Annotated in this window: 300 protein-coding genes, 6 tRNA genes, 3 rRNA genes, 4 pseudogenes and 2 riboswitches (1 of these 315 only partly in view); of the genes and pseudogenes, 179 read left to right on the top strand and 134 right to left on the bottom strand. The window is 46.5% G+C overall.

Annotation, left to right across the window (positions count from 1 at the left end):
* Positions 1–108 precede the first annotated feature (108 nt).
* From gmhB to ACXACM_RS20240, 12 genes are all read left to right on the top strand, one after another.
* Positions 109–666, top strand: a complete 558-nt coding sequence (gene gmhB, locus ACXACM_RS20295; RefSeq protein ID WP_474824168.1) for a D-glycero-beta-D-manno-heptose 1,7-bisphosphate 7-phosphatase — start codon at positions 109–111, stop codon at positions 664–666.
* Positions 667–775: 109 nt separating this feature from the next.
* Positions 776–1,765, top strand: a complete 990-nt coding sequence (gene murB, locus ACXACM_RS20290) for a UDP-N-acetylmuramate dehydrogenase (protein ID WP_474824166.1) — start codon at positions 776–778, stop codon at positions 1,763–1,765.
* Positions 1,762–2,748 carry a bifunctional biotin--[acetyl-CoA-carboxylase] ligase/biotin operon repressor BirA gene (birA, locus tag ACXACM_RS20285; protein ID WP_474824164.1) on the top strand — a complete coding sequence of 329 codons (987 nt, stop codon included), beginning with the start codon at positions 1,762–1,764 and terminating at the stop codon, positions 2,746–2,748. Before murB ends, birA begins: the two co-directional genes overlap by 4 nt.
* Positions 2,738–3,478, top strand: a complete 741-nt coding sequence (locus ACXACM_RS20280; RefSeq protein WP_474824162.1) for a type III pantothenate kinase — start codon at positions 2,738–2,740, stop codon at positions 3,476–3,478. The genes birA and ACXACM_RS20280 overlap by 11 nt, the downstream gene beginning before the upstream one ends.
* 116 nt (positions 3,479–3,594) lie before the next feature.
* Positions 3,595–3,670, top strand: a tRNA-Thr gene (locus ACXACM_RS20275).
* A 9-nt stretch (positions 3,671–3,679) separates the two neighbouring features.
* A tRNA-Tyr gene (locus ACXACM_RS20270) sits at positions 3,680–3,764 on the top strand.
* Positions 3,765–3,798: 34 nt separating this feature from the next.
* Positions 3,799–3,873: transfer RNA gene (locus ACXACM_RS20265), tRNA-Gly, on the top strand.
* Positions 3,874–3,881: 8 nt separating this feature from the next.
* Positions 3,882–3,957: transfer RNA gene (locus ACXACM_RS20260), tRNA-Thr, on the top strand.
* 75 nt (positions 3,958–4,032) lie between these two features.
* On the top strand, positions 4,033–5,217 hold the full coding sequence (gene tuf, locus ACXACM_RS20255) for an elongation factor Tu (RefSeq protein ID WP_474819134.1): 1,185 nt from the start codon (positions 4,033–4,035) through the stop codon (positions 5,215–5,217).
* Between the two features lie 172 nt (positions 5,218–5,389).
* Positions 5,390–6,076 carry a type 1 glutamine amidotransferase domain-containing protein gene (locus ACXACM_RS20250; protein WP_474824160.1) on the top strand — a complete coding sequence of 229 codons (687 nt, stop codon included), beginning with the start codon at positions 5,390–5,392 and terminating at the stop codon, positions 6,074–6,076.
* Positions 6,077–6,359: 283 nt separating this feature from the next.
* The gene (locus ACXACM_RS20245) at positions 6,360–7,604 is read left to right on the top strand and encodes an HlyD family secretion protein (protein WP_474824158.1); all 1,245 of its coding nucleotides are present in this window, start codon (positions 6,360–6,362) and stop codon (positions 7,602–7,604) included.
* Positions 7,605–9,743 (top strand): peptidase domain-containing ABC transporter, encoded by a 2,139-nt coding sequence (locus tag ACXACM_RS20240; RefSeq protein WP_474824156.1) that lies wholly within the window; start codon positions 7,605–7,607, stop codon positions 9,741–9,743.
* Positions 9,744–9,778: 35 nt separating this feature from the next.
* On the opposite strand, the gene argR is transcribed toward ACXACM_RS20240, so the two are convergent.
* Positions 9,779–10,243: a transcriptional regulator ArgR gene (gene argR / locus ACXACM_RS20235; protein WP_474824154.1), complete on the bottom strand. Its 465-nt coding sequence runs from the start codon at positions 10,241–10,243 to the stop codon at positions 9,779–9,781.
* Between the two features lie 223 nt (positions 10,244–10,466).
* On the opposite strand from argR, the gene mdh reads away from it, so the two are divergent.
* Entirely contained in the window at positions 10,467–11,405 is a 939-nt protein-coding gene (gene mdh / locus ACXACM_RS20230) for a malate dehydrogenase (RefSeq protein WP_474824152.1), read from the top strand.
* A 110-nt stretch (positions 11,406–11,515) separates the two neighbouring features.
* On the opposite strand, the gene ACXACM_RS20225 is transcribed toward mdh, so the two are convergent.
* From ACXACM_RS20225 to ppc, 3 genes are all read right to left on the bottom strand, one after another.
* Positions 11,516–12,985, bottom strand: a complete 1,470-nt coding sequence (locus ACXACM_RS20225; protein ID WP_474824150.1) for a flavodoxin domain-containing protein — start codon at positions 12,983–12,985, stop codon at positions 11,516–11,518.
* 18 nt (positions 12,986–13,003) lie between these two features.
* A complete protein-coding gene (locus ACXACM_RS20220; protein ID WP_474824148.1) occupies positions 13,004–13,600 on the bottom strand; it encodes a PepSY-associated TM helix domain-containing protein in 597 nt (198 codons plus the stop codon).
* A gap of 137 nt (positions 13,601–13,737) precedes the next feature.
* A complete protein-coding gene (gene ppc, locus ACXACM_RS20215; RefSeq protein ID WP_474824146.1) occupies positions 13,738–16,362 on the bottom strand; it encodes a phosphoenolpyruvate carboxylase in 2,625 nt (874 codons plus the stop codon).
* Positions 16,363–16,596: 234 nt separating this feature from the next.
* Between ppc and ACXACM_RS20210 the strand changes: the two genes are divergently transcribed.
* The 13 genes from ACXACM_RS20210 (at position 16,597) to ACXACM_RS20150 (ending at position 27,670) form a co-directional block, all read left to right on the top strand.
* Positions 16,597–17,217 (top strand): FKBP-type peptidyl-prolyl cis-trans isomerase, encoded by a 621-nt coding sequence (locus ACXACM_RS20210; RefSeq protein ID WP_474824144.1) that lies wholly within the window; start codon positions 16,597–16,599, stop codon positions 17,215–17,217.
* A gap of 123 nt (positions 17,218–17,340) precedes the next feature.
* Positions 17,341–18,519 carry an enoyl-ACP reductase FabV gene (gene fabV, locus ACXACM_RS20205; RefSeq protein ID WP_474824143.1) on the top strand — a complete coding sequence of 393 codons (1,179 nt, stop codon included), beginning with the start codon at positions 17,341–17,343 and terminating at the stop codon, positions 18,517–18,519.
* A 43-nt stretch (positions 18,520–18,562) separates the two neighbouring features.
* Positions 18,563–18,823: a hypothetical protein gene (locus ACXACM_RS20200; protein ID WP_474824141.1), complete on the top strand. Its 261-nt coding sequence runs from the start codon at positions 18,563–18,565 to the stop codon at positions 18,821–18,823.
* Between the two features lie 289 nt (positions 18,824–19,112).
* The gene (locus ACXACM_RS20195) at positions 19,113–20,450 is read left to right on the top strand and encodes a Na(+)-translocating NADH-quinone reductase subunit A (RefSeq protein ID WP_474824139.1); all 1,338 of its coding nucleotides are present in this window, start codon (positions 19,113–19,115) and stop codon (positions 20,448–20,450) included.
* A gap of 3 nt (positions 20,451–20,453) precedes the next feature.
* Positions 20,454–21,656, top strand: coding sequence for an NADH:ubiquinone reductase (Na(+)-transporting) subunit B (locus ACXACM_RS20190; protein ID WP_474824137.1), 1,203 nt, complete (start codon positions 20,454–20,456; stop codon positions 21,654–21,656).
* On the top strand, positions 21,646–22,410 hold the full coding sequence (locus ACXACM_RS20185) for a Na(+)-translocating NADH-quinone reductase subunit C (protein WP_474824135.1): 765 nt from the start codon (positions 21,646–21,648) through the stop codon (positions 22,408–22,410). The genes ACXACM_RS20190 and ACXACM_RS20185 overlap by 11 nt, the downstream gene beginning before the upstream one ends.
* A gap of 12 nt (positions 22,411–22,422) precedes the next feature.
* Complete coding sequence (locus ACXACM_RS20180; RefSeq protein WP_474824133.1) at positions 22,423–23,055, top strand: NADH:ubiquinone reductase (Na(+)-transporting) subunit D; 633 nt, start codon at positions 22,423–22,425, stop codon at positions 23,053–23,055.
* A gap of 3 nt (positions 23,056–23,058) precedes the next feature.
* A complete protein-coding gene (nqrE, locus tag ACXACM_RS20175; RefSeq protein ID WP_474824131.1) occupies positions 23,059–23,667 on the top strand; it encodes an NADH:ubiquinone reductase (Na(+)-transporting) subunit E in 609 nt (202 codons plus the stop codon).
* A gap of 19 nt (positions 23,668–23,686) precedes the next feature.
* On the top strand, positions 23,687–24,916 hold the full coding sequence (gene nqrF, locus ACXACM_RS20170; protein ID WP_474824129.1) for an NADH:ubiquinone reductase (Na(+)-transporting) subunit F: 1,230 nt from the start codon (positions 23,687–23,689) through the stop codon (positions 24,914–24,916).
* Between the two features lie 63 nt (positions 24,917–24,979).
* Positions 24,980–26,002 (top strand): FAD:protein FMN transferase, encoded by a 1,023-nt coding sequence (locus tag ACXACM_RS20165; RefSeq protein ID WP_474824127.1) that lies wholly within the window; start codon positions 24,980–24,982, stop codon positions 26,000–26,002.
* A gap of 8 nt (positions 26,003–26,010) precedes the next feature.
* Positions 26,011–26,244 carry a (Na+)-NQR maturation NqrM gene (nqrM, locus tag ACXACM_RS20160; RefSeq protein ID WP_474824125.1) on the top strand — a complete coding sequence of 78 codons (234 nt, stop codon included), beginning with the start codon at positions 26,011–26,013 and terminating at the stop codon, positions 26,242–26,244.
* A gap of 131 nt (positions 26,245–26,375) precedes the next feature.
* Entirely contained in the window at positions 26,376–27,455 is a 1,080-nt protein-coding gene (gene dinB / locus ACXACM_RS20155) for a DNA polymerase IV (protein ID WP_474824123.1), read from the top strand.
* Positions 27,452–27,670: a DUF1653 domain-containing protein gene (locus ACXACM_RS20150; protein WP_474824121.1), complete on the top strand. Its 219-nt coding sequence runs from the start codon at positions 27,452–27,454 to the stop codon at positions 27,668–27,670. The genes dinB and ACXACM_RS20150 overlap by 4 nt, the downstream gene beginning before the upstream one ends.
* A gap of 52 nt (positions 27,671–27,722) precedes the next feature.
* On the opposite strand, the gene ACXACM_RS20145 is transcribed toward ACXACM_RS20150, so the two are convergent.
* Together ACXACM_RS20145 and ACXACM_RS20140 are read right to left on the bottom strand one after the other, a co-directional pair.
* Positions 27,723–29,375, bottom strand: coding sequence for an amidohydrolase (locus tag ACXACM_RS20145; RefSeq protein ID WP_474824119.1), 1,653 nt, complete (start codon positions 29,373–29,375; stop codon positions 27,723–27,725).
* Positions 29,376–29,377: 2 nt separating this feature from the next.
* Entirely contained in the window at positions 29,378–30,373 is a 996-nt protein-coding gene (locus ACXACM_RS20140; protein WP_474824432.1) for a serine/threonine dehydratase, read from the bottom strand.
* 206 nt (positions 30,374–30,579) lie between these two features.
* On the opposite strand from ACXACM_RS20140, the gene ACXACM_RS20135 reads away from it, so the two are divergent.
* Together ACXACM_RS20135 and ACXACM_RS20130 are read left to right on the top strand one after the other, a co-directional pair.
* The gene (locus tag ACXACM_RS20135; RefSeq protein WP_474824117.1) at positions 30,580–33,414 is read left to right on the top strand and encodes a bifunctional diguanylate cyclase/phosphodiesterase; all 2,835 of its coding nucleotides are present in this window, start codon (positions 30,580–30,582) and stop codon (positions 33,412–33,414) included.
* 18 nt (positions 33,415–33,432) lie between these two features.
* The gene (locus ACXACM_RS20130; RefSeq protein WP_474824115.1) at positions 33,433–33,807 is read left to right on the top strand and encodes a PH domain-containing protein; all 375 of its coding nucleotides are present in this window, start codon (positions 33,433–33,435) and stop codon (positions 33,805–33,807) included.
* 61 nt (positions 33,808–33,868) lie between these two features.
* Here ACXACM_RS20130 and ACXACM_RS20125 read toward each other — a convergent pair whose 3' ends face one another.
* A complete protein-coding gene (locus tag ACXACM_RS20125) occupies positions 33,869–36,076 on the bottom strand; it encodes a S9 family peptidase (RefSeq protein WP_474824114.1) in 2,208 nt (735 codons plus the stop codon).
* Between the two features lie 56 nt (positions 36,077–36,132).
* Here ACXACM_RS20125 and ACXACM_RS20120 point away from each other — a divergent pair, with 56 nt between their 5' ends.
* From ACXACM_RS20120 to ACXACM_RS20090, 7 genes are all read left to right on the top strand, one after another.
* On the top strand, positions 36,133–36,762 hold the full coding sequence (locus ACXACM_RS20120) for an NAD(P)H-binding protein (RefSeq protein ID WP_474824112.1): 630 nt from the start codon (positions 36,133–36,135) through the stop codon (positions 36,760–36,762).
* Positions 36,762–37,484 carry a tRNA1(Val) (adenine(37)-N6)-methyltransferase gene (locus tag ACXACM_RS20115; protein WP_474824110.1) on the top strand — a complete coding sequence of 241 codons (723 nt, stop codon included), beginning with the start codon at positions 36,762–36,764 and terminating at the stop codon, positions 37,482–37,484. Before ACXACM_RS20120 ends, ACXACM_RS20115 begins: the two co-directional genes overlap by 1 nt.
* 108 nt (positions 37,485–37,592) lie before the next feature.
* Positions 37,593–38,069, top strand: a complete 477-nt coding sequence (locus ACXACM_RS20110) for a hypothetical protein (RefSeq protein WP_474824108.1) — start codon at positions 37,593–37,595, stop codon at positions 38,067–38,069.
* A 1-nt stretch (position 38,070) separates the two neighbouring features.
* Positions 38,071–40,281 carry a UDP-forming cellulose synthase catalytic subunit gene (gene bcsA, locus ACXACM_RS20105; RefSeq protein ID WP_474824106.1) on the top strand — a complete coding sequence of 737 codons (2,211 nt, stop codon included), beginning with the start codon at positions 38,071–38,073 and terminating at the stop codon, positions 40,279–40,281.
* Positions 40,278–42,551, top strand: coding sequence for a cellulose biosynthesis cyclic di-GMP-binding regulatory protein BcsB (locus ACXACM_RS20100; protein WP_474824104.1), 2,274 nt, complete (start codon positions 40,278–40,280; stop codon positions 42,549–42,551). Before bcsA ends, ACXACM_RS20100 begins: the two co-directional genes overlap by 4 nt.
* Complete coding sequence (locus tag ACXACM_RS20095) at positions 42,545–43,585, top strand: family 8 glycosyl hydrolase (RefSeq protein WP_474824102.1); 1,041 nt, start codon at positions 42,545–42,547, stop codon at positions 43,583–43,585. The genes ACXACM_RS20100 and ACXACM_RS20095 overlap by 7 nt, the downstream gene beginning before the upstream one ends.
* Positions 43,585–45,873, top strand: coding sequence for a cellulose synthase subunit BcsC-related outer membrane protein (locus ACXACM_RS20090; protein WP_474824100.1), 2,289 nt, complete (start codon positions 43,585–43,587; stop codon positions 45,871–45,873). Before ACXACM_RS20095 ends, ACXACM_RS20090 begins: the two co-directional genes overlap by 1 nt.
* Here the strand turns inward: ACXACM_RS20090 and ACXACM_RS20085 are convergent.
* The 5 genes from ACXACM_RS20085 to ACXACM_RS20065 all read right to left on the bottom strand — a co-directional run bounded on the left by ACXACM_RS20085 (position 45,853) and on the right by ACXACM_RS20065 (position 50,781).
* Entirely contained in the window at positions 45,853–46,866 is a 1,014-nt protein-coding gene (locus tag ACXACM_RS20085; RefSeq protein ID WP_474824098.1) for a choice-of-anchor A family protein, read from the bottom strand. The genes ACXACM_RS20090 and ACXACM_RS20085 overlap by 21 nt on opposite strands.
* A 165-nt stretch (positions 46,867–47,031) precedes the next feature.
* The gene (locus tag ACXACM_RS20080; protein ID WP_474824096.1) at positions 47,032–47,439 is read right to left on the bottom strand and encodes an ExbD/TolR family protein; all 408 of its coding nucleotides are present in this window, start codon (positions 47,437–47,439) and stop codon (positions 47,032–47,034) included.
* A 138-nt stretch (positions 47,440–47,577) separates the two neighbouring features.
* Positions 47,578–48,381: a CLCA_X family protein gene (locus tag ACXACM_RS20075; protein ID WP_474824094.1), complete on the bottom strand. Its 804-nt coding sequence runs from the start codon at positions 48,379–48,381 to the stop codon at positions 47,578–47,580.
* Positions 48,368–48,904, bottom strand: coding sequence for a flavodoxin FldB (gene fldB, locus ACXACM_RS20070; RefSeq protein ID WP_474824092.1), 537 nt, complete (start codon positions 48,902–48,904; stop codon positions 48,368–48,370). Before fldB ends, ACXACM_RS20075 begins: the two co-directional genes overlap by 14 nt.
* On the bottom strand, positions 48,901–50,781 hold the full coding sequence (locus tag ACXACM_RS20065; protein WP_474824430.1) for a metallophosphoesterase family protein: 1,881 nt from the start codon (positions 50,779–50,781) through the stop codon (positions 48,901–48,903). Before ACXACM_RS20065 ends, fldB begins: the two co-directional genes overlap by 4 nt.
* Before the next feature lie 124 nt (positions 50,782–50,905).
* On the opposite strand from ACXACM_RS20065, the gene ACXACM_RS20060 reads away from it, so the two are divergent.
* A complete protein-coding gene (locus ACXACM_RS20060) occupies positions 50,906–52,030 on the top strand; it encodes a hypothetical protein (RefSeq protein WP_474824090.1) in 1,125 nt (374 codons plus the stop codon).
* Positions 52,031–52,080: 50 nt separating this feature from the next.
* Here ACXACM_RS20060 and msrA read toward each other — a convergent pair whose 3' ends face one another.
* The gene (gene msrA / locus ACXACM_RS20055) at positions 52,081–52,617 is read right to left on the bottom strand and encodes a peptide-methionine (S)-S-oxide reductase MsrA (protein ID WP_474824089.1); all 537 of its coding nucleotides are present in this window, start codon (positions 52,615–52,617) and stop codon (positions 52,081–52,083) included.
* A 158-nt stretch (positions 52,618–52,775) separates the two neighbouring features.
* Here msrA and ACXACM_RS20050 point away from each other — a divergent pair, with 158 nt between their 5' ends.
* From ACXACM_RS20050 to ACXACM_RS20040, 3 genes are all read left to right on the top strand, one after another.
* Positions 52,776–53,192, top strand: coding sequence for a thiol-disulfide oxidoreductase DCC family protein (locus ACXACM_RS20050; protein WP_474824087.1), 417 nt, complete (start codon positions 52,776–52,778; stop codon positions 53,190–53,192).
* The gene (locus ACXACM_RS20045) at positions 53,185–53,931 is read left to right on the top strand and encodes an SDR family NAD(P)-dependent oxidoreductase (protein WP_474824085.1); all 747 of its coding nucleotides are present in this window, start codon (positions 53,185–53,187) and stop codon (positions 53,929–53,931) included. The genes ACXACM_RS20050 and ACXACM_RS20045 overlap by 8 nt, the downstream gene beginning before the upstream one ends.
* Positions 53,932–54,182: 251 nt before the next feature.
* Positions 54,183–55,604, top strand: coding sequence for a sodium-dependent transporter (locus ACXACM_RS20040; RefSeq protein ID WP_474824083.1), 1,422 nt, complete (start codon positions 54,183–54,185; stop codon positions 55,602–55,604).
* Here ACXACM_RS20040 and ACXACM_RS20035 read toward each other — a convergent pair.
* Both ACXACM_RS20035 and ACXACM_RS20030 read right to left on the bottom strand, forming a co-directional pair.
* Positions 55,593–56,444, bottom strand: a complete 852-nt coding sequence (locus ACXACM_RS20035; RefSeq protein ID WP_474824082.1) for a Rossmann-fold NAD(P)-binding domain-containing protein — start codon at positions 56,442–56,444, stop codon at positions 55,593–55,595. The two genes, ACXACM_RS20040 and ACXACM_RS20035, sit on opposite strands and share 12 nt — an antisense overlap.
* Before the next feature lie 56 nt (positions 56,445–56,500).
* Positions 56,501–57,307 (bottom strand): DUF2884 family protein, encoded by an 807-nt coding sequence (locus ACXACM_RS20030; RefSeq protein WP_474824080.1) that lies wholly within the window; start codon positions 57,305–57,307, stop codon positions 56,501–56,503.
* 352 nt (positions 57,308–57,659) lie between these two features.
* Here ACXACM_RS20030 and ACXACM_RS20025 point away from each other — a divergent pair, with 352 nt between their 5' ends.
* Complete coding sequence (locus tag ACXACM_RS20025; protein ID WP_474824078.1) at positions 57,660–57,851, top strand: hypothetical protein; 192 nt, start codon at positions 57,660–57,662, stop codon at positions 57,849–57,851.
* 28 nt (positions 57,852–57,879) lie between these two features.
* Here the strand turns inward: ACXACM_RS20025 and ACXACM_RS20020 are convergent, their stop codons facing one another.
* Genes ACXACM_RS20020 through ACXACM_RS20010 form a run of 3 tightly spaced genes read right to left on the bottom strand, consistent with a single transcriptional unit; the run spans position 57,880 to position 61,009 of the window.
* The gene (locus tag ACXACM_RS20020) at positions 57,880–59,205 is read right to left on the bottom strand and encodes a mechanosensitive ion channel family protein (protein WP_474824076.1); all 1,326 of its coding nucleotides are present in this window, start codon (positions 59,203–59,205) and stop codon (positions 57,880–57,882) included.
* Between the two features lie 2 nt (positions 59,206–59,207).
* Positions 59,208–60,098, bottom strand: a complete 891-nt coding sequence (locus ACXACM_RS20015) for an acyltransferase (RefSeq protein WP_474824074.1) — start codon at positions 60,096–60,098, stop codon at positions 59,208–59,210.
* Positions 60,095–61,009, bottom strand: coding sequence for an acyltransferase (locus ACXACM_RS20010; protein WP_474824073.1), 915 nt, complete (start codon positions 61,007–61,009; stop codon positions 60,095–60,097). Before ACXACM_RS20010 ends, ACXACM_RS20015 begins: the two co-directional genes overlap by 4 nt.
* A 171-nt stretch (positions 61,010–61,180) precedes the next feature.
* On the opposite strand from ACXACM_RS20010, the gene fghA reads away from it, so the two are divergent.
* Positions 61,181–62,032 carry an S-formylglutathione hydrolase gene (gene fghA, locus ACXACM_RS20005; protein ID WP_474824071.1) on the top strand — a complete coding sequence of 284 codons (852 nt, stop codon included), beginning with the start codon at positions 61,181–61,183 and terminating at the stop codon, positions 62,030–62,032.
* Between the two features lie 29 nt (positions 62,033–62,061).
* Here fghA and ACXACM_RS20000 read toward each other — a convergent pair whose 3' ends face one another.
* Genes ACXACM_RS20000 through ACXACM_RS19985 form a run of 4 tightly spaced genes read right to left on the bottom strand, consistent with a single transcriptional unit; the run spans position 62,062 to position 66,960 of the window.
* Positions 62,062–64,167, bottom strand: a complete 2,106-nt coding sequence (locus tag ACXACM_RS20000; RefSeq protein ID WP_474824069.1) for a putative bifunctional diguanylate cyclase/phosphodiesterase — start codon at positions 64,165–64,167, stop codon at positions 62,062–62,064.
* Entirely contained in the window at positions 64,167–64,661 is a 495-nt protein-coding gene (locus ACXACM_RS19995; RefSeq protein WP_474824067.1) for a Rab family GTPase, read from the bottom strand. Before ACXACM_RS19995 ends, ACXACM_RS20000 begins: the two co-directional genes overlap by 1 nt.
* Positions 64,658–66,421, bottom strand: a complete 1,764-nt coding sequence (locus ACXACM_RS19990; protein WP_474824065.1) for an OmpA family protein — start codon at positions 66,419–66,421, stop codon at positions 64,658–64,660. The genes ACXACM_RS19995 and ACXACM_RS19990 overlap by 4 nt, the downstream gene beginning before the upstream one ends.
* Before the next feature lie 5 nt (positions 66,422–66,426).
* Positions 66,427–66,960 (bottom strand): hypothetical protein, encoded by a 534-nt coding sequence (locus ACXACM_RS19985; RefSeq protein ID WP_474824063.1) that lies wholly within the window; start codon positions 66,958–66,960, stop codon positions 66,427–66,429.
* 436 nt (positions 66,961–67,396) lie between these two features.
* Here ACXACM_RS19985 and ACXACM_RS19980 point away from each other — a divergent pair, with 436 nt between their 5' ends.
* The 8 genes from ACXACM_RS19980 to ACXACM_RS19945 all read left to right on the top strand — a co-directional run bounded on the left by ACXACM_RS19980 (position 67,397) and on the right by ACXACM_RS19945 (position 76,621).
* A complete protein-coding gene (locus ACXACM_RS19980; RefSeq protein ID WP_474824061.1) occupies positions 67,397–69,544 on the top strand; it encodes a TonB-dependent receptor in 2,148 nt (715 codons plus the stop codon).
* A gap of 376 nt (positions 69,545–69,920) precedes the next feature.
* On the top strand, positions 69,921–70,592 hold the full coding sequence (locus ACXACM_RS19975) for an isochorismatase family protein (RefSeq protein WP_349582390.1): 672 nt from the start codon (positions 69,921–69,923) through the stop codon (positions 70,590–70,592).
* 4 nt (positions 70,593–70,596) lie between these two features.
* Positions 70,597–71,541, top strand: coding sequence for a polysaccharide deacetylase family protein (locus ACXACM_RS19970; protein WP_474824058.1), 945 nt, complete (start codon positions 70,597–70,599; stop codon positions 71,539–71,541).
* The gene (locus ACXACM_RS19965; RefSeq protein ID WP_474824056.1) at positions 71,538–72,464 is read left to right on the top strand and encodes a polysaccharide deacetylase family protein; all 927 of its coding nucleotides are present in this window, start codon (positions 71,538–71,540) and stop codon (positions 72,462–72,464) included. Before ACXACM_RS19970 ends, ACXACM_RS19965 begins: the two co-directional genes overlap by 4 nt.
* Positions 72,465–72,500: 36 nt before the next feature.
* Positions 72,501–73,913, top strand: coding sequence for a 3-isopropylmalate dehydratase large subunit (leuC, locus tag ACXACM_RS19960; RefSeq protein WP_474824054.1), 1,413 nt, complete (start codon positions 72,501–72,503; stop codon positions 73,911–73,913).
* Positions 73,913–74,539 carry a 3-isopropylmalate dehydratase small subunit gene (gene leuD, locus ACXACM_RS19955; RefSeq protein ID WP_474824053.1) on the top strand — a complete coding sequence of 209 codons (627 nt, stop codon included), beginning with the start codon at positions 73,913–73,915 and terminating at the stop codon, positions 74,537–74,539. Before leuC (ACXACM_RS19960) ends, leuD (ACXACM_RS19955) begins: the two co-directional genes overlap by 1 nt.
* A 12-nt stretch (positions 74,540–74,551) precedes the next feature.
* Positions 74,552–75,529, top strand: coding sequence for an FAD-binding oxidoreductase (locus ACXACM_RS19950; protein ID WP_474824051.1), 978 nt, complete (start codon positions 74,552–74,554; stop codon positions 75,527–75,529).
* A gap of 111 nt (positions 75,530–75,640) precedes the next feature.
* On the top strand, positions 75,641–76,621 hold the full coding sequence (locus ACXACM_RS19945) for a LysR family transcriptional regulator (protein WP_474824049.1): 981 nt from the start codon (positions 75,641–75,643) through the stop codon (positions 76,619–76,621).
* 5 nt (positions 76,622–76,626) lie between these two features.
* Here the strand turns inward: ACXACM_RS19945 and ACXACM_RS19940 are convergent, their stop codons facing one another.
* Positions 76,627–77,487 carry an NmrA family NAD(P)-binding protein gene (locus tag ACXACM_RS19940; protein WP_474824047.1) on the bottom strand — a complete coding sequence of 287 codons (861 nt, stop codon included), beginning with the start codon at positions 77,485–77,487 and terminating at the stop codon, positions 76,627–76,629.
* 193 nt (positions 77,488–77,680) lie between these two features.
* Between ACXACM_RS19940 and ACXACM_RS19935 the strand changes: the two genes are divergently transcribed.
* Both ACXACM_RS19935 and ACXACM_RS19930 read left to right on the top strand, forming a co-directional pair.
* A complete protein-coding gene (locus ACXACM_RS19935; protein WP_474824045.1) occupies positions 77,681–78,880 on the top strand; it encodes a serine hydrolase domain-containing protein in 1,200 nt (399 codons plus the stop codon).
* A 214-nt stretch (positions 78,881–79,094) separates the two neighbouring features.
* Positions 79,095–79,985, top strand: a complete 891-nt coding sequence (locus ACXACM_RS19930; protein WP_474824043.1) for a DUF4437 domain-containing protein — start codon at positions 79,095–79,097, stop codon at positions 79,983–79,985.
* 68 nt (positions 79,986–80,053) lie between these two features.
* On the opposite strand, the gene ACXACM_RS19925 is transcribed toward ACXACM_RS19930, so the two are convergent.
* From ACXACM_RS19925 to ACXACM_RS19915, 3 genes are read right to left on the bottom strand one after another with little or no spacing between them, the layout of a single operon-like run.
* Positions 80,054–80,803, bottom strand: a complete 750-nt coding sequence (locus tag ACXACM_RS19925; RefSeq protein ID WP_474824041.1) for a maleate cis-trans isomerase family protein — start codon at positions 80,801–80,803, stop codon at positions 80,054–80,056.
* An 8-nt stretch (positions 80,804–80,811) separates the two neighbouring features.
* The gene (locus ACXACM_RS19920; RefSeq protein WP_474824039.1) at positions 80,812–81,840 is read right to left on the bottom strand and encodes an NADP-dependent oxidoreductase; all 1,029 of its coding nucleotides are present in this window, start codon (positions 81,838–81,840) and stop codon (positions 80,812–80,814) included.
* A 34-nt stretch (positions 81,841–81,874) separates the two neighbouring features.
* Entirely contained in the window at positions 81,875–82,513 is a 639-nt protein-coding gene (locus tag ACXACM_RS19915; protein ID WP_474824037.1) for a glutathione S-transferase family protein, read from the bottom strand.
* Positions 82,514–82,720: 207 nt separating this feature from the next.
* Between ACXACM_RS19915 and ACXACM_RS19910 the strand changes: the two genes are divergently transcribed.
* The 4 genes from ACXACM_RS19910 (at position 82,721) to ACXACM_RS19895 (ending at position 85,893) form a co-directional block, all read left to right on the top strand.
* On the top strand, positions 82,721–83,395 hold the full coding sequence (locus ACXACM_RS19910) for a hypothetical protein (protein WP_474824035.1): 675 nt from the start codon (positions 82,721–82,723) through the stop codon (positions 83,393–83,395).
* A gap of 70 nt (positions 83,396–83,465) precedes the next feature.
* Positions 83,466–83,795, top strand: a complete 330-nt coding sequence (locus ACXACM_RS19905; RefSeq protein WP_474824033.1) for a hypothetical protein — start codon at positions 83,466–83,468, stop codon at positions 83,793–83,795.
* On the top strand, positions 83,690–85,057 hold the full coding sequence (locus tag ACXACM_RS19900; protein ID WP_474824032.1) for an FAD-binding oxidoreductase: 1,368 nt from the start codon (positions 83,690–83,692) through the stop codon (positions 85,055–85,057). The genes ACXACM_RS19905 and ACXACM_RS19900 overlap by 106 nt, the downstream gene beginning before the upstream one ends.
* A 17-nt stretch (positions 85,058–85,074) precedes the next feature.
* Entirely contained in the window at positions 85,075–85,893 is an 819-nt protein-coding gene (locus ACXACM_RS19895; protein WP_474824030.1) for an aldo/keto reductase, read from the top strand.
* A 284-nt stretch (positions 85,894–86,177) separates the two neighbouring features.
* Here the strand turns inward: ACXACM_RS19895 and ACXACM_RS19890 are convergent, their stop codons facing one another.
* Positions 86,178–87,119, bottom strand: coding sequence for a LysR family transcriptional regulator (locus tag ACXACM_RS19890; protein WP_474824028.1), 942 nt, complete (start codon positions 87,117–87,119; stop codon positions 86,178–86,180).
* Positions 87,120–87,205: 86 nt separating this feature from the next.
* On the opposite strand from ACXACM_RS19890, the gene ACXACM_RS19885 reads away from it, so the two are divergent.
* The 4 genes from ACXACM_RS19885 to ACXACM_RS19870 are packed head-to-tail and all read left to right on the top strand — an operon-like array spanning position 87,206 to position 90,394.
* Complete coding sequence (locus ACXACM_RS19885; protein WP_474824026.1) at positions 87,206–87,742, top strand: cupin domain-containing protein; 537 nt, start codon at positions 87,206–87,208, stop codon at positions 87,740–87,742.
* 1 nt (position 87,743) lies between these two features.
* On the top strand, positions 87,744–89,153 hold the full coding sequence (locus ACXACM_RS19880; protein WP_474824024.1) for an MFS transporter: 1,410 nt from the start codon (positions 87,744–87,746) through the stop codon (positions 89,151–89,153).
* 9 nt (positions 89,154–89,162) lie between these two features.
* Complete coding sequence (locus ACXACM_RS19875; RefSeq protein ID WP_474824022.1) at positions 89,163–89,996, top strand: phytanoyl-CoA dioxygenase family protein; 834 nt, start codon at positions 89,163–89,165, stop codon at positions 89,994–89,996.
* On the top strand, positions 89,996–90,394 hold the full coding sequence (locus ACXACM_RS19870; RefSeq protein WP_474824021.1) for a cupin domain-containing protein: 399 nt from the start codon (positions 89,996–89,998) through the stop codon (positions 90,392–90,394). The genes ACXACM_RS19875 and ACXACM_RS19870 overlap by 1 nt, the downstream gene beginning before the upstream one ends.
* A 52-nt stretch (positions 90,395–90,446) precedes the next feature.
* Here the strand turns inward: ACXACM_RS19870 and ACXACM_RS19865 are convergent, their stop codons facing one another.
* From ACXACM_RS19865 to ACXACM_RS19855, 3 genes are all read right to left on the bottom strand, one after another.
* Positions 90,447–91,247, bottom strand: a complete 801-nt coding sequence (locus ACXACM_RS19865) for an alpha/beta fold hydrolase (RefSeq protein WP_474824019.1) — start codon at positions 91,245–91,247, stop codon at positions 90,447–90,449.
* A gap of 59 nt (positions 91,248–91,306) precedes the next feature.
* Entirely contained in the window at positions 91,307–92,305 is a 999-nt protein-coding gene (locus ACXACM_RS19860; protein WP_474824018.1) for an NADP-dependent oxidoreductase, read from the bottom strand.
* Between the two features lie 116 nt (positions 92,306–92,421).
* On the bottom strand, positions 92,422–93,636 hold the full coding sequence (locus ACXACM_RS19855; protein ID WP_474824016.1) for an MFS transporter: 1,215 nt from the start codon (positions 93,634–93,636) through the stop codon (positions 92,422–92,424).
* 418 nt (positions 93,637–94,054) lie between these two features.
* Here ACXACM_RS19855 and ACXACM_RS19850 point away from each other — a divergent pair, with 418 nt between their 5' ends.
* A complete protein-coding gene (locus ACXACM_RS19850; protein WP_474824014.1) occupies positions 94,055–94,711 on the top strand; it encodes a hypothetical protein in 657 nt (218 codons plus the stop codon).
* Here ACXACM_RS19850 and ACXACM_RS19845 read toward each other — a convergent pair.
* A complete protein-coding gene (locus tag ACXACM_RS19845; protein WP_474824012.1) occupies positions 94,685–96,052 on the bottom strand; it encodes an MATE family efflux transporter in 1,368 nt (455 codons plus the stop codon). The genes ACXACM_RS19850 and ACXACM_RS19845 overlap by 27 nt on opposite strands.
* A gap of 93 nt (positions 96,053–96,145) precedes the next feature.
* Between ACXACM_RS19845 and ACXACM_RS19840 the strand changes: the two genes are divergently transcribed.
* Positions 96,146–97,099, top strand: a complete 954-nt coding sequence (locus tag ACXACM_RS19840) for a hydroxymethylglutaryl-CoA lyase (protein WP_474824010.1) — start codon at positions 96,146–96,148, stop codon at positions 97,097–97,099.
* 59 nt (positions 97,100–97,158) lie between these two features.
* Here the strand turns inward: ACXACM_RS19840 and ACXACM_RS19835 are convergent, their stop codons facing one another.
* Genes ACXACM_RS19835 through ACXACM_RS19815 form a run of 5 tightly spaced genes read right to left on the bottom strand, consistent with a single transcriptional unit; the run spans position 97,159 to position 102,506 of the window.
* Positions 97,159–97,788, bottom strand: coding sequence for an isochorismatase family protein (locus ACXACM_RS19835; RefSeq protein ID WP_474824008.1), 630 nt, complete (start codon positions 97,786–97,788; stop codon positions 97,159–97,161).
* Positions 97,789–97,810: 22 nt separating this feature from the next.
* Positions 97,811–98,671: an isocitrate lyase/PEP mutase family protein gene (locus ACXACM_RS19830; protein ID WP_474824007.1), complete on the bottom strand. Its 861-nt coding sequence runs from the start codon at positions 98,669–98,671 to the stop codon at positions 97,811–97,813.
* A 36-nt stretch (positions 98,672–98,707) separates the two neighbouring features.
* Positions 98,708–99,874, bottom strand: coding sequence for an iron-containing alcohol dehydrogenase (locus tag ACXACM_RS19825; protein ID WP_474824005.1), 1,167 nt, complete (start codon positions 99,872–99,874; stop codon positions 98,708–98,710).
* A 30-nt stretch (positions 99,875–99,904) separates the two neighbouring features.
* Positions 99,905–101,302, bottom strand: a complete 1,398-nt coding sequence (locus tag ACXACM_RS19820) for an MFS transporter (protein WP_474824003.1) — start codon at positions 101,300–101,302, stop codon at positions 99,905–99,907.
* Between the two features lie 40 nt (positions 101,303–101,342).
* Positions 101,343–102,506 carry an FAD-dependent monooxygenase gene (locus tag ACXACM_RS19815; protein WP_474824001.1) on the bottom strand — a complete coding sequence of 388 codons (1,164 nt, stop codon included), beginning with the start codon at positions 102,504–102,506 and terminating at the stop codon, positions 101,343–101,345.
* A 198-nt stretch (positions 102,507–102,704) separates the two neighbouring features.
* On the opposite strand from ACXACM_RS19815, the gene ACXACM_RS19810 reads away from it, so the two are divergent.
* Together ACXACM_RS19810 and ACXACM_RS19805 are read left to right on the top strand one after the other, a co-directional pair.
* Positions 102,705–104,318 (top strand): FAD-binding oxidoreductase, encoded by a 1,614-nt coding sequence (locus ACXACM_RS19810; protein WP_474823999.1) that lies wholly within the window; start codon positions 102,705–102,707, stop codon positions 104,316–104,318.
* The gene (locus ACXACM_RS19805) at positions 104,315–105,826 is read left to right on the top strand and encodes an alpha/beta fold hydrolase (RefSeq protein ID WP_474823997.1); all 1,512 of its coding nucleotides are present in this window, start codon (positions 104,315–104,317) and stop codon (positions 105,824–105,826) included. Before ACXACM_RS19810 ends, ACXACM_RS19805 begins: the two co-directional genes overlap by 4 nt.
* Positions 105,827–105,844: 18 nt before the next feature.
* On the opposite strand, the gene ACXACM_RS19800 is transcribed toward ACXACM_RS19805, so the two are convergent.
* Complete coding sequence (locus tag ACXACM_RS19800; RefSeq protein WP_474823995.1) at positions 105,845–106,363, bottom strand: VOC family protein; 519 nt, start codon at positions 106,361–106,363, stop codon at positions 105,845–105,847.
* 324 nt (positions 106,364–106,687) lie between these two features.
* On the opposite strand from ACXACM_RS19800, the gene ACXACM_RS19795 reads away from it, so the two are divergent.
* From ACXACM_RS19795 to ACXACM_RS19775, 5 genes are all read left to right on the top strand, one after another.
* Positions 106,688–108,223 carry an aldehyde dehydrogenase family protein gene (locus ACXACM_RS19795; RefSeq protein WP_474823994.1) on the top strand — a complete coding sequence of 512 codons (1,536 nt, stop codon included), beginning with the start codon at positions 106,688–106,690 and terminating at the stop codon, positions 108,221–108,223.
* Between the two features lie 61 nt (positions 108,224–108,284).
* A complete protein-coding gene (locus tag ACXACM_RS19790; protein WP_474823992.1) occupies positions 108,285–109,478 on the top strand; it encodes an FAD-dependent oxidoreductase in 1,194 nt (397 codons plus the stop codon).
* A gap of 9 nt (positions 109,479–109,487) precedes the next feature.
* A complete protein-coding gene (locus ACXACM_RS19785; protein ID WP_474823990.1) occupies positions 109,488–110,234 on the top strand; it encodes a maleate cis-trans isomerase family protein in 747 nt (248 codons plus the stop codon).
* A complete protein-coding gene (locus ACXACM_RS19780) occupies positions 110,234–111,145 on the top strand; it encodes a polysaccharide deacetylase family protein (protein WP_474823988.1) in 912 nt (303 codons plus the stop codon). Before ACXACM_RS19785 ends, ACXACM_RS19780 begins: the two co-directional genes overlap by 1 nt.
* Before the next feature lie 26 nt (positions 111,146–111,171).
* Entirely contained in the window at positions 111,172–112,698 is a 1,527-nt protein-coding gene (locus ACXACM_RS19775; RefSeq protein ID WP_474823986.1) for an aldehyde dehydrogenase family protein, read from the top strand.
* Between the two features lie 93 nt (positions 112,699–112,791).
* On the opposite strand, the gene ACXACM_RS19770 is transcribed toward ACXACM_RS19775, so the two are convergent.
* Positions 112,792–113,838, bottom strand: a complete 1,047-nt coding sequence (locus ACXACM_RS19770) for a DUF1838 family protein (RefSeq protein ID WP_474823984.1) — start codon at positions 113,836–113,838, stop codon at positions 112,792–112,794.
* An 87-nt stretch (positions 113,839–113,925) separates the two neighbouring features.
* Entirely contained in the window at positions 113,926–114,780 is an 855-nt protein-coding gene (locus ACXACM_RS19765; RefSeq protein WP_474823983.1) for an alpha/beta hydrolase, read from the bottom strand.
* Between the two features lie 240 nt (positions 114,781–115,020).
* Between ACXACM_RS19765 and ACXACM_RS19760 the strand changes: the two genes are divergently transcribed.
* The gene (locus tag ACXACM_RS19760; protein ID WP_474823981.1) at positions 115,021–117,348 is read left to right on the top strand and encodes a TonB-dependent receptor; all 2,328 of its coding nucleotides are present in this window, start codon (positions 115,021–115,023) and stop codon (positions 117,346–117,348) included.
* Positions 117,349–117,425: 77 nt separating this feature from the next.
* On the top strand, positions 117,426–118,331 hold the full coding sequence (locus ACXACM_RS19755) for a DUF1838 family protein (protein ID WP_474823979.1): 906 nt from the start codon (positions 117,426–117,428) through the stop codon (positions 118,329–118,331).
* A 121-nt stretch (positions 118,332–118,452) separates the two neighbouring features.
* On the opposite strand, the gene ACXACM_RS19750 is transcribed toward ACXACM_RS19755, so the two are convergent.
* The 3 genes from ACXACM_RS19750 to ACXACM_RS19740 are packed head-to-tail and all read right to left on the bottom strand — an operon-like array spanning position 118,453 to position 120,497.
* On the bottom strand, positions 118,453–118,830 hold the full coding sequence (locus ACXACM_RS19750; RefSeq protein WP_474823978.1) for a c-type cytochrome: 378 nt from the start codon (positions 118,828–118,830) through the stop codon (positions 118,453–118,455).
* Positions 118,831–118,850: 20 nt separating this feature from the next.
* Positions 118,851–120,302: a flavin monoamine oxidase family protein gene (locus ACXACM_RS19745; RefSeq protein WP_474823976.1), complete on the bottom strand. Its 1,452-nt coding sequence runs from the start codon at positions 120,300–120,302 to the stop codon at positions 118,851–118,853.
* Between the two features lie 54 nt (positions 120,303–120,356).
* Positions 120,357–120,497 carry a hypothetical protein gene (locus ACXACM_RS19740; protein ID WP_474823974.1) on the bottom strand — a complete coding sequence of 47 codons (141 nt, stop codon included), beginning with the start codon at positions 120,495–120,497 and terminating at the stop codon, positions 120,357–120,359.
* Between the two features lie 223 nt (positions 120,498–120,720).
* On the opposite strand from ACXACM_RS19740, the gene ACXACM_RS19735 reads away from it, so the two are divergent.
* On the top strand, positions 120,721–121,803 hold the full coding sequence (locus tag ACXACM_RS19735; protein ID WP_474823973.1) for a DUF3089 domain-containing protein: 1,083 nt from the start codon (positions 120,721–120,723) through the stop codon (positions 121,801–121,803).
* 48 nt (positions 121,804–121,851) lie between these two features.
* On the opposite strand, the gene leuD (ACXACM_RS19730) is transcribed toward ACXACM_RS19735, so the two are convergent.
* The 4 genes from leuD (ACXACM_RS19730) to ACXACM_RS19715 all read right to left on the bottom strand — a co-directional run bounded on the left by leuD (ACXACM_RS19730) (position 121,852) and on the right by ACXACM_RS19715 (position 127,964).
* Positions 121,852–122,496: a 3-isopropylmalate dehydratase small subunit gene (leuD, locus tag ACXACM_RS19730; protein WP_474823971.1), complete on the bottom strand. Its 645-nt coding sequence runs from the start codon at positions 122,494–122,496 to the stop codon at positions 121,852–121,854.
* 1 nt (position 122,497) lies between these two features.
* Positions 122,498–123,916 carry a 3-isopropylmalate dehydratase large subunit gene (gene leuC / locus ACXACM_RS19725; RefSeq protein WP_474824428.1) on the bottom strand — a complete coding sequence of 473 codons (1,419 nt, stop codon included), beginning with the start codon at positions 123,914–123,916 and terminating at the stop codon, positions 122,498–122,500.
* A 106-nt stretch (positions 123,917–124,022) separates the two neighbouring features.
* Positions 124,023–125,888: a hydantoinase B/oxoprolinase family protein gene (locus ACXACM_RS19720; protein WP_474823969.1), complete on the bottom strand. Its 1,866-nt coding sequence runs from the start codon at positions 125,886–125,888 to the stop codon at positions 124,023–124,025.
* 15 nt (positions 125,889–125,903) lie between these two features.
* The gene (locus ACXACM_RS19715) at positions 125,904–127,964 is read right to left on the bottom strand and encodes a hydantoinase/oxoprolinase family protein (protein ID WP_474823967.1); all 2,061 of its coding nucleotides are present in this window, start codon (positions 127,962–127,964) and stop codon (positions 125,904–125,906) included.
* Positions 127,965–128,166: 202 nt separating this feature from the next.
* Here ACXACM_RS19715 and ACXACM_RS19710 point away from each other — a divergent pair, with 202 nt between their 5' ends.
* Together ACXACM_RS19710 and ACXACM_RS19705 are read left to right on the top strand one after the other, a co-directional pair.
* Positions 128,167–129,396 carry a class I SAM-dependent methyltransferase gene (locus tag ACXACM_RS19710; RefSeq protein WP_474823965.1) on the top strand — a complete coding sequence of 410 codons (1,230 nt, stop codon included), beginning with the start codon at positions 128,167–128,169 and terminating at the stop codon, positions 129,394–129,396.
* Complete coding sequence (locus ACXACM_RS19705) at positions 129,396–129,758, top strand: hypothetical protein (protein WP_474823964.1); 363 nt, start codon at positions 129,396–129,398, stop codon at positions 129,756–129,758. Before ACXACM_RS19710 ends, ACXACM_RS19705 begins: the two co-directional genes overlap by 1 nt.
* A gap of 137 nt (positions 129,759–129,895) precedes the next feature.
* Here the strand turns inward: ACXACM_RS19705 and ACXACM_RS19700 are convergent, their stop codons facing one another.
* Positions 129,896–131,344 (bottom strand): NAD-dependent succinate-semialdehyde dehydrogenase, encoded by a 1,449-nt coding sequence (locus ACXACM_RS19700; protein ID WP_474823962.1) that lies wholly within the window; start codon positions 131,342–131,344, stop codon positions 129,896–129,898.
* 277 nt (positions 131,345–131,621) lie between these two features.
* Here ACXACM_RS19700 and ACXACM_RS19695 point away from each other — a divergent pair, with 277 nt between their 5' ends.
* Positions 131,622–132,965, top strand: coding sequence for a purine-cytosine permease family protein (locus ACXACM_RS19695; protein ID WP_474823960.1), 1,344 nt, complete (start codon positions 131,622–131,624; stop codon positions 132,963–132,965).
* Between the two features lie 380 nt (positions 132,966–133,345).
* The gene (locus ACXACM_RS19690; RefSeq protein WP_474823958.1) at positions 133,346–134,131 is read left to right on the top strand and encodes a GntR family transcriptional regulator; all 786 of its coding nucleotides are present in this window, start codon (positions 133,346–133,348) and stop codon (positions 134,129–134,131) included.
* Between the two features lie 90 nt (positions 134,132–134,221).
* Here ACXACM_RS19690 and ACXACM_RS19685 read toward each other — a convergent pair whose 3' ends face one another.
* Complete coding sequence (locus ACXACM_RS19685) at positions 134,222–135,409, bottom strand: CaiB/BaiF CoA transferase family protein (protein ID WP_474823956.1); 1,188 nt, start codon at positions 135,407–135,409, stop codon at positions 134,222–134,224.
* Between the two features lie 168 nt (positions 135,410–135,577).
* Here ACXACM_RS19685 and ACXACM_RS19680 point away from each other — a divergent pair, with 168 nt between their 5' ends.
* Positions 135,578–136,423 carry a DUF4437 domain-containing protein gene (locus tag ACXACM_RS19680; RefSeq protein ID WP_474823954.1) on the top strand — a complete coding sequence of 282 codons (846 nt, stop codon included), beginning with the start codon at positions 135,578–135,580 and terminating at the stop codon, positions 136,421–136,423.
* A 118-nt stretch (positions 136,424–136,541) separates the two neighbouring features.
* Positions 136,542–137,951 (top strand): sodium/proline symporter, encoded by a 1,410-nt coding sequence (locus tag ACXACM_RS19675; RefSeq protein ID WP_474823953.1) that lies wholly within the window; start codon positions 136,542–136,544, stop codon positions 137,949–137,951.
* Between the two features lie 70 nt (positions 137,952–138,021).
* Here ACXACM_RS19675 and ACXACM_RS19670 read toward each other — a convergent pair whose 3' ends face one another.
* Both ACXACM_RS19670 and ACXACM_RS19665 read right to left on the bottom strand, forming a co-directional pair.
* Positions 138,022–138,330, bottom strand: a complete 309-nt coding sequence (locus tag ACXACM_RS19670; RefSeq protein ID WP_474823951.1) for a c-type cytochrome — start codon at positions 138,328–138,330, stop codon at positions 138,022–138,024.
* 214 nt (positions 138,331–138,544) lie between these two features.
* Complete coding sequence (locus tag ACXACM_RS19665) at positions 138,545–139,252, bottom strand: Crp/Fnr family transcriptional regulator (RefSeq protein WP_474823949.1); 708 nt, start codon at positions 139,250–139,252, stop codon at positions 138,545–138,547.
* A gap of 286 nt (positions 139,253–139,538) precedes the next feature.
* On the opposite strand from ACXACM_RS19665, the gene ACXACM_RS19660 reads away from it, so the two are divergent.
* Positions 139,539–139,958 carry an acyl-CoA thioesterase gene (locus ACXACM_RS19660; RefSeq protein ID WP_474823947.1) on the top strand — a complete coding sequence of 140 codons (420 nt, stop codon included), beginning with the start codon at positions 139,539–139,541 and terminating at the stop codon, positions 139,956–139,958.
* A 781-nt stretch (positions 139,959–140,739) separates the two neighbouring features.
* Here the strand turns inward: ACXACM_RS19660 and ACXACM_RS19655 are convergent.
* The 5 genes from ACXACM_RS19655 to ACXACM_RS19635 all read right to left on the bottom strand — a co-directional run bounded on the left by ACXACM_RS19655 (position 140,740) and on the right by ACXACM_RS19635 (position 142,437).
* On the bottom strand, positions 140,740–141,249 hold the full coding sequence (locus ACXACM_RS19655; RefSeq protein ID WP_474823946.1) for a hypothetical protein: 510 nt from the start codon (positions 141,247–141,249) through the stop codon (positions 140,740–140,742).
* A gap of 314 nt (positions 141,250–141,563) precedes the next feature.
* Positions 141,564–141,746, bottom strand: coding sequence for a hypothetical protein (locus ACXACM_RS19650; RefSeq protein WP_474823944.1), 183 nt, complete (start codon positions 141,744–141,746; stop codon positions 141,564–141,566).
* A 6-nt stretch (positions 141,747–141,752) separates the two neighbouring features.
* Positions 141,753–142,052, bottom strand: coding sequence for a HipA domain-containing protein (locus tag ACXACM_RS19645; RefSeq protein ID WP_474823942.1), 300 nt, complete (start codon positions 142,050–142,052; stop codon positions 141,753–141,755).
* Positions 142,042–142,233, bottom strand: a complete 192-nt coding sequence (locus ACXACM_RS19640; RefSeq protein ID WP_474823940.1) for a hypothetical protein — start codon at positions 142,231–142,233, stop codon at positions 142,042–142,044. Before ACXACM_RS19640 ends, ACXACM_RS19645 begins: the two co-directional genes overlap by 11 nt.
* 75 nt (positions 142,234–142,308) lie before the next feature.
* Complete coding sequence (locus tag ACXACM_RS19635) at positions 142,309–142,437, bottom strand: hypothetical protein (RefSeq protein ID WP_474823938.1); 129 nt, start codon at positions 142,435–142,437, stop codon at positions 142,309–142,311.
* Between the two features lie 273 nt (positions 142,438–142,710).
* Here ACXACM_RS19635 and dusA point away from each other — a divergent pair, with 273 nt between their 5' ends.
* On the top strand, positions 142,711–143,685 hold the full coding sequence (gene dusA, locus ACXACM_RS19630) for a tRNA dihydrouridine(20/20a) synthase DusA (protein WP_474824426.1): 975 nt from the start codon (positions 142,711–142,713) through the stop codon (positions 143,683–143,685).
* A 200-nt stretch (positions 143,686–143,885) separates the two neighbouring features.
* Positions 143,886–144,173 carry a hypothetical protein gene (locus ACXACM_RS19625; protein ID WP_474823937.1) on the top strand — a complete coding sequence of 96 codons (288 nt, stop codon included), beginning with the start codon at positions 143,886–143,888 and terminating at the stop codon, positions 144,171–144,173.
* Positions 144,174–144,485: 312 nt separating this feature from the next.
* Here ACXACM_RS19625 and ACXACM_RS19620 read toward each other — a convergent pair whose 3' ends face one another.
* Positions 144,486–145,649 (bottom strand): alpha/beta hydrolase-fold protein, encoded by a 1,164-nt coding sequence (locus ACXACM_RS19620; protein ID WP_474823935.1) that lies wholly within the window; start codon positions 145,647–145,649, stop codon positions 144,486–144,488.
* A 326-nt stretch (positions 145,650–145,975) separates the two neighbouring features.
* On the opposite strand from ACXACM_RS19620, the gene pspA reads away from it, so the two are divergent.
* The 8 genes from pspA (at position 145,976) to ACXACM_RS19580 (ending at position 153,595) form a co-directional block, all read left to right on the top strand.
* The gene (pspA, locus tag ACXACM_RS19615; RefSeq protein WP_474823933.1) at positions 145,976–146,647 is read left to right on the top strand and encodes a phage shock protein PspA; all 672 of its coding nucleotides are present in this window, start codon (positions 145,976–145,978) and stop codon (positions 146,645–146,647) included.
* Between the two features lie 64 nt (positions 146,648–146,711).
* Positions 146,712–146,915 (top strand): PspC domain-containing protein, encoded by a 204-nt coding sequence (locus tag ACXACM_RS19610; protein WP_474823931.1) that lies wholly within the window; start codon positions 146,712–146,714, stop codon positions 146,913–146,915.
* Entirely contained in the window at positions 146,915–147,247 is a 333-nt protein-coding gene (locus ACXACM_RS19605; RefSeq protein WP_474823929.1) for a hypothetical protein, read from the top strand. The genes ACXACM_RS19610 and ACXACM_RS19605 overlap by 1 nt, the downstream gene beginning before the upstream one ends.
* 112 nt (positions 147,248–147,359) lie before the next feature.
* A complete protein-coding gene (locus ACXACM_RS19600) occupies positions 147,360–148,352 on the top strand; it encodes a DUF2333 family protein (RefSeq protein WP_474824424.1) in 993 nt (330 codons plus the stop codon).
* 3 nt (positions 148,353–148,355) lie between these two features.
* Complete coding sequence (locus ACXACM_RS19595; protein WP_474823927.1) at positions 148,356–149,129, top strand: TIGR04219 family outer membrane beta-barrel protein; 774 nt, start codon at positions 148,356–148,358, stop codon at positions 149,127–149,129.
* 188 nt (positions 149,130–149,317) lie between these two features.
* Entirely contained in the window at positions 149,318–151,138 is a 1,821-nt protein-coding gene (locus ACXACM_RS19590; protein WP_474823925.1) for an assimilatory sulfite reductase (NADPH) flavoprotein subunit, read from the top strand.
* Positions 151,138–152,856, top strand: a complete 1,719-nt coding sequence (gene cysI / locus ACXACM_RS19585) for an assimilatory sulfite reductase (NADPH) hemoprotein subunit (RefSeq protein WP_474823923.1) — start codon at positions 151,138–151,140, stop codon at positions 152,854–152,856. Before ACXACM_RS19590 ends, cysI begins: the two co-directional genes overlap by 1 nt.
* Positions 152,849–153,595, top strand: coding sequence for a phosphoadenylyl-sulfate reductase (locus tag ACXACM_RS19580; protein ID WP_474823921.1), 747 nt, complete (start codon positions 152,849–152,851; stop codon positions 153,593–153,595). Before cysI ends, ACXACM_RS19580 begins: the two co-directional genes overlap by 8 nt.
* Before the next feature lie 3 nt (positions 153,596–153,598).
* Here the strand turns inward: ACXACM_RS19580 and ACXACM_RS19575 are convergent, their stop codons facing one another.
* On the bottom strand, positions 153,599–154,519 hold the full coding sequence (locus tag ACXACM_RS19575) for a TIGR03899 family protein (RefSeq protein WP_474823920.1): 921 nt from the start codon (positions 154,517–154,519) through the stop codon (positions 153,599–153,601).
* 133 nt (positions 154,520–154,652) lie between these two features.
* Between ACXACM_RS19575 and ACXACM_RS19570 the strand changes: the two genes are divergently transcribed.
* Positions 154,653–156,884 (top strand): EAL domain-containing protein, encoded by a 2,232-nt coding sequence (locus ACXACM_RS19570; RefSeq protein ID WP_474823918.1) that lies wholly within the window; start codon positions 154,653–154,655, stop codon positions 156,882–156,884.
* Positions 156,885–156,890: 6 nt separating this feature from the next.
* On the opposite strand, the gene ACXACM_RS19565 is transcribed toward ACXACM_RS19570, so the two are convergent.
* Positions 156,891–157,490, bottom strand: coding sequence for a uracil-DNA glycosylase family protein (locus ACXACM_RS19565; protein ID WP_474824422.1), 600 nt, complete (start codon positions 157,488–157,490; stop codon positions 156,891–156,893).
* Positions 157,491–157,614: 124 nt separating this feature from the next.
* Here ACXACM_RS19565 and ACXACM_RS19560 point away from each other — a divergent pair, with 124 nt between their 5' ends.
* A complete protein-coding gene (locus ACXACM_RS19560) occupies positions 157,615–157,929 on the top strand; it encodes a pyridine nucleotide transhydrogenase (protein ID WP_474823916.1) in 315 nt (104 codons plus the stop codon).
* A 37-nt stretch (positions 157,930–157,966) separates the two neighbouring features.
* Here the strand turns inward: ACXACM_RS19560 and sthA are convergent, their stop codons facing one another.
* Complete coding sequence (gene sthA, locus ACXACM_RS19555; protein ID WP_474823914.1) at positions 157,967–159,388, bottom strand: Si-specific NAD(P)(+) transhydrogenase; 1,422 nt, start codon at positions 159,386–159,388, stop codon at positions 157,967–157,969.
* Positions 159,389–159,685: 297 nt separating this feature from the next.
* Complete coding sequence (locus tag ACXACM_RS19550) at positions 159,686–160,813, bottom strand: acyl-CoA desaturase (RefSeq protein WP_474823912.1); 1,128 nt, start codon at positions 160,811–160,813, stop codon at positions 159,686–159,688.
* 236 nt (positions 160,814–161,049) lie between these two features.
* Between ACXACM_RS19550 and fabR the strand changes: the two genes are divergently transcribed.
* Positions 161,050–161,658 carry an HTH-type transcriptional repressor FabR gene (fabR, locus tag ACXACM_RS19545; RefSeq protein ID WP_474823910.1) on the top strand — a complete coding sequence of 203 codons (609 nt, stop codon included), beginning with the start codon at positions 161,050–161,052 and terminating at the stop codon, positions 161,656–161,658.
* On the opposite strand, the gene trmA is transcribed toward fabR, so the two are convergent.
* Positions 161,659–162,759, bottom strand: coding sequence for a tRNA (uridine(54)-C5)-methyltransferase TrmA (trmA, locus tag ACXACM_RS19540; RefSeq protein ID WP_474823908.1), 1,101 nt, complete (start codon positions 162,757–162,759; stop codon positions 161,659–161,661).
* A 148-nt stretch (positions 162,760–162,907) separates the two neighbouring features.
* Between trmA and ACXACM_RS19535 the strand changes: the two genes are divergently transcribed.
* Entirely contained in the window at positions 162,908–164,230 is a 1,323-nt protein-coding gene (locus tag ACXACM_RS19535; protein ID WP_474823906.1) for a DUF5610 domain-containing protein, read from the top strand.
* 64 nt (positions 164,231–164,294) lie between these two features.
* On the opposite strand, the gene ACXACM_RS19530 is transcribed toward ACXACM_RS19535, so the two are convergent.
* A complete protein-coding gene (locus tag ACXACM_RS19530) occupies positions 164,295–164,780 on the bottom strand; it encodes an RNA recognition motif domain-containing protein (RefSeq protein WP_474823904.1) in 486 nt (161 codons plus the stop codon).
* Between the two features lie 500 nt (positions 164,781–165,280).
* Here ACXACM_RS19530 and ACXACM_RS19525 point away from each other — a divergent pair.
* The 6 genes from ACXACM_RS19525 to ACXACM_RS19500 all read left to right on the top strand — a co-directional run bounded on the left by ACXACM_RS19525 (position 165,281) and on the right by ACXACM_RS19500 (position 172,935).
* Positions 165,281–166,813, top strand: a 16S ribosomal RNA gene (locus tag ACXACM_RS19525).
* Between the two features lie 75 nt (positions 166,814–166,888).
* A tRNA-Ala gene (locus tag ACXACM_RS19520) sits at positions 166,889–166,964 on the top strand.
* A gap of 172 nt (positions 166,965–167,136) precedes the next feature.
* Positions 167,137–167,213, top strand: a tRNA-Ile gene (locus ACXACM_RS19515).
* 609 nt (positions 167,214–167,822) lie between these two features.
* A 23S ribosomal RNA gene (locus tag ACXACM_RS19510) occupies positions 167,823–170,693 on the top strand.
* A gap of 191 nt (positions 170,694–170,884) precedes the next feature.
* Positions 170,885–171,000 (top strand): 5S ribosomal RNA (gene rrf / locus ACXACM_RS19505).
* The 16S, 23S and 5S rRNA genes sit together here with 2 tRNA genes alongside, the layout of an rRNA operon.
* Positions 171,001–172,002: 1,002 nt before the next feature.
* A complete protein-coding gene (locus ACXACM_RS19500; RefSeq protein ID WP_474823902.1) occupies positions 172,003–172,935 on the top strand; it encodes a GGDEF domain-containing protein in 933 nt (310 codons plus the stop codon).
* A gap of 104 nt (positions 172,936–173,039) precedes the next feature.
* Here ACXACM_RS19500 and ACXACM_RS19495 read toward each other — a convergent pair whose 3' ends face one another.
* The 16 genes from ACXACM_RS19495 to ACXACM_RS19420 form a co-directional block, all read right to left on the bottom strand.
* On the bottom strand, positions 173,040–173,396 hold the full coding sequence (locus ACXACM_RS19495; RefSeq protein WP_474823901.1) for a DP-EP family protein: 357 nt from the start codon (positions 173,394–173,396) through the stop codon (positions 173,040–173,042).
* The gene (locus ACXACM_RS19490; protein WP_474823899.1) at positions 173,396–176,683 is read right to left on the bottom strand and encodes an nSTAND1 domain-containing NTPase; all 3,288 of its coding nucleotides are present in this window, start codon (positions 176,681–176,683) and stop codon (positions 173,396–173,398) included. Before ACXACM_RS19490 ends, ACXACM_RS19495 begins: the two co-directional genes overlap by 1 nt.
* Before the next feature lie 175 nt (positions 176,684–176,858).
* Positions 176,859–179,225 (bottom strand): DNA polymerase II, encoded by a 2,367-nt coding sequence (locus ACXACM_RS19485; protein ID WP_474823897.1) that lies wholly within the window; start codon positions 179,223–179,225, stop codon positions 176,859–176,861.
* Positions 179,226–179,233: 8 nt separating this feature from the next.
* Positions 179,234–181,105 carry a tetratricopeptide repeat-containing diguanylate cyclase gene (locus ACXACM_RS19480; RefSeq protein WP_474823895.1) on the bottom strand — a complete coding sequence of 624 codons (1,872 nt, stop codon included), beginning with the start codon at positions 181,103–181,105 and terminating at the stop codon, positions 179,234–179,236.
* 49 nt (positions 181,106–181,154) lie between these two features.
* On the bottom strand, positions 181,155–182,444 hold the full coding sequence (locus tag ACXACM_RS19475; RefSeq protein WP_474823894.1) for a sensor histidine kinase: 1,290 nt from the start codon (positions 182,442–182,444) through the stop codon (positions 181,155–181,157).
* Positions 182,444–183,028, bottom strand: a complete 585-nt coding sequence (locus tag ACXACM_RS19470; RefSeq protein ID WP_474823892.1) for a chemotaxis protein CheC — start codon at positions 183,026–183,028, stop codon at positions 182,444–182,446. Before ACXACM_RS19470 ends, ACXACM_RS19475 begins: the two co-directional genes overlap by 1 nt.
* Positions 183,025–183,390, bottom strand: coding sequence for a response regulator (locus ACXACM_RS19465; protein WP_474823890.1), 366 nt, complete (start codon positions 183,388–183,390; stop codon positions 183,025–183,027). Before ACXACM_RS19465 ends, ACXACM_RS19470 begins: the two co-directional genes overlap by 4 nt.
* A 210-nt stretch (positions 183,391–183,600) precedes the next feature.
* Positions 183,601–184,647 carry a protein-glutamate methylesterase/protein-glutamine glutaminase gene (locus tag ACXACM_RS19460; RefSeq protein ID WP_474823888.1) on the bottom strand — a complete coding sequence of 349 codons (1,047 nt, stop codon included), beginning with the start codon at positions 184,645–184,647 and terminating at the stop codon, positions 183,601–183,603.
* Between the two features lie 10 nt (positions 184,648–184,657).
* Positions 184,658–185,269: a chemoreceptor glutamine deamidase CheD gene (gene cheD / locus ACXACM_RS19455; RefSeq protein WP_474823886.1), complete on the bottom strand. Its 612-nt coding sequence runs from the start codon at positions 185,267–185,269 to the stop codon at positions 184,658–184,660.
* A complete protein-coding gene (locus ACXACM_RS19450; protein ID WP_474823884.1) occupies positions 185,262–186,098 on the bottom strand; it encodes a CheR family methyltransferase in 837 nt (278 codons plus the stop codon). Before ACXACM_RS19450 ends, cheD begins: the two co-directional genes overlap by 8 nt.
* Positions 186,099–186,188: 90 nt before the next feature.
* Positions 186,189–188,120 carry a chemotaxis protein CheA gene (locus ACXACM_RS19445; protein WP_474823882.1) on the bottom strand — a complete coding sequence of 644 codons (1,932 nt, stop codon included), beginning with the start codon at positions 188,118–188,120 and terminating at the stop codon, positions 186,189–186,191.
* A gap of 20 nt (positions 188,121–188,140) precedes the next feature.
* Positions 188,141–188,506: a response regulator gene (locus tag ACXACM_RS19440; RefSeq protein ID WP_474823880.1), complete on the bottom strand. Its 366-nt coding sequence runs from the start codon at positions 188,504–188,506 to the stop codon at positions 188,141–188,143.
* A gap of 74 nt (positions 188,507–188,580) precedes the next feature.
* The gene (locus ACXACM_RS19435; protein ID WP_474823879.1) at positions 188,581–189,765 is read right to left on the bottom strand and encodes a methyl-accepting chemotaxis protein; all 1,185 of its coding nucleotides are present in this window, start codon (positions 189,763–189,765) and stop codon (positions 188,581–188,583) included.
* Between the two features lie 287 nt (positions 189,766–190,052).
* The gene (locus ACXACM_RS19430) at positions 190,053–191,219 is read right to left on the bottom strand and encodes a pyridoxal phosphate-dependent aminotransferase (RefSeq protein WP_474823877.1); all 1,167 of its coding nucleotides are present in this window, start codon (positions 191,217–191,219) and stop codon (positions 190,053–190,055) included.
* Positions 191,220–191,246: 27 nt separating this feature from the next.
* Positions 191,247–192,068, bottom strand: a complete 822-nt coding sequence (locus ACXACM_RS19425) for a sulfite exporter TauE/SafE family protein (RefSeq protein ID WP_474823875.1) — start codon at positions 192,066–192,068, stop codon at positions 191,247–191,249.
* Positions 192,069–192,182: 114 nt separating this feature from the next.
* On the bottom strand, positions 192,183–194,747 hold the full coding sequence (locus ACXACM_RS19420; RefSeq protein ID WP_474824420.1) for a TonB-dependent receptor plug domain-containing protein: 2,565 nt from the start codon (positions 194,745–194,747) through the stop codon (positions 192,183–192,185).
* Positions 194,748–195,132: 385 nt separating this feature from the next.
* Between ACXACM_RS19420 and ACXACM_RS19415 the strand changes: the two genes are divergently transcribed.
* A complete protein-coding gene (locus ACXACM_RS19415; RefSeq protein WP_474823873.1) occupies positions 195,133–196,179 on the top strand; it encodes a LysR family transcriptional regulator in 1,047 nt (348 codons plus the stop codon).
* A 1-nt stretch (position 196,180) separates the two neighbouring features.
* Here the strand turns inward: ACXACM_RS19415 and ACXACM_RS19410 are convergent, their stop codons facing one another.
* The 9 genes from ACXACM_RS19410 to ACXACM_RS19370 form a co-directional block, all read right to left on the bottom strand.
* On the bottom strand, positions 196,181–196,894 hold the full coding sequence (locus ACXACM_RS19410; protein WP_474823871.1) for an endonuclease/exonuclease/phosphatase family protein: 714 nt from the start codon (positions 196,892–196,894) through the stop codon (positions 196,181–196,183).
* Entirely contained in the window at positions 196,882–199,074 is a 2,193-nt protein-coding gene (locus ACXACM_RS19405) for a VTT domain-containing protein (RefSeq protein WP_474823869.1), read from the bottom strand. Before ACXACM_RS19405 ends, ACXACM_RS19410 begins: the two co-directional genes overlap by 13 nt.
* 217 nt (positions 199,075–199,291) lie before the next feature.
* Entirely contained in the window at positions 199,292–199,927 is a 636-nt protein-coding gene (locus ACXACM_RS19400; RefSeq protein ID WP_474823867.1) for a 4'-phosphopantetheinyl transferase family protein, read from the bottom strand.
* A gap of 110 nt (positions 199,928–200,037) precedes the next feature.
* A complete protein-coding gene (cyoE, locus tag ACXACM_RS19395) occupies positions 200,038–200,925 on the bottom strand; it encodes a heme o synthase (RefSeq protein ID WP_474824418.1) in 888 nt (295 codons plus the stop codon).
* A 58-nt stretch (positions 200,926–200,983) separates the two neighbouring features.
* Complete coding sequence (gene cyoD / locus ACXACM_RS19390) at positions 200,984–201,322, bottom strand: cytochrome o ubiquinol oxidase subunit IV (protein ID WP_474823865.1); 339 nt, start codon at positions 201,320–201,322, stop codon at positions 200,984–200,986.
* On the bottom strand, positions 201,322–201,924 hold the full coding sequence (gene cyoC / locus ACXACM_RS19385) for a cytochrome o ubiquinol oxidase subunit III (RefSeq protein ID WP_474823863.1): 603 nt from the start codon (positions 201,922–201,924) through the stop codon (positions 201,322–201,324). Before cyoC ends, cyoD begins: the two co-directional genes overlap by 1 nt.
* Positions 201,921–203,906, bottom strand: a complete 1,986-nt coding sequence (gene cyoB, locus ACXACM_RS19380; protein ID WP_474823861.1) for a cytochrome o ubiquinol oxidase subunit I — start codon at positions 203,904–203,906, stop codon at positions 201,921–201,923. Before cyoB ends, cyoC begins: the two co-directional genes overlap by 4 nt.
* 2 nt (positions 203,907–203,908) lie before the next feature.
* The gene (gene cyoA / locus ACXACM_RS19375; RefSeq protein WP_474823859.1) at positions 203,909–204,847 is read right to left on the bottom strand and encodes a ubiquinol oxidase subunit II; all 939 of its coding nucleotides are present in this window, start codon (positions 204,845–204,847) and stop codon (positions 203,909–203,911) included.
* A 181-nt stretch (positions 204,848–205,028) separates the two neighbouring features.
* A complete protein-coding gene (locus ACXACM_RS19370; RefSeq protein WP_474823857.1) occupies positions 205,029–205,433 on the bottom strand; it encodes a hypothetical protein in 405 nt (134 codons plus the stop codon).
* A 649-nt stretch (positions 205,434–206,082) separates the two neighbouring features.
* Here ACXACM_RS19370 and asd point away from each other — a divergent pair.
* Complete coding sequence (gene asd / locus ACXACM_RS19365) at positions 206,083–207,204, top strand: aspartate-semialdehyde dehydrogenase (protein WP_474823855.1); 1,122 nt, start codon at positions 206,083–206,085, stop codon at positions 207,202–207,204.
* Positions 207,205–207,275: 71 nt separating this feature from the next.
* Here asd and ACXACM_RS19360 read toward each other — a convergent pair whose 3' ends face one another.
* Both ACXACM_RS19360 and ACXACM_RS19355 read right to left on the bottom strand, forming a co-directional pair.
* On the bottom strand, positions 207,276–208,463 hold the full coding sequence (locus ACXACM_RS19360; protein WP_474823853.1) for a DUF547 domain-containing protein: 1,188 nt from the start codon (positions 208,461–208,463) through the stop codon (positions 207,276–207,278).
* 192 nt (positions 208,464–208,655) lie between these two features.
* Positions 208,656–208,907 carry a TIGR03643 family protein gene (locus tag ACXACM_RS19355; RefSeq protein ID WP_474823851.1) on the bottom strand — a complete coding sequence of 84 codons (252 nt, stop codon included), beginning with the start codon at positions 208,905–208,907 and terminating at the stop codon, positions 208,656–208,658.
* Positions 208,908–209,210: 303 nt separating this feature from the next.
* Here ACXACM_RS19355 and ACXACM_RS19350 point away from each other — a divergent pair, with 303 nt between their 5' ends.
* A complete protein-coding gene (locus tag ACXACM_RS19350; RefSeq protein ID WP_474823849.1) occupies positions 209,211–209,474 on the top strand; it encodes a Rho termination factor N-terminal domain-containing protein in 264 nt (87 codons plus the stop codon).
* Positions 209,475–209,731: 257 nt separating this feature from the next.
* Positions 209,732–210,778, top strand: a complete 1,047-nt coding sequence (locus tag ACXACM_RS19345) for a PLP-dependent cysteine synthase family protein (RefSeq protein ID WP_474823848.1) — start codon at positions 209,732–209,734, stop codon at positions 210,776–210,778.
* Here the strand turns inward: ACXACM_RS19345 and ACXACM_RS19340 are convergent.
* The gene (locus tag ACXACM_RS19340) at positions 210,775–211,401 is read right to left on the bottom strand and encodes a dimethylsulfonioproprionate lyase family protein (protein ID WP_474823846.1); all 627 of its coding nucleotides are present in this window, start codon (positions 211,399–211,401) and stop codon (positions 210,775–210,777) included. The two genes, ACXACM_RS19345 and ACXACM_RS19340, sit on opposite strands and share 4 nt — an antisense overlap.
* 3 nt (positions 211,402–211,404) lie before the next feature.
* Entirely contained in the window at positions 211,405–212,844 is a 1,440-nt protein-coding gene (locus ACXACM_RS19335) for a hypothetical protein (RefSeq protein WP_474823844.1), read from the bottom strand.
* 62 nt (positions 212,845–212,906) lie between these two features.
* Here ACXACM_RS19335 and ACXACM_RS19330 point away from each other — a divergent pair, with 62 nt between their 5' ends.
* The 3 genes from ACXACM_RS19330 (at position 212,907) to ACXACM_RS19320 (ending at position 215,873) form a co-directional block, all read left to right on the top strand.
* Positions 212,907–214,094 (top strand): dimethylsulfonioproprionate lyase family protein, encoded by a 1,188-nt coding sequence (locus ACXACM_RS19330; protein WP_474823842.1) that lies wholly within the window; start codon positions 212,907–212,909, stop codon positions 214,092–214,094.
* 166 nt (positions 214,095–214,260) lie between these two features.
* Entirely contained in the window at positions 214,261–215,457 is a 1,197-nt protein-coding gene (locus ACXACM_RS19325) for a hypothetical protein (protein ID WP_474823840.1), read from the top strand.
* Positions 215,457–215,873 (top strand): hypothetical protein, encoded by a 417-nt coding sequence (locus tag ACXACM_RS19320; RefSeq protein ID WP_474823838.1) that lies wholly within the window; start codon positions 215,457–215,459, stop codon positions 215,871–215,873. The genes ACXACM_RS19325 and ACXACM_RS19320 overlap by 1 nt, the downstream gene beginning before the upstream one ends.
* 22 nt (positions 215,874–215,895) lie before the next feature.
* On the opposite strand, the gene ACXACM_RS19315 is transcribed toward ACXACM_RS19320, so the two are convergent.
* Complete coding sequence (locus tag ACXACM_RS19315; RefSeq protein ID WP_474823836.1) at positions 215,896–217,959, bottom strand: putative bifunctional diguanylate cyclase/phosphodiesterase; 2,064 nt, start codon at positions 217,957–217,959, stop codon at positions 215,896–215,898.
* A 388-nt stretch (positions 217,960–218,347) separates the two neighbouring features.
* On the opposite strand from ACXACM_RS19315, the gene ACXACM_RS19310 reads away from it, so the two are divergent.
* Both ACXACM_RS19310 and dld read left to right on the top strand, forming a co-directional pair.
* Positions 218,348–219,604, top strand: coding sequence for a DEAD/DEAH box helicase (locus tag ACXACM_RS19310; RefSeq protein WP_474823834.1), 1,257 nt, complete (start codon positions 218,348–218,350; stop codon positions 219,602–219,604).
* Positions 219,605–219,703: 99 nt separating this feature from the next.
* On the top strand, positions 219,704–221,431 hold the full coding sequence (dld, locus tag ACXACM_RS19305; RefSeq protein ID WP_474823832.1) for a D-lactate dehydrogenase: 1,728 nt from the start codon (positions 219,704–219,706) through the stop codon (positions 221,429–221,431).
* 90 nt (positions 221,432–221,521) lie between these two features.
* On the opposite strand, the gene ACXACM_RS19300 is transcribed toward dld, so the two are convergent.
* A complete protein-coding gene (locus ACXACM_RS19300) occupies positions 221,522–222,103 on the bottom strand; it encodes a DUF2780 domain-containing protein (protein WP_474823830.1) in 582 nt (193 codons plus the stop codon).
* Between the two features lie 346 nt (positions 222,104–222,449).
* Between ACXACM_RS19300 and ACXACM_RS19295 the strand changes: the two genes are divergently transcribed.
* Positions 222,450–223,109, top strand: a complete 660-nt coding sequence (locus ACXACM_RS19295; protein ID WP_474823829.1) for a hypothetical protein — start codon at positions 222,450–222,452, stop codon at positions 223,107–223,109.
* A 159-nt stretch (positions 223,110–223,268) separates the two neighbouring features.
* Complete coding sequence (locus tag ACXACM_RS19290; protein ID WP_474823827.1) at positions 223,269–224,132, top strand: MipA/OmpV family protein; 864 nt, start codon at positions 223,269–223,271, stop codon at positions 224,130–224,132.
* Positions 224,133–224,186: 54 nt separating this feature from the next.
* On the opposite strand, the gene mmsB is transcribed toward ACXACM_RS19290, so the two are convergent.
* Genes mmsB through ACXACM_RS19275 form a run of 3 tightly spaced genes read right to left on the bottom strand, consistent with a single transcriptional unit; the run spans position 224,187 to position 227,729 of the window.
* Positions 224,187–225,062: a 3-hydroxyisobutyrate dehydrogenase gene (gene mmsB / locus ACXACM_RS19285; protein ID WP_474823825.1), complete on the bottom strand. Its 876-nt coding sequence runs from the start codon at positions 225,060–225,062 to the stop codon at positions 224,187–224,189.
* Positions 225,063–225,085: 23 nt separating this feature from the next.
* A complete protein-coding gene (locus ACXACM_RS19280) occupies positions 225,086–226,222 on the bottom strand; it encodes an acyl-CoA dehydrogenase family protein (RefSeq protein ID WP_474823823.1) in 1,137 nt (378 codons plus the stop codon).
* Positions 226,223–226,229: 7 nt separating this feature from the next.
* Entirely contained in the window at positions 226,230–227,729 is a 1,500-nt protein-coding gene (locus ACXACM_RS19275) for a CoA-acylating methylmalonate-semialdehyde dehydrogenase (RefSeq protein WP_474823821.1), read from the bottom strand.
* Positions 227,730–227,830: 101 nt separating this feature from the next.
* On the opposite strand from ACXACM_RS19275, the gene ACXACM_RS19270 reads away from it, so the two are divergent.
* Both ACXACM_RS19270 and ACXACM_RS19265 read left to right on the top strand, forming a co-directional pair.
* A complete protein-coding gene (locus ACXACM_RS19270; protein ID WP_474823819.1) occupies positions 227,831–228,718 on the top strand; it encodes a LysR family transcriptional regulator in 888 nt (295 codons plus the stop codon).
* A gap of 199 nt (positions 228,719–228,917) precedes the next feature.
* Positions 228,918–230,972, top strand: coding sequence for a S9 family peptidase (locus tag ACXACM_RS19265; protein ID WP_474823817.1), 2,055 nt, complete (start codon positions 228,918–228,920; stop codon positions 230,970–230,972).
* A 105-nt stretch (positions 230,973–231,077) separates the two neighbouring features.
* Here ACXACM_RS19265 and ACXACM_RS19260 read toward each other — a convergent pair whose 3' ends face one another.
* Both ACXACM_RS19260 and ACXACM_RS19255 read right to left on the bottom strand, forming a co-directional pair.
* Positions 231,078–233,192 (bottom strand): TonB-dependent siderophore receptor, encoded by a 2,115-nt coding sequence (locus tag ACXACM_RS19260; RefSeq protein ID WP_474823815.1) that lies wholly within the window; start codon positions 233,190–233,192, stop codon positions 231,078–231,080.
* A 146-nt stretch (positions 233,193–233,338) separates the two neighbouring features.
* Entirely contained in the window at positions 233,339–235,660 is a 2,322-nt protein-coding gene (locus ACXACM_RS19255) for a TonB-dependent receptor (RefSeq protein ID WP_474823813.1), read from the bottom strand.
* Positions 235,661–235,970: 310 nt separating this feature from the next.
* Between ACXACM_RS19255 and ACXACM_RS19250 the strand changes: the two genes are divergently transcribed.
* The 6 genes from ACXACM_RS19250 (at position 235,971) to ACXACM_RS19225 (ending at position 241,511) form a co-directional block, all read left to right on the top strand.
* Positions 235,971–236,846: a cyclase family protein gene (locus ACXACM_RS19250; protein ID WP_474823811.1), complete on the top strand. Its 876-nt coding sequence runs from the start codon at positions 235,971–235,973 to the stop codon at positions 236,844–236,846.
* 61 nt (positions 236,847–236,907) lie between these two features.
* Positions 236,908–237,822 (top strand): 3-hydroxyacyl-CoA dehydrogenase family protein, encoded by a 915-nt coding sequence (locus tag ACXACM_RS19245; RefSeq protein WP_474823809.1) that lies wholly within the window; start codon positions 236,908–236,910, stop codon positions 237,820–237,822.
* A 1-nt stretch (position 237,823) separates the two neighbouring features.
* Positions 237,824–238,756, top strand: coding sequence for a 3,5-dioxohexanoate:acetyl-CoA acetone transferase (kce, locus tag ACXACM_RS19240; RefSeq protein WP_474823807.1), 933 nt, complete (start codon positions 237,824–237,826; stop codon positions 238,754–238,756).
* A gap of 9 nt (positions 238,757–238,765) precedes the next feature.
* Complete coding sequence (locus ACXACM_RS19235) at positions 238,766–239,125, top strand: cupin domain-containing protein (protein ID WP_474823805.1); 360 nt, start codon at positions 238,766–238,768, stop codon at positions 239,123–239,125.
* Between the two features lie 35 nt (positions 239,126–239,160).
* Positions 239,161–239,976 (top strand): SDR family NAD(P)-dependent oxidoreductase, encoded by an 816-nt coding sequence (locus ACXACM_RS19230; protein WP_474823803.1) that lies wholly within the window; start codon positions 239,161–239,163, stop codon positions 239,974–239,976.
* A gap of 65 nt (positions 239,977–240,041) precedes the next feature.
* Complete coding sequence (locus ACXACM_RS19225) at positions 240,042–241,511, top strand: sodium:solute symporter family protein (RefSeq protein WP_474823801.1); 1,470 nt, start codon at positions 240,042–240,044, stop codon at positions 241,509–241,511.
* A 233-nt stretch (positions 241,512–241,744) separates the two neighbouring features.
* Here the strand turns inward: ACXACM_RS19225 and ACXACM_RS19220 are convergent, their stop codons facing one another.
* Positions 241,745–242,518, bottom strand: a complete 774-nt coding sequence (locus ACXACM_RS19220) for an IclR family transcriptional regulator (RefSeq protein ID WP_474823799.1) — start codon at positions 242,516–242,518, stop codon at positions 241,745–241,747.
* Between the two features lie 192 nt (positions 242,519–242,710).
* Between ACXACM_RS19220 and ACXACM_RS19215 the strand changes: the two genes are divergently transcribed.
* The 13 genes and pseudogenes from ACXACM_RS19215 to ACXACM_RS19155 all read left to right on the top strand — a co-directional run bounded on the left by ACXACM_RS19215 (position 242,711) and on the right by ACXACM_RS19155 (position 256,210).
* Positions 242,711–243,877: an APC family permease gene (locus tag ACXACM_RS19215; protein ID WP_474823797.1), complete on the top strand. Its 1,167-nt coding sequence runs from the start codon at positions 242,711–242,713 to the stop codon at positions 243,875–243,877.
* Between the two features lie 56 nt (positions 243,878–243,933).
* Positions 243,934–244,077, top strand: a riboswitch (cobalamin riboswitch).
* A 169-nt stretch (positions 244,078–244,246) separates the two neighbouring features.
* Positions 244,247–244,987 (top strand): annotated as a pseudogene (locus ACXACM_RS19210) (ABC transporter ATP-binding protein); the annotation flags it as partial.
* The gene (locus ACXACM_RS19205) at positions 244,984–246,012 is read left to right on the top strand and encodes a FecCD family ABC transporter permease (protein ID WP_474823795.1); all 1,029 of its coding nucleotides are present in this window, start codon (positions 244,984–244,986) and stop codon (positions 246,010–246,012) included. The pseudogene ACXACM_RS19210 and the gene ACXACM_RS19205, both read left to right, overlap by 4 nt.
* A gap of 4 nt (positions 246,013–246,016) precedes the next feature.
* On the top strand, positions 246,017–247,087 hold the full coding sequence (cobT, locus tag ACXACM_RS19200; RefSeq protein ID WP_474823793.1) for a nicotinate-nucleotide--dimethylbenzimidazole phosphoribosyltransferase: 1,071 nt from the start codon (positions 246,017–246,019) through the stop codon (positions 247,085–247,087).
* The gene (gene cobS, locus ACXACM_RS19195; protein ID WP_474823791.1) at positions 247,080–247,886 is read left to right on the top strand and encodes an adenosylcobinamide-GDP ribazoletransferase; all 807 of its coding nucleotides are present in this window, start codon (positions 247,080–247,082) and stop codon (positions 247,884–247,886) included. Before cobT ends, cobS begins: the two co-directional genes overlap by 8 nt.
* Entirely contained in the window at positions 247,883–248,428 is a 546-nt protein-coding gene (gene cobU / locus ACXACM_RS19190; protein ID WP_474823789.1) for a bifunctional adenosylcobinamide kinase/adenosylcobinamide-phosphate guanylyltransferase, read from the top strand. The genes cobS and cobU overlap by 4 nt, the downstream gene beginning before the upstream one ends.
* A gap of 2 nt (positions 248,429–248,430) precedes the next feature.
* On the top strand, positions 248,431–249,075 hold the full coding sequence (locus ACXACM_RS19185; protein WP_474823787.1) for a histidine phosphatase family protein: 645 nt from the start codon (positions 248,431–248,433) through the stop codon (positions 249,073–249,075).
* Positions 249,076–249,104: 29 nt separating this feature from the next.
* Complete coding sequence (locus ACXACM_RS19180) at positions 249,105–250,571, top strand: cobyric acid synthase (protein WP_474824416.1); 1,467 nt, start codon at positions 249,105–249,107, stop codon at positions 250,569–250,571.
* Positions 250,572–250,578: 7 nt separating this feature from the next.
* On the top strand, positions 250,579–251,181 hold the full coding sequence (gene cobO, locus ACXACM_RS19175; protein WP_474823785.1) for a cob(I)yrinic acid a,c-diamide adenosyltransferase: 603 nt from the start codon (positions 250,579–250,581) through the stop codon (positions 251,179–251,181).
* Positions 251,178–252,035 (top strand): cobalamin-binding protein, encoded by an 858-nt coding sequence (locus ACXACM_RS19170; protein WP_474823784.1) that lies wholly within the window; start codon positions 251,178–251,180, stop codon positions 252,033–252,035. The genes cobO and ACXACM_RS19170 overlap by 4 nt, the downstream gene beginning before the upstream one ends.
* 31 nt (positions 252,036–252,066) lie before the next feature.
* A riboswitch (cobalamin riboswitch) is annotated at positions 252,067–252,240 on the top strand.
* 142 nt (positions 252,241–252,382) lie between these two features.
* The gene (locus tag ACXACM_RS19165; RefSeq protein WP_474823782.1) at positions 252,383–254,176 is read left to right on the top strand and encodes a TonB-dependent receptor domain-containing protein; all 1,794 of its coding nucleotides are present in this window, start codon (positions 252,383–252,385) and stop codon (positions 254,174–254,176) included.
* Positions 254,177–254,223: 47 nt separating this feature from the next.
* Complete coding sequence (cbiB, locus tag ACXACM_RS19160; RefSeq protein WP_474823780.1) at positions 254,224–255,210, top strand: adenosylcobinamide-phosphate synthase CbiB; 987 nt, start codon at positions 254,224–254,226, stop codon at positions 255,208–255,210.
* Positions 255,191–256,210, top strand: coding sequence for a threonine-phosphate decarboxylase (locus tag ACXACM_RS19155; protein ID WP_474823778.1), 1,020 nt, complete (start codon positions 255,191–255,193; stop codon positions 256,208–256,210). The genes cbiB and ACXACM_RS19155 overlap by 20 nt, the downstream gene beginning before the upstream one ends.
* Positions 256,211–256,213: 3 nt before the next feature.
* Here ACXACM_RS19155 and ACXACM_RS19150 read toward each other — a convergent pair whose 3' ends face one another.
* The 9 genes from ACXACM_RS19150 to ACXACM_RS19110 form a co-directional block, all read right to left on the bottom strand.
* Positions 256,214–256,825, bottom strand: a complete 612-nt coding sequence (locus tag ACXACM_RS19150) for a response regulator transcription factor (protein WP_474823776.1) — start codon at positions 256,823–256,825, stop codon at positions 256,214–256,216.
* Positions 256,822–257,925, bottom strand: coding sequence for a sensor histidine kinase (locus ACXACM_RS19145; protein WP_474823774.1), 1,104 nt, complete (start codon positions 257,923–257,925; stop codon positions 256,822–256,824). Before ACXACM_RS19145 ends, ACXACM_RS19150 begins: the two co-directional genes overlap by 4 nt.
* On the bottom strand, positions 257,925–259,766 hold the full coding sequence (locus tag ACXACM_RS19140) for an amidohydrolase family protein (RefSeq protein WP_474823772.1): 1,842 nt from the start codon (positions 259,764–259,766) through the stop codon (positions 257,925–257,927). The genes ACXACM_RS19145 and ACXACM_RS19140 overlap by 1 nt, the downstream gene beginning before the upstream one ends.
* 14 nt (positions 259,767–259,780) lie before the next feature.
* Positions 259,781–260,569, bottom strand: coding sequence for an ABC transporter permease (locus ACXACM_RS19135; RefSeq protein WP_474823771.1), 789 nt, complete (start codon positions 260,567–260,569; stop codon positions 259,781–259,783).
* The gene (locus tag ACXACM_RS19130; RefSeq protein WP_474823769.1) at positions 260,566–261,495 is read right to left on the bottom strand and encodes an ABC transporter ATP-binding protein; all 930 of its coding nucleotides are present in this window, start codon (positions 261,493–261,495) and stop codon (positions 260,566–260,568) included. The genes ACXACM_RS19135 and ACXACM_RS19130 overlap by 4 nt, the downstream gene beginning before the upstream one ends.
* 116 nt (positions 261,496–261,611) lie before the next feature.
* Positions 261,612–262,340 (bottom strand): CPBP family intramembrane glutamic endopeptidase, encoded by a 729-nt coding sequence (locus tag ACXACM_RS19125; RefSeq protein WP_474823767.1) that lies wholly within the window; start codon positions 262,338–262,340, stop codon positions 261,612–261,614.
* 16 nt (positions 262,341–262,356) lie between these two features.
* Positions 262,357–262,932 (bottom strand): DUF4442 domain-containing protein, encoded by a 576-nt coding sequence (locus ACXACM_RS19120; protein ID WP_474823765.1) that lies wholly within the window; start codon positions 262,930–262,932, stop codon positions 262,357–262,359.
* A 57-nt stretch (positions 262,933–262,989) separates the two neighbouring features.
* A complete protein-coding gene (locus ACXACM_RS19115; RefSeq protein WP_474823763.1) occupies positions 262,990–264,330 on the bottom strand; it encodes a beta-ketoacyl-[acyl-carrier-protein] synthase family protein in 1,341 nt (446 codons plus the stop codon).
* A gap of 27 nt (positions 264,331–264,357) precedes the next feature.
* Positions 264,358–264,603, bottom strand: coding sequence for an acyl carrier protein (locus ACXACM_RS19110; RefSeq protein ID WP_474823762.1), 246 nt, complete (start codon positions 264,601–264,603; stop codon positions 264,358–264,360).
* Positions 264,604–264,730: 127 nt separating this feature from the next.
* Here ACXACM_RS19110 and ACXACM_RS19105 point away from each other — a divergent pair, with 127 nt between their 5' ends.
* The 5 genes from ACXACM_RS19105 (at position 264,731) to ACXACM_RS19085 (ending at position 268,808) form a co-directional block, all read left to right on the top strand.
* Positions 264,731–265,717, top strand: coding sequence for a fatty acid desaturase family protein (locus tag ACXACM_RS19105; protein WP_474823760.1), 987 nt, complete (start codon positions 264,731–264,733; stop codon positions 265,715–265,717).
* Between the two features lie 419 nt (positions 265,718–266,136).
* On the top strand, positions 266,137–267,159 hold the full coding sequence (locus ACXACM_RS19100; protein ID WP_474823758.1) for an isoaspartyl peptidase/L-asparaginase family protein: 1,023 nt from the start codon (positions 266,137–266,139) through the stop codon (positions 267,157–267,159).
* A gap of 275 nt (positions 267,160–267,434) precedes the next feature.
* Positions 267,435–267,725, top strand: coding sequence for a transposase (locus ACXACM_RS19095; RefSeq protein ID WP_474823756.1), 291 nt, complete (start codon positions 267,435–267,437; stop codon positions 267,723–267,725).
* Positions 267,726–267,733: 8 nt separating this feature from the next.
* Positions 267,734–268,036 (top strand): hypothetical protein, encoded by a 303-nt coding sequence (locus tag ACXACM_RS19090; RefSeq protein ID WP_474823755.1) that lies wholly within the window; start codon positions 267,734–267,736, stop codon positions 268,034–268,036.
* A gap of 223 nt (positions 268,037–268,259) precedes the next feature.
* Positions 268,260–268,808 carry an outer membrane beta-barrel protein gene (locus ACXACM_RS19085; protein WP_474823753.1) on the top strand — a complete coding sequence of 183 codons (549 nt, stop codon included), beginning with the start codon at positions 268,260–268,262 and terminating at the stop codon, positions 268,806–268,808.
* A 137-nt stretch (positions 268,809–268,945) separates the two neighbouring features.
* On the opposite strand, the gene ACXACM_RS19080 is transcribed toward ACXACM_RS19085, so the two are convergent.
* Positions 268,946–269,098 carry a hypothetical protein gene (locus ACXACM_RS19080; protein WP_474824434.1) on the bottom strand — a complete coding sequence of 51 codons (153 nt, stop codon included), beginning with the start codon at positions 269,096–269,098 and terminating at the stop codon, positions 268,946–268,948.
* Positions 269,099–269,130: 32 nt separating this feature from the next.
* On the bottom strand, positions 269,131–270,225 hold the full coding sequence (locus ACXACM_RS19075) for a CobW family GTP-binding protein (protein WP_474823751.1): 1,095 nt from the start codon (positions 270,223–270,225) through the stop codon (positions 269,131–269,133).
* Positions 270,226–270,460: 235 nt separating this feature from the next.
* On the opposite strand from ACXACM_RS19075, the gene ACXACM_RS19070 reads away from it, so the two are divergent.
* Entirely contained in the window at positions 270,461–272,557 is a 2,097-nt protein-coding gene (locus tag ACXACM_RS19070) for a putative bifunctional diguanylate cyclase/phosphodiesterase (protein ID WP_474823749.1), read from the top strand.
* A 7-nt stretch (positions 272,558–272,564) separates the two neighbouring features.
* Here ACXACM_RS19070 and ACXACM_RS19065 read toward each other — a convergent pair whose 3' ends face one another.
* Together ACXACM_RS19065 and ACXACM_RS19060 are read right to left on the bottom strand one after the other, a co-directional pair.
* Positions 272,565–273,095, bottom strand: coding sequence for a PepSY domain-containing protein (locus ACXACM_RS19065; protein ID WP_474823747.1), 531 nt, complete (start codon positions 273,093–273,095; stop codon positions 272,565–272,567).
* 74 nt (positions 273,096–273,169) lie between these two features.
* The gene (locus tag ACXACM_RS19060) at positions 273,170–275,095 is read right to left on the bottom strand and encodes a TonB-dependent receptor plug domain-containing protein (protein WP_474823745.1); all 1,926 of its coding nucleotides are present in this window, start codon (positions 275,093–275,095) and stop codon (positions 273,170–273,172) included.
* Positions 275,096–275,240: 145 nt separating this feature from the next.
* On the opposite strand from ACXACM_RS19060, the gene ACXACM_RS19055 reads away from it, so the two are divergent.
* From ACXACM_RS19055 to fdhD, 3 genes are all read left to right on the top strand, one after another.
* On the top strand, positions 275,241–278,504 hold the full coding sequence (locus tag ACXACM_RS19055; RefSeq protein WP_474823743.1) for a VPS10 domain-containing protein: 3,264 nt from the start codon (positions 275,241–275,243) through the stop codon (positions 278,502–278,504).
* Between the two features lie 192 nt (positions 278,505–278,696).
* Entirely contained in the window at positions 278,697–279,227 is a 531-nt protein-coding gene (gene mobA, locus ACXACM_RS19050; protein ID WP_474823741.1) for a molybdenum cofactor guanylyltransferase, read from the top strand.
* Positions 279,217–280,023: a formate dehydrogenase accessory sulfurtransferase FdhD gene (gene fdhD, locus ACXACM_RS19045; RefSeq protein ID WP_474823740.1), complete on the top strand. Its 807-nt coding sequence runs from the start codon at positions 279,217–279,219 to the stop codon at positions 280,021–280,023. Before mobA ends, fdhD begins: the two co-directional genes overlap by 11 nt.
* A 20-nt stretch (positions 280,024–280,043) precedes the next feature.
* Here fdhD and ACXACM_RS19040 read toward each other — a convergent pair whose 3' ends face one another.
* The 3 genes from ACXACM_RS19040 to ACXACM_RS19030 all read right to left on the bottom strand — a co-directional run bounded on the left by ACXACM_RS19040 (position 280,044) and on the right by ACXACM_RS19030 (position 285,232).
* Positions 280,044–282,368 carry an FdhF/YdeP family oxidoreductase gene (locus ACXACM_RS19040; RefSeq protein ID WP_474823738.1) on the bottom strand — a complete coding sequence of 775 codons (2,325 nt, stop codon included), beginning with the start codon at positions 282,366–282,368 and terminating at the stop codon, positions 280,044–280,046.
* Positions 282,369–282,633: 265 nt separating this feature from the next.
* Positions 282,634–284,169 carry an alkaline phosphatase D family protein gene (locus ACXACM_RS19035; RefSeq protein WP_474823736.1) on the bottom strand — a complete coding sequence of 512 codons (1,536 nt, stop codon included), beginning with the start codon at positions 284,167–284,169 and terminating at the stop codon, positions 282,634–282,636.
* Between the two features lie 232 nt (positions 284,170–284,401).
* Positions 284,402–285,232: a DUF4437 domain-containing protein gene (locus ACXACM_RS19030; protein ID WP_474823734.1), complete on the bottom strand. Its 831-nt coding sequence runs from the start codon at positions 285,230–285,232 to the stop codon at positions 284,402–284,404.
* 295 nt (positions 285,233–285,527) lie between these two features.
* Between ACXACM_RS19030 and ACXACM_RS19025 the strand changes: the two genes are divergently transcribed.
* The 5 genes from ACXACM_RS19025 to ACXACM_RS19005 all read left to right on the top strand — a co-directional run bounded on the left by ACXACM_RS19025 (position 285,528) and on the right by ACXACM_RS19005 (position 288,411).
* Positions 285,528–285,857, top strand: coding sequence for a DMT family transporter (locus ACXACM_RS19025; protein WP_474823732.1), 330 nt, complete (start codon positions 285,528–285,530; stop codon positions 285,855–285,857).
* A 145-nt stretch (positions 285,858–286,002) separates the two neighbouring features.
* Entirely contained in the window at positions 286,003–286,392 is a 390-nt protein-coding gene (locus ACXACM_RS19020; RefSeq protein WP_474823730.1) for a RidA family protein, read from the top strand.
* Positions 286,393–286,514: 122 nt separating this feature from the next.
* The gene (locus tag ACXACM_RS19015) at positions 286,515–286,763 is read left to right on the top strand and encodes a hypothetical protein (protein ID WP_474823728.1); all 249 of its coding nucleotides are present in this window, start codon (positions 286,515–286,517) and stop codon (positions 286,761–286,763) included.
* Positions 286,764–286,832: 69 nt separating this feature from the next.
* Positions 286,833–287,837 carry a hypothetical protein gene (locus ACXACM_RS19010; RefSeq protein ID WP_474823727.1) on the top strand — a complete coding sequence of 335 codons (1,005 nt, stop codon included), beginning with the start codon at positions 286,833–286,835 and terminating at the stop codon, positions 287,835–287,837.
* A 28-nt stretch (positions 287,838–287,865) separates the two neighbouring features.
* Positions 287,866–288,411, top strand: a complete 546-nt coding sequence (locus ACXACM_RS19005; RefSeq protein ID WP_474823725.1) for a PIN domain-containing protein — start codon at positions 287,866–287,868, stop codon at positions 288,409–288,411.
* Positions 288,412–288,563: 152 nt separating this feature from the next.
* Here ACXACM_RS19005 and ACXACM_RS19000 read toward each other — a convergent pair whose 3' ends face one another.
* Together ACXACM_RS19000 and ACXACM_RS18995 are read right to left on the bottom strand one after the other, a co-directional pair.
* Positions 288,564–289,361, bottom strand: a complete 798-nt coding sequence (locus ACXACM_RS19000; protein ID WP_474823723.1) for an alpha/beta hydrolase — start codon at positions 289,359–289,361, stop codon at positions 288,564–288,566.
* Positions 289,361–290,488, bottom strand: a complete 1,128-nt coding sequence (locus ACXACM_RS18995; RefSeq protein WP_474823721.1) for an alcohol dehydrogenase catalytic domain-containing protein — start codon at positions 290,486–290,488, stop codon at positions 289,361–289,363. The genes ACXACM_RS19000 and ACXACM_RS18995 overlap by 1 nt, the downstream gene beginning before the upstream one ends.
* Positions 290,489–290,708: 220 nt before the next feature.
* Here ACXACM_RS18995 and ACXACM_RS18990 point away from each other — a divergent pair, with 220 nt between their 5' ends.
* From ACXACM_RS18990 to ACXACM_RS18980, 3 genes are all read left to right on the top strand, one after another.
* Entirely contained in the window at positions 290,709–291,557 is an 849-nt protein-coding gene (locus tag ACXACM_RS18990) for a helix-turn-helix transcriptional regulator (protein WP_474823719.1), read from the top strand.
* A gap of 245 nt (positions 291,558–291,802) precedes the next feature.
* Complete coding sequence (locus ACXACM_RS18985; RefSeq protein ID WP_474823717.1) at positions 291,803–293,143, top strand: M24 family metallopeptidase; 1,341 nt, start codon at positions 291,803–291,805, stop codon at positions 293,141–293,143.
* 285 nt (positions 293,144–293,428) lie between these two features.
* On the top strand, positions 293,429–294,166 hold the full coding sequence (locus ACXACM_RS18980) for an SDR family oxidoreductase (RefSeq protein ID WP_474823715.1): 738 nt from the start codon (positions 293,429–293,431) through the stop codon (positions 294,164–294,166).
* A 114-nt stretch (positions 294,167–294,280) separates the two neighbouring features.
* Here ACXACM_RS18980 and ACXACM_RS18975 read toward each other — a convergent pair whose 3' ends face one another.
* Positions 294,281–294,523, bottom strand: coding sequence for a DUF2164 domain-containing protein (locus ACXACM_RS18975; protein WP_474823713.1), 243 nt, complete (start codon positions 294,521–294,523; stop codon positions 294,281–294,283).
* Between the two features lie 311 nt (positions 294,524–294,834).
* Between ACXACM_RS18975 and ACXACM_RS18970 the strand changes: the two genes are divergently transcribed.
* The 5 genes and pseudogenes from ACXACM_RS18970 to ACXACM_RS18950 all read left to right on the top strand — a co-directional run bounded on the left by ACXACM_RS18970 (position 294,835) and on the right by ACXACM_RS18950 (position 299,267).
* On the top strand, positions 294,835–296,094 hold the full coding sequence (locus tag ACXACM_RS18970; RefSeq protein ID WP_474823711.1) for a cytochrome P450: 1,260 nt from the start codon (positions 294,835–294,837) through the stop codon (positions 296,092–296,094).
* Positions 296,095–296,199: 105 nt separating this feature from the next.
* Positions 296,200–296,511 carry a 2Fe-2S iron-sulfur cluster-binding protein gene (locus tag ACXACM_RS18965; RefSeq protein WP_474823709.1) on the top strand — a complete coding sequence of 104 codons (312 nt, stop codon included), beginning with the start codon at positions 296,200–296,202 and terminating at the stop codon, positions 296,509–296,511.
* Complete coding sequence (locus ACXACM_RS18960; RefSeq protein WP_474823707.1) at positions 296,480–297,847, top strand: NAD(P)/FAD-dependent oxidoreductase; 1,368 nt, start codon at positions 296,480–296,482, stop codon at positions 297,845–297,847. The genes ACXACM_RS18965 and ACXACM_RS18960 overlap by 32 nt, the downstream gene beginning before the upstream one ends.
* A 47-nt stretch (positions 297,848–297,894) precedes the next feature.
* A pseudogene (locus ACXACM_RS18955) lies at positions 297,895–298,644 on the top strand (IS5 family transposase); the annotation flags it as partial.
* Between the two features lie 122 nt (positions 298,645–298,766).
* On the top strand, positions 298,767–299,267 hold the full coding sequence (locus ACXACM_RS18950) for a glycoside hydrolase family 9 protein (RefSeq protein ID WP_474823705.1): 501 nt from the start codon (positions 298,767–298,769) through the stop codon (positions 299,265–299,267).
* Positions 299,268–299,274: 7 nt separating this feature from the next.
* On the opposite strand, the gene ACXACM_RS18945 is transcribed toward ACXACM_RS18950, so the two are convergent.
* Together ACXACM_RS18945 and ACXACM_RS18940 are read right to left on the bottom strand one after the other, a co-directional pair.
* On the bottom strand, positions 299,275–300,978 hold the full coding sequence (locus tag ACXACM_RS18945; protein ID WP_474823704.1) for a protein adenylyltransferase SelO family protein: 1,704 nt from the start codon (positions 300,976–300,978) through the stop codon (positions 299,275–299,277).
* A gap of 127 nt (positions 300,979–301,105) precedes the next feature.
* On the bottom strand, positions 301,106–303,133 hold the full coding sequence (locus ACXACM_RS18940) for an oxidoreductase (protein ID WP_474823702.1): 2,028 nt from the start codon (positions 303,131–303,133) through the stop codon (positions 301,106–301,108).
* Positions 303,134–303,477: 344 nt separating this feature from the next.
* Between ACXACM_RS18940 and ACXACM_RS18935 the strand changes: the two genes are divergently transcribed.
* Positions 303,478–303,936 carry a hypothetical protein gene (locus ACXACM_RS18935; RefSeq protein ID WP_474823700.1) on the top strand — a complete coding sequence of 153 codons (459 nt, stop codon included), beginning with the start codon at positions 303,478–303,480 and terminating at the stop codon, positions 303,934–303,936.
* Positions 303,937–304,018: 82 nt separating this feature from the next.
* Here the strand turns inward: ACXACM_RS18935 and ACXACM_RS18930 are convergent, their stop codons facing one another.
* From ACXACM_RS18930 to ACXACM_RS18915, 4 genes are all read right to left on the bottom strand, one after another.
* Positions 304,019–304,978, bottom strand: coding sequence for a YihY/virulence factor BrkB family protein (locus ACXACM_RS18930; RefSeq protein ID WP_474823699.1), 960 nt, complete (start codon positions 304,976–304,978; stop codon positions 304,019–304,021).
* 90 nt (positions 304,979–305,068) lie between these two features.
* Positions 305,069–305,500 carry a 3TM-type holin gene (locus ACXACM_RS18925; RefSeq protein WP_474823697.1) on the bottom strand — a complete coding sequence of 144 codons (432 nt, stop codon included), beginning with the start codon at positions 305,498–305,500 and terminating at the stop codon, positions 305,069–305,071.
* A gap of 1 nt (position 305,501) precedes the next feature.
* On the bottom strand, positions 305,502–306,890 hold the full coding sequence (locus tag ACXACM_RS18920) for an N-acetylmuramidase domain-containing protein (protein ID WP_474823695.1): 1,389 nt from the start codon (positions 306,888–306,890) through the stop codon (positions 305,502–305,504).
* A gap of 186 nt (positions 306,891–307,076) precedes the next feature.
* Complete coding sequence (locus tag ACXACM_RS18915) at positions 307,077–308,126, bottom strand: Gfo/Idh/MocA family protein (protein ID WP_474823694.1); 1,050 nt, start codon at positions 308,124–308,126, stop codon at positions 307,077–307,079.
* Between the two features lie 290 nt (positions 308,127–308,416).
* On the opposite strand from ACXACM_RS18915, the gene ACXACM_RS18910 reads away from it, so the two are divergent.
* The 3 genes from ACXACM_RS18910 to manD all read left to right on the top strand — a co-directional run bounded on the left by ACXACM_RS18910 (position 308,417) and on the right by manD (position 313,622).
* Positions 308,417–310,132 (top strand): glycoside hydrolase family 43 protein, encoded by a 1,716-nt coding sequence (locus tag ACXACM_RS18910; RefSeq protein ID WP_474823693.1) that lies wholly within the window; start codon positions 308,417–308,419, stop codon positions 310,130–310,132.
* A 68-nt stretch (positions 310,133–310,200) separates the two neighbouring features.
* A complete protein-coding gene (locus ACXACM_RS18905; protein ID WP_474823691.1) occupies positions 310,201–312,363 on the top strand; it encodes an alpha-glucuronidase family glycosyl hydrolase in 2,163 nt (720 codons plus the stop codon).
* 50 nt (positions 312,364–312,413) lie between these two features.
* The gene (gene manD, locus ACXACM_RS18900; RefSeq protein WP_474823689.1) at positions 312,414–313,622 is read left to right on the top strand and encodes a D-mannonate dehydratase ManD; all 1,209 of its coding nucleotides are present in this window, start codon (positions 312,414–312,416) and stop codon (positions 313,620–313,622) included.
* Between the two features lie 22 nt (positions 313,623–313,644).
* Here the strand turns inward: manD and ACXACM_RS18895 are convergent, their stop codons facing one another.
* The 6 genes from ACXACM_RS18895 to galB form a co-directional block, all read right to left on the bottom strand.
* Entirely contained in the window at positions 313,645–315,135 is a 1,491-nt protein-coding gene (locus ACXACM_RS18895; protein ID WP_474823688.1) for a tryptophan halogenase family protein, read from the bottom strand.
* 9 nt (positions 315,136–315,144) lie between these two features.
* Complete coding sequence (locus ACXACM_RS18890; RefSeq protein ID WP_474823687.1) at positions 315,145–316,179, bottom strand: cupin-like domain-containing protein; 1,035 nt, start codon at positions 316,177–316,179, stop codon at positions 315,145–315,147.
* Positions 316,176–316,925, bottom strand: a complete 750-nt coding sequence (locus ACXACM_RS18885) for a SapC family protein (protein WP_474823685.1) — start codon at positions 316,923–316,925, stop codon at positions 316,176–316,178. Before ACXACM_RS18885 ends, ACXACM_RS18890 begins: the two co-directional genes overlap by 4 nt.
* 73 nt (positions 316,926–316,998) lie before the next feature.
* Entirely contained in the window at positions 316,999–320,052 is a 3,054-nt protein-coding gene (locus tag ACXACM_RS18880; protein WP_474823684.1) for a TonB-dependent receptor, read from the bottom strand.
* A 232-nt stretch (positions 320,053–320,284) separates the two neighbouring features.
* A complete protein-coding gene (locus ACXACM_RS18875) occupies positions 320,285–322,192 on the bottom strand; it encodes a sialate O-acetylesterase (RefSeq protein ID WP_474823682.1) in 1,908 nt (635 codons plus the stop codon).
* Between the two features lie 63 nt (positions 322,193–322,255).
* Entirely contained in the window at positions 322,256–324,973 is a 2,718-nt protein-coding gene (gene galB / locus ACXACM_RS18870; RefSeq protein WP_474823681.1) for a beta-galactosidase GalB, read from the bottom strand.
* A gap of 251 nt (positions 324,974–325,224) precedes the next feature.
* Here galB and ACXACM_RS18865 point away from each other — a divergent pair, with 251 nt between their 5' ends.
* The 6 genes from ACXACM_RS18865 (at position 325,225) to ACXACM_RS18840 (ending at position 337,823) form a co-directional block, all read left to right on the top strand.
* Entirely contained in the window at positions 325,225–327,825 is a 2,601-nt protein-coding gene (locus ACXACM_RS18865) for a glycosyl hydrolase 115 family protein (protein ID WP_474823680.1), read from the top strand.
* A gap of 169 nt (positions 327,826–327,994) precedes the next feature.
* Positions 327,995–328,711: a GntR family transcriptional regulator gene (locus ACXACM_RS18860; RefSeq protein ID WP_474823678.1), complete on the top strand. Its 717-nt coding sequence runs from the start codon at positions 327,995–327,997 to the stop codon at positions 328,709–328,711.
* A 335-nt stretch (positions 328,712–329,046) separates the two neighbouring features.
* Positions 329,047–332,223: a TonB-dependent receptor gene (locus ACXACM_RS18855; RefSeq protein WP_474823677.1), complete on the top strand. Its 3,177-nt coding sequence runs from the start codon at positions 329,047–329,049 to the stop codon at positions 332,221–332,223.
* Between the two features lie 51 nt (positions 332,224–332,274).
* Positions 332,275–333,831: a tryptophan halogenase family protein gene (locus ACXACM_RS18850; protein WP_474823676.1), complete on the top strand. Its 1,557-nt coding sequence runs from the start codon at positions 332,275–332,277 to the stop codon at positions 333,829–333,831.
* Entirely contained in the window at positions 333,828–335,354 is a 1,527-nt protein-coding gene (locus ACXACM_RS18845) for a tryptophan halogenase family protein (RefSeq protein WP_474823674.1), read from the top strand. The genes ACXACM_RS18850 and ACXACM_RS18845 overlap by 4 nt, the downstream gene beginning before the upstream one ends.
* Before the next feature lie 12 nt (positions 335,355–335,366).
* Positions 335,367–337,823 (top strand): glycoside hydrolase family 95 protein, encoded by a 2,457-nt coding sequence (locus ACXACM_RS18840; RefSeq protein WP_474823673.1) that lies wholly within the window; start codon positions 335,367–335,369, stop codon positions 337,821–337,823.
* Positions 337,824–337,941: 118 nt separating this feature from the next.
* Here ACXACM_RS18840 and ACXACM_RS18835 read toward each other — a convergent pair whose 3' ends face one another.
* The gene (locus tag ACXACM_RS18835) at positions 337,942–340,260 is read right to left on the bottom strand and encodes a PAS domain S-box protein (protein WP_474823672.1); all 2,319 of its coding nucleotides are present in this window, start codon (positions 340,258–340,260) and stop codon (positions 337,942–337,944) included.
* A 228-nt stretch (positions 340,261–340,488) separates the two neighbouring features.
* On the opposite strand from ACXACM_RS18835, the gene ACXACM_RS18830 reads away from it, so the two are divergent.
* The 10 genes from ACXACM_RS18830 (at position 340,489) to ACXACM_RS18785 (ending at position 354,334) form a co-directional block, all read left to right on the top strand.
* Positions 340,489–341,892 carry a TolC family protein gene (locus ACXACM_RS18830; RefSeq protein WP_474823671.1) on the top strand — a complete coding sequence of 468 codons (1,404 nt, stop codon included), beginning with the start codon at positions 340,489–340,491 and terminating at the stop codon, positions 341,890–341,892.
* A complete protein-coding gene (locus tag ACXACM_RS18825; RefSeq protein ID WP_474823669.1) occupies positions 341,889–343,244 on the top strand; it encodes an efflux RND transporter periplasmic adaptor subunit in 1,356 nt (451 codons plus the stop codon). The genes ACXACM_RS18830 and ACXACM_RS18825 overlap by 4 nt, the downstream gene beginning before the upstream one ends.
* Complete coding sequence (locus ACXACM_RS18820) at positions 343,237–346,368, top strand: efflux RND transporter permease subunit (protein WP_474823668.1); 3,132 nt, start codon at positions 343,237–343,239, stop codon at positions 346,366–346,368. The genes ACXACM_RS18825 and ACXACM_RS18820 overlap by 8 nt, the downstream gene beginning before the upstream one ends.
* A gap of 8 nt (positions 346,369–346,376) precedes the next feature.
* Positions 346,377–347,057, top strand: coding sequence for a response regulator transcription factor (locus ACXACM_RS18815; RefSeq protein WP_474823666.1), 681 nt, complete (start codon positions 346,377–346,379; stop codon positions 347,055–347,057).
* Complete coding sequence (locus tag ACXACM_RS18810; RefSeq protein ID WP_474823665.1) at positions 347,050–348,348, top strand: sensor histidine kinase; 1,299 nt, start codon at positions 347,050–347,052, stop codon at positions 348,346–348,348. Before ACXACM_RS18815 ends, ACXACM_RS18810 begins: the two co-directional genes overlap by 8 nt.
* Positions 348,349–348,450: 102 nt before the next feature.
* Positions 348,451–349,521 carry a mechanosensitive ion channel family protein gene (locus ACXACM_RS18805; protein ID WP_474823664.1) on the top strand — a complete coding sequence of 357 codons (1,071 nt, stop codon included), beginning with the start codon at positions 348,451–348,453 and terminating at the stop codon, positions 349,519–349,521.
* A 390-nt stretch (positions 349,522–349,911) separates the two neighbouring features.
* Positions 349,912–351,087: a DUF547 domain-containing protein gene (locus ACXACM_RS18800; RefSeq protein ID WP_474823663.1), complete on the top strand. Its 1,176-nt coding sequence runs from the start codon at positions 349,912–349,914 to the stop codon at positions 351,085–351,087.
* 62 nt (positions 351,088–351,149) lie between these two features.
* Positions 351,150–352,700, top strand: coding sequence for an amidohydrolase family protein (locus tag ACXACM_RS18795; RefSeq protein ID WP_474823662.1), 1,551 nt, complete (start codon positions 351,150–351,152; stop codon positions 352,698–352,700).
* Positions 352,701–352,857: 157 nt separating this feature from the next.
* Entirely contained in the window at positions 352,858–353,148 is a 291-nt protein-coding gene (locus ACXACM_RS18790) for a helix-turn-helix domain-containing protein (RefSeq protein ID WP_474823661.1), read from the top strand.
* Positions 353,138–354,334 carry a type II toxin-antitoxin system HipA family toxin gene (locus ACXACM_RS18785; protein WP_474823660.1) on the top strand — a complete coding sequence of 399 codons (1,197 nt, stop codon included), beginning with the start codon at positions 353,138–353,140 and terminating at the stop codon, positions 354,332–354,334. The genes ACXACM_RS18790 and ACXACM_RS18785 overlap by 11 nt, the downstream gene beginning before the upstream one ends.
* Before the next feature lie 713 nt (positions 354,335–355,047).
* Here ACXACM_RS18785 and ACXACM_RS18780 read toward each other — a convergent pair.
* Positions 355,048–356,261: pseudogene (locus ACXACM_RS18780) on the bottom strand (IS3 family transposase).
* Positions 356,262–356,645: 384 nt separating this feature from the next.
* Between ACXACM_RS18780 and ACXACM_RS18775 the strand changes: the two are divergent.
* The 7 genes and pseudogenes from ACXACM_RS18775 (at position 356,646) to ACXACM_RS18745 (ending at position 365,735) form a co-directional block, all read left to right on the top strand.
* Positions 356,646–359,297 (top strand): TonB-dependent receptor domain-containing protein, encoded by a 2,652-nt coding sequence (locus ACXACM_RS18775; protein ID WP_474823659.1) that lies wholly within the window; start codon positions 356,646–356,648, stop codon positions 359,295–359,297.
* A gap of 104 nt (positions 359,298–359,401) precedes the next feature.
* Positions 359,402–360,655 (top strand): ABC transporter substrate-binding protein, encoded by a 1,254-nt coding sequence (locus tag ACXACM_RS18770; RefSeq protein WP_474823657.1) that lies wholly within the window; start codon positions 359,402–359,404, stop codon positions 360,653–360,655.
* Positions 360,652–361,749 carry a carbohydrate ABC transporter permease gene (locus ACXACM_RS18765; RefSeq protein ID WP_474823656.1) on the top strand — a complete coding sequence of 366 codons (1,098 nt, stop codon included), beginning with the start codon at positions 360,652–360,654 and terminating at the stop codon, positions 361,747–361,749. The genes ACXACM_RS18770 and ACXACM_RS18765 overlap by 4 nt, the downstream gene beginning before the upstream one ends.
* Positions 361,742–363,124 carry a carbohydrate ABC transporter permease gene (locus tag ACXACM_RS18760; protein ID WP_474823655.1) on the top strand — a complete coding sequence of 461 codons (1,383 nt, stop codon included), beginning with the start codon at positions 361,742–361,744 and terminating at the stop codon, positions 363,122–363,124. Before ACXACM_RS18765 ends, ACXACM_RS18760 begins: the two co-directional genes overlap by 8 nt.
* 22 nt (positions 363,125–363,146) lie before the next feature.
* Positions 363,147–364,292 carry an ABC transporter ATP-binding protein gene (locus tag ACXACM_RS18755; protein ID WP_474823653.1) on the top strand — a complete coding sequence of 382 codons (1,146 nt, stop codon included), beginning with the start codon at positions 363,147–363,149 and terminating at the stop codon, positions 364,290–364,292.
* 201 nt (positions 364,293–364,493) lie between these two features.
* A pseudogene (locus ACXACM_RS18750) lies at positions 364,494–365,559 on the top strand (IS3 family transposase).
* Between the two features lie 23 nt (positions 365,560–365,582).
* A complete protein-coding gene (locus ACXACM_RS18745) occupies positions 365,583–365,735 on the top strand; it encodes an AraC family transcriptional regulator (RefSeq protein WP_474823652.1) in 153 nt (50 codons plus the stop codon).
* Here the strand turns inward: ACXACM_RS18745 and ACXACM_RS18740 are convergent.
* Positions 365,732–367,210, bottom strand: a complete 1,479-nt coding sequence (locus tag ACXACM_RS18740) for a glycoside hydrolase family 32 protein (RefSeq protein ID WP_474823651.1) — start codon at positions 367,208–367,210, stop codon at positions 365,732–365,734. The genes ACXACM_RS18745 and ACXACM_RS18740 overlap by 4 nt on opposite strands.
* 4 nt (positions 367,211–367,214) lie before the next feature.
* Positions 367,215–367,484, bottom strand: partial view of an amylo-alpha-1,6-glucosidase gene (locus ACXACM_RS18735; protein WP_474823649.1) — the end only. The gene runs 1,539 nt beyond the window's last position; only the last 270 of its 1,809 coding nucleotides appear in the window; its start codon lies beyond the right edge, outside the window — the gene reads right to left on this strand; it ends in the stop codon at positions 367,215–367,217.

The following is a 367,484-nucleotide window of genomic DNA, read 5'->3' as shown; positions in this document are numbered from 1 at the left end:
AGAGCTAAGCCTTGTGAAGAAGTCACAGTATCCTTTGTTATAGTCTTATCTTAATAACTCTCGTCAATTTGGTTTATACTGCCCTCGGTATAATTTTTCGGGTGTAGTATGTCTAAAAAAGTATTCTTTCTTGATCGAGATGGTGTGATAAACATCGATCACGGTTATATATACAAACCTGAACAGTTCGAATTTATCCCCGGTGTATTTGAAGCGTGTAAAATGATAAATGAGCAGGGGTATGAGATAGTCGTTGTTACAAATCAATCAGGTATTGGCCGTGGCTACTATACCGAGCAAGATTTTAGTGCACTAACCACCTGGATGACGGATAAGTTCTCAGAGCAGGGCGTAGATATACTGGATGTGTATTATTGTCCTCATCATGCCACCCACGGTAATAACAACTACTTGCAGGATTGTGATTGCAGGAAGCCCAAGCCTGGAATGTTGCTCAATGCGTCGCTAGAACACGATATTGACGTAAATGCCAGCGTGATAGTCGGTGACAAAACCTCAGATATGGAAGCCGGTAAGCGCGCAGGCGTCGGTGCATTTTATAAAGTGTCCGAGCTAAATGAGGGAATAAGCTACACAGGCGAGTGGTTTAACTGTTCTCGTTTACTCGACGCTACTACTCATTTTTTCAAACAAGGGAGCGTTTGAGTAAACTAAGTATTGAGATAAAACAGGCGCTTTTTAACTTGCGAGCTTTTAATGTTTTGCCGCTTGTCCTACCATGTCGGGTTAATAAATCCAGAAAACAGAATATACCTTGCCTTCACTAGCTCAACTCCACACTTTTCATCTGTCTTCTCAAGGGCGGACTGTCACTTCCTTTGATTCCGTGGCTTCTTTTTTAGCTTCTTATCAAGTTGACCAAAACACCTATATTCTTGGCGGTGGCAGTAACACAATATTTCTTGAAGACTTCAATGGACATATCCTCATAAATGAAATGAAAGGTATACGTCATGTCGATACAAAGGAATACCATCGTCTTAGTGTGTCGGGTGGTGAGAACTGGCATAATTTAGTGGCAAAGTGCACCGACATGGGCTGGCATGGACTTGAAAACCTGGCACTGATCCCTGGTTCAGTTGGCGCTTCACCCATTCAAAATATTGGTGCCTATGGCGTAGAGGTATGCCAATTTATTACGGAAGTCGATTATCTGGATTTGGCTTCTGGTGCTCAGCACACTTTGCAAAAGCATGAGTGTCAATTTGGGTACAGAGACAGTATCTTTAAACATGCGTTGGCTGATAAGGTGCTAATTACTACTGTGCATTTTGCGCTGCCAAAACAATGGAAGCCAATCTGTTCCTACGGTGAATTAACTGCATTGACAGACCCAACTGCGAGGCAAATCTACGACAAAGTGATTGAGATACGGCAGGCTAAACTACCAGACCCCGCTATCTTGGGTAATGCTGGCAGCTTTTATAAAAACCCGGTCGTTTCAAACGAGCATTTTAAAGGTCTGAAGGAGCACTGGCCGACTATTCCAGGCTTTGAGGTGGACAAAGGCGTGAAAATCCCAGCTGCCTGGCTTATCGATCAGTGTGGCTTTAAAGGAAAAAGCACCGGTGGCGTCAGGTGCCACCCAATCCAACCATTGGTGCTCACAAATACCGGCGAAGCCACGGGCGCTGATGTACTTTCCATGGCAAAAGCCATTATTGGAGAGGTGTACGCCAGGTTTACCATTAGCCTGGAACCTGAAGTTCGTCTCGTGGGTAAACAAGGATTGATTTCAATATGAAACAGGCATCCAAGCTTATTCGACAACACATTCTTTCACTGTTAGCCGACGGGCAGTTTCATTCCGGCGAAGTCATTGCCCAGCAAGTTAACTTATCCCGAACCGCGGTTGCTGGCCACATATCTCAATTATCAGAATGGGGGCTGGACGTGTTCAAAGTGAAGGGTAAAGGCTATCGATTGAATCAGGGCTTTTCCATGCTAAGTGCAGATATTATAAAGCGGCATTTGCGGCACCCAGGACTTTCTACCATTCACGTTGAGCCTGTGCTCGCGTCTACCAACGTTGAAATGAAAAAGCGTATCGCCACGTCAAGGCACGACCTTGCCGACGGCGACGTTATCCTTGCGGAAGTACAAACCGATGGTAAAGGGCGGCACGGGCGTAAATGGACTGCGCCTGTAGGCGGTAGCTTAACTATGTCAATGTATTGGTCGTTTCCCGACGGATACCAAAGTATGGCTGGTTTGTCGTTGCTGGTTGGGGTGGCAATCTGTGAAGGATTGCGCAAATTCAATATTGAAGATGCACAACTTAAATGGCCTAACGATATCTATCTGAATGGTAGAAAATTAGCCGGTGTTCTGATAGAAGTTGAAGGTCAGATTGGCGCAACGGCGCACAGTGTGATTGGTATAGGACTAAACGTTAACGTGCCAGACACACAATACGATGTAGGACAGCCTCACAGCGATCTAACCGGTTATCTTGGAGAGACGCCAGACCGCAACCTACTGGCCGCAGCAATTATTGAGTCGTTGCGGGAAATGTTGCCTGAATTTACTCAACAAGGTTTTGGCAAGTTCGTTCCATATTGGGAAGCCCTCGATTTATATGCAGATAAAAAGATTGTTTTGCAGATGGGAGATAAACGGTTCTCCGGCATCGATCGCGGTGTCGACCAAAGTGGCGCACTGTTGGTTGAAACCGTTGATGGAATTACAAGGTTCCACGGCGGAGAGGTAAGCTTACGTGGTATGTGAAGCCGGTGTTTTACTCGTAGATGCGGGTAATTCACGTATTAAAACTGTCACCCTCGCAGAGGTTAAGCTGGAAAATATTTGCGTACACTCGGATATCACCGCGCTGGGTGACTATATAAAAAGAGAAAGTTTCACTCACCTGGTATTTTCGAACGTAGGCCGACAAGGGATTTCAGATCAGATTTTGGCTATCTGCGAGCAAAAAAGTATTCAGTGCAAACAAATTTTTACTGAAAAGCAAAACTTCGGCTTAAGGAATAGCTATGAGAATGTGTCCAAAATGGGCGTGGACAGATGGCTAGCCATGGTTGCCGCTCAGGAAATGACCAGTCAGGCGTTTTGTGTCATTGATATAGGTACGGCAATGACCTGCGATTTTGTGGTTGATGGTCAACATTTAGGCGGTTGGATAACCCCCGGTTTTCGATTAATGCAGGACGCACTGATTAAAAATACCGCAAATGTGACTACCGATGACTTTTTACCAACCGAAATTGCCTTGGGGCAGGACACCGAAAGATGTGTTACCCAAGGATGCCATGCTGCGGTAAATGGCGTTTATTTGGCCGCAATTGGTTATTTGGCGAGCAAACGATCCGAATTCGCTGTAATTATAGGCGGTGGAGACAAAAATATGCTTGCAATTGGTGACGCCACTGTTACTATCCGTTCCGCGAATTTGGTGGTGCAGGGTCTTGCCCGCTACGCAAAGAGTCAGCTTTTTGCGTAACAATTTTTCGTTATAGTTGAATGAGTAAGCACTCAAACAAAAAAACGAAAAAAATCAAAAAAGACACTTGCACGGAGTAATAACTTACTCTAGAATGCGCACCCACTTGATGCAGTGCCGACTTAGCTCAGTTGGTAGAGCAACTGACTTGTAATCAGTAGGTCGCCAGTTCGACTCCGGCAGTCGGCACCATCAATCTCTGGAGGGGTACCCAAGCGGTCAACGGGAGCAGACTGTAAATCTGCCGGCTCAGCCTTCGCAGGTTCGAATCCTGCCCCCTCCACCACTTTTTCTTATGAGGTGGCCAGAGAATTAGGATTGCGGGCATCGTATAATGGCTATTACCTCAGCCTTCCAAGCTGATGATGCGGGTTCGATTCCCGCTGCCCGCTCCAATTAAAGTGCTGATATAGCTCAGTTGGTAGAGCGCACCCTTGGTAAGGGTGAGGTCGGCAGTTCAAATCTGCCTATCAGCACCATTTCTCCCCAGCTCATGTTTAAGTTTGATAACATTGTTTTTATTTTTAACGTAACTTTGCTGGGATACTAGAAAAATGGCAAAAGAAAAGTTTGAACGTACGAAACCCCATGTAAACGTGGGTACTATCGGCCACGTTGACCACGGTAAAACCACTCTGACTGCAGCAATCACTACCGTCCTTTCAAAGACTTACGGTGGTTCTGCTCAGGCTTTCGATCAAATCGATAACGCACCTGAAGAAAAAGCGCGTGGTATCACCATTTCTACTTCACACGTAGAATATGACACGCCTACTCGCCACTACGCACACGTAGACTGCCCAGGACACGCTGATTACGTTAAAAACATGATCACCGGTGCTGCTCAGATGGACGGTGGTATCCTGGTAGTGGCAGCAACTGATGGCCCTATGCCACAGACTCGTGAGCACATCCTACTTGGTCGTCAGGTTGGTATTCCTTACATCATCGTATTCATGAACAAATGTGACATGGTTGATGATGAAGAGCTGCTTGAGCTGGTAGAAATGGAAGTTCGTGAACTTCTGACTGAATATGAATTCCCAGGTGACGACCTGCCAGTAATTCAGGGTTCTGCTCTGAAAGCACTGGAAGGTGACGCAGAGTGGGAAAAGAAAATCATCGAGTTGGGTGAAGCATTAGACAGCTACATCCCAGAGCCAGAGCGTGCAATCGATAAGCCTTTCATCCTGCCAATCGAAGACGTATTCTCAATCTCAGGCCGTGGTACTGTTGTAACTGGTCGTGTTGAGCAAGGTATCATCAAGGTCGGTGAAGAAGTAGAAATCGTAGGTATCAAAGATACTACCAAGACTACTTGTACTGGTGTTGAAATGTTCCGTAAGCTTCTTGACGAAGGCCGTGCAGGTGAGAACGTTGGTGTTCTTCTGCGTGGTACTAAGCGTGACGAAGTTGAGCGTGGTCAAGTACTGGCTAAGCCTGGTTCAATCACTCCTCACACTAAGTTTGAAGCAGAAGTATACGTACTGAGCAAAGACGAAGGTGGCCGTCACACGCCATTCTTTAAAGGCTATCGTCCTCAGTTCTACTTCCGTACAACTGACGTAACAGGTGCTGTACAGCTCCCTGAAGGCGTAGAAATGGTAATGCCTGGTGACAACCTGAAATTCGAAGTTGACCTGATCGCTCCAATCGCGATGGAAGAAGGTCTGCGCTTCGCAATCCGTGAAGGTGGTCGTACAGTAGGTGCTGGTGTTGTTGCTAAAATCATCGAGTAATCGTTGATAGCATCACGCTAGTCCAAAAAAAGGTCGCGCAAGCGGCCTTTTTTGTTTTCTGGTTTCTATTTCGTCGTCTCATACCGTAAGTCCCCGCATATTTGAATCCAGAAGTAATCCTATTCAGGACGGAAACAGTACAAACCGCACATTCATTAGATGGAGAAAACAAATGAGTAAACGTATTCTCATGGTCATGACTTCTCACGATATACTTGGTGATACCGGAAAACCTACGGGTTTGTGGTTAGAAGAATTTGCTTCACCTTATTATGCATTTCTTGACGCAGGCTACACGATTACACTTGCTTCAACATTAGGTGGGCAAGTACCTGTAGATCCAATTAGTCTTGATGGCGACGCACTTACAGAAGATACCAAGCGTTTCGCTGAAGACGAAGCTGCCCGTTCAGCACTGAGTTCCACCATTCCATTGGAAGATGTGAAGCACGACGAATTTGATGGCGTGTTTTACCCTGGCGGGCATGGGCCACTGTGGGATTTATCAGACAACGCGCATTCCCGGATGCTCATCGAAACCACGTTACAAGCCGGTAAACCAGTAGCAGCAGTTTGTCATGCTCCTATCGTACTAAAAGACGTAAAGGACAGTGAAGGTCAGCCTTATATCAAAGGCCGTGCCGTGACTGGGTTTTCGAACTCTGAAGAAGATGCAGTAGAGCTCACCGACGTTGTACCTTATTTGGTAGAAGACGAATTGGTTAAACAAGGTGGCGAGTTTGCCAAAAAAGGCGACTTTGAGCCGTTTGTTCAGGAATCCGGACATTTGATCACCGGGCAAAATCCCGCTAGTTCACGTCCGGCGGCCGAAGCCCTCATGAAGCGTCTTGAAGGCTAAATTCAAACTATCCGCTAGCGCCCTCCCTTTCCCGCTAGGGGAGTGCGCTATTTTGTCCTCACTGTTATATATAACTGTACTTGGATACGGTTATCTCTGCCCTTTATTTTCCGTAATGTAGTTGCAACACATATTCGTTGCAAAAGGCATTACCATGACATTCTACAATGTACTGCTAGCGCAGTTATCGCCAAGGCAGTTCGCTTTTTTCTATCGCGCATGTTGTGTCAGGGGGGACAAGCTCTCCTCCACAGTTTTTTGCGTAACACATTGATAGTCTCTTATGTCGAATTTATTCAGAGAAGAGGCCATTGAACATCAAAACAAGAAGCTCGATGGCGAAGTGACCATCGCAACGCACTTTTCCTTCAACATTATCCTAATGCTAATTCTGTTTATTGTTGTCGTTACGGTTCTCTTCATTGCGTGGGGAGAATATCACCGTAAAGAAGTGGTATCGGGTTACTTAAGACCAACAGCTGGCTTAACCAAAATATATCCAGTGGCATCGGGTGTTGTTGAGCACGTATATGTTCAAGAGAATGAGAGTATTAAAGCGGGCCAGGCTGTGGCGCGTATTCGGCTCGATCGTCAACTCTCTAGTGGTGTCGCGCTTAATGAAACAATCACGCAGGAGTTGTTGGTACAGAAACACCTTTTAATAGGGAAGATAAACAATCAGCAAGCTCTTTATGAAGTGAGCCAAAAACAGCATTCAGAAAGCATTAGCAGTCTTGAATTGCAAGTAACCCAGCAAACTCAGCAGCTTACTACTTTGAAAGAGCGCATAGCGATTCGCCAGAAAAAACTAGCTAAGTTAACTCAGTTGTCCGAAAAAGGTTACGTTAGCCAACTCGAATTGTCGGACCAAAAAGATAATTTGCTGGCCATTCGTCATCAACATGATGATTTGCTTATGGCAGTTAATAGTACTAAAGCGAAATTGCGCGAGCTACAGCTTCAGCTTAGCCAATTACCCATTGAACAGGATAGTCGAATGGCCCAATTGGATGCCGAGCTCTCTGGAATAAAGCAAAGCTTAGCCCAAAGTGAGGCACAAAGAAGTTTCAACGTGGTTAGCCATCGTAAGGGCGTTATCACTAACGTGTTAACTACCAATGGCGCAATGGCAAGTACTGGTAGACCTTTGCTCACCGTGCTCCCCTTAGATGCCTCTTTAGAGGCTGTGTTATTTGTACCTACGCGAGCATTTGGTTTCGTTAAGCTAGGACAGCAAACGCGTATTCGTTACCAGGCATTTCCGTATCAGCGTTTTGGTATCTATCACGGGGTTATCAGCCGTGTGTCTAAATCAGTGATCCTTCCTAGCGAAACCTCTGCGCCAGTATCGGTTCAGGAACCTGTTTACCAGGTGGTCGTTAAATTGGGAAAGCAAAATGCTGAAGCCTATGGTACTGCAGTGCCCCTGCAAGCCGGTATGTTGCTAGAAGCCGATATCATGGTAGATAAACGCAGTCTATTTGAGTGGTTTTTTGACCCGTTAATTAGTTTAAAAGGCGGCGCATAAATGGAAAACGCCAGACAATTACTTCGTTTTAGTGGCATAAAACGGTTACCGGTTATTTTGCAAACGGAAGCGGCAGAATGCGGGTTAGCTTGCCTTGCCATGGTGGCTAACTACCATGGCTACAAAACCGACCTGGGGCACTTCAGACAAACCTTTGCCATGTCGCTAAAAGGGGCGAGTCTTGATGCATTGATGAACATGTCAGATAAAATGCATCTGCAGGGTCGGGCGCTGAGGCTTGAGCCTAGTCAATTGGGGAAACTTAAAACCCCCTGTATCTTACATTGGGATCTCACCCATTTTGTAGTGCTAAAAAAGGTGAGAAAAGGAAGTGTAGAGGTTCACGACCCAGCCATGGGTGCCCGACGTTACTCATTGGATGTATTTTCCCAACACTTTACAGGCGTGGCACTGGAGTTAATGCCTACAAGCAGGTTTAGAACTAAGAATACCCGGGTAAAGATGGGCTTATCAGATTTCTATTCCTCAATTAGCGGGCTTAAGTCTGCGTTGGGCAAGGTATTTCTTTTGTCGTTACTGCTACAAGCGTTCGCTATCGCCAGCCCATACTACATGCAACTCGTGATAGACGAGGTCATACTAACGCACGATGGCAACCTGCTTCATGTGCTGGCTTTGGGGTTTGGTTTGCTGGCAATGATAGAAATGTTCACTGGTGCATTGCGAAGTACACTGCTCCTGCACTTTGGCAATATGATGAGCATTCAGTTGGGCGCCAACTTATTTCACCACTTAGTACGACTACCCCTTCAATATTTTGAGAAGCGTCATATGGGTGATGTGGTTTCACGGTTTGGCTCTTTGCAACAGGTCAGGCAGTTGCTAACCCAAGGTATCATTGAAGCCATGATTGACGGAGTCATGGCTGTTACTACACTTATCATGATTTTTTTGTACAGCCCGTTGTTAAGCGTAGTCGTACTTGTGGCCATATGCTTATACGCCGTTTTTAGAATTGTTATGTTTCGGCCGTTACGTCAATTGACCGAGGAAATGATTGTCTGCCAGGCGAAAGAGCAGTCGAACTTTATGGAAACTGTTCGAGGCATCCAAACAATAAAGTTATTCGGTCGGGAAGTACAACGGCAAGGGATCTGGCAAAACCGATTTGCAGATAGTCTGAATGCTGCAATTAAAGTCGGACACCTGAACATTGGTTACGACACCTTTAATAAACTAGTGTTCGGCATGGAAAATGTACTTGTTGTGTATTTGGCCGCTCTACTGGTTATTGACGGCGACATTACAGTGGGGATGTTATTTGCGTTTATGTCTTTCAAACGCCAGTTTACTGAGAAAACAGCCGCATTAATTGAAAAAGTTATCGAGTTTAAGATGGTAGGCTTGCACCTGAACCGGTTGGCCGATATTTCACTGGCCAAAAAAGAGGTGAATGTCAGTGGTAGTGCGCCTACTCATTCGATGTCCGGGGCGTTGTCGTTAAACAATTTATGTTACCGCTACAGCGATAATGAACCGTCTGTTTTCGAACAACTCTGCCTTGAGGTTGATGCCGGTGAATCACTGGCTATTGTGGGCCCTTCCGGAGGGGGGAAAACTACGCTGTTAAAGTTAATGCTGGGCTTGTTTACCCCGCAGGAAGGGTCTGTCGAAGTGGACGGTGTGGATATCAGGCATCTTGGTCTGGTTGAATATCGGCAGCAAATAGCAGCGGTAATGCAAAACGATCAACTGTTGTCGGGCTCCGTTGCAGATAACATTTGCTTCTTTGCGCCAGCGCCGAATATGGAAAAAGTTGCATGGGCTGCGTCTGTCGCTGCAATTCACGCAGATATCATGGCCATGCCCATGGGATACAATACACTGGTAGGAGATATGGGTGCAGCTCTTTCAGGGGGGCAGATACAGCGATTACTTTTGGCCAGAGCACTGTATCGCGAGCCAAAAATTCTATTTATGGATGAAGCGACCAGTCATCTTGATACGCAATTAGAAGCATCAGTGAATAGCGCTATTAAAGCGCTAAATATAACAAGGGTTATTATTGCTCACCGACCTGAAACTATTGCCAGTGCTGATAGGGTTGTTGCACTGGTGAATGGAAGTTTAGTGCCACTGTCCAAGCAGAATAAGGCAATGGCAATAAACGGTGTTTGAATGGCGGGTGAGAGTATGTGCTGGCCCCGCAAGTGTTAAACGTTTTCGAATAAATCCTCTACACGTTGTCGTAAGTCTTCAATTTCACTCACGTCTGCCGGTGCAATAAATATGGTATCGTCGCCGGCAATAGTACCGAGAACGCCGTCTTTTTGACTCAGAGAGTCCAGCAAACGCGCGATAAGCTGCGCTGCGCCTGGGCTGGTTCTTATGATCACCATGACATTATTATGTACAATGTCCAGAACGAGTTGCTTAAGCGGGCTTTTGGCGGTGGGCATACCGAGTTCTGGCGGTAAACAGTACACCATATCGCCTCTGGCATTGCGGGTACGAACAGCACCAAATTTGCTTAGCATGCGGGATACTTTGGACTGGCTGATATTGTCAAAATCTTGAGATTTTAACGCGTCTACAATCTCGCCCTGAGATCCATAACTTTCTGCTTTTAGGATCTCTTTAAAGGCTTTGATTAATTTTTCTTGTTTTAAATTGGCCATATTTTCCTGTCGTTATTGGTGTTAACGGGTACTTAACGTTATTATTGTGCCGTAGCCTTCAGCTAATCGCAATCAAAATGCATATTCATGCATTAAAATGCATAATTTTGCGGTGAATGCCCGATATTCATGCATAAGACCATTGTGTGATTGAGTTTTTTTGCGCGTTGCTTTACTGTGACGCTCCGTTTTATGACGAGTATATATCCATAGGAGAAATGGTATGAAAGTAGCCGTGTTAGGTGCTGCCGGTGGTATTGGTCAAGCGCTGTCATTGTTGTTGAAAACACAATTGCCAGCAGGTTCTGAGCTAGCGTTGTACGACGTAGCGCCAGTTGTACCTGGTGTAGCCGTAGATCTGAGCCACATCCCCACAGCGGTGAAAGTTACCGGTCATGGGAAAGATGACTTGGGTGGTGCACTTACTGGTTGTGACGTGGTATTAATTCCAGCGGGTGTTCCTCGCAAGCCGGGAATGGATCGTTCTGACCTGTTCAACATTAACGCCGGTATTGTTAAAGCGCTTATCGAAGGCGTAGCTGAGCATTGTCCTTCAGCTTGTGTGGGCATTATCACTAACCCGGTAAATACCACCGTTGCTATTGCCGCTGAAACGTTGAAAGAAAAAGGCGTTTACGACAAAAACAAACTCTTCGGTGTTACGACTCTTGACGTGATCCGTGCTGAAACTTTTGTTGCCGAGCTTAAAGATCTGGACGTGTCCAGCGTACACGTGCCGGTAATTGGTGGCCACTCAGGTACGACTATCTTGCCTCTGTTAAGCCAGGTTGAAGGTGTTAGCTTCACTGATGAAGAAGTAGCAAGCCTCACTACTCGTATCCAGAATGCAGGAACTGAAGTTGTTGAAGCTAAAGCCGGTGGCGGCTCTGCAACCCTTTCTATGGGTCAGGCTGCTGCGCGCTTCTGCCTGTCTTTAGTTGCAGCAATGCAGGGCGAGAATGTTGTTGAATACACCTACGTGCAAACTGACGACAGCGACGATGCTGCATTTTTTGCTCACCCAGTGCGTTTAGGGCCAAACGGTGTTGAAGAAATCCTGCCTTACGGCGATTTAAGCGATTTCGAGCAAAAAGCGAAAGAAGACATGCTGGAAGGTTTACGGGGTGACATCAAAATTGGTGTTGAATTCGTAAATAGCTAAGTCAGCTAGCAAGAGTACGAGTGATATCGACTCTGTTCTTTTAAATGCCAGTCAGTGAATAACAGACTGGCATTTTTATTTTTAGCTTATCTAAACAGCTGCACTGCGCTTTAGTAGATATCTCTGTGATAACGATGATGATCTGTTAAGCGTTGTAAATTGTCTTCTCCCAATATACTCGTCAGCGCCTCGTGTACGCTTTCTCCCATTCCTTCGTAACTGCCACAGACGTATATTTGCAACCCTTCTTTGATGAGTTTGCGTATTTCCTCACCGCTCTCAAGAAGTTTGTCCTGCACGTATTGTGGGCGGCCAGGACATCGGGAAAACACACTATCGATTCGAATTTCATTGGCGTGGGAGTGTGGCAGAGGAAGTGCCTTGTTAACGATGTCGTCCTGGTGTGGTTCCCGTTCTCCATAAATCACCCAGAGCAGGGAAGGCGTAACTGCCAGGCTGGGATCAGTAAACTTGGCAAACTGTGCCCGCAGGCCGGCCAAACCACTGCCAGCACCTATGAGAAGAAGAGGGGCTTTACCTACCGGAAGATGGCAGATGGGATTAACGCGAATTCTGCCTTTAATTACAGTATTTTCCTGAGCAAACTTTGTAAGCCAACCTGACGCAATACCCAATCTTTCGTTGTCGAACACCTGCCGACGGACGATGAGACGTAAGGTGCCTTCTTCAGGAATAGAGGCAATGGTGTAACTTCGGGTAGTTAAAGCCGGTAGCGCTGTAAGTAAATCCGCTGGGTCTGTATCTGGACCGGGAGCAACAAGCTGCCTTGTTGCTAACCACTGGCGGGCACGCCAACTGTGGTTGTTTGCTTCAAATGAGAAACTACCATCGATTTCATGGGTTTGTAGCCATTTTTCTACTGCATCTGCGCTATTTTGCGGCAGTACATCCAAAATATCCCCAGCCTGCCAATCGCTACCTTCTGCAGAAAGTCGAATATCAAACAATGGATGACCTGGGCCATGGTTTAACTGTTGACGAGAGGTGAGCTTGAATGAACTGAAAGCGCTGTCGTTGTTCTTGATATTAGCAGGGGATCCGGTTTCGCCTTTTGCGTGATCAAGACGCGTAATTGATGATGCCGGCTTTGCGCCGCAAGCCTGTAATTGTTGATGTAATTGCTCACCAAACGCACAGAACTGGGGGTATTGACTGTCGCCTAGGGCTACTACGTCGTAGATGACGGATGACAGACAGTCTGGAGAAATATTTGCTTTTGTCAGTATGCGAAAAAAAGAGCGACCGTTATCTGGCGGCTCACCGTGACCGTATGTACTGACAACAAATAAAGCACGTTTCACCTGTTGTAACCGCGACAACGTCAATGAAGATAATGGAAGCAAAGCAACATCATGATACAGGGCTTTATCTTTAGCATACATTTCTGCCAGCGCCTGCGCATTGCCCGTTTGACTGGCGTAAGCCACAAGAAAATCCGTTTTATCAGTGTCATTTGGTCGTAAGCGATGCTTATTGTGCTTCCACAGTAACTTACCCACCCAAACGACATAAAGGCTAACAAGAGCCAGTGCCAGTAGTTGGCGATCAAATTCAGTCAAAATGTACTGCCCTCAGACTCAATGAATAAAAACCAGCATAATGAACACAGGTATGAGCAGTCCAAGTGCAGTAACCGGCCAGGTTGACGCTTTATGTGGGGCTTGTTTTATTAGCAGCTGTAATCCGGTGATTGTGAATATAATAACGACGACAGAGAAAATATCCAGAAACCATTGCCAGAACACACCTGTGTTACGTCCTTTATGAAGGTCGTTGAAGTATGAAATCCAGCCTCTGTCCACGCCCTCATAAATTAACTCTCCGCTGTCTGCATCAATAGCAAACCAATGATCTTGTCCTGGCCCTGGCCAGGACATGTATAATTCCATGCCGTCCCACTGGGCGTCTTTATTGGATGGAGGACTTATATTTTGGCTTTCTAACCACTGAGACAATGAGGTTGGCAAATCAGTATCGCCTTGGGGCGTTGAATGTAGACTTTCCAGTATGTCAGCAGGAACCATGGCTTCAACATTCCGCGTTTTGGGCTCTACTTCTATGTCGGCAGCGTGGTTCAGTGTAATGCCGGTTACTGCAAACATTAGCATGCCTGCAAGGCAAAGTGCTGCAGATATCCAATGCCATTGGCGGGCGCTGCCTAGTGAAATTCGCATGTTTGTTCTGGTACCACTGATGATGTAAGCGTATTTTCTCTATGATAATAGGAATTATTCTTTTTTAGAAGGGCGAAAGATTGTAAGCGGGCAATAAAAAAGGCCGAATTCGGCCTTTTTTTCATAATGGGGTGGTGTTAACCAGTGTTACGCATACCGATGGCAATACCTGCGATGGTAACCATCATAGCGCGCTCTAAAACTGGGTTCTGTGCATCGTCGCCTGCTTTCCTTATGCGGTCGAGCAACTCTATCTGCAGATAATGCAAAGGTTGCAGGTAGCCGGCGCGGATATTCATCGACTCTTTGCCTTGCGGATCTTTGTCCATGATGCTCTGCTGGCCCGTTAGCGCCAGTAAGGAGTTGATGCTCTCGGTAAGTTCTTCCCGCAGCGCTTCACCAAAGTGCTTTAATTCTTCAGGTACGAGGCGGTCATCATACGCTTCGCTTATGCGTGGGTCTGATTTTTGGAAAACCATGTCCAGCATGGATAATCTCGAGCGATAGAAAGGCCACTCTGTGAACATTTCTTCCACGACTTTCTCATCACTTTTCGCTTTAACTGAATCGATGGCCCGCATCACACCCAGCCATGACGGTAGAACCAGACGGGTTTGTGCCCAGGCGAAAATCCAGGGGATAGCGCGCAGGCTTTCTATTCCTCCAGATGGCTTACGCTTCGCTGGACGACTGCCAAGAGGCAGTTTACCCAGTTCCTGCTCAGGTGTCGCCACTCTGAAGTAAGGAACAAAATCTTTGTCGTGACGAACGGTATTACGATAGTTGTCACGACCCTGTGCCGCCATTTCGGTAATAAGTTCACGCCACTCTGGTTTTGGCTCCGGCGGTGGAAATAGCATGGCTTCGATAATCGCAGAGGCATAAATGCCTAAACTGCGTTTTGCCAGTTTCGGCATACCGAACTTATAACGAATAGTTTCGCCTTGTTCGGTTACGCGGAAACCACCTTCTAATGACCCTGGAGGCTGAGAATGAATCGCGGCATGGGCGGGTAAACCACCACGGCCAATAGTACCACCACGGCCGTGGAACAAGGTCAGCATGGTTTCAAATTCGTCCGCAACTTGCACCAAGGCTTCTTGTGACTCATATTGAGCCCAACCCGCAGCGAGTGCTCCAGCGTCTTTTGCAGAATCAGAGTAACCAATCATGACAAACTGACGGCCTTTGATATAACCGCGGTACCAGTCGATAGACAGCAGTTTGCGCATTACCGACGGCGAGTTATTCAAGTCGTCCAGGGTTTCAAATAATGGTGCCACTGGCATGGGCCAGTCTACACCAGATTCCTGCAGCAAAAGCTGTACGGCAAGTACGTCAGAAGGCTCACTGGCCATGGATATAATGTAGATGCCGAACCCTTCCTTGCGATGCTGAGCAATGACTTTACAGGTAGCCAAAACTTCTTTGACGTCATCAGATGCTTCCCATTGTGCAGGGAAAAGAGGGCGTTTAGAGCTTAGCTCGCGAAGTAAGAATGCCTGTTTATCAGCTTCACTCCATTGTGCGTAATCACCAAGGCCAAGGTAACGCGTAATTTCACTGAATACATCAGCGTGGCGTTCGGAATCCTGACGCACATCGAGACGTAATAAATGCACACCGAAACACTTCACACGTCGAATAGTATCGAGCAGCAGACCATTGGCGGTCACTTCCATTCCACATTGGATCAGTGATTCATAACACAAGAGCAAAGGCTCGAGTAATTCATCGTTACTTTGAATCCATTCTGACTGGTCGACTTTCTTGCCAGACAAATAATCTGCGATTCCGTCCCTGGTTGCGCCACAGCGTCGAACCAAAGGGCGCAACAATGCGCGATAGGGCTCGTTTGCCTCTTCGCCAACCGCGCCGCGAAGCGCGTCACTGCAGTCAAACATAGAGAGTTCTACCTGCAAACGGTCGAGGTCTGAGGCAAAGAGTTTCGCGGCGCGCTTACGAGCGAGTAAAAGTACCTGTTCTGTGACCTTTGCCGTTACAAATGGATTGCCGTCACGGTCTCCGCCCATCCATGAACTGAACTGAACGGGCGCCGCATCCAGAGGTAAACCGACTTCATAATCGGTTTTCAGGCGGGTATCCAGCTCGCGAAGAAAATCCGGAACCGCTTCCCAGAGGGAATTTTCAATGACAGAAAACCCCCAGCGGGCTTCATCAACTGGTGTGGGGCGCACAGAGCGAATTTCTTCGGTGTGCCACGCTTGGCTGATCAGGTCAGCGATACGAGTTTCAATGCGTTCGCGCTCACTGGCATCGAGGTTTTCCTGGTGGATGTTTTGTAAGCACTGCGCCAATTCTTTTTGCTTGTGTATAAGCGTACGACGGGTTACTTCAGTGGGGTGGGCGGTTAGTACGAGATCAATGTTAAGCTTCGACACCGCCTTTTGTACGTTATCCGCCGTTAATTCGGCTTTATCGAGATGCTGGAAAAGCGCATCCATCGATGCGTCCACACTCATTGCACTGTTGTATTCTTGCTCTGCAATATTACCCAATGTCAGAAACTGCGCGAATGCCCGACCAACTGTCAATAGATCAGAATCTTCCAGTTTGCTGAAAATTTCTTTCAGATTTTCACTTTTTGTATTGTCGCCTTTGTACGAGGCTCGCCCGTCTTTTCTGATGGTCTCAATACGCTCAAGCCACTCTTCTCCCAATTGGGCCTCAATGGTTTTGCCCAGGACTTTTCCCAGGTACCGTACTGTGTCTTTCAGTTCGGCGTCATAGTGTGATTGCATAGCATCCTCCTATAATGTATGGCCTTAACCTTACTCCATTATGATTTAAATTGTCTAACCACTTTCAGTTATAAATTAAACCTTAATGAAAAGTTCACTTACCGGAAAGTTAAGTCCCAAGCATGTTTGCAAGGGATATGATACACTGCATCGCAGCTAAATTAGCATATCGTTAATTCGCTTTTTGTAGTTCATTTTTTGAACGTATATTGTAATTTAATTTCAGGAGTCAATGTGTCTGACAAATTTACCAGCGTAGAAACGCAAGCAAGTTATGGTGTTGGTTTCCAAATGGGAGAGCAATTAAAATCTAACCCTTTCGAAGGGCTATCTCTTGATGCTGTGGTTGAAGGGCTGCGCGATGCGTTTAACGGCGAAGCTTCACAAGTTGATACTGACACGCTGCGTAATGCGTTTGGTGAAATTCATCAGCGTATGCAGGCCGCTAAAGAAGAACAAAGTAAAGCGGTAATTGAAGAAGGTAAAGCTTATCTGGCACAAAACGCAGAGCGCGAAGAAGTGTCTGTAACTGAAAGCGGTTTGCAGTATGAGGTAATTGAAGCGGGTGAAGGTAACAAGCCAGCTGCCGATAGCACTGTTCGTGTTCACTACCATGGCACACTTATCGACGGTTCAGTTTTCGACAGTTCATACAAGCGTGGTCAACCCGCTGAGTTCCCTGTTAATGGTGTAATTCGCGGTTGGACAGAAGCGTTGCAGATGATGCCAGTAGGTGCGAAGTGGAAACTGTATATCCCACATGAGTTGGCATACGGTGAACAAGGTGCAGGTGGTGCAATTGCCCCTTACAGCACTTTGGTATTTGATGTTGAGCTACTCGACATATTGGGTTAATTTCTCTTCAGATGGCAGTTCTCGCTGCCATCTGAAGTTTTTTGTCTTACTCTATCTGCTCAGAGTTGTTATCCCGGATGACACAATTACAATACCCGCATTGTTTATGAAGGAAAAAAGATTATGGTTATCAAGCCTAAAGTAAGAGGCTTTATCTGCACGAATGCACACCCAGTTGGCTGTGCTGCATCTGTTGCTGAACAAATCCGTTATATCAAAGAACAAGGCGACCTGGGCGAGGGCCCGAAAAACGTATTGGTGATTGGCGCATCAACAGGATACGGCCTGGCATCCCGCATCACCGCAGCATTCGGCTACGGCGCGAAAACCCTTGGTGTATGTTTTGAAAAAGCCCCTACTGAGCGTAAAACTGGTACGGCTGGCTGGTATAACACGGCTGCTTTTCATCAGGAAGCTGCTGCAAGTGACTTATACGCACAAACGTTAAACGGTGATGCGTTTTCTGATGAAATGAAAGAAGAAACTATTGCGAAGATTAAGGCAGACCTGGGTAAGGTTGATTTGGTTATCTATAGCCTTGCTTCGCCTCGCCGCACAGACCCGGTATCCGGTGAAACGTTCAAGTCTACCCTGAAACCCGTTGGTCAGGCATACACTACGAAAACTTACGATACAGACAAAGACAAAGTGCACGATGTCACTTTAGAGCCTGCTTCGGATGACGAGATTTACAACACCATTAAAGTAATGGGTGGTGAAGATTGGGAGCGTTGGTTAGATGCACTGGCTGATGCTGGAGTGCTTGCAGAGGGATGTAAAACAACGGCTTATACCTATATTGGTAAGGCGTTGACATGGCCAATTTACGGGCAGGCAACTATTGGTAAAGCGAAAGAAGATCTCGATAGGGCTGCTGCTGCAATCATTGGAAAACATACCGACTTGTTAGTTGACGCTCATGTTTCTTCATTAAAAGCGTTAGTAACTCAAGCGAGTTCGGCCATTCCTGTTATGCCACTTTATATCTCTCTCATATACAAAGTAATGAAAGAAGAGGGCACTCATGAAGGTTGTATCGAACAAATATATGGCTTGTTCGATCAATGTTTGTATGGAGATACGCCAACCCTTGATGAAGCAAACCGCTTCCGCATGGATGGCAAAGAGACCAACGACGCCACACAAGCGAAAATTCAGGCGCTATGGGATGAAGTAACCCAGGAAAACTTCCACGCACTAAGTGATTATGCCGGTTATCACCACGAATTTTTAAAGCTATTTGGCTTTGATATCGAAGGCGTTGATTATGAGGCTGACGTAGACCCATTGGTTAATTGGTAAGTACTTACATTTCTACAAGCCGTCGACGAACGACGGCTTTTTTATGCCTACAACATTAAATTGCCCGCTGGATGTGTCCAGAATGGTTGAAAAATGTGATAAAATTTTTGATGTGGATGGTCATTCACTGGTTTCCAGTGTCTGGGCACAGATAAAAGCAAGAGTGGCTTTAAGCATTGCCAGGGTGATTACAACAATGGTAAAGCCACGAAGATGCCGCCAGTGTAAGGTTTTGTTTGCAAAATATGGCTTTCGATCATCTCATTTATTAACAAAAATTGTGAATAATCCATTATTTGCATAGCCTATTTTACGAATTTGGTGCTAAAATCCCGTAGTTAAGTGGGGGAGTCGTTTTCTTCACTTTTGTTTCTCTGCGGGCGAACAGTCTTGAAAGGTCTGTCGGGCAAACAGCAATTCAAAAATAATTATAATCTTGGCACGTTCAGTACAGGCAGGGTTGGAAGCCAAACAGAACGCTGCAACGGAAAATCTAAACAGGCGTGATGTCCTGAACAAGAGCGCTTCTGCATGCAGGCAGCGATGCTGCACTTATGCATAAGGGTTCTTCTATTAGAGTAGTGCGATTACGTATGATAAAAATCAAGAAAGGTCTCGACCTCCCTATCAAGGGAGCGCCGGAACAGCAAATCTCCGATGGAGCTGCTGTCACGCGCGTTGCCATTCTGGGAGAAGAATATGTTGGCATGCGTCCTACCATGCATGTCCAGGTTGGTGACAAAGTGAAGAAAGGCCAGGTTCTTTTTGAAGACAAAAAGAACCCAGGCGTTAAATTCACGGCATCGGCCTCGGGCGAAGTGGTAGAAATTAACCGCGGCGCCAAGCGTGTTCTTCAATCTGTTGTAATTAAGTCTGATGGCAGCGACGCTGTTGCATTCGACAAAATTGCTGCAGACCAGATTGCCAGCGCTTCAATTGAACAATTGCAGACCACACTGGTGGACTCAGGTTTGTGGACAGCGCTCCGCACCCGTCCATTCAGTAAAGTGCCTGCCGTTGGTTCGTCACCTCGTGCCATTTTCGTTAACGCGATGGACACTAATCCGTTGGCTGCAGACCCAACAACCATTATTGCTGAGCGCAGTGATGACTTCGTTGCCGGTCTGAAAGTACTGAAACAGCTGACTGAAGGTAAAGTTTACCTTTGTAAAGCGGCTGGTGCTTCTGTTGCCACCGGTGATGCGCAGGTAGATGTGGCAGAATTTGCGGGTCCACACCCAGCGGGTTTGCCTGGCACACACATCCATCATCTCGACGCCGCTGGTGCTGGTAAAATCGTTTGGACGATTAACTATCAGGATGTGATGGCGTTTGGTGCCACTATTACTTCAGGTGAATTAGATTCCCGTCGCGTAGTGTCCCTTGCCGGACCAGCAGCCAAACAACCCCGTTTGGTTCGTACCTTAGTAGGTGCTGATATCGCTGAGTTAACAGCTGGTGAGGTTGTCGATGGTGAAGTGCGTGTTGTTTCTGGCTCTGTTTTGAATGGCACCACTGCACAAGGCGTTCACGGATTCCTTGGTCGCTATCATTTACAGGTTTCTGCGCTGAAAGAAGGTCGTGAGAAGAAGCTGTTTGGTTGGATCACGCCAGGCTCAGATAAGCACTCGGTAACCCGTGCTTACCTTGGCCATCTGGGCAGTAAAGATTTCGACATGACCACCACAACTAACGGGTCAGAACGTTCCATGGTGCCAATCGGCAACTATGAGCGCGTTATGCCGTTAGACATTCTACCTACGCTGTTACTGCGTGACCTTATTTCGGGTGACACGGATAGTGCTCAGGCAATGGGGTGTTTGGAATTGGACGAGGAAGATTTGGCTTTGTGTACTTACGTATGCCCTGGCAAATACAACTATGGCCCAATTTTACGCAGTTGTTTAACTACCATTGAGAAAGAGGGTTAAGTCATGGGTTTGAAGGCATATTTGGAAAAAATTGAACCAAATTTCGAACCGGGCGGCAAACACGAAAAGTGGTATGCTCTTTACGAAGCTGCAGCAACCATTTTCTATACACCTGGTAAGGTGAATAAAGCCGGTACTCACGTTCGTGACAGTATTGACCTGAAACGTATCATGATCATGGTTTGGATAGCGACATTCCCGGCCATGTTCTTCGGTATGTACAATATTGGTTTGCAAGCACAAGACGCAGTTGCAGCTGGCGCAGGCACTGTTCCTGACGCATGGCAAGCTGCGATTTTCGCAGCTTTGGGCGGCGATTTAGCTAACGCTGGTACCCTGGGGTTATTCTTCTATGGAGCGTGTTTCTGGTTACCCATATACGCAGTGACATTTGCAGTAGGCGGTTTCTGGGAAGTGCTGTTTGCATCAGTGCGTAAGCACGAAGTAAACGAAGGCTTCTTTGTTACTTCTGTTTTGTTTGCACTGACGTTGCCAGCAACCATTCCATTATGGCAGGTAGCGTTAGGCATCACCTTCGGTGTTGTTATCGCAAAAGAAGTATTCGGCGGAACTGGTCGTAACTTCCTTAACCCTGCACTGTCCGGACGTGCATTCCTCTATTTTGCATATCCTGCACAAATCTCTGGCGATCAGGTCTGGGTAGCTGCTGACGGTTTCTCTGGTGCGACATCGTTAAGCCAAGCGGCATCTGGTAACCTTGATTACAGCAACATGGATCAGTGGATGAACAGCTTTATCGGTACTATTTCCGGTTCTGCTGGTGAAGTTTCAGCCCTGGCTATCATGATTGGTGGTCTGTTCATCATGTATATGCGCATTGCCAGCTGGCGTATTGTTGCTGGTGTTGCTATTGGGGTTGCGTTCTTCGCCACCTTATTAAACATGATTGGCAGTGATACAAACCCAATGTTCGCGATGCCTGCACACTGGCACTTTGTTATCGGTGGTCTGGCGTTTGGTATGTTCTTTATGGCAACTGACCCGGTATCAGCATCGTTTACCAATAAGGGTAAATGGTTCTACGGTATCTTTATCGGTTTCATGACAGTACTTATTCGCGTCCTCAACCCAGCCTTCCCTGAAGGTGTAATGCTGGCGATTCTGTTCGCTAACTTGTGGGCGCCACTGTTCGACTATTTTGTCGCGCAAAGCAATATCAAGCGGAGGGTAGCACGTGTCGGCTAAGAAAGAATCATTAGGAAAAACAGTCGGCATCGTTGTCGCCGTCTGTCTGGTTTGTTCTATTGTTGTTTCTGGCGCAGCTGTTGGCTTGCGTGAATTGCAGCAAACCAATGCCAAACTCGACAAACAAACTAATATCCTGACCGCTGCGGGCTTGTATGAAGCAGGCATGAGCAACGACCAGGTTAACGAGAAGTTTAAAGAGTTTGTCGATCAGCGTTACGTCGATTTAGATTCTGGTGAATTCACTGAAATGCCAGAACCTGATTACGACATGTACAAGGCAGCCAAAGTTACTGAAACCAGCACACCTGTAACCAACAGTAATGTTGGCTTTCAGCGTCGTCCTAACGTAGCTAGCGTGTATCTTGTGCGTGATGAATCAGGTACGGTTACCCGTGTCATTTTACCGGTTCACGGCAGTGGACTGTGGGATTTGATGTACGGTTTCCTTGCTGTAGACGCTGACGGTAAAACTGTGAAAGAGCTTATCTATTATCAGCAAAAAGAAACGCCAGGATTGGGCGGAGAAGTGCAAAATCCTGCATGGCAGGAAAAGTGGGACGGCAAAAAGCTGTATGAAGACGGCGAAGTTGCTATCAAGGTTAAGAAAAATGCTAACCCTGATAACCCTCACTCAGTAGATGCACTTTCAGGCGCAACCCTAACCAGTAACGGTGTACAAAATACCATTCAGTACTGGGTAGGAGAGCAGGGCTTCGGTCCTTTCCTTAAGAAACAAGCATGGCGTTCATAAAGGGGTTTTCTCGTGGCTGACACTAAAGAAATGAAAAAGGTCCTCTTTGGACCGATTGTTGACAACAACCCGATCGCTTTGCAAGTACTGGGTATTTGCTCTGCCTTGGCGATCACCACCAAGCTGGAAACAGCATTGGTAATGTCACTGGCGCTTACCAGCGTTGTGGCATTCTCCAACCTGTTCATTTCAGCTATTCGCAACCAGATCCCATCAAGCGTGCGTATCATCATTCAGATGACTATTATCGCATCGTTGGTAATCGTAGTTGACCAAATTCTGAAAGCGTACTCTTACGAGATTTCAAAGCAGCTTTCGGTATTCGTTGGTCTCATCATTACTAACTGTATCGTAATGGGTCGCGCTGAAGCGTATGCGATGAAAAGTCCTCCGCTGATGAGCTTCCTCGACGGTATCGGTAACGGATTGGGTTACTCTTTTATTCTGATTTGTATCGGTACAGTTAAAGAACTGTTCGGTTTTGGTACCATTCTTGGTTTCGAAATTTTACCGCTGGTACAGAACGGTGGCTGGTATCAGGGTAATGGCCTGCTCATCCTGCCATTTAGCTCATTCTTCCTGATTGGCGGTATGGTTTGGATTATCCGTACTTTCCGTCCGGAACAAGTAGAGCCTAAGGAGTAATTCATGGAACATTATCTGTCTTTATTTGTTCGTTCGATTTTTATCGAAAATATGGCGCTCTCTTTGTTCCTGGGTATGTGTACATTCCTGGCTGTATCGAAGAAAGTTAAAACGGCCATGGGTCTGGGTGTTGCTGTTATCGTGGTGCTGGGTATCTCTGTACCGGTAAACCAGGTTATCTATGTAAACATCCTCGCTCCTGGTGCACTGGCGTGGGCCGGTTTTCCTGATACAGACCTAAGTTTCCTGAACTTCCTGACGTTCATTGGTGTAATTGCCGCGTTGGTTCAAATTCTGGAAATGACATTGGATAAGTTCTTCCCAGCTTTGTACAACGCGTTGGGTATATTCCTGCCGTTGATTACTGTTAACTGCGCCATCTTCGGTGGTGTTGCCTTCGCAGTTCAGCGGGAATATAACTTTTCTGAGAGTATTGTATACGGCGTAGGTAGTGGTATTGGCTGGGCGTTGGCAATCGTGTTGCTGGCAGCTGTGCGTGAAAAACTGAAATATGCTGATATGCCTGATGGTGTGCGTGGTCTGGGCTCTGTGTTCATGATTGCTGGACTCATGGCTTTAGGCTTCCAGTCTTTCACCGGTATAGCACTGTAATAACGCAAAGGAGCATAAAATGAATGTAGAAATGTTACTTGGCGTTGGCATGTTCATTGTCATCGTACTGGCGCTGGTGTTTATCATCATGTTCGCCAAATCCAAGCTGGTTCCCAGTGGTGATGTGACCATTATGATCAATGGTGACCCGGATAAAGCTATTACCACTCAGCCTGGCGGTAAGTTACTCGGTGCCTTAGCGGAAGCGGGTATCTTCGTATCGTCTGCTTGTGGTGGCGGTGGTTCTTGTGGTCAGTGTCGCGTAGACATTAAATCAGGCGGTGGTGAAATTCTGCCTACTGAACTAGACCACATTACTAAACGTGAAGCCCGTGAAGGTTGCCGTTTGTCATGTCAGGTTGCGATTAAGCAAGACATGGAAATCGAACTGGAAGAAGAAATTTTCGGTGTTAAGAAGTGGGATTGTGAAGTTATTTCCAACGATAACAAAGCCACCTTCATTAAAGAACTGAAGTTAAAAATTCCAAATGGCGAGAGCGTACCTTTCCGTGCTGGTGGTTATATTCAAATTGAGGCGCCACCTCACCATGTGAAATATAAAGATTACGATATTCCAGAAGAGTATCGTCCGGATTGGGAGCGTTTTGGTTTCTTCGATATCGAATCTAAAGTCGATGACGAAACTATCCGCGCCTACTCCATGGCGAACTATCCGGAAGAAGAAGGGATTATTATGCTGAATGTGCGTATCGCTACGCCGCCGCCTAATAATCTGACTCTGCCTGCCGGTAAGATGTCTTCGTACATCTGGAGCTTGAAAGAAGGCGATAAGGCTACTATTTCTGGCCCATTTGGTGAGTTTTTTGCGAAAGATACGCAAGCGGAAATGGTGTTCGTTGGCGGTGGTGCAGGTATGGCCCCAATGCGCTCACATATTTTCGACCAGCTTCGCAGATTGAAGTCTGATCGCAAAATCTCGTTTTGGTACGGTGCCCGTTCGTTACGTGAAATGTTTTACGTGGAAGATTTTGACGAACTGGCAAAAGAAAACGATAACTTCAATTGGTATGTTGCATTGTCAGATCCACAACCTGAAGACAACTGGGACGGTTATACTGGTTTCATCCACAACGTATTGTTGGAAAACTACCTTAAAGACCACCCAGCGCCAGAAGATTGTGAGTTCTATATGTGTGGACCTCCCATGATGAATGCCGCGGTAATCAACATGTTGAAAGATCTCGGGGTAGAAGACGAGAATATTATGTTGGATGACTTTGGCGGTTAATCGTTAAAAGGTATAATGAAAAAAGGGGGCGCTGCCCCCTTTTTTGATAGTCGAGGAATACTAGTGATTACACATGTTATACGAAGCAGCATTTTTCTGTTGTTGCTTTATGTCATTGTTGGTTGTGCCCAGGAATCTAAGCAAGTAGCGCATTTACATGGCGAAACTATGGGGACTACCTACAATGTAAAATATGTGGTGGACGAGCGCGGACAGATTGAGGGCTTGCAGCAAGCCATCGACGAAAGACTTGTTCACATTAATAAGTTGATGTCTACCTATGACCCAACCTCTGAATTATCCCGGTTTAATCAAAGTCGTTTCACAACGGCGTACGAGCTTTCAAATGAAACTGCCAAGGTAGTAAAAGAAGCTGTTCGGCTGGGAAAGATGAGTAACGGGGTTTTAGATGTGACCGTAGGGCCGTTAGTGAATATGTGGGGCTTTGGCCCTAATAAACGCCCGGAGAAAGTCCCGTCTGCTCAACAAATTACTGAAGTGCGGGAATATGTTGGCCTTGATAAATTAGCGTTAAATGGCAACAACCTAACCAAAGCGCATCCTATGCTGTATGTCGACCTATCCACAATAGCGAAAGGCTATGGGGTCGATGAGGTGGCAGCTATCATGGATGCCAACAATATTACTAATTATCTGGTTGAAATTGGCGGTGAAATGCGGGTCACTGGAGAGCGCGGAAATGGTGAGCCATGGTTAATTGCTATTGAAAAGCCGGTGACTACGGAACGGGCAGTACAAAAAATTGTCTCAATAGGTACCAACGCTATCGCTACGTCAGGCGATTATCGCAACTACTATGAGGTGGATGGTAAGCGATATTCTCATCTGATTAACCCTCGCACCGGTCAACCTATTACGCATAATCTGGTTTCCGTTACCGTAGTCCACCCGTCATCAATGACCGCAGATGGTCTGGCAACAGCTTTTAACGTGATGGGGTGGGATGAAGCAATTACACTGGCAGAACAGGAAGGGTTGGCCGTGTTTCTTATTAAGCGCACTGAAAATGGCTTTGAAGAATATGCGTCGCCGCATTTTGAAGATATTGTAAGTGTTAAAAATTAGGAGATAGCATGTCTACTTTTATTCTCGCGTTTGGTTTTTTCCTGACAATGGTGTTGGCCATGGCCATCGGGTACCTGGTTCAGAAAAAGTCTATATCGGGAAGTTGTGGTGGCTTAGGCGCGCTTGGTATTGATAAAGCTTGCGATTGTCCTGAACCCTGCGATAGAAAAAAAGCGCGTACTGAGCGAGAAGAAGCCCGGCAGAAGCGTATAGCCGAATGGAAAGATAACCAAATTATGTAACAAGAGTAAGCGCGTTTTGGCGCGCTTATTTACTTTGCTCTCGCACCTTCATTTGCGCCCGCAAATTTGTCATGTGACTTTATCCCTTTTTGTCGTAAAATGCTGTTTGAATATACAGTGTTGGATGTGTAGTGAAAAAAATCATTCACGTCGATATGGATTGTTTCTACGCAGCTGTGGAAATGCGTGACAACCCTTCATTAACTCATAAACCCATCGCAATCGGCGGCAGTGCTGACAGGCGAGGGGTGATCTCGACCTGTAATTACCCGGCAAGAAAATACGGTGTTCGTTCTGCCATGGCCACAGCATATGCTAAACGGCTGTGTCCGGACTTAATTCTGGTAAAAGGGCGTATGGACGTGTATGTCAAAGAGAGCCAGAAGATCCGCGATATTTTTTCCGACTACACACATCTTGTTGAGCCTTTATCTTTGGATGAAGCTTACCTTGACGTGACAAATACAAAATTATTCAACGGCAGCGCTACGCTTATAGCCGAGGATATCAGGCGGCGCATAAAGGCTGAATTGAACCTCACCGCTTCTGCCGGTGTTGCGCCTTGTAAATTTGTTGCGAAAGTTGCCAGTGATGAGAATAAGCCGGATGGCATTTGTGTAATTACGCCAGACAAACTGGATAGCTTTGTAAAAACCATGCCTCTGGCGAAAATACCCGGTGTTGGCAAAGTCACGCAGCAAAAACTAGAGCGTCTTGGCTTGAATACCTGTGCCGATGTACGCAAGTACCCGTTTGAGCGACTACAAAAGGAGTTGGGAAAGTTTGGCACTGTGCTGTGGAATCGGGCACATGGTGTGGACGAACGTGAGGTAAATGTTAGCCGGGAGCGGAAATCCATAGGTGTTGAACGCACATTTAGTGAAGATTTACACACATTAGATGCCTGTAAGGAAGTCATGCCTATGTTGTGGGAAAAGCTTCAGGAGAGAATAGAAAGCTACCAGGCAAAGTCTGGTGCCAGCCGTTGTGCTATCCGTTCACAAGGCGTTAAACTCAAGTTCAGCGACTTTCAGCAGACCACCGTAGAGCATCGTCATCATGATATCGATGAGGCTTTCTTTTACACCTTACTTGAAGAAGCCTGGCAAAGGTCACGGGGCCGTGGCGTGAGATTAGTGGGTATTCATCTCGGACTGGCCGATGATGTACCCATACAACAACTTAGACTTCCGTTAGAGGATGAGCAATGACAGATGATGTGAAACCAGGGCTGTACCGACACTACAAGGGTAATTATTACACCGTTGTGGGTGTTGCTACACATTCTGAAGACGAATCAAAATTAGTGGTTTATCGGCCTGAATATGGTGACAAAGCGCTGTGGGTAAGGCCATATGACATGTTTTGCGAAAGCGTCACTGTGGACGGGGTCGTCACGCCCCGTTTCGCTTTTATACAGGAATAGTTCTTAATAAGCTGCTATGTAGGGGCGCCAGACACAAGACGCCCTTATTCACTCAGCGAACGTTTGCATCATATACCTTTTCACCTGCTAACCAGGTTTGTAATACCGTCGTTTTCCAAAGTGCGCTCGCAGGTACGGTAAATATATCCTGATCAACCAATATGAAATCTGCCCACTTGCCTGGGGTCAATGTGCCTAAGGTATCTTCCATGTGCGCCGCATAAGCCGCATCCAGTGTAAAACCCCGAAAGGCTTGTTCAATTGTCATCGCTTCATGGGCATACCAGCCTTGCACCGGTTGATTGTTTCTGTCCTGCCGAGTCACAGCTGCGTGAATACCGAAGAATGGGTTAGCAAGTTCCACGGGGAAATCAGAACCAAGGGGGAGGGCAATGCCGGATTTCAACAGTGTTTGCCAAGCGTAAGCACCTTTCATTCTTTCTTTTCCGAGGCGGTCCTCGGCCATGTTCTTATCACTGGTAGCATGAGTTGGCTGCATTGATGGCAGCACATTGAGCTGTGCAAATCGCTGCAAATCGTTAACGTCAATGATCTGTGCGTGTTCGATACGGTTGCGCAGTGCCTTACCGCCTTCCGTTTTATAAGTTTTTTCGAATTGATTCAGAGCCATATGATTGGCTTTATCGCCAATAGCGTGAAAGTTTAATTGAAACCCTGAGCCAATGACCTTTGTGAACAGGGCATCCATATCTTCAGGCTGTGTGAGTAAAAGACCAGATTGGTGCGGATCGTCGGAATATGGTTGTAGCAGTGCAGCTCCCCGGCTTCCAAGCGCACCATCTCCGTAGGCTTTGACACTGCGGATATAAAGAAAGTCATCAGGACTGCGAACCGGGCCAATATCCAGCATTTGGCCAAGGGTTGGGTCTGTAGCACTTATCATGGCATAAATACGTACAGGCAGATCTTGCTGGGTGGCCTTGGCCAAATAGAAGTCGTAAACGCTGTGGGGCACGCCTGCATCGTGCATGGCTGTAATTCCCTGGGCGAGAAGGTGTTGTCCGGCGGCATCCAGTTGCGCATTGTAAAGCGCGGCCGATTGTGAGGGCATCACACTTTCAATAAGGCCCATAGCGTTGTCAATCAGTACGCCTGTGGGAATGCCTTCTGCGTCTTTAACGATGACGCCACCCACAGGGTCAGGAGTGTCGGCGTTGATATTAGCCAACGCCAACGCTTTGCTATTGGCCCAACCTGCGTGACCATCAACCCGGTAAAGCAAGACGGGCTTGTCTGCAATTTTTTCATCGAGAATTGCAGCGCTGGGGAAAGCCCTGTCAGGCCAAAATTCCTGATTCCATCCGCCACCGATTATCCAGGCTTGATTGGGGTTTGCAAAGGCGTACTCTGCAGTCAGTCGGGCTGCGTCCTTAGCTGACTGACTTTCCCTTACATCTACTTCCAGCAAACTTGCACCGAGACCAAGTAAATGTCCGTGAGCATCAATTAACCCTGGCAGCATGACTTTTCCATGCCCATTGATAACTTCACCTGCAGTCGTCGTCGTTGGGTCGAGCTGTTTTACTTTGCCATCTTCAATGAGTACGGCATTGAAACGCACAAGAGAGCCTGATTCGATTAACGTGTACCCATTGACATTTTTCACTAGTTTGGTGGTTGCCAACACACTAAAAGACAACAAAAGTCCTAGTAACAACACTCCTTTATGCACGAGCTTTTTCATTGTTATTCCTCTTCGTTTTGTTCGGTAATGTTTGGTGGCTGCAACAAGTAATCTGTCTGCCAAACTTTTTGCATTGTCGCCTGGCTAATATTTCCGCCGGTCAGTATTACAATTGCAGTTTGTTCAGGGGGCGAGTTCACTGCCCAGGCGGCAACAGCAGCCATGCTCATGGCGCTGGTTGGCTCCACGTGAAGTTTTAACAGGTGTTGTAACCACTGAGTCCAGTAGGCAATTTGTTCTTCGTTTACTTCGTAGAAATCATCGAGTTGTTGTAGCAATGGGAATGTATGCAACCCCACTGAGGGCGTTGCCGCACCGTCAGCCAAAGTATTGGGTGCGCTGGCAAGTGTTTCAATCACGCCGCTTTGCAAAGAGCGCGCGGCATCGTTTGCTTCCAGTGGTTCTGCGCCTATGACTTTAGCTTCAGGCTGAAGATGGCGAGCAGCGAGTAACGTGCCACTTAATACTCCACCACCACCGCAGGGGGCGAAAATGGCATCCACTTTGCCGGCGTCTTCGAGTGCCTCAAGACAGGCAGTGCCTTGGCCGGCAATGATATCCGGGTGATTGTAGGGAGGGATCCACACCGTCCCAGGGTCCTTCGCCGCTTCTTCTACGGCAGCATCCGCCTCAGGGCGAGAGGAGAATAGTTTCAGTTTTGCGCCATACGCTTGTGTGGCCGCAGCCTTAACCGGTGAAATAGTTTCGGTAGCGAAGATGCACGAGGGAATACCAAACTGGTTGGCAGCGTAGGCAACTGCCTGGGCATGATTGCCTGAGCTATTTGCCACTATGCGTTGGGGTAATTCGCCCTTTTCCTGTAAACATTTCAGAAAATTAGTGGCCCCGCGAAGTTTGAAAGCACCGGTACGTTGTAAGCATTCTGCCTTGAATAAGATGCGCTGTCCGAGCCACCGGTTTAGCAAACTACTTTCCAATAAAGGCGTTCTGGCAACACAGCCTGATAGTCGATTAGCTGCAGCGTAAATGTCGTCCATAGTAGGCTGTGAAGTGGTACTCAAAACGATATCCTTATTGGTTTGTTGATGCGAATCGTTACCCTATCATTGTTTATAACAGCCGGCGAATTAATAAAAATGTCACACCGAGCCTGTATCGTCATTTATATTTATTAAGATCAAACTTTTCCATGCCCCGAGAGAGAAAGAACAGAATTTACCTGTTGCCGTTTTTTCTGTTCATCATGTTAAGCAGTATATTCGTAAGTTCGGGTGTATACCTTATTCAGGACGACCTTGAATCGCGGAAATCTAAAGCCGAGTCATTGGCTCGCCAGGTAGAGAACAGTATGTCGCTCTTCGCTAAAGAGCGAAGACAGGCAATGATTAACCTTATGCAAAGTTGGCCTGCATTTTCTGCCAACGATATAGACTGGTTTAATGCGCAAGCTGTTTCCCTAATGAATATGCAGTATGGTTATACTTCTCTAGCCGTGACTGATGTACAAGGTAACGTTCGGTGGATTACCCTGCCAAACAGCCAGGGGCTATCAAGCACCGGTTTCTCTATGATGAGCACACCGCTGAGGGATTTAGGTCTTACATCATTTACAGTATCTGACGACTTCCACAGTTCGCTCATTCAATCCGGGGAAGGTGGCCATTTCTTCTTAGTTTATTCAAGAGCCATTAGCCCACAGGAAGCTCATCTGGGTTTTCTTATTGCAAGCTTTGATATCAGTGAAATTCTGGATGAGATCATTGGAGATCTAGTCGGTCCGCAATTTAATTTTATGATCCTCGATGGACAGCAGCATTTGCTCGAAGAAGGTGAGTTTGAAGACGACGGTTCAACGGTCATTGCTGAGGGGATCGACTTTCTCGGTCGTCAGTGGACTCTACATATTCAAAGTCAGCCGGGCAGATTCAACGCAGGTTGGCTAATTGCTATTGTCGGCATTGCAATGTCTTTGCTGGTGAGTTGGGTATTGCACAAACAATTGAAAAGTGCATTAAATTTAGCAATGAGTCAGCGTCGCTATCAAACTGCCAGCGATGCGGCGCTCGATGGACTAATGATTTATCAATCAATTGATGATGATTTTCTCTTACTTGAAGCAAATAAAGTAAGTTATCAGCTATTTCCGCAATTAAGCCGTCAAGGGGCAGAGAAATCGCTGAAACGTCACCTTAATAGTCTTGAACATGGCACGCTGATAGAAAAAGCGTTTGATGTTTTTAGATCTGGTGAACATCACGAAGCCTATCTACATACGGAAAGTAAGGCCACGGAGGCCGAGTGGCTCAAAGTCCAAATGGTAAAAGCGGAGTCAACGCTTGCTATAACTGTCCGGGATGTGTCAGAGCGATTTCGGGCCCGTATGGCCCTGCAGAAAAGTGAAGAGCGTTACCGGCGGCTTGTGGATAATATGCACCGACACTTTGTATACACAAAAACCCCGGACAACCAGTTTGTTTATGTGAGTGCAGGTTTACAAACCATTCTTGGCTTTGAAGAGAGAGAGTTCTGCCGTCGGTCTCAACAGCTAATTCAACAGGTTCCTGATAATTACGGATCCATCAGCGATCAAATTAAAAAGGGAGAAAAGCCTGAGCCTTACTTAGTCCATTTTAAGAGCAGTGATGAGAAGGTATGTATTATTGAATTTACCGACACACCAATTTGTTCAAAAAATGGTGATTTGACAGCTGTGGAGGGCATAGCCCGGGATGTCACCAAAGAGCAGGTATTGCAAGACGAAGTCGCGTATCAGGCCAGCCATGATCAACTCACCGGGTTGATGAATCGTTATGCTTTTGATAATGAGCTTCGACAATTTTTAGAAAGTGTGGAGCAGGATGATCAATTCGGCGTAATGTGCTTTATCGATATGGACCGATTTAAACTGGTTAATGATAGTTGTGGGCACCCCGCGGGAGATAAATTGCTTAAAGAAGTGGCTAATTTGTTTCGTCAGCAGGTCACTGAACAAGAACTTTTAGCGCGCATCGGTGGCGATGAGTTCTGTATTATATTTCGAAACCAGAATCTGACTACGGTTACCACAAAGCTCGATAGCATACTGAAAGCAATCTCCTGCTACCGTTTTATTCATGACAACAGGTTATTTTACGTAGGGGCCAGTATTGGTGTGATCCCAATAGAAAAGGGCAGTGGTACCGTCGCTCAACTCATTAAAGCTGCGGACAACGCTTGTTATCAGGCAAAATATGAGGGACGGAATCGTTACTTTATCCACAGAAACCACGAAGATACTGACGGTTTGTCCAGTGAGAGTAACGTTCTAAACGTACTGAACACTGCAGTCCAGAGCGGCAGGTTTGAATTGTACAGCCAAACTATTATGCCCATGAATAAGGGTAATGGTGAGCTGGCGCACTATGAAATTTTACTGCGTCTTCCTGATGGGAATGGAGGGTTGATTAGTCCCGCGCTGTTTATCCCACTGGCGGAGAGACATGGCTTAATGAACAAGATCGACTGGTGGGTTGTAGACAATACGCTTAAAATTCTGGAAGCTCACCCAGCCCATGTTGACCAGTTAGGGAAAGTTGCTATCAACCTGTCAGGGCTCACGTTAGGTGATAACGAACAATTACAGAGAATAGTTGAGCGTGTCGACCGTTCCACTGTGCCCCCGGAAAAAATCTGTTTCGAGATAACCGAAACCACAGCCGTTACTAATATTGGTGCTGCCAAGCATTTTATGCAAACACTGAAAACCAAAGGATGTCGTTTCGCACTGGATGATTTCGGAGCGGGTATGTCTTCGTTCACCTATCTTAAAAATCTCGATGTGGATTATGTGAAAATAGATGGGTCTTTTGTCAGAAACATGGCTCGTGACAGTATTGATCACGAAACAGTCAAAGCCATCAGTGCGATTGCCCATAGTATGGGAAAGCAAACAATTGCGGAATTCGTTGCCGACCAGGAAACCTGTGACGCATTACGGGAGTTGAAGGTTGACTACGGGCAGGGATATGCCTTGGGCAAACCTATACCATTGAAGCATCGCCTGACACCGCCTAATAATGTTACTCTTTTACGGGCATGATGATTACAAGGAACTATTATGGGTTTATTTGATGCATTATTAGGTAACGCGAGTGAAACTGATATCACTGTGGTGGCTGAAGAATTGGCTCCGGTACTCTCGCCGAGTGAAAGTGTTGTAAGTGCTTACAAACTTGTCAGGGACTTAGTGGTATTCACCAGCGGTCGTTTGATATTAATCGACAAGCAAGGCATTACCGGGCGAAAAGTTAATTACCATTCTATACCGTACAAATCGATAACACAGTTTGTGGTGGAAACCGCAGGTCACTTTGATACAGACTCAGAGCTCAAAATATGGGTGTCCGGGCAATCACAAGCTATTGAAATTGAACTAAGTAAAAATGCTGCACAGGGTGTTCAGCAAGCTCTGGCGACACAGTTGTTCGGATAGAAACGTTTTCACGTGAATAATTGAAAAGGGCTGCGAATGCAGCCCTTTTTTCGTAAGTCCGCTATTCTTTTTCCGGGTGCAAATTGCGATTGAAAAAGCGGGTAATGGTGTTGTACAGGTGAATACCTGTTTGTTTTCCACGAATACTGTGTTTCTTGCCTGGGTAGTCCATAGTCTCAAACGGTATCGCTAAGTCCTGAAGGTGCTTATACAACTTGGTGCTATGAGTGAACAGAACGTTGTCGTCTGCCATGCCATGGTAAATAAGCAGTTCACCCTTCAAATCCTTTGCATAGGGAAAGACACTGGATGCCGTATAGGCGTCATCGTCAGTGTTGGGGTTACCCATATAACGTTCGGTGTAGTGAGTATCGTAAAGGCGCCAGTCAGTAACAGGAGCTCCTGATACGCCAGCAGCAAAATAATCACCAGCTTTAAACATGCTCATTAGCGTCATGTAACCGCCATAACTGTGGCCATATACACCAATGCGGGTTTCATCCACATAGGGCAGAGTACGTAAAAATTTAACGCCAGCTACCTGGTCGTCGACTTCCACAGTACCCATTTTTTTGAAAATAGGATCTTCAAACGCTTTACCCCGGTAGTTTGAGCCCCGGTTGTCGATGCTAAATACTACATAACCCTGGTCCACCCAATGCTGCATGAGTAACCCTCGGTTGCCTCCCCAGCTATTAGTTACTACCTGTGCGTGAGGGCCACCATATAAATACACGATCACGGGGTTTTTCTTTTTCATATTTTCGGGCTTGTACAAGCGATAATACAAGGTGGCGTTGTCATCGGTGGTGATGGTGCCAAAATCGGGCTTAACCCAGCTATCCTGATAAGCGTAAAGCGGATGCGTTTCGTCTATGGCATTTTCTTCCAGCCAGGTAATGTGTTCGCCGCTCGCCCGGTGTAAACTCACCTGTGGCGGCTGATTGACGGTGGATACCGTGTCAACGTAAATTGAAGCGTCTTTCGCGAATGCAATACCGTGGAAACCGGCTTGGGTAGATACTTTTTCAATAGCATTCGTAGTGAGATCCACACTGTACAAGTGCCTTTCCAGTGGTGTGTCTTTGCGGCCGGTGAAATAGAGCTTATTAGCACTAAGATCCACTGCTTCCAGTTCATCAACCACCCATTCACCTTTGGTTAATTGCTTAACTAAAGAACCGTCGTTGTTATACAAATAAAGATGTTTGAATCCGTCGCGTTCAGATGCCCAGATAAATTGCTTCCGACTCGTTAGAAAAGTTAAGTCATCGTGCAGGTTAACCCATGTGTCACTGCGTTCAGACAACAACACTGAAGATTGCTTGCCAGCTATATCGAAGCTGCGCAGCTCGAGTAATTGCTGGTCGCGACTTTGCCACTGATAGGTAAATACGGTTGGTGACATCCACTGGCCACGCGCCAGGTAGATATCTTTTTCTTTACCCAGGTCAACCCATTCACGGGCACCGGTCTCAATGGCTTGTATTGCCAGCGTAATGGCTACGTTGGGCGTGCCTGCTGCGGGGTACTTCTGTTCAATTGTTTTAATACTTTCTGCATAAATCTCTGAACGAGTAATGATGTCCACAGGCGCTTCGTCAACTCGCGTAAAAGCGATGTGGCTTTCATCAGGTGACCACCAGTAACCCGTCATCCTACTCATTTCTTCCTGGGCAACAAACTCGGCCATCCCGTACTTGATGTCGCCACCACCGTCTTCTGTTATGGCGACTTCTTTGCCGCTGGCTATGTGTTTGATATACAAGTTTTGGTCGCGGATGAAAGAAATGTAATTCCCTTTTGGAGATAATTTGATATCAGTTTCAAAAGCATCCGTATTTAATAATTGTTTCGCGCCATTTTTTCCCAATTCGTGGTAAAACACATCACCACCCATTGGGAAAAGTAATGCTTTGCCATCTTTCGACCACTGATAGCTCACAATGCCAGAACCGGAAAGGCGCATGCGCTCACGACGGGCTTTTTCTTCGTCAGACAATTCGGCGGCACCCTGTTGTAGTGCGGTGGAGTCGAATAACATACGGGTTTCGCCTGACGGGATGTGGTACTCCCACAAATCGAGTTGATTGTAGTCAGCTTTCTTACCCTTTAAGAAAGTTACCCGTTGTCCGTCTGGTGAGACTTGCAAATTGCGTGGTGCATCACCGTCTAATGATGGAGACGCAAAGATGCGATCAATAGTGAGCTCTTTGGCGTGAAGTACAGAACTGAGCATAAGGGCTCCGATGAGTAGCGTTTTTTTCATTATATTTTAAACGTTTTTTAAGTTGTCAATTAGGTGAATAAACAGGATGACACAAGGTGAGTCGTAATAAAACAGCTTTAGTTTTAGGTGCAACCGGCCTCGTGGGACAAGCGCTTGTCAGGCAATTACTTGTCGACCCAAGATATGATGCCATTACTTTATTGATACGCAAGCCACTGCCGTCCCGTATGTTTGTTGATCCGCTGAAAAAACTATCGCCAATGGTTATCGATTTTACGCAATTTCAGGATTATCAGGGTTATTTCAGTGTGAAGCATGTTTACTGTTGTCTGGGCACAACGCTTAAACAAGCAGGGTCGAAATCAGCCTTTCGAAAAGTGGATTTTGAATATGTTCATGTTGCGGCTCAATTAGCAAGAGCCCAGCGAGCAGACAGTTTCGTTTGGATTTCTTCGGTGGGTGCTGATGCCAAAAGTAATAACTTCTATCTTCGCGTAAAGGGTGAGTTGGAAGATGCCATTATGCGCATGCCTCAGCTTCCTAATGCTTCTGCAGTGCGACCGTCTTTGCTGCTAGATGAACGGCTCGATGCCCGGTTAATGGAGGATATTGCGAAAAAATTGGCACCTCTGTGGGGAACGGTAATGCGCGGCCCTTTGGCGAAATATAAACCCGTTCGAGCCGCTGAAGTGGCCAGAAAAATGATATCACTGCAGGTGTTTTAATGGCGAAAGGTTTCCAGTGTAAGCAGTTTTTTGTCGCCCAGGAGCATTGTGCGATGAAAGTGGGCACCGACAGTCTCATATTGGGCAGCTGGGCGCAGCCAGAGCAAGCATCAAGAATATTGGATGCGGGAACGGGCACTGGAATTCTTGCCCTGATGATGGCACAAAAATATCCGGCTGCTCATATCACGGCAATTGATATTGACCATGCCGCCGTATTGCAGGCTAAAGACAATGTCGCAGCTTCACCCTGGGCGGAGCGCATAGCAGTAGAAGCGAGTGACATAAAAGATCTTCGTGTCTCAAGTGGCTTCGATATTGTGGTTTGTAACCCACCTTACTTCCAACAGGCAACCTCACATACTCAAGCGTATGGAGCTGCAAAAAGAAACCGTTTGTTAGCAAGGCATGATGATGCACTCACCCCCCAACAGCTATTTTTACACTGTTCGCGACTGCTTTGCGCCACAGGCAAGATATATTGCGTTTATCCTGCTGCACGTGATGAAGAGATTGTTGCTGCGGCCTTGTCATTTGGATTGCATTTAAGACAACGCTTGAGTGTTCAGGCTACCCCGCAACACGCAACGTATCTGCACGGCTTTTGTTTTTCATTTCAATTGGGTGAATGTATCGAGCAGGGGCTGACAATACGAAACACGGATCATCGTTACACAGCAGAATACAAAGCCCTGTGTGTTGATTTTTACCTGAATTTTTAACTTTTTTTTAATGTAAGTTATAAGAAAAAATAAGTTTTCGACAAAAGTTGAATTTACCCTTGTCCCTATATTGACGATAATTTAGTCAGAATTAATTGGGGAAGCTCGATGTACGTTGAATCATTACCTTTTACTGAGGCTACAGAAAATGCTCTTGCAGGCTATCATGTAAGAGATGATAGCACCCCGTCGTTTGATGACGCAGTCTCGCATTACAATAATTTGTGGCAGACTCGCTTGGCTATATTTCGCGATGCAGAGCGTGCTGTTCAAAAAGCGAAGCGGTTGATGGCTATTTCAATGATCGTTATAGTAGTAAGCCTAAGTATTCTGTATTTTTCACTCAACGTTGCGCCAGTGCCCTCTGACTGGCTGTTTGTTATTGAATGCGTTGCTCTCGTTACAGGCTTATTAGCAGTACCCGCCAGTTTTTTGTTGTTGAAAGAGCAGCGCCGTCATCGTGATGCTTTGTCGAGGCGCTTTTACGAAAGCAACCACGAAGTTGATGTCACAGACAGTCACCTACGTTTAATTAACAGAGGGAATTACGCAGTCGTTACAAGAGTGCCACTTTTGGGACGCTAATTTGAAGGCTTCACGGCAACACGGCGGGCAATTTTGGTCGCCGACGCTTTTTTTTGTTTTTGGTCTCTTTATACTCAGTCTTCTTCTCGTTGCACCAATGGATGCATTTTCGCAATTATTAGTGTCCTTGGTGTTGTTGTTTTGCATCAGACTGTGCAATTTGGAATCTACGGCCTATCACCGTTGGCGATATGTATTCAGGTTGCTGGCGATATTTTTGGGCCTTGCACTTACTGTCCGGTACATTCTCTGGCGGGGCATGTATACCCTCACTGCCACAGACTGGGTGTCACTGATTGCAGTCTGGTTACTGTTTTTGGCGGAAGTCTATGCTGCCCTCACTCATATCCTTGGTTGTATTGTTAACGCGTTTCCCCTTCAGCGGCCACTTAAGTCTATTAAATCTATACCCGCAGAGGCGCTTCCTACGGTAGACATCCTCATTCCCTCCTATAACGAAGCTGAAGCCATTTTAGAAGTGACAATTCGTGCAGCGAAAATGCTGAATTATCCGCAGGACAAAGTAAATGTACATTTGCTGGACGACGGCAGTACCACGGAGAAGCTGACCCAAAGCGATGAGATTGCAGCTACAGCCGCCAAAGTACGGCGCAAAGCCATGCAGGCCATGTGTAAACGGCTGGGAGCAAAATACCATACCCGTGATAAAAATGAGTTTGCTAAAGCAGGAAACGTTAATGCGGCCCTGGCTAATACCGAAGGTGAGCTAGTTGTTATTTTGGATGCAGACCACGTACCTACCATTGACTTTCTCGATCATACCGTGCCCTGGTTAGTGGAGAATGAAAAAGTGTTTTTGGTTCAAACGCCTCATTTTATGGCAAATCCTGACCCGGTGGAGCGCAACTATTTTTCCGCATTTAGCCGTATGCCCTCAGAAAATGACATGTTCTACGGCACGATTCAAAAAGGTCTTGATTATTGGTCTGCTTCTTTTTTCTGTGGCTCGGCTGCAGTGATCAGACGCGCCCACCTGGAATTGGTTGATGGATTGTCGGGGGAATCCATAACAGAAGATGCTGAAACGGCTTTTGATTTGCATGCAATGGGTTATGAATCTGTTTACGTGGACAGACCTATGGTAAGTGGACTAGCGCCAGAAACCTTCGATGCTTTCATTCAGCAACGCATGCGTTGGGCCCAGGGTATGACGCAAATTTTGCTCCTAAAAAAGCCGTTTTTGGACAGAAAATTGAGCTGGCATCAACGGGTTGGTTACATGAGCTCGATCTTGTTCTGGCTATTTCCCTTCGCCCGAATTATTTTCTTGCTAATGCCACTGGCATATCTCGTATTCGGCATGCAGGTGTATCACGCTTCATTGACCGAGATTGCTGCTTTCACATTGCCCCACGTAATTGCTACTTATATGTTGTCGACCATGCTATTTGGTAAAACGCGATGGCCAATGGTTTCAGAACTATACGAAATTTTGCAATGTGTTTTCACATTACGGGCCTTGCTAAGAGTTTTCCGCAATCCCAAGGCGCCGTCTTTTGTTGTGACACCGAAGGGACAGAGTTTGGCCAGCACATTTATCTCTCCGCTGTCTGGCGTGTTTTATGCTTTGTTAGCGCTACTCACCGTTGCCACTGTGGCAGGGGTAATGAAAATGATATCAGAACCGTTAACTCGTGAGCTAACGGCTGTAGTCCTTGCCTGGAATTCGTTTAATTTACTCTTGTTATTCAGTGTGATGGGTGTGTTGGTAGAGAAAAGGCAAATACGGGAGCAAGCAAGACTTCCTGCCAGTGATCACATCCGGTTGATTGCTGACGACGGGGAGAGTGCCTGGACCGGCCATTTAATAGATTTATCTTTGGGAGGGGCAAAGTCGCGCCTCGACGCGATTAATTGTCCGTTACCTGAAACAGTTACCTTGCTGGTAGACAGAAAAGGTGACGTAGGCAAAATTAGGTTACCCTGTAAAATCGTTACAGTAAGCCCTGAGGAGCACGAGGTGAGGTTTAGCTTCCTGCAAACGTCAGACAATATCGATGATATCATTCGTTTCGTAATGGGTGACAGTCGGCGCTGGCAAAGCTTTCAACGTCGTCGCACCCGTTCTATATCCTACTGGTTTGGGGTTCGACATGTATTAAAAATGAGTGTTCGACCTGCATTTCTCCACTTCTGGTTTCACAGTCGTCAATTTTGGCAAAAACATTCAGGGAAAGGTAATTTATCGTGATAACACGTCTTCTTTTTGTTGTTTTCAGTGCGCTGTTTGTTGCTTATTGTGCGCAAGCAGAGAACTATCGTATGCGGATCTCTGACTTCTATGCCGGCGATAGCGTTGTCCGCCTGCAGGGCAGTGTCGCTGAGTTGAACGTATCAGTGCCGCTTGCTGGTGGTCACACTGTTACCGATGCCTGGCTTGACTTACGTGCGGTCCATTCCATCGCCCTAGTCCAGCAGCGCTCAGTACTTAGTGTGCGCTTCAATAATGCCACTATTGGACAGATTGCCCTTGATCCAGCGAACCCGAATAAAAACCCTATGATTGCATTACCGGCGGAGCTTTGGCGTGAGGGGTACAATACGCTGACATTTGCGGTTAGCCAGCATTATGCTAACCAGTGTGTGGATGGTGCAGCACCAGAATTGTGGACCGAATTGGATTTATACCGTTCTTCACTCGTTGTTGAAACTACCCGTGAAGACAACATCATGACACTGGCAGAACTCAGCGATATGTTTAGCCCGGGTATTGGCCGCCAAACGACTGTCAGCTTGCTTTCAGCAGATAATGCAGCGACCTCTGTTATGCTGAAGGCTTTACCCACCGTCGCTCAAGCACTGGCGCTGCGGGCTGAATATCAACCACTGCAATTTCATTTTCAGCATCTACCTATTCGCCCTCAGGAGCCTGGACTACCTCAGGGCCAAGTACTGAAAAGTGATGACCGCGAAGCGCTTTTACAAAGCAGCTATTATCTCAATCGCGAAGAAGAAGGTGTTCACGTATTGGTGGGCACCAGTGCCGAGTTAAGGGAGTACCTAAGCGAAGAAACATTTAATCGTATTAAAGGGGCTTATCTGGGCGTAGAGAAAACGCCGGAAATTCGGTTTACTGACGGTACATTGTATGTATCGTCCCGGCATCGCCTGATAGTGTCGGGTACCCAGGAACGTGAAGTACTCATGGCCGCAGAGGCCCTTGCGCTAATGGACGATGTGCTGAACCCCAATAGCCATACCATTATTGATGGTTTTGAGTATGCCAGTGATACTTTGCCGCTCTCTGTTGATACCCTGATTCCCGGGGGCAGTTACTCACTGGGAGACATGGGAGATGGGGGCGCAGATTTTCGAGGAGAACGCGCTTTTGAAAAACAGGTTGAGTTTACACTGCCTGCCGATTTCTATGTGCCTGAAAGTGCAACACTTGAAATCTATTTAGATTTTGCTTATGGCGCTGGTTTTGGGCCCGGTTCGGCAATGAATATTGAGGTGAATGGCGAATTGGTTCACGGGTTGCCTTTGGCAAACGTCAATGGGCAATCTTTTCGAAACTATCAGCTCAATATACCAGCTCGGCATCTCAAAGGCGGTCGGAATAACATTGCGGTGGACGTAACTATGCGTCCGCCTGTGGCCGACGTGGCCTGCGATGATATACCCGGCAAGTATTTGCACTTTCAGCTTCTGCCCACAAGCCGTGTAGAGATCCCCAAGGCAGGAAGTGTTGCCAGACAACCTGATTTGCGGTTGCTTGCTGAAACAGCCTATCCTATGGCTCAGGTTAATGGGGCAGGGCATGCTGATGTTTATCTCAGCTCTGACGAACTGATTGATTCGGGCCTGACACTTGTCGGCAAACTAGCGCAATCAGCCGGCACGCTTATACCTTCTCTACAATTACATCGCAAGATACCTGCGGTAACCACCAATTCTGCCTTTGTTCTGGCAACACCCGATGCAATGCCAACAGGTTACGGTAAGGCTTTTCACGCTACAATACAGGACACGAAAAGATGGCCTTACCGGTTGCAAAATTTGCTTCACAATCGCCTGCGTTCAGCTGCGGAGAACAAAGAGCATGACGGTGCGCTGATGCATGGCGTCACTGCTCAGCAAAGTGAGTTGGGGGCGTTGGGGCTGTTACTCGCACAAGAAAATCCCCATAGTGAAAATACCGGTACTGTTTTTATTCTTGCCGCGGACACCGCAGAAACTATGTTAGCGCGTACGACAGATTTGATTTCCCCCGCAATTTGGGGGCAATTAGGCGGAGATTTCATTGTTTGGGAAAATAAAGAAAAACCCTCACTGGTCATGCAAGTTGCAGATGTGTATGTGATTGGCGCGTACGACGATGTCTGGTTAGAAACTCGAATGTGGCTAACAAATCATCCCTGGTACTGGCTGATAGCCTTCATTGCCATTGCTATATTTTGCGCATTATTAGCGTTCTGGCTACTGCGTCGTAGAAACAAAAAGATCCAGACGCAATGGTAAAGTACTGGCAATTTTTTAGCGCCTTATTCGCGTGCTTAACGTTAGTCGCATGTGACTCCCCGCCCACATCGCCATTTGAGGAAGCCTGGGAACGCTACCATTCCCGCTTTTATGACAATGGTCGTATTGTAGACACAGGCAATGACAATGTATCGCACTCTGAAGGGCAGGGATACGGAATGCTCTTTGCCGTTGCTGCAGATGACAAGCCCCGGTTTGAAAGACTGTGGGAATGGACTCAGTCGCGGTTACAGCGAGCCGATAACCTCTTTAGCTGGCGATACAGACCGTGCCCAGCCGCTGACAGAAGTTGTGTTGACGATCTAAACAACGCTTCAGATGGTGAGATTTTAATAGCGTGGGCGCTATTAAAAGCTGCAAAAAAATGGGACGCGCCGCACTACCGCAAACACGCCATGGCAATTATTAATGCATTGCGAAAAACTGTGATCCTTGCCAGACATGGCGAAGTGCTTCTATTGCCTGGAGAAAAGGGATTTGTTTATCCCAATGGCGATGTGCAGGTGAATTTGTCGTACTGGGTATTCCCTGCTTTTCACGCATTTGCAGAAGTTACCGGCGATGCTGTTTGGGACGATGTCGCTATTTCCGGCATCGCGCTTATCGCTAAAAGCGAAGCTCAGTGGCAAATCTCCCCGGATTGGCTGCGGGTTACCGAGAGCGGTATTTCTCTTGATGAAGTCGTGTCACCTGACTTTGGCTTCAATGCCTGTCGTATCCCGCTACATTTGGCCTGGCAGGGAGTTGATATTAGTCTCGCAAAGCCCTTTTTGAGTTACTGGGATGGAGGGCGTGCACCCGCAACATGGAATTTGCAAACCGGTGATAAGGCCTCATATCCCATGACACCTGGTATGGTTGCCGTAAATGCGGCGGTAACTGCGCTTTACCTGGTGCGTAAGCCCGAGCAATTAGAAATGTCCAATTCTCTAAACCTTCACGATGATATGGATTACTTTTCTGCCAGTCTGGTAATGCTTAGTTTGCTGGCGCTCGAAGAAAGGGGGCGATGATGAGATGGTTTCGAGTTGGGCAATTTGCTGCAACCATAGCGTTATACGTGACTATGCCCAGTGTCTCTCACGGAGCCACCGAGCCTGATACTACAGGGGTCTGGTATCATATCAGGCATCAACAGTTATCGCTTGCTAACGCAGAATATGAGCGTTTACAACAACGTCATCCCGAGTGGGCACCGTCGAAGGCATTAAAAGATGCAATGCACCTGATGAATAATCCGTTACCTGCAAAGCCAAAGCTCAAGCCTGCTCAGTCGGACCCTACAGAAAGTCTGTTAGGTGAGCTTGCTAAAATGTCCGATACACAGTGGTTATCGGTACCTGAAACAACTATCGAGCAGGCGAGGAATAATGCTGAGCAGCAAGGGGATGATGAAAGTTTGCTGCTGATGGGCTGGATATATATGGCGCGCAACCAGTTGGATACAGCGAAGCGGCTTTTCTCTAAAGTGAGTAGCGGCAGCGCTAAACCCCGGGCTGATGCACTGGCAGCTGTTACCGACGCCCAGGCCTACGAAGCGTTTAAAAGCAACAACTGGCAAGCGATAGATACCTTGTTAAAACAAGCGCCCAAGCAGATGAGAGGGCAGGTTGTAGCACGAGGTTGGCAGGCGCTGGAGCAAGGTAATTACGACACCGCGTTGAAACTGTTTGATAAAGTCTCTCATGTTTACGGCAAAACGCTGGCACTGAGTGCTGCGGGGGAACAACAAAAGGCGATGGCACTGGCATGTAGTCACGACGAGGCTGAGCTAAATGAATGGTGTATTAACGCGTTGGCCTCTGAGCAAGTGAAGCATTATACAACCGGCGCTTTTGAGAAGAGTGCTGATGCAGCCCGAGCACTGGCTGAGCGTGGTGGCTTAACCGATGAGCGTAAGGCGCTGTTCGGTTGGACACTTCAGGCCATGAACGATAGCGAAGAAGCTCAACAGGTATTTTTACAATTGCTAGCTGCCGCACCCGATAATGAGAGTTATCAGAATGGTATGCTTAGTGCCTTTGGCTACAACGCAGAACGTTTAGCGCCTTTTGCATCAACAATGCCATTTGTCGAGCGCTTCATCGCTCGACAGCACGGTGAAATAGGTTGGTTGCGCAAACAATTCGATTTAGCGATACGTTACAAAGGGTCATTGGTTGAAGAGGCTACAGAACGCTCCATGCAGTTTTATAGTGGCGCAGCGGCAAGAAATCGAAGCGGTGAACGTGGGTTAGGGAATCTTGATGAACACAAGGGCTATATCGGCGCGGCGCTCATGTGGCAGCGTGCTCGTCTGGATGTGAACCTGCAGTATGAAAGTGTTTTCAGTGGTACTCCCAACCAGGGAAGTTGGTTTGGAAGTGAGTTGCGGGATAACAGTCCTTTTTTGGGTGATGCCAAACAGGCAGGAGAGGGCGTTATGGTGCGCTACTCCCGCCAGGAAACTGACTGGACCTGGTATGGGGCTTTAGGATACAGACTTCTTGATCAACCCGTTTCAACACGTCTAACAGGTGCACTAAGCGGCACATGGTATCAACCCGATTCGCTGATATCCGTGATGGCATATAGAGAGCGAAAGGACGATAGCTTATTAAGTCAAACAGGCACCTGGGAAAACGGCCCTGATAGGGGAGATGAGCAAGCCTGGGGCGGAGTTCTGCAAACCGGAATACGCGCGCTGGGTGTTTGGACTATCAAGCCTGATTGGGCTGTGGCTATTTCAACTGACGCCGCCGTGCTTGACGGAGAGCGTGTGGATGACAATGCCATGTATGCAGTTCGGGCAGACCTCAATTACGATATTGCCAGTCATGTGTGGCAGAAAATGGATTATTTTCGCGTTGGCCCTTATATCAGCTGGCAATCATACAAGCATGATTTGAGTGCCTTTACAGTAGGGCATGGTGGCTATTTCAGTCCGCAGCAATTTTTGAGTTTGGGTGGTGCTGCTGAGCTTCTTACTCTTGAAGCTGAAAAATGGCAGGTTCGGGCGCGAAGCGGTGTGGGCTGGAGCCACATTAAACAAGAAGGTAACGTGCGTTTTCCATTGTTATCTACAGGCAGCAATATTCCTGCTTTTACACAACGTGGTTTTAATGCTGAGATGATGATAGAAGGTCAGTATCAACTTTCAAAACACTGGTCAGTTGCTGCTTATTTCAGCCGTGCTCATGCGGTAGCTTATCAAGCCAGCTATGCTGGCATTGAGGTGCGCTGGTATGCAAATAACAGAAGTGGCGTTACCAGTGATATGCTTATTGGTAGTAACCCGGCGCTAAAGGGCTATGCGTTTTGATGAGCGAGAACGCAAGCCCAATAGACCTAATACCGAAGCAAACAGAATTGCTGTAGCAGGCTCATTTACATTAAAAGTAATATCACCAAAGCGATAGTCATTAATTTGCCCGGTTTCAGTGCCCGAGGGAGAAGTAAGGCTTTTTACGATAAAGTTACCGTCAATGTGCCCGTTGTAAAATACTGTATCAGCAAGGGGAGCGAGGATGCTTCCTTTAACCGCAATGCTACTGAGGCTCAGTGATGTAGCGTCGACAAAGTTGAACAGGACGTTGTTTGTGTAAGTGCCATCATGGCGGATAACGCCAGGCTGATTGTCAATGATTTTAGAGCCGTCCGCACCATAGAAACCCGTATTAAATAACGACACATTGTCGCCTGTGACATTAATAATATTGAGGCTGTCTGTGCTGAAATTAAAATGAATACTCTTGTCTGCTGCCGAGAGGGTGGCGGCGTCAATGGAAAATATGTTGAAATCGCTGGTACCGGTAAAATCGATACTCCATACGTCCACACCATTGCCATTGATGGTCGTAGATGCTGTATCTGGCATGGCCCCCCAAAGTGATGAGGTACTCAATAAGTCGGCATTGATTGCGCCGAAGTCAAAAGACGTATCCTGATAAAACTGATGCGTATTGTTAGTGTCGTTAATGTCGTAAAGGCCAACTGAAGCGTCAATATCAATGTTACCCGCGGCAACCGCATCACCGTTGTAAATACGCGCATCACGAACAGTTGCATCTCCACCCACAGTAATAATGTTTTTTCCGCTGTTATCCGGTACTTCCAGTCCAAACCCATAATGTTGGGCAGTTAGATCGCCGCCGACGGCCAACGTGCCTTCCACATCTGAATGGCTGGCAGTCATGTTCTGGAGAATATACGCGTTAAAATCAAATGCCTGATTCAATACTACCGGAGCAGCATTAACGCTTGCGGTGCAAGATACAAGCGTAAGGAACAATACTTTGAGGCTGAATTTACCCATAAAGAAACCCGAATAGGAAAAGCAACACAAACGTGCTACCAGACAGTTTGTAGAATTGTATGATACTTAGGCAAAAATGACCACTCTAACCAGCGTACGATTGACGTTAATACAAAAAAACGCGGCAAAAGCCGCGTTTTTAAGTTTATTTAGTATTAGTCGAACTTAGGAATCTTTTACCAGTACTGAGACTTTCTCAATACCAGCAATTTTCACCTGGTTCATTACTTCAACAACAATACCGTGTTCGGTATCTTGATCAGCCTGAATCGCAGCAGAATCAGTGTTGTTTTCAGCAAGAAAAGTTTGCGCGTTTGCAACAACACGGCGGATGTCTACTTCACGGCCACCCATGCTAATCACACCGTTCGCATCAATACGGATAGAAAGGGATCTTGAAGGCTGATTATTATTCGACTTGTTATCGTCCGGACGATTTACGTCCAGTCCTTTCTCTTTCACAAAAGAGGTGGTAACAATGAAGAAGATCAACATGATGAACACGATGTCCAACATGGGGGTCATGTCAATCTGTGCCTCGTCATCGGCACTGGTATGCTTTTTTCTTTTCATCTCGTAGTCTTTCTTCTCTTTAAGTTCGAGCACCTTAGTATACTGTTTGTTAGCAAAACTAATAGTATTTTGTAAGAAACAGACACCGTTATTAACACTTGTTGCTGGCTTTTTGGCCAATATCACCGATGAGTATAATTATTGCGGTGATTTTTTCGTCAGGGCTACCCCGAGTTGGTAAAAATACAACATTAACGAATCATTAAGCTGTATACGCAAATTACCATGAGGATAAATACCAAGTCTAGCCTCTGTAGACTTTTTTGTTCCCTGTACAAGAAAGGCATTCTTTAGCGGATTATCCTGAATGCAAGCTTCAAAAGCCCGTGCAGCCATTTCCTGTGGCATAGCATAGTAATACATTTTTAACGCGCGATCAGCCTCAATTGATCGCAAAAGATAGGCACCGGGTGCATTTTGATCGTTTAGAAACATCAGCCTGAAACAGTCGCAGAGCTTGTCATTTAAGGGGTGGGAGCGAATTTGAGCGTTGTCTAACCACGCTTTGGAGGCGAAGGATCCCGGCGGTAGACCGTCGAAAACATAGGACGCAATGTAATGATCAAAGGCGTGAAACCACTCGTGAGCCAATGCACCGCCTCCGGCGTTCTTAGCTAAAGCGAGTTGCCGTTTGGCACTGTTATAATGTGCACTACTGTGTTTTTGACCACCACTGCCAAAAGCCAGAGACAGGCTTCCATTGAGAGAAATAACCTGCTCGTTGACCTGAAGAATTTCAACGAGGTCGTACAGCGCATCAAAAAATAAATTTGCTGCCAACTGCTGTTCCTCTGGTGTTACCCATTTTCCAACAGTAATACTGGCAAAATTAAACAGCTTACGAATGTCCTGAAAACTGACATCGGCACCGTCGCGGTGCGATGGACCATTGCGAAAATATTCCCGGTGAAGCCTGCCAGGCTTGTTGTTATCCAAGTTCATCTAACAGTTGGTGACACCAGGTTTGAATGCGATCATCGGTGAGATCATACTGATTCTCGTCATCCAGGCTAAGCCCGACAAAATGAGTTTTATCTTCAGTCAGCCCTTTAGACGCCGCAAAATCGTAGCCTTGATTAGGCCACAGACCAATGAACTCGCAACCTGACCCTGATAATGCGTCGTGCAACATGCCAAGGGCATCCTGGAACCAGTCTGCGTAGCCTAACTGATCGCCGAGTCCAAAGAGCGCGACCGTTTTATCTTTCAGGTCGAGCTGGTAAACATCTTCCCAGCTCGATTCCCAGTCTTCCTGCAGTTCGCCGAAATCCCAGGTGGAAATGCCAAAGATGAGAATATCGAAAGCTTCACACTGTTTTAATTCAGTATCTTTAATATTGAACACGCTGACAACAGGCGCATCAAACAGAGCGTTCATTTGGGCCTGAATTTTTTCTGCCGCCATTTCGGTGTAGCAGGTTGTAGAACCATAAAACAAACCGATAGACAGTCCTGCGTCACTCATTCTTCACCTTTCTTCTCATCTTCCCGGGGCGGAAATTCTACCGTATCCCCATTACTGCACAAAGCTTTGCACGTTACAGTGGTGTCATTTTCCGTTAAAACAAGCTGACCGATGGCTGAAGCATTTAGCAGGGTGGTGTCTTCTTGCCCAGCGGGAGGCCGGGAACGGACTGACATGTTTCGTCTCCGGGTAAATACGTTTAGCGGCGATTTATGACCATAGAACCAACGATTAAGCCTATCAAGCCATTTAAGTAACCCTGGAGGAAAGGTGTTTTTCATGCCGCTGCAGGTAAATTGTGTAATATGCGGGCTATTTCGTCTAAATCGCAAACGAACATCATAAACGAACGAATAGTGCACATCGCCTGACAAAATTATAAATTCAGGCGGTGTTTTGTAATGCCTGAAAATGTTCAGTATGACATTGGCAGTGCCTTTGTGGGCCATCCAGTTTTCCGCGTCAACAGTGAGTGCTTTGCCGAAAAAGGTAAAGACCTTTTGAATGGCTTCGATCATTTTGACCCCGTATATTGGCGCTGCAGATACGACAATCACAGCATTTTTACCAATTAATGCCTGTTGAAATTCGCAAAGGGCTTCCCAGTCCATCAGGCCTGACGGTTTGTTTAAGCTCGACTCAGAGCGCCAGCGGCGGGTTCGCGTGTCCATTACATAAACGGGCGGGGTGGTGTGCAGGCTATAGTGCCAGTCTTCAAAGTCGAACAGGGTATTGATAAATTCGTCTTGCTGTTGCAGACCCTGACTTGTAAACACATTGCTGGCTTGCTCGAGAATCTCTTTGAATTTAGCCGGTTGATTTCCCCATCCCTGACAAAGCCAGTAACCTATCAGGGCGTTGCCCACCATTCTTCGGGAAAGAGGGTGGCCGTATACTTCCTGTTCCCAGCCCCGGGTTAAGTTCCAGTCGTCGGTGACATCATGATCGTCAAAAATCATGTAAACGGGAATGTGGGCAAGGGCTCTGCGGACAGCGGGCAAAGAGGTAACAAAGTCTTCTATTACAGTCTGTTCTTGTTCAAATTGTGCTTTGTGTTCTTCTGGTACCTGGTCTGCTGAAAGTTGAAAGTGTTTCCACAACGACGGAGACCACACCAGCAAGTACATCGCCAGAATTTCAGCCAGGCTAATTAAATGGTTCTTGGCGTTTACCGATGTGAACACAGGCTTCTGTTTAGCGCTGAAAAATAACTTAGACAATGCCGTATTCATGGCAATGCTCGGCAAGATATGGTCGCGCTGGTAGTAATTTAAAGGGTGATTGTATAACGCACCACTGTGCTCAACGATGGCCCCTTCCAGTGGCTCTTCGTACAGCCCAAGTATAGCAATAACGTTGTGAATAGCCTGTAGCGTTGGTCCGGCAACATCATCGGTATAAACCTGATCGCCAGTGAGAAGGAGCATGTCGGGCCGGATATCACCGCCATTTAATTCATCTTCAATGAGGCTATCAACACGGGTAAGGGCGTCTTTTTCCGGGTGGTGAGGTTTGCGACACGAACCGTGAAGCACATTGGTAAGCGTGGGTTGCCAATAGAAGGAAAAGGCCCGTTCACCAGGATAGCAGGCTTCCTTTTTTTCATCATCCCACCGCGATTGCTGGTCGTCATTGCTGAAAGCGAGGTCATAACTATTCCGTAATCCGGCTTTCAAACCACTTGCAGGTGTTGCTGTAAGCAAATGAAAAAAAGCCCTTTCACCAACTCTAACGGTATCTATTGTCGTTGGGACTTGCTCGCCGTTTAAGGCGAGTGAAGGCGTTATTTCATCTGTGCTGACACACCATACCGTGAAACCGTCGCTACAAGTATGTCGCAGCAGGGGGCCAGCTACGATCAGAGGAAGCAATGACATTTTCTTGTAACGCTCCTTTGCGATAACTCGTGAAGCGTTTTGCTTGCCGGGTACTTGCCCAACCATTTGCAATACGCGATGATAGAAATTATTTCTCAATTCCTCAATCAGTTAAAGGAAAACAATGAAACAAAATATTGTTTTAGCCAGCTTGGCCTTGTGTGCACTGGGTGCCTGTAGCGAGGCACCGGAACACATTGATGTTCAGTCTAACGAATCGTCTTTAGCTGTCGAGGGAAAATGGATTAAAAATAGTCAGGGCGAGATCATGGTTGATCCACAAACATCAGGTCTGACTGTATGGGACGGCCATTTAGTTACTTTGTCTGATGGCAGTGCCACAGAAGATATGCAGCGCAAACTTCACTACATCGACCAGGAACAAGCAGTTTTCTCCAGCGACAGTGAAAAAATGCGAATGTCGAATATTGTTCGGCGAAGTTGTTTCAGTGCCTATCTTGCAGATAAACCAGATCTGGAAGCGTTGGTTGCGGATCCGAATCAGCCCGGAGTGTTCTACACGGTCACCGAAGATGCTACTCGCACGGGAGCGTTGTCCGTTCGCTGTCAGCAAAAATATGAGGAAACGGGTTCTACGGATTATCCCACGCTCTTAGTGAGGTTAGAAAAAACAGAGTTTGGTACCACCATGACCGGAGTGCGGCCAATTCAGTATGATAAACAGATGCAGGTGGGGGATTTCCCCAACGACGGTATTGAAGGTATGGCGATGAACGACATCAGAACCTTGTACCTCGGTCTTGAAAAAGATGCCAACGGACAGCCGCGTATTTTTTCTGTGCAACTGGAAGATGGGTTTTGGGACAGCACAGATTTTGTTGCCGTGAGCGAACCAGCCTTAGCTATGCCAACGTTTAGCAGTGGTAATCACCCGATAAATGGTTTGGCTTATTACAAACATAACAATGAAAAAGGGTATTTGTTGGCTGCGGCACGTAACGATAATGAATTGTGGATCATCCCCGAAGATGGTTCGCAGTTGAAGCGCGTTTTAATGCATTTTACCGCGCCGGCAGACAGTGAAGATTCAGCCTGTCAGTCGCCAGAAATCATGGACAACGCGTCTATTGAAGGGCTTGTAGTTGTTGATGATGAACTGTGGATGGTAAACGACCCATGGAAGCAAAATTACCTGAAAAACATTCGGTGTGAGGTTAACAAAGCGCATTATGAGGCTATGGCACCTCTGTTGTTTTCTACGCCGTTACAGTCAGAATGGTTTGAATAATAACGTTCTACTCCGGTGTGCCATTGTACACCGGAGTAGAGCCAACATATTTATCGCAAGCGTTCTGCAAAGGTCTTCTTGAACTTCGCCAGTTTCGGTGCCACCACCATGGCGCAATATTGGTTTTCCGGGTTATTTTTGAAGTAACTTTGGTGATAGTCTTCCGCCGGAAAATAGTTATTTACTTCAGTAATTTCTGTAACGATAGGGTCAGGCCAGACTTCCTCATCTGACATTTCCTGAATGATTTTCTGTGCTTCCCGCTTTTGTTCCTCATTGTGGTAAAACACCGCGCTGCGATATTGCGGGCCCACGTCATTACCCTGCCTGTTAACCTGAGTAGGGTTGTGCAAAGCAAAGAAAATTTCCAATATTTCCCGGTAGCTAATTTTGTCACTGTCGTAGTTTACCCGTACGACTTCAGCGTGGCCTGTGTCGCCTTTGCAAACGGCTTCATAGCTCGGATTATCGACATGACCGCCTGCATAACCAGAAATGGCGCTTTCGACGCCGTCGACGCTGTTAAATGCAGATTCTATGCACCAAAAACAACCGCCAGCAAGGGTTGCAGTATGTGTTGTTGACATAGTTTATCCTTAAAATTAACTATGGCTATAACGTGGTTATGCAGACCGTAAACTTCAAGGGTAGCTTACACATTTTTAATTATACAATGGCACAGAAATCGTAAACTGTACGTATCAATAGCAGATGTAATTAACGTCAATGGTGCGCGGTGAGTGATATGAGAATTTTTTATGATAGCACATGCCCATTATGCTGTGCCGAAATGCGACACTTGAAAAAGCGGGACAGTGACAGTGTTATTCAGTTGGTGGATATCAATGGTGCTGATTTTTCTGAACAGTATCCACAACTTGACTGGCATGCTTTAAATGCTCGCATTCATGTGATGCTGGAAAACGGACGTATGGTTTCAGGGTTAGATGCCACCCATGCTGCATGGAAAGCCGTGGGTAAAGGGTGGTTGTACGCACCTCTGCGCTGGCCAGTGATACGGGTTTTTGCTGATGTTGCCTATAACCTGTTCGCAAAACATCGCTATACCATTTCTTTTTTGCTCACAGGTAAGCGAAGAGATTGTCGCTCAGGACAGTGCACAGCAACCATGAATAAAAATCGTCGGGGCACGAATGAGTAACATAAAACCGGCACATTTAGTCATAGGTGCCAGTGGAGCCATTGGTAGCGCGCTGGTGGGCAAACTCATCGAAGAAAATGCTGATACAGACATCTATGCGGTTTCCAGAAGCCCGGGAGACAGCTACGTCCACAAAGGCGCTATTAGCGTATCTCTGGATACTACAGACGATCATGCTGTAGGCAACTGGGTAAGCGGAATGAAAAAGCAGGGTGTTAGGTTTCATAAGGTGATCTGCACCACAGGTGTGCTACATGGAGAAGTTGCTGGAAACTCACTCTTTCCGGAAAAAAAAATTGAAGATATCAACACCCAAAGTTTGTTGAGTTATTTCTCGGTAAATACAGTGCTGCCTGCTCTTTGGTTAAAAGCGCTGGTGACTGCTATGTCGCCTGGAAATGGTGTCATTTGCTGTCTAAGCGCCAGGGTTGGCAGTATTAGTGATAACCAACTCGGCGGGTGGTATGGATATCGTGCCTCTAAAGCCGCACTGAATATGATAATGAAAACTGCAGCGGTTGAGTATGCACGTCGAAGTAAGAACACCGTATTGGTTAGCTACCATCCTGGCACCGTCGACAGCGCGCTGTCTGAACCCTTCCAAAAAAATGTACCTGAGGGCAAGTTATTTAGCCCGGAATATACCGCGTCACAACTGTTGGCATTTATCAAGGATGCTCACCGTCAACAGGGTAACCTCCATTATGTCGACTGGGCGCATAAACCAATTCCCTGGTAGAGACGGTTTACGCACCAGTGGTCAAACTTCGACTTTCACACGTTCAAGTTCGAGACTTTCCGAGCTGACGCTGATAATATTTGCCATTACCCTTGGTGAAAGCTGCGCAGTGCGTTAGCCGACAGGGTGTTTGGGGAAGGTGTAATGTCGGTATAATTCATAATAAAACCGGCGAAAGCAATTAATCACATTGTGAATGTCACAAACGTCATCGCCACCCAATTATAACAATAAGTTAAGAGGAAGATGATATGAGCGGGACCAGAGAACAGTTCGGATCGCGCATTGGTTTTATTTTGGCTGCCGCTGGTTCTGCGGTGGGTATTGGTAATTTAGTTGGGTTTCCGGTTGGTGCAGCAAAAAACGGTGGTGGGGCATTTCTGCTCATGTATGCCATTTTTGTGGTTGCCATATGTTTGCCGGTAATGCTTGCGGAAATGTCGGTGGGACGCCATGCGAGGAAAGATCCTCTCGGTGCCTATCGCGAAATAAGTAACAACAACGGTGCCTGGAAGGTGGCCGGCTGGTTGTCAATCATTACCCCATTTATGATTGCTGTGTTTTATTTGGTAATTACAGTGTGGATTTTCGGCTACCTGTACGAAGTTCTCACCGGCGATCTTCAGGTGTTGGCTAACCCCGATACCTTTGGCACGTTTATCAACAGTGAAAAAATCTTTATATACATGGCTGCAGTGCTGGTTGTGGTGTATCTGATTTTGCAAGGCGGGGTAAAAGAAGGAATAGAAAAAGCAGCTAAACTTCTCATGCCTACGTTGTTTATCATGTTGTTGTTGCTGGTTGGGTTTGTGCTGATGCAGGACAACGCTATGAAGGGGGTTGAGTTTTATCTGGTCCCGGATTTTAGCAAGATAAATGCTTCTGTGATCAATGGCGCCTTATCACAGGCTTTCTTTTCCCTGTCTTTGGGTATGGGGATCATGATTACCTATGGCAGTTATATCGATAAACGAGCCGATGTACCAGGGTCAGCCAAATTAGTGGCCCTCACCGATACTGCTGTCGCGTTCACTGCTGGCCTGATGATTTTGCCAGCTATCTTTTCTTTCGATCCAAACACAAACCCGGATGAACTCAGCGAGTCTTCCATTGGTATGATCTTCACATTTTTGCCGAAAATCTTCCTCGCCCTGCAGGATTCTATCGGTTATGTGGGAGCGAGTATTGTGGCAGCTGTTTTCTTCCTTCAGGTGTTTTTCGCAGCGATAACGTCGCTGGTATCTATCTTTGAGGTACCGGTAGCAGCCCTGATGGATGAAAAGGATATGGAGAGAAAGCCTGCTCTGTTCATTCTCGGCATTATCATGGTAATCCTTGCCGTATTGTGTGCCTTGTCTTTTGGCTACAATGACTTTTTCACAAGTTTTGTGAGTTACGCAGGCGAAAGTAAGTCATTTTTTGATGTCGTGTACGATGTGTTCTACGACACCATCTTGCCGTTGAATGGTTTCCTGATTTGTATTTTCGTAATTTATCGCTGGAAAAAAGTTAATTTCAACAAAGCATTAGATGAAGGAGCTGAAAGCTATAAGGGCAGCTTCTTCGAAAAGTATGTTGATATCTCAGTGGGTACTTTTATTCCAGTCATACTGCTGGCGGTGTTTATTAACACCGTAGCAGTGAAATATTTCGGTACCAGTTTATTCGGATAAGCGCGTTGGTAACATATCGACGGGGTTAGCGTACTTCAGCGTTAGCCCCAGTTCCTCTAAACTATGTTGACAGGCAACGACTTTGTTATTGATGCCGTCATCGTCACCGAATATGGGGGGAGTCAGGGCAAACTGATTTGCTGCCTGGGTATAATATTCTTTCCGGCTGGGGTGTTCAGTACTGCATAAATGAAATACCTTTCTTCCCCCTTTTTCCACAGTTTTAGTTAACAGTATTTTCAACGCGGAGATAACATCATCAACGTGTACCAAATTAACCGGTTGGCCGCCATTCTCAAGGTGTCTTCCGGCTAAAAATTTTACCGGGTGACGGTCGTCACCAATCAGACCGGATAACCTTAATACAAAAACCCGTGGATCTTGTTTGGCGAGTAAGTGATCTTCTATCTCACAATGGGCTTTGCCTGAATCTGTGTTCGGCATACGTTCGCTGTGTTCCGTTACTATTCCATCCTGCTGGCCAAAAACCGATGTGGTGCTGACGAAAATAAGACGTTGAGTGTCAGATGAAAGGAAAGTGCCTGCAAGCTTGGTCATATTCGACACAAAGTCGGTATTTATAGGCCCTTTTCGCCCCGGTGGAATGTTGAGGACTACATTGTTGTGCGCCAGTGACGTAATTAAGCTGTGAGGATCCTCGCCAAGGGCGTAAATAAGTGGTGAAACCCCAAGTTCATTCAGTCGGTGTGCTTTATCTTCACTTCTGGTGGTGCCCTCAATGGTCCAGTCAGCTGCTTGCGCAGTGAAATGTTGTCCTAACCAGCCACACCCACAAAAGGTGACGGATTTGTCTTTACTGTTTACTGTAGGAGATGACATGAAAAAAGCCGGAAAAAAGTTTCCGGCAGTATAACAAAAACGGTTGAACAAGCGGTTTACATTTTCATTTTGCTTTTGTCATCAATAGTGAACATATCTAAATGATCCAAACCAGCGATATGTTTTTGCATTTTTGACTCTGCGTAGTCGGCCTTTTGCAAGACTTCACATAAAGCGTCAGCGCGGGCTTCAATCGAGGAGGCCTTTGCTTCTACACGTTGTTCGAAATCGTGTTCCCAGTTTTCCATCCGGTCAGCAAAGTTATCCATATCACCATCGCTGGAGAGCATTTGTGTGCCCAGAGCAATGAGCAAGCGACCGGTTGATTGTGCAACAATATCTTCTACCTGTGATTCAAAGCGCTCTTCCCAGCTATCTGCTAGCCAGCCATCTTCTTTGAAATCTCCGGAGCTCACCCTTATCTGTCCGTGCTCATCGTAGAAATGCGTATCCATTTCCTGGCGCAAATCCGTAAATAGCGTATCAATGTCAGCGACTATACCACTGTCTGTGCCAATCAGTTCGCCAAATGCTTCGTTTAAGGCTGAACCCGCTAACTCCAGCGCGTCATATGTGATGTCCAGCGTCATTGGAATGGCTGTATTGATGTTGTCGTAATAGGTGGCAACCCACTGTTGCTCATCTTTGTTCAGATCGATAGTGCGGCCATTTATTGTCAAAACGTGTCCGGGAGTGATGACCATCTCTTTGTCGTCATGCATTTGTACTGCGAGCACACCGGCATTCCACGACATGTCGCCTTCCACGTTAATACCACAATTTTCATTATCTATTTCAATGGCCATTGTTGACGTAGCGAAAACAGCGGCGGCTAGTGCAGTTGAGAAAGCAGACATTTTCATGAAATATTCCTTTGATGGCGGATAGTGTTCGTTATGCCACGGAGTCTGCAATGCGTGGGCCACAATTAAAATTCATTTTAATCAATGGTTTAGGATTTAATTGGTTTGGTGGCGTAAAGCTTAACCCCAATAATTAGTGGCTTTTTCAACTATTTGGTGATTTTGACTAAGATCAAAAAAAATTTAACCCATGGGGATTTTTCATACGCAAAAGTGGATTTTTGTTGCATACTACAACATATTCATTGTGGTTCGGGACAACAGCGAAAAGAGAATTGTACCGACACTTTGGCAAAACGTTTTGAAGATGGTTGCGAGTGCAACTACTGACACAGTGTGAAGGGTTGAATGTATGAATGAGTGGATCAGTGCTATTGGTTTTGGAGCAGGCCTCTTAGCGTTTGTTCTGGGTTTAACCAGTATCATAATGGGCTTTATGACGGCGAAGGCTGGAGCAGAAGGTATGCAAGAGAAAATCGAGTACGGTTTTTTTGGCGTGTCTGGTTTGGTTGTTTGCGTTCTCATGGTGTATGCACTGTCTTAACAGTCAATATTTAACAGAAAAAGGCGCTTTACGAAGCGCCTTTTTCTGTTTGGTTCTCCTCCTCATCGGCAGTCATTTTCTCCACCTTAGATGAAAGCGCTGTCGCCAAACCTGGCATATAGCCGTCTCGTTGGTAGGCCCGAAGATCGAAAACTTGCAACATGGCCATAATGTGGTCAAAAATATCAGCCTGGATTTTTTCGTAAACCACCCAATCTTTCTTTGCGCTGAAACAATATATTTCCAGCGGTAGTCCTAATTCGTTTGGCGGAAGTTGTCTTACCATCAGAGTAAGGGACTGGTTAATGTCAGGATGTTTCTGTAAATAAGCTTCAAGATAAGCCCGAAAAGTGCCCACATTGGTAAGTCGGCGACTATTAAGTAAATCAGACTCATCAATTGAGTAATCTTTGTGGTAGGTCTGTAACTCTTTAACTTTTCTTTCGATGTATTCGGAAATATAGCGGATGCGACTAAAGCGCGTCATCATCTCACTATCGCAAAGTCTGATACTGTGAATATCTATGTATACAGAGCGTTTAATACGTCGGCCACCTGATTCTTGCATTCCGCGCCAGTTTTTAACCGCTTCAGTGGTGAGCGCATAACTTGGTAGGGTGGAAATAGTTTTGTCCCAATTCTGAACTTTTACATTGGTTAAGCCTATTTCCTGAATTTCACCGTCTACTTCAAACTTCGTAATTTGAATCCAGTCACCGGTATTGAACATGCGGTTGGCGGCGATTTGAATACCTGCCACAAAGCCAAGAATGGTGTCGCGAAAAATGAGCAAAAGCACCGCGGCCAGTGCTGTCAGGCCTGACATGATAATAATCGGGCTTTTGTCGACGATGAGTGAAATCGATAAGAGAAGAACGATAACCGCAAAGACTAACTTGGCAACCTGAATGAAACCGGTGATTGACGCTCGTCTCGCCAGGTAGGACTCGTTGTACACGTCCTGAACCGTATTGAGCAGCGCATAAATGGCAAGTAAAGCTGCTGCCATCATGTAGAGCTGAGAAGACTTTGTCAGAAAACCGAGCAAGACATTGTCATCACTAATCAGCACTGGGGTCATTAGAAATATAACAATTGCGGGGACCAGATGGGTGAGGTGACGAAAGAAACCGTGATTAAGCAAGGCGTCATCCCAGCGGTTCTTGCTTCGCTTGACCAGGTGGGCGATTTGGATTTTTAACACCACCCGGCTAATAAAATAGGCAATCAGTGCCACGATGAAGATAGCGCATAATGCCAGGACGTTGTATAGCAGCATGTCCGTGGTTACGTCCGGAAATACGTCTTTAATTAAATGAACAAACGTGTCTCTGATCGATGAAGCAATTTGCATATTTAACGACCTAATAGCTGACTAATACGACTGTCTTTGGTTAACCATAACTCGTTCAGCCATTGCTGAAAACGGGTGCGAAAGTCATTGTCTTCGAAGTAGTCGCCTTTCACATCCTGAGCAACATCCAGCACATTTACATCAACAACAATATGGGTCATTTGGCCGCTTAGCATAGCTACCATTGGCCGTTTTGGGGTGTCAGGGTAGAGTAGGGACACGTCGAGTATGTTGGTGAACAGGTCTCCCATGGTGGCTAATGTGAAAGCAATTCCACCCGCTTTAGGAGGTAGTAAGTGGGTAAACTGGCCACCTTTCGCCTGATGTTTAGTTGGCGTAAACCGGGTACCTTCAACAAAGTTGATAACCGTTGTCGGTTGAGATTTAAACTTCTGACAGAAGCGTTTAGTTGTCTCTATGTCCTGACCTTTCTTCTGGGGATGTTTGGCAAGGTAAGCCCGCGAATAACGTTTCATAAATGGCATATCAAGTGCCCAAGCACCTAAACCAACGAATGGCAACCAGATAAGTTCCTGTTTAAGAAAAAACTTAGGGGGAGGGATACGCCCATGAGTAAATTCTATTAACAATACTATGTCGAGGTAACTCAAGTGATTTGAAATAAGTAAGTACCAACTTTCTGTTGAAAGTTCGCCATCAATCTTATAGTCAATTTTGACGCGGTTAAACCCCTTTATCATCAATACGCTGATACGCCCAAAACAATGCATAAAAACATGCATCATGCTCAACAGTTGCTTTTGTAAGCTGGGTAACGGAAGCAGTAATTTGATCAATCCAAAAGATACGACCAAGGTAGCCCAAAACGCCAGGTTTAGAATCTGAAGCGAGGTATGAATTACAAATATGAACGGGGCAAGATACTTTCTCATAGCGGTGCCTGCGATGAATTCATGGCCTCGAGCTGGGCGTCTTTAGCATGCCAGCGTGCGTTCAACCATTGCTGGAATTTAGCTTTTTGCATTGGATCTGAAAAGTATGTATCGGTGAAGTGACCACCTTCGATGATATCTCTAATAGATGCTACCGATACGTTCACCCTAATTTCTTTTACCTTGCCACAGGTAAAATCCCAAAAACTTGGGACACCGTTGGGGTAGTCGATAGTGACATCAATAAGTTTGTGAAGCTGGTCGCCCATGGCACTTAAAACGAATGCCATTCCGCCGGCCTTAGGTTTGAGCAGGTGTGTGAAAGGCGATGCCTGCCGGGCGTGCTTATTGGAAGTAAACCTCGTACCTTCTACAAAGTTCATAATGCTTACAGGCTTGGACTTAAATTTTTCGCAGGCTTTGCGAGTCGTTTCCATATCTTTACCCTTTAAGTGCGGGTGCTTTGCAAGAAATGACTTGCTGTACCTGCGCATAAATGGGAAATCCAGAGCCCACCAGGCCAAACCTAAAAAGGGCACCCATATAAGCTCTTGCTTGAGAAAAAACTTAAGAAACGGGATACGACGATTAAAAATGCGCTGCAGCACCAAAATATCAACCCAAGACTGATGGTTAGCAATTACGAGGTACCAATCGTCTGGTTTGAGTGATTCCAACCCATTAACAGACACTTCAGTGCGACTAAAAATTTCCTGATTCAAACGGTTAATACTTATCCAGGTTGTTGCACAGGCATCAAGGGGATAAGACACCACACGGCGCCACCACGAAATTGGGATCAGCTTTACGAGGGAAAGAAGAAATATGGGAAAAAACCAAAATACGGTGTTGATAAAATAGCCTGTCACTGACAAAGTGCCACGCAAGTGATAGCCAATTGTTTTGAACATCGTTATTTACCTCTTAAATTTGAGCATTAGTGTAAACGATGTTGATCTAAAAGCCGATACGCCGTTTACTTAGAGACCGCATAAAAGGTAAAAAACTCAACAAGATCTTCGATCTTATGCTTGAAGATAAGCGTTTTCGAAGATGCCAATTTCAAAGGAGCCATAGGACGTATGGACTTAATAAGTGAAAATAAAGCCTTTGGCGGACGCCATTGTCGCTTTAAACATCAGTCTGCAACAACAAACTGCGAAATGACATTTGCGGTTTTTTTGCCACCCTTTGCATCTGCAGAGCATCCGGTCCCGGTTTTATATTGGTTGTCTGGCTTAACCTGCACAGATGAAAACTTCATGCAGAAGGCCGGAGCGATGAAGCGAGCGTCTGAGCTAGGTATGGCTATAGTGGCTCCTGATACCAGCCCCAGGGGAGAAGATGTGCCTGACGACGAGCAACAAGCTTACGACTTTGGCAAAGGGGCTGGGTTTTATGTCAATGCAACTCAGGCTCCTTGGGAAACACATTATCAGATGTACGATTATGTGGTAAATGAACTCCCGGCCCTGGTGGAAGCAAACCTTCCTGTGACCAGGGAAAAAGCCATTAGCGGGCATTCTATGGGTGGCCACGGTGCATTAATAATTGGCCTTAGAAACCCAGAAGCATATGTATCGGTATCTGCATTTAGTCCTATTGCAAACCCTTCTGATTGCCCATGGGGTAAAAAAGCACTGGGGCAATATTTGGGCGATGATAAAGCAACCTGGGCTCAATATGATGCCTCTTTACTTCTGGCCTCAAAGCAGCACTACGTACCATTACTTGTCGAGCAGGGAAAAGCAGATCAATTCCTCGACGAGCAATTAAAGCCCCAGGCATTGCTCAACGCGGCCCAAAAAACCGGCACAGCGCTAACATTAAACATGCATGAGGGGTACGATCACAGCTATTTCTTCATTGCTTCTTTTATTGACGAGCATCTTACTTTTCACGCCAGTCATTTGGGGATAGGGAACACATTATAAATAGAAACACTGCGCTAAGGCGCAGTGTCTTATTTAAACTGGGAAAGGAATGCCTCTACCGGCATGGGTTTGTCGAAAAGATAACCTTGTCCAAACACGCATTGTTCTCTGCGTAAAAAATGTTGTTGCTCGTCACTTTCTACGCCTTCAGCAACCACGGCTAAGTCGAGGTTTTTTGCCAGTGCTAATATGGCCTGAATGATGGCTTTGTCGTCGCTACTAACAATAAGATCCCGCACAAAAGCTCTGTCTATCTTCAGTTCGTCTATAGGTAATCGTTTGAGGTATTCCAGCGAACTGAATCCAGTGCCAAAGTCATCAATAGAGATAGTAACTCCCATCGCGCGCAATTCGGACAGAGTAACCGCGACGGTATTGTTATCCTGGATGAAAATGGTTTCGGTGATCTCAATAGACAGTTGATAAGGTGACACGCCGTGTCTGCTCACTGCAGAGGAGACAAGTTTCAGGAAGTTTGGATCGGTTAGCTGTCTGCCGGAAATATTCATTGCGATGCGAAGCGTCGGTAAAACGTCTTTGAATTGCTTAGCTATACTGCAGACCTCATCTAGCAGCCAGTCGCCAAATTGGAATATAAGATCGCTATTTTCAGCTACCGGTATAAAGGTATCTGGCGGTATCATTTGACCGTCTTTGGTTTTCCAACGGGCCAGTGCCTCGCACTTGATGAGCTCACTTGTATCCAGCTCAACAATTGGTTGCAAATGCAAACTCAGTTCACCCTCTGTAATTGCTGTAGCCAGAGCGGTTTCCAGCTCTGCTATTTCCCGTTGTTTTTGCTTTAACTGCTCGCGATAAAAAACAACTTGGTTCCGGCCATTGTTTTTTGCAAACTGCAAGGCTAACCCTGCGTTGTGGAATAAAGTCTCGGCGCTTTCACTGTGTTTAGGATACAGAGTGACACCCATGTTCACTGCCAGAATAGTTTTGGTATTGCCCAGGCTCACAAAAGCGTGATCGAAATCACCTTTTATTAAATAGGCTGCATCGCGAACGGTAGTGTCGTCATCTCTACTTAATGGCATAAGCAGTGCAAATTCATTACCTGAAATACGAGCCAGAAAGCTGCCTTTACTGGTGTGTTTACTGAGCCTTTTGGCCACATTTTTGAGAATATCATCACCAGTGCGATAGCCTAAGTTCTCATTAATCCTTCTAAATTCGCACACGTCGATGATAAATAAACCAAAGCATCGTTTCTCACTTATCCAGCGCGTCATTTCATTTTTAAATGCTTGTCGAGACGCTATTTGAGTTAGCGAGTCGCGACCAAAAGTTGGTTCGTTCTGCTCACTGGAATGCTGAAGCTTACTGATATCAGAAATTAAGAAAACCCAATGAGTCAATTTATCTTGTGCAAAAACAGAAGCTATCGTCAATTGTAACCACCGGCCGCCACCTGGCGCATTATGCCAATAAACTTCGCCTCGCCAGGAGTCTTTTCTATCTTCAAGGGTACTTAAAAACGAGGCACTGATATGTACATCCTGCAACAACTGAAACAACTGTCGGGTACTGTTCACGCTATCTGCACGTAACATCTGCCTTGCTACGCTATTATCCAGAAACAGGTTTTTCGACGCATCTGTAATAAGTACACCGGTGTGTAAATGCTGAATGGTTTGCTTAATAGCATTTTGCTGCAACTGACAATCTTCTGCTTCCCGTAACACTGTTCGCAATTTATCATTCAGGTAGTCTTGCTGACTAATGACAGCGTGGTGAGTGATGAGCAATTCGCGGGCGGCTTGTAGTGAGCGCTGACGGTACTCGAACTCTTTGCTTACGTTTTTGATTGCGAGATAACGGTCGTGGGGGCCTTTATGTATGGCTATTGCTTCTAAACGCAATTGAGTTGTGGTGGTGGTTTCTGTCCAAAAACCTGAGGATACCTGACGAGTTTCTATGCTTTCCCAGCAGGCTTGTGCATCTATCATGAAATCATCTAAGAACAAGCTGTCTACTGTGTCTACAAAAAGTGAGTTGTCTTTAATTTTTATGATGTCGGTTAGCCAGTGCACCGTTGGCGTTAAACAGCGTAATTCACCTCCGCTGGTGAACTCAAAGAGTGCACAATCGGTAATACCCAGGGAATTAAGCTGAAAAATGTCCATTATAAGAGCGTCGCTTTAGCAATGGCATGGAAGAGGTATTCAACATTATCCCCTGTTTTAGCACTGGTTCGAATAGTTTCTGTAAAGGCATTTTCGTATTCGTTCACCTCTTCTTCACTCCAGTACCATTCACAATTCAAGTCGGTTTTATTGATCACAAAAAACGCCGGCGTATCCGGAAACTCTTTTCGCGCAGATTGCAGAATATCAATGCCTTCGAGCAATGACTGCGAACGCGTGTGATCCACAACAATAACGAAAGCAGATGCGCCGCGAATATAACGAGGGTTGAACCCGCAGTAGCGGTCTACACCCTCTATATCCCAAATAAGCAGTTGTACCGTATTATCTTCCACGGCAACCTGTTTCTTATCAATTTTAACGCCGATGGTGGTGAGATATTTATCCGAAAATATTCCATCAACGTACTGCCTCACCAGGCTTGTTTTCCCAACGCCAGTGGGCCCCAGTAGGCATACTTTTTTCTGTATCACGGCGTTGTTCCTTTATTTTCTTCGTTCTGTATTAACAGGACATGCAGAAAAACCATTCGGCTGGCGTGTTCCTGTGATAATTGCATCTGTCCCAGCCCTCTTGTATGAAGGCCTTGTTCATTCACGCCTGCCTCTACAAGTGCCCGTTTTACGGCTTGGGCTCTTGCTTCACTCAATTGCGCATTTTTTACCGCAGACCCGCTGTTATCACTCACCCCTATGATAAATAAGTCTAAATTTGCATTGAGCTTCAGGCTGATATTTTGCAGTGTAATGTAGCTTTCGGCAATATGTTCAATAGTCGTAAGTGCAGAAGCCGGTAACGAGGCTTGGCCAACGTCAAAATGCACTGATAATGCAGACAGTTCTGCAATAAGTGCGTGGGCAGAATACGTTAATGTTGCCTCTTGATCTGTGCTTGGTGAGACATCAATGATTACACCTGTGGTATCGATGTTGGAATCAGCAGCACCGGGTATCAGAGCCAATGATTGTTTAAAACGCTGCCACTCATCTGCTGCTATAGAACCAGATAACATTAGCTCGGGTGTTCGTTGCAGATTGAGACCAGGATATTCGCCTACTAACTTGTATATTCTTGCCGCTATGATGTCTTTATCTAATGACAAATAGGGTTGCGATAAAACCCGCACTTTTGCGGTATCAATTTTAAGCTCAGTTAGCCAGTCAGATACCTCAACCGCGTCTTTATCTCTTAACACAGTTAAGACTACTTCCCCTTTGTTAACCCGGGAGTCCAGAACCGCAATTCCCGCTGGTGGCGACGCTTGCTGAAGTTCGGACATCAGCAGTGAAAGTTGCATTCTGAAAAAACCTAAATAACCGAGAAAGCCAATGGCGCAAACTAACAGAACCGCACCCACGCCAAACTTTTTCTTTTTTTTCTGGGGCTCCCTACGGGCACTTACCAGACATTCATGCAGGAGTGTTTCCGAAGCAAGGAAGGGCTCAGAGTTGCCATTATATTCAAGCAAAGGAGTTTGGTAGTAGCGATGAAAGTCCTCTAATACCTCTTGTAACTTGCCACGTACATCGGGAGGAATCGTGCCGGTAACTGCGGCGACTAAAATAGCCTGAGGACCTACCTTAATAATCAAGGTGAAATCGTCAGTTCGAATTTCGTCAAGGTCGGTATCTGCATCTGCACTTCCAGAACCAAACGCATCGGCAACGAAATCATTCATGGCAACCAGCATTGACGATATCAGGTCGCCGTCTTTACTTCGGGAAGGGTCTGAGACGGCACTGTTCAACAGTGTGCCGGTTTCCCGGTGAATGACGAAAACCTGGTGTATTTGATACTGATAGATTTTGGTTGCGACATAATCGGCATAGCTAATTCCAGCGCGCCAGGCTTCAAATCGCCATTTTACGCTGCGGGCCGACAAACTGTTTTCAATCAGTGCGTTAGTGCGTTCTACAAATTCTACCAAAAAAGCGGCAACGGCTTTTCGAATTAAAGAGCCTACCAACGGATAGAGTACACCGACGATTTTATCGCTATTCGCTTCAATTGAACGGTGGAGTGACTTTTCCACCAGTGGCACCAGTACCCGATTCACCGAGCCGTCGCGGGTTTCACGCTCGTTCAATGCTTCAGAAACGACTTCGGAGACCAGACCTTTAGCCTTGCGACGAACAACCTTTTCTATTTGCTCGTCATCGCCGCCTATAATAAGCGCACGAACGGCATCCATTTTCTGAGCGTCAGACTCCTTTTGCTGCGCAGATGTCTCCATGACAGTTACGACTGATCAGTGGCGAGGTTTGTAGCCATAGTAGAAAGCAAGCTTGCCAGGGTTTTACGGTCAGTTTTGCTGGTGGACAGCTCATCAGTCACTTGTTGTAAACGAGCTAATAACGCTTCATGGCGCTGATTAAATAGCGTCTCTATTTCGTCTAATTCTTTGGACAGTTTCGATTCCAGCTTACTGGTATCATCCTGGGCTGCTGCTTCGGCAACTTCAAGTTCAGATTTCAGTGTGTCGTGGAGACCTTTTAGCTCTTCTTCGGCGCGCTGGTGCTGATGACTGTCTTCGGCAAGCTGTGCTGACAGCGCTTTAACGTGAGAATCAAGAGAGTTTGTCAAACGATTTACGTTTTCTTCAAGCTGTTGAGATAAGGCGCTAAATTGCTGTTCGAATTTGTCTTCTAACCGACTTAACTGCTGTTGGAAATCGCGGTTAGATTGGCCAAACAATATCTCTCTGAGTTGTCCGATTTCAGAGCTGTCGCTTTGGGTTACGGCTTGCTCAACCTTTTTATTTTCTTTTGCCATGGTTCTCTCCTAGAGGCAAATAAACACTATCCTGACACAATGAGAGCAGGCAAATAGGTTAGGTTTAACAAATTTACCCTTAAACTACCGAGTAATCCAGCGAATAACCAACAAAAGTCACAATTGTTCACTGGGATTCAGGGGGGAAACACTGCTCTGGCGCGGAGATGTGCGCTGCGGTATAGGTCGTAAAGGTTTTCAAAGTTGAACCAGGTGTATAAATGTTGCGAACAGTCCTGCAGCGCTTGCCGCTACCATGCCCAAAAGCCAGTATTTGCGTTAACAAGCCCCCTATATACCATGACATTTGTCATAGTTCCTTTTTCTTCGTGACGATATGGTTTTACTTGCCCTCGAATTCCCATTTTTTAGGGGGGCATTATCACGGTCCGGCAGGTAATTAAAGCTTATGCCGATGAAAGAAGGAACTGAGAATATGAAGTACACTGAATTTGCACGAGTACCGGCAGTAGCGCTATCGATAACGTTGCCTTTAAGTGGCATGGCAATCGCTCAGGAAAGTTCATCCGAGAATGCTCTCGCCATTGAAAACATAACTGTTACTGCGCAGAGAAAAGCCGAAAGTATTCAAAGTACGCCCGTTTCAATAACAGCCTTAACGGACAAAGATATTGAGCGTATGCAAATTGACAATGCTAAGGATATTTCTCAAGTTGCCCCAAATGTAAATATTCGCGGTGTCACTGGCGGTAGCGCTGGGATTGCACCTTATATTCGCGGTGGTGGTGTATCGGATGGCGCCAACATTACTTCTGAGGCAGAGGTGGGAATTTATATTGATAATGTGTATCAGCCCAGGTCTGCTGCATCGTTTATTGAGATGCTTGCACTGCAGAGAGTCGAGGTGCTCAGAGGCCCGCAAGGTACACTTTATGGTAGGAACAGTTCGGCTGGTGCATTAAAAATTATTTCAAAGACACCTGATGAGCTATTCCAGTTAACAAATGAAGCTGGTGTTGGTCGTTGGAACGAAAAGTACAACAAGTTAATAGTTAGCGGAGCCTTGAATGAGGATGGTTCGCTTCGCGGTGGTTTCAGTGGAATGTATCGTGAGCGGGATGGTGGGCGTCAGTACGCTCAAACTTTGAATAAAGATGTTGGTGCAGAAGAATTTAAAGGATTTCAAGGGGATCTTTATTATGTTGGGGTTGATTACAAGGCAAGATTGAAAGCGTTTTATACTGATTTTGACAGTGATGGTATGTATGCATCTGCGTTGGACGTGACAAGTCTGGACAAGCCTTACGATGAATGGCGTTTTACCTCAGGCTCGATTGACAGAGTGTTGTCGCCAAAGGCTTCTTATACTCAAGACAAACAGACTGGCGTCAGCCTACACCTGGACAAGGAAATCAACAATCAGTTGGCAGTCAGTTCAACCACGGCTTGGAATAATCTAAAGGACGACTGGGGAATTGGTTTTTCTGGGGGGGTTGAATTTCCGTTTTTTGGTGAGGGTTATATTGAGTTGTTTGGTCGAGATTCTACCAGTGATCAGGACGCTTTTTCTCAAGAGTTTCAGTTCCAAGGTAGTATCATGGAAGGAAATATAAGTTTCTTAACTGGGCTGTACTACTTCCATGAAAGTGGTAGGCAACGGCTTGACTCTGTGATTTTCCTTGGAGAGTCATACACCACCTTCGATGTTAGCACCAATAGTTATGCCGCGTTTGGACAAGTTAACTTTCACGTATCCAATAACGCAACAGTTATTGTGGGTGGGCGTTATACAAAAGAAGACAAGTCACTGAATGCTCTGTTAACTGGCGAAGTAGTGACATCTGACGATGACTTTAATAAATTCACTCCTAAGCTGGGCGTAGAATATCAAATCAACAATGATTTGTTTATGTTTGCCAGCTATACTGTAGGCTTCAAAGCCGGCGGCTATAACAGCTTAGCTTCTACAGTCGAAGCGTTGGGGACCGCATTTGAAATGCAAGAAGTCAGTGCTTATGAAGCAGGTCTAAAAAGCGATTTTTTTCAGCGTAGATTGCGCTTGAATGTGTCTGCTTTTTTCAACGACTATACGAATTTGCAACAGCAATCTGTCACAGCGCAAGGCGATTTTATCACAGAAAATTACGATGCTGAGCATAAAGGACTTGAAGCGGACATGCGTATAAGAGTCTCGCCAACTGTAAGTTTCTGGGCAAATGGCGTCTATCAAGATAGTGAATATACAGATACTGCCGCAACTGGTGGTGAATCTACCGGCGCGTTGTTGGGCAACCGAATGACAAATGTATTCAAATTTCAATACGCTGCGGGCTTAGATTATTCCGAAGATCTTGGTAACGGGACATTTTTTTTGGGAGCAAATATAAACCGCAAAGACGACTTTTTCTCGACTTCCGACAATGCTGAGATTGGTCATATACCTGCACTGACATTATTGGATGCCTATGCGTCTTATGCTATCGACCGTTGGAAAGTAACGCTGGCGGGGAAAAACCTGACAAATGAAAAATACTGGTATACGGGGTTTGGTTTCGATGTGGTGCAACCTCGCTTTATGGCCGACCCTATGGGGTGGCGTTTATCGGTATCCTACGAAATCTAATTAACGAATTGTTGATGAACAAAGCGAGTGTAGCCGGTTATCTGTAATAGGGTATGCCGGTATGTCACCGATAATTCTATCTGGAAACATTACTAAGCAACCAATTACACTCCCTATCTGTCGGCACTGAGCATATGTACTGGCCTAATGTCAGGAAAATTAAATTTCTTAACTATTGTCAATTCCTGGGCCGTCAACATGCGATAGCATCAGTCATCGGTTACCTTCTTGTTGTCGGTCGTTGAATACGAATTGTCGGATCAAGTATTCATGAAGACTGCTAAATGTTAACAAAACTCTAATTCTCAAAAGTGTTAATTTGTAATATAGTTATATCTATATTTTGTTCGGTGTTCATTCTGTCTGAGGAGATAATATGGAGCTTTCCAATAAAACAGCCCGGGAAATCTACGAAGAAGTCAGGGCTAATCCTGCACGTAAACGTTTCGGATTCGGCAAGAAAGCCATTCTGGTGAACATTGATTTGCAGAAAGCGTATACACGCACAGACTTATTCAAAACTGCTTACGAAACCGATCCTAACCAGCTGGAATATGTGAATACTCTGGCGCAAAAGTTCCGCAAACTGGGCTGGCCGGTTGTCTGGACTAACGTTGCTTACATGGAATCCGGTGAAGATGCCGGTATTTGGGGCACCCGCACAGATACGCCGGACAGCTTACAAAATATCAAGTTCGGCAGTGAGCGCTCGGAGCTGGACGACCGTTTGATCACCGACCCTGAAAAAGATGTGTTTTACTGCAAGAAAATGCCATCTCCGTTTTTTGAAACACAGTTGCAGAGTCTATGTGTGTGGCATCAGGTCGATACCGTAATTCTTACCGGCGGCTCTACGTCAGGTTGTATCCGTGCCGGTGCGGTAGACAGTCTTTCACGCGGATACCGTACCATCGTGCCGGAAGAGTGTGTGGCAGATAAGCACGAGAGTTTCCACTTTGCCAACCTTACCGATTTGTCACTGAAGTACGCCGATGTGCTGGCGGTTCAGGAAGTCTTTGACTGGCTGGATAATCAGGCGGAAGGCTAAGTTGATGAAGAACGATCCCGGATATTACGACTACTGGCCTTATCATGACCGGCCGAAAATTACCTGGCCCGACGGCGCTAAAGTGGCGTTCTGGGTTGCGCCGAATATCGAGTTCTATGAATTAGATCCGCCCGCGAACCCGTATCGCAAAGCCTGGCCCGGTCCGTATCCGTCTATCGGCGGGTATGGGATCCGTGACTATGGCAACCGGGTAGGTCACATGCGGCAAATGAAGCTGCTGGACAAATACGGGATCCGCGGCTCAATTTCTCTGTCGACTGCGCTGTGTGAACACCATCCGGAAATTATTGAATTATGCGCAGAGCGTGAGTGGGAGTTTTTCAGTCACGGTATTTACAACACCCGCTATACCTATGGCATGAGTGAAGAGCAGGAGCGTGAGATGATCACGGACTCTATCGAAACCATTTACCGGCACACTCAGCAAAAGTGTGCAGGGTATCTGGCACCGGCGCTTTCCCACAGTGAGCAGACGATTGATCTATTTGCAGAGGCCGGTTCGGCGCTGTTTGGTGACGACGCCGGTTTCTACACCTGCGATCTGTTCCATGACGATCAGCCAACGCCCATTAAAACCCGCTCAGGTAAACGTTTTGTGTCCATTCCTTATTCATTGGAGATGAACGACACCATCGCTTATGTGGTGAACAAAGTGGAGCCCCGCCAGTACGGCAAGATGCTGAAAGCCAATTTTGACCGTTTGTATCAGGAAGGCGCGGAAAGCGGCACCATCATGTGTATACCCACTCACAATTATCAGGTCAGTTGTCCCCACCGCCTGAAAGCGTTTGAAGAAGCACTGGAATACATCACCGGGCACAGCGATGTATGGGTGACGACCGGGCGCGAAATTGCGTCGCACTTTTTGAACAACCACTATGACACCGTTTCAAACGATATCGCTGCGAAGCGGGGAGGCTTGCGATGAGTCTTGATGCTGAACACCTCAATTACCCTCTGCGTCGCCACGGCATGGACCACGATTTTTATGACTGGTCGATGCTGGAGAACCGTCCCCGTATCTTCTGGCCGGACGGTAAAAAACTGGCGGTATGGGTGAATGTTAACGTGCAGTTCTTCCCGCTTAATGAACAGAAAAAACCGGTGCCGGTACCCGGCGGTATGAAAATGCCTTATCCGGATCTGCGTCACTACAGTTTGCGGGATTACGGAAACCGTGTCGGCATTTTCCGTTTATTCAAAGCGTTGGATTCGGCAGGTGTTAAACCGACGGTGGCAATTAATGGTGCCATGGTTGAGCGTGCACCATACCTGATGGATTTCATTGCCGGGCGTGGTGATGAAGTGATTGCTCATGGCTGGAAAATGGATGATTTGCATCATGGCGGGCTATCAGAGAGCGCCGAAAATGCATTGATATCAGAAACACTCAGCGTACTGCGCAACCGCTTTGAACAGCCGGTTACCGGCTGGCTAAGCCCCGGCCGTTTGCAGTCTGCCAGTACACCGACTTTGCTGGCGAAAAATGGTATCAGCTACATGTGCGACTGGGTGAACGATGATATGCCTTATGCATTTCGCACCAATGCCGGCGGGATCACTGCCATGCCTTTGTCCAGCGAACTGGATGACTTTTTCATCATGGGCAGCAATCTGCACAGCGAAGACAGTTACGAAACACAGTTAAAAGATGCCTGCGACTTACTGCTGAATGAAGCTGAAGAGCAGGGCGGCCGTTTACTGGCTATCAATCTGCATCCCTGGATGACCGGACAACCGCACCGTATTGGCTGTCTTGAAAAGGCGCTGCAATACATTGCAGATAAGCAAGGCGTATGGTTCGCAACGGCATCAGAGATCCAACATACATGGCAGTCTCAACAACCGTAATTGAGTACTACCGGTAAGTTTTACAGCGGGAAAAATATGGCGAAAACGCTTTTCGAAAAAATCTGGGACGATCATCTGGTCGCCTCTCTCCCGGATGGTACATTTCTGATTTATATCGACCGGGTGTTTCTGCATGAAAGAACTGGCTCCATCGCATTGCAAAGTCTGGCCGAAACCGGCAGACCGGTGCGCCATCCTCAGCAAGTGTTCTGCACCATGGATCACATTGTCGATACTTTCCCCGGCCGTGGTGATGACACGCTGATGCCATCGGGTAAGGATTTTATACAGGCCACCAGAAAAGAAGCCGCAGATGCGGGCATTACCTTGTTTGATATCGGCGATGACCGGCAAGGGATTGCTCACGTAATCAGCCCCGAAATGGGTATTGTTCAGCCGGGCATGACGCTGGTATGTCCGGACAGCCATACCTGTACGCAAGGTGCGATGGGGGCAGCAGCGTGGGGGATTGGGTCTTCGGAAGCTGAGCATGCCATGGCCACCCAGACTTTGCGTATCAGCAAACCCAAACTGATGCGGGTGAACTTTGACGGGGCAACCGGGGAAGGCGTGACTGCCAAAGACATGATCCTGCATCTGATTGGTCAGTATGGTGCCAATGGCGGCGCCGGTTATGCCATCGAATTTGCCGGCAGTGCCGTTGAAGCGCTGTCTGTAGAAGGTCGTTTAACCTTGTGTAACATGGCGGTAGAGTTTGCCGCCTTTACCGGGCTGGTGGCAGCCGACGATAAAACATTTACTTATCTGAAAGGCAGACCTTACGCCCCGGAAGGAGAAATGTGGGATGCGGCTCTGGCTTACTGGCAAACGCTGGTGACTGATGACAATGCGGTATTCGACAAAGAAATCACTATTCAGGCACCGGAGATTGAGCCTACGGTGACCTGGGGTACCAGTCCCCAGCATGCCTGCGGTATCTCTGAATTGATACCCGAAATGGACTGCTTTAGCAGTGACGATGCTAAAACCGCCGCTGCGCGGGCACTGGACTATCAGGGCTTATCCAGCGGAATGGCCGTAAAGGGCCTGAAAATTGATAATGCCTTTATCGGCTCCTGCACGAATGCGCGCATAGAAGATTTACGCAGTGCGGCAAGTATCCTGAAAGGAAGAAAAGTCGCGCAGGGCGTGAAGGCGATTTGTGTTCCCGGTTCGCAAAAAGTGAAAGCGGCCGCTGAATCTGAAGGGCTGGATAAAATTTTCATTGAAGCCGGATTCCAGTGGCGGGAAAGCGGCTGCTCTATGTGTTTCTTTGCCGGTGGTGAGCACTTTGGCGCCGGAGAACGGGTCATCTCAACCAGTAACCGGAACTTCGAATCCCGTCAGGGTCCGAAAACCCGTACCCATCTTGCCAGTCCTGCAACGGTTGCTGCCAGCGCCATTACAGGTGCTATTTGCGATCCGCGCCAGTTAAGAGATTTTAGCTAATGGAACCATTTGTTACCCACACGGGCGTTGCCGCTCCGCTACTTCAAATCAATATTGATACCGATGCCATTATTCCCAGCCGCGAAATGCGCAGGGTATCTAAAAAGGGTTTAGGTGAAGGCTTGTTTGCGGCCTGGCGATATCAGATGCCGGACTCCCGAGAGCCGAATCCGGACTTTGTATTGAATAAGCCGGAGTACGGTAATACATCAGTAATACTGGCCGGTAATAACTTCGGTTGCGGCTCGTCCAGAGAGCATGCCGTGTGGGCGCTTGCTGAATATGGCATCAGGGCAATTATTGCCCCCGGGTTCGGCGCTATCTTTTATCAGAATTGTATCCGCAATGGCATTCTTCCGGTTGTACTAAAACAGGAATGTGTTCAGGCACTGGCTGATGAAGTGAGTACTCACCCTCAGGATTCGAAGGTTTCGGTGGATCTTGAGAAGCAAGCTGTGATCAGCAGTGCGGGAAGACTTTATCATTTTGACATTGAACCCGGTCACAAAGAAATGTTACTTAAAGGCCTGGACAGCATTGGTGTTACCTTGCAGCACGTTTCAGACATCGCCGCCTATGAGTCAAAAGATAAACAGCGCAGAGCCTGGCTGTATACGGCAAGCTAAGCAGATTAAGCAATGGCAAAAAAGCCACTGGTTATCTCCACAACCCGCGGTGTGACGTTTAGTCAGCAGGCCGGACAAACCCTGCTGGATGCCAGCATCGCCTTGCAGTTTCCGGTTCCTCACAGTTGTCACTCAGCGAAGTGCAGGCAATGCATTGTGACAGTGGCTGAGGGCACTACACACAAATTCAGGGATGAGAATCTCACACCCGGCGAGCTGGCAAGTGGTTGTATACTTGCCTGCGCCCGCACGGCTACGTCTGATTTACTCATAGAGGCCGGAGAGCTTGTCCATAAGAACATCCCGCCGGTCGTGAATATTCCTGCTATGGTGTCTGTAATCAAACGGCTTTCTTCTGAGCTTATTCTCGTCACTTTACAGCTGCCCATGTCGGCCCGTTTTCATTATCTGGCAGGACAACATGTTGCTGTTACAAATAGTGACGGCATACGGCGGAATTACTCTATGTGTGATGCGTCTCCGCGAAACGGGCATATCCGTATTCTGATCCGTAAGCATGAAACCGGACTCATGAGCCGCTACTGGTTTGAATACGCCGCGCAAGGTGATCTGCTAACCCTTGAAGGTCCATCCGGTACATTCGGCGAAAACATCGCCCGCTATAACAGGCCGCTATTCATTGCAGAAAAAGAAGGGGGTGCCCCGCTTCTTGCGCTTATAGCGTCAGTCCGTACTAATCATTTACCGCTGTTCTGGTTTGGTGTCGATAAAGCCGACGGTCGCAGTATCGCAGGGGAACTTGATGTATTAGATGAAACTAATATGGAATGTATTTCGGATTGTAGCGAAGTAGCTTTGCAAGGACTCGAAAAGTCGCTGTTAAAAGAGGCTGGCGATTCTGTCGTTGATGCTGTGTATGTATGTGGCAGCGCAGGCTTTTTAAAGCAATTAAAGCCGCTGCTTAAGCGGGAGCCCTTAACAGGACTCCCTTTGTATAAAGAGGTCTTCATACCGTCAGGCCCAGGATAGCTGCAGGTATGGCCTGCTTCTATCAGACTGGCTTCATTTACATTCTGGTATGAGGTTATAAAAATATCATTTGCCTATTGGCATGAATTAAATTTACCAGAGAATCCGAGCATGGCGGCATTTCCTAAAAAGCGACTCCATTCACGAATAGGTACGTTCCGGCAACTTGAAATTCTAATTGCGGTGGAACGTTTTGGAGGTATCGCTGCGGCAGCGAAAAACCTGCATTTAACGCAACCGAATATTTCTATGCAGATGAAAAAACTGTCTGAAGGCGTCGGCATACCTATGTACGAAACTGTGGGAAAACGCCTGAAATTTACCTTTGCTGGAAAGATGGTACTTGAGTACGCCAAAGAGATTTTTGCCTGTACAGACAGACTGGAAGTGGCTTTAAACGAACTTGAGAATATCAAAAGCGGAGAATTGAGCATCGGCGTGGTTACTTCAGCGGAGTACTTTATCCCGCATTTGCTGGGCCCGTTTTGTCGCCGGTATCCGAACATCACTGTTGCCATTGAAATCGGTAATCGGGGGCGCATTCTCGACCGCCTTAATCGCAATCTTGATGATCTCTATATTTTTGGACAGCCGCCTGCATTGGAGAACATTGACAGTGTTCAACTCGGGGTTAATCATCTGGTTGTTATTGCGCCATCTTCCCATCCCCTGGCGTCCCGTCCGAGCCTGATCTGGGATGACATTGCAGCAGAGCAATTTATTTTGCGTGAAGAAGAAGCGGGCATCCGACAAATTATTGATACACAGCTAAATGAGCGTGGGCTGACTATAAACCGTCGTATGACAATCGCCAGCAACGAAGGTATCAAACACGCTGTACTGGCCCGAATGGGGCTGGCGATTGTGCCCGCGTTAAGCCTTGACGAGGGGCAAAGTAAGCAGCTGGTAAGGCTGCCTGTTCAGGGATTCCCATTGGTGGATCACTGGCACGTTGTGCACCGGACCGGAAAGGTGTTATCGCAGGTGGCAGAGCTCTGCAAGCAATACATTCTGAATGAAGGACTGGGCATGTACCGGGAGGCAACCCGTTATTGGGAAGCCAATAATCAGCCGAAATTGCCCACCCGTTAACCTGATCACTGCGGCATAAATGCGGCTTTGTAGTCCGTCAGAAAGTCTGCGGCAGAGCGGGGGGGCCGGCCAAGTAACTGCTCAATTGTACCGGTAATGTGAGTGACACAGTTATGTGCCAGTGCATCCAGTTCTTCACATACTGCGTTAACCCGCCATTCATCATCAATAACGTTACTTAATATTGCTCTGTAAGTCTCAAGTGGCATATCTTTGTATGTTATCTGCCTTTCCGTTGTGCGGGACAATAAGGCCGCGATAGTATTAAACGACAGCAGCTCCGGCCCTGTAAGATCATAACTTTTATTTTCGTGACCGCTTTCAGTCAGTACCTTGGCGGCGACTTCAGCCACATCTCTGGCATCAGTGACAGCCACAACGCCATTACGAAGAGGAAACGATAGTGTATCTGCCGTGGTGACGCCTCTGGCACAGGTCAACAGCATCTGAGCAAAGAAAGTTGGTCTTATCATCACCCAGTTCAAACCTGATGACTTGATGTATTTTTCAGACTCAACATGCAGTGCAGGAATTGGCTTGTCAGATGCTTCCAGTGATTCCATCGAAGATTGTTTCACCAGCAACTTGACGCCGCACTCGACAGCCATGTCGGTGATTCGCTTTTCCAATGACAATTGTGTTTCGCTGTTACCTAAGAGTAAATAGACTTTTGAAACCCCTTTAAAGGCTTTGGCTAGTGCAGCCTGATCGACGATCTCACCTTCGACGATTTCTACCTGCTCTCCAAAGAGATCCCGGGCTTTATCAGCCTGTCGAACCATTACTTTTACCGTCGCCTGCTTTTCCAGCAATGCCTGTACCACGGCCTTGCCGGTACGGCCAGTTGCGCCAAAGACCAGAATCATAATGTCACTCCTATCAATGTAATCGCCGATGCAGATGCAGCCGGTTGGATTCTTAAATATCATAAAGAGATAACATTATACTAAATTGCGCCATTTACCAACTTCTTCTCAATCTGACATTTGTCATATCGGGATAAAAAACCGGCCAATAGAATGAAATTATGGGCAAACACCACACATCGCCGGGGCGACAATGACATTAAAAATTGGGGTTACATTCTTATTTGTCATTCTGATGATCACGTCGGTCTGGTATGGAGTTGTTGCGGCAGAAGAGTGGCCCGGCGATGCCCAGCGAGAACTGGTAAAGTCTCGTCAAAAATCCTTTCCTGTGAACAGCTATGTTTATGATACAGACTGGTTTTCGCCTTTGGAAATTGTTGTCGGAAATAATAGCTGGCCGCTTCCTCGTGCATTAAAAGACAACGCGCAGCACCACGAAGCTATCGCGCTAGCCAAACAACACGACAGTTATGCATTGCTTGTCTGGCAGCATGGTGTTGTTACGCTGGAGTATTACGGCAGCGGTTTTTCGCGAAATACGCTGTTTGATACGGCGTCTATGCACAAATCTGTGGTGGCTTTGTTATTTGGTACCTTGCTGGATGACGGCCTGCTGGACTCACTTGATGATCCGGCAGAAAAGTATCTCCCTGAATTGCAGGGCACAAAAGTTGGACGCGCACCAATACGCTCCATGCTTGAAATGACCAGCGGCATCAAAACGCCTTTGTTTGATAATCCGGTGGATAATCCATACACCTATGCTTATTTCGGCAACGACTTGCATACTGCCTTCGCCCGTTGGCCGGTGCCGTCAGCGCCGTATGAGGAATTTCAATACGCCAATGCTAACACTCAGTATCTGGGGTGGATTATTGAGGCTGTCACTGGTAAGCGCTATGCACAGTATCTGTCTGAGAAAATATGGCAACCGGCAGGTGCGTCCACAGCAAAAGTCTGGTTGGACAAACCTGATGGCAGCGCACGTATGGCATGTTGTTTACAGGCAACCGCTGAAGACTGGTTACGCACCGGCATCATTCTGGCGCAGGGTGGCCGCATCAATGGCAAGCAACTGGTTTCTGCAAAGTGGACCACACAAATGATGGCGCCGGGCACTATATTTCCTAATTATGGCTGGCAGGTGTGGCGTGGTAGTCCGCACAATCCTGCCCGTATTTATGGCAAAGACATACCTGCGGTAATACCGGCCGCAGCGCCATTTGCCGCAGACGACACTATTTTTTTTGACGGTTCAGGAGGACAGAGAGTATACGTCAGTCCTTCACAATCCATGGTTATCGTGCGTATTGGTCGTCCGTCAAAAACCTGGGATGACAGCGCGTTACCCAACATTTTAATGAATACAAATAAAAACACTAATGGCTGAGTTATCTTGTTTTTACTTTTTGCTATTCCCGGCTTGCTACCGTCTGTTTTTTCTGAAATCACAATGGAATTCATACCATGTGGGAATAAGTAATACCATTTGGTTAAACAAAAGCTTATGCAAAATATAAAAATAATAGATTTTTCCCTGGTTTCGGGAACTGTTAAATTTTGAAAAGGCATAAAGCTAAAAAAATAAAATTTGGAGGAAAATTATGCGTCCACACGTAGAGATGATCGATGAGAAAGATCTCATCTGGCACCCGGCCGAGCTGGTTGGTGCAACCGGTATTGCACGTCAGCGTAACCTGTCTTACGATGAAGAAGACGGTTCAGTATCTGCCAAAATTCTGTTTGATACAGACTGGTCACGTCCGGCTGGTGTTCATGTAGCCCAGACCGAGTGGTACGTGTTAAGCGGTGAAGTGAAAATTGGTGACGAAGTGCTTATTGAAGGTGGTTACTGGTGTACCCCTCCAGGCGTAGTTTGTCCTGAACTTCACGTTAAACCTGGCACAGAAATTCTATATTTCCGTGAATACGGTACATGGGAATTTGAAGCGACTACTGAGCAGAAAGATTTTGTCCGTGAAGATCAGGAACTGGTTATTAAGCACAGTAACCTGATGGAATGGGTACCTGTTGAAATTGGCAGCCCTATGGATTTCGAAGCAGGTGGCACTCCGGTGCCGGGTCTGTTTATCAAACTGCTGTTTATCGATAAGAAAACACAGTTTTATACCCGTCTTATCAAAGCAAAACCGGGTTGGGTAGAGCATCCTCTTGCGCATCATCCATGCTTTGAAGAAGCCTACACGCTGGAAGGTACATTTGAATTTAACTTTGGTGAACAGTGGCCGGGTGTCTATTTCTTCCGTCCTGCGCTGGTGCGTCACGGCGATTTCGCAGCAGGCCCGAACGGGACTACCTGGTTGCTGCGTTGCGATGGCCGTCTGGTTGACTGGTATACGGACAACGCGAAGATGGAAATGCACGGCGACCCGGTAAACTGGGGCCCTGACTTCCCTGGTACCCAAGATCCGGTACCACTACAACCTGTTCGCTCGCGCTCTGTAGGGCCGATGAAAGACCCTTACTACACATAAGTCGTAGCTCGTGTTAGTCATAAAAAACCACGCCTAGACGGCGTGGTTTTTTTATCTGTGTTTTTTATTTAAAACTCAGACAGCAAACGGCCAAAGCCGGAAATTTTATCTTCAATACCGTTGGCACGCAGAGCATGCCAGTATGTGGCAGTGTTAATGGCGATAACCGGCTTGTTCAGCTCCATCTCAAGACGTTCAGCTTGGCGGGCCATACACAGGTTCGTACCCACCTGTACGATGGCGTCAACGTCATCTCCGTTCAGCGCGTTAACAGTTTCGCGAACCGTTGATGGTGTAACTCGGGCAATATCGTGCCAGCTTGGGCACTGCAGAGGCTTATCGCGAACTATTTCATAGCCGTGGTCGCTGAGGTAGTTTGACACTTCCGCATTGGCCACCGGATAGTATGGTGAAAGAAACGCAATTTTCCTGATATTGCCGTGGGCTTGTAATGCCGCAGCAACGGCTTCAGAACCCAGTGATATCTTAAGGCCGGACTTAGATTGAATATTATCTTTCCATTTATGCGCGCCTTCTGCACCACCGTAAAAGGTAACCGCAGACATACCCATCACCAGATAGTCCGGGTTCATGGTCAGCACGCCTTCCACCGCTTCGTAGGTTTTACGGTCGATTTCCAGAGTTCCCTGCATAAAGGTCTCATTAGAAATGGCACTGGCATTTTTGATTATAATGCGGCTGTAATGATTAGTGACGCCTGTAGGTCGCATTTCTGAAAATTCAGGTTCTACAATTGTGTTCGTTGAAGGGCCTAATACGCCAAAACGTGCGCGGTAACCCAATATATCTCTTTCCATGTCGGCTCCTATAACTGTACAACGCGAATGCCGCAGTCGGCTCCGTTGAATAGACTCTCTAGTGCATCCGGGGCAGACAGTAAGCCGTCATAAACCACTTCCGTGGATTTCATCTGTCCGCTGTGATACCAGTCGATCAGCTCCTGTTCTGCGCCAGGGAATGACTCGTGGTAATCCCATACAAAAAAGCCTTCCATGCGTGCGCGCTTGTAAATCACGTTGTAGTAGTAGCGCGGACCGGGTAACGGGGGATCGGTATATTCAGTGGCAATCTGTCCGCAGATAACTGCGCGGCCGCGCAGAGCAATGTTTTTCATTGCCGCATCCAGCGTATCACCGCCCACATTATCGAAATACACGTCGATACCGTTGGGGCATAAGGTTTCAAAACGCTCATATAAATCTTCAGATTTATAATCAATGGTCTGGTCGACACCCACTACGTCTTTCAGCCACTGACATTTTTCCGGGCCCCCGGCTATGCCAATGACATTACAGCCCTTAATTTTGGCGATTTGCGCCACAATCGAGCCTACGCCACCGGCAGCAGCGGAGACGACGACGGTATCACCGGCAACAGGCTTACCGATATCGAGGAAGCCGAAGTAAGCTGAAAACCCGGAAGAGCCCAGAATGCCAAGATGCAGATATAAAGGAGTTTGTGGACAAGTAACCTTTTGCAGAGTTTTCACCAGCAGGCCTTCAGTGTCGCCACTTTGAACAGAGTAGTCCTGCCAGCCAGTTGAGCAGGCGACCACCTCACCTTCTTTAAAATCTTCATGTCTGGACGCGATAACCGTACCTACGCCACGGCCTCGCATTACATCACCAATATCAATTGGCTCATGGAAACGGCTGTCCTCACCCATGAGATAAGCACGTTGGGCAGGGGAAAAACCAAGGGCATCTGTTTTTACCAGAAACTCACCGTCTTTCAATTCGGGGATCTCAGACTCCGTCACTTCAAATAGATCCATACTGACGGCTTCGCCTTGTTTTATATGTTTTTTCAGGCGTATTTGCCGGTTAATTGTCATGCCAGATACCTCTCTAGTTCGTTTGCTTCGGGTCTTATTTTTTTGTAAATGCCGCAAATCCTGCCTGCATTTCTTCTAACACGGGAGCGATGCAGGAGGATTCCTGACACGCTTGCCACCATTCGTGTAATTCATCATGAAACGCAAGTGGAGATGGGCGGTTAAATTTGTGCGCCAGGGTTTCGATATACCAGGCATTTGTCGCCATTGCGAAGTCGCCAGTGTGCCAGGGCGTAGTATTTACACCACGACTGATACGCCAGCTCTGCCAACGCGAAAGTAAAAGCTCTAGCGGCTCCCAGAGGATTGCGCTGTCCTCGATAGATATGGGCTTGCCGGCTTGTTTGAAAAGCGCAAACAACGCCGGAGCGATATGCGTATTTGCCATGCTGACTGTTGTTCTTACGTTAGCTTTATCTAACGGTGAACTAGGCAAACAAGGCGTACCGTCAAATTGGTCTTCAATAAATTCGGCAATTGCTGCCGATTCTGAAATGGTATGGCCGTTATCAAGCACCAATACCGGAATTTTGGCTAAAGGGTTAAGGCGGGAAAATGCATCGCCCGCGGGGCTGCTTTCCGGTTTCCGGATATCAACATCCAAATCTTTTGCCAGAATTTGCATGCGTAAGCGCGCTGCATAGGGCGAGTGTGGCAGACTGATTAAGTACATGACTTACGCTCCGTAAACTTCCAAATGTATTATAAATATAACAATATATATTAAGGGTGTTAAATTCAAATCTATTGTTACTTTTTTGTCATGTATGCACTGTATTACTTATCAATTGATCGCGAATTGATAATTGTTAAGGCAGCCGGATTCCCCTGTCTCATAAACTTAATGCATATATTTATTGTTCTTGGTTTAGGGGAAATTATGTACGAACTAAGTATATTGCGGTGGATCCATATCGTAGCCATGGTTTATTGGCTGGGTGGTGAATGGGGCGTATTTCAGACTGCTTACAACATTGTAAACCGTAAGCTTTCAATGGAAGAAAGACGTCGTCATTTAGAAACCGCATACCGGATCGATATTCTTGCCCGCACCGGTATAATTTTACTGTTGCCACTGGGCTTACACATGGGTCATATCTGGGGTGTGCAACCCTATGGCGGGACCGCACTTGTGGTAATGTGGATGGCGGTAGCAGTTTGGCTGGGGTTGTGTTGGGCGGCATTCATTTTCCGTGAAACTGACAAGGGTATCCGGCTAACCAAAATGGACGAGAGCGTGCGCTTTGTGCTCATTCCGGTAATGATGATTTGTGCAATCGGTACCTTCCTGGGTTACGGCCCGTTTGCTACCGGTGAAGGACAAATGTGGTATCCCACAAAAATCTTTTTATTTGCCTGGCTGCTGGTTATTGGGTTGAAACTGCGTTTTATCATGCGTGAGTGGACTGTGATTTTCAGGCAACTGGCACAAAAAGAAGATGAGGTACTGGAAGCCCGTCTGGAGCAACAAATCAGAATGTCTCGTTACCTCGCATACTTGTATTGGGTTGGTATACTCACTGTTGCTTTCTTAGGGGCGACAAAACCATTCTAAGTGCATAAGCAGCGTAATTGCGCTGCTTTTTCTTTGCACCCGATTAAGCACTACAACGGAGAATTAATTTATGAGTACAACTATATCGGCCTCTGTCATTGCAACTATAGCTGATATCACCGGTTCGCAGTATGTATTAACTGATCCTGATTCCTGCTCGTTTTTTGCTCAGGATGTATATACAAAGTCTATTCCTGCCGGAGCGGTGGTACAACCTGGTAGTCTTGAAGAGCTCAGTAGTGTTATCGAAACCTTAGTCGCTCACGACATTGTTGTTATTCCCCGGGGGGCGGCATGTCTTATACCTCAGGTTATGTTCCCGTTACTGAAGGCGCTGTCATTATCGATGGCAGCCGAATGGACAAGGTACTTGAAATCAATGAGCAGGATATGTATGTGACGGTTGAAGCTGGATGTACGTGGAAGACGTTGCACGAAGCGCTTGAGGCCCGCAATCTCAGAACCCCATTTTGGGGAACTTTGTCAGGGATCCACGCTACGGCCGGTGGCGGTGCGTCACAAAATGGCATGTTCTGGGGCTCAGGTCAATTTGGTCCTATCGGTGACTCTATTATCAGTATGCAGGTTGTGATTGCTGATGGCACTATCATATCAACCGGCGCGGACGCGCAAAAAAATGGCTCTCCATTTTTCCGCCATTTCGGTCCGGACCTAACCGGTATTTTTATCGGTGACAATGGGGCGTTGGGAATGAAGGGGACGGTAACCTTGCGCCTTATGCCGTTGATAAAAGAAAAAGACTATGTGTCTATGGAATTTAGTTCTGGTAGCGACGCATTGGAAGCGATGAGTGAGATTTCCCGTCAGGGACTTGCTATGGAGTGTTTTGGTTTTGACCCATCCCTACAAGAACAACGCAAGAAGCGGGAAAGTCTGTTAACCGACGCAAAAGCGTTGGCGGGTTTTATGAAGTCGGCTGGTTCTTTTAAAAAGGCACTTGTTGGCGGTGCAAAAATTGCGCTGGCCGGAAGGAGCTATATGGACGATCTGGGCTTTACTATTCAGGTCATCATTGAAGAAAGTAGTGAGCAGTCTGCCAATTTGAAAGCCGATAAAGTCCGGCAGATTATAAAAAAGTTCAATGGTCGTGAAATTGAAAGCACAATTCCAAAAGTCTTGAGAGCAAACCCTTTTGGGCCGCTCAATAATTCTGTTGGACCCAGTGGCGAGCGTTGGGTGCCTGTTCATGGTTTATTTCCACATTCTAAGATTGTTGATGCCTGGAAAGCGTCTGAAGCAGTTTTTGAACGTCACCGCGAAAAATTGACTGAGTATAAGGTGATTACAGGCTATTTGTTTGCAACTATTGCGACCAACGCTTTTGTGCTTGAACCGGTATTTTTTTGGCAGGACGAATTAAAAGAGTTACATGAGAAAACTGTTGTACCATCGCATTTCGCTAAGTTGACAAAATATCCTGAGAATCTCGAAATTCGAGCTTATGTTGATAAGGTAAAAAGTGAGTTAGTAGATTTGTACAGTGATTTGGGTAGCTCACATTTTCAACTCGGAAAGTCCTATCACTATGCGACAGGTATGAAACCCGAGTCTTTTGGACTTATTCAGGCGATCAAGTCTTATCTGGATCCGAAAAACCTGCTAAATCCTGGCGCTCTTGGTTTTGAGTCTGGAAAGTTGTAAAGGAATCAGAAAACAAAATGAAATGTAATTTGTTGGATAATACCAGTATCCCTTTCGTTGGGCTGGGGGTTTGGCAGGCGACTAATTCAGAGGTGGAAAGTGCGGTTCATTGTGCCTTCGAACACGGCTATCGACTGATCGATACAGCGAGCGTCTATGAAAACGAAACAGGGGTCGGCAACGCACTGAAAAATAGTGGTCTTTATCGAGATGACTACGTTGTTACGACCAAGTTGTGGAATACCGATCAACATCAGGTTCAACAAGCGATAGAGCGGAGTTTAACTAAGTTACAGTTAGACTATGTTGACTTGTACCTTATTCACTGGCCAGCACCCTCGCAAGGGCAGTATGTTGATGCGTGGAAAGGCCTGCTAGCGGCAAAAGAGCAAGGGCTGGTGAAGTCCGTTGGCGTGAGTAATTTTCAGCCTGAGCATATCATGGAGTTGGAGCAGGAAACCGGAATTAAGCCGGTGTTAAATCAAATTGAACTGCATCCGCTGCTTTGTCAGGAGACATTGGTAGAATGGTGTTTGAACCGGCAGATCGCAGTGCAAGCATGGAGCCCTCTGGCTCAAGGAGGAGCGGATGTATTTTCGACAGAAGTTATCAACTCCCTTGCCAAAGCTTATAATAAAACGCCCGCGCAAATAGTACTTCGTTGGCACATCCAGCGGGGTGTCTGCGTGATCCCCAAATCTGTAACTCCAGCCCGCATTAAAGAGAATATTAATATCTTCGATTTCTCTTTAAGTCAGCAGGATATGGCGCTCATTACAAGGTTGAATGAGAATAGGCGATTGGGACCGAATCCTGACACTTTTGTGAATGTATAAAGTGAGCTTGGCAATGTCCTAGGGCCTGTTGACCTTTGGTGTACGAATTTTGGTCTAAATGGAAGCCTTTTAATCGCGAAACAGTCCTGCAAGCCTAGCGGGCTAAGTTAAAGGACTGTGACAAAGAGTAAAAGGCTTCCATAACGACCCCTTCGGGCAGCGCCTTTGTGCCATCTATACTGCGTTGAATGTTCTCGATTTAGAACCACTAAACCGTCAAACATTCGCCTTGTCTAGATGGCACACAGACCGCTGCAAAAATGCACAACAAAGGTCAACAGGCCCTAGGAGGGTTGGTAACTTTCCTGCCATACCTCTTCAATTAGTTTTCTCGCCCATCGCTGAGCGGGATCATTATCGCTTCGGCCGTGCCAAATAAGTAGTCCTTCGTGGGGCTCATGCCAGCTAATTGGCGCATTAACAACGTGAAAGTCAGGATGGTTTATATAGGGCAATGCGATGCTTTTTGCCAAAGTACACACCAAATCGCTCTGCGGAACTACCTGTGTCACTGCTGAAGGGTGGGGAGCAACCAGGCCTATGCGTCTTTTCAAACCTTGGGCTGCCAAGAAGTCATCTATCCAGGTTTTCTCTATAGGACCTGTGGCCAGAATCAAATGTGGTGTTGTGACATATTGTTGGAGTGTAAGTGACGTTTTGGCAAAGGCGTGATTTGCAGACATCACACATACGAGATCGTCTTCGAATAGCCTGCGTTTACGAATACGATTTGGCAGGTCAAAAGAAGCTGAGGACTGAATTACACAAAGCATGTCTACGTGTTTTTTATCGAGTGCATCAAGGAAGTGGCTAGGCAAGATAGGATGAACTCGAAGGTTAATGCCCGGAGCTTGCGCTTCTAATTTTCGAAATAAGGGGGCAAGAAAAAGCAGTTGATCCATCTGTGAAACACCAATTGTCACCGTGCTACTGGCACTTTTCGGGTCGAATTCTTTCTCGTTGACCAACACGGTTGAAAGTGATTCGAGGCTCAATTGAAGTGAAGGTGCAACTCGATGGGCGTAATCAGAGGGGACGACACCTTTTGGAACTTTAATAAACAAAGGATCGTCCACAATTTGCCTAAGTCTATTTAGTGCGTGACTAACTGCAGATTGGCTTAAGTGTAAGGTATGTGCGGCTTGCGTAATACTGCCCGTACGGTAGATGGCGTCAAAAATAATTAACAAATTAAGGTCAAATTTTCCGTTATGAATATTATTCATTATTAGTATGCTCATTATGAGTTAGACAAATTAACCATCGCATTAAATAATCAAAATGTATAGAGAATAGCTACGAGGATGCTGAAATGGACAAAAACAATAAAGCGCGTCGACACTTTTTAAGTACTACCGCAATGGGAGCGATGTCTGCCATGGTGATGCCCGCATTCAGCGCTCATGCTGATCCGGTTAACGAGATAACCGCGAACGACAAATGGCCAAATCGCTTTTTTAACTTGTTTACCAATGAAGACGGCTTAGCCGACATGCGGGAAGTGCAGATTAGCTCTGCGTCCAAACGGGTATCACATTACTTGATTCGTCATGAGGCAGCTCGTGTGACCATTGGCGGCATGGAGCCCAATTTACTTATGGACTGGCATGTAGCTAATCAACCCAATTTAATTATTCCCATGTTCGGTACACTGGTAGTTGTACTTCGCGACGGACGTCGATTTGAGCTTGTTCAGGGGGATATTTTATTTGCTGAAGACTGCACTGGAAGTGGCCATCAATCCGGTGCCGGCCCAGAGGGGCAGTTCGGCATTTCGGTGCAACTGGATAAATCTTTCTGCCCCGTCGCGGGTGAGTCTTATTTATCTTCGCTGTTGCGAGACAATTGATATGGAAGCTGCGAAGGAAATTGCCGCAACGAACGTCAAAAAGATCACCAGTGACCATATTAGCTTGTCATGGAGAGTTAAGCTGGGGTGGGGGTTAGGCTCTCTGCCCTTAACCGTGCTCAATATGGCTATTAGTGTACTTTTGCTTAGGTTTATGACTGACTCTCTGGGAGTCGCAGCTTCTTTAGCTGCATTGATTTTCGCAGTGGCTAAGGTGTGGGATGCTTTTAGTGACCCACTTATGGGCATTCTCTCTGATCGCATACACACCCCTTGGGGACAGCGTCTACCATGGCTATTCAGTGGAGGTATATTCAGTGCGCTCGCCGTTGTGTATTTATTTGCAGCCCCTTCCCTGAGTATGACTGCTCTGTTGGTTTACTTACTGGCAGGAAAGCTGTTGTACGCCACAACGTACACCATGTATATGGTCCCCTATATGACCATGCCCGCTAATTTGACGGCAAATTACAACGAAAGAACCGAGTTAATGTCTTATCGGGTGATATTTTCATCAATTGGGACCATGATTGGTTTGTCATTGGCTCCGGCTCTATTAGCCTACTGGGGGGCTGATAAAGTGGGCCATACCAAAATAGCGCTGTTTCTCGCCCTTGTGGCTATCGTAACCGTTTTGGTATCCGTGTGGTGCTTGCGTGCTGCGCCGGAACGCAAATTGACACGTCAAACAAGCTATCCTCCATTATTTTCGCAGCTTAAATCGGCACTGGAAAACAAACCCTTTATGTGGCTGATGAGTGCGAAACTCAGTTACTTCTTTGTGTTAACACTTACCCTTTCAACTTTCGCATTCTTTACTAAGCATGTTCTGCACGTGTCAGATTCCATGATAGGTTTTTACATGGGCATTCAATCTGTGGTGCTAATTTGCTCTCAACCTCTTTGGTTGTTTGTGGCGAAGCGCTGGGGTAAAAAACACGGCTTCATGCTGGCTTGTTTTCTATTTGGGTTAACTCATCTCAGTTGGTTGTTTGCAGGCCCTGGTGAACCCGCTTGGTCAATCGCCGCTCGCGCAGTATTAATTGGCATTGCGGGTGGAGGTACATTTTTACTCAGTCAAGCGATGCTGCCAGACACGCTAGAATATGATGCATTAAAACATCGCATTGACAGAGCCGGTATGTTCACCGGGATGTACATATTAACTGAAAAGCTGTCAGGTGCGTTGGGTGTGGCATTTGTGGGTATGATTCTCGGTTTAATGGGGTACTTAGAATCAACTGACGGAGTTGTAGTTGAACAACCGGATTCAGCAAAAATGGCGCTTTATTTCTGTATAGCAATCCTACCTGCAATTTTGCAGTTGTTAAGTATTTTCTTTATATCCCGCTATCGCTTGACGGCTGAAGACCTCAGTGCTTTGCGGGAAAATTCAACGAATCAAAATTAGGAGTAAATCATGAATTCACTGCCATTGAATCCGATCACAGAGCAGGACAAGGCGATCTATCAAAAAGATGGTGTAGTGTGCTTGCGGCAGATGTTTGATAATGAGTGGATCGAATTACTAAAGTCGCATATAGAAGAGGTGCGTCAATCACCTGGTGACTTCGGCCTGACCGGCCCGTCTCATGGCTCAGGGATGATTTCAGTCTGCTATATGTGGCGTAAGCCTGGCCCTGTGAGAGACTTCGTTATGCAGTCGCCTCTAGGGCAGATTGTTGGCGAAACTATAGGCTCAGACTTCATCCGTCTTTACCACGACCATTTGTTTGTTAAACCTCCTCAGTCACCGAAAATTATGCCTTGGCATAACGATGAATCGGCCTGGCCTGTCAAAGGGGAAATGGCACCAAACATATGGGTGGCGTTGGACCCAGTTAGCAGTGAGAACGGAAGAGTAGAATTTCTTGCTGGCTATCACAAATACTGTGTAGAAAATGATATCCACTATGGTTTTGCGCCGGACCAGGGAGCTGGACTGTGTCCTAATTTTGAAGAGGAGCGGAACAATCCTGATTTTCCTTTCGAGTTTGTCGGCTTTGATATGCAACCTGGTGACGCTGTGATTTTTCACCCTATGACTCCGCACTTCTCCAAAGGTAACTTTTCTGACACCTTGCCCAGAAGTGGTTTAGCTGTACGGGTATTCGGGCATGATGTAACTTGGTGGAATACGCCGTACAAAGCCCCCATCCCTGATGTCGTTGACCTGCCTACAGGACAAGCCCCAGACGGAGAATACTTCCCAGTGTTATGGGAGAAACCGGCCGCTAAGAATAGTGCAGCCTAATGTCTAGCATAGTTACTGTATATTCCGACGATAATGGTGGTTCTGCTGCGGTCAAGTCTCACTTGACCTCAGCGTTTCCGTCTTCACAACTATATCACAGTGAAGCTTTGAGCTGGTGCGTAATAACAGGAGCTCCGGGTAACTATGGTGATTGGCATACTGTTACATCTCCCTTGCTTTCTATTGTGATTAGAGGGGAGTGGGAAGTGGAAGTATCTTCTGGAGACAGCTATGTTATGAAAGCTGGTGATCTTCTATTTGCAACGGATACAATGGGAAAGGGTCATCGCTCTAGAGTCCTGTCGGACTCTCCTTGTACGGTTGTCGGAGTGGGCTTAAATCAACTACCGCCTTCTATTAAGTCACTTTTATCTGAATGTGATCCCGTCGCAAGGTAGCGCTACTTAAAAGCTGAGTGTAGTGAGCAGCATTGCTTCTCACTATATCTGACTATTGATGGAAAAATTTCAACAATTTACTGGCAATGGCCTCAGGTTGTTCAAACGTACTTAGCGCACCGGCATCGTGTATCACTTCGGTCTTCACATTTTTAATCCTGTTTTTTGCTTGCGCTAATTTCTCAAGATCAAAAAATAAGTCGTTCTCAGCACCAAACACTAATGTGGGACACGAAATCTTCGTCATCCAGTTTTGTTCTGCCATCCAGTGCAACACAGACTCGTGAATATCAAACTGGCGTAGCCTGGCTAACTGGCCATGAATAAAAGGTTTATAACGCTTTTCTAATGACGAGGTTGGCGCGAGAGCGGCATAGCGCAACCACGCATCTGAGATAAATTTCCCCTCTGTATCAAATGGGATATCTCGAGACAATGGTTTTGCTTTAATCGCGTTAAGAAAATCAGCAATCTGTGTTTGTGAAATCAACATTTCACAGGAAATGGCTAACTTCTTAACGCGTTTCGGATAATTTACTGCCAGACATGTTGCAAGTGCCGCACCGGAATGGTTACCTGCGATATAAGCGGATTGGATTCCAAGAGTGTCCATAAAAGCAATCGTGTCTTTCGCGAAATCAGATACGGTCATCGCTGAAGTGGGTTCATACGATTGACCATGTCCGGCCATATCCGGTGCATACACAGTGAAATGCTGTGCTAGAACGGGAATAATATTTTCCCACTCAATGCTGCTCATTGGTGCCTGATGCAACAGTAACAAAGGTTCGCCCTGCCCGGCTTTGATATAGTGAATTTGCCCTGCGGGTAAGTCCAGATAGTATTTTTTCATAACCATTCCATGAGGAAACTTTACCCGGTCGTGTCCTGAACCCGGGTAAAGTAACAACGTTAAATCTTTACAATGACTTTCCCGGTGTTTTCACCGCGCATTAAACGACAGAAAGCCTCCGGAGCACTAGCAAGCCCCTGAGAAATATCTTCAAAGGTTTTCAGTTTGCCGTTCAGATAATAGGGCAGGCAATACTCCACAAATTCTGCTCTACGGGACTCGTAATCATACACTACAAGGCCGGTAACCTGTGCTCTGGATTTGATCCACATGGCCGGGTGAGGGCCGCCGGCACGGCTGGTACTGTTGAGTTCAGACATAATGCCGCACAGCACTACTTTGGCACCAACAGCAAGTTGAGAAGAGACCGTGTTTAACAGTTCTCCGCCAACTAAATCAAAATACACGTTAATACCATCAGGGCAGGCCGCTTTAAGTTGCTCAGCAATGTCACCGGCTTTGCGATCAAGGCAGATATCATAGCCTATATCATTGACGGCGCGTTCACACTTTTCTTTTCCACCAGCGATGCCGACAACTTTACAGCCTGCTAATTTGGCCAGTTGGGCGGCTGTCGAGCCCACGCCGCCGGTAGCTGCTGAAATGACTACAACATCGCCAGGAACCGGGTTTGCGATGCATACTATACCAGCCCAAGCCGTGAGGCCAGTAGTTCCAATTGCTGATAAATAGGCCGCGTTGTTTTCCAAGGGTGAAGCGATTTTACTAAGGGCTTTTGCTTCCAACGCTGAATATTGCTGCCAGCCACCAAAGCCCCTGACGATATCTCCGGCCTTAAAAGCTGGATCCTGACTTTCAATCACTTCGCTTATCGTTTCGCCTTTCATGACGTCGCCCGGCATGATAGCACCAGACAAGTGCCGGCCTGCAATTTGGCTACGCATGTAAGGGTCGAGAGATAAGTATTGATTCTTAACTATTACCTGACCAGGTTCAATTGTCGGCAGTGTCGCTAGGTTGACACCAAAATCTTTCGGCTCAGGCATGCCATGCGGTGTGGTTGCCAAAATTATCTGTTTATTTTTTAGTTTGCTCATGGCGTTGGTTTTTATCCATCAATAGAACATGATGAAGAGAGTAAGCCAAAACGCACAATGGGACTATGACAAAAATCATAATCACATTGTGGTGAATTTTTACCGCCTAGGTGTAATTACCTTGCAGTTTTTGTCTGCAAAGGCGTACCTCGTTCTCTAGGAGTTACAATTTGGGGCACTAAAATTAGCGCAAGGGTTACCAGCGCGACGAAAATTATGAACGCGATTTGGTAATTCCCATATGTAGAGTAGAGGACACCTGTCAGCCATATCCCAAGCCCACCGCCTAAACAGTCTAACACCGCGATTGTGCCGAGTATTTTACCTGCGGAAACAAGCCCAAAACAGTTCACTGCAGAGAGTTGAATAGTAGTATAAACTCCTCCCCAGCCTAAACCGAAAAGCACTATAGCTATCCAAATCAAGCTGTCGTTCATCATCGCTAGAAATGTCGAGCCCGCTAACATCACAATAATATTACCGATAAAAACAAGCTTGTAGTTCAAATAATCACACAATAATCCAAAGAAAAATTTGCCGATAACCGCACACAAGAAGAATAAACTTATACCATTGGTAGCGGAAATGGTTGTCAAGCCCAAGTCTCGTAAATATAAAAACAGGTGTGCCTGGACAGCCAGCACTGTGTAGAATGTGGTCATCGCAACAATCGATATTGCCCAGAAGGCTTTAGTCTTCAATGCTTGAAAATAACTTAACCCCTGGGTTAACTCTGAAGCCTGTGGCTCACTGGGTGACGCAGACTCTGGCCCATTTTTAATAAATATACCGACAAGTACAAACATAATAGCTGGGAAGGAAATGGCATACATCATTGACGTACGCCAGCCCACCCACTCGCTCATGTAGGTTCCGTACTGGGGGAACAACATGCCCCCCAGGCTAGTACCAACTAGGGTTATACCAATAGCGACGCCTCGTTTTTCTTTAAACCAGCTCGAAACAAGAATGATAGCGGGGTTTAGTCCACAGAAAATAAGCACAATACCCAGAAGCGCATGTGCGACATAAAGATCGCTAAGCGAGTTTACAGCGCTGTAAAGAAAATACGCGATGGCGAGTAGTACCCAACCTACCAACATGCAGCGTTTGACTCCCAATCTATCAATAATAATACCGCCAAAAGGTGCCAGTAATGCACTGGTGCCAAACGTAATCATATCGCGGAATTTTAATTCGCCTCGACTCCAGCCGAATTCAGTAATCAGAGATTCGTCAAAAACGGATAAACCGGAAACACTCATTCCGTTGCTGATGACTAAAATCACACATGCTTGAACGGCGATAAGCCAGGGGTAGCCTCTATTCATAACTCATCCAATACTTGAAATTGATTTGTTGCAAACAAACTATTCTGAGGAAACCAGACGGAGCAAGTTAATGGACAATTAACTTCCTGTCTTTGTAGATAGTTGATTTGATGCTGTTATTTTAATTTTACTGGCCGTGGTACGCATAAAAATGACGATAGACTTACGGTAAAAAACGACAAAACCGGTAAATTGGTATCACCCCAGTATGTTTGATTTTGCCGTGCCCTGCGATGCTTGAACATGACAAATCGCAAATTTCCCCACAAAAAAGTGGATCACTTGAGAAGAAGAAAAACTTAGAAGAGCAATCTTAGAAAGTTGTATATGAATATCTATCAATACACTAAAATTATTGTTATAACAATAGTTCATAATATGCTTTTTAGGTAAATCGGTTAAGAAGGATGAAAGAAGTTTGGATTTTCTACTAGTTAAATTTGTACACGTGATGGGGCTGGTTTACTGGTTAGGCGGCGACCTAGGTACTTTTATCGCAAGCCGCTATGTGCTGAAAACGGATCTGGGCCACGAAAGCAGAGTGGTGGCCGCGAAAATACTAAATGCTGCCGATCAGGGGCCGCGACTTGCAATGCCACTGATGTTTGCCAGCGGGTTACACTTAAGTACTACGCTGGGGTTAACGCCGTTGTTGTCCGGTAAGTTGGCAATCATTTGGGCTGTAGGTCTTGTCTGGTTGGCATGTGTTGCAGCATTGCATTGGTATTCCGGTGGCGCAAAATCACTCATTATAAAATGTGACTGGGTTATCAGAGTAATGGTTTGTTTGGGAGCAATATTGACTGGCTTCATCAGTGTTTTTACCGCCGGTCCGGTAGTTGTCTACTGGGCGGCCTGGAAGCTGGCTTTGTTCGGTGTGGTTGTACTTCTGGGTATTCTTATCCGCTTTAAGCTAAAGCCTTTTGGTCCCGCTTTCGCAAAGCTGGCGAGCGGTCAGGGGGATGCAAATACAAATAAAATTATTCAAAGCACCATCGGCGGTGCGGCCTGGCATGTAAAAGGGATCTGGATACTGCTTCTGGTGATATCAGCTTTTGGTCTCCACCTCATTTAACACTGTCCGTGGCCACGGCTGGCGGAATATCCGCCAGCACATGAGTCCTGTTTTTACTATATAGTCCAGTACAATCATACCGAAAATCCACTCCACCGGTGCATTCATAAGCATGAGTATAAATGCCCCGCCAAAACGGATGACAAAATTACTTATCAGTACAGTAAGCATGGGCCAACGGGTATCTCCCGTGCCCTGACAGGCACCTGTCAAAACAAAGTCGATGGCCATAACGGGTTGTGCAATTGCAAATAAGTAAATAAATACGCTGGTGTAGTAGGTAACGACATTATCTCCAATTAACCACAAAGAGAGTGGTTCGCAGAATATCCCCAGTAGTAGTCCTATGATTGTCATTACGGTCAGCGAAAAACCAAGGGCAACGTGAAGAATACGTTTTGCCATTGCCAGATCATTTTTGCCCACTGCCTGACCTATCATTACGTTGGCGCTCACAGAGAATCCGTAACCCACAACAAAGGAAACGGAAATAAGCATTATACCTGCGCCATAGGCTGCATACGGTGCTGTGCCGTAACGGGCGACTACCCACAGGAACGACAATACCGCTACCTGTCTGAACAACTGCTCCATGATGGCCGGGTAACTGATACGCCACAACCGGCGTCCGCCAGAGAGAGACCATCTGGCAATAAAATACTCCCGCCAACGGGGATACAGCAAACCAAGCATTAAAATCAGGCCGAGTAGGTTTCCAATTCCTGCTGCTCTCGCCACTGCGGCAGAGCCACTGTCAGTATAGTACTGCCAGTTGCCAACAAGTAGATACGTCAATAACAGAGTTGTCCCGTTTAAGAAGATACCGGAAGCCAGCGGCAACCAGGTGATACTCATTGCTCTCAATGCGCTGGCGATAATGAAATAAATGGCGATCAGCCAGCAATAGAGGCTAAGTTCCCGTATGTAACTGGCGCCTTCAACCAGCGCTTCAGGATCGGTAAGACCGAGACTATACATAATAGGCTCGGCCAGCCACCAGAAACAAAGAGACAGGCATATAGTTATCGTTGTGCCAAGCATAAGCGCAAGGCGAAGCCAATGAAAAGCTTCACTATGCTGCCCCCGTCCTTTGCTCTGGGCTATGAGTGCCATTGCGCCGATGTTCAGGCCGAATAGTATGGACTGAATAAGAAAGAATAGTCGCTGACCGGAAGTAACAGCGGCAATGGCAGAGCTGCCCAGTGTTGCGACGACTTTTATTGAGAGGATCCCCACCACCGCCGTCATTGCCTGAACACCACCGGCAGATCCTGCCAGTGACATCATTTGTCTTAAATCGACTTTTACAGTATGTGCTGCGCGAGACTGTTGATTATTCATGAAATTATGAGAAAGCCTGTCAGGCTATCGCCAGTAATAAGATTAAATGTTATTATGACATATAGATATTACAATAATCTATGGATTAAGAGTATGACTATGCAGTTTGATGTAGAAATTAGTGAAGTGGGCCCCAGAGACGGATTGCAGAGCATTACGCCAATAATGGCCACAGTAGACAAAAAACGTTGGATTTCGGCACTGGCAGCTGCCGGGATCCCCGAAATCGAAGTAGGCTCATTTGTGCCGGCAAAAATACTGCCGCAACTGGCTGACACTGCAGAGTTAGTGGCTCACGCCAGAACTATCGATAATCTTAATGTCGCCGTACTTGTACCTAATTACCGTGGTGCTGAAAATGCCGTCAAAGCTGGCGCGCACAAGATCACGATTCCGTTATCTGTGTCTGAAACGCATAGTCTGAAGAATGTCCGCCGTACTCATGTGCAAATGCTCGAAGAAGTCAGACAAATCCGTGAACTGATTAACACGTTACCTGAAGGGGAGCGGCCTGTTTTTGAGGGCGGTTTGTCAACCGCATTTGGTTGCACCCTTGAAGGTAAGGTGCCAGAAAGTAAAGTTTTCGGTCTGGCAGAACAACTTATAGAAGCAGGATGTGATGAGGTAGGCCTGTCGGATACTACAGGCTACGGTACGCCGCTGCAGGTGAAAAATCTGACGACAGGTGTATGGGCCGCAGTAGGCAAAGATAAGCTTACCGGTATTCACCTTCACAATACCCGTGGTCAGGGATTTGCGAACGTGATGATGGCACTGGAAGTCGGCTTGCGAACGATTGATTCGTCGATGGCCGGAATTGGTGGTTGCCCGTTTGCCCCCGGAGCTTCTGGTAACATAGTAACCGAAGATTTGGTTTTCTTATTGGAAGGGATGGGGCTAAAAACCGGCGTACAGTTCGGGAAACTGCTGCAGGCGCGAAAAATTCTGCGCCAAAGTTTACCGACAGAGGTTGAATTGTACGGCTTCACCCCTGATGCAGGTCTGCCGAAGGGCTTTGATATGAAAACGCCGCAGCAACTGGCCTGAACAAAAAACGCGGCAAAGGAAAAGCCTTCGCCGCGTTCTGTATTTGCTGCTCTGAAAAGTTACGCTGAAAGGGATTTCAGGTAATCAATTACTTCCATTTCTTTAACTACATCGGCGTATTTCGCGTTCATATCGAAAAGATTTGCCTGATGCGGTGCCTCATGACGGTCTCCACAGGCTTCTTCTACAACAATAGGAATGAAACCGTTTGAACAGGCGTCTACACAGCTGGCGCGAACACAGCCACTGGTTGTTAGACCTGTCAACAATACAGAATCAATACCCGCTGCTGTCAGCGTAGAGGCCAGTGATGTTCCGAAAAACGCGCTGGGATACTGCTTTGAAATAACCAGCTCGTTTTCTTTCGGTGCCAGACCTTTCGCCCAGGCGCCCATGGGCGAACCCTCTGTTAAGTAGCGAAGCGGCTTTGCCTTTTTAAAGAATGTGCCACCGTTAAAGCCTGAAGGATGATAAACCACATTGGTATAGATCACAGGAATACCTGCATCACGGGCAGCGTCGAGCACACGGATTGCAGATGCAAGTGCATCTTCAACATCGGCGTACAGGTCGCAGGACTTATCATAATAAGCTTCAACGAAGTCTATCAGTACCAGTGCCGGCTTCTTACCGAAGCCGATGCGGTTGTTATATACGCTTGCGTAGTTCGCGTCTAAATTTTCACTCATTTTTTAATCCTTCCAGCGAGGCCTATTTCGCCCACTTCTTCTCAAACGCCCATACATCTTCGAAACCGATAAGTGAACAGAACTCTTTGAAGTTATTGATTGGCACACCTGTTGGTTCAGGGCTGCCTTGCTCTTTCATGGCAATCAGGGCTTTTTCAACGGCGTTGGCGGCTGCAAGGGCGGGTAAAGACGGAGCAATAGCGACACTGAAGCCAATGTCCTGCATTTTTTCAGCGCTGTACATCGGGGTAAAGCCACCGTTAGACATGTTAGCCATCATTGGGGCATCGACTGCCTCACAGGCTCTACGCATTTCTTCTTCGTTGGTAAGCGCTTCGAGGAAGATGATGTCAGCACCAGCGCGACGGTAAGCGTTACAACGTTTTATCGAGGCTTCAAGCCCTTCGGCATGCAGAGCATCTGTACGGGCAATAATCATCATATCTTCGTCAGTACGTGCATCTACCGCCACTTTAATTTTTTCAACCATGTCATCCACCGGAATAACACGGCGACCCGGAGTATGGCCGCATTTTTTAGGAAACTCCTGGTCTTCCATCTGAATGGCTGCGACACCCGCTTCCTGATAGCCTTTCACTGTATGGTGAACATTCAGCAGGCCGCCAAAGCCGGTGTCGGCATCTGCCATGACAGCAGCGTTACTGGTTTTAACCAGTGTCGCCATGCGATCCAACATCTGGGTGTAACTCACAACACCCGCATCCGGCAAACCATAGCCTGATGCAGTCAGCCAGTAGCCACTGCCATAAACAACATCGAAGCCGACTTTATTAGCAACAACGGCAGTGATCATATCCTGAATACCGGGAGCAAAAACAAACTCTCCCTTACTGATTTTTTCTCGCAAAATTGATTTAGACATATTGAATTCCAGGTGAGTCAATGTGGGTTGGGGGGCCTACCAGGCCGCCTGATAAATGGCCAGTGCATCGGCTTCACTTAAATAACGCGGGTTATTTACCAGAAGACGTTGTTGTTGCATGGCTTCGTTTGCCAGTTTTGGCAGATCGGATTCGGGTATATTCAGCGCCGACAAAGTACGTGGAATGGCCACGTCAATCAGCATTGCTTCTATCAGCTCAATGAAATGTGCACAATCGAGCTGGGTGTCACCACAGGATTTATCGGTGGTTACACAGGTCATTAGTTGCGCGTACTGTTCTATTGCCCAGTCATCGCTTGCATTGAACCGCAGCACGTGGGGTAAGACCAACGCATTACTAAGTCCGTGGGGAATGTGGTAATTGCCTCCTAACGGATAAGCCAGTGCGTGTACTGCAGCAACTGGCGCATTGGCAAATGCCTGTCCCGCCAACATAGCGCCGAGCAGAACTTGCGAACGGGCTTCCACATTATTGCCCTGACGTACGGCGGTAAGCAGATTTGACGAAATGAGTCGTAAAGCTTCTTTTGCCAGCATATCCGAATACGGATTTTTCTTTTTCTTGCTGGTAAAGGCTTCGATGGCATGCACCATGGCATCAATACCTGTAGCTGCTGTAATAGATGGTGGCAGGCCCAGGGTCAGCTCTGCATCCAGTAGCGCAATATCCGGTAACAGTTGATGAGAAACCACACCGGACTTTGTGGTTTCGCCGGTGGTAATGATAGAGATTGGCGTCACTTCTGAGCCGGTACCAGCGGTGGTAGGCACCAGGATTAATGGCAAACGTTTTTGCTTTATCTGATCAATGCCATACATTTCCTGCAGAGGCTGGTCGCCGGGCACCAGTGCTGCTATCAGCTTTGCTACATCCAGGCTGCTTCCACCACCCACCGCGATAATACCGTCAGTGCCGGCGTCTATCGCCGCCTGCTTTGCTGAAAGCACAATGTGCTCAGGAGGATCTGCCTGAATATCACTGTACACAAAGGCGGCCAGTCCCTCAGTCTCCAGTTTGCTGATGACCGGCTTCAGGATGCCGGTTGCCAGCAAACCCTTGTCGGTAACCAGCATGGGACGTGTTATTGCAAGTGCGCGGCAATGTTCAGCCAGTGTGCCGGCTGCGCCGGGGGAACACACGATTTTCGGGACTGACATAAACTCAAAATTAATGCTTGTCATGGGGTATCCTGTTATTCCTAAAACTGCTAATTACATGCTCTGCATCGCGCGTTTGTAACGCGTGAAAATCAACAGGCTGATGGCCATAATCGCTGCAGGTACAACCGAATAAAGCAGTACCATGCCGTGAATGGCTTCCGGCGCCTGTTCAGTGGCTCCGCCGGTTGAAGATTGAAATCCTGTGTAGCTTAAAAATGCACCTGCCAGGACCGGACCGAGGGCGAACGCCAGCTTTTCTGTGGCGGAGAAAAAGCCTGAGAACAGACCTTCATCCACCGTTCCTTTGTTTTGACGTTGTTTGTCGATGACATCGGTAAGCAGTGAGAAGACAAGCAGGGCAAAGCCTGAATTGGTACAGCCGATAAGCACCGCGCGGCAAAGTACAAGGAAATGCTCTGTCGACATCTCACCCCAGCCGGGTAATGTCATCAGCACGTCGTCGCCGGGTTTAACCCAGAGCCAGGTAATGGTAATCAGCATCCAGCCAATGCAGGCTACCCAGAAGGCAGCTTCTTTACCCCATTTGCCGGACAACTTCACCCACATTGGCTGACTCAGTATCGAACCTGTACACATCACGATTACAAAAGGAAACAGAAGCGTAATGTCAGCAACCGCATATAAGAAAATGAAGCCAACAACGGCGTAGCCACATGCCTGAGCAATGGTTTGTACAAGATAAGTGGCAGCCAGTACCATGAAGGGCTTATTTTCTTTCACGGATGCAAATCTGCTGAGTAATTTGCGCGGATCATCCTGTGAACTCTGTCCGAAATTACGGGGTACACCAAAGGCTGTTGCGAGCATAGCAACCACACAAATGCCACCGAACAGAATGGCCATTGTTCGCCATGCGGCGGCATCACCACCGAGTTTATAAACCAGCGGCTGAGCCAGCCCTATGCCCATAATTACGCCAACGATGACGAAAATCATACGCACAGACAGTACCTTGGTCCGTTCATGGGCATCAGATGAAAGCTCGGATGCCATGGCGAGGTAAGGCACTGAAAACGCACTGAATGCTGTGGATGCAACCAGGAACAATATGCCGATAACTATCGCTGCCATCGTTGGCGAGGAAAATTCACTGAAACTGAACAGCGCCATAAAACTCAGGCCGGTAAGCAGGCCACCGGCCGCCAGGAAAGGGCGACGGGAATGATGTGGCTTCAGTTTGTCTGACCACACGCCCATTGCCGGGTCGCAAATAATCACCCACAGTTTAGGGATGAGAACAACTATACCGGCAACCCAGGCAGAAACGCCCAGCATCGTGGTCATGAACAGAGGTAACAGCGCTGCCGGGGCATCACGGAATAGCTGGCCGCCAATCTGACCGCTCCCGTAGAGCAGCTTTGTGATAAGCGGTACTTTTGAAGTGCTGATAACAGCCTGATCAGCTGTACTTTCGACGGCTTGTGTCATTATGTGTTCCTCGCGGCCACGTGTAAAAAGAGTGTCGCGGTCATACTGGCTCGCTTACACAGTCATAGTTAAACAGGCCCAGGGTTTCTTCATTGCGAAGATTACCCAGACCATACATCTCAGCTTCATTTCCTTGTAAGCGATCTGCGTTCTCGTTAGATTCCTGTTGAATGAAACTGGTGCGGTCAAAGCGTGAGGTCTCATACCTTTGAAGGGCTTCTTTCATCGAATCAGCGTCGTTAATGGCACGTGTTAGCATGATGGCATCCTCGATGCCGGTAGCTGCACCCTGCCCAAGAAATGGCGTCATGGCATGGGCCGCATCTCCGATAAGGGTGACGGAATCATTTTTTGACCAGCCGTCTGACAGCGGTTTATGAGCGTTGATAGCCCATTTGAAAACCGTGCCGGGCTTGATTTCATTCAGCAGGGTTTGTACGTCAGTGCACCAGCCGTCAAAGTGTTGCTTTAGTTCGTCAAGATCAGCAGGAATCGACCAGCCATCTTCTTCCCAGCCACTTTGGCGAACGAAAAACACCAGGTTCAGAATGTCGCCTTTGCGAAGGGGATAGCGAACCACCATTTTACCAGGGCCGATATGCATGCCGGGCTGATCGATCAGTTTCTGGATAGCCGGTGAAGCCGGCGCCAGTGCACGGTATGCAATGTGGCCCGTGAAGTGAGGAGGCTGCGGATTAAAAAGCTGGCGGGTTACCGATTTAAGGCCATCAGCACCGATGACCAGATCGGCATCGTATTGTGTATCATCGGCAAAATACAAGGTTGCACCACCTTCATTGCTGTCGATGGTTTTTAAGTGCTTACCAAGATGCAACTGAGCACCTTCTTTCTCTGCCGCAGTGACAAGGATTTTGTGCAAATCCGCACGGTGAATATACACATAGGCTGCGTTGTACTGTTGCTTTGTATCCGAACGGTCTACGGTCAGCAGGTTATTTCCGCCAGACCAGTGATCGATGGTCTGTGTGGACGGCTCCATACCAGTTTCAACAATAGTATCGCCAACACCGATGTAGTCCAGTCCGCGCATTGCATTCGGCGCCAGAGTGATACCTGCACCCACGTCTCCCAGTTGCGGTGCTGATTCAAACAACTGAACAGTATGACCTGCTCTGGCTAGAGCGATGACAGCCGTCAAACCGGCAATACCTGCACCAACCACAGCAATGTTTAACGTTTGCATAATTCTATTCCTTCGTTACCGTAGCGTATTCGCTTTGGGAGCGTATTAACTGTGCTTCTAGTCTCCATATTCACAGGCTGCCAGCCATGACAATTGTCAAAGACGCCGCGCGCCGCAAAGTAGTATGTTTGCTGGCATACACGCAGATGCTCCGGCACTCGCAAACGAGAAATACGAAATCAGCAAACAAGGTTTTTTATGACGATCACTACGCCTGCAGAATCACCTGAGCAAACTCTGAAATCAGACAATTTTGTCGATGAAATACGTCATGCGGCAGGGGCTGAGAATGTGATGGATGCATCCCGGGCGAGGCATTTATATACCGACGTTTATCGTCAGAAAGCGTCTCCGGTTGCGGTGGTCACCATCCTTGATTCAGAGCAGCTACAGGCAGTTATGCGCGTCTGTTACAAAGAGAGTGTGGGTGTATCGGTTCGGGGAGGCGGTGCTTCTTACACCGATGGTTATCTGATTGAACAAGGCCCGCAGATTTTGCTGGATATGAGCAAAATGAACCGGATCCTGGAAATCAATGAACAGGACGCTTACGTTACCGTTGAAGCGGGGGTGACCTGGGCGGTACTGAAAGACACGCTAGCTGAAAAAGGCTGGCGGACACCTTTTTGGGGACCATTTTCAGGAATGCACGCCACCGTAGGCGGCTCGGTGTCACAAAACACAATCAGTCACGGTTCAGGTGCATATGGCATTTCTGCACAAAGCGTGCAGGCGGTTAAAGTGGTACTGGCTAACGGTGATATATTGGATACAGGTTCTGCAGGTGCTGGCAGCACGCCCTTTTGCCGTCATTTCGGCCCGGATCTGACGGGATTGTTTACCGGCGACTGCAGCGCCCTCGGTGTAAAAGCCACCGTTACACTCCCGCTGATAAGGCCACGTCCCGCGCACCAGACTATTTCCTTTGCTTTTGACGATTTTGAAACCATGCATGAGTCCATGCGGCGCATTTCGCTGGAAAGACTGGAAGATACGCATTTCTCCCTTGATGGCGCATTGTCTCAGGGGCAAATTGCACGACAGGATAACGCGGGACAGGTTGTCAAAATGGCATTGTCGATCCTGAAAAGTTCGCCGTCGTTGTGGTCTGGTATAAAGCAACTGTTCACGTCAGCGGTATCTGCCCGTAAAGTCATCAGTCAGTCACCCTATATGACGCACTACATTGTTGAAGGGGTGAATGATGCGGAAGCGAAAAGTCGAATCCACCGTATCCGCGAAATTAACCAGTCATTCGGTCAGGAAATTCCGGCCACCGTGCCTGCGGTAGTAAGAGGGATGCCCTTCGCACCCTTTTACAACACCCTGGGACCGGCCGGCGAGCGCTGGGTTCCCCTTCACGGCATTCTTCCCCATTCCGCCGTAGCGGCTTTTCACAAAGAGCTGGAAGCTTTTTATGCGGCCCGTAAAAATAAGATGGACGAATTGGGGATCTGGTACGGTGGTATGTTTGCTACTGTAGCTTCTTCGGGCTTTCTGTACGAAATAGCGCTGTATTGGCCAGATGAAATTACCGACTACCACCGACAGGTTGTGCCAGCGGATTACCTTAGCAAATTGCCCGTCTATCCGGCTAATCAGGTTGCCCGTGAATATGTGCATGAACTTAAAAGCGCACTGACTGATTTATTTGTGAAACACGGCGCGATTAACTTCCAGTTAGGTAAGGCTTACCCCTATCGTGACCGGTTACAACCGGTCACATTAAACATGGTCGACGCACTGAAAGCCCATGTGGATGATAAAGGTATACTGGCACCGGCTAATCTGGGATTCGGCGATAAAGCATGACGGCAGCTGACAGGGAAGTGATAACCCGTCATTTTGTGCAGGTTGCAGACCGCACTGTGCATTACCGGCATGCAGGCAAAGGTCAGCCTGTGGTGTTAATACATCAGTCGCCAAAGAGTTCTGCTGAACTTGAGCCGTTTATGCGTCAGCTTGCGCCCCACTTCAGTGTTTTTGCGCCCGACACGCCGGGCTACGGCTTATCTGCACCTCTTGCAGACACGAAGGCAAGCATCGATGATTTTGTTGATGCGCTCATTGCCTTATTTGATGCCTTGTCTCTGAATACGCCGGTGGTATTTGGCAGCCATTCCGGGGCGATATTCGGAGTCAGGCTGGCCGTCCGCTACCCTGATCGCGTAAGCGGACTGGTGGCAAATGGTATTTTGATTAATGATCAGGCCACAAGAGACGAACTGGTCGCCCATTATTTTCCGCAATTTCCGCCTTCCAGGACGGGTGAACACCTTGCCGGGGTGTGGTCCAGAATTCGCGATCAGCATTGTTACTATCCCTGGTATAAACAGTCACCGGAGCATCGTATTCACTGGCCCGCCAGTGTGGAAGAAATGCATGAAAGTGCGCTGGAAATTCTTATGGCGGGCGAGCATTATCAAACCGGTTATCGCGCTGTTCTGGATTACGATATATCGCCGGACGTCAGCGCCTTATCTGTACCGACAATGCTGATTGTGGCCAAACCGGACGCACTGGTGCATTACGTGCCCCATTACCCGCCACTTCCGGCAAACGTTTCTGTGACGATAACTGAAGACTACCCGGCGATTCCGCAAAAGACCATTGCGTTCATTTATGGACGTTGTGCGAATGTGAGCCTGCCGGCAGACCCTGTGGCACAAAACTCTCATCCCGAACGTCAGTTTATCCGCGCCGGAAAGACCGGGCTGTATTGTGAATTCAGCGGAGACCCGCAAGCTACCCCCGTGCTGGTGGTGCATGATCTTTTTCAGAGTGTCCGGCAATGCAGAGAGTTAATCAGTGATTTATCTGAAAATCATTACGTCATTGCCCCGGATCTACCCGGGCACGGTTACACGGCCGGCGAACCGCTGTCAGCTGCAGAAACGGCAAAGACACTGGTTACATTGATTGAGACTTTGAAAACACCGGATATCGAACTGGTGTTTGTTGGGCGCAGTGGCTATCTGGCCGGTGAATTTGCCCGCTGTAAGCCACATGGAGTGCAGACAGACGTATTGTTTGTACCTGACCATGCCGGTATTGCACTGGGTAAGCTGCACTTCGATGATGATACGGATGTTGCTCTGGCGAAAGCGCCGGACCTTACGCCTGAATCCTCAGGCGCCCATTTTCAGACCGCCTGGCATTACTTGCGGGACAGCTATTTATTCTCCCCCTGGTATCGCAGGGAAGAAGCATGTATTAGTCAGGGACGTGGCGAGCTCACAGTCCCTGAACTGCAAATTGCACTGTTGGATCTGATGGCTGGCTGGAAGAGTGGTAACCTGCTGCTGGATGCCGTGCGTTAATACCGCGTAAGCCGCAGTTCAATCCAGTGGCGTAAATTCCATTTCAGGGCCGCTTTGCAATTGCCCTGAGGGCGGTCTTTCCACCAGATTAAGCAGAAAACCGTCAGGATCCCGCAAGCATATTTCACGCTGACAAAAGTGCCCCAGTTCGAATGTGACCGCTGTGCCAGTCCAGCTGGCTCCGGCAGCACGGAGCGCCGGCAAAATAACGTCTAAATTGTCCACATAGAAAACCAGCGCACTTTCTCCGTATCGGGCAGGGCCACTTCGCACCGGTTCATCTGTGTCCGAGCGGGCTATTTCAAACAGGCCCACCATGCCGAAATTCGGGCCTTCACTTTTTACAATGCTGACTTCGTAAGGCCGGTGTTCACTTAACCCCAGTACTTCACTGGCTGAAGGATGAGATAACACGCCTTCGAAATACAGGTTTGTTAAACCCAGCGCCTGATAAAACTGTTTTGAGCGCTTCCGGTCGCGAACAAATAAAGCGCTGCGGATTAGTGCCGAAACAGGCGGCGGGGTCATAGTAGTCATCGTTTTCGTCCACACCAGAGCATTTGACCTAGTTTAAGGTGATATGTGTAAAGTCTTTTTCTGGACAACCTGAGGTACAGAAAAACAGCCAGCACGCGATTTCATTGTATTTAGTTAGGTATATAACAATTTGTTCTGCAATGACATAAATCAAAAACAAGTGCCGGGTTTCACGTGGCTGGTGGGGCGCAGACGAGTAAAAAACAGTTCAGACCGGGCGATTGATATTTGTCATAGAGGGGCACAGACATTGGCTATAAGGTGAATCCCACGAGCAAAAGCACTACTCAGACCCGCGCTTTTGCACCGGATTTGGAGACAGCCATGCAAAGCGACATTGTAGATCCTTCCTGGTCAGGTATTGCACATGTATCAGACGCAACGAAGGCATTTTTAGCTCAACCCCATAAACTGCTCATTAATGGCGAACATATAGAAGGCGTGAAGGGTAATACGCTGAACAGTTACGACCCTGCTACCGCTGAGAAGTTGGCTACGGTATGTACCGGCACGGAAGATGATATTGATAATGCAGTAAAGGCGGCAAGAGCGGCGTTTAACGGTCCCTGGTCGTTACTTTCTCATTTCGAGCGTGCAAAGTTACTGAAAAAGTTAGCCGTTGCAATTGCAGCGCATGCAGAAGTGTTTACCGAACTGGAAGTGCTCGACAACGGCATGCCCCGGTTTATTGCTGCACTGACTGTTGAAAATATCAGTGAGATGTTCGACTACTACGCCGGTTGTGCTCAACACATCGAAGGCACCACGACCCAGCCTCCCAGACATGTTGCAATGGAAGCCGAAGCGCTTACCTATACGCTGAAAGAGCCGGTAGGTGTTGCCGGACTCATTGTGCCGTGGAACGTACCCATTTCTACCGCCGTTTTAAAACTGGCGCCTGCCCTTGCAGCAGGGTGCACGGTTGTTGTGAAGCCATCGGAAGAAACGCCTCTGTCCATTTTATTGCTCGGGCAGTTACTCAAAGAAACCGGCTTCCCTGATGGTGTTGTGAATATTGTAAATGGTTATGGCCACGATGCCGGTGCTCGGTTGTCAGCTCATCCTGATGTGGACAAAGTATCATTTACCGGCTCTACCGCCACAGGCCGCAAGGTGATATCTGCCGCTATGGGTAACCTTAAAAAGGTGTCGCTGGAGCTGGGCGGAAAATCCCCGGTGGTGGTGATGCCCGACGCCGATGTGGAGCTTGTCGTCCCTGGCATTGCCCTGGCGACATTCTTCCTGCAGGGACAAAACTGCATGGCCGGCACCCGCATTTTTATCCATGAAAGTCTGCATGATGAGGTGGTAGAGAAGCTTATTGCATTTACCTCATCGCTCAAAATTGGTCATGGTCTGGAGCCGGAAACCTTCCTCGGCCCACTCATCTCTGCCGGCCACAAAGAAAAGGTGCTCGGCTATATCAGCAAAGGTCAGGAAGAAGGCGCGAAGCTGGTTTACGGCGGCCGCCCGCTGGCGGGTAACGGACATTTTGTTGAGCCCGCGATTTTCACCGGATGCCACAGAGACATGGCCATTGTCAGAGAAGAAATCTTTGGCCCGGTCATGGCTATTCAGTCATTCAGTACTACCAATCTTGACGAGATCGCCGCCATAGCAAACGACACCGAGTATGGCCTGTCGGGCAGTGTCTGGACTGAAAGTCTCAGTACTGCTCACGCTCTGGTCGCGCGTATTCGCGCAGGTCAGGTATCGGTGAACTGCCACGGCGCCATCGGAACCAATATTCCGTTCGGAGGTTACGGACAATCCGGCTGGGGCCGGGAATTTGGACGTGAAGGACTTGATGCTTATCTGGAAACAAAAGCAGTAACAGCCCGACTGTCTGCGCGTCAGTGAACCCTGAAAATGCATTGCACGGAAAGTCCCGGCAGTGCAGAAGAAATAAGGTAAAAAAACTATGAAAAAAACTCAGGTAATCGTAGCCGGTGCCGGACCGGTAGGTACAGTAGCAGCGTATCGTCTGGCAACCATGGGATTTGATGTGATGCTGTGTGAAGCAGGTCCGAATTGTGCCATCGACTTGCGGGCTTCCACCTTTCACCCGCCAACGCTGGAGATGCTGGACGAAATTGGTATTGCTGAAACTCTTATCGAGAAAGGCCTGAAAGCGCCCAAATATCATTTCCGTGAGCGTGAAAGCGGCGAAACCGTTGAGTTTGATTTGTCTGAACTGGAAGGGGAAGAAAAATTCCCATATCGGCTGCAATGCGAACAGCATGTGCTGGCCAGCATGATTGCAGAAAAGCTGGATGCCCACCCGAAAGCCGAGGTGAAATTTAACCACCGGCTGGTTCACTTTGAACAGACAGAAGATGGCGTGGAAGTGGCGCTGGAAGGCCCGTTTGCCATTGAGAAAGTGCAGGCCAAATATCTGGTGGCGGCCGATGGTGGTAACTCTATTATTCGCAAATGGCTGGGCGTCGAGTTTGAAGGTTTCACCTACCCGGAGAAATTCCTCACGCTGTCTACCAAAACAGAGCTTAAAGACTACATCCCTGATCTTGAGTACGTGAACTACGTTTCAGATCCTAAAGAGTGGATGGTACTGCTGCGTGTGCCCAGTGTCTGGCGCATTCTGGTGCCCGCACCGGAAGATCAGCCAGACGAATACCTGTTGTCGGATGAAAAGAAAAATCAGGTGTTCCGCGACCTTATTGGCCGTGAAGACATTAAAACAGAACACCGCACCATTTACCGTGTGCATCAGCGGGTGGCGAAGCAGTTTAACTTTGGCCGCGTGTGCCTGGTGGGCGATGCCTGCCACATGAACAACCCTTTAGGCGGCTTCGGTATGAACAGCGGTATTCATGATGCATGGAATCTGTGCGACAAAATTGCTGCCAACCTCACCGAAGGTCACGATGACGAACGCTTTGAACTGTATGATCGCCAGCGCCGCCCGGTAACGCACAGCTTCATCCAGGCGCAGACCATGCAGAACAAAAAGTTGCTGGAACACAGCCCTGAAGAAAACCATGCCATGCGTTTACAGGAAATGAAAGATACCCGCGACGACGATATTAAACGTAAGGCCTTCCTGCGCCGCCAGGCCATGTACCAAAGCCTTGAGCTTGAAAAAAGCATTGTGTAGGAGGCAATAATGACTGACGTATTAGGTTACCGCGCAAAATTTGGTGTTTTAGGACCGTCGACCAACACCACCGTACAGCCGGAAATGGATGAAATGCGTCCTGCTGGTGTAACCAATCACTACAGCCGCATTATCGTTGATAATGCAAACGCACTGTCTGACGAGACCTTTCTTAAAGGGACGGCGCTGATTGATCAAGGCACCGTAGATGCGGTTCGCGGTGTGATGACCTGCGCACCGGATTATCTGGTTATGGGCATGTCTGCCATTACATTTTATGGCGGTGCCAAAGGTGCTGAACAATGGCAGAGCAACATTGAAGAAGTTGCCGGTGTGAAGTCGTCTATTGGTTCGGTTTCTGTTGTGGAAGCCTTTAAAGCCATTGGTGGCATTAAGAAAGTCGCTTTCCTGTCACCTTACTACCCTGTTGCAAACACAGAAGTACGTAACTTCCTCAGTGATTACGGCTTTGAAACCGTTGCCGACCATCCTTTCCGCGCGCCTACCTGGACAGCCATTGCTGAAATTACCCATAAGCAGGTTCGCGAGGTGGTGGAGCAGATGAACGACGATAACGTTGATGCCATTTTGCAGGTAGGAACCAACCTGTGTATGGCCCGTCTGGCAGGTCGCCTTGAACAGGAACTCAATAAGCCGGTTGTCGCAATCAATACGGCAACTTACTGGCATGCTCTGCGTGCAAACGGCATTACCGACAAAGTGTCCGGTTTTGGTCGTCTACTGGAGGAACTTTGATGCAATACGATTATGTACCGATTAGCCAGCGTGGGCAGTTAAAATGGCCTGAGGACAAGCGTGTTGCGCTGATCCTGACTTTTAACCTGGAAACCTGGGATCTGATTAAAGATACCGATGCACCTTACTATGCCGGCGGCCCGGCTGTATTACCGGATACACTGCCCGGTAACATTCCTGATTACCCGAATTTCACCTGGCGTGAATACGGTCAGCGCGTTGGGATCTGGCGCATGTACGACCTGTTTGATGAGCTTGGTGTGAAAGCCAGCTGTACCACCAATGCGGTCACATTTGAGCGTCGTAACCCCATGGTACAAGCCTGTCTTGACCGCGGTTGGGAGCTGATTACCCACAACTATGAACAAGGTGAGTTGCTGACTAACTTTGCTCATGACGAAGCCAAAGAACGGGAAGTGATTTCCCGCTCCATCGACATGTACGAAAAGCATGTTGGCCGCCGTCCGAAAGGCTGGTTGTCGTCGTCACTGCGCGGTACGTTGAATACGCCGAAGATTCTGGCGGAAGAGGGCTATAAGTTCTATTGCGATATCATGAACGATGACCAGCCCTACATGATAAAAACAGACAGTGGCCCTATTGTTTCTGTGCCTTACAGCAATGAAATTAATGACTTCACCATCATTACCCGCCGTGGACACACCACAGATGAATATCGCGACATTCTGATTGAAGAGCTGAATGAGCTCTATAAAGAAGGCGAGAAACAAGCGCGGATCATGAACGTAGGTTTGCATCCTCACGTCACCGGCCGTGCATACCGCATCCGCGCTATCCGCGAATTCATTGAATATGCCAAAACCCTGCCCGGCGTATGGTGGGCAACCCGGGAAGAAATTGCTGACTGGTACACAGAACAGCAGGCGTCACACATTCCCGGTCAACTTTAATCTGTATGAAAACAGAGGAGTCAACCATGTCACAAATCGTCGTGAATGACGGTGCCACGCCGGCACCGCAAACGGAAAATGTTAAAGCGTTGCTGTCTTGTGTCCAGGACAAGCAGCTTTACATCAACGGGGCTTATCAGGCGCCTGCAAAAGCAGGTTATCTGGAAACGACCGATCCGGCCACAGGCAAGTTACTGGCCCGCATTGCTAATGCCACGGCAGAAGACGTTGATGCCGCTGTGGAAGCCGCCCGTGCAGCACTGAAAGGTGCGTGGGCAGCCTATACACCGCTTGAAAGAAGTGCCGTACTTAACCGTATTGCTGATCTAATTGAAGCGAATATGGATGAGTTGTGCGAACTGGAAGTGCTGGACCAGGGTAAGCCATACTATGTTGCCCGCTGGGCTGAAATTCCGGCAACGGCTAATCAGTTCCGCTTTTTTGCCGGTCAGGCATTGTCACTTGATGGCAATACCGTTAACACATCAATCAATTACCAACCCGAGGGTAAGCAGGTGCATGCCTGGACTGATCGACAGCCGGTTGGTGTGGTTGCTGCGGTAACGCCATGGAATTCTCCACTTATCCTCACGGCAATGAAAATTGCACCGGCACTGGCCGCGGGGTGTACTATTGTACATAAGCCTGCTGAGCTGACTTCTTTAAGCGCCCTGCGCCTTGCCGAACTGATTACAGAAGCCGGCGTACCAGCAGGTGTTGTGAACGTGGTTACCGGTGACGGCGCAAATTGCGGTGCTGCACTTACCGGCCATAAAGGCGTTGATAAAATTGCATTCACAGGTTCCACTGCCACTGGCCGTGCCATTGTGGATGCCAGCAAAAAGCACCTGACCAGGGTAACCCTTGAGTTAGGCGGGAAGTCTCCGGCGTTGGTATTGCCGGATGCTGACCTTGAGCTGGCTATCCCCGGCATTGCCAATGGCATCTTCTTCAATGGTGGTCAGGTATGTGTAGCCAATTCACGTGCCTATATCCACCGCTCAATTTTCGACAAAGTGGTTGAAGGCATTGCGCAATACGGCTCAGGCATGCAGCTTGGGCACGGCCTCGATCAGGCAACTCAAATGGGGCCTGTCGTGTCTGTTGAGCAGGCGAAGAAGATAGAGCAGTTCATTGAACAGGCCAAAGCCAGTGGAGCAAAAGTGATCACCGGCGGCGTTCGCACCGGTGAAAATGGCACTTACATCACGCCAACGGTCATCACTAATACCACACCGGATATGCCCATTCATTGTGAAGAAGTATTTGGCCCTGTGCTGGTGGCAGAACCTTACGATGACATTGAGGAAGCACTGGCCTGGTGTAACGACAACGACTACGGTCTGGCTGCCAGTGTGTGGACACAGGATTTATCTGCTGCACACCGCTTATCCCGTCAAATTGACGCAGGCACCGTATGGATAAACTGCCATTCGATGTTTGATGCTGCACTGCCCATTGGCGGTATGAAGATGTCTGGCTACGGCCGCGATAGCGGTAAACAGGCGCTGGATAACTATCTGGAATGGAAGACCGTCTGCGCGGTGTTGTGATTCAGGACTAAGTGCTGAATCTGAAAGCCCTGCTAGAATGCAGGGCTTTTTTGATTCAGAAGCGGTAACTTAATATTACCGCCTCTTATTATCTCAACGCTTTGGCGGAAAATCTGGTTCGGCAGGTGCTTCAGGCGGTGTCCAGCCTTCAGGTACCGGAGCCGGCGTTTGCTCAGTAGCATAGGCTTCGAGGCTTGACTCGTTTGGACCGTAGTCTTCTGTTGGCGCACTTAAGAACTTAGGATCGATAGCACGGGCCGCTTCACGGATATCTTCCGGCAATTCATCAATACCGCCCGGTAACGTAGTAAACGTTGAGAAGTAGCTGATGTGGCCTTCAGCCTGACCCATCAGCATCCACGGAAGCCATGGTGTAATGCGTGACCAGGAGCCGACGGCAGGAATGTGGGTTTTGTTCGGGTCCTGCACGTCAGATTTCTTGAATACATAAATGAACTGTTCTGACACACGGTTAAATTTACCCGCAGACTCACGTACCCACTTTTCAGGTTGCAGGCGGTTCGGGTAATACAGATTGATGCCAGTGTTCAAAATAATAGTGTCATTCGGGCCTTCAGTCCAGTCCAGCAGGAAGGGAGGCTTGGCTTTGTTGCCTATATCCGTGCCCTCGTAGGCATTAGGAATATTTACATAAGAACTAATTGTATAGTTATAGGGGTCGTTAGCGATGGGTACGACCCGTACGTCTTCATCGGTATAGGGGTTATGCCAGGTTTTTAAAATCTCGCCGGTGTCGATATCTTTATAGAACACAACTTCTCTGAGCATGCGACGGATACTACCGTCTTCAAGCTGCTTAGTACGAGTAACACTGAAACCTTCCATTATAAATAGCTCACGAACGGGCTCATTGGGACGTACCCCAAAAACTTTGCCTTTCAGCCAACCTACTTTTTCTTTAGAAGGGTTTAAGTCAGCGTCTAATCTTGCATAGGTATCACGGTTCCAAACAGGGTTTTTAAACTCGACCGTTGTAAGAAAAGTAGGTATTTCTGACGATTTTTCATCGCTTTTTGCTATTGTCGCTTGAGTTGCAAAAAGTGATGCTAATACAGATGCGATAACTGCGGACTTCGTTATTTTTGAAGTTAACATGCTCCGCCGGTTAATAATTTTCATTAACGCTTCCTTAGGTGTGATTGAATAAATAAATAGTCTTACATCACCAGTCTAGCTCTAAGTTTATTGCCGATACATTGAGAATTATCATATAACTTCACTTTCAGAACCTTTCTGACAAAAGTAGCTTAGTAAAACTTTTTGTCGTTCAGCAATATAGTTTGAAGCTGAAAAATCAGGCAAAGCAGAAAATGTTAGTGCAGTTACTTCCTGACAAATTTTTTGAGTACTATCGAAGATAGGATCGCTGGTACTGGCAACAATCAACGGAGTGGTGACCAACGCTGCAAGCCGTTCTTCTGCATCCCATGAAAAAGATGCGCGATAAATGAGGTGATACGACTCGTTTGCTTTAAGTACGTCTTCGACCCACTCTTTCAGCTTAGTAGCCGAGGGTAGACCTGAGTGTCGCATGGCTTCAGCGGATCGTTTATACCACGGAAAAAAGAGAAATTGATCTCTGCAAAACTGAAATATTCGTTGCAGATAGCTCCCATCTAGATCTGCAGGAAATGGGGGGGCATAATGGGTGAGTAATTCTGTTTTAAATGCCTTATTGGGTACAAGAATACCATCTATTGCCAAGCGTTTAATTTGATTTGGTAATAGTAGAGAAAGCTCCGTTGCGATGGCTCCCCCTGAATGAAAGCCATAGATACTGAACTTTTCCAGACCCAGAACATCGACAAATTCCTTTATGCGCTTTGCAAAGCAAACAATAGTAGGTTGGGAAGTGGTTAAAGGGCTACTGTCACCGGCTCCGGGGATATCAGGTGCGATAACACGAAAATACTTGCTCAAGGATTCAATCAGTGTCATATGCTGCCTCGCGCTTCCTGGCGAGCCGTGAAGAACCAACAGTGGAGGGCCGGATCCAGCCTCAAGATAATGTATTTGTCCGAGTGTCAAATCTGCGAACCGTCTTAATACAAGGTCTGTCATTCTAGTGTATAACTCCTATTTTTTCAGATTAGTCCGGCTGCGAAATGTCACCTCTATTCGGAAATGACCTTTCGCAGACTATACAACCCAATTCATTAAATCTGTTCATTTCAGAGGGAAGTCAAAAATTTCGTGTTTTTCAAAATTGATTAATGTCATAACAATGGCTCAACTATTGTGCAATATTGAGACATCGAAAACAAACGCACACTTGAAACTCATACCATTAGGAACTGAAAAATGAAGCAACGCATACTTCTCCCCATAACAGCTTTATCATTGGTTTCTGCACCAATAACAGTGTTTGCAGAGACTGGTATTGAGAAAATCACTGTCACATCTCGACAAGTAGAGGAAACAGTACAAGAGGTTCCTTTGGCTATCACAGCGCTTAGTGGGGACATATTAGAGCGAGGAGGGGTGGACGATCTGAGAGATATCACTCAGATGGTTGCAGGTCTGCAATTTGACGGTAATCCTGGAAAAGTAACTACTTCGCCAACTATACGCGGCTTATCTCAAGTATCTCGCAGTGATGACGAGAATAATACCTCGGTTTTTATTGATGGTGTTTTTGTTTCAGGTCGTGATGGGTTGGATTTTAGTATGTTGGACCTGGAGCGTATCGAAGTAGTTAAAGGTCCTCAAGGTGCGCTTTATGGTCGTAATGCTTATGCAGGCGCGATTAACTTTATTACTAAAAAAGCACAGGATGTTTTTGAAGCAAAAGGCACGGTGACCTGGGGTAATTACGACCGGAAGCGAGCTTCAGTCATGGTCAATACTCCTATTACTGATGGGTTGTCAGGTAGAGTTAATTTAACATATGATCATTTCGGTGGTGGCTACGAAAATAGCTTGAACGGCGATGACATTGGCGGTTATCAATCGAAATTTGCCAGTGCGGCTCTGCGTTACGAGGGCATTGAAAACCTGGACGTTTCGCTAACGAGTTACTATTCTGAAGACTTGATTGATACACCTGCTCAGGTTATCGCTCCGGGTAATTGCTCAGTGCCAACCAGTGCAATTTTTCCCAGCGAATTTTCGGAGTTTCAGAGAATCTGCGGTATAGCCCCTGAAATTGATGCTGATGATCCGGCATATTTCACTTTCAATACCGACCTTCCTGCCGGAGAACGGGAAATCTCCAGAACCAGTTTAAATGCCACTTACGATACTGATTCGTTTAGAGTCACGTCTATTACAGGTTATAATACCCTGGATACAGCTACGATCACTGACCAGGATAGGCAACTGGCAGGCGCTCCGTTCTATGCAGACAACTACGCATCTGTTGTGTCTATTCCTACTTATGTTGGTTTTGGATTGTTAAAGCAAGACGAGTGGAGCCAGGAAATTCGTATTAATTCCACGACCAATTCAGCGCTTCAGTGGCTTGTTGGTATGAGCTACTATGACTTAAACCGTCGTTCTCGTGGCTGGTGGGGGGCAGATGCATCTGGACTGGACGATCCATCAAGTGTTATCACCTTTTTCCCGCCTATATATAACCTAACGGATGGACTGCCGAAAGACTTGTGGAATGGTTTAGCCGCTCTCGAACCTGTTTCGGGAGCTGGTGGACTAACGGGTGATGGTAAATCAAATACCAACACCAAAGCGATTTATGGTTCTGTAAACTATGCGTTCACCGACAAGTTCACAGGAAGAGCTGAGTTGCGTTATACCAAAGAGAAGAAAACTCTTGACGATGATGTAACATCAAGAAATCAAGAGGCTAGTTGGGAATTTCTTTCGCCACGACTATCTGTTGATTATCAATACTCCGATAATATTCTTTTTTACAGTTCAGTCGCTCAAGGTTCAAAAGCAGGTGGATTTAACGCACCGAATCCACAGTTGCCTGCCGATCTTGAAAGCTATGACCAGGAAACAAACTGGACATATGAAGTGGGTATGAAATCAGACTGGATGGACAACACTCTCCGGATAAATACAGCCCTATACAACGTTGAAATGGATGATATTCAAATCACAAACCAAATCCCCGGAACAGGAGCATTTGCAGTATTGAACGGTGGTACGGGGCGCTCCAGAGGTCTTGAACTTGAATTGACAGCGCTACTCACCTCAAACATTGAGTTTAACGCTGGCTATGCGCTTGCCGATTCTTACTTCGTAGATGCCGATGATGCAAGTCAAAGAGCCCTCGTTACCGAAGGCTTGTTGGATTCTATTTCACTTGACGGTCAACAGCTTCCACGGGTATCAAAACATACTCTGAATGCCAGTCTTGTATTCCACAAAGAGTTAACCAGTGATTTAGACGGCTTTGTGCAACTGGATGGACGCTACGAGTCAGATAAGAAAATGGATAATTTTGATGGCCTTGCGAAAGTAGACGCTCGCACTGTTGCAAATTTCAGTATCGGAGTATCGACGGTGGAATGGGAAGCGCAGTTATGGGTGCGTAATTTGTTTGACAACAGAACTCCCAATATTGCGGGTTCGACTCTAAATATCGGAGATTTTAGTCGTTTACCGACTATTGGTCTCCCTGAGCCGAGAACGATAGGAATAACTGCAACTCTGCGTTTTGAGTAATTAAAGCCTTCGTACTAAAGCAACATTCACTATAACGGTGAATGTTGCTTTTTTTTATATATCCAGGAGTGTTTATCATGAAGCAAAGTCGTTACAACGTAGTAGAGCCGATTGCACGTCGATCTTTTATCAAAGGGGCCCTCGCAAGCGGAGTTGCCACCGGTGCACTAGTCTCAGGTATGTCTCATGCCAGTGGGCAGGCAGCAGCGCTGAATGTCAGTGAGCAGGAACTTGAAAACCGCAAGCACGAGATCGTTCGTCGTCTTCGTTACAGAGAAGACGCCGGCTATCTGGTGTGGTGGTTTAAAGGTCAAATCATGGCCCAGACAGGGGCTGATCTCATGCCGCTGTTTAACCTGGTCCATTGCGCTATTGGTCAATTGGAGCCTCGTCAGGACGGCGGGTTTGATCTGCTTACTGTGGAAATTCCGTTTCGAACCGATTTGAAAACGGGGGCTATGCTTACAAAATATATGAACCCGCTCACTCATGAGGAAATAGAAATACCTTATGCAGTGTTAGGACCGACAGAAGTCAGATTTTCAGAAACCAATGCCTTACAATTGCCGGAAAAAATCGGCGGCTCAACCGTCACTTATGAACAAGTTTCGGACAATATTTATGGTGTGGGTGATACTGTTATGTATAGTCATCATGCCCGTTCTAAGGTGGAGACTCCTGGAAAGGACGATCGTATTATTACTGAGTATTCGACTATATCCGGGCCGATGGAACGGGCACTTGATCGAAATGTAAAGATGGCGCCGGCAGTCATCCAATCCTCTGATGTAACGGGTTTTGCAAGGTGGCTAAAAACACCCGCTGAGTTAGGTAATCAATCGTTACGGGCTGTAGGTGGTAAAGTCGACAAAGTAGCAGATATTCCAAACGAATGGATGTCATTGGTTAAACAACAAGACCCTGAAATTTATAAAGACCCATTTGCCGCACTAAAGCGCCCTCAAGCCGTTTATAAAAGCTAAAGAGACCTTAGCAGATGGTTAACTTTCTGTCTGTCATGAAATACGGTTGCAAAAAAAGCGGGCTGTGCCCGCTTTTTTTGTGAAGGATAGAAAACAGAAGCTGTTTCCCGTGTATCTATTTCTACAGAGTATTCAAGAACGCAATAATAGCGGCCCGTTGCTCTGGGTTTTGCAATCCAGCAAAGCTCATCCGGGTGCCTGGGATCATGGTTGCAGGTGATTTCAACCATATATCAAGGTTTTCGTCGGTCCACAAAAAGTCTGCTTCAGCCATTGGTTTCGAGTAGCTGTAATTTTTATCAAAGCCAACCTCTTTGCCGCTCATTCCTGCCAGGTTTGGTCCTATACGCATACCCGCGTTTTCAGTGTAAGCATGGCAGGCCTGACATAACATAAACAGCTGTTTACCTTTCTGGATTTGCGCTTCAGTTGCAGCGGTGGCTGTTTTACCGGTACAAGCCAGTAAACCTAATAGTGTAGTGAGAATTATTTTATTCATTGTTACTTCCTTCGCAATAATTAAACCCGTGAAAGGATTTCAAATGCCACTCGTTCTCCAGATTCAAGAGCAGACTCCATTCCTAAATCCATACGACGGGTGTGTTCGCCCGCAAAATGCATGCGATGGTGTGGCTCGATCATTTCTTTGGCGAACTGATTGATTTGACCTGGCAGGAACATGTGGCGACAGCCTTGAATTAGAGGATTATTTTTCCAACCGTAGATATCAAGGAACTTCAGCTTTCCTTTAGTTGCGGGACGAATTCGATTAATTTCAGACTCGATCAATGCTAGTGCATCCTCTTTAGACATTTGGTCCATTCTGGACGCGGCATTGTCGGTAAATACCACCATGAAACGTGATTTATCTTCGTCTGGGCGCTTTTCTAAAGCCCAAAACATCTGTACGGTTTCGTCGCTAAAGAAAGAGGGCTCGATACCATCTTCTTCCCAAAATGGCTCTTCTATAATACCAAATGCCCGACAGGTATCGACATAGTTCAGTGTAAATATGCCTTGTTCCTGTCTGCCTTGTATTTCGGGGTAGATGCTAACATATTGCAATGTTGAAAACGGAAGTGCAGATACAACGTAGTCACATTCATAGCGGCTACCATCCATACATTTTACCAATGCACCTTTATCATTCATTTCTACCTGACGCACAATTTTGTTTAGTTTTACACTATCGCCAAGTGCCTTAGCCATTGCCTCGGGTAAACGCGATGCGCCCCCTTCGATATTGTTAATTTGTGCAAGTCCGTCATGCGCCCCTTTTTTGTTTTCAAAACCATATGGTCTGTCGATTATCTCAATATCAGCACCGGCGAACGATGCATCGAACAAGGTACGATTTTTCTCTTGCAGCATGCCTAGCGCAGAGGCATTTTGCATATCCATTGTGACAGAAGCCAGTTTTATTGCCTCATCAGAGGCTCCGCGTAGTTTCAACAACTCACCAATTGGTATGTCGTAACCTGCATTTTTAGGCTCTAGCCAATCTGTCAGATTTTCCAATGGGTTATCTTTCATTAATAATTTAGGACCTAGAAGGGCAGGAACGATTTTACGCTCTTCTCCAACTGTCTTGTTAATGGGGGAGCTTTCCCATTCTTTTGATGTTACCCATGTTTGATCAATATAATTTGACATAGGTAAAAGGTGACGGTGCTCAGGAATAAGTTTGAGGTTAAATCGTGAGCAAAGAGCAATCAGACGTGCATAAGAACGTCCTATCTGACTTGCACCATATTCGGGGCGTGTTTCAACGTCGTCTGCTGTAAACACGCGTCCACCTACACGGTCGGCACCTTCAAGTAACGTGACATCCATACCGGCGTCTTGAAGTAGCAAGGCAGCATTCAGGCCTGAGAGCCCGCCGCCAATGACAACAACAGAGGATTTCTCCGTATTCTTAGCCTGAATTTTTCCAGCGACTGAAAGTGCAGATGCTGCTATTGCACCTTTCATTAGATTTCGTCTGTTTATCTTCATCATTTGCCTCTATTAATCGTCAAATAGGTATTACTTATGTGTCTGTTTTATCATTATGGGATACTGGCTGTATTCTTTCAGCCCAATGTTGTACTCACTGGAATCAACAAAATTTGCGTATTCCTGAAGCATCGCAAAACGGCCAGATCCCATGATAATTTTATCGGACATCACAGTTCCGTTAATTTTAAGCCATATTAAAAAGGTGAGTGCGGTACCGATATGACATTTATCAGATATCATAAATCTTATCTTCGTCCGTCTGTAACAGACTACACTTTTGACCATTGGCCTGTCGCTTTTGCGGTAACTTTCACTTCCTGATTTTCACCGTGCATTAGACTTTGTAATGTATTATTGTTATATAAAAATAACTTTGTGTCCTGGAATTAGAATGATTACGAATTTTTTAAATCAATATTTTCTATTCTTTTTTACGCTACTTTCATTCACGGTCAGCGCGGACAACAGCGACGTTTTTAATGCTGAGAATGTCCCAACGCCGCCAGATTACTCACTGCCCAAGAACTGGGCCGCTTTGCCTGGGGTGCCCGGAGCTGCGGCCGCTGTTCCTGAAGGGTTACAATATGACAATGCGTTGAAAAATACCGACGTATTTTATATTCACCCGACGACGTTAAAAGACAAAAGCGTCTGGAATCAAACCCTGTCTGATGAGGCAACAAATCACTGGACAGATGTGAGTGTGATGGCAAGACAGGCATCAGTATTTAACGAGTGTTGTACTGTCATTGCACCACGATACAGGCAGGCAAGTTTTAAATCGGGGGGCGATCCTACGTTGTCCGGTGATGGCGGAAAAGCTTACCGGCTGGCGTACAGCGATGTGCTTGCTGCGTTTGACTATTACATGACCCACATGAACAAGGGGAAGCCTTTTATTATTGCGGGGCACAGCCAGGGCGCGCTGATGACATACTGGCTGCTGAAAGATCGTATCGACGGTAAATCTGCCCAAAAAAAAATGGTTGCAGCATATATTATCGGGATTGATTTAATGCAGGGGGATTTCGGCCGCACTTATAAAACATTGTCGCTGTGCAGTACCCCTGAACAAACCGGATGTGTGCTCGCCTGGAACGCCGGCACAAAAGAACTGGATATTGATAAGATGTCTCAGTTCGCGGGCTCTCGTTACGCGTATACCTATAATACGCAGGAGGGGCGGGAAGCCGTATGCGTGAATCCGCTAACGTTCGACACTAACAAACCTGAGGCATCGGCAAGTGCGTCGAAAGGTGCGGTGCCCGGTGCGCCGGGAGAGGGTAAGGTTAAAGGTCTGGTACAAGGTGCAGTGGCGGCAAAATGCCATCGCGGCTATCTGATTGTTAATTTCGACTCTGCATTGGATTTATCACCATCTTTTGGGGGGAGCATGCATTACCATGAATTCGGCCTTTTTTATGCCGACATTCGCGCTAATATTGCAAAACGGATCGCAGCCTTCAGACAATAATTCTTATATTAAAAGCGCAGTAGAGTTTACTCTACTGCGCTTTTTTCGTCAGTTAATTTCTGCAAACAGCCAGGGTTCGCTGGCTTTCAGCGTGGTTTCAAAATCTGCGATAAGGGAAGATTCCCTAAGTGTCAGTGATATTTCATCATCTCCTGACAACAAGTTTTGCCGGCGTGAGGGTTCAATCTTAAATTCCCATATAGCGCCGGTTCCGGTGCGAATTTCACACTTCTTCAAATCAACTGTCATCGAAAAATTGCTGTCTTTACGCAGTGCAAACAGGCAGTCCACAATGGACTGGGAGAGTGAGATAGGCAAAATGCCGTTCTTAAAACAGTTGTTGTAAAAGATGTCGGCAAACGAGGGTGCAATTACAACACGGAAGCCATAATCCCGTAATGCCCAAACTGCATGTTCACGGCTTGAGCCACAACCAAAGTTGTCCTGCGCAAGCAAGATGCTGCTGCCGCCAAAACCCGGTTTGTTAAGGATAAAGTCCGGATTCTTCCTGCGCGTTGATGTGTCGGTTTCTGCATCACCTTCATCGAGATAACGCAAATCATCAAACAGCCAGTCTCCGTAGCCAAATTTCTTTATCGACTTGAGATATTGTTTAGGCAAAATGGCGTCGGTATCAACATTGGCTCTGTCGAACGGCAACACGGTGCCGGTATGAGTAGTAAACGCCTGCATATTAAAATTCCTCCCGTGTTACATCAACGAAGTGACCGGCAATAGCTGCCGCAGCTGCCATCGCAGGGCTCACCAGGTGTGTGCGGCCACCAATGCCCTGGCGACCTTCAAAGTTGCGGTTTGAGGTGGATGCACAGTGTTCTTTTGGCATTAAGCGATCGGCATTCATAGCCAGACACATTGAACAACCTGGCTCACGCCATTCAAATCCTGCCGCAGTAATAATTGTATCCAGACCTTCGGCTTCTGCCTGTGCTTTCACCAGTCCGGACCCCGGCACAACCAGAGCCTGCTTTATTGTGTCTGCCACTTTGCGGCCCCTTACTACGCGGGCTACCTCACGGATATCTTCAATGCGTGAATTGGTACAAGAACCCACAAATACACGGTCGAGTTTAATATCTGTCATGGGCTGACCAGCTTTCAAGCCCATATAGTTGAGCGCTTTCTGGTAATCTTCGGACTTGTTCGCCGGAAAAGACGCAGGATCTGGTACCAGGTTGTTCACACCGGTCACCATTTCAGGTGACGTGCCCCAACTGATTTGCGGTTGAATATCGGCAGCGTCGAAGTGGCGCTCAATATCAAATACTGCACCTTCGTCGCTGTGCAGAGTTTGCCAGACAGCCACAGCGTGATCCCATTGCTCGCCTTTGGGCGCATAACGCTTATCTTTCACGTAGGCCTCGGTAGTGGCATCAAAGGCCACCAGGCCGGCACGGGCACCGGCTTCAATGGCCATGTTACACAAGGTCATACGGCCTTCCATGGTCAGGTTCTGAACGGCTGTACCGGCAAATTCGATGGTACAACCGGTACCCGCTGCAGTGCCGATTTGCCCGATCACATACAGCACCATGTCTTTGGCAGTCACACCCGCTGACAACGTGCCGTTAATCTTAATCAGGAAGTTCTTCGCTTTGCGCTGAATCAGACACTGCGTAGCCAGAACGTGTTCTACTTCCGAGGTGCCGATACCCACGCCAAGAGCAGCAAAAGCGCCATGAGTCGCAGTATGGGAGTCACCGCACACCACGGTCATTCCGGGTAAAGTTAACCCCTGTTCAGGAGCGATAACGTGCACGATACCCTGACGTTTATCGTTGAGGGCAAATTCGGGAATGTTGAACCGTGAGCAATTGTCATCCAGGGTTTTAACCTGAATTCGTGATGTGGAATCTTCAATGCCGTCTATACCTTTTTCACGGTCTGTGGTCGGTACATTGTGGTCCGGTGTGGCGATAACCGAACTGGTACGCCATGGCTTTCTGTCAGCAACCACAAGGCCTTCGAAGGCTTGTGCAGACGATACTTCGTGTACGATATGACGGTCGATGTAAATTAACGCTGTGCCGTCGTCATTTTGTTTGACGCAGCGTCTTTCCCAAAGTTTATCGTAAAGGGTTTTGGGGGAACTCATGTGGTGTCTCTCCTGAAACTGATGTTTGCCATCAGGCAACATCGCCGACGTAAAGCCGGCGATGAGTTGTTGCATTTCTCCGCGTGTAACTGCGGAATAAAATGGCTTATTTCACGTTTTGGAACGTGGGCGTTACCGGCGCAGGAATATGGGTTTCCTCCAGGCAACGTGCTTTGATTTCTTCAATGGTGCCACCGTGGTTGAACATGCTTACCTCACCACGGGTTGCAGTAAGAGTGGCACGCAAATCAGTGGTTGCTGCTTCATTAACTGCACCATTTTCGATGATTACGCCGTAGGCTTTTGCACCTTCAACGGTTACCAGACCGCGATTGAAATCAGTGAGAACCGTGGCAGGCTCGCGCAGATACGGGTCGCCCCAGCCGCCGCCACCCCAGGTGTTGAAGTACAGCAAGTCTCCGGCTTTCACTTTCAAATCTTCGCATTTAGACGGCAGCCATTCTTCAGTGCCGTCGGCTCGAACCATACGCTTGGTAGAACGCATGCCAGGCTCGCCACCGTTAACACCCCACGGGTGTACCAGCCAGCGATCATCGTGAATCGCGATCTGGCCGTCACACAGGAAGCGGTAAGCAACAGACAGACCGTGACCACCACGATGCAGACCAGCACCGCCTGAATCAGGAATGACTTCATAGGTCTCAATACGCATAGGGAAGTAAGACTCAATGAATTCATTCGGTACGTTAGTGAAGCCCGGCCACAGAGAGTGACCGTCCGGTCCGTCACCTACCGGACGACCCGGGATACCACCGAAGCCGATCTGGAATAGCTGGAACCATTCGCCTTTGTCGTCATAACCTGAGTAGAACAGGTGAGGGGAGTCAGAGAAACCCGCTGCATTCAGCAGTTCCTGCGGTGCGCCCATACCCAGCAGTGCACCCAGAATATCGAAGATACGACCCAGAGCGTGGGTACGGCCTGACAATGCCGCCGGATATTTAGGTTTAAGCAGGGTGCCCTCAGGAATTCGTACGTCTACCAGGTCATAGAAACCGTCATTAAAAATGATTTGTGGATCTACCACGTTAATGGTGAATGAGCCGAAGAACATTTTGAACATTTCTTCGTTCAGGTAGAAGTTGATAGAGCTCTGTGCCTGGGGATCAGTGCCGTCGAAGTCGAAGATAACTTTCTCGCCTTCACGCCACATCTTACAGTTAATTTTGTAAGGACCCATGCCTTTACCGTCATCACAAATATAGTCGGCAAATTCGCGGGGCTCTTCAGGGATGAACATCTTGATGATTTCGCCCATGGCTTTTTTGTTCCGCTCCAGCATGATGTCCAGCGTGGAATCGAATACATCATCACCGAAGCGCACTGCCAGTTCGTTACAACGTTTAGCGGCGGTTTTACAGGCCGCGACCAGGGCGTTGAGGTCGAAACGGTTCCACTGCGGGGTTCGTACGTTGTGCAGAATAAGCTCCAGTACTTCTTCCTGCAGCACGCCTTTCTTGTACAGTTTCACCGGTGGTATACGCACACCTTCCTGGAAGATGGTTGATGCCTGAATCGGCATGGATCCGGGTACCATACCGCCGTTATCTGACATGTGGCCAAACATGGCAGACCAGGCAATATGACGACCGTCTTTGAATACCGGCACCAGTACCAGCCAGTCGTTCAGGTGCGAAATCGCTGCGTTACACATGTACGGGTCGTTGGTAAGAATAATGTCGCCTTCTTCCAGCGTGCCTGAATACGCATTGGTAAAACCTGTGATAAAAGAGCCCATCTGGCCGACAACCATTTTGCCGTGACGGTCTGCGATAAGCGGGAAGCAGTCACCCTGTTCACGGATCCCCGGAGACATGGCGGTACGGAACAGTACAGCGTCCATTTCTTCACGGGCGTTCCGCAGGGCGTTTTCAATAATATCGACAGTCACACCGTCTACATCTACCCGTTTCAGCGGGGTGCTGTTGGTTTCAATAATTTGTGCAGTCATAGTGATACCCCTTAGTTATTTCACGGGATTAATGAGGAGGTTGCCAACGTGATCGATGTTGGCCTGATAACCGGGCAGAACTACGGTGGTCGAATCCATTTCGCTGACAATGGCCGGGCCCGGTACTGCGATAGCGGGGTGCAGCTTGCTGCGGTCATAGATGGCACCGTCATGCCATGCGCCGTCATAGAAGAAACGGGTATCCTGTACTTTACAGTCAGCCAGCGTCAGTGTGTCTTCACCCAGTTTGCGTTCGGCAATAGCGCCGGATTTGGCTTTGACCACGGCACGGATCATCAGAATTTCATGGCCGTCGCCCAGCTTGAAGGTAAACAGTTTTTCGTGCTCCTGATCGAAGTAATCAGTCAGCACTGCAAGGCCGTTGGCTTCAATGTCATCACGGGTAAAGTCGACAGAAATTTCAAATGCTTGACCGGTATAGCGCAAATCAGCCTGATAAGTGACTTCCAGAGACTCAGGAGCAAGACCATCTGCAATCAGTGATTCAGAGGCTTTACTGCGAAGTTCTTCCAAATCTGCCATCAGAGCTTCTTTGGTGGTTTCTTGTGCCAGTGTCAGATAGGTACGGGCAGCTTCGTCCTGTACTTCTGTGGTGGCATCACCATATGCACACAATACGCCTGGACCCGGCGGTACGATAACCGGCCATGCATCAGTAAGAATACCCAGAGCATTAGCATGCAGAGGACCCGCACCACCAAAGCCCACCAGCGCGAAATCACGAGGGTCGTAACCTTGTTCTACTGATACCAGACGCAGCGCACCGAACATGGCTTCGTTGGCAATCTTAATGATACCTTCAGCGGCTTCCATCAGGTCGATACCCATGGCGTCTGCCACTTTTTGTACCGCAGTAACAGCCGCTTCGCGATCGATGGCCATGGCACCACCCAGTTGCACATCAGATGGCAGGTAGCCTAATACCACGTTGGCGTCACATACTGTCGGTTCCGTACCGCCTTTCATGTAGGCGGCAGGGCCGGGAACAGCACCGGCTGATTCGGGGCCGACACGTAGCGCTTTGGTTAATTCCGGTACGAAAGCAATAGAGCCGCCACCCGCACCCACAGTACGTACATCCACTGATGGCGCACGCACGCGCACATCACCCACAATGGTCTCACGGCGAACTTTAGCTTTAGAGCCCTGGATCAGGGCAACGTCTGTTGACGTACCGCCCATATCGAAGGTCAGAATGTCGTCATAACCGGCGCGACTACAGAAGTAGATAGCACCGGTTACACCACCGGCAGGACCTGACATCAACAGGTTTACCGGTGATTCAGCGGAAGCTCGGCCAGAGGCCAAACCGCCGTCAGAACGCAGAATGGAAAGTTGTACGTTTTCTCCCATGCGGTCTTTCAGTGCAGTTTGCAGGTTATTCACATAACGGGCAACTTCAGGGCGTACATAGGAGTTCACAACCGTGGTTTCTGTGCGCTCGTACTCCTGCATTTCTGGAACGACTTCGCTGGACAGCGAAATCGGTAAATCACCGAAGACTTCCTGAGCAATCACTTTTGCACGCTTTTCATGTTCATCATTGACATACGCGTTTATGAAGCAGATGGTGAGTGCTTCAACTTCACCTTTAGCCTTAAGCGCTTCCAGGTCCGCTTTCAACGCTGCTTCATTGAGATCTGATACCACTTTTCCTTTTGCGTCCATCCGCTCAGCTGCGCCGATGGTCAGCTCCAGAGGCGCAAGCAGTGGGTTCTTCACGTAACTGACCCAGCCGCCAAGACCGCCCGGGCAAAATGAGCGCGCAACCTGTAAGGTGTGCTCGTAGCCTTTTGTGGTTACCAGACCGACTTTGGCACCTTTACCGGTTAAGACCGCATTGGTAGCAACCGTTGTACCGTGCATAACACGGTGGATTTGTGTTGGATCAACACCAGACTCTTCACAGATACGGGCAATACCATTGAGCACCCCTTCTGAGGAATCATGGGGGGTGGACGGTACTTTGGCTGTAAAGGTCTGACCGTTTTCTTCGTTAATCAGCAGCAGATCAGTAAATGTTCCGCCGACGTCAACGCCAAGACGATAACTCATATTTCATTCCCCTCAATTCAGGCAAATTCAGCTCGGTTAATTGGGTTTTAAGCCTAAACATTGGGAAGGTTGCTGCCATGATAATTATCAATGCGAATCACAGTGAGGATTCTTATAGTCATGAACATCGGGTCAGTACCGTCAGCAGAGACTGTATTGTCGGATGGGAAAGTTTCTGTATAACAAATAAACGAGGTCAGACATGCTTAATTGTTTCCAGCAGGGCAAGCACGATATGCTGCCAGAGGCAACACACGACGAAGCGTCGCGCCAGGAGTTTGCCAAAAGTTTGCGGGGTTATATACAGCACGCTACGCTGCCGGGGCTCCAGCCAGTATTTGAAAAGAAAGTTGTCCCTAAATTCAAACGGGAAAACGGCCGTGAGCCTGAGAACCGTCAGGACATTCGCCGTGCTATGGTGAAAAACAGTTATTTCCAGCTGTATGCCTCCACAAACCGTATTGCCCAGGAGTTACTTTGGGAATCTACGATAATGAGTGTCGAGCGCCAGTTGCCACAACTGATTGAAAAAGCAAAAGAACTGTCAGCTAAATCTGAAACGAAACTGGTGATTCCAGAAGGATTTGTGCCACCAAAATACGTGAGCGCCATCGATATTCATTGTATGCCGGGAGGGTACTGCACCGAAGTAACAGCCGACGACGTTTCTGCTGGTGTGATTTACGACCGTGGTGTGTATCTTTACACCATGGGTTATACCGGCCCTGATAACGACGATATGGGACGTTCAGTCTGCAACTACCTGAAGCGGAATAATCCTGATTTCAAACCTCGCCGCATCCTGGATATGGGATGTACGGTAGGGCATTCCACATTGCCATACAAAGAAGCCTTTCCGGATGCAGAAATCTGGGGGATCGATGTAGGTGGTGGCTGTGTGCGTTATGCCCATGCGCGTAGCGTTGCAATGGGTAAAGAAGTGAATTTTGCACAGATGAATGCCGAAGAAACAACTTTCGAAGACGGATATTTCGATCTGGTTGTAAGTCATATTCTGCTGCACGAAACCAGCGGCAAGGCGATGCCAAAAATTTTTAAAGAAAGCGAGCGGGTGCTGGCTCCTGGTGGCCTGATGATTCATGCCGATTTACCGCCGTTCGATTTAATGGACCCGTTCACTCAGTTCATTCTTGATAATGAAACCTGGTACAACAACGAACCGTTCTGGGGTGCAATGCGCGACCTTGACCAAATCCAGCTTGCAGAAGATGCTGGCTTCCCCCGCGATGCGGTTCGCTTTGATACTGCGCCAATGGCAATTATGGAAACCACAGATGGGTCAAAAGGCTACAGTGACGAGTCTAAAGAAGCAGTAGCCGATCGTGAGTTTGCTGCCGGCGAATTTGCCCCTGGCGGTGGCTGGGAGGTACTTATTGCAAAGAAACCTCTAGTTAAACAGGAGATAGCGTAATGACTGAGCCAGATATGAAACCGCAAATTCAACACAATGCTAAAGGTAAACGTCCCTCGTTTTACGAAGATGCAGCGTCGGATCAACTGATGTCAATGGTGATGGTGCTGGCCAGCGAACTTAATGTGATGCGCGATCGCATGGACGCACAGGAACGTGTTGCTAAACAACACGGTATTGATTTAGCGGCCGGCATCGAAGTGTTAGAGCTCGACGAGGAAGCGCTGGAAAGCCGTGAGGGATGGCGACAAGAATTCTTCTCACGCCTGTTTTATCTTGCTCAAAAAGAAGCAGCAGAAGCACAGATGGGAGAAACCAAAAAGTCGTACAACGCGACTATTGATGATATAGCCAAAGCATAATGGTGTGAGATTTCGAGCCTATTGGAAAGCCTCTGCCGGCGTCATGCCTTCAGAGGCTTTTTTTAAATTTAACGTGAATAGATGACTTTTAAGGCGGACTTGTCATATACCCACGGAGCGATAAGCGCAGCCCTGGATTATTCCTCAATTACATAGCATTGGTACTTCATTTCCAAATATTCTTCGAGACCAACATGGGCCCCTTCACGACCGATCCCGCTGGCTTTAATCCCACCGAATGGGGCATTGGTGGCTGAAATAACGCCGGTGTTAATACCCACCATGCCAGATTCAATAGCATCTGCAACACGTTGTGCGCGATGCAGATTATCAGTATAGAAATACGCTGCCAAACCAAAAGGAGTGTCGTTTGCGTAGGCCAGTACTTCCTCTTCTGTTGCAAAGCTGATGATGGGCACCAGTGGTCCGAAGGTTTCTTCACAGGCGCATTGTGCATTATGAGGAACCTCGGTCAGAACTGTGGGGGCGTACCAGTTGTCACCGAAGGGTAAGCGTTCTCCACCGGTAAGTACTTTAGCGCCCGCTGCAACGGCCTGCTTCACGTGTTCTTCCACTTTATCCACACCTTTGCTGTCAATAAGCGGGCCAATTTCAGTACCTTCTTCCAGTCCGTTACCAATTTTAAGGACTTCTACTTTTTTGCTGAGTTGTGTTTGGAAGGCTTCTTTTACGCTGTTATGAACGTAGACCCGGTTCGGCGAAATGCAGGTTTGGCCGGCATTTCGGAATTTAGCTTTGAGCAGGCCGTCTACGGCGTTGTCTATATTTGCATCTTCGAATACGATGAAAGGGGCATTACCGCCGAGCTCTAGTGATAGCTTTTTCACATCGCCGGCACATTGTGCCATCAGTTGTGCGCCGATTTCAGTTGAACCGGTAAATGTAAGCTTTCTTACCAGTGGATTCGTGCAGAATGCATCGCCGATAACACTGGCTTTACCGGTTAAAACCTGAAATACGCCATCAGGTACACCGGCTTGTACAGCCAGTTCCGCCAGCGCCAGCGCAGTCAGGGGGGTCTGGCTGGCAGGTTTCACCAGAATAGTACAGCCGGCTGCAAGTGCAGGTGCTACTTTGCGGGTGATCATTGCCGCCGGGAAGTTCCATGGGGTGACTGCTGCGCAAACGCCTACCGGGTCCCTCGAAACTCGGATATGCGTATTGGCGGCCGCTGCTGGCAGGATCTCGCCCTGAATACGCATGGCTTCTTCGGCAAACCATTTAACATAGCTGGCAGCATAGGCAATTTCACCTTTGGCTTCAGCAAGGGGTTTACCCTGCTCTGTGGTCATAATGGCGGCGAGTTCATCAGTATGCTGAACGATGAGCTCATACCATTTACGGACAATATCTCCCCGGGTCGATGCAGGAACCTTTTTCCATGTCTTCCATGCCTCGCTGGCTGACGTGATGGCGTCATTTACCTGAGCAGTATTTAATAAAGGCACGCGTCCGGCTTCATCGCCGGTTGCCGGATTATTTACTGAGAGGGATTCCTTAGTGGTTATCCAGGCTCCGTTTATCAGGCAGGCTTGTTTAAAAATAGCGATATCAGTCAGTTTCATATTGGTGTCCGTTATATTAAAAAGTTGCGACCTCCATGAGGGGGGTACAATAGACTTCGAAAGTGGCTCCGGAAGAAGTTTGTCAACTGTCTCATATTACGTGGTTAGCCCGCAGTGCCTATGACAATTATCAATAAACGCGGGGGCTGGCAGTCCAGACACAATAAGCACAAAACTCTTGCGGGCTCTTTGACATTTGTTAATGCCCGGTGCGAAGGCTTTTGATTAGCTTATGAGCATGTCGCCTTAATCTGGCGACCCGTTCCGGAGACCAAAAATGCTAAATATACTAAAACAGTGGTGGACGCTGGATGCCACAGAAGAAGCTCAAAGTGATGATAATCCTCATCTACCCTTAACTCCGTCACAAAGACGCAACGCTATGCCTTTGCTGGCACTGGCTTTCGGCTGGGGATTTCTGGTTACCGGTTTGCTGACAGGTGGGGCGTTAGGGAAAGGACTGGCGTTTACCCCCGATTTGCTCACAGCTTCATTTCTGGGTAACGGGATGAACTTTGTAATTGGTGCACTGGTAGGCTATATCGGCTACAAAACTGCGTGTAACTCAGGGCTGTTATACCGTTTTACCTACGGTAATATTGGCGCTTATATTCCCGTGCTCTTTGTCGCACTGTTAACCATCGGCTGGCAGGGAATAACCGTGGGCGCGTTTGGGTTTGCCTGGGCGCAGTCATTCGACTCTGTCACCTTTTATGTTGTTGCGATTGGCGCCGGCATTTTATTTACCGGTACAACTTACATGGGGGTTGCGGCGCTTGAAAAGGTCAGTATGCCGTCAGTGTTGATGCTGGTGGCAGTGGGCATTTATGCGACGTGGCTGAACATTGATAGCACCGGTGGCTGGCAGGCATTTTTTGCGCTTTCAGAACAGCAGGCCGTGAAGTCGCCCATGAGTATGTATGATGCTGTGAATCTGGTGGTGGGGTCCTGGATAGTTGGTGCTATCGTGATGGCGGATTACACCCGGTTTGCTCGCAAGGCATGGGTGGCGATTGCTATTCCGTTTGTGGTTTTAATCATTTCACAGTGGTTTCTGCAAATCATCGGTTCCATGGGCGGGATTGTTTCCGGTACTTACGAATTTACCACCTACATGCTCCAGCAGGGCCCCTGGATTGGCTTTTTTGGTCTGATTGCAATGAGTCTTGCACTGTGGACCACAGGGGACACCAATCTATATTTGCCGGCGGTACAAACGGCCAGTGTATTTAAACGCCCTAAACGGGTAACAACTTTATTGTGCGGACTGGCCGGAACCATACTCGGACTGGGTGTTTATCAGTATTTCCTTGAGTGGATAAACTTGCTGGCGGCGCTGGTTCCACCGGTAATTGGCCCCGTCATCGTCGACTATTATCTGGTTAACCGGAAGCGCTTCAACCCTGAAAAACTGACCCACTTGCACAAGTGGAATCCGCTGGCGGTCATCGCTTACCTTATCGGAGCTGCGTGTGCGACGGCCATTACCTATCAGGTGGTACTGCCTTTGTCTGATGTATTGTTTCCTTCTCTATACGGGTTACTCATGTCTATGATCAGCTATCTGTTGCTGAGCGTTCTGGCCAAAATGCTCGCGGTGAAAAAATCTAAGTTTGCCTGATCGCGTAAATATACATATGCCTGCTAAATGATATAAATATATATTTAGCAGGCGTCTTCGTTTATGCTGTTCTGACTAAACATCTTTTTTAAGCCAAATAACTACACTGATTTCTGCATAATCCGTTATTTAGCGCAGGATGCGCTGCAGTTCCGAATTGTCCGTGCGTCCTCTTTAGTTTGAATGTTCTATCATTATGCGTTTACTTGTGTGTCATGGTAGTATTCGGACTGAAACTATCCGTTATAAACGTCAGGTTGCAGCCGGATATAGATAATCCGTCAGCTTACATGTGCTATCGCGATCACAGGTGACACGCAGCCAATATAGAAAAGTGCTGAAACAAGTGGTATATGAACGGCACGGAAAGGAGATTCACTTTGGATAAATCTTCAATTATTGAAATACTGAAACAGTTTGAAGCTCAGCAAGGGATTGAATGGGAAGGGCCTACGCCTCTTTACTATAAGTTGTATAGTTTACTGAAAGAGCAAATTATAGACGGCACGATCAGTTACGGCGCTCAATTGCCCACAGAACACGAACTGGGCGAAGCTTTCGGTTTGTCGAGAATTACCGTAAAACGAGCAATGGACGAATTGGCCTCGGAAAAGCTGGTAGAGCGTCGTCGTGGTCGCGGAACAACGGTCACTTATAAATATAAACCGAAACCGGTAAAGGCGCCGTTAATGGGCATGCTAGAGTCCATCGAGACCATGGGGCGCCACACTATAGCGAAAGTGCTCAATATTGCTGATCGTCTACCGCCAGCTGATGTTCGTGATGATCTTGGTCTAATGGAAGGCGAAACTGCTTGTCGTCTGGTGCGGGTCAGACTAACTGAAGACGAAAAACTCCCTTTTGCTTACTACGTTAGCTGGACGCTGACAAGCAGTGAGACGTTTTCTGAAAAGGCGCTGGGAAAACATACCCGCGTTGAACTGTTGAAAAAGCATGGCACAGTTTTGTCCCGTATCGATCAATTCATTAGCGCAGAAGCCGCTTCCGCTGATGTGGCTAAAGAGTTGAACCTGAAAGAGTTCAGCCCACTGCTTGTTGTTTCGAGACGCTCTTACGATACTAAGGGTAAGCTGGTAGACATTCTGCGGGGGAGCTATAATCCCGCAATTTTCCAGTATCAGATGAGTATGGAAGTTAACGAATAAAGTTAAAAAAACAGGGGCATTAGTAATGCCCCTGAACGGAGAACAACAGAATCTGTTGCTCGAAAAACTTGTAGAAGTAACGTTTTGCAGTTAATTGATGACCACTTCCTGCGTCAGTAGTCTTTCAATCTCCTCTTTACTAAATCCGGCTTCACTTAATACATCTACCGTGTCTTTGCCTTCAGCTGGCAAGTCGTGGTGAAGTGCTGTGCGCTCGCCGTCGAATTCAACAGGCAGTGCAGGGAGTTTGGCCTTACCTTCAGTGGTCGTCACTTCAAGTAAACCGCCACAGTTCAGATGAGGATCGTCAAACAGATCGGATGGTTTATTAATGGGTGAGAAAGGAATACCAGCCCGTTCCAGTTTTGCCATCAAAGTGGTTTTGTCCAGTTTAGCGAACATGGCACTGATCACAGGCAAAATCTCATCGCGGTATTTAACCCGGTCGTTGTTTTTGCTCAGCCTGTCATCGGCAGCAAAATCATGCAGTTCGAATTCTTCGCAGAACTTTTGCCATAAGGTGTCGCTGACGACGCCTATGAATACTCGTTCATCATTTTTGCAATGGAAAATGTCGTATACCGACCAGGCACTTCGTCGCACTGACATAGGAGGCGGCTCTTCACCCAGTACGGTTTGTTGCGCCATGTGCTGGCCTACCATAAAGGCAGTGGTTTCAAACAATGAGCTGGTAATGTGGCGGCCTTTACCGGTTTTTTCCCGTTCATGCAAAGCCGACAGCACACCAATGACGCCAAACATGCCACCGGTAATATCAATCACTGATGAACCGGCTCTCATTGGCCGGTCAGGCAGGCCGGTCATGTAAGCCAGTCCGCCCATCATTTGTGTCACTTCGTCCAGCGCGGTGCGGTTTTCGTAAGGACCTTTCAGAAAGCCTTTCAAAGAGCAATAGATGAGTCGCGGATTAAGTACTTTCATGGCCTCATAACCAAAGCCTAGCTTGTCCATTGCACCGGGCCTGAAGTTCTCAATGAGAATATCTGCTTTGCTGATTAACGTCTGTGCTACAGCTTTACCTTCATCAGATTTAAGGTCAATACACAGACTGCGTTTGTTCCTGTTATACATCGGGAAGTAGCCGGCGCCCGAACCTTTAAGGCGACGGGTTTTATCTCCGCCGGGAGGCTCGATCTTGGTCACTTTTGCGCCAAGGTCTGCTAATACAAGACCTGTTGTTGGCCCCATAACCATGTGCGTAAATTCAACGACGACTAAGTCTTTCAAAGGCATCGATGTTCCGGCAGTTTCACTCACAGTCGTTCCTGCTTTTTGATTAATTATCATAAATGCTATAACAATATGTCTTAATCAACAAGTAAAATTATTAATGTGTTATCAATATAACTTTTGATTTGGCGCAAATCAGCCTGTTAATGGCCGTGGCACAGTACTGATGAAGTATAAAAATAAGGTTATTAAGTGATGGCAAGAGACTACGTGGAATTCATACAGGCTCAGGAATTAGCCTGGGAATACGATGAATGCTTTGAAGGTAAAGAGCGCAAGTTGCTGAGTATCGACACAGACAGCGGTGCCAGAACACAATTACAAAAGTATCCCGCCGGCTATCAGAATCCGGCTCCGCATGCGCTGGCCTGTAACGAAGAGTTTTATGTATTACATGGTTGCTTTTACCTTAATCACTTTGTTTATTCTCCGGGGTGCTATGGCTTCTTTCCTGCCGGATTCGAACGCAATAAGCTATACGTACCTGAAGATGCAGTGATTTTGCGTTTCTTTGATCACGCTCCGGTACCCCTGGCAGAGGATGCCGGCGGGGCAAAAGAACGGGCAGAGGGACGTGAAGCGATACCTTGTCTCGACACTTACCGGATGTCCTGGGACAGCAGCGTGCACGACATCAAACTGACCCACCTCGGGTTTGCCCGAAAGAATTTGCGCATTGACCCGGTTACAGGTCAGCGTACTTTTTTATTTATGACGTCTCCCCAGTCGCACCCTGTTAATTTTCACGGTGCGCAGGAGTCGCATCCCACGCCGGAAGAAGCTTATCAATTACATGGTGACCTTACCGGCCATGTGGGGACCATGTATCCGGGCGCTTACTTCTGGCGGCCGTCACATATTCCTCACGGCCCGTTTGGTACACGGGGCGGTAGTTTGTCTCTTATCCGGTTTGTAGGCGGTGAGCACGTGAATCAGTGGTCTGAAGTCCAGCACGGATTTAATTACAATCAGGCCTACCAGCCGGTCTTGCCTGACTGGATGACGCGGCAGTCGCGTTTTACTCCTCCGCCTAACTACTGAAGGAGGGGTTGCCGGGAGAACTGACAATTATCAAAGCGCTGAAGGACGCGCAGCAATAGCATGATGGGGAAGCCTCGCTTTCTTCCTTTTTCCTTGTGCACATCAGGGAGTGAACATCATGAGCACAACTATCCTTATCACTTTAATTGTTTACAAGTGCGTCCTGCTTGCTGTGGGTCTGTGGGCACAGCACCTGAATCAGGACCAGGAAGACTACTTTCTGGGTGGCCGTCAACTCGGCCCTGTTGTTGCGGCCATCAGCTACGGTTCCAGTTCTGCTTCTGCGTGGACGTTACTTGGCATGAGCGGTCTGGCTTATGCAATAGGACTGACCGCTGTATGGGTTGCTGCAGGTGCCGTCGCCGGTGCAGCCATTGCCTGGTTCTGGATTGCTCCGCGTCTGATGGAGGTCACCGCCAGAAAAGGTCATCTCACGGTCGTTGACTTTATGGCTGACGGTGCCTCAAAAAATGACGCCGGCCGCATAAAGGTCATTGCCACCCTGATCATTCTCTTCTGTTTTATCATTTACATGTCATCGCAATTTCAGGGGGCGGGTAATGTGTTTGAAAGTACGTTTGCCATGTCCTCTTCAGGCAGTATCTTACTGGGCGGCACAATCATACTGATTTACACCCTGCTTGGTGGCTTCTGGGCGGTAAGTCTGACAGATACTATTCAGGGAATTCTCATGTTGTTTGCCGCCATTCTGCTTCCGGTAATGTCGTGGATTGCCATAGGCGGCGCAGAGGGTTTTCAGGCAATCCTTGCTTCCCCGCCTTCTGAAGACTGGCTTTCATTTACAGGAGCCAACGCGGGATGGATGGCACTGGGTACAATTGCAGGTAGCATTGCAGTGGGACTTGGTACGTTTGGTCAACCTCATTTACTCAACCGTTTTATGGCATTAAAAAGTAAAAAGGCTCTTCGTCAGGCTAGCGTATTGAGTGTGTTCTGGTTTGCGCTGGTATTTGGCGGTATGTGTATGCTGGGACTGGCAGGGCGAACACTTCTGCCAGAGCTGGATAACCCTGAAACCCTTTTCTTTGCGCTTACCTCTGATCTTCTTCCCGGTGTCACAGGTGCCATTGTGGTGGCAGCCGTGCTGTCAGCCATTATGTCGACGGTAGACAGCATGTTGTTGGTTGCGGCCGCTTGCGTTGTACATGATCTCGGTGCCGGAAGGTTTATTAAAAACAAACCGCTTCTTATGTCCAGAATTACCATGACTGTGCTGGCAACGGCCGCAGTTATGCTGGCCATCTCGCTGCCAAGCAGTATTTTTGACAGGGTTATTTTTGCCTGGAATATGATTGGTGCAGCCTTTGGTCCGGTTATTATTATCTCTCTCTCGGGCAGACAAATTGCGAAAAACGGTGTAGTAGGCGCAATGCTGGCAGGCTGTCTTTCCACTTTTGTGTTCAGCATGATGCCGCACACGCCCGGGGATTTATTACAACGTGCGGGCCCGTTTCTGTTAGCTACGGTTATATTGCTGATAATGAGCGGAAAATCGCGGGGCGGGTAGGTGAAATAATCAGAAGCGAAGAGCTTTAGAAAGGATGCCGGATCTGTTGAAGACCCGGTACAATTTAGCATTATTTAATTGCAGCAAAGTAGGCGGAAATATTAGCGATATCTTCATCTGACAATGGCTTTGCCATAGGGCTCATCATGGGATCTTTGCGCGTCCCGTCACGAAATGCTTTCAGTTGCTTCTCCAAATACGGGGCTTTTTGACCAGCCAAGTTCGGCCATAAAGGGCTCGGGCTGATCCCTTGAGCACCATGGCAGCTGGCGCAAATGGCAGCTCTTTTTTTCCCTTCTTCGGCATCCGCAGCAATAGCAGGTATACTAACTGTGCATGACATAATGGCTGCAAGCAGGACATGCTTAGCTTGTTTCATAGGTTACTCCAGTCTTCGGGCTCATTTATTGTCAGTCTTCTGTTTTTAAATCACAGGGCCAAGAAAACCTGAATGACAATTCTTAATATATGAGCGGTTGCTTCTGTGTTAGATAGTATGAAGACCGTCCGTCAGACTCTATGACTAATATCAAAAAAGAGGCGGGCAGCAGAGCGGTGCTTTTTACACTGCTCTGCTTAAAGGGAATGAAATATCAGGTTGAGGCCATTTCACTGACTGCTTCCATGTCCAAGATCTGCAATTGGTTTAACGAAGGTACAGCAATCAGCTTGTCTTGCTTCAGCTTTGCCAGTGAACGGCTCACCGTTTCCGTTGTAAGGCCAAGGAAATCGGCAATATCCTGACGGGTCATATATAATTCGATGCGGTCAGGTCTTGCGCCCGGCAGTCTTTCGAGCAAGTGCATAAACAAGAAACATAGTCTTTCATGGGCCTTCTTCTGCCCCAGAATGTACAACTGATCAATGGTACGGTTTAAAATACGGGAATTTATTTCTGACAAATTGGACTTCAGGTGAGGCACTTCTTCGGACAAACTAACCAATTTTTTACGGTTAAACCGGTAAAATTCGGCTTTTGTCAAACAACGCACAGCATAATCATAATAGGGGGAACTAGTCACTCCCACAAAATCACCAGGAAAAAGGAAACCGAGAATTTGTCGTCGTCCACTCTTTGATACGCGCTCAATGGACACTGTACCACTGATGACATTATACATATTTAGGGCATTGTCATGCTGCTGAAACAGATAGTCGCCTGAGCCACACCGTGTTTGCTCTGCACACGTGTCTAGCTTTTCCAGTTCAGTACATGTCATGTCGTGAAACAACACGCTACCGCTATAGGTATGTTGGGGCTGCATAGGTCTAATATGCTTTGGAACAAAAATGGTTGACATGTGTACACCTCGTTCGGGTAATTATTGCAGTACTGCGATCTTCAAATTTTTTATTACTCAGGATAAAGCATTATTTGCGCCAGTCTCTAACAGTCCGCTGCTATCAAGTAAAACCTTAGCCTGCGCCAATGTTGTTATTAATATGTTAAAACATAATGATATGTCAATGCTTTTTTTTTGTGCTGAAGCACCAAGTTGGGGCAAGCGAAAATGCTTTAATTTCCGTTGTGCGCAACGCTGGTTTCAATTAATGTATAAAGTTATATCAATAGAATTAAGGTGTGTAATGAGATTTCTTTCCCGTAGATTGGTAATGCCAAACGATTTAAACTATGCAGATGCTCTATTCGGTGGACGCGTACTCGAATGGATTGACGAGGAAGCTGCGATCTATGCGGCGTGTCAACTAGAGACTAATAGCTTAGTGACAAAACACATTGGTGCTATCAGTTTTGAAAGTCCGGCCATGCAGGGTGACGTAGTAGAATTCGGATTGAAGACAACTTCCGTTGGTCGCAGTTCCATTACCGTTAGCTGCCTGGTAAGAAATAAAGCTACAAAGAAGTCAATTTGCCAGGCTGATGATATCGTGTTTGTGAGAATTGATAATAAGTCACGCCGACCTGTTGCTCATGGTAAAACCTTGGAAATCCTCGAAGCGCAGACGCTGAGGGAGCTATCTACATTAAATCTTGATTGGAAATAACTGTTGCCGGTAAAAAAATGTTTTCACGTTTGCCCAAATATTCTTCTGCCATGATAAATGTCAAAGACAGGTAATTTTTTTTCTGTTTAGTATGAAAAAGCATCAGCTTTGCGGTGTCATTCTTACACCAGCTATACTGCGGGGAAATTCTCATGCTAAAAACACAGGGTAAATCAAAATTTCTAAGTTTTCGTTTATGGGTGGGAGATGTTATAAGAGACCCAAATATGTACAGTTTTATTATCGCGGTGTGTGTTCTATTGTCCGTGGAGTTTGCGCTTTTCGAAATATGATTTACTAAAAAAATGTCATTGGTCTGGCCAATATTGCTAGCAAAATTCACCGTACTTTTCCATCTTGAAGAGGACTTGCCAGCCAGCTAGAACACATTGTTCGCTGATATTTTCCTTTGAAAGATAAAGCCTAATTAGAATTTACTTTTTCTTTACATTCGGCTTGTCCGCCATTGCTGGTTTGGCATTTCAATAAAGTTCCAAAGCTAAGTGGCAAGGCGCTAGCGGATTAGCACCTTGCCTTGCGCTAGCAGATATTTATCGGCCCATTTTATGTCGGCTATTTCTTTTCCATTTTACTTTAAACAGCACATACGATATCAGGCCACCGTTTTTTACTTCGGGTTGGGGCCGAGGCAGCGCTGTTTAACAGTGAACCGGTTTCACGGTGGATAGCGAAAAACTGATAGCTCTGGTACTGTCCTGGTCCATTGCTGCTTGGATTTGTCTGTGTAATCCAAGGGATAACCAACAAAAGTCACAATTGTTCACTGGGCTTCAGGGGGAAAAACTGTCGTCCGACTAAGTGCGATCCATTCTGCCTTATTTCTGGCAATAGTGCGGTTGATGGGGGCTGATACCACCATAAAATGACGCATATTCATTTTTCTCAATGACGATAAAGAATAACCTCCAGGCAAGCCAGCTGCATTCAAAAAACGTGCGAACAAGGAGCTATAGGTATCAGAAAGTAGCGCGGTATCGCAATGGCAAATAAGCATAAATGCAACTAATGCCAGGCGCTCACGAGCACCTTTCAGACGCGCGAACGTGATGCCATTAACCACACATACGATACCGACTACAATCATATTAAAAGGAGAAAACACCGTACTGGCCCGGGGATACGCGCTGCGATAAGGGTCGTACAGACTTTCAAAGTTGAACCAGGTGTAGCTAAAAGTCGCAAGGAGAAGTGCTGCGCTCGCAGCCAGCATCCCCACAAGCCAGTATTGTCTATTGGTTTTTTGGTGGAGGGCATTTTCAAAGTCTGTCATATGAACCCGGATATGTTTTCAACTCTTTGGAAGCGTAAACGCTGGGATTTAAAAAGAATTTCGTTATGAATTTTTATCTGGCGGCCTGGTTATTAGTTAGATATAAAGGTTTACATTGAATACTGCGATAAAAAACCCTCGACCGCCGCTTCTCTGTCTCGCCAATGCTGGAAAGGGTGCACTCTAAGTAAAAAGATGATTAAAACACTGATTTATTAAGGTTTAATCTTTAGTTGCAAATTTCGTTGTTTACCTATTGTCACTCCACTTTAATGAAATAAACAGAAATAGCCAGGAATAGCCAGACATCCATACTAAATTAAGTCGCTCATTGCCGTTATTCGATCCACTTCTGCACTTAGCTCTTCAACTGATTCATCAATGATTTGAATACAGGTATCAACATGCTGTATTTCAGAATTAGTTAACTGCTGTTTAAGTGCATCAGCTTTGGCTAAATCAACAGATGCTTGCACTTGCTTGATCATTTGCTTCATCAACAATTACAGACGAGGGAGTGATAGACCAAATTCATTGGCGAAATCTGCCAACATATAAGCAGTAGACGGGTGATTAAAATTACCAGCACTGCCAGCACCGTATTCACCTATCGACATCGCGAAATGGTTTGCCATTGGCGTATTAGCGTATTCATCAGCTTGCCTTGCCTGGATCTCTCGAATGATGGCCTCAATATTTAATAAATCGTAAAATGGCGTAAGACGTAAACCCTGATTACCCACAAAGAAACTGATGTTCTTACCGTGAGAATCATAGTTACGCACTAAAATATTAAAGGTCATCCAGCGTAGGCTTTGAAATAGACAATGCTTCAGATACATCTACGAGAGACAGCTTAATACCCGTTCGCTTTGCAGTGATCGCCTCAGCGAGCTGAGTCGGGGTAAAGCGTTCTGATAAGTTAGGCATCACAGTTGCTTTAACCGCTCTACCTGTTCTGTGTGGTTTGGCAAGGTTACTCATATAAGTCAGCTATAATTTACTTTTAATGCGCTAAGTAAGAGTCTAGGGAAGCGATTTCATTATGAATCACACACTTTACTGCAAACCTCTGGTGCCCTGTGTACCCTGATATACTGTGTGAGCAATATCGATAAGTTCTACTTCATGAGAAATACCAAATACGTTAGGTGTGCCTCGGTGAGGGATCACAGCAACAATTAACATTAGTGATTCCCCTTAGGAAACTCCATTTTTTCTCGTCCCCTTAGTTATGCTAATATTAGCATCTTATTTGACCCAATGAAGAGGGTGCGCCAAAGCGGAAAATTACTCCACCATTTGGGCACCGCGTTCCCTGAAAAGGGACCATATTTGTTGAAAATGCTCAACTTAGAAGTTTCAGAATTTTTCTAAAGGATGCCGTAAGTGGCTGATGTAAAAAATTTAAATGGAGCTGCGGCTCATTCGGCTATCGACAGAAGGTTCTCTGTCGCTCCAATGCTGGATTGGACAGACAGACACTGTCGATACTTCCTTCGTCAACTGTCTAAAGAGGCGTTGCTGTACACTGAAATGGTGACAACAGGCGCACTTATTTTCGGGAAAGGCGATTATTTAGCCTTTAACGATGAAGAGCATCCCGTTGCCTTGCAACTGGGAGGAAGCGACCCAACTGATATGGCACGCTGTGCGGAAATGGCGCAGCAGCGTGGTTATGATGAAGTCAATATTAACGTTGGTTGTCCGTCAGATCGTGTAAAGAACGGTGCTTTTGGAGCATGCCTGATGGCGCAGCCTGAAGTGGTTGCAAAATGCGTTAGTGAAATGCAAAAAGTGGTTGATATCCCCGTGACGGTTAAGTGTCGTATTGGCATAGATGATATGGACGAATACGAGGGTTTCGCCCGCTTTATCGATATTGTTGCCAATGGGGGTTGTGACACCTTTATCGTGCATGCCAGGAAGGCCTGGTTGCAAGGGTTGAGCCCGAAAGAAAACCGAGAAATACCGCCTCTTAATTATCCGCGGGTGTATCAGTTAAAACAAGCGCACCCGGAACTGTCCATAAGCATTAATGGTGGTATCAAAACCCTCGAAGAGATGCAAAGTCACTTGCAGCACGTTGATGGCGTGATGGTTGGAAGAGAAGCGTATACCAATCCTTATTTGCTGGCCTCTGTGAGTCAAACATTATTCGACTCACCATCGCCTCTTCCCAGCAGGGCCGAGCTGGTAAATACGATGCAAGCTTACATTGAAAGACAAACTGATGAATGGTTTAAACCCTGGCATGTTGCAAGGCATATGCTGGGACTTTTTCAGGGCCAGGCAGGTGGGCGCATCTGGCGACGCTATTTAAGTCAGAATGGCACGGGCAAATCGCCTGATCCACACTTGTTGAGCAATGCGTTAGAGCAAGTTGAACAGGCACAGGCAAATGCAGAAAAATTTGCTGAAACAAAGGTTGGTTAAAATCACGACCCTGGCTGGTCAAATTAACCATAGTTTGGTTTGTTTGTTTTTTGTTCGCTTTCGTCTTTGTTAGTAGCTTTAAAAAAATATCAATAATTTCATTGCTTTAAAAATAATTCTCTGGTTGGCACAGGTTTCGCTATACCTGTATCAAACGCAAACAAGGCGTTCTATCACAACACTTAACAGAGGAATAAAAAATGAAATTTAAAATGTTAGCAGCAAGTTTGGTATTGTCTTCATCATTTATCGTTACCTCAGCTATGGCTCAGGAAAGCCCGTTGGAATCTTTTCTAAGTCACATGGTTGAACGCGCAGTGACCGTGGCTGGAAGTGAAATTAAGGCAAGCGTTCAACAGTCAGTATCGAATGCTACTTATCACTTCGCATTAGATGGTGAAGAACATCATGGGTCTGTTAGCGTCACTGATATTGCAGATAGTGGCAAGGTGACACAAGGTGCATCCCAACAGTCTGAAGACGAGTAATATGTTGTATTTAATCCACACTAGTGGATGTCACTCGCTTAAACGCCATATTCGAAGTTGCAGGCAATCACATTATTGATTGCCTGTTTTCTTTTCTACACGTTTTTTAGTAAAAAAATGTCACGCTAGATGGCTCAAATGTGTATGAAACTGCCGTTGGCTCATTAGTGAAAATTCAATTCATCTACTGCTTTCATCGTTACTCTCTTAATCACCGAATTCCATAATTACGATGTCTTTTAATGGTAGCTTGGTGTCAGCCCTCACTTGCTTGTGAGCAGATAACCCTTTATCACACAGGGAAAACGCGAATTATTTCGCGCTTTCTGTCGCTGGAATTTTGCTCTCCAGGCGTTTAACGTTTTCGACAAAATAATCGTAGTAAGGAAGATCTTCTGTAGCGACAGCCAGTGCTTGTTTGGCATAGATCAGAGCCTTGCTGAGCTTTTTCTGTCTTTCGTAACCATATACAACGCCAGTAATAGCGTCAGGATTGTTCGGGTGATGTGACATATTGTGCATAAACAACTGCATGGCTAAATCGGGTTGCTGCTGCCAGTTAAAGTAATAACCTAGCTCGCGTACCACGTTTTCCGGTGGCGTTGGCTCTACCCCCCACTGTTTCCCTAACCGCTGGTAGTAATCGTCAATTACTTGCATATCGGAGGTGACATTTTCCCGAGGGAACGCTTTGCTCATGAAAAATGACTGATACGCATAAAAGATACCAGCCGTGGAAGTTAATCCATGTGAGACCCCAGGGTGGTGGTCAACAATCAACCTTATGTTACGGCTTTCATGGGTCGAAAAAGCAGATAATAACTCATCATAGTAGGGGCGCATTGGCAGTCCTTCGTTACCCATGTTCATATAAACATAGGTAGATTCAGATGGCTGAGTCGAAAGCCACTTTTTCGTTCGTTCTACCATTGCCCCCGCGTTCCACCATACCGCAGGGCTGTAAGCGATATGCGCATCAAATAGCCCTGGACGTTGCTGCATGGCATACAAACTAAACACGCCGGAAGCTGAGGCTCCAGCGATAATGCGTGTTGAGTGTGTACGGTATCGCTTATCCACATCGGGGATCAGCTCCTGCTCAATGAATGCAAGAAACTTTTCAGCCCCACCGCCCACGCCGACGGGACCATTTCTATCCTGATTAACTGTGGGGTACATATCGCGGAGTCTGTCGGTATTTTCAATAGCTACTATGATAACGTCAGGTGCCGCGTGACTTTCTCGTAATCTGCCAAGTACCTGTTGCATCAGAGGGATGTTGTCAGCACCATCGAGCCGGTAAATAACAGGGTAGCGCTGCGATGTGGCTGAATAATTCTTTGGCAGCAAAACCTGATATTGCCGTTGTTCCTTAAGTACCGCCGAATCAATATTCACCACTTCGTATTCCTTAGCCAGGCCTGGAAACGATAAAACAAGTACTGATACAGCTAACAACCATCTGAAATAATTCATATTTATCCTTGTCGTTTTCTTCTACTGTAGCAACTTTCCAGAGCTCGGTATGCAATTATTTAGAAGCTTTCTTTTACTCCTAGAGACCACCACGCCATTTTAATTTAAATAACAGAGAAGGAACTTGTTTGTGGTGTTGGTCAGAATAACTACTTTGTGTGGTTAATTTAACCATATTGTGGTTTTTAGCCTTTATTGATGTGGCTGCTATTAACAGAAAAGTTGAATAAAGTCATTTAAATCAAATGTTTGAATTTCTGGCACACTCATTGATTATGTATTGAAGTAATTAAAAAAAACTATTGATCAAGTGAAGGAGAGAGAAAATGGGTATGTTTTCACGTATGTCGGACATCGTACAGTCAAACATCAATGCCATGTTGGATAAAGCGGAAGATCCTGAAAAAGTGATTCGTCTTATTATCCAGGAAATGGAAGAGACTATGGTTGAAATGCGTTCGGTGGCCGCAAAATATCTGGCCGAAGAAAAGCATCTTGACCGTCAGGCTGCAAAGTTGCAACAGGAAGTAAGTGCCTGGATGGCAAAAGCAGAATTGGCAATGGACAAAGGTAAAGACGAGCTTGCCAGGGCTGCACTGGTACAAAAAAATAGCTTTGCCGATAAGTTAAGCTGTATCGCTGAGCAGAAAGCGCAAATCAGCGAGATGCTAAGCAAAGTACAGGAAGACACTGGTCGCCTTCAGGAAAAACTATCAGAAGCCCGGGCGAAACAGAAGTCGCTGGTTTCCAGAAAGCACAATGCCAGTGTGCGCCTGAAAGTGCGTTCAGTTACGTATAGTTCAGACGTTGACAACGCCATGGCACGCTTTGATAGCTACGAGCAGCGTATTGACCAGCTTGAAGCACAGGTGGATGCTTACGATGTCGTTGGAAGCCCAACAGAAGCGGCGTCACTGGATGCACAATTTAAAGCTTTGGAAGACAACGACGCTATTGAGCAAGAGCTTGCAGCTCTCAAGAAGAAACGTGCTGCCTAAATAAAATGCTGCGCCATTAAGCGCGCAGCAACAGCTCTACATATATACAGACAGGAGAAGTGACATGAAATTTCCGGAAACTGATAAAAGAATTTACCGCGATACCAATAACGGCATGATCAGTGGGGTTTGCGCAGGGTTAGCCAAATACCTGTCTGTTGATGTGATGTGGGTACGCGTTGCTGCGGTAGCTGCATTGGTGATGGTAAGTGTGCCAGCACTCATTGCTTATGTTGCAGCCACCTTTTTACTGCCGAGGTGGGTGTAATGAAAAATGCACTGATAGCGATATTTATTGGCATATTACTGGCGTATTCGTTTGGTAATCTATTTTCCGAGTGGTGGGGCATTCACCTGATGATGGGCGATAACATGTTATCACCGCTAGAAAATTTGTTTGCTTTCTCTATTGTGGGTGTCGTGTTTGTGCTGGTGGGCGTAATCGTTGCGCTAAGTGTGTTTGGTACCATAGCCCTTGCCATCTTCGCTTGCGTTGCAGCACTTGTCTTTGCTGGCATCAGCGCCATTTGGCCTGTCGCCTTGGTTTGCGCGGGCTTCTGGATTTACCGTAAAGGACAGCACTCTAGAATCACGTCGTAATAGCTATTTAACGAGAAAAAACGTAAATAGGGTGCTAACATGCAGACAACATCGTTATAAATGAGCGTTTATACGCTCATTTGTTTATAAGAGAAGGAAACTGACGTTGAGCATAAAAGCAAATATAAACACCAAGTCTATCTCGGGTATCATTTTATTACTCGTGTTCATCTTCTGGCTGATCGGTGTATTCTGGAGTGTCGAACCAGACACGTTTAACGTGAAGCAGCGGGTTGCCGAAACAGCCGCAGATCAATCCCACGTTGACATCCCGGGATATACAGTAACTTCTACACTTATTCTGGTTTCAGAAACCTTGCTCGATAAAACCGGTGGATATTTGTCGAATGATGTTATGCCTCCCGGCGTTTTCTTAGACAATATGCCAGCTTGGGAATACGGTGCGCTGGAAATGGTGCGCGATTTATCCCTGGCCATGCGCAAGGATTTCAGCCGCTCCCAGTCACAATCGATAGAAAATCCGAACCTGATGAAGGCCCAACCGGAGTTTAACGTAAATAATAGAAACTGGGCGCTGCCGTCAGCAGAATCGTCTTATCGAAAAGGGATTAAAAATTTACTTCTGTATCGCAATGAGTTGGTAGACCCAACGCTAGGAGAAAGTCAGTTTTATACACGTTCTGATAATCTTCGCGACTGGCTTAAACAAGTAGAAAAGAGACTTGGAAGTTATTCTCAACGGTTAAGTGCCAGTGTTGGTTCTGCGACTGTAAATACAGATTTGGCTGGTCAGCGAAACGCCAGGCAATCTACGCCTGTTGTGTCTGAGCGGGTATTAAAAACAAGCTGGTGGAAGCTGGACGACAATTTTTATGAGGCCAGAGGAGCTACTTGGGCCTTGCTGCATTTCTTAAAAGCTGTTGAAATTGAGTTTGCCGATGTTCTGGAAGATAAGAATGCTCTCGTTAGTCTTCGACAAATCATCCGTGAACTGGAAGCTACGCAACAAACTGTGTGGAGTCCAATGATTCTAAACGGTGATGGCTTCGGCATGATGGCCAACCATTCATTGGTAATGGCAAACTATATTTCGCGTGCTAATGCAGCATTAATCGAACTGACCGAACTTCTTAATCAAGGATAATTCATGAAAAAATGCATTATGGCGGTAGTGACCACGGCCGCTTTATCTGCATCACCGGTAATGGCGGACACCCTGGCAGGGCTTTATGTCGGTGCACAAGGTTGGAGAACAAGTACTTCCGGAGGCTTTGCTGACAATGGAACCTTCTCTGATGGCAGTACGATGGCTGATTTTAATTTTGACAGTCAGGCGAATACTGCTTTTTATGCTGCGCTTGAGCATCCGATCCCTTTTCTTCCAAATATTAAGGTAAACCACACGTCACTGGACAGCAACGGCAACACAACGTTGCAAAGCGCGTTTACTTTTGATGGAGAATTGTACACAGCGGGTACAGAACTCTACACAGAGACGGAATTAACGACGACAGATTTCATTCTGTACTATGAGCTTTTTGATAATGACCTGGTTAGTTTTGACCTTGGTATAAACGGAAAGTATGTCGACGGCACCATTTATGCAATCGATGCAAGTAGTAATACCGAAAGTAGTCAGGACTTCTCTGGTATTGTGCCGATGGCATATTCGCGCTTGCAGGTAGGCCTGCCGTTCACTGGTTTAGGTGCTTATGCAGAAGGCAGCTATTTATCTTTTGACGACCACACGCTAAGCGACTATCAAATTGCCCTGACTTACTCCTTTATTGAAAGCCTGGCAATTGATATGACGATTCAAGCGGGTTATCGAAGTGTGGATATTGACATCGAAGACCTCGACGATATCTACGCAGACATGACTTTCGATGGGCCTTTCGCGGGTATTGAAATTCATTTTTAAACCCAGCTTCACAGGTTAAGCATAAAAACCCGGCATTAATTTGACCGGGTTTTTTTATTAGTTTTGTTGTATTTGCTATTAATTTCACTTTTTTAAAAACTTTAGAGAATAAAAAAGTGTGATTAATTCTTTTCGCTTATAGCAGAAAGCCTATAGCCTTGTTGGCAATTAACTAAGGCTTATGGTTTATGTCAGCGAATTCTAATCAAAATCAAGCGCCCGGTGCGGTGCTCAATGAAACCCAATGGAATGCGATAACGCAAGCCATTGCTGGATTAAACAAAGATCAGCTCACCTGGGTGAGTGGGTATGCTGCCGGCATGGCTGCAGCGCAGGGTGCAGCTATTGCCCCTGTGGCAGGCGTCACGCCCAGCGCGAATGAAAGCAGTGCCAGTTTGACTGTGCTGTTCGGTTCTCAAACCGGCAATGCAAAAGGTGTCGCACAACAATTTCACGCCCAGGCGGAAGCTGCTGGTTACAGCAGCAAGTTGGTTAGCATGGCTGACTTCAAGCCTCGTCAACTCAAAAGTGAAACCCATGTTGTCGTTTTCGTGAGTACACATGGAGAGGGTGATGCGCCCGATGATGCCATTGAACTTCACGAGTTCATTGGTGGCAAGAAAGCGCCCAAACTAGCTGGACTTAAATACGCAGTTGTCGGTTTAGGCGACAGCAGCTATGAGTTTTTCTGCCAGACTGGTAAGGACTTCGATGAGCGTCTCAGTAAATTGGGTGCAACCCCGGTCGCACCGCGTCTGGATTGCGACGTTGACTATGAAGATGCTGTGGCAGCGTGGTCTGAAAAGGCAATTGCTGCACTGAAAGCCGATTTCGCCGGAGCGAGTAGCGCTCAAGCCCCATCGCCTGTGGCAGCGGTATCGTCGGCTGCAGAATCTGTGTATACCAAAAAATCGCCGTTTACGGCCACCTTGATCGAGTCACAGAAAATTACAGGCCGGGATTCAGTAAAAGACATTCGTCACATTGAAATAAGTCTGGAAGACTCAGGCATTTCTTATCAAGCTGGGGACGCACTTGGTGTTTGGTTTAATAACAGTGCGGCACTGGTTGAGGAAGTAATTTCTTTAACCGGTACAAATGGTGACGACAAGGTCACTGTTGCGGGCGAATCCTGCACGCTTACCGAGGCGCTTACCAGTAAGCTGGAACTGACACTAAGTTATCCCACGTTCGTTAAGGCTTATCAGGCTGCGACCTCGTCTGAAGCACTCGCTGCTCTGCTAGCTGAGCCTGCCCAGTTGCGCACGTATCTGGCCGAGCGACAGATAGTGGATATTATCCGGGAGCACGCTGCAAGCGTCCCCGCTCAGGCATTGGTAGATGCGTTGCGTCCACTGACGCCTCGTTTGTATTCCATTGCGTCCAGTCAGGCTGAAGTTGACGAAGAAGTACATCTTACTGTTGCCCACGTTGACTATGAAGCATTTGGAAAACGTCATCAGGGCGGCGCCTCAAGCTATTTGTGTGAGCGCTTGGAAGAAGGCGGCGATATTGCGGTATACATCGAGAAAAATGATCATTTCCGCTTACCTGAAAACCCGGATACTCCTGTGATCATGGTAGGTCCGGGCACGGGCATTGCGCCGTTTCGCGCTTTTATGCAGGAACGCGATGCACAAGGAGCGGAAGGTAAAAACTGGCTGTTCTTCGGCAACCCTAATTTTACCCAGGATTTCCTGTATCAGGTTGAATGGCAGGGTTATGTAAAGTCGGGTTTGCTCGACAAAATCACCCTGGCTTTTTCCAGAGATCAAAAAGAAAAAATTTATGTTCAACATCGTTTGCTGGAAAACGGTAAAGCGGTGTTTGAATGGCTGGAGTCCGGTGCACACTTTTACGTGTGTGGTGACGCGACGCATATGGCAAAAGACGTTGAGGAAGCACTGTTGGCGATTATTCGCGAACACGGCGGAAAATCAGAAGAAGACGCAAAAGCGTATCTTGTTGCTATGCGTAAAGCCAAACGTTATCAGAAGGATGTTTATTAATGAGTACTGAAAAATCGCCTTTCATTGTTGAGGGCAAACTTGCCGACAATGAACGTCTGAAACGCGAAAGCGACAATTTACGTGGCACAATCGTCCAGGACTTAAAAGACGATTTGACCGGCGGCTTTACTGCTGACAATTTTCAGTTGATCCGTTTTCACGGCATGTACCAGCAGGATGATCGAGACATTCGCGCAGAGCGGGCTAAACAAAAGCTTGAGCCACTGCACAACGTGATGCTGCGCGCGCGCTTGCCGGGAGGCATTATTACTCCAGAGCAATGGCTGGTGATTGACAAATTCGCTGAAGATCATTCTATCTATGGCAGCATTCGTCTTACTACCCGTCAAACTTTCCAGTTTCACGGTGTGTTAAAGCCGAATATCAAATTAATGCATCAAACCTTAAACAGCACAGGAATTGATTCCATTGCTACTGCTGGTGATGTTAACCGCAACGTACTGTGTACCTCTAATCCCATTGAATCAGAGTTGCACGTTGAAGCGTACGAATGGGCGAAGAAAATCAGTGAGCATTTATTGCCTAAAACCCGGGCGTATGCGGAAATTTGGTTAGACGGCGAGAAAGTGGAAACCACGGAAAAGCCAGTTGAGCCGATTTTGGGCGACACTTACTTACCCCGTAAATTTAAAACTACCGTAGTAATTCCACCACAAAACGATGTTGACGTGCATGCCAATGATCTTAACTTTGTCGCTATTGCAGACAACGGCAAGCTGGTGGGCTTCAACGTGCTGGTTGGTGGCGGCCTGGCGATGACCCATGGTGATAAATCGACGTATCCACGCAAAGCGTCTGATTTTGGTTTTATTTCACTGGCAGACACACTGGCTGTGGCTGAAGCCGTGGTGACAACTCAGCGCGACTGGGGGAACCGTGTTAACCGAAAAAATGCCAAAACCAAATATACGCTAGAGCGAGTCGGGGTTGAGAATTTCAAAGCTGAAGTGGAAAAACGCGCTGGAGTTACCTTTGGAGAAAGCCGTCCGTATACTTTTACGAGTCGTGGCGATCGCTTTGGTTGGGCAGAAGGGATCGACGGAAAGTATCACCTCACATTATTTATCGAAAACGGTCGTATTCTTGATTTTCCGGGCAAGCCTTTGAAAACCGGCTGTAAAGAAATTGCCAAAATTCACCAGGGCGATTTCAGGCTGACTGCAAATCAAAACTTGATCGTGGCAGGCGTGCCGGCAGATCAAAAAGATGCCATCGAGAAGATCGCCCGTGAACACGGTCTTATTGAGGATAATACGTCTAAGCAAATGCTCGATTCTATGGCTTGTGTGGCCTTACCCACATGTCCACTCGCCATGGCTGAAGCCGAGCGTTATTTGCCTGAAGCAGTGGGACGGATGGATCAGATCCTTGCTCAGCAGGGCCTTCAGGACGACAGCATTATCTTCCGCATTACCGGGTGCCCTAATGGTTGTGGGCGCGCAATGTTGGCTGAAGTTGGTCTGGTTGGCAAAGGACCGGGAAAATACAATCTTCATATTGGCGGTAATCGCGAAGGTACTCGCATTCCCAAGATGTATAAAGAAAACATTAGCGAAGATGAAATCTTCGCTGAACTGGAAAGCCTTGTCGCTCGATGGGCGAAGGAAAGAGAGCATAACGAAGCCTTTGGTGACTTTGTAGTGCGCGCTGGCGTTATTGCACCTGTCATCGATTCAGCAAGAGATTTCTATGACTGATACCTTAATAGCGTTGCCCTCGTCTCTTTCGTTAGAGGCGAGTGCTTCAGACATTGCAGCGATAAATGAAACTCTGGAAACCATGGATGCGGTTGCCCGTATTCACTGGGCGTTACATGCCTTACCAGGGAATGCTATCGTGTCGTCCAGTTTTGGGGCGCAGTCTGCGGTTATGCTGCATTTACTCACCCAGGCCAAGCCAGATATTCCCGTGGTGTTAACAGATACGGGTTATCTGTTTGCGGAAACTTATCGTTTTATTGATGAGTTAACGGAAAAGCTGGCCCTTAATTTACACGTGTATCGGAACCCTGTTTCTCCTGCCTGGCAGGAGGCGCGTTTTGGACGGTTGTGGGAGCAGGGTCTTGAAGGGATTGAGAAGTACAACCGGATGAATAAAGTTGAGCCAATGCAAATCGCTCTGAAGGAGCTGCAGGCTAACACCTGGTTTGCCGGATTGCGCCGCAGTCAGTCTGACAGCCGGGAAAAACTGCCCGTATTGCAGAAGGTTGGCAATCAATACAAGATGTATCCCATTATCGATTGGACGAATAAAGACTTACATTACTACCTGAAGGATAACGGGCTTCCATACCATCCATTGTGGGAAGAGGGCTACGTTTCCATCGGTGACTGGCACACAACCCAGTCTCTGCAAGAAGGGATGAGCGAACAGGACACGCGCTTCTTCGGGCTTAAGCGAGAATGCGGCCTGCACGAGTTTGGTGATGGCATTTAATTGCTAATGCCCATCAATGACGGTGAACGGGCCGTTGAGTTTTTGTTTCAATGCCGATAGATAAGCGGCATTGTCTTTTTTGCTAATAAGCTTCGCAAGTTCAGCGCCCACCGCAGTGAACTTAATGTACACTAAAGCCAGGCCATTGCGGGCTGGTTTTAGTGTGAATGATGAAGCTCCAACACGCCACCTTGACGTATGCTCAGTGGGTAACTCTCCGCTTTCTATCTCATTGTTATATATTAGCTTCATATCAGACAACGCGAGTAAATCAGGGTATCCAACACCAAATTCAGCCAAATTGATTGGTTCGGGTTGACGTTGTCCAAACAGTGAAAATATCCCAGGTTTTTGATGGTAACCGATAAGTATTCTTGGCACAGTGTCGCCAGGTCTTGTTCCCGAGATTGATACTACTTTGGAAAACAAGTCCGCATCCCTTTGAGTCAGTATTTTTAAGGTCTCCAAACTTCGCAGTGAAAAAGAGCCAGGACGGCTTATTTCTACAGCCAGAATCTTTCCCCATAAGGTTTGCATCGCTTTGGAATGGATGTTTTCAGCCATATGTGAAAATGCATAGAACCAATCAGGATCTACATTCTCACTGCTGGTGTCAGTAAGTGCAGTGCCAAGTGCTTCCTCCATAATATTTTGCAGGTTTTTAATACGCTGCAATGCCAGCATTTCCCGCCTTCGTTCAATAACGGTGCGCCTTTTAGCTGCATCATGCGTGGTCAGATTGTCGGCGACACCGACGCGGGCAAACCAGTGGCGAATACGATCGGAGTTATGTGCTACCGCATGATTCACCTTTCCTGACATCGACGGTCTGTTAATGTCTGCATCATTGCGTTTTTTCGTGCTTTTGTGCACGTCGGTTATGGGGGATGTGGTGGCAATCTCGTTGTTTTGGTCAATTTTCATTGTGTCATTGGCATTCAAACAAGGTTATATCAATGAAACCACACTTTTATTCACAGTGGTATCAGGTATTAACTTGCAAATACGCAACCACCAGTTACGATTAGATGAGGCAGTTAAATAGGACAAAATGGACATGTCATCCTCTGAATACGAGAACGACGAATTAATATTCCTCGACGAGGATACACACCCAGAGCTGGAACCGGCATTCTCTAAGGTTTGGAATGTCCTTATTGTCGATGACGATGAGGAAATTCACACGGTAACCCGTCTGGCTCTAGCGGACTTAACGTATGCTGAGCGTCGTCTCAATTACATTCACGCCTATTCTGGTGAACAAGCTAAGGCCTTACTCGATGAATATGGCAGAGATATCGCCATCATTCTACTTGATGTGGTTATGGAAACCGACGATGCTGGCCTTACTGTCGTGCAATATTTGCGCGAAGAGCTGAACTTACATGAACCCCGTATCATTCTTCGAACCGGTCAACCGGGTTATGCTCCGGAAGAAGATGTAATTCGAAATTACGATATCAACGATTATAAAACTAAAACAGAACTCACGCGAAGTAAGCTGCTCACTACCGTGTTGTCTTCTATCCGTTCTTACCAGCAAATACTTACTATTAATCAGAGCCGATTGGGGCTTCAAAAGATCATCGCCTCCGCTGCAAACTTGTTAGAAGAGCACTCTATCAAAGGGTTTTGTGAAGGCATAGTGACACAAATCAGCTCCTTACTTGGGTTGGAAGCGGAAGGGGTTGTATGTGCGAGAGCTGGCTCGGTGTTAGATCGCGATGACGATGGTGTCTACGTGCTTGGCGCTGCAGGACATTTCGCTACCTTTATCAATAAACCGATAGAAGAGATCGAAGATGAATCAATCGTTGAAAATATAAATCGCAGTTTACGGTTAAAACGTCACATTGTAGAAGATAGTCTGACGGTACTTTATTTGAATAGCTCAGGCTTTGAGGCTGCAGTTTACATTAACATGGTCAACCCACTTAGCGCTGTTGATCGCCAATTGCTGGAAGTCTTCTTGTCTAGCATATCTGTGGGCTACGAGAATGTTAATTTGTTCCACGAACTACGAAATGCAGCTTTTCGTGATTGGTTAACCCGCCTTCCAAACAGAAATGAATTTATTAATATGCTGGATAGACCTTCAATATTTGGGTCTGGTGATTTGTGTGTTGCAGTAATAGACGTAAATCAATTTTCCGACATAAACGACGGTCTTGGACAGGAAGCCGGAAATGAGTTGCTGCGGGCTATAGCCCGACGCCTTGAAGCAAGTTTGCCTAACGAAGTGAAGAAGAGTCGAATTGCTGCTGATGTTTTTGGTTTGGTAGGACCATCCACACTGGTGAGTGCTGAGAATATAAACACCTTGTTTGCCTCAAGCTTTCGAGCCGGCGATCACACCTTACCTGTCAATATAACTATGGGATTTTATAAAGTAGATGGAGAGAAAAAAGCGGGTATTGAGCTGCTTAAACGGGCAAACATCGCATTAAACAGAGCCAAAAAAAATATCAGTGACAATTTTGAATTTTATAAGCCTGAATTTGAAAAGCGGACTACCTATCAGCTAAATATGATTCGTCGCTTAAGAGCCGATTTTAATGAGCGGAAGTTGCAACTGTGGTTTCAACCTCAAGTCGACCTTGCGAGTGAGAAAGTTATTGGAGTGGAAGGCCTTCTGCGTTGGCCTGATGGCGAGGGTGGTTATATATCCCCTGCCGAGTTTGTGCCCCTGGCAGAATATTCCGGTTTGATTGTTGACATCGGTGAGTGGGTGCTCGAAGAATCTTGCAAACGCATTCAGGAACTTGATGAGCGGGGCTTCGGACATATCAGGGTAGCGGTGAATGTTTCTATTCCGCAGTTTCGCGACCGGTTATTCGTAACAAAAGTCAAAGGTGCACTCGAAAAGCATCTGTGTGAACCGCACAGACTGGAGTTGGAAATTACTGAAAGTGTGGTTATGGATGAGCCTCAGATTGTCATCGATGCACTAACCACGTTAAAACAATTTGGTATTTCTATTGCTATCGATGATTTTGGCACTGGCTTTTCCTCGATGAGTTATCTGCAAAAGCTTCCCTTAGACAGGCTAAAAATCGACCGTTCTTTTGTTAAAGATATTAAACCAGGTGAGAGTGCTGTTATTGCCGAGACGATTGTAACTTTAGGCAATAAACTTGGACTCATAACAATTGCTGAAGGCGTTGAGAAGCGGCAGCAGGCAAGTTACATGATAAAACTCGGCTGCGATGAAGCTCAGGGTTATTTATTTGCGCGTCCGATGCCTTTCGATGAGTTGCTTACTTTCCTGCAAAATAACGACGAAGAATAGCATAAGTTAGTTTGCCAGCAGAGTTTGCACGGCAGCTTTTAGGTTTGGAATAATTGTTTTCTCAAACCAAGGGTGGCGACTCAACCAGCGATTATTTCTACCAGACGGGTGGGGTAGAATGAATATTTCATGGTGTTCTGCTGGCGGCATTTTCTGTTGACCCTCAATAGCTTCGGTGAGGGTTTTAAACTGCGGTAAATAGTATTGCTGCGCGTATCTCCCCACATAAAGCGTTAGCTTCGGATTAATATGTGACAGGAGCTGCTGATGCCAAGCGGGCGCGCATTCTTTTCTCGGCGGTCTGTCACTTCCATTTTTATAACCGGGAAAACAAAAGCCCATCGGTATAATTGAACATATGTTTGTATCATTAAAAGTATTTTTATCTATACCCATCCAAACCCTGAGACGGTCGCCGCTCGCATCGTTCCACGGCGTGTGGCTTTCATGGGCTTTGATCCCCGGAGCTTGGCCGATAATAAGAATGCGACTCTCTGGAGATACCGCCAATACTGGCCTTGGGGAGTAGGGAAGTGCACTTGTACAGAGCTGACATTGTCTAATTTTTGTCAGCAGAGTGGCGAGTGAGGGTAGATTATCAGACATATTTTTCAAAAAAAAATCGTTTATGTCACATTACTGTCATATTCATGTGATCCAAATTTGACCAATGCCCGTTTTTACAGTATGCTAACAAATACAGTATACACTGTAACACAGGAGTAATCACATGCGTAAAACATTAATCGGCTTGGCGCTGGTAACCACGTTTGGCGTTGCGCATGCGGAGTCTGGCGATAACCAGCTTTTCGATTGTATGGATGCGAAATCTTTCGAAATGAATAACCAATGTATGGCTGACAAAATCAGCAGTAACATTCGTTACCGCGATGCAGAAAACCAAATGGCAGAGCTAGCCAGTGAAAATCTGGGCGAGTATGCGATAGCCACAATGACTTTCGATCAGGAAAAAATGCAGATCGATATTGTAGCTCACAGAGAAGCACTTCAAGCAAATAATGCCCTTGTAATGACAAGGAACTAATAAAAAACCGGTCTTTGACCGGTTTTTTTCATGCCAGTTAGAAAATCCTGTTTAATCCATTCAAGGCTGCCACTCGATATGCTTCCGCCATAGTAGGGTAATTGAACGTGGTGTTCACGAAGTAATCGATAGTATTTCCAGGCCCCTTTTGTTGCATAATGGCTTGACCGATATGCACAATCTCTGAAGCCCGTTCGCCAAAACAGTGAATACCCAGAACTTCTTTGGTTTCGCGATGAAATAAAATTTTAAGGCTGCCTACTGTTGTTGATGCAATTTGTGCCCTGGCAAGGTGTTTAAATTGTGCACGTCCAACTTCATAAGGCACTTTCTGGGCTGTGAGTTCTTGTTCTGTTTTACCCACTGAACTAATTTCAGGGATGGTATATATACCGGTAGGAATATCTTCGACTAACTGTGAGTCGGCCTTTCCGGATATCATGGCTTCGGCTGCTGAACGTCCCTGATTATAGGCAGCTGACGCAAGGCTGGGGTAGCCAATCACATCACCGACAGCAAAAATGTTTTCCACACTGGTACGGTAGTTACCATCGACTTTTAATTGTCCTCTGGAATCCGCTTTTAACCCAACCGCTTCCAAATTCAACATGTCTGTATTACCTGTTCGACCGTTGGCAAATAACAAGCAATCAGCGCGCATTCGCTTTCCTGATTCGAGGTTTACAATGACAGAGTCTTCGCGACCTTCTACAGACTTGTAGCTCTCCATATGCCTGATCACTACTCCGTTATTCCATAAGTGGTAGCTAATCGCATCTGATATTTCTGCATCCAAAAAGGAAAGGAGTCTGTCACGCATATTCACCAAATCAACTTTTACGCCCATTCCTCTGAAAATACTGGCGTACTCGGAACCAATGACACCTGCACCATATATAATGATGTTATGCGGTTCATGTTTCAAAGAGAGAATTGTGTCGGAGTTGTAGATTCGTGGGTGGTTAAAATCTATATCTTCTGGGCAGTAGGGACGGGAGCCGGTGGCAATGGCAATTTGTGCAGCTGTTATTTGGTCAGTTGAGCCGTCTGCTTTTACTATCTGAATTGTATTGGCGTCTAAAAAGCGAGCTTCGCCGTGGATCAGAGTTACGCGGTTACGATCATAAAAAGACGCTCTGAGTTTTGATTGGCTGCGAATAACACCACTTGCATGACTCATTACCTCAGCAAATGTCATATGCCGGTTGCGAGAACTTTCTGAAAACAGGGGGTTGTTGTTAAATTCAATTAACCTGCTGACAGAATGCCTTAATGCTTTTGAAGGTATCGTTCCCCAATGGGTACAGCCTCCACCCACTGCATTATAGCGCTCGACCACGGCAACGGTTTTGCCTGCTTTAGCCAATTGCATGGCCACACCTTCTCCCCCAGGCCCGGTGCCAATTACAACAGCATCATATTGGTAAACAGGTTCTGTTTTAGTACTTTTTTTGGTCATAACTAATATACACTCAGAATAATGAGGTTCCCGATTAGAGAGATTAGGACAAAGCGGACACTTCAGCCTGCTGAATCAAAGTCTAGCAATATTTTCATGATCTTAGCAAAAGTAAAATTGGGACAAGGTTTTTGACGAAAGGTAATACCCGGCAATCCAGCCGTTCTGTTAGGGCAGTGAGATATGAATGGAAAAGGTATTTACACTATTTTCGGTTATCACGTACAAGCTATTCGCACTGGATAACAAATACTGGAAAAGGCTCATTGCGCCATCTCAATAATGACGCAACGTAAACTACGCGAACTGCGGGGCCAGGGATTGCAGTTGTAACCATTTTTCCTTTTGCAAGGCCAGTGCGTGTTTTAACTCCTTATAGTGAAAATCTATTTCCAGCCGTTCGACGCTTCTTGCCAAATGCCTTTTGCGAATAGTCATCAGGCGCTTCTTCGCTTCGTAGTAGGCTGTCATTTTTTGCACCAGTAAATCGTATTCCTGTTGAACTTTTACCAGTAACTCGTCTGCGTCGGGGATTGCTGCAAGTTTTGCACTAGTCTTCTGCAGTTGCATGGCAGCCCTGGCTTTCTCAATTCGCTCTTCAGGTACTTTGCGTAAGTTAGACGTTAACCTAATAAACGAGAGCCCTTTAATTAGCCATTTCGTTGGGTCAAATTGCCACCAACGAATACCATTGCGGTAGTCGTACTCAAAGATATGATGATAATTATGATAACCTTCTCCGAAGGTAAAAAAGGCCAGAATACCATTGTCTCTGGCTGTATTTTTATCGGTGTAGGGCTGGCTGCCCCAATAGTGAGCCAGTGAATTTATGAAAAAAGTTACGTGATGCACAAGAAATAAGCGGAAGACACCGGCGAAAAGCATCATGCTCAGTACATCACCATTAATCCATCCCAACAAACCGGTAATCCCAAAGTTCGCGGCAAGTACAATCGGTAAATAGTATTTGTGTTGCCACATAACGACAGGATCTTTTTGTAGATCACGGCAGTTGTTGTAATCGTCATAACGATGGGACTGGTACTCCCTCAGCATCCAGCCAATATGAGCGAACCACAATCCACGTTTGGCGGAGTATGGGTCATGATCGTTATTGTCAACGTGACGATGATGAATTCGATGATCAGACGACCAATGTAAGATACTGTTTTGCAGTGCCATGGCCCCACCAATTGCGAGGATGACCCGAACGCCAATATTCGCATCGTATGTTTTGTGAGACCACAAACGATGATACCCGGCGGTGATTGACATACCGGTAAAGTAAAAAAGGCAGATGGCCACAACAACTTCCGTGGTATCAAAACCAACGGTTAAAGCCCACAAGGGTACTCCGAGCAGGGCTATAGCACCGGTAATAATAAATACCAGTACATTTGTGAGAATAATTCGAGGTTTTTTCATGTTTCAAACTCAGCTTACAACTGTACGCTAATTTAGCCTTTTCCCTGCGATCAAGCAAGTGAAATCACTGTTTTTACCACTAAAACATAGACCAATATTTACACGGGGGACAATCACAAACTTTAACTCTTTGAGTTGGGGAAAGTTTTATTTTGCAGGTAGGGTTTAACAAGGGTCGCATCACCAGCGTTATAAGGTAAACTATGATCCACGATTCGCGCTGACTGGAGTAAAGGATGTCGAGACAAGAACAAAAACTCAAAACACGGCAAAATATAATCAATGCTGCTTTTGGCTTACTTGATGCGCAGCGCAGTTTGTCCGCGATTAGTTTGAGAGAAGTCTCAAGAGAAGCGGGTATTGCTCCCACATCCTTTTATCGGCATTTCAAAGACATCGATGAACTCGGATTAACACTGGTAGACGAAGCGGGTTTAGCGCTTCGCCAACTTATGCGGCAGGCGCGGCGGAGAATTGCGTCTGGAGGTGGTGTCATAGACACGTCGGTAGATACATTTATGGAGTTTATAACGGCTAATACAAACGTGTTCCGCTTGCTCTTAAGAGAACATACTGGTACTTCAACAGCGTATCGCATGGCCGTATTGCGTGAAATTCAGCATTTTATTGAAGAATTGGCTGATTATATTATCGAGAGACAAGGGGTAGAGCATCAGCTTGCCAGCTTACAGGCAGAAGCGATGGTCAGGTTAGTGTTTAGCGCTGGCGCTGAAGCCTTGGAAGTGGATGTCGCCTTGAGACAGGATATCGGTGCGCGGGTTAAAGCCCAATTGCGTTTCGTTCAATTGGGCGCAAGCCATTACCGATCAAAAGAGGTTTTATAATTAACTCTGCGATCTTTTAACCAGTTTTACTCCTGCCTCTATATGATGAGTAAAGGGAAACTGATCGAATAAGGCCGAAGCTTCGATGGTATGTGTCTGAGTTAATGTCTCGAGATTTTCTGCCAGGGTATCTGGGTTACAGGATACATAAATGATTTCGTCGTAATCCTGAATCATCTTTAGCGAAGCAATGTCAAGGCCTGCACGGGGTGGGTCCACTAACACTGTGGTGAAGTTGTAACCACTAAGTTCAATGCCATTTAATCGCGAAAACGTCCTGCCTGTTTTCAATGCCTCGGTAAATTCCTCTGCTGATAGTCGCACGATATCAACGTTTTCGATTCCATTAGCTTGAATGTTAAACTGCGCGGCCTGAACAGATGGCTTGGCGATTTCAGTGCCAATAACGCGTCTGAAACGACTCGCCATTGGCAAAGAGAAATTCCCTGCACCACAGTACATTTCCAGAAGATCTCCGTTATTGTGCTGGCAAACTGAAAGCGCCCATTCAATCATGTTGCAATTAACGGCCGCGTTGGGCTGCGTGAAGCTATTCTCGATATGCTTGAATAAGAAATCGCGGTTATGAACGGGCAATTTTTCGATGATAAAATCATTGCCGATTAATTTTTTCTGCTTTCTGGCTCGCCCAATAATATTCACTGTACCAAATTGTTCTGCCAGTGATTCTTTCAGCAATAAGGCTTCGCCTTCCCACTCATCATCAAGCTGACGGTGATATAGCAGGCTGATCACAAGTTCACCGGACAAGCCTGTTAGATAATCCACCTGAAAGAGCTTTTTACGTAATATGGTATTTGGACGAACTGCGTCTATCAGTGCTTTCATTGCTGCATTAATAGTCTTACTCGCAGGTGGAAATTGGTCAACGCGATATTTTTCTTTGGTCTCGCTATCAAACATAATGTGATACAGATCATTATCATCATGCCAAACGCGAAACTCAGCCCGCATGCGATACCCAACTTCCTGAGAGCTAAAAACAGATAATGGTGGGCTGTCAAAACGACTCAGTAAGCGCGTTAGTCGTTGCGTCTTTTCTTCAAGTTGCGCTGTGTATTCCTGACTGTGTTTTTGCATATTAAACAGGTTCATTTTGCATTCGAGTATGGGCTGCGCATTGTAGAGCGTTTCTCATATTGTGCAATCAACAAGAAAATATTGCATTAAAATTAAACAATTCCTTGGTACGGCCGATATAACTAGAGAGGATAGTGAGGACAAGATTATGAACGTAGGTGATATCAAGGCATTTGTTGGTGAGCAAAAGCCCGTTGTTACTGAGCAAAAGTCAGTGGACGACCCAGTTAAGGCAATGAAGAAACAGTTGCAACAGGAAGGGCTTCGACAAGCAGCTGAGTTTCAACAAAGTCAGAATGCTTCGGTTAGCATGAGTGCTTCGCAGACATCCATCGGTTTAAAAGTATACAGTTCATCGATGGAATCACAAATTACCGTGGATGGACAGAAAGGTAAGTTCGGTAAAAATTCTGATGAGGCCAAAGAGAAAGAAGCTTCTCTGTTTGATTTTGAAGCTGTTGCAACAAACGTTATGCGTTTTGTTGGTGGTGTTATTCAGGGAGCGGCAGACAGCGGCGCCGATACTGAAAAATTAGACGGTCTTTTTTCGCAGGCAAGAGAGGGTGTGTCCCGCGGTATAGCGCTGGCTCAGCGAGATATTGGTGGTCTTATGAATGACGACATTGCAACGGGAATCGACCGCAGCCAAGCGCTTATTGAGAATCGATTGATTGATCTGGAGAATAAACTGCTTAATAAGAATAGCGATATGTCTACACAAGCTGTTGAAGGTGGGGTGAGCGCAAGTGCTTCAAACGCCGCTTCGGCAAGTTTGCTTATTCGTACGCGAGATGGCGATGAAATAACGCTAAGTTTTGAAAGTAGTCAGTCATATCAATATCAGCGCCAGGTGAGTAGCAGTAACCCTATAAACAGTGATGCTGGTTCAACTGATAACCAACAGCTGGGTGCGACAGCTGTCTCTGAGAACTATAGCTACTTTGAAAGTCAGGGTATAAGCTTTTCTTTAAAAGGTGAGTTGGATGATGGCGAGTTAACTGCAATCGCTGATCTAGTGGGCTCGATAAACGATCTTGCTGATACTTTTTATTCTGGAGATATAGATTCCGCTTTTGAGCAGGCATTAGAAATTGGTTACGACGATGAAGAACTGGTTGGCTATGCTCTTCAAATGAACAGAGTTCAGCAGACTGAAGTTGTAAAAACTTATGGTGAAATTCAGCATTATAAAGAAGGCTCTGAAAGTGGTTCTCACGGAGATGAAGCTCGCCCAATTGCCCAGTATCTTGATAAAATGCTGAGCGTATTTGAAAACGCAACTGAAAAGTTGGCGTCAGGAGAAGATTTCAATTCTCTTATCAACGGAATCATCAATGAGATGAAAGATGTGCAGGTGCCTGATTTAGTTTCAGCAATAAATCGTTTTCACTCGTTTAATCAGCGTTTGCTAGAAGCCATTCCGGAACAACAAAAGACGCAACCAATTAGCGAGCCAAGTGCAGAGCAGTAATCAAAGTAAATTTTTGTCAGATAATAAAAACCCCGGCATGACCGGGGTTTTTAGATTTTGTCTATCAATCTTCGGAATCAGATTCACCTTTTTCCCTTGCTGCACGTACTTTGAGTGTTCTTTCTAAAAACACCTTGTCATTTAACTGACCAATTGCAGCATCTATATCGGCGGTCACCACTTCTATAAAACCGTAACCTTTACGTTTCCCGGTTCGACGATCTTTCATTAAACGAACACTTTGCACATTAATAAAGTTATCGAAGTACTCTTTAACCGCATCTTCATTTGCCTTATACGGCAAATTTCCAACATACAAAGTTGCAGTTTCAGCATTCGATACAGTATCTGAACGAGAGGGTTCAGACTTAACTTGCGAAGAAGCATTAAATAAAGAAGCCAACCATGGGGTAACAATACCACTAACAAATAAAGAAATAGCAACCGTGATTGGTAAGGAATCTTCAAAACTGACAGAAGAAAAAATCACATAGCCTGCTACAGCGAAAACCGCGCTAATAATTGCGCATGGAACAAAGCCTACTTTCATATACCTACCTTAATTATTTTTTGTGAACGGTGGAGGCTGTTTATAGTTTACTCATTTGTAACAATTTGAACAACGATCTGATGAAATAGTAGACTAAAGGCTAGTGTCAAAAAGGGAATTGTAGGAAAACTAGGCGTTTAAGGTGTTTATTACAAAAAATCACTAAAAAGGATAAAAAAGGGGTTGACGAAAAATCTCTGATGCGTAGAATGCGCACCACTTCGACGGGGAACGCCTAGCGAGAAACGAAGAAGTCGTTATTAATACTTAACTTAAGCTTTTAATGACGGTTTTCACGGAAAACACTTTAGAAATTAATTTTCAAAAAGTTGTTGACACTGAAAACGAAACGCGTAGAATGCGCGTCCCGCTTCAGGGGAAACCGCTGAAGCCGCTAACGAAAGTTAGCAAAAATGTTCTTTAACAATTTATAACAAGACAATCTGTGTGGGCACTCGTTAAGAGTGTCAACCGACGATTCATAAATAGTTTTTCGATTTTAATTGAAGAGTTTGATCATGGCTCAGATTGAACGCTGGCGGCAGGCCTAACACATGCAAGTCGAACGGTAACAGGAATAGCTTGCTATTTGCTGACGAGTGGCGGACGGGTGAGTAATGCTTGGGAACTTGCCTTTGGGAGGGGGATAACAGTTGGAAACGACTGCTAATACCGCATAACGTCTACGGACCAAAGGGGGCTTAGGCTCCTACCTGAAGAGAGGCCCAAGTGAGATTAGCTAGTTGGTGAGGTAAAGGCTCACCAAGGCGACGATCTCTAGCTGTTCTGAGAGGAAGATCAGCCACACTGGGACTGAGACACGGCCCAGACTCCTACGGGAGGCAGCAGTGGGGAATATTGCACAATGGGGGAAACCCTGATGCAGCCATGCCGCGTGTGTGAAGAAGGCCTTCGGGTTGTAAAGCACTTTCAGTTGTGAGGAAAGGTTGGTAGTTAATACCTGCCAGCTGTGACGTTAACAACAGAAGAAGCACCGGCTAACTCCGTGCCAGCAGCCGCGGTAATACGGAGGGTGCGAGCGTTAATCGGAATTACTGGGCGTAAAGCGGACGCAGGCGGTTTGTTAAGCTAGATGTGAAAGCCCCGGGCTCAACCTGGGATGGTCATTTAGAACTGGCAGACTAGAGTCTTGGAGAGGGGAGTGGAATTCCAGGTGTAGCGGTGAAATGCGTAGATATCTGGAGGAACATCAGTGGCGAAGGCGACTCCCTGGCCAAAGACTGACGCTCATGTCCGAAAGTGTGGGTAGCGAACAGGATTAGATACCCTGGTAGTCCACACCGTAAACGCTGTCTACTAGCTGTGTGTGAATTTAATTCGTGCGTAGCGAAGCTAACGCGCTAAGTAGACCGCCTGGGGAGTACGGCCGCAAGGTTAAAACTCAAATGAATTGACGGGGGCCCGCACAAGCGGTGGAGCATGTGGTTTAATTCGAAGCAACGCGAAGAACCTTACCTACACTTGACATGCAGAGAACTTTCCAGAGATGGATTGGTGCCTTCGGGAACTCTGACACAGGTGCTGCATGGCTGTCGTCAGCTCGTGTCGTGAGATGTTGGGTTAAGTCCCGCAACGAGCGCAACCCTTGTCCTTAGTTGCCAGCATTAAGTTGGGCACTTTAAGGAGACTGCCGGTGACAAACCGGAGGAAGGTGGGGACGACGTCAAGTCATCATGGCCCTTACGTGTAGGGCTACACACGTGCTACAATGGTATTTACAGAGGGAAGCGAGACAGCGATGTGGAGCGGACCCCTTAAAGAATATCGTAGTCCGGATCGGAGTCTGCAACTCGACTCCGTGAAGTCGGAATCGCTAGTAATCGCAGGTCAGCATACTGCGGTGAATACGTTCCCGGGCCTTGTACACACCGCCCGTCACACCATGGGAGTGGGATGCAAAAGAAGTAGTTAGTCTAACCTTCGGGAGGACGATTACCACTTTGTGTTTCATGACTGGGGTGAAGTCGTAACAAGGTAACCCTAGGGGAACCTGGGGTTGGATCACCTCCTTACCTTAAAAATCGTCAACTGCCTTTTAGCGTAGTGTTCACACAGATTGTTTTGTTATTAAAAGAACGACCAATTATGGGGCTATAGCTCAGCTGGGAGAGCGCCTGATTTGCATTCAGGAGGTCAGCAGTTCGATCCTGCTTAGCTCCACCAGATTCTGCTAGGTCAGTGAAAACTAGCAAAATTGCTAATAAGTCACTGATTGCAAGCATGAAAGTTGTAATTGGATACGACTTGAGGAGTGAGGAAGGCGCATACATAAGTATGTAACTGACGAGCGACGAAACAAAGTATTCAAGTACGAGCTTCAGGCGCAGTAAGCAGGAGGCTTGTAGCTCAGCTGGTTAGAGCGCACCCCTGATAAGGGTGAGGTCGGCAGTTCAAGTCTGCCCAAGCCTACCAATTCTACTTGGCTTCGATATTTTGAACGCTGTGATGCTCATGTGCTACTCGCACACTGCGCTTCTCGCATTCAAACTAATCTCACCAAGCGAATTGGCTGATAACTGGAAATGGTCGTGGAGAGGAACTGAAATCCTAATGAATAACCGCTTGTTAAGTGAGTATTGATTAGGGTTTTTTACTCTAAACGTGTTCTTTAACAATTTGGAAAGCTGATATTAGTAATCAATCAAATTGAGTAACTGAGAATATCGAAAAGATGTTCTTTCACGCTACTCTATCTGACAAACGGCGCAGCGAAAGCTGCAATGTAATTGATTAGACAGTCATGCATACAACAGAGATAACATCTCACCTAACCCTGGACAAAAAGGCGGGGTTGGCGCAGCAAAATCCATCCTTTTGAGTTGTCGCAACTCTTGGATTTTCCTGTAATGCTATGAAATCTTATTCCTTAACTCATGTGAATAAGAGGAAATAGCGAGTGATTGGTTTCTCATCGAGCTGAGCTAGGAACGAAGGAGGGAGCATACATATCGTATGTGACTGACTGAGTGACAACGCGAAGCGAAGAGGAGGAAGCAAGCACGAAGCTATTTAGGGTTGTATGGTTAAGTGACTAAGCGTATACGGTGGATGCCTTGGCAGTAAGAGGCGATGAAGGACGTGTAAGTCTGCGAAAAGCGGTGGCGAGTTGACAAAACGCATTTGAGCCATCGATGTCCGAATGGGGAAACCCACCCGCTTGCGGGTATCTGCATGTGAATACATAGCATGTAGAGGCAAACCCGGGGAACTGAAACATCTAAGTACCCGGAGGAAAAGAAATCAACCGAGATTCCCTTAGTAGCGGCGAGCGAAAGGGGACTAGCCGATGTTAGTTGTCATAGTGGAATATTCTGGAAAGTTTAACGGTACAGGGTGATAGTCCCGTACACGAAGTGGCAATTAGCACATATTAAGTAGGTCGGGACACGTGTTATCTTGACTGAAGATGGGGGGACCATCCTCCAAGGCTAAATACTCCTTACTGACCGATAGTGAACCAGTACCGTGAGGGAAAGGCGAAAAGAACCCCTGTGAGGGGAGTGAAATAGAACCTGAAACCGTATACGTACAAGCAGTGGGAGCCCTTCGGGGTGACTGCGTACCTTTTGTATAATGGGTCAGCGACTTATATTTAGTAGCAAGGTTAACCGTTTAGGGGAGCCGTAGCGAAAGCGAGTGTTAACTGCGCGTCTAGTTGCTAGGTATAGACCCGAAACCCGGTGATCTAGCCATGGGCAGGTTGAAGGTTGAGTAACATCAACTGGAGGACCGAACTCACACCTGTTGAAAAAGGTGGAGATGACCTGTGGCTGGGGGTGAAAGGCCAATCAAACCGGGAGATAGCTGGTTCTCCCCGAAATCTATTTAGGTAGAGCCTCGGACGAATTCCTTTGGGGGTAGAGCACTGTTAAGGCTAGGGGGTCATCCCGACTTACCAACCCTTTGCAAACTCCGAATACCAAAGAGAACTATCCGGGAGACACACGGCGGGTGCTAACGTCCGTCGTGAAGAGGGAAACAACCCAGACCGCCAGCTAAGGTCCCAAAATATTGCTAAGTGGGAAACGATGTGGGAAGGCTAAGACAGCTAGGAGGTTGGCTTAGAAGCAGCCACCCTTTAAAGAAAGCGTAATAGCTCACTAGTCGAGTCGGCCTGCGCGGAAGATGTAACGGGGCTAAGCAATATACCGAAGCTGCGGCAGCAAGTTTACTTGCTGGGTAGGGGAGCGTTCTGTAAGCCGTTGAAGGTGAACTGTGAAGTTTGCTGGAGGTATCAGAAGTGCGAATGCTGACATGAGTAACGATAATGGGGGTGAAAAACCCCCACGCCGGAAGACCAAGGTTTCCTGTCCCATGCTAATCAGGGCAGGGTAAGTCGGCCCCTAAGGCGAGGCAGAGATGCGTAGTCGATGGGAAACGGGTTAATATTCCCGTACTTATATAATCAGTGATGGAGGGACGGAGAAGGCTAGGCAAGCTTGGCGTTGGTTGTCCAAGTGAAAGTGAGTAGGCTGGAATTTTAGGTAAATCCGGAATTCTAAGGCCGAGACACGAGACGAGCCACCAAGGTGGTGAAGTTGTTGATGCCCTGCTTCCAGGAAAAGCTTCTAAACTTATGATTATGTGAACCGTACCCCAAACCGACACAGGTGGTCAGGTAGAGAATACTAAGGCGCTTGAGAGAACTCGGGTGAAGGAACTCGGCAAAATTGTACCGTAACTTCGGGAGAAGGTACGCCCTTGTTTGTGATGGAACTTGCTTCCTGAGCAGATGAGGGCCGCAGTGACCAGGTGGCTGGGACTGTTTATTAAAAACACAGCACTGTGCTAAATCGTAAGATGACGTATACGGTGTGACACCTGCCCGGTGCCGGAAGGTTAATTGATGGGGTTAGCTTAGGCGAAGCTCTTGATCGAAGCCCCGGTAAACGGCGGCCGTAACTATAACGGTCCTAAGGTAGCGAAATTCCTTGTCGGGTAAGTTCCGACCTGCACGAATGGTGTAACCATGGCCACGCTGTCTCCACCCGAGACTCAGTGAAATTGAAATCGCAGTGAAGATGCTGTGTACCCGCACCTAGACGGAAAGACCCCGTGAACCTTTACTACAGCTTGGCACTGAACATTGAACCTACTTGTGTAGGATAGGTGGGAGGCTTTGAAATGCAGACGCTAGTTTGCATGGAGCCGTCCTTGAAATACCACCCTGGTATGTTTGATGTTCTAACATAGGTCCCTGATCGGGATTGTGGACAGTGTCTGGTGGGTAGTTTGACTGGGGCGGTCTCCTCCCAAATAGTAACGGAGGAGCACGAAGGTTAGCTAATCACGGTCGGACATCGTGAGGTTAGTGCAATGGCATAAGCTAGCTTAACTGCGAGACAGACACGTCGAGCAGGTACGAAAGTAGGTCATAGTGATCCGGTGGTTCTGTATGGAAGGGCCATCGCTCAACGGATAAAAGGTACTCCGGGGATAACAGGCTGATACCGCCCAAGAGTTCATATCGACGGCGGTGTTTGGCACCTCGATGTCGGCTCATCACATCCTGGGGCTGAAGTCGGTCCCAAGGGTATGGCTGTTCGCCATTTAAAGTGGTACGCGAGCTGGGTTTAGAACGTCGTGAGACAGTTCGGTCCCTATCTGGTGTGGGCGTTGGATGATTGAGGGGAGCTGCTCCTAGTACGAGAGGACCGGAGTGGACGAACCGCTGGTGTTCGGGTTGTTTTGCCAAAGGCATTGCCCGGTAGCTACGTTCGGAATCGATAACCGCTGAAAGCATCTAAGCGGGAAGCGAGCCCCAAGATGAGTCATCCCTGAGGTTTAACCTCTCTGAAGGGTTGTTGTAGACTACAACGTTGATAGGCAGGGTGTGGAAGTGTTGCAAGGCATTAAGCTAACCTGTACTAATTGCCCGTGAGGCTTAACCATACAACGCCTAAATGGCTTCGACATTTAGTGTGTTGTGAGTTAAATGACTGACTAATTAAGTAAGTTAGAGTAGTGAGTTAAATGACTGACTAATTAAGTAAGTTAGAGTAGTGAGTTACTCTGATTGAAGACGATATCACGCTTTCCAGAATTGTTAAGTTACTGACGATGTCGGTAACAACCAGTTTTTGCCTGGCGGCAATAGCGACGTGGTCCCACCTGATCCCATTCCGAACTCAGAAGTGAAACGCGTTAGCGGCGATGGTAGTGTGGGGTTTCCCCATGTGAGAGTAGCACACCGCCAGGCTCCCAATTACACGAAAAAGCCCACTCAAACGAGTGGGCTTTTTTCGTATAAGCGCAAAAGCAGCGCCTATTATCAACGGCAAACCCAACCCATCGGTAGGGATTTACCTATGTAGATCTGCTCAACAGACAAGTAGCATCCCTTCCCTGGTGTAACGTCCACGGCAGCCTCCTTGCTGCCGGTTCTTCACTCTCGGCGTGCCACTGGCACCCCTCGTTCGCTGCGCTCACCGTTCATCACCCCCATGTGAGAGTAGCTCTCGTCACGAAGTGAACCGCCAGGCTCCCAATTAAACGTAAAAGCCCACTCAAACAAGTGGGCTTTTTTCGTATAAGCGCAACAAAGCTACGTCTAGCATCAAACGGAAACCCAACCCATCGGTAGGGATTTACCTATGTAGATCTGCTCAACATACAAGTAGCATCCCTTCCCTGGTGCAACGTCCACGGCAGCCTCCTTGCTGCCGGTTCTTCACTCTCGGCGTGCCACTGGCACCCCTCGTTCGCTGCGCTCACCGTTCATCACCCCCATGTGAGAGGTGTTCTCGTCACGAAGTGAACCGCCAGGCTCCCAATTGCACGAAAAAGCCCACTCAAACGAGTGGGCTTTTTTCGTATAAGCGCAGTAAAGCTGCGCCTATTATCAACGGCAAACCCAACCCATCGATAGGGATTTACCTATGCAGATGTGCTCAACAGACAAGTAGCATCCCTTCCCTGGTGCAACGTCCACGGCAGCTTCCTTGCTGCCGGTTCTTCACTCTCGGCGTGCCACTGCTTCCCTCGTTCGTTAAGCTCGCTGCCCATCATCGCTGACGGGAATAGATATAATTCATGGTGAGTTATTTAGTTTGAAAACCTCTATTCTAGGCGTTTTAGTTACTTTTATATGCCTATTAAATCTTTATTTTTCAATGACTTAATTGAGAAGGTTGAGGGAAGGTAAGTATTCATAAATAGGCTTAGTATTTCATTGTATTTTGAAATCACGAGTTGAAGGCTTATGAAAAACGATCTTACTACTTTTGACATGCCCGTTTACCCTCACGCTTCTGTTGCAAGAATGATCAATTTTATAAACGAAGCTGTGTTGGTCTTTTCGCCATCTGGTCATATTGAAATGATCAATGGTCTTGCCGCATCACTATTGGGAGGAAGTAGAGTAGAGTTGCTGGGAGAGTTTGTCGCTGATTTTTTCTGCCATTCTCAAGACTCACTAAAGAAGGAAATTATAGCTACTGCTGGTGACAATCATAGAGGGGTGATTAATATTCAACCTCGTGAAGTTTCCCTGCGTCGAATAGACGGTGGACAGGTCGTAGTCGATATTTCTATTTCACCGATTGAGGTAAATGAAGGGCCTCAGGATAGACTTTATTTCTGTGTGTTACATGACTTAACCATTCATAAAGCAGAGCATATTGAGTTACATAGAAAGGCAACTACAGACCAGCTTACCGGCTTGGCGAACCGACACTACTTCACTGAAGAACTTCACCGTCTATGGCGATTCTCAGAGCGAGAATCTGTGCCACTAAGCTTAGTTATGATTGACGTTGATCGCTTCAAGCAGGTGAACGATACATTTGGTCATATTGCCGGCGATAAGTGCCTACAACGCATTGGGGAAACGATCCAATTAAGCTTACCCCATCGTGATGCTATTGCCGCACGTTATGGTGGTGAGGAATTTGCACTTATTCTGCCTCACTGCAATACCCATACTGCCCACTTGCTTGCTATGCGGGTACAGCGGCACATCGCACAACTTCGTTTTCAGGAAATGACTTTGCAAATAGAACCTTTCATAACGGTTAGTGCGGGTGTAGTGACGCAATCAGCAAACAAATATAAGTCAGTAAATTGCTTTGTTGAGGCTGCAGATGCGTTACTTTATAAAGCGAAAGAAGCTGGGCGCAATCAAATTTGTCTGTAATTTGAATGCGCCGCAACCTTGTAAACAACGTTATTCGTAGCTTAGTAATATAAGGGCAACGAAATGAGCGTAATTTAACTGTATGTTACAAATACGATATTACTTTAGTCTCTCGGGCGGTCAATAACCTGTGGGTCCTGACTTACCAGAATCGCTGCTTTAGGTGCAGCGACGAGTTTCAAACAAATATTTTGAGGCACGCTGTCCATATCGACAATGGTTAGCAGTTGTCCGTCTTTTGATATTGAGTAAGAAAGATCCCGGGCTCCATCGTTGGTAATAATCGGCGATAATAATGCGTACGCATTACTGTCTTCCCTTAGTTGATAAGTGATGATGGTACCGGGTTCAGTTACAAGTACCGGAGAAGTGGTTACTTCACCGTCACTATTGTAAATAATGAATATTGCTGGTGAAATACTCGCGTTTACCGATACCGTAAAATTAAATTGTGTCGACACTATATATCCTTAAAAAATATGGAAAAATATTCCGGGTGGCGTGTTATTAAGGACTCTATATGGTCTTTGTTCTCAAGTAGATAATCTTCTTGATACATACATATTTGTGAGAATACGTTTGCTATGGTAAGTGCTGGGTGCTTAGATTTTCCAACATGAGCATCTGTTATTTTCCCTAATTTGCCGCACAAGTTTGAATAATCGAGATTGCTAAAATGCATTTGCCTTATTTCGCTTATCAAATAGTCACTATATGAAATAACATCATCGAGATTGTCAGGTGTCTCCAGTGCATTAAGTTTTACAATAGTTTTGTGCTTCCTTAAATCACTCAACAAGGCTTCACTTTTACCCCAATTATTTTGGTTCTGATAGGCAATAATAAAATTTAGTAAAGGGGGAAGTCTTCTGTCTGTGCCTACCGCTTGAGTCAACGCTTCTGACTCAGCGAGGGGAGGTAAGCTAGCAACTAAGTCCGGGTTGCTACTGGTAAGTTTTTTTATTGATGAGATAACGACGATGCGGTCTCTAATCCAAATGCTGTTTTTTGGATCTTGTTGCAACAGCTTATCTGCGTAACTTTTAGCTGCGAAAAGCAGGTCCAGTGATTCCCTTCGATTTCCAAGGTATTGGTGAATACCCGCTTTGCGGATAAGCAAATACATTAAACTTTCATTTATCTGGCTTTTCAGCTTGAGCTGTCTTGAAAACCCTTTAAGTTTAGATTCTGCAACAGATATATTTGCCAGTGCTTCATTCAGCCGACCAAGGTGTAAGTTTGCAAAGGTAATCCATGAATAACTATCAAAGAAATAAAGAATACTCAGCTCATCTTCCGGGTCGCCAAGGCTTTCTTTTATCGTCAGTGAATTCTTAAAATTAACGATAGCAGATTCAAAAGCCATGAGTTTGAGTTGGGAGCTACCTACTGAATTCATTGCATAGGCAACTTCAAGTTGGGCGTTTTTATCGTCTGGAAGTAAGTCTGTCAAACGCTGACTTAACGCCAAATAATGAGTAAATTCTGTCTCGGCTATGCCATAAGCTTTTTGGTCAAAGGCCAGCTGCCCGAGCCAAAAAGCATTTAGTCCTGCAGCCTTAAGCACATCAGCATCATCTGGGGCTTCCTCAAGTAGAGGCGTTAGCCGCCTTTCGGCTTCATCGTAATGCAACTTTGCACCTTGAACATCATCGCGGTAATAACGCACCTCAGCGATGGCTTGCAGAGACATGGCATGTTGCAAGCGCAAGGTGAAACTTGGTGGTGGTAGTACGGGAGAAAGCAGCCCCGTGTCAGTCGACGTAGTGGCGTCTTCCACATAGTTCAGGGCTCGCTGACTGATGCCGTCAAGCAAATCCATTCGCCGAACACTGCGCAGTTTATCGGCGAAATCGCCAATCATGTAGCCCATCAGGTCCTCAGCTTCGACACGCTTTCGCTCGGCCAATTTTTGCGCCTGTAAGCTACTTACCATTGAAAGTGAAGAGAATAGGGTCAGGCAGAACAACGTGACGCCGGTAATACGAAATATCCAGCGTTTTCGACTGCGTTGAACAACAGAAAAAGCGATAAGGTCGGATTCATCCTTACTCAACGGTATCATGCCATCGGTTTGTAGAGAGATCGCATCCGTCAGAGGTTTGCCTTCGGTTAGCTTAAATGCCTTGCTTTTGTTGTCATTGAGCCACAACAAAGTTTGTTGGTTGAGGTGTTTTTTTTGTACCAGGGCAGCGTGATGTTGTGATACCCAGTCAACCACTCGCTGCCAACGCCGGAGTAATGCCTCGTGGGCAACGTTGAAACAAGCCTGGCCCTGGTAGAGGTAAGACGTAAAAAGTCTGTTCTCAACCATGGTTTCAACGAAATGCTTTTCCTCTTCGGTATTCAGTGAAGCCCATCGTACTGAGCGACTGGTTAACGCGTCTTCCTGTTGTTCGACGTTTACCAGTTTGGCCATGACACTGCCAAATGTACGTTGTACATTTTCCGGCAGCGTTAGATATACCTGCTCTGCTTTTTTTCCTATGGCACCTTCCACACCACCGAGTGCATGATAAACACTGTAAAGCAGGCAATTATTTTGTCGCTGTACATAGAGTTCCTGAAGCGTGTATTGCAATAACGGCAATCCATCTGAATGGCTCATGGCTTCGGAGCACAGTACTTCATCTAAAGGGATGCCCGTTTCTAAGGAGGTTTCCCACGTCAATGCAGCAGCAACGGCTGGAAGCCTGATCATTTGACTAAGCTCTATTGCTGTTGGAGGGGGCAAGTCAAAATGGCCGCCTTTATCTTTATACCGCATCAGTACAGGATAATTTGAGAGTGCAGGATAGAAATCGTTTCTGCATAACAGAAAAACGAGCATAGATGAGCCTGTTGCAAGGCAATCAAGTGCGTAAAAGAAGGCCTCTTTTTGACTTTCTGACAACTGCTGAGAAGCTAAAATAGCTTCTGCTCTGTCCACAACCAAAGCGCACATGGGCTTGTTAGTGCTTTCAGCCTTGTTTTTGATATTCTTTGCTATCACTAAACTTAAGGATTCAGGTTCCTGAGTGAGTTGTTCGGCCAAACTAGCAGCGCTATAACCTTCAAAGACGGGAGAGTCGCTCACGTCAAGGTCAATCAGTGCACTGGCTAATTCCAGAAACACCTCGGCGGGCTTTATATCTGCAGCATCGATATAAACACTACAAACTACTTGCGTGCCGTAATAGCCGTCTGCACTTTTAAGTTTGGGTAGAACACCGGCTTGGATGAGCGAGGTTTTTCCGCTCCCACTAGGGCCTAAAATAACGGAGAGCAGATGTCGGTTTTTCTGTAATTGCTCGAACTTTTTCAAAAAGCCATCAATGGCGCTCGCTCGGCCAAAGAAAATTTCCGTCTGATTTTCATCGAATGCGTGCAAACCGGGATAGGGGGAACTTTTCTCCCAAACACTGGCCGCCGCTTTTTGGTTTTCATCCTGAGGAAATGTCACTTTGGCGACAATTCGATAGCCCCGTTTACGAATGGTTTCTATGTACTTTGGGGCACTGGCTTTGTCGTTAAAGACACGGCGAAGCTGAGTAATGGCTTTGTGGACGGGGTTGTCACCAATGTCTTGGTCTGGCCAGCACTGAGAGGTAATATCGTCTGCACTGACAACATCACCTGCGTATTGACAGAGAAACAACAGTACGTCCATTGCTTTTGGCTCAATAGAGCGTTTTGTCTTACCCACCTTGACCGTGTTGTCAGACGGGTCGACTTGATACTCTCCAATAAAAAAGCGTGCTGAACTCATTTATGACTACGCGAAACCACTGGGATCCCGACTTCCTTTCTGGGTCTTTTGCCAAGTATTTAATAATGAATGAATTTGACAATATAAGCTAGTTCTCAATAGCTTACGTCATAAAATGATCAACAAGAAGGGACTAGTGGCCACGGGGGCTTTAAAAAGAGAATATAAGTTGCTGTCAAAACAGACCCATTTGTTGATTATCCATGTCATCGAACGATAAACCAATGACCGGAAGAATACTTTCAGCAATAGGACGGATTTGCTTTTCGACGTAGTGCTCGTAGTCCAGCGTTTTATCTGCATATTCGACAGTTTGTGGGCCACTTAGAGTCATCACATAGCGCACGGTTGTTTTGTGTTGATAGCGAAGTGGTTTTCCCTTGGCGGCATTGCGTTCATCTGCATGTCTCGCCGCTTTTACATGGGGTGGTTGAGTGCGCGTATATGCCGATAGTGGCTTTCTCAAACGGCGGGCATAGACCAGCGATGTATCGCATTGTCCACTGCGCACCTGATTTAGAAGTTGTCGAACGTAATGGTCCACTGGTTGACTGGAGAATACCAGACGGTACAAGGTCTCCTGAAATTGTCTGGCCAGTGCCGTCCAATCAGAGCGAACATTTTCCAGTCCTTTAAAAATTAATGTCGCTTGACCGTTTTCTTCAACGAGACCAGCATATCGTTTTTTACTTCCTTCTTCTGAGCCTCGGATGGTGGGCATAAAAAAGCGAGTGAAATGTGTTTCGAACTCAATTTCCAAATAACTGGTGAGATCAAATTCGTCTTTTAGCTTGTTCCTCCAGCGTTGGTTTACTTCGTTCTGTAATGTCTTACCTATTGTACCTGCATTGGTTTGATGCGCGGAGCCAATGTGAATAAACAAAGAATCTGTGTCGCCATAGATAACCTCGTAACCTTGTTCGGTAATCCACATTGCCGTGGTTTGCATAATGTTATGCCCGCGTAATGTGATAGAGCTCGCCAGTCGCGGGTCGTAGAATGGGCAGCCACCGCTACCCAATACGCCATAAAAAGAATTCATTAAGATTTTTATTGCTTGGGAGCGGGCACTGTCGCCGACTTTCTTTGCTTCATCTCGCTGTTGCCACAAATTCGCAATAATATCTGGTAGAAAGTGATTATGTCGGGAAAATCGTGCGCCCTTGTAACCGTCTATAGCTTGAGATGAATCGCGCAACCCTTCTGCTAATCCGTACGGATCGATAAGAAAAGTGCGAATAATTGAAGGGTAGAGGCTTTTGAAATCAAGTACCAAAACGTTGTCGTATAACCCGGGTTTAGAAGACATGACGTAGCCACCCGGGCTCGCAAGCCCGCCATTTTCAGGTCTGACGCCACTAATGTATCCTGCACGGTGTAATTTAGGTAAATAAACATTAATAAATGCGGCCACGGAGCCGCCTGGTCTTGAGAGATCTAACCCGGTAAGTGCACTGCGAAGAATGAGGAAATCCAACAACTGGGTTTTCTTCGCTATACGGTTAACCAGCACGCAATCATTGTAGTTGTAAGCGCACAGCGCTGCAGGTTCTTCCCGGTACTGTGTTTTTATTTGTTCCAGCTTGTCTTCGCCAACGATAGTTTTGCCTTCGCCAAGCAAGGTGTGAGCTACATCGTCGAGACCAAAGCGTTCAAAAGAGTAGGTCATGGTTTTGAGGGCTTCTATACCGTCAATAATGCAGCGACCTGGGATCTCGGCCATGACCTGATTACTCTCTCCCCAGGATCTGACCGCGAGCGACGCGTTTAGTCTGCCAATTCTCAGTGGCATCTTGTGGCGCTTAGCCATTCTGAAGAGGACAGCAAAGTCGAACGGTTTGACGTTCCAACCCATGATTACATCGGGATCGATCGTCGCGATCAATGACTCAAATGCGATCAACGTGGCTTGTTCGCCATCGTAGCCATTGATGTTGAAATCAGGTGGAGAGTCAGGCAGATGAGTGTGTTCAGTATTGAGCAGCACTTGATGACAGTCTTCCCCAACAATGGCAATTGAGTACAGGTATTCATTTTCGTCGCACTCAATATCGATGGAGACTGATGTTAATGTGGGCGTGTACTTTACTCCTTTTACTTTCGCATCTATGACACCCTCAGAAGTGTGTGTGCCACTATAAGCGACGGCTCCGTAAGCGAAGCGTTCCATTAAAAAACGGTCAATGGTTTTAACGTCTGCTTCGTGCAGAGTAATACCAGCATCTAAAGCTAAACGTCGAAGAGCTGACTGGACTCGTTCATTAGGACTTCTTAGCAGTACGACCTTGTGTTGCTCCAGCGTTTTTAGCGCGGTGTCTTCGGTTTTTACCGGCAGGTTGTGAGCCTGAATAAGCTGCAAAGCACGGTTATAATCTTCGGTCTTAACGAAGCATACATTTGTTTGTGGGGGTGTGAGTACGCGAACTGCGCCCAGTGCTGTGGCTAACCAAAGTTCAATCCGGTCACTACTACCTTTAGAAATCAGCCGACGGGATAGAATCAGACCGACACCGGATGTTTGTGAAGAGGGGGATTGCGCCATCTTATTTGCTATGCCTGTGGTGCTTTTGCGATGATTATTCTGTCTCTTCCTTGGTTTTTCGCCTCGTAAAGTGCAGCATCAGCCGCAGCAATAACCTTTTGCAGATCACTATAGTTTTCACACTCAACTAACCCCATTGACAGGGTTACTGTGAGCTTTTTAACCGCAATGCGTTGAGGAATGGTGCGGACCTCATCCGCGAAATTCTCAAGCATAGTGGTAGCCGTATCAGTGGCTGTGTGAGGAAATACAAATAAAAATTCTTCACCGCCAATACGACTTAGTATATCGGTCTTGCGAAAATGGGTATTGGCTAGTTCGCCAAATGTACGCAATACGTCGTCGCCAATTTGATGTCCATAGGTATCATTTATCTGTTTGAAATGGTCCAGATCAATGATAACGGCAGTTGTGGGCGTTTTATGGCGCAGAGCCAACTGAAACTGCTGTTCAGCGTCTTCCATCCCTTTTCTACGCGTTAATAAGCCGGTCAGGCCGTCGCTATTGGCCAACTTTTGTAAGTGTTTTTGGTGTCGTCTGCTATTTATATACAACCAGGCTAACAAGGCGGAAACAAGACACAAGAGCAGAGCCATGGTAACTGTGTAGCGTCGCACTTCCTGCTCGTTTTCGAGCAAATTTTGCTGGCGTAGATTTTGTTCTTGTAGCAGGGCGTTTTGCACTTTTTGCTGCTGAACCTCAAAGCGGGTTTGTAATTCGAGAATACGACGGTCGTTTACCTCCTCCTGCCAGATTCTTCGAGTTTGCTTGCTGTTTTTTTGAGCGTTATAAGCCGCTTCAAAATTGCCGAGCTTGGCGTGTGCGTGAGCGAGGGTATCGGCAATTGCGATTTTTTGCGAAAGAAAAGAGTCGCCAGTAGCAAGGCTATTGGCTTTAGAAAGAAGTGACATGGCTTTGTCTGCTTGTCCATTTTGGATGAACACGTTGGCTTGCTCTACCAATACTTTTATTTGCATAAACGGGTTTCCGGCCTGGGAGAACAAACTGAGAGCGTCGTCGAGAAAAGGCACTGCCTCGTCAGACATGCCTTTTTCAATAAGGACGGAAGCGATGGACTCGTAGCTGAAGGCTGCCCCCTGAAGGTCACGGATATTCAACGCTATATCAGCTGATTCCAATAAATACCGCAGTCCTTCCTCACTGTTACCCAGCGCAACCGTATTTTTACCGATGCCAAAAAGCGTGTTGGCCAGTTCAAGCTGGATCCCTTGTTGGCGATAGTAAGTTTCGGCCTGTTCATACAACTGAAGAGCGTGGTCAGGTTCCTCTCGATATTCATAAACCAATGCAAGCATACTGGCGAAATCAGCCTGATGCCACGCTTTTGGTTTTATCGAAGGGCGCTGATAGCCTTCCTGAAAGAGTATTTGCGCTTCAGTAAACTGGCTTAAAGTGATATGCAAATACCCATTTACACTTAACGCATAGTTTATCAACGCAAGTTCATTGTTCGCTCGGGCCCATTCTAGTGAATCGCGAGCATCGTTAACGACAGCCTGAGCCATTCCCAGGCCATCTAACGCTTCAGCTCTGGCGAGACGAAGGTAATGAAAGAGCTCACTGTTGTCATCGGAAATTGCCGTTAGGCCATCTTGTGCTGCAAAGCGGGCTTTCTCGTGTAAAGCCAGCGCGCCATATGCCCGACTTCTGAAATAACTTGTGATTGCAACGTGTTCATTGCCGGCAGATTCAAAAGAGGCAAGATCGTCAAGTACTTGCTGAGGGTCGTTACGTAAGTTTTTAAAATATGGGTCGTACTGTGCTGGCCAGCCTGTGCCTAGTACACAAAAACTATATGTGAGAAGCCAGACAGGCATAAGACGAAAAAAAGAACGTTGAAAAACAGCAGCCAGTCGCATGGGTACTTGTGAAACCTTATGGCGTGTGAAGGCCAAACATAATAGCGACTTAAGCCGAGGTTACAACTAATTCATCACTGTCAGGGTCGTGTTTTACAGGCAATACGATGTCAAAAACGGTTCCTTTACCGGGTTTACTGTTTACTGAAATCCTTCCACTGTGTTTTTCAATCGCAGTATACGCGACTGATAGACCTAAGCCTTGCCCCAGACCTTCAGGCTTAGTAGTAAAAAACGGATCAAATATTCTCTTAATATGGGAAGAATCGATACCTGAACCATTGTCGAGAATTTTTATGTGAGTTGCAGAGTCGTCCTGCGTGGCAATCACTTTGACAAAGCCTTTATCTGAAATAGATTGGGCTGCATTAATGACAATATTCATCAAAGCTTGTTTGAGGGCACCTGGCTCACAAAACAGCTTGAGCCCTTTGGGTTTAATGTCGGCTTTGTATATGGGCTGTTTGTATTGAACTGATACTAACTCAAGCATTTGATGAATAGCTTCATCTAAGTTTAGCAACTGCCAGCCGGAGCTTTCTTCAAGGGCAAATCGCTTTAAATTCTCAACAATGTCCTTCACGCGTGTTAATCCTTCACAGGATTCATCAATAAGAGGAGGCATGTCTTCTTTTAATAACTCAAAATGGTGAGTTTCTAACAGCTTCTGAATAAGTTCTCGGGTACCTTCGTCGGCATCACTGCTGTGATTGGCCAGCTTTTCTCCAATGGATATCAATTGTTCGCCATACTGTCTTAAGGTATCAAGGTTGGCTGATACAAAACCGATAGGGTTATTAATCTCGTGAGCAATACCCGCAGCTAGCTGACCAGTTGAAGCCATCTTTTCTGCCTGAATGAGTTGGCTCTGTGCAGAGTCTAACTTTTTAATCAGTTTTAATTGTTCTTCGTGTTCTCTTTTAAGGGCTTTGGAGAGTTCTTGCTGCGCAATAAAGTAACTCGCTTGCGCTGTCACATCTTGTAAAAATATACACGCAAGCTTTCCATGAGAAGTGGAGGATAAGGGCACAATTTCCATATTCTGGAACATTTGTGTTTCCTCCCCAGTAATTGGGCGACTGCTTTTGAAGGGGAAGATATGAGGTCGCTGCTCCCAATAACTGAAGCTGGGGTGCTGCAGCACAAAAACAGATTTGATTCTGCGGCGCAAGAATTTTGCCTGTTCAGGAAAAATATCAGTGATATTTTTTCCTTCATAGTCGTTTCTCAAGTTCGTCTGCATTCTATCGATGAAAAAGTCATTTAAGAATACAACTTCATATTCCTCGTTGACGATGCAAATTCCAACAGGAAGCTTTCCAACCAGTTGTTCAAACATTAGCCAAGGAGTTCGTCGATGGTCGCGGTCAGTTTTTCCAAAGATGCACGGTCGAGACAGAATACGACCCGCATGGAAAATGATGACAGTTCTATATCAAATTGTACCTCCATGACGAGACTGTGTTGCCAGTTTAGCTCAACAAAAGATGCCTTATTGGGAGAAAATAATGTGGGCATATTCAGGTTAGTCGCTAATTCGAGTTGACCTGACAAGCCTGCAAGACATGCGCCGGCCAGGATATTCGACAACTCCAGAATTGTTTCTTCGATGTCTGCCTGACTAAGAGGAGCTTCATACTCCAGCAAGTTTGCGACTTCTGTCAGGCCGTCTCTTGATACCACGGACATGACCTCGCCCTGAATGTCACCAAGAAATGATTGGCGTGTGTAGTACGCATTGTCACTTCGGTTAATAATTCCAAATAATTCAGGTGGCGTTACCGAAGAAATTTTGGGGATAGAGATACCTATTTTTGTTTCAATAAGGTGTGCCAGCGAGTTTGCTGCCTGCCCCATAGAGATATTCATCAATTCTTGTAGTGCGTCGCGCTGATCTTCAGTAAGTGTGGTAAAGCCGTTCATAAATACCCCAACTCAAATAAGGTCATCGCTAATTCTTCGCTATTTAATGGCTTCCGGATAAATTTCTTTGCACCAAGACCCATTACAATACGCTGCTTTTCCGGTTGAAAATCGGCACTAATGACAATGACGTCGATGTTTACAGCATTTTCGGAAATGAATTCCAATACGCCTACACCATCAATTTCGGGCATTGTGAGGTCTAAAAGTAAAAGCCTGAAAGAAGCTGACTGTAAATGCTCTATTGCTTCCTGGCCGTTTGCTGCTTCGGTTATCGTAAACGTCAATTCAGGTGGAAGCGCCTTAATAACGCTCCGTCTGGATAAACGAGAGTCATCAGCTACCAAGAGTGGAACTGTCATCCTTACCTCCGGACAATATGAACCTGTTATATTGATTATTTGCGATTATTCCGTTCCTGCAAGTTTTATTGTCGAGAAATAACGCAAGTATAAAATTTGGGTATAGAACCGATAATCACTAATTTTATTTTAAGACAATAGTGACATTTGTGTATTATCCATTAGGTTAAAAGTATACGTCTATTCTTTTTTCTTATTGCCATGCTTTTTCTACAGTCGGCTACCTGCTTTCATTTTCTCAAGTTGTGTCACCATAGCTTGTGCAATATTTTCAAGTGGCAGCACTTTTACATGGGCGTCAAGAGAGATCGCTACTTTGGGCATACCGAATACCACACAGGAAGCTTCATCCTGACATATTGTATACGCCCCTTTTTGTTTTAATGCCAGCAGGCCATCGGCACCATCTTTACCCATACCTGTTAATAATGCTGCGACCACGTTGGCGCCTGCAGAAGTAACCAGAGAATTGAACATGACGTCCACAGAAGGGCGGTGCCCACTCACGCGTTGTCCATCGTTAAGACGTATGCGGTAATCAGCCCCACTTCTAACGATTTCCATGTGTCTGTCTCCAGGCGCAAGATAGCCATGACCAGGTAACAAGCGCTCGTCGCCTTTCGCTTCGACAATTTTAAGCCTGCTGACACTGTCCAAACGCTTGGCAAAAGTACTAGTGTAGCCTGGTGGCATGTGTTGGGTAATTACTGTTGCTGGAGCATTGGCTGGAAGCGACTCAACAATAGTTTTAATCGCTTCGGTTCCGCCTGTGGACGCCCCGATTGCGATAATCTTCTCTGTACTTGAATACGTCAGCGCTGTTGTAGATTTTACAACCGTTGTGCTTTGTTTGCGTACTTTGGATTTTGCCGCCGTTCTGATTTTCTCGAGAATAAGTTGTCTATATTCCTCAATACCCTGTGCAACCCCCAGTTTCGGCTTAGGGATAAAGTCAATGGCCCCAAGCTCCAGAGAGCGCATGGTGGCATCTGCGCCAGCTTCGGTAAGCGTTGAAATCATCACTACGGGAGTTGGCTTAGCTTTCATTAAAACATCGAGAAACCGCAAGCCATCAACTTTCGGCATTTCAATGTCCAGAGTAATGACATCCGGAGAGAATTGTTGAACCATTTTTTTTGCAACAAAAGCGTCAGGCGCTGCACCAACTAGTGTCAGGTCATCCTCCGCCTTAACAATTTCGCCCAGTAAATTCCTGATTAGAGCTGAGTCGTCTACTACCAGAACCTTAATTGTCATGTATCACCTATTAGAATATTTCAAACTTGCCTTCGTCAGCACGTTCCCGAAGTTTAATCCTGTAAGCACTTTCTCTGTCCATGATGGTTGAGTTGTTGAATTTCTTTATTCGTTTTACCAACACTTCACCTGAGTCAGGAAAAAAATAGATTTTGCGGGCGTAATCTTCCAGTAGATCACTGGCAATAATTGGAATGCATTCTCGCCGCAGGTATGTGGTGACAAACTCAGCATTCATCTGTCCCACGTTGGTTAACGATAGTCCGCTGACTACTGCGCCGCCACCAAAGACTTTCGCCTGGAGGAGACGTTTATCCGCGCCTAATTCCATCATCTGGTTGATAAGAAGTTCCATGGCATACATGCCATAGCGCGATGCCACGCAAAAATCACCCTCAGCGCCTTTGTCTGAAGGCAGTAAAAAGTGGTTGATGCCTGTGACGCCATTGTGCAAATCCATGAGACATGCAGAAACACAAGAACCCAATACCGTTACCATTAACGTGTCGTTATTAGTGGCAAAATACTCACCCGGCCGTATTTTCACAGCTTGGCGAACAAACCTGGGGTCAAAGTAGGCGTTCGCATCATGCGCTCTGCCGTCTTTAAATTTCTCAACCATATCGACGTCTACTCTTTGCAGGTCGATAAATAGTTTTACCTGCAGGTGCTACGATGTCCTGATTTTTGTTGAAATTCTCAGAATGACCCGCAAAGTAAAGTCCGTCGTCAGGCAAGAGATTTATCATCCGTGTTAAAATTGAAACTTGTGTATCTTTATCGAAGTAAATCATTACATTACGACAAAATATTACATCGATGGGCGCCCGAATTGGCCATGTGTTGTCAGTCAAATTTATACGCCGAAATGTGACATTTTTGCGAAGTTCCGGAACTACTCTTACCTTGCCCTTTTGTGAGCCTTTACCTCTATGCAGAAACCGCTGACACTGCTGAGGGCTCAGATTTTTTGTAGTGTCCTTGTTATAAATACCTGCACGGGCTTTCTCCAAAACCTTACTGTCGATATCTGAAGCAATAATTTTCACCGGGTTGTCAAAGCTGTCATACACCTCTGCCACAGTCATTGCGATAGAATAGGGTTCTTCTCCAGAGCTGCTTGCTGCGCACCAAATCGTTTTCTCTCCGGGGTGAGTCTGCAAGTATTGTGCAAGGGCTGTAAAATGGTGGGACTCCCTGAAAAACGATGTTAAGTTGGTCGTGAGCGCATTTATAAAATGCTCTTCTTCTGCAGGAGTACGCTTTAAGTAGGTCAAATAAGCATCGAAGCTCTGCAACGACAATGCCCGCAAACGGCGGGCAAGTCTGCTGTAAACCAAGGAATCTTTACTATCTGAAAGAGAAATCCCCGCCTTTTGATACAATCTTCTGCGAACCCTTTCAAAATCACTATTGCTAAATGGAAACTCCTGACGTGTGTTATCATTCATACAAGCGTGTTCCCACTTTCAGCCCTTCCATTTATCACTGCCTGCGTTCAGCTATTAATCCCGCTGTCAGGCAGGTAATAATACTGCCTGTCATACCGCGTTTTCCTCAATCTGTGATGGTTTACACTGGTCGGCAATAGCATCTGCATCGAGAATCATTGCCACAGTACCATCACCCATTATCGTCGCACCGGATATGCCAGGCACTTTCTTGTAGTGATGTTCAAGGCTTTTAATCACCACCTGCTGCTGGCCCAGCAACGCATCCACCTGAACGGCAAAGCGACGCTTACTACTTTCCATCAGCACTACAATACCTTCCGTTGGATTAGCTATAGCACCGTCCACATGCATAGTTTGATGAAGCGCCACCAACGGCCAGTACTGTTCTCTAATCCAGAGCAGATGCTCATTACCAATCAATTTGAGTTGGGATTTTTTAGGTTGAAGTGATTCAATAATGTTGACCAGAGGAATAACAAAAGTTTGATCGCCGACTGCTGCACAGATCCCATCCACAATGGCAAGAGTGAGTGGAAGGTGAATATGAAAAGCCGACCCTATTCCCTTATGAGAGTCAATTTCAATGCGCCCACCAATAGCCTCAATGTTCCTTCTTACGACGTCCATACCCACGCCACGGCCAGAAACATCAGTGACCTCCGCAGCGGTGGAAAAGCCCGCTTGGAAAATTAGCAACCACACTTCTCTGTCAGGCATTTCAGTCGAAACATTTAAGCCGTTCTCTTCCGCTTTAGCTAAAATTCGCTCCCGGCTCAAGCCTGCCCCGTCGTCGATGATGCTAATAATTATTGAACTGCCTCGCTGCGCGGCCCGCAGGGTAACGGTGCCAGTCTCGTTTTTGCCCGCCGCTATTCTGTCTTCAGTTTTTTCAATGCCATGGTCAATACTGTTGCGCACCAGGTGAGTCAATGGATCCACCAGTTTTTCAATCATGCTTTTATCAATTTCTGTGGCACCACCTTCAATGATCAGATCTACTTTTTTACCCAGCTTAGTAGAAAGATCACGAACGACGCGCGGGAACCGGTTGAAGGTCATATTCACGGGCAGCATACGCATAGACATTGCTGATTCCTGAATTTCCCGGGTGTTACGCTCAAGCTCCGCGATGGCCGTTTGTAATTTCTGACCTACTGCCCCTGAAACAGTTTCACTGATCATAGACAACATTGATTGAGTTATAACCAGTTCGCCAACCAGATTTACCATTGCATCAATTTTATGCGTATCTACCCTGATTGATGACGCTTCTTTATTCGCTGAAGATTTTCCTGGTTGTCGCGCTGAAGATTTCGCCGCCGCTTTCTCGTTTGGTACGGGTAGCTGACTGGCTGCTTTAGCATCAGCCTTTACAGATTCGACGGATTTATAAAAACCGTAGCCGGCTTTTTCTTCCTGAGTTTCTGGAACGGGAGGGGCGTCATCAAAAAGGCCAAAACCGTCAATGTCGTCACTTGGCGATGAAGGCTCATCTGCGTCACTTTCAACAGCCACCGGTGGCTTGTCTTCCATTGGCTCATCGACATCAAAGAAGCCAAACCCGTCAATTTCGTCATCATCACTCGTGCTGATTCCGGCTTGCTGACTTTGGTTTTCATCCGTCGCGCCTGTTTCTTCAAGGGCTTTTTCAAGCGCAGCCGTGCCTTTCTCTATCTCATCGTTAGGCAACTCTGCGTTATTACGATAGGCATCGAGTATCACCTTGAGTAAATCAACCGTTTCGAGAAACAAATCAACGGTAGGTACACTCAAAGAAATAGTTTGATTTCGCGCCTTGTCCAGCAGGTTCTCCATAATGTGCGTTAAACCCATTAACGCATCAAAACCAAAGATTCCACTACCGCCCTTTATAGAATGGGCAGCTCTAAAAATACTGTTTAGCTGTTCTAAGTCTGGATCTTCAACGTCCAACTCCATGAGCAGTTGTTCCATGTCATCCAGGTGTTCCTGACTTTCATCAAAGAAAACAGCATGGAATTGTTCGATATCGATTGACATATTACGGCTTCCTGTAGCAACTATCCGAGGACTTTGCCAACAACGGCGAGAAGTTTTGCGGGGTCGAAGGGTTTAACCATCCAGCCTGTGGCGCCTGCTGCTTTACCCTTTGCCTTCATGTCATCGCCAGCCTCTGTGGTGAGCACTATGATTGGCGTTCTGGCGTAGGCTGACATACCGCGAAGGTTTTTAATGAGGGTAAGCCCGTCCATTCGCGGCATATTTTGATCGGTCAGTACAAAATCAAAACGTTTGTATTTACACTGGTCAAGCGCATCTTGACCGTCAACCGCAGTAGTAACAGCATAGCTGGCCGACTTTAACGTCACCTCAACCATCTGACGGATTGACGGTGAGTCATCAACGATTAGGATATTTTTACTCATATTACTCCCGACTTTTTGAGAAAAGTTTCTGTTAAAATGTAGTTAGTGTTATCCGAGAAAACAGCAGAAGGTGGTTAAAATAACTCAACTTCACCAGCGTCAATGCTATTGGCCGACACGGGGTTATGATCGACTTTCGCCCTTGACCGCATATTGTGTTGGTAGTCCTGCAGGTTACTTTGAGCGACAGCTACATCGCCGTTACCGACGACAGGCAGCTGTTCACTTACAAAAGAAAGCATTTCTTGAGTATAGGTGAGATTTTGTCCATTGATATCGCCGAACTGCATACCTCTGATAGCGTCGCCGATTGCTGTATCCAGCTGTACTGAAATAGTCTCTAATTGAGCAGTTGTTTGTGCATCACTTTCGGCTTTAACTATTATTTGGTCGAGCTCGCCTTGAATATCCTTCTTCGCCTCTATAATGTAACTGGTATCTTGTGCGGCAAGGGTTCTGACATCCTGAGTTAACTCGTCAATTTGCACTCCAATATTTTCCATCTGCTTTTTAATGACGCCGCTAAATTGTGTGGAGCGATTGGACAATGCGCGAACTTCATCAGCAACTACAGCAAAACCTCTGCCGGCTTCTCCCGCCCTTGCTGCTTCTATCGCCGCATTAAGAGCCAACAAATTAGTTTGGGCCGAAATGTCGTCAATATCGCCTAAAGCTTTGAGAACGGTGGGCATGGTGTCGTAGATGCGATTCACTTTTTCTAAAATAGTAGTGGTGCCTGCAGAAATCTGCTCAGTAGACACCAGAAATTTATCTAGGGATTTTTCTGTTTCATCTGCAAATTGGCGCATACGGTTCGAATACATCTCTCCACTGTCAGAATCAGTTTGTATCAGCTGTGTAATACATGAGTTTTGCTCTCCCACTAAGCGTTGTAGATTTAAAAACGCCTCGCTTAACGTATTTACCGCATGGGTTTGAGTATTGAAAATATCCGACAGGTTACCGTCACAATCCTGCATAATCTGAGATAACTGGTCAGTAATATTCGAAAGATTATCAGTTCCAGGTGACGCGACGGGCTCTACACGTGCAGGCTCCCTATTTGTGTTTGTCTGAGATGACAATGCTCCGGTTATCCCTATTGAAAGAAAAACCCCGACACCGGCTAAAATTACGCCGGGATAAGCAAATGATAGTGAGGTAAGCACTAACCCCACTACAACGCTTGTAAGGGCGAAAATGTAAGTAAGAGGAGGTAGAGTTTTCAAGAAATGAACAGTACCTGAATCACTTATCATAATTTAATTCCACATCATGAGGCGGAGCCTGATTTGCGAACAAGATCTAACAGCATTTTAAAGTGCTAGTTTATTGAAACGCATTACAGGCGGCGCGAATAACAAATATAATTTAGTTATAGACAAGAATTTCAGTATTGGAAGTAATCAATAGAAAAAATGTTAACTTCTTCTATTGTCGTAAATGTCACTAGTCAATTAGTAGTGTTTTTAATGTATGAAATAGAGGGAAAACGGAAAAAGGGGCAAAATCGCCCCTTTTTGAAGTGAAGGTGTTGACAAAAAAGTCAGGAGCGTTGCATTACATCCAATGCTTTAGGTATAGCATCTACATACATTTTCACATCTTCAATACGTCCCGTGCTTACTCTGGACCAAGGTTTGTATGTGCGATACTGGCCTCGAATAAGTACATTTTGCTCTGCCATTGCTTTTTGAAATGCGTTCGCGTCACCGTTTTCTCCCAGGTTTACAAAAACGAAGTTAGTGCTGGACGGGAGTGCGGTAAGGCCATTTTCCTTAACTGCGGATAGGATCATATCTTTAGCTTGGGCAACTTTTTCACGAGAGAAATCTTTAAAAGCCTCATCTTTGTAGCTTGCGATAGCCGCTGCAAGACCCGCTTGGTTTAAAGAATAGCCCCCTAAGCCAAAGTTGTTAATGAACGACATGTTTTCTTCCGAGCCTAACATGTAACCAACTCGCATTCCTGCCAGGCCATAGATTTTAGAGAACGTTCTGGCAACAATGATATTGTGCCCTTGCTTGATCAGAGGGATCATGGAGTGAGATGGCCCGTCTTGAATGAGCTCATTATAGGCTTCGTCCACGAGAACAAGTGTTTTCTTGGATGCTTTAATACAAAATGCCTTGAGCTTTTCCGGGTCTAAAATTTTTCCTGTAGGGTTGTTTGGGTTGCAAATGTGAACCATAGCCACATTGTCATCAATAGCGTTATACATGGCGTCTAAATCAATATCCAGATCGGCAGTGTTCGCAACCCGTTTTATTTCCGGTCCACCCTGACGAATCGGTGCCTTTGACGTGGTATCCCAAAATAAGTCAGGCCCAAGAATAACCCCTTTGCTAGTGGCAGCAAGAGCGGCGAAGGCCAGGATAAGACTGGAACCGGCTGTTACAGAGATGTTCTTGGCAGACAGGCCATACTCTTCTGCAATCATATCTGTCAGATACATGCCTGCATTATAAGCGTAGTATGCACCACCGCTCGACGAAGCGTCAGCAATCGCTTTGAGCGCTGCCGGGCTCGGTCCGTAAGGGTTTTCGTTGGCATTGAGTTTTGCAATACCTGTTTTCGGACCGTACATGACTTCAGGTATTCCCATTGATGGGCTAGCAGCAAGTGACGCCGGAGTAATAATACCAGTGGTACCGGCCGCCGTGGCTGCAAGACTGCCACCAAGAAAAATTCGACGTGAAGGATTGTGTGTCATTATTAATTCCTTTTTTTAAAGGGTAAATTAGAACGCTTTGTAAAACATACCAGCCGACACGATGATCAGGTAAATACCAAACAAGCGTTTAAGCATCTTTTCGCTGAAGCTGTGGGCCATGTTCGCCCCAATGGGCGCGGTCAGAATAGCGCCAATACTAATGGCAATCAGTGCAGGAATATTAACGTAACCAATGGTGCCTACTGGCAGAGCAGCAGTTTCTGAGTGTCGCATGAGTAAAAAGCCAATTGCCCCTGGTAAGCCGATGAGGAAGCCAACGCCTGCAGCAGTTGCTACTGCTTGTTGAATGGTGCGGCGACACATCACCATGGTAATGACGGTTGGCGTACCGCCACCAATACCAAGCAAGGCAGAAAAGCCGCCAAGAACAAAAGCTAATGACGCTCTGCCAAAACCTTTAGGCATAGAGAAATGCACTCCGGGTCTGACGACAAAGTCTGGAAACAAAAAGTAAATAGAGTACAAAAGAACACCGGCTGCAAAGACAATCTTGAGTCCGCCAGCACTGGTGTTATCGGCAATGAGTAAGCCGCCTATTACACCGAGTACAATCCACACAGACCAGGACTTTAAAACCTCGAAGTCAACCGCTCCTTTCGCTTTGTGAGCAATAACAGAGCGCAAACTCGATACTACGATGGAAGCAAGTGAGGTGCCAATGGCAACTTTAACAATTTCATCGGAATCTGGAACGAAAAATGGGAAAACAATAGACAGGGCGGGAACAACAACAAAGCCACCACCATTACCAAACAGGCCTGACGTTATTCCAGCAATGGCGCCTGCAGCACATAACGTGAGAACAAACCAGACCAACTCTATTTCCATAACAACATTACCTCACACATGGGTGTTTATTTTTACAATGCGCTGAATTGCGCTTAAATCAGCAAAGCCGACCACAAGGGTCGACTTTGCCAGGTGTTACACTGCAATCAGCACTTAGAATGTAAATGCTAACTTGGTGTAGTAATAGCCGCCCTGCCAGTCGACAATGGAATCTGAACGGTAGATACGTCCACAACAGGTTTCACCCATTTCATCGGAGCCTGCATCAGGGTATTCATCGAACAGGTTCCGCGCCCCTGCGGTTAACGACAAGTTTTCACTAATGTGATAGGTCGCCTCAAGGTCAAATAATACCTGGGGGTCGAAAGTCTGAGTAATGATGAGATCACTATTCGCCGCATTTTCATATTCACCATAGTAGTTCATACGGGCAACAATCATCCAGTCTTCATAACTGTGCTTCACTGACATAACGCCACGGATGTCCGGAGTACCATTTTCCAGGTCAAACTCATCTTCCGCGTTGTAGAAGTTCTGAGGGTCGTCTTCCAGGGTAGTTTTGTTGTAGTTGAATGATGCCGTGATAGTGGTATCACCCATGTCAGACTGCATATTATAAGTACCGACTACGTCTAAACCTTCAGTTTTCGTATCAAATGCATTCTGGAAGTAGAATACCCCACCGATAGACTCAGCGCCTGTTACACCAGCCGCCGCCAGGCTTAGATAGCGCTCATAATCTTCCGGATCTTCAGCGTTCGGGTCGGCGCTTACATCCAGTGTTGAAATCGCGTTCAGACGATCTTCTAAGTCGATGTTGTAGTAATCTACTGTAAGCGTGAAGTCGCCGAAGTTACCGGTCATACCCAAGGTGAAGTTGGTTGATTTCTCAGGCGCCAAATCGCTGGCTCCCAGAGCCTGTGCAACGGCGCTGCTCGCTGGGAACAAGCCGGTAGCAACAGGGAAGCCGTTTGGCAAGCGGGTAGACACGTTAGTGGTACCTTGCTGACCCGGCGTAGGTGCGCGGAAACCAGTACCATATGAAGAGCGCACTGCAATTTCATCAGTGATCTGGTAAATACCGGCAATTTTGTAAACCAACTCAGAGCCAAAGTCAGAGTAGTCTTCGTAACGCAGTGCAGCCTGCATAAACAGTTCGTCAGTGACGTCGCCAGAAATATCGCCGTATACTGCATAAGAATCACGGGTATATTCTCCAGAAAATTCAGGTGAATACCCTGGGAAACCGTTTGAGCCAACACCAACCACGGTGTAAACCGGGTCGCTTGAATCAGCACAGTCTAAACCTGTGACCGTTGAACCTGCAGTAGTCGGAGTACCATCGTCATTACAGAAACCCCAAGGATCAGCAGAAGCATAAGGACCCGCTTCGTAAGATGCTTGCTCACCTCCTGCGATGTCATAAGACTCATCGAGATAGCTAACACCAAACGCCAATATGTATTCTGCTAAATCGTAGGTGAAATCTGCCTGAAACTGGACTTCTTCGTTAGTCAAAGAGCCCGGCTTGAACGATGTAGGGGACATATTACCCATAGACGGGTTAATGGTGTTCGACAGCGTGTAGTCAATTTCGTTTGAACCGTAACGAGCACTGATATCGTAAGTCCAGGCATCGCTCATGCCTTTCAGACCACCAACCAAAGAGTAATCGGTTATATCTCCGAAGAATCTCGGGGTAAAACCGCCAGGAAAAAATTCTGTCGGGCTCCATACAGAACCGTCTTCTAAACGAATATCTTCAATGGTACCGTTGCCTGGATAGCGATAGAAGAAAGAGCCGTCGCCTTCACTTTCAGAGTAGTTACCAAAAGCATAAAGCTCCACGGCATCTGATATTGTGTAGCCTGCGTTGAAGAAAATACGTGTACCACTACTGTTGGGTTGACCCCAGGGTTGTACTTCGTCAGAACCGTGAACAGCATTGGCACTGGCAATTGCCGCGGCAATATACTCATCAGACTGGTCAGTTACACAGAACCAGCTTTCACAGTATTGCTCACCGCGAAACGTGGCTTCTGAATCTGTGTATTCCGCTGAAATGCTTAAAAAGCCGTCATCACCAAGGGCAAAACCTTTGTTACCACTAATAACGATCTGGTCACCGTCGCCTTCGTAGTATTGACCAACTTCTGCTGTTAATGAGCCACCATCAGTGTTGTTTTTCAACTGAAAGTTAATAACACCTGCAATGGCGTCAGAACCGTATTGTGCAGCAGCACCATCACGAAGTACTTCAACAGAGCCAATAGCAGCGGTTGGAATGGTCGCGAGATCGGGCCCCTGAGTACCGGATCCTCCGATTTGCACCAATGCAGCCCGGTGTCTGCGTTTCGAGTTAACCAAAACGAGTGTTTTATCAGTTGGAAGACCCCTTAGTGTGGCAGGTCGGATAAATGTTCCTCCGTCAGAAATAGGCTGACGGGAAAGCGAATAAGAGGGAACTAAGGTCATCATGACATCGTTCATGTCTGAAAACGCAACCCCTTCCATATCTTCGGCGGTTAATACGTCTACTGGTACGGGAGAGCTCGTTACAGAGCGAGGTGCACCGCGGGCACCGACCACTGCGATTCTTTCCAGTGATGGATCGGCGTCAGGTGTATCCGCTTCCTGTGCGTATACGGTTGGAGTGAGTGCCATTGATAAACCGGTAACACCGGCATAAACGCATGCACTTAGTTTTCTTATTTTCATCATGTGTGTTCCCAGAGTTATGCTTGATTGCTCTTATTTTTCATCGCGGACTGAGTAAACTCCTCGCCCAACTTTGGTCCACAGCAGCACCAATGGAATGCATCAAAGTGCATCCAATGCGCGTTTTAGATCTCGCACTGTGTGATTGCCAGACTAAAAAAACTTGGCTGCATGACGGAAGAAAAAAGAATGTTGAGGGGTATAAGAAAAATATTGAGCCGATAGAAAAAATACTAATAATCAATAGCTAAAAGATATTAATACTATAAAAAGTAATTATTGCAGATTGTTGCTTTAACCTTTCATTTACTTTTCATGCTGGTAGAAGTCTCGAAGTGGCACATGGCTTGCTGTCCTCAAAGGAAAAGACCCAGGTTAACAGGATGTGACACCAAAACAGGTAAGGGCAAGTACTGACAGAAATTGGCAAAACCAGTGTCAGGAGAAAAGCCAGGTGAATTCAAAACAATTACAATATTTTCTTATTACCGCGAAAACCGGCAGCATTGCAGCTGCGGCGAGAGAGTTAGATATTGCTCAGCCAGCAATCAGTCAGCAGCTAGCCAACCTTGAGCGGGAAATGGGTGCTCCCCTTTTCCATCGTAGTTTCAAGGGCGTTAAGTTAACCGAAGCCGGTGATATTTTCGCCAAGCATGCGCGCAAACTGGTGGACGATATCAACGAAGCTAAAGCTGAGTTGCGGTATCTAACCACAGAGCAGGAAAGTACGGTTAAAGTGGGTATGTTACCCTCTATCGGAAACGTGTTATCGATGTCGCTGATATCCGAGACCGAATTAACCAAAGGAAAGTTAAAGCTTGATATTAGTACTGGCCCATCTTATTCAGTGCGCGGCTGGTTAGAAAAAAATGAAATCGATATTGCCATCACGTACGAGCAAGATATTGACCCGGCAATCATGGTATGCCAGCCGTTGATTGAAGAGTACATGTATCTTGTCGTTGGGGCTAATGAGGCATCATCAGTTTATCAATCGCTGAAAAATAGAGAGAGCATAGCTTTTTGGGAATTAAGCCAGTTTCAGTTACTCAGTCCAGGTGAACGGGATGCGCTGGGTAAACTCATTCACGATTATGAAAAGAAAACGGGCGTTGCATTGAATTACAGCGGCGGATACTCAGGCCAGTTAATGACTGCATTCCGTCAACTGTTACAAAGCGAATGTGCGATGATTTTGCCATCATCTGCCATTTTCCACTTAGAAGAAAGTGGTTTAGTCAGGGCGCTGAAAATAGAGCAGCCCGAGATGAGACGTCAGGTTTTTCTTGCCACAAGCAGAAGTGCAACACTTACAGACAGCAATCTGAAAATGCAGGACGTTATACGCCGGGTCGCAGCTCAAGAGCAGGCATTAAATCACTGGCGGGGGCGTTTGCACTCGGCTGGTGACTTAAAAGTTGCATGCGCTTAAACTAGATTTTACGGTTTGGCAGGCGAATGTCAGCCTGAATGGGAAGGTGGTCAGAAAAAATTCTCGTCTGGCTATTTTTGAGCTTTTTGATTCCAGACAGGCGTATGCCGTGAGAGGTCCAGAACCTGTCAAGGGAGAACAAAGGAAATACACTGGGGAAGGTCGCCCCTACCTTGTGTTGCTGTAACACCGAATCCAGATGACGAAAAGCTCTAGTGAAAAACTGCCACTCATTGAAATCGCCGCCCAGAATCACCGGACTGGATTTGCAGGCCATGCGCGAAGCTATATATTCGTGCAGCTTCTTAAATTGAGACCGACGTTCACGCTTTTTTAAACCCTTGTGAGTGTTAATAACCGTTAGCGGCCCTTTCGGGGTCATCAGCTCAACGGTCTGAATGTTTCTGGGCTCAACGCCTTGTTGACTTACGTCCAGCGTGTGGTGCTCGAGCACAGGGAAACGGGTGAGAAGGGCATTCCCGTACCACCCAGTGGATTCCTCAAGGGCAGGAGAAGGCACTAATTCAAACACTTTATCTGCACAAATGTCCCGTATGTCAGTCGTAGTATCTCGCTCGGGCGAGCGGGTATCCATTTCCTGAAGCATGACAATATCTGCGCGTTGCTCTGCCAGGTAGCTACCAATGCGGCGGTAGTCTTGACGCTTATCTGTGCCCACACCACTGTGAATGTTGTAACTTATCACGCGACACATTCTTCACCCTTTGGCTTTTCTGCTTGCTGACGAGCCTGATAACGCTTGGCGATCTTTTGTGAGCCCCAAATCATTACACCCCATAACACGATGCCACCTACCAGGTACGATATAGTCTCCGGAGACGGGTTGCGGAAAATTTGTGTGATGGAATCTCCAACTAACCCTTTTGCAATCATCGGAGGAAACATTCCTAAAAAGGTTCCCACTAAAAATTGCAGCAGACCAATTGAAGAAATACCCGCCACAAGGTTGACTAGACTAAACGGTGCAATAGGGAGCATTCTTATGGCAGCAACACCTACGATACCACTGGACTTCAGCTTTTTGTCTACGGCATCTACCTTAGGGCCGCCAATCTTTTTCAACCCTGCATTACCGGCAAGGTGGCCGATGCCAAACATACTGGCTGAGCTTAATAGTGCGCCTAAGATGCCATAGAGCGGACCCCAAACCGGACCGAAAATTGCGGAGACAGCCAGCGACATTACCGTTACCGGGAAGAAAAAGAACCCGCCCACCAGATAAACCAGTAGCACAGTCGGTAACGCGAAGTAAGTGCCTCGACTTTCTTCTAAAAATGCGTTTATATTTTCGGTGGATAACCAGGGAATAAAGTGACTCGCAGTAAGTAATAACCCGGCCAGAAGAGCTACGCAAAGTACGCCAATACTGACCATAATAGTACGTCTGCGAGGATTCTTAACCGGCATTACTGCACCTCCCAATGTTGGCATAGGTGGAATTAGCGGCTCCTCAGGGTCGGACAAACTGGAAAAGAAGTTTTTGCCTGATGCCTGGTCTGTAAAAATTTCATCCCGCACTTGTGTTAAAACGTAGCCGTGAGCGAGTTGTCCCTCCATTAAAGCTCTGGCGGGATTGTCTTGAGTCATTAAAGCTGACATTTCTTCTACGGTTCTACCCGTGTGTTCAGCCAGAAGGTCATCTCTGACCCGACTAATTTGTCGACGGTTGTCTTCATTATTGCCGAATAACACCATGTCTATCTCAGTATCAAGTGACATAGAGCGGTTACTGATGTTTGATGAACCAATAACCAGGTATTTGTCATCGACCGACATCACTTTCGAGTGAATCCTTTTGGTGGCACTTTGACCAAATTCATCGGTTATAGATGAATACGACATAACAATTCGATCCGGAGAAATACCGCTTTCGAGAATTTTCTTAAATTCAATGCGACCGGCCCAGAATGCTTCGCATTCAAATTTTCCTTTAGGCTCGTATGAGCTCACGATGATGACGTTCAATTCAGGCTTTTCTTTCAGACGTCTGTTTAACGCCTCTGCAATTTCCTGGCGGGACGTGAACTGGTTTTCAATATAAATTACCCTTTCGGCTTCAGAAATCAGGTCGAGCAGCATGTGCCTTACTTCCTGAACAGGTTCAACTTCGTCCATAAAAGGAATCGTTCTGGCAAGCGCACAGTGTACATTTTCAAACCAGGGCTCGAAGTTATCCGGCCATGCACCCGGAATGGGACAGCCGGTGTCCGTCTTTGCATCTTCACGAATTGCGATAGGCTCTTCTTGCGCTACCCGCAACCACCGCCACCGTACCAGCTCACAAAAGCTTTTCACTACCGGGCCTGCGGAGACAATTTGGACGTCGTGAAGAGGTCCATATGGTCCGTCAGGACCTTCCCGTTCTTCACTTATTACCGGGTGTTCACGGGTATCCCAACGGTTTGTTGAGATATCCATTCCTCCGGAGAAAACCAATTCGTCATCTATAACAACAATTTTCTGATGCTGGCTGCCTCCCATAGGAATAGTGTCGTCAAGCTCAGTACGCACGTTGTCAGGGGTTTTTTCGTCCCATACTTCTTTGGCCCACATTTCTCGCTGAGCAAAAAAAGCCAGGGAAGAGTCCCAGCGCAACAGGTAAATTTTAATGTCAGGGTTTTGTTCAGCTTTCCACGCAAGTAAATCGCTAATTACAGACGGCGCATCACTGTTGCTTTCATCTTCACCGCGAAGCAGACGGATGCGACTGTCAATATCCCAGCCTACAATAAAAATGCTGTGTTTAGCTTTAACAATGGAAGAATGCAGAGCTTTATAATAGTTTCCGCAATCAATCAGGGGCGTAGCATAACTGGCTTCGCCGGTAGCCCAACAGTTCTCTCCCTGTTTGAAAATTGATTGAGTCGTTGACATCTTTCCCTCCTCACTCCCTATGGACTGAGCATATAACGCGAACAAATATGTGAGAGGTTGCACAAGGCGTACCAATACATCGACAATCCATTCTTTGTAGTAAGTTTCTGATAATTGGTAATTTGTTAGGAAAAATACCGGGTTTTTAGAGAGGGCGGCGGTTTGCTGGTCGGAAAATTTATCTCGCTCTGTGTAACTCTTGCAGACGGTAAAACTGCTACATAGACACAGGCTGAATGAGCACCGGTAAATCTGAAGATAGATTATGTACTAAAGAGAGCGTCATGTTAGGGAATGACTTGGTGCAAAACGACAGATTGTGTTGTTCCAGTAGTTGATGAACAGGCGTTGATAGCATGCTGTGCAAAGGATAGTTCAGGGTTTTGGCCAGAGCTTCTTTAAGTGTCCACGTCCGATAAAAGGCTTGTGCAGAACTGCTATGTTCCTCGGGGTGAAACAATGTACTCAGTTCGCGAAACTTCCGCCTCTGGTCATGTATTTCCAAATCCAGCCCAACTACGTGGTGCAGAGGGTTAAATACAATAAAGGCAATGTTTCCAGGGCTGTGTGTGAGAGAAATAGCGTATTCAGGGTAACCCTCGACGCGCAAATAGCCGTCTGACAGTGGCAGGTGAATAAGAGATGCTTGGTGCTCGGTAAAACCAAGTTCTCGCTTCATCAAATAGCGGCTGAGTGTAAATTCTGCTTGTCGACGCGTACTTTTCATCTTGGCAAGACGCACAACTTCCTCTTCAGATAGCCAGCGTCGATTTATCTCATTTACGTTGCCAGGAGCGTAACTGCAATGATAAATGACCATGCGTTCTCGATTGAGCAGGGAATTGGCTTTCAAGCTTTCATATACCAGTGAACTTTTAGCCTTCTTTTTTACCACGCCATGCGTGGGGAATGCATCTAAAAAAACAGCCCCGCAGGGCTGTTTTTGTTGTTACTGCTTACTTATCAAAACGCGAATGCAAACAACGATGAAGCGCTATCGTGATAATCCACCGCCATGGCGATAGATAACAGGGTGATGTTGAGAATAGAAAACCCAAATACCTGGCGAGCCCAACCGTTAATGTCTATATCGCTGCGGTAACCCTTAAGCGCCATTAATAACCACCAGAAGCTGGTGGTACAAGCAACGGCCATAAATCCAAGACCAGTATAGCCGCTGATTGGCAGTAACAGGGTAACCAGAGCGAATACAGCAATGTACAACACAATGTGATGCTTGGCTTTGCTGATCCCTTGTGCAACCGGCAGTACCGGAATATTTGCCGCTTCGTAATCTTTATAGCGGAAAATTGCAATGGCATAGGAATGTGGCATTTGCCACAAACTAAACATAACCAGCAAAATTGCTGCCGCCATATCAAATTGCGCACTGACGGCACAATATCCCACCACAGGAGGTACAGCGCCAGACAAGCTACCTACTAACGTGCCGTAAACTGAATTGCGCTTCATGTAGAGGCTATATAACCCAACATACACAACATATCCCATTGCAGCAAAGAAGACTGCAGTAGGGTTGGTGTAGACCACGAGTAATGAAAACCCAGCCACTCCCAACACTATACCGTGCCAGAAAGCGGCTTTTGCGGACATTTCCCCCGTCACCGTAACCCGTGTACGAGTGCGCTGCATTTTGGAATCAATGTCCCTGTCAATGCAGTTATTGATCGCACATCCTGATGCAACGACCAGTGATAATCCCAGTAGGGTGGCAATCATGAGCGCAAAGTCAATCTCACCCCGGGAAGCAAGCAGAAAACCGCCAGCCACGGAAATAAGATTACCCATGATGATACCGGGTTTAGTCACTGTTAAATATCGACGAAAAATGGGTTTCATTAGCCCGTTTACCTCATACAACAAACGTTGGGATGTACCAGCCGTAAGGCTAGTACATCATCATCGCGTTTGACTCGTAGATGATCCATACTGACAAGCCAACTATCATAAAGATAATAAGCGCGCTGAACAGAAACGAGATCGTGTTTGCTTTGCCTTCTTCTGTCACAAAGTTAAGGTGCAGGAAGTACTTCAGGTGTACCCAAATCTGAACCAAACCTAATGTCACAATGCTCCAGATGGTGGTGGTTTTGCTAAAATCGCCTTCCATAACCATCCAAAACGGGATGACAGTGAGGATGACTGATAAAACAAATCCAATCACATAGGATTTCACATCACCATGATCTTCTGCATGGTGTCCTGCATTGGTATCGTGCTGACTCATTACAGTGCTCCCATAAGATAGACGACAGTGAATACACAAATCCAAACGATGTCCAGGAAGTGCCAGAACAAGCTCAGGCAACTTAAGCGCGTTACCGTTTGGTCTGGTAATCCACGGCGCATGACTTCGATGATCATAATGGTCATCCAGATAAGTCCGGAGGACACGTGCAGACCGTGCAAGCCAACTAGCGAGAAGAACGCAGTTAAAAACGCGCTTTCCTGTGGACCATGGCCGTTGGCAATCAGGTGATGGAACTCATAGATTTCCATACCGATAAAGACGGCACCAAACATCCAGGTGACAGCAAGCCATAGAAGCGTGCCGCCCTTGTTTTGCTTGTGAGCTGCAATCATGGCAAACCCGAAGGTAATACTACTGAGCAACAGGGCAGCGGTTTCCACTGCCACGAAGTCCAGTTCAAAGATGTCTTTACCAGACACACCACCTGCCGTATTCATAAATAACACGGCGTAAGTTGCAAAGAACGAGGCGAACAACAAGCAGTCGGTCATAAGGTATAACCAGAAACCAAATACGTTGTTATTTTCGTGATGTTCGTGCTCGTGGTCGTGATGCATATCAGTGGCTACTGTACTCATGCGTTCACTCCTTTAGCATTGGCAGATAAATGCTCTGCTTCAATTTTTTCAACTTCATCAGGCTGTACGTAGTAATCAACATCACTGGTGTAGCAGCGTTTGATGAATACCGCGATACCACCAACAAAACCAATAGCCGCTAACCACCAGATATGCCAGATAAGCGCGAAACACATTGCTGTGAAGCTCATGCTCATCAAAAAGCCCGCTGAGGTATTACGAGGCATATGGATTGGCGCGTATTTTTCCGGTTGCTGATACGCTTCGCCACGCTCTTTCATGTCAGTCCAAGCATCAATATCCTTGATGTGGGGAATGTGCGCGAAGTTATAAAACTGAGGTGGTGAGGCCGTAGACCACTCCAACGTGTGACCATTCCAAGGATCACCAGTCGTATCTTTCAGCTTGTCTTTGTTCTTAAAGCTAATGAACAATTGCAACAACTGGAAGAAGATACCCGCAGCGATAATAAAGGCGCCCACTGCAGCGATGTACAACCAAATGTTCCAATCTGGATTATCGGTGTGGTTAAGGCGACGGGTCATACCCAGGAAGCCCAGTACGTAAAGCGGCATGAAGGCAACCATAAAGCCGATTTGCCAGCACCAGAAAGCAGCTTTTCCGGTTTTCTCATCCAGTTTAAAGCCCATTGCTTTGGGGAACCAGAAGGCAAAACCTGCCAGGTAACCAAATACCGCACCACCGATAATGGTGTTGTGGAAGTGAGCGATGAGGAACAGACTGTTGTGAAGTACATAGTCAGCGCCAGGAATGGCAAGCAATACACCGGTCATACCACCGATGGTGAATGTCACCATAAAGCCGAGGGTCCATAGTACTGGTACACTGATGGTCAAACGACCGCGATACATAGTGAATAACCAGTTGAACAGCTTTACCCCGGTAGGTACTGCGATAACCATGGTCATGATCCCGAAGAACGCATTGACGTTTGCACTAGAGCCCATGGTAAAGAAGTGGTGCAGCCAAACGATAAAGCCTAATATGGCGATGGCACCAGATGCGTAAACCATGGACTTATAGCCAAACAGGCGCTTAGCGGTAAAGGTTGAAATTATTTCTGAGAAAATACCAAAAGCAGGCAACACCAGAATGTAAACTTCAGGGTGACCCCAAGCCCAGAACAGGTTGATATACATCATCGAGTTACCACCAGCATCATTAGTGAAGAAGTGGAAATCGAGATAGCGGTCCAGGGTTAACATAGCCAGTACTGCAGTCAAAATAGGGAATGACGCAGCAATAAGGATGTTCGCCCAGGTACATGTCCAGGTGAAAATTGGCATTTGCATCAGTTTCATGCCCGGTGCACGCATCTTGAATACCGTTACTAAGAAGTTAACGGCTGTAAGTAGCGTACCGAGCCCGGATATCTGCAGTGCCCATATGTAGTAATCAACACCCACTCCCGGACTGTATTCAAGCCCCGCTAGCGGTGGATAAGCTACCCAACCGGTTTTAGCGAATTCACCTAAACCGAGGGAGATGTTGATGAGAATTGCGCCACCGGCTGTTAACCAGAAACTCAAGTTATTCAAAAACGGATACGCTACGTCACGGGCACCGATTTGTAGAGGCAATATGATATTCATTAAGCCAACCATGAAAGGCATAGCCATGAAGATGATCATAATGACGCCGTGCGCAGTGAAGATTTGGTCATAGTGCTCGGGCGGCAAGTAACCTTCTGCACCGTTAGTGGCAACGGCCAGTTGGGTACGCATCATGATTGCATCAGCAAAACCACGCAACAGCATGATCATAGCCAGCAGAATGTACATGATACCCAGACGCTTATGGTCTACAGACGTGATCCAATCGCGCCACAAAGGGCCCCATTGCTTGTGCTTAGTAATTAGAATCGCAAGCACTACGCCAACTATTGCTACTACGCACAAGGTACTGATAACGATAGGGTCGTGTGGAATGGATTCCAGTGATAATTTACCTAGAAAAGACATAGTTACTCTTCAACTCCCATATGATGGCCCTGGTGCCCGCTGTGTTGAGGCTTCTCGCCTTGCACAGCGTTGGCCGGCTTGCCATAGAAATCCATGGAGCCATGGTCTTTCATATACTTCATAACGATTTCATGGAACAAGCCGTCGGAAACGGTGCCAAAGTAAGTGACAGGATGATATTCCGTTGGCTCAGCAAGGGTTTTATAGCTTTCTGATGTAAGCAAACCACCTTCCTGTTTTACCTTTTCTACCCAGGCTTCGAAGTCGCCTTCGGTGGGGGTAGCGATGGCATCGAATTTCATGCCTGTGAAACCAGCACCACTGTAGTTAGAAGAGATCCCTTTATAAGTTCCTGCTTCATCAGCAATTAAGTGCAACTTGGTTTCCATGCCCGCCATTGAGTAGATCTGGCTGCCTAATTGCGGAATGAAGAATGAATTCATTGTACCTTCAGACGTTATTTTAAACGCGATAGGCTTGTTCGCCGGGAATACCAATTCATTCACTGTCGCTATGCCTTGCTCAGGATAGATAAACAGCCATTTCCAGTTCAGTGATACCACTTCAACGGTCATGTGCTCACCTTTGCCTTCTAATGGGGCATACGGGTCCAGCGCATGGGTTGATCGCCAGGTAATGACACCCAGAGCAATGATGATAAGAATGGGAATACTCCATACAGTGGCTTCAATCTTGGTAGAGTGTGCCCACTTTGGCGTATAGACTTCAAAATCGCGACTAGCGCGATACTTCCAGGCGAAATACAGTGTAAGTACTATCACCGGAACGACGACAATGAGCATCAGAACCGTACATAAAATAATTAGGTTCTTTTCCTCAATCCCGACCTGTCCTTTTGGATCAAGTACGCCACCGCTACAACCGGCTAAAAACAGCACGATTGATGCAAAAGCAATTTTAGAAAGGTTACGAATAGACAAAAGCATTTTCCTATAACCCAGGTTTATCGTTATTGTCGCGTTAAGCGACATGCGTAAAATCGATAGAATGTATCGACGATGTTTTCAAACAAATGAACGTGAAATACAGCAAATTGCTGGCTTTGCACGCCTTGGTTACAGATATGTCTTGGATACATCTGTAACCAGCGGTTGTCATTTGCTAGAAAGGAGGCGCCCGGCTTCCGAATTGTTGAACAAACGGTTGGCGGTACGTGTCGTTTAAGACAAAAATCGGCTTGTTGGCGTTTGTTACGCGCGAGCGAACAAAAGAGAGGGGATTGAGCTTCAGACCTATTAAGCACAGCAACAAGGTAGTTGACAAAAAAAATACAGACAGAGCTTCACGAGCACCGGCTAGAAAATGAGGTTCGACAACTAAGTTGTCATGCAGGGCACTAACGAATTCAGAAGAGTCAGCCATAATACCACTGATGATAGTGGCTATATTAAAAAGTAACACGAGGGTTGCGATCCATAGCAGCATGCCGACAGCTTTAGTGCTGTCTAACGCGACTCGGTTAAATATCACCGAGTTTAAGCTTTGCTGATGTGGAACGGTCTGCATTAATGTCGCTCTTATCTGGCTGAAAATGACTGTGTCAGGTGCAAAATCTTCGGGCCAGAGAGTAGAGAATATGCGCTTAGTAGACAAGGGGGTGGGCTGGAGCTACAACCTTTTCAATCGAACAATTGATAACGAATTGTAAACGAGGGGAATAATTGTCAGCGCGAGGGCATTTGTTGATCTGTATCAAATTTTCGCCCGTGGTACATAAAATTATCTAAATCGTCTTTGGCTGCTGTTTTTATGAGCAATATTAGTAAGTAATCGACAGGTGTATAGGAAATAAACAATAAAAATGGTGTGGTTATTAACAATATTTATACAAGCGTTAAACTGTATTATTTTTCGGTTCTACTACTGAAACCCAATCAAAACTCTATGATTTTTTGCTCGTTATTTGTCCGCTAGTAAACCTTTTTTGTGGTGTCATAGTAAGCAGCGTCCGACAAGATGATTTCAATACACTGGCAACTGTCGTTCCTCGTTTATTTTTATGCATCCGTGAATTCAACTGGCAAAGCTGCTCTATTCTTTATAGACTGCGGCCTTTACAACAAGTTTCTGATGAAAGTGACAAGCAAATAAAGAACCCGTACAGAGGTTTTGTCACGAGACAGACATTGGAAAAAATCGAATTAAGGGTTAACAAATGTCTCAACAAAAAGTTGGTTTAGTGGGCTGGCGCGGTATGGTCGGTTCGGTATTAATGCAAAGAATGCAGGAAGAAAATGACTTTGCTTCTATTGAACCAACGTTTTTTACCACCTCTCAAAAAGGACTACCAGCACCGGATTTCGCTGGAAAAGAATGCGGTGTTTTGGAAGATGCCAATGATATCGATGCCCTTGCATCACAAGACATCATTATCACCTGTCAGGGTGGTGATTACACCAAAGCAGTCTACCCCGCTCTGAGAGACGCGGGATGGAATGGATATTGGATCGACGCAGCGTCAGCGTTACGCATGAAGGATGACGCAGTTATAATTCTCGACCCGGTGAATCGCAAAGAAATAGACAAAGGCCTGGCAAACGGCATCAAAACGTATGTCGGTGGGAACTGCACGGTATCCTTGATGCTTATGGCCTTGGGTGGACTTTTCGAGCAGGGTTTAGTTGAATGGGCATCACCTATGACCTATCAGGCAGCGTCAGGGTCTGGTGCAAAGCACATGCGCGAATTGCTCAGCCAGATGGGCGCGGTGCACGATCAAGTTAAACCTTTACTGGAAGACCCATCATCCGCGATTTTAGATATTGATCGTCAGGTGGCTGAATTTATTCGTTCTGATGATAACCCTACAGCACAATTTGGTGTTCCTTTAGCGGGTAGTCTTATTCCTTATATCGACAGTCAACTGTCTTCGGGTCAAAGTCGTGAAGAGTGGAAGGCACAGGCTGAAGCCAATAAAATTCTTGGCTCACAATCAGCGCCAGTGCCAGTTGACGGGTTATGTGTGCGTGTAGGCGCTATGCGTTGTCATAGCCAAGCCATTACATTAAAACTCAAACAGGACCTGCCACTTGATGAAATCCACCGAATCATTGGTGAGCATAATGAATGGGTTAGCGTTATCTCTGACGATAGAGAGTTAACGATGAAGGAGTTAACACCCGCAAAAGTGACCGGTACTTTGTCCATCCCGGTTGGGCGGATACGCAAGCTCAACATGGGGCCTGAGTATATCTCCGCGTTCACCGTAGGCGACCAACTTCTTTGGGGAGCTGCGGAACCGTTGCGTCGCATGTTGCGGATATTGCAGGAAAAATAAATCAGCCAATGGAATAGAGCACAGGACTAAAAAAGCGGCTTTAATAGCCGCTTTTTTACATCTCTGGATTTTTATCGATTCTTCAACTCTTCCTTCACATCTTCTTCGTCAAGATCTTTAATTTCAACCTTGCCCTGATTCACCTTTTGCATTTCACGCAGACGTTGTAATACTTCAATTTGCGCTGCAGGGAATCTGGTGTTCAAGCGTGCCATGTCTACTACGCTTTCACCCAGTGGGTTTTCGATCGCAACACTAGACACTCCTGCACCGCCGCCGCCAAGACGTTGAGTTGCACTGACGGCGTCCAGAAGCGCAGCGTTGTTAATCATACCAGACCCACCGAAGTCCCTTGCACCGCCTGTCAAACTGGCAATTTGCCAATCTTCTGTATCAAAATCTAACTTTTTGGCGTTCATGATTTCTGTGTAAAAGTCATCTTCTAAGAAGTCCAGCAAGTGGTCTTTTAATTTTTCCTTGCTGTTGTCGAAAAATGGTAGGTTGCGCTCATAAAACACGGATATTTTGCCGTCGTAGTAGGTACCGCGATTTGAATTTACAAACTCAGTGGCATTTTCTTCTAGCTGTCGCCATACCTTATGACCCTTGAATGCTTGTGTTTGAATACTTGGGCCGCCGATATTCCCTTGGAAAAGACCGTAAATAACCAGCGGGTTATCGTGGTATTTCTCTTTTAAAATCGTAAATTGAATATCATCAAGGCTAAGAGGGACACCTCCAACGTTCAGTATTTTTTTAGCCAATATGGAGTCGTCATCACCATAATCCAATAATTTTTTCATACTGCTTTTGGGCTTTTCTTTTGCCAGTTCATCTAGCAGCGTAAAATTATAAAGATTAAGCCAGTAAGCCAACTGTTCATTACGGTTTAGCAAGCGAAGCGGAACCTGACTTGGCAGAGCTTCTAAGCTGTCTTGTAACGTTGATAAAATACTGGTGACTTCTTCGTCGTCTAAGGCTTCAAAATTAACGCGATTTCCTTCAAGCGCCGTAAGTCTGTTAACTCGCGCTTTCATTCTTGTACCGGTATTTTGCGGACGAGGAGCTTTTTGTCTGGTGGAGCGGCCTACATCAAGGACCAGTGATTTTAGAAATGCATCAAGGTCGCCATAAGTGACTTCGAACTTTGCGTCGGCATCGTCACCGCGAAATGGTTCTGGGATTTTAGTTTCATCAGCAAATACGCTGTGAGAAACAGCAAAAAGTAAGGTGCTAACTAACAGGGTTTTTATTTTCATATTAATTCCTTTTCTGTCGTATCAGTAGCCTGTAATGCTCTTTTATAGGCTTTATTCCAGACAACATCAATACCGTTTTAGCCTTTCGTCTGGTTATGGTTGTCAGAAAAGTGCGCTGTGTCTTATTGGCGCAGTGGTCTAATGGAAAAGGAAAAATTGTTAATATTCGTAACCGAAGCCGAAAAACTGATTCTACGGTCGTTTGTATTGCGTCGGGCAATATGCTCTTAGTACTTCGTCGGGGCGACGATGAACATGTTTTGTTCGCCTACCCGTTACACGCTTGCGCCACATTTTAAACGATGACGCATTCATTTCTTTTCGCATTAAGGCAATAACTGCAGACTCGTTGAGTCCGTAAAGAGCTTCAATTGCCTCGAATGGGGTTCTATCTTCCCAGGCCATCTCTATCACCCGGGACAAATCTGCTTCTTGTATCGTCATAAAACATTCTCCTCAATGGAGACAAGTGTATCTTGGCGTTTTCGGTGACTAAAGCTACTTCACTGATCATGAAATATATTTCATGGTGTCTAGTGTAGTGGCGTAGTAAACCGGCAACCTCCACAATTCATTTCTTCAATTTTATTAATTCCTGGTTATTTTGCTCAGACAAATTGTGGCTGATGTTCGTCATTGTTATTGAATAAGTAAGAGGAGCATGACCAGCAATAAGCTGTAATCTTTATTCAAAGGTCTTGCGTATTTACGTATATCCAGCGGCTACTTAAAAAAGGGGAGGTTACAATGGCTAACGATCACGGTAATCAAGTTAAAAATGATGATACCTACGAGGCTTTGCGTGATGAAGGCTACAGTAAAGAGAAGTCGGCGCGTATTGCCAATGCGCAAGCTAACGAAGATCAGACGCCTTCAAAGGACGGCGGCAAAGGAAAGGCTTACGAAAAGCGCACTAAAGAGCAGCTTTATCAAAAAGCGAAAGAAGTGGGTATCGAAGGAAGATCCTCTATGAATAAGGACGAATTAATTGATGCGCTACGCAACCACTAAGAATGAATTTCGTATATCTACCCCTGACATCCTTCTGAGCGCTAGTTAGGTCGCGTTTCATTTTCTATTACTATAATTATGTTTCTTTCTATTCATATTGTGTGGCGCAAACATTTGTATTAATAGAAAATAATTCTGCAAAAATGAGCTTCAGTGGTTTTGCTTGCTCATTTTTTTGGAGATTAAGCATGGTTAACGCACTCGAATGCTCATAAACGACTATTATACTGGGCGCTCTCGTTTAAGAAGGGGGCATCATGACATCTTGGGTATCGCGCGCTATCGGTAAAATTAATGCAGACTACCAGCGGTCTGCGGACACACATCTTATTAAACTGGATAAAATAAACATTCCCGGTGTAGATATTTATCTAAAGGATGAAAGTACTCATCCCACGGGGAGTCTTAAACACCGTCTCGCCCGCTCTCTTTTTCTATACGCATTGTGTAACGGAAAAATCCGTGAAAATACCACAATCGTAGAGGCGTCTTCGGGGAGCACTGCAGTTTCAGAGGCGTATTTCGCAAGGATGATAGGTGTGCCCTTTGTCGCGGTTATGCCTGCAACAACGGCACAAAGTAAAATCGCGCTTATTGAACAATTTGGTGGCCACTGTCACTTTGTCGATTGTCCGACCCAGATGCATGACGAAGCCGTTCGCGTCGCAAAAGCTAAAAATGGCTACTTTATGGATCAGTTTATGTTTGCTGAACGGGCTACAGATTGGCGCGGCAGTAATAACATTGCAGAAAGTATGTTTGGTCAAATGTCAGCAGAGCCTCATGCTGTGCCCCATACGATAGTAATGAGCGCAGGCACTGGCGGCACTTCTGCAACTATCGGGCGATATATCCGGTACAAGGGGCTATCTACACAGTTGTTGGTTGTCGACCCTGAGCACTCTGTATTCTACGAGAGTTTTCAAACCCGCAATGATACGTTGCGCAATAACCGCGGCAGCAGAATTGAAGGTATTGGCCGACCAAAAGTAGAAGCTTCATTTCAGCCTGATGTTATAGATACCATGATGCAAGTTGAAGATATCGCGTCTATTGCAACCATGCATTGGCTTTCTGAAAAGCTGGGGGTAAAAGCAGGGGCTTCAACTGGCACGAATATGTGGGGCGTTCTTCAGGTTGCCCTTAATATGCAGCAAAGAGGCGAAACAGGCTCAATTATTACTCTGATGTGCGATAGTGGTGGTCGCTATCAGGACACTTACTACAACCCAATGTGGGTCGAGAAAGAGTTTGGTTCAACCGACCAACACCGGGCCTGGTTGGACCAAATACCGTTGAACTAACACATTTGCGCCGGTACATTCACATCGCCCGCCCACAACCAAGGGGCCAGAAGAGGCGCGTCTTTACAGTGCATGGCGTGGGAAATCTGACTGGGGTGAACAATAATATCGCCCGTGCTTTTTGCCACCATAGGCCCTTTATTGATACCCCAAGAACTGTTTTTAGTGAGGTTCAGATAGATTTCAATGGCTGGGTGATGATGCCAATCGTAGAAAAAGTCTGGCGCAATCAATGTGATTCCCGCTGAAAAGTAATCACAGGGTATGATTCCACCATCACCCACTAATGTTGCGTAAGCAAAATATTGCTTAAACTCACTGCCAACAACTTTTTCGTCATAACCCGGCGTCCATGGACAATAAGGCTGAACCGCTTGTGTTGCCTCACAAAGTAAACGCAAAGAGTCGATACTGTTCGCGTTAGCAAAAGCTTCATCAAATGCCTGTTCCAGCCATTGGGTGACGGGGGCTTTAGCCGGTTGAACCTCTGAGCGTACCACTGATTCATCTGTGAGAAAGCGTTGTGCAGCTTCAATAGTGGTGTTGATATCATTATTATCCGGCTGTAGCGCCAAATATGATACAAATGCGCTAACGTAGTTATCTATGGTTGCTATTCGCATACATTACTCTTTTCGTAAAATTGCAGCACGGTGAAGAATAAAATTCACGCCCCAATACCCCAGTGTGACGATGCCTAGTGCCGAAAGTGCGTAGCCTAAATAGGAGAAACGTGAGGGCGGTGGTAGTAAATTTTGTACATCGTAGAACAAAATGAGGTCGATAATAACGCTTATTATGGTAAAGCCGGTAAATGCTGCCAGAATGCGATTGGTTCGCTTGTTAGAGAGCTCACGCATTTTATCTCTCAATGTCAGCAGCGATTGCTCGGAATCACTCTGGATTTGCGTTAAAGAACGAATGAGATCTTCAGACTTGTACGCATCCCAAATGGAAGCATAACGAATTGAATCTTCGCCTTCTACGATCACTTTTTCGGGCTGACTTTCAAACTTAATCATAGAAATGATAGATTGATAATTCTCGATATTGCGTATTTCTTCGTGTATAGCAGCGATAGATTTGTAATCGGCAATACGGCTGGATGCAGCAATAACATAATAGCCTTCAGAAGAGCAAAATAACGCAGACCAGTACAAATGTACCAAGGACCATAGAAACTTGGTGCGCTTAATATTTTCTTTCTCCGCGGTGCACAATTCGCCGAATGTCATGCCCCGTTTAATGTTCTTTTTGTAACGTATACGAGATGATTCACTGCGATTGACCAGGGCCACCGCTCCCTCAAACCCCTCATGACTAATTGGAATTTTTTCCGAACCGGTAAAGCCCATATTGTCGTTGGCGTCGTTGAGAAAGGTATAAGCTGTTTCGTGCAATTGCCTGGCGTGTACCGTGAGTTGTGGACACACGCCACCGGAGTTTACAAACAATAGATTCCTGCTAACCGGCCCACACATAAAGGCTACGCGTTTGGATACAACGCTTTCATCATATTCAGGCCTGAGTTGATTTACTACACCGTTGAGATAGTCGTCGGAAAATGTCACATACTTTTTGTCAATTGCGGTCAGTTCGAGTTCAGCGTTGGGCAACCCCTGATTAAACTCTTGTACAAATTTGAGTTTTAACGCTTCCGCTTTGGTTGCAACGTCTTCTAAAGCGGCTGCCGTAGTGAGTGGGAGGTTCACCGACACTTCAACATTTCCCAGCCCATAGTCAAATATTGTTAACCTTGCGAACACGGCATCAGATAAATCTTCACCAAAAATTGATGATATGGCCTGCATGAACTCGCTATTGAAGGAAAACTCACGCCAGAGTTGACCGTATTTACGTAACTTCAAAGTGCGTGGAGCGAGGAATTTTTCGAGCTTCCATTGCCCGCAATCACCGTCTGCGTTGAGTTCTTCCTGCAGCAGTTCCAGAAGAGTGGGGCGTTCCTGAGGTGACATGCCGACCGAGGTAGATGAAAACCAAACAGGTGCAACCAGAAACAATTGCACTTTGTCATCAATGAGAAATTCTTGTTCTGGGCTTTGCACTGCTATCCCTTCAAAGTGGTTATGATATAGTTTTAGTAGTTTTAAACGAGCTGGAAAATATTGTGAAAATTCAAATTATTCGCTACGTCGTCGGCGCGCAACTGTGTATCTTTTCAGCGCTTAGTAGCGCGGCAACCTTTGTTTGTAACAAAGACATCGACACTTCAGATCACAACACAGAAGCTGTTGATGTGTTATGGAGCCAAACATTAACATACCTTGAAGGTGTGAGGGAAATTCTGACAAAGAATAATGGCTGTAAAGACGGGCCTCTGGCCGTCATTGAATCTAACGATGGCAGTGGCCATATTGCCAGGCAATGTGTTACTAAATATCAGGACGTTCAGAAAGTCATCAAACACATCGACAGCGTATTGAAAGAGCCTGAAGCGGCTAGGGCCTGTTTTGATACTCAAAAGCACTACGACGCTTTCCCCCTTTACTCAGCGAATGACGTTGTGAAGGTTAAGTCAGAAGTTGCTGCGTGGCTTAACCGGCCAACATTAAGTGATTTTTATGAGCAAAAATCCGGTGCGTTAAAAACCGCAGGGCTTGCCCTTGCCAGCGATTTCTGGACTATTTTGCAGCAAAGCACCATGCCTGATTATCTCGAGACAGATATTTCGGCAAAAAATCTTCCTGATTTGTGGGCGGGTGTGGGTTGGCTGCCTTTCTATGCTGATAGCGAAAAAGCACACAATGTCCGTTTTCGTGGCGGATACGCGTACGCAGAAGTAATGGGCCCTTGGGGGTTGTTGCGTATTAAATCTATTAATGGCGAGCCAGTGGGCGCTGAAATCGGAATGACTATTCAGCTAAATGATACATTTTATCCTTACCACTATCATCACCCGCAAGAGTTCTATATGCCCTTAACGTCGGCCTCTTGCGGCGATGAGCACCAATTTTTCGTGGCTCACGAAGACAGTAAGCTATTTGAGCACGGGCCCGACGAGGATGGGTTGTATATCGATGCGGACCCTGCGGTGGATATCCCTGCTTGGTTTATTCCACAGTCAACCAATGGTAATAATTTTACTTATTTCGAACGCAACGCGATCCACGCCTTCCGTGTTGCAGAAGGATGTGGGGCCGCACCGTCTGGCCTTGTTTCAGTATGGGGAAGAACCACAGCGCGGGACAATGAGCAAAGTACCAGGCTTTGTGAAGTGGTTGAAAAGCGCAGTTCAAAACGAAATGCAGAGCCGTTCTCCCGATATCGGTGCCAGCCAACGAAATGGAATTATTAGCGCTAATGTGGGCTTGTCTACTGCTGCCAGATACTGATTTTGCGACTGTTCATAAACAGTACGACTGCGTGCTTAATTATACGTAAGTATTCTGGAATAATTCGTCTCTGTTGCTATGCTTTCAATCAGAAGAGGAAATCTGTAAATACTGGTTTAAGTGACAACAATGGTGAAAATATTAAAGTTAGGGCTATTGTTTATTTGCATGGGAGTCGGGGTCACCGCTACTGCCCAGGAACAAGAGCGCTTTGCTTTGTCGGGGTTTGCCCGCGTAATTGGAGGCGCTCTGGATACTCATGAGGCGAACTTTGAAGGCTATGATAACAGCATTAGCTTTTCCGAAAAGTCGCTTTTTGCTGTTCAGGCAGACTATCAATTAACCGAAACCTTGTCAGCGTCAACACAACTGTTGTTACATAGCGATAGTAACCGAAAGTCCGGTATTGAATGGGCTTATCTCACTTACGAACCTTCCAATAATTTGCAACTTCTTGCGGGAAAGTTGAGAACCCCTTACCTCAAATACTCAGATGTGATTGATGTAGGGTTTTCCTACCCTTGGTTATCTGCACCTCAGCAGCTGTACGGCAGCTACTTGTTTTTTTCAAATTTCGAAGGGGGGAGTGCCCGGTATCAATTTTCTATCGATGAGGTTTACATCAACCTAGAGGGATATTACGGCAGTTATGATGCAGACTTTGAAAGCAGTGGTGAAACTTTTAATCTGTCTGTGGATGGTTTGTACGGTGGCGTTATCGAAATTAACTATGGAGGTTGGCAAATACGAGGCGCTACGTTGAGCACTCAAGAAGTCAATGCAGATGTACAAGGGATTCACGAATTAAGATTTGGCCTTGAGCAAGCTGGTTTTAATGAAATAAGTGACTTTCTTTCTCTAGATGGTGCTGCTGATACGTATGTGGTAGGCGTATTTTACGACAGTTTGGATTGGTTTTTTGCTGCAGAACGGATGGAGGTGACTTCTAACATCGCCGTGCTATCAGGCATTAAAGCGTACTATGCTTCGTTAGGAGCATACTACAAGGATTATCAGTTTGCGGTAACATTTGCCCACTCACGTCAATCGCTAAATGTACTCGATAACTCTATTCCCGTGGGAATAGATCCACAGTTAGACATGTTGGCATATGGTGTTGATGAACTATACAATAGTTTGCCTTCAGATGATCTTGATTCTGTCTCATTTACATCACGTTGGAGCTATTCCTCGAATCTGGCTTTAAAAGCTGAAATAACACTGCTGGATGGCAAAACTGGAAAAACGTCACACTTCGAAATTAAAAACCCAGATTTTAATCGCAAAGCAACACTATATCAGATTGGTTTGGAGTGGGTTTTTTAATGAAAGCAATCATAATCTTACTCCTTACAAGCTGTTTATTATTGGTGTGCGCACCCTCGAGGGCAGCGCAGCAAATTGTAATCGTCGGCAACTTAGCAGAACCTCAGTCCATGGAAAAGCATGAAATTCGCAACATTTTCATGGGAGGTCCTGGCCGTTTACTGGAGCCGGTTGCGCTTAAGCCAGGTGAAGAAGCCAGGCATGTATTTAATACGCTTGTGGTGGGGCTCACCGAGGCGAGAATACAATCTTACTGGGCTCAAATGCGTTTCAGTGGAAGAAATAGGGCGCCTGTTGAAGTAGAAAACACAGACCAAATGCTGCAATATCTGCTTGAAAATCAGGGGGCGGTAGGTTATTTGCCTGCTGATATGCCTATACCCGAGCAACTAACTGTGCTGTTTACTGCCGGGTAATGCTTAAACGCTATCTGTTTTTCTACTGTAACACGGGATAAGTTTTATCTTTGGAGAGGGGTTCAGGTTTACCATAATAAAAACCCTGCAATAAATGGCAGCCATGGTTTCTTAAAAACGCTGCTTGGTCTTCGGTTTCCACGCCTTCTGCGCAGACCTCTAACTTCAAATGCACAGCCATATTAATAATGGTATCGGTGATAAGTTCCGAACGTTCGGAAATTCCAATTTGGCTTACAAATTGGCGGTCTATTTTCAGTGTATCTATATTAAATTCAGTGAGGTAGCTGAGAGAAGAATAGCCGGTGCCAAAATCATCAAGGGCAATTTTGCAGCCCAGCGTTCGGGCTTTTTCGAAAAATATATTGCCAGACTGGAAATTTTTCAGATAGGCAGATTCAGTGATCTCAAATTCGATAAACTGAGCAAGAGCACCTAGTTTAGAAACCCGTTCAAGGGTGAAATCTGTTACCGATTCATCAGAAAGGTCAGAAGCCGACAGGTTAAGCGACACCACAACGTGGGGGCCATATTTTTGGTGGATAAGCGGTAAATCTGTGCAGACCTGGTTGACTACCCATTTGGTTATCAGCGAAATTTTGTCACTCTGTTCGGCAATAGGAATAAATTCACCAGGTGACACGAGTCCCAAATGAGGGTTATACCATCGCAGTAGCGCTTCAAAACCCTGGATGGCTGAATGTTTGTCAACTTTCGGTTGATACACGAGGTAGAATTCATTATTCCGTAAAGCCGTTGCTATACTGGATGCAATACGAAGGATGCGTTTGTTATCGTTCTGCATCATTCGGGTAAACAACGTATACTGCCCACGGCCGTTTCGTTTAGCGTGGTACATAGCGATATCAGCATTACTCATCAATGTGCTTAATTCGTAGTCGCAGTCCTTCGCCATAGCGGCGCCAACGCTCACGCCAGTATCCAGCTTCCATTGCTCTATACTTTGCGGTTCTCCTAAGATATCCACCAGACGCTGACAAATAACCTCCAGTTCCTTCTTATTGGGATTCTCACTGAGAATGACAACGAACTCGTCTCCGCCTAAGCGACCAACAATGTCACCTTCGCGCAAAGTTTCACTGATGAGATCGGCTATGCGAACAAGTAGTTTGTCACCCACATCATGGCCAAAGGAGTCGTTAACAACCTTGAAGCCATCTAAGTCAAGAAAGAGTACGAATACATCACTTTCGTTGCGTTTAGCTCTCGCTAACTCGATAGAAAGTGTTTTCATTAAGAACTGACGGTTAGGCAACCCTGTGAGGGTGTCGAAATTCGCCAATTGCTCCATTTGTTCCTGTTGCTTGGTTAATAGCTTGTTTTTCTGGCGATTTAGATCTGTTTGTTTGTTAATGTCGAACATCATTCTGTTAAACCCTTGGGTGAGGGCCTGGATCTCAGATTTTCCTTTGATCTCAACAGTCACAGCGTAATCTTTTGTTTCTTCAATCTGGCGCATTTGTGAAATAAGATTAAATAATGGGCGAAGAGAGCGCCTTTGCAATTCCAGTGCAATAAACACAGCAAAAATGAGTAAAGCGATAACAAAAGGAAGAACAGCCATTATAAAGTCTCGCATACTAGCAGAAAGCGCGTCTCTTATTTGGTATGAAATTACCAGTTTTCCTTGCGGGAAAGCTGGGTCTCCAATTTGCTGAACGACCTGAATGTGATCATCTTTTACCTCCAGACCAAATGGCAGGGCACTGAATGCATCGTCGAGCATAGTTTCATGATCAAGGACGTCAGCACTATCACTCATCATGGCGTTGCCTGCATAGGAACTGACTAGTTTCGATTGAATGTCATATACCCGGGCGAATTCTACATTGTCATATTCCTCCAGACGCAGGAGTATACTGAGCATGGCAAAATTGCCTGGTCGCTCATTCATAAATGGCAGTAAATCATTCGCTAAATTCGTTGACAGTGACTCCAGTTCATCGGAAACAAAGTTTTCGTAGAGATCTTCATAAACACTAAGAGACACCCACATGATCAGCGAACTGATAAGTGTAATTGACACAAGCGAAATAGCGGCAATTTCGGAACGAAGACTTTTCAACAAATAACCTCAAGTACGACAACTTTAGTTTTTACGAAAAATATCGGCACACAGTAAGGAAAGTTTTTCTCTAGAAAAAATAAATGCACCAATGTATTAGAAGATTGTAATCTATCCTTTGGTTTTTTGTGGATTATTCTTTTGTCTGTATAAAAAATAATCTGGCTATTGTTGCAGTTGGCTGTTAGTATGCGCCGCCTGCTAGGGGGCTGTTCATGATTTGGATCCACTTCCAGGTCGCTAGTGAAATGCTTGTTGCAAAGCTGACAGCCTCTCTAAGCACATCGGGTTTTCCCCAGTATTTTTAAGAGTGAGCGACGACGTCGGTGAAATCGCCGGGCACGTTTTCCTCACTCTCTTATATTTTATCCTTATATTTTGAGGTTCTATGTCATTTTCCCAATTGGGCCTGAGCGCACCCCTTTTAAAAGCTGTGTCAGCGCAAGGCTATACGACGCCGTCTCCTGTTCAGGAACAGGCAATTCCCGTTATTTTGTCAGGCCAAGACGTCATGGCAGCGGCTCAGACCGGTACTGGTAAAACAGCGGGTTTCTCCTTGCCGTTGTTAGAGAGATTAAGTGAAGGCAAGCGAGCCGGTGCAAATCAGGTCAGGGCACTTGTACTGACGCCAACCAGAGAGCTGGCCGCGCAAGTGGAAGAGAATATCCGACAGTTTAATCAATTTCTCAATTTGAAAACCACAGTGGTATTTGGTGGCGTGGGTATTAACCCACAAATGAAGCGTCTTCGCAGTGGCACTGACATTCTGGTCGCGACTCCAGGCAGACTACTGGACTTACACCAGCAAAACGCGGTGAAGTTTGAAGCTCTTGAAACTCTGGTTCTTGACGAAGCCGACCGCATGCTGGATATGGGGTTTATTCACGATATTAAGCGCATATTAAAATTGTTGCCGATTAAACGTCAGACCTTACTTTTCTCTGCGACCTTCTCGGACTCTGTGACCACATTAGCGGAATCGGTAGCGAAAAACCCTGTTAAAATTTCAACGGCGAAACCAAATACTACTGTTGAAGAAATTCAGCAACGCTTAATAAATGTAGATAAGTCGAAAAAAGTCGGCGCTCTCAAAGCGCTCATCAAACAAAATAGCTGGCAGCAAACCCTGGTGTTTAGCCGTACCAAGCACGGTGCAAATCGCATCGCAACTAAGCTAACACAATCAGGTATTCCCAGTGCTGCTATACATGGAAACAAAAGCCAGGGAGCCCGTACTCGCGCTTTAAGCGAGTTTAAATCCGGGAAGATAAACGTGCTGGTTGCTACTGATATAGCTGCCAGAGGCATTGATATTGAGGCACTTCCCATTGTTGTTAATTTGGAATTGCCTAATACCGCGGCAGATTACGTACATAGAATTGGAAGAACAGGTCGTGCTGGCGCCAGTGGTGAGGCGTTGTCTCTAGTCAGTGCAGATGAAATAGATCAGCTTAGAGATATTGAAACGCTGATCCAAAAGTTGCTTCCAAGAGAAACCCTCACAGGCTTTGAGCCAGCGCAAGTATTAGCGGAAACAGTATTGCGGGCACCTAAAAAGCCGAAGAAACCGAAGCAGCCTAAAAAGCCGTTCAGGAGCTCTCAAAGACGGCAACCTGGAGCGGCTCGTCAGCGTTCAGCGCATTAATTATTACGTTAATTTGACCTTTTTTGTCCGTCGGATCACTGGTTAATAGTGTATAATCCGTCGACACAAATTGTTGGTAATATCTACTAAGAGAGAGAAATGACAGCACAAACACAGTCTCTGCTTAACGCATTGGGTGATGTGGTAGGACAATCTTACTTATTGACCGATGCAGCGAAAAAACAACCCTATTGCAAAGGGTTTCGTTTCGGCTCCGGTGAAGCGCTGGCAGTGGTCAGGCCTGGTACTCTTGTAGAGATTTGGCGAGTGTTGTCGTTATGTGTTGAGGCTGACGTAGCTGTTATCATGCAAGCCGCCAATACGGGGTTAACTGGTGGTTCAACTCCGGATGGCAAAGACTACGACCGGCCGCTGGTCATCATCAGTACCATGCGTATTGACGAAATCCAATTACTCGACGAAGGCAAGCAGATTGTTGGGCTGGCAGGCAGTACCTTGTTTGGTCTGGAAGACACGCTTGCTCCCTTCGGCCGTGAACCGCATTCTGTGATTGGTTCCTCTTGCATCGGGGCATCTATTGTTGGCGGCATTTGTAATAACTCTGGCGGGGCGCTCGTAAAGCGGGGGCCGGCGTATACTGAGATGTCCCTGTATGCGCAAATCGATGAGAACGGACAGTTAACCCTGGTGAATAACCTCGGTATAAAGTTAGGCGAGACACCGGAAGACATACTTTCAAACCTTGAAAGTAAAGCCTACACGAATGATGACGTAGAATTCCCGGAATTAAGGGCGTCGGACAACGAATATGATCAGCGGGTTCGCGACGTGGATTCCGACACGCCCTCCCGTTTTAATAACGATGGTCGTCGTTTGCACGAGGCATCAGGCTGTGCCGGTAAACTAGCAGTTTTTGCTGTTCGTCTTGATACTTTTCCTATTCCCGAGAAAAAGCAGGTCTTTTACGTGGGGTCTAATGACGCTTCGATGTTCACGAAGATACGTCGGGATATTTTGTCGACGTTTAAAAACCTGCCTGATTCCGGTGAATATTTGCATCGCGATTGTTACGACGTATCTAAGAAGTACGGCAAAGATATGTTTATTGTGATAAGCAAATTAGGGGCTAAATTTATCCCCAAACTGTTTGCTTTTAAGCGCAAATTTGACGCATTTGCCGACAAACTTGGTTTCTTGCCCAACAAAATGTCTGACCGTGTAATGCAATATTTTAGCTACTTGTTCCCCAATCATTTACCGGCGCGAATGGAAGCCTATCGCGATCGGTATCAGCATCACTGGATTTTGGAAATGAGTAACGATGGTGTGGACGAAGCCAGAGCCTATCTTAGCCAGTTCTTCAAAGAAAATGACGGCGACTTCTTTGAGTGCACCGAAGATGAGGCTGATAAGGCAATTCTTCATCGGTTTGTAGCTGGTGGAGCCATAGGGCGCTACCATGCAATGAATAGCAAAGAGGTGGGGGCAATGATGACCATCGATGTAGCATTACGACGCAACGACCCTGATTGGTTTGAAGTACTGCCAGAAGACATTGACAGCCAAATAGATACCAAACTTTATTACGGTCATCTATTTTGCCACGTTATGCATCAAAACTATGTTCTGAAGAAAGGCACCGATGCCAAAGCCTTAAAGAATAAAATTCTTGAAACCTTTGATGCAAGAAGTGCGGAATATCCGGCAGAGCACAATGTAGGTCATGAATATTTTGCTAAAGATGCGCTAAAAACCTTTTATCGAAAGCTGGATCCGACAAACAGCTTTAACCCGGGGATAGGTAAAACATCTAAGTTGAAAAACTGGGCGGAGCACGGCGATAGCTGTTGTGGCGGTCATAATTAAAAGACAGCTCTGTAAAAAAGGCGGAATGCTTATGCATGTCCGCCTTTTTTATTGAGAGAGGGAGGTTTTGTACCTGTTTCCGCTCGAATTTTATTGACCGGAAAGCAGGCCACTTAAACTTGATTCAAATACCGATTGGGTTTCTTGTTTATCTTCTTTGTCAAGCCAGGTGCTAATCTGGCTGGCAAACTGACTGATCATGTCAGGTGTCAAACCCAAAGCTTCAAACTGCTTTTTTATGTCGTTAACTGATTTTACTGAACTGCTGTACTCAGCGGCTTTGTCCATCAGACCTGACAGCGCGCTCGCGGTAGATTGGCTGCTACTATCTGATGTCGCAGGTACAGCAGACATTAAACCTTCCAATCCAGGAATACTGCTTGCAATACTGCCAAAGTCATCGGCCGATACATTGCTCTTGACATAATTAAATACGGAAGCTAACCCACCTTCCGCCTGCTCTTCACTAACATTAAGGTTAGAGGTTACCTGGCCAAGCAGGCTCGAAATCTCTGACGTGTAATCCATCGTGTCAGCAGCAGCTGGTTGCGCTGAGGTTTGCACCTGTTTTTCAAGTGCGCCGGTTAGATCCTGCAATGATGTAGCTGCGTGGGCAGAACCCGTCAGTGTAAGTGCTAAAAGAGTTCCTTTTACACAGGTATTTAGCGACATAGTATAACTCCTTAAAATAAGTGCCTCAGAAAAAAGGCTACACAAGTGTTTGGCACCATAAAACACGCGCTGAAACAAAATCTTGAATGATATCTTAACATGTTTGACCAGTTGATGCTGTTAGACTTCTTGATGAGAATGGATGGTTGTTATTGCCGGTGATATGTCGTACGTTGTGCCCGCAATAAGCTCTCATTGTTTTGTGCTTTTTTCTTTTCTCATGAAAACAGGTGTTTTTGGAAAAAGTTGCTACAATATATTCTTAGGTATCATTTGTGAAACAGTGGAACGAATTTTGTTGTGGTAACGTTTTTTTCGTTAACTTAACTCTATTTAAGGACGTGTCGTGAAAAAGGTTTTATGTTTCGCTGCTTTCGCTTTCGCAGCCTCAGCTTCTTCTTTCGTTAGTGCTGTTGAGGGCGATTACTATTACCGCGTGGGGCCTACTTGTGATATCGGTGCGCCGAACAGTGTAAGTGACAGTAAATTGCTTACTCTAACAGGTAAACGAAGTCAGTCCCGTGTGAAGTTAAACCTGTCGCTACTTGGCAACTACTCTGATGAAGGTTTGGCCTATTTGCAAGCAGCCCAGAAAGATATGCAGATTGCGATTATTGAACCGGCGTCAAAAAAGTTGAAGCCTTTTAGTCACGACCATATGTACATTATTGGCAAAGAGAAGCTTCGCTTATCTGAATTGGGTGATCTGCCATCTATTCTCGCTGGCTCAGAAGCGCTGTCCAAAGTCTATCAACGCAAAGTGGAAGCATTGTCTGAGAAGTGGGGACTTTCACCGGATGACAAAATAATCGTGCAAACAGGGGCGCGAGTGCTTATCAGAGAAGAAACCAACGAAGTTTTCCTCAAATCGTTCTTTACTTCATTTGATGCCGCGAGAGTTGAGAAGAACCTTCTTACTATCAATCACCACAAACCCATGATGAAATCACTTGAAACTGCTTACCATCAAAGTGCTACACAAGGGGCTTGTGCAGCAAGTTTGTAACCCTGCAATATGGCAGAAAAATGTATAACGCCGATGAAGGAATTCATCGGCGTTTTTTTATTCTTTTCAGTGATAGCTATCGCCGTTACAATTCATTTTTTGCCGTTCTAATAGGGTTCAAGTTTGAAAACGTTATTCAGTAGCCTGGTGTTGATATGCATGTCTGCATCTGTCTGTGCAGAAGCTTTGAACACTGACGCCAATGATTCACCCAATCGAAACCTCACTGGATTTGAATCCCTGGATGAGGCTCAACCGCTGTGGGAAGTAGGTGTAGGCGGCGGCATGATTGAAGTGCCAAATTACCCCGCGTCTAAAGAGAGAAATTTTGTTGCCCTGGCTGCACCTTATGCCATTTATCGGGGCGAAATTTTTCGAATTGGTGGCGATGGCGGCGCTCGGGCAGTATTTGTTGAAAATGATAGACTAGAACTTGATATGAGCTTCAGTGGCGCGTTTTCTGCCGACAGTGACGATGACTCGGTTAGGCAAGGTATGCCCGAGCTGGACTATTTATTTGAAGCTGGTCCTCAGCTAATTTATAAAATGAAGGATCTCTCTTACGTCGGTGGCGGGCAGGGAAGACTGACCGGAAGAGTTCAGGCACGTGCTGTATTTTCTACTGATTTGGGGGACATTCACGCCCGTGGCTACGTTTTTGAGCCCACGTTGCGATATCAACAGCGAGGTGTGCTGTTCCCCGAAACAGGGCTTAGCCTGGCATTCAGAATGACCTGGGCCTCTGAAAAGCTACATGACTACTTTTACGAAGTGGCACCTGAGTATGAAACTGAAATCAGAAGTGCTTACAACGGGAAGGGGGGATACCTGGGTTCGGAAGCCTCGGTGGGCCTTTCATTCCCAGTAATGCGGCGTGTGCGAGGCTTTTTGGGAGCCTCTGTTCAATTTAATCAAGGGGCCGCAAACGAAGACAGCCCTTTATATGAAAAAGATATTACTTACAGCATCGGCGTGGGTTTTGTTTGGCGGGCCTATCAAAGCGACGCCAGATCCAGTTGGTAAAAATACCACTCATTTTTGATGTGGTGCCGTATTCAAACAGGCTCTTGTGCAATGTTATTGTAAGCGGTTAATTATGGAAGAAAAATCAAGCGCACTATTGCCTTCCTCGCAGTGGGCCTGATACCAGGTTAGCGCTTCTTCACCCATAGGAACCACGGCGTTAACAGAGGCCGCGCCGGCCATTGCCAGGCCGAGATCTTTAAGCATTAGAGATGAGGCAAAGCCGCCAGAGAAATCATTGTCTGCGGGGCTTGTCGGGCCAACCCCTTTCACTGGACAATAGCTGGTCATCGACCAGGTTTGACCAGACGCATTGGAGGCGATATCAAAAAACACCTGCGGGTCGAGCCCTAGCTTTTGCGCTAATTGAAAACTCTCGCAGGTGGCAATCATTGATGCAGCTAACAACATGTTATTGCATATTTTTGCCGCTTGACCAGCGCCGTGCCCACCAGCGTGAATGACTTTTTTGCCCATCGCTTCTAAAACAGGCCGGGCGAGTTCGAAGGCTTTGGCGTTACCCCCAACCATAAAAGTCAATGTTCCTCCTTGTGCTGCGGCTGTACCACCAGATACGGGGGCATCTACCATTGCCAACCCCTTTTCCTCTGCAACCTCAGCTACTTTTTGAGCGGTAGCCACATCAATGGTGGAGCAGTCGATGAGCAAAGTATCCTGGGATACCGTGTCGACTACGTGGTTACTATACACATCGTCGACGTGTTTCCCGGCTGGCAGCATGGACACAACAACCTGAGCACCTTTCACGGCGTCTTCTATTGACGAAACAGTATCACAGCCAAACTGGCTGGCCTTTTGAAGCGCTTGTTCGCTTAAGTCGTAAGCTGTCACCTGAAAACCTTTCTGAACCAGGTTTTTTGCCATTCCCGAACCCATATTTCCTAAACCAATAAATGCAATATGTGTCATGTCTTCTGCTCCTGTTTGTCTGGTTATTTCATCAACTCTCTGGCTACTATCATTCGCATGATCTGGTTAGTGCCTTCCAGAATGGAATGCACCCTGAGATCGCGCCAGAACCGTTCGATGGGATAATCCATCAGATAGCCATAACCGCCGAAAAGTTGAAGGGCGCGATCAGCAATACTGCTGCCAGTATCTGTAGCAAACCGCTTTGCCATGGCTGCGAAGTAGGTTTTGTCCGGGGCATCATGAGTGACTTTATCGCAAGCTTGATGCAAAAGTGCTTTGGCGGCGTGAAGCTCTGTTGTCATGTCTGCCAGAGTGAACTGTGTATTCTGAAAGTCGATAATTCTCGACGCAAACTGGGTTCGGTCGGTGGTGTACTGTACAGCTTCATCAAGACAGCGGCGTGCGCCGCCAATGGAGCAGGCAGCGATGTTAAGGCGGCCGCCATCTAACCCTTCCATAGCAATGGAAAAACCTTGTCCTTCACTACCTAAAAGGTGAGAAAGGGGAACTTTTACGCTATCAAAATTCACCTGCGCGGTTGGCTGAGAGTGCCAACCCAACTTTTTCTCCTGAGCACCAAAGCTCACGCCATCAGCGTGCTTGTCGATAAGAAGACAGGATATCCCTTTAGGCCCGTTATCGCCGGTGCGACACATGACAAGATAGACTTCGCTTTCTCCGGCACCGGAGATAAAGGCCTTAGAACCATTAACAATATAGTGGTCGCCATTTCGTCTCGCCGACGTTTTCAACGACGCCGCGTCGGAACCTGAGCCCGGCTCGGTCAGGCAATAGCTGGCCAGTTTTTCCATGGTAATGAGGTCGGGTAAATACGCAGCTTTAATATGTTCATTTCCATAGCTGTCAATCATCTTGCACGCCATATTGTGAATTGACACGAAGGCGGCTGTTGACGGGCAACCGTAAGCCAGTTCTTCCATAATTAACGCTGCTTCCAGGCGGCCAATGCCGATCCCGCCAGCGGCTTCGCTAACATATATTGCACCAAAGCCGAGTTCTGCCGCCTCTTTTAAAACTGACCTTGGTAATGTGTGTGTTTCATCCCATTGCGCAGCAAAAGGGGTTATTTTGTCAGCCGTAAAGCGGGCGGCAGAGTCGACGATAAATTGTTGTTCTTCGGTTAATGAAAACTGCATGATCAAATTATCCCATGGTAGGTATAACAAAGGCGTTATCGTTGTTATCTGCGCCATCAGGCCAACGCTGGGTAATGGTTTTAACTTTGGTCCAGAACTTGACACCTTCCATACCGTGCTGGTTTGTGTCGCCAAATGCTGAACGTTTCCAACCACCAAAGGTATGGTAGGCTACGGGCACCGGGATAGGCACATTAATACCTACCATTCCTACATTAACTCGCTGAGCAAACTCACGGGCTGCGTGGCCGTTGCGGGTATAAATGGCTACGCCGTTGCCATACTGATGATTGCTGGCCAGATCCACAGCATGATTAAAATCGCTAGCCCGCACCATCTGCAACACCGGTCCGAATATTTCTTCCCGGTATGACTTCATATTGTCAGTAACGTGATCAAAAAAGGTAGGTCCGATGAAGTAGCCGCTACTATCCTCGGGAATTTGCTTGTCTCTGCCGTCGTAAACCAATTCAGCTCCTTCTGAAACGGCCATGTCAATGTAGCCTTCAATACGTGCTTTGTGCGTCGCTGTTACGACCGGGCCATAATGTGCGGAAGCGTCATCGGATTGACCAACATTAATTGCTTTAATCGCTGGTATCAGTTTAGCTTTCAGTTTTTCAGCAGTATCATCGCCTACAGGCACGACTACCGGCAATGCCATACAACGCTCGCCGGCAGAACCGAATGCGGCACCCACCAAGTCGGTTACTACCTGATCGAGGTCAGCGTCGGGCATCACTATGCCGTGGTTTTTAGCACCGCCCATGGCCTGAACACGTTTGCCTGCACGAGCGCCACGTTCGTAGACGTAGTTTGCAATATCTGAAGAGCCAACAAAACTCACAGCTTTAATAGCGGGATGCTCTAAAATACCGTCGACGGCGGTTTTATTACCGTGCACCACGTTTAGTACGCCTGGCGGAAGGCCAGCCTCAATCATGAGCTTTGCCAGTTCAACCGGGACTGATGGGTCGCGCTCTGATGGCTTGAGAATAAAGCAATTACCACACGCGATTGCCACACCAAACATCCACATGGGGATCATCGCAGGAAAGTTGAACGGTGTTATACCTGCAACAACCCCAAGGGGCTGCCGCATTGAGTAAACATCTATGCCAGGGCCGGCTCCATCGGTGTATTCACCTTTTTGAGCGTGGGGTATGCCACAGGCGAATTCAATGACTTCAAGGCCCCTTTGGATATCGCCATGGGCGTCATTAAGTACCTTGCCGTGCTCGCTTGAAAGCAGCGCTGCAAGACGAACTTTGTGTTTCTCAACCAGCGCTTTGAACGCAAACATAACCCGGGCACGGCGTTGAGGGTTGGTCGTGCTCCATGCTTTTTGAGCGTTAAGGGCGCTGTCGATGGCAGTTTGTAGTGTGTGGGCACTGGCGGAAGAAACCGTGGCCTGCACATTGCCAGTATTTGGGGAGAAAACCTCCGAGGTGGCTTCTGCGTCGCTAAAATAGGTTTCGCCATTAATAAAATGTGGAATATGTCGCATAACGAATTCTCAATTCATATTTTTAACAATATTGAAACGTTGCGTTATCATTATCAAGGCATATACTTGCAGCTTGGTACTGTATTTTTGCAGGTATTTGTGTGAACTGGGATGATATTAGACTGTTCCTTTCGGTGGCCAGGAATGGCCGTGTATCTGTTGCTGCAAAAGGTGAAGGCGTAGATGCAACTACACTGATAAGGCGTGTAAAAAAGCTGGAGAATGCACTCAATTGTTCTTTGTTCGAATTGACAAGTCGGGGTTACATTCTCACCGATCAGGGAAAGCGACTGGAGCGTTACGCGGAAAAAGCTGAGCACATTATTCTGGAGGCGGAAAATGAGCTTAATGATGAGCGATCACATTTAGCAGGAACCATTCGCGTGAGTGTATCAGAAGGATTTGGCAGTGGTTTTCTCGCCCCTTTGCTGGCCGAATTTAAACGTCGGTATCCGGAAATTTGTGTCGAGTTGGTGGCAACCAGTGGTTTTCTCAATTTGAATAAGCGTGAAGCTGATATCGCCATTTTGCTGGAGCGGCCTACTAAAGGACTTTTAAGTACTGAAAAGCTAACTGACTATCAGCTTAATCTGTATGGCCACAGTTGTCTTTTAGACGAAAAAGGTACGCCAGAGGATGTGGACGATTTAAGCCCGTTTACGCTAATAAGTTATGTGCCTGATTTAATTTACGCCCCTCAGCTTAAGTTCTTTGAGGAAACAGCCCTTGCAAAGCTCCCTGCTTTGAGAAGTACGAGTATTAATGCACAGTATCAAATGCTGTCCCACGGCGCTGGGGTAGGGATCCTCCCCAAATTCTTAGCCATACAGAACGGTGAACTAAAGTGTATTCTCCCCCACGCTATCACCATTAAACGTACATTTTGGCTAGCAACCCATAAAGAAACCCAAAGTCAGGCACGGTTTAAAACCTTTATCCAATGGCTACATGAGCAGGTCGCTCAGCACCGACACAGATTCCTCGACTAGCACTTGGTTTTAAAGTAAACCATTTACAGCGCACTTTTGATTATTGGTCGTATTGAACTGTTTAAAGTACCTAATTTCACTTTTGTTGTGGCACTATGATTCAGTTAACAATACAGAACAATAAATAGCCCATTGACCTATGCTGCAAAAGCGTAACGCAGTGCTCAACGGGCTCTACTATCCAGGGAGCTTGCATACGATGAACAGAAAATACCTGCTAACGGTGACGAAACACGTTGCGTTGGGCTGCGCGCTGTTAAGTCCTCAACCGCTGTTTGCCAAAGTACTTGATTACGGCGATACCTTTGATTTGGAGTTTGTGGCAAACCCGCAATTCATCAATGATGAGGTTGTGGTGTACGAACGCCAGAGTCTGGACATTATGACAGATAGCAGGGCAGTGCGTTTGTGGCAGGTCAATACAGATACCAAAACACATCGTCCGTTTTTGGCTGATGATACGAATATTAGTAATGCTACTTTTTCCCCTGATGGGACAATGCTGGCGTACACCAAAGCCTACAATGGACGAGCACAGCTGCACGTATATTATCTTGATAGCCGGCAAGAAGTGAGATTGACCAATACCACGGAAAGACCGAGAAAAATAACCTGGTCTCACGATAGTCAAACTCTGGCATTTACGTTATTTACAGAACAGAAGCAAAAGCCCTTATTTACAGATATGCCTAAAAAACCTAAAGGCGCGAAGTGGGCTGAAACCGCGAAACTCATTGACACCACCACCTATCGCGGTGACGGCCGAGGCTATCTGCGCCAGGGCCACGATCAGCTTTACGTGTTACCGGTAGAAGGGGGAACGCCAAGGCAGCTTACCCATGGCAATTTCCCCAATGGCGGCACCATTACCTTTAGTCATGACGATGAGTTCATTTATTTTGCCTCTCCGGGAAAAGAGGATTACGCTCTCAACCCCCTTTCCGGCGATATATTTAAAGTGGCTATTGCAACAGGAAAGGTTGAGCCGGTAACTGAAATGGTCGGGTTTGAAGCGAATCCTGTGCTTAGTCCGGACGGTAAGTATCTGGCGTTTAGCCAGTTAAATGACAGGAAGCTCTCATATCAGAACAGCGACATTGTGGTGATGGCGCTTAAATCGGGGAAAATAACGCGCCTGACATCAACACTTGATCGCAGTATTGGCAAATTTGTCTGGGCTGATAACAGCCGCTCTCTCACTTTTTCCTATCTCGATCACGGAGAAACGAAACTCGCTAAAGTCAGCTTAGGCGGCGATATCACCAAGCTTGATATTGTCACCGGAGGGCAAGCTTTAGGTCGTCCTTATACATCGGGCGATTTTGCTGTCAGTGACGACGGCGACATTGTGTATGTTTCGGCGGGACGAAATGCGCCCGGTGACCTCACATTATTTCGAAAAGGTAGAACAGACCTTACGTTAACCCATTTAAATGAAGATCTGCTGGGACACGTGACATTGGCCGAGGTGAAAGAGCTCACTGTAACATCCAGTATTGATGAACGAAAAATTGATGCCTGGATAGCCTTACCTCCCAATTTTGATAGTTCGAAAAAGTATCCACTTATCCTCGAAATTCACGGTGGTCCCCATGCTGCTTATGGACCACATTTCGCTATGGAAATACAATTGATGGCAGCAAAGGGATACGTTGTTGTGTGGTCGAATCCGCGGGGGAGTGCTTCCTATGGTGAAGACTTTGGCAATCTAATCCACCACAACTATCCGTCAGAAGATTACAACGACCTTATGGACGTGGTAGATGCCACCATTGCCCAAGGTTATATCGACGAAAGCAACTTGTTTATCACCGGCGGTTCCGGTGGTGGCGTGCTGACTGCCTGGTCTATTGGTAAAACTGATAGATTCTCGGCTGCGGTCGTAGCAAAGCCGGTAATAAACTGGGTGAGCTTTGCATTGACGGCAGATGCTTATCCGTTTTTCAGCCAGTACTGGATGCCGGATATGCCTTGGAATATTGCCGATGAATTGTGGGATCGCAGCCCGCTGTCGCTGGTGGGTAATGTGACGACACCAACACTACTTTTAACCGGTGAAGCAGACTATCGCACCCCAATCAGCGAGTCAGAGCAGTTCTATCAGGCATTGCGGTTGCAGAATGTTGATGCGGCAATGATTAGACTTCCTGGTGCCTCTCATGGTATTGCAAGTAAACCATCGCGGTTGGTGCAAAAGGTGGGCAATATTTTAGCGTGGTTTGAGCGGTATAAAAAAGAAGAGAACGATCTATAGCTAGTGTGCTTTCTCTTAAATGACCCGCTAATACATGCCGGGTCAGAAAAGACAAAAAGGCCGATTTGCGAAACATGAAAAACCGGCCTTTTTATACGCTAAGTATTAAAACGCGTATTTCATACTTATGGTATAGCTGGTGGGCGAGCCAGGCATGGTCCACAACTGATGATAGGAGTTCTCAAAGTACTCCTCATCAAACAGGTTGTTTATATCAACCATGACCGACAAGTTATCGCTTATATTCATCGAAGCAGACAGATTAACCAACGTGTAATCGGGAAGTATGTAAGTTGGGTCAGTGGTTTGGCCAAGTCGGTCCCCAACGTACCTTACCGTAATCCCCATGTAGGCTTCTTTCGCCATGATATCGGTATAGTGGTTCAGGGAAATATAACCTGAATGCTTCGCTACGTTGATGAGACGTGAACCAGCAGGAATAGGTACTCCCCAGTCGAGGTTATTTACCTCATTTGCAGTTTTCGCGTCTATGTATGCGTAGGATATATCAATGCGAGTGGCGGATGTCACGCTGGAGGAAAGCTGAAATTCAACGCCTTGACTTTCCACTTCGCCCAGTGTAGCTGACAAACCAGTATTAGGCTCAGCGGTAAGCATATTGCTTTTTTCGGCGTTAAATATAGCCACACTACCAGAGAAAATATCTGCAACATTGTCCCATTTAGCACCAACTTCAAAAGATGTTGTTTCTTCAGGGTCAAACGCGTTTCGATCTGAGTCTAGGCCAGGATTAGGGCGGAAGCCCTCAGCATAACTGCTATACAGACTAACGTTATTGGTCAGCTTGTGCACTAAACCAAATCGCGGTGTGACCTCTGTTTGGTCTTGCGTCTGGCCAACTTCACTGATTTGATTAAAGATGTTCTGTTCGAATCTATCCACGCGGAACCCGAGCAAGATTTTGGTACTGTCAGTGAGTTCAACAACGTCCTGCGCATAAAAGCCCAGCCCCTTTTGCTTTTCCGCAGTCATAGTCGTGGGGGATACTTCAGGACGAAATATAGTGTAGTCGGGGTTGTTAACATCGATACTGTAAGTTGTATCGCCAGCCCCCCAGGCAGTGCGCCAGCGGCGGTAGTCAGTGTCGATGTGATAATTGTAGTAATCCAGTCCAATAAGTAGGTTATTGGTGAAATTAGCGATTGAAGTCACGCCGCTGAGTTCAACCCGAAGAGATAAATCCTGTGCCTGGTAATCACGAGTTCTGCGTTGTCTCGACAGTAGAGTTGGGTCGGTGAAGAGTAATTGGCGCCCCGCTGACAGTTCAGTATCTGAAGACGCACCTTTAAACGAGGAATCTCGATAGGCAAAGCCGGTCAAGATATGCCAGTCGTGGTTTAGTTCATGATTTAATACTAATTGGTGGCCAAGAGCCTTTACTTCGTGGGCACCATCTCGAATATCGCCATAGAAGGTTTCGGGTTCAGCCGCCTCAAAATCATTGTTGAGAATGAAGACTCCGCGGTCGAGCGGCTTTTCCTGGTCGAGTATTTCCATCTGGTAGCTAAGGCTGGTGTGATCAGACACATTCCAGATGAACGAAGGATTGATATTGAGGTTCTTAAAAAATACGTAGTCGCGATAGGTATCAGAATCTTCATAAGAACCATTGATTCGATATGCCATATCTGTGTTCAAACCATTTGTGTAATCAAACTCTACATATTTTTTGTCGAAGTTACCCACCGTTCCGAGTATATAGCCTTGCTCATCAGACTGGGGCTTTTTAGTAATGACGTTAATGGTTCCGCCTGGCTCACCCTGACCGTACAGTGCAGACCCCGGGCCTTTCATAACCTCGATGGTCTGCACATTAACAGTGCTTCTATTACCACTGTAACCACGAACATTAAACCCATTAATGAGATAACCGCTGGGGTTGTTCTCGTCGCCGGAAAACCCTCGGATGGCAAAGCTGTCGAACATACCTCCGGAGTTATTCTGTCTCACTACCGTGGGGGCGAAATCCAGAGCGTCGATAAAGCGTGTAATACCCTCATTCTGGAGTGTGTCAACAGTGATGCGGTCTATTGCTTGTGGCGTTTCGATTAGGGGCACGTTGCCACGATACGGCTGAAAATGTCTCTTTACCTCAATATGTTCAACACTATCATGTTCAACGGACGCTGATTGAGGCGATGCTTGCGCGGTTGAAGCAACAGAAAAAGCTAATAAAGAAAGTACAAAGGGGGTCGTCATAAGTAAACAGAGTTAGCATAAATTTTGAGGCTGCAAATGTTATGTTATCTCGTCTCTTGTTTCAAGTTGGAATGATCCCCGAGTAGCTCCAAAAGAGATAGTCTTGGCTATTAAAAGAAAGCGAGCGGTGAACCGCTCGCTTTCTTTTATTCAAACAGATAAGAAAACTGAAGCTTTATCATTCGTTGTTGATTGAGGGTTTCTGCTGTAATGCCCTGGTCACCAGTGGGTGCACCAAGCACCGCTCCGATAGGGGCTGCCGGAGGGCCGCTGAAATCAGCTGAGCGTGCGTTAGTCAAATTTTGAATAGCAACGTTAGCTTCCCATGTGCCATCACCGGCTTCAACGCCAAAGGTAAAGTCTAATGTGGTTAAACTGTCCGACGGGTAGGTTTCGTTAATTTGACTGACCATTTCTCCGCGGTATCTGACTGAGCCTGTTGATACGAAGAGTAGATCACCGAAATCAAGTTCAGTTAGATAAGAGTAGCCAATGTTACCTGTCCATTTAGGGGCTTGAGCAAGGTCGCTACCATCGTCTTTGTGCACACTGTCAGCGTAGGTCGCCGCACCAGTAAGTCGCCAATCGTCATTTAGCTGATAAAGCGCGTCAAATTCGAAGCCGCTGGATTCCACATCAACATTTTGGGTGAGAAAACCTGCGCTGGCATCAGTAACCAGGAAAGACGTCTCCTGAAAATCAATAATCTCAGTGTAGAATAGTGCCATATTGACGTTGAGGCTACGCTCCAGAAGTACCATTTTCGCGCCCGCCTCGTACGTGTGGGCTTCTTCAGATTTCACCCGCGCGCCACCTTCGGATACATCAAGGGATGGGTCTGCACTGGTGACTTCCGCCGATTCTGCGAATCCGCCGGTTTTACTGCCCACACCGTAGGAAGTATAAACGGTGGTGTTTTTGCTGACGTCATAACTCAACGATATATTACCGTTGAGAAAACTATCACTGAAAGTCAGTTCAGACTCGAAAGGCGGATTGATTACGGTATTCCACAAAGTGGCCGTCGGGCCCTGAATGCGGTCAAACTGAACATCTTTTGTTTCATCTGTGTACCGCAACCCTACCGCAAGTGTAAGGTCGTCACTCAGATAGATGTCAGATTGAACAAAGGCTGAAAAGGTTTCAGTTTGTTGTGAGAAATCATTGCCAAAAGAACCGTTAAATATTTGTCCTGTTGGTCCTACTGGCGGGAAGTTAGGCGTATTAAAAAACTGCTCTTCCAGTGAATCCCAGTCACTGTTGAAATAAAAGAAACCAGCCATGTAATCGAAGTTTTCCCGCCCGTCTGAAGCTAATCGAAGTTCTTGAGAAAACTGGTCGTAGGTTTCTTCTCGCTTAAAATAGGTGCTGTAATAATCGACTTCACCTGTGGTGACGTAAGTCAACTCATCAAATGCGTGCCCAAAATCAAAGTCATCGTAAAATAATATGTCATACGTTGCGGTAGAGGTAACCGAGGTCAGCGTCAGGTCGCCGAAATCTTTTTCTACTGTCAGGGTGAATGAATCCACTGTGGTATCGTGATAACTCTCGTCGTATTTGCAATCTTCACATAATGCGTTTTTTGTATCATCGAGGTTCGCTTCACCGATGATATTGATAACGTCTTCTGAAAAATAATTACCGTTGTCCACGTATTGATAGCCATTACCAATTCGTTCGCCGGTGGAATGCTGGTACATACCTGTGATTGTCAGTGTGTCTGATGGCGTGTAAACGGCAGTAACTCGCATACCGAGGTCTTCATCTTCTGGCACATCCCGACCTGTCGCAACGTTGTTGACCCAGCCGTCCTGTTCAACAAAGTGCCCGGCAACCCGTACGTTTAAATCGTCTGTTAACGGAATATTCACTGCTGCATCAAGACTGTAACCACCGTTTTCGACCTCTGCCCCAGCTTTTACTTTGGCTTCAAAATAGTCTGTGGGCTTTTGGGTAACAATACTGATAGCACCCAAACTGGTATTTTTTCCAAGCAGGGTACTTTGAGTTCCCTTGATGACTTCTATTCTTTCAATATCAAAAAACGCAGCAGAATACATACGTCCCTTGCCAACGAACATACCGTCTTGAAACAACGCAACAGATTGGTCAAAGCTCTGTGTTCTGGCGGGCGTACCCAACCCTCGTAAAGTAAGGGCTAAACCGTCGTCAGGTGCGCGGGAAAACACCATGCCGGGAACGAGATTCGCTATTTCGAACAAGTCATCCACACCATATTTTTCCAGTACTCCTTCAGAGAGTGCTGAGATAGTTGCAGGTACTTCCTGAAGTGTTTGCGTGCGCTTTTGAGATGTAACTTCAATGATCTCTAGTGTTGCTCCCTGAGGTTTTTCTTCTGATGCATTCGTGGCGGATTCGTCCTGAGCAGCCACTGTACAAGTTAACGAAAGGGTAAAACTAAAGAGTATCGCTCGCGAAATTGCGTTCCGGTTGAATTGCTTCATTACATCGTCCTCAATTTTATTTTGTAATCTTTTAACCGCTTTGTGGTACACCCGTATCGGCTATTATTCAACCTACATGGTTCTAAAAAATAATTCCATCTAAAAATTACACATATCGTTAACAAAAAATATTTTTTAAACCATTTAGTCGGTAAATCACGAAATAGAATCAAAATAAAAATAAATTAATCAGCTACTTAAGTTTTATTTATGTATTTGTACATGTGTCCGTAATTGTTATTGACATGTTTAAATTTTGTTGTTAGCTTCGTAATACGGTTAATATGTATCACATGGTGGGTAATTAAAGATGAAGATTAACGACATTAAACGCGTGCATAAAATCGCTAAGCACGACATGGATGAAATGATTCAGGAAGAGAACAGAAACAATGATACGGGGATGGAATTCTATGACCTCAGTCATGAATGGGGACTAGGGCAGCCCTGTTGGCCATATTTTGAAGATGTAAAAATTGAACGTCTCCACGGGATGTCAAAATCAGGAGTATTAACCCAGCGCATCACTACGGTTATGCACTCAGGTACGCACATCGATGCGCCTGCTCATGTTGTTGAGGGCACGCCATTTATGGATCAGATGCCGTTACCGCGCTTCTTCGGTACCGCTGTTGTGGTTTCTATTCCGAAGAAAAAATGGGAAGTCATTACTGCTGAGGATTTAGAGAATGCTACGCCTGCGATACGCGAAGGCGATATTGTCATTATTAATACAGGGTGGCATCACACTTATGCTGATTCATCTGAGTATTACCACTATGGTCCAGGTCTTTATAAAGATGCCGGAGAGTGGTTAGCGAAGAAGAAAGTAAAAATGGTGGGTATTGATGTACAAGCATTAGATCACCCATTAGGTACGGCGATTGGTCCCCATGGTCCCGGCCCACTGATCCCACATTTAGAAGGCGAATACCGTGAGTTCAGCGGTGGTCGTTCAATTATTGAGGACTTCCCCCACTGGGAACCTTGCCATCGGGCGCTTTTGAGCAATGGTATTTGCGGTATTGAAAACGTGGGCGGTGAAATCGATAAGGTCACGGGCAAGCGATGCACAATAGCAGCGTTTCCATGGCGCTGGAAAGGCGGTGACGGCTGTATCGTCAGGCTGGTTGCAATGATAGATCGCAGCGGCTCCTACAAAATTGAAACCGGCAGCGAAGACTAGGCGGCAGCGAGTGGCCACTTGCAAAAGTGTGCCACTTCTCAATTAACTTGCGAGATTCCATATGTTTGAGTCAACAAAAGTGACCGTTCTTGGTGCCGGATTAATGGGATGTGGTATTGCCCAGGTTTTCGCAACCCACGGTATAAATGTAACGCTATATGATCCTTATGCATCAGCGCGAGACAGTGCCAAGGACAAAATTGCAGCTAACCTCGACATAATTAAGCGCGATCATACAGCGCTTAATTTTATAACCGTCGTCGGCGATATTCAAAAGGCCGTACAAGATGCTGATGTCATTATAGAAGCAGTGCCCGAGAAGTTGGAGTTGAAGCAGCAGCTTTTTAGCAAAATTCGCCCTTTCACCAAGTCCAGCGCCATTGTGGCAAGCAATACGTCGGTGATTCCTATTCATCAAATCTTTGAAGGACTTCCTTTCGACGGTCAGGTGGTGGGGACCCACTGGTGGAACCCTCCTTTTCTTGTGCCGCTGGTGGAAGTGGTACAAAGCGAGAAAAGTAGTGATGCCGCAATCGTCACCATGATGTCACTACTTGAATATGTAGGAAAGAAACCCGTTCACGTGCAAAAAGACGTGCCTGGTTTTGTGGGTAACAGAATGCAGCATGCTCTGTGGCGGGAAGCGATTGCACTAATCAATGATGGTGTCTGTTCGGCAGAGGGTATAGACACCGTGGTTAAAAATAGTTTTGGACTTCGACTTCCTCAACTCGGCCCCATCGAGAATGCTGATCTGGTGGGGCTGGACCTCACTCTGGATATCCATAACGTCATCCTGGAAAGCTTAAACAGGGATATCGAACCCGCTGATATTTTGAAATATAAGGTGGCCCATCGAGCACTGGGAATGAAATCAGGTAAAGGGTTTCGTACCTGGACAGAGGAAGAAATACGCAATGTTAAAGATGGGCTAAGTGAGTATTTACTTTCTGTCTTAGCGAAAGAAGGAAAATAATATGAAAAAGAATAGCAAAGTCATTATTACGTGCGCCGTAACCGGTGCAATGCATACGCCGACAATGTCTGACGCCTTGCCCATCACACCCCAGCAAATCGCTGATGAATCGGTAAAAGCGGCTGAGGCTGGCGCGTCAATTATTCATCTGCACGCCCGGAACCCTGAAAACGGACAGCCTACCGGTGATCCCGATGTGTTTATGCAATTTCTGCCTGAAATCAAGGCTAAAACAGACGCTGTGATCAACCTCACAACAGGGGGCAGTCCAACCATGTCTGTTGAAGAGCGGTTGGCCTGTGCCATGAAGGTAAGCCCGGAGATGTGTTCGTTGAACATGGGCAGTATCAATTTTGCCATGTTTCCCCTGGCTAATCGTTACAAGAAATGGAAGTACGACTGGGAAGAGGCGTATGTTCGCGACAGTGATGATTTTATCTTTAGAAATACGTTCAAGGATATCGAAAAAATCATGGCCATCATGTCTGAGCACGGCACGAAGTTCGAGCATGAATGCTACGACGTAGGTCATCTTTATAACCTTGCTCACTTTGCCGACAGAGGGCTGGTGAAACCGCCGTTTTTCATTCAAACCATCTTCGGGATCCTAGGTGGCATCGGTGCTGATGAAGAAAACCTCATGTTTATGAAAAGTACTGCTGACAGACTTTTTGGTGAAGATTATCAATGGTCTGTACTGGCTGCCGGTAAACACCAAATGCCTTTTGCTACTCAAACAGCGTTAATGGGCGGCAATGTCAGAGTAGGCATGGAAGACAGCCTCTTTATCGGCAAAGGTAAGTTGGCGGAAAGCAATGCTCAGCAAGTAGAAAAAATAAGACGTTTGTTGAGCGAGTTTTCCCTGGACGTTGCCACGCCGGATGAAACCAGGGAAATGCTTGGCTTGAAGGGCAAAGACAACGTTGGGTTTTAACGGAGAAGTATGATGAGATTTGTAACATTAAACGACTTAAAGCCTTATAACCCGCCCGCGCATTTTGACATGGTAGCACTGAAGATCCAGGGCGAAGCTGAGACCGGTTTAACCAAGTTTTGGCAAGGGCTTAGCTACTTTCTTCCCAATGGTGGTGCCAGTATGCAGTACCAAAAAGATACATTTGGTGCTGCGTATGAAAAAGCATATTACGTCATCAGCGGTGAGTTAACGGTAACGGACGAAAACAATCAATCTACTGTGCTTTATGCCGGTGATTCTGTCGCCATACTTCCCAATGAGGGACGGAAGTTAAAAAATGAATCTAACCAGGTGACTACCGTATTGGTGACGTTTTCCACATCGTAAATAACACCAATTAAATCATTACTAAGGAGATTGAGATGGCTATGACAGAAACCTGGAGCGATTCATTTGCTCAAAATATGTTTAGCATGAAAGATAAGGTGGTTGTTATTACCGGCGGAAATGGCACTCTGGGTGCGGCCTACGCCAGAGCTTTTGCCGTACACGAAGCGAAAGTGGTAGTCACGGCGCGTAATCAAACTACCCTCGATGAAACTGTAGCTTCAGTAGAAGCCATCGGTGGCAGTTGCACTGCCATTCGCAGTGATGTAACCGACAGAGCTTCAATAGCTGAATTAGTCAACGCAGTAGATGAAAAGTTTGGTCGAATAGATGTGCTAATTAACAACGCAGGTATGGCATTTAGAGCGCCTGCTGAAACCATGCCCGAGGATAAATTCGAGCAGGTTTTATCTGTGAACGTTGTAGGAACGCTAATTCCCTGTCAGGAATTTGGTAAGTACTTCATGAGACAGGGGAAAGGTAAAATTGTTAACACCTCTTCTGTGCGGGGTTTCTGTGGCCATCCCGATGGGTATACTGCTTACGCGGCATCAAAATCTGCCATTGATAACCTGACTAAGCAATTGTCGACGGAGTGGTCGATAAAGGGGGTGCAAGAAGGGTTTATCATCAATGTTAACGCCATCGCGCCTACATTGATCAAATCTCCACTGACCAAAGAGATCTGTGAAGATCCCCAGCGCATTGCGCCGTTTTTAGCCAGGCTTCCAATGGGCCGGGTGGCGGAAACCAAAGATATGATAGGTTTGGTATTGTTTCTGTCAGCTCCAGCGTCAGATTTTATCAACGGCCAGATCGTGTATGTCGATGGTGGATGTACGGCTGGATAAGTAAGCCTGAAGATAGTGTGTGGCATGATCGCGTCGAATAAATATAAAAATAAAAAGGAGTTACCATGAATACTGTGCTGTTGTTGGTTCTCGCTTATAACATTATTGTTATCGGAGGGATTGGTAAGTACCTGAGCTGGCAGGCGGCCCGGCAGGACACGGTGACAGACATGGCACTGGGCGGCAGAAATGCCGGTGTTGCAATGTTTTCCGTGACTATAGCCATTACTTATTTAGGCTCAGCACATGTTTATGGCCTAATGGAAATGTCATTTTCACTTGGCGCCGTGGCGCTGTGGTTTTGCTTCGCGCATACCATTTTACTTTGTGTGATCTGTCTGGGTACCGGACGCTGGATTCGTCGAATAGGCACCACCACTATTCCTGAACTCATAGGGCGACTCTACAATCAGCGGTTGCGAACCTATACGGCCTGCGTTGCTGCAATGGTCGTATTTGGCTTGGTCACGCTGGAAACACAAACCCTTGGCATTGGTATTGCCGCCATGTCGGGCTGGCCTCTTGGTTGGTCAGCGGTACTTGGCGCTGCCATTGGAACGGCCTACGTTTGCATGGGGGGAATAAAACAAACCATGTGGGTAAATTTGGTCAATGCTGTCGTCATGTATGCAGCCGTGATTACTGCGGGGATCTATCTTGCGTTTGTTTTGCCAGAAGGGTGGGAAGGTGTCAGTCAGCATTATGTAGACAATGGCGAAGAGTTTAAGTTATCTGTGCTGAGCAAACCGGACTTACTGGTGAGTTTTGCCTTAGCTGCGATCTTCTCTGTGGTATTTTCACAATCTGTCAATCAGCAAGGAATGCAGGCCGCCATGTCAGCAAAAGACGAGAAGACCATAAAGCGTTCATTGTGGATTGCAGCGCCCATTAACGGTTTGTTTGGTGTCTTTCCGGTTTTGGTAGGCATTGCCGCTGCCACAATCCCTGAATTTGCCCAGTTGGGGCCTAAACTCGCTGGCGCAGCTTTGTTAGTTAACTTGTTGCCAACGTGGCTGGTAGTGCTACTTCAGGCTGGATTTCTTGGCGCCTTGCTCTCAACCTTTGCCATGTCTGCCCTGGCACCCGCTACTATCTTTGTCAAAGATATTGTCAGTGTGCATCTGTCCCGTCCCCTTCGTCCTGAATCTGAGAAAAAACTCATTCGCTACGCCATTGTCGCAATAGGCGGTCTGGCAGCTGCTATGACCCTGTTTTTCCAGCCAAATGTTATTCTCGCCATTACCTGGTTGTTTGCGTGGCTGGTTCCGTTCTTTTTTATTATCGTTGCTGGTTTGTTCTGGAAACGTTGTACGGTCGTGGCTGGGGTAGTCTTGGCAACGAGCTGGGCAACGAACTTGCTGTGGTCCTTCACATCAATAAAAGTAACACTGGGGTTAACTATGCTGGAAAACGCCCATGTCGTGGCGCTAATTGCGCTTATCTCTACCGTGGTAGGGAACCTGTTTACTAAGAATGCCAGGCCTGCACATTTCAAATCACATAACTCCCAGTCAATTTCACTGTCAGAGGGCTAGCTAATGAATATTGCTATTAATTTGTTTCTTACTTCCCTGGCAACCATTGCCATTATTACCGTTATATTTTTTTTGATTCACGTGTTACTAAACAAAAAAGGGGAATGCGATGAGCGCTGATATGATTACAAAATTGTGGATGGGCGGTATTATCTTGTTTGGTGCGGTACTTTATATAGCAGCCTATATTGTTGCCAATAAAGTAAAAGACAATAGTATTCCTTAAGGGAATGCTATTGCAGGGTTGCGCCGAGGGCCTTTTCAATAATCGATTTGTATTCTATAAGCTTTGCGGAAATAAATTCCTTATTTCTTTCGAATCGAATAGAGGGAATGGGTATTGAAATAGCGATATTTCTGCCGTACGGGTCCTCTATAGCTATACCGATTGCGCAGACTCCCTCGCAGTGCTCCTCTACGTCGTAAGCAACGCCTGTTTTTCTGACTCTTTCGATATCTCTTTTTAACCCATTCGACTCAGATAATGTATGGGGGGTTAGTTTTGTGAAATTTACTTTGGATAATAAGTCGTTCATTTGCATATCTGTAAGGCTGGCAAGAATGGCCTTACCGTTTGCACATGATTGAATGGGGAAAGCGTCACCAACAGAAGAAACAGCTCTGAGCTTTTGACTATCAGCAACAACCTGGTCGATGAATATCATAGAAGTACCATCTTGGACGGATAAATCTACAGTTTCGCTTATCTCATCTGACAATCTGGTCATGTAAGGCAAAATAACACGATCTATATCAGCTTTTGCTGCAGAGCCCAATGAAACTAACCCCGGGCCTAATCTCACCCGCGAAGTCGGGCTGGCCGAAATTAAGAAACCTTCATCCGACAACGCACCAACTATGCGCTGAACTGTAGAGCGTGGTAACGCAACCTCTTTGGCAATAGCGCTTAAGCTCAATCCTTCCGGCCTTCCTTCCAGCGCACGAAGTATATTCACTGCACGGGTAATTACCTGAATACCTTGCTTACTACTATTGTTTTGAGACATTTATCGCTCCTTGCTGATACGGCATCGAATCTAGAGTGTATCGTAATGCAGTACAATATTACCGCAAATCGCTTGTAAAGCCCAGTTGGTCGATGAAAAAAGTTTGTGTTGAATTGCCTGATGAACCTTTATTCTGTAATGGGAATATATATAGCGTATTAAGAAAATACCAGCGAAATGCATAGGGAAGATATGAATAATCAACTGGCCAGAAATACACATTTATCCGGTGCCCTGCTGATTGGGTTAGGCTCAATTCTAGGTACAGGCGCCTATGTGAGTGTAGGACTCACCGCTGCAATTGCCGGTGATTTGCTCATATGGGCCATTGTTATCGCGGCGTTTACGGCATTGTGTAACGGGTTGTCTTCTGCGCAACTTGCCAGTGCGCACCCCGTGAGTGGAGGCACCTATGAATACGGCTATCAGTATCTAAACCGTGCGAGTGGCGTTATAGCAGGCGTATTATTTATAGTTGCAAAGAGTGCGTCTGCCGCCACCGCTGCCCTGGTCATCGCAGACTATCTGGCGTCTTTTACGGGCTTAGGAAGTATAGCTGAAGGCATAATCTCTATCGCCTTACTGCTCTTTTTTACTATTTTCGTGCTCGCAGGGTTGCGTCGTACCAACTGGCTGAATGGGTTACTCGTTGCTATCAGCTTGCTAGGCTTGTTGGTATTTGTGGTGGTAGCTTTTCAGGCTGAGCCCTCAGCGGAAACCTTACAGCCTGAAGACAGTTTGTCACTTTTTCACGGCGCAGCATTGATGTTTGTCGCATTTACCGGGTATGGACGTATTGCCACCATGGGCGAGGAAATAGCGGAACCTCGTAAGAATATTCCACGCGCTGTCTGGCTGACGCTCACGGTTGTCAGCATTATTTATATGCTCATTGGGGCTGCAATAGTTCATGTGTGGCAGTCTGATCTATTGCTGGTCAGTGACTTTAATATTGCCAAATTAATCAGTTACTCTCCCTGGAAGTGGGCCGTAGTGAGTGGTGGGGTGGTGGCCATGGGAGGCGTTCTACTTAATTTACTCTTAGGTGTGTCACGGGTTTATCTGGCGATGGGGCGCCGTGGAGATTTACCCTCGTCTCTGGCAAAACTGGATAAAGACAACAAAGCCGCACCCATGGCTACCTGGGCGACATTCCTTACCATGTCGTTGATTGCGTTGGCCGGAGGGATAGAAAGTGCCTGGACGCTCAGTGCTTTTACCGTGTTAATTTACTATAGCATCACTAACATTGCGGCCTTAAAAGTGCCAGACGAACAGAGATTTATACCTCGTTGGGTATCAGTTATGGGGCTGGTAAGTTGTGTCGGCCTCGTCGTGTTGGCGGTATTGGCGCAGTAGTGCTGGTCTCTAACCTGATAAACATAGCTTTTTTATCTGCAAATCTGCTATATTTCCACGCCTATTCAGGTAATGGTGTTTCCTTATCCTAAGTTAGGAAACTTAATTGGGAATCTGGTGAATGACCAGAACTGTACCCGCAACTGTGAATCAATAGCAGGCTATTGAAAGTCAGATACCAGCCATACCTGTAGTATTAGTTTTCGTGCGGGAATACACGATAGCAAGTCTTCGTATCTGCCGGGTGACTATCCGGTAACTTGCCTATTCCCGCCTCCCAGTCAGGTGGAACCATTGACAGATAAATGCGTACTTCAGGCCGAAAAGGTGTCTTTGTACATCCATGATAAAGCCATCCTAAAGCAGGTGAGTTTCACTGCCCGAATCGGTGAAGTCATAGGCGTACTCGGTCCGAATGGTGCAGGGAAAACCACCTTATTAAAAGTGCTGTCTGGTCAGTTGAAAAGTCACGGTGAGGTGTGCTGGAAAGGTCGAAATATTTCAGACTATTCGGTTTTGGCCCTTGCACGGCAGGTAGCCGTAGTGAATCAAATTAACGATGTGGTATTTTCTGTCACTTTGCAGCAGGTAGTGCGAATGGGGTTGCTTCCCCATAAAGGGCTTTTAGCGCGACAAACTAAAGACGATGACCGTCGTATTCACCAAGCTATAAAGGCGGTGGGGCTGGAAGGAAAAGGCCAGCAACAGTTCAGCAGTCTATCTGGTGGTGAGCAGCAACGTGCACTGATTGCCAGGGCATTGGTGCAACGGGCACCATTGCTTATTCTCGACGAGCCAGTTAACCATCTTGACGTGTACTATCAGCATCAGATCCTTCAACTGCTTCACGACCTCGCCTCAAAATTAAATGTAACGGTTATCATGAGCCTGCACGATATGACCCTTGCAGCACAATACTGTGACTCACTACTTCTTCTGAACAAGGGTGAGTTGGTCGCCAGTGGAGAGGGCGATAAAGTGTTGCAACCTGACTTACTCTCTACAGTCTTTAACATTGATTGTCATGTAACGCAGCACCACGGCAAGCCCAGCGTTTCTTTTTCGCCAAAGAGACAGCAGGTATTAGATTTAGCCGGGTGGAAATCATGAACCGTCAGTACGTGTGGGTGTTGTTAAGTGTGGTTGCTGTTGTCGCCTGTACGCTGTCGATGTTGTACGGTGCTGCTGAGCTATCTGCGGCTAATGTGTGGGCATGTCTGGTTGGTGAATGCGCCTCACCTACTGACGCTCTGATCTTCTGGGAAATTCGCGTTCCACGGGTAGCCGTGGGTTTTCTCGTTGGCGTAGGGCTGGCGGTGGCAGGGGCAACATTACAAAATGTCACAAGAAACAGTCTTACCGACCCTTACCTCTTTGGTGTCGTCGCCGGAGCCGGCCTTGGAGCAAGTGTGGCAACGTTGCTGTTTTCTGAATCCTTCGCGGAAAAAGTAGGGCTTACATGGTCTGATCCTGAAACCGCATTTTCAATTGCTCTACCGGGTGCGGCATTTTTAGGGGCCTTGTTTTCCGTTGCTCTGGTGCAGCTATTGGTTGCCAGTGCTTTGGGCCGGAGGACAGAACATTTGTTATTGGCAGGTGTGGCCGTGTCGTTCATGTTAGGGGCGTTCTCTCATTTTCTGCTTTTCCTCGCCGAGCCATTTGCCGCGAATAAAGTGGTATTTTGGCTAATGGGCAGTTTGGCCAGGGTAGAGACCTGGTACGCCTGGGTGATGCTACCTGTGGTAACCCTGAGTGTTCTGGTGCTGTTGTTGTTTGGCCGGCAAACTGACGCATTGCTTCTGGGGGACGAAAGCGCTCGCTCTCTGGGAGTGAATGTACGTTTGTTGCGGATGTTATCACTGGCCATTTGCGCGGCGTTAACTGCCTGTATTGTCTCCTATTGCGGTGGAATTGGTTTTGTTGGGTTAATGATACCGCACATTGTGCGCAACTGGCTTGGTGTAACCAGCCGTACACTTATATTAGGCTGTGTGTTACTCGGAGGAATCTTTATGGTCATCGTGGACATTTTTGCCAGGGTTGCCCTCACCGGGCAGGAAATTCCCATAGGTATTATTACTTCCGCCATCGGCAGTATTTTCTTCTTCCTTGCTATTCGACAACGGAGTCACTAATACAATGTTATCAGCATTAACCTGGCCGGTACCTGGTTTAGATGCCAGCAAGCTGTCTCAATACAAAGAGGTTGTCGACAACAAAACTAAGCCTGTTGGTTCTTTGGGTAAGCTTGAAACACTGGCCATTCAAATGGCTCACATTCAATTGGGGCTGCTTGAGCAACCACAGCTGACGGTGACCAAGCCTGTTGTATTGGTATTTGCCGGTGATCACGGCATTGCCAGACATGGTGTGAGTATCGCTGCATCGGCAGTCACACAGCAGATGGTGAGTAATTTTTTAGCCGGTGGCGCGGCCATAAACTGTTTTTGTCGAACTAATGATGTCGCGCTGGGCGTTATTGACGCTGGAATGATTGCGCCACTCGACCAACAACACCCCAGTTATGTTGTTCAGCGTCTGGGTGCAGGTACCAATGATATGAGTATTACAGCTGCGATGTCGGAACATACGCTGGAGCGGGGGCTTTTGTTCGGCAGGAACATCGCCGCTGAATACCTGAAGCAGGGAACTAACATCATCGGTTTTGGGGAAATGGGCATAGGTAACACCAGCTCTGCAGCTGCTTTATTCGCAGCGTTTACCAATCGGCAGGCTGAAGAGGTGGTGGGGCGCGGCACCGGTATTTCCGATGAACAGTTAGCCCTTAAAATCGCACTTATTCGCCGGGCATTGAATCGCTCTACAAGAGAAAACGACGGGCAGCTCCCCAAACCGTACTATCTGCTAGCTTCCTTGGGCGGCTTTGAAATTGTGCAAATGGTTGGTGCTATGCTGGCTGCTGCTGAAAAAGGGGCGCTTATTGTCGTCGATGGTTTTATCGTGTCGGTGGCGGCCTTACTGGCTTGCGATATTGCCCCTGACGCCAGGCAATTTATGGTGTTTGCCCATGCCAGTGAAGAGCGGGCGCATCAAATGGTACTCGATGAACTCAGCGCTACTCCACTGTTGAATATGGGGTTTAGATTGGGCGAGGGAACCGGTGCTGCACTTGCCATCCCTTTGTTGAGAACAGCCGCTTCTGTGTATAACGATATGGCTTCATTCGAGAGTGCGAGTGTTCATGTGTGAACAATACAGGTTTTCATCAATACTATCCCAGGAGCTAAATTATTTTCGTTTAGCATTAGGCTTTTTTACCCGCATCCCCATGGGTAGGAGCGTACACTACCGGCCTGAATTCATGCACAGCTGTACCCGTTATTTTCCTCTTGTCGGGTGGCTCTTAGCGCTATTACTCATTGTGTTATGGCAAGTTACTGAGGCGGTATTGGGCCCCTTGATTGCTGTAGTCATAGTTATGCTCGCCAGTGTGTTACTCACTGGCGCACTCCACGAAGATGGCCTGGCAGATTCGTGTGATGGATTCTGGGGAGGGCTAACCCCTGAGCGTAAAATTGACATTATGAAAGACAGTCGCATTGGCACTTACGGCACGTGTGCACTGGTGTTGTCTCTGGGGCTTAAAGCCGCGTTGTTATACACCCTGGCGGTGCATGACATGCTCGTTTTAGCATTGTGCATTGCCTACCCGTTGTCACGGGCATTGGCGTTGAGTCACGTCCAGGATTTACCCTACGTATCATCTAAGGGGAGTGTGCAAAAAAATAAGAGTGATCCCTTAGCAAAACCGGTATCGCCAACGCACTTGTTATTCGTTTTCGCGACCGGCGCTATAGCTGCGTTATTCTTGTCTGTGGTGAATATGATGCTGCTGTTTGGGGTGTTGTTAATTGTGCGCTATGCATTGCGAAACTGGATGCGCCATCACATTAGTGGGTTTACCGGTGATGTACTGGGAGCTGCGCAGCAAATTCAGGAATTGGTTATCTACCTCTTTCTGGTAGCCGTGACTGGAGGGCTTGTATGATAGAACTAGTCTTAGGTGGCGCGCGCAGTGGTAAATCGCGTTATGCACAAAGCGTGGTGTCCAAACTTGAACGCGACATGGGGAATAGCGCTAACAAGCGTGTTTTTTATGTTGCTACTGCCAGGAATACAGACTCTGAAATGGCAAGTCGGATCGCACAGCATCAAAGTGACAGACCTTCCCACTGGCAACTGGAAGAACATCACGTGAATTTGCCAGAAGCTATTAATCACCTTGCCAGTACCACTGAACACGTGCTCTTAGTCGATTGTTTAACCCTGTGGCTGAATAATGAAATGTACCACTATCCGGAGCGGGATTTTCTACAATTGAAATCATCGTTAATTGAAGCGCTCACCACAGCAAAAGGGCAGGTGGTGTTGGTCAGTAACGAAGTCGGTATGGGCGTTATTCCCATGGGGGCTGTTACTCGTCGTTTTGTCGATTGGCAAGGTTGGTTGAATCAGGCGGTGGCCGACTGTGCTCACAAAGTTACGTTTGTTGCAGCCGGGCTACCGTTGACAATGAAGAGCGAAATTTAGCCGTGGCGGGAACTCACCATATTTTTCTCGTGCGGCACGGGCAAGTAGCAGGAGCCGCTGCGCTATACGGCAAAACTGACGTTGCTTTGAGTTTAGCAGGTCATAGTGCATTAACTCGCCAATTTGAGCGAATTCGACCTGTCACAAGAATAGTCTCATCTCCTTTAAAGCGCTGCTTACAGTTTTCTCAGCAGGTTAGTAGTCAAGACGCGTTGCCATTATCCATAGAAGCAGGGTTTCGCGAATGTGATTTTGGGCGTTGGGATGGTGTGCCATTTGACGACATTCCCGCCGATAGCTGGCATGAATTGGAAGCATTTTGGCAGGCGCCATCGGAATATCACTTCACTGACGCAGAACCATTAGCAGCCATGCAAGCACGTGTTGTGGCAGCCTGGCAGTTGCTGCTGGAAACACTGCGCAATGAAAGTGAGCCTCAACGCATAGTTGTGGTGACCCATGGTGGCGTTATCCGCTTAATTCTCGCAAGTGTTTTGGACTTTCATTGGGGCAACCCGGCCTTGTACAGTCAGTGGCAAATCGGCTATGGCAGTGCAACTTTACTAACGCTAGCGCGAACCCCAGGGGCTAAGCCCACTGTTAACTATGTGGCGTTACCTTACGATGTAATTAGCAGTACAACCTAAGCGAGACCACTTTGATACGAAATACACTCATGGTTCAGGGAACCTCGTCCGATGCCGGGAAAAGTATGCTGGTGGCGGCACTGTGTCGTTGTTTGTACCGACGTGGCGTTAAAGTTGTGCCATTTAAACCCCAGAATATGGCACTTAACAGCGCCGTTACTGCCGAGGGAGGTGAAATTGGCCGGGCTCAGGCAGTGCAGGCTCAGGCCGCTGGCCTTGCACCTCACGTAGATATGAATCCAGTATTATTAAAGCCCAGTACAGATACTGGTGCCCAGGTAATCATTCACGGCAAGGCTATTGCCAATATGCTAGCCGGTGTTTATCACGACTACAAAAAAGTAGCCATGGACGCGGTGCTTACTTCTCATGCACGTTTAACCGGGCAATTTCAATGTGTGGTTGTTGAAGGGGCTGGCAGCCCTGCGGAAATTAATCTTCGGGAGGGAGACATCGCTAATATGGGGTTTGCCGAAGCCGTTGATTGCCCCGTAATACTTGTTGCAGATATTGACCGTGGGGGCGTGTTTGCGCAGTTGGTGGGAACGTTGGCGTTGTTGTCAGATACGGAAAAAAAGCGGGTGGCCGGGTTTGTTATCAACAAGTTTCGGGGCGACATAGCATTACTTCAATCAGGACTGGATTGGCTTGAAGAAAGAACCGGGAAACCTGTTATTGGCGTATTACCTTATTTGCATAACTTACAAATTGCTGCCGAGGATGCAGTTGACGCAACGCAGAATAACGACACTAACGATACCCGGATAACCGTTGCGGTTCCCGTGTTTAGCCGCATCAGCAATCACACCGATTTCGATATGTTGCGGGCACTGTCACACGTTAACCTTGTGTATGTTCCTCCTCATAGTCAGATCCCCCCTTGCGACCTGATTATTTTGCCTGGTAGCAAAAATGTTCGTGGTGATCTGGCTTTCATGCGTGACATGGGGTGGCATCATGATATAGCCCGGCACTTGCGCTATGGCGGAAAAGTACTGGGTATTTGTGGCGGCTATCAAATGCTGGGCAAGCTGGTGTGCGACCCTGATGGCGTGGAGGGCTCGCCGGGAAATACTTCAGGTTTAGGTTATTTGGATGCCCGAACGGTTTTAAAAAATGAGAAACAACTTACCTTAAGCAAAGGGCAGTTATGTTTGCATGAAAATCGCGTATTACCTGCTGTATCAACAGGTGTGGCTGTAGAGGGTTACCAAATACATGTAGGTGTAACCGACGCCAACGAAGCGGCTTGTTTCGCGATACTCAGCGATGATCAGAAGGAAGGTGCCATTAGCCCTGATAATCAGGTTGCCGGTACCTACTTACACGGGGTATTTGATAGTGCAGCGGCGCTTGAAACTATTCTGGTGTGGGCTGGTGCCAGAGTTCAGATTGAACAAAGCTACACAGACATTCAGGAAAAAGAGCTCAATCGATTGGCTGACATGTGCGAGCAGCACCTCGATTGGAAAATCATAGATTCATTAATAGGGTGAAAATGATATGAGTAACGACCGCAGTAACGACAAACACAAGGCGCGGATGCAGGAGCACAAAGCTAAGGTTGATGAACGGGTGGCAAATGCGCAAGAGGAAAAGGGAATTCTGATTGTTATCACTGGCAACGGTAAAGGGAAATCCACCTCTGGATTCGGCACTGTCACCAGAGCCGTTGGTCATGGATTAAAAGCGGTTGTGGTGCAATACGTCAAAGGCACCTGGCCTTGTGGTGAGCGAGATTTACTGCAAGCCCACGGCGTACCTTTTCACGTTATGGGTACCGGCTTTACCTGGGAAACACAGGACAAAGCAACGGACATCGCGGCGGCTAAAAAAGCGTGGGAGCAATCTAAGATTTGGCTACAGGACCCGTCAATTAATCTGGTTTTGTTGGATGAGATCACGTACATGCTCACCTATAAGTATCTCGATGTCGATGAAGTGGTAGAAACGCTGCAAAACCGGCCGCAAGGACAGAACGTGGTTGTAACCGGGCGGGCATGTCATCGGGCGATCATTGATATTGCCGATACCGTAAGTGAGGTGAAATCAGTAAAACACGCCTTTGATGCAGGTATAAAAGCGCAGGTGGGTATTGACTGGTGAAAACGACATTAGTAAGAGGTTTGCTATTTGTCTGGCTATCACACATCGCTGGGATTGGATCTGCAGCCGAAGATAAACCGGTACGAATTGTCGCTTTGGCTCCTCATATTGTGGAATCTTTGTATGATATTGGCGCAGGTGACACCATTATCGCAACAACGGATCATTCCGACTACCCGGACGGGGCGAAGCAGATCCCCAGGGTTGGTAATTATGCCCGTTTGCAAATCGAGCGTATTGTTCAACTTGCACCGGATATAATCATTGCGTGGCGAACGGGGAACCCCCAGGAAGATCTCGCACGGTTAAAGAAATACGGCATGAACATTGTGTATTCTGACCCTACCACCCTTGACAGTGTGGCCGATGAATTGATCATGTTAGGAGAACTCACAGGCCGTACCCAACGTGCTGAAGCGATGGCACTGGCATACCGCCAGCGTTTGGCTGAACTTCGCGGTACGTACGCTACCGCCACGCCAGTGACGGGTTTTTACGAATTGTGGGCGCGGCCACTTCGAACGGTCGCCAACAACGCCTGGCTTCAAAAACAGCTCGATTTGTGCGGCGTATATAACCCGTTTGCTGAATTAAAAGACGATTACCCTATGGTAAGTTTGGAGCGTGTTCTAACCAGTCAGCCACAGGTGGTTATTCAGCCAACTCCCCATAGTGCAGCAAACACAGACGCTTTAAACTGGGCTCAATGGGAGCATATTCCCGCCGCGGCTAACGGGTTTATATTTCATCCTGATGCTGATAAAACCCATCGTATGACTATGCGAATGTTGGATGAAGTAACACGCCTGTGTGAGAAGATTGACGGTGCCAGAAAGCACTACGCTGACAAGTAAATCATTGACATTTAAGGGTAGCATGGCTATCTTGCACGCCACTGTCTCAGGTGCCTGACGGCTGATTAATTTAGTCTGGTCAGGGTAAACGGGAAGTGTGGTGAAAACGCCAGATTAATTGTCTGCGAATAATTCCACGGCTGCCCCCGCAACGGTAATACACATAACGTGTGAGCCCGACACCGGCCTGAAGTTAATCACTATGACAGGTAACGCGAATGAAGCGGAGGGCTTCATTGGAGTATGTAAATTCTACGATTTTGACTGCATCCCGTTATGTTGCAGTCTTGCATTCACATCCTCTTTCCCTCCTTCAATCGTTTTCTAATAAAGATTGAGGAACACACGTGAAACACATTTATCTTACATTGGCTGTATCGTCGGTAATAACTGGCGTGGCTAACGCACAAAGTGATATAGAAACCATTACGGTTACGGCTTCCAGGGCTACTGGTATGGCTGTACCAAGCCTGGCAACACAATTGATAATAGACAGAAGCGATATCGCCCTTGCTCAGGTGGAATCTGTACCGGAATTGCTCTCCCGTTATGCTGGTATTGACGTTGCCAGTAACGGTGGGCGAGGGCAGTCTGTGTCTGTTTTTACCCGTGGTGCCAGTTCAGATCAAACCCTGGTACTTATCAACGGGCTTAGGGTAAATTCAGCCAGCAGCGGAGGTGCCACCTGGACTACCTTGTCACCTGAATTTATTGAGCGAATTGAAATAGTTAAAGGGCCGCGGGCAGCAGTATGGGGCTCGGACGCCATCGGCGGGGTTATCAATATTATTACCCGGGAGCAGGCCCCAGGCAGTGTTTCATTGAACGCAAAGTACGGCACAAATAACACCCAGTCTTATTACCTTGGCACCAGTTTTTCACATGGTGAGGGCGCGACAACACTTGCTATCACCAAAGAGAAAAGTGATGGTTTTGATGTACTTAAAACCAGCGAGCCAGATGACGATGGCTACGATACATTTAGCGTGTTATTAAATGGTAAGCAAGACCTCAGTAAAGCACTTTCATTAAACTGGATGTTAAGAACGGTTGAGCAGGACACGGAGTTTGATTCAACCTATTTGAATGAGTCTGAAAACAAAAGCCGGGAATGGAACTTTGGTGGAGAGTATGACTGGAATATTGCTGGCGTGACAAACGTTACAAGCGTAAATATAGGGTCGACCCGAGACACCGGTGAAAGCTACGGCAATGGCCGTGAGAAAGCGAACAGCGATTTATTCGAAACCCGTCGTGATCAACTCTCGGTGGTAAACACTGCACAGTTTGAAAACGGACTAACCCTTGTATTGGGGTCAGACCAATACAATGAGAAAATGGTGTCCAATACAGCATTTAGTCAAGACCGACGTCGTGTGGAAGGCTATTTTGGCCACGGTCTTTTCACTTCAGGAAAGGTTACTGCAGAACTTGCTCTGCGCTATGATGACGTGGAAAACATCGACAGTGAAACCACCTACAATGCCAGCCTGGGCTATCAGATCACTGAAAGTATTCAACTTTCCTTAGCGAAAGGAACGGGGTTTAAAGCCCCCACATTCAACGATCTTTACTACCCTTATGGCGGTAACCCTGATCTTATTTCAGAAACGTCGGATACCGAGGAGATCAACCTCCAGTACAACAAGAACGCTCTGACCGTTGGGCTTAGCTTTTACAACACCGACATTGACAATCTTATTGAGTGGGCGCCGGACGCCGATAACATCTGGCAACCGCGCAATATCGCTGCTGCTGATATCCAAGGCGTTGACGTGCAAGCAAGCTATGTGGGATGGGGTGGAACTCATACCCTTAACTACGGCTATCTCGATGCCAAGAATGCTGTTACTGACACCCGGTTAGTTCGGCGGGCAAAAAATCAGTTTAGTTATCAGTTTACTGCCTCGTTCCAGAATACTGACGTGTTACTCAATTACGAATACAAGGGTGACAGGGAAGATCAGGGCACTGTGCTCGATAGCTATCAGATAGTTGATGTAAGCGTAGAACATCACCTTTCTGACACGTTTTCAGCCAAGCTCAAATTGCATAACCTGTTCAATGAATCTTACGAAACGGTGTCGAATTACCAGAGTTTAGATCGCGCTGTGTATGTAGGTATTCACTATCAGATTTAAGTCCTAAAAATAAGGGCTTTGTACAGGGGCAATTCTATGCAGTTTAGATGGAAGTCATTGCTGTTTCGGGCGCTTTCATCTGTTGGCATATTGGTTGGGACTTGGAATTGGTTACCTTTTTACTTTGCTTGGCGCTGTTAACCGACCGTCTATTGGGTGAGCCTAAACGCTGGCATCCTCTGGAGGGTTTTGGCTGGTTAGCCCAACAAATAGAAACGAAGTTGAACCACGCAGGGTACACGCCTGTTCAACGACGGCTAAGGGGCACACTTGCCTGGTGCGCCCTGGTGTTGCCTTTACCGATTTTACTTACATGTCTCAATAACAGTAGTATATCGCTATTACTGCATGTAATACTTGTCTACCTCTGTTTGGGTTATCGTAGTTTGTATGAGCATGGAATGCAGGTTTATTGGCCTTCAATTAACGGTAATCTGTCAGAGGCAAGAAAGTATACAGGGTATCTGGTGAGCCGTGATACACAGTCACTGGACGAGCCCGCGATGGTAAGGGCAACAGTTGAGTCGATGCTGGAAAATGGCCACGACGCTGTTATTGCTACTTTATTTTGGTATTGCGTAGGTGGTGCGCCTCTTGCCGTTGCTCATCGGCTGGTCAATACGCTCGATGCCATGTGGGGCTATAAAAATTCGAACTATCAGTATTTTGGATTTTTTAGCGCAAAAATGGACGATTTCATGGGGTGGCCATCGGCGAAGCTGACGGCTTGTCTCTATGGGTTGCAAGGTAATGTCTGGCGAAGCTTGAGCAATGCTTATCGTCAGGGGCGACATTACAAGAGCGTCAATGGCGGCTATGTAATGGCCAGCGGTGCTACTGCGATAAAGATACAATTAGGTGGTATTTCCACTTATTTTAATGAAACTCACAAAAGTCCAGCATTAGGCCTCGGTGAACCACCTAAAGTACAGGACATCCCCCGGAGTCTTTCGTTAGTAAGAAACAGTTGTTTGTTGTGGCTATTTTTTTGTGCGGCAATAGAAGGAGCTTATTATGCTGCATCACGGTGGTGATCTCGCTACAGTTGTCAAGCTATACCATATCCCTAAAGGGTTGTGGCTCGATTTGTCTACAGGAGTTGCGCCCGTGGGTTATACCGTGCCTGTTTTGCCTGCGGAGGTTTGGCGTAGATTACCCATTAGCAATGCGTCTTTATACAAAGCTGCGCAATCATACTATCGAGCAGCAGCTTTGCGACCGGTGGCTGGCAGCCAGCAAGCCATACAGGCTTTACCTCAATACAGGCGGCAGTTGAAAAAAGAGCACGGTATTGTATGGGTTCCACAGCAGGGATACAAAGAGCATGAGAAAGCATGGCTTACCGCTGGTTTTACTATAAAACACTATCTTGAATTACCTGATATGTCCGAGCTGTCACCTCAGGATATAGTTGTGGTAATAAACCCCAATAATCCCTCTGGTGAGGTGCAACCACTCGACATAATAAAAAGACTCCATGAGCGACTCATTGAGTTGGACGGCTGGCTGGTAGTGGATGAAGCCTTTGGCGATGCCGAGCCTTGTTTTGACTCTGCCGTGCCATTAGCCAGCGACAAGCACTGTTTTGTCTTGCGCTCAATGGGTAAGTTTTTTGGTCTGGCGGGGTTACGGATAGGGTTCGTCATTGCCCATGAGGAGCATTTAGCAATACTGGATAACTATATCGGGCCATGGCCGGTAAATGGCCCAGGGTTGTTTATCGCAGAAGAAGCACTGAAGGATACACGCTGGCAGCAAAAGCAGCACACAGCTTTAAAGCAGTCGTCCGATTATTTACATCAACTGTTAAAGCAATATCTTCGGGTAGACACTGCGGGAACCTACCTGTTTAGAACGGCGTACTTAAAAGATGCCAAAGCACTGCATCACCATCTTTGTTCTTATGGTATTTACACACGACTAACCGATGAGAAAGATGCTATTCGGTTTGGACTACCAAGTACTAACGACATGGCGCGCTTTAAGTCAGTCTTGCAAGCATACAAAAATGCAAGTGTTGGTTCTTTGCGCTAGTTATTACAGCCAGCCTTTTTGGCGCGCAATTCGCGCGGCTTCTATACGGTTAGTGGCGTTTAGTTTACTCGATGCACTGGAAAGATAATTTCTTACTGTACCGGGCGATAAGTGCATGTCTTTTGCTATTTGTTCTGTCTGTTTACCATCTGCAGCCAGTTTGAGCGCTTTGCGTTCTTTATCGTTAAGAGGGTCAGCTTCTTCCCATGCATCAACGATGAGTTCCGGCGCGATAATTTTCCTGCCTTGCATCACTCGGCGAATGGCATTTGCCAGATCATCACTGGGGCCGTCTTTGAGTAAATACCCTTTTACGCCACAGTCCATCGCGCGGCGAAGATAACCTGCACGGGCAAACGTCGTCAAAATAATCACCCGGCATGTGTTGTCATTTTTATGAATATGCTGGGCCAGTTCCAAACCCGTCATCACGGGCATCTCAATATCTGTTAGCACGATGTCAGGGGAGAGTGTAGAAACCATCTCCAGCGCTTCTTTGCCGTTACTGGCTTTTGCTACTACCTGCATGTCGGGCTCTAAATCCAATAGTGCCGCCAGTGCGCCGAGCAACATACCCTGATCTTCAGCAATAAGTATTCTTATGGGGGTGTTCATAGCGGTACCGTTACTGTTAATGTTAAGCCGTTTCCTGGCAATATGGTCATACGGCCTCCCAGTTGTTCCGCGCGTTCGCGCATGCCGTGCAGGCCATTCCCCTCGGTAAGGGTTTCGCAGTCGCCGTTATCAGATATTGTTAGTGTTACTTCCGACGCCGATTGCTGCCAGTGAATGTCGCACCGGGTAGCTGTGGAGTGCTTTACTAAGTTTGTGACTGCTTCTCTGACAATAAAGGCCATGGTAGCGTCTATGGTTTGTGGTAAAGCGGGGGCCGGCATTGTATAAGAAAAGACGACATCTACTGACTGCAACAGGGTTTTTGCATTGGCCAGTTCACTAGCGAGATCTTTTTGGCGGTAGCCGGTAACGGCCTCGCGTACTTCAGAAAGTGCCTGGCGACTAATCTGTTCCAGCTCTGCAATTTCATCCCGTGCCCTTTGTGTATCGTGATCAAACAGTTTCTGTGCAAGCTGCGCTTTCATAGTGAGCATGGAAAATGTATGTCCGATAAGATCGTGTAGATCCCGGGCAATACGCTCTCTTTCCGCTGTTGTCGCCAGTCGTTTAACTTCCTCTTGTGAAAGCTTAAGGGCTTTATTTTTAATTGCGATTTCGTGTTGGAAAATGTTCACACCACCAATCATGATAGAAAACAATACCGCCGGAATGTAGAAATAGGATGGAAGACCCTGCCACCAGGTCAATAGCAATACATAGGCTACGACGGCAGCGATGGTGGCGACCGCTTTTTTCGGCGCGCCCAGTTGGGAGGCGAATGCCGCTGCGTAAACAAAGAAAACAGCAGAGCCGGGGTTAATCATCGACATAGCTGAGCCAATAACGCATATTGCCACAATGTAATATAAGGTTTGTGTGCCTGATACCCAGAATGCCCTGAAATAGCAGATAAGAAATGCAATGGTGCCAGCGAGACCTGCTATCCAATGCCATAGTGGTGGCGAAGAAAAAATAAAATAGACAAAAAAGGAAGCCAGGTAGACAAGCCATACATAGGGTAGGATCCCCTGCTCGCTGCCTTGCGGCAGCAAGCGGTGGTGAAGGGCAGTTAGCCAGTGACGTAAACTAGTCTTCATCATTATTCAAACGCAATGTTGTCAAGCTCAAGAGTAAAAGGCGTGGTTGATGCCCCGGCCATCCAGCCAATACCCGCTATATTTGTCCAGTCAACGCCAGAGAAATCTGCCAGCTCAATGGATACCCGCTCGCACTTGGCTGAGACCGCGAAGGTGCGCTCTTGAGGACGAGGGTTTCCTGGCATCATCACCATAAGCCGGAAGGTGCCTTCAGTGCCTCTGGCATCAAACACTATACGCTTGAATTGACTAAGATTATAGCCGTTGTCCATTGATTCGTTGAACATTAGCAGTGCTCCTGCCCAGGGAAATGGGAACTGATTTCCAACTTCACCTTTTACGGATAACGCACCGTTGCCGTTGCAGCCATTCTCAATGTGGTGAAGCGTTGCTGAAGAATTGCCACCCATAATATTGTCTGATGAAGTCACGAATCGCTTACCTGTTACTGGCGTAAGATCGGTATCGAAGTTACTGATCTCGCCGGTATCTGGTGTTGAACTAATATTTTTGGTTCTCTCGAAATAGGCTGGCACCTTTGCACCATTTTTCACAATGTGACGAATAGTTTGTGTGTGCGTGATGTCTTTTCGAGGGTCTTTATTCAGTACGATGAAATCAGCTTTTGCGCCCGGTTTAAGGTGCCCACGTTCGCCGATGTTAAAGCGGGAAAAAGGCCCGTAAGTCGCCGCTTGAAGGGCTTCGGCAGGTGATAGACCGCTTTCTACCAATAGCGCCAACTCATCATGCAGGCTTATCCCATGGGCAGTACCCTGGTTCGGTGCATCTGTACCCGCGAGAATGGTGATGCCAGCTTCATGCATGCGGCGGGTGTTATTTAGCGCCGTGAGAAAGTAGTCATCGGGTAATCCACTGACGTTAATATCATTATCAATCGCACTCTCTATCGCGCCGGGCAGCCGTCCACTGAAAGGTGAGTTTTCAATCATCGCACGCCCTCGGCCTTCACCGGCCACCGAAGCTAAGATTGACAAGGTTGGTACCATGAACACATCCTGCACTTTCATTGCGGCAATAAGGGCATCGCTTGCCTGGCCGTTGGCAAAGGTGTGAACAAGCCCGTCAGCGCCTGCTTTTACTGCATCTTCCGCAGAAGTTGAATCCATTACATGAACCACGGCAAGTACCTGTTGCTGATGTGCAGCCTGAATAACAGCATTTAGCGTAGCGTAATCAATAGAAGTGTACCGTGAAAAACTTCCAGGCTGCCCGGCTGTGGCGTCATAGACAATTTTGATGTAGTCGGCACCTTCTGACAGGCGGTTCGCCACGAATGTTTCTGCTTCGTCAGGACTCGAAATAGTAGGAATAGTGAAGCCGTATTCAGTGCCATGACCGCCAGGGCTGGTTACCAGAATTCCTGACGAGAACAGATCGCCTTCAGAAACAGAAATGTTTAGGGCGCGCTGTGGTTTTTTCGATAGAAAGAAAGATAAGTCTGTAAACATATCCAGCGACGTGGTAACCCCAAAAGAGAGGGCTTGATCCAACGCATTGCCCCAGGAATGAGTGTGAGCATCAATAAGCCCGGGGATCACAAAACCGCCTTGTCCGTCTATTTCCTGCATAGCTTCAGAGGTTATTTGCCCTGCATCCGGAGAAACGATTCGTCCTGCGTCTACTAGCAATGACGCATTCTCATGCCACTGCATACCATCGAACAAGGTTATGTTTGTCAGCCGGTAGCGCCCGTTTTCGGGCAATACAAATGAGGTGTTTCTCTGTGTAGTTTGTTGCTGTGAAGTGTCATCTGGCGTGGGCAGCAAGACGACAAACAACGCAATTGCAGCTAAACAAGACAATACAGTGATAAATGTGCGCATTTCATACTCCTTAATTAGCTGCGATTGTCCATACGTTTAAACTGACTGGCAGACAATGCCAGAAAGACTAACGTATAACCAACAAGCACAGCAGCGTGAAGATACCAAGCCGTGCCGACACTGTTACCCTGAATACCTAATGCAAGTTGTGCGAGGTGGTAAGCTGGGAAAACATTCGCAAGCGTTTCCATTGACGAAGAAAATAAGTGGATGGGCACCCAAAGTCCAGACAGAAATGCCATAGGCAAGTAAATAAGATTAACAATGGCAGGTGCGGCTTTACTCGATACACTCAAGCCAATAAATAGTCCTATTGCACAAAAGGGCAGGGTACCAAAGAGTACCGCAAAAAGTGTGGCGCCCCATTGGACACGAGTCATAGTGACATCACCAAATAGTGCGCCAACGGCAAACAGGCTCATAATAATCATAAGAGCAAATATCATGGCAACGAAAATACGTGCGGCAAAATAGCTACTTAGTGGCATGGGGCTAACCAGTTTCAGACTCAATATACCTTTGTCTTTGTCAGTCGCCACATCCACACCAAATGAAAACAGCGCGGGCCCAATGGCACCAAAAACCGCATAGGTAGCCATTAAATATTTGGCAGCATTGCCAGCCTGATCGCCTGCAGAATTAAACAACAGGCCAAAAAATACGTAAAACATAATTGGGAAAAGCAAGCTTGGGATCACGAACGCAGGAGTACGAAACGTTTTCAATAGCTCGGTTTGTGCTTCCACGACAAAAATAGACCAACGTTGTTGTAGAGACAGTGGTGTAAGGTGTAGTGCGCTCATGCTGTTAAGTCCTTGTTGATTTGTTGAGTATTGAGGTTGGCGTGGGTAAGTTGTAAAAACGCATCTTCCAGGGATACACCAGAAAGGGATAAATCCTGCATCTCAATGCCGCCGGCAAGGAGCGCGTTGAGATGTTCTTCTGGTGTTGCAGAGAATATTTCCGTGTAATCCCCTCGATGTTGAGGCGTGCATCCTGGTACCAGAGCAGCGATGGCGTCCAAAGCGTTCTGGGTGCGGAAACGAATACGCTTCCCTCCAAGTTTGGCTTTGATTTCTGCTGGCACGCCCTCAGCTACTTTCTTACCGTGTGACATCACAACGATGCGATCTGACAATGCATCGGCTTCTTCCAGGTAATGGGTGGTGAGTAATACCGACGTGCCATTATTAGCCAGCGAGCGAATGCACTTCCAAAATTCACGACGGGCGGAGGCATCCAGGCCGACGGTGGGTTCGTCGAGGATCACCAGCTTGGGGTTGCCAATAATCGCCATGGCAAACAACAACCGCTGCTTTTGCCCGCCAGAAAGGGTTTGGATCTTTCTTTTTTCCAGTTGAGTCAGCATAGCGGTCTCAATAGCTTCTTCTACGGAAATACTATTGGGATAATAACTGGCAAATAACCGCAACTGCTCTTTTACCGTTACATTGTCTGGTAACGCGGCAGATTGCAGCATGACACCCAACTGCTGTTTCGCTCCCCAGTGCCCCGGCGTCAGACCAAAAATAGTTATCTCGCCGGAAGTCGGTATTTGCTGGCCTAGTAACATACTGATGGTGGTGGTTTTACCTGCGCCGTTTTCACCCAATAAAGCAACCACTTCATTCGGCTGAATTGTAAGGCTTAGTTCATCTACGGCTAATACATCGCCAAAGCGTTTAGCAACGGCATTTACTTTTACGAGCGGTGATTGTTGTATTTGCATAGCTTTCTCCCTGATTTAGGGCTAAGTATGCGGGTAAAGGTTTGTCGGCATAATTGCCAAGTGTCATGACTTTGATATGACATTTGTCACAAGTTCACATGGCGTTTGCTTTTTAGTCAGAACAACACCGGTAAACAATGTAATACGATGTCTAAGGTGAAATGAGCGAGTATGGCCAGCAACAACCCGTAACGCCAATAGCACCAGCCGTAAAGTAATGAGACAGCAAGGTTCCCTGTAAGCGTGGCAAAAATCGTAGCAGAATCATTTGCCCCTTGCGCTACCAGTGAAGGCACATGGGCCAGTCCAAAACCGATGCCTGTAATGATAACGATTAGAAGCACGTTACGCCCGTTTACAGAAGCCTGGCCAAACACCTTTGAACAAAGCCAAAGTAGCAGCGTCATCACTCCGAAACGAAATATCACTTCTTCCGTAAAGGCTGCGCTTAACGACGCGAGAAAGCCGCCTAAGATACCGCGATAACCATAGGTGGGCAGGTCAGGTGATAGCGCGTCAACCAGTAACCATCGCATGGCGAGCAAAAATAGCCCCAACAGCACAGATGACACTAAAGTAAAGTGCAGCCCGGAATACCGGTGTGCTTCCGTGTATTGAGAGGGATTGATAAGTGACAGTCCAAGACTGCTACCCAACCCGAGCCCGACTAGAATACAAGGTATGATCACAATAGACACGAAAATCAGGCTGGAAAGCACTACGTCGGAAAAGGGGAAATGTTGGTTGATGCTTTGAAAAAACAAGTAGCCCAACTGTGAAGCGGTTGACGCCAGGTACAAGAATGCAAACGCTTTCCATTTGGGGAGTTGGGACCATGTTGTCAATTGAAAGAACGCCATTTTACGTTTTTGATCCCTCGGTTTTCTTTTCAGCGTGTTTTCTTCTTATGCGTTCTTTCAGGCGTATTTTGCATTCGATGTGCACGACCTTTTCTATTTGCGCATACACCTTTTTATTAACATCAACAATGTCTATTTTGCAGTTGTAAAGATAATGACCGTTTTGTTCAAGGGCATCATTCATGACTCGTTTTTCTTCATCGCTAAGTTCTAAAATTGCATACAGCCTGGATTTACCTGGTCGGATGTACTTGATAGTAGAAGACTTGTCGATAGGGACATAGCGTTTCCAGTCGATGTTAAGAAAGGTTAATGCCATGCCCATGGGGTCGGTGCCCGCAAACAAGCTGCCGCCAAACGTGTTTCCGAATACGTTAATCGTGCGATAACTGTAGGGCAAGGTAACAATGCCCTTGGTCATGCAAGGTGACAGATAGATGACTCTGCCCCCAGAAAAATAATGATTGGGAATGATATTGAACAAACGGCGAATGGTTCTGGTTTTGAGTGTTTCGTCACCTTTCTTGTTTTGCTGAACAAACCGTCTCGCTTCAAACAACGATAACCAACTTAACATTTCCTTTCCTGTGATCTCTAAAAGCTTTTCTCGCTAACGGTTAGCTTGTCTGGGTGACTATTTTGCTAAAACTAACGCTATATTGTGACCGCCAAAGGCAAAAGATTGGGTTAGTCCACAGTCAGCGTTGATGTCTTGGGTTTGACTACAGAAGTTTAAATCAGCAATAGGGTCATCCAGATTAAGCATGCCATGGCTTCTACCCTGTTGTAATGACAACAGACTAATCGCAGTTTCTATTGCTCCACTTGCCCCTATAGCGTGCCCGGTCAGTGATTTGGTGGCCGTGACTAGCGGGCCCTGTTTAAAGTACTTTTCTATTAATGCTGCTTCGGTTTCGTCGTTCGCTAAAGTACCTGTGCCGTGGGTGTTAATATAGTCAATATCCTGTGCTTGCAGGCCAGCATCAACCAGCGCATTATTTACTGCTACCGCCGCCATTTCACCACTTGGGTCAGGGCGCATCATGTTATATGCATCAAAGCTTTCGCCGTAGCCTTTAATCTCACCGATAATATTGGCACCTCTTGCTACAGCAGAGTCGTGATCTTCTAACACTAAAGTGGCGGCGCCTCCTTCACTGAATAAAAAGCCGTTTCGATTGGCATCAAAAGGTCGACTTGCCTGATGTGGCGTATCGTTAGATGTAGTTAACGTACCGGCGGCATCAAACCCTTTAAATGAAGCGCCATAATCATCATTCAAATATTCACTACCACCACAAAGTGCGATATCTACGGTACCATTTGCAACGGCTTTATAGGCAGCTCCAATAGCTGCAGTGCCGGCAGCACAAGCTAATGCTGTTGTGGTGTTAGGCCCTTTGATGCCATACTTTATAGCCACAAAAGCGGATATCGCATTTGGCATCAGCATAGGCACGATAAACGCGTTTAATCTTTTGGGATATTGCCAGGAGTCAAAATCGAGGTCGGCCTGTTGCTCATCACTTAGTGCCTCCTTTAACGCAGGCAGATTTTTGTGGAGCAACATATTTGAGTGGTTTTTAAAGGTGGAGTTTACGCCACCCACTGCGGTGCCCATATAAACACCCATGCGAACCGGGTCGATATCCAGGATCTGGTAGTCATGAGAGTCTTCGTACTTTTTTGTTTTCAAGCCCGCTTGTTCTAACGCCTCCGCAACTGTTAACCATTGGTTCAGCGTTACAGGGTCGGTGCGCATAAGTTCAACTTTAGGAACGCCTCGCGCTGTATAGTCGATATTAGGTAAAGGCGACCAAATTTTAGAGCGAAACTTATTATATTTCCCCCACCGCTCTGGCGTTGCGCTAACATGCGACTTTCCTTTGAGCGCGTTCTCCCAGATTTCAGGCAAGGTTTCGCCTAAACCGCATATCGCGCCCATGCCAGTAACTACCACGCGTCTTGTTTTCATCGTTTTACCTAATGCCCGTGGGTAATTCTAGTTACTGGTAAATTTAGTTTTTACCAGCTCAACCACATCGGCAACGGTTTTCAGGCCATCCAGCTCACTGTCGTCAACACTGCCATCAAACTTTTCTTCTATTTCCATAAGCAGGCTTGCGAAATCCACAGAGTCCATACCTAAGTCTTCTGTTAAATGGCTGCTCTCTTTAATATCTAAAGAGTCGTTACCGGTTACTTCGCGTATTGCTGTAATAATACGTTTGGTAATATCTTCGCTCATTCTTTTTATTCCTTTGGGGAGGTTTGTTCGTGCCATTTTATGGTTCAACGATTATCATACAACAGTATTACTGGTCTGGAATCAAGACTGATTGATAAATATTTATCGGTTTCTAAAAGGAGGCAACGTGGCAAGACTTTCTGCAGAAGATAAACAATTAATGGCGTCGACCAGGCCTTTTGCCGAAGAGGACCCAGTAAAAAGTACCTATTATACGTTGTCATCTCATGGGTTGTTTTTGCTGTGTAGTATCAGTAGTGTTTTTGTTCCCTATCTAGCGCTGAAAATTGTATTGTCAATTACTGCAGGTTTGCTGCTTTTACGTTGCTTTGTGATATACCACGACTACTTACACGGGAGTATTTTGCGAAAAGCGAAATGGGCTTCACCGTTCTTTCGGGTGTTTAGCGTTGCCTATTTAACTCCCAAGGCGGTGTGGCGTGAAACTCACAATTACCACCATGCCCACTGTTCCAAAATTCTGACTTCACATATTGGTTCTTATAAAGTTGTGACCGTTGAAAGTTGGAAAAAAATGGGGGCGGGGAAACGAGCCTATTACCGTTTTTTAAGGCACCCCCTGAATATGCTACTGGGCACAGTAACGGTATTTTTACTGGGTATGATGATTGCGCCTATGTTTCGCAATTTTAGAAAAAATATAGATGCGCTGTTTGTACTCGTGGCCTATATCGTTTTGAGTGCTGCCTTGTTATACGTTTCTGTCAGTACATTTCTGCTAGCATTATTTATTCCTCAGTGTATTGCAGGCATGCTCGGTGCGTATTTGTTTTATGCCCAGCATAATTTTCCGAGTGCGGATATAAAGGCAGCAGAAGATTGGAATTACGTTCACGCTGCACTGCACTCTTCCAGTTTTATGAAAATGAGCCCAATTATGCACTGGTTTAGTGCCAATATTGGTTATCACCACATTCACCACTTAAATTCACGAATTCCTTTTTATCGGTTACCAGAGGCGATGGAGGCAATCCCTGAGCTTGCCCCTCAACATGTGACGTCATTGAGTTTTAGCGATATCCGACGCTGTTTGAGTCTGAAAGTGTGGGATAGCAAACAAAAGCGTTTGGTGGCATATCCTCAGCGACCATAGCATCACTAACATCTAGCGATGCATATTTATCAAAGCACATTATAAAGGGCTGATGAAAAATGACGAGCAGTTAGCCAGTTATTCACTCAAGCTGCCCCCTCAACTCCGCTACACGATAGCGACTCACCGGAATAGTTTCGCCATTAGTGAGGAGAACAGCGGTATAGTTGCCCTCTCCTTTGAGTGCAAAGTAATAGCGAATATCCCGTCGACCACCGTCTCGGTATGGGCCAAGCCGAATGTAATAAAATACGGAATCATCAGGTTGAATTAAGCGGTGTGGTGAAATCCAAATGCTCGCCTATCGATTGGCCAGAATGGCCATCGAGCAACCCTAATAATCAGTCAGTTGCATAGTTTACTGTTGCTGTTTACTCTGGACATTCTTATTGGCATATCTTGGTAAACAAGGAATTGTGATGAAACGATTATTTTTAACCGCGCTGTTAACCAGTACATTCAGTATGGCAGGTGCGGCAATAGCTGAAGAGCAAGCGCCTGTTGCTATCGCAATTCACGGTGGTGCAGGCACTATTTTGAAAGCTAACTTAACGCCTGAGCAAGATAAGGCGTATCGCGATAAGTTAAATGAAGCCGTTACAGCGGGCTATGCAGTATTGAAAAACGGCGGTTCGAGTACCGATGCGATTGTTGCCGCCATCGAGATAATGGAAGCGTCACCTTTGTTTAATGCAGGGGTAGGCGCGGTTTATACCTGGGAGGCAGAGCACGAGTTAGACGCCTCTATCATGGAGGGTGATACCTTAAACGCTGGAGCTGTGGCAGGTGTGAAAACTGTTGCAAGCCCTATTGCCGCTGCCCGTGCTGTTATGGATCATTCAGTACATGTGATGCTAAGCGGTGAGGGGGCGCAATCTTTTGCAGTAGAGCAGGGGCTGACAATGGTCGAAAATAGTCATTTTGACACCGAGCGCAGAATGCGTGCACTTGAAAAGGTAAAAGCCCGTTTACTCGAGAACGACCATGCGTCGTTAATTGTTGACCCAGCTACGGTGGATTACAAATTCGGTACAGTGGGTGCGGTCGCGCTAGATGCAAACGGCAATATCGCGGCGGGCACCTCAACGGGTGGTATGACAGCGAAGCGCTGGGGACGTGTGGGTGACTCGCCAATCATTGGTGCAGGAACGTGGGCAGACAATAGCAGTTGTGCGGTATCAGCCACAGGGCATGGTGAGTTTTTTATTCGTAACCACGTGGCCGCAGATATTTGTGCAAGAGTGAAGTATCAAGGTGTGACCATAGCCGAAGCGGGTGAAACCGTGATGCAAGACGTACTCTTACCCATGGGAGGAACGGGCGGCGTGATTATTATCGACGCCGAGGGTAACATTGCTACGCCGTTCAATACCGAGGGCATGTATCGCGCTTCTGTTGATGTAAACGGCAAAGTAACGGTGGCGATTTACAAAGAAAACTAGCGAGCTGTTAGAGCACTGATCATTTAAAAACGTACGCTAGCGCGTGAGGCAAATATCACTCCTAGCTCGTAGGCTGGCTGCGTTTAGTGTCAGTCTTAAGCTAAATAGGCCAACTAAGCTCTACTTTCGCCCCTGAATCGGCCTGGTTCGAAAGCTTAACTTTTCCGCCGTGCTTGCTAATTACCGTCTCCACAAACGTTAGCCCAATACCTGCGCCATTTGCCTTGGTGGTGAACAATGGTGTGAGCTAAATCAAATCCGGCAGTCTCTTGTGTATGTTGTTTTTGACGCTCAGACAGTCAATCATTCTGGATTTCGCCTGCATGCGGCCATTTCGTGTCGAGGGAATATTCGCAGACGCAGATCAACCAAACAAACTAGGGAGGCTTTGTCGCTATATCGCAAGATCAGGGGTGAGTGAAAAACGCTTAAGCCTGACAACCACAGGTAATGTCAGATATGAACTCAAGACACCTTATACTAATGGTACCACTCCCGTCTTCTTTTCCCCACTTGATTTCATCGGCAAACTGCGTCACAACGCGGTAAGAATAGTCCTCGCTTAGCAGAGTATATGAAAGATTTAGATAAACCCTACCACGCACGAAGTATGTTGTGGGCGCAGAGGCTAAAGCATGTATTCAATATCGACATAACCATGTGTGAGGCTTGTGCAAAAACCAACGTCAAAATTATTGCTTGTATTACTGCCGGTGACCGCTCAGCCCTGCGACATCTCAAAATATTAATGTATTTAGACAAACTAGACTCACTGATTACCGCTAACACTTGTCTAGCCCCGCCGGTTTTCGAGCCCTTACAAACCTCTGTGATTGACGACTACACCATCCAACAAGATTTTGACTTTGGTGCATAAGTGTTAAATCAAAAGAGAGCTTGAATATGCAATATGTTGAGGCAAAAGCCTCTATAAATCTGATTTCAAATGTTAGTACTAAAGGGCAGGTAACCTGCTTATCTTAACGACTACCCATTTCGAGCTATTTTCAGAACACCCATTTACCTTATTGTTAACTTTTGTTAGCCTCCCTGCGATTTCCAATAGATTGGAAATGTTGTTTAAATAAGGACTTAAAAAAATGCAAAAAACAATAATAGCTGCCTGCCTGTCTACATTACTTGCCTCTCCTGCGTTCGCAAATACTGAGAACGAATCTCAACAATCCAACGGTAAATTTAGCGCTGGGGTAGGTTCATACGCGCTTGTCATTGAAGGTGATGGCTACTCAGAAGATCAATTTGCAGGTTTTAGTGTATTTGGCGACTACGCGTTTAATGACCATTTTTCATTGCGTGGCCAATACTATTCAGTGGAACATAATGATTTCTCAGAGCTCGAAGCTTCCGGACTAGAAGCTAATGTATACTTTGGTACCGGACTCGCTAGCAATGGCTTTAAAGCTTTCATCGGTGGCGGCTTCTACTCAGAAGAAATGGAAGCAGATGGCTTTGATGGAAACTTCTCCGGTGCTCAGATTAGCGGCGGTGTTGGTTACAACTGGCAGAAAGTGTCACTCGATTTTACGCTGGCAATCCGTACTGCTGGTGATTACGCCGATATGCTTGATGAAGATGAAGACGATGTGGTCGCCGCATCAGGCTCATTAAATATTGCCTACCGCTTTTAATTTCAGTCAAAATTGATAAGCATAAAAATCCCGCAAATTGCGGGATTTTTTGCGCTTATAAGGCTATCCAACTGTACGGGAAGGATTACCTAAGCCGTATCACGAAAACCACAACCGACATAAAGCAAGTCTATCGATTACTCAACAGTAACCGGTTTAGCCAGGTTCCTCGGTTGGTCTACGTCTGTGCCTTTTATCAGTGCCACGTAGTACGAAAGCAACTTCAGCGGGATGGTGTAGATAATTGGTGCGATCGGGCCATCCCAGTGTGGAACATTGATGACCCGCATGGTTTCGTCCCTGGCGAATTGCTTAGCGGGCGTTACCAGGCTTCTAAGCAACCGATAAGTTGTTGCTCCAATTCATCAGGCAACGAGGGTGCGATTATTTCGATACGATTCTCTTCGCAATCATCCAACTCCATTTCATTGAAATTGGTGTCGTCCAGGTTGTAACCGAAAACACCCTCGTCGGTGATCATTACGGCTTTTAGTCGAACCGCTTTCAGCGTAACCAGCCAATTGAGTAACGCTTTGCGCGAGAACACATGGCGCGCGTCTAATCGCCAGCCAATGGCGTGATAGCCTTCTCCGCGATTTTCTTTTTTTATTATTCCATTTTTCGGTAGACGTGCGGCCGTCGCCTCACTACCATTTTGCTCATGCTCATGCTCATGCTCATGCTCATGCTCATGCTCATGCTCATGCTCATGCTCATGCTCATGCTCATGCTCAGCCTTATTGGCAATATCAGATACTGAACTATAAGCAATAGGCGAGATGCCATCTAACAAAGATAAATCAATCTCACCAAAATCGGTGAACGTGACGGAGGGAGTATTGTAGTTATTTTCACCTTCACGGCGGCTGTACTGCAGCAGGGCCTCTTTGTCGGCAGGGCTGTAAAGTGCACTTTTGTTTCCCACTATACAATCGGCAATATGTATTTGCTGATTAAAGGTATCGTGACTCGTATACCGACTATCAGCCAGTTTTCTTGCATCCACTAAAGTCAGAGTTTTGTTTAGGGTGAGTACATCCTGATAGTGCGGTGCTGACAGAATATCCAGCACTTCCCTCGGGTGACCGAGCCCCGTGGGTTCAATAATCAGACGATGGGGATTTGAGCGGGCAAGTAACTGGTTGAGTGCTATTTGCATGGGCAGGTTAGCGGTACAGCACATACAACCACCGGGCACTTCCCGAATATAAACCCCATGTTTTTCGTCGTGCAGACCAGCGACTAGTGCTCCGTCGATACCAATTTCGCCGAATTCATTGATTAAAATGCCCCACCGCTCGTGGGCAGGTTTTTGTTTTAATAAATGCAAGATTGCTGACGTTTTTCCAACACCTAAAAACCCAGTGATGATGTTGGTTGGAACTGAAGAAATGTGCAGTTGTTGCTGTTTTTTCATTGTTTACTAGGGGGAATCAGAATAATTGAATTAATTGTTATAATGTAACATTTTTAAGGTATTCATAGCTATATCTATGTCTATCTATCCATCTATCTATTCTGACACTTAAAACATAGACTAAAGTCTAAATTGGTGAGAGGAGACACTCTCTCGCATCTATGCAAACGCTCTGCTGGATGAAATCATAGCGAAAACAACAATGTGTAAACGCTTTTTGATAAAAGGATAGAAAATGGAAGTGCAGTATTACGCGGGTTTGGTAGTCCTTTCCCTTGTGGTGGCATTTATCGCATCAATTACAGCGCTGAATATGGCGGGACGGTTGCGTGCAACACAAGGCGTTGCGTCGGCGTTATGGCTTATTGGCGGGGCGTTTTGCATGGGCATTGGCATTTGGACCATGCATTTCATTGGTATGCTGGCAATGGATATGGCAACTCATGTGGCATACGATGTTTCTCTGACGTTGTTGTCTTTTCTGGCTGCTATTATTTCTGCTGGTCTGGCGATGTTTGTCGTACAAACGGGGGCTTTGTCTTTATTGCGACTGATAGTGGGAGCCGTATTGATGGGGGCTGGCGTTTGCACCATGCATTACGTGGGAATGGAAGCCATGATAATGCACGGTGAGTTAGCTTATAACCCAGCCATTGTCGCGTTGTCGGTAGTTATTGCTGTTGGTGCCTCTGCAGCAGCATTATGGTTGTTTTTTCGTCTGAACCCTTCGGGTGCTGACCGACCACGGTTTGTATATCGTCTTGCGGCAAGTTTGGCTATGGCTTTGGGTATTTCAGGTATGCACTATACGGGTATGGCTGCAACCATTTTCCCTCCAGCTATGGACATGCCAATGGAAGAAGGCGCATTGCCGTCTACTCTTGCGGTATCGGTGGCTGTCGTTTCAATTTGTATTATGCTCACTGCACTTTTGTTGTCTATCTATGACAGGCACCTATCATCCCGCCATGCAAAACTGGCAGCCTCTTTAAGTGAAGCGAACCGTGAATTAAAAAGTATGGTGCATAGGGATCCCCTCACGCAGCTTCCAAACAGGCTGTATTTTGAAGACAGTATAGCGCAGTTATTGTCAGGAGATACGAAGTCGCTGAGCGTGTTTTTTGTGGATCTTGATCGCTTTAAAAGTGTGAACGACGCCCTTGGCCATCATGTTGGTGACGAATTGATAAAGCAGTGCGCTGCCCGGTTGCAGGCTGTAGTCCGGGATGATGACATTGTAGCAAGGGTAGGTGGCGATGAGTTTATGGTACTTATTCAGGGGAATCCATCAGAGCAAGTAGCGGAAAAACTGGCGTTTCGAATCGTTGATTCCCTACAGCAACCTTTTCAAATTGACGATGCACTGGTGAATATCTCAAGCAGTGTAGGGGTTAGCATGTACCCTGAGCACGCCCAGAGTAAACACGAACTTATGGTGTACGCCGATGCAGCCATGTATGCGGCGAAAAAGTCGGGCAGAAATACGTACAAGTTCTACCACCAGGACATCACGAACGATACTGAGCGCTACAGCAAGCTGGATGAACGGTTGCGGCATGCGCTCGCCAATGATGGGTTGAGTCTGGCCTATCAACCGAAAGTTGACGTAGCCACCGGAGAGGTTACCGGTGTCGAAGCATTGGTGCGCTGGCACGATGAAGTGCTGGGTAATGTGACCCCGGATGAACTTATTCCATTCGCAGAAGATGCCAATTTAATTTTGCCATTAGGTGAATGGGTGTTACGCAATGCTTGCCAGTATGCTTCAGATTGGGAAAAAGAATTCGGCCAACCATTGCCCATAGCGGTGAATATCTCAGCCCTGCAATTAGCTAGCCGTGGTTTTGTTTCTGTTGTCGGTCAAATCCTCATTGATACCGATTTACTGGCTGAAAGACTTGAGCTTGAACTGACAGAAAGTACCTTGATTAAAGATCCCAAACACGCTTTGGATGTGATGTCGGCGTTGCGGGGTATCGGTGTTTCGATCTCTATTGATGACTTTGGTACCGGATATTCCAATCTGGCGCAGCTGCGAAGGTTCCCCATCGACAGATTAAAAATTGATAGAAGCTTCATGTCTGATGCGGTAACGAATGAGCAGGATGCTGCCATTGTAAAATCGGTAATTGCTCTGGCAAATATTCTCAATTTGCAGGTGACAACCGAGGGCATAGAAACTGAAGAGCAACTGGCTTTCATCCGCACTCTTAAAGGCCAGGAATATCAGGGGTATTTATACAGTAAAGCATTGCCCGGTGACGAACTCAAGGCATTGCTGAAGACGCGAAATGCCATTGGAGTTTTGGCAATGGATAAACAAGCTGGCTAGGTGAATGCTAACGACGATGGCTTATGGCACTTCGTTTTTTAAATTTACTTTTCAGTGTGGTGTAAAGCAACACACCACCTGTGCACCATATTACAAGTAAAATTATACCGGCGGGGAGAAATATCCACAGCTTTGCGCTTTCTGCAAACCAGCTACCATCATGAATAGATTCGATAATATTCGAGCGGCGATAGGCAATGTGTAATACCTCTTGCGAGGCCGCGTCTATCTGCGCTTCCCAGAGGTTATTGGCCTGAATTTTTATGATCCCTTTGCCTGGCCGTACGTCCAGCCGATCGATATCAGCCCAGGTTGTTACCTCGAGTTCAGGAACATGCCTGGCAATGGTGAGGATGTCTGAAAATGCCACTTCAGGTTTGTTACTGCTGCCGGATTGGGTGGGGGGTTGCACCCAGTCTGATTGCTTTTTTACCTGTAATAGAATGCCACTTCCAATGACAATAACAGAAGGCACAATGATAAGCAGCGCTAACCACAGATGAATTTTACGGCTCCATTGACGTAGTTTAGGATGCACGGGTTCTCTCGCTTCTGTAAATAGGATACTGATTTTCTTTCAAGGTTTTACATGTTCCCATTGCGATAAATACGTTAAAAATAGAGCTTCATATTTGCCACTAATTCCCGTCCTCTGGCATAAGGCGCGAGATCATCTCTGGACACCACGTAATAAGCATCGGTCACATTGCGTAAATGCACAGACAAGGTGATATCGGCTGAAACATCATGAGAATAACCAGCATCAATGCGATTCACAGACTCAGTGGGTAGTTCGCCGTCAACAATTTCATCAGATGATGCACGGTGCACGAGTGCAACATAACCATTTCCCTGTTCAAAGAAAAGCGCAAGCGCGGCGCGATGCTGCTCAGAAGGAATATCGGCCACCGTTTGTCCGGTATTATCCTCACCACGAATCCATTGACCACCAAGGGTAAATTCACCATTAAAACCGGATACGTTAAACGCTTGTTTAAGCTGATAGTTTATACCCTGAATATCGGCTTCTTCCAATGCCTGGTAGCGACGAACAGTGTCGCTCACCGCAAGCCTCTCAATATAATCGGCTATGTTCTGGTGGAAGAACGACAAGCTAAATTGAATCGTTGATCCTTGATACAATACTGAAAGATCGATGTTTTTCACTGTTTCTGTAGGTAGATCTTCATCACCAAACACTTCGCCTCTAGGGGTGGAACCGGCGTAGTAGCGCTCGGTTAGACTGGGAACCCGATAGGCGTGGCTAAAGTAACCGGTTAGCGCCCAGCGCTGGGTGAGATAGTGCTGATAGCCGATGAATCCGCTGAGATTAGTATCCTGCTTAGAGCGGTCTTCCAGGTGGTTTTTTTGATAAGTTACTGCAGCCCGCGTGCCTGCAGCCCATTGTCCGGACTCTTGTGGAAGCGAGTAATCGACTGCTACGTACACATCTGCCTGCTCAGCATCCATAGTACGCTGATTTGTCACCAATATCTGTTGCGCGCTGATTTCACGTTCATCTGCGGTAACACCAAGTCGGCTGTCCAGGCCAGCGCGCCATTGCACAGTGCCGCCGGCTAGGGGATTGCTATCGCTGATGTAAAACCCTGCACTAACGGCGTTATTTTCAACCTCGTTGGTTCTGACGCCAGGACGCTGGGTAAGTGTTGTTGTATGAGCTTTGTGGGCATAGAGTGTGAGGTTTTGCCAGTCAAACACGGTTTTTACCAGCAAGTGGTCATTATCAGGGTAGCGGGTAAACTGCTCTGCAACCGGCAATGCACTGGCTTTTGCAATGTTATTTGTTGTGGAATAGAGCACCAGCGCGTCCCTGACATTGCCTTGTGGCTTTTGGTGGCGTAACAACATGCTCTGCATTTCGAAGCCATCATAGAGAGAGTCGCCTCGGCCATCACTACTGTTATTGGCGTGGCGATGACTGAGAGCCCAGCTCAGGTCGTTTATATTTGTGGTGCCAGATAGTGCGAATTCCTGGTAATCATTATTACTGCCATAAGATACATCCAGAGTAGTTTGCCGGGGCGTAAGTAAAGAGAAGTCAATACCGCCACCAATAGCACCGGAACCCAGTTGAGTTGACGCGGCGCCGTAAATGAGTTGTGCATTATCTACCAGCGATGGTGCGATAAATTCTGCTGCTGATCCTGCTCGTCGGTCAGTGTGAATGGGAATGCCTTCCACCAGTGTTTGTATGCGCCAGCGAGCAAAGCCCCGAATATTATAGGTTTGAAACAGGCCCCCCTGACCATTCATGGCAACGGCGGGGGAACCCGCTACCAAATTTGTAAGACTGTCCGTGCTTAAGTACGTGTCGTCGGCCATGTCCAACTGAGGCAATATTTTTGATGCGGCGGCAAGAGAGCCCGGTGATTGTTCAGTTATCTCAATACGAAGTGCTTGTTCCCAATTATCCGCGGCAAATAAGCAAAATGGAAAGAGGAATAAGAGAAGCAGGGGCAGTCTAGACATAAATGGAAGGGCGTGAAAACGAAGTAATGTTTCAGAACGATGACACATTCTAAACAGATTCTTGACGAGGTAGCCGGGAGTTTAACGCACAGGACAGTCAGTCAACGTGAGCGAGTTGCAGTATTAACATTTTCGAAATAATTTTTTAAGTGACATTATAACAATTAGTAATAAAACTTACCCAGGGAACCTAATGAACATTTTCAAAAAATCATTACTGGCCACAACTCTGCTTGTCGCCGGTATCAGTGCCGTGGCAGCAAAAGAAGCTGATGAACAGGGCATTTTCAATAGTAGTACTTTCAAAGCGATGTCATTTCGCAATATCGGTCCAGCGTATATGTCTGGGCGTATTGCAGATATCGCCGTGGATCAGAAGAATCCCTCAACCTGGTATACGGCTGTGGGGTCTGGTGGCGTATGGAAAACCGTAAATTCTGGTACCACCTGGACGCCGGTTTTTGATAGTCAATCTGTGTATTCTACCGGCGATGTCACTATTGACCCCAGTAATTCAGATATCATTTGGGTTGGCACGGGTGAGAACAACGGCGGTCGTCACATCAGTTTTGGTGACGGCGTTTATAAATCCATGGATGGTGGTAAAACCTGGAAAAACATGGGCTTGAAAAAGTCAGAGCGCATCTCTGACATCATCATTCATCCGGAAGATTCTGATGTAGTGTGGGTATCTGTTCAGGGCGCGCTATGGTCTAAAGGTGGTGAGCGAGGTTTGTATAAGACCACTGATGGCGGCGACACCTGGAAACAAGTACTTAAGCCTGCCGATGAATGGACGGGGGTAACCTCGCTACTTATCGACCCGAGAAACCCAGACAAACTTTATGCTGCCACCTGGTCTCGCCAGCGTAAAATTGGCACCTATGTGGGCACTGGCCCGGGAGCAGGTATTCACACGTCTGACGATGGCGGTGAAACCTGGACTGAGCTTAAAACCGGTTTGCCTGAAGGCAACATGGGTAAAATCGGCATGGCCATATCTCCCATTAAGCCTGATGTGATATATGCAACTATCGAAACTGACAACCGCAAAGGTGGTTTTTATCGCTCTGAAAATCGTGGTGCAAGCTGGGAGCGTATGTCTGATGAAGTGGGTGCCGGAACCGGGCCGCATTATTATCAGGAAATTTTTGCAGACCAACACCAGTTTGACCGTGTGTATATTGCCAGTAACAATAGTAAAGTGTCTGATGACGGTGGTAAAACCTGGACGAATATCACCACAGAGCGCAAGCATGTAGACGATCATGCTATGGCGTTTCACCCCACCGACCCTGATTTTGTGTTAATTGGTTCTGACGGCGGTATTTATCAATCTCACGATCGCATGGCTACCTGGCGATTCATGGCTAATCTGCCACTAACCCAGTTCTATAAAATAGCGGTAGATGACAGTAAGCCCTTCTATATGATTTACGGCGGCACCCAGGATAACTCTACACAAGGTGGGCCTTCACAAACAAACCGTGTTGATGGGATTAAGAACAAAGATTGGTTCTTAACCTTAGGTGGCGACGGGCATCAACCTGCGATTGAGCCAGGGAATCCGGACATCATGTACTCACAATGGCAACAAGGGAATTTGACCCGTCGGGACATGAAAACAAGCGAGAATGTGTACATCAAACCTCAGCCTCTGCCCGGCGACCCGGCTGAGCGATTTAATTGGGATGCACCTATCAACGTATCTGCCCATGATCCCAAGCGTTTGTATTTTGCTTCTCAGCGGGTATGGCGTTCGGATGATCGCGGGGACAGCTGGACCCCAGTATCTGGTGATTTAACCCGTAACGGTAACCGCATGCATCAATCGTTAATGGGGCGAACCTGGTCTGTGGAAGCAGGGTGGGATCTTTATGCCATGACAGAATTCCACACTATCGCCAACTTTGCTGAAAGTCCGGTAGATGAAAACATCATGTGGGTTGGCACCGATGATGGCCTAATTCAGGTCACCACCGATGGCGGCAAAAACTGGAAAAAAATCGAACTGGATGACATTAGAGGCATTCCCGAAAATGCTTATGTGAACGACATTCGGGCTGATTTATTCGATCCTAACACGGTTTATGTTGCCCTTGATAATCACAAAGAAGGGGATTTTAAACCCTATCTAATTAAATCAACTAACTTAGGTAAGAAATGGACTTCATTGGCTGATACCTTGCCTGAAAAGCACCTGGTTTGGCGCATTGTCCAAGACCACAAAAACAAGAATCTGATGTTCATCGGTACCGAGTTTGGTGTGTTCTTCACCGTCGATGGCGGTAAAAAGTGGGTGGAACTGGATGGCGGCATTCCTACTATTTCAACGCGTGATGTACAACTTCAGCGTCGGGAAGACGATTTGGTTGTAGGTACTTTTGGCCGTGGTATTTATATTCTGGATGACTACAGCCCACTTAGAGAATTGGACGAAAAAGCGCTGGAGGAAGAAGTGTTATTCTTCGCACCAAGTGTGCCAGTTAAGTGGTTTAGCCTGGATAGCAATCACAGTGACGGTGACGGTAATGACGCCTTTACTGCAGATAATCCGGAACATGGTGCGACATTTACCTATTACCTGAAAGACAGCTTGTTGACGGATAAAGAAGTACGACAGCAAGCAGAAAAAGAAATGGTGAAAGAGAAGAAATATCCCAAGTACCCATCGTGGGAACAGGTTGAAGCAGAGAACTTGCAACCCAAGCCATCTGTGTATATCGAGGTAACTGATACTCAGGGTAATGTGATTAAGCGGGTAGAGGGTAAAACAACCAAAGGGTTGCATCGTATTACCTGGGACATGACGTTTGCACCGCAAAGCGCTATTACCAAACTGGAAGAAGGACGCCGAGGTGGCCGCGGTCCTATGGTTCCGGCGGGAAGTTACAAGGCTGCTCTGTTTAAACGGGTAGATGGCGTTGTTACACAACTTGCAGCGCCGGTTGATGTAGAACTGCAGCCAATTTATGAACCTTCCCTTGAAGGGCCGTCTTCAGAGGAAGCACAGGCGTTTTCGAAAAAGCTCATGTCAGTAGACAGACAGTTCTCTTCTTTGGAAGCGGTGTTTGAATCGTTAGAAGAAAACATGAGCCTTGTGCGTAAAGCCATTAATCGCACGCCTGGTGATATCAGTGAGCTGGAAGCTCGGTATGCGGCGTTGACAGCTGAAATAAATGAGATCAACCATCAGTTGTATGGCCTTGAGTCTCGTGAACGCATGGGTATTAAACCACCTAATGTGGCCAGCCGATTGGGTTATGCGATGTCGGCGCTGTGGTCATCTTACGGCCCGACTACGCAGCATAAACAACAGCTGGGTTACGCGTTGGACGGCATTGAAGAGGCGAGTAAACGTGTTAAGGCGCTTCAGGATGATAAAGTGCCAGCGTTGCAAAATGCAATTATCAAAGCCGATGGTCCATGGACCAAAGGTGCAGATATGATTTTATAATCCCTTTCGGGAAATAAAAACGGTGCTGAATATAGCACCGTTTTTTTTTGGTTTTTACTTTGTTATCTGAAGATCAGAGCACTTCGTTCATGTAAAGGTAAATAAACTCCTGTACTATATTCAGCGCTTTATGATAGATATTTGAATAAAACAGACTCCCGCGTCAAATATATGAAGATGTGAGTAACAACAATGCTTAATGGTTTAGTACTGGCGGGTGGCCAATCCCGGCGTATGGGGCAGGACAAAGCGTTAATGCTTTATAACGGGCGCACTATGCTGGACCATGCCACTTCTTTACTTGAAGCTGCGGGCTGTAGCAATGTCTTGATCAGTCGAAATGCTCCAGGTTACATGTCTGATGTTATCGCTGATGCCGGCCCCTTGGCTGGTGTTCTAACTGCATTTAATGCGATAGGTAGCAATAACGAACTCCTTGTATTGCCTGTGGATATGCCACGGATGTCCGCTGATATGTTGCGAAGGCTTTGTAAAAGAGGAAGGCGACAGGGGAAAGCATGTTATGTAAAAAGTAAAATGCTGCCTTTTTATCTGCCAGCCGATGAAGATATTATGCCGCGTCTTATCCAATATCTATGTGTCGAGAATAAAAGAAAGGTCTTGGGCTTTCTTGAAGCAATTGGCGCTGAAGCCATTGCTGATGACAATGATGCACAGTGGTTAAATGTGAATACACCGGGTGACTGGCCCAATGAAAAATGAGTATTCACACTCAACAGCTGAGCGAGGCATCGTTAAACAGTCGGCTCGCTTGCTTAACAATGAAAATTCTCACACCGAATTTATTCTTGCTGAAGAAGTCGCGTTGAGCTTAAGCTATAACGGCATTAGTCATGCTGTTATGATGGTTACACCCTGTAATTTGACCGATTTTGTTATTGGCTTCAGTATGACAAGCGGCATTATCAATCACCCCCGCGAACTCCATAATTTAGTTTTCACTGAGCACGACGAGCATATTAATGCAGAAATCGAAATCACAAACCGCGCTTTTTGGGCGTTAAAATTAAAACGCAGACAACTAGCCGGTACCAGTGGATGTGGGCTGTGTGGTGTGGAAGCCCTGGATATGGCAATGCCCAAATTAGTAGCGCTTGCGCCCGCCACATTGCCAGAAGCATCGCAACTGGCCGGACTGAGAGATAATATTATTGATGCGCAAATTCTGGCTCGTGCAGGCGGAGCTGTTCACGCCGCGATGTATTTGACGTTAAGTGGAGAGGTTGTGGTTTGCCGGGAAGATATCGGGCGTCACAATGCATTCGACAAACTTATCGGTGCGGTGCTAGGTTCAAAATTGCAGCGTACTGATGCAATGGTTGTTCTCACCAGCCGCTGCAGTTTAGAGCTGGTACAAAAAGCAGTGACAGCGCGATTGCCGATTTTGGTTACGTTGTCATCCCCTACATCATTGTCGGTAAAGTGGGCAAAGCGTTATGGGCTCACGCTTATTCATTTGCCCAAACGCGATGCTCCCAGGGTGTATTCATCACAGTAAAATTGTGGTCTACCGGATTTCTACACGTTTTGTACGTCAATTCGTCCGTCTGCAGTGGATTTCGTCAGCGTTATGGCTATGAATTTTGACGTGGGTGTAAAAGTGCCTTCGCCGTAGCTTTCAAGAGGAACCAGTGGGTTTGTTTCGGGGTAATAGGCAGCTGCCTGACCTGGTGGTGTATCGTAGGCTACCAACATAAACTGCTCCACTTTACGGACCTTTCCGTCACTCCACAACGACGTGATATCAACTTTATCACCGTCTTTAAAACCCAATCGTGCAATGTCGTTAGGGTTGACGAAAAGCACATCACGAGCGCCAAATACATGCCTGTAACGGTCGTCCATGCCGTAAATAGTAGTGTTGTACTGATCGTGGGAACGCAAAGTTTGCAAGATCAGATCGGGCTTTTCTCCTCGGGCAAGGACTTCACCGTTTATCAATGAATCAGGCAAATCGTTCGTGGCAAAAGACGCTTTGCTCGACGGCGTTTCCCACTGTCGCAGCGCAGCACTATTACCAAGGTGGAAGCCGCCAGGTTGTTTAAGCTTTTGATTGAAGTCAGTAAAGCCAGGGATGGTATCTGCAATCAGGTCGCGAATGTTATCGTAGTGGGCGACGAGCTCATCCCAGTTCACCGGCGTGTTCCCTAATGTTGCTTTAGCTATGCCTGCAATGATAGCTGGTTCAGAGCGCAGCGTGTCGGCGGTAGGAGGAAGTTGACCGTAAGAGATATGCACCATGGAAAAGGTGTCTTCTACGGTGATACCTTGTTGTCCGCTGGCTTGCATGTCTATTTCTGTGCGGCCTAAACAGGGTAAGATAAGCGCTTCTTTGCCTGTGGTTAGGTGGGACCGGTTCAGCTTAGTGCTAATTTGTACTGTCAGATTACAATTCTGCATGGCTTCGTGAGTACGCGGGGAATCTGGTGTAGCCTGTGCAAAATTGCCACCCAGTCCAATGAAGACTTTCGCTCTACCTTCTTCCATAGCCTGAATGGCTTGAACGGTATTATGGCCATATTCCCTGGGCACAGAAAAAGAGAATCTTGTCTCCAGGGCATCAAGTAGTGTAGCAGGCGGGTTTTCATTGATACCCATGGTGCGGTCGCCTTGAACATTACTGTGTCCTCGCACGGGGGAAAGCCCTGCGCCAGGTTTACCTACATTACCCCTAAGCAACTGTACGTTAACAATTTCCTGTACCGTAGCAACAGAATGCCGGTGCTGAGTAATGCCCATTGCCCAACACATGATTACCTTATCAGCGCGGCGATACATAGCTGCTGCATGCTTTATTTCCGCTCTCGTCATACCAGATTGTTCTTCAATTTTTTCCCAACTAGTGGCATCAACAGCGGCCAGGTACTGGTCAATGCCCTGTGTGTGGGCTTTAAGAAAAGCGTGATCGAATACAGCAGGTTCGTTGTTTTCTCGGGCTTCACGCTCCCAGGCCAATAACCATTTCGCGATGCCACGCATCACCGCCATGTCGCCCCCTAATGTAGGCCTGAAATAAGCGGTATTGGTTGGCTCTGAGCCGTTAGTCAGCATCTCAACCGGGTGTTGAGGATGCTGGAAGCGCTCAAGCCCCCGTTCTTTTAACGGGTTAAAACAAACAACTTGCGCTCCACGACGCACCGCTTCTCGCAATGGTTCAAGCATACGTGGGTGGTTAGTACCGGGGTTTTGGCCGAGAACGAAAATAGCATCTGCTTTGGCAAAATCGTCGAATACTACGGTACCTTTGCCAACGCCTATTGTGGGCTTCATGCCTTGTCCGGAAGCCTCATGACACATGTTGGAGCAATCAGGAAAATTGTTCGTACCGTAAGCGCGTACAAAAAGCTGATAAAGATATGCGGCTTCGTTGCTGGCTCTTCCCGAGGTATAAAACTCTGCCTGATGCGGAGATTCCAGACCATTAAGGTGCGATGCAATAAGGGAAAAGGCATCGTCCCAACTTACAGCTTCATAGTGGTCGGTATTAGCGTTATAACGCATGGGGTGGGTTATTCTGCCTTGTGATTCAAGCCAGTAATCTGAGTGACGTTTTAACGCTGAAACTTTGTGGGCTGAAAAAAACGCAGGGTCAACCACACGCCCGGTGGATTCCCAGTTCACTGCTTTCGCGCCGTTTTCACAAAATTTAACCAACCCGCTTTCCGGTGATTCTCCCCAGGCGCAACCCGGGCAATCAAAGCCTTTATCCTGATTGGTTTTTAACATGGCGCGAAGGTTTTTCAGCGGTTTTTCGCTAGATATCCAGCTTTTCGTCACGCTTTTTAGCGCGCCCCATCCGCCTGCGGGTTTGTCGTATTGCCTGATATTACCTTTGTCGCTCATGTTCAAACACCTACTTGAAAACGGATAATAACTACTTTCACTGTTAACCACTCTATAGATAACGCTTTGTTTTATCCAATTGACATTAGTTACAGCCAGTACATCAAATTAAAAAATTTTTGGTGAATTATTAACGATAAGTTGGGGATGCCCCCTTTTTGAAAAGCAGAAAACTACAATGTAGGGTTTGTGATAGTGCGCTTAGAGAGGTCTGCTATTGCAGATCTCTCGCTCGTTGTAAACCCGCTTCTTTTGGCTGTGCTGGTTACACGACCTCAGGTGTAAGCGCCTGTGTCCACAGTACGTCACCATCACGATTGATATGTGACACTGTCAGTTGTTTGGTTTTCGCGTCAATACTCATCTTACCAAAAAATTGAAACCCTGCTGCAGGTGACTGATTAGGCGGCATGTCCTCTGGAATACCTTTAAACACCAGTTCAGGCCCGAATGTGTTATCAAGTTTATTGGGTCCAAAGGTGCCGGCATGAAGCGGACCACTGACAAATTCCCAAAATGGCTTAAACTGTTTGAACTGCGCTTTCTCCGGTGAATAATAGTGAGAAGCACAATAATGCACGTCGGCAGTAATAAAGTGCACGTTCTGAATGTCGTGCTCTTTAATAAAACTCAACAGTTCGGCCACATCTGCCTCACGGCCTGCTACCGGCCCATCGCCGTTGGCAACGGCTTCAACCTTACCATTTCGATAATCTGCAACGACAACGCCAATGGGCATGTCCAGAGCAATAATTTTCCACAGGCCTTTTGCTTTCCGCAGAGACGCTTTTAACCATGCTAGTTGTTTCGCGCCCAATATGGACTCCGGTACGTCGCCATGGGTTTCAGAAGGGGCTCGGTTTGCAGTGCGATAGCTGCGCATATCGAGGAAAAATAAATCCAGCAACGGGCCTCTTGATACGTGCTGAAACAACTGGCGGTTTGCTGCATCGGGAAGTGGATTACACTCAACCATGGCGGTACGGCCTCGCTTAGCCAGGGTGCTCGCGTCCTGGGTGGAGTATCGCGCGTCTTCAATTTGTTGGCCGGGATACCAGTTGTTACGTACCTCGTGATCATCCCATAAATAGTAACTGGCTACCTGGCGATGAAACGCTGCAAAGTGAGGATCGAAATAGTTGTAGTAAAACCGGTTTCTAAAATCCTGGGTGGTTTGGGCGACATGATCAACATGATCAGCATGGCGATTCTGCCACAGGCTACCGTCTGCAGCTTTTGACTCGGGTAAAATAGGGCCATCGGCGTAAATTTGATCGCCACAGTGAATAAAGAAATCAGGCCGATGTTGCAGCATGGTTTGATAGGTTTTCATGCCGCCATGAGCAGGGTCGATACCATAGCCTTGTCCAGCGGTATCGCCAGACCAACAAAAGCTAAGTCCTGCAGACGTTGTGTTAGCTGTGCGAAATTGACCAGATACACGGTCGCTAATTTGCGCGCCCGTTTCACGATCACGCATGTGGCAGCGGTAATAATAATGGGTGCCTGGTTTTAACGATGTGAGCGTCGCTTTGCAATTAAAGTCGTTAGCAACCTGCCCAAGGCTGCCTGTTACCGTCACAACATCCTGGAAGCGCTTTGTTTCACTTAATTCCACAGCAAGCACACCATCGCGACTGGCTCGGCACCACACAATGGCGCTTTGTTTGGTAGCACTTCCCACTGCTGGCCCGCTGGTAATAGCGCTGCGATAGATAAACGGGTTGTTTGATTGGGCACAGGCAACAACGGGTAAACCCGCCGTTGCCAGACCCAATTTAATGAAGTCTCTTCTTATCACACTGTTTTCCTAAAAAAGTACTGGGCTCTAGGAGATAAACCGATTGCCATACAACTTTTTCTGTTACATATAGTTAATCGATACTATAAAACACAGCGATGACAGATTTACTACTTTTTCATTTATAAAAAAGGAAGAGGACGGACAGGGGATAGGCAAGAGATATGCAAGAATCAGGGAGGAGAGGCAGCGGTAAACGTTTGTCGAGTGTTTACCACCACGTTATACCGTTCTAGTTATTTACTTTGTACGGTGAGCTGGTACGAATAAACACCATGGTTTCACCAGTGTCCGCATTAGTAATGTTATGAGTTGTATTGCCCACAGACTCTATAAAGCTCCCAGCTTTCAATTGCGTTGGCGCTGATGCGCTTTGCTCGTTGTACGCAAGTGAGCCGCTAATTACCACCGCTTTGAACTCATCGGCGTTCGATACGATTGAACCGCTAAAGCCTTCAGGGAGCTTAACCATAGAGCCGTAAAGTGAATTTGTGTCTCCCCATAAATAAGTCGCTGTTACGTCTTTGGCCGAAATCGTTGCAATATCACTGTCGTGTAGCCACACCATGTTGTCTACGTGAATGTTAATCGGCCGCTCCCCATTGTCGAAGTGCCCTTTCGATGGCTGAACGAGGTACGGGCCTTCATCTATTTCCAGATAAATAAGGTTATTTTTGTCGTTCGCTGCTGTTGTGTGATTTTCACCAGCAGGCTGCGTCCAGAACGATCCTGTGGGCATCCACATTTTGGCGGCATCCGGGTCATCGTTATGCATAGCTCCTTCGATAACAATACCGCGATAAGTGATGTTATGAATATGAGGTGGTGATTCAAACCCTTTGTTGAAACGCACCAACATACCGGTTGCGGTGTTTTTAGTTCTGTCGCCCCACAAATCTGCGGCACCCGGGCTTTTATCTCCCCGAGCAGGGTTTAAATAACCCCAATTTACTTCTTCCGCGGTAACGATTTTCGTTTTAGCCTGAGCACTGGCAGTAACCCCCGTGTTGATTAGCAAAACAGATGCGAATGCCAATGTAGTAGTAGCTTTATGTTTCATCATTGCCTCCTAAAAGGTGAAAGAAAGTTGTCTGTAATTAATGTTTTAAAGTGTATTGATTGATAGGGGCGGGATAAACGGGCAAAAACTTAAAAGACTTTCCCGAAATGGTGGATAATGAAAGTGATCCTTTTAAAACACGTTGCGTGGTAGGAAAATGAAAACGGAAGATTTGCAGGTATTTGTACAAGTGGCTGAAGAGAGTTCCATTGCCACTGCAGCAAGCGAGTCGAAAATATTCAATGGAACGCAAGTTACGTTACTGATTTACAGATAAAGGTAAAGCAAAGGAGCAAGCATGGGATACGGGTATTTGGCATTAGCGATAATATCGGAAGTCGTTGCGACGTTGGCATTAAAGAAATCGGATGGCTTTTCTGACTCAACGTATAGCACCGTTTGTGTTGCAGGCTACATCATCGCTTTTTATTTTTTGTCACTTGTTTTAAAAACCGTACCGGTAGGTGTAGCTTACGCAATATGGGCGGGTATGGGGATTTTCTTAATCGCACTATTTGGCGCCGTATTTTTTAAACAAATCCCCGATACCCCAGCAATCATCGGTATGATTTTAATACTGTCTGGTGTTGTTGTTATTAATGTTTTCTCGAAAACTGTGGCGCATTAACAATGAATCAAGATTGCGTAGTTTTTCAAGCTTCGAGGAAATAGATCATCGCCCTCTATGTGTAACCAGTACTTTTCAACCAAACAGGTGAGAGGCTGCGGGGTGTTATATCACCGGAATACTATACTCAGAGGATGGTACAACAATGACAATTCACAAAAAAACTTATCGAGATGGCCCGTTCAAAGATTTTATTGCACAAGGCACACAAGTTGGAAATATGCTTTATTTGGCGGGGCAGGTAGGCATAAGCGAACATGGTGATGTACCAGCAAATATTGTTGAACAAACCGCTATCGCTTACTCCAATATGAAACATGTTTTATCTCAGTTTGGGGCCGACATGGGAAATATTGTCGACGAAACATTTTTCGTTACAGACATGAATGAATTGATGGAAAACGTAGAAGCAGTCTATGGCCAAAGAGAGTCTGCATATGGAAGTATGCCCGAAGTAAGTCAAACCGTTGTTCAGGTCGTTGCTCTTGTGCAACCGGAATTGAAAATAGAAATTAAGTGTATTGCTCAGATTTGAAAATCGATGGCGCTTCTTAAACATTAAACTTGCGCTTTACATCTTTATGGTATTGAATCTACATATGATTTTTACGTTTTCTCATAGAAGATGGCGTTGTGTGTTTAAAAGGATTTGATCAAATGAAGTATGCTGTATTGTTTCTCCTTTCTCTCGGTTTGACGGGCTGTGGCACAATTAATACACCCCATGATGGCGTTGATGCCATCTACAACACTACCTCTGCGGTGATCAAAGGAACGAATACCAAAGAAGCCTGCACAGTTGGGCATGTCGATGATAGAAAGAACTGCAGACGTCGCACGCAAGCAGAAACAAATGCCATTTCTGAATCCATTAGAAAGCATCGTCGAGATATCGACGTACAATAACTTGCTGTAGTTGAAGCCAGTAATTTGTAACGAGTTCGTGAGATAAAACTACCGCACAGCATAAAGAGTATGATGAAGCCAGCTGTTAAGAGCAAAATTCCATTAGTGTTTCTGACTATAGTGTCGATATGGTGGGGATACTATTATGCTTCATCGAATGCGCTTAATGAGTATGGAAGCGCAAATTACGAATGGTTGTTTATGCTCGACGCATTCTTGATGTTGCCGGTCATATGCTTTTGTTGTGAATCAGACAAGCAAAAGGCGCTTTTAAAAGCCATTCTTTTATGTTGCACGGCCGTATTCATAGGCAGCTTGATTATACCAGAGCAAAGTAAACAGGTTTTCCATTTTCTACAAAGCGGTCGCTACATAGTAATGGCCGTTATTTTGCTATTCGAGTTCTCAGCCGTGGCGACAGTATGTATAGCCGTTCGCGCTTCACTAGCAAAAAAGGTCGATCCAGACTTAGCAGTTGCCAACCCCATTGAGAAAATGTGTGGCTGTTCTTTACTCAGTTCAATACTGGCATTCGAAGGGCGCATGTGGTGTTTTGCGCTTTTTTCCTCTCAAATTAATAGCAGCGCTTACCGGGGAGAACAGCATTTTTACTACGATAAAAAAGATGGCGCTCATAGCAATCTTTTAGGGTTTCTTACGCTACTCGTTATTGAAATTCCCCTTGTTCATGTACTTCTTCATTTCTTATGGTCAGGCACGTCAGCGACTGTCATCACAGCTCTTTCATTGTTTGGGCTGGTATTTTTCTTTGCCGAATATAAGGCCGTTGCAAAACGTCCCATATCCATATGTGGTAATAAGTTAATTGTAAGATATGGATTATCTTCTCCCATTGAGATCCCTCTAAACAACATTGCTGAAGTTCGTCCAAACACGTCATTCGTCAAGCGTGCAAGTGGTATCAAACGTTTGAACTATGCTGGCGTGCCAAATGTTGTTGTAAAACTCAATTCACCAATAAATGGAAAAACAGCACTATATTTGGGAGTAAATTCACCAGATGCTTTTATAAAAACGGCACAAGAGGTAAAAAATACCACCTCGTTCACGTAGATTGGTTGTAGATACAAGGAAATACTTTATGAAATGGGCATTTATCGATTACGAAAACGTCGGAAGCCTTGGCAGGGTCGATCTTGCCTGTTATGAACGTGTAATTGTGTTCTTAGGTGCCAGACAGCCGCGACTGGATTTCAACGACCGAAAATATGACAAGCCGATTAACCTTGTGGTGATTCAACTTAAGGCTACTCAACCTAACAATCTGGATTTTCATCTCGCTTATTATCTGGGAAAGTTTAACAGTGAAGCTCCAACCGGCGTTACCTTTGATGTAGTCACTAATGACGCTGGTTTTGTGCCGCTAATTGCCCATATCAAAAAGGGAGGTCGCCCTTGTACACAAGTGAACGTGGTGCTCGAATCTGCACACGGTGATAAGTTTATTGACAGTTTCAAAGCTCTACCAAAAAATTTACTTCCACGAAAAGTGGTGAGCTTACGCAACTATATTGATTGCCATTGTAATTTTAAAGGCAATGAAGTGGCTATTCAAAATAAGTTTAATCAGTTAGTCAATGCGAACTTTGTCAAAGTCTCAGGGGAGGATATCGAGTATCCAGAGTGAAGTTAGCGCCATATGAACCAATCCGTCGAAGGAAAATGGTTGGCGCCGCATACAATAAGATACAACGTCACCAGCGGAATTTTATTCACCGGGTAGCGTTTAAATACCACTGCAGTGTTGTGGCAAGTTAGACAGTCTGCAAAGTAACGTGGTTATCGCTTTTCCAACTGATCAAAAAACCAGAACGACTTTTCAATATTGCGATGCCAATATGACCACTCATGACCGCCGTCCAACCAAGTATGGTCTAATTCTATACCACGATTTTTGAGCTCACTAATAAGCGTTTGGTTGCTGGCAAAGAGTTCATCTTGTTTACCGCAATCTAGCCGTACAGGTGGCATTACCTGGTGATTTTGTTCTAACCAGTATATCAAATTGGCCTCGTTTTTGTCCGCGCATTCGTAGCGGTTGGTGGGGTAACTAACGAAATGGGAAAAGTCATCAAGGCAGGTAATGGAGGAATGAGCCGAGATGCCTTTATAAAGGGCGGGGTGCTTGGCTCCTAACCGTAAAGCGCCATAACCACCCATGGACAACCCGGTAATGTACCAGTTGCTGTTACCGGTTACTGCTGGAACAGTGTCAGTAACTGCGACTTTAACATCATCACTTATCCAGGCGTCGTAGTTGCCGTATTCTCCTAAAGGCAGGTAGCCAGAACCATCCCACAAGCCTCCATCAGAAGGCATGACTAACACGAACTCTGTTAAGCCTTGCTGGCGTAGTGATTCGTACACATGATGAACACCGCCTAAGTGCATCCATACCCAGTTGTTGCCATAAACGCCGTGTAGTAAGAGCACTACCGGCACATCGGAACCCGTTGCGTGTGCATTGTAGATACTGACATCGCGGCGTCCATTCAGGTTGTCTGAATGTACAGTAACCAGCTGTAATTTTTCAGAAGTATAAGCAGGGTTTGACACTTCAAGGCGCAAAATACTCATTAGTTACTCGCCTTGTCGTAGCCGGGCATCATAACCACGCCTTTGGCAACGCGACCATTGATTAAGTCGTCCAAACCCGTGGCAATGTCATCCAGGCTATAAGTTTTTGTTACCAGCTCATCCAGCTTCAGCGCGCCTGTATCGTACAAGCGCAGCAGCTTGGTAAAATCTCGCTCCGGGTTACACATGCCGTAAAGCGGGTTGATGTAAATTTTGTCCCACTCGAATAACTCGCAATTAAAATCAATGCGCTGTTCGATACCACTTACCTGGACTGCGGTACCAGCACTGCGAACAAGTGCCAGTGGCGCCGAGCCAAGTGCGGGAATAGCCGTGCATTCAAATGCGTAATCTGCGCCGCGGCCGCCGCATATTTCACGCACTTTTGCTGCAACCTTGGCAAAATCCACATCACCTTTTTCAGCGATAATGCCGTGGGTTGCACCAAACTGTTTGGCTTGCTCTAAACGTTCGTCATTAATATCAATAGCGATGATAATGGCCGCCCCAGAGTGCTTAGCACCCTGAATACAATTTAGCCCCACGCCTCCACAGCCGATAATGCAGGCGGAAGACCCAGCGTCGACTTTTGCGGCGTTTACAACGGAACCCCAGCCGGTCATTACCCCGCAGCCTACAATGGAGGCTGACGAGTAGGGGATATCTGAATTGATGACCACCACCGCTTCTTTTTTCACTACAGTGTATTCACTCAGCGTGCCTAGGTGAAACGAGCGCTCAATGGGCTGTTCTGCCCGCTTGCTTGATTCGATATGCGCGTGACCATCAAGCCCGCAACCACAGACCGGCGAGTTCACCTCGCAAATATGCAAGTTGCCTTCCCGGCACTGGAAACACTCACCGCAGGGAATGGCCCAATTTAAAATCACCTTGTCGCCTTTGCTGATGCCAGAGACGCCTTCACCTACAGCTTCAACAACACCAGCGCCTTCATGACCGACGATAAATGTTTTGTTCCAGTTTTGAATGGAGTCCCAATCGGTATGACACAAGCCAGCGGCAACAATCTTCACCAACACTTCACCGGCGCTGGGTTTACCTACCATTACAGTTTCTACACTTATATTACCTTTGCCATCGGAGATAACGGATTTTGATGCGATCATGAGGATGCTTCGTGATATTAATAAGATGTTAAATATTGAATCACACTACTAGCAGTGCTTCTGTCAAAATTATGGGATTAAATATCAAATATCTGCCTTCATAAGTACTTATGTTATTTTTTTGTTTTAAAAAAGGCTGATTTTCTGTTTATATGCTGGTTAATGTCATTTAATACTCATTTAACGGTGGTGATGTTGTGGTAATTGAGAGTAGTGAGTGATGAGCAGATCTGTCTATTGTGAGCCTTTCGCTATTGAAAAAGGTTACGAATTTGAAATTCACCATGTGAAGTATGGTGAAAACGATCCGTACCATTGTTTTATGCACTTTCACGAGGTGCATGAGTTTATTATTTTCGAACGCATTGAAGGTCATTATTTTTATAGCCAGGGTGAATCGACGCTACACGATTACGACATTGTATTTACGCCAGCATTGGAAACTCACAACTTTGCTTGTAGTGACAGGGAAAAGTCGTGGTTCATCATTCAGTTTATGCCACATGTTTTTGATTCAGAAACCATGGCGAGCGTGCGCACGTTTTTTCAACATGGCCTTCATTTACGTCTGCCGAAAGAGCGACGCACCGAAATTCAGCAACAAGTTGCCTGGCTGTTTGAGAGCTATCAGCGAGAACCGCTGAGCGCTCGTAGCCAAACGCTCCTACAGTTGCTAGTACTCACTATTGCTGAATATGCAAAACCAGCAACCGACACTTCGACAAAACCGATAACCCATTCTCCGTTATATAACAAAATGCTGCCCGTGATTAATCAATTTAAAAATCAATCAGCGGTAGAGTTGTCGTTAAATGAAGCCGCCGAGATGTGCCATCTATCACCGTCTCATTTTTCCCGGGTGTTCAAGCAAATATTTCGCACCAACTATTCAGAATACGTACTACGGCACAAGCTCTACAGCGCAGCGCGGTTGCTGAGTCAGTCAACTTTGTCGATTACACAAATCAGCTATGAACTGAACTTCTCCAGCCCGTCTCATTTTATCGCGCAATTTAAAAAGTTGTTCTCAGTCACACCAAGGCAGTTTCGCACTGCAATGACAAATTAGAGGCAGTTAAATGTGGAGATGCCTACGGGTTAATACCCTGGTGGTTAGGTTCACTCAACGGTGCAATATAGCCCAAATCAGGATTTGTCTCAGAGGCTACAGCTTGTCTTCAAGGTGAAAAGCTAGCTGATGCAATCATAATAGTGCTAGATTAACTGGACTTTGCTGGTTGTGTTCTTCTCTTGGTTCTTTAATAAAGAGCCTGCTCCAACATCAGCTTTAATAATAAATGACAGGAAACAAGGATGAAAAAGGTTCAGGCAGTAACTTATGCTTTTCTAATGTTCGCCTTATCGGCAAACGTGAATGCAAACGACATACTTAGCATGAAGCAGCGGAGCGAGTTGATTGATAAGATCACCGTTGAACGTTTTGATACGGTGCTGCCGCAAATTATGGAACGAGAAGGCATCGATATGTGGGTGCTAATGTCGCGGGAATACAACGAAGATCCAGTACTAAAAACCATGCTGCCTTCTACCTGGATATCCGCAAGACGTCATACCATGTTGGTGATTTATAACCCGGGTAAGGGTCAGCCACTAGAGCGTTTGGCGGTTGCAAGATACGCTGTCGGCTCTTTATTTAAAAAAGCTTGGGATAAAGAAATACAGCCTGATCAGTGGGAAGCACTGAAGCAAGTCATCGAAGCTCGTAACCCTTCAAAAATTGCCATAAATACGTCTGATGCGTTTGCCCTTGCTGATGGTATGACTTCTACTGAGTACGAACAATTTATGGCCGTTCTTTCTGAAGACTTAAAGCGCCGCGTCGTGAGTGGCGAGAAGCTTTCAATTGGATGGCTGGAGACGAGGAGTGAGCTGGAGATGGAGTATTATCCAGTTCTTACCCAAATTGGACACTCACTGATAGCCACGGCATTTTCAAATGAGGTTATAACGCCTAATACGACGACTACCGATGATGTCGTGTGGTGGCTTCGGGATCAAACCCGTGCACTAGGACTTACCAACTGGTTTCATCCTTCCGTGTCAATTCAGCGGGAAAACAGCGAAGTATTCGATCAAATCTCTGCCTTTAGCAAACGCCCAACAGAAAACATCATTCGCCCGGGTGATTTAATCCATGTCGATTTCGGCATTACTTATTTGCGACTTAATACCGATCAACAGCAACACGCTTACGTGTTGAAGCCTGGCGAAGAAGACGCGCCAGAAGCTCTGAAAGCGGCACTTAAAACCGGTAATCAACTGCAAGATATTCTCACTAGTAAATTTAAAGTGGGCAGAACCGGAAACAGTATATTGCGCATGTCTCGGCAACAAGCTATTGAACAGGGCATCACGCCCGCTATTTATACTCATCCTCTCGGTTTACATGGGCACGCCGCAGGTCCAACTATAGGCATGTGGGATGCACAGGGAGGCGTGCCGGTTCAAGGCGACTATCCCATGTTTGCTCAAACAGCGTATTCCATAGAATTGAACGCGGCGAGTTATATTGAAGAGTGGGGCAAGGAAATTAGAATTATGCTGGAAGAAGATGCGTTTTTTGATGGGAAATCAGTGATGTATCTGGATGGCAGGCAAACTGAGTTTCACCTGATCCACTCCGAGGAAAACTAATTAAGGTGAAATGTTTGTGATATTTGCAGATGAGTTAACTTGTCGCATTGAAGCTGAGTTTCCTGGGGGGATGGAAATGAAAAGGTGCTATTGGAGGTCGATTTCTTAACTAGTCATGCTTTTCTACAATAAGTTGCCAGATTATGGAAAGTCGCTATTGCGATAGATATTATCCATCGCGCCATCTTACTTTTTATCACTCTTACCGCCTTTTTGTGAAGTGGGTTAATCCACTTCGATGCTTTTACGTAACACATATCACTAATCAAACGTGAGGTTAATGTTATGAACGAAGTTTCTGGAAAAGTGGTTATCATTACAGGCGCAAGTAGTGGGCTTGGAGAAGCGACGGCAAAAATGCTTGCAGGGAAAGGCGCCAAATTAGTGTTAGGTGCCCGCCGTGAAGATCGTCTCAAAAAACTTGTCGATGAAATTAAAACTTCAGGTGGCAACGCAACCTATAAAACTGTAGATGTCACGAAAAAAGATGAGGTTAAGGCGCTTGCGAGAGCGGCAATAGATGCCTACGGACGTATTGATGTACTAGTCAACAATGCTGGTCTTATGCCCTTAGCCCCACTTGATGAGATGAAGGTTGACGAGTGGGATCAAATGATAGATGTAAACATCAAGGGCGTTATGTATGGTGTTGCAGCTGTGTTAGGGCAAATGCGCGAGCAAAAAAGCGGGCACATTATCAATCTTTCATCAGTCGCGGGGCATGTGGTTTTCCCTGGAGCAACGGTTTATTGCGCGACTAAATTTGCAGTTAAAGCAATAAGTGAAGGTATTCGCAGGGAGTCAAACGGTGAAATCCGCTCAACGAATATTTCACCAGGAGCTGTGGCGACAGAACTTACGGACCACATTTCTCACGAAGATTCAAAACAGATGGCAGAAGATATGTACGACGATGCTATCGATGCAGATGCCATCGCCCGTGCTGTAACCTTTGCAATAGAGCAGCCTGGCGATGTAGACATCAACGAGATGATCATCAGACCCACAAGTCAGGAGCTCTGATAGCGCTTATTCCCAGCATATTAGTTTCGACTAGCTCCGTGACGGGGCGTGTACAGCAAAGCTGAATACGCCCTGGTAAAGCTTGCTATTTGCAGGCTTTACCAGCGCTTTCAATCACAGCACTTTCTCGATGGAATATAACTCTTCATCGATGACCTGTAGGCGCGATGCAACCACGGTTCTCGCATCGTTTACGCCTTTGTTATAAAACGATGCGCCCATTTCCTTACTAATGAAATCGAGAAGAAATTCTCCGTCAAACTGACCAAGTTCCATACTCAATTCATCATCAAAATATCGTTGCAGTTTAGCGATTAACTCGTCTTTTTCCTCACGCGTAAATTCAATATCACTCATTGCGCCCCCTTGATTCTTAATAACTACATTTTCCATGAAAATTTAGTGTAGCAGGTGTCATGTCTGGATCTATAGTTCTCCCGCCAATCTATCAATACCATGGAAAAAGGGAAGTATGAATTTTCATAGCGCGATCGCATCAGCAAGACAAAAACCACACATGATTAGCATGATTACGGAGAATAACCGCAAAATTTTGATATTTTTGTGCACTAACCTGTCATTAATGTAAATATGATGTTGCTATTATCCTGCCTATATTGAATGTACTGCTTACATAAATGCAGACTGGCTGGATAGGAGACATTGCGATGCAACCAGACACAAGCAATCAGGATAACCCACACATAACAGGTGCAGAAGACTTTGAAGCACCTGCGAAGTGCCCGTTTGCACACGGCGCAGCTGGTGGCATAGGTGAATTTAACGACGCCTTCGCAGTAAAACGCCAGGGCGAGGGTGTGTTGGATATCGACGATCAAAACGACCCGGTGAAAATGGTGTTGGGTTTGAAAGAAGTCCGCAAAGCCGCGCACAATTGGAAAACCTTTCAGTCTGGTGCAAAACCAGGGCGCATAGTGGTGCCGTCGGAAGTGGCCATTCGCGATATCCGGCAAATACCTTTCGAAGTTGATCCACCCGCTCACAAAGTTTTTCGAAGCTTACTTGAGCCCTGGTTCAAGCGCCCGCTGGAAGAGGATTACCAGACAAAATTGACCAACATTGTGAGCGGCATGCTCGATACCTTGCTTAGCGACGGGCAGGATTTTAAAGACGCTGTGAACGATATTGCTTTGGTAGTTCAATCTCAAGCGCTAACAGCATTGTTGAATGTTTCCATGGAAGAGGCGGCAATTTGGATAAGCTGGGGAACGCATGTGTTCAGAAGTGACGATAACCCCCTTGACGCCAGTAAGGCAAATGTCCTCTACGATTATCTGGATAAACAAATTGAGCATGCTAAGCGCTCGCCTGGCAGTGATATCTACAGTCAGCTTCTTGCCGCTGAGGTTGAAGGCAAGATGCTAACTGATGAAGAAATTAAAGGCATTATGATCCTGACTTTCGCAGGTGGGCGAGATACGGTGATTAATGCGCTTACCAACACGCTTGCCTACTTTTCAGAGAATAAAGATGGCTTGACGCTTATAAGGCAGCAACCTGAATTAGTTAACAATGCCGTGGAAGAACTTATTCGCTACTTCTCTCCACTCACCCACATGGGCCGGGTTGCTACACAAGACGGGCAAGTAAATGGTCACGACGTTGCCAACGATACCCGCATTTCACTGTGTTGGGCTTCAGCAAACCGCGATGAAACCGTATTTGAAAGCCCGAATACTGTTGATTTGAAGCGTAAAGCGAATCCGCACGTGGGCTTTGGGTTTGGCATTCACAACTGCCTGGGTGCCACACACGCCCGAGCTCTATTGCGGATCTGGGTGTTGCAACTGGCAAAGCGGGTATCACATATTAATGTGAATGACTACGAAGAGAATATTGAACAATGGGGCGATGTAAACCGAAAAGTCGGCTTTCACAAACTCATGGTGCTACTGCACGGCGTGTAACAGTGTGAAAATTCGTTGCAGTTCCGGCACCGACGTTGCGCAGGCTGCAAAGATTATATGACACAGAATTTGCGTAACTTCGCGATAGCGTGAATGGAGAAAAAAATGATTAAAGTGATTTTTACTACGGCAGATGGACAGCAAATAGAAACTCAGGGTGATTCAGGCTCGTTGATGGAACTAGCAGTAGAAAACAACGTACCAGGCATCGATGGCGATTGTGGTGGCGTGTGTTCCTGTGCAACGTGTCACGTGCATGTGGCGCAAGAAGACTTCGTCCGTGTTGGCGAGCCAAACGAAATTGAAAAGGACATGTTGGAATTGGCTGAAGATGTGAGTGAAACCAGTCGCTTGTGTTGTCAGGTGGCGTTGTCAGAAGAAATCAATGGCATTAACGTGTCCGTGGTTCGAGAGTAAAGCAATTATGGTTACAACAACACCGGAAACAACACAAGCGGTTTGCGTTATCGTCGGTGCGAGTCACGCCGGGGTAAATTGTGCCTTCGAATTGCGCAAACAAGGCTTTACCGGGCGGGTTGTGCTGGTGGATGCCGATGACAATCTGCCTTATCACCGACCGCCGTTGTCAAAGGCTTTTCTTAATGCGCCGCTGGAAGATGCACCTGCGCCATTAAAGGCACAGGCAGCTTACGATAAAGCAAACATTGAGTTGCTTTTAGGGGTTGCAGTTATTTCAATTGATTCTGAAAGTAACACGCTAGCCCTCGCTGCGCGCAACTCTGGCGAATCAGCTAAGGCTTTCCCGCCGTCAATGAATTATACCCATTTGGTTTTGGCAACCGGCGCTTCATCCATTGTACCGCCTATTCCCGGTATTAATGAGGCTGAGCACTGTTTGGTAATGCGCAATGCCAGTGACGCCCGCGCATTAAAATCACTACTCAATGAAAAGCAAGCCGTTTTACCTGATTTTCACGTGGTGGTAGTCGGTGCCGGTTACATCGGCCTGGAAGCGGCTGCATCACTTTGTAAAGCGGGGGTAGCGGTTACTGTGATTGAAAGGGAATCACGTATTCTTGCCCGAGTGGCCAGTGAACCCGTGTCCAGCCACATATCGGCTGTACATAACAGTAACGGGGTGGCGCTTGTATGCAGACAAACGGTAGAGGCGGTAAAGAGAGACTTTGGGCAAGGAGTACAAACTGTGGTGTGTACCGATGGTTCAACGTACCGTGCTGACGCTGTTTTACTGGGTGTGGGAGTGCGAATAAACGGTGAGTTGGCAGCGGCAGCGGGCGCCACTATGGACAAGGGTGCCGTGTGTGTAAACAGCCATATGCAGACCAGTGTGGCAGGTATATGGGCCATTGGCGATTGTACCAGCTTTCCTCATAAGGATTATGGTGAAAATGCGCACATTGAGTCTGTCCAGAATGCTTTGGAACAAGCGAAGGTGGCGGCGAAAAATATCCAGGTCCTATCAGACACCAATTCGTATCAGCTACCGGCAACACTATCAGATTATGAGGCAATTCCGTGGTTTTGGTCTGATCAATTCGATATGAAGCTGCAGATGGCCGGATTGTTTGCACAAGCTGATAATCATGTAGTCCGTCGGGAGTCAGACTCTGCAATGTCTGTGTGGCACTTCAACGGAGATAAACTGGTGAGTGTGGAAGCGGTAAACTCACCAAAATCTTACGTGGTTGGCGGCCGCGCCATTAAGAACCACATCGTTCTGAATAAAATCAAATTAGCCGATCCAGCTGAAAACCTCGCTACACTCTTGTAGTTCTGATTTCATCGCGGTGTATCTCTATGCACCGCGCTTCCCTTAAGGAAGATGCGTTATATGAAATTGCTTCGATGCATCAGTTTGCGCAACTGTCACTGGATAAAGCCATTCCTGACCGTACTACCATTATGAACTTTCGTCACTTGCTGGAAAAGCACAAGCTGACTCGCAAATTATTCAAAACGGTCAACCAATGGCTGTCGGAGTGCAGTGTGATGATGACGCAGGGCACACTGGTGGATGCCTCGATTATTGAAGCCCCAAGTTCCACTAAAAATAAAAAGAATGAACGTGACCCGGATATGCATCAGACCAAGAAGGGCAATGAATGGCACTTCGGTATGAAAGCTCACATTGGCGTGGATGCCAAGAGTGGCCTGACGCATACGCTTGTAACCACCGCCGCCAACGAGCATGACCTGAACCAGTTGAAGAACCTGTTGCACGGCGACGAGGAATTCATCTCTGGCGATGCTGGTTATCAAGGCGCAGAAAAACGCGAAGAGCTGAAAGATACTAATGTGGAATGGCTGATAGCAGAGCGTCCCGGAAAAGTTCGTGCACTGAAAAAGCATCCCCGTAAAAACAAAACTACCATCAACATCGAATATTTAAAAGCCAGCATTCGGGCGAAGGTAGAACACCCGTTCCGGATCATCAAATGTCAGTTCGGCTTTATCAAAGCACGCTATAAAGGGCTGACGAAAAATGATTCACAGTTAGCCATGCTATTCACCTTGGCGAACCTGTTTAAAGTAGACCAGATGTTACGACGACAGCCAAGATCTGTCTGAAATCCGAGAACAGCCCGGATTAGGGGCGAAATTCGGACTAAAACGGCAGTATATTGACCGAAATAGGAAATTTAGTGTTTAAAAAATGATCTGGCAGTACAAAGTCTCAATCCGGACCTAAATTGAAGAACTTGTTCGCAGTTTCCTTAGCTGACGACATTGTTAACCAAACAACGACAACACCTTATCGCGTTCCTATGGAAGAAAGTGATTTTGTTTGGGGGAGTAACAGCGTTTTACTCAATAAAGCTATTGTGTTGCTCGCGGCTTATCGGCTTAACAATAATGATGATTATCTGCGAGTAGTTCATCAAAGCGTGGCTTATATATTTGGCATGAATGCCACAGGATACAGCTTTGTGACGGGTTTTGGCAGTGTGTCACCCATGTCCCCCCATCATCGTATATCCGCAAGTGATAAAATGGAAGCACCAATACCTGGCATGTTGGTTGGAGGGCCTCACTCGGGACATCAGGACGAGTGTGGCTATCCGTACCCGATGCCTGCGGATTCCTACCTCGATCATTGGTGCAGTTACTCTATCAATGAAATCGCCATAAACTGGAATGCGCCACTGGTGTATGTGCTTGGCGCAGTGAATGCAATGACTCAACAAAGATAAACGTGAATTAGCTGGAACAACTGTAGTGCGACACGCCACCTGCGTTTTCGAATTCAGCTGGACGCATTTGGTAAAACTGTGCTTCAGTGTCTGCTGATTGTTCATTATAAGGCTCATTCAGCATGGATTGCAGTGTGTGTATAAGGGCGAAATCGCCCTCCTGCGCCTGCTGATAAGCAGGCACAATCTGCCATTCCCGCCAGGTATACTTAGGGTTTACAGACTTCATTGCTAACGATACTTGCTGTAGGTTTCCTCGCGCTTCAATGGTCCCTCGCCACTGGCTAAACCAATCTTGCCAATCTGCCAATACCTGCTCTGTTGGTGTTAAGTAAAAGCAAGGTAACAGCGCGTCAAAGGATTCTGGCAATGATGACAATGTTCTGAAAAATTGGGTGTAATCTGCGCCAGCGTGGAACATTAATTTCAGCACTTTCATTACTTCTTGTTGCTCTACTTTTTCGAAACCTAACTTGGCCGCCCACATTTGCGACATTTTTTCTTCCATCTCGCTAAGAAAGCCGTCTTGTATCTCATCAAGCAACTGTTGGTACTCGTGGTTGTCTCCAATGAGAGTGGAAAGGGCGCGACAAAACATATCGAAGTTTTTCTGTGCGGCAGCAGGCTGATTAAGAAACGAAAAGTGCTTTCCGCCGCCTGTCCAAGGTTGGTAAAACGGGTCGAATTGCTCGCAGAAGCCAAAGGGACCATAATCTAATGTAAAACCGCCGGCAGCGCAGTTATCACTGTTAAAGTTGCCCTGGCAATACCCCACGCGAATCCAATTGGTTACCAGCGACGTGAGCCGATATCGAAAAGCCTTTGCAAGCGCAATAACTTGTTCTTCCAATGATAAGCCTGTATCGATGTCATGAGCGTATTCCCGATTAATAAGGTGACAGACTATCGTTTCCAGCTCCTTGTGGGCATTGGGATGTTCGTTACAACGGGCGCGACGGGCAAACAATTCCAGCTGTCCTACGCGAATAAATGACGGTGCGACTCGAGTAGTAATGGCCGCTAAATTCGGCACCATGACTTCTGGGTCCTGAGACTCAGACCCTTCGATATACCAAGGGCGCTGAACCACCTCTGTTTCAGATACAAATAAACACAAAGAACGGGAAGTGGGTATACCCAGTGCGTGCATGTGTTCCTGCGCTAAAAATTCACGTACGCTTGAGCGAAGTACCGCTCTACCGTCTGCACCTCGACAATACGGTGTTCTTCCGGCGCCTTTTAGCTGCATTTCCCAGCGCTTCCTTTTGCTGACTAATTCCAGAACAGAAATCGCACGCCCGTCTCCGTAGCCATTACCGGTACGAAAGGGGCATTGCTGGGTATATTCGGTGCCGTAAATAGACAAGGCGTATCCGGTAGCCCAGCCAACTTGCAGCATTGGCTCAGGGGCAGAAGACATATCACCAGAAAAAAAACGCGTAAAGTCGGCTGAATTGGCAAGTGAATCATCAAAGCCAAGTTCTTCGAACAAGACGTGACTATGAGTTACGTACCGAGGTGCAGGCAAAGGCGTTGGTGTTACCGGCACATAATGACCAGAAAATACTTGTCGAGGCTGATGATCATCACCGGCAGTGTTGCTGTCGGGGTCAGCCGTTAATGCGTTAAGTAAGCTGTAGTCAGCCCGTTCGGCGAGTTGGCTAAAGGTGGTTGCGTTTTCAGATTGTGCGTTCGACAAATGTTGGTGCATAAAAACTCAGCGGCATTGGTGGTAAAAACATCGTTAGTGCGATAGTTCACTGGTCACGGTATCGATAAATGAAAGGAGTTTCCAGTGACAATTAAGAAACAGTACAATAATCGCCACAGCCTACGAGTTAGATAACAGATGCCAGTTCGCTGCCCTGACGAATGGCAAATTTTGCATCAAGTTCACCGGCTTTAAAAGCACCGCCAATGACATGAACGGAATGACCTTGTGCTTTAAGTGCATCTGCTAAGCCGTTATTAGGTTCCTGACCCGCGCAGACGATAACATTGTCCACTGCCAGCACTTTTTCTTCGCCGTTGTGAACAATATGAAGCCCTTCGTCACTGACTTCCTGATATTCCACACTATTTATAAACTCTACGTTATTTTTCTTTAGGGTGGTTCTGTGGATCCATCCGGTAGTTTTCCCCAAACCCGCGCCGACTTTAGTTTTCTTTCGTTGCAGCAGGTAGACTTGTCGGGCGGGCGTTGGGGCTGTTGGGGTCATTAAACCTGCCGCCTCAGAATAGGCCTTATCAATGCCCCAGTTTGCTAACCATTTATCAGGTTGCGTGGTTAAACTTTCCTGCTCTACCAGAAATTCTGCAACATCAAAGCCTATACCGCCGGCGCCTATAATGGCGACAGAATTACCAACTTTTTCAGGTGTGGCAAACACGTCCAGGTAACCCATTACTTTAGGGTGATCACTTCCTGGAATGCGAAGTGTACGTGGAGTAATGCCGGTGGCAATAACGATGTCATCAAAGTTAGTTTGCCCAAAGGACGCGGCTGTCAGGTGTTCACCGAGTTTCAAGGTAACGCCGTGTTTCTTTAATTGCACACGGAAGTAACGCAAGGTTTCGTAAAACTCCTCTTTACCTGGTATTTGCTTGGCAATATTAAACTGCCCGCCAATATCGGAACCCTGATCGAATAAGGTAACGTTATGCCCTTTTTCGGCAGCATTAATAGCGAAGGCGCATCCCGCTGGCCCAGCCCCGACTACCGCAATGTGTTTTGGCGTGTCTACCTTGGGGAAATTTAGTTCAGTTTCATAGCAGGCTCTTGGATTAACCAAACAGCTTGCACGTTGCTGCTTGAAAACATGGTCAAGACACGCCTGATTACATGCGATACACGTATTGATTTCGTTAGTTCTGCCTTCAGCAGCTTTAATGACAAGATCCGGGTCGGCCAGGAAAGGCCGGGCCATGGATACCATATCGGCATCTCCGTCCTGTAGAACTTTTTCTGCCACATCAGGCATGTTAATGCGATTGGTGGTGATGAGCGGTAAAGTAACTTCCGCTTTCATCCGTTTAGTTATCCAGGTAAATGCGGCCCGGGGTACCGAGGTCGCAATGGTGGGTACCCGAGCTTCATGCCAGCCGATACCTGTATTAATCATGGTTGCGCCGGCTTCTTCTATGGCTTTTGCCAGATACACTACCTCAGACCAGTTTGCGCCACCTTCTACAAGGTCGAGCATTGACAGGCGGTAGATGATTATAAAGTTCTCTCCAACAGCAGCCCTAACGCTTTTTATTGTTTCTACTGCAAAACGGGCACGATTTTCTAAACTTCCACCCCATTCATCGTTTCGCTTGTTTGTGCGTTCACAGAAGAACTGGTTGATGAGATAGCCTTCAGACCCCATGATTTCCACGCCGTCGTATTCTGCGTCCTGGGCCAGTTTTGCCGCGTTAGCAAATTGTTTTAGGGTTTTCTTTATGCCCCTTTTCGAGAGAGCCCTGGGCTTAAACGGTGAGATGGGTGATTTTAAAGCGGTCGGAGCCACCGCAAAAGGATGATAACCGTAGCGCCCGGCGTGCAACAACTGCATACAGATCTTACCATTTTCGCTGTGCACGGCCTGAGTAATTTTACGGTGTTGTTTTACATGTTTCTTGCTCGACATTCGGCTGCTAAAAGGCGCAACCCAGCCTGCAATATTGGGGCTAATGCCGCCGGTAACAATTAAGCCCACACCACCTTTGGCCCGTTCTCTGTAGAATTCAGCAAGTTTCTCGATGCCATTCTTTTCTTCTTCCAACCCCACGTGCATGGAGCCCATAAGCGTTCGGTTGCGCAGTTGGGTAAACCCAAGATCGAGCGGGGAGAGTAGTCGGGGGTACAATGCGTTGTGTTCCATAGTTACCTCATCAGGGCGACACACCAATTATTATTATTGGAAAACGAGGAATGTAGCCTGTTTTACCAGCGTAAATTGTAATAATAACGTTAATATGAAGCAACTGGTACAACCAATTAGACTAATAGACCGATAATCTTAAGTTTGTGAGGGGTGTTGTATGTTTTTAATAGGACAAAACGTAACGCGTCAACTGGTATTTTTAGACTGGGTTAACCTCATAAAACTGACGAGAGTTGATACTGCTATTGTTTAGCAGGAGATCTCACTTACATTAAAATTTCCCTCTATTTTTGGCATAAATGTATTTCCTGACTTATGCTTTGTGAAAAGGGGAGTATGTCATGAATAGTATTAAATTCGCAGCGCATGGCAATGTTCAAGCTAAGTTTTCTCAACAGAACAATATCCTGTATATCAATCTTATCGGGCCGTTTAATGTGGAGTTTGCGGAAAAATATGAGGCGGTTGTTGGTGCTGAACGGGCTAAAATTGATGTACCCTGTTGGGGAAGTCTGGTGAACGTTCACGGTTTGGCTTTAGCACCATTAGCCGCCACGAATGACGGGCAAAAAATTGTTAGTAGAGCAGTAGTCAAAGGGTTGGTAGCTACGGCCGTCGTGCTCCATGAAAAAGAAGGTCTTGAGATGCAGAAAACTTTCTGGTCTCGTATTTATGCTTCCTCCGACCTACCCTTTCGATTTTTTGTGACCATTGATGACGCTACCGACTGGTTAACGAATGAGATAAATTTATGTTCTCAAAAACAGTCGGCAATGAATTCGTTTAAACAATGCCAATAACCTTTTCGTCTTAGTGCAACGTTTAAGATTCACGGTTATATGGGGCTTTATTTTTAATACGACTTGGTGTCGATAAGCCTTCCTAGGTTTTTTTTCGCAAGTCCTCCGGCGTGTTATCAGCGACCACTGCGTTACGCTCTCCCATAGGTTTGTCTTCGCCAACGGTACTGTCTGAAGTTGTTTGCAATTCAATGGCCGCATTGAGCTCAGCACCAATCAGGATGATATAAGCACTCAGATATAACCACATTAACAAAACAATGATCCCGCCTACTGAACCATAGGTTTTGTTATAGGAAGCGAACTCGGAAATATAGAGCGAAAATCCATAAGAGGCTCCAACCCACAAAATGGTGGCAACTGCAGAACCTGGCGTAACCCACCGCCAGCGGGCCGAACGGCGATAAGGTGCGTAGCGATAAAGCGAGGATAGCGCCACGTTGAACACAACGAGCAGTGCGGGCCAGGTGAACCAGCTAACTCTTATCCCCTCCAGCGTATTTTTGCTCAGCCACTCCACTAGCTTGGGTAGAACAGAAATACATATCAGAGCAACAATAACCGTTGCAATCATCGCTATGGTACAAACCACACGCGCCACTATGCCTTTAAAGAAGCTGCGTCCTTCAGTTTCTCTGTAGGTAATGTTGCACGCGGTGATCAGTGCGTTCGCCCCTTTGCTACTACTCCACAACGACAACAATAGTGTAAGCAGGAAGCTCCAGCCCAGTGCTGTATTCGAGCGTTGAATTAAATGCTGAAGTTGCTCCTCTATGATGTACCTGCTATCTCCTGGCACAATATTAACCAGCATGGCCATGTGATCTTTAAGTTCAGCGGGCGACACCATCAAACCGTATAACGCTATGGTAGCACCCAGAAGTGGGAAGATGGCAAGTAAGCAGTAAAATGCCACGCCCGCGGCAATGAGAGGCACATTGTCTTTTTGTACACTATTAAACGTATGCTTTACGATTCGCCACCAACTTTCCATTGGCAGAGAAAAAACAGATTTGGCATTGCTCGGAGCCGCCTTGCTCATAGTTCAGCGTTAATTGATAAACCTTGTTATTGATACTTCCATTTTATGGACAAGGGTTCACTAGCAAATACAATTTAAAGGTCTTTTGTATTAGCCCTTGGCAACATTTACGGATTTGTTTTCAGCAGGTCGCGCTTTAAGATATTGCTGCGTCATTTTCTCTGCTGAGCGCCCAGCAACATATCCGCCTAGGCCAATTTGCAGTAATGTCCACGCCTCGGGTGCAAGTTCATTGGGTAACCATCCAAAACTATCTGAAACCACCAACACCAGAAACACTAGCATAGTAATTGGCCGCCAGCTACGTTGCAGCCACGACTGACCAGTTGCTTCTGCTGTGATGATGGCCGTTTTACTCTCCAATAGCTGTGTTTCATAATCAATGACTTTAGCAAGCAGTTCGTTTTCCACCGCTTTAATTTTACTTTGCAACTGCAGCTTTTCTTCATCGCTGGTGTGAAGTTCATCGATCAGTTTCACTGCCGGTTCAAAAATACTACTGATAAAAGAAAATACGTTCATATTAACCTCCTTGTTGAGGGTCTATATTGGGCATGAGTTTAGTAAAGGCCTTGTAATGATTTTGTATTTTTTCGCCGTAGACGGCTTTCTGGCCTGCGCCGTTATACATACTGGCAAAATCCACAAAGTCATGGTTGCGAAGGTATTGCAGCATTTGAGGTGAAAAGAACTCAAAGAGGCCTGCTATCTGATATTGAATGTGAGACGAAAAAGCGTCGAACATTTCTGCGACGGTCCGAAAACCAATTCTTTCGTGGTTGAAGCCCATGATCTGCGGCGCCCCCATGCTAATTGATAACATGGCGGCTTCCTCATCAAGCAGCCGGGCGAATTCAAATACTTCCCATTCCGTAACCTGACGCCCATGAAAAGGTTGCCACTCATCATTGATACTTTTTCGCCATTCATGACCCAGCCACACTTTGTCACTGCGATAGCGGAAATGCTGATTAAATTGTGTTGCATTTTGCTTTCCCCAGTAGCGCCAGAATTTATGATTTTCAAAGCGAATTATCATTTTGTCACTGTTGTTCTGTTCAAACCCTTTGCCGGAACTTTCCACGCACAACACCGCAACTGAAGCGCCTGTACCGATTTGCTTTTTTTTGCACAGCTCTGTAAGCAGTGCACCAAAACGGTTCCAGGTGGCGGTAACTCCGCGCTGCTCAGCGCTCCCCGAGACAGGCAGAATAATGGGTGGAGTAAGTGATGACAGGCCATCAGTGTCGCTTCTTTTGGGAATAGGCTGAATAGTGTCATTTTCATGATCTACCATGGCGAGTGGCCCATCGATGTCAGCAGCAGGCGTGTCGTCTGGCGAGACATAAGCAGCAGATACATATCCGCGATTGCCGTTAAATCTTATTTGGCTCCAACCTTGAATAGTGCCTTCAACCCATACGCGATTGTGTTGGCCGAGTTGGCCAAAAATGCTTGCTGTAAGAGAAGGTGCTGAACGCACGTTAAGTAGCGTAGCCGTTACTAAGCCTTGATACCCGGATGACGAATACGTCAAGTCGACATAAGGTGCCGCCACATAGGCTGTTTTGTGATTAAACTCAATCTCCAACCACCCATCAAGGACGGCCAGGGTTTTCACAGAAGCGCCTTCTGTTAGTGTGGCAAGGTAAGGTGCGCTTGCCGAGGGGCCAGCGCGAACGTTTAAGCGCGGCGAGTTGACAGCACCAGACAATCTTGACAAATCATTAACAGGTTTTAGATAGGCGCCATTTACAAAGCCAATAGTATTGCCAGTGCGAATTTGCCACCAACCGTTGATATCAGCTTCACCGCGAACTACTTGGTTTTCAGTAAGCCTTGACAATACCAATGACGTGGTCATCGGCATGCTGCGGACATTCAACAATAGTGGAACCACCGCGCCTAACATGGGGACCCCGCCAATGTGCCTCTGGGGAAATCTCTAATTGCAACTACACAATAGATAGTCAATCTTTGTTCCTTTTCGTTTATCCATAAACAAAAGGCCGACTGCTCTCTGGCGTTGATGTGTACTGCCTGGATCTAATTTTAAATGTACCAGTTAATAATTAATAATGCACCAGTTTCAGTGAGTTTACACGTACTCCTTTTCACCGCCTCTAGCAGCAGAACGATAAATAGCGTTGAGCAACGCGATTGAGCGTCGTCCTTCAAAGCCGTCAACCAGGGGAGTAGTTCTATTTTCAATGGCGTTTAACACATCCTCGAAATTTCGCTGGTGCCAAACAAAATCAATTGCCGATGGGTCAGCCGCTCCCGCGCCAGCTTCTTTCTGGTTGAGGCCATACTGACGTCGAATGTGATCATCATCTGCGTTTTCGCTGGCAAACTCCCAAACGCGGAACTTATCGTCAGTCATGAAAACGGAGCCATGAGAGCCAGCTATCTGGATTTCAGCGGGATGACCATTTTTAGACCAGCATGCCGTTGACCCTTGAATTACACCCATAGCGCCACTTTCGAATTCCAGCATTGCGATTCCAACGTCTTCAACCTCGATGTCCTTATGAGCCACAAGTCTGGTTTCAGCGCGCACCGATTTAACGTCCCCCATGATGTAAAGAAGTAAATCAATGGTGTGAATAGATTGGTTCATTAACGCGCCGCCGCCATCCAGTTCCCATGTGCCCCGCCATGCGCCACTCTCATAGTATTCCTGCGTACGCCACCATTTTATGTAGGCATCAGCCATGGCAATACGACCAAAGCGGCCCTGCTCTAGTGCTGTTTTGAGTAGCTGAGAGGACGCGTTAAAACGTCGCGGGAAAACACCTGCCAGCATCACATTATTTTCTGCACACACTTTAATCATTTGATCTACCCGTTCGGTAGTCACTTCCAGCGGTTTTTCACAAATAATATGTTTCCCTGCTTTTGCCGCGGCACTAATAGGTTCCAGATGAAATCCTGAAGGAGTACATATTGTTATGACATCAATATCCTGAGAGTTAACGAATGAGGTATAGTCGTCATAAGGAGTGCAATGGTGTTTTTCTGCAAACGCTTTTGCTTTATCAATGGATCGCGAATAAATCCCAGTGAGCTCTGCATTGAAAATAGCGCTGATAGCTTGAGCGTGAAAGTCTGCAATCATGCCCGCGCCTACAATCCCAAATCGATACATTTCAAATCCTTTTAGCCTTTTTCAGAAGTATAAAGGATGCTCATTAAATGTACTAGCCAGCTTTTCTATTCAACTAAAAAGCAAAATTCCGCATACCGTTACTGAATTTATTCAGAAAATGACAGGTTGTGTTGAGATTGCTTTAGTATCGCGCTCAATGAGATTACAAGGGCAGTGCAACATTAACACGCAAAAAAGCAACCTTGATTGAGACTTTTCATAAAAATAAACGCCTGTCAGTTATCTTATTATTTACATTAATGATAAATAAGCTTAACGCACAGGTAATTATGAAACTGTTCTTTTCTTGTATTTTTCTGACCATGGCTGCTTCGCTATCAGGTTGTAGTAGTGAAAGTACTTCTACCCAAAAAGATTCATTGCCAGGCAATGAAGTCGTCTCTGGCAAAGATGTGAAGTTCCTTAATTTCACGTATTCCACGCCACAGGGCGTGCCAGACGATAGTGAGGGCCAGTACAGCAATCCTGTTTTGCCTGGTTTTTATCCAGACCCTTCAATTACAAAAAAGGGGGAACATTATTACCTCACCACTTCGTCATTTGGTTACACTCCTGGACTACCAATATTCCGCAGTCAAAATCTTACCGACTGGGAGCTAATTGGATATGGGCTTAACCGGGCTTCACAAATGGAGTTTGCAGAGGCTCGTATGTCCAGGGGAATATTTGCGCCGACTCTGCGTTATCACGACGGACTTTTTTATATTATCACTACCTCAGTAGGGAACGGCGGTAACTTTATAATTACTGCAAGCAATCCTGAGGGGCCTTGGTCTGAACCGATTTGGTTACCTGAGGTGGGGGGCATTGATCCCGATTTATTTTTTGATGATGACGGAAGAGTTTACATTACCCATAATGATGCTCCTCCTGGGGAGCCTCTTTACAACGGGCATCGGGCTATCTGGCTTTGGGAATACGATCCGGAGAGGAAACAAGTGCTGGCGGACAGTCAGAAGCTGGTGGTTAATGGCGGAGTGGATATTTCCAAAAAGCCAATTTGGATTGAAGGCCCCCATATTTATAAAATAAACGACTGGTACTACTTATCTTGTGCAGAAGGAGGTACCGGTCCCCAGCATTCTCAGGTTGTTTTTCGTACCCGCTCTCTGGACGAGCCTTTTGTTCCTTATGCCAAAAACCCCATACTCACCCAGCGCGATCTCAAATACCCCCGGCCAGATGCAGTAGATAATACTGGTCATGCTGATTTCGTCCAGACCGACAACGGGGAATGGTGGGCTGTTTTTCTTGGAACGCGACCCTACGACAAAGATCTATACAACACAGGTAGGGATACATTTTTATTGCCGGTGGAATGGAAGAATGGCTGGCCACACATATTACCGGCAAATACGCCTATACCGTCTAAAGTAGAGCGGCCCTCAGGTACGGCAAAGCAAGACGGTATGCAATTCTATGAGTGGGCAGACAACTTTGATAATTCTACATTGGATTTACGTTGGCAAACACTCCGTACGTTTGACAGAAACTGGTTATCAGTTGAAAGTGGGTCGTTAGTTCTCTCACCTCAAACAGCGCCTTTATACAGTAAAAAGCCTATCAGTTATGTGGGTGTGCATCAGGCGTCAGCTTCTTTTTCAGCCACTACAACCATGCACTTGCCCAAAGATAAGGCTGTAAGCGCCGGCCTGGCGGCCTTCCAGAATGCTAATTTCCATTATTTTTTGGGTATGCGACGTAACGCTGACGGTTTCATCGCGTTCGTTGAGCAAGTTGCTGATGGGAAAGTTAACAAAGTCTTCGAAAAAGCACTGACGATACCTTTCGATGAGCCTGTTCACATTAAAATTGAAGGGAATGGAGCCTCGATTGAATTTAGTTACAAACAAGGAGATGAGTGGAAAATTTTGGGCAAGCCGCAGGATGCTACTTTGCTGAGTAGCCAGCGGGCGGGAGGATTTGTTGGAACGACCATTGGGCCACACGCAAGGATCCTGAATGCAGGGGACGTCCTTCAATAACGCCTTTGAAGCAAATACGCGTAATGGACAACAATTTAAGAGTAATTAATGCTTTTAGTAGGGCTTTTATGAAATATTTCGTCTTTCTATCTCTTTATACATTGTCACTTTGCTGTGCAGCTTCTTCTCTATTCGATGGAGAAGATGGATACAGGTTATGGCTGAAATATGAATCGTTGGACAATTCAGCTATTGCCAAGGAATATGTCAGAGAGCTAAGTCAATATCATGTGTATGGTGATTCTGAAACCATGAAGGTCATAAAAGATGAAGTGTCATATGCATTCAGTCACCTGCTTTCCGGTAGTAATCACGTTGAACCACAAGAAGCAAGTCTGCTGATTGCTGCTGGCTCGATGGCAGACCGTATCGCTGCAGATCACGATATTGATATTAAACAGGTTGCAGAGGAGGGCTATGTTGTCAGGAAAGTGCAACATGATGACGGCAAAGCACAAATTCTGGTGTTGGCGAATACCGATACCGGGGCCTTGTACGGTACCTTTCGACTGCTGAAAGAAGTACAACTGCAGACTCCTACAAAAGCATTCAATATTATATCTGCACCAAAAATTGAATTAAGGGTGCTAAATCACTGGGACAATTTAGATCGGCATGTAGAGAGAGGCTACGCCGGACAATCAATATGGGACTGGCATAAACTACCCGAGTACCGATATCAGCGGTATATTGATTATGCACGGGCAAATGCGTCTATAGGCATCAACGGCACAGTACTTAATAATGTTAATGCAGATCCGCTCATACTCACTCCTCATTACCTCAAAAAAGTAAAAGCATTGGCAGAAATATTCAGACCGTATGGAATGAAGGTGTATTTATCAGTGAAGTTCAGCTCACCTCAACTCATAGGTAATTTGCCTACCTCAGATCCGCTAGACCCCAGCGTACAGCAATGGTGGAAGGATAAAGTCGCTGAGATTTATGCCGACATTCCCGACTTTGGTGGATTTTTAGTTAAAGCAAACTCCGAGGGACAACCCGGGCCCGGAGATTTTGGGCGAACTCATGCACAAGGCGCAAATATGCTTGCCAGGGCGCTTGCCCCCTTCAACGGAAATGTAATGTGGCGGGCATTTGTTTATGCCAATGAGAAAGGGGAGGAACGATCTAAACAGGCGTATTCAGAATTTACCCCTCTGGATGGTAAGTTTGATAAAAATGTTTTGGTTCAGGTAAAAAATGGACCGATTGATTTTCAACCCAGAGAGCCCTTTAGTCCCTTGTTCGGCGCAATGCCAAAAACACCTTTGATGATGGAATTCCAGATCACCATGGAGTATTTGGGTTTTAGTACTCACTTTGTTTACCTTGGCCCTATGTACGAAGAAGTTCTGCAGTCTGACACCTATGCGAAAGGGCAAGGCAGTACGGTGGCAAAGGTTGTTGACGGAGAGTTATTCGACCATGCTATCAGTGGTATGGCTGGTGTGTCGAATATTGGTACCGATAGGAACTGGACAGGCCATATTATTTTGCAATCTAACTGGTACGTGTTTGGACGTATGGCGTGGGACCCTGAAAGCCGAGCGGCAGAGGTAGCAGAGGACTGGGTCCGCATGACGCTGAGCCATGAAGACGACACTGTATCTACCATCAAGGAAATGATGCTGGCCAGCCATCAAACAGTGGTAGACGTAATGACGCCATTGGGTTTACATCACATCATGGGGGCCGGTCATCACTACGGTCCTGGTCCCTGGGTAGATTTTCTTGGACGTGATGACTGGAATTCGACCTATTATCACCGGGCTGCAAAAGACGGTATTGGGTTTGATCGCTCACCTGATGGTGTGAATGCCACAGCACAATACTTCTCTCCCCTCAACGAACAATGGTCAAACCCCGGGACAACACCAGACAACTACTTACTCTGGTTTCATCATCTTCCCTGGGACTACGTCATTGATTCCAGTGGCCGGGAACTCTGGGATGAACTAGTTTACCGGTATTACAAAGGTGCAGAGCGCGTCCGCGAAATGGCCAGGCAGTGGGATGGATTGGAAGGGCAAATTGATCCCTTACAATTTCGCCAGGTACAGATGGCACTGGATATTCAGGAAAAAGAAGCCATATGGTGGCGAGATGCCTGCGTGCAATATTTCCAGCAGTTTTCTAAGCGTCCTATACCAGCGGCGTGGTTTACCCCTGAATATTCTCTCGATGAACTGAAAGCCAGATCATTTCCTTATGCTCCAGGGCAAGGATAAAGTGTGCTTTATAAAGTTTAGCAGTATTTAATTTTCTAAGGAGATGGTCGATGAAAATTATCGACGCTAAGGTCATTGTGTGCTCACCTGGCCGCAATTTTGTAACACTAAAAATTGTTACTAATGAAGGGTTGTATGGCATTGGCGATGCAACACTAAATGGCCGGGAATTGCCTGTTGTCAGCTATCTTGAAGACCATGTTATTCCAACCCTGATAGGAAAAGATCCTCAGCGTATTGAGGATATCTGGCAATTTTTATATCGCGGCGCTTACTGGCGGCGCGGACCCGTCGCTATGACAGCTATTGCCGCAGTTGATATCGCATTGTGGGACATTAAGGCGAAAATGGCTAATTTACCGCTTTATCAATTATTGGGAGGACGGAGTCGTGATAAAATAATGACCTATACCCATGCTGACGGAACGTGTATTGAAGCCACCCTCGATGCAGTCGGCAAAGCTATTGATGCGGGTTATCAGGCTGTGCGAGTGCAATCGGGGATCCCTGGCTTAGCGAGTACATACGGTGTTGCTAAAGACGGTAAAAAATACGAACCTGCTGACGCTGAACTCCCCTCCGAAAGTGTGTGGAGCACGCAGAAGTACCTGAACTTTGCGCCGAAGCTTTTTGATGCAGTGCGCAGTCAGTATGGCAACGATATTCACTTACTGCACGACGTTCATCACCGGTTAACTCCCATTGAGGCAGCGCGGCTCGGAAAAGAGCTGGAACCGTATCATTTGTTTTGGATGGAAGATGCCGTTGTTGCAGAAAATCAGGATAGTTTTCGACTGATCCGCGAGCATACAACCACACCTCTGGCTGTGGGAGAGGTGTTTAACTCCATTCACGATTGTCGCTCGTTGATACAGAATCAGTATATCGATTACATTCGCTCTACGTTGGTACATGCCGGTGGGATTACTCAAATGCGCAGACTGGCTGACTTCGCAGGTCTGTATCACGTTAGAACCGGCTTTCATGGTGCAACGGATTTATCTCCAGTCTGTATGGGCGCGGCGTTGCATTTTGACTATTGGGTACCAAATTTCGGTATTCAGGAGCACATGCCGTATACAGAGGAAATGGAATCTGTATTTTCGTTCGATTATGAGTTCAACAAGGGCTTCTTTACTCCCGGAGAGTCGCCTGGACATGGCGTAGATATTGATGAATCCCTGGCGAAAAAATACCCGTACAAACGTGCCATGTTGCCGGTTAACCGGTTGGAAGATGGTACGCTTTGGAACTGGTAGCCTACATCAATTGGCGACGATTTTATGAGGCGCAGTACTGGCGAATAAACGCTTGGTGTTCGGGTAACTTGGCAACCCTTTGCTGAATTTCCTGGCGGCCTTTCGCCATGGCTGCGGAAAGTTGCTCGTCAGACATCATTTTGGCGACAGGGTGCCATGATAACGGCAGCAGGCCCTGACCAAGCATCACCTGTGACCATGAATCAACGCGGAATAGTTCGCCGTCTTTTTGCATGGCATGACCATGCTCTTTAAACAGCGTGATGCGCTCAGCCAAGGTGTCGGGGATCTCCATTTCTTTACACGTTTGCCAGAAGGGTGTGTCACGTCTCTCCGTCACGTGATAATGCAATACGATAAAATCACGGATTTTTTCAAGCTCTGTTTGAGTTTGTTCATTATATGCATTGCGTAAGTTCGTCGAATCGCTGCAAAAGGGGAACAATTGCATGAGCCGTGTGATACCCATCACAATCAAATGAATACTGGTCGATTCCATTGGCTCTACAAAACCACTGGATAGCCCGATAGCCACGCAATTGTTTTGCCAGGCTCGAAGACGCCTGCCCGTAGTGAATTGTATGCGTCGCAATGGTTGCAATGGTGGGGTACGCAAAGCCTGCTCAAACTGGGCCTCAGCCTGTTCATCACTTAAATACCTACTGCTATAAACAAACCCATTACCCATCCTGTGCTGAAGAGGAATTTCCCACCGCCAGCCAGCACCATGAGCTGAAGCAACTGTGTAGGGTCTAATCGGCGGGGAGAGTTCGGTTTGTACCGCTAATGCGCGGTCGCAGTGCAGCCAGTGAGACCAATCTTCGAAGCCAACATTCAGTGCTTCTTTAATAAGTTTGGCTTTGAAACCGGTACAATCAATAAAGAGATCAGCCTTAATATAACCTTGTTGTTCAAGCGAAAGAGCTTCAATATCGCCGGAGGAGCAAATGGATACGTCCTTAATATTGTCGACGATATGTCTCACCCCAGACCCTACAGCGAGTTTTTTTAAGAAAGTCGCGTATGCACCGGCGTCGAGATGATATGCATAGTTTAATGGCGAATTTTGAGCTGACGTGTAGAACTTGTTTGCTTTTGCGGCTTCCAGCTCCAGGCAGTAACTTCCATATTCTCCTGCAATACCACGTTGATGCGCTTCTCTCCAGAAGTGGAAAAAATCAGCGAGCCAGCTGGACTGACCTGTTTGACCAAAGGAGTGGATGTAGCTTGTTTGTGTATTGCCGAATTTTTCAAACTGAATCCCCAGTTTAAAGGTGGCTGAGGTGGCACGCATAAAATCAGCTTCGTTGATGCCGAGTAGTTGATGAAAAACCCGAAGTGGAGGAATGGTGGCCTCACCCACTCCAATGGTGGGAATATCTGACGATTCTACCAGCGTTATATCGAGTAGCGGCCCCAATTTCTTTGCAAGTGCAGCCGCTGTCATCCAACCTGCTGTGCCGCCGCCGGCAATCACCACGCGAAATTTTTCTGTTGTCTGATGAGTAAACATAACCGGGACCTATTGATTTAACTGGCGTATAAGGAGGGCTCTGAGTTGTCTTGCAGTATTTTCATCAAGGGTTGCAAGTGGTCCTCTTGCCGGAGCGGGAATATGAGTTGTGCTGCAGTCACCGTCAGAGAATATATAATAGTCAAACAGGGCTTTCCATGCAGCTTTTTCGTGGTTTGGTTTATCTCTGATAGCGAGTATGCTGTGAAGCAGAGCGCCCATACCGGCAGCCAGATGTGCCGGAGCCATGTTCCACCAACAGTTGATCATAACGTTAAAAGGATGTAGTCCTTCAACCTGATGCCACCACATCGAAGGAATGTAGATCGCATCACCAGGTGCTAGCGTAACGTCGTAGCCATTCTCACGGGCGGTGGCAAACTGGGGAAATTGATTTAAGTCAGGGTGATGTATATCTACCAGAGTGACAGGCTGACCTCCCGGCGTAATATGCAGCGGCCCTGGGTAGAGATGTTGAACAAGGTCTGGAGGAAACAGATTGAAACGCCTCTCACCAGCGACGCAGCAGGCAATATTTTCCAGCGCATCGAAATGCGCACACGCAATTGAACGGTTTCCCATCCAAATGCTTGTAATAGGGGCAGCAGCGTCAGGATTAGTAATTGGTGGTGGCAAAGTCAATGAATGCTCTCGTTGCAGCCCGGGAAAGTGGCTGTGTAACTGATTTGAGGCGATATACCTTGAAGGCGGGAATTCTTCAGTCAACGTATTGGCGATATCGTCCAGCATAACCGCAACGTCACCGCGTATACTGTCATAGTTTAATTGCGTCATATCAGGACCGTAAGCAAAACGCCCCTTAACACAAGGCGGAGCCTGGTAAATCATCGTGGGTTTACCGTTATAGGCGTTTTTTATCCTTTGCATAAGACGTGGTGTGTCTGATGCGTCTTTCACAGCAGGCCAGGATTTAATTAAACCACGCATAACCAGAGGGGTACGCTGTGCAATCAAGTCAGCAGGGAGGGATGTCGGGGTTGCGTTATTGATTTCCCGAACTGGTTTCCAGGCGGTTTTATTCACGTTTGGCTGAACTCCAAAGCATTTTTCATATCTATGAGCCAGTTAATATTTGCCAATGACGATTGCAGAAAAACAATATAGTTCAACCAGCCCTTTTTATGCAGTTCAAACAGCGTGCTTTCCGGCAAGGCTGCAAATGTTTCAGCACAAATTGTTTCGTAACCTTCGATAGAAACCTTGGTTCCCGACTGTAAAGTGATTGAAAAATTGACGGGTTTAACCAGCTCTAAGTGTTCCAGTTTGCGGAAGAATAGCGCGGCGTCTTCTTGTCCGTTGTGCAACCTTTGCAGTGTGGAAGCTACTTTTTGAAGGTAGCTACTTTCACCACCCTGAGGCAAAAATACCTGAGTACCGGAATCCACGTCTGCACAGATCCTCGGATGGTCCATATCCACGTGTACAACGGGTTCAGATTTGCCATTTTGGTGCTGGTATCCAATCATAAATGGGCCTTTCGCCACTATCGCTGGTACATATCGGGCCATCCAGCTGCCGGCTGCAGGGGGGGATGGATAATGCTCGTTGAGATAGAGATTTTCTTCTGCAGAGAGCCCGAGTAGTGCCACCGACTGCAAACCGTGAGTCGGATGTCGGCGCAGTAATATTGGATATTCTTTGTGTAAATCGTCAAATTCAACAGGAAAAGTTAGCACACTGCCAACGTTATCACCATATTGCGTGCTGTAGCGAGTGAAAACCCGCAGTGCTTTATGGCTAATGTTATTGAGTAATTGTAAATTTGCCATAGGGCGTCCATTCGCGTAGATAAAGCGTCACGGCCGATCAAACACACCGACCGTGACTACCTGCTCGGTGACATCAGAACTTGTATCGAGCTCCAAGGTGGTAACGCGCTCCTAAATCCTCCAAGTACCACAACTGATTTTTCGTACGGCCATGCTCGCGGCGATCTTCTCCGGTAATATTTATGCCTTCAATGAACACTGTCAACTGTTCATTAACGTCGTAACTCACGTTGGCATCAATTTGCGCATAGCTTTCAACATAAGTCGGGTTATTCGAGCCGCGATAGTTAATACGATTCAGGTACTGGTCACGCCAGTTATATGCTACCCGAGCGGTCAAACCATCTTTGTCATAAATAAAAACAAAGTTGGCGGTATCACTCAAACCTGCCAGCGCAAACTGAGAAACATCGGGGCTGCCATTGTTGTCGAAACCTATATCTCCGCGAACCAATGTATAGTTTGCCTGGAATCCAAAACCTGATTCGCCGAAAAAGTGCTGTAAGGCAACTTCCGCACCGTACAACTTCGCTTCCCTGTTGTTTTGCGGCAGACTCGTCCTGAATACCATTTCCGGGTCGCCCTCTTCTGGCACGATGTCCCATCCCGGGGTTTCGCCTAATTGCAATAATTGCTCTGCTGAACCGGTATAGTCATCAGCACCGTTGGGAAAGGCTTCGGGATGTTCTAACAGTACCATCATGGCAAAGAGGGATGTATCGTCGACAGCAAAACCTCTGTCTCTTAGGGCATCTGCTGCAGCTAGTGCACGGGGGCCATTGGTCTGATCAAGAATACCAAAGAAACTTCGGTCTTCTTGTCCTGTACCGATGAAATTAGCTACCCGTTTTTCGAAGAATCCAATAGAGGCGTAACTATTTTCTTCAAAATACCACTCTGCTGACACATCAAAGTTATCTGACTCCAACGGCAAAAGTGCAGGGTTAGACGAGCTCGCAGTAGGGCGGGTGCCATTTAACGTAGACCCTGATGTACCGAAACCGCTGGGAGAAACCCGTAAATCACCGTATCCGGCTCTGGCAATGGTTTTACTGTAAGAAAATCTCGCTTTTACGTCATCTGTTAACATGATATCGAAGTCAAAGCTGGGGAGCAGGTGATCATAGTTTGCTTCGACAGAAAGTGGGATCGTATCTGTGGTAGGATCAGTGTACAAACTGAAGTCGTTGTTGTTTTCCCATATGAGGTAGCTTGGTGGCGTTACCAGAGATGTAGAGGTAACATCGGTGGTTTCATAGCGAACACCGGCCAGCACATTCACCGGCATGTTGCCCAACTCGCCGCTCAGCATGACCTGGAAATAGGCAGCCATGGTGTCTTCTTCCACCACATCGTTAGTTGAGAAAACATTACTAACACCAAAATAGTTTGCGTCTGACGGATACAGAGCAATTCCTTCACGGGCTAATGCGATGGGGTCAGCAATAAAGCCTAAACCCTGACTTTCCCCGGTATCAAAATCTTTGAATAACCCACCTACATCAATGGGTTGAAGGAGGCCTTCTGAAAATTCGCCAGGGTTCGCTATTCCCCAGTTTCCCAACGTCATATTGTCGCCGGCAGTTTGCCGCGCTGTCATTTCCATAGCGCGGGTTTCTACGCCAAAGTCAATCTCCCCACTATCGAACATCCATTTGCCATCCAGCTTTAACTGATTGATTTCGGTTTCCTGTGAAGCATGGCGAAATCGAAGAATCGATGATCCGACGTCGCCGGCATCAATGACGCCATTGCCGTTTCCTCTGTCACTGTCATCGTAGACGTTTCGATAAGTGGGCAATTCGGTATCAAACCACCATTCACGGGAGGTGACAGTAGGTGCACCTATACCAACTGCAATTTCTCCGGAAGCAGCATTATCACTTGGACCGCTGGGTAAACTTTCCATTTTTGAACTGTGTGCATCAAGGGTGAACATAAGGTTGTCAGAGGCAAAATACTCAAGGTTTATGCCTAATGAATTCAACGTGTTGGTTTGTTCTCGCCATTGTTGCTCATAGCCTTCGTCCACAGTGCCTGGGTAAGATTCTGCGATGTATATAGGCGTAGCAACCGGACCATCATCAAACACTACTGCTGTAACATTTGACCCGTTTTGTACCCAGTTGGTGATTTCGCCGCGGTGCTCCTGAATATCATTTTCAGCGTAAAGATAATCAAACGTCGCCACAAGGTTGTCCGATGCGGCGTACTGTAAGGTCAGTTGAGCATTGGTACGTGTCCTTTCTGTATCTGAAAATGCATAGCGTATATCGTTTGGACGGGCATAGAGCTGGCCCACATCAGGCGCATTTTCATAAATATCCCCGCTGTTGTTAAACAGCGTATCCGGATCGTTTGGGTCGCCCCATGTGCCAATATTCCAATCGTTTACAGTTGCACCCACGTAACCTGAATGTCGCTCCTGTAAACTGCCAGTCAAAGACACGCCGAATTTGGCGTCTTCGTCGGTCCAGCTTATCAAACCAGACAATTCTGGCGTGACATCATCACCGACCCTATTAGTGGTGTCGTGGACGGCTTTCACCCCCACAGTTGAACGAAAACCGGGAGTATCGAGGGGGCGGGCGGTTCCGATATTGACTGTTGCTCCGATGCCTCCCGTGGCAATGCTGGCCTTACTCGTTTTGTAAACTTCAACGGAACGTATCCCTTCGGATGCCAAGTTGGCAAAATCGAAAGCACGTGTACTGCCGCCTCGGGTTGTTCCGTCAGCACCACTACCACCACCGTAGGTTTGCGCAGCAGGCATCATACGGCCGTTGAGGGTAATCATATTATTACCACCACCGAACCCTCTTACGGTGATTTCGTTTCCTTCCCCATTTGTGCGGCTAATAGAAACACCGGTTATCCTTTGTAGAGATTCCGCAAGGTTTGTGTCGGGAAATTTGCCTATGTCTTCCGCGGAAATTGCGTCTACAACACCCATTGATTGCCGTTTTATTAACGCGGCTTCTGCGAGGCTAGACCGCAGCCCTGTAACCTCAATAACTTCCACAGGGTCTTCAGTTTGTGCGATTGCCGGTAATGCCACTACAGTCCCGAGTACAACAGAAATTGCTTTGGTCACCATCGATTGCCTGAACGTGTGTGTTTTGTCCATGATCTGAGTCCTAATGAGATGTGCCTGGTACATTTCGTTTACATTTTATTGTTCTTGCTGTCTCCAGAGGCTATTTCTACATGCAAGGCCTACCAGGCATGTCAGCTTACATTAATAACTTGTTAACAACGTGTAAATCTTTTCATTTAGAACAGATAAATAGCTATTATTTTTTTTTACATCTGGCGTGTTTTTTTTGCGCGGCGGCGACCGCGCAAACAGAGAGACAATTTTAGAGTGTCATGGGAATTTCAAAGGGGGCTGCAGGTAATCCTTCCGGGCTGAAAATCGACACCTCAGGATTATTTGCCCACGCGTACCGTACCTTTTTAGGCTCGATTAATGTCGAGTGATTCAGGTACACCTGTTTGTCCTTTATGGTTGCTTTCGCCCAGATAAACTGACCATCTTCGCCGGCAACGGCAAAGCTGTGTGCTAACGTATAAGCTGACGGCGACGGGTCCAGTTTGGTATCGAAAGTGAGCAGCACGCCATCGTCCAGTTGTTTCACTGATACTACTTTCGGGCCTCTGTAACGGACAGGCTTGTTGTAAATCAGGTGTTGCGCCGCAAGTGCAGCTCTGTGTGCGGCTTCGCGTTTGTTCACCGGGTGAATGTCGTTCCATTCACCAATGTCAATTGTAACAACTAAAGCGGTGTTGTCTGTCGACGCTGCCTTGGCTTGTTCCTGACGTAATTCAGCCCAAGTGCTCTCTTCTGGCTGTGTTCGTCGCTCCATAAAGTTCGTGAGTTGAACGATAAAAAACGCTAATTCTGGCTGGCGCCAGCGGCTTCGCCAGTGAGACATCATCTTTGCGAGCTTATCAGCATAACCGTTGGGGCTCGAGGCATTAGATTCTCCCTGATACCAAAGAACTCCGGACAGCGGGTAGTGGGTGGCTGGGGCAATCATAGCGTTAAATAACCCCATGGGTTTCCAACGAATGAAAGTAGTAGACGGTGTTTTTTGGGTTTGGTGTGACACCTTGTACTTCCAGCTACCACTAAGCGATATACCTTCACTTTCGCTTTTACCGAGAAAATATGGTTTGTCAGTAACAAAACCGCTGGAACCACCGTTAGAAGTCACCCTGACTGTAATGACATTATCACCTTTGCTAAGAGCGGAAGCCGGCACGGTGTAACGCCTTGGCGGGTATTGATATGTGGTGTTACCGATTTTAACTCCATTTACCCATACCTCATCGGCGTCCACAATGCGACCTAGCCGTAATATAAACGAAGTATCAGGGGCAGAATTAAGATGAACGTGTTTTCTGAGCCACCATACGCCGGCAAATCCTTCTTCAAAACCGGGTAAGTTGGCTGGCATTTCTATAGTTTGCCATCCGTCATCATTGAAATCTGGTCGATACCATGGGTCGGGGTTGAGCCCTTTGTCATTTTCATTTAGTGCCTGATACCAAGCGTCTATTGCAGCTTTCTCCTTATTTTTGGTCGCTTCAATATTCCCTGGCTTTGCGAAATAATCACCAGCGGCCATAGCTTCAGGGTAAGCAATTAATATTTCTCTGGCCATCCATGCTTCAATAGGAGAACCTCCCAAAGCAGCATTAATAATACCGATAGGGACGTTTTCTGACAGATGCAGTTCCCGTGCGAAATAAAACCCCAAAGCTGAAAGCTTTCTTATATTCTCTGGCGTGGCCGTTGACCACTTGCCGCCTGAATAATCGGTGTTTTCGACATCGAACCGATAAGTGTCAGGTACAGTGAACTCCCTGATGCGAGGAAAATCCGCGTTTTCAACATCCTCGGGGTAGGCCTCTTCTACTCTGGACATAGTCAGCTCCATGTTGGACTGCCCTGATGCTAAGAACACATCGCCAAAATAGATATCAGAAATGATTAACTCTTCATCGCCCATGATTTTCAGTGTATGAGGGCCCCCTGCAGCTTGAGCTGGCAGAGAGACTTGCCACTGATTATCCTTTACGGTGGTTTTACCCACTAAAGTGCTGTTCAGCCACACAACGACCGAAGTGCTTTGAGCTGAACCACTCACGGGAATAGTATGACCGCGTTGCAGTACCGCGCCGTCAGAAATTAGTCGATGAACAGTTACTGCCTGAACGGGCCAACAAACCAATACAAACAGATACAAAATAGCTCGCGCCATGAGGCCTCCTTGTTGTTTAACGATGCAAGTTTTCCACTTATGAATGGTTACTGTCATCAATGTTTATTTCGACTTAAGTGATAACGTGGTAGTCCCTAGTTGGGGATGACTTGCAGACACTAATATTTCGCCTTTTTCACCGAGTTTACTCTGTACTATCGCAAGAAGCTTGCCGCTAAAAGCACGTCGTTTTTTTGACGTGAATGAGGTGAAGTTAGTTGAGTCTCCATTGTCGGTAGCGACAATTCGCCCTGGCCCGGTAACAGAGAACTCGATCTCATGGGTTGCAGTAGGGACAAAAATACCCTTTTCATCCACAATATTGAGGGTGATAAAAAAGAGATCCTTACCGTCAGCTTTGATAGTGTGTCGATCCACAGATAGCTGTATGGCGTCGGCAGAGGAAGCTGTCGTAACTTTATCTTTTGCCCACAGCTTTCCTTTTTTGTAGGCGATAACCTCAACGGTGCCTGGTGTGTACTTAACATCGTCAAAGCGTATGCGATATTCTAATGGTCCCTTCTTTTTTCTTCCCTGAGATTTTCCGTTAATAAAGAGTTCAGCTTCATCACCAGAGGTAAATACATGTACAGGCGTAACTTCTCCTTCTCTGCCAGACCAGTTCCAATGGGGAAGTATATGTGCCATGGGATGATTCGGACGCCATTCACTTTGGTAAAGATAGAATCGATCTTTTTTAAATCCAGCCAGGTCAATCATGCCGGAATACGAACTGCGTGCAGCGTAGTACGGTGTTGGCTCCCCAAGGTAGTCAAAACCATTCCATACAAACTGTCCGGCGACGAAGGGATAGGTATCGAGGTAACGAAATACTTTGTCGGCAGATGCGCCAAAATCAACAGCATGAAGCTCGTAACTACTCACCTGATGAATTTTAGAATTGCCCCCCAGACCATCCCGTACCGGTGCACTTTCCATTGATGTGACAGGAAAGAAGTAGAGACCGCGGGAACTATACGCGGATGCAGTTTCACTGGACAAAATGACCTTGTCAGGGTGCGCTTTACGAAAACTTGGATAAGACGGCGGGGTACGGATGCGCTCAGTTCCTTCAAACTCCGGTGCCTGACGGATGCCTTCACCCTGATAATTCAGACTAATCAAGTCCATGGCAGCACTAAAAGGAAAATCAGCTTTTGCCCAGTTCATGGATGCCGTGACAGGACGTGTTGGATCTTCTTCCTTCACAATTGCTTTCAGTTTCAGAGCGATATCAGCGCCGGATTGGCCGGTGTACTGCTCACCCACTTCATTACCGATGTACCACATTATTACCGACGGGTGGTTTTTGTCTCTGCGAACGAGTGCCCTGAGATCCTGCTCGTGCCAGTCAGGAAAAATCAGATGAAAATCCAGAGGGGTTTTCTTTTTGTACCAGCTATCAAACGACTCATTTAATACCAATATACCCATTTTGTCTGTCAGGGTGAGTAACTCTGGCGCTGGAGGATTGTGCGCCATACGGATGGCATTAACTCCCATCTCCTGAAGAATTTCCAATTGTCGCTGAGCTGCACGAAGATTGAATGCCGCTCCGAGAGACCCTAAATCATGATGTTGGTTGACGCCTTGAAGTGGGATGTGTTGGCCGTTTACTAACACGCCGACATCAGGATCGAACGTTAATTCGCGTATACCAAACGGTGTAATATGACGGTCGATTTCCTCCCCATTGTGGATAATACTCGTCACCAAAGCGTAACGGTGAGGAACCTGATGAGGGACAGGACCCCACAGCCGTGGATTTTTCAACACCGTAGAGATGTTCATTTCCCGCGTCCCATTAGGTGTCATCGTAACAAGTTGATCAGGCAGTCGCTGCACTGCTTGTAGACTTATCTCATCTTGTTCAGACAGTTCGTGAATGCTTTGCTTTAAAGTCACATCGCTCTTGACAGACAAATGATTCACCAGAGAGGTTGCCACCGAAATCTTTGCTTGCTGCGTTGATACCGACGGAGTGATCACCTGCGTGCCCCACTGGCTTACGTGGATTTGTGCTGTTTTTTCCAACCAGACGTTGCGATAAATGCCACCACCAGGGTACCACCGGGAGGACTTTGGAGGATTGTCTAGTCTTATGGCAAGCTGGTTGTTTCCATCTTTTGATAAATACGGGGTTAAATCGAGTTGGTAAGAGCTATAACCATATGGCCACCCCCCTACCAGTTGACCATTGAGCCACACCATGGAGTAAGACATCGCACCGTCAATATGTAAATAGATGCGCTTGCCTTTATCACTCTCGGTGGTAGTAAATTGCTTTCTGTACCAACCTACGCCGTGAGAGGGTAAGCGGCCCATTCCCCCGCCTACTTTCGGGTTACTTCCACTATAAAATGGCCCTGCTATGGCCCAGTCGTGAGGTAAATCAATACTTTTCCACTCGCTGTCATCAAAGCTAGCCTGAACAAAAGGAAATTGACTTCCCGGGTTGCCATCGGGCCGGGTATGTCGTTTCTTCGGGTCGGCAATAAAAGCATTGCCGGAAGGAAGGATCCAGGGTTTTAGTACATTGCCTTTGCTTTCCGTTGCCACTGCGTCTGTTGGGCGCGTATCCGCAGCCTGACTGTCGTTGAACGAACCTATAGACGGCCGCGTATCATAAATTAAGCTATCCGGCGTTTGGTTATCGGCATAGCGAAAAAAGCGCCAATCCCTTGTTAAGTCTACTTTTTCCCGTGGACTGGCTGACGCGCTACTGGCCAGCAACAAGGTTGTCAGTATCACCAGCCATTTTCGAAGCGTAATTGTTGTCATAATAAGTCTCTGTTAAATAATTGTGACTCGACGGTTTATTTCGCCAAATATACATAGGAGAACTGCTTTTGAAAGGTGATAGGAAAATAAGTAAATCAGAAACCAAATTTCTCAACACCTTATTAAAGAAGGGGAAAAAGCAAAATCGGAAAACAAAAAAACATAATGCATACTTGTATACTAGTTTAGGGTGTTGTGTTTAAATTTTGTAAACGAATTATTTAACTGAGTGACTATCCGGTATGAGAGCAATGATCAAATCCGCATCACTGATGTGTGCGTTATTATCCGGCGTAACCTTCGCCTGTGAAAAACCAGCTTCTGTATGTTTTAACGACAACAGTGGTTTACCGCTGATTAAAGACAGCAGGCCCCTACCTATTGTCATATCCCCGAATGCAGACCCTGCTGTTAAACGTGTTGCCAACGCATTTTCCGATGATATTGAAAGAGTCGGAGGTGTTCGCGCGAATATTTCTGAGGCACTCAAAGTTGAGCAGTCTGCGGTGATTATCGGTGTAGTGGGCCAGGATACAATTATCGATAGCCTGATAGAAAGCGGCAAATTGGATGTGTCGGATATTCAGGGCCAGTGGGAGGCTTATAAGATAGCGGTCGTCAACGAGCCAGTGTCTGGTGTTGAGCGCGCTCTTGTAGTGGTAGGCGCAGATCGACGTGGAGCAATATTCGGTACGTTCGAAATATCTGAGCAAATGGGAGTCTCACCTTGGTATTGGTTTGCCGATGTGCCCACAGAACAGCACGCTAATGTGTATATCACGCCCGGCAGTAGTAAAGATAAACCTAAAGTGCGGTATCGCGGCATCTTCATCAACGACGAGGATCCTGCATTAAAAGGATGGGCGCAGAAAAAATTTGGCGGTGTAAATGCTGGCATGTATGAGCACATGTTCGACTTGATTCTGCGACTCAAAGGCAATTATATCTGGCCAGCCATGTGGGGAAAAGCTTTCCACCTGGATGATCCAAAAAATACGGAACTGGCTGACAGTATGGGTATGGTAATGGGCACATCGCATCATGAGCCCATGACGAGGGCTCATGCAGAGTGGCACCGCAAAAGTGAGAACCCTGCAGGTGGTGGTGCATGGAACTATGAAACAAACCAGGAAAATATTCAGAAATTCTGGCGTGGTGGTATAGAGCGCATGATGTCAAAGGGCGATGGTACCCCTTACGAATCGCTTGTCACTGTTGGGATGCGGGGCGACGGCGATGAGCCAATGTCGGAAGGTACTGCCATTGAATTGTTGGAAAAAGTGGTTAAAGATCAGCGCAATATTATTGCTGACGTAACTGGTAAACCTTCCGAAGAGACACCACAGGTATGGGCGCTATATAAAGAAGTGCAGGATTATTACGATAAAGGTATGACTGTGCCGGATGATGTCACTCTGCTTTTTGCAGACGACAACTGGGGTCAAGTACGTCGCTTACCGACAAAAAATGTCGATCGCGAAGGTGGTTTTGGTGTTTATTATCATTTCGATTACGTCGGCGTTCCGCGGAACTACAAATGGACCAACACAGTTCAAATAGGTAAGGTATGGCAGCAGATGAATCTGTCATATGAGCGGGGAGCGAAGGATCTATGGGTAGTCAATGTAGGTGATCTCAAGCCCATTGAGTACCCAATTGATTTCTTCTTAACTATGGCATGGGATCCTGAAGCAATGGGACCTGAAGCATTACAGGCATTTGCGTCTCAGTTCGCAAAGCAATCCTTTGGGGCTGAACTGGCGAACGATATTGCCAGTCTTCTCGAGCGTTATGGCACATTTGCTGCGACACGTAAACCTGAACTTCTGAACCAAAATACATTTTCTGTAGGTGAGGCAACGACGCCAGAATTGCAACCTGGCGACTTTTATGAATATTTCGCCAAATGGCAGCAGCTTGAAGCGGATATGGTAAAAGTGAAAGCCCGTATTGATGAAGCCCATTATCCAGCATTCTTCCAGCTTGTTGAGTGGCCTATTGCATCAATGAGTAACTTATACGAAATGTATTTCGCTGCTGCATGGAACCAAAAACTGGTTGACGCTGGTGACTCCCGTGCAAACTACTTTAAAAATATTGTGGAAACAAATTTTGCCAAAGACAAAGCGCTGACAGAGAAATATCACACCATAAACGACGGAAAGTGGGATGGTATGATTAACCAGGTGCATATGAACTACGTTACATGGAATGATCCTGAACAACAAACCATGCCTGCGGTGTCCACAATTTATGGTGGCAAGAATGATATTGCTGTTGCGTTTAGTGAAGTACCAGTGGCAGACAATAAACAAGTTATCAATGCTGCCGATTATAAGAACGCAAGCACAAACAAGCGGTTACACTGGACCAAAGTGGAGCACCTAGGTCAGGGGAAAGCCGGTGTCATTGCGCTGCCTCAGGGTAAGGGTCCTACATCTGTAGAAGACAATGTGTCTTTGACCTACACATTGGAACAGCCTTTTTACGGTGATGCGCTGGTGAACATTGAACTAAGCCCCACATTGGATACTTACGGCCGCGGGGGTATTCGCCTAGGCGTTAAAATTGACGATAAGCCAGTGGAAGTGCTTAGCTTTGATTTACACGCTACCGGAGGCGCACAGCGCACTGCCGAAGAGAAAGCATGGGCGAATGCTGTCATCAACAACAAGCATACCTTGTCATGGACTGCAGAGGATCTCGATGAAGGTAGTCACAAGCTTACTCTGTATAGAATAGACGATAATATTGTGTTGGAAACGCTGCGTATTGCTTACTCAGAAAAGCAAAAACCAGCTACGCAATCAGCCATCGGTCGCTTTTTTAGTGAGCTTTTTAGTGAAGAATAGCGAATAGAAGGAAACGTGAACCGAGTATAGTAGTTCAGGTTCACGTTTTTAAATTCGGCATATCCGTGATAAACATCGTTGTTAAATCTCAAAAAAACAAAGTGAAGCGTGTATGAACATCAGATACACTGGCACGCTGGTTCACCAGTAGAGCATGAGGTCTGCGGTTGTGAGTAATAAATCAGTCTTGTTTTTGGAGCAAGCTGCTGAATATGCAAAGCAAATAGATTACAGCCGTCCCGCTGGTAGTCAGGTTTATGGCTTTATTCGAGATGCTATCGTCAGTATGCAACTGGAACCGGGTCAGTTGATATCAGAAACCGCACTGGCGACACGGTTTGGGGTCAGTCGCACACCGGTGCGGGAAGCTCTCATCAAACTCGCTAACCTCGGGTTCGTAGAAGTGCGTCCTCAGCGTGGTACCTACGTTTCTCGACTCAGCCGTGAAGCAATTTTGGAGGCCCGATTCATTCGCGAAGCCCTTGAAGTCTCTGTTGTCAGTTTTTTGGCCGAACACGCCGAACCTCACATTTTTGTTGAAGCTGAGGCAATTATAAAGGAGCAGGAAGCCGCGGCAGTCATTGACGATGCACTTCTTTTTCAATCTTTAGATGATGAATTTCATCAACTTTTAGCGAGCACTACGGGCTTTGGGCGTGTCAGCAATATGATTGAACAAGAAAAAGCGCATATGGATCGTTTACGAAACCTCAGCCTCCATATGAAGGGGCAGTATGCAAGAGTAATTGCGCAGCATAGGAATATCATAGGGGCGTTAAAGTCGGGCAACAGAGATGAGGTAGCCGCTGCGATGACAGTCCATTTGCGGGAAGTCTATAACGTGCTGGATCGTTTGCCAGTAGAACATCCTGAGTTTTTTGTTTAGTTCCTGGCTATATTAATGCTTTCGCTGCTTGCCTGTAGCACCGATCTATTGCCCTTAAACTGTAGTTTTTATATTGATTTTTCAACGATAAGACGAGCTGGCGCTTAAATCTGAATTCTCACCCTTAAAGCAACGCCGCAATTTCAAGACCGTTAAGATTTTTCCAAACAAAAGTAACCTCATTGTTAATAAAAATAAACCATTTGTTAATCTTTTGGGGTGATAATGCGGTTGTCCAGTTAAGTTGTATACAAGTATGTTTGTCTAAATCCAGGACATTGAAATATACGTGTCAGGTTGGGGCCTGATATCAACCACATCGGAGGGCTGCTGCAATGCCTAGCTTTAAAAAAATAAAATTTCACCCCGTGAGTACACAAGAAAACACCAAAAGGAAATACCCTGCATTTAAGCTATCACTGTTGTCGTTGGCGGTAATGTCATGTACCTCGACAGTACTGGCACAAAACAACGATGAAAAGAACGACAGTGCAGTACAGAGACCAGCGCAAGTAAATGAACAAAATGAAAGTGAAGTATTGGAAGACGATGTTGAATATATCTCGGTCACCGGTCAACGCCAGTCTTTACAGGATGCGCTGGACTTAAAGCGTGCTGCCGATACCATCGGAGATTCCATTGTATTGGATGAAGCGGGTAAGGTACCCAGTACTTCGCTGCTGGAAATTCTTGAGCGTACCCCCGGTGTAACAATGAATCGAATTCGCGCTGGCGCAGAAGGTTCGCCTGATGGGTATGCGTTTGAAGGTTCTGGAGTACAGGTGAGGGGCCTGAACAAGACTAAAACGCTGATAAATGGTCGTGAAGTATTTTCGGCAAACGGCGGTTCTGGTTTAAGCTGGGCGGATGTCGGGCCGGAGCTGTTAAAAGCTGTAACTGTTTATAAAGCTAGCCGAGCTGATCTGATTGAAGGGGGTGTATCGGGTACTGTCGATCTACAAACGCGAATGCCTTTTGACTTTGAAGGCTTTAAAGCTGATGCATCGGTAACCGCTGACTATGGTGATTTTTCTGAAAAGGTCACACCCGCGGTGTCAGGTATGGTTTCAAATAGAATAGATACTGATTTAGGTGAATTCGGTATCTTAGTAAACCTGGCGTATTCAAAAATCGCCTCTCACGACAGTAACGTTATACTTCCACCGTATCAAGCTACCAGTTATAACGGCGAGCGGGTTTTTGTTCCAGCTGGTGTTCGCTATACGCAAGACCAGTTCGAGCGGGTGAGGAATGGTTACTATGTTGCACTGCAATGGAAGCCGTCTGATGCACTTGAGTTGTATCACACCAGCTTTATATCAGAGCGCGATAGCGATCGGCATAGTCAAATTTTAGCGTTAGAACCAGGTACTTCAGTAGGTGTATTTGATGATGCGGTGTTCAACAGTGATGGTGTTTTTGAAAGAGGAACCATATCCAGCACCAATCTGACATCGGGTTTGAACGTTTCTCCTAATTCCAGTTTTAGCCCCTCCAACAGCAAAACGGCTGATTATAGTTTCGGTTTTAACTACATTGCCGATTACTGGGACTTACGTGGTAGCTATCAGTACGTGAAAGCGAATTCCAGCTCTGGAAAGTACAGTTTAGGAACAACGGTTTTACCGGTAGTGGCTGAAACTTACCTTGATCTATCAGGTAATATTCCCAGTGCGACGTTTGTGGATGGCTTATCCACAAATCCGGCAGATGCCGGCCTGTCCCGGGTAAACTGGCTAAATAGTTCCAACGACGGTGATGCGCATGCTTTTCAACTTGACGGCAGTATTTTTCTTGATCACGACTTCTTCAGAAAAGTAGCTGTAGGTGGGCGAGTAGCCGACAGAAGCGAAAGCGATAATTTCGTGGGTACCTGGTGGTCTGCTACGGGGCGGGGCTGGAATGGTGTTCCAAGACCTTTCGTAGACACTGCACCGGATGGAGACTTTTATCTGGAAGAATTCTCTGACTTCTTCAAAGGTGATACCGCCGCTCCTGGTGCTGTGTGGGTGGGAAGTCCGCAAATTAACGATGCCAGCGCATTTGAGCGCATGTATAACACGTACACGGCATGCGGTCCTGACTTGTACTACCAGTGCTCGGATCCTACTCAAACGACTTATATTTATGGAGAAACTCCGAATCCTAATTTTGACCAAATGCCATCGTTCTATGAAACGAAGCACAAAACCCAGTCGTTGTATGCAATGGTAGGTTTTGAAAACCTGGGAGACAATTGGTGGTCAAACTTTAGCGGTAACTTCGGCCTTCGCTGGGTAAACTACGATATAGAAAGTAAAGGCAACTTTGTATTCCGAGGTGGCTCTCGCTATTACGCTAGCCTGGAAGACGCTCAAGCATCTATAGACGCGATGGGTGGGCTTGAGAATGTGGCAACATGGCAGGATGAGAACGAAGGTACGCAACCTCCGTTAACCCGGGAAAGTGTGGGATATGAAATAGATCGTGTAGGTGAGTTCTCTAAGAGTTACTGGTTACCGTCGTTCAACGTTAAATTTGAATTAACGGAAGAGTTAATTGCGCGTTATGCGTGGACTAAAACCCTTACGCCGCCGCGCTATCCTGATATCCGAGCTCAGGGTACTGCCGGTGTCCAAACCACAGATAATCCAATAAATGAGGATCTAAATGCACTGTATCCAGATCAGGATGTTTCTGTTCCAGGTATTTTCTCTGGTTATAGTAACTCGACAGGTAATCCGTTTTTAGAACCTGAAATATCAAACAACCATGATGTTTCTCTTGAGTGGTATCCGGAAAAAGGGTCATCTATGCATTTGTCCTTATTCCATAAAACTATTGAGAATTATATTACGTTCAACAATTTTTCCGCACCGGCCAGTGGCTTCTTTTCCGAAGAAGATTATCCGCAATCAGCTTTGGTGAGTGATGGAAACAGCGTATTTCTCGATGGGCCGGTTTCCAGCAGAACAAATTTTAATGCTGAGGAAGATACAATAATCAAAGGCTTTGAATTGGGTGGCCGCACATACTTTGACAATCTGCCGGGCTGGCTGAGTGGTTTCGGGGTAGACGGTAACCTAACGTTTATTGACAACGACGCTCCCAATGCCTTTGCACTGGATATCAATGGTGATTCGTTAAACGTGCCTGTTATTGGCTTGTCTGAGTGGTCGTATTCAGCCACTTTGCTTTATGACAAAAACAATATTAGCGCTCGCCTGGCCTATAACTGGCGGGATCGTTATCTGACCACCACCAATGATTCGGGCACCACAAGGGTATATAACGACCCAACCAGTGGTGAGGATATTCAGATAGGGTTACCGGTATACGCTTCTGCTATCGGCCGATTTGATGCCAGTATTTCGTATCGGTTTAGTGATACGCTGAATGTTAAGTTAAACGTGCAAAACCTAACTGACGAAGAGCAGCGAACTGAAATGGAGATTCTGGACGGTGTGTTTGTAGATCGTGCAGTATTCATTGCAGATCGCCGGATCAGTTTGCATGTAGGTTTTGATTTTTAACGCACCCACATAAGTGGTGTAAAAAGGATAACTGATATCAGAGGAAAAAGTATGAGCAAGCGTGTATTGATCGTCGGCGGAGGTACTGCTGGTTGGATTACTGCGGCCTATATGGCCCGCATGTTAGCTGCAGATACGCCTGGCGGTGTGTCAATTACGCTGGTTGAGTCAGACGAGATTGGTATTCTCGGTGTAGGCGAGGGTACCTTTCCCATCATTCGCAAAACCATGAAACGCATTGGTATTGACGAAAGTGACTTAATTAAACATGCTGACGCCACGTTTAAACAAGGGATACGGTTTAACAACTGGAAGTACAATCCTGCAATTAAACCCGATGACAGTTATCTTCACCCTTTTCAGGTAGCCTCGCAGCATACCGATATGGATTTACTTCCGTACTGGTTGTTGGGGGTTGCCGGAAATGTGCCTTGGGCGGAGGCTTGTTCCGTTCAAAGTACGGTGATCAACGAAAAGTTGGCACCAAAGTTAATTACCCACCCCCAGTATGATGCACCGTTAAATTATGCGTATCACTTCGACGCAACCAAACTGGCGGCGTTGGTAAGAGACAAAGCCATAAAAAATGGCGTTAAGCGTCTTATTGATACCATCGATAAAGTTGCACTAGCTGAGGATGGCAGTATTGCATCTGTCACTGGGCGAGAGCATGGTGAACTAACCGCAGATTTATACATCGATTGTACGGGGTTTCGGGCACGACTCATTGGTGAGACCATGGGAGTGCCGTTTATTTCCTATAAGAACGAACTGTTTTGTGACCGCGCTGTTGCGTTGCAAGTTCCTTATGACAAGCCCGCTTCAGGCATTCCTTCTTGTACTTATACCACAGCAAAAGACGCAGGTTGGATTTGGGACATTGGATTGCACCATCGTCGAGGTGTTGGTTATGTATATGCCTCAGATTACTGCGACGAAGAAACAGCAGTAAATACGCTCAAGTCGCATATTGGCCCAGCGGCAAATGATTTATCACATCGGCTGTTGAAGTTCGAACCCGGCTATAGAAAAACGCAATGGAATAAAAACTGTATCGGTATCGGGCTGTCAGTTGGATTTATTGAGCCATTAGAGGCTACGGGGATCAGCTTTGCTGAAGTGGCAGCATTAATGCTGTGTAATTTATTTCCGTGGTCTGGCGATTACGAAGCATCGGCCAGACAATTTAACGACGCCATGGCTAAGCGATTTGAGCACGTAAAAGATTTTATTAAAGTACATTATTATTTAAGTGAAAGAGATGATACGCCGTTCTGGCGTGACAATCGCGACCCGTCTTCAGCTTCTGGGTATTTGAAAGGGAAGCTGGCACAGTGGCGGCACAGACCACCTTCTTTTCTCGATATAGATGCCAGCCACGATATTTTTGACGAGAATAGCTGGCAGTATATTTTATATGGCATGGGGTTTAAAACTGATATATCAGCTCGTTCCAGCGCCTTGCGATTTTATGATGACGCCCGTCGCGAGTTTGAAAGCATTCGTCAGCAAAGCCGTAATGCAATGACAGCGGTACCTACTCACCAACAGCTAATCAATGAGGTTTCGTCTGGCGGTTTTCGTCCAAGAGCCGGAGGACGCCGTTGAACAAGGTTGTTATTGTAGGTGGCGGTACATCGGGATGGATGTGTGCTGCAGCCCTTGCGCGGCTGGCTCCGCCCAATACGCATATTACCTTGGTGGAATCTGACCAAATTGGCACGATTGGCGTGGGCGAGGCTACCATTCCTTTACTGGCAGAATTCAACCAGTTTCTGGGTATAGACGAACACGAGATGCTAAAAGAGTGTGCGGGTACTTTTAAGCTGGGTATTGAGTTTATCGACTGGTATGAAAAAGGGCATGCGTATTTTCATCCTTTTGGTTTTTTTGGTAAGGACACGCCGGAATTTTCGTTTCACCAGTTGTGGTTAAGACTCAATAGTCTGACTGGTAATGGTGAAGTATCCAATGTCATGGCCAATGATATTTGTGACTACAATCTGTGCTCGGTTGCGGCGAAGTTAGGGCGTTTTTCACAGCCTCGCGGTGGGGCAAACACCATTCTTTCAACTATGCGACATGCCTGGCATTTTGACTCTGCGGCCTATGGAAAATTATTACGCCGGTATGCTGAAAAAAGGCAAGTAAAACGCGTGGAAGGCAAAGTTATCAATGCTGCTATCGACAATGACAAGGGCGATATTCATTCTTTAACATTGGATAATGGCCAGAGCATAGCTGGCGACTTGTTTATTGACTGTAGCGGGTTTCGCAGTTTACTTATTCATGACCAAATGAAAAGTGAGTTTAATGACTGGTCACATTATTTGCCTTGTGACCGCGCTATCGCTATCCAAACTTCAGAGAATGACGTTCCGCTTCCTTACACACAAGCGTTTGCGAAAAAAGCAGGCTGGCGTTGGGAAATTCCGCTGCAAAACCGTATGGGTAACGGATACGTTTATTGCAGTGAATACCACAATCAGGATGAAGCGCTTAATTCTCTTATGAACGATTTGCGAGGGCAGCCAATAACGGAACCGTCTTTTTTGAAGTTTCGTACAGGACACCGGCGGATGTTTTGGAAAAATAACTGTGTAGCAGTGGGTTTATCGGGAGGCTTTATTGAGCCTTTGGAATCTACCAGTATTCATCTGGTACAGGCCGGTATTCAAATGCTTATTAATTTGTGGCCTTCTAAGGGAGGCAACGACATACAGCGCAATCAGTACAACAAAATGATGACCGCTGAATATGACGATATCCGGGACTTTATAGTACTTCACTACAAAGCAACGTCACGCCGCGATACTGCTTTTTGGGATGCTGTGCGAGAAATGGTGATACCTGACACGCTAAAACAAAGAATAGATGCTTTTGCTGCGGATGGCAGTATTGTGACCCGTGCTGATGCGCTGTTCACACCGCATAGTTGGCTGGCGGTTATGCTGGGGCAAGGTATTATGCCTGCACAATACGACAGCCGGTTAGATCGCATACCCAGTGACGTTCTTGTTCGCAATATGCACGGATTGCGGGAAAGCGTTAAGAGAACCGCTGCGTCCTTACCTACTCATCAACAGTATATAGATACCCATTGTGCGTTTTCAAATTCCTCTTCACGCTAAATCAGGTCCGCTATGAACACCAGAATATTCTATGCAATTGCTTGTCTGCTAACTATTTTTTCCTGTCACGCCAATGATGCTTTAAGGTTGTGGTATACCAATCCGGCACAAAGTTGGGAAGAAGCGCTTCCTATCGGTAACGGCCGGCTGGGAGCGATGGTTTATGGCAGTGACAGCTCTGAAACGATCCAGCTAAACGAAGATACGGTTTGGGCGGGTGGTCCAGGTAATAATTTGGTTCCGGCCTTTAACGACGCACTGGCTGATATTCAACATCTTATTCTGGAAGGCAAACATGCTGAAGCGCAGGCTTTGGCGGGCAAGTATCTCCCATTTAGCGCAAAGAACAATAACAATGGCATGCCTTACCAAACTGTAGGAAACCTTCACATCGATTATAAGAATAGCGCTGAACCCAAATATGAATATCGAGAACTGGATATTCGCCGTGCCGTAGCTACCTCTTCATTTTCCTCTAATGGCACAACTATTCGCCAAAAAGTGTTTGCGTCTCTAACCGATAACGTCATTATTGCGGATATCCAGGCTTCAAGCCCGGGCTCGCTGTCCTTGTCTGTAGCAATTAGTTCCCCACACAAAAAGCAGGAAATTTCGGTTTCAAAACGGGAGGTCATATTGCGTGGTATTAGTGGCGACCACGAAAATAAAAAAGGTGAGGTTGAATTTTTTACTTCTGTCGTTCCGCAGGTAACGGGTGGGGAAGTGAGTATCGCCGACGGCAAACTGCATATTGCTAAGGCTGACCGGGTTACACTTTTTATTTCTATCGGAACGAACTTTGTCAATTACCAGGATGTATCCGGCGATGCTCAGGCAAAAGCACAAAGGTTTAATAATGAAGCGAAAAAATACTCAGTCGAGACACTTATAGATCGCCATGTGCAGCGCTACCAGCACTTTTTCAACCGGGTCGATTTAGACTTAGGACAGACTGAATCGAGTGAGTTACCAACCAATGAGAGACTGGCAGCTTTTGACGCAGCGAGAGATCCCCAACTTATTGAGCTGGTCTATCAATTCGGACGTTATTTGCTTATTTCAAGTTCTCAGCCTGGCACTCAGGCTGCAAACTTACAAGGCATATGGAACCGGCACCTCAATCCTCCCTGGGATAGTAAATACACGGTTAATATTAATACAGAGATGAATTACTGGCTCGCTGAAACGACAAATTTGAGCGAAATGCACGAACCTTTATTTGACCTTATATACGACGTCTCAAAAACTGGTCGTGAGGCAGCAAAAGAAATGTACGGTGCCCGCGGCTGGACACTTCACCATAATACAGATCTTTGGCGGATATCAGGTCCTGTAGACGGCGCATTTTTTGGTCTCTGGCCAAACGGTGGCGTTTGGCTCAGTCAGCATTTGTGGCAGCATTATCTTTATACCGGTGACACGGAATTTCTGCGAAGTGCTTATCCTGTGCTTGAGGGGGCCGCATTATTTTTAAGTGATATTATGAAAACTGAGCCTGTTAAAAGATATCGCGTGACTGTACCGTCAATGTCACCGGAAAATGGGCATGCTGAGTGGGTGTCACTTGCCGCTGGTACTACGATGGACAACCAACTTGCATTCGATGCGTTTACCGCGGTCATTGCGGCTGACGGCGTGTTAAACACCAATAGTGATCACATAAGCCATTTTAAAATGTTAAGGGAACAATTACCTCCTATGCAGGTAGGACGTTGGGGGCAGTTACAGGAATGGCTGGATGACTGGGATAGAGAGGACGATACTCACCGTCATTTATCACACCTTTACGGGTTGCATCCCTCCAATCAAATTTCTCCAATCAGAACGCCAGCTCTGGCAGAAGCTGCCCGAACTTCGCTAGAAGCACGTGGAGATGCGTCGACAGGTTGGTCGATGGGTTGGAAAATCAATTTCTGGGCACGCTTGCTCAACGGTGACCGCGCTTTGAAACTGATATCAGAACAGTTGTCACCGGCTAGGTTTGAGGGGCAGGCCGATACCGGAGGGACTTACCCAAACTTGTTTGACGCGCACCCGCCGTTTCAAATTGATGGCAACTTTGGGTTTACCGCAGGGATCACCGAAATGTTGTTGCAAAGCCACGATGGTGCCATTCATCTATTACCGGCGCTACCGCAGCAATGGTCAGAAGGCACTGTTAAAGGAATCAAAACCAGAGGTGGTTTCGAAGTTGCAATTAGCTGGCACAACGGTGAAGTTAGCGAATTGAGCATTCGTGCGAGTATTGCCGGGAATGCACGACTGAGGACTACAACAGAGCTTGAGGGCGACAGGTTGAACAGGGCAGTAGGAATCAACCCTAATCCACTTTTTACTGTGCCTAAAACAAAAGCGGCATTGTATTACAATGCCGATATGACCATTGAAGCGGAAGATCCCTCATTATTTGAGTACGATGTCGTTATGAAAAAAGGTGAGGTTCTTCGATTCAAAGCCAAACAGTCTTAAATCCTCGGTGACGATTCAAACCAAAGATACCTGGTCGGAAAACCTTTAGTAAAAGCTTCTCGGATTTAAAAAGCGATTAGACTAGGTATACCAAGCATATACCAATTGTAATCGGCTCTTATACTAAGTGATAGTTCAGCCTACTATACAGTTTGGCAACTTCAATAGGCTTTGCCAGGTGTTCATCAAACCCATTGTCGAGATAGGTTTTGATGTCCTCCAACATCACATTAGCCGTGAGGGCAATAATGGGGATGCTTTTATCGCTCTTGCGAATGATTTTGCAGGCTTCAAGGCCGTCTAATTCCGGCATTTGTATATCCATCAGAATGATATCTGGCTTGAACGTACCGCATTTATCGATAGCGATTAATCCATTTTCCGCCAAGCATATTTCGGCGTTAGTTTTTTCCAGCATCGCCTGTACGATCACCTGGTTAATGTTGTTGTCTTCAGCAACTAAAATTTTCTTGCCGGTGAGATCAGGCGCTGGCGCGGTTTGTTCTTGCATCTGAACAGCGCGTTCACCTTTTTCCAGTGGTAAAGCAACGGTAAACGTGGTGCCTTTTCCTAGTTCACTGTCTACTGACAATGTGCCATTCATCAGTTCTACCAAGCTTTTGGTGATGGTCATGCCGAGACCGGTTCCACCGTATTTACGTGTGGTAGAACTATCGGCCTGGGTAAATCTTTCGAATAAGCCCTCGATGACCTCGGTGTCCATTCCTATGCCTGTGTCGATGACCTTGAGGATAAGTGATGAGCCGGTGTCTTCTTGTTTAGTCGACAAGGCAACTGTCACACTGCCTTTTTCAGTAAATTTAACCGCATTGGATATGAGGTTGGTCATGATTTGTTTAATGCGCACCGGGTCGCCAAGCCACACATCGTGGAGACCTTTTTCTAAGGCATTCTTGAAAATCACACCCTTAGTTTTAGCTTTGGGAACGAAATTTGACGCTACTTCGTTTAACAATTGTCGAACTGAAAACGCAATTGTTTCCAGCGATAGCATTTCCGCTTCGATCTTAGAAAAGTCGAGTATGTCATTTACAATGGTAAGTAAATAATAAGATGACGTGAGTGCGTTATTTAATAATCTTTTTTCAGAAGGGGCCGTTATTTCGTCATCCAGTAACTGTAGGGTACCTAAGATTCCATTCATCGGCGTGCGAATTTCGTGGCTCATGGATGCTAAAAAGCGACTTTTCGCAATATTAGCGACTTCAGCCTTTTGCTTTGCAGCTTCAAGCTCACGGGATTTTTCCTGACGCTCGGTGATATCTTCGATTACGCCAAGATAGCCAGTGACTTCGCCCTTTACATCCCTAATGCAGGTGACGGTTAGGCTGACGGGAAAGCGAGAACCATCTTTGCGGATAAACGTCCACTCATCGGTATCTGTCCCGTAGGTGCGTGCTTTTTTGGTAAACACGTCGAAGCCGTTTGATAGACGTTCGCCGAACTCTTCAAAAAGGGCTTGTGCACGCTTCTGAATTTCCGTCTCGTCGTGCCAGAGCGCGGGGGTTTGCTTGCCAACGACTTCGTCTGCGGTATAGCCCAGCACGGACTCAGAGGCTGCATTGAACTGGGTAACGATACCAACGGTATCGGTGGTGATAAGCAAATGTCGGGAAGCACTCAATATGGCGTTGGCCATTTCATTAGATTTGGCGAGCTCGGTAATTAATGCCTCTCTTTCAAGCTCAGCGTTTTTTCTTTCAGTTATATCCTGAAAAGTCCCGAAAATAGACGTGACAGCACCTAGTTCGTTACGTTGAATCATGGCTTTACTTTGTACATTGCGAACTTCACCGGAGGGGCGAACAATTCTTTGTATGAGTTCCCAACCTGTGCCATTTAACATTGCGTCATCAACGCACTGCTGAACCTTGTCTATATCGTCCGGATGATAGAAGTCAATGGCCGATTCTAGTGTGGGCGTATACTCGCATTTGTTAACACCATGAATACGGTAAATTTCGTCAGACCAAAATACGCTCTGATTAATAACATCTATGCTCCAGTGCCCCAGAGAAGCAAGAGTTTCGGCTTGTTGTAGTAGCGCTTTTTGCTTTTTTGCAGCCTCTTCCAATGCTACTTTTTCAGTGATAATAACAGCAGAAGCAACAATTTCTGTGTCGGAGTTGGCTCTTGCAAACCACTCCAGCCAAATGTATTCACCGTCTTTTTTCTTGTACCGGTTTCGAAACCCCTCCACGTTAGTTTTGTTGTTTACGAGTTCAAGCAATACTGCTTTGGTAGCCTCAACATCACTAGGGTGCACATAAGATATAAATGGCTTTCCACGTAATTGAGTTAACTCCCAGCCTAAACTGACAGCCCAATAGTCATTCAGGTACGTAAAATAGCCTTCTTTATTGGCTTTACAAACGAGAGTGTTTAAAGAATTAAGCAGAGACTGCGCATCAGACATTCATCGGGCCTTTACTTAATTGTTGGCAGCTGGATATCATTATATGTACAAATTCCATTTACTTACTTTGACGCTCTCACAGTATAGAGAAAAGGGAACGTAAGTGGAAAGAAAAAAAGCGTTTCTGTCGCTTTAACCCTCCCTTAACTCCTGCTTTGAAATAATCATTCCCAGTGATGCGATTGTCATGATCGCCCTTAGTGCTAAATAAAGCATGGGAAGAGATAAATGTGCAAAGTAAGACAAACAGCATGTGCAGTAGCGATAAGCCTGGTTTTATCAGCATGTGCAACGGTAGGTGATAAAGTATTAAGTCAATCTGCTACAAAGATAACAGGTAAAGAGGTGGTATGGCAGCCTCTTGCTAGTAGTGTTTCAGAGCAAGAAGGAACGGGAAATGATCAGGTTGTAGCCAGTAAGCTTACTGACCTCATAGATGTGTCTGCAGTAGAACATTTGTCTGAATTTATTGCTGAGGCGCTTGAAAGTAACCCAAGCTTGCAGCAAACCCTTGTCACCCTGCGTCAGGCGCAAGTTGCAATCGATACGGCAGAAGCTCAGGACAACCTCAATGTGGATGCCAGTGTAAGTGGGTCAAAAGCAGAGCAAACAGATAGCATTTTTTCCAGCTCACTGTCTGTTAGCTGGGAGTTTGATTTATGGCAAAAAATAGCCGATGGGGTGACGGCAGCGAATCTGGATGCAGCCAGTGCACAAGCCAGTTACCAGGCAGCCAGAGATAGCTTAGTAGCCAGTGTGATTCGAAGCTACATTGACGTTATAGCACAGCAAAATTTACTGTCTATAGAGCGAGACCGATTGCAGGTTCTGGAGAATCAGGAAGCTGTAATTTTAACCCGTTACCGCACGGGGTTGGGGGATTTGGATGATCTCGATACTGCACGAACCAGCACTGAGAGCACACGGTCAACCATTGCTCAGTACGAATACGCGGTGGCGACAGCAAAGCGGACCTTAGCAGTTCTGCTGGGACGGCAGGAACAGTCGTTGCCAGAAATAGATTCAGATATGAGCTTCCCCAATGTGTTTGTCCCGCTAACGGCGTTACCGGAACAAGATTTGGCTCGTCGTCCAGATTTACAAGCCGCTTACTTCTCTATACAGGCGACAGAGTATGACGTTGATGTGGCATATAAAGCATTACTTCCAAGTATTAACTTATCTGCTGCGCTAACAGATAGCGCGAGCTCTGCTTCTGAAGCCTTATTTACAAATCCGCTTTGGAGTGTGCTTGGGCAAATTACAGCCCCACTATTTAAAGGCGGCGAGTTACAAGCGCAAATTGATAGCGCGGAACTGAGTGCGCTAAACGCGTGGTGGCAATACAAAGAAACGCTGTTGAATGCTGTGCAGGAAACACAGGATGCCATCGACAATGAACGCACGCTAATAGCGCGAATTCACTACACCGATAATGCCCTAAATAACGCCCAGCGAAGCGCAGAGAGTATTGCTGGCGATTATCGACAAGGCCTTGCCGATATTCTGGATTTACTATCGGTTTACAACACCCGTTTCGACTTGCAAGCACAACAGGTGCAGTTACGTGCATCACAGCTACAGAATCGTATGGACTTAGGCCTTGCTTTGGGTCTTGGAGTGTCACAATGAAAAACAAAAAAATGATTGTTACCTTATTAGCAGCAGCTTGCATTGTGCTGGCTTGCGTGTATACCGTGATGAATATTGGTGGAGGGCACCCTGGTGCGCCGTCGGCTGGTGGTGAACAAAACGCGCCGGTAAATAACTCTGAAAATACCCGTCCCGGCGCTAGACCGCCGCTTAATGAGGATGGCGCAGCAAGAGGCTCTTTTTCAGAGCAACCCCGGGTCAAGCGTGAAAACGGTGAACGCAGCCCGGGTTCAAACAGACTGAAAGCATCCGATAGCCCTGCAACAAGCGCTAGTAACGACCTGGCACAGGTCGGTGTTTACGCGGTACAAGTCTCAAATTATAAAGCATCAGTGAAAGGTTATGGCGAAGTTATGCCTATGGACTCACTTACACTCGTGGCGCAGGTAAGTGGCCGGATAACGTCACTTGCGGACATATTTAAAACCGGTGCCACGGTAGGTAAAAATACAGCCCTGGCTATGATAGATGACACTACTTATTTAGCTGCAGTGAGCAGTGCTCAGGCCGACTATGAAGACGCTGTAGTGGCGTTAGAGGAAGAGCGCTTACAAGGTGTGCAGGCGCAGGATGAATGGCGACGTTCAGGCTTAGAAGGCGACCCGGCCTCAGATTTAGTGTTACGGCAGCCACAGCTTAAAGCAGCACAAGCCTCTGTGGAAAAAGCCAAACAAGCCCTGGAAACAGCCAAACGAGATTTACAATTTACACACATTACCGCACCTTTCGATGCTTTGGTTGTAAGTCGTGATATTTCACCAGGCAGTTATGTTCAGGCCGGTGAAACCGTCGCAACCCTGTATTCACTGAATACGGCTGAAATTGCTGTGGCGTTGTCGCCTACCCAGTGGTCTCAGCTTCCAGCAATCCACGCAGGCGAGCAAATCAATTGGCCCGTTACTCTCACAGATGCGGCCACACAAAATCAATGGTCTGCCACAGTTAGTCGTGCTGAGCTTCATCAGGATACTGCAACCCGGCAGCGTAATGCGGTAGTGACTGTTACATCTCCTTTGACACAAGAGGTGCCATTGACCTTCGGTAGTTTTGTCAGTGCTGAAATCGAAGGTCGTACCCTTAAAGATGTATGGAAAATACCCGCTTCTGCGGTATCGCAAAAACAAGAAGTCTGGTTAGTAGAACCAGATACCGGGTTGTTACAAAAATTTACGCCTGACGTGCTGTTTGAACAGGATGGTTTTGCATTTATAACTCCCCATAACAAAGCTAACCGTGCTCTCGTGGTCGCCCGGCCACTGAACAGTTATCTGGTGAATACAGCTGTTGCACCAGTAATTGAAGGGGCAACGGGAGGAGCAAATAATGAATAATCAAAAAGGCATAATTGCATGGTTTGCGCAGAATTCTGTGGCTGCAAACCTGCTAATGGTGAGTTTGATCATTCTCGGGCTGGTATCAATGGGCGATATCCGCAAAGAGGCATTTCCCGGTATGGAGCCCAGATTTGTCACCATTTCCATGACGTACGAAAGTGGTGATGCTGAACAAGCAGAAGAAGGTATTGCCATCAAAATAGAGAATGCGCTGGAAGCTATCCCCGGCATCAAGCGTATAACCTCAACATCCAATGCGAATGGCGCCTCTGTTCAGGTAGAAAAAGAAACTGAGTACGACCTCGACGTTCTGTTTGACGATATAAAAACGGAAGTGGACAGCATTTCAAATTTTCCATCGGACGCCGAAAACCCGGTTATCGATAAAGCGAGAAGGCAGGAGCACGCCATTTGGGTGCAATTGTACGGCGATACAGATCACGCAACCCTTCAATATCTGGGCGAACAGTTAGAGCGGGATTTACTGGCAACAGATGCAATTCGTGAAGTCAGTGCTGGCAGCTTTATCGACCCCATGATGTCGATTGAAATAGATGAGGCTAAACTGCAGGCTTACGGGTTAACGCTGTCTGATGTAGCTGCTGCTGTTAATGAGGAGTCAAATACGGCGTTGACTACCAGTTTGCGCAATAAAGAGAAAGTGATTCGGTTAAAGGCCTCGGAGCAGGCTTATTATGCCAAGGATTTTGCATCAATACCCCTTGTAACCAGCAGTAACGGCGTGATCCTCACTGTGGGAGACGTGGCAACGGTGACCGACATGTTTGCAGACGACAGTTACAGTTTGTCTCGATACAACGGCAAAAACGGTTACGGCATCCAGGTGCTTATGGATGAATATGGCGATGTGACCAAAATGGTGGAACAAGCCCACGAAGTCGTCGATGAATGGCACGAAAAAGGTCTGTTGCCTCAAGGCGTAGACATTGAAACCTGGTATGACAAAAGTACACTCATAACCGAGCGACTGACTTTATTAACCAATAACGCACTTATGGGGATCGCGCTGGTGTTCGTTACCCTTGCGCTGTTTCTGAATCTTCGCGTGGCTTTTTGGGTTGCAGCCGGACTGCCGTTTATATTCTTTGGCACGTTATATTTTATGACTGATCCCTACACTAATATGACGCTGAACGAAATGACCACGTTCGGTTTTATTATGGCGCTGGGGATAGTAGTAGACGACGCTGTGGTAGTGGGAGAAAGCGTTTATTCCACCCGTAAACAGTACGGCGATACGTTGCAAAACACCATTCTCGGCACGAACAAAGTTGCTATCCCAACCTTGTTCGGCGTGTTGACAACAGTGGCGACTTTTTTTGCACTTTCCAATGTTTCTGGTGGTTTGGGTACCTTGTATTCTCAGTTCGGCATGATCGTTACTTTGTGCCTGCTGCTATCGGTTGTGGAATCCAAGCTGATTTTGCCTGCTCACCTGGCGCATCTGCCGACGAAAACTGCGCCTAAAAAAGGCATTGCAGGAGCGTGGAACAAAGTTCAGGAAAAAGCCGATGCGGGATTACAGTGGTTTAACGATAAAATGTATCAACCACTTTTGAAGGTGACGGTGGCCTACCGTTATGCAGCGGTACTTCTGTTTGTTGCACTATTTATTGTTGTGGTGAGCTTGCCATTAACCGGTGCAGTGCGGGTAAGTTTCTTCCCCAGCATGCAGGGAGACACCGTAACTGCAAACTTGTCACTTTACAGTGATGCGAGTTTTGGGCAGAACGAGCGAAATTTATTGTTGTTAGAAAGAAATGCCCTTGAAGCCGACAAGCAGTTAATGGAAGAGAAAGGCAAAGATGGAACGGGTATAGGCAGTTTACAGGTGACTGCAAGTGGTGATCAGAGTGGCACTATTACCATTTCACTCGACGAATCAAAGCCGTACTCCCTTGATGAGTTATCAGCACGCTGGAATGCATTAACCGGTAGCCTGGAAGGGGTGAAAAGTTTAAAAATTCGGTCACGTCGAGAAATGGTGGATGGCTTTAAGGTGGAGCTAAAAAGCATCAACGAAGATACGCTGAATGCTGCAAATACGGCGTTTCAGGACGTATTAGCAACTATTGACGGCGTGTATGCCATTGAAAGCTCATTGACGCCCGGTGAAGCCATGATGCGATTTGAAATTACGCCACAGGGCAGGGCAATGGGGGTGGATACACAAAGCTTGTCTCAGCAACTTCTCAAGGCTTTCGGTGGAGAAATTGTGCAGCGTTATCTACGCGATAAAAATGAGGTGAAAGTGAGGGTGCGATATCCGGCAGAAGACAGAATGAATCCGTCGGATGTAATGAATACACAAGTGCGCTTAGACGACGGAACCGTGGTGCCTCTGAGTGTAGTGGCGACAGTGATCCAGGACGTACAGCAAAAGCAGGTGGTACGCATAGACGGCTTACGCGCGTTAACAGTGAGTGCGTCTGTGGATAGCGATGTAATAACGTCTACCGAACTGGTGAACTATCTCAATGAGAGTTTTGTTCCTCAGTTAGAAAAGCAATATCAGGATCTATCACTTTATTTTGCCGGTGAAGCAGAACAGCAAGCAGAAACCCAAAGTTCTATGCAAAGCGTGTTCATATTGGCGCTGTTGTCTATTTTTGCATTGTTAGCCATACCGCTTAAATCTTATATTCAACCGTTAATAATCATGACTGCCATTCCATTTGGTATTGTAGGGGCGATAATTGGTCACTGGTCTAACGGACTTATGCTGAGTTTATTGTCTCTCAATGGTATCTTGGCGCTAAGTGGCGTTGTGGTGAATGACAGTCTGCTGTTGGTATCGCGTTTTAACGCCTTGCGCAAAGAGGGCATGGCAATAGAGCGAGCGGTAATTGAGGCTTGTACCAGTCGCTTGCGCGCGGTGTTACTTACTTCCGTGACTACCTTCGTGGGCTTATATCCCATTCTCGGGGAGACTTCAGTACAAGCGCAGTTTCTTATTCCCGCAGCGGCGTCACTGGGGTATGGTATTTTGTTTGCAACGGCTATCACATTATTGTTAATTCCAGCACTTTTGCTCATCTATGACGATGTCGCCGGAGTTGGGGCGCGGGCTAGAAAACGGGTTCTGCAAATCGCGGGGTAAGAGAATATATGATTCGGGTATTGTTAGTAGAAGATGACCTGGGCTTAGCCGGGAATATCCTAGATTATCTGGAGCTTGAAGACATGATTTGTGACCATGCCGCTAATGGCATGGCGGCCCTCAGTTTTCAACACGCTCACCAATATCACGTGATCATTCTCGATATAAACTTGCCTAAAATGAATGGTCTGAGCGTATGCGAACACATTAGAAATGAAGGTGACGATACGCCTGTAATCATGCTTACGGCTCGGGATAAGTTAGAAGACAAGCTGTTGGGGTTTGAGAAGGGGGCAGATGATTACCTAATTAAACCCTTTGCGATGGCTGAGCTGGTGGCACGGGTGAGCGCGTTGGCAAATCGTCGCTCCAGTCAGGTTAATCAGTTGACGTTTGGCAACGTCACGCTAACCGTCAGGCAGGAAGAGGCCAGTGCAGATGGCACGGCAATAAAACTTAGCCCTACCACCTACAGGCTATTAAAGCACCTTATTCGGGCACGTGGGGAATGTGTATCTCGGGCCTCATTGGTAGACGCCGTGTGGGGCGAAGACGCGCCCGAAAGCAATGCCCTTAAAGTGCATATTCATCATTTGCGCAAAGCACTGGAACAAGCCAGCGCAAATATTCAGTTACTGTCACGACCAAATAGTGGCTTCTATTTATCACTGGAGTCATCCCATGGTTGAAGGGCTGCGATTTAGCTTACGAAAGTACGTTGTTTTAACCTTGCTGGCCGTGGCGGGTGTTATTTTCACGTTGTTTTCCATTCAGTCAGCAGATAGTTTCCTCGACGGTATGGATGGTATGCTTAGAAATAGTATGATCCGCGCCGCCCGAAGTGTAGATGTTGAGCCTGGAGCACCTACACAAGTACTGGATTTTCACATCGCTTCGACCTACACCGACATACCCGAAGTAATCAAACAGAGCTTCAGCGAGACAGAAATTGCCCCGTACAAATTATACAAGGATATAGATAATCCAGATATTTTCTCCCGCCCCCGCTCGGCAAACTTTCTGGTTATGGTGCCTGGAGAGAACCAAAGCCAAGTGTTTGTAACACAAAGGTTTGAACCGCAACCTGACAACGGCAATAAATCGTTTCGAATAGGCCCTCAGCTTCACAGTATTTTAGTCGGCGTGGCAGCACTGAGTGCGTTTTCCATTGCACTGTTTTTATTACTACGGTCTGTTTCGCGGCCTGTGGAATCGCTACAACAGTGGGCGGCGGGGTTAGATGAGGCTCAATTGGACAAACCCATTCCCAATTTTCGTTACAAAGAGCTCAATGCGCTGGCCAGAATCATTCACCATAGTCTACAACGGGTGCGCAAAACCCTGGAGCGAGAGCGTGAATTTGTGAACCATGCCAGTCATGAACTCAGAACTCCCATTGCCGTGGTAAGAAGCAGCATTGAGTTGCTTTGCAGGGTGGTTGATGTAGAAAATAGCAAGGGACGCAACGCGGTATCTCGTATTGATCACGCATCAAAAACCATGGCTGATTTAACGGAAACCCTGTTGTGGTTGGGGCGAGAAGAAGCCACCGGCCTGGCTGAAAGTCAGGTAGATATAGCAGACATGATAAAAGGGCTTACTGATGATCTCGAATATCTGTTACAAGGTAAGGCGGTCTCACTGACACTTCAATTATCCCCCTGCTTGCTAAAGTTGCCGGAAACTGCTGCGCAGATTGTGATAGGCAATATAATTCGCAATGCGTTTCAGCACACCTACCGCGGCGAGGTGGAGGTCAATCTTAGTGACAATACATTAGTCGTGATTAATCGAGAACACGGCGCCAGCAAAAATGACGGTGCTGTTATTAAATCCGACAACGGGAAAGAAGGGTTTGGCATAGGGCTCAAACTCATCGAGAAGCTGTCACGAAAACTCAACTGGACATACCAACCTGCGTTTACAGGCAACGGATATTCGGTCACCCTTAAAATGTATGAAGTTGGTGAAACGTCTTAACCTTTAAATTTTTATTGCTACCTCTCGTGACGTCGCTAGTATTGTGACAAGTTAATACTAGTTGTAATTAAAAACTACAGCGACGCAATAAAAGGAAAAGTAGTGGAATCAAATAATTCACCCGACAGTTTGTCGCACACTCTGCTGCAAGCGGCACTTCAGGTATTGCTTCCTTTTATACCCTTGCTTATCGCAATCGTACTCGTCACAGGTACACTTATTGCGCTTCACTACGTGTTACTTGCCAGACAAAGTCATCTCACCAGCGAGCAAAAGTTACCTCGACAAGTAGGAATGTTGGTACTTACTATCGTTGGAGCTGTCGTAATATCGATGAGCCTTCCGGTAAGTGAAAGCACACGCAACCAGGTAATAGCACTTATTGGCGTCCTTATTTCCGGCGTGATCGCATTTTCATCAACAACCATGGTCGGTAATCTTATGGCAGGGATCGTACTGCGTGTGAATCGCCCGTTTAGAGTCGGTGACTTTATCAAAGTAGAAGGCTACAGCGGCCGCGTTACTGAAATGGGATTACTGGATACTGAAATTCAAACTGAAAGCAGAGAACTGATTGCCTTTGCCAATACGTTTATGGTGAATGCGCCGGTTTCCGTAACCCGGGCGTCAGGAGCCATCGTAAGTGTAGACATCAGTTTAGGGTACGATATTCACCACAGTGTGATTGAAAAGCATCTGCTTGTTGCCGCAGAAAATGCAGGACTCAAAGAGCCATTTGTACAAGTTGTCGGGCTTGGTGATTTTTCTGTAAGTTATAGAATTGCAGGGTTGCTGACTGAGGTGAAAAGTCTGCTTAGTGCCCGCTCTCGTTTGCATAAAGCCGTGCTTGATTCTCTGCATAATGCGGATATCGAAATTGTTTCCCCTGGATTTATCAATCAGCGCCCGCAACCTGATGGCTTGAAGATAATCGCCAAATCACCCCGTCAAACCCGGCAGGAAGATTCTTCGCCAGAAGATGTAATTTTTGACAAGGCAGAGGAGGCCGAACAAAAAGAAAAGAGCAAGGATAGTTTAGTGCAAGCACTCGCCGATATTGACGGCAAAATTGCAGATAGCGACGGGGATGAAAAGGCGGTATTAAAACATAAAAAAGCAGCGCTGGAGGCGCAGCTTTCTGTTTTAGTGAAACCCGTAGTGCAAGATGATTAAAGCGCTTATCAAAGGGCACGTGCATGTTTGAGCCGTGTAACCCAAAGTCAAACTTCGTCGAACACGCTCGTCTTTAACATCCATTTGCATAGGTTGATACTTCGCAAAATTTCAAATAAAGATAGAGAGACTGGTTAGTGATTGCGCAGCCGGTTGTACAGTGTTATTACTATTGTTCAGCGATAGTGGAAAATTGAATTAACGCACTCACGGGAGAGATGCCGCTTTGGTTTAACGGTATTGTTCTGGTGTTTGAAAATAAGTGTGTTGCCTCAGTTACGTGGACTTGATCATTCGTTGCGCTTTGCTACTGGGCTAAAGAACACCCAGGCAAATACCAGCCCTTACGGTTTGTCGAAGAAGGTCCAGTGAAGATAAAAGGATCGAATTATGAAACGAATTGCATTCCCATTGTTGATAACCAGCTTGTGTTTCTCGCTAAGTTTTAATTCCAGTGCTGATGAAAATAATATTCCGGCACCATTTCGAGGTGAAGACCCTGCTTCTCAGTTGGAAGTTGCGTATAACGACCTTGATGCTTTTTTGGCGGCGCAAGTATATGTCACAGGTTTTTCAGACCGTAAGAAGGCCCCGGTAGAGCATCCGCGCATTGGCACCCGCCTGAAAGTTCGCGTTAATCGATTAACGGTGATGGAAGGTAACCGATTCTTCTTTGAAGCGTTTGAAGACGACAATGTGGTGAAAACCTTGTCTGCCATACGTAAAAGTCTGGAGGGACTGCCTGATGAAATCCCGCTTTCTTATTTGAGCAAAAATGAACAACTCGCCTATTGGTTGAATTTGTACAACTTCACAATGCTAGATGAGTTGCAAAAAGCCTATCCCATCAACAATATCCACGATTTGTTGGATCCTGAAGAAGACGAATACATCCTTGATGACAAGGTGCTGACAGTCGCGGGCGAACGACTAAGTTTGGCAGATATTCAGTTCACGATTCTAAAGGAAAAATACGATAGTAATCCGCTCATCATTTATGGTCTTTTCCAAGGCAATATTGGTGGGCCCAGTATCCAAAATCGGGCATTCACAGGTAACAATGTTTGGCAACGTCTTAAATACAGTGCGCAGGAGTTCATTAATTCAAACAGAGGCACTTATTACGATGGACGTGTGTCAGAATTTTATAAACACAACCTTGCCTTCTTCAACAATGACAAAACCGCTCTGCGTAATCACCTTTTATCTTACATACGTGCGGATTTCTACGATGAGATTGCCCAAGCTGATGAATTAAGAATGACCATGAATGATTGGCAATTGGCCAGTTTACTGGGTAATACACGTCAGTTCGGCGGCTCGGTGAATACCAATGGCGGTGCGTTTCTTGATTCTGCTACCTCGTCACAGCCTGGCGTGGCCGGAAATGTCTCGGGATTCTTTGCCGTCGGAATGGCTGACAAAGCGGAGTATAACTTTCGCTTGTCACCAGAAAAACTGGCTATCCTGCAAGAAATGCGTACGCGCCATGGCTTAACACGTGGCAAAATCACTGTGGAAGATTTAGACAACGCTGCCCAAGGAAATTCCTCTGGCAACAACTAAGTGAGATAGTTGACACGCTTTACTCAGCCCGGTTTTTTCCGTTTCGTTTCAGGACAATAAAAATGAAAAAATTCATCCTGGCACTTTGCCTCTCGTTATCTTTTTCAGCTGTGTCGGCTCCTGGCAGTAAAGCACCAGACAGGCAAGCTGGAGAAGGCATTGAAGTGCAGCGCCTTATTTTACGCGGCGGGAACATTATTTCAGGAGAGGGAGCTCCGCCACGCGGGCCGGTAGATATCGTCATTGAAAAGGGCAAGATCACAGATATTGTTTCAGTTGGCCACCCCGGCGTACCGATTAAGTACAGTCGCCCAGAGCTGAAAACCGGCGATAAGGAAATCGATATCAAGGGCCAGTACGTTTTGCCTGGCTTTATTGATATGCATGGTCATATCGGCGGTTCAGCTAACGACATTCCCGCTGAGTATGTGTTTAAGTTATGGCTGGCCCATGGTATTACCACCATCCGTGAGCCCGGCAGTTTCAATGGACTTGAGTGGGTGTTGGATCATCAGCAGCGCAGTGAAAAAAATACCATCGTCGCGCCACGTATCGTGCCCTATGTGGGGTTTGGTATGGGCAATGAGAAACCTATCTTCAGTGCAAAACAAGCCAGAGCCTGGGTGAAGAATATCGCCAAGAAGGGCGCCGAAGGGATCAAGTTTTTTGGTGCTAGCCCTAAAGTGATGGCGGCAGCGCTAGATGAAGCTAAGAAGCAGGGTTTGGGAACCATGATGCATCATGCTCAACTTAATGTTATGGGCACTAACGCACTTGATTCCGCTCGCTTGGGGCTAACCACAATGGAACACTGGTATGGGTTGCCGGAGGCGCTGTTCGAAGACAAAGTCATTCAGCATTACCCTTCACACTACAACTACAACGATGAGCAGCATCGTTTTTCAGAAGCCGGAAAACTGTGGCTTCAGGCGGCAGCTCCGGGCAGTGAAAAGTGGCAGCAAGTGAGAGACGAGCTTATCGACTTGAACTTTACGATTGACCCAACACTGACGATTTATGAAGCCAGTCGAGACCTTATGCGTGAACGTCAGGCCGTGTGGCATGAAGACTATACCTTACCCGTGCTGTGGGAATTTTTTGAGCCCAGCCGCTATGCCCATGGCAGCTACTGGTTTAACTGGACCACGGAAGACGAAATTAACTGGCGCAATAACTACCGCCGCTGGATGGCATTTCTTAATGACTACAAAAACCACGGTGGTCGGGTAACCACAGGTTCTGACGCAGGTTATATCTATAAAATCTACGGTTTTGCCTACATCCGTGAGCTGGAATTACTGCAGGAAGCCGGCTTTCGCCCTTTGGAAGTGATTCAGGCCGCAACGTTAAACGGCGCCGAAGCTTTAGGCCTGGATGATGAAATTGGCAGTATTGCCGTGGGCAAAAATGCCGACATGGTAATTGTTGACGGTAACCCACTGGAAAACTTCAAGTTACTTTACGGCACCGGCCACTTCCAGCTTGACGATAACAATACACCTGTGCGCAAAAAAGCGGTACGTTACACCATCAAAGACGGCATCGTATACGACGCTCAGCAGTTGCTGGAAGATGTTAGAGCAATGGTAGTAGAAGCGAAAGCGGGTGGTTGATGTTCTCTCATACACTATTTTTATGCTTGCTAAATTAATTATGGCTCAGTGCTTATTATTTTACACATAAAGAGTCTTTTGCCCTGAATAATAAACATTGATTTTAAATATGACTGCGCTATATTTCATGCATTAGTGTATTTATGCTTAAAATATTATGCAAAAAACCGACGTCCTTCTCAGTACCATTGGTAAGTTAGTTGTCTCTATGCGCTCCATTAAAATGGATCAAACTGAACTGGGTCAGCGGGTAGGGGTTGGGCGTAATACCATCTCATCCATAGAAAATGGCAAAGCGGTCAATGCAGAAACACTTTTCAATGTGCTGGAGCATTTAGGGGTAATAGAAGACTTCCAAGCAGTAGCAGAGCAAAGGTTATCAGAGCAAAATAGTACGCTTTCTCGAAAATCGCGAAAAGATGCGCAGGAATTAGATAATGACTTCTAAAGCTTACGTGTTCATTGATGGCTTAGAAAAAAAGCCTATACCTTGTGGTGTGACACTTATAGATGAAGACACTAAAACAGGACGCTTTCGGTACGGAAAAAGTTACTTGAAGAGGCCCGATGCATTTCCTTTAGATCCTATTCACTTGCCTCTTAGCGAAAAAGAATACAGCACGCAATTCAACAAAGGGTTATTTGGTGTTTTATCTGATGCGGGGGCTGACTCATGGGGGGAGAAAGTTATTCTGTCTCTTCACAGCACCACGCCCAAAAATAGACTAGAGTTTTTACTTGCCGGTTCAGGTATGGGAGTTGGGGCGTTAGTATTTAGTTTGTCTAGCGCATCGTCAAAGCCTAAATACAGTAAAAATACTCTGGGCGATATCCCAATGTTGTTAAGGGCTAAAGATGCGATTTTGGCAGACAAAGAAGTACCGGACGAAGCCAAAAAAGCATTTGAATTTGGCGCCTCCATGGGCGGAGCAAGACCAAAAACGATAATACAAGAAGGCGAAGTCTCTTATCTTGCCAAGTTCAATCGGCCAGACGATTTGTATAACGTTGTCAATGTAGAAAATGCCACGATGCGCATGCTAAGTGAGCTGCCTTGCAATGTAGCAAAAACTAAGGTTATTCATACACCTTCTGGTGATGTTCTATTGGTAGAGCGCTTCGATATTTATAACGGGAAACCTCATTGTCATTTTCTAAGTGCTAATTCAATTTTTAGTATGAATAAAGTCAGCATTGCGAGCATGCGTATCGAATATTCCTATGGCTACTTAGCTGAATTTATAATGAAGTACGTATCTGAGCCCGCTGACGCGCACGACTTATATTTTCGAATGATATTCAATGTTTTAATCGGAAATACGGATGATCACTCTCGCAATCATGCAATGCTTTATGACTTTACCCGCGGGCACTGGCGACTAAGCCCTGCCTATGATGTTCTGCCCATAAATTCTTCAAAGCAGCATGGCATTGGCATTGGTGATGATGGAAGGGTTGGCTCTTTAGAAAACTTAATAAGCCAATCGAAAAGATTTGGCATAAAACCGTTCAAAGCAAGAAGGATGGTAGATGAGGTCATGGAATTAGTCTCACAGTGGGCTACTTACTTCCGCGCAAACAATGTAGGAGAGGGCGACATGGAGAGGCTGAAACACGTTATTCCACAGTTTTAGATAAGTCTCAAAAGGCTATATTTTTAGCCTAACAAGCAAGGAGTGGGGCGACCCGAATGGCCTTTGAACAGGTATCATTGAGATTTCGTTAGCTAAGTGAATATCAATTAAAGGTGCGACATGGGTAATTAAGTGCCTGCTAGCTGGCCCTCTCTCGTTGTTAATCTTTCGGGCGAGTGAGGAGACTTTGATGTATTTTAGGGTATCTGGGTAATGCCGCTGGCACTACAACAAATGTTTTAGTATCTGGAGAACTTGCAAATTCTTGGCACGAGCCGAGCTCTACACTTTCCGGGCGGTAAGCGTAGTATCAATCAAGCTTGGTCGTTCTTTCATAGGCAATATTGCAACGACGTAGACAATATTTTCTTCAACAAAATAATAGATAAAAAATGGCAATCTCTTGGCTGGTGATCGATGAAAACTATGATGCTTTTCGTGAACATCACCATAAATAAGTAGAGATTCTATATCTGAAAGCAGGCTGTTCCAAAAATAATCACCGATGTCTTTTTCTTGTTCATCGTAAAACTCAGCGCCTTCGTATAGATCATTTCTGGCTTCCAGTTCAACTATTACATCGTAGATCTTAACTTGTGTCTGCTATTTCTGAGCTCATCAAGCGAAAAAAATGTGCATTGCCACTGGCTATTTTATCAGCTCTTTAGGCAAGCACATCTTTGTGCCAGCCTGAAGATTTTGTACTGTAGTGCTCAAGTAATTTTGGCCACATCGTTGTAGCTATCCCAGTAGCGTTTCTCCGATTCATTCGGTGTTAAACCGCCGTTGTATGAATGCGGTCTCAGTCGGCTGTAATAGCCATGAATGTAATCACCAATCTTCTGCTTTGCTTAAGTAAAGCTCCGGTAGCCAGTTGTTGGAACCCATTCGGTTTTAAGGCTTCTGAAGAAGCGTTCCATTGGGCTATTATCCCAACAATTTCCTCTGCGACTCATGCTTTGTGTTAAGCGATACCGCCAAATTAGCTGACGGAATTTACGGCTTGTGTAGTGACATCCCTGGTCGCTATGGAACATCACGTTCTTTGGCTTTCCCCGATACTCGAATGCCATTGTCAGTGCCTGGCAGGTCAGGTTGCTGTCCGGCGAATGACTCATTGTCCAGCCTATTGGCTTGCGGGCAAACAGGTCGATAGCCACAGCCAGATAAGCCCAACGATTACCCGTCCATATAAAGCTCACATCGCCGCACCAGACCTGATTTGGTGTACTAACGGCAAACTGTCTGTCGAGCAAATTCGGGATGGCAATGTGCTCCTGCGTCGCTTTCTTGTAAGCGTGTTTCGGTAACTGACAACTGAACAAACTGAGCGCTTTCATGAATTTGCCAGCACGGTAACGACTTAGTGTAACGTTGTGAGACTCATCGTTCGTAATGATGTCTGAGATGGTTCTGGCTCCCGCAGAACCACCACGTAGTCGATGCGCTTCACGCACTAAACTGCGTAGCCGGATAACTTCCGGCGATGGCCGCCTATCTCGCTGTTGCCAGTATTTAAATGTGCTGCGGTGGACATCCAGTACCGCACACAGATGATTTACCGAATATCGGTGCTTATTGCTCTGACTCAGTTTCTCGATTAACGAGAGTGTTTCATGGAGTCCGACATCAGCATGAGGCGCTGCGCAGCAGCTGAAGCCTTTTTTAATATTTCCTTTTCTAATTCAAGGCGTTAGACTTGCTTCTTCAGTTCGCGGATTTCTCGTTATTCAGGCGTCATCGGCGTGGCCTGGGGAGATTTACCTTCACGTTCTTCACGAAGCTGCCGTACCCACTTACCCAGCGTGGAGTAACCAACGCCCATCGCATCAGCTGCTTCTTTATTCGTGTATCCCTGCTCGAAAACCAGTTGTGCAGTTTCGAGTCTGAACTCAGGACTGAAATTTGGGCCTTTCTTCTTTGCCATGTTGTCACCTAATTTTATTATGTTGCTATCATAGCAGCTCTAATCAGGTGGCCAAATTCACTATGCCACTACAAAGTTTATCAACGATTCGAACGAAGCACTTTTCACGATTATGAAGTCAAGTTATTGAGACATTGTCATTAAGTCATTGTCATTCAAGTAAACGTTTACTTTTGAGCTTTTTTTGCTCGTGTGGTTGCTTTTAAGTTTTCTTCTATGTAGAAGAATAGCAGTTATACAGCACCGTAGGTATTAAAATACACTTTTTTGTTTACTTGGTATTTACAATTTTTGCTGTATGGTTTAACTTCACGTAAACGATTACTCTTTTGGCTTCGAATTTTAGTTTTCAGACAGTAGAATTAGGACACACGAGGTAACACAATGAACATGCACATAAAAAAAATTAAACCTATTGCTCTTGCGGTCTCATTTGCATTGGCAGGACAAGTAATCGCTCAGACAGATGAGCAACAGGTAGACTCTCCTGAAGCAGAAAAGTCAACGTTTGAGCAGATTATTGTCATAGGGAACATGCAAAAACGACTGATTGAAGCTTCAGTCCCATTCTCCCAAATTACAGAAGAACAAATTGCTCGTCAGGCACCGAGAAACATCTCAGACGCGTTGACTAATATTCCTTCTCTTCAAGTCGAAAATACTTCAGGTAATACAAACAATGAGTATCGCTTTCGTGGAGTTGGAGCAGGTGGTACTCAATTCTTAGAGTTTGAGGAAGATGGAATTCCTATCATGAGGGATGCACCTGATTTTCTATATAGGGTGAGCAACGCAACAGGCGGAATAGACACAATACGTGGTGGTAATGCGCCTATTCTGCGTACAGCAGCAGTAGGTGCGGTTGTCAACTTCCGATATAAAGAAGCTACGGAAGAGCAATCGGGCGATATATTTTTTCAAACCTCTGACTTCGGAATGTTCAGAACTGAGCTATGGTTAGGCGGCCCTATAAACGAACAGCTCGAATATACGCTTGCCGGATATTACACCACTGATGATGGTGTAAGAGAAGTCGATTTCCCCGCAAACGAAGGCTACAACCTTCACGGAAGTCTTAAATACCATTTTGAAGATGGATCTGGGCATTTCAAGATGTCTGGACGTACCTTTGAAGAGAACAACATTGTTTACTTAGCAGTTCCACTGCGCGGTGATCCAGCAAATCCTGAGCAGTTCCCCGGTGGTCCAGACATTACTACAGGTTCTTTATTGAGCCGAGAAATCGCCCTTTCAAATACTTTTTCTGCACCCAATGAACCTAGTGTATTGGATTTGTTGGACGGTAATGCCTCCGACATGACTTATTTAGGCACGGAATTGAAAAAGAACTGGGACTTTAAAGACGGTTCAGCGCTTGAGTTTACCAGCCGAAACAGGTACACCAGCGTCAGTTCTCGTTTTTCCGGTTATTACGCGGCTGGGTTTGCGTTAGGTGGTGATTTTCAAACAGGAGAATCTCTTGTACCAAATATGCTAAATACAAATACGATGGGTGCAGGTCTAGTTAACTATAGTTATGCGCTGCCAGAAGGCTTTGCGCCAACCGGATATACAGTCACAAATCAACAAGGGGCTGTCCTTGACAACGGTACAATTGCCGATACAAATGGCAATGGGATCATCGATGCAGGAGAAGCAAGTTCGACGGCAACATCGCTTGCAAATGGAAATGGGATATTCATGCCTGTTGCCGCATTTGATCAGGACAATCCATTTACCAGCTTCCAGCAAGATTTAGAGTTGGCTTATAGTTTCGATACTGACAATGCTGAACATTACGTTTCTGCTGGTTACTACTACATGAAGATGGACAGGGAACAGGATAACCGTCAGCAATTGTTCTTGATTGACTTAAGACCTCAGGCCGGCAGAGTGGATGTAAATCTGCAAAATGCGAACGGAGATCAAGTAACACTTACGGATGATGGATTCTTGACCCACAACCACTGGTTGAATCGAGAAGCAATTACTGATGAGATTAACGCTTTTTATGTTGATTATGAAATCAAACTTGATCAATTGACTCTCGATGTGGGTGCTCGACACGATGAGTTCTCAAACATTATTCAAAGAGCAAACACAGTTAACTTTTTTGGAGACGGACCAAACCAAGTTGCGCTTCCTGAGCCCGGCACAACAGTTTCCCCGGCTGTATCTGCAATTCAGCGATACGATGGCTCATTTAGAACTGACCAAGACTTTACGACTAGAGAATGGAGTTATACGTTCGGTGCGAACTACTTAGTACAAGACAACTTTGCTCTTTATGGTCGCTATACAGAAGCTCATTTGCCAAATCCAAGAGGTGCTACAGGCACGGATGTGATAGAGCTTGGAGCTAGGTATGATGGTGGTGACTTTACTATTGCCAGCAACATTTTCAGATTGACGCAGGATGGTGATATTCAGGAACGAGGTCTTACGATTGATGGACAAGAAGTCATTGCACAGTTCCAAACAGACCGTGAATCGGTCGGCCTTGAAATTGAGGCTGTTTGGGATATCACTGATGCGTTGAGCCTGAATATTAGTGGTACTTATCAAAAACCAGAGTTTGCTAGTGGCGGCTCAGCGACCCCTCGTCCCGGCTTTGATGTTACACAAGATCAACTTGATGCTGCGATTGGCGATCTGACAGCTATCGACGGTAACCAGATAGCAAACCAACCTGAGTTACTTGGTAATTTGGGCTTAGACTATGAATGGACATTGGGTGACTATGGCTATTTGAACTTCAATGTAGTGCTTCGCTATGTGGATGAGGTGCCTCTCGATGATGCCAACTCAAACTATACTGAATCCTACACACAAGTTAACACAGGCCTTAATTTCGAAAGCCTTGAAGGTGACTGGTACGCTCGAATAAACGTTCAGAATCTGACAGATGAAGAGTCAATTCAACGTGTGTTTGGTGGACCTCAGTCGATTGTTGAACAAAGCGTTGCGGCGGATGGGTTCTATGGGAGACCGCTACTTGGTAGAAACGTTGTATTCGGCGTAGGTTATAGATTCTAAATAAAGCCAAAGGACAGGAGCTTTTGCTCCTGTCCTTATCCTATTCACAATTGATATTTCTAAGTCTACTAAAGTTTGATCAATACTCTTTCGCAGGGACATCAATGATAATTAGAACTCTCGTCTCGTTTATATGTATCGCTTGTTTTAGTCAAAGTGCGTACGCAAAGAAACAAGTCACTATTGCCGGGTATGGTGGAAATGACGTCTTCGCCATGAAGCTGTTGTTAGAAGAGACACTTAAGGATGAGTTTGATAGGCGAAATATCGATGTATCCTATTTGGCGATTGAGAGTGACTATCCTAAATATGTTCTTAACGCATTGTCTTCAGGTAATGCGCCTGATGCTTTTTACGTCAACACAGATGTTGCTCAAAGCTGGATTCAGACTAACCAATTGCTGCCTCTTCCTGAATCTCTGAGGTCAGCAAGAGCGAACATTACCCAAAATGTTTTAGAAAACTTTACTTTCAACAATTCACTATTCGCGATACCTAAAGACATGAATGCTATCGCATTAGTCTTCAATTACGATGTATTTACAGATGCAGGTGTTACACCTCCAGAAAACAATGATGATTGGCGTGACTTAAAGTCGAAACTAGAAAAAGTAGTTGAAGAATTAGGTGATGAGGGTGTCACGGGACTTTGTATAAGTACCGATTTCAATCGATTTGCTCCATTTGCACTAGCGACTGGCTGGAAGCCATTTGACGAGCAAGGTCGAACCATACTTGACGAAAATTTTAAGCGAGCTTTTTCGTTCTATCTCTCTTTACATTCTAGTGGCCTAGCAAAAATGCCCTCAGACCTCGGTCAAAATTGGGGTGGTGGTTGTTTCGCTATCGAAAGAACGGCCATAGCCATTGAGGGAAGTTGGATAGCAGGCTACCTAAGAGACAAATCCCCCAACTTACTTTACGGAAGTACACTGCTTCCAAAAGATCCCGTATCTGGTGAAAGAGGAAATCTGCTATTTTCAGCCGGGTGGGCTGTAAATAAAAATGCTGAAGACGTAGAGGCTACACTAGAAGTCATTGAACTTTTAACCAGCAATGCAGCGCAGTCCACAATATTATCTTCTGGATTAGCGATCCCTAGCTCAACGCTTTTAGACGACCATCCTTATTATGACTCGCAACAGCCAAAAAATCAGCTAGCAAAAACTATACAAGAAGGTACTCAGGTCAACAATACAATGACTTTCAGCTTTGGGAAGTATGGTAATCAATGGTTAGAGCCTATACAGATTGCCCTGTCTTCCGTCATGTTAGGTCAGTTAAGCGAAGAGGAAGCGCTTGAAGAGGCGCAAAGAGCATATGATGAAATGTTCAAAAAAGTCGGAGCCAACAAATGAAATTATCATCATCTTTCAAGCACAACGCGTTTGGTTGGCTACTTATATCTCCGTTTGCTTTATCGCTGGTTCTCTTTTTCTTCTATGCATTACTGAGAACAATCGCTTATAGCTTTACAAGTTACGACCTCTTCAACTCTCCTGAGTGGGTTGGTTTTAAAAACTACGTCAATCTGTTCTCTGACCCTTTGTTTTTTAGAGCGCTGACAAATACGTTTGCATTTTCACTCATCGTAACGCTAATTCAAACGACACTTGCCTTGCTTCTCGCCGTTGCGCTCAACGCTGAAATAAAGGCAAAAGGCTTTTTTAGAACCGTTTATTATGTTCCGAGTATTATGTCTAGTGCGGCAATAACGCTCATTTTTGTATGGGTGTATCAGAAGAACGGTTTTTTAAATCAACTTTTACAAAACATTACTAGCAACCAACAATTCATACTCACATTTATTGTTGGGTTTATTGCTTGTCAGGCTTCACTCGTAGTTTCAGGAAGAAAAAGGAATCAGCGAGTTAGAGTAACGGACCCGTTCTATGCGCTTATTAGTCTACTCGTTGCATTTAGCATTTGTGTATTCGTTAAGAATACAGGGTTAGTAAGTAGCCAAGATTCTTCCGTTGTTGTCTCATGGCTTGGCACCAGAGATATGGTGGGGCCTCTGCCACTGACTCTTTGGGCCATCGTTATACAAAATATATTTACCACTGTCCCAACACTCATGCTTCTGTTCCTTGCAGGGTTACAAGGCATTCCTGATGATCTTTATGAATCTGCGACGGTTGACGGAGCAAACAAATGGCAACAGCTCTGGCACATTACTGTGCCCCAGCTTGCTCCAGTTACTTTTGTTGTCATCACTATGGGTATTATTGGGACATTGCAAATGTTTGATCAAGTAGCTTTGCTAGGGGGAGGCGTTCCACTTGAGTCAAGGATTACGTTGGCATTTTACGTTTATCACTACGCTTTTCCCGATGGCACATCACCACAAATAGGAGTAGCAAGTGCTTCCGCGCTCGTTCTTGGAGGGGTAACACTCGTACTAGTATTTCTCCAGAAGAAATTAGGAATTAAGGAGCAAAGCGATGGATAACATTTTGTACAGCAAAAGCGCCTCTCAGTTTAGACAACGTCGCTTTGTCTCCCATATAGTGTTGGTTTATGGACTTTTTTTGCTATTAGCAACCGTAACGTTAGGTACGTTTTTGATAGCGTTTGTTGCAAGCATCAAAGATGACGCTTTAAATGAACCAAGTAAGATCAGTATTCCTCAGCTACAGCCTTCTAACTGGATTGCTGCTGGTTCATTGGGAAGTCAGGGTGGGAAAAGCATCTTATGGGGTGGCTTTGTTCCTGAATCTGAAGTTACATTTCAAGTTACTTATGCCACTGCAAATCAGAACGAACTCATAGTACCTGCCATTAGTGTTCCTAGAAGAAAACCGGGAAGTGGTATGGCATCCATTGCGTACCCACACTTCGCTGCGGACTATGCCATTGTTTCCCAGCCAAAACTTATCTCTACTTCTGACAATGTAGAATACATCCAGACTTTGGGGATAAGAAAAGAATCTCGAAGCGGGCACAGTGCAACGTGGGAATTCACCATTCAATACAATGGATATGGTCCAAATATAAAACACCTACCACTGGATATCACAACTCCCAGGGAGCAGGTCTTGATTGACTCTACGATCCCCCCCAACCGATTTGAACGACGTGGCAGAGTGGCAAGCTGGGGAAATATTTCACCCGGACTGATAGGTTACGTTTTCAAGAGCTACATCAGAGTATGGAATGAGTCTGTCAGTCTCGACACTGGAGAAAGCTTGTTTTGGAGCTGGACCATCAACTCTTTATTTATTGCTCTGGTAAAAATGGTACTGACAGTATTAATTGCATGTGCTGGAGGCTTCGCCTTGGCTAGAATGAAGTTCGCAGGATCTCGTCTAATATTCTTCGCCTTAGTTATATCAATGGCTGTCCCCATGCAAGTTAGCTTCATCTCAAATTACGAGGTATTCAATACGCTAGGTCTATTAAACACTCCGTGGGCAGTAATTGGGCTGTTGGTGGCCTCTGCGCAAGTGCTCATCATGAAGCAATTTTTTGAATCATTTCCGAAAGAACTTGAAGAAGCAGCAATAGTCGATGGCGCGTCCCCCCCATCTATACTTTTGCACGTATTTATGCCTCTCGCGAAACCAGCGATTGCTTCAGTTGCTATTTTAGGTTTTCAAGGCACATGGAACGATTTTTTCTGGCCTCTCGTTGTGCTTACTACGCCACCTGAGACCTATACGCTTCCAGTAGGATTATTAAGTTTGCGCAACAGCTATGGAGTGGCGGGTGACTGGAATTTAATTTTGGCAGGCTCGTTTCTCTCAACCGTTCCAGTACTCATTATTTTCATTGCATTTCAAAGATATTTTGTAGGAAACAACGTGAGTTCGGCGGTCAAGGGTTAGCCGATAGAAGGTGAATAAATATATGAATAAGCTTCGCTTGAAAAATATAAATAAAGTTTACGATCCCAGTGGTACACCTGCTCATATTGTAAAAAACGCAAACCTTTCGATTGAAGAGGGAGAGTTTGTCGTATTTGTGGGTCCGTCAGGCTGTGGCAAGTCAACCATGCTAAGGATGATAGCTGGGCTTGAAGAAATAACAGGTGGAGAGCTAATCATAGACAACCAAGTTGTCAATGACTTGTCGCCCAGTGAGCGTGGCATAGGAATGGTATTTCAATCCTATGCTTTGTATCCACACATGACTGTAAGAGAAAATATCGCCTTCGGAGTGAAGTACACGAAGCGATGGTCTAAAAAGCAAACAGATGAAGCTGTTGAATCGATAGCTGAAGCACTTGAGCTAACTAGTTTACTCAATAGAAAGCCAAGTGGCCTGTCTGGAGGCCAAAGGCAGCGTGTGGCGATTGGTAGGGCGTTAATTCGAGAGCCAAAGGTGTTTTTATTGGATGAGCCACTTTCTAATCTAGATGCTGCATTAAGAGTTCGCATGCGGCTCCAGATAGCGGCTTTTCATAGACAGTTCAAATCAACGACAGTGTATGTGACTCATGACCAAGTTGAAGCCATGACTTTAGCTGACAAAGTAGTCGTTTTAAACAAGGGAACGATTGAACAGATCGGCTCACCTTTAGAACTTTATCACTTCCCAAAAACTGAGTTTGTCGCCAATTTTATTGGTTCACCAAAGATGAATATGGTTGACGTTAAATTCGTTGAAGTTGTTGATGATTTAGTTGTAGTTGATATGGGCGGCAAACTGGTAAAAGTTGCCGTAGACGGAAGCGAATTACGACCAAATCAGCGATTAAAACTAGGAATCAGGCCAGAAGACATTCAGATAGGTGGTGTAAACGACATCCCCGTCTACGTGACAGGCAAAGAGTTACTAGGTGCAGAATCAATCTTATTTACCAGTACAAAAGCGGTAAATGATGAATTTTTAGTGAGATGTCCGGGTACGCTCAATGTAAGTAAAAAAGATGCTTTGTTTGTGAGGTTTCCTCCCACTGCCTGCCACCTTTTTGCAGACAACGGAATTGCGCTGAATAGAAAAGTTGATAGAAATTCACTTTTTGTAAGCCCTCAGGATTTAGTACCACACTAGTGTGAGGGGAATAGCTTTATTGGAATGTGCGTTCGATATCATTCTGGCCACAGTTTTGCTTTTGCAGTCCTTGAAGCTTGATATCAAACTGCAAGTGTAAACCTCCCCTAAACTAGTGGCATACTTTTTTAGAGCTCTTCGGCGTACACTGAGCCAAGAAGGAGAACTCCTGATAAAAAGTCCCGATACACAGAAACACAGATCGTTAAGATCCTGAAAGAAGTGGAAGCTGGCCGACTGGTTAAAGAAGTCTGCCGTGAGTACAGCATTTCAGACGCCACCTACTACAACTGGAAAGCCAAATATGGTGGTATGGAGGCTTCGGACATCAAGCGCCTGAAAGAGCTTGAGGACGAAAACAGGCGGCTGAAATCGATGTTTGCCGATCTCAGCCTGGAACACCGGATATTGAAAGATATCGTTGAAAAAAAGCTGTAAAGCCAGCGATCAGACGTGAACTTGTGAATTATGCGCCAGAGCAGCATGGCGCTAGTTTACGGATGGCGTGTCGCGTAGTTGGCATCAGTGACTCGGTCTATCGGTATCAGCCGGATAAAGCGCGCGATGACAAGGTCGTCGCCAAGCTACAGGAAGCCGTTGAACGGTATCCCGCCTACGGATTCAGTAAGCTATTTAAGATCCTAAAACGCTGGGGTCACGGCTGGAACCATAAGCGTGTTTATCGCATTTACTGTGAGCTAAAGCTGAATAAACGCCGACGTGGAAACGACGCCTACCAGCAAGAAACCCAGAGCCTCTAGCGGTTCCAGCTCAGGCCAACCATTGCTGGTCGATGGACTTTATGTGTGACAGGCGCTTCAGAGCGTTTAACCTGGTGGATGACTTCAGCCGTGAAGCGTTGGCCATTGAGATTGATTTAAACCTGCCGTCGCAGCGGGTTGTACGCGTACTGGAACGCGTCGTCGCCTAGCGAGGTTACCCAGCCAAACTACGCATGGATAATGGGCCAGAGTTCATCTCCATCACACTGGCCAGTTGGGCGGAAGAACATAACATCGCACTGGAATTTATCAAACCGGGTAAGCCAACACAAAACTCTTTCATAGAGCGTTTTAACCGGACTTACCGCGACGAAATACTCAATATGTACGTCTTCAGAACACTTAACGAAGTGCGTGAACTGACGGATAAATGGGTGACTGAATACAACGAAGAACGCCCCCATGATGCGCTGAATGATCTTACGCCATGGGAATATTTAACGAAACATGAGCTGGCTGAAACCTCTAATTATGGGTGTACCTAATTAAGGGAGGTTTACAGCACTACATGCATGAAAGTGACGTATCCATGACTCAACTATATTTACTGCTTGGATTCGCAGAACCCAGTATTTTTACTAGAAAATTTAAGTCTTGGAGTGGAGTAACCCCAACAGAATACATCAGGGCTTTGGGGACCAGATTAAAGTTAAAAAGTTAATCTTGTAACTCGTCATCAATGGTCCAAAATTTCGCTGTCAATTCGCATTTCCCATTTCCAGGCGCAACCGCCAAATCTACTCTTGTAGATGTCGGAAAACAAAGATTTGAAAACGCAAAAGTATTGTTCACAATGAGCGTACACAGCCCTCTATCCAATAAAACTTGAATATGAAGGCTTTCGTACTTAGGTAGTTCGACCGAGTAATCATGGTTGAATCCACTTTCTATAAGGTCTTGGTGCTCGGAAACAGCTCTAATGGATCTGACGACCGTTTTGTTTTCTTGCTGCGAGACAACGAACTGAAGTTCTTGTTGTTCAAACAAAGAGAATTTAATTTTTTTTGAATCGTTTAACGCAGTATCAAACTCCAAGAGTGCTACATCGGTATTTAGCGACTTTAAAAATGATTGAGTACCTTCTTGTACGATTTCAACTTCTTCACACGATTTGAACTTGTCATACAATCCTTCAACAAAAGTCTGTTGTAACTTAAATGAACCTTTTCTCGAGCGTCGTATGCTGAGTTTTCGGGGAACAATCATAGCCCCTCTGAATCTAGATGTTGGAGTTGATTTGGCATATTGATGGTTACTCATCCAAGCACTGATGACTCTTTCGTCAGCGCTTGTGCCGCTGAAAGACTGCGTAGCGTAATGGTCTCGACCAAAATCTAACCACCGCTTTTTGTCGTGCCTGTCTACACACGTAAAATCAAAACCATCAAACGTTCCGACAAAATATTGAGTGCCCGAACCGCCAGCCCAAACACCTTCTCCAATACCTACTATCAAGACCCAGAACAACTCGCCAGAGTCTTCGCATTTTAATGGAAAAAGGTCAGGGCACTCCCAAGGACCTTTACTATGGAAACCATATCTGTGTCCGAACTCACTAACTTTTACCCAGTTAATAAGATCCGGTGACCGAAAAATCTCAATGAATTGTCCGCTCGCTACAACCATAACCCATGCATTGGTTTCGACATGCCAGAACACTTTAGGATCTCTGAAGTCAGGATTACCCTTAGAATACAAAACTGGTTGTCCATTATTATACTTCTTCCATTTGTATCCGTCTTCACTAAAAGCGAGCGCCTGGTGTTGTTGAGGTCTAATATCAATATCACCGTCTATACATTCGTATTCGCTCTCAATGAAAGTCGTGTAGAGAGCTACTATCCCTCCTTTTTTGGGAAATAGTCCTGAAGTGTTTGTGTCATCGAATACTGCCGAGCCTGAAAAGCACATACCACTTTCGTCAGGGTAGAGGGCGACTTCATGCTCCTCCCAATCTACTAAATTTAATGAGGATTGGTGCCCCCAATGCATTGGCCCCCAAAGTGTAGAGTTTGGGTGATACTGATAGAATTGGTGATATCTCCCCTTAAACTTAATGAGCCCGTTTGGGTCATTAATCCAACCACTACTCGAGGTTAGGTGTAGCGAGGGACGGTACTTTTCAGACTTCGACACTTATTCACTCTCCGTCGTTCATAAGGTAAACGAGAGCAGCCGCAGACCATGCCTGTGGTCTACATGCTTCTACATAGGGCAGAATAGGAGTTAATCCTCTAGGGTAACCAGAGAAGAGCTCTGGAAGTCGTCTATCTTTTTGAGAAGATGCAACATCCACTAGAGCTGACTTTACAACACCAAACTCTTTCTCTTTCCCATATCTTTTGAGTCCAGCAGCAAAAATTGCCGTGTCATGAGGCCAGATTGAACCGTTGTGATATGAAATTGGGTT

Source organism: Alteromonas sp. AWQ4_252, assembly GCF_056158205.1.
This window is presented reverse-complemented; position numbering and strand designations above follow the sequence as displayed.

Excerpts from the sequence above, each read along its gene's own strand:
- ACXACM_RS19155 (WP_474823778.1), top strand. The coding sequence starts at position 255,191 with ATGCTGCATCACGGTGGTGATCTCGCTACAGTTGTCAAGCTATACCAT.
- ACXACM_RS19880 (WP_474824024.1), top strand. The coding sequence starts at position 87,744 with ATGGAAGCTGCGAAGGAAATTGCCGCAACGAACGTCAAAAAGATCACC.
- ACXACM_RS18785 (WP_474823660.1), top strand. The coding sequence starts at position 353,138 with ATGACTTCTAAAGCTTACGTGTTCATTGATGGCTTAGAAAAAAAGCCT.
- ACXACM_RS19485 (WP_474823897.1), bottom strand. The coding sequence starts at position 179,225 with ATGGCGCAATCCCCCTCTTCACAAACATCCGGTGTCGGTCTGATTCTA.
- ACXACM_RS19935 (WP_474824045.1), top strand. The coding sequence starts at position 77,681 with ATGACATTAAAAATTGGGGTTACATTCTTATTTGTCATTCTGATGATC.
- galB (WP_474823681.1), bottom strand. The coding sequence starts at position 324,973 with ATGACAACAATTACGCTTCGAAAATGGCTGGTGATACTGACAACCTTG.
- ACXACM_RS19975 (WP_349582390.1), top strand. The coding sequence starts at position 69,921 with ATGGAGCTTTCCAATAAAACAGCCCGGGAAATCTACGAAGAAGTCAGG.
- cyoB (WP_474823861.1), bottom strand. The coding sequence starts at position 203,906 with ATGTCTTTTCTAGGTAAATTATCACTGGAATCCATTCCACACGACCCT.
- ACXACM_RS19440 (WP_474823880.1), bottom strand. The coding sequence starts at position 188,506 with ATGAGTAAAAATATCCTAATCGTTGATGACTCACCGTCAATCCGTCAG.
- ACXACM_RS19710 (WP_474823965.1), top strand. The coding sequence starts at position 128,167 with ATGCTTAATTGTTTCCAGCAGGGCAAGCACGATATGCTGCCAGAGGCA.
- fldB (WP_474824092.1), bottom strand. The coding sequence starts at position 48,904 with ATGAGTGACGCAGGACTGTCTATCGGTTTGTTTTATGGTTCTACAACC.
- ACXACM_RS19130 (WP_474823769.1), bottom strand. The coding sequence starts at position 261,495 with ATGCAAATACAACAATCACCGCTCGTAAAAGTAAATGCCGTTGCTAAA.
- ACXACM_RS20110 (WP_474824108.1), top strand. The coding sequence starts at position 37,593 with ATGTACGTTGAATCATTACCTTTTACTGAGGCTACAGAAAATGCTCTT.
- ACXACM_RS19965 (WP_474824056.1), top strand. The coding sequence starts at position 71,538 with ATGAGTCTTGATGCTGAACACCTCAATTACCCTCTGCGTCGCCACGGC.
- sthA (WP_474823914.1), bottom strand. The coding sequence starts at position 159,388 with ATGACCAAAAAAAGTACTAAAACAGAACCTGTTTACCAATATGATGCT.
- ACXACM_RS18760 (WP_474823655.1), top strand. The coding sequence starts at position 361,742 with ATGGATAACATTTTGTACAGCAAAAGCGCCTCTCAGTTTAGACAACGT.
- ACXACM_RS19650 (WP_474823944.1), bottom strand. The coding sequence starts at position 141,746 with ATGAAGCAAATGATCAAGCAAGTGCAAGCATCTGTTGATTTAGCCAAA.
- ACXACM_RS19120 (WP_474823765.1), bottom strand. The coding sequence starts at position 262,932 with ATGTTAAGTTGGTTATCGTTGTTTGAAGCGAGACGGTTTGTTCAGCAA.
- ppc (WP_474824146.1), bottom strand. The coding sequence starts at position 16,362 with ATGCAATCACACTATGACGCCGAACTGAAAGACACAGTACGGTACCTG.
- ACXACM_RS19570 (WP_474823918.1), top strand. The coding sequence starts at position 154,653 with ATGTCATCCTCTGAATACGAGAACGACGAATTAATATTCCTCGACGAG.
- ACXACM_RS19430 (WP_474823877.1), bottom strand. The coding sequence starts at position 191,219 with ATGACACACAATCCTTCACGTCGAATTTTTCTTGGTGGCAGTCTTGCA.
- ACXACM_RS19970 (WP_474824058.1), top strand. The coding sequence starts at position 70,597 with ATGAAGAACGATCCCGGATATTACGACTACTGGCCTTATCATGACCGG.
- ACXACM_RS18820 (WP_474823668.1), top strand. The coding sequence starts at position 343,237 with ATGAATAATCAAAAAGGCATAATTGCATGGTTTGCGCAGAATTCTGTG.
- ACXACM_RS19700 (WP_474823962.1), bottom strand. The coding sequence starts at position 131,344 with ATGAAACTGACTGATATCGCTATTTTTAAACAAGCCTGCCTGATAAAC.
- ACXACM_RS19320 (WP_474823838.1), top strand. The coding sequence starts at position 215,457 with ATGAAAGCAATCATAATCTTACTCCTTACAAGCTGTTTATTATTGGTG.
- ACXACM_RS18915 (WP_474823694.1), bottom strand. The coding sequence starts at position 308,126 with ATGTATCGATTTGGGATTGTAGGCGCGGGCATGATTGCAGACTTTCAC.
- ACXACM_RS19890 (WP_474824028.1), bottom strand. The coding sequence starts at position 87,119 with ATGAATAATATTCATAACGGAAAATTTGACCTTAATTTGTTAATTATT.
- ACXACM_RS18880 (WP_474823684.1), bottom strand. The coding sequence starts at position 320,052 with ATGGACAAAACACACACGTTCAGGCAATCGATGGTGACCAAAGCAATT.
- nqrF (WP_474824129.1), top strand. The coding sequence starts at position 23,687 with ATGAATGTAGAAATGTTACTTGGCGTTGGCATGTTCATTGTCATCGTA.
- cobU (WP_474823789.1), top strand. The coding sequence starts at position 247,883 with ATGATAGAACTAGTCTTAGGTGGCGCGCGCAGTGGTAAATCGCGTTAT.
- ACXACM_RS19900 (WP_474824032.1), top strand. The coding sequence starts at position 83,690 with ATGTCTTATACCTCAGGTTATGTTCCCGTTACTGAAGGCGCTGTCATT.
- cyoD (WP_474823865.1), bottom strand. The coding sequence starts at position 201,322 with ATGAGTCAGCACGATACCAATGCAGGACACCATGCAGAAGATCATGGT.
- ACXACM_RS20060 (WP_474824090.1), top strand. The coding sequence starts at position 50,906 with ATGAAACAAAATATTGTTTTAGCCAGCTTGGCCTTGTGTGCACTGGGT.
- ACXACM_RS20020 (WP_474824076.1), bottom strand. The coding sequence starts at position 59,205 with ATGCAAATTGCTTCATCGATCAGAGACACGTTTGTTCATTTAATTAAA.
- ACXACM_RS19340 (WP_474823846.1), bottom strand. The coding sequence starts at position 211,401 with ATGCGAATAGCAACCATAGATAACTACGTTAGCGCATTTGTATCATAT.
- ACXACM_RS19705 (WP_474823964.1), top strand. The coding sequence starts at position 129,396 with ATGACTGAGCCAGATATGAAACCGCAAATTCAACACAATGCTAAAGGT.
- ACXACM_RS19230 (WP_474823803.1), top strand. The coding sequence starts at position 239,161 with ATGGCTATGACAGAAACCTGGAGCGATTCATTTGCTCAAAATATGTTT.
- ACXACM_RS18895 (WP_474823688.1), bottom strand. The coding sequence starts at position 315,135 with ATGTTTACTCATCAGACAACAGAAAAATTTCGCGTGGTGATTGCCGGC.
- ACXACM_RS19145 (WP_474823774.1), bottom strand. The coding sequence starts at position 257,925 with ATGATGAAGACTAGTTTACGTCACTGGCTAACTGCCCTTCACCACCGC.
- ACXACM_RS19435 (WP_474823879.1), bottom strand. The coding sequence starts at position 189,765 with ATGATAAGTGATTCAGGTACTGTTCATTTCTTGAAAACTCTACCTCCT.
- ACXACM_RS19410 (WP_474823871.1), bottom strand. The coding sequence starts at position 196,894 with ATGTGTCGCGTGATAAGTTACAACATTCACAGTGGTGTGGGCACAGAT.
- ACXACM_RS19755 (WP_474823979.1), top strand. The coding sequence starts at position 117,426 with ATGAAGCAAAGTCGTTACAACGTAGTAGAGCCGATTGCACGTCGATCT.
- ACXACM_RS19040 (WP_474823738.1), bottom strand. The coding sequence starts at position 282,368 with ATGAGCGACAAAGGTAATATCAGGCAATACGACAAACCCGCAGGCGGA.
- ACXACM_RS20010 (WP_474824073.1), bottom strand. The coding sequence starts at position 61,009 with ATGTTCAAAACAATTGGCTATCACTTGCGTGGCACTTTGTCAGTGACA.
- ACXACM_RS20065 (WP_474824430.1), bottom strand. The coding sequence starts at position 50,781 with ATGTCATTGCTTCCTCTGATCGTAGCTGGCCCCCTGCTGCGACATACT.
- ACXACM_RS19360 (WP_474823853.1), bottom strand. The coding sequence starts at position 208,463 with ATGAAAATAAAAACCCTGTTAGTTAGCACCTTACTTTTTGCTGTTTCT.
- ACXACM_RS19855 (WP_474824016.1), bottom strand. The coding sequence starts at position 93,636 with ATGAATAGAGGCTACCCCTGGCTTATCGCCGTTCAAGCATGTGTGATT.
- fghA (WP_474824071.1), top strand. The coding sequence starts at position 61,181 with ATGGACTTAATAAGTGAAAATAAAGCCTTTGGCGGACGCCATTGTCGC.
- ACXACM_RS18855 (WP_474823677.1), top strand. The coding sequence starts at position 329,047 with ATGCCTAGCTTTAAAAAAATAAAATTTCACCCCGTGAGTACACAAGAA.
- ACXACM_RS19775 (WP_474823986.1), top strand. The coding sequence starts at position 111,172 with ATGTCACAAATCGTCGTGAATGACGGTGCCACGCCGGCACCGCAAACG.
- ACXACM_RS20085 (WP_474824098.1), bottom strand. The coding sequence starts at position 46,866 with ATGGGTAAATTCAGCCTCAAAGTATTGTTCCTTACGCTTGTATCTTGC.
- ACXACM_RS19830 (WP_474824007.1), bottom strand. The coding sequence starts at position 98,671 with ATGTCTAAATCAATTTTGCGAGAAAAAATCAGTAAGGGAGAGTTTGTT.
- ACXACM_RS18770 (WP_474823657.1), top strand. The coding sequence starts at position 359,402 with ATGATAATTAGAACTCTCGTCTCGTTTATATGTATCGCTTGTTTTAGT.
- ACXACM_RS19235 (WP_474823805.1), top strand. The coding sequence starts at position 238,766 with ATGATGAGATTTGTAACATTAAACGACTTAAAGCCTTATAACCCGCCC.
- ACXACM_RS19865 (WP_474824019.1), bottom strand. The coding sequence starts at position 91,247 with ATGAAAAAATACTATCTGGACTTACCCGCAGGGCAAATTCACTATATC.
- ACXACM_RS19920 (WP_474824039.1), bottom strand. The coding sequence starts at position 81,840 with ATGACAATTAACCGGCAAATACGCCTGAAAAAACATATAAAACAAGGC.
- ACXACM_RS18790 (WP_474823661.1), top strand. The coding sequence starts at position 352,858 with ATGCAAAAAACCGACGTCCTTCTCAGTACCATTGGTAAGTTAGTTGTC.
- ACXACM_RS19840 (WP_474824010.1), top strand. The coding sequence starts at position 96,146 with ATGACTATGCAGTTTGATGTAGAAATTAGTGAAGTGGGCCCCAGAGAC.
- ACXACM_RS19815 (WP_474824001.1), bottom strand. The coding sequence starts at position 102,506 with ATGCAAACGTTAAACATTGCTGTGGTTGGTGCAGGTATTGCCGGTTTG.
- cyoC (WP_474823863.1), bottom strand. The coding sequence starts at position 201,924 with ATGAGTACAGTAGCCACTGATATGCATCACGACCACGAGCACGAACAT.
- ACXACM_RS19635 (WP_474823938.1), bottom strand. The coding sequence starts at position 142,437 with ATGTTAATTGTTGCTGTGATCCCTCACCGAGGCACACCTAACGTATTT.
- ACXACM_RS18745 (WP_474823652.1), top strand. The coding sequence starts at position 365,583 with ATGCATGAAAGTGACGTATCCATGACTCAACTATATTTACTGCTTGGA.
- ACXACM_RS19735 (WP_474823973.1), top strand. The coding sequence starts at position 120,721 with ATGATTACGAATTTTTTAAATCAATATTTTCTATTCTTTTTTACGCTA.
- ACXACM_RS20245 (WP_474824158.1), top strand. The coding sequence starts at position 6,360 with ATGTCGAATTTATTCAGAGAAGAGGCCATTGAACATCAAAACAAGAAG.
- ACXACM_RS19470 (WP_474823892.1), bottom strand. The coding sequence starts at position 183,028 with ATGAACGGCTTTACCACACTTACTGAAGATCAGCGCGACGCACTACAA.
- leuC (WP_474824054.1), top strand. The coding sequence starts at position 72,501 with ATGGCGAAAACGCTTTTCGAAAAAATCTGGGACGATCATCTGGTCGCC.
- ACXACM_RS19925 (WP_474824041.1), bottom strand. The coding sequence starts at position 80,803 with ATGGAAAGAGATATATTGGGTTACCGCGCACGTTTTGGCGTATTAGGC.
- ACXACM_RS19785 (WP_474823990.1), top strand. The coding sequence starts at position 109,488 with ATGACTGACGTATTAGGTTACCGCGCAAAATTTGGTGTTTTAGGACCG.
- ACXACM_RS19640 (WP_474823940.1), bottom strand. The coding sequence starts at position 142,233 with ATGAGTAACCTTGCCAAACCACACAGAACAGGTAGAGCGGTTAAAGCA.
- ACXACM_RS20050 (WP_474824087.1), top strand. The coding sequence starts at position 52,776 with ATGAGAATTTTTTATGATAGCACATGCCCATTATGCTGTGCCGAAATG.
- ACXACM_RS19645 (WP_474823942.1), bottom strand. The coding sequence starts at position 142,052 with ATGACCTTTAATATTTTAGTGCGTAACTATGATTCTCACGGTAAGAAC.
- ACXACM_RS19750 (WP_474823978.1), bottom strand. The coding sequence starts at position 118,830 with ATGAATAAAATAATTCTCACTACACTATTAGGTTTACTGGCTTGTACC.
- ACXACM_RS19055 (WP_474823743.1), top strand. The coding sequence starts at position 275,241 with ATGAACATTTTCAAAAAATCATTACTGGCCACAACTCTGCTTGTCGCC.
- fabV (WP_474824143.1), top strand. The coding sequence starts at position 17,341 with ATGGTTATCAAGCCTAAAGTAAGAGGCTTTATCTGCACGAATGCACAC.
- asd (WP_474823855.1), top strand. The coding sequence starts at position 206,083 with ATGTCTCAACAAAAAGTTGGTTTAGTGGGCTGGCGCGGTATGGTCGGT.
- ACXACM_RS19990 (WP_474824065.1), bottom strand. The coding sequence starts at position 66,421 with ATGGAGACATCTGCGCAGCAAAAGGAGTCTGACGCTCAGAAAATGGAT.
- ACXACM_RS18940 (WP_474823702.1), bottom strand. The coding sequence starts at position 303,133 with ATGGAACACAACGCATTGTACCCCCGACTACTCTCCCCGCTCGATCTT.
- ACXACM_RS19820 (WP_474824003.1), bottom strand. The coding sequence starts at position 101,302 with ATGACACAAGCCGTCGAAAGTACAGCTGATCAGGCTGTTATCAGCACT.
- ACXACM_RS18970 (WP_474823711.1), top strand. The coding sequence starts at position 294,835 with ATGCAACCAGACACAAGCAATCAGGATAACCCACACATAACAGGTGCA.
- mobA (WP_474823741.1), top strand. The coding sequence starts at position 278,697 with ATGCTTAATGGTTTAGTACTGGCGGGTGGCCAATCCCGGCGTATGGGG.
- ACXACM_RS19680 (WP_474823954.1), top strand. The coding sequence starts at position 135,578 with ATGGCAAGAGACTACGTGGAATTCATACAGGCTCAGGAATTAGCCTGG.
- ACXACM_RS19135 (WP_474823771.1), bottom strand. The coding sequence starts at position 260,569 with ATGAGCGCACTACACCTTACACCACTGTCTCTACAACAACGTTGGTCT.
- ACXACM_RS19115 (WP_474823763.1), bottom strand. The coding sequence starts at position 264,330 with ATGAAAACAAGACGCGTGGTAGTTACTGGCATGGGCGCGATATGCGGT.
- ACXACM_RS19150 (WP_474823776.1), bottom strand. The coding sequence starts at position 256,825 with ATGAACACCCCCATAAGAATACTTATTGCTGAAGATCAGGGTATGTTG.
- ACXACM_RS20130 (WP_474824115.1), top strand. The coding sequence starts at position 33,433 with ATGGGTTTATTTGATGCATTATTAGGTAACGCGAGTGAAACTGATATC.
- ACXACM_RS18830 (WP_474823671.1), top strand. The coding sequence starts at position 340,489 with ATGTGCAAAGTAAGACAAACAGCATGTGCAGTAGCGATAAGCCTGGTT.
- ACXACM_RS20040 (WP_474824083.1), top strand. The coding sequence starts at position 54,183 with ATGAGCGGGACCAGAGAACAGTTCGGATCGCGCATTGGTTTTATTTTG.
- ACXACM_RS19010 (WP_474823727.1), top strand. The coding sequence starts at position 286,833 with ATGATGAAGCCAGCTGTTAAGAGCAAAATTCCATTAGTGTTTCTGACT.
- ACXACM_RS19355 (WP_474823851.1), bottom strand. The coding sequence starts at position 208,907 with ATGACGATACAAGAAGCAGATTTGTCCCGGGTGATAGAGATGGCCTGG.
- ACXACM_RS19220 (WP_474823799.1), bottom strand. The coding sequence starts at position 242,518 with ATGTCTCAAAACAATAGTAGTAAGCAAGGTATTCAGGTAATTACCCGT.
- ACXACM_RS19445 (WP_474823882.1), bottom strand. The coding sequence starts at position 188,120 with ATGTCAATCGATATCGAACAATTCCATGCTGTTTTCTTTGATGAAAGT.
- ACXACM_RS19015 (WP_474823728.1), top strand. The coding sequence starts at position 286,515 with ATGAAGTATGCTGTATTGTTTCTCCTTTCTCTCGGTTTGACGGGCTGT.
- ACXACM_RS20195 (WP_474824139.1), top strand. The coding sequence starts at position 19,113 with ATGATAAAAATCAAGAAAGGTCTCGACCTCCCTATCAAGGGAGCGCCG.
- ACXACM_RS18815 (WP_474823666.1), top strand. The coding sequence starts at position 346,377 with ATGATTCGGGTATTGTTAGTAGAAGATGACCTGGGCTTAGCCGGGAAT.
- ACXACM_RS19140 (WP_474823772.1), bottom strand. The coding sequence starts at position 259,766 with ATGCGCACATTTATCACTGTATTGTCTTGTTTAGCTGCAATTGCGTTG.
- ACXACM_RS19075 (WP_474823751.1), bottom strand. The coding sequence starts at position 270,225 with ATGAAAAAACAGCAACAACTGCACATTTCTTCAGTTCCAACCAACATC.
- leuC (WP_474824428.1), bottom strand. The coding sequence starts at position 123,916 with ATGAGTTCCCCCAAAACCCTTTACGATAAACTTTGGGAAAGACGCTGC.
- ACXACM_RS19910 (WP_474824035.1), top strand. The coding sequence starts at position 82,721 with ATGTACGAACTAAGTATATTGCGGTGGATCCATATCGTAGCCATGGTT.
- ACXACM_RS19460 (WP_474823888.1), bottom strand. The coding sequence starts at position 184,647 with ATGACAATTAAGGTTCTGGTAGTAGACGACTCAGCTCTAATCAGGAAT.
- ACXACM_RS19875 (WP_474824022.1), top strand. The coding sequence starts at position 89,163 with ATGAATTCACTGCCATTGAATCCGATCACAGAGCAGGACAAGGCGATC.
- ACXACM_RS19565 (WP_474824422.1), bottom strand. The coding sequence starts at position 157,490 with ATGTCTGATAATCTACCCTCACTCGCCACTCTGCTGACAAAAATTAGA.
- ACXACM_RS19180 (WP_474824416.1), top strand. The coding sequence starts at position 249,105 with ATGGTTCAGGGAACCTCGTCCGATGCCGGGAAAAGTATGCTGGTGGCG.
- ACXACM_RS20080 (WP_474824096.1), bottom strand. The coding sequence starts at position 47,439 with ATGAAAAGAAAAAAGCATACCAGTGCCGATGACGAGGCACAGATTGAC.
- cobO (WP_474823785.1), top strand. The coding sequence starts at position 250,579 with ATGAGTAACGACCGCAGTAACGACAAACACAAGGCGCGGATGCAGGAG.
- ACXACM_RS19420 (WP_474824420.1), bottom strand. The coding sequence starts at position 194,747 with ATGAAAATAAGAAAACTAAGTGCATGCGTTTATGCCGGTGTTACCGGT.
- ACXACM_RS19020 (WP_474823730.1), top strand. The coding sequence starts at position 286,003 with ATGACAATTCACAAAAAAACTTATCGAGATGGCCCGTTCAAAGATTTT.
- ACXACM_RS19885 (WP_474824026.1), top strand. The coding sequence starts at position 87,206 with ATGGACAAAAACAATAAAGCGCGTCGACACTTTTTAAGTACTACCGCA.
- ACXACM_RS20115 (WP_474824110.1), top strand. The coding sequence starts at position 36,762 with ATGGCGAAAGGTTTCCAGTGTAAGCAGTTTTTTGTCGCCCAGGAGCAT.
- ACXACM_RS19985 (WP_474824063.1), bottom strand. The coding sequence starts at position 66,960 with ATGGCAAAAGAAAATAAAAAGGTTGAGCAAGCCGTAACCCAAAGCGAC.
- ACXACM_RS20200 (WP_474824141.1), top strand. The coding sequence starts at position 18,563 with ATGCCTACAACATTAAATTGCCCGCTGGATGTGTCCAGAATGGTTGAA.
- nqrE (WP_474824131.1), top strand. The coding sequence starts at position 23,059 with ATGGAACATTATCTGTCTTTATTTGTTCGTTCGATTTTTATCGAAAAT.
- ACXACM_RS18990 (WP_474823719.1), top strand. The coding sequence starts at position 290,709 with ATGAGCAGATCTGTCTATTGTGAGCCTTTCGCTATTGAAAAAGGTTAC.
- ACXACM_RS19580 (WP_474823921.1), top strand. The coding sequence starts at position 152,849 with ATGACTGATACCTTAATAGCGTTGCCCTCGTCTCTTTCGTTAGAGGCG.
- ACXACM_RS18795 (WP_474823662.1), top strand. The coding sequence starts at position 351,150 with ATGAAAAAATTCATCCTGGCACTTTGCCTCTCGTTATCTTTTTCAGCT.
- ACXACM_RS19605 (WP_474823929.1), top strand. The coding sequence starts at position 146,915 with ATGAAAAATGCACTGATAGCGATATTTATTGGCATATTACTGGCGTAT.
- mmsB (WP_474823825.1), bottom strand. The coding sequence starts at position 225,062 with ATGACACATATTGCATTTATTGGTTTAGGAAATATGGGTTCGGGAATG.
- ACXACM_RS18775 (WP_474823659.1), top strand. The coding sequence starts at position 356,646 with ATGAACATGCACATAAAAAAAATTAAACCTATTGCTCTTGCGGTCTCA.
- ACXACM_RS18840 (WP_474823673.1), top strand. The coding sequence starts at position 335,367 with ATGAACACCAGAATATTCTATGCAATTGCTTGTCTGCTAACTATTTTT.
- ACXACM_RS19590 (WP_474823925.1), top strand. The coding sequence starts at position 149,318 with ATGTCAGCGAATTCTAATCAAAATCAAGCGCCCGGTGCGGTGCTCAAT.
- ACXACM_RS19625 (WP_474823937.1), top strand. The coding sequence starts at position 143,886 with ATGAAATTTAAAATGTTAGCAGCAAGTTTGGTATTGTCTTCATCATTT.
- ACXACM_RS18920 (WP_474823695.1), bottom strand. The coding sequence starts at position 306,890 with ATGTTAGGCGCGGTGGTTCCACTATTGTTGAATGTCCGCAGCATGCCG.
- ACXACM_RS20240 (WP_474824156.1), top strand. The coding sequence starts at position 7,605 with ATGGAAAACGCCAGACAATTACTTCGTTTTAGTGGCATAAAACGGTTA.
- ACXACM_RS19790 (WP_474823992.1), top strand. The coding sequence starts at position 108,285 with ATGAAAAAAACTCAGGTAATCGTAGCCGGTGCCGGACCGGTAGGTACA.
- cysI (WP_474823923.1), top strand. The coding sequence starts at position 151,138 with ATGAGTACTGAAAAATCGCCTTTCATTGTTGAGGGCAAACTTGCCGAC.
- ACXACM_RS19550 (WP_474823912.1), bottom strand. The coding sequence starts at position 160,813 with ATGAAAAAACCTCGAATTATTCTCACAAATGTACTGGTATTTATTATT.
- ACXACM_RS18835 (WP_474823672.1), bottom strand. The coding sequence starts at position 340,260 with ATGTCTGATGCGCAGTCTCTGCTTAATTCTTTAAACACTCTCGTTTGT.
- ACXACM_RS20135 (WP_474824117.1), top strand. The coding sequence starts at position 30,580 with ATGTTAAGCAGTATATTCGTAAGTTCGGGTGTATACCTTATTCAGGAC.
- ACXACM_RS18865 (WP_474823680.1), top strand. The coding sequence starts at position 325,225 with ATGATCAAATCCGCATCACTGATGTGTGCGTTATTATCCGGCGTAACC.
- ACXACM_RS18925 (WP_474823697.1), bottom strand. The coding sequence starts at position 305,500 with ATGAACGTATTTTCTTTTATCAGTAGTATTTTTGAACCGGCAGTGAAA.
- fdhD (WP_474823740.1), top strand. The coding sequence starts at position 279,217 with ATGAAAAATGAGTATTCACACTCAACAGCTGAGCGAGGCATCGTTAAA.
- ACXACM_RS18980 (WP_474823715.1), top strand. The coding sequence starts at position 293,429 with ATGAACGAAGTTTCTGGAAAAGTGGTTATCATTACAGGCGCAAGTAGT.
- ACXACM_RS18825 (WP_474823669.1), top strand. The coding sequence starts at position 341,889 with ATGAAAAACAAAAAAATGATTGTTACCTTATTAGCAGCAGCTTGCATT.
- ACXACM_RS18975 (WP_474823713.1), bottom strand. The coding sequence starts at position 294,523 with ATGAGTGATATTGAATTTACGCGTGAGGAAAAAGACGAGTTAATCGCT.
- leuD (WP_474824053.1), top strand. The coding sequence starts at position 73,913 with ATGGAACCATTTGTTACCCACACGGGCGTTGCCGCTCCGCTACTTCAA.
- ACXACM_RS19715 (WP_474823967.1), bottom strand. The coding sequence starts at position 127,964 with ATGAGTTATCGTCTTGGCGTTGACGTCGGCGGAACATTTACTGATCTG.
- ACXACM_RS19310 (WP_474823834.1), top strand. The coding sequence starts at position 218,348 with ATGTCATTTTCCCAATTGGGCCTGAGCGCACCCCTTTTAAAAGCTGTG.
- trmA (WP_474823908.1), bottom strand. The coding sequence starts at position 162,759 with ATGCAAAAACACAGTCAGGAATACACAGCGCAACTTGAAGAAAAGACG.
- ACXACM_RS19795 (WP_474823994.1), top strand. The coding sequence starts at position 106,688 with ATGCAAAGCGACATTGTAGATCCTTCCTGGTCAGGTATTGCACATGTA.
- ACXACM_RS20025 (WP_474824078.1), top strand. The coding sequence starts at position 57,660 with ATGAATGAGTGGATCAGTGCTATTGGTTTTGGAGCAGGCCTCTTAGCG.
- ACXACM_RS18985 (WP_474823717.1), top strand. The coding sequence starts at position 291,803 with ATGAAAAAGGTTCAGGCAGTAACTTATGCTTTTCTAATGTTCGCCTTA.
- ACXACM_RS19595 (WP_474823927.1), top strand. The coding sequence starts at position 148,356 with ATGAAAAAATGCATTATGGCGGTAGTGACCACGGCCGCTTTATCTGCA.
- ACXACM_RS19245 (WP_474823809.1), top strand. The coding sequence starts at position 236,908 with ATGTTTGAGTCAACAAAAGTGACCGTTCTTGGTGCCGGATTAATGGGA.
- ACXACM_RS19800 (WP_474823995.1), bottom strand. The coding sequence starts at position 106,363 with ATGACTACTATGACCCCGCCGCCTGTTTCGGCACTAATCCGCAGCGCT.
- ACXACM_RS20145 (WP_474824119.1), bottom strand. The coding sequence starts at position 29,375 with ATGAAAAAGCTCGTGCATAAAGGAGTGTTGTTACTAGGACTTTTGTTG.
- ACXACM_RS19405 (WP_474823869.1), bottom strand. The coding sequence starts at position 199,074 with ATGTCAACGACTCAATCAATTTTCAAACAGGGAGAGAACTGTTGGGCT.
- dld (WP_474823832.1), top strand. The coding sequence starts at position 219,704 with ATGACAGCACAAACACAGTCTCTGCTTAACGCATTGGGTGATGTGGTA.
- ACXACM_RS19825 (WP_474824005.1), bottom strand. The coding sequence starts at position 99,874 with ATGACAAGCATTAATTTTGAGTTTATGTCAGTCCCGAAAATCGTGTGT.
- ACXACM_RS19300 (WP_474823830.1), bottom strand. The coding sequence starts at position 222,103 with ATGTCGCTAAATACCTGTGTAAAAGGAACTCTTTTAGCACTTACACTG.
- ACXACM_RS18755 (WP_474823653.1), top strand. The coding sequence starts at position 363,147 with ATGAATAAGCTTCGCTTGAAAAATATAAATAAAGTTTACGATCCCAGT.
- leuD (WP_474823971.1), bottom strand. The coding sequence starts at position 122,496 with ATGCAGGCGTTTACTACTCATACCGGCACCGTGTTGCCGTTCGACAGA.
- ACXACM_RS19575 (WP_474823920.1), bottom strand. The coding sequence starts at position 154,519 with ATGAAAATTGACCAAAACAACGAGATTGCCACCACATCCCCCATAACC.
- ACXACM_RS20250 (WP_474824160.1), top strand. The coding sequence starts at position 5,390 with ATGAGTAAACGTATTCTCATGGTCATGACTTCTCACGATATACTTGGT.
- ACXACM_RS18905 (WP_474823691.1), top strand. The coding sequence starts at position 310,201 with ATGAAATATTTCGTCTTTCTATCTCTTTATACATTGTCACTTTGCTGT.
- tuf (WP_474819134.1), top strand. The coding sequence starts at position 4,033 with ATGGCAAAAGAAAAGTTTGAACGTACGAAACCCCATGTAAACGTGGGT.
- ACXACM_RS18965 (WP_474823709.1), top strand. The coding sequence starts at position 296,200 with ATGATTAAAGTGATTTTTACTACGGCAGATGGACAGCAAATAGAAACT.
- ACXACM_RS20140 (WP_474824432.1), bottom strand. The coding sequence starts at position 30,373 with ATGGACGACATTTACGCTGCAGCTAATCGACTATCAGGCTGTGTTGCC.
- dusA (WP_474824426.1), top strand. The coding sequence starts at position 142,711 with ATGCTGGATTGGACAGACAGACACTGTCGATACTTCCTTCGTCAACTG.
- ACXACM_RS18810 (WP_474823665.1), top strand. The coding sequence starts at position 347,050 with ATGGTTGAAGGGCTGCGATTTAGCTTACGAAAGTACGTTGTTTTAACC.
- ACXACM_RS19745 (WP_474823976.1), bottom strand. The coding sequence starts at position 120,302 with ATGAAAGGTGCAATAGCAGCATCTGCACTTTCAGTCGCTGGAAAAATT.
- ACXACM_RS19345 (WP_474823848.1), top strand. The coding sequence starts at position 209,732 with ATGACATCTTGGGTATCGCGCGCTATCGGTAAAATTAATGCAGACTAC.
- ACXACM_RS19740 (WP_474823974.1), bottom strand. The coding sequence starts at position 120,497 with ATGTCCGATAAAATTATCATGGGATCTGGCCGTTTTGCGATGCTTCAG.
- ACXACM_RS19945 (WP_474824049.1), top strand. The coding sequence starts at position 75,641 with ATGGCGGCATTTCCTAAAAAGCGACTCCATTCACGAATAGGTACGTTC.
- ACXACM_RS20095 (WP_474824102.1), top strand. The coding sequence starts at position 42,545 with ATGGTAAAGTACTGGCAATTTTTTAGCGCCTTATTCGCGTGCTTAACG.
- ACXACM_RS19655 (WP_474823946.1), bottom strand. The coding sequence starts at position 141,249 with ATGACAGACTTTGAAAATGCCCTCCACCAAAAAACCAATAGACAATAC.
- birA (WP_474824164.1), top strand. The coding sequence starts at position 1,762 with ATGAAACAGGCATCCAAGCTTATTCGACAACACATTCTTTCACTGTTA.
- ACXACM_RS20000 (WP_474824069.1), bottom strand. The coding sequence starts at position 64,167 with ATGGACATTTTTCAGCTTAATTCCCTGGGTATTACCGATTGTGCACTC.
- ACXACM_RS19620 (WP_474823935.1), bottom strand. The coding sequence starts at position 145,649 with ATGAATTATTTCAGATGGTTGTTAGCTGTATCAGTACTTGTTTTATCG.
- ACXACM_RS20045 (WP_474824085.1), top strand. The coding sequence starts at position 53,185 with ATGAGTAACATAAAACCGGCACATTTAGTCATAGGTGCCAGTGGAGCC.
- ACXACM_RS18875 (WP_474823682.1), bottom strand. The coding sequence starts at position 322,192 with ATGGCGCGAGCTATTTTGTATCTGTTTGTATTGGTTTGTTGGCCCGTT.
- ACXACM_RS19465 (WP_474823890.1), bottom strand. The coding sequence starts at position 183,390 with ATGACAGTTCCACTCTTGGTAGCTGATGACTCTCGTTTATCCAGACGG.
- ACXACM_RS19765 (WP_474823983.1), bottom strand. The coding sequence starts at position 114,780 with ATGACAGACCTTGTATTAAGACGGTTCGCAGATTTGACACTCGGACAA.
- ACXACM_RS19280 (WP_474823823.1), bottom strand. The coding sequence starts at position 226,222 with ATGCAGTTTTCATTAACCGAAGAACAACAATTTATCGTCGACTCTGCC.
- ACXACM_RS19265 (WP_474823817.1), top strand. The coding sequence starts at position 228,918 with ATGAACAGAAAATACCTGCTAACGGTGACGAAACACGTTGCGTTGGGC.
- pspA (WP_474823933.1), top strand. The coding sequence starts at position 145,976 with ATGGGTATGTTTTCACGTATGTCGGACATCGTACAGTCAAACATCAAT.
- argR (WP_474824154.1), bottom strand. The coding sequence starts at position 10,243 with ATGGCCAATTTAAAACAAGAAAAATTAATCAAAGCCTTTAAAGAGATC.
- ACXACM_RS19535 (WP_474823906.1), top strand. The coding sequence starts at position 162,908 with ATGAACGTAGGTGATATCAAGGCATTTGTTGGTGAGCAAAAGCCCGTT.
- ACXACM_RS19760 (WP_474823981.1), top strand. The coding sequence starts at position 115,021 with ATGAAGCAACGCATACTTCTCCCCATAACAGCTTTATCATTGGTTTCT.
- ACXACM_RS19290 (WP_474823827.1), top strand. The coding sequence starts at position 223,269 with ATGTCTGCATCTGTCTGTGCAGAAGCTTTGAACACTGACGCCAATGAT.
- ACXACM_RS19770 (WP_474823984.1), bottom strand. The coding sequence starts at position 113,838 with ATGAAAATTATTAACCGGCGGAGCATGTTAACTTCAAAAATAACGAAG.
- ACXACM_RS19870 (WP_474824021.1), top strand. The coding sequence starts at position 89,996 with ATGTCTAGCATAGTTACTGTATATTCCGACGATAATGGTGGTTCTGCT.
- ACXACM_RS20015 (WP_474824074.1), bottom strand. The coding sequence starts at position 60,098 with ATGAGAAAGTATCTTGCCCCGTTCATATTTGTAATTCATACCTCGCTT.
- ACXACM_RS19860 (WP_474824018.1), bottom strand. The coding sequence starts at position 92,305 with ATGAGCAAACTAAAAAATAAACAGATAATTTTGGCAACCACACCGCAT.
- ACXACM_RS18850 (WP_474823676.1), top strand. The coding sequence starts at position 332,275 with ATGAGCAAGCGTGTATTGATCGTCGGCGGAGGTACTGCTGGTTGGATT.
- ACXACM_RS19930 (WP_474824043.1), top strand. The coding sequence starts at position 79,095 with ATGCGTCCACACGTAGAGATGATCGATGAGAAAGATCTCATCTGGCAC.
- ACXACM_RS18765 (WP_474823656.1), top strand. The coding sequence starts at position 360,652 with ATGAAATTATCATCATCTTTCAAGCACAACGCGTTTGGTTGGCTACTT.
- ACXACM_RS20190 (WP_474824137.1), top strand. The coding sequence starts at position 20,454 with ATGGGTTTGAAGGCATATTTGGAAAAAATTGAACCAAATTTCGAACCG.
- ACXACM_RS18945 (WP_474823704.1), bottom strand. The coding sequence starts at position 300,978 with ATGCACCAACATTTGTCGAACGCACAATCTGAAAACGCAACCACCTTT.
- ACXACM_RS19805 (WP_474823997.1), top strand. The coding sequence starts at position 104,315 with ATGACGGCAGCTGACAGGGAAGTGATAACCCGTCATTTTGTGCAGGTT.
- manD (WP_474823689.1), top strand. The coding sequence starts at position 312,414 with ATGAAAATTATCGACGCTAAGGTCATTGTGTGCTCACCTGGCCGCAAT.
- ACXACM_RS19080 (WP_474824434.1), bottom strand. The coding sequence starts at position 269,098 with ATGCGGGTCATCAATGTTCCACACTGGGATGGCCCGATCGCACCAATT.
- ACXACM_RS19780 (WP_474823988.1), top strand. The coding sequence starts at position 110,234 with ATGCAATACGATTATGTACCGATTAGCCAGCGTGGGCAGTTAAAATGG.
- ACXACM_RS20090 (WP_474824100.1), top strand. The coding sequence starts at position 43,585 with ATGAGATGGTTTCGAGTTGGGCAATTTGCTGCAACCATAGCGTTATAC.
- ACXACM_RS19675 (WP_474823953.1), top strand. The coding sequence starts at position 136,542 with ATGAGCACAACTATCCTTATCACTTTAATTGTTTACAAGTGCGTCCTG.
- ACXACM_RS20030 (WP_474824080.1), bottom strand. The coding sequence starts at position 57,307 with ATGAAAATGTCTGCTTTCTCAACTGCACTAGCCGCCGCTGTTTTCGCT.
- ACXACM_RS19490 (WP_474823899.1), bottom strand. The coding sequence starts at position 176,683 with ATGAGTTCAGCACGCTTTTTTATTGGAGAGTATCAAGTCGACCCGTCT.
- mdh (WP_474824152.1), top strand. The coding sequence starts at position 10,467 with ATGAAAGTAGCCGTGTTAGGTGCTGCCGGTGGTATTGGTCAAGCGCTG.
- msrA (WP_474824089.1), bottom strand. The coding sequence starts at position 52,617 with ATGTCAACAACACATACTGCAACCCTTGCTGGCGGTTGTTTTTGGTGC.
- ACXACM_RS20035 (WP_474824082.1), bottom strand. The coding sequence starts at position 56,444 with ATGTCATCTCCTACAGTAAACAGTAAAGACAAATCCGTCACCTTTTGT.
- ACXACM_RS19350 (WP_474823849.1), top strand. The coding sequence starts at position 209,211 with ATGGCTAACGATCACGGTAATCAAGTTAAAAATGATGATACCTACGAG.
- ACXACM_RS19225 (WP_474823801.1), top strand. The coding sequence starts at position 240,042 with ATGAATACTGTGCTGTTGTTGGTTCTCGCTTATAACATTATTGTTATC.
- kce (WP_474823807.1), top strand. The coding sequence starts at position 237,824 with ATGAAAAAGAATAGCAAAGTCATTATTACGTGCGCCGTAACCGGTGCA.
- ACXACM_RS19325 (WP_474823840.1), top strand. The coding sequence starts at position 214,261 with ATGGTGAAAATATTAAAGTTAGGGCTATTGTTTATTTGCATGGGAGTC.
- ACXACM_RS19085 (WP_474823753.1), top strand. The coding sequence starts at position 268,260 with ATGCAAAAAACAATAATAGCTGCCTGCCTGTCTACATTACTTGCCTCT.
- ACXACM_RS19260 (WP_474823815.1), bottom strand. The coding sequence starts at position 233,192 with ATGACGACCCCCTTTGTACTTTCTTTATTAGCTTTTTCTGTTGCTTCA.
- ACXACM_RS19475 (WP_474823894.1), bottom strand. The coding sequence starts at position 182,444 with ATGTTTGAACAACTGGTTGGAAAGCTTCCTGTTGGAATTTGCATCGTC.
- ACXACM_RS20150 (WP_474824121.1), top strand. The coding sequence starts at position 27,452 with ATGACAGATGATGTGAAACCAGGGCTGTACCGACACTACAAGGGTAAT.
- ACXACM_RS19450 (WP_474823884.1), bottom strand. The coding sequence starts at position 186,098 with ATGAATGATAACACACGTCAGGAGTTTCCATTTAGCAATAGTGATTTT.
- ACXACM_RS18885 (WP_474823685.1), bottom strand. The coding sequence starts at position 316,925 with ATGGCAAATTTACAATTACTCAATAACATTAGCCATAAAGCACTGCGG.
- ACXACM_RS19110 (WP_474823762.1), bottom strand. The coding sequence starts at position 264,603 with ATGAGCGAAGATATTACCAAACGTATTATTACAGCAATACGCGAAGTA.
- ACXACM_RS19425 (WP_474823875.1), bottom strand. The coding sequence starts at position 192,068 with ATGGAAATAGAGTTGGTCTGGTTTGTTCTCACGTTATGTGCTGCAGGC.
- ACXACM_RS19025 (WP_474823732.1), top strand. The coding sequence starts at position 285,528 with ATGGGATACGGGTATTTGGCATTAGCGATAATATCGGAAGTCGTTGCG.
- fabR (WP_474823910.1), top strand. The coding sequence starts at position 161,050 with ATGTCGAGACAAGAACAAAAACTCAAAACACGGCAAAATATAATCAAT.
- ACXACM_RS19560 (WP_474823916.1), top strand. The coding sequence starts at position 157,615 with ATGCGTAAAACATTAATCGGCTTGGCGCTGGTAACCACGTTTGGCGTT.
- ACXACM_RS19695 (WP_474823960.1), top strand. The coding sequence starts at position 131,622 with ATGCTAAATATACTAAAACAGTGGTGGACGCTGGATGCCACAGAAGAA.
- ACXACM_RS19905 (WP_474824033.1), top strand. The coding sequence starts at position 83,466 with ATGAGTACAACTATATCGGCCTCTGTCATTGCAACTATAGCTGATATC.
- ACXACM_RS19665 (WP_474823949.1), bottom strand. The coding sequence starts at position 139,252 with ATGTCAACCATTTTTGTTCCAAAGCATATTAGACCTATGCAGCCCCAA.
- ACXACM_RS19500 (WP_474823902.1), top strand. The coding sequence starts at position 172,003 with ATGAAAAACGATCTTACTACTTTTGACATGCCCGTTTACCCTCACGCT.
- ACXACM_RS19090 (WP_474823755.1), top strand. The coding sequence starts at position 267,734 with ATGAAAGATTTAGATAAACCCTACCACGCACGAAGTATGTTGTGGGCG.
- ACXACM_RS19835 (WP_474824008.1), bottom strand. The coding sequence starts at position 97,788 with ATGAGTGAAAATTTAGACGCGAACTACGCAAGCGTATATAACAACCGC.
- ACXACM_RS19720 (WP_474823969.1), bottom strand. The coding sequence starts at position 125,888 with ATGACTGCACAAATTATTGAAACCAACAGCACCCCGCTGAAACGGGTA.
- cheD (WP_474823886.1), bottom strand. The coding sequence starts at position 185,269 with ATGGTTGAGAAATTTAAAGACGGCAGAGCGCATGATGCGAACGCCTAC.
- gmhB (WP_474824168.1), top strand. The coding sequence starts at position 109 with ATGTCTAAAAAAGTATTCTTTCTTGATCGAGATGGTGTGATAAACATC.
- ACXACM_RS19205 (WP_474823795.1), top strand. The coding sequence starts at position 244,984 with ATGAACCGTCAGTACGTGTGGGTGTTGTTAAGTGTGGTTGCTGTTGTC.
- ACXACM_RS19670 (WP_474823951.1), bottom strand. The coding sequence starts at position 138,330 with ATGAAACAAGCTAAGCATGTCCTGCTTGCAGCCATTATGTCATGCACA.
- ACXACM_RS19100 (WP_474823758.1), top strand. The coding sequence starts at position 266,137 with ATGAAACGATTATTTTTAACCGCGCTGTTAACCAGTACATTCAGTATG.
- ACXACM_RS19060 (WP_474823745.1), bottom strand. The coding sequence starts at position 275,095 with ATGTGTCATCGTTCTGAAACATTACTTCGTTTTCACGCCCTTCCATTT.
- cobS (WP_474823791.1), top strand. The coding sequence starts at position 247,080 with ATGTGTGAACAATACAGGTTTTCATCAATACTATCCCAGGAGCTAAAT.
- ACXACM_RS19030 (WP_474823734.1), bottom strand. The coding sequence starts at position 285,232 with ATGATGAAACATAAAGCTACTACTACATTGGCATTCGCATCTGTTTTG.
- ACXACM_RS19275 (WP_474823821.1), bottom strand. The coding sequence starts at position 227,729 with ATGCGACATATTCCACATTTTATTAATGGCGAAACCTATTTTAGCGAC.
- ACXACM_RS18935 (WP_474823700.1), top strand. The coding sequence starts at position 303,478 with ATGAATAGTATTAAATTCGCAGCGCATGGCAATGTTCAAGCTAAGTTT.
- ACXACM_RS19005 (WP_474823725.1), top strand. The coding sequence starts at position 287,866 with ATGAAATGGGCATTTATCGATTACGAAAACGTCGGAAGCCTTGGCAGG.
- ACXACM_RS19070 (WP_474823749.1), top strand. The coding sequence starts at position 270,461 with ATGGAAGTGCAGTATTACGCGGGTTTGGTAGTCCTTTCCCTTGTGGTG.
- cbiB (WP_474823780.1), top strand. The coding sequence starts at position 254,224 with ATGGAAGTCATTGCTGTTTCGGGCGCTTTCATCTGTTGGCATATTGGT.
- ACXACM_RS18910 (WP_474823693.1), top strand. The coding sequence starts at position 308,417 with ATGAAACTGTTCTTTTCTTGTATTTTTCTGACCATGGCTGCTTCGCTA.
- ACXACM_RS19610 (WP_474823931.1), top strand. The coding sequence starts at position 146,712 with ATGAAATTTCCGGAAACTGATAAAAGAATTTACCGCGATACCAATAAC.
- ACXACM_RS19915 (WP_474824037.1), bottom strand. The coding sequence starts at position 82,513 with ATGTACTTAATCAGTCTGCCACACTCGCCCTATGCAGCGCGCTTACGC.
- ACXACM_RS20075 (WP_474824094.1), bottom strand. The coding sequence starts at position 48,381 with ATGAACTTGGATAACAACAAGCCTGGCAGGCTTCACCGGGAATATTTT.
- ACXACM_RS19255 (WP_474823813.1), bottom strand. The coding sequence starts at position 235,660 with ATGAAGCAATTCAACCGGAACGCAATTTCGCGAGCGATACTCTTTAGT.
- nqrM (WP_474824125.1), top strand. The coding sequence starts at position 26,011 with ATGTCTACTTTTATTCTCGCGTTTGGTTTTTTCCTGACAATGGTGTTG.
- ACXACM_RS19370 (WP_474823857.1), bottom strand. The coding sequence starts at position 205,433 with ATGCAGACCGTTCCACATCAGCAAAGCTTAAACTCGGTGATATTTAAC.
- ACXACM_RS19810 (WP_474823999.1), top strand. The coding sequence starts at position 102,705 with ATGACGATCACTACGCCTGCAGAATCACCTGAGCAAACTCTGAAATCA.
- ACXACM_RS19215 (WP_474823797.1), top strand. The coding sequence starts at position 242,711 with ATGAATAATCAACTGGCCAGAAATACACATTTATCCGGTGCCCTGCTG.
- ACXACM_RS20125 (WP_474824114.1), bottom strand. The coding sequence starts at position 36,076 with ATGAAAAAAACGCTACTCATCGGAGCCCTTATGCTCAGTTCTGTACTT.
- ACXACM_RS19660 (WP_474823947.1), top strand. The coding sequence starts at position 139,539 with ATGAGATTTCTTTCCCGTAGATTGGTAATGCCAAACGATTTAAACTAT.
- ACXACM_RS19480 (WP_474823895.1), bottom strand. The coding sequence starts at position 181,105 with ATGCGACTGGCTGCTGTTTTTCAACGTTCTTTTTTTCGTCTTATGCCT.
- ACXACM_RS19095 (WP_474823756.1), top strand. The coding sequence starts at position 267,435 with ATGTTGTTTTTGACGCTCAGACAGTCAATCATTCTGGATTTCGCCTGC.
- cobT (WP_474823793.1), top strand. The coding sequence starts at position 246,017 with ATGTTATCAGCATTAACCTGGCCGGTACCTGGTTTAGATGCCAGCAAG.
- ACXACM_RS19530 (WP_474823904.1), bottom strand. The coding sequence starts at position 164,780 with ATGAAAGTAGGCTTTGTTCCATGCGCAATTATTAGCGCGGTTTTCGCT.
- ACXACM_RS19250 (WP_474823811.1), top strand. The coding sequence starts at position 235,971 with ATGAAGATTAACGACATTAAACGCGTGCATAAAATCGCTAAGCACGAC.
- ACXACM_RS18995 (WP_474823721.1), bottom strand. The coding sequence starts at position 290,488 with ATGATCGCATCAAAATCCGTTATCTCCGATGGCAAAGGTAATATAAGT.
- ACXACM_RS20220 (WP_474824148.1), bottom strand. The coding sequence starts at position 13,600 with ATGCGAATTTCACTAGGCAGCGCCCGCCAATGGCATTGGATATCTGCA.
- ACXACM_RS19940 (WP_474824047.1), bottom strand. The coding sequence starts at position 77,487 with ATGATTCTGGTCTTTGGCGCAACTGGCCGTACCGGCAAGGCCGTGGTA.
- ACXACM_RS19895 (WP_474824030.1), top strand. The coding sequence starts at position 85,075 with ATGAAATGTAATTTGTTGGATAATACCAGTATCCCTTTCGTTGGGCTG.
- ACXACM_RS19000 (WP_474823723.1), bottom strand. The coding sequence starts at position 289,361 with ATGAGTATTTTGCGCCTTGAAGTGTCAAACCCTGCTTATACTTCTGAA.
- ACXACM_RS19980 (WP_474824061.1), top strand. The coding sequence starts at position 67,397 with ATGAAGTACACTGAATTTGCACGAGTACCGGCAGTAGCGCTATCGATA.
- ACXACM_RS18800 (WP_474823663.1), top strand. The coding sequence starts at position 349,912 with ATGAAACGAATTGCATTCCCATTGTTGATAACCAGCTTGTGTTTCTCG.
- ACXACM_RS19950 (WP_474824051.1), top strand. The coding sequence starts at position 74,552 with ATGGCAAAAAAGCCACTGGTTATCTCCACAACCCGCGGTGTGACGTTT.
- ACXACM_RS18960 (WP_474823707.1), top strand. The coding sequence starts at position 296,480 with ATGGCATTAACGTGTCCGTGGTTCGAGAGTAAAGCAATTATGGTTACA.
- ACXACM_RS19845 (WP_474824012.1), bottom strand. The coding sequence starts at position 96,052 with ATGAATAATCAACAGTCTCGCGCAGCACATACTGTAAAAGTCGATTTA.
- ACXACM_RS18930 (WP_474823699.1), bottom strand. The coding sequence starts at position 304,978 with ATGAGCAAGGCGGCTCCGAGCAATGCCAAATCTGTTTTTTCTCTGCCA.